This is a genomic window from Enterobacteriaceae bacterium ESL0689 (assembly GCA_029433525.1).
Classification (GTDB): domain Bacteria; phylum Pseudomonadota; class Gammaproteobacteria; order Enterobacterales; family Enterobacteriaceae; genus JAQTIF01.
This window is the reverse complement of the sequence record JAQTIF010000001.1, coordinates 576715-1038087: the sequence shown is the minus strand read 5'-3', so window position 1 is coordinate 1038087 and position 461373 is coordinate 576715. Positions and strand designations below refer to the sequence as shown.

At 50.0% G+C, this 461373-nt stretch carries 437 protein-coding genes, 7 tRNA genes, 3 rRNA genes, 23 pseudogenes, 1 riboswitch and 1 other annotated feature (2 of these 472 cut by a window edge); of the genes and pseudogenes, 192 read left to right on the top strand and 278 right to left on the bottom strand.

Annotation, left to right across the window (positions count from 1 at the left end):
• The 4 genes from PT300_05170 to parC form a co-directional block, all read right to left on the bottom strand.
• On the bottom strand, positions 1-1823 hold the 5' portion of the coding sequence (locus PT300_05170; protein MDF7680033.1) for a YgiQ family radical SAM protein. Its footprint begins 337 nt before the window's first position; 1823 of the gene's 2160 nt are visible here — the first part of the coding sequence; the start codon lies at positions 1821-1823; its stop codon lies off the left edge, out of view.
• A gap of 118 nt (positions 1824-1941) precedes the next feature.
• Entirely contained in the window at positions 1942-3354 is a 1413-nt protein-coding gene (gene ftsP / locus PT300_05165) for a cell division protein FtsP (protein ID MDF7680032.1), read from the bottom strand.
• An 84-nt stretch (positions 3355-3438) separates the two neighbouring features.
• The gene (locus PT300_05160) at positions 3439-4176 is read right to left on the bottom strand and encodes a 1-acylglycerol-3-phosphate O-acyltransferase (GenBank protein MDF7680031.1); all 738 of its coding nucleotides are present in this window, start codon (positions 4174-4176) and stop codon (positions 3439-3441) included.
• 71 nt (positions 4177-4247) lie between these two features.
• Positions 4248-6506 carry a DNA topoisomerase IV subunit A gene (gene parC, locus PT300_05155; protein ID MDF7680030.1) on the bottom strand — a complete coding sequence of 753 codons (2259 nt, stop codon included), beginning with the start codon at positions 6504-6506 and terminating at the stop codon, positions 4248-4250.
• 367 nt (positions 6507-6873) lie between these two features.
• On the opposite strand from parC, the gene PT300_05150 reads away from it, so the two are divergent.
• Positions 6874-7188, top strand: a complete 315-nt coding sequence (locus PT300_05150) for a putative quinol monooxygenase (GenBank protein ID MDF7680029.1) — start codon at positions 6874-6876, stop codon at positions 7186-7188.
• Between the two features lie 46 nt (positions 7189-7234).
• On the opposite strand, the gene PT300_05145 is transcribed toward PT300_05150, so the two are convergent.
• Genes PT300_05145 through PT300_05135 form a run of 3 tightly spaced genes read right to left on the bottom strand, consistent with a single transcriptional unit; the run spans position 7235 to position 13073 of the window.
• On the bottom strand, positions 7235-7582 hold the full coding sequence (locus PT300_05145) for a gamma-glutamylcyclotransferase (protein ID MDF7680028.1): 348 nt from the start codon (positions 7580-7582) through the stop codon (positions 7235-7237).
• Between the two features lie 2 nt (positions 7583-7584).
• Positions 7585-11343: a translocation/assembly module TamB gene (locus tag PT300_05140; GenBank protein ID MDF7680027.1), complete on the bottom strand. Its 3759-nt coding sequence runs from the start codon at positions 11341-11343 to the stop codon at positions 7585-7587.
• The gene (locus PT300_05135; protein ID MDF7680026.1) at positions 11340-13073 is read right to left on the bottom strand and encodes an autotransporter assembly complex protein TamA; all 1734 of its coding nucleotides are present in this window, start codon (positions 13071-13073) and stop codon (positions 11340-11342) included. The genes PT300_05140 and PT300_05135 overlap by 4 nt, the downstream gene beginning before the upstream one ends.
• 277 nt (positions 13074-13350) lie before the next feature.
• Here PT300_05135 and PT300_05130 point away from each other — a divergent pair, with 277 nt between their 5' ends.
• On the top strand, positions 13351-14697 hold the full coding sequence (locus tag PT300_05130; GenBank protein ID MDF7680025.1) for a hemolysin family protein: 1347 nt from the start codon (positions 13351-13353) through the stop codon (positions 14695-14697).
• 69 nt (positions 14698-14766) lie between these two features.
• On the opposite strand, the gene cysQ is transcribed toward PT300_05130, so the two are convergent.
• Together cysQ and PT300_05120 are read right to left on the bottom strand one after the other, a co-directional pair.
• On the bottom strand, positions 14767-15510 hold the full coding sequence (gene cysQ, locus PT300_05125) for a 3'(2'),5'-bisphosphate nucleotidase CysQ (GenBank protein ID MDF7680024.1): 744 nt from the start codon (positions 15508-15510) through the stop codon (positions 14767-14769).
• A gap of 57 nt (positions 15511-15567) precedes the next feature.
• A complete protein-coding gene (locus PT300_05120) occupies positions 15568-15951 on the bottom strand; it encodes a helix-turn-helix domain-containing protein (GenBank protein MDF7680023.1) in 384 nt (127 codons plus the stop codon).
• A gap of 83 nt (positions 15952-16034) precedes the next feature.
• Here PT300_05120 and PT300_05115 point away from each other — a divergent pair, with 83 nt between their 5' ends.
• The gene (locus PT300_05115; protein ID MDF7680022.1) at positions 16035-16883 is read left to right on the top strand and encodes an SDR family oxidoreductase; all 849 of its coding nucleotides are present in this window, start codon (positions 16035-16037) and stop codon (positions 16881-16883) included.
• 113 nt (positions 16884-16996) lie between these two features.
• Here the strand turns inward: PT300_05115 and cycA are convergent, their stop codons facing one another.
• The 3 genes from cycA to PT300_05100 form a co-directional block, all read right to left on the bottom strand.
• Complete coding sequence (gene cycA / locus PT300_05110) at positions 16997-18403, bottom strand: D-serine/D-alanine/glycine transporter (GenBank protein MDF7680021.1); 1407 nt, start codon at positions 18401-18403, stop codon at positions 16997-16999.
• A 371-nt stretch (positions 18404-18774) separates the two neighbouring features.
• A complete protein-coding gene (gene fklB / locus PT300_05105; GenBank protein MDF7680020.1) occupies positions 18775-19395 on the bottom strand; it encodes an FKBP-type peptidyl-prolyl cis-trans isomerase in 621 nt (206 codons plus the stop codon).
• 124 nt (positions 19396-19519) lie between these two features.
• Positions 19520-19657: a hypothetical protein gene (locus tag PT300_05100; GenBank protein ID MDF7680019.1), complete on the bottom strand. Its 138-nt coding sequence runs from the start codon at positions 19655-19657 to the stop codon at positions 19520-19522.
• Between the two features lie 100 nt (positions 19658-19757).
• Here PT300_05100 and PT300_05095 point away from each other — a divergent pair, with 100 nt between their 5' ends.
• Positions 19758-20399 (top strand): LysM-like peptidoglycan-binding domain-containing protein, encoded by a 642-nt coding sequence (locus PT300_05095; protein MDF7680018.1) that lies wholly within the window; start codon positions 19758-19760, stop codon positions 20397-20399.
• Between the two features lie 91 nt (positions 20400-20490).
• On the opposite strand, the gene rplI is transcribed toward PT300_05095, so the two are convergent.
• Genes rplI through rpsF form a run of 4 tightly spaced genes read right to left on the bottom strand, consistent with a single transcriptional unit; the run spans position 20491 to position 21929 of the window.
• Positions 20491-20940 carry a 50S ribosomal protein L9 gene (rplI, locus tag PT300_05090; GenBank protein ID MDF7680017.1) on the bottom strand — a complete coding sequence of 150 codons (450 nt, stop codon included), beginning with the start codon at positions 20938-20940 and terminating at the stop codon, positions 20491-20493.
• Between the two features lie 41 nt (positions 20941-20981).
• The gene (gene rpsR / locus PT300_05085; GenBank protein ID MDF7680016.1) at positions 20982-21209 is read right to left on the bottom strand and encodes a 30S ribosomal protein S18; all 228 of its coding nucleotides are present in this window, start codon (positions 21207-21209) and stop codon (positions 20982-20984) included.
• A gap of 4 nt (positions 21210-21213) precedes the next feature.
• Entirely contained in the window at positions 21214-21528 is a 315-nt protein-coding gene (gene priB, locus PT300_05080; protein ID MDF7680015.1) for a primosomal replication protein N, read from the bottom strand.
• Between the two features lie 5 nt (positions 21529-21533).
• The gene (gene rpsF, locus PT300_05075) at positions 21534-21929 is read right to left on the bottom strand and encodes a 30S ribosomal protein S6 (protein MDF7680014.1); all 396 of its coding nucleotides are present in this window, start codon (positions 21927-21929) and stop codon (positions 21534-21536) included.
• A gap of 260 nt (positions 21930-22189) precedes the next feature.
• On the opposite strand from rpsF, the pseudogene PT300_05070 reads away from it, so the two are divergent.
• A pseudogene (locus PT300_05070) lies at positions 22190-23017 on the top strand (IS630 family transposase).
• Positions 23018-23053: 36 nt separating this feature from the next.
• A pseudogene (locus PT300_05065) lies at positions 23054-23909 on the top strand (IS256 family transposase).
• Between the two features lie 327 nt (positions 23910-24236).
• Here PT300_05065 and PT300_05060 read toward each other — a convergent pair.
• The 5 genes from PT300_05060 to PT300_05040 are packed head-to-tail and all read right to left on the bottom strand — an operon-like array spanning position 24237 to position 30799.
• Entirely contained in the window at positions 24237-25739 is a 1503-nt protein-coding gene (locus PT300_05060) for an efflux transporter outer membrane subunit (GenBank protein MDF7680013.1), read from the bottom strand.
• Positions 25740-25754: 15 nt separating this feature from the next.
• Positions 25755-26870 (bottom strand): ABC transporter permease, encoded by a 1116-nt coding sequence (locus PT300_05055; GenBank protein ID MDF7680012.1) that lies wholly within the window; start codon positions 26868-26870, stop codon positions 25755-25757.
• A gap of 2 nt (positions 26871-26872) precedes the next feature.
• Positions 26873-28006, bottom strand: coding sequence for an ABC transporter permease (locus tag PT300_05050; GenBank protein ID MDF7680011.1), 1134 nt, complete (start codon positions 28004-28006; stop codon positions 26873-26875).
• Complete coding sequence (locus PT300_05045) at positions 28003-29796, bottom strand: ATP-binding cassette domain-containing protein (GenBank protein ID MDF7680010.1); 1794 nt, start codon at positions 29794-29796, stop codon at positions 28003-28005. The genes PT300_05050 and PT300_05045 overlap by 4 nt, the downstream gene beginning before the upstream one ends.
• Positions 29768-30799 (bottom strand): HlyD family efflux transporter periplasmic adaptor subunit, encoded by a 1032-nt coding sequence (locus tag PT300_05040; protein ID MDF7680009.1) that lies wholly within the window; start codon positions 30797-30799, stop codon positions 29768-29770. Before PT300_05040 ends, PT300_05045 begins: the two co-directional genes overlap by 29 nt.
• Before the next feature lie 127 nt (positions 30800-30926).
• On the opposite strand from PT300_05040, the gene PT300_05035 reads away from it, so the two are divergent.
• The 3 genes and pseudogenes from PT300_05035 to PT300_05025 all read left to right on the top strand — a co-directional run bounded on the left by PT300_05035 (position 30927) and on the right by PT300_05025 (position 33781).
• A complete protein-coding gene (locus PT300_05035) occupies positions 30927-31601 on the top strand; it encodes a TetR/AcrR family transcriptional regulator (GenBank protein ID MDF7680008.1) in 675 nt (224 codons plus the stop codon).
• A gap of 123 nt (positions 31602-31724) precedes the next feature.
• Positions 31725-31874, top strand: a complete 150-nt coding sequence (locus PT300_05030) for a hypothetical protein (GenBank protein MDF7680007.1) — start codon at positions 31725-31727, stop codon at positions 31872-31874.
• Positions 31875-33538: 1664 nt separating this feature from the next.
• Positions 33539-33781, top strand: a pseudogene (locus tag PT300_05025) (YfdY family protein).
• 240 nt (positions 33782-34021) lie between these two features.
• Here PT300_05025 and PT300_05020 read toward each other — a convergent pair.
• Positions 34022-34249, bottom strand: a complete 228-nt coding sequence (locus PT300_05020) for a YgdI/YgdR family lipoprotein (protein MDF7680006.1) — start codon at positions 34247-34249, stop codon at positions 34022-34024.
• A 13-nt stretch (positions 34250-34262) separates the two neighbouring features.
• Positions 34263-34493 (bottom strand): YgdI/YgdR family lipoprotein, encoded by a 231-nt coding sequence (locus PT300_05015; GenBank protein ID MDF7680005.1) that lies wholly within the window; start codon positions 34491-34493, stop codon positions 34263-34265.
• 351 nt (positions 34494-34844) lie between these two features.
• Between PT300_05015 and PT300_05010 the strand changes: the two are divergent.
• Positions 34845-35882, top strand: a pseudogene (locus PT300_05010) (IS630 family transposase).
• Positions 35883-36054: 172 nt separating this feature from the next.
• Here the strand turns inward: PT300_05010 and PT300_05005 are convergent.
• Genes PT300_05005 through ulaA form a run of 6 tightly spaced genes read right to left on the bottom strand, consistent with a single transcriptional unit; the run spans position 36055 to position 40449 of the window.
• Positions 36055-36741 (bottom strand): L-ribulose-5-phosphate 4-epimerase, encoded by a 687-nt coding sequence (locus tag PT300_05005; protein MDF7680004.1) that lies wholly within the window; start codon positions 36739-36741, stop codon positions 36055-36057.
• A complete protein-coding gene (locus PT300_05000; GenBank protein ID MDF7680003.1) occupies positions 36729-37595 on the bottom strand; it encodes an L-ribulose-5-phosphate 3-epimerase in 867 nt (288 codons plus the stop codon). Before PT300_05000 ends, PT300_05005 begins: the two co-directional genes overlap by 13 nt.
• Positions 37596-37604: 9 nt before the next feature.
• Entirely contained in the window at positions 37605-38255 is a 651-nt protein-coding gene (locus PT300_04995; GenBank protein ID MDF7680002.1) for a 3-keto-L-gulonate-6-phosphate decarboxylase UlaD, read from the bottom strand.
• A 14-nt stretch (positions 38256-38269) separates the two neighbouring features.
• Positions 38270-38737, bottom strand: a complete 468-nt coding sequence (gene ulaC, locus PT300_04990) for a PTS ascorbate transporter subunit IIA (protein MDF7680001.1) — start codon at positions 38735-38737, stop codon at positions 38270-38272.
• A 9-nt stretch (positions 38738-38746) separates the two neighbouring features.
• Entirely contained in the window at positions 38747-39052 is a 306-nt protein-coding gene (ulaB, locus tag PT300_04985; GenBank protein MDF7680000.1) for a PTS ascorbate transporter subunit IIB, read from the bottom strand.
• 2 nt (positions 39053-39054) lie between these two features.
• On the bottom strand, positions 39055-40449 hold the full coding sequence (gene ulaA, locus PT300_04980) for a PTS ascorbate transporter subunit IIC (GenBank protein ID MDF7679999.1): 1395 nt from the start codon (positions 40447-40449) through the stop codon (positions 39055-39057).
• A 347-nt stretch (positions 40450-40796) separates the two neighbouring features.
• Here ulaA and ulaG point away from each other — a divergent pair, with 347 nt between their 5' ends.
• Together ulaG and ulaR are read left to right on the top strand one after the other, a co-directional pair.
• Positions 40797-41861, top strand: coding sequence for an L-ascorbate 6-phosphate lactonase (gene ulaG / locus PT300_04975; protein MDF7679998.1), 1065 nt, complete (start codon positions 40797-40799; stop codon positions 41859-41861).
• A gap of 110 nt (positions 41862-41971) precedes the next feature.
• Positions 41972-42727 carry an HTH-type transcriptional regulator UlaR gene (gene ulaR, locus PT300_04970; GenBank protein ID MDF7679997.1) on the top strand — a complete coding sequence of 252 codons (756 nt, stop codon included), beginning with the start codon at positions 41972-41974 and terminating at the stop codon, positions 42725-42727.
• Here ulaR and yjfP read toward each other — a convergent pair.
• Together yjfP and PT300_04960 are read right to left on the bottom strand one after the other, a co-directional pair.
• On the bottom strand, positions 42724-43440 hold the full coding sequence (gene yjfP / locus PT300_04965) for an esterase (GenBank protein MDF7679996.1): 717 nt from the start codon (positions 43438-43440) through the stop codon (positions 42724-42726). The two genes, ulaR and yjfP, sit on opposite strands and share 4 nt — an antisense overlap.
• 370 nt (positions 43441-43810) lie before the next feature.
• Positions 43811-44958 (bottom strand): annotated as a pseudogene (locus PT300_04960) (IS256 family transposase).
• 344 nt (positions 44959-45302) lie between these two features.
• On the opposite strand from PT300_04960, the gene PT300_04955 reads away from it, so the two are divergent.
• Entirely contained in the window at positions 45303-45578 is a 276-nt protein-coding gene (locus PT300_04955) for a DUF1471 domain-containing protein (GenBank protein ID MDF7679995.1), read from the top strand.
• A 77-nt stretch (positions 45579-45655) separates the two neighbouring features.
• Here PT300_04955 and rlmB read toward each other — a convergent pair whose 3' ends face one another.
• From rlmB to PT300_04935, 4 genes are all read right to left on the bottom strand, one after another.
• Positions 45656-46387 carry a 23S rRNA (guanosine(2251)-2'-O)-methyltransferase RlmB gene (gene rlmB, locus PT300_04950; GenBank protein MDF7679994.1) on the bottom strand — a complete coding sequence of 244 codons (732 nt, stop codon included), beginning with the start codon at positions 46385-46387 and terminating at the stop codon, positions 45656-45658.
• A gap of 47 nt (positions 46388-46434) precedes the next feature.
• Complete coding sequence (gene rnr, locus PT300_04945) at positions 46435-48876, bottom strand: ribonuclease R (GenBank protein MDF7679993.1); 2442 nt, start codon at positions 48874-48876, stop codon at positions 46435-46437.
• Positions 48877-48913: 37 nt separating this feature from the next.
• Positions 48914-49339, bottom strand: coding sequence for a nitric oxide-sensing transcriptional repressor NsrR (gene nsrR, locus PT300_04940; GenBank protein MDF7679992.1), 426 nt, complete (start codon positions 49337-49339; stop codon positions 48914-48916).
• Between the two features lie 212 nt (positions 49340-49551).
• The gene (locus PT300_04935; GenBank protein MDF7679991.1) at positions 49552-50850 is read right to left on the bottom strand and encodes an adenylosuccinate synthase; all 1299 of its coding nucleotides are present in this window, start codon (positions 50848-50850) and stop codon (positions 49552-49554) included.
• A 277-nt stretch (positions 50851-51127) separates the two neighbouring features.
• On the opposite strand from PT300_04935, the gene PT300_04930 reads away from it, so the two are divergent.
• Both PT300_04930 and PT300_04925 read left to right on the top strand, forming a co-directional pair.
• The gene (locus PT300_04930; protein MDF7679990.1) at positions 51128-51697 is read left to right on the top strand and encodes a hypothetical protein; all 570 of its coding nucleotides are present in this window, start codon (positions 51128-51130) and stop codon (positions 51695-51697) included.
• A gap of 60 nt (positions 51698-51757) precedes the next feature.
• Entirely contained in the window at positions 51758-51958 is a 201-nt protein-coding gene (locus PT300_04925) for a hypothetical protein (GenBank protein MDF7679989.1), read from the top strand.
• A 24-nt stretch (positions 51959-51982) separates the two neighbouring features.
• Here PT300_04925 and PT300_04920 read toward each other — a convergent pair.
• The 9 genes from PT300_04920 to tsaE all read right to left on the bottom strand — a co-directional run bounded on the left by PT300_04920 (position 51983) and on the right by tsaE (position 61658).
• Positions 51983-52677 (bottom strand): IS1 family transposase gene (locus PT300_04920; GenBank protein MDF7679988.1). Its coding sequence is split into 2 segments (ribosomal slippage): positions 51983-52428 and positions 52428-52677, totalling 696 coding nucleotides; the frame shifts between segments, so codons are not numbered across the junction.
• Between the two features lie 204 nt (positions 52678-52881).
• Positions 52882-53886 carry a protease modulator HflC gene (gene hflC, locus PT300_04915; GenBank protein MDF7679987.1) on the bottom strand — a complete coding sequence of 335 codons (1005 nt, stop codon included), beginning with the start codon at positions 53884-53886 and terminating at the stop codon, positions 52882-52884.
• Between the two features lie 2 nt (positions 53887-53888).
• Positions 53889-55145: an FtsH protease activity modulator HflK gene (hflK, locus tag PT300_04910; protein MDF7679986.1), complete on the bottom strand. Its 1257-nt coding sequence runs from the start codon at positions 55143-55145 to the stop codon at positions 53889-53891.
• A gap of 65 nt (positions 55146-55210) precedes the next feature.
• Positions 55211-56491 carry a GTPase HflX gene (gene hflX / locus PT300_04905; protein ID MDF7679985.1) on the bottom strand — a complete coding sequence of 427 codons (1281 nt, stop codon included), beginning with the start codon at positions 56489-56491 and terminating at the stop codon, positions 55211-55213.
• A gap of 75 nt (positions 56492-56566) precedes the next feature.
• Entirely contained in the window at positions 56567-56884 is a 318-nt protein-coding gene (gene hfq / locus PT300_04900; GenBank protein ID MDF7679984.1) for an RNA chaperone Hfq, read from the bottom strand.
• 80 nt (positions 56885-56964) lie between these two features.
• A complete protein-coding gene (gene miaA / locus PT300_04895) occupies positions 56965-57915 on the bottom strand; it encodes a tRNA (adenosine(37)-N6)-dimethylallyltransferase MiaA (GenBank protein ID MDF7679983.1) in 951 nt (316 codons plus the stop codon).
• Complete coding sequence (gene mutL / locus PT300_04890; protein ID MDF7679982.1) at positions 57908-59758, bottom strand: DNA mismatch repair endonuclease MutL; 1851 nt, start codon at positions 59756-59758, stop codon at positions 57908-57910. The genes miaA and mutL overlap by 8 nt, the downstream gene beginning before the upstream one ends.
• A gap of 50 nt (positions 59759-59808) precedes the next feature.
• Positions 59809-61188, bottom strand: coding sequence for an N-acetylmuramoyl-L-alanine amidase AmiB (gene amiB, locus PT300_04885; GenBank protein ID MDF7679981.1), 1380 nt, complete (start codon positions 61186-61188; stop codon positions 59809-59811).
• Positions 61189-61199: 11 nt separating this feature from the next.
• On the bottom strand, positions 61200-61658 hold the full coding sequence (gene tsaE / locus PT300_04880; protein ID MDF7679980.1) for a tRNA (adenosine(37)-N6)-threonylcarbamoyltransferase complex ATPase subunit type 1 TsaE: 459 nt from the start codon (positions 61656-61658) through the stop codon (positions 61200-61202).
• Between the two features lie 308 nt (positions 61659-61966).
• Here tsaE and queG point away from each other — a divergent pair, with 308 nt between their 5' ends.
• The 4 genes and pseudogenes from queG to PT300_04860 all read left to right on the top strand — a co-directional run bounded on the left by queG (position 61967) and on the right by PT300_04860 (position 64468).
• Positions 61967-63106, top strand: coding sequence for a tRNA epoxyqueuosine(34) reductase QueG (gene queG / locus PT300_04875; GenBank protein MDF7679979.1), 1140 nt, complete (start codon positions 61967-61969; stop codon positions 63104-63106).
• A gap of 486 nt (positions 63107-63592) precedes the next feature.
• Positions 63593-63862: a type II toxin-antitoxin system Phd/YefM family antitoxin gene (locus PT300_04870; protein ID MDF7679978.1), complete on the top strand. Its 270-nt coding sequence runs from the start codon at positions 63593-63595 to the stop codon at positions 63860-63862.
• Positions 63863-63867: 5 nt separating this feature from the next.
• Positions 63868-64194, top strand: coding sequence for a type II toxin-antitoxin system RelE/ParE family toxin (locus tag PT300_04865; GenBank protein MDF7679977.1), 327 nt, complete (start codon positions 63868-63870; stop codon positions 64192-64194).
• A gap of 145 nt (positions 64195-64339) precedes the next feature.
• A pseudogene (locus PT300_04860) lies at positions 64340-64468 on the top strand (transposase).
• 17 nt (positions 64469-64485) lie between these two features.
• Here the strand turns inward: PT300_04860 and PT300_04855 are convergent.
• From PT300_04855 to orn, 7 genes are all read right to left on the bottom strand, one after another.
• Positions 64486-64896: a hypothetical protein gene (locus tag PT300_04855; protein MDF7679976.1), complete on the bottom strand. Its 411-nt coding sequence runs from the start codon at positions 64894-64896 to the stop codon at positions 64486-64488.
• 390 nt (positions 64897-65286) lie between these two features.
• Positions 65287-65745 carry a hypothetical protein gene (locus PT300_04850; GenBank protein MDF7679975.1) on the bottom strand — a complete coding sequence of 153 codons (459 nt, stop codon included), beginning with the start codon at positions 65743-65745 and terminating at the stop codon, positions 65287-65289.
• A 94-nt stretch (positions 65746-65839) separates the two neighbouring features.
• Entirely contained in the window at positions 65840-67183 is a 1344-nt protein-coding gene (locus PT300_04845; GenBank protein MDF7679974.1) for a DKNYY domain-containing protein, read from the bottom strand.
• Positions 67184-67816: 633 nt separating this feature from the next.
• Positions 67817-67892 (bottom strand) — tRNA-Gly (locus PT300_04840).
• A gap of 24 nt (positions 67893-67916) precedes the next feature.
• Positions 67917-67992 (bottom strand) — tRNA-Gly (locus tag PT300_04835).
• Positions 67993-68016: 24 nt separating this feature from the next.
• Positions 68017-68092, bottom strand: a tRNA-Gly gene (locus PT300_04830).
• A gap of 205 nt (positions 68093-68297) precedes the next feature.
• The gene (orn, locus tag PT300_04825) at positions 68298-68843 is read right to left on the bottom strand and encodes an oligoribonuclease (protein ID MDF7679973.1); all 546 of its coding nucleotides are present in this window, start codon (positions 68841-68843) and stop codon (positions 68298-68300) included.
• A gap of 91 nt (positions 68844-68934) precedes the next feature.
• On the opposite strand from orn, the gene rsgA reads away from it, so the two are divergent.
• Complete coding sequence (gene rsgA, locus PT300_04820; GenBank protein MDF7679972.1) at positions 68935-69990, top strand: small ribosomal subunit biogenesis GTPase RsgA; 1056 nt, start codon at positions 68935-68937, stop codon at positions 69988-69990.
• Positions 69991-70087: 97 nt separating this feature from the next.
• A complete protein-coding gene (asd, locus tag PT300_04815; protein MDF7679971.1) occupies positions 70088-70984 on the top strand; it encodes an archaetidylserine decarboxylase in 897 nt (298 codons plus the stop codon).
• Positions 70985-71036: 52 nt separating this feature from the next.
• Here the strand turns inward: asd (PT300_04815) and epmA are convergent, their stop codons facing one another.
• Positions 71037-72014: an elongation factor P--(R)-beta-lysine ligase gene (epmA, locus tag PT300_04810; GenBank protein ID MDF7679970.1), complete on the bottom strand. Its 978-nt coding sequence runs from the start codon at positions 72012-72014 to the stop codon at positions 71037-71039.
• Between the two features lie 267 nt (positions 72015-72281).
• Here epmA and frdA point away from each other — a divergent pair, with 267 nt between their 5' ends.
• Genes frdA through frdD form a run of 4 tightly spaced genes read left to right on the top strand, consistent with a single transcriptional unit; the run spans position 72282 to position 75575 of the window.
• Positions 72282-74072, top strand: coding sequence for a fumarate reductase (quinol) flavoprotein subunit (gene frdA / locus PT300_04805; protein ID MDF7679969.1), 1791 nt, complete (start codon positions 72282-72284; stop codon positions 74070-74072).
• Positions 74065-74799, top strand: coding sequence for a succinate dehydrogenase/fumarate reductase iron-sulfur subunit (locus tag PT300_04800; protein ID MDF7679968.1), 735 nt, complete (start codon positions 74065-74067; stop codon positions 74797-74799). Before frdA ends, PT300_04800 begins: the two co-directional genes overlap by 8 nt.
• 10 nt (positions 74800-74809) lie before the next feature.
• The gene (gene frdC / locus PT300_04795; GenBank protein ID MDF7679967.1) at positions 74810-75205 is read left to right on the top strand and encodes a fumarate reductase subunit FrdC; all 396 of its coding nucleotides are present in this window, start codon (positions 74810-74812) and stop codon (positions 75203-75205) included.
• Positions 75206-75215: 10 nt separating this feature from the next.
• The gene (gene frdD, locus PT300_04790) at positions 75216-75575 is read left to right on the top strand and encodes a fumarate reductase subunit FrdD (GenBank protein ID MDF7679966.1); all 360 of its coding nucleotides are present in this window, start codon (positions 75216-75218) and stop codon (positions 75573-75575) included.
• Positions 75576-75653: 78 nt separating this feature from the next.
• On the opposite strand, the gene efp is transcribed toward frdD, so the two are convergent.
• Entirely contained in the window at positions 75654-76220 is a 567-nt protein-coding gene (gene efp, locus PT300_04785; protein ID MDF7679965.1) for an elongation factor P, read from the bottom strand.
• Between the two features lie 40 nt (positions 76221-76260).
• Here efp and epmB point away from each other — a divergent pair, with 40 nt between their 5' ends.
• Both epmB and PT300_04775 read left to right on the top strand, forming a co-directional pair.
• Complete coding sequence (gene epmB, locus PT300_04780; GenBank protein ID MDF7679964.1) at positions 76261-77292, top strand: EF-P beta-lysylation protein EpmB; 1032 nt, start codon at positions 76261-76263, stop codon at positions 77290-77292.
• A 207-nt stretch (positions 77293-77499) separates the two neighbouring features.
• A protein-coding gene (locus PT300_04775) for an IS3 family transposase (GenBank protein MDF7679963.1) occupies positions 77500-79013 on the top strand; the annotation gives its coding sequence in 2 pieces (ribosomal slippage) (positions 77500-77953 and positions 77953-79013; 1515 coding nt in all).
• 162 nt (positions 79014-79175) lie between these two features.
• Here the strand turns inward: PT300_04775 and PT300_04770 are convergent.
• From PT300_04770 to PT300_04760, 3 genes are all read right to left on the bottom strand, one after another.
• Positions 79176-80366, bottom strand: coding sequence for an MFS transporter (locus tag PT300_04770; protein ID MDF7679962.1), 1191 nt, complete (start codon positions 80364-80366; stop codon positions 79176-79178).
• Between the two features lie 700 nt (positions 80367-81066).
• Complete coding sequence (gene groL / locus PT300_04765) at positions 81067-82716, bottom strand: chaperonin GroEL (protein MDF7679961.1); 1650 nt, start codon at positions 82714-82716, stop codon at positions 81067-81069.
• A 45-nt stretch (positions 82717-82761) separates the two neighbouring features.
• On the bottom strand, positions 82762-83055 hold the full coding sequence (locus PT300_04760) for a co-chaperone GroES (GenBank protein ID MDF7679960.1): 294 nt from the start codon (positions 83053-83055) through the stop codon (positions 82762-82764).
• A gap of 545 nt (positions 83056-83600) precedes the next feature.
• Here PT300_04760 and yjeH point away from each other — a divergent pair.
• On the top strand, positions 83601-84863 hold the full coding sequence (gene yjeH / locus PT300_04755) for an L-methionine/branched-chain amino acid transporter (protein ID MDF7679959.1): 1263 nt from the start codon (positions 83601-83603) through the stop codon (positions 84861-84863).
• A gap of 46 nt (positions 84864-84909) precedes the next feature.
• On the opposite strand, the gene fxsA is transcribed toward yjeH, so the two are convergent.
• Positions 84910-85374, bottom strand: coding sequence for a membrane protein FxsA (gene fxsA, locus PT300_04750; protein MDF7679958.1), 465 nt, complete (start codon positions 85372-85374; stop codon positions 84910-84912).
• Between the two features lie 337 nt (positions 85375-85711).
• On the opposite strand from fxsA, the gene aspA reads away from it, so the two are divergent.
• The 4 genes from aspA to PT300_04730 all read left to right on the top strand — a co-directional run bounded on the left by aspA (position 85712) and on the right by PT300_04730 (position 91042).
• Positions 85712-87148, top strand: coding sequence for an aspartate ammonia-lyase (gene aspA / locus PT300_04745; protein ID MDF7679957.1), 1437 nt, complete (start codon positions 85712-85714; stop codon positions 87146-87148).
• A gap of 607 nt (positions 87149-87755) precedes the next feature.
• Complete coding sequence (locus tag PT300_04740; GenBank protein ID MDF7679956.1) at positions 87756-89057, top strand: anaerobic C4-dicarboxylate transporter; 1302 nt, start codon at positions 87756-87758, stop codon at positions 89055-89057.
• A 103-nt stretch (positions 89058-89160) separates the two neighbouring features.
• Complete coding sequence (locus PT300_04735; protein ID MDF7679955.1) at positions 89161-90816, top strand: protein-disulfide reductase DsbD; 1656 nt, start codon at positions 89161-89163, stop codon at positions 90814-90816.
• 150 nt (positions 90817-90966) lie between these two features.
• Positions 90967-91042: transfer RNA gene (locus PT300_04730), tRNA-Phe, on the top strand.
• Between the two features lie 196 nt (positions 91043-91238).
• On the opposite strand, the gene PT300_04725 is transcribed toward PT300_04730, so the two are convergent.
• From PT300_04725 to PT300_04715, 3 genes and pseudogenes are all read right to left on the bottom strand, one after another.
• Entirely contained in the window at positions 91239-92249 is a 1011-nt protein-coding gene (locus PT300_04725) for a site-specific integrase (protein MDF7679954.1), read from the bottom strand.
• 57 nt (positions 92250-92306) lie between these two features.
• Positions 92307-93758, bottom strand: coding sequence for a TraI domain-containing protein (locus PT300_04720; GenBank protein ID MDF7679953.1), 1452 nt, complete (start codon positions 93756-93758; stop codon positions 92307-92309).
• Positions 93755-94207 (bottom strand): annotated as a pseudogene (locus tag PT300_04715) (ATP-binding domain-containing protein). Before PT300_04715 ends, PT300_04720 begins: the two are co-directional and overlap by 4 nt.
• 317 nt (positions 94208-94524) lie before the next feature.
• On the opposite strand from PT300_04715, the gene PT300_04710 reads away from it, so the two are divergent.
• Positions 94525-95250, top strand: coding sequence for a hypothetical protein (locus PT300_04710; GenBank protein ID MDF7679952.1), 726 nt, complete (start codon positions 94525-94527; stop codon positions 95248-95250).
• A gap of 123 nt (positions 95251-95373) precedes the next feature.
• Here the strand turns inward: PT300_04710 and PT300_04705 are convergent, their stop codons facing one another.
• The 9 genes from PT300_04705 to PT300_04665 all read right to left on the bottom strand — a co-directional run bounded on the left by PT300_04705 (position 95374) and on the right by PT300_04665 (position 103625).
• Positions 95374-96057 (bottom strand): N-6 DNA methylase, encoded by a 684-nt coding sequence (locus tag PT300_04705; GenBank protein ID MDF7679951.1) that lies wholly within the window; start codon positions 96055-96057, stop codon positions 95374-95376.
• A 110-nt stretch (positions 96058-96167) separates the two neighbouring features.
• A complete protein-coding gene (locus PT300_04700; GenBank protein MDF7679950.1) occupies positions 96168-97103 on the bottom strand; it encodes a DUF1281 domain-containing protein in 936 nt (311 codons plus the stop codon).
• A 107-nt stretch (positions 97104-97210) separates the two neighbouring features.
• Entirely contained in the window at positions 97211-98269 is a 1059-nt protein-coding gene (locus PT300_04695) for a zincin-like metallopeptidase domain-containing protein (protein MDF7679949.1), read from the bottom strand.
• A gap of 72 nt (positions 98270-98341) precedes the next feature.
• Complete coding sequence (locus tag PT300_04690; protein ID MDF7679948.1) at positions 98342-98917, bottom strand: hypothetical protein; 576 nt, start codon at positions 98915-98917, stop codon at positions 98342-98344.
• 107 nt (positions 98918-99024) lie between these two features.
• On the bottom strand, positions 99025-99456 hold the full coding sequence (locus PT300_04685; protein MDF7679947.1) for a hypothetical protein: 432 nt from the start codon (positions 99454-99456) through the stop codon (positions 99025-99027).
• Between the two features lie 437 nt (positions 99457-99893).
• Positions 99894-100487 (bottom strand): hypothetical protein, encoded by a 594-nt coding sequence (locus PT300_04680; protein ID MDF7679946.1) that lies wholly within the window; start codon positions 100485-100487, stop codon positions 99894-99896.
• Positions 100484-101386, bottom strand: coding sequence for an integrase domain-containing protein (locus tag PT300_04675; protein MDF7679945.1), 903 nt, complete (start codon positions 101384-101386; stop codon positions 100484-100486). Before PT300_04675 ends, PT300_04680 begins: the two co-directional genes overlap by 4 nt.
• A gap of 891 nt (positions 101387-102277) precedes the next feature.
• A complete protein-coding gene (locus tag PT300_04670) occupies positions 102278-102961 on the bottom strand; it encodes a hypothetical protein (protein ID MDF7679944.1) in 684 nt (227 codons plus the stop codon).
• 100 nt (positions 102962-103061) lie between these two features.
• Positions 103062-103625, bottom strand: coding sequence for a hypothetical protein (locus PT300_04665; GenBank protein MDF7679943.1), 564 nt, complete (start codon positions 103623-103625; stop codon positions 103062-103064).
• 216 nt (positions 103626-103841) lie between these two features.
• On the opposite strand from PT300_04665, the gene PT300_04660 reads away from it, so the two are divergent.
• Positions 103842-104237, top strand: a complete 396-nt coding sequence (locus PT300_04660) for a hypothetical protein (protein MDF7679942.1) — start codon at positions 103842-103844, stop codon at positions 104235-104237.
• 45 nt (positions 104238-104282) lie between these two features.
• On the opposite strand, the gene PT300_04655 is transcribed toward PT300_04660, so the two are convergent.
• The 15 genes from PT300_04655 to PT300_04585 form a co-directional block, all read right to left on the bottom strand.
• Positions 104283-105797 (bottom strand): conjugal transfer protein TraG N-terminal domain-containing protein, encoded by a 1515-nt coding sequence (locus PT300_04655; protein ID MDF7679941.1) that lies wholly within the window; start codon positions 105795-105797, stop codon positions 104283-104285.
• 2 nt (positions 105798-105799) lie between these two features.
• Complete coding sequence (locus tag PT300_04650) at positions 105800-106132, bottom strand: hypothetical protein (protein ID MDF7679940.1); 333 nt, start codon at positions 106130-106132, stop codon at positions 105800-105802.
• A 9-nt stretch (positions 106133-106141) separates the two neighbouring features.
• Positions 106142-107569, bottom strand: a complete 1428-nt coding sequence (locus PT300_04645; GenBank protein ID MDF7679939.1) for an integrating conjugative element protein — start codon at positions 107567-107569, stop codon at positions 106142-106144.
• 11 nt (positions 107570-107580) lie between these two features.
• Positions 107581-108573, bottom strand: a complete 993-nt coding sequence (locus tag PT300_04640) for a TIGR03756 family integrating conjugative element protein (GenBank protein MDF7679938.1) — start codon at positions 108571-108573, stop codon at positions 107581-107583.
• On the bottom strand, positions 108570-108977 hold the full coding sequence (locus PT300_04635; GenBank protein MDF7679937.1) for a TIGR03757 family integrating conjugative element protein: 408 nt from the start codon (positions 108975-108977) through the stop codon (positions 108570-108572). The genes PT300_04640 and PT300_04635 overlap by 4 nt, the downstream gene beginning before the upstream one ends.
• A gap of 153 nt (positions 108978-109130) precedes the next feature.
• Complete coding sequence (locus PT300_04630; GenBank protein ID MDF7679936.1) at positions 109131-109520, bottom strand: acetyltransferase; 390 nt, start codon at positions 109518-109520, stop codon at positions 109131-109133.
• Positions 109517-112357 carry a conjugative transfer ATPase gene (locus tag PT300_04625; GenBank protein ID MDF7679935.1) on the bottom strand — a complete coding sequence of 947 codons (2841 nt, stop codon included), beginning with the start codon at positions 112355-112357 and terminating at the stop codon, positions 109517-109519. The genes PT300_04630 and PT300_04625 overlap by 4 nt, the downstream gene beginning before the upstream one ends.
• Positions 112357-112782: a TIGR03751 family conjugal transfer lipoprotein gene (locus tag PT300_04620; protein ID MDF7679934.1), complete on the bottom strand. Its 426-nt coding sequence runs from the start codon at positions 112780-112782 to the stop codon at positions 112357-112359. Before PT300_04620 ends, PT300_04625 begins: the two co-directional genes overlap by 1 nt.
• Before the next feature lie 13 nt (positions 112783-112795).
• Positions 112796-114298: a TIGR03752 family integrating conjugative element protein gene (locus PT300_04615; GenBank protein ID MDF7679933.1), complete on the bottom strand. Its 1503-nt coding sequence runs from the start codon at positions 114296-114298 to the stop codon at positions 112796-112798.
• Positions 114288-115160 carry a TIGR03749 family integrating conjugative element protein gene (locus PT300_04610; GenBank protein ID MDF7679932.1) on the bottom strand — a complete coding sequence of 291 codons (873 nt, stop codon included), beginning with the start codon at positions 115158-115160 and terminating at the stop codon, positions 114288-114290. Before PT300_04610 ends, PT300_04615 begins: the two co-directional genes overlap by 11 nt.
• Before the next feature lie 32 nt (positions 115161-115192).
• Positions 115193-115852 (bottom strand): TIGR03746 family integrating conjugative element protein, encoded by a 660-nt coding sequence (locus PT300_04605; protein ID MDF7679931.1) that lies wholly within the window; start codon positions 115850-115852, stop codon positions 115193-115195.
• Positions 115849-116205 (bottom strand): TIGR03750 family conjugal transfer protein, encoded by a 357-nt coding sequence (locus tag PT300_04600; protein MDF7679930.1) that lies wholly within the window; start codon positions 116203-116205, stop codon positions 115849-115851. Before PT300_04600 ends, PT300_04605 begins: the two co-directional genes overlap by 4 nt.
• Before the next feature lie 7 nt (positions 116206-116212).
• Positions 116213-116599 carry a TIGR03745 family integrating conjugative element membrane protein gene (locus PT300_04595; protein ID MDF7679929.1) on the bottom strand — a complete coding sequence of 129 codons (387 nt, stop codon included), beginning with the start codon at positions 116597-116599 and terminating at the stop codon, positions 116213-116215.
• 39 nt (positions 116600-116638) lie between these two features.
• Positions 116639-116881, bottom strand: a complete 243-nt coding sequence (locus tag PT300_04590; protein MDF7679928.1) for a TIGR03758 family integrating conjugative element protein — start codon at positions 116879-116881, stop codon at positions 116639-116641.
• Entirely contained in the window at positions 116881-117219 is a 339-nt protein-coding gene (locus PT300_04585; GenBank protein ID MDF7679927.1) for an RAQPRD family integrative conjugative element protein, read from the bottom strand. The genes PT300_04590 and PT300_04585 overlap by 1 nt, the downstream gene beginning before the upstream one ends.
• Before the next feature lie 148 nt (positions 117220-117367).
• On the opposite strand from PT300_04585, the gene PT300_04580 reads away from it, so the two are divergent.
• On the top strand, positions 117368-117907 hold the full coding sequence (locus PT300_04580) for a hypothetical protein (protein MDF7679926.1): 540 nt from the start codon (positions 117368-117370) through the stop codon (positions 117905-117907).
• A 105-nt stretch (positions 117908-118012) separates the two neighbouring features.
• Here PT300_04580 and PT300_04575 read toward each other — a convergent pair whose 3' ends face one another.
• The 19 genes from PT300_04575 to PT300_04485 all read right to left on the bottom strand — a co-directional run bounded on the left by PT300_04575 (position 118013) and on the right by PT300_04485 (position 136069).
• Positions 118013-118771, bottom strand: a complete 759-nt coding sequence (locus tag PT300_04575) for a TIGR03747 family integrating conjugative element membrane protein (protein MDF7679925.1) — start codon at positions 118769-118771, stop codon at positions 118013-118015.
• Positions 118764-120854: a type IV conjugative transfer system coupling protein TraD gene (gene traD, locus PT300_04570; protein MDF7679924.1), complete on the bottom strand. Its 2091-nt coding sequence runs from the start codon at positions 120852-120854 to the stop codon at positions 118764-118766. Before traD ends, PT300_04575 begins: the two co-directional genes overlap by 8 nt.
• Entirely contained in the window at positions 120851-121435 is a 585-nt protein-coding gene (locus PT300_04565) for a restriction endonuclease (GenBank protein MDF7679923.1), read from the bottom strand. Before PT300_04565 ends, traD begins: the two co-directional genes overlap by 4 nt.
• Positions 121432-121935: an integrating conjugative element protein gene (locus tag PT300_04560; GenBank protein MDF7679922.1), complete on the bottom strand. Its 504-nt coding sequence runs from the start codon at positions 121933-121935 to the stop codon at positions 121432-121434. The genes PT300_04565 and PT300_04560 overlap by 4 nt, the downstream gene beginning before the upstream one ends.
• Positions 121935-122615 (bottom strand): transglycosylase SLT domain-containing protein, encoded by a 681-nt coding sequence (locus PT300_04555; protein ID MDF7679921.1) that lies wholly within the window; start codon positions 122613-122615, stop codon positions 121935-121937. The genes PT300_04560 and PT300_04555 overlap by 1 nt, the downstream gene beginning before the upstream one ends.
• Complete coding sequence (locus PT300_04550; protein ID MDF7679920.1) at positions 122594-123295, bottom strand: TIGR03759 family integrating conjugative element protein; 702 nt, start codon at positions 123293-123295, stop codon at positions 122594-122596. The genes PT300_04555 and PT300_04550 overlap by 22 nt, the downstream gene beginning before the upstream one ends.
• Positions 123296-123298: 3 nt before the next feature.
• Positions 123299-124021 (bottom strand): hypothetical protein, encoded by a 723-nt coding sequence (locus PT300_04545; protein MDF7679919.1) that lies wholly within the window; start codon positions 124019-124021, stop codon positions 123299-123301.
• Positions 124018-124563 (bottom strand): PilL N-terminal domain-containing protein, encoded by a 546-nt coding sequence (locus PT300_04540; GenBank protein ID MDF7679918.1) that lies wholly within the window; start codon positions 124561-124563, stop codon positions 124018-124020. Before PT300_04540 ends, PT300_04545 begins: the two co-directional genes overlap by 4 nt.
• 160 nt (positions 124564-124723) lie before the next feature.
• Positions 124724-125263: a 3'-5' exonuclease gene (locus PT300_04535; protein ID MDF7679917.1), complete on the bottom strand. Its 540-nt coding sequence runs from the start codon at positions 125261-125263 to the stop codon at positions 124724-124726.
• A gap of 137 nt (positions 125264-125400) precedes the next feature.
• On the bottom strand, positions 125401-125865 hold the full coding sequence (locus PT300_04530; GenBank protein ID MDF7679916.1) for an STY4534 family ICE replication protein: 465 nt from the start codon (positions 125863-125865) through the stop codon (positions 125401-125403).
• A gap of 590 nt (positions 125866-126455) precedes the next feature.
• A complete protein-coding gene (locus PT300_04525) occupies positions 126456-128492 on the bottom strand; it encodes a DNA topoisomerase III (GenBank protein ID MDF7679915.1) in 2037 nt (678 codons plus the stop codon).
• Between the two features lie 4 nt (positions 128493-128496).
• Positions 128497-129222, bottom strand: coding sequence for a TIGR03761 family integrating conjugative element protein (locus tag PT300_04520; GenBank protein MDF7679914.1), 726 nt, complete (start codon positions 129220-129222; stop codon positions 128497-128499).
• A gap of 108 nt (positions 129223-129330) precedes the next feature.
• Positions 129331-129735 (bottom strand): hypothetical protein, encoded by a 405-nt coding sequence (locus PT300_04515; GenBank protein ID MDF7679913.1) that lies wholly within the window; start codon positions 129733-129735, stop codon positions 129331-129333.
• 32 nt (positions 129736-129767) lie between these two features.
• Positions 129768-131006 carry an STY4528 family pathogenicity island replication protein gene (locus PT300_04510; protein ID MDF7679912.1) on the bottom strand — a complete coding sequence of 413 codons (1239 nt, stop codon included), beginning with the start codon at positions 131004-131006 and terminating at the stop codon, positions 129768-129770.
• A gap of 104 nt (positions 131007-131110) precedes the next feature.
• Entirely contained in the window at positions 131111-131740 is a 630-nt protein-coding gene (locus PT300_04505) for a DUF2857 domain-containing protein (protein ID MDF7679911.1), read from the bottom strand.
• Positions 131737-133407 carry a ParB family protein gene (locus tag PT300_04500; GenBank protein MDF7679910.1) on the bottom strand — a complete coding sequence of 557 codons (1671 nt, stop codon included), beginning with the start codon at positions 133405-133407 and terminating at the stop codon, positions 131737-131739. Before PT300_04500 ends, PT300_04505 begins: the two co-directional genes overlap by 4 nt.
• Positions 133404-134774 (bottom strand): SPI-7-type island replicative DNA helicase, encoded by a 1371-nt coding sequence (gene dnaB-PI, locus PT300_04495; protein ID MDF7679909.1) that lies wholly within the window; start codon positions 134772-134774, stop codon positions 133404-133406. The genes PT300_04500 and dnaB-PI overlap by 4 nt, the downstream gene beginning before the upstream one ends.
• Positions 134775-134783: 9 nt before the next feature.
• Positions 134784-135200 (bottom strand): hypothetical protein, encoded by a 417-nt coding sequence (locus tag PT300_04490; protein MDF7679908.1) that lies wholly within the window; start codon positions 135198-135200, stop codon positions 134784-134786.
• The gene (locus tag PT300_04485; GenBank protein MDF7679907.1) at positions 135197-136069 is read right to left on the bottom strand and encodes a ParA family protein; all 873 of its coding nucleotides are present in this window, start codon (positions 136067-136069) and stop codon (positions 135197-135199) included. Before PT300_04485 ends, PT300_04490 begins: the two co-directional genes overlap by 4 nt.
• Positions 136070-136356: 287 nt before the next feature.
• Here PT300_04485 and PT300_04480 point away from each other — a divergent pair.
• Positions 136357-136476, top strand: a pseudogene (locus PT300_04480) (Arm DNA-binding domain-containing protein).
• Between the two features lie 29 nt (positions 136477-136505).
• Here the strand turns inward: PT300_04480 and PT300_04475 are convergent.
• The 9 genes and pseudogenes from PT300_04475 to vgrG form a co-directional block, all read right to left on the bottom strand.
• Positions 136506-136832, bottom strand: a pseudogene (locus PT300_04475) (IS1 family transposase).
• A 19-nt stretch (positions 136833-136851) separates the two neighbouring features.
• Positions 136852-137546, bottom strand: a protein-coding gene (locus tag PT300_04470; GenBank protein MDF7679906.1) for an IS1 family transposase whose coding sequence is annotated in 2 segments (ribosomal slippage) — positions 136852-137288 and positions 137288-137546 — 696 coding nt in all. Because the reading frame shifts where the segments join, the coding sequence is not laid out codon by codon here.
• Positions 137547-137749: 203 nt separating this feature from the next.
• On the bottom strand, positions 137750-138013 hold the full coding sequence (locus PT300_04465; GenBank protein ID MDF7679905.1) for a DUF2442 domain-containing protein: 264 nt from the start codon (positions 138011-138013) through the stop codon (positions 137750-137752).
• A gap of 380 nt (positions 138014-138393) precedes the next feature.
• Positions 138394-140004 (bottom strand): type VI secretion system protein TssA, encoded by a 1611-nt coding sequence (tssA, locus tag PT300_04460; GenBank protein ID MDF7679904.1) that lies wholly within the window; start codon positions 140002-140004, stop codon positions 138394-138396.
• A gap of 134 nt (positions 140005-140138) precedes the next feature.
• A complete protein-coding gene (gene tssJ, locus PT300_04455; protein MDF7679903.1) occupies positions 140139-140672 on the bottom strand; it encodes a type VI secretion system lipoprotein TssJ in 534 nt (177 codons plus the stop codon).
• Positions 140653-141753, bottom strand: a complete 1101-nt coding sequence (tssG, locus tag PT300_04450) for a type VI secretion system baseplate subunit TssG (GenBank protein ID MDF7679902.1) — start codon at positions 141751-141753, stop codon at positions 140653-140655. The genes tssJ (PT300_04455) and tssG overlap by 20 nt, the downstream gene beginning before the upstream one ends.
• Positions 141708-143468 carry a type VI secretion system baseplate subunit TssF gene (tssF, locus tag PT300_04445; GenBank protein MDF7679901.1) on the bottom strand — a complete coding sequence of 587 codons (1761 nt, stop codon included), beginning with the start codon at positions 143466-143468 and terminating at the stop codon, positions 141708-141710. The genes tssG and tssF overlap by 46 nt, the downstream gene beginning before the upstream one ends.
• A 58-nt stretch (positions 143469-143526) precedes the next feature.
• A complete protein-coding gene (locus PT300_04440; GenBank protein ID MDF7679900.1) occupies positions 143527-143679 on the bottom strand; it encodes a hypothetical protein in 153 nt (50 codons plus the stop codon).
• A gap of 583 nt (positions 143680-144262) precedes the next feature.
• Positions 144263-145632 (bottom strand): annotated as a pseudogene (gene vgrG / locus PT300_04435) (type VI secretion system tip protein VgrG).
• Between the two features lie 437 nt (positions 145633-146069).
• Here vgrG and mog point away from each other — a divergent pair.
• The 6 genes from mog to dnaJ all read left to right on the top strand — a co-directional run bounded on the left by mog (position 146070) and on the right by dnaJ (position 153044).
• A complete protein-coding gene (gene mog / locus PT300_04430; protein ID MDF7679899.1) occupies positions 146070-146708 on the top strand; it encodes a molybdopterin adenylyltransferase in 639 nt (212 codons plus the stop codon).
• Positions 146709-146869: 161 nt separating this feature from the next.
• Positions 146870-147673 (top strand): ABC transporter ATP-binding protein, encoded by an 804-nt coding sequence (locus PT300_04425; protein MDF7679898.1) that lies wholly within the window; start codon positions 146870-146872, stop codon positions 147671-147673.
• 22 nt (positions 147674-147695) lie between these two features.
• Positions 147696-148652, top strand: coding sequence for an ABC transporter substrate-binding protein (locus PT300_04420; protein ID MDF7679897.1), 957 nt, complete (start codon positions 147696-147698; stop codon positions 148650-148652).
• On the top strand, positions 148649-149659 hold the full coding sequence (locus PT300_04415; protein ID MDF7679896.1) for an iron ABC transporter permease: 1011 nt from the start codon (positions 148649-148651) through the stop codon (positions 149657-149659). Before PT300_04420 ends, PT300_04415 begins: the two co-directional genes overlap by 4 nt.
• Positions 149660-149913: 254 nt before the next feature.
• Complete coding sequence (dnaK, locus tag PT300_04410) at positions 149914-151827, top strand: molecular chaperone DnaK (GenBank protein MDF7679895.1); 1914 nt, start codon at positions 149914-149916, stop codon at positions 151825-151827.
• 89 nt (positions 151828-151916) lie between these two features.
• On the top strand, positions 151917-153044 hold the full coding sequence (gene dnaJ, locus PT300_04405; protein ID MDF7679894.1) for a molecular chaperone DnaJ: 1128 nt from the start codon (positions 151917-151919) through the stop codon (positions 153042-153044).
• Between the two features lie 100 nt (positions 153045-153144).
• Here the strand turns inward: dnaJ and rpsT are convergent, their stop codons facing one another.
• Positions 153145-153417, bottom strand: a complete 273-nt coding sequence (gene rpsT, locus PT300_04400) for a 30S ribosomal protein S20 (protein ID MDF7679893.1) — start codon at positions 153415-153417, stop codon at positions 153145-153147.
• Positions 153418-153749: 332 nt separating this feature from the next.
• Between rpsT and ribF the strand changes: the two genes are divergently transcribed.
• From ribF to folA, 9 genes are all read left to right on the top strand, one after another.
• Complete coding sequence (gene ribF / locus PT300_04395; protein ID MDF7679892.1) at positions 153750-154688, top strand: bifunctional riboflavin kinase/FAD synthetase; 939 nt, start codon at positions 153750-153752, stop codon at positions 154686-154688.
• Between the two features lie 47 nt (positions 154689-154735).
• A complete protein-coding gene (ileS, locus tag PT300_04390; protein MDF7679891.1) occupies positions 154736-157585 on the top strand; it encodes an isoleucine--tRNA ligase in 2850 nt (949 codons plus the stop codon).
• Positions 157585-158100: a signal peptidase II gene (gene lspA, locus PT300_04385; protein ID MDF7679890.1), complete on the top strand. Its 516-nt coding sequence runs from the start codon at positions 157585-157587 to the stop codon at positions 158098-158100. Before ileS ends, lspA begins: the two co-directional genes overlap by 1 nt.
• 94 nt (positions 158101-158194) lie before the next feature.
• Positions 158195-159145: a 4-hydroxy-3-methylbut-2-enyl diphosphate reductase gene (ispH, locus tag PT300_04380; protein ID MDF7679889.1), complete on the top strand. Its 951-nt coding sequence runs from the start codon at positions 158195-158197 to the stop codon at positions 159143-159145.
• Positions 159146-159211: 66 nt separating this feature from the next.
• A complete protein-coding gene (rihC, locus tag PT300_04375) occupies positions 159212-160126 on the top strand; it encodes a ribonucleoside hydrolase RihC (GenBank protein ID MDF7679888.1) in 915 nt (304 codons plus the stop codon).
• Between the two features lie 111 nt (positions 160127-160237).
• Positions 160238-161059 carry a 4-hydroxy-tetrahydrodipicolinate reductase gene (dapB, locus tag PT300_04370; protein MDF7679887.1) on the top strand — a complete coding sequence of 274 codons (822 nt, stop codon included), beginning with the start codon at positions 160238-160240 and terminating at the stop codon, positions 161057-161059.
• Between the two features lie 422 nt (positions 161060-161481).
• The gene (carA, locus tag PT300_04365; GenBank protein ID MDF7679886.1) at positions 161482-162630 is read left to right on the top strand and encodes a glutamine-hydrolyzing carbamoyl-phosphate synthase small subunit; all 1149 of its coding nucleotides are present in this window, start codon (positions 161482-161484) and stop codon (positions 162628-162630) included.
• Positions 162631-162648: 18 nt separating this feature from the next.
• Complete coding sequence (gene carB / locus PT300_04360; GenBank protein MDF7679885.1) at positions 162649-165873, top strand: carbamoyl-phosphate synthase large subunit; 3225 nt, start codon at positions 162649-162651, stop codon at positions 165871-165873.
• A 170-nt stretch (positions 165874-166043) separates the two neighbouring features.
• On the top strand, positions 166044-166523 hold the full coding sequence (gene folA / locus PT300_04355) for a type 3 dihydrofolate reductase (protein MDF7679884.1): 480 nt from the start codon (positions 166044-166046) through the stop codon (positions 166521-166523).
• A 120-nt stretch (positions 166524-166643) separates the two neighbouring features.
• On the opposite strand, the gene apaH is transcribed toward folA, so the two are convergent.
• Genes apaH through lptD form a run of 6 tightly spaced genes read right to left on the bottom strand, consistent with a single transcriptional unit; the run spans position 166644 to position 173378 of the window.
• Entirely contained in the window at positions 166644-167492 is an 849-nt protein-coding gene (gene apaH / locus PT300_04350) for a bis(5'-nucleosyl)-tetraphosphatase (symmetrical) ApaH (protein ID MDF7679883.1), read from the bottom strand.
• Between the two features lie 6 nt (positions 167493-167498).
• A complete protein-coding gene (gene apaG, locus PT300_04345) occupies positions 167499-167876 on the bottom strand; it encodes a Co2+/Mg2+ efflux protein ApaG (GenBank protein MDF7679882.1) in 378 nt (125 codons plus the stop codon).
• The gene (rsmA, locus tag PT300_04340) at positions 167873-168700 is read right to left on the bottom strand and encodes a 16S rRNA (adenine(1518)-N(6)/adenine(1519)-N(6))-dimethyltransferase RsmA (GenBank protein MDF7679881.1); all 828 of its coding nucleotides are present in this window, start codon (positions 168698-168700) and stop codon (positions 167873-167875) included. The genes apaG and rsmA overlap by 4 nt, the downstream gene beginning before the upstream one ends.
• Positions 168697-169677 carry a 4-hydroxythreonine-4-phosphate dehydrogenase PdxA gene (gene pdxA, locus PT300_04335; protein ID MDF7679880.1) on the bottom strand — a complete coding sequence of 327 codons (981 nt, stop codon included), beginning with the start codon at positions 169675-169677 and terminating at the stop codon, positions 168697-168699. The genes rsmA and pdxA overlap by 4 nt, the downstream gene beginning before the upstream one ends.
• Positions 169678-169694: 17 nt before the next feature.
• On the bottom strand, positions 169695-170984 hold the full coding sequence (gene surA, locus PT300_04330) for a peptidylprolyl isomerase SurA (protein MDF7679879.1): 1290 nt from the start codon (positions 170982-170984) through the stop codon (positions 169695-169697).
• Positions 170985-171038: 54 nt separating this feature from the next.
• Positions 171039-173378, bottom strand: a complete 2340-nt coding sequence (gene lptD / locus PT300_04325) for an LPS assembly protein LptD (GenBank protein ID MDF7679878.1) — start codon at positions 173376-173378, stop codon at positions 171039-171041.
• A gap of 244 nt (positions 173379-173622) precedes the next feature.
• Here lptD and djlA point away from each other — a divergent pair, with 244 nt between their 5' ends.
• Entirely contained in the window at positions 173623-174444 is an 822-nt protein-coding gene (djlA, locus tag PT300_04320; protein ID MDF7679877.1) for a co-chaperone DjlA, read from the top strand.
• Between the two features lie 84 nt (positions 174445-174528).
• On the opposite strand, the gene tal is transcribed toward djlA, so the two are convergent.
• Positions 174529-175482, bottom strand: coding sequence for a transaldolase (tal, locus tag PT300_04315; protein MDF7679876.1), 954 nt, complete (start codon positions 175480-175482; stop codon positions 174529-174531).
• A 241-nt stretch (positions 175483-175723) separates the two neighbouring features.
• Between tal and yaaA the strand changes: the two genes are divergently transcribed.
• Entirely contained in the window at positions 175724-176494 is a 771-nt protein-coding gene (gene yaaA / locus PT300_04310; GenBank protein MDF7679875.1) for a peroxide stress protein YaaA, read from the top strand.
• A 33-nt stretch (positions 176495-176527) separates the two neighbouring features.
• On the opposite strand, the gene thrC is transcribed toward yaaA, so the two are convergent.
• The 4 genes from thrC to PT300_04290 form a co-directional block, all read right to left on the bottom strand.
• Positions 176528-177814, bottom strand: a complete 1287-nt coding sequence (gene thrC / locus PT300_04305; GenBank protein MDF7679874.1) for a threonine synthase — start codon at positions 177812-177814, stop codon at positions 176528-176530.
• Positions 177815-177817: 3 nt separating this feature from the next.
• The gene (gene thrB, locus PT300_04300; protein ID MDF7679873.1) at positions 177818-178747 is read right to left on the bottom strand and encodes a homoserine kinase; all 930 of its coding nucleotides are present in this window, start codon (positions 178745-178747) and stop codon (positions 177818-177820) included.
• Position 178748: 1 nt separating this feature from the next.
• On the bottom strand, positions 178749-181211 hold the full coding sequence (thrA, locus tag PT300_04295; protein ID MDF7679872.1) for a bifunctional aspartate kinase/homoserine dehydrogenase I: 2463 nt from the start codon (positions 181209-181211) through the stop codon (positions 178749-178751).
• A gap of 24 nt (positions 181212-181235) precedes the next feature.
• Positions 181236-181349: a sequence feature (Thr leader region), on the bottom strand.
• Positions 181350-181564: 215 nt separating this feature from the next.
• On the bottom strand, positions 181565-182251 hold the full coding sequence (locus PT300_04290; GenBank protein ID MDF7679871.1) for a tRNA/rRNA methyltransferase: 687 nt from the start codon (positions 182249-182251) through the stop codon (positions 181565-181567).
• 647 nt (positions 182252-182898) lie between these two features.
• Between PT300_04290 and arcA the strand changes: the two genes are divergently transcribed.
• On the top strand, positions 182899-183615 hold the full coding sequence (gene arcA / locus PT300_04285; GenBank protein MDF7679870.1) for a two-component system response regulator ArcA: 717 nt from the start codon (positions 182899-182901) through the stop codon (positions 183613-183615).
• 191 nt (positions 183616-183806) lie between these two features.
• On the opposite strand, the gene creD is transcribed toward arcA, so the two are convergent.
• The 4 genes from creD to creA all read right to left on the bottom strand — a co-directional run bounded on the left by creD (position 183807) and on the right by creA (position 187965).
• Positions 183807-185159 (bottom strand): cell envelope integrity protein CreD, encoded by a 1353-nt coding sequence (gene creD, locus PT300_04280; protein MDF7679869.1) that lies wholly within the window; start codon positions 185157-185159, stop codon positions 183807-183809.
• Positions 185160-185362: 203 nt separating this feature from the next.
• Positions 185363-186790 carry a two-component system sensor histidine kinase CreC gene (gene creC / locus PT300_04275; GenBank protein MDF7679868.1) on the bottom strand — a complete coding sequence of 476 codons (1428 nt, stop codon included), beginning with the start codon at positions 186788-186790 and terminating at the stop codon, positions 185363-185365.
• Complete coding sequence (gene creB, locus PT300_04270) at positions 186790-187485, bottom strand: two-component system response regulator CreB (protein ID MDF7679867.1); 696 nt, start codon at positions 187483-187485, stop codon at positions 186790-186792. The genes creC and creB overlap by 1 nt, the downstream gene beginning before the upstream one ends.
• A 6-nt stretch (positions 187486-187491) precedes the next feature.
• Positions 187492-187965 (bottom strand): protein CreA, encoded by a 474-nt coding sequence (gene creA, locus PT300_04265; GenBank protein ID MDF7679866.1) that lies wholly within the window; start codon positions 187963-187965, stop codon positions 187492-187494.
• Between the two features lie 641 nt (positions 187966-188606).
• Here creA and yjjX point away from each other — a divergent pair.
• On the top strand, positions 188607-189122 hold the full coding sequence (yjjX, locus tag PT300_04260; GenBank protein ID MDF7679865.1) for an inosine/xanthosine triphosphatase: 516 nt from the start codon (positions 188607-188609) through the stop codon (positions 189120-189122).
• On the opposite strand, the gene trpR is transcribed toward yjjX, so the two are convergent.
• Entirely contained in the window at positions 189079-189441 is a 363-nt protein-coding gene (trpR, locus tag PT300_04255; GenBank protein ID MDF7679864.1) for a trp operon repressor, read from the bottom strand. The two genes, yjjX and trpR, sit on opposite strands and share 44 nt — an antisense overlap.
• A 129-nt stretch (positions 189442-189570) precedes the next feature.
• Complete coding sequence (sltY, locus tag PT300_04250; protein MDF7679863.1) at positions 189571-191508, bottom strand: murein transglycosylase; 1938 nt, start codon at positions 191506-191508, stop codon at positions 189571-189573.
• Between the two features lie 148 nt (positions 191509-191656).
• Here sltY and ettA point away from each other — a divergent pair, with 148 nt between their 5' ends.
• Complete coding sequence (gene ettA / locus PT300_04245) at positions 191657-193324, top strand: energy-dependent translational throttle protein EttA (protein MDF7679862.1); 1668 nt, start codon at positions 191657-191659, stop codon at positions 193322-193324.
• A gap of 99 nt (positions 193325-193423) precedes the next feature.
• Here the strand turns inward: ettA and rsmI are convergent, their stop codons facing one another.
• Positions 193424-194284: a 16S rRNA (cytidine(1402)-2'-O)-methyltransferase gene (gene rsmI, locus PT300_04240; protein ID MDF7679861.1), complete on the bottom strand. Its 861-nt coding sequence runs from the start codon at positions 194282-194284 to the stop codon at positions 193424-193426.
• Between the two features lie 62 nt (positions 194285-194346).
• Between rsmI and PT300_04235 the strand changes: the two genes are divergently transcribed.
• The 4 genes from PT300_04235 to dolP are packed head-to-tail and all read left to right on the top strand — an operon-like array spanning position 194347 to position 197812.
• Positions 194347-196275 (top strand): penicillin-binding protein activator, encoded by a 1929-nt coding sequence (locus tag PT300_04235; GenBank protein ID MDF7679860.1) that lies wholly within the window; start codon positions 194347-194349, stop codon positions 196273-196275.
• Positions 196233-196619, top strand: a complete 387-nt coding sequence (locus PT300_04230; protein MDF7679859.1) for a YraN family protein — start codon at positions 196233-196235, stop codon at positions 196617-196619. Before PT300_04235 ends, PT300_04230 begins: the two co-directional genes overlap by 43 nt.
• 17 nt (positions 196620-196636) lie before the next feature.
• Positions 196637-197227, top strand: a complete 591-nt coding sequence (gene diaA / locus PT300_04225; GenBank protein ID MDF7679858.1) for a DnaA initiator-associating protein DiaA — start codon at positions 196637-196639, stop codon at positions 197225-197227.
• Between the two features lie 9 nt (positions 197228-197236).
• Positions 197237-197812: a division/outer membrane stress-associated lipid-binding lipoprotein gene (gene dolP, locus PT300_04220; protein ID MDF7679857.1), complete on the top strand. Its 576-nt coding sequence runs from the start codon at positions 197237-197239 to the stop codon at positions 197810-197812.
• Positions 197813-197937: 125 nt separating this feature from the next.
• On the opposite strand, the gene PT300_04215 is transcribed toward dolP, so the two are convergent.
• From PT300_04215 to rpsU, 4 genes are all read right to left on the bottom strand, one after another.
• Positions 197938-198981: a permease gene (locus PT300_04215; protein MDF7679856.1), complete on the bottom strand. Its 1044-nt coding sequence runs from the start codon at positions 198979-198981 to the stop codon at positions 197938-197940.
• Between the two features lie 182 nt (positions 198982-199163).
• Positions 199164-201008: an RNA polymerase sigma factor RpoD gene (gene rpoD, locus PT300_04210; GenBank protein ID MDF7679855.1), complete on the bottom strand. Its 1845-nt coding sequence runs from the start codon at positions 201006-201008 to the stop codon at positions 199164-199166.
• A 156-nt stretch (positions 201009-201164) separates the two neighbouring features.
• A complete protein-coding gene (gene dnaG / locus PT300_04205; GenBank protein ID MDF7679854.1) occupies positions 201165-202910 on the bottom strand; it encodes a DNA primase in 1746 nt (581 codons plus the stop codon).
• Between the two features lie 115 nt (positions 202911-203025).
• Entirely contained in the window at positions 203026-203241 is a 216-nt protein-coding gene (gene rpsU / locus PT300_04200) for a 30S ribosomal protein S21 (GenBank protein ID MDF7679853.1), read from the bottom strand.
• 234 nt (positions 203242-203475) lie between these two features.
• Between rpsU and tsaD the strand changes: the two genes are divergently transcribed.
• A complete protein-coding gene (gene tsaD, locus PT300_04195; GenBank protein MDF7679852.1) occupies positions 203476-204498 on the top strand; it encodes a tRNA (adenosine(37)-N6)-threonylcarbamoyltransferase complex transferase subunit TsaD in 1023 nt (340 codons plus the stop codon).
• 126 nt (positions 204499-204624) lie between these two features.
• Here tsaD and rrf read toward each other — a convergent pair.
• From rrf to PT300_04175, 4 genes are all read right to left on the bottom strand, one after another.
• A 5S ribosomal RNA gene (rrf, locus tag PT300_04190) occupies positions 204625-204740 on the bottom strand.
• Between the two features lie 99 nt (positions 204741-204839).
• Positions 204840-207847 (bottom strand): 23S ribosomal RNA (locus PT300_04185).
• A 182-nt stretch (positions 207848-208029) separates the two neighbouring features.
• A tRNA-Glu gene (locus PT300_04180) sits at positions 208030-208105 on the bottom strand.
• Between the two features lie 85 nt (positions 208106-208190).
• Positions 208191-209730 (bottom strand): 16S ribosomal RNA (locus PT300_04175).
• Together the 16S, 23S and 5S rRNA genes with 1 tRNA gene alongside form the textbook arrangement of a ribosomal RNA operon.
• Before the next feature lie 448 nt (positions 209731-210178).
• Between PT300_04175 and PT300_04170 the strand changes: the two genes are divergently transcribed.
• On the top strand, positions 210179-210733 hold the full coding sequence (locus PT300_04170; GenBank protein ID MDF7679851.1) for a gamma carbonic anhydrase family protein: 555 nt from the start codon (positions 210179-210181) through the stop codon (positions 210731-210733).
• On the opposite strand, the gene PT300_04165 is transcribed toward PT300_04170, so the two are convergent.
• From PT300_04165 to dprA, 5 genes are all read right to left on the bottom strand, one after another.
• Positions 210709-210966, bottom strand: a complete 258-nt coding sequence (locus tag PT300_04165; GenBank protein ID MDF7679850.1) for a DUF1488 domain-containing protein — start codon at positions 210964-210966, stop codon at positions 210709-210711. The two genes, PT300_04170 and PT300_04165, sit on opposite strands and share 25 nt — an antisense overlap.
• Positions 210963-211781: a shikimate dehydrogenase gene (aroE, locus tag PT300_04160; GenBank protein MDF7679849.1), complete on the bottom strand. Its 819-nt coding sequence runs from the start codon at positions 211779-211781 to the stop codon at positions 210963-210965. The genes PT300_04165 and aroE overlap by 4 nt, the downstream gene beginning before the upstream one ends.
• Positions 211782-211785: 4 nt before the next feature.
• Positions 211786-212358 carry an L-threonylcarbamoyladenylate synthase type 1 TsaC gene (tsaC, locus tag PT300_04155; GenBank protein ID MDF7679848.1) on the bottom strand — a complete coding sequence of 191 codons (573 nt, stop codon included), beginning with the start codon at positions 212356-212358 and terminating at the stop codon, positions 211786-211788.
• Positions 212355-212906, bottom strand: a complete 552-nt coding sequence (locus tag PT300_04150; protein ID MDF7679847.1) for a topoisomerase DNA-binding C4 zinc finger domain-containing protein — start codon at positions 212904-212906, stop codon at positions 212355-212357. The genes tsaC and PT300_04150 overlap by 4 nt, the downstream gene beginning before the upstream one ends.
• Positions 212907-213147: 241 nt before the next feature.
• The gene (dprA, locus tag PT300_04145; GenBank protein MDF7679846.1) at positions 213148-214248 is read right to left on the bottom strand and encodes a DNA-protecting protein DprA; all 1101 of its coding nucleotides are present in this window, start codon (positions 214246-214248) and stop codon (positions 213148-213150) included.
• Positions 214249-214375: 127 nt separating this feature from the next.
• Between dprA and def the strand changes: the two genes are divergently transcribed.
• The 5 genes from def to mscL all read left to right on the top strand — a co-directional run bounded on the left by def (position 214376) and on the right by mscL (position 219120).
• Positions 214376-214885 (top strand): peptide deformylase, encoded by a 510-nt coding sequence (gene def, locus PT300_04140; protein MDF7679845.1) that lies wholly within the window; start codon positions 214376-214378, stop codon positions 214883-214885.
• 14 nt (positions 214886-214899) lie between these two features.
• On the top strand, positions 214900-215847 hold the full coding sequence (fmt, locus tag PT300_04135) for a methionyl-tRNA formyltransferase (GenBank protein MDF7679844.1): 948 nt from the start codon (positions 214900-214902) through the stop codon (positions 215845-215847).
• A gap of 52 nt (positions 215848-215899) precedes the next feature.
• Positions 215900-217195, top strand: coding sequence for a 16S rRNA (cytosine(967)-C(5))-methyltransferase RsmB (rsmB, locus tag PT300_04130; protein MDF7679843.1), 1296 nt, complete (start codon positions 215900-215902; stop codon positions 217193-217195).
• A 13-nt stretch (positions 217196-217208) separates the two neighbouring features.
• A complete protein-coding gene (gene trkA, locus PT300_04125; protein ID MDF7679842.1) occupies positions 217209-218585 on the top strand; it encodes a Trk system potassium transporter TrkA in 1377 nt (458 codons plus the stop codon).
• 118 nt (positions 218586-218703) lie between these two features.
• Positions 218704-219120 (top strand): large-conductance mechanosensitive channel protein MscL, encoded by a 417-nt coding sequence (mscL, locus tag PT300_04120; protein MDF7679841.1) that lies wholly within the window; start codon positions 218704-218706, stop codon positions 219118-219120.
• A 20-nt stretch (positions 219121-219140) separates the two neighbouring features.
• On the opposite strand, the gene zntR is transcribed toward mscL, so the two are convergent.
• The 31 genes and pseudogenes from zntR to rpsJ all read right to left on the bottom strand — a co-directional run bounded on the left by zntR (position 219141) and on the right by rpsJ (position 233935).
• On the bottom strand, positions 219141-219566 hold the full coding sequence (gene zntR, locus PT300_04115; GenBank protein MDF7679840.1) for a Zn(2+)-responsive transcriptional regulator: 426 nt from the start codon (positions 219564-219566) through the stop codon (positions 219141-219143).
• 2 nt (positions 219567-219568) lie between these two features.
• Complete coding sequence (locus PT300_04110) at positions 219569-219937, bottom strand: DUF1992 domain-containing protein (GenBank protein MDF7679839.1); 369 nt, start codon at positions 219935-219937, stop codon at positions 219569-219571.
• Positions 219938-220045: 108 nt separating this feature from the next.
• The gene (gene rplQ, locus PT300_04105) at positions 220046-220432 is read right to left on the bottom strand and encodes a 50S ribosomal protein L17 (protein MDF7679838.1); all 387 of its coding nucleotides are present in this window, start codon (positions 220430-220432) and stop codon (positions 220046-220048) included.
• 40 nt (positions 220433-220472) lie between these two features.
• Positions 220473-221462 (bottom strand): DNA-directed RNA polymerase subunit alpha, encoded by a 990-nt coding sequence (rpoA, locus tag PT300_04100; protein ID MDF7679837.1) that lies wholly within the window; start codon positions 221460-221462, stop codon positions 220473-220475.
• A gap of 25 nt (positions 221463-221487) precedes the next feature.
• A complete protein-coding gene (gene rpsD, locus PT300_04095) occupies positions 221488-222108 on the bottom strand; it encodes a 30S ribosomal protein S4 (GenBank protein ID MDF7679836.1) in 621 nt (206 codons plus the stop codon).
• Positions 222109-222141: 33 nt separating this feature from the next.
• Positions 222142-222531, bottom strand: coding sequence for a 30S ribosomal protein S11 (rpsK, locus tag PT300_04090; protein ID MDF7679835.1), 390 nt, complete (start codon positions 222529-222531; stop codon positions 222142-222144).
• Positions 222532-222547: 16 nt separating this feature from the next.
• Positions 222548-222904, bottom strand: a complete 357-nt coding sequence (rpsM, locus tag PT300_04085) for a 30S ribosomal protein S13 (GenBank protein MDF7679834.1) — start codon at positions 222902-222904, stop codon at positions 222548-222550.
• A 146-nt stretch (positions 222905-223050) separates the two neighbouring features.
• Positions 223051-223167 (bottom strand): 50S ribosomal protein L36, encoded by a 117-nt coding sequence (gene rpmJ, locus PT300_04080; protein MDF7679833.1) that lies wholly within the window; start codon positions 223165-223167, stop codon positions 223051-223053.
• A gap of 32 nt (positions 223168-223199) precedes the next feature.
• On the bottom strand, positions 223200-224537 hold the full coding sequence (secY, locus tag PT300_04075; protein ID MDF7679832.1) for a preprotein translocase subunit SecY: 1338 nt from the start codon (positions 224535-224537) through the stop codon (positions 223200-223202).
• A 7-nt stretch (positions 224538-224544) separates the two neighbouring features.
• Positions 224545-224760: pseudogene (locus PT300_04070) on the bottom strand (uL15 family ribosomal protein).
• A 15-nt stretch (positions 224761-224775) separates the two neighbouring features.
• A pseudogene (gene rplO, locus PT300_04065) lies at positions 224776-225207 on the bottom strand (50S ribosomal protein L15).
• 3 nt (positions 225208-225210) lie between these two features.
• The gene (gene rpmD, locus PT300_04060) at positions 225211-225390 is read right to left on the bottom strand and encodes a 50S ribosomal protein L30 (protein ID MDF7679831.1); all 180 of its coding nucleotides are present in this window, start codon (positions 225388-225390) and stop codon (positions 225211-225213) included.
• 3 nt (positions 225391-225393) lie between these two features.
• Entirely contained in the window at positions 225394-225897 is a 504-nt protein-coding gene (rpsE, locus tag PT300_04055; GenBank protein ID MDF7679830.1) for a 30S ribosomal protein S5, read from the bottom strand.
• Between the two features lie 14 nt (positions 225898-225911).
• Complete coding sequence (gene rplR / locus PT300_04050; GenBank protein ID MDF7679829.1) at positions 225912-226265, bottom strand: 50S ribosomal protein L18; 354 nt, start codon at positions 226263-226265, stop codon at positions 225912-225914.
• Between the two features lie 9 nt (positions 226266-226274).
• Complete coding sequence (gene rplF / locus PT300_04045) at positions 226275-226808, bottom strand: 50S ribosomal protein L6 (GenBank protein MDF7679828.1); 534 nt, start codon at positions 226806-226808, stop codon at positions 226275-226277.
• Between the two features lie 12 nt (positions 226809-226820).
• On the bottom strand, positions 226821-227213 hold the full coding sequence (gene rpsH / locus PT300_04040; protein ID MDF7679827.1) for a 30S ribosomal protein S8: 393 nt from the start codon (positions 227211-227213) through the stop codon (positions 226821-226823).
• Between the two features lie 33 nt (positions 227214-227246).
• Positions 227247-227552: a 30S ribosomal protein S14 gene (rpsN, locus tag PT300_04035; GenBank protein MDF7679826.1), complete on the bottom strand. Its 306-nt coding sequence runs from the start codon at positions 227550-227552 to the stop codon at positions 227247-227249.
• Between the two features lie 14 nt (positions 227553-227566).
• On the bottom strand, positions 227567-228106 hold the full coding sequence (gene rplE, locus PT300_04030; GenBank protein ID MDF7679825.1) for a 50S ribosomal protein L5: 540 nt from the start codon (positions 228104-228106) through the stop codon (positions 227567-227569).
• Between the two features lie 14 nt (positions 228107-228120).
• Positions 228121-228435 (bottom strand): 50S ribosomal protein L24, encoded by a 315-nt coding sequence (gene rplX / locus PT300_04025; protein MDF7679824.1) that lies wholly within the window; start codon positions 228433-228435, stop codon positions 228121-228123.
• 10 nt (positions 228436-228445) lie between these two features.
• Positions 228446-228817, bottom strand: a complete 372-nt coding sequence (gene rplN / locus PT300_04020; GenBank protein MDF7679823.1) for a 50S ribosomal protein L14 — start codon at positions 228815-228817, stop codon at positions 228446-228448.
• Between the two features lie 163 nt (positions 228818-228980).
• Complete coding sequence (rpsQ, locus tag PT300_04015; GenBank protein MDF7679822.1) at positions 228981-229235, bottom strand: 30S ribosomal protein S17; 255 nt, start codon at positions 229233-229235, stop codon at positions 228981-228983.
• Entirely contained in the window at positions 229235-229426 is a 192-nt protein-coding gene (gene rpmC, locus PT300_04010; protein ID MDF7679821.1) for a 50S ribosomal protein L29, read from the bottom strand. Before rpmC ends, rpsQ begins: the two co-directional genes overlap by 1 nt.
• Positions 229426-229836: a 50S ribosomal protein L16 gene (rplP, locus tag PT300_04005; protein ID MDF7679820.1), complete on the bottom strand. Its 411-nt coding sequence runs from the start codon at positions 229834-229836 to the stop codon at positions 229426-229428. Before rplP ends, rpmC begins: the two co-directional genes overlap by 1 nt.
• A gap of 12 nt (positions 229837-229848) precedes the next feature.
• Positions 229849-230547 carry a 30S ribosomal protein S3 gene (gene rpsC / locus PT300_04000; protein ID MDF7679819.1) on the bottom strand — a complete coding sequence of 233 codons (699 nt, stop codon included), beginning with the start codon at positions 230545-230547 and terminating at the stop codon, positions 229849-229851.
• A 17-nt stretch (positions 230548-230564) separates the two neighbouring features.
• A complete protein-coding gene (gene rplV / locus PT300_03995; GenBank protein MDF7679818.1) occupies positions 230565-230897 on the bottom strand; it encodes a 50S ribosomal protein L22 in 333 nt (110 codons plus the stop codon).
• A gap of 15 nt (positions 230898-230912) precedes the next feature.
• Complete coding sequence (gene rpsS, locus PT300_03990) at positions 230913-231191, bottom strand: 30S ribosomal protein S19 (GenBank protein MDF7679817.1); 279 nt, start codon at positions 231189-231191, stop codon at positions 230913-230915.
• Between the two features lie 16 nt (positions 231192-231207).
• A complete protein-coding gene (gene rplB, locus PT300_03985; protein MDF7679816.1) occupies positions 231208-232029 on the bottom strand; it encodes a 50S ribosomal protein L2 in 822 nt (273 codons plus the stop codon).
• A gap of 17 nt (positions 232030-232046) precedes the next feature.
• Complete coding sequence (gene rplW, locus PT300_03980; GenBank protein ID MDF7679815.1) at positions 232047-232349, bottom strand: 50S ribosomal protein L23; 303 nt, start codon at positions 232347-232349, stop codon at positions 232047-232049.
• Complete coding sequence (gene rplD / locus PT300_03975) at positions 232346-232951, bottom strand: 50S ribosomal protein L4 (GenBank protein MDF7679814.1); 606 nt, start codon at positions 232949-232951, stop codon at positions 232346-232348. Before rplD ends, rplW begins: the two co-directional genes overlap by 4 nt.
• A gap of 10 nt (positions 232952-232961) precedes the next feature.
• On the bottom strand, positions 232962-233591 hold the full coding sequence (gene rplC / locus PT300_03970; GenBank protein MDF7679813.1) for a 50S ribosomal protein L3: 630 nt from the start codon (positions 233589-233591) through the stop codon (positions 232962-232964).
• A 32-nt stretch (positions 233592-233623) separates the two neighbouring features.
• On the bottom strand, positions 233624-233935 hold the full coding sequence (gene rpsJ / locus PT300_03965; protein ID MDF7679812.1) for a 30S ribosomal protein S10: 312 nt from the start codon (positions 233933-233935) through the stop codon (positions 233624-233626).
• A 383-nt stretch (positions 233936-234318) separates the two neighbouring features.
• On the opposite strand from rpsJ, the gene PT300_03960 reads away from it, so the two are divergent.
• Complete coding sequence (locus PT300_03960) at positions 234319-234798, top strand: A24 family peptidase (GenBank protein MDF7679811.1); 480 nt, start codon at positions 234319-234321, stop codon at positions 234796-234798.
• Positions 234799-234866: 68 nt separating this feature from the next.
• Here the strand turns inward: PT300_03960 and tuf are convergent, their stop codons facing one another.
• The 9 genes from tuf to fkpA all read right to left on the bottom strand — a co-directional run bounded on the left by tuf (position 234867) and on the right by fkpA (position 242162).
• Positions 234867-236051 (bottom strand): elongation factor Tu, encoded by a 1185-nt coding sequence (tuf, locus tag PT300_03955; protein MDF7679810.1) that lies wholly within the window; start codon positions 236049-236051, stop codon positions 234867-234869.
• A 70-nt stretch (positions 236052-236121) separates the two neighbouring features.
• Positions 236122-238236: an elongation factor G gene (gene fusA / locus PT300_03950; GenBank protein MDF7679809.1), complete on the bottom strand. Its 2115-nt coding sequence runs from the start codon at positions 238234-238236 to the stop codon at positions 236122-236124.
• A gap of 96 nt (positions 238237-238332) precedes the next feature.
• Positions 238333-238803, bottom strand: coding sequence for a 30S ribosomal protein S7 (gene rpsG, locus PT300_03945; protein ID MDF7679808.1), 471 nt, complete (start codon positions 238801-238803; stop codon positions 238333-238335).
• A gap of 95 nt (positions 238804-238898) precedes the next feature.
• Entirely contained in the window at positions 238899-239273 is a 375-nt protein-coding gene (gene rpsL / locus PT300_03940; GenBank protein MDF7679807.1) for a 30S ribosomal protein S12, read from the bottom strand.
• Positions 239274-239398: 125 nt separating this feature from the next.
• On the bottom strand, positions 239399-239686 hold the full coding sequence (tusB, locus tag PT300_03935; protein MDF7679806.1) for a sulfurtransferase complex subunit TusB: 288 nt from the start codon (positions 239684-239686) through the stop codon (positions 239399-239401).
• Positions 239687-239693: 7 nt separating this feature from the next.
• Entirely contained in the window at positions 239694-240053 is a 360-nt protein-coding gene (gene tusC / locus PT300_03930; GenBank protein ID MDF7679805.1) for a sulfurtransferase complex subunit TusC, read from the bottom strand.
• Positions 240053-240439 (bottom strand): sulfurtransferase complex subunit TusD, encoded by a 387-nt coding sequence (gene tusD / locus PT300_03925; GenBank protein MDF7679804.1) that lies wholly within the window; start codon positions 240437-240439, stop codon positions 240053-240055. The genes tusC and tusD overlap by 1 nt, the downstream gene beginning before the upstream one ends.
• Positions 240439-241161, bottom strand: coding sequence for a transcriptional regulator (locus tag PT300_03920; protein ID MDF7679803.1), 723 nt, complete (start codon positions 241159-241161; stop codon positions 240439-240441). Before PT300_03920 ends, tusD begins: the two co-directional genes overlap by 1 nt.
• A 149-nt stretch (positions 241162-241310) precedes the next feature.
• The gene (gene fkpA / locus PT300_03915; GenBank protein ID MDF7679802.1) at positions 241311-242162 is read right to left on the bottom strand and encodes an FKBP-type peptidyl-prolyl cis-trans isomerase; all 852 of its coding nucleotides are present in this window, start codon (positions 242160-242162) and stop codon (positions 241311-241313) included.
• A gap of 194 nt (positions 242163-242356) precedes the next feature.
• Here fkpA and PT300_03910 point away from each other — a divergent pair, with 194 nt between their 5' ends.
• On the top strand, positions 242357-242575 hold the full coding sequence (locus PT300_03910; GenBank protein ID MDF7679801.1) for a SlyX family protein: 219 nt from the start codon (positions 242357-242359) through the stop codon (positions 242573-242575).
• A 55-nt stretch (positions 242576-242630) separates the two neighbouring features.
• Here the strand turns inward: PT300_03910 and slyD are convergent, their stop codons facing one another.
• The gene (gene slyD / locus PT300_03905) at positions 242631-243200 is read right to left on the bottom strand and encodes a peptidylprolyl isomerase (GenBank protein MDF7679800.1); all 570 of its coding nucleotides are present in this window, start codon (positions 243198-243200) and stop codon (positions 242631-242633) included.
• Positions 243201-243510: 310 nt separating this feature from the next.
• Here slyD and PT300_03900 point away from each other — a divergent pair, with 310 nt between their 5' ends.
• From PT300_03900 to PT300_03890, 3 genes are all read left to right on the top strand, one after another.
• Complete coding sequence (locus PT300_03900; GenBank protein ID MDF7679799.1) at positions 243511-245415, top strand: ABC transporter ATP-binding protein; 1905 nt, start codon at positions 243511-243513, stop codon at positions 245413-245415.
• Positions 245416-245544: 129 nt separating this feature from the next.
• On the top strand, positions 245545-246567 hold the full coding sequence (locus tag PT300_03895) for a hydrolase (GenBank protein ID MDF7679798.1): 1023 nt from the start codon (positions 245545-245547) through the stop codon (positions 246565-246567).
• On the top strand, positions 246564-246782 hold the full coding sequence (locus PT300_03890) for a YheU family protein (GenBank protein MDF7679797.1): 219 nt from the start codon (positions 246564-246566) through the stop codon (positions 246780-246782). Before PT300_03895 ends, PT300_03890 begins: the two co-directional genes overlap by 4 nt.
• A gap of 108 nt (positions 246783-246890) precedes the next feature.
• On the opposite strand, the gene PT300_03885 is transcribed toward PT300_03890, so the two are convergent.
• The gene (locus PT300_03885; protein ID MDF7679796.1) at positions 246891-247295 is read right to left on the bottom strand and encodes an OsmC family protein; all 405 of its coding nucleotides are present in this window, start codon (positions 247293-247295) and stop codon (positions 246891-246893) included.
• 472 nt (positions 247296-247767) lie between these two features.
• On the opposite strand from PT300_03885, the gene crp reads away from it, so the two are divergent.
• Positions 247768-248400 (top strand): cAMP-activated global transcriptional regulator CRP, encoded by a 633-nt coding sequence (crp, locus tag PT300_03880; GenBank protein MDF7679795.1) that lies wholly within the window; start codon positions 247768-247770, stop codon positions 248398-248400.
• 103 nt (positions 248401-248503) lie between these two features.
• Here crp and PT300_03875 read toward each other — a convergent pair whose 3' ends face one another.
• Both PT300_03875 and ppiA read right to left on the bottom strand, forming a co-directional pair.
• Positions 248504-249727: an aspartate aminotransferase family protein gene (locus PT300_03875; GenBank protein ID MDF7679794.1), complete on the bottom strand. Its 1224-nt coding sequence runs from the start codon at positions 249725-249727 to the stop codon at positions 248504-248506.
• A 137-nt stretch (positions 249728-249864) separates the two neighbouring features.
• Positions 249865-250434, bottom strand: a complete 570-nt coding sequence (gene ppiA, locus PT300_03870; GenBank protein ID MDF7679793.1) for a peptidylprolyl isomerase A — start codon at positions 250432-250434, stop codon at positions 249865-249867.
• A gap of 785 nt (positions 250435-251219) precedes the next feature.
• Here ppiA and agp point away from each other — a divergent pair.
• The 4 genes from agp (at position 251220) to cysG (ending at position 257273) form a co-directional block, all read left to right on the top strand.
• Positions 251220-252467 (top strand): bifunctional glucose-1-phosphatase/inositol phosphatase, encoded by a 1248-nt coding sequence (gene agp, locus PT300_03865; GenBank protein MDF7679792.1) that lies wholly within the window; start codon positions 251220-251222, stop codon positions 252465-252467.
• A 380-nt stretch (positions 252468-252847) separates the two neighbouring features.
• Positions 252848-255391 carry a nitrite reductase large subunit NirB gene (gene nirB, locus PT300_03860; protein ID MDF7679791.1) on the top strand — a complete coding sequence of 848 codons (2544 nt, stop codon included), beginning with the start codon at positions 252848-252850 and terminating at the stop codon, positions 255389-255391.
• Positions 255388-255714 carry a nitrite reductase small subunit NirD gene (nirD, locus tag PT300_03855; protein MDF7679790.1) on the top strand — a complete coding sequence of 109 codons (327 nt, stop codon included), beginning with the start codon at positions 255388-255390 and terminating at the stop codon, positions 255712-255714. The genes nirB and nirD overlap by 4 nt, the downstream gene beginning before the upstream one ends.
• A gap of 149 nt (positions 255715-255863) precedes the next feature.
• Positions 255864-257273 carry a siroheme synthase CysG gene (gene cysG, locus PT300_03850; protein MDF7679789.1) on the top strand — a complete coding sequence of 470 codons (1410 nt, stop codon included), beginning with the start codon at positions 255864-255866 and terminating at the stop codon, positions 257271-257273.
• A gap of 132 nt (positions 257274-257405) precedes the next feature.
• Here the strand turns inward: cysG and trpS are convergent, their stop codons facing one another.
• The 14 genes from trpS to PT300_03780 form a co-directional block, all read right to left on the bottom strand.
• A complete protein-coding gene (trpS, locus tag PT300_03845; GenBank protein ID MDF7679788.1) occupies positions 257406-258410 on the bottom strand; it encodes a tryptophan--tRNA ligase in 1005 nt (334 codons plus the stop codon).
• Positions 258403-259164 carry a phosphoglycolate phosphatase gene (gene gph / locus PT300_03840; GenBank protein MDF7679787.1) on the bottom strand — a complete coding sequence of 254 codons (762 nt, stop codon included), beginning with the start codon at positions 259162-259164 and terminating at the stop codon, positions 258403-258405. Before gph ends, trpS begins: the two co-directional genes overlap by 8 nt.
• Complete coding sequence (gene rpe / locus PT300_03835) at positions 259157-259834, bottom strand: ribulose-phosphate 3-epimerase (protein MDF7679786.1); 678 nt, start codon at positions 259832-259834, stop codon at positions 259157-259159. Before rpe ends, gph begins: the two co-directional genes overlap by 8 nt.
• Before the next feature lie 10 nt (positions 259835-259844).
• Positions 259845-260675, bottom strand: coding sequence for an adenine-specific DNA-methyltransferase (gene dam / locus PT300_03830; GenBank protein MDF7679785.1), 831 nt, complete (start codon positions 260673-260675; stop codon positions 259845-259847).
• Positions 260676-260746: 71 nt separating this feature from the next.
• Entirely contained in the window at positions 260747-262003 is a 1257-nt protein-coding gene (damX, locus tag PT300_03825) for a cell division protein DamX (GenBank protein MDF7679784.1), read from the bottom strand.
• 90 nt (positions 262004-262093) lie between these two features.
• Positions 262094-263182: a 3-dehydroquinate synthase gene (gene aroB, locus PT300_03820; GenBank protein MDF7679783.1), complete on the bottom strand. Its 1089-nt coding sequence runs from the start codon at positions 263180-263182 to the stop codon at positions 262094-262096.
• Positions 263183-263238: 56 nt separating this feature from the next.
• On the bottom strand, positions 263239-263760 hold the full coding sequence (gene aroK, locus PT300_03815; GenBank protein ID MDF7679782.1) for a shikimate kinase AroK: 522 nt from the start codon (positions 263758-263760) through the stop codon (positions 263239-263241).
• A gap of 353 nt (positions 263761-264113) precedes the next feature.
• Positions 264114-264539 carry a type II toxin-antitoxin system VapC family toxin gene (locus tag PT300_03810; protein ID MDF7679781.1) on the bottom strand — a complete coding sequence of 142 codons (426 nt, stop codon included), beginning with the start codon at positions 264537-264539 and terminating at the stop codon, positions 264114-264116.
• Complete coding sequence (locus PT300_03805; GenBank protein MDF7679780.1) at positions 264539-264793, bottom strand: type II toxin-antitoxin system Phd/YefM family antitoxin; 255 nt, start codon at positions 264791-264793, stop codon at positions 264539-264541. Before PT300_03805 ends, PT300_03810 begins: the two co-directional genes overlap by 1 nt.
• A 552-nt stretch (positions 264794-265345) precedes the next feature.
• A complete protein-coding gene (hofQ, locus tag PT300_03800; protein MDF7679779.1) occupies positions 265346-266584 on the bottom strand; it encodes a DNA uptake porin HofQ in 1239 nt (412 codons plus the stop codon).
• A complete protein-coding gene (locus tag PT300_03795) occupies positions 266523-266906 on the bottom strand; it encodes a HofP DNA utilization family protein (protein MDF7679778.1) in 384 nt (127 codons plus the stop codon). Before PT300_03795 ends, hofQ begins: the two co-directional genes overlap by 62 nt.
• A gap of 2 nt (positions 266907-266908) precedes the next feature.
• Positions 266909-267346 carry a hypothetical protein gene (locus PT300_03790; protein MDF7679777.1) on the bottom strand — a complete coding sequence of 146 codons (438 nt, stop codon included), beginning with the start codon at positions 267344-267346 and terminating at the stop codon, positions 266909-266911.
• Positions 267330-267869: a PilN domain-containing protein gene (locus tag PT300_03785; protein ID MDF7679776.1), complete on the bottom strand. Its 540-nt coding sequence runs from the start codon at positions 267867-267869 to the stop codon at positions 267330-267332. The genes PT300_03790 and PT300_03785 overlap by 17 nt, the downstream gene beginning before the upstream one ends.
• Positions 267866-268657, bottom strand: a complete 792-nt coding sequence (locus tag PT300_03780) for a pilus assembly protein (protein MDF7679775.1) — start codon at positions 268655-268657, stop codon at positions 267866-267868. Before PT300_03780 ends, PT300_03785 begins: the two co-directional genes overlap by 4 nt.
• Before the next feature lie 118 nt (positions 268658-268775).
• Here PT300_03780 and mrcA point away from each other — a divergent pair, with 118 nt between their 5' ends.
• The 3 genes and pseudogenes from mrcA to PT300_03765 all read left to right on the top strand — a co-directional run bounded on the left by mrcA (position 268776) and on the right by PT300_03765 (position 272501).
• Positions 268776-271322, top strand: coding sequence for a peptidoglycan glycosyltransferase/peptidoglycan DD-transpeptidase MrcA (mrcA, locus tag PT300_03775; protein ID MDF7679774.1), 2547 nt, complete (start codon positions 268776-268778; stop codon positions 271320-271322).
• A 47-nt stretch (positions 271323-271369) separates the two neighbouring features.
• Positions 271370-272068 (top strand): annotated as a pseudogene (locus tag PT300_03770) (PAAR domain-containing protein).
• A gap of 277 nt (positions 272069-272345) precedes the next feature.
• On the top strand, positions 272346-272501 hold the full coding sequence (locus PT300_03765) for an Imm8 family immunity protein (GenBank protein ID MDF7679773.1): 156 nt from the start codon (positions 272346-272348) through the stop codon (positions 272499-272501).
• Positions 272502-272668: 167 nt separating this feature from the next.
• Here the strand turns inward: PT300_03765 and nudE are convergent, their stop codons facing one another.
• Positions 272669-273238, bottom strand: a complete 570-nt coding sequence (gene nudE / locus PT300_03760; GenBank protein MDF7679772.1) for an ADP compounds hydrolase NudE — start codon at positions 273236-273238, stop codon at positions 272669-272671.
• Positions 273239-273597: 359 nt separating this feature from the next.
• Between nudE and PT300_03755 the strand changes: the two genes are divergently transcribed.
• From PT300_03755 to pckA, 11 genes are all read left to right on the top strand, one after another.
• Entirely contained in the window at positions 273598-275712 is a 2115-nt protein-coding gene (locus PT300_03755) for an IgaA/UmoB family intracellular growth attenuator (GenBank protein MDF7679771.1), read from the top strand.
• A 133-nt stretch (positions 275713-275845) separates the two neighbouring features.
• The gene (hslR, locus tag PT300_03750; GenBank protein ID MDF7679770.1) at positions 275846-276247 is read left to right on the top strand and encodes a ribosome-associated heat shock protein Hsp15; all 402 of its coding nucleotides are present in this window, start codon (positions 275846-275848) and stop codon (positions 276245-276247) included.
• Positions 276248-276409: 162 nt separating this feature from the next.
• Positions 276410-277279, top strand: a complete 870-nt coding sequence (gene hslO / locus PT300_03745) for an Hsp33 family molecular chaperone HslO (protein ID MDF7679769.1) — start codon at positions 276410-276412, stop codon at positions 277277-277279.
• A gap of 275 nt (positions 277280-277554) precedes the next feature.
• Positions 277555-278661: an aspartate-semialdehyde dehydrogenase gene (gene asd / locus PT300_03740; protein ID MDF7679768.1), complete on the top strand. Its 1107-nt coding sequence runs from the start codon at positions 277555-277557 to the stop codon at positions 278659-278661.
• A gap of 187 nt (positions 278662-278848) precedes the next feature.
• Positions 278849-281035 carry a 1,4-alpha-glucan branching enzyme gene (glgB, locus tag PT300_03735; protein ID MDF7679767.1) on the top strand — a complete coding sequence of 729 codons (2187 nt, stop codon included), beginning with the start codon at positions 278849-278851 and terminating at the stop codon, positions 281033-281035.
• On the top strand, positions 281032-283008 hold the full coding sequence (gene glgX / locus PT300_03730; protein MDF7679766.1) for a glycogen debranching protein GlgX: 1977 nt from the start codon (positions 281032-281034) through the stop codon (positions 283006-283008). Before glgB ends, glgX begins: the two co-directional genes overlap by 4 nt.
• A gap of 62 nt (positions 283009-283070) precedes the next feature.
• Entirely contained in the window at positions 283071-284363 is a 1293-nt protein-coding gene (gene glgC, locus PT300_03725; GenBank protein MDF7679765.1) for a glucose-1-phosphate adenylyltransferase, read from the top strand.
• A 5-nt stretch (positions 284364-284368) separates the two neighbouring features.
• Entirely contained in the window at positions 284369-285802 is a 1434-nt protein-coding gene (gene glgA / locus PT300_03720) for a glycogen synthase GlgA (protein ID MDF7679764.1), read from the top strand.
• Positions 285803-285820: 18 nt separating this feature from the next.
• Positions 285821-288268 carry a glycogen phosphorylase gene (gene glgP, locus PT300_03715; GenBank protein ID MDF7679763.1) on the top strand — a complete coding sequence of 816 codons (2448 nt, stop codon included), beginning with the start codon at positions 285821-285823 and terminating at the stop codon, positions 288266-288268.
• Between the two features lie 293 nt (positions 288269-288561).
• Positions 288562-289722, top strand: coding sequence for an MFS transporter (locus PT300_03710; protein ID MDF7679762.1), 1161 nt, complete (start codon positions 288562-288564; stop codon positions 289720-289722).
• A 187-nt stretch (positions 289723-289909) separates the two neighbouring features.
• Complete coding sequence (pckA, locus tag PT300_03705; GenBank protein ID MDF7679761.1) at positions 289910-291532, top strand: phosphoenolpyruvate carboxykinase (ATP); 1623 nt, start codon at positions 289910-289912, stop codon at positions 291530-291532.
• A 65-nt stretch (positions 291533-291597) separates the two neighbouring features.
• Here the strand turns inward: pckA and envZ are convergent, their stop codons facing one another.
• Together envZ and ompR are read right to left on the bottom strand one after the other, a co-directional pair.
• Positions 291598-292941, bottom strand: a complete 1344-nt coding sequence (gene envZ / locus PT300_03700; protein ID MDF7679760.1) for a two-component system sensor histidine kinase EnvZ — start codon at positions 292939-292941, stop codon at positions 291598-291600.
• Positions 292938-293657: a two-component system response regulator OmpR gene (ompR, locus tag PT300_03695; protein MDF7679759.1), complete on the bottom strand. Its 720-nt coding sequence runs from the start codon at positions 293655-293657 to the stop codon at positions 292938-292940. The genes envZ and ompR overlap by 4 nt, the downstream gene beginning before the upstream one ends.
• A gap of 240 nt (positions 293658-293897) precedes the next feature.
• On the opposite strand from ompR, the gene greB reads away from it, so the two are divergent.
• The 3 genes and pseudogenes from greB (at position 293898) to PT300_03680 (ending at position 297894) form a co-directional block, all read left to right on the top strand.
• On the top strand, positions 293898-294374 hold the full coding sequence (gene greB, locus PT300_03690) for a transcription elongation factor GreB (protein MDF7679758.1): 477 nt from the start codon (positions 293898-293900) through the stop codon (positions 294372-294374).
• Between the two features lie 72 nt (positions 294375-294446).
• Positions 294447-296774: a Tex family protein gene (locus PT300_03685; GenBank protein MDF7679757.1), complete on the top strand. Its 2328-nt coding sequence runs from the start codon at positions 294447-294449 to the stop codon at positions 296772-296774.
• Positions 296775-297008: 234 nt separating this feature from the next.
• Positions 297009-297894: pseudogene (locus PT300_03680) on the top strand (hypothetical protein).
• A gap of 1249 nt (positions 297895-299143) precedes the next feature.
• On the opposite strand, the gene rpoH reads toward PT300_03680, so the two are convergent.
• The 4 genes from rpoH to ftsY all read right to left on the bottom strand — a co-directional run bounded on the left by rpoH (position 299144) and on the right by ftsY (position 303477).
• Positions 299144-299998, bottom strand: a complete 855-nt coding sequence (gene rpoH / locus PT300_03675) for an RNA polymerase sigma factor RpoH (GenBank protein MDF7679756.1) — start codon at positions 299996-299998, stop codon at positions 299144-299146.
• Between the two features lie 491 nt (positions 299999-300489).
• Positions 300490-301536 (bottom strand): permease-like cell division protein FtsX, encoded by a 1047-nt coding sequence (gene ftsX, locus PT300_03670; GenBank protein MDF7679755.1) that lies wholly within the window; start codon positions 301534-301536, stop codon positions 300490-300492.
• On the bottom strand, positions 301529-302197 hold the full coding sequence (ftsE, locus tag PT300_03665; protein MDF7679754.1) for a cell division ATP-binding protein FtsE: 669 nt from the start codon (positions 302195-302197) through the stop codon (positions 301529-301531). Before ftsE ends, ftsX begins: the two co-directional genes overlap by 8 nt.
• A gap of 2 nt (positions 302198-302199) precedes the next feature.
• Positions 302200-303477 carry a signal recognition particle-docking protein FtsY gene (gene ftsY, locus PT300_03660; protein MDF7679753.1) on the bottom strand — a complete coding sequence of 426 codons (1278 nt, stop codon included), beginning with the start codon at positions 303475-303477 and terminating at the stop codon, positions 302200-302202.
• A 290-nt stretch (positions 303478-303767) separates the two neighbouring features.
• Here ftsY and rsmD point away from each other — a divergent pair, with 290 nt between their 5' ends.
• The 3 genes from rsmD to zntA all read left to right on the top strand — a co-directional run bounded on the left by rsmD (position 303768) and on the right by zntA (position 306954).
• Entirely contained in the window at positions 303768-304367 is a 600-nt protein-coding gene (rsmD, locus tag PT300_03655; protein MDF7679752.1) for a 16S rRNA (guanine(966)-N(2))-methyltransferase, read from the top strand.
• Complete coding sequence (locus PT300_03650; protein ID MDF7679751.1) at positions 304357-304644, top strand: DUF1145 family protein; 288 nt, start codon at positions 304357-304359, stop codon at positions 304642-304644. The genes rsmD and PT300_03650 overlap by 11 nt, the downstream gene beginning before the upstream one ends.
• A 108-nt stretch (positions 304645-304752) precedes the next feature.
• Positions 304753-306954 (top strand): Zn(II)/Cd(II)/Pb(II) translocating P-type ATPase ZntA, encoded by a 2202-nt coding sequence (zntA, locus tag PT300_03645; protein MDF7679750.1) that lies wholly within the window; start codon positions 304753-304755, stop codon positions 306952-306954.
• Between the two features lie 41 nt (positions 306955-306995).
• Here the strand turns inward: zntA and tusA are convergent, their stop codons facing one another.
• Positions 306996-307241 carry a sulfurtransferase TusA gene (gene tusA / locus PT300_03640; GenBank protein MDF7679749.1) on the bottom strand — a complete coding sequence of 82 codons (246 nt, stop codon included), beginning with the start codon at positions 307239-307241 and terminating at the stop codon, positions 306996-306998.
• A gap of 187 nt (positions 307242-307428) precedes the next feature.
• On the opposite strand from tusA, the gene PT300_03635 reads away from it, so the two are divergent.
• Both PT300_03635 and PT300_03630 read left to right on the top strand, forming a co-directional pair.
• Entirely contained in the window at positions 307429-308094 is a 666-nt protein-coding gene (locus tag PT300_03635) for a 7-cyano-7-deazaguanine/7-aminomethyl-7-deazaguanine transporter (GenBank protein MDF7679748.1), read from the top strand.
• 176 nt (positions 308095-308270) lie between these two features.
• Positions 308271-308795, top strand: coding sequence for a DcrB family lipoprotein (locus tag PT300_03630; protein MDF7679747.1), 525 nt, complete (start codon positions 308271-308273; stop codon positions 308793-308795).
• A gap of 59 nt (positions 308796-308854) precedes the next feature.
• Here the strand turns inward: PT300_03630 and arnF are convergent, their stop codons facing one another.
• Genes arnF through arnB form a run of 7 tightly spaced genes read right to left on the bottom strand, consistent with a single transcriptional unit; the run spans position 308855 to position 316220 of the window.
• Entirely contained in the window at positions 308855-309232 is a 378-nt protein-coding gene (gene arnF / locus PT300_03625) for a 4-amino-4-deoxy-L-arabinose-phosphoundecaprenol flippase subunit ArnF (protein ID MDF7679746.1), read from the bottom strand.
• Positions 309232-309564: a 4-amino-4-deoxy-L-arabinose-phosphoundecaprenol flippase subunit ArnE gene (gene arnE / locus PT300_03620; protein ID MDF7679745.1), complete on the bottom strand. Its 333-nt coding sequence runs from the start codon at positions 309562-309564 to the stop codon at positions 309232-309234. The genes arnF and arnE overlap by 1 nt, the downstream gene beginning before the upstream one ends.
• Positions 309561-311219, bottom strand: coding sequence for a lipid IV(A) 4-amino-4-deoxy-L-arabinosyltransferase (gene arnT / locus PT300_03615; GenBank protein MDF7679744.1), 1659 nt, complete (start codon positions 311217-311219; stop codon positions 309561-309563). Before arnT ends, arnE begins: the two co-directional genes overlap by 4 nt.
• Entirely contained in the window at positions 311200-312117 is a 918-nt protein-coding gene (arnD, locus tag PT300_03610) for a 4-deoxy-4-formamido-L-arabinose-phosphoundecaprenol deformylase (protein ID MDF7679743.1), read from the bottom strand. Before arnD ends, arnT begins: the two co-directional genes overlap by 20 nt.
• Positions 312114-314099: a bifunctional UDP-4-amino-4-deoxy-L-arabinose formyltransferase/UDP-glucuronic acid oxidase ArnA gene (gene arnA / locus PT300_03605; protein MDF7679742.1), complete on the bottom strand. Its 1986-nt coding sequence runs from the start codon at positions 314097-314099 to the stop codon at positions 312114-312116. Before arnA ends, arnD begins: the two co-directional genes overlap by 4 nt.
• Positions 314096-315079 (bottom strand): undecaprenyl-phosphate 4-deoxy-4-formamido-L-arabinose transferase, encoded by a 984-nt coding sequence (gene arnC, locus PT300_03600; protein MDF7679741.1) that lies wholly within the window; start codon positions 315077-315079, stop codon positions 314096-314098. The genes arnA and arnC overlap by 4 nt, the downstream gene beginning before the upstream one ends.
• A 1-nt stretch (position 315080) precedes the next feature.
• Complete coding sequence (gene arnB / locus PT300_03595; GenBank protein MDF7679740.1) at positions 315081-316220, bottom strand: UDP-4-amino-4-deoxy-L-arabinose aminotransferase; 1140 nt, start codon at positions 316218-316220, stop codon at positions 315081-315083.
• Positions 316221-316642: 422 nt separating this feature from the next.
• Between arnB and pitA the strand changes: the two genes are divergently transcribed.
• Positions 316643-318142, top strand: coding sequence for an inorganic phosphate transporter PitA (gene pitA, locus PT300_03590; protein MDF7679739.1), 1500 nt, complete (start codon positions 316643-316645; stop codon positions 318140-318142).
• 566 nt (positions 318143-318708) lie between these two features.
• The gene (gene uspA, locus PT300_03585; GenBank protein ID MDF7679738.1) at positions 318709-319143 is read left to right on the top strand and encodes a universal stress protein UspA; all 435 of its coding nucleotides are present in this window, start codon (positions 318709-318711) and stop codon (positions 319141-319143) included.
• Positions 319144-319166: 23 nt separating this feature from the next.
• Here uspA and rsmJ read toward each other — a convergent pair whose 3' ends face one another.
• Complete coding sequence (gene rsmJ / locus PT300_03580; GenBank protein ID MDF7679737.1) at positions 319167-319919, bottom strand: 16S rRNA (guanine(1516)-N(2))-methyltransferase RsmJ; 753 nt, start codon at positions 319917-319919, stop codon at positions 319167-319169.
• Positions 319920-319927: 8 nt separating this feature from the next.
• Positions 319928-321970, bottom strand: a complete 2043-nt coding sequence (prlC, locus tag PT300_03575; protein MDF7679736.1) for an oligopeptidase A — start codon at positions 321968-321970, stop codon at positions 319928-319930.
• 239 nt (positions 321971-322209) lie between these two features.
• Between prlC and PT300_03570 the strand changes: the two genes are divergently transcribed.
• The 3 genes from PT300_03570 to PT300_03560 all read left to right on the top strand — a co-directional run bounded on the left by PT300_03570 (position 322210) and on the right by PT300_03560 (position 325254).
• Positions 322210-323052, top strand: a complete 843-nt coding sequence (locus PT300_03570) for a 23S rRNA (adenine(2030)-N(6))-methyltransferase RlmJ (protein MDF7679735.1) — start codon at positions 322210-322212, stop codon at positions 323050-323052.
• A gap of 31 nt (positions 323053-323083) precedes the next feature.
• Positions 323084-324436, top strand: coding sequence for a glutathione-disulfide reductase (gene gorA, locus PT300_03565; GenBank protein MDF7679734.1), 1353 nt, complete (start codon positions 323084-323086; stop codon positions 324434-324436).
• 123 nt (positions 324437-324559) lie between these two features.
• A protein-coding gene (locus PT300_03560) for an IS1 family transposase (protein MDF7679733.1) occupies positions 324560-325254 on the top strand; the annotation gives its coding sequence in 2 pieces (ribosomal slippage) (positions 324560-324809 and positions 324809-325254; 696 coding nt in all).
• Between the two features lie 153 nt (positions 325255-325407).
• Here the strand turns inward: PT300_03560 and PT300_03555 are convergent.
• Positions 325408-326403 (bottom strand): sulfate ABC transporter substrate-binding protein, encoded by a 996-nt coding sequence (locus PT300_03555; GenBank protein ID MDF7679732.1) that lies wholly within the window; start codon positions 326401-326403, stop codon positions 325408-325410.
• A 158-nt stretch (positions 326404-326561) separates the two neighbouring features.
• The gene (gene zapB, locus PT300_03550; GenBank protein ID MDF7679731.1) at positions 326562-326810 is read right to left on the bottom strand and encodes a septal ring assembly protein ZapB; all 249 of its coding nucleotides are present in this window, start codon (positions 326808-326810) and stop codon (positions 326562-326564) included.
• Between the two features lie 696 nt (positions 326811-327506).
• Between zapB and PT300_03545 the strand changes: the two genes are divergently transcribed.
• The 12 genes and pseudogenes from PT300_03545 (at position 327507) to PT300_03490 (ending at position 338478) form a co-directional block, all read left to right on the top strand.
• The gene (locus tag PT300_03545) at positions 327507-328358 is read left to right on the top strand and encodes an aquaporin (protein ID MDF7679730.1); all 852 of its coding nucleotides are present in this window, start codon (positions 327507-327509) and stop codon (positions 328356-328358) included.
• A 171-nt stretch (positions 328359-328529) separates the two neighbouring features.
• Positions 328530-330038, top strand: coding sequence for a glycerol kinase GlpK (gene glpK, locus PT300_03540; protein ID MDF7679729.1), 1509 nt, complete (start codon positions 328530-328532; stop codon positions 330036-330038).
• A 222-nt stretch (positions 330039-330260) separates the two neighbouring features.
• Positions 330261-331625 (top strand): annotated as a pseudogene (locus PT300_03535) (uracil-xanthine permease family protein).
• A gap of 379 nt (positions 331626-332004) precedes the next feature.
• Positions 332005-332099 (top strand) — tRNA-Sec (locus tag PT300_03530).
• A gap of 234 nt (positions 332100-332333) precedes the next feature.
• Entirely contained in the window at positions 332334-332816 is a 483-nt protein-coding gene (locus tag PT300_03525; protein ID MDF7679728.1) for a transposase, read from the top strand.
• Positions 332817-332936: 120 nt separating this feature from the next.
• Positions 332937-333221, top strand: a pseudogene (locus PT300_03520) (helix-turn-helix domain-containing protein).
• A gap of 27 nt (positions 333222-333248) precedes the next feature.
• Positions 333249-333836 carry an integrase core domain-containing protein gene (locus tag PT300_03515; protein ID MDF7679727.1) on the top strand — a complete coding sequence of 196 codons (588 nt, stop codon included), beginning with the start codon at positions 333249-333251 and terminating at the stop codon, positions 333834-333836.
• A gap of 76 nt (positions 333837-333912) precedes the next feature.
• Positions 333913-334173 carry a hypothetical protein gene (locus tag PT300_03510; GenBank protein MDF7679726.1) on the top strand — a complete coding sequence of 87 codons (261 nt, stop codon included), beginning with the start codon at positions 333913-333915 and terminating at the stop codon, positions 334171-334173.
• Positions 334170-335216 carry a RhuM family protein gene (gene rhuM / locus PT300_03505; protein ID MDF7679725.1) on the top strand — a complete coding sequence of 349 codons (1047 nt, stop codon included), beginning with the start codon at positions 334170-334172 and terminating at the stop codon, positions 335214-335216. Before PT300_03510 ends, rhuM begins: the two co-directional genes overlap by 4 nt.
• Positions 335213-337225: pseudogene (locus PT300_03500) on the top strand (HsdR family type I site-specific deoxyribonuclease). Before rhuM ends, PT300_03500 begins: the two are co-directional and overlap by 4 nt.
• The gene (locus tag PT300_03495) at positions 337217-337396 is read left to right on the top strand and encodes a M48 family metallopeptidase (protein ID MDF7679724.1); all 180 of its coding nucleotides are present in this window, start codon (positions 337217-337219) and stop codon (positions 337394-337396) included. Before PT300_03500 ends, PT300_03495 begins: the two are co-directional and overlap by 9 nt.
• A 167-nt stretch (positions 337397-337563) precedes the next feature.
• On the top strand, positions 337564-338478 hold the full coding sequence (locus tag PT300_03490; GenBank protein MDF7679723.1) for a restriction endonuclease: 915 nt from the start codon (positions 337564-337566) through the stop codon (positions 338476-338478).
• A 113-nt stretch (positions 338479-338591) separates the two neighbouring features.
• Here the strand turns inward: PT300_03490 and tssJ (PT300_03485) are convergent, their stop codons facing one another.
• Both tssJ (PT300_03485) and PT300_03480 read right to left on the bottom strand, forming a co-directional pair.
• Positions 338592-339128 carry a type VI secretion system lipoprotein TssJ gene (gene tssJ / locus PT300_03485; GenBank protein ID MDF7679722.1) on the bottom strand — a complete coding sequence of 179 codons (537 nt, stop codon included), beginning with the start codon at positions 339126-339128 and terminating at the stop codon, positions 338592-338594.
• 251 nt (positions 339129-339379) lie between these two features.
• Positions 339380-340165, bottom strand: a complete 786-nt coding sequence (locus PT300_03480; GenBank protein ID MDF7679721.1) for a phosphoglycerate mutase family protein — start codon at positions 340163-340165, stop codon at positions 339380-339382.
• Positions 340166-340213: 48 nt separating this feature from the next.
• Between PT300_03480 and PT300_03475 the strand changes: the two genes are divergently transcribed.
• A complete protein-coding gene (locus PT300_03475; GenBank protein ID MDF7679720.1) occupies positions 340214-340423 on the top strand; it encodes a hypothetical protein in 210 nt (69 codons plus the stop codon).
• Positions 340424-340440: 17 nt separating this feature from the next.
• The gene (locus tag PT300_03470; GenBank protein ID MDF7679719.1) at positions 340441-341055 is read left to right on the top strand and encodes a YagU family protein; all 615 of its coding nucleotides are present in this window, start codon (positions 340441-340443) and stop codon (positions 341053-341055) included.
• Between the two features lie 45 nt (positions 341056-341100).
• On the opposite strand, the gene nlpA is transcribed toward PT300_03470, so the two are convergent.
• Positions 341101-341910, bottom strand: a complete 810-nt coding sequence (gene nlpA / locus PT300_03465; protein ID MDF7679718.1) for a lipoprotein NlpA — start codon at positions 341908-341910, stop codon at positions 341101-341103.
• Between the two features lie 432 nt (positions 341911-342342).
• Here nlpA and PT300_03460 point away from each other — a divergent pair, with 432 nt between their 5' ends.
• From PT300_03460 to PT300_03440, 5 genes and pseudogenes are all read left to right on the top strand, one after another.
• Positions 342343-343521, top strand: a complete 1179-nt coding sequence (locus PT300_03460) for a multidrug effflux MFS transporter (GenBank protein ID MDF7679717.1) — start codon at positions 342343-342345, stop codon at positions 343519-343521.
• Between the two features lie 36 nt (positions 343522-343557).
• A complete protein-coding gene (murQ, locus tag PT300_03455; GenBank protein MDF7679716.1) occupies positions 343558-344481 on the top strand; it encodes an N-acetylmuramic acid 6-phosphate etherase in 924 nt (307 codons plus the stop codon).
• A 103-nt stretch (positions 344482-344584) separates the two neighbouring features.
• Positions 344585-345502 carry an EamA family transporter gene (locus PT300_03450; protein ID MDF7679715.1) on the top strand — a complete coding sequence of 306 codons (918 nt, stop codon included), beginning with the start codon at positions 344585-344587 and terminating at the stop codon, positions 345500-345502.
• A 284-nt stretch (positions 345503-345786) separates the two neighbouring features.
• A pseudogene (locus tag PT300_03445) lies at positions 345787-346995 on the top strand (diguanylate cyclase).
• A 206-nt stretch (positions 346996-347201) separates the two neighbouring features.
• Positions 347202-348692 carry a pitrilysin family protein gene (locus tag PT300_03440; protein ID MDF7679714.1) on the top strand — a complete coding sequence of 497 codons (1491 nt, stop codon included), beginning with the start codon at positions 347202-347204 and terminating at the stop codon, positions 348690-348692.
• Positions 348693-348763: 71 nt separating this feature from the next.
• Here PT300_03440 and PT300_03435 read toward each other — a convergent pair whose 3' ends face one another.
• The 3 genes from PT300_03435 to PT300_03425 all read right to left on the bottom strand — a co-directional run bounded on the left by PT300_03435 (position 348764) and on the right by PT300_03425 (position 351698).
• The gene (locus PT300_03435) at positions 348764-350086 is read right to left on the bottom strand and encodes an MFS transporter (protein MDF7679713.1); all 1323 of its coding nucleotides are present in this window, start codon (positions 350084-350086) and stop codon (positions 348764-348766) included.
• Positions 350087-350334: 248 nt separating this feature from the next.
• The gene (gene yhjD / locus PT300_03430) at positions 350335-351351 is read right to left on the bottom strand and encodes an inner membrane protein YhjD (GenBank protein ID MDF7679712.1); all 1017 of its coding nucleotides are present in this window, start codon (positions 351349-351351) and stop codon (positions 350335-350337) included.
• 270 nt (positions 351352-351621) lie between these two features.
• Positions 351622-351698: transfer RNA gene (locus PT300_03425), tRNA-Pro, on the bottom strand.
• Between the two features lie 309 nt (positions 351699-352007).
• Between PT300_03425 and tag the strand changes: the two genes are divergently transcribed.
• The gene (gene tag, locus PT300_03420) at positions 352008-352577 is read left to right on the top strand and encodes a DNA-3-methyladenine glycosylase I (protein ID MDF7679711.1); all 570 of its coding nucleotides are present in this window, start codon (positions 352008-352010) and stop codon (positions 352575-352577) included.
• Positions 352578-352637: 60 nt separating this feature from the next.
• Here the strand turns inward: tag and PT300_03415 are convergent, their stop codons facing one another.
• A complete protein-coding gene (locus PT300_03415) occupies positions 352638-354968 on the bottom strand; it encodes a molybdopterin guanine dinucleotide-containing S/N-oxide reductase (GenBank protein ID MDF7679710.1) in 2331 nt (776 codons plus the stop codon).
• A gap of 795 nt (positions 354969-355763) precedes the next feature.
• On the opposite strand from PT300_03415, the gene PT300_03410 reads away from it, so the two are divergent.
• Positions 355764-357044 (top strand): amino acid permease, encoded by a 1281-nt coding sequence (locus tag PT300_03410; protein MDF7679709.1) that lies wholly within the window; start codon positions 355764-355766, stop codon positions 357042-357044.
• 1 nt (position 357045) lies between these two features.
• Positions 357046-357825, top strand: coding sequence for a creatininase family protein (locus PT300_03405; protein MDF7679708.1), 780 nt, complete (start codon positions 357046-357048; stop codon positions 357823-357825).
• A 308-nt stretch (positions 357826-358133) separates the two neighbouring features.
• On the opposite strand, the gene PT300_03400 is transcribed toward PT300_03405, so the two are convergent.
• Positions 358134-358828 (bottom strand): IS1 family transposase gene (locus PT300_03400; protein ID MDF7679707.1). Its coding sequence is split into 2 segments (ribosomal slippage): positions 358134-358570 and positions 358570-358828, totalling 696 coding nucleotides; the frame shifts between segments, so codons are not numbered across the junction.
• 165 nt (positions 358829-358993) lie between these two features.
• Here PT300_03400 and PT300_03395 point away from each other — a divergent pair.
• Both PT300_03395 and PT300_03390 read left to right on the top strand, forming a co-directional pair.
• Positions 358994-359104 (top strand): annotated as a pseudogene (locus PT300_03395) (acyl carrier protein).
• Between the two features lie 53 nt (positions 359105-359157).
• Positions 359158-359289, top strand: coding sequence for a DUF1493 family protein (locus tag PT300_03390; protein MDF7679706.1), 132 nt, complete (start codon positions 359158-359160; stop codon positions 359287-359289).
• Positions 359290-359356: 67 nt separating this feature from the next.
• Here PT300_03390 and tpiA read toward each other — a convergent pair whose 3' ends face one another.
• The 9 genes from tpiA to gmk form a co-directional block, all read right to left on the bottom strand.
• The gene (gene tpiA / locus PT300_03385; GenBank protein MDF7679705.1) at positions 359357-360124 is read right to left on the bottom strand and encodes a triose-phosphate isomerase; all 768 of its coding nucleotides are present in this window, start codon (positions 360122-360124) and stop codon (positions 359357-359359) included.
• A 187-nt stretch (positions 360125-360311) separates the two neighbouring features.
• The gene (locus tag PT300_03380) at positions 360312-360911 is read right to left on the bottom strand and encodes a DUF1454 family protein (protein ID MDF7679704.1); all 600 of its coding nucleotides are present in this window, start codon (positions 360909-360911) and stop codon (positions 360312-360314) included.
• Positions 360912-360939: 28 nt separating this feature from the next.
• Positions 360940-361686: a ferredoxin--NADP(+) reductase gene (fpr, locus tag PT300_03375; GenBank protein MDF7679703.1), complete on the bottom strand. Its 747-nt coding sequence runs from the start codon at positions 361684-361686 to the stop codon at positions 360940-360942.
• A gap of 54 nt (positions 361687-361740) precedes the next feature.
• Complete coding sequence (gene glpX, locus PT300_03370; protein ID MDF7679702.1) at positions 361741-362751, bottom strand: class II fructose-bisphosphatase; 1011 nt, start codon at positions 362749-362751, stop codon at positions 361741-361743.
• A gap of 51 nt (positions 362752-362802) precedes the next feature.
• A complete protein-coding gene (recG, locus tag PT300_03365; GenBank protein ID MDF7679701.1) occupies positions 362803-364884 on the bottom strand; it encodes an ATP-dependent DNA helicase RecG in 2082 nt (693 codons plus the stop codon).
• Between the two features lie 5 nt (positions 364885-364889).
• Positions 364890-365579 carry a tRNA (guanosine(18)-2'-O)-methyltransferase TrmH gene (gene trmH / locus PT300_03360; protein MDF7679700.1) on the bottom strand — a complete coding sequence of 230 codons (690 nt, stop codon included), beginning with the start codon at positions 365577-365579 and terminating at the stop codon, positions 364890-364892.
• Positions 365580-365583: 4 nt separating this feature from the next.
• On the bottom strand, positions 365584-367698 hold the full coding sequence (spoT, locus tag PT300_03355; GenBank protein MDF7679699.1) for a bifunctional GTP diphosphokinase/guanosine-3',5'-bis pyrophosphate 3'-pyrophosphohydrolase: 2115 nt from the start codon (positions 367696-367698) through the stop codon (positions 365584-365586).
• Between the two features lie 18 nt (positions 367699-367716).
• Positions 367717-367992, bottom strand: coding sequence for a DNA-directed RNA polymerase subunit omega (rpoZ, locus tag PT300_03350; GenBank protein ID MDF7679698.1), 276 nt, complete (start codon positions 367990-367992; stop codon positions 367717-367719).
• 56 nt (positions 367993-368048) lie between these two features.
• A complete protein-coding gene (gene gmk, locus PT300_03345) occupies positions 368049-368672 on the bottom strand; it encodes a guanylate kinase (GenBank protein ID MDF7679697.1) in 624 nt (207 codons plus the stop codon).
• A 199-nt stretch (positions 368673-368871) separates the two neighbouring features.
• Here gmk and PT300_03340 point away from each other — a divergent pair, with 199 nt between their 5' ends.
• The 8 genes from PT300_03340 (at position 368872) to PT300_03305 (ending at position 376041) form a co-directional block, all read left to right on the top strand.
• Positions 368872-369411 (top strand): GNAT family N-acetyltransferase, encoded by a 540-nt coding sequence (locus tag PT300_03340; protein ID MDF7679696.1) that lies wholly within the window; start codon positions 368872-368874, stop codon positions 369409-369411.
• A gap of 174 nt (positions 369412-369585) precedes the next feature.
• Positions 369586-369809: riboswitch (cobalamin riboswitch) on the top strand.
• A gap of 206 nt (positions 369810-370015) precedes the next feature.
• The gene (locus tag PT300_03335) at positions 370016-371071 is read left to right on the top strand and encodes an ABC transporter substrate-binding protein (GenBank protein MDF7679695.1); all 1056 of its coding nucleotides are present in this window, start codon (positions 370016-370018) and stop codon (positions 371069-371071) included.
• 84 nt (positions 371072-371155) lie between these two features.
• Complete coding sequence (locus PT300_03330) at positions 371156-372226, top strand: iron ABC transporter permease (GenBank protein ID MDF7679694.1); 1071 nt, start codon at positions 371156-371158, stop codon at positions 372224-372226.
• Positions 372223-373032 (top strand): ABC transporter ATP-binding protein, encoded by an 810-nt coding sequence (locus PT300_03325; protein MDF7679693.1) that lies wholly within the window; start codon positions 372223-372225, stop codon positions 373030-373032. The genes PT300_03330 and PT300_03325 overlap by 4 nt, the downstream gene beginning before the upstream one ends.
• Positions 373033-373048: 16 nt before the next feature.
• Entirely contained in the window at positions 373049-373489 is a 441-nt protein-coding gene (locus PT300_03320) for a pseudoazurin (GenBank protein MDF7679692.1), read from the top strand.
• A gap of 26 nt (positions 373490-373515) precedes the next feature.
• Complete coding sequence (gene petA / locus PT300_03315) at positions 373516-374067, top strand: ubiquinol-cytochrome c reductase iron-sulfur subunit (GenBank protein ID MDF7679691.1); 552 nt, start codon at positions 373516-373518, stop codon at positions 374065-374067.
• Between the two features lies 1 nt (position 374068).
• Positions 374069-375235 carry a cytochrome b N-terminal domain-containing protein gene (locus PT300_03310; protein ID MDF7679690.1) on the top strand — a complete coding sequence of 389 codons (1167 nt, stop codon included), beginning with the start codon at positions 374069-374071 and terminating at the stop codon, positions 375233-375235.
• 2 nt (positions 375236-375237) lie between these two features.
• Complete coding sequence (locus PT300_03305; GenBank protein MDF7679689.1) at positions 375238-376041, top strand: cytochrome c1; 804 nt, start codon at positions 375238-375240, stop codon at positions 376039-376041.
• Between the two features lie 49 nt (positions 376042-376090).
• Here PT300_03305 and PT300_03300 read toward each other — a convergent pair whose 3' ends face one another.
• The 3 genes from PT300_03300 to PT300_03290 form a co-directional block, all read right to left on the bottom strand.
• Positions 376091-376813, bottom strand: a complete 723-nt coding sequence (locus PT300_03300) for an RNA polymerase sigma factor FliA (protein ID MDF7679688.1) — start codon at positions 376811-376813, stop codon at positions 376091-376093.
• A gap of 233 nt (positions 376814-377046) precedes the next feature.
• On the bottom strand, positions 377047-378114 hold the full coding sequence (locus PT300_03295; GenBank protein ID MDF7679687.1) for a FliC/FljB family flagellin: 1068 nt from the start codon (positions 378112-378114) through the stop codon (positions 377047-377049).
• A gap of 252 nt (positions 378115-378366) precedes the next feature.
• Positions 378367-379434 (bottom strand): FliC/FljB family flagellin, encoded by a 1068-nt coding sequence (locus PT300_03290; GenBank protein ID MDF7679686.1) that lies wholly within the window; start codon positions 379432-379434, stop codon positions 378367-378369.
• 269 nt (positions 379435-379703) lie between these two features.
• On the opposite strand from PT300_03290, the gene fliD reads away from it, so the two are divergent.
• From fliD to PT300_03260, 6 genes and pseudogenes are all read left to right on the top strand, one after another.
• Positions 379704-381101 (top strand): flagellar filament capping protein FliD, encoded by a 1398-nt coding sequence (fliD, locus tag PT300_03285; protein MDF7679685.1) that lies wholly within the window; start codon positions 379704-379706, stop codon positions 381099-381101.
• Between the two features lie 17 nt (positions 381102-381118).
• A complete protein-coding gene (gene fliS, locus PT300_03280; GenBank protein MDF7679684.1) occupies positions 381119-381529 on the top strand; it encodes a flagellar export chaperone FliS in 411 nt (136 codons plus the stop codon).
• Positions 381530-381531: 2 nt separating this feature from the next.
• Positions 381532-381897, top strand: coding sequence for a flagella biosynthesis regulatory protein FliT (fliT, locus tag PT300_03275; protein MDF7679683.1), 366 nt, complete (start codon positions 381532-381534; stop codon positions 381895-381897).
• A gap of 146 nt (positions 381898-382043) precedes the next feature.
• Positions 382044-382700, top strand: a pseudogene (locus PT300_03270) (Rpn family recombination-promoting nuclease/putative transposase).
• A 599-nt stretch (positions 382701-383299) separates the two neighbouring features.
• A complete protein-coding gene (gene ltrA / locus PT300_03265) occupies positions 383300-384985 on the top strand; it encodes a group II intron reverse transcriptase/maturase (GenBank protein ID MDF7679682.1) in 1686 nt (561 codons plus the stop codon).
• 148 nt (positions 384986-385133) lie between these two features.
• On the top strand, positions 385134-385379 hold the full coding sequence (locus PT300_03260; protein ID MDF7679681.1) for a hypothetical protein: 246 nt from the start codon (positions 385134-385136) through the stop codon (positions 385377-385379).
• A gap of 197 nt (positions 385380-385576) precedes the next feature.
• On the opposite strand, the gene fliE is transcribed toward PT300_03260, so the two are convergent.
• Positions 385577-385891 carry a flagellar hook-basal body complex protein FliE gene (fliE, locus tag PT300_03255; GenBank protein ID MDF7679680.1) on the bottom strand — a complete coding sequence of 105 codons (315 nt, stop codon included), beginning with the start codon at positions 385889-385891 and terminating at the stop codon, positions 385577-385579.
• A 329-nt stretch (positions 385892-386220) separates the two neighbouring features.
• Between fliE and fliF the strand changes: the two genes are divergently transcribed.
• From fliF to PT300_03185, 14 genes are all read left to right on the top strand, one after another.
• Positions 386221-387939, top strand: coding sequence for a flagellar basal-body MS-ring/collar protein FliF (gene fliF / locus PT300_03250; GenBank protein MDF7679679.1), 1719 nt, complete (start codon positions 386221-386223; stop codon positions 387937-387939).
• Positions 387936-388928, top strand: a complete 993-nt coding sequence (fliG, locus tag PT300_03245) for a flagellar motor switch protein FliG (GenBank protein ID MDF7679678.1) — start codon at positions 387936-387938, stop codon at positions 388926-388928. The genes fliF and fliG overlap by 4 nt, the downstream gene beginning before the upstream one ends.
• Positions 388921-389658: a flagellar assembly protein FliH gene (gene fliH, locus PT300_03240; protein ID MDF7679677.1), complete on the top strand. Its 738-nt coding sequence runs from the start codon at positions 388921-388923 to the stop codon at positions 389656-389658. Before fliG ends, fliH begins: the two co-directional genes overlap by 8 nt.
• The gene (fliI, locus tag PT300_03235; GenBank protein MDF7679676.1) at positions 389658-391019 is read left to right on the top strand and encodes a flagellar protein export ATPase FliI; all 1362 of its coding nucleotides are present in this window, start codon (positions 389658-389660) and stop codon (positions 391017-391019) included. The genes fliH and fliI overlap by 1 nt, the downstream gene beginning before the upstream one ends.
• 21 nt (positions 391020-391040) lie before the next feature.
• Positions 391041-391484: a flagellar export protein FliJ gene (gene fliJ / locus PT300_03230; GenBank protein MDF7679675.1), complete on the top strand. Its 444-nt coding sequence runs from the start codon at positions 391041-391043 to the stop codon at positions 391482-391484.
• Entirely contained in the window at positions 391484-392788 is a 1305-nt protein-coding gene (locus PT300_03225) for a flagellar hook-length control protein FliK (GenBank protein MDF7679674.1), read from the top strand. Before fliJ ends, PT300_03225 begins: the two co-directional genes overlap by 1 nt.
• Before the next feature lie 164 nt (positions 392789-392952).
• Entirely contained in the window at positions 392953-393432 is a 480-nt protein-coding gene (gene fliL, locus PT300_03220; protein MDF7679673.1) for a flagellar basal body-associated protein FliL, read from the top strand.
• 6 nt (positions 393433-393438) lie between these two features.
• Complete coding sequence (gene fliM / locus PT300_03215; GenBank protein ID MDF7679672.1) at positions 393439-394452, top strand: flagellar motor switch protein FliM; 1014 nt, start codon at positions 393439-393441, stop codon at positions 394450-394452.
• Positions 394445-394921, top strand: coding sequence for a flagellar motor switch protein FliN (gene fliN / locus PT300_03210; protein ID MDF7679671.1), 477 nt, complete (start codon positions 394445-394447; stop codon positions 394919-394921). Before fliM ends, fliN begins: the two co-directional genes overlap by 8 nt.
• Complete coding sequence (gene fliO / locus PT300_03205) at positions 394921-395325, top strand: flagellar biosynthetic protein FliO (protein ID MDF7679670.1); 405 nt, start codon at positions 394921-394923, stop codon at positions 395323-395325. Before fliN ends, fliO begins: the two co-directional genes overlap by 1 nt.
• Positions 395322-396071, top strand: coding sequence for a flagellar type III secretion system pore protein FliP (gene fliP, locus PT300_03200; GenBank protein MDF7679669.1), 750 nt, complete (start codon positions 395322-395324; stop codon positions 396069-396071). The genes fliO and fliP overlap by 4 nt, the downstream gene beginning before the upstream one ends.
• A gap of 18 nt (positions 396072-396089) precedes the next feature.
• A complete protein-coding gene (gene fliQ, locus PT300_03195; GenBank protein MDF7679668.1) occupies positions 396090-396359 on the top strand; it encodes a flagellar biosynthesis protein FliQ in 270 nt (89 codons plus the stop codon).
• 2 nt (positions 396360-396361) lie between these two features.
• Positions 396362-397144 (top strand): flagellar biosynthetic protein FliR, encoded by a 783-nt coding sequence (fliR, locus tag PT300_03190; protein ID MDF7679667.1) that lies wholly within the window; start codon positions 396362-396364, stop codon positions 397142-397144.
• A 131-nt stretch (positions 397145-397275) separates the two neighbouring features.
• Positions 397276-398211: a lysine exporter LysO family protein gene (locus PT300_03185; GenBank protein ID MDF7679666.1), complete on the top strand. Its 936-nt coding sequence runs from the start codon at positions 397276-397278 to the stop codon at positions 398209-398211.
• 251 nt (positions 398212-398462) lie between these two features.
• Here PT300_03185 and flgL read toward each other — a convergent pair whose 3' ends face one another.
• Together flgL and flgK are read right to left on the bottom strand one after the other, a co-directional pair.
• Complete coding sequence (flgL, locus tag PT300_03180; GenBank protein MDF7679665.1) at positions 398463-399425, bottom strand: flagellar hook-associated protein FlgL; 963 nt, start codon at positions 399423-399425, stop codon at positions 398463-398465.
• Positions 399426-399478: 53 nt separating this feature from the next.
• Positions 399479-401128 carry a flagellar hook-associated protein FlgK gene (gene flgK, locus PT300_03175; GenBank protein MDF7679664.1) on the bottom strand — a complete coding sequence of 550 codons (1650 nt, stop codon included), beginning with the start codon at positions 401126-401128 and terminating at the stop codon, positions 399479-399481.
• Positions 401129-401400: 272 nt separating this feature from the next.
• Between flgK and PT300_03170 the strand changes: the two genes are divergently transcribed.
• A protein-coding gene (locus PT300_03170; GenBank protein MDF7679663.1) for an IS1 family transposase occupies positions 401401-402095 on the top strand; the annotation gives its coding sequence in 2 pieces (ribosomal slippage) (positions 401401-401650 and positions 401650-402095; 696 coding nt in all).
• Between the two features lie 81 nt (positions 402096-402176).
• Here the strand turns inward: PT300_03170 and flgJ are convergent.
• From flgJ to flgB, 9 genes are all read right to left on the bottom strand, one after another.
• Positions 402177-403109, bottom strand: a complete 933-nt coding sequence (flgJ, locus tag PT300_03165) for a flagellar assembly peptidoglycan hydrolase FlgJ (GenBank protein ID MDF7679662.1) — start codon at positions 403107-403109, stop codon at positions 402177-402179.
• Positions 403109-404209, bottom strand: a complete 1101-nt coding sequence (locus PT300_03160) for a flagellar basal body P-ring protein FlgI (GenBank protein MDF7679661.1) — start codon at positions 404207-404209, stop codon at positions 403109-403111. The genes flgJ and PT300_03160 overlap by 1 nt, the downstream gene beginning before the upstream one ends.
• Positions 404210-404285: 76 nt before the next feature.
• Entirely contained in the window at positions 404286-404990 is a 705-nt protein-coding gene (flgH, locus tag PT300_03155; protein ID MDF7679660.1) for a flagellar basal body L-ring protein FlgH, read from the bottom strand.
• A gap of 81 nt (positions 404991-405071) precedes the next feature.
• Positions 405072-405854, bottom strand: coding sequence for a flagellar basal-body rod protein FlgG (gene flgG / locus PT300_03150; protein ID MDF7679659.1), 783 nt, complete (start codon positions 405852-405854; stop codon positions 405072-405074).
• 18 nt (positions 405855-405872) lie between these two features.
• Positions 405873-406628 (bottom strand): flagellar basal body rod protein FlgF, encoded by a 756-nt coding sequence (locus PT300_03145; protein MDF7679658.1) that lies wholly within the window; start codon positions 406626-406628, stop codon positions 405873-405875.
• A gap of 12 nt (positions 406629-406640) precedes the next feature.
• On the bottom strand, positions 406641-407858 hold the full coding sequence (gene flgE / locus PT300_03140) for a flagellar hook protein FlgE (protein MDF7679657.1): 1218 nt from the start codon (positions 407856-407858) through the stop codon (positions 406641-406643).
• An 87-nt stretch (positions 407859-407945) separates the two neighbouring features.
• On the bottom strand, positions 407946-408611 hold the full coding sequence (gene flgD, locus PT300_03135) for a flagellar hook assembly protein FlgD (GenBank protein ID MDF7679656.1): 666 nt from the start codon (positions 408609-408611) through the stop codon (positions 407946-407948).
• A gap of 26 nt (positions 408612-408637) precedes the next feature.
• The gene (gene flgC / locus PT300_03130) at positions 408638-409042 is read right to left on the bottom strand and encodes a flagellar basal body rod protein FlgC (protein MDF7679655.1); all 405 of its coding nucleotides are present in this window, start codon (positions 409040-409042) and stop codon (positions 408638-408640) included.
• A 15-nt stretch (positions 409043-409057) separates the two neighbouring features.
• Positions 409058-409465 (bottom strand): flagellar basal body rod protein FlgB, encoded by a 408-nt coding sequence (gene flgB, locus PT300_03125; GenBank protein MDF7679654.1) that lies wholly within the window; start codon positions 409463-409465, stop codon positions 409058-409060.
• Between the two features lie 183 nt (positions 409466-409648).
• On the opposite strand from flgB, the gene flgA reads away from it, so the two are divergent.
• The 3 genes from flgA to flgN all read left to right on the top strand — a co-directional run bounded on the left by flgA (position 409649) and on the right by flgN (position 411323).
• Positions 409649-410305: a flagellar basal body P-ring formation chaperone FlgA gene (flgA, locus tag PT300_03120; protein ID MDF7679653.1), complete on the top strand. Its 657-nt coding sequence runs from the start codon at positions 409649-409651 to the stop codon at positions 410303-410305.
• Between the two features lie 235 nt (positions 410306-410540).
• The gene (gene flgM, locus PT300_03115) at positions 410541-410879 is read left to right on the top strand and encodes a flagellar biosynthesis anti-sigma factor FlgM (GenBank protein MDF7679652.1); all 339 of its coding nucleotides are present in this window, start codon (positions 410541-410543) and stop codon (positions 410877-410879) included.
• Positions 410880-410888: 9 nt separating this feature from the next.
• Positions 410889-411323 carry a flagellar export chaperone FlgN gene (gene flgN, locus PT300_03110; protein MDF7679651.1) on the top strand — a complete coding sequence of 145 codons (435 nt, stop codon included), beginning with the start codon at positions 410889-410891 and terminating at the stop codon, positions 411321-411323.
• A 333-nt stretch (positions 411324-411656) separates the two neighbouring features.
• On the opposite strand, the gene PT300_03105 is transcribed toward flgN, so the two are convergent.
• The gene (locus tag PT300_03105) at positions 411657-411932 is read right to left on the bottom strand and encodes a DUF5339 domain-containing protein (protein MDF7679650.1); all 276 of its coding nucleotides are present in this window, start codon (positions 411930-411932) and stop codon (positions 411657-411659) included.
• Positions 411933-412645: 713 nt separating this feature from the next.
• Between PT300_03105 and tssJ (PT300_03100) the strand changes: the two are divergent.
• The 3 genes and pseudogenes from tssJ (PT300_03100) to PT300_03090 all read left to right on the top strand — a co-directional run bounded on the left by tssJ (PT300_03100) (position 412646) and on the right by PT300_03090 (position 414936).
• Positions 412646-413011 (top strand): annotated as a pseudogene (gene tssJ / locus PT300_03100) (type VI secretion system lipoprotein TssJ).
• Positions 413011-413466, top strand: coding sequence for a type VI secretion system baseplate subunit TssE (tssE, locus tag PT300_03095; protein ID MDF7679649.1), 456 nt, complete (start codon positions 413011-413013; stop codon positions 413464-413466). The pseudogene tssJ (PT300_03100) and the gene tssE overlap by 1 nt, the downstream one beginning before the upstream one ends.
• A gap of 99 nt (positions 413467-413565) precedes the next feature.
• Positions 413566-414936 carry a VasL domain-containing protein gene (locus tag PT300_03090; protein MDF7679648.1) on the top strand — a complete coding sequence of 457 codons (1371 nt, stop codon included), beginning with the start codon at positions 413566-413568 and terminating at the stop codon, positions 414934-414936.
• Between the two features lie 373 nt (positions 414937-415309).
• Here the strand turns inward: PT300_03090 and PT300_03085 are convergent, their stop codons facing one another.
• A complete protein-coding gene (locus tag PT300_03085; GenBank protein ID MDF7679647.1) occupies positions 415310-415444 on the bottom strand; it encodes a hypothetical protein in 135 nt (44 codons plus the stop codon).
• 550 nt (positions 415445-415994) lie between these two features.
• Between PT300_03085 and PT300_03080 the strand changes: the two genes are divergently transcribed.
• Both PT300_03080 and PT300_03075 read left to right on the top strand, forming a co-directional pair.
• Complete coding sequence (locus tag PT300_03080; protein ID MDF7679646.1) at positions 415995-417155, top strand: hypothetical protein; 1161 nt, start codon at positions 415995-415997, stop codon at positions 417153-417155.
• Between the two features lie 36 nt (positions 417156-417191).
• Positions 417192-417467: a hypothetical protein gene (locus PT300_03075; GenBank protein ID MDF7679645.1), complete on the top strand. Its 276-nt coding sequence runs from the start codon at positions 417192-417194 to the stop codon at positions 417465-417467.
• Here the strand turns inward: PT300_03075 and PT300_03070 are convergent.
• Both PT300_03070 and glpE read right to left on the bottom strand, forming a co-directional pair.
• Positions 417458-418152 (bottom strand): IS1 family transposase gene (locus PT300_03070; GenBank protein ID MDF7679644.1). Its coding sequence is split into 2 segments (ribosomal slippage): positions 417458-417894 and positions 417894-418152, totalling 696 coding nucleotides; the frame shifts between segments, so codons are not numbered across the junction. The genes PT300_03075 and PT300_03070 overlap by 10 nt on opposite strands.
• A gap of 65 nt (positions 418153-418217) precedes the next feature.
• Entirely contained in the window at positions 418218-418547 is a 330-nt protein-coding gene (gene glpE, locus PT300_03065) for a thiosulfate sulfurtransferase GlpE (GenBank protein ID MDF7679643.1), read from the bottom strand.
• A 230-nt stretch (positions 418548-418777) separates the two neighbouring features.
• Between glpE and glpD the strand changes: the two genes are divergently transcribed.
• Positions 418778-420286 carry a glycerol-3-phosphate dehydrogenase gene (gene glpD / locus PT300_03060; GenBank protein MDF7679642.1) on the top strand — a complete coding sequence of 503 codons (1509 nt, stop codon included), beginning with the start codon at positions 418778-418780 and terminating at the stop codon, positions 420284-420286.
• A gap of 122 nt (positions 420287-420408) precedes the next feature.
• Here the strand turns inward: glpD and PT300_03055 are convergent, their stop codons facing one another.
• Complete coding sequence (locus PT300_03055; GenBank protein MDF7679641.1) at positions 420409-421119, bottom strand: DUF3053 domain-containing protein; 711 nt, start codon at positions 421117-421119, stop codon at positions 420409-420411.
• A gap of 346 nt (positions 421120-421465) precedes the next feature.
• On the opposite strand from PT300_03055, the gene cspA reads away from it, so the two are divergent.
• Positions 421466-421678: an RNA chaperone/antiterminator CspA gene (gene cspA / locus PT300_03050; protein ID MDF7679640.1), complete on the top strand. Its 213-nt coding sequence runs from the start codon at positions 421466-421468 to the stop codon at positions 421676-421678.
• A 92-nt stretch (positions 421679-421770) separates the two neighbouring features.
• Here cspA and glyS read toward each other — a convergent pair whose 3' ends face one another.
• Positions 421771-423840 (bottom strand): glycine--tRNA ligase subunit beta, encoded by a 2070-nt coding sequence (glyS, locus tag PT300_03045; protein ID MDF7679639.1) that lies wholly within the window; start codon positions 423838-423840, stop codon positions 421771-421773.
• A 9-nt stretch (positions 423841-423849) separates the two neighbouring features.
• On the bottom strand, positions 423850-424761 hold the full coding sequence (gene glyQ, locus PT300_03040; GenBank protein MDF7679638.1) for a glycine--tRNA ligase subunit alpha: 912 nt from the start codon (positions 424759-424761) through the stop codon (positions 423850-423852).
• A gap of 267 nt (positions 424762-425028) precedes the next feature.
• Here glyQ and rfaD point away from each other — a divergent pair, with 267 nt between their 5' ends.
• From rfaD to PT300_03020, 4 genes are read left to right on the top strand one after another with little or no spacing between them, the layout of a single operon-like run.
• Positions 425029-425961, top strand: coding sequence for an ADP-glyceromanno-heptose 6-epimerase (gene rfaD / locus PT300_03035; GenBank protein ID MDF7679637.1), 933 nt, complete (start codon positions 425029-425031; stop codon positions 425959-425961).
• A gap of 9 nt (positions 425962-425970) precedes the next feature.
• Positions 425971-427029 (top strand): ADP-heptose--LPS heptosyltransferase RfaF, encoded by a 1059-nt coding sequence (gene rfaF, locus PT300_03030; protein ID MDF7679636.1) that lies wholly within the window; start codon positions 425971-425973, stop codon positions 427027-427029.
• A 3-nt stretch (positions 427030-427032) separates the two neighbouring features.
• On the top strand, positions 427033-428007 hold the full coding sequence (rfaC, locus tag PT300_03025; GenBank protein MDF7679635.1) for a lipopolysaccharide heptosyltransferase RfaC: 975 nt from the start codon (positions 427033-427035) through the stop codon (positions 428005-428007).
• Positions 428007-428921 carry a sugar glycosyltransferase gene (locus PT300_03020; protein MDF7679634.1) on the top strand — a complete coding sequence of 305 codons (915 nt, stop codon included), beginning with the start codon at positions 428007-428009 and terminating at the stop codon, positions 428919-428921. Before rfaC ends, PT300_03020 begins: the two co-directional genes overlap by 1 nt.
• 24 nt (positions 428922-428945) lie before the next feature.
• Here the strand turns inward: PT300_03020 and PT300_03015 are convergent, their stop codons facing one another.
• The 3 genes from PT300_03015 to PT300_03005 form a co-directional block, all read right to left on the bottom strand.
• Positions 428946-430061: an O-antigen ligase family protein gene (locus PT300_03015; protein MDF7679633.1), complete on the bottom strand. Its 1116-nt coding sequence runs from the start codon at positions 430059-430061 to the stop codon at positions 428946-428948.
• 117 nt (positions 430062-430178) lie between these two features.
• Complete coding sequence (locus tag PT300_03010; protein ID MDF7679632.1) at positions 430179-430820, bottom strand: hypothetical protein; 642 nt, start codon at positions 430818-430820, stop codon at positions 430179-430181.
• 301 nt (positions 430821-431121) lie between these two features.
• Entirely contained in the window at positions 431122-432084 is a 963-nt protein-coding gene (locus PT300_03005) for a polysaccharide deacetylase family protein (protein ID MDF7679631.1), read from the bottom strand.
• 111 nt (positions 432085-432195) lie between these two features.
• On the opposite strand from PT300_03005, the gene rfaQ reads away from it, so the two are divergent.
• From rfaQ to coaD, 7 genes are all read left to right on the top strand, one after another.
• The gene (gene rfaQ / locus PT300_03000) at positions 432196-433269 is read left to right on the top strand and encodes a putative lipopolysaccharide heptosyltransferase III (protein MDF7679630.1); all 1074 of its coding nucleotides are present in this window, start codon (positions 432196-432198) and stop codon (positions 433267-433269) included.
• Complete coding sequence (locus PT300_02995; protein ID MDF7679629.1) at positions 433266-434393, top strand: glycosyltransferase family 4 protein; 1128 nt, start codon at positions 433266-433268, stop codon at positions 434391-434393. The genes rfaQ and PT300_02995 overlap by 4 nt, the downstream gene beginning before the upstream one ends.
• Positions 434394-434395: 2 nt before the next feature.
• Positions 434396-435490, top strand: a complete 1095-nt coding sequence (locus PT300_02990; protein MDF7679628.1) for a glycosyltransferase — start codon at positions 434396-434398, stop codon at positions 435488-435490.
• A 21-nt stretch (positions 435491-435511) separates the two neighbouring features.
• Entirely contained in the window at positions 435512-436510 is a 999-nt protein-coding gene (locus PT300_02985; GenBank protein ID MDF7679627.1) for a glycosyltransferase, read from the top strand.
• 156 nt (positions 436511-436666) lie between these two features.
• Positions 436667-437941 (top strand): lipid IV(A) 3-deoxy-D-manno-octulosonic acid transferase, encoded by a 1275-nt coding sequence (gene waaA / locus PT300_02980; GenBank protein MDF7679626.1) that lies wholly within the window; start codon positions 436667-436669, stop codon positions 437939-437941.
• The gene (locus tag PT300_02975; protein MDF7679625.1) at positions 437941-438714 is read left to right on the top strand and encodes a glycosyltransferase family 2 protein; all 774 of its coding nucleotides are present in this window, start codon (positions 437941-437943) and stop codon (positions 438712-438714) included. Before waaA ends, PT300_02975 begins: the two co-directional genes overlap by 1 nt.
• Positions 438714-439208, top strand: a complete 495-nt coding sequence (gene coaD / locus PT300_02970; protein MDF7679624.1) for a pantetheine-phosphate adenylyltransferase — start codon at positions 438714-438716, stop codon at positions 439206-439208. The genes PT300_02975 and coaD overlap by 1 nt, the downstream gene beginning before the upstream one ends.
• On the opposite strand, the gene mutM is transcribed toward coaD, so the two are convergent.
• The 4 genes from mutM to radC all read right to left on the bottom strand — a co-directional run bounded on the left by mutM (position 439199) and on the right by radC (position 441441).
• A complete protein-coding gene (gene mutM / locus PT300_02965; GenBank protein MDF7679623.1) occupies positions 439199-440008 on the bottom strand; it encodes a bifunctional DNA-formamidopyrimidine glycosylase/DNA-(apurinic or apyrimidinic site) lyase in 810 nt (269 codons plus the stop codon). The two genes, coaD and mutM, sit on opposite strands and share 10 nt — an antisense overlap.
• 117 nt (positions 440009-440125) lie before the next feature.
• Complete coding sequence (gene rpmG / locus PT300_02960) at positions 440126-440293, bottom strand: 50S ribosomal protein L33 (protein ID MDF7679622.1); 168 nt, start codon at positions 440291-440293, stop codon at positions 440126-440128.
• Between the two features lie 22 nt (positions 440294-440315).
• Positions 440316-440552: a 50S ribosomal protein L28 gene (gene rpmB / locus PT300_02955; GenBank protein MDF7679621.1), complete on the bottom strand. Its 237-nt coding sequence runs from the start codon at positions 440550-440552 to the stop codon at positions 440316-440318.
• A 223-nt stretch (positions 440553-440775) separates the two neighbouring features.
• The gene (radC, locus tag PT300_02950) at positions 440776-441441 is read right to left on the bottom strand and encodes a DNA repair protein RadC (protein ID MDF7679620.1); all 666 of its coding nucleotides are present in this window, start codon (positions 441439-441441) and stop codon (positions 440776-440778) included.
• A gap of 174 nt (positions 441442-441615) precedes the next feature.
• Between radC and coaBC the strand changes: the two genes are divergently transcribed.
• From coaBC to slmA, 3 genes are all read left to right on the top strand, one after another.
• The gene (gene coaBC / locus PT300_02945; GenBank protein MDF7679619.1) at positions 441616-442827 is read left to right on the top strand and encodes a bifunctional phosphopantothenoylcysteine decarboxylase/phosphopantothenate--cysteine ligase CoaBC; all 1212 of its coding nucleotides are present in this window, start codon (positions 441616-441618) and stop codon (positions 442825-442827) included.
• Entirely contained in the window at positions 442805-443263 is a 459-nt protein-coding gene (dut, locus tag PT300_02940; GenBank protein ID MDF7679618.1) for a dUTP diphosphatase, read from the top strand. The genes coaBC and dut overlap by 23 nt, the downstream gene beginning before the upstream one ends.
• Positions 443264-443363: 100 nt before the next feature.
• A complete protein-coding gene (gene slmA / locus PT300_02935) occupies positions 443364-443960 on the top strand; it encodes a nucleoid occlusion factor SlmA (GenBank protein MDF7679617.1) in 597 nt (198 codons plus the stop codon).
• Positions 443961-444006: 46 nt separating this feature from the next.
• Here the strand turns inward: slmA and PT300_02930 are convergent, their stop codons facing one another.
• From PT300_02930 to rph, 3 genes are all read right to left on the bottom strand, one after another.
• The gene (locus PT300_02930; protein MDF7679616.1) at positions 444007-444132 is read right to left on the bottom strand and encodes a hypothetical protein; all 126 of its coding nucleotides are present in this window, start codon (positions 444130-444132) and stop codon (positions 444007-444009) included.
• Positions 444122-444763 carry an orotate phosphoribosyltransferase gene (gene pyrE, locus PT300_02925; protein MDF7679615.1) on the bottom strand — a complete coding sequence of 214 codons (642 nt, stop codon included), beginning with the start codon at positions 444761-444763 and terminating at the stop codon, positions 444122-444124. The genes PT300_02930 and pyrE overlap by 11 nt, the downstream gene beginning before the upstream one ends.
• 217 nt (positions 444764-444980) lie before the next feature.
• Positions 444981-445697: a ribonuclease PH gene (gene rph / locus PT300_02920; protein ID MDF7679614.1), complete on the bottom strand. Its 717-nt coding sequence runs from the start codon at positions 445695-445697 to the stop codon at positions 444981-444983.
• A 197-nt stretch (positions 445698-445894) separates the two neighbouring features.
• Here rph and PT300_02915 point away from each other — a divergent pair, with 197 nt between their 5' ends.
• The 4 genes from PT300_02915 to PT300_02900 all read left to right on the top strand — a co-directional run bounded on the left by PT300_02915 (position 445895) and on the right by PT300_02900 (position 448623).
• On the top strand, positions 445895-446761 hold the full coding sequence (locus PT300_02915; protein ID MDF7679613.1) for a YicC family protein: 867 nt from the start codon (positions 445895-445897) through the stop codon (positions 446759-446761).
• A gap of 210 nt (positions 446762-446971) precedes the next feature.
• Positions 446972-447742: an Arm DNA-binding domain-containing protein gene (locus PT300_02910; GenBank protein MDF7679612.1), complete on the top strand. Its 771-nt coding sequence runs from the start codon at positions 446972-446974 to the stop codon at positions 447740-447742.
• 235 nt (positions 447743-447977) lie between these two features.
• On the top strand, positions 447978-448259 hold the full coding sequence (locus PT300_02905; protein MDF7679611.1) for a DUF6516 family protein: 282 nt from the start codon (positions 447978-447980) through the stop codon (positions 448257-448259).
• 4 nt (positions 448260-448263) lie between these two features.
• On the top strand, positions 448264-448623 hold the full coding sequence (locus PT300_02900) for a transcriptional regulator (GenBank protein ID MDF7679610.1): 360 nt from the start codon (positions 448264-448266) through the stop codon (positions 448621-448623).
• Between the two features lie 178 nt (positions 448624-448801).
• Here PT300_02900 and PT300_02895 read toward each other — a convergent pair whose 3' ends face one another.
• From PT300_02895 to PT300_02875, 5 genes and pseudogenes are all read right to left on the bottom strand, one after another.
• The gene (locus tag PT300_02895) at positions 448802-449257 is read right to left on the bottom strand and encodes an antiterminator Q family protein (protein MDF7679609.1); all 456 of its coding nucleotides are present in this window, start codon (positions 449255-449257) and stop codon (positions 448802-448804) included.
• 381 nt (positions 449258-449638) lie between these two features.
• Positions 449639-449977, bottom strand: coding sequence for a contact-dependent growth inhibition system immunity protein (locus tag PT300_02890; GenBank protein MDF7679608.1), 339 nt, complete (start codon positions 449975-449977; stop codon positions 449639-449641).
• A 7-nt stretch (positions 449978-449984) separates the two neighbouring features.
• Positions 449985-450158 (bottom strand): hypothetical protein, encoded by a 174-nt coding sequence (locus PT300_02885; protein MDF7679607.1) that lies wholly within the window; start codon positions 450156-450158, stop codon positions 449985-449987.
• A gap of 71 nt (positions 450159-450229) precedes the next feature.
• Complete coding sequence (locus PT300_02880) at positions 450230-450790, bottom strand: hypothetical protein (GenBank protein ID MDF7679606.1); 561 nt, start codon at positions 450788-450790, stop codon at positions 450230-450232.
• 237 nt (positions 450791-451027) lie between these two features.
• Positions 451028-451638, bottom strand: a pseudogene (locus PT300_02875) (IS630 family transposase).
• Positions 451639-452114: 476 nt separating this feature from the next.
• Here PT300_02875 and PT300_02870 point away from each other — a divergent pair.
• From PT300_02870 to PT300_02840, 7 genes and pseudogenes are all read left to right on the top strand, one after another.
• Positions 452115-453218 carry a branched-chain amino acid ABC transporter substrate-binding protein gene (locus tag PT300_02870; protein ID MDF7679605.1) on the top strand — a complete coding sequence of 368 codons (1104 nt, stop codon included), beginning with the start codon at positions 452115-452117 and terminating at the stop codon, positions 453216-453218.
• Between the two features lie 53 nt (positions 453219-453271).
• On the top strand, positions 453272-454198 hold the full coding sequence (gene livH, locus PT300_02865; GenBank protein MDF7679604.1) for a high-affinity branched-chain amino acid ABC transporter permease LivH: 927 nt from the start codon (positions 453272-453274) through the stop codon (positions 454196-454198).
• Positions 454195-455472 (top strand): high-affinity branched-chain amino acid ABC transporter permease LivM, encoded by a 1278-nt coding sequence (locus PT300_02860; protein ID MDF7679603.1) that lies wholly within the window; start codon positions 454195-454197, stop codon positions 455470-455472. Before livH ends, PT300_02860 begins: the two co-directional genes overlap by 4 nt.
• Positions 455469-456236, top strand: coding sequence for a high-affinity branched-chain amino acid ABC transporter ATP-binding protein LivG (gene livG / locus PT300_02855; protein MDF7679602.1), 768 nt, complete (start codon positions 455469-455471; stop codon positions 456234-456236). The genes PT300_02860 and livG overlap by 4 nt, the downstream gene beginning before the upstream one ends.
• Before the next feature lie 2 nt (positions 456237-456238).
• A complete protein-coding gene (gene livF / locus PT300_02850; GenBank protein ID MDF7679601.1) occupies positions 456239-456952 on the top strand; it encodes a high-affinity branched-chain amino acid ABC transporter ATP-binding protein LivF in 714 nt (237 codons plus the stop codon).
• Between the two features lie 26 nt (positions 456953-456978).
• Positions 456979-457185: a hypothetical protein gene (locus tag PT300_02845; protein MDF7679600.1), complete on the top strand. Its 207-nt coding sequence runs from the start codon at positions 456979-456981 to the stop codon at positions 457183-457185.
• Positions 457186-457613: 428 nt separating this feature from the next.
• Positions 457614-457918 (top strand): annotated as a pseudogene (locus PT300_02840) (transposase).
• An 80-nt stretch (positions 457919-457998) separates the two neighbouring features.
• Here PT300_02840 and PT300_02835 read toward each other — a convergent pair.
• The 3 genes in view from PT300_02835 to flhB are tightly spaced (at most 5 nt apart) and all read right to left on the bottom strand, a layout consistent with a single transcriptional unit that may run on beyond the window.
• Positions 457999-458403: a flagellar protein FlhE gene (locus tag PT300_02835; protein ID MDF7679599.1), complete on the bottom strand. Its 405-nt coding sequence runs from the start codon at positions 458401-458403 to the stop codon at positions 457999-458001.
• A gap of 2 nt (positions 458404-458405) precedes the next feature.
• Complete coding sequence (gene flhA, locus PT300_02830) at positions 458406-460487, bottom strand: flagellar biosynthesis protein FlhA (GenBank protein MDF7679598.1); 2082 nt, start codon at positions 460485-460487, stop codon at positions 458406-458408.
• A gap of 5 nt (positions 460488-460492) precedes the next feature.
• Positions 460493-461373, bottom strand: the 3' portion of a protein-coding gene (flhB, locus tag PT300_02825) for a flagellar biosynthesis protein FlhB (protein MDF7679597.1). 253 nt of this gene lie beyond the right edge of the window; 881 of the gene's 1134 nt are visible here — the last part of the coding sequence; the start codon falls outside the window, past its right edge — the gene reads right to left on this strand; it ends in the stop codon at positions 460493-460495.

Here is a 461373-nt window from a genome sequence, read left to right as displayed (position 1 = left end):
GTCGCATTAGCCAGCGGTGACGGGTAGAAGTTCTGTACCTGATCGAGCCGGAAACGGTGTTTCTTCAGCCACAATGCCAGATTGACCATATCTTCATCACGTGTACCGGGATGGGCAGAAATAAAGTACGGAATAAGATACTGCTCTTTTCCCGCCTGTTGCGAATAGCTATCGAATAACGCTTTGAAACGCTCATAGCTGCCCATGCCGGGTTTCATCATTTTCGATAACGGGCCGATCTCGGTATGTTCGGGGGCAATTTTCAGATACCCCCCCACATGGTATGTGACCAGCTCTTTGATATAACGGGGATCTTTGACCGCAATGTCATAACGCACACCGGAAGCAATAAGGATCTTTTTGATCCCGTCTAAGCTACGGGCACGACGATACAGATCGATGGTTGGCTGGTGATTGGTATCCATATGCGGGCAAATATCCGGGTACACACAGGACAGACGACGACAGGTTTGTTCCGCCCGTGGTGACTGGCAGCGCAGCATATACATATTCGCTGTAGGGCCACCAAGATCAGAGATAACCCCGGTAAAACCGGGGACGGTATCGCGAATCGCACTGATTTCATCAATGATCGAGTCTTCAGAACGACTCTGAATAATACGTCCTTCGTGCTCGGTAATCGAACAGAATGCGCAGCCGCCGAAACAGCCGCGCATAATATTTACCGAGAAGCGGATCATTTCATAAGCCGGGATCCGTGCATCGCCATAAGCGGGATGGGGAACGCGCTGATAGGGGAGCGCAAACACGCTGTCCATCTCTTCTGTCGATAAAGGGATCGCGGGCGGATTAATCCAGACATAACGCTCGCTATGTTTTTGCATTAACGCGCGTGCGCAACCAGGGTTGGTTTCATGATGCAAAATGCGTGAGGCATGGGCATACAACACTTTGTCACCTTTGACTTTCTCGAAAGATGGCAACAGGACATAGGTCTTTTCCCACGGTTTTGGACGCGGCGGCTGGACGGTCACGGGTTGGGCCTTTTGTGACTGAGCGCCCCCCTTTTTATTGTCCGCACAGGGTAAGTCTTCACCATAAGGGTGCAGGATCGGGTCAATTTTCCCTGGTGTATCCAGTCGTGTGGAATCAATGCCCTGCCAGCCAGGTAGCGCCTCTTTAACCATGATTGCCGTATTACGCACATCACGGATCTGGCTAATGTTTTCCCCGGCAGCCAGACGATGCGCCACTTCGACCAGTGGTCGCTCGCCATTGCCAAATATCAGCATATCCGCCTTCGAATCCACCAGCACAGAACGACGCACGGTATCGGACCAGTAATCATAATGCGCGGTACGACGCAGGCTGGCCTCAATTCCCCCGAGAATGACCGGCACCGTTTTCCACGCCTCTTTACAACGCTGGGTATAGACCAGTGTCGCCCGATCAGGCCGTTTACCCGCAATATTGCCTGGGGTATAGGCATCATCATGACGCAGTTTACGATCAGCGGTGTAACGATTGATCATCGAATCCATGTTACCGGCAGTGACGCCAAAGAAAAGATTCGGTTTGCCGAGACGCATAAAATCATGCTTATTGTTCCAGTCAGGTTGCGCAATAATCCCGACACGATACCCCTGTGATTCAAGCATCCGGCCACAAATCGCCATCCCAAAACTGGGATGGTCAACATAGGCGTCACCGGTCACGATGATAATATCGCAGCTATCCCAGCCAAGTTGATCCATTTCGTCACGCGACATCGGCAGGAATGGCGCGGGGCCCAAACAAGCAGCCCAGTATTTTGGCCAGGAGAAAAGATCTCGTTCTGGCTGGATGAGGGATATTGCGCTCATATGACTTCCGGAGAAATGATAAAAAATAACCAAAGGTCGGCGATTATAAGCCGGATCGATAAGATAAATGAAGCCTGTTCTTTCTGCCGCTCATCATGATATGACAAGGCAGTCAGGTTTATGTTGCCGGATTGACCAGTAACTGACCAATCGACCCACGATCAGCCAATTCCAGGGTCTGGCTGAGGAACTGAAAAGGATAGTTGGGCCAAGAGGGTTGCGTATAATACACCAGCAACTCCACCTGTCCATCGACCCAGACAGTATCTTTCCAGCCGCGATCTTCGGGGAAAGGCAGGGAACCATTGACGTTACGTAACTGGAACATCACGCCTTCGATATGGAACGATTGGGGTAATTCAGCATGCACAATCCAGCGTTCCCACGTTCCCTGTAACGCCGTAATATCAATACGTTGAGGGTTCCACAACTGACCATTAATTCCCGGACTCTCACCCAGCGAAATATCACGCGAACTCACTGGCGCACCGACCGGCGGCGTTGATGGCAACAGACGCACCGGGAGATTATCGCTGGCCATAGGTAATAATCCCGCAGGACGTAACGTGAGCAATAATGTCGATATCAGCGTGCCTGATGGCTTAAAAAAGCCGCGAATACGATCGACAAAACCTGCCGATTCGCCACAGGTGATCGACACTTCTTCACCACTACTCATATCGACTAAAATCTCTCGCCGCTCCCCCGGTGCCAGCGCTAGCTGCCTCAATGAAACCGGCACCGGTAAAAACCCCAGATCACCTGCAATCACATAGATCTGACGGTTATCACTCATCCGTAGCTGATAGCGACGGGAATGAGAAGCGTTCAGTAAACGCAGGCGTATCCAGCCACGCGGCACTTCGGCATAAGGACTTTGTGCGCCGTTCACCAGTAAGGTATCCCCGACAAAACCGCCGCTACCCGGCTCCCGGTATTCCGGTGCACCGAAATTATTCAGCCGTTTATCCTGGATAATCAGTGGTAAATCATCAACACCATAGTGATTAGGAAGTGGTAAACTTTTGCTGATTTTATCTTCAATCAGACACATTCCGACCAGGCCATTATAGACCTGTCTGGCCATGTGGTTTGGCGTATTCGCCTGATACCACAGGGTTGCAGCATTCTGGCGAATCGGCAGCACCGGTGCCCAGTCCGTATTGGGTGCCATCACCCGTGTCGCCCCGCCGATCAGTGGGCCGGGAACCTGTAAACCACGGATCGTCATCGCCACATTTTCTGTCAGACGGTTGCTGTAGATCAGCTTGATATCGTCACCATTTGACACGCGGATCGTCGGCCCGGGATAGTGGTTATTGACCCCCCATACCGTGGCGCGGGTGCCGAGAGAAAACGACCAGTGGGTGCGCTGTAAAGTTAAAAACAGCGGCTGACCACGGCGCGACTCCAGCAACGGCGGCACCGGTAACACCGGTTGCTGACTGGCGGCAGAGACCTTCAGCGGCACCGCTCCCGCGCACAGTGCTACGCCTGTGGCCCGAATAAACTGACGCCGACTGAATGACATAGTAACTCCATGAAATACTGATATAAATCAACAAAAATCATGTCCTGCAGGCCCCAGGCTCAGAGGATGGCGCCCCTTGATCGGTTATCCCTTTGCCGCACTCTCGCGCCGGGAGACTTCACTGTCCAGTTCCGCAATCTTCGCCACCATCAGTTCGCGACAGTGCGCGGCCAACGCCCGGACATCCTCTTTGCCATACGAACGGGTATCCACCGGCGGTAACATTTCAACAATCACCAAACCATTATTTAAACGGTTAAGTTTAATTTTATTGTTGGTACTGGACACACAAATCGGGATAATCGGCACCCCCGCCGCAATCGCGGCATGAAAAGCGCCGGTTTTAAATGGCTGTAAGCCCCGGCCACGGCTTCGTGTCCCTTCCGGAAACATCCAGAATGAGATCCGCCGTGTTTTAAACGCCTCCACCACCTGAGTGATTGTATCATAGGCTTTGGCCCGGTTATTACGGTCAATCAACAGATTGCCTGTCAGCCAGTAGAGCTGACCGAAGAAGGGGATCCATACCAGGCTTTTTTTACCGACGGTCACGGTCGGTGACTGTACAATTGCCGAGGCGGTCACCATATCATAATTATTCTGATGGTTGGCAATGTAGATAGCGTTGCCATACTCTTCAGCATCAGCGGGCTTGCGTGTTTCGACTCGTAAGCCGAATACCGGGGCCAGTCGGCCAAACATATGGCCAAAAGTGGCAACATGTTTCGGGTTGCGGGGGGTGAACAAACAGTAAATACAACCCAGCAGACACACCAGGATACAATAAATAACAACAACAATGAGCCGCAAAATAAATAGCATAGCAACCTCGAAAACCAGAACCTGTTAGCCTGTTCCTGCCCGCACCGGGCAGGAAACACTCATCTTATTCGTTACTCTTTGCTATCACCCGCAGGCACAGGACGCGGTGAATCAACATCCACACGATCAATTTTTTGCAGCCCGCGCATTAAAGCACCACGCCGTCCCCGCTCACCGCACACTTTTTGTAGCTCCTGGGGGGAGAGTTTTATCTTACGTTTGCCGACATAAACCGTCAGTGTGCTCTGTGCGGGTAGCACAAATAGATGCGCCAGCCCATCTTGTCCGGCTGCGGCCTCGGCCGCTGAAATATTGATAATCTTATTTCCTTTCCCTTTCGATAACTGCGGTAAATCGCTGACCGGGAACATCAGCATATGGCCGGTCTGGGTTATCGCTAACAACATATCGCTTTCATCTTCGATAATCACCGGGGCCATGACACGGGCCTTATCCGGCAAGGTGAGCACGGTTTTTCCGGCACGATTGCGTGTGATCAGATCATTAAAGGTACAGACAAAACCATACCCCGCATCAGACGCCATCAACAGTTTGCAGTTATCATTTTCCATCAGCATATGTTCAATGCTGGCCCCAGGCGGTAATGTCAGCTTACCGGTCAGCGGTTCTCCCTGTCCCCGTGCTGATGGCAGGGTGAGGGGATCGATAGCGTAACTACGACCGGTGGTATCAATAAACACGACGGGCTGGTTACTTTTGCCTTTCACCGAGGCTTTCCAGCTATCTCCCGCTTTATAGTTTAATCCCTGGGCGTCAATATCGTGACCTTTAGCACTCCGTACCCAGCCCATTTGCGATAGCACGATGGTCACGGGTTCAGAGGGCAACATGTCATGCTCACTCATCGCTTTCGCTTCTTCACGCTCACACAGCGGGGAACGCCGTACATCGCCGAACGTATCGGCATCGGCCTGCAACTCCTTTTTCAGCAGGTTATTCATTTTACGCTCAGACGCGAGGATTGCCTGTAGCTGATCACGCTCTTTTTCCAGTGTGCTCTGCTCACCACGGATTTTCATCTCTTCCAGTCTGGCGAGGTGGCGCAGTTTCAGTTCAAGAATCGCCTCGGCCTGGGTTTCGCTAATGGCAAAACGCGACATCAGCGCCGGTTTCGGCTCATCCTGCTGGCGAATAATGTCAATCACTTCATCAATATTGAGGAATGCAATCAGGAAGCCATCGAGAATATGTAGACGTTTAAGCACCTTCTCCAGACGATAGTCGAGGCGACGACGCACCGTATCGCGGCGAAAGGTCAGCCACTCTGTCAGGATCGCATGCAGATTTTTCACCGCCGGGCGATTATCGAGACCGATCATATTCATGTTGATACGGTAACTTTTTTCCAGATCGGTGGTGGCGAACAGATGGTTCATCACCGGCGTCATATCCACCCGGTTAGAGCGGGGTACGATCACCAGTCGGGTCGGGTTTTCGTGATCCGACTCATCGCGTAGATCATCGACCATCGGCAATTTCTTATTGCGCATTTGTGTCGCGATTTGTTCCAGTATGCGCGCTCCGGAAACCTGATGTGGCAACGCGCTAATCACCACTGCCCCTTCTTCTTTTTTCCACACGGCACGCATACGTATCGAACCACGACCAGTGTGGTAAATTTTACAGATCTCAGCACGGGGAGTAATAATTTCCGCTTCGGTCGGAAAATCCGGGCCTTGAATGATATCCAGCAGTTCATCAAGCGTGGTCTGCGGTTTATCAATCAGGGTGATCGCGGCCTGCGCCACTTCACGTAAATTATGAGAGGGGATATCGGTTGCCATCCCTACCGCGATGCCCGTTGTTCCATTGAGCAGAATATTGGGCAAACGGGCCGGTAACATTTTCGGCTCCTGCAGAGTGCCATCAAAGTTCGGCACCCAGTCAACCGTACCTTGTCCCAGCTCACTGAGCAATAGCTCCGCATATTTTGAGAGCCGGGATTCGGTATAACGCATGGCCGCGAAGGATTTTGGATCATCGGGTGCCCCCCAGTTCCCTTGCCCATCCACTAAGGGATAACGATAAGAGAAAGGTTGTGCCATCAGCACCATCGCCTCATAACAGGCGCTATCGCCATGTGGATGATATTTACCCAACACATCACCCACAGTACGGGCGGACTTTTTGAATTTTGCGCTGGCATTCAACCCCAGCTCAGACATTGCATAAATGATGCGGCGCTGAACAGGCTTCAGACCATCGCCAATAAACGGTAATGCTCTGTCCATAATGACGTACATGGAGTAGTTCAGATAAGCATTTTCCGTAAATTCATGCAGCGCGAGGCGCTCGGCCATATCACTCATTAATTGTCAATCCTCAATCTCGGCATATCGTCCAGACGGACGGCAAAACTAGCGCCGATAATACCCTATCTCACCGCCTGAGTCACAAAACATGATACCGGGTGATATTGTCAGTCAAATCCCGCCAGCTCGTGGCAGACAGATTCAAAATATTCCGATCTGGGGCAAAAAATAACAAACCGCAGAGGACTATTTTTGCTTAACTGAATCGCTGCTCAGTCAGTTTGGTGACAGATGACATCAGGAAATCGCAACAGACACAAAACCGGTAAGGATTTCTGATATTGCCCAAGGCCAAAATGACAAGCAAAATAGCGCTAATGAGATCACCTCTCAGGCCCTGCATATCTATAAAAAGGAGTTCATCATGTTGACTGTCATTGCAGAAATTCGCACACGCCCAGGCCAGCATCACCGCCAGGCGGTGCTCGATCAATTCGCTAAAATCGTCCCGCTGGTTTTACAGGAAGCCGGATGCCACGGCTATATGCCGATGGTTGATTATGCGGCTGGCGTCAGTTTTCAAAGCACATCACCAGACTCTATTGTGATGGTTGAGCAGTGGGAGAGCGTGGCACATCTCGAAGCCCATCTGCAAACCCCGCATATGAAAGCGTACAATGAAGCAACCAAAGACCATGTGCTGGATATGAATATTCGCATCCTGCACGCGGGCGTATAAAACAGCAGCCTCCAACGCGATTTGCCGCTGGAGGTGTTGTGATCGATTACATACCCCGATCCCGATCTAACCAGTCACCACTCACTATCCGGGTCGCATGGTTGATCGGACCCTGATAAACGTACATCCATGCGTTGCCATAAGGGGTAGCGATCAAATGACGATCGTATTCACCGTTCTGAATACGCAGGGCATCCAGTTCAGCCAGGGTCGATGCGTCAATACGATAAACTTCACCACAGAGAATACCTTTCCCTGGCATCGCCCCCGGATAGAATCCCAGGTTATAGAGCTGATAGCCGTTGATCTGATGATCACCCAGCCATTGTGCATTGGTCATCCAGTGACTGTTGCCTTGTTTGCGTCGCAAACTACCATAGACAAATATTCGCATTGCTAAAACTCAAACTGATAGAGCAAGTCAAGTGCCTGATCGACGCCAGATATCGCCTCGAGATAGAGTTGTGGCATCAGACGATAACGTAATGTCAGTGTTGCCAGCGAGTCAAAAATACCGACGCCATATTTGACCTGCAAACCCGGTAACACATAGCCGCTGACCACCACCTGGGAAGTATCACCGGCGCCTTCAGTATCCAGTACCAGATTGCTGATACCAAATGTTTCGCCAATTTTACCCATAATCTGACCACTTTGTGCAACCCCCAGTCCCACCAGGATCGAGGTCATTGCGGCACTATCGTTCTGTTCACTGCCCAATCCCTGTCCACGTAGCAGGTAAGATAACGCCTGCTGCTGAGACATGGCCGGATCAGAGAAGATCTCCGCTTTCGGCTGGTCGGCAGTACCCGTGACGCGCACACCGGCAATCACGCCATCCTCTGTGACATCCGGATTACGAATGGCCTCAATATTAAGCATCGGCTGTTCAGGCGAACCGGAGAACAGCAGTTCACCTTTGCGTACCAGTAAATCCTGACCATAGGCATGAAAACGTCCTTGCGGAATGGTGATCTGCCCATTGAGTCCCAGCCCCTGCTTATCCTGCGAGACTTGCAGATCGCCAGTCAGGCGGGCTTTTAAACCAAAGGCACTCAGACGGGCATCGTTGCCAATATGAATCATCAGATTACTGTTAATCGGCATACTGCTGTGTTGTGGATGAATCGGTTTGAGATTTTTATCCAGCATCACCTCATCGCCCGAGATCGCCACCGCACTTTCCGGTACTTGATCCACAACGATGCGCGCCCACGGGATATCAACACGACCATCCAGGGTGAGCAAATTCGGGGTGGCGGTCACCCTGATATCGGGTGAGATATCCAGCCGTGCCATCGGTGGCACCGTGATCCTCACCTGATGACCGCTGGCCGCTATCTGCGCCCGCCAGTTATCGATCTGCGTCCAGTCGGCATCGCCACTGAGCGCAATATCGCCCTGGCGAGTATTCACCGTCCCCTGTAGCGTAGAACGCGCACCGTTGAAATTGATGGCTAACTGGCTGGGCTGCATATCGAATGGCATAAAGTTAGCGTCTATATCGGCATCACTCAGCAACATCTGACCGTAGAGCTGCGGAGATCTGACACTCCCCGCGAGGCGTAAATGGGCATTGAGTTCCCCCTGGGCCTCTCCTCTGGCAAGCAGCGGTTTGATCATGGCCAGCGCGATATGGTCAATATTGATATGACCCGCAAGATGACGGCGTCCTTGTGGATCGTTAATCTGGATTTGCCCATCCAGTTGACTGTGGTTCGTCAGGCGCATCAGCCACTCCAGCTGTGCACGATTATTCTGCAACAAAGCCGTGACATTCAGGGTATCGAAGGCGAAAGGTAGCGCTATTTCATTGATCGTCTGGCTGATTTTAACATCCCGCCCGCTTAACGTGACCTTTCCCTGCGGCAGCGATGATTGCGTGGTGTCCCAGCGAATATCGGTATGACCACTCAATACCCCACTGGCATGAGTTTCTGGTGGTAAAAAGGGTGCCAGCATCGCTAAATTGAGATAATTGAGCCGGGCGACCACATGGCCGGAACGCCCGGCTTCGATAGTTTGTGGTGCACAAAGCTCCGCTTGAGGGTGACGCCAGCAATGTGGGCCAATACGCATTTCCTGTGCAGCATAGCGGTAATCCAGCGCCACATTGTGTACCAGCGCAACCGGCCCGACCGGAGTCTGTAAACGTGTATCGCTCAGCGTTCCCTGCCAGCTTGCGCTCTGGCGATCAAATGCTCCCGTCAACGCCAGTTGCCCGGAAAGCGGATCGCCCTCTGCTTTTAGCGTCAGATGATGCTGTTTCTCATTGCCTTTCATCGCCAGCTGTAACTGTTTGATCGTCATGCCCGGCTGGTTCAGCCGATCAAGGCGTAGATTCAGGTTACCGGTAACCGGGGCGCTGGGTTGCACCTCGCCAGCGATACTGATGTGGGCAATCGTTAATTCCTGCCAGCGCAAGCTATTGGCACTGAGATCGGCCAGCCACTGGGGGGCATCCACCGTGCCGCGCGCTTTTAATTCACCTTTCACTGTCCCACTGAGTCCCGTCCATGTCTGATCCAGTCTGGGGGCATCGATAACCGCATCCAGATTCAGATTTTTTTCCCCCAGTTCTCCTTTTACGGCGAGGCGATTTTTCCCCACTACCAGAGACAAACCCGGTGTTGTCCACTGCATATAGCTGTTACCCTGCAACGAACCACTGACATCCAGGTTATTTCCTCTGATGTTGCCACTCATTTTCAGTTCCGGCACCGCGACCTGCCAGCTTCCACCATACAGGCTGCCGTGTGATTTAAGCTGACCGTTCAGTTTCACAGGCCCGTCAGGTATCATTTTCGTGGTATTAATGCCGTTAAATGTCAGTTCACCCTGCCAGCTTAGCGCCTGCTGCCAGTCGAGCAACCCTTGCAGCTCAGTTTTCCCTTGCAAAGCTGTGATCGTCAGCTTATCCAGGTTCAGCTGCTGTTGATTGCCGTTGGCATGAAGCGCCACACCCGCGGGTGGCAGCGATGCTCCGCATATTGCGCTACTGAATGCGATGGTGTAATCCGTTATTTTGCCACTGATATTCAGTTGCAGATTATCGGCCTCGATCTGTTTTTCGCCACTCAGCGGCCAGTACAGATGGGGACTATTGAGGGCGATATTCAGCGGTAGCCCGGCTTCTGCTAGCACTATTTCACCATCCAGCTTCGCCGCCAGCGGCCCGGCTAACGCCATCCCGAACTGCATCTTGTTGCGCAGTTCTCCGTTGAGGTTCAATGTGGCGCGCTCATTTTCCAGCGCACCGATGTTCAGGATACTGTTCAGTGTCAGCTTTACCGGCCATGCACCGTGAAGTTGCATATCGCCTGAGGCACGTAATTTACCCTGATCGGAATCGATATTCAGAGTATCGAGGGTTATCTCATCTTCACGGCTACGGACTTTTAGCAATAAATTCCCGATCGTGATCGGGAAGTTTCCGTTCAGCCGTAACCGCTCGCCATGAAAGGCTTCGATCGTCAGATTCAGGGGTAAATGGCCATCGTTGATTTTCGCTAACAGTGGCTGAGAGAAGAGAGCAGAAATCGGCTCTGCAGGGGATGGCGGGCGAGCGGATACCGACGTCACTGACGGATTGTCTGCGGCCTTTTTCGTCTCGGGTAACACTATCGTCATGCCCTGTAGCCAGCTGGGCATCAGGGTCAGGTTTTTCTCCTGCCAGTGAATCGCCGTAGAGAAATTCTGTATCGCAATGGCCGTATCATCAACCGCGATATGCATATTCTGCAAAGCGATATGTTTCAGTTCCAGAGGATAAGGCAGCGCGAGGTTAAGCGGCTTTTCCTTGTTGGTCACCGGTTTTGCTGGCGGCATATTATGCGTGTCGATCACGATAGCGAGATCGCGTAGTGAGAGATCATCGACACACAAACGGCGATCCCACAGACAGCGGAGTTTTACCGCCAGATGTAACTGGCCGACGCTCACCGTCACCCCTGGCTGGGCAAAATGTACTTCATTGAGGGTTAGGTCACGCCAGCCACCACTGACACGACCAATATCCAGCCCCGGTGTCCAGCGATCCGCCGCCCTGAGCAACAGATGCAGGCCACTGGTCGTGGTCAGCAACGCACCTACCGCTACTATCAGGAGCAGTAAAAAAATGACGATGCCAGCACTGACTTTTTTCCAGCGACTCATAATTCAGGTCCCAGCGCGAGATAAAGCTGCACACCGTGTTTGTCTTTGTCGGCGATCGGGCGTGCGATATCGAGCTTAACAGGGCCGACAGGTGACTGCCAGCGTACCCCCAGACCCGCTCCGGTTTTGAAATGGCTGCGACGAATATCATTGACGGCTTCACCGCTATCCATGAACAGCGCTCCCCACCATTTGCCACTCACATTGTATTGATACTCCAGCGATCCGGTCATCAGCTTTGATGCGCCTGTCAGTTCATTGTCGTTATCTTCAGGCGAGATGGATTTATAAGCATATCCCCGGATACTGCGATCGCCGCCCGCGAAGAAGCGCAAATCGGGTGGCACCCGGCTGAAACTGTCACTATCCATCCAGCCAAGATTACCGCGCAGCACAAAACGATGACGATCACGCAGTGTGCGGATCCATACCTCCTGGGCCTGCAGGATCAGTAAATTGATATCTGATCCCCAGGCGGTACTGGCATAATCTATTGAGTAACGTTGAGAATCGCCCCATACTGGCATCAGCCCGCCCCGAGCTCGTGTGCGGTTGACCGATATGCCTGGGTAGATAAGCATGGTGGTATTGGTAATACTCGCTTGCGTAAAGTGATCAAGACGCCAGCGTAAATTGATCGCACGTTGCCAGCCACTCGACATTTGCCAGTAACGGGAAATGCCCACGGTGGCGGAGTCTGCGTTGGTATCATGCAGATCAGTGCGCTTAAATCCGCCCTGCACCAGATAGTATTGTTCCAGTGGATTTTTTAATAGTGGCATCTTATAGCTGAAATCCGCTTCTGGCTCTACGGTGGAGAGGCTAACGCTGGTGCTCAGGCTATGTCCCATCGCATTGATCCACGGTTTTTTCCACGTCATTTTTAACTGCGGTCCGACATCGGTCGAATAACCGATACCAGTTTCGACGCTGTTCTGTTTCCGTGGCACTACCACGCCATGCAGGGGTAACACCTTACTTTGCCGTGAGTCTGTGAAATCGGGCGCGACGACTACGGAACTGAACCATCCCGTTGCGGTCAGACGGCGGTTGAGCTCTGCCAGATCATCTGATGTGTAGTCATCTCCCGAATGGAATGGCACCAGATTTTGTAGATATTGATCGTCAATCTGTGAACCGCTAAATGAAACCTGACCGAAACGATAACGTTCACCACTGTTATAATCGATATCCCAAAAAGCCTGATGACGATCGAGAGAAACGCCAAGCTGGCTCTTGGTGAATTCACTATCAAAATAGCCTTTATGCAGCGCAAGCTGATTAAGGGAACGTTTAAAACGGTCATAATCGCCATGATTAAGCACCGTGCCGATTGCCGGGCGCTGTTTTAATAAATCGAGATAATCCTGATCGGTGCGGGCACTGCCATGCAAAAGAACCGTTGTGCCGCCAATACGCACCGGCTCGCCGGGCGTGACCTTAACACGCAACAAATGGTGCCCTTTTTTGGCCGATGGCTGTAAATCAAAGTCGATAGTCGGTTGATAGTAACCCAGCGCTCTCAACCCTTCACGAATGGCGTCATCAACCCGCGCACGAAAACGTCGGTCAGCGGTCACTTCATCACTTTTGATCGTAGAGAGCTGATCAAGGACATTTTTTTCCAGATCTCCCGATAAGCCATCGACCTGTAAACGCACACTGGCAGCACTGACCGCACCGCTGATAAGCAACAGACTTATGGCACATAACCGGCTGATTTGTAGCACGCTTTCTCCTGAAATCTTCGTTACTCCGCAGAAACGAACGCTTTGTTCACGGTCTGACAAAAAAACCAATTATCGAGAGTCAAAAGATAATATTAACACGACTTAAGGCCTGGCCAATCAGGAGAAAGCAGGAATGCTCTGGCGATTTTACAGTCAGTTACGCTATACTAATCGGCGTTATTATTTGTTCAGCATTTGCGAACCGTTTTTTTATCTGTTTTATATGAAAGTCATTAACTTCCCTTCCGAGGATCCGGCTAATTTAGCTGGATAAACTATGTTAAATAGCATTTTATTCATTTTTGGTCTGATTGCCGCCAGTGCATTTTTTTCGATATCAGAAATTTCTCTGGCTGCTTCACGTAAAATTAAGCTCAAATTATTAGCTGACGATGGTAATGTGAACGCGCAACATGTTCTCAAAATGCAGGAGAACCCCGGCACCTTCTTTACTGTAGTACAAATTGGGCTTAATGCGGTGGCGATCCTGGGCGGTATCGTCGGCGACGCTGCGTTCTCACCGGTTTTCAATAGCCTGTTGAGCCGCTATATGCCCCATGAAATTTCCGAACAACTGAGCTTTATTCTCTCTTTTACGCTGGTCACCAGTCTGTTTATTCTGTTTGCTGACCTGGCTCCGAAACGCATCGCGATGACTGAACCGGAAACCGTGGTTTTACGAATCATCAACCCGATGCGCTTCTGTCTGCTGGTTTTCCGCCCGATAGTGTGGTTATTCAATGGGCTGGCGAACCATCTCTTTCGCTTCTTCAATATTCCGATGGTGCGTAAAGAAGATATTACGTCTGATGATATCTACGCGGTTGTCGAAGCCGGTGCCCTGGCAGGCGTGCTGCGTAAACAGGAACATGAACTGATCGAGAACGTATTCGAACTGGAATCCCGCACCGTACCCTCATCCATGACGCCGCGCGAAAGTGTTATCTGGTTTGACTTACATGAAGATGAACAAACGCTGAAGGAAAAAATTGCCGCCCATTCGCACTCCAAATTTCTGGTCTGTAATGAAGATATCGACCATATTATTGGCTACGTTGACTCAAAGGATTTACTCAACCGGGTTCTGGCTAATCAAAGCCTGGTACTGACCGGGGGTGTCCAGATCCGTAATACGCTGATTGTGCCTGATACCCTGACCTTGTCAGATGCTCTGGAGAGCTTTAAAGCGGCGGGAGAAGATTTTGCCGTGATCATGAACGAATATGCGTTAGTGGTGGGAATTATCACCCTTAATGACGTCATGACAACCCTGATGGGCGATCTGGTCGGCCAGGGGCTGGAAGAACAAATTGTCGCGCGAGATGGTGATTCATGGCTGGTGGATGGGGGAACACCGATTGATGATGTCATGCGGGTACTGGATATTGATGAATTTCCGCAATCTGACAGCTATGAAACAATTGGCGGTTTTATGATGTTTATGCTGCGTAAGATCCCCAAACGTACTGACGCGGTAAAATTCTCCGGTTATAAGTTTGAAGTGGTCGATATCGATAATTACCGCATCGACCAGTTACTGGTAACCCGGATCGACGATAAAACCGCGGCCTCTCCGGTCAAACACGATGAAGAGATAGCGGGCGAACAGGAGTCGGTACAATAATCGCTGACGGCTCCTGAGGGAGCCGTTTTTCCGCGCTCATCCCTTTAACACGCCCCTGCCTGCAGCCGATCAGTCAACAGAGACCCGAAAGCCGGGATTCAGGAAAGATTCGCGTGGCGTATAGTCCAGCTCTGCTCCCTGCCAGTCGCGAATATGTGCCCCTGCCGCCAGGGCGATAGCATGACCCGCTGCTGTATCCCAGATATTGGTCGGCCCGAAGCGGGGATAGATCTGAGCGGCTCCTTCTGCTACCAGACAAAATTTCAGTGATGAACCGATCGATGTTGTCTGATGTTCACCGATTTCTGCCAGATACGCCTGCAACTGGCGATCATTCGCGTGGGAATGACTGATAACAATACGCGGCGGCTGACTATCCCGAACCTGAATAGGTTGACGAACCCCCTTTTCTTCTTTGTATGCCCGCCCCGCGGCGGCGCAATACAACACCTGGAAGACAGGAACATAAATCACACCAAGAACCGGTTTTCCCTGCTCAATCAGTGCAATATTGACAGTAAATTCACCATTACGTTTAATAAACTCTTTCGTACCATCCAGCGGATCGACCAGCCAGTAACGTTGCCAGTGCTGACGCACAGGCCACTTCTCCGGTGCCTCTTCAGAGAGCACAGGAATATCCGGTGTCAGCGTCTGCAAGCCATGAAGTATCACCTCATGAGCCGCAACATCTGCCGCCGTTACCGGAGAGTCGTCTGCTTTAAGGGTCATATTAACCGGTTTTTCGCCGTTATAAACCGCCATAATGGCGTGACCGGCAGTACGTGCAATCTGACTTATTTGGCCTAACATGTTTCCTCCCTATGACTATCCCCTTTCAGCCATGCGGATAGCAGAACAATAACGCCATTACTTTCTTTTCTTATGGTTAGCCAGTACCACCGGCAGATGCAACTCAACCCAGTCGGCTAATGCAGCAACTTTTTCACTCACCTGTTCGCCGAGCGGGGTCAGACTGTATTCGACATGCGGCGGCACGACCGGCCGGGAAAAGCGATTAATAAAACCATCCTCTTCCAGCGCCTGCAATGACTGGGCCAGCATCTTTTCACTGACGCCACCCATCTTACGTCGTAACTCACTGAAGCGGTGCGTACCTGTACGTAGTGCCATCAAAATTAATATTCCCCAGCGGCTGGTCACATGTTTCAGGACATCGCGCGATGGGCAGGCTTCAGCGAACAGATTACCACGACATATCTGTTCACTCAGCGTTAGGCTATTCTTTTTCATACTTACCTTTTTGTACGTACTTACTAAAAGTTAGTAACAATGCTAATTTAGCATCATTGTCACTCAATACGAAGGAGAATCTGATGATCGCAATTACCGGTGCCACTGGCCAGCTGGGCCAACTGGTGATACAAAATCTGTTAAAAACTGTACCGGCCAGCCAGATTGTGGCCATTGTCCGTAACCCGGAAAAAGCGCAAGGGCTGCGCCAGCAGGGGATTACTATACGCCAGGCGGATTATACTGATCAGCCCGCACTGGAGAAGGCGCTACAGGGCATCGATAAGCTGCTGTTTATCTCTGCCAGCGAGCCCGGTCAGCGCATACAGCAACACCGCAATGTTATCAATGCGGCTAAAACTGCCGGTGTGAAATTTATCGCTTATACCAGCCTGCTACATGCAGATAAAGCCCTGCTTGGCCTCTGTGATGAACATATTGTCACTGAGCAAATGCTGGCTGACGCCGGTATTCCATACACACTCCTGCGCAATGGCTGGTACATTGAAAATTATCTTGCCAGTGTGCCAGCGGCGCTCGAGCATGGCGTCTTTATCGGTGCGGCGGGTGAGGGAAAAATTGCCGCCGCGCCGCGCGCTGATTATGCCCAGGCAGCGGCCAGGGTGATGACTGAAACCGGTCATGCCGGAAAAGTCTATGAGCTGGCCGCCGATAAAAGCTGGACACTGAGTGAACTGGTGGCGGAGCTAAGTCAGCAAAGTGGTAAAAACGTCACCTATCAGAATCTCAGCGAAGCTGATTTCGTGGATGCACTGAAAAGTGCTGGCCTGCCAGCGGGACTGGCAGAGATGCTGGCAAATTCAGATATCGGTGCGTCGAAAGGCGGTTTATTCGACGATAGCCATGCCCTTAGTGCGCTGATGGGTCACCCCACGACATCCCTGACGGAGAGTATCCGCACCATTCTGTAATCTCTGATCGCGATTTGTACCGCGTTCTCAGTTGATCACACAACGCAGGTGACCGGTTACAGATAAAAAAACAGGGCTAACAGCTTGTCACACCCGGCTGTTAGCCCTCGTTTTTACTTTCCTTCGCGCTTTTTATTGCCCGTCAGTAGCCATCCTGCTGCCAGCAAAATAAACCACAATGGCGTCACAATGAGCGACTGGCAGGTATCTTTTTCCAGCGTTAACAGCACCAGAACGAAGGCAAAAAACGCCAGACAAACCCAGGACATGAATCGACCATATGGCATTTTATAGGCCGACTGCTGATGTAGTTGCGGGCGTTTTTTGCGATAGACCAGATACGAGCACAGAATAATGCTCCAGACAAACATAAACAGAATCGCCGATACCGTGGTGATCATAGTAAACGCAGAAATAACGCTGGGATTAACAATCAACATCACCACGCCCCCCAGCAGACACATACAGGAGAAGGTCAGACCTTTTGCCGGTATGGCGCGTTTTGAAAGTTTGGCAAACATCGCGGGGGCCTGACCATCCTGCGCCAGACCAAACAGCATACGACTGGTCGAGAAGACACCACTGTTAGCCGAAGAGGCAGCGGAAGTCAGCACCACAAAGTTAATCAGGCTGGCGGCAGAAGGGAGCCCTGCCAGCACAAACAGAGCGACAAAGGGACTGCGTGCGGGGTCCACCGCGCTCCACGGAGTTACCGACATAATCACGATCAAAGCAAAAACGTAAAACATGATGATACGGAGCGGGATAGAGTTAATCGCCCGTGGCAGCGATTTTTCTGGGTCTTTAGTTTCTGCTGCCGTCGTCCCCACCAGTTCAATCCCAACGAAAGCAAAAATCGCTATCTGGAAACCGGCAAAGAATCCACTGATGCCTTTCGGGAACCAGCCGCCTTCATTCCACAGATGGGCAAAAGAAGCTTCTATACCGTCAGGGGATGTAAAATGCATCAGTACCATCACCAGACCTACCACGATCAGTACAATAATCGCGATAACTTTAATCATCGCAAACCAGAATTCCATCTCACCAAACATTTTCACCGTGACCAGATTCAGACCCAGCAGTAGCAGGATCACGGTCAGCGAGGCCACCCAGTCAGAAAGCCCGGGAAACCAGAAATGCGCATAGGCGGTGATCGCAACGACATCGGCCATTCCGGTAACGACCCAGCAGAACCAGTAAGTCCAGCCGGTAAAATAGCCCGCCCATGGCCCAAGCAGGTCAGCGGCAAAATCACTGAATGATTTATACTCCAGATTTGACAGCAGCAGCTCACCCATCGCCCGCATCACAAAAAACAGCATAAAGCCAATTATCATATAAACAAAAATGATCGATGGCCCGGCGAGACTGATCGTTTTTCCTGACCCCATAAATAGCCCGGTGCCGATAGCGCCACCAATAGCAATCAGCTGAATATGTCGGTTGGTAAGATTTCTCTGCAGCGACTGCTCGCCTGTCGCCGGCGTTTCGGCATCGACTTTGCTATTATCTACCATGTCATTTTTTCCTGTCTGTGTTGTTCAGGTTCTGATGGCTCATCATTCGGCATCATTCCGCAAAATATTGCCCGATATCAGATAAGAATCGAAAAGATGAATACGATGATTTTGCTACAACAAAAATTTTTATAGTTTCATTAAGAACCTGGTCCATCAGGATTATTTTGTATCCCTCGACAATACACGATGGCTGCGTACACCATTCAGATTGCCGGATTCATTCCCTGAACTGATCGACGGAAATAAAAATCAGGCTCACTGATTCCGTCGTCAGCATATAGGCAATCTAAATGGTTGTGAATCGATTTACTGCCGTCAGTCACAGCCGTTGAAGCGCTTTCCCCAACAAGGGGGGAAGCGCGACGCAATCAGATAATATCCAGGAGTTCAACTTCAAAAATCAGCGTGCTAAACGGAGGAATAGAAGCCCCTGCCCCACGTTCACCATAAGCCAGATGGTGCGGGATCGTCAGTTCCCATTTCGAGCCAACAGGCATTAGCGTCAGTGCCTCGATCCAGCCACCAATCACCCCCGTAACCGGAAATTCTGCTGGCTCACCGCGTGCCACCGAACTATCAAACACCGTACCGTCTATCAGTTTACCTGTATAGTGTACCCGAACCCGATCAGAACGCGCCGGGATCGCCCCCTGTCCCTGAGTCAGCACACGAAATTGCAAACCCGATTCAGTGCTGTTTACGCCTTCTCGTTCACGGTTTTCATCCAGATATTTCTGACCTTCTGCCGCCATCGCCTGTGAGCGTTCACGCCGTGCGGCATCAGCACGCTGATGCATTTCACGTAATGCACGATGAATCGTTTCCACGGGCACTTGCGGTTGCTGGCCTGCCAGCGCATCAGCGATACCGGCAGTCAGCGCATCCACTTGTAGCCCCTCAAGACCGGATTCGCTCAGTTGTTGTCCTACCTGCAGGCCAATACCATAACTTGCCTGTGCTTCAAGTATGTCAAATGTCGGGATTGCCATTTATTATTCCTTTTTTCAGGGAGATCGATACTGAAAACAAAGGCGAAGCATATCAGCCATTGCCGATCGGGTAAAACTTTGTCGTCGGGAATAATGACAAATCAGCGCGAAACGGAAACAATAGTCATGTCAGCGCAATCGGGTGAGAAAATATTTTTATTTCGACAACCCCTTTAGCACCTGGCATACCAGGCTCTGCCAGTCCGGATACGGACAGCGTGAGAAACCGCAGCGTACCGCCAGCAGGTAAGATTTTTGCCACGGCCCTGGGCCAGAATGGCAAGCAAATTAGCCCTGATGGGCCAGACTACTCTGATACTCCAGGGAGCGAAAATAACGATATGCCTAGCAAGAAAAAAATCATACCGCAGTCGATTGATATTCAGACAATAGTGAAAACGATCTGGCACGCAACGGATCATGTTCGCATAATGGCTTTTCTGCCACTGATGCATCGGCGGGGGATAATGGCATGTATTATATTAATTATTATCGGTATTTTACTTCCAGGAGAGGAGCCTGTACCACCGGTTCAGCACCTGCAGGAAATCGATGTCGCGCCATCCTCTTCACTCTCTCAGCAGGCCATGTCATTACCACCGGTGACCTCCTCTTTGATAATCAATGATGATGATCAAATCGCCCCGCTGGTTCCGGAACCTGTACAGGAAGAAATCGTGGAACGAAATCACACTGCTACCCCGATCCAACAACAACCGGTGATCGCGAGGGGAGAGAGACAACAATGGTATATTTATCATATAGAAGCGGGCAAAACACTCGCCCAGCTATTTCGTGATCATAACCTTCCCCCTGCCGACGTCTATGCGATGGCTCAAATAGAAGGTGCGGATAAACCGTTAAGCACATTACGCACCGGACAACCAGTACAGATCCGACATAATGCGAGTGGCGTGGTCACCGGACTGGCGATTGATACCGACAAGGGACAACAGGTGCTGTTTACTCGTCAGCCAGATGGTCGTTTTATTCGTACACGCTAACGCATTCACGGTAGGAGCAAACCGGTAGCGATAACGCAAAAAATAAAACGCTGGCTTAATGCCAGCGTTTTGATATCAACCGGGTAATAAATTACTCAGCGACAATATTGACTACCAGTTCCGCGAAGACTTCGCTATGAACCTGGAAGTGTACGACGTGTTCACCGGTGGTGCGTAGAACACCATTCGGCAAGCGTACTTCACTTTTAGCAATTTCGACACCAGCAGCAGTGATTGCATCTGCAATATCGCGCGTGCCGATAGAACCGAACAGTTTACCTTCATCACCTGATTTAGAGGTGATGATCACGCTTGCCAGTGCATTGATGGCTTCAGCACGTGCATTAGCAGCTGCCAGGGTGGCGGCCAGTTTTGCTTCCAGCTCAGCACGACGCGCTTCAAAGTACTCAATATTCTTTTTAGTAGCCGGAACCGCTTTACCTTGTGGTACCAGATAGTTACGAGCATAACCTGCTTTAACATTAACCTGATCACCCAGGCTACCGAGGTTTGCTACTTTATCAAGCAGAATAACTTGCATTACCTTATCCTCTTAAAGTCGTATTAATGGACTGCGACCGATTACTGATGGCGATCAGTGTACGGCAGCAGGGACAAGTAACGCGCACGTTTAATAGCGCGTGCCAGTTGACGCTGATATTTTGCACGGGTACCGGTAATACGGCTCGGGACAATTTTACCACTTTCAGTAATATAGTTTTTCAGCGTAGCGATGTCTTTATAGTCGATCTCTTGAACGCCTTCCGCGGTGAAACGGCAGAACTTACGACGACGGAAATAACGTGCCATATGGCTAGTCTCCAGAATCTATCAATTCAATCTGCTCGGCATGCAGAACCAGTTTGCTTAAGCCATTTTTCGCCTGATGACAAGAAATGAAACCACAAATGGTTATATGGCTGCCGACCGTTATACTGTGAGTAATGGTCTGGTTTCGCTGTCCGCTAATAATAACGGGCATCTGACACCATGCCTGCCGGTAAAAACCGGCTTCCTCCTGTACAGAATGGTGCTCAAGCACAAACTGACAGTGAGGGATCCCTGATGGACTCATCTGACGCAGTGGCGCCCTGCATACAATGCCGGACAACACCAGACGATTGGTCATCAGGATTACTCTTCAGAATCCCCAGCTTCAGAATCATCTGCGGCTTCGTTAGCAAAATCTTCGCGACGTTCACGACGCTCATCTTTCGCTTTTACCATCGGAGATGCTTCGGTAACCGCGTGTTTAGTACGCATTACCATGCTACGGATAACGGCGTCGTTAAAGCGGAAGTTAGTTTCCAGCTCATCGATCACTTCCTGCGGTGCTTCCACGTTCATCAGAACATAGTGTGCCTTGTGCAGTTTGTTGATCGGATAAGCCAGCTGACGGCGCCCCCAGTCTTCCAGACGATGGATCGTACCCCCGGCCGCAGTAATAGTACCGGTGTAACGTTCAATCATACCTGGAACCTGTTCGCTCTGGTCAGGATGAACCATAAAAACGATTTCGTAATGACGCATCAAATTGCTCCTTACGGATTATTCAGCCTCCTGTCTGGGTCAGCCGCAGCCCACAGAGGCAAGGAACGTGTTAAAGGACGGCCGAAAAATTGACGCGCCATTTTACTTTCGTCATCTGGAGAAGACAAGCAGATGATATAAATAATTTTTCTGCTCACTAAATAACTTCGCAAAATAATAGATCACTTTGAGGGAACTCAGCCCGGATTTTGCGATCTGATCAATCGCCAGACATCACAAATCACAAACCGGACTGAGCGATGCCGATCATAGCAGCTATTTCTCCTGAAGAACGACGTTTTATGCGTAAAGAAGCACAGCAGACTCGCGATAAAAACGATGCACGGCGGCTAATCGCTATGCTTATGTTGCATCAGGGAATGACTGTTACCGATGTCGCCCGACTGCTCTGTGCCGCCCGTTCATCTGTGGGCCGCTGGATAAACGGGTTCACGTTATAGGGTACTGAAGGCCTCAGAAGCCTCAGACCCGGACGAGAGCAGCACTGGCCTGTTACCGATATCTTACGGGTTCTGCCATTGCTGATTCAGCGTACCCCGAAAGATTATGGCTGGTTACGTTCACGGTGGAGTACAGAATTGCTGGCCCGTATCGTCAACCAGGTTTTTAATATAACGCTTCATCGTTCAACGCTGCACCGCTACCTGAAACAGGCGGGAATAGTCTGGAGAAGAGCAGCGCCCACGCTGAAAATCAGAGACCCGCATTATGATGAAAAACAGTCCGCTATAGAGCAGGCTCTGGCTCAGGATCAGGCAGAAAATCCGGTGTTTTATCAGGATGAAGTTGATATTGACCTGAACCCAAAAATCGGCGCTGACTGGATGCTCAGAGGACAACAGAAACAAGTTGCCACGCCGGGACAGAATCAGAAGCATTACCTGGCCGGGGCGCTGCATGCAGATACAGGAAAAGTTCATTACGTCAGTGGCAGCAATAAGAACTCTGATTTATTTATCCGTTTGCTGGAAACACTCCGCCGCACATACCGTCGGGCAAAGACCATCACGGTGATAGCAGATAACTACGTTATTCATAAAAGCCGGAAAGTGGAGCACTGGCTGGATGCTAACGAAGCTGACCGTCGAAACAGCGCTCAATGTAATGCGGAGTTAACTGAGCACCTCGGGTATGATAAAAACACCAGAAAATCAGGCACAAATACCCGCAATGGCTACTCGTCTAAAACCCTGCTTTGCGACGATGGCCAGATTGAAATCAGTACGCCACGTGACCGCGAAAATACCTTTGAACCTCAGCTTATTAAGAAGAACCAGACCCGTATCACACAGATGGACAGCCAGATTTTGTCCCTGTATGCCAGAGGCATGACCATACGTGAAATCGTTGATACATTTAAGGAAATGTATGATGCGGATGTGTCACCCACTCTGATATCTAAAGTCACTGATGCGGTGAAAGAACAGGTTATCGAATGGCAAAACCGCCCGCTGGATGCCCTGTATCCCATTGTTTACCTTGACTGTATTTTCATAAAAGTCCGTCATAATGGCAGCGTGATTAACAAAGCCGTGTTCCTCGCGCTGGGTATTAATACCTCAGGTCATAAGGAACTGCCGGGTATGTGGCTGGCCGAAAACGAAGGGGCAAAATTCTGGCTCAGTGTCCTGACAGAGCTGAAAAACCGGGGTCCTGATTGCCTGTGTGGACGGCCTGAAGGGCTTTCCGGATGCCATCAACAGTGTTTACCCGCAGACCCATGTCCAGTTGTGCATCATTCACATGGTACGCAACAGTCTGAAATACGTATCGTGGAAGGACTACAAAGCCGTTACCGGTGGCCTGAAAGCGGTGTATCAGGCCGCCACAGAGGAAGCGGCACTGATGGCACTGGATAAGTTTGCCAGCGAATGGGATGAGAAATACCCACAAATCAGTAAGAGCTGGCGTGCGCACTGGGAAAATCTCAATACGTTCTTCGGTTATCCGCCCGATATCCTTTGTTTATCATGTGTATTGTCTCAGATGTTAACTTCAGACAACAATAGTTAAGGCTCAGTGAGCCCGACGTCAAAACCCAGCCTTAAAATTCCACGGATTCTGGATTTTACGTATTGCGATTCTCTTACCAGGCATACCCCTCTCTCCAGAATGATGGGGGAGAGATATGGATTAAAAATCAATGCATTAAGAATAATTCTGGCGAGATAAACGCCCTTCCGGCCGGATGAATGCCGATTCTGACAAAATGAACAGTAATTATGGTCATGGTGCAAAATCGTGATATTTTTCGCCGGAATACACGTTCAGTGATTCAGCCGGAAACTATCGGGGATAATTTCCGATCGCCCTGTTCACAGCCGCAAATGCTTTTCTCACCTCACTTTCGCTGTCCACCAGAGCCGTTCGCGCCTGGATTGCGCTGCGCTGGCTGTCCAGAACGTTGATAAAATCCGTCATTCCGCCTTTATAACGGGCATCGGTGATGGACAGCGCTTCTTCAGCGCTTTTTACCTGCTGTTGCTGCTGATGCAGTTTTTGCTGCGCCGCAGTATACCGGTTCAGGGCATCATCGATTTCCTGCCACGCTTTCAGCACGGTTTTATGAAAGTCCACGGCCGCCTGCTGCTGTTCCACCTCACGCAACACCACCACCGATTTCCGTTTGCCATAATCGAACAACGGCAGGTCGAGGCTGGGGCCAATGGACCAGGTTCGGGTACCCCATTGACCAAAATCACTCCCCTTCCAGGTGTCATAGCCAAAGCGCCCGCCCAGCGTGATGCTGGGATACAATTCCGCTTTAGCTACACCAATCCGCGCGGTGGCGGCATGAAGTTTTGCTTCGGCAGAACGGATATCCGGACGGTTGATTGCCACCTGCGAGGGCAGCCCGGCGTTCAGTGCCGGCAGTGCGGTCTGACCGGCGCTGTTATATTGCGGGCCCAGTTCTTTCTGAAGTTCCCCTGGTCGTTCACCCAGCAGCAGCAGGATCTGGTTGATGGTCTGTCCCTCCTGCCGACGCAGATCAACCTGTTTTGCCCGGGTGGCAGCCAGTTCGGCCTGCTGACGCTCCAGCGCGCTGTAATCCAGCGAGCCCCCCTGTGTCTGCGCCCTGATTAAGGCCAGCCGCTCATCCATCGACCGCTCATCTTCCTTTGCCAGCGCAATTTGCTGCTGAATATCCCGCAGTGTGTAATAGTTCGTCACCACATCGCTGATGATGCTCAGTTGCGCCTGCGCCAGCAGGGCTTTCTGCGCTTCGGTGTCGGCACCGGCGGCTTCCACGGCCCGGCGAACATGACCCCATAAATCAATTTCCCAGGAAAAATCCACGCCTGCCTGATACCAGGAGTACGGCTGCCCGAACATGTCAAGCAACGAGTCTGCATTCGTACCCGAATAGACTTCACTGATAAGCCGTGTGCTGCTCCCCTTCTCACCGATCTTTTCCCGGCTGACTTTTCCCGAAAGGGTGACTTCCGGCAACTGCGCCGCCGAAGTCTGAGAGCCCTGCGCGCGGGCGGCGGCAAAATTCAGCGCTGCGGTTTTCAAATCCGGGCTGGCGCTCAGCGCCTTCGTGACCAGTTGATTAAGAATGGGGTCGTGGTAACTTTCCCACCAGCGGATATTGATCTGTGCATCGCTTCCCGGCAACTGATGCAGCGACGCATCGCCACTGCGCCATGCCGACCAGTCCGAAGGATGGTCAACCTGTGGTTTTTGATAATCCGGGCCAACAGTACAACCGCTCAGCGCCAGCATAAGCGCCAGTGCTGGCATAGCAAGCAAAGAGGGGTGCGAAGCAGAGGTAAAACAAGATGTCATATCAGAAACCTGCTGTCAGTAAAGACGGTTGCGGAAAAGCCAGGCCGCCAGCGGTAGCGTAATGGCCGCCATAATCAATAGTGGAATAAAATCAAACGCGATATCGGAGAATACGGCGCCTTCCAGATAAACCCGGCGCACCAGGTCAATGGCGAAACGCAGTGGGTTGGCATAGGTCAGCGTATTCAGAAAATCCGGCATCGTCTGGACCGGTGTGAGTAGTCCGGAAAGCAACATCAGCGGCATGATCAGCAGGAAGGTATACAGCATGGCCTGCTGCATATTAACGGACACCGCCGACAACGACAGTCCCAGGCCAACCGCCGCAATATTGAAACCCAACAACCCCAGGTACAACAGCCACAGCGAACCGTTCATCGGGATACGGAACCAGAACAGAATAATCAGCAGAATAATGGTGGACTGCACCAGCCCGACCACGATGGAGGGCAGAGCCTTACCGATCAGGATCTGCATCGGGGTATAAGGGGTGACCAGCAGTTGATCGAAGGTGCCCTGCTCCCGCTCCCGTGCCACCGACAAAGAAGCCAGCAGCAGCGTCTGCATCATGCTCAGCGAGGCAATCAGCGTCGGCATCATACTCCAGCGGGACTCCAGATTCGGGTTATACCAGGCCCGGGTTTCCAGGGAGACGGCGGCTGAAGTACCGCGATTCTGCTGGTTAAAATCAGACACCACTGCGCTCACATAGCTCGCGGCAGCGCCGGCCGTAGAAGAGTTCCGGCCATCAAGGATCACCTGCAGCGGGGATGCCTCCCCCCCGTTCAGTTTCACCGCAAAATCCGGCGGAAAAGTGATAACCAGCAACGCCCTGCCGCTGGTTATGGTGTCGGCAATTTCAGACGCGGAGGTCAGGGTGGCAGTCCGGTGGAAGACACCGGTGCCGTCCAGATGAGAAATCAGCAGCGTGGATGGCTGACTTCTGCTCTGATCGAGCACGGCGTAATCAACGTTGTTGACATCATAATTAGCCGCATAGCCAAACAACAGTGCCTGAAGAAACGCCGGCGCAAATAAAATCACCCGGTTGGCCGGCTCCTTGAGGATAGTCAGCACCTCTTTACGGATAAGAAACCCTACACGCCGGAGCCAGATAATACATGTTTCCATAACTACACCTTCAGCCTCTTGCGTAACGACAGGCGCGCGGCATTCACCAGCACCAGCGCGTACAGCAACATGATGGAACATTCGCGAAAATATTGCGGCCAGTCATTGCCACCGAGGAAAAGCGTTTTGATCAGCGACATAAAATGCGTTGCCGGCAGCACCTGACTGATAACCTGTATCGCCAGCGGAAGGTTGCGGGTATCGAATACAAAACCGGACAACATCATCGCCGGCATGAAACTGGCGAGCAGCGCCATCTGGCTGGCCTGGAACTGGCTCTGCGCCATGCCTGAAATCATCAGCCCCATCGCCAGCGAAACCAGCAGGTAGAGCAACGAGGCGCCGATAATGGCCAGCAACGAACCGCGCATAGGCACTTCAAACAAAAATCGGGCGGCCAGCAGGCAGATCAGCAAATCGATAAACCCGAGGATCATATATGGCGCCAGCTTTGCCAGCACCAGCTCCAGCGGCCGGACGGGCGTCACGAAAATTGCCTCCAGCGTACCGCGCTCTTTTTCACGGGCAATCAGCAACCCGGTCAGAAACGCCCCGATAAGCGTCAGGATCAGAACAATCAGCCCCGGAACCAGAAACCAGGTGCTGTTCCCCGATTCGTTAAACCACATACGCTGTTCAATAGTGACGCTCCCGGTACCGCTCGTGTCGCTGGCCGCTCTGTCCGCCTGGATCGCGGCATCCGAAGCCAGCGCCCCTGAAACATAGCCCTGTGTGGAAGAGGCCACGCTCGTGGAGGCACCGTTGAGGATCAGCTGTATTTTCGCCGTCCCCTGATTAACCTGCTGAGCATAATCCGGCGGAATACGCACGATGGCATCAGCCTCATCACGGCGCAGGGCCTGTCGGGCCGACGCCATGTCAGGATATCGCGTCGGCGTAAGATACCGGCTGCCCGCCAGCCCGGACAGCACATCATCAGCCTGCGGCGAATGCTGCTCCATCACCACGGCGACACGGGTGTTTGACAGATCAAATGACAGCCCGTAACCAAAGAGCAGGATCAACACCACCGGAAGCAACAGCCCCACGCCAAGATTACTCCTGTCCCGCAGCAGCTGACGGGTTTCCTTGCGGATCAGCGAGACAAGGCGCACCACAAAAGAGGACTGGCTCATGACTGCCCCCTGGTGCCTGCCGCCCGGGCCTGCTCAACGATGGCGATAAACGCACTGTTCATATCAGCAGCGTATTCCGTCCCGGCCTGCGCGCGCACATCACGAGGCGTGCCAAGCGCCAGCATCTTTCCCGCATCCTGAATGGCTATCCGGTCACAGTATTCCGCTTCTTCCATAAAATGCGTGGTGATGATAATGGTGATACCCTTGTTGGCCAGCTCGCCGATGGTGTACCAGAAGGCGCGTCTCGCCAGCGGATCAATACCACTGGTGGGTTCATCCAGAAACACAATCTCCGGCTCATGTAACAGCGCCGCCGCCATCGCCAGACGCTGTTTAAATCCACCGGGAAGCTCGTCGCTTTTTGCTCCCGCCGTCAGCTCAAACTGGTCAATCACCGTCCGGATCTGCGTTCTGAGTTTCTTTCCGTATAACCCATACGCCCCACCAAAAAAGGTCAGATTGTCCTCCACCGTGAGGTTACCGTAGAGGGCGAATTTCTGCGAAACGTAACCAATACGCGTCCGCGCCTGTGCCCTGGCCGTTCTGAGATTAAGACCAGCCACCTCAAGCTGGCCGCTGGTCGCAGGAAGCAATCCACACAGCATGCGAAAGGTGGTGGTTTTACCCGCCCCATTAGGTCCGAGCAGGCCGAAGATCTCACCACGCCTGACGTCAAATGAGGTACTGGCGACGGCCGTAAAATCGCCAAACTGCCTCACCAGGTCGCGTACCACTATCACGGGATCGCCCGTCACCGTATCATGCCGCTGAGCTGAAACCATATCCGTCCTGACCATCCCGGCAGCAGCGGAATGGTCGCGCTGCTGCGCCTGGTGCAGGGTTAACATAAAAGCATCTTCCAGATCCGGCTCGCGGGCCTGCATCCGGGTACCGTCCGGTAGATCGCCGGCGTCGATCGGCGTGACGTCGGGACGACAGATAAAACGCACCGTATCGCCTTTCGGTACTGCATCGGCAACCCGCTCCGTTTTTTCCAGCAGCGCAGCCTGCAAGGTTCGCGCCTTCATACCCGGCGGCGGAGCGACTTCCCAGGTCAGATTGCGCGCCTTTTCAGTCAGTTCGGCCGGAGCCCCCTGCGCCAGAATTTTTCCCTGATACATGATATTGACCTGAGAACAGCGTTCCGCCTCATCCATATAGGCGGTACTGATGATGACGCTGAGCGCCTCCTCCTTCACCAGCTGGTCGATAATTTGCCATAAATCCCGGCGGGAAAGCGGATCCACACCGACGCTGGGCTCATCAAGCAGCAGCAGATCCGGGGAACGCACCAGCGTGCAGGCCAGCCCCAGCTTTTGTTTCATCCCGCCGGACAATTTCCCGGCGGGGCGGGAGGAAAAACGGGCCAGATCGGTTATTGCCAGCAGGCGGGCAAAACGCTCCCGACGCGTCTCCTGTGGCACACCGTGCAAATCGGCATACAGTTCGAGATTTTCCTGAATGCTCAGATCCTCATACAGGCCAAACCGCTGCGGCATATAGCTGATCCGGTTCTGAACGGCCTGCGGATGAGCAATGACATCCGTCCCCAGTACGGTCAGCGTGCCCGATGTGGGCACATACAGCCCCGCGATTAGCCGCAAAAACGTGGTTTTCCCGGCGCCATCAGGTCCCACCAGTGCTGTCAGCTCACCGGCACGGATGCGCAGATTCAGACCGTCCACCGCCCTGACAGACGGTACTTTTTTACTGCTGCCGGCAAAGGTCATCAACAGCTCGCCGGCAACCACCGCATCCTCATAGCCCTGCATGACGGCTGGTCTCATTCTGCGTCGTGTCCGTCGCAATTTTGACGGTGGCGGGCTGGCCCATCCGCAGGGTGTTTTTCGGGTCATTCACCAGTACCCGTACCTCATAGACCAGCTTAGTGCGCAGATCTTCGGTCTGTACTGATTTTGGTGTGAACTCCGCCACGGAAGAGATATAGCCGATCTGACCAGTGACAGGCCTGTCCGGCCAGGTGTCGCTGAAGACCTGTGCTGTCATCCCGGTTCTGACCCGCCCCAGATCGCTTTCACTCAGCCAGACCCTGACCCACTTTGGATCATCCAGGGCCAGCGTGAAGGCAGGTTTCTGCGGACCGGCCATATCGCCAGGCTCCAGCAAACGGGCCCGCACAACGGCATCCACAGGCGCTTTCAGCGTGCCCTGGGAAATACGGTAGTGCAGTAAATCCAGATCCGCCCGTAGCGCGTCAGTCTGTGCAACAGCGGCCTGGCGCTGTTCACTGCGCACCCCTTTCAGCAGCAAATCAAGATTAGCCTGCCTTTCCCTGGCATTTGACGCCGCCACCCGCTGGTTGCTTCTGGCTGCGTCAGTCTCCTGTTTGCTGACACCTTTTCCCCCGGTACTGGCTGCAATATTCTGCAGTCGTTTTAAATCCTGCTCCGCCTTTGCCAGTTGCGCCCGGGCGGATGCCAGCTGTGCCCGCGCCTGGGCAATTTCTTCCGGACGGGAGCCGGCCTGTTGTTCCTGAACGGTCTGCTCCTGGGCAGCCAGTTTTGCCGCTGCTTGCCGCGCCTGAATCTCCAGCGATTCTATATCAAGGTTACCGAGAATCTGACCGGCATGCACCCGATCCCCTTCCTGGACATCCAGTTTCCTGATCCTGCCGGACTCTTCAAAAGCCAGTGACACCTGGCGGATATCCACATTCCCGTGCAGCGTCACTTCACCGACATTCCCTGATGAACTCCTGCTCAGCCAGAATGTTGCCGCCCCCCCCACTAAAACGATAATCACTACGGCGGCGATTAATGATTTTTTCATCGCAACATATCCCTTAAAGGTCATCAACAGTATCATTCAGTCAAAATGTAAATTACAATTTAATTTAAACTTAATCTAAAGAAGAAGAAAAGTGTATCCTTCAGGGATAATTTTTTACGGAGGCACAATGAACAGACCACGCCGCAAAGACGGGGAAGCAACACGTCAGAAAATTCTCGGGACTGCTGGCGAACTGATTGCCCGGAACGGCTATGCCGGAACCAGCAATAAGGCCATTGCACAAGCAGCAGGGGTTGATATGGCTGCCATTAATTATCATTTTGGCGGACGGGAGGGGCTTTATCTCTCCGTGCTTTCTGAAGCACACCGGCATTTTGTTGATGGTGCTGAACTACAGGCACTTGCGGAAAGTCAGCAGGCACCTGTCGACAAGTTCAGCGCTTTCATCGATATGCTGGTCATGAAACTGAAAGGCATGGCGGGATGGTACAGCCAGGTCTTTTTTCGGGAGCTGTTTTCACCTTCTGTCGAACTGAATGCGTTTGTTGAATTTGAAGGGTCGAAAAAAATCGCCTCAATCAGACAGATTATGAGTGAAGTGTCAGGTCTATCCGAAAATGATCCGCGACTGTTGCTCTGCACACTGAATGTGGTGGCTCCCTGCCTGATGCTCATCGTTTCAGCAGGAAGAGTACCGGGACCCGTCAGTACAATTTATGCTATGGAAAAAGAACGCCTGGCAGAACATTTTAAGCGTTTTGCGCTGGGTGGGCTGAATGCTGTCGTCGATGTTGATTTGCCTCGCACTACGGGGCTGAAGCAACCAGCAGACCGCGATTGATTTCAAAGGAGATGTCGTACATGAAACACAATGTTCGAATCGCTGCCCTGATCATGATCACCACCAGATCGCATGCACGGAAGAACCCCCATCCAGACTGTACTGTCGACTGCTACAGGAGACATGCCGACGAGAACACAGATGATTGTGCAATGTACAACCAATCCGGCTGAAATGAGCGGGACACCGAATTGCCTCAATGTCTCGAAGACAGACATACAATTGCGCTTGTTGCAACCCGGCTATCTCGATATGAAATCTCTGGAATTCTGAATTCATTGATCAGATTTATTAGTCTCATACACTCTTTAGGGAAAATGCCATATGTTCAATCTAAAAACCCTTGATTTTATCATATGGCAGGCAAATTATTTGATTTCAGGTAAATGCTCAAGATTTTTCATGCCGTAGAAAATTGTGTTTTGTAATCAAAAGATAATATAACTTTCTCTTCTGCGATTGTCTAAAGAGAATCAACTGGATAAATTTATTTCTACTCTTCTACCTTGGATCGAGGATAGCCTTGAGCAGCATCCCATTAAAATAAAAGATGTAGCAGAAAAATCGGGCTATAGTTAGCGGCATCTGCAACGTCTTTTTCGCAATGTAACTGGACTTAAGTTGGGAGGATACATCAAACAACGGTGTATTAGCAACACTGCAATAGCGCTCAAACTCACAAAGCAGCCTGTCTTTAATATTACAATGCGCTACGGTTTTGATTCACAAACGAGTTTAAACAGAAGTTTTAAATCTCATTTCGGGTTACCCCTGGGGCCGGGCGTTCAGAAAAAAATGGGATTTTACAATAATAACTCCACCAATTAATCTATCTGTTCCAGTACTATTAAAATATTTGATCACGGAAATACCATCACGTTGTGTCTATGTAAAAAATACACCCATTTTATCAATACAGAGCATCCTGACAATCAATTTATTATGGAGGAGGTAGCATTATCTACCCTGAGACGGCTTATTGCTAAAACCCCTTTAAAAACAAACAGGCTTTATATTCTGAAAATTATTTTCATATTAATTCAGGTGAAAGGCCTGGCCTCAGTTGTGAGTTTTTGATTCCTGAATACATTGACCAAAACAACATTAAAACTCATTCACTTCAGGAAAAAACATTAAAAACGGGAAAATACCTGACCTTTACCTGGTCGGAAAAAGTGGCTAACTTACATAACGAAATAAAATTTATTTACTATAATACATTACCTTCCCCTTCATGTATAAGGAGACCAGACAATGATATCATAATCATCTCGCCATTTAACAGTAGCGAAACTAGAAAAAAATATTCATGTTGTTAAGCAATATTTAATACCCATTTACTAAAGAGAGGCCTTCGTTAATACCAGTACACACGAAAGGTGGTCATACCTTACAGTAATTGTATATTTGTTCTGAGATATGGCCTGTACAGAATGGAATACAAACAATATGCTCCTGGACAGGTTGTCGAGGACACGTGGGAACAAGAGAAAATATTGCTCATTCGGATCAGGTTGTTAGTGCAAACGGCACTTTTTCCTGAAAGTACATGTACGGAAATGAACTGGTGATAACATGATAATTATCGCAATCTTGTTATTGCATAAAAATTTTCCAGCTACTGAATCGTAAGCGAAGAAAAAACCAGGGGATATAGGAAGAAACCTTTAATAAGAGCTATTAGTATGATTTAAAATGAATATTTAAGAGAAAACATCAATATAAAACCGGGTAACAAGAGGCCGTCACATCATATGAACAACTGTATTACCAACAACCTACGGATATCTGAGTTACATGCGGAAAATCAGCTCCATGTGTTTAAACGTATTCTTTCATCACTGATTTTCTTTTCAGTCTGTGATTTTTGTAATAAAATAAATAGGTTAACAATATGAAATCTGGCATAATCTTAGAGTAAACAGAAGGAGGACATGATGATCTATCTATGGACTTTTCTTACAATTAGTATATTGTCAGTGAGTGGCTACGTCTGGCAGGTCATGGGGGTTATCGCAGCTGCCAGCTCTTTTATTGGAATGGTCATTCTGGCAATATTAATATACTATACCACCTTATAGTTGACTGACGGAAATGAAATAATCACTGGTTTTTTCCTTTTCCTGTCACCAGCCTGTGGCTTGATTTTCCGGTTTATGGTGGGATATGGTAAACGGTAAAGTGAGTGCTGCAGCCTGGTAACGCATTCAGCCACTGCTTGTCTCCTTTATTATTTCAATATTCATTGAGTTAAGTGATGCTTCATCTGATTTTTACGGTTTGCATCCCCTTTGCTCCTCCCGGCAGGATTTAATGTTCATATTTGCGTTATTGAATAAATCATCTCTGGAGCAGTTTTCCCCGTTTAGATGGTTATCTGCCCGGAGCCTGTCATTACAGGTTCTGGGCAGAAACTTCAGTTAATGCGGTATTTCATTAACTTGTTTTACATCAGTTTTATTAATTTGTTGCTCCACACCATTAGCATCCTTATAACCCAGCAGACCAGTTTCTGTCTCTTTTGGCTTACCATCACTGACGATGGTTCGCCCGTCATTAGTATGTATCGCGTAGCTGGTACGAGTACAACCCGTTATCGCTGATAATACAATAACCACAGCTAACGGAAACAGAAATTTTTTATTCATAACTAATCCTTATTTAATTATCCAGCTCACTCATATTAGTAATCTGATCACGATTTATCTGCTCGGTTTTCCCTGTCTGGGCATCCTTGTAAGAAACGAGTCCTGTATCGTTATCAATACTTGGTTTTCCGTTGGTTACGATAGTACGCCCATCAGTAGTCTTTATAGCCTGATTAGAAGAACAGCCTGTTATGGCGAAAACAGTAAATGAAGCTAAAAGAACGGCCAGCGTTACTTTTTTCATAAAAACTCCTTGTACCAGTCTGCCATCATGCAGCATATTTAGTGTAGCTTGTTTTCTGGCCTTCAAAGACCTAAGTTAAAAAAAAAATTAATCTAATTCATTCAATCCGTCCGGACTTAATCAACAACGGAAATTATTTGAACTGGCCCCTATATTTCCAGACACCTTTTATCACTTAATCCATTATTGTTGACTGCCGACGAATCCCCAGACCAAGCAAAAAAGAACCAGGACGAGGACGATTCTACCTAAATAACTTCGCAAAATAATAGATCACTTTGAGGGAACTCAGCCCGGATTTTGCGATCTGATCAATCGCCAGACATCACAAATCACAAACCGGACTGAGCGATGCCGATCATAGCAGCTATTTCTCCTGAAGAACGACGTTTTATGCGTAAAGAAGCACAGCAGACTCGCGATAAAAACGATGCACGGCGGATAATCGCTATGCTTATGTTGCATCAGGGAATGACTGTTACCGATGTCGCCCGGCTGCTCTGTGCCGCCCGTTCATCTGTGGGCCGCTGGATAAACGGGTTCACGTTATAGGGTACTGAAGGCCTCAGAAGCCTCAGACCCGGACGAGAGCAGCACTGGCCTGTTACCGATATCTTACGGGTTCTGCCATTGCTGATTCAGCGTACCCCGAAAGATTATGGCTGGTTACGTTCACGGTGGAGTACAGAATTGCTGGCCCGTATCGTCAACTAGGTTTTTAATATAACGCTTCATCGTTCAACGCTGCACCGCTACCTGAAACAGGCGGGAATAGTCTGGAGAAGAGCAGCGCCCACGCTGAAAATCAGAGACCCGCATTATGATGAAAAACAGTCCGCTATAGAGCAGGCTCTGGCTCAGGATCAGGCAGAAAATCCGGTGTTTTATCAGGATGAAGTTGATATTGACCTGAACCCAAAAATCGGCGCTGACTGGATGCTCAGAGGACAACAGAAACGAGTTGCCACGCCGGGACAGAATCAGAAGCATTACCTGGCCGGGGCGCTGCATGCAGATACAGGAAAAGTTCATTACGTCAGTGGCAGCAATAAGAACTCTGATTTATTTATCCGTTTGCTGGAAACACTCCGCCGCACATACCGTCGGGCAAAGACCATCACGGTGATAGCAGATAACTACGTTATTCATAAAAGCCGGAAAGTGGAGCACTGGCTGGACGGGAATAAAAAATTCAGGGTGTTGTTCCTGCCGGTATATTCACCGTGGCTGAATCCAGTAGAACGGTTGTGGCTGTCCTTACATGAAACAGTCACACGGAATCATTCGTGCCGGTACATGTGGCAGCTACTGAAACAGGTGAAGCAGTTTATGAAAGTTGCCTCCCCATTTCCCGGTAACTGCCCGGGGCTGGCGAAAGTGGAGCGTTAATATGAGAAGTTATTTAGGCTTGATGCCGATACGATAAAAGAAGATAACAACTCGCTGATAAAGAAGGAAAATAACATTTCCCTTCTTTAAGAGCCTGGCCAGCCAGGCTTATTTACCTGTCATTATCAGGTGCTCAACAGCAGATAATTTGCCGATGCCCGAGCCTGTTTTTTTAATTCTGCCCATAATAGGCATCAGGCCCATGTTTCCGCATAAAATGCTTATTCATCAACCAATAATCAATTGGATTCAGCTGGGGGTTAATACCCTGGGCGATCCATGCCATCCTGGCGACCTCCTCCATCACGACCGCATTGTGTACCGCTTCATGCGCATCTTTTCCCCAGGCAAACGGGCCATGTTGATATACGATAACGCCCGGCGTATACATCGGGTTATTATCGCCGAGTGTTTCAATAATGACTTTTCCGGTATTGAGTTCATAAGCCGCCTGAACCTCCTGTTCACTCAATCCTCTGGTGCATGGAATATCGCCCAGAAAATAGTCGGCATGTGTCGTGCCCAGGGCAGGAATAGCAAGCCCGGCCTGCGCCCAGGCCGTCGCATGAGTCGAGTGAGTATGAACCACGCCCCCTAGCGCCGGATAGTGCTGATACAGCGCCAGGTGAGTCGCCGTGTCAGAAGAGGGGCGGTAGTGTCCTGCCACGACATGCCCTTCCAGATCCACCACCACCATGTCATCGACTTTCATCGTTTCATAAGCAACACCACTGGGCTTAATCACTACCAGCCCTTTCTCACGATCAATGGCGCTGACGTTACCCCAGGTGAAAGTCACCAGACCATGACGTGGTAAATCCATATTGGCGTCAAATACCTGCTGCTTTAATTTTTGCATGATTGCGCCTCCATCAGACCAGCACGAGACATGCACCCTTTCACCCAGTCTCGTGCTTTTGCCACCTCGGATATCGGATCTTCTGCCGTTTCACTCCACATTTCTATCAGGTATGGCCCACAATAACCGCTCTGTTTAAGCGTCGCAAAACAGCGTTCAAATTCGACAACCCCCTCGCCAAAGGGCACATTTTTAAAGACGCCAGGTCGGGTATCTTTCACATGTACCGCCACGATATGTCCAATGCCAGCCTGTAATTCCATCGGCACATCGTTATCCCATGCCGACAGATTACCGATATCGGGATATATCTGGAACCACGGGTTATTCAGATAATGGACATAACCCAGCGCTTTACTGATCGAGTTCATTAAAGGGTAATCCATGACTTCCATCGCTAATGTCACCTGAGCACGGCTCGCCAGCGCAACACTTTCCTGCAAACCCTGACGAAAACGACGCCGTGTCTCATTGTTGGCTTGCTGATAGTAAACATCATAGCCTGCAAGCTGAATCACCCGAATACCGGTATCCTGAGCAAACTGAATCGCCTTACGCATGATCGTGAGTCCCTGAGCACGCACCGCGTCATCTTCGCTGCCCAGCGGAAAGCGGCGATGGGCGCTCAGGCACATTGATGGAACACGAACATGGGTTTCAGCCACGGCATTGACCAGCGCCAGGCGTTGTTCACCGCTCCAGTCAAGTCGCGCCAGGCGTGCATCGGTTTCATCAATCGAAATTTCGACAAAGTCAAATTCCAGTGTTTTGGCCAGATTCAGCCGTGCCAGCCAGTCTTCCCCGGCTGGGAGTGCCTTTTCATAGATACCCAGCGGAACTGATTTTGACAACATACCCGCTCCTTATCCCCATAACCGGACAATAGCCTGTTTAAATTGACGCGCAGCGTCGACCGGAGATGCCGCATCACGGATACTACGTCCGGCAATAAATACATGGATCGGAATCCCCGCAAACAGCGGCAGGTCATCCAGCGCCAGTCCACCGGTGACAGTCACCTTAAAGCCCATATCCGCCAGGCGTTTAATCGCGTCGATATCCGCATCGCTCCATGCCACGCCAGCAGCTTGTGCGTCACGACTGCGGTGATAAACCACCTGCTGAATACCTGCATCATGCCACTGCCGGGCCTGTTCCCATGTCCAGTACCCTGTCAGCTCAATCTGCACATCGCCATTAAACTCTTTTGCAACGTCCAGCGCGCCTTTGGCAGTATTGATATCGGCACAACAAATGACAGTCACCCAGTCAGCATGAGCTTCGAAACACATCCGTGAGAGGATTTTTCCCGCATCGGCAATTTTGGCATCTGCCAGTACAATTTTGTCCGGATATAGTGCTTTTAAATCGCGAACGGCACGAACGCCTTCGCCAACACAAAGAATTGTGCCAACTTCAATAATATCGACTTCTTCCGCAATCAGGCGAGTTGTTCCGTAGGCATCAGCCAGCGTTTGGTTATCCAGTGCAACCTGCAACATAGGTAATGACATGTTTATCTTCCTTATTAAGCAACTGCCGCAGTGGCGTTATCAATTAAATCCAGCACTTCCTGCTCGCTACGGCAGGCACGTAAACGATCAAAGTTCGCTTCGTCTTCAAACAGGTTAACTATCTGCATAATGCCGACTTCCTGATGGGTCGTGGCATCCACGGCGGCCATAGTAATCAGGATATCCACGGGGTCATTATCCTCATGATGAAACACCAGGGGTTTTTGTAACGTAACCAGCGCAAAACCGGTTCTTTTGACGCCCTCTTCCGGGCGGCCATGGGGCATCGCCAGACCCGGTGCAATGACAAAATAGGGGCCATGCTGAGCAACACCATCCAGAATGGCCTGATAATAACGTGGCTCGACCACATCGGCGGCCACCAGCAGGTCAACACCAATTTTTACCGCTTCCTGCCAGCTATCTGCTGCCATCTGGAGACGGATGGAATTGTTCTGCACCAGTGAATCACGTAATTTCATGATGCGTCCTTATTTGATATCGTCGGGAAAGTGCTCTTTGATGATCGCCAGCAATTTGGGGCCAAAATCTGCGGGCGATAACATATTGCGCACACCAACGACATATTTATTACCGGATACACTAATCTCACCCGCAATATGGGTAGAAGCGATAATGATATCCGCACCGTTCAGTTCACTTTTGTATTCACCCACAGCACAACTGCTCACAGCGTGGTCAACATTTGACTGTGTTAAAAACTGATCCACTTTCATTTTCATGATCATGGAACTGCCTTGCCCATTGCCACAAACTGCCAGAATACGTACTGTCATAATCAAAACTCCTTATCAAGTTGTATTTCTGCATCCTCTTCGGCTCGTAACGTCCGGCCAGCAAAGAACATGTAGACCAGTGCGATAAGTAAAACGATCGCCATAAACGCCATGCCGACGCTGGCAAATCCCTGCATGATCGGCGGTGCCAGAATTGACCAGTCAGCCATTCCCATCCATGCACTCATATGGGTAAGTTTCACTGCCCACACGCAACCAAAGATTTCAATCATCCCCATCATCAGACAGATTTTGAGCGCTGCCCGCCAGCCGCCAAAGTGATTGGCAAAGACGCCGATTGTCGCGTTTGAGAAAAACATCGGGATGAACCCTGGAATGATGAGGATGGCAGAACCACAGCCCACCAGAATGGCAACAGCAATGAGCTGACCTATCGTGCCCCAGATAAAGCCCCACACGACCGCGTTCGGAGCAAAGCTATAAATTGCGGCGCAATCAATCGCCAGTACAGCCCCGGGAATTAAGCGTTGAGAAATACCATTAAACGCTTCAGAGAGTTCAGCAACGAACATCCGCACCCCCTGGGTAATAATAAAAATGGCGACCGCAAATGAGAAACCGGTCTGCAGGATATAGATAGCCCAGTTTGTTTCTCCGGCCATCTGCTGCACAACGTCAATGCCAAAAGAGAGTAAAATCGCGCCAAAAAAGACCGTCATCACAATGGCGGTGGAGACGATATTGTCATGAAAAATATTCAACCAGCCAGGCAAATTGAGATCTTCAACACTCTCCTCTTTTTTCCCCAGATATGGGGCTATCTTATAGGCGATCCAGGAGGCAAATTGCTGCTGGTGACCGATGGAAAAACCACAACCATCAGTCACCATCTGCGTGGGTTTGTACATCATATTGGAGGTAATGCCCCAGTAGAGAGAAACCAGGATGGCGGTACTGATAACCGTAGTCCACATCGGGTACTGATAAATATAAAAGAAGACGGCAATTAACCCTGCCTGCTGGAACATGATATGCCCGGTCAACATGATCGTGCGAATACCTGTAATACGCCGCAACAGGACATAACAGATATTTAACGTCAGTGCTAACAGCACCGCATAACCGACCCAGCTATAGGCCTCGCCCATCCGTTCAATGGTGGCCATCATCGAAGCATAGGTATCGGAAATGGCGCCATTGATACCATAAACTTCGGACATCTTCGCGACCACAGGCTTAAACGTGCCGACCAGAATGCCAGAACCGGCCTGTAGTAACATAAAACCAATGATGGTTTTGATCGTGCCTTTAATGATCACGCTGACACTTTTACGCAACAGGATATAACCCAGACAGGTCACAATACCCAGTAACAACGGTGCATTGGTCATCACCTGTTTAAAGAATACCGTAAAAATATGGTAGAGAATCTCCATAACACGCCCCCGAAAGTGAAGATATGAGGAACAACCTCATGTCATTGCTGCCACTCTATTAATCAAAATCAATCACAACAAGATTAATTTTGATTATTTGTGATACGCCACGCAATTTATTTATCTGTACGCTGCAACGTCCGCTACCCCACGAGTAAAAATTAAAAATATCACTTTAAATTCAATTTATTATATAAAAATGAACATAAATAAAATATTCATTTCATCGATGCGCCATCAGGATTCACGCTTATCAAAATGACAAAAACAGACTTGCATGGCGATGATGTCAGTGACAATATAAATCAAATTATGATTATTTTTGATTATTAACAAGGAGTATCAAAATGAGTAAAGTGAGTTCTATTACCCGTGAATCATGGATCCTGAATACTTTTCCGGAGTGGGGAAGCTGGCTGAATGAAGAGATTGAGCAAGAGGTGGTCGCACCAGGCACGTTTGCTATGTGGTGGCTAGGCTGTACCGGGATCTGGTTAAAGTCAGAAGGAGGAGCCAATCTGTGTGTCGATTTCTGGTGCGGGACAGGTAAACAGAGTCACCGTAATCCCCTCATGAAAACAGGTCATCAGATGCAGCGTATGGCAGGCGTAAAAAAATTACAACCTAACCTGCGCACCACCCCCTTCGTCCTCGACCCCTTCGCTATTCGCCAGCTTGATGCGGTACTGGCAACACATGATCATAATGATCATATTGATGTCAATGTTGCCGCCGCCGTATTACAAAACTGTGCAGATGATGTGCCGTTTATCGGCCCACAAACCTGTGTTGACATGTGGGTAGGCTGGGGGGTGCCGCCAGAGCGCTGTAAAGTGGTCAAACCGGGTGATGTTATTAAAATAAAAGACGTTGAAATTCATGTCCTTGATGCCTTTGATCGCACCGTATTAATCACTTTGCCAGAGGAACAAAAAGCAGCCGGTGTTCTGCCTGACGGTATGGATTCACGCGCGGTTAATTATTTGTTCAAAACACCTGCTGGTACGCTTTATCATAGTGGTGACTCTCATTACTCGAACTACTACGCCAGTCATGGCAACCGCTACCAGATTGACGTCGCGCTGGGGTCTTATGGCGAAAACCCGCGTGGTATCACTGACAAAATGACCAGTGCAGATATTCTGCGTATGGCCGAATCACTGAATGCCAAAGTGGTCATTCCGTTCCATCATGATATCTGGTCAAACTTTCAGGCCGATCCCCAGGAGATCCGGTTACTATGGGAAATGAAAAAAGATCGTCTGAAGTATGGCTTTAAGCCTTTCATCTGGCAGGTTGGTGGCAAATTCACCTGGCCTTTAGATAAAGACAACCTTGAGTACCACTATCCGCGTGGATTCGACGACTGTTTCACGATAGAACCCGATTTACCCTTCAAATCTTTCCTGTAAAAAATTTCCGGCGACTGACATCTTGTCTTGCCGCCGGAAGCTATCCCTGTTGCTATTTTCATATTATTTCAAATATCATCATTGCTTATCATTTTTAAGCGAGTTTGCTCATGGCTGAAGCACAAAGACATCAAATTTTACTCGACTGGCTGGCGCAAACAGGATTTGTCACCGTCGAGCAGATTATTTCGCGACTGGGTGTCTCTCCGGCAACCGCCCGGCGTGATATCAATAAACTTGACGAAAACGGCAAGCTGAAAAAAGTACGCAATGGCGCTGAAGCAGTCAATGAGCAACGCCCGCGCTGGTCACCGATGAATATTCACCAGGCACAAAACCATGATGAGAAAATACGCATTGCCCATGCGGCTTCGCAACTGGTAAGCCCTGGCGAAAGTATTGTGATCAATTGTGGATCGACCGCGTTTCTGCTAGGGCAAGAGTTATGTGGAAAAGCCGTCCAAATCATTACCAATTACCTGCCACTGGCGAATTATTTGATCGATCAGGAACACGACAGCGTCATCATCATGGGGGGACAATATAATCGTAGCCATGCGATTACCCTGAGTCCACAGGGCAGTGAGAACAGCCTGTATGCCGGGCACTGGATGTTTACCAGTGGTAAGGGGCTCACGGCAGAAGGACTCTATAAAACAGATATGCTTACCGCGATGGCTGAACAAAAGATGCTGAATGTTGTCGGTAAACTGGTTGTGCTGGTTGATAGCAGCAAAGTCGGCGAGCGTGCTGGTATGCTCTTCAGCCAAGCCAGCCAGATTGACCTGGTTATTACTGGTAAGAAAGCGGATGAGCAGATCCTCAGACAACTTGAAGCCCAGGGTGTACAAGTGATTGGCGTCTAAAGTGTTTTTTGCAGAAAAGCCACCGTTGCGGCCAGCGCCTCCGGGGTGATACGGTGACGAACGCCCTTCTGATAAATACAACTCAGCAAAGAGGCCAGACCGTTCTCTTTTAGTGCCGATTCGAGCCGCTGTGTCTGTGTCACTGGCACCACATCATCCTGATCACCATGCCACAGCAAGAGAGGCCGGCTAGCCAGTGCCTCAAGCCGATGGCTGATCTCCCATTGCGCCAGTTGTTCAGTATTGGTGAAATGTGAAGGGTATAACGTTTGTGAAAGATCAGTAAAATAACCGGACCCCATCAGCGATACTGCACTTTTCAAATCCGGATGATGGGCCATGATCCCCAGTGCCGTCATGCCGCCCATAGATGCGCCTGCCACCGCCAGCCGATTATCCTGTAGCCATCCTTGTGCGATAATCGCTTTACGCAACGCGGGAAACTCAGCCATGTTTTGTAGTAAAATCGGCCAGAAACGCTGCATTCTCAGGTTCTCATCACCATCAAAACGGCTGCCATGATCGACAGCATCAGGCATAATCACCCGTAATCCTGCTTGTGCCAGTGCGACAGCAAAATAGCTATACACCAGCTTTGACGATGTAAAACCATGATAAAAAACGACGCATGGCAGCGGATTATCCATCGCCTGTTGAGGGCAGGCATGTAACACTTCACTTCCCGCGAGCTGGCATGTCTCAACGGTAATCATTTCTTATCTCCTTTTATTCACCCCTGTTATTCCGTGATATTAAGGCAATCAGAGCAGCATGTCACAACGCGATCGGTAAAGCGACGGTCTGATGGTGAATCGGGAGACAAGAAAACAGAGAAACCATTATCGGCAATATTGAGAGCTGTATTACATTTTCATCTTATTTTTGGATAAAAAACGCGCTAAAGATAACATTTTAGAAACATTCTGGAGAAATATTATTCTGTCTATGGCTACACTGTGGTTATCAGGAGACAGGACAAATTAAGGCGCAGGTGGCCTTGTGACTCTGTAAATCATTCTGTGTAACTGCCACCGTATTACCGTATTAAAGGTGCCCGCTCAGGCGATCACCAAACTCAATAATAGAGGCTGACTGGATTGCCAGATAAATCACTTTCCGTACCGAGTCGTCCGTCGGGAATACCTTTCGTTTCTTTATCGCCTGACGGATCACACTGTTCAGCGATTCAATGGCATTGGTCGTGTAGATGGCTTTGCGGATATCGGGCGGATAACCGAAGAACGTATTGAGATTTTCCCAGTGCGCACGCCAGCTCTTACTGATTTGTAGGTATTTCTCATCCCATTCGCTGGCAAACTTATCCAGTGCCATCAGTGCCGCTTCCTCTGTGGCGGCCTGATACACCGCTTTCAGGCCACCGGTAACGGCTTTGTAGTCCTTCCACGACACATATTTCAGACTGTTGCGTACCATGTGAATGATGCACAACTGGACATGGGTCTGCGGGTAAACACTGTTGATGGCATCCGGAAAGCCCTTCAGGCCGTCCACATAGGCAATCAGGATATCCTGAAGTCCCCGGTTTTTCAGCTCTGTCAGGACACTGAGCCAGAATTTTGCCCCTTCGTTTTCAGCCAGCCACATACCCGGCAGTTCCTTATGACCTGAGGTATTAATACCCAGCGCGAGGAACACGGCTTTGTTAATCACGCTGCCATTATGACGGACTTTTATGAAAATACAGTCAAGGTAAACAATGGGATACAAGGCATCCAGCGGGCGGTTTTGCTATTCGATAACCTGTTCTTTCACCGCATCAGTGACTTTAGATATCAGAGTGGGTGACATATCCGCATCATACATTTCCTTAAATGTATCAACGATTTCACGTGTGGTCATGCCTCTGGCATACCGGGACAAAATCTGGCTGTCCATCTGTGTGATACGGGTCTGGTTCTTCTTAATAAGCTGAGGTTCAAAGGTATTTTCGCGGTCACGTGGCGTACTGATTTCAATCTGGCCGTCGTCGCAAAGCAGGGTTTTAGATGAGTAGCCATTGCGGGTATTTGTGCCTGATTTTCTGGTATTTTTATCATACCCGAGGTGCTCAGTTAACTCCGCATTGCATTGAGCGCTGTTTCGACGGTCAGCTTCGTTAGCATCCGGGTAAACTGACTGAGGTCAGCTTCAGTTTTCAGGTTTTTGGCCAGTTCAGTTGCCAGTGTTCTGAGTTTTTTTCGTCCATAATTTACCTGCCTCTGTTGTTGCAGTGAAGATATCAAAAACAGGCAGATACACAATTTAAATTACAGGCTCCGCCTTGTCGTTTCTGGCAATAATAAAAGCCTATCCCACCAGGCGTTATTGGCGCAGCCAGTTTGGACACGAACAGCGCGGAGAAACCGCAGCGTACACGGAGTACGTGAGGATTTCGAGCACTGCTCAGGGCCAAAATGGCAAGTAAAATAGCCTAATGGGATAGGCTCTAAGGCATAACGGTTTTTCGCCATGAGGATGCCATAAGCGATACCACACTTCAGCGCATTGCGTCCATTGACGTTCTTCTGAATATCATACTGAATCGACCCAGGGACTATGCGAAATGGAAGTGATTATGAAACGATATCTGACTTTATCGTACCAGCGACTGAGCGCGGCGACGGTAGCGGCTTACGCCAAACCGGCAGAATGTGCTTACGCCGATTGCGTGACCGGATTGAATGAAATAGGCTTTCTTTTCATCAATAATATTACTGGCAGTCAGCAAGATGCTGAACATGCGATCGCGATGAAAGCTGGTGAGCAAGGTGCCTCGTGGTATCGCATCATCCGGATGCGTGAGAATCTGCAGCCCGATAACTGGTGGGTACAAGCGATACTCTACGCCTGACATCCTCGTCTCTGATGAGGATGTCAGGTCACGGGTGTTACAAATTGATCACTGACTGAGCCACTATCCGCCCTTCATTAACCACGTTGGCGCACCGCCTCATACAAACAAACACCGGTGGCGACAGAGACATTCAACGAAGAGACACAACCGGCCATCGGAATAGAAATCAGCTCATCGCAGTGCTCTCGCGTCAGACGACGCATACCCTCGCCTTCCGCTCCCATCACCAGTGCCAGTGCGCCCGTCATATTGCTCTGATACAGGGTATGATCGGCCTCACCTGCGGTGCCGACAATCCAGATATTTTCCCCCTGCAGAAAACGCAAAGTCCGCGCAAGATTGGTGACCCGAATCAGCGGAATGCTCTCTGCCGCGCCACAGGCTACCTTTTTCGCTGTCGCGTTAAGCGGGGCTGAACGGTCACGGGGAACAATCACCGCATGTACTCCCGCGGCATCAGCACTACGCAGGCAGGCTCCGAGATTATGCGGATCGGTGACACCATCAAGGATCAGCAAAAATGGTCGCTCATGCAGCGCCAGCAGATCCGCAAGATCGTTCTCCTGGTACTGACGCCCCGGTTTCACATCGGCGATAATCCCCTGGTGTACCGCACCTTCACTTTTCTGATCCAGAAACTGACGGTTAGCAACATGGATCACCACGCCCTGTTTTTCAAGGGAATGGATCAGCGGCAATAAGCGCTTATCCTCACGGTCTTTCAGTATATAAATCTGCTTAAAGCGCTCAGGTGCGCGTTCAAGCAATGCCTGTACCGCATGGATACCGTAAATCATTTCACTCATTGATAGACTCGTTACTGATTAATATTGCTGTATTAAAGGATACCTGCTTACTGAGCCGCCTTTTTTTTCGCTGCTCGTTTGGCCTTCACTGCTGCTGCGATTTTCTGCGTCTTTTCTGATGGCCTTCTGGCACGCTTCGTTTTCTTCTCTTTTGTCGCTTTGGTTGAATTTTTATTAGTGCGTGACGCGCTATCAGACGCAACATGGGTCTTTTTTTCTGCCCGACGACGGCCAGAAGATTTACCGCTATTGCCCGCCACGCGCCCTTTTTCGCGTGCCGTCTTACCCCGATTCCGTGGGCCACGTTCACTGGCGATCAGCGAAAAATCAATTTTGCGCTCATCCATATTGACGGCTTCGACACGAACCTGTACCCGATCACCAAGGCGATAGGTATGACCCCCTGACTCACCAATCAGACGCTGCCCGGCGGCATCGAAACGATAATAGTCGTTATCCAGCGAGGATACATGTACCAGCCCGTCGATAAACAGATCGTTAAGGCGGACAAAGAAACCAAATCCGGTCACACTGCATATCACGCCGGAAAAGATATTACCGACCTGATCCTGCATAAAGTCACATTTCAGCCAGTCACTTACTTCGCGGGTGGCTTCATCGGCACGACGTTCCGTCATCGAACAGTGTGTGCCTAACTGCAGCATCTCCTCCATGCTATAGTGCCAGCCGCCGGTGACGGTACTGTTACCCTCGAGTCCCTGCTCTTTGGCCAGCAAAAACTTAATCGTGCGGTGTAATAGCAGATCCGGATAACGGCGGATCGGTGAGGTATAGTGTGCGTAGGAGGGTAAGGCCAGACCAAAGTGACCACGATTTTCCGGATCATACACCGCCTGCTTCATCGAGCGTAGCAGCATCGTCTGCAACATTTCCGCATCCGGACGTTCCGCCACCGATGACAGTAACGCGGCATAATCCCGTGGTTCCGGGTCGTTTCCCCCCGGCAGTGCCAGCCCCAGTTCAGCCAGAACAGAACGGAAGGTCATAATGGCTTCTGTACTCGGTTTATCATGAACACGAAACAGCGCCGGTTGCTGCGCTTTTTCGACAAAACGCGCGCTGGCGATATTGGCCAGAATCATGCATTCTTCGATGATTTTATGCGCATCATTGCGCTGCATCTGCTCAATCCGCTCAATGCGTCGTTCGGCATTGAAAATAAATTTTGCCTCTTCGCTTTCAAACGAGATCCCGCCACGCAGGTCACGGGCACTGTCCAGCACCTGATAAAGGCGATGTAACTCTTCAAGCGGTGTCACCAGCGGCGCATACTCTTCCCGCAGTTGCTGATCGCCCTGTAAGATATGCCACACTTTGTTATAAGTCAGACGCGCGTGTGAACGCATGACCGCTTGATAGAATTTATATCCGGTCAGCCGTCCCTTCGCAGATACCGTCATCTCACACACCAGGCACAGGCGATCAACGTCGGGATTCAGTGAGCACAAACCATTGGAGAGTATTTCCGGCAGCATCGGTATCACCTGTGACGGAAAATAAACCGATGTTCCACGACGACAGGCTTCAGCATCCAGTGGCGTACCCGGACGCACATAGGCGCTGACATCGGCAATCGCTACCCATAACCGCCAGCCCCCGCCCCGTTTTTTCTGACAATAGACAGCATCATCAAAGTCGCGCGCATCTTCACCATCAATAGTGACCAGCGGTAAATCACGCAGATCGACACGCCCGACTTTCGCTTCTTCTGGTACCTGCTCCTGTAACCCAGCGATTTGCCGTTCTACGGCCTCCGGCCAGATATAAGGGATCTCATGGGTGCGTAACGCCATATCAACCGCCATACCGGTCCCCATATCATCGCCCAGCACTTCGACGATTTTACCGACCGCTTTCGCGCGACGGGTTGGACGCTGGATCAGTTCCACCACCACCACAAATCCCATGCGCGCGCCGAGGGTCGCTTCCGGCGGAATGAGGATATCAAAGCTTAAACGGTTATCATCGGGGACGACAAAACCAACCCCCGCATCGGTGAAGTAGCGCCCCACAATCTGGCTGGTTTTCGGTACCAGAACACGAACAATACGCGCCTCACGACGTCCTTTGCGATCAGGCGCGGGGGATTGCGCCAGAACCTGATCACCATGCATACAGTTTTTCATCTGCTCAGAGGAGAGATAAAAATCATCTTTACTGCCTTCGACGCGCAGAAAACCATAACCGTCACGATGACCAATCACGGTACCTTTCAGTAAATCCAGCCGCTCCGGCAGCGCATAACACTGGCGACGCGTGAAAACCAGTTGTCCGTCACGCTCCATCGCCCGCAGACGGCGGCGCAGCCCTTCCAGCTGCTCTTCCCCTTCAATATGCAGTTCTGCCGCCAGTTCTTCCCGGCTGGCAGGTTTTTCTCGTTTCGCTAAATGCGCCAGGATAAATTCGCGCCCAGGAATGGGAAACGCATATTTTTCTGCTTCGCGATCGTGGAAAGGATCTTGTGACATATCGGTTTCTCCGTTGTCATCGTTAATGAAGTTAAGATCACTCCATTAATAATAATTTATAAAGCGGTTGATTCTCTTCAACCAAATCTGCCAGCGTACAATTATCTAATTCGCTGAGAAAATTCTGTACGGCAGCCGCGAGCACCGTTTTTAAACGGCAGGCAGGCGTAATATGACAAAAATCACTGCTGCAATTCACTAATGATAGCGGTTCCAGCTTGCGCACGACATCGCCGAGGCGAATCATGCTGGCGGGTTTCGCCAGACGGATGCCGCCATTTTTTCCTCTTACCGTTATCACGTAACCGGCATGGCTTAACTGATTAATTATTTTTACCATATGATGACGAGAAACGCCGTAAACTGCCGTCACTTCAGAAATACTGGTCATTTTTCCATCGGGTAAGGTGGCCATATAGATCAATGCACGCAATCCGTAATCGGTAAAACTCGTTAACTGCACAGGCACCTCGGGATATTAAAGAAAACCAGATCGCATTGATATACCCGTTATCGATGCTCACTTACCACCCTGAAGCAATCTGCATGATCGCAGTGGCGGACATTATCATAATGGATGATAAATCATATCCGCACACAGGTCGTTAATGTATTGAAAATCAGGCAAGCTGGCAGCAAAACAAAGGGCGCCTGATAGCGCCCGAGAAATAAAGATTAAGCATCGAACGGATCGCGTAAAATTATCGTTTCAGTACGATCGGGTCCGGTAGAAATAATATCCACCGGAACCCCGGTTAACGCTTCAATCCGTGCGATATAGTTGATAGCGGCCTGTGGCAAGCCACTACGCTCTTTTACGCCGAAAGTAGACTCAGACCAGCCAGGCAGGGTTTCATAAATCGGCTCAATTCCCTGCCAGTCGTCTGCGGCCAGCGGAGTTGTGGTCACTTCACGACCATCGGGCATACGATAGGCCACACAAATCTTCACTTCCGGCAGACCGTCCAACACATCGAGCTTGGTCAGACAGAAACTCGACAAGGAGTTAATTTGTACCGCCCGGCGGATAGCCACGATATCCAGCCAGCCAGTGCGACGGCGGCGGCCGGTAGTGGCACCATATTCATTGCCCTTCTGACACAGAAACTCACCGGTTTGATCGAATAATTCGGTCGGGAAAGGCCCGGCACCCACCCGTGTCGAGTAGGCTTTGATGATCCCCAGCACATAATCGACATAACGTGGGCCAAGACCGGACCCCGTCGCCACGCCACCGGCGGTGGTATTCGAGGAAGTGACATACGGATAGGTGCCATGATCGATATCCAGCAACGTCCCCTGAGCGCCTTCGAACATCACCCGATCACCACGCTGGCGCGCTTGATCAAGCAAATCAGCCACATCGACAACCATCGACGTCAGAATATCGGCAATCGCCATCACGCTATCCAGCACTTGCTGATAATCAACCGCTTCTGCCTGATAGAAATTCACCAGCTGGAAATTGTGATACTCCATCACCTCTTTCAGTTTGTCAGCGAAAGTGGCTTTATCAAACAGATCACCCACACGCAAACCACGACGAGCCGCTTTATCTTCATAAGCCGGGCCAATGCCACGTCCGGTGGTACCAATCGCTTTGGCACCGCGTGCTTTTTCACGTGCCGCGTCGAGGGCAACATGATAATCGAGAATAAGCGGGCAGGACTCGGATAACAGCAGGCGCTCACGCACCGGGACGCCCTGCTCTTCCAGCTCTTTCATCTCTTTCATTAACGCCGACGGCGACAGCACAACGCCATTGGCAATAACACTGGTGACGTTTTCGCGCAGAATACCTGAGGGAATAAGATGGAGAACGGTTTTTTTACCGTTAATAACAAGGGTATGGCCTGCATTGTGCCCACCCTGGTAGCGCACAGCATATTTAGCGCGTTCAGTCAGGAGATCGACGATCTTCCCTTTACCTTCGTCACCCCATTGGGTGCCCAGTACGACGACGTTGTTGCCCATTTTTGAAAATCACCGTTTGCTTAAAAATGGATTCTAGCATCGCTTTTTCAGAGTTACAGCACTTTATTGCGCTAAGCGGCGTAAACAGAGATCGGCATAGCCTGATCTGAGAGAAAAAAGCAATAAAATCACTAAAATAGCGCTATAAATCGCGTTTTTTCACACTTTACAACAGATTGTGCTTGTTGCCTGCCACATTCCACTTATGAGAAGCTAAAAACAGCGACGGCGGCGCACCTGCCGCTTAACCGATCAGCACCACAAACAGAAGGGAAGCATGATGCCACGTAATCTCGTCCCCGGTTTCTGTATTGTTCAGCAGGCAGGTCAGCTCCATTTCCAGGCCAGCATGTTGTTTCGTGATGCCAACTCACCCGCCGCACGCCTGTTTATGCACCATAACGCCGACACGCCGTGGCTGATACCCGGTCAGGTGATGATTGTTACTGACCCCAACACCCCTCTTACCCCGTCGCTGTTACAGTGCCTGCAGCAGACGAAACGCCAGATCAACCAGCGCTTTATCGGTTTCACCCCGGATGAGGCGGGTTTTCTGCATCGCCACTATGGCACTATCGCCGCCCTCACCGCCGCCGGTGACAAAATTTTCTCCACCACTGGCGATGCTGGAGAACGCTATTTCAGCGCGATTAAGAGTACCCTCGGCAAAATTGAGACCGCTTATCAGACGCAGTACCGCGCCCAGGGGACGCTTAACAACGAACGGTTTTTTGCTGAGCGTCGCCGGCTGCCTGAGGAGCTGAAAACGATGGTCAATAAACCACTGCTGAAATCACTCTCGCGCCAGGCGCTGGATCTCTCCAGTCGTTCGATTGTCCATCAGTAGTCAAGGGCCGGTATCGGTGGTATTCCTGGCTATCAACACTATCTCGGCGCAGCGACGAAAGTGGCCCGGTTTTTAAAAGCCGGGGGATATATTGGCATGGCGTTTTCTTTTGCGGGCACTACTAATGATGTCATTCATACCTGCACTACTGGTCGCGAAAGTGAATGCGGACGGGTGGCTTTTAAAAAATATGTAAAATTTACTGCTGGCACCGCTGCTGGAATAGCCAGTGGTGGTGCTGGCGCATCGGCTGGCGGGTGATGTATTCAATGTGTTTATTTCGTCTCAAACATAATATTCGCGCTCAATAAAAGTACCAATGATCCTGTCATGCGTTTCAAAAGATTTTGAGTACCCCAGGGTCTTACGATTCAGTCGCTTTAATCGGTTACGCAAATTCAGGTTTTCCCGTTCAATCCGCTGTGTATAAAGCTTACCCCTGATATGTTTTTCATCCGGCAGCAGATCATAAGCACTGAAGTTATCGGTACACCAGAAGGCGACATGAAAACCTGACAATAATTTCAGTAACCTGCGCAGTGTCTTTTTGCTTCTGCGTCCAAAAGTATGAGCAATAATTCGTTTGAGGCGAGGCTCCCATGCATACCACAGCCAGCGTTGCTGCTTTTTACTGCCGACAAAAGACCACAACTCATCCACTTCACAGATAAGCTGGATTTGCTGATTATCCAGCGGAAACGTGGTTACACATCGTGGGGCGAGTTTTTTAAAGTGCGGACAACGGCATTAATGCTGATATGCAGAGTCCTTGCGGTATCGCGGATACCGGCATTATTCATGGCAAGGTCAACAATTTGTTCTTTCATGCCGGGCAGGCAGGCACGGTAAGCGTAATCGACCTGGAAAGTACGGCAGCATGACTGACAGCGATAGCGCTGAAATCCAGCTTTACCCAGACCATGCTTTTTAACGGGTTCAGTTTGTTGACAAAACGGGCATGTTACATCAATTTTAGCCATCTGGCGCACCTGTTAAAAAGAGTGATTATACAACATGATAAACACGTTGAATACATGACCGATACCTGCACCACCAGCCGCGAAAATAAATGCAGGCAACAGACGAATATAAAAATTTTAGCCATTAATAACAACCGGTCATGGCGCACCATAAAAAAACCACCGCCCGATCAGCGGTGGTTTTGCCTTAATAAGAAAAGACAATCAGTGGGCGGTCGTCGCTGGCGTCTTCATATAGCGGAAGAAATCACTATCCGGACTGAGAACCATCACATCCTGATTATTCTGGAAGCTATTTTCATAAGCTCGCAGGCTACGAATAAAGGTATAGAATCCCGGATCCTGGCTAAAGGTATCCGCAAAGAGCTTCGCGGCATAGGCATCACCTTCACCCCGGATAATCCGTCCCTCACGTTCCGCTTCAGCCAGTGTTTTCGCCACTTCATAGTCCGCCGCCGCACGCAGCTTCTCGGCTTCCTCCTGACCCTGTGAACGATGGCGACGAGCAACAGCCTCACGCTCCGCACGCATATGATTAAAAATGGCTTTTGACACTTCCGTCGGCAGATTGATCTGCTTGATACGGACATCAACCACTTCAATACCTAACGCGGCCATACTGTTTGAATTGATCGGTGATACTTTGCCATTCGTCTCCGCCGAGACACGCTCTGCCGCTTTAGTAATAGCATCATCGGCCGCTGGCGTACTGACTTCATCTTCCGTACCTGCAGAGCCGGAGTTAAGTGCTTTACGCACTTCCAGCGTCAGACGACCCCGGGAATCTGTAACGATATCTTTCACATCCAGACGGCCAATTTCTGAACGCAGACGATCAGAAAATTTACGTTTAAGCAACACTTCAGCCTGGGAAATATCACCACCACCGGTGGCCAGATAGTAACGACTAAAGTCACTGATCCGCCATTTGATATAAGAATCAACAATCAGATCTTTTTTCTCTTTGGTAAAAAAGCGATCTGCCTGATTATCCATCGTCTGAATACGCGCATCCAGCATTTTGACTGATTCTATCAGTGGGATCTTAAAATGTAATCCCGGCGCATACACCAGAGGTTTATTGTCGCTATCGCGCAGCACTTTACTAAAACGCAATATCATGCCGCGCTCACCTTCCCTGACCACAAAAACCGACATATATAGCGCCAGCAACACGATGACAATTATCGCGATAACAGATTTACGCATTGTTATTCCCCCTGGCGCTGATAGTCATTACGCTGGGCGTTTGCCCGGCGTTGATCCATGATATTACCGTTCGTCGTGGCCGGTGTATCACTGGTCTGGCTGGCACCGGTTGCCGATGGCAGGTGCAGTTCATCGCGATTATCACTATGAGTGTCCTTTGTCGCAGGAAGCGAAGTGTTGCCTTTCAGCATTTGCTCCAGCGGTAATACCATCAGGTTGCCACCCTTGTTGTCACTCACCAGCACTTTACGGGTATGACCCAATACTTTCTCCATCGTTTCGATATACAGACGTTCACGGGTAATTTCTGGTGCGGCTTTATATTCCGGTAAAATACGGGCAAAACGCGCAACTTCACCTTCTGCCCCCAGCATCGTCTGGATTTTATAGGCACGCGCCTCTTCGAGAATCCGCTGAGCCTGGCCATTCGCGCGCGGTTGTACTTCGTTGACATAAGCTTCTGCTTCACGAATATACTGCTGTTCGTTCTCACGGGCGGTAATCACATCATCGAATGCGGGTTTCACCTCTTCCGGCGGACGTGCGTCCTGGAAGTTAACATCCAGTATAGTCACCCCCATGTTGTAAGGACGGATCGTCTCTTCCAGCTCACGCTGAGTATCATTACGAATGACGGTACGACCTTCCGTTAAGATACGATCCATCGTGTATTTGCCGATCACGCCTCGCAGGGCGCTATCCGTCGCCTGTCTCAGGCTATCGTCAGGATTCGTGACATTAAACAGATACTGTTCAGGATCGGTCACGCGATACTGGACATTCATCTCCACACGGACCACGTTTTCATTAGATGTCAGCATGACACCTGACGCGGCCTGTTCACGCACTGACTCGACATTAACGGCCTGAACACTATCGATAAAGGAAGGCTTCCAGTTAAGGCCCGGATCCACCAGATGGCTGAATTTTCCAAAGCGGGTCACAACACCGCGCTCCGCTTCCTTGATGGTATAAAAACCACTGGCTGCCCAGATAAGAACTGCCGCAGCGATAGCGATACTGACGATACGTTCATTCACGCCTTGCGTACCTTTACCATTGCCACTATGACCCGATCCTTTTTTACCACCACTCAGCCCACTGAGTTTTTTACTTAAATTACGGAAAATGTCGTCCAGATCAGGAGGCCCCTGCTCCCGACTTCCTTTATTACCATTTCCCTCAGGGTTGCCGCCAGGTTTGCTGCTCCCCCACGGGTCGCGGTCTTGTCCGTTATTTCCGGGCTGATTCCACGCCATGTATATACTCCATAATTGTTTTTGCTATCCCCATACGGGTTAATATCTGCAGGAAAACTGTGAAGTTAAATCAGATAATCAACTAATACGGGTTCGTGTTTACAGAGACGACGCCAGTCGACTATCGGCATACGCACTTGCAATCCTATGCTACCGTCATCTTCCTGCCACTCTTTTTCTATTGCCTGAAGCTGATAGAAGCGACTTCTCAGACGCCCTTCCTGAGGTGGTAAACATAGCCGGTATTGCACCACTTCACCGGAAAGCCGTTCGGTCAACGCCTGAAAAAGGAGTGCTATTCCCGCGCCGGTCTGTGCAGAAAGCCATACCCGAATCGGTTTATTCTCTTCATCCCGATCGATACGCGGAACAAAATCATCCAGCATGTCGATTTTATTCATCACCTGTAACACCGGGATCGCATCCGCCTCAATTTCTGCCAGAACCGTATTGACCGCATCAATGTTATCCTGCCGACGAACATCCGCAGCATCAATGACATGCAGTAGCAATGTCGCCTGACGTGTCTCCTGCAAAGTGGCTTTAAATGCCGCCACCAGATCGTGGGGTAAATGGCGAATAAAGCCAACTGTATCCGCGAGGATCGTCTCCCCCACATCCATCACATCAATACGGCGCAATGTCGGGTCGAGAGTAGCGAATAATTGATCTGCGGCGTAGACCTCAGCGTCCGTTATCTGATTAAACAAGGTGGACTTTCCGGCATTGGTATACCCCACCAGAGACACGGTTGGCACATCAGCTTTAGCACGTGACTGCCGCCCCTGCTCACGCTGTTTTTCTACCTTCTCCAGCCGCGACAGGATCTGCATAATACGGTTACGCAGCAATCGACGGTCAGTCTCCAGCTGCGTTTCACCAGGCCCACGTAAACCAATGCCGCCTTTCTGCCTTTCAAGGTGCGTCCAGCCACGTACCAGACGGGTCGACAGATGACGCAACTGTGCCAGTTCGACCTGTAATTTCCCTTCGTGAGTACGCGCACGCTGGGCAAAAATATCTAAAATCAGCCCGGTGCGATCAATCACCCGACATTCGCATAAACGCTCCAGATTACGCTCCTGAACCGGAGTCAGCGCATGGTCGAACAAAACGACCGATGCCTGCGTCGCCTTGACAGCTTCTGCAATTTCAACCGCCTTCCCTTCACCGACAAAATATTTTGGCTGCGGTGCTTTACGGCTACCAGTAATCACCTGTATTGCTTCGACACCAGCAGAGGAAACCAGAGAGGTAAACTCCTGAAGATCCTCCGTATCTTTGTCTTGCGAAAAATAGATGTGTACCAGTACCGCCTGCTCACCGGAATCATAACGGTCAAACAAGCATCAACCCCTTATAAAACATCAGCGGGGAACGCAGAAAACCTGGTTCCCCGGTATAAAAGAACAGCACCTGCCTTATTCGCCGTCTTCGCTATCTTGCGATAATGCGGAAGTTTCCTGCGCATTACCGCTGTTGTGGTAACTATTATTCGTTGCTGTACCCGTCGCGGCATTATTACTATGATGCGACACCGGACGAGCAGGAACAACCGTCGAGATTGCGTGTTTGTAGACCATCTGACTGACAGTGTTTTTCAATAAAATCACGAATTGATCAAAAGACTCAATTTGTCCTTGCAGCTTAATACCATTCACCAAATAAATAGAAACCGGAACACGTTCCCGACGCAAAGCGTTCAGGAACGGATCTTGTAAAGATTGCCCCTTAGCCATTCTCTCTTTTCCTTATATGTATGCTTATGTTGTACTCAGAACATTAAAAATTACGCACGATACCGTTTGATTGTACACGTTCAATCCTGGCTCACGCCAACGACCTGTAATATTTTGTTCCGTGCCTGCTCAGGTTGCTCACTATTCAACCAGTGAATACCTTGCCAGCCACGTAACCAGGTCATCTGACGCTTCGCTAACTGTCTCGTGGCGCAAACACCGCGATAAACCATTTCATCGTATGAGATCTCGTCAGCAAGATATGACCACATCTGACGATATCCGACACAACGAATGGAAGGCATATCCGTATGCAAATCTCCCCGGGCAAAAAGCGCCCGTACTTCTGCTTCAAAACCCGAAGCTAACATCTGATGAAAACGCTGTTCGATGCGTTGATGGAGCAATTCACGGCTCGCCGGAGTAATAGCGAACTGGTGCACCTGGTACGGCAGAGCATCTCCTGACGTTTGTGTCAGCTCTGTTAAAGTTTTACCCGAAATAAAAAAAACTTCCAGTGCTCTGGAAAGTCTCTGAGGATCATTTGGATGAATACGCGCCGCTGCAACCGGATCTATCGCCTGAAGTTGCTGATGCAATACGTGCCATCCCCGCTCTGCCGCCTGTTGTTCAATGATTGCCCTGACCTGTGGATCGGCAGAAGGTAAAGGGGATAATCCTTCCAGCAACGCTTTGAAATACAACATGGTTCCCCCCACCAGCAACGGAATACGCCCAGCTGCGGCGATATCGGCCATTTCTGCCAGGGCATCACGACGAAAATCAGCGGCGGAATACGCCTGCGCCGGATCACGAATATCCAGCAACCGATGTGGTGCCATCGTTAACTCTGTGGCATCGGGCTTGGCAGTACCAATATCCATTCCGCGATAAATCAGTGCTGAATCGACACTGATCAACTCGACCGGTAAAACTTTATGCAACGCAATCGCTAATGCGGTCTTACCTGAGGCGGTTGGCCCCATTAAAAATATTGCCTTCGGCAGGCTCGTCCGGGTGCTATCACTCATCTTTTTTTAGCGCATCTATTGCCGGATGGAGGGTAACAGGTTGTAACAGGTTTGCCGGTGGTGCCTTGACCAGCCACGGACGCAAACGCTCTATGTCAGCCAGAACCGTAATCGCCTGTGCGACACTCCACTGCACATGTTCAACCGTCAGATGGCGCGCTATCCATTGCGCGATATTATCGACATCAAACACCTCTTGCTGACTCAGGTAGCCTAACAGTTCAGGAATAAAGATTTGTAAGTTTTGCTGTCTTAAAGGTAAAGGTACACCGCGAACCGCCAGATATTGTGCTTCAGGCTGAATATCAATTCCCAGTGCGACTAAGGACGTTTGCGCTTTGCTGAGCGCATCACGCTCCTTCGCAGACACTTTTAAGCGTAGTGGAATCAGCAATGGCTGAGCACAAACGGGCTCCGTCTCTGGCGTCAACTGCGCCAGACATCGCTGCTGTTCAGCCACCGATAACGCCAGCAGTGCCAGCTGGCCATCACATTCCAGCAGGGCGTAATCGTTGTCAACGATCGTCAGCACACGACCAAAACCGGGATGGTAATTAGCCTGCTTTTCCTCCACTGCCTTCAGCGGGGCGGATGACGTGCGACTTTCCGGCGTTGTCAGCAGCTGGCGATACAGTGCTCCTTGCTGTTTTTGATAACCCGGTTGTGCCTGCGGCCAGAGAGGAGCACGGGCAGAATCCGACGGCGACTTATCATGATGATCAAACGAGGCGATCGATGTATCCGTGCGTTTTGAGGGGGAAAACTGATTGCTGCCCGCCGCCGGGCGATTTTCCGGGATCGATAACGCGGTTGCAGCGACGTCCTTCTCCTGTAACGGTGTATTATGCTGCTGAAAAACGCTTAGCACCCCCTGATAGATAAAATCATGCACCAGACGTGACTGATGAAAGCGAACTTCATGCTTCGCCGGATGAACATTGACATCAACCTGATGCGGATCGACCTTGAGGAAAAGCACAAATGCCGGTTGTCGATCAGCACCGTTATGACCGGCACACGCCTGACGGATCGCGTGATGAATTAAGCGATCGCGCATCATGCGTCCATTAACATAGCAATATTGTATTTCCGCCAGCGCTGGCGTGGTGTGTAACGGATCAACCACCCAGCCATTGAGTGCCAGATCACTATGCTGCCATGTAATGGCCAGTGCATGGTCGATGAATGCGATACCACAAATCGCCGCCAGCCGTTTCTCACAGGCACCCTCTGCTGATACAGCGCGATACTGACGCACCATTTTTCCGTTATGACTGAGATTAATGGCAACATCAAAACGCGCCAGCGCAATCCGCCGCACAACCTCATCAATATGAGCGAACTCTGTTTTGTCGGTACGCATGAATTTACGCCGTGCTGGCGTATTGTAAAACAGATCGAGCACTTCCAGGGTAGTGCCTGGTGGGTGTGCCGCTGGTTTAACCGTCACCGCCTGATCACGTCCTTCTGCATACGCCTGCCAGGCCTCCTGCTGCTCTGCTGTTCGCGAGGTCAGCGTCAGTCTGGCCACCGAACTGATACTCGCCAGTGCTTCTCCGCGAAAACCCAGACTGATAATCGCTTCCAGATCGTCAAGTGAAGCAATTTTACTGGTGGCATGACGCGCCAGCGCCAGTGCCAGCTCCTCTTTTTTAATACCACAGCCATTGTCACGAATGCGAATCAGTTTGCTGCCTCCACGTTCGATATCAATATCGATCCGCGTTGCCCCGGCATCAAGGCTATTTTCAACCAGTTCTTTCACTACCGACGCCGGACGCTCCACCACCTCACCTGCGGCAATCTGATTAGCAAGCTGTGGCGGTAGTACCTGAATCGGCATGTCTGACTCCTTAATTTGATCGTCTCTTATCCGCGCATCACAGATATTGATTAACCATGCGGTGCTGATTGTAAAGGATGTTGTATAAAATAGTGACGCAAACCGTTATAAATTGCCTCAGCGATCTGCTGCTGATGATTATCGCCGTTTAACTGACGTGCTTCACGGGCATTACTGACAAAACCCACTTCCACCAGAATGGAGGGAATATCAGGCGAACGCAATACCCCAAGGCTGGCATGTTGTGGCTGGCTTCGGCGTAGCGAACCGACCTGCCGCAACTGGCTCAATACATCGATCGCTACATCGTAACCGACTCGCTGGGCATGACCGAACTGTAAATCCAGCACAGCCTGACTGAGATAGGGATCGGTTTGGCTATTGGCCAGCGCATCCCCTGCGCCTCCCAGCAACTCAGACTGTTTCTCATGTTGTTCGAGCCAGTCCGCCATCTCACTGCGCGCTCGGTTATTGGAGAGTACCCATACTGACGCACCGGTAACATAGCGTTCAGGTACCGCATCGGCATGAATTGAAACCATAAAATTAGCATGCTGCTTACGTGCGACATCTGAACGCCCCATGACCGAAACAAAATAGTTACCATCACGGGTTAACACTGGTTTAAATAACGGATCGGCATTGAGCAGATCACGTAATTTACGGGCGATAGCGAGGGTAATATTCTTCTCCAGTATGCCATTTGGCCCGACAGCGCCCGAATCCTGGCCACCGTGCCCGGCATCAATAGCAATAATAATTTTCTTATTTTCCGTCACAGTACGGTTTTCCGGCGGTGCTATCTGCGGATTGGCGTTGGGCTTCAGCATCGCGGTGGGTTGATTCCGTGGAGAAGGCAGCAAAGTTTGCGCCGACGGAGCTGGTAACGCCGGTTTTTCGATTTCCTTCGTCATCAGTCGCGAAGAAGGTGCCAGCGATGGCGATGGCGATGGCGATGGCGATGGCGATGGCGATGGCGATGGCGATGGCGATGGCGATGGCGATGGCGATGGCGATGGCGATGGCGATGGCGAAGAGAATAAATCATCGGCCTTAATCGTCAACACCACGATATTATTGTTTCCATTACGCTGTTTTGCTGCCTGTAGCGTACTCCCGGCCGTCAAATCAACTAACAGACGAAGCGACTGAGGCTCCTGGGCCACACCGGCACGAATGCTCTTCACCAGATTTTTACCACTAAATAGCAATGGCAATCCCTGAAGCGAACCATTCTGCCTGATATCCAGCACCACCAGACGGCCACGTTGTAAACTGACTGAATAGACAGGATCACCATCAAAAATCAGCATGATATATGCTTGCCTGTTGCTATTCGTCACCCGGATATCGGATAACTGCGCCGCGACCGCCGGGAAGCTAAACAGCATAAATAGTGCGACCAACCCACTGATAATGCGATGCTTCATTCCACCGTCCTTCAGTCCAGGCATGTTAATAAAAAGGCGCCTAATGGCGAAAACGCGGTTACGCTCGCCTCACGTCCAGTGGTCTGATAAGTAAGATGGATTTCGATATCCGGTTGCGGTAAGACGCCAGCTCCCCGCTGCGGCCACTCCACCAGACAGATCGCATCATTGGCGAAATAGTCACGGATGCCCATAAATTCAAGCTCCTCGGGATCGGCCAGACGATAAAGATCAAAGTGGTATACCATCCGACGGGTAAGCGTATAAGGTTCCACCAGCGTATAAGTGGGGCTTTTGACATTACCACGATAACCAAGGGCCTGTAAAAAGCCACGGCTGAAAGTGGTTTTACCTGCTCCTAAGTCACCATACAAATAGATGACAGCCATGCCGGAGCAAGCGCGTGCGATACGGGCAGCAAAATCTAACGTTGCTTGTTCATCGGATAAGTTAATTATGTGGCTAATCATGTTTATTGTTTATCATGTCCGTGTTAACAATGGGCCTGAACAGGGAAAAGAGATCCCTCTCCCGCATTCGACTGCAATCATAACAGGCAATCTATTAATCCGCATTGTCTGTAACAATCATCCTCTGCCTACCGTTTTCTCCGCTCACGCTACTATCCTGGTGTCACGCCCGATTCGATGCAGAAATAACAATCAGCGCCACCTTTATTGGTAAGCACATACTCACATAGGCCCGACAATGACGAGCAATACTGCACAGAGCAAATGTGGTATAGTCGCGAGGTTTCCCGTCATCGTTAACGTTCATCATGCTGCCATCTTCTGATCTCACTACGCTCGCACAAAAAATCAGGCAATGGGGCCAGGAACTGGGGTTTCAGCAGGTCGGTATCAGCGATACCGATCTCAGTGCCAGCGAAGCCGAACTCCAGCGCTGGCTGGACCAGCAATACCACGGTGACATGGCATGGATGGCGCGTTACGGTATGCTGCGTGCCCGGCCTCATGAGTTCCATCCCGGTGCATTACGTATTATTAGCGTAAGAATGAACTATCTTCCAGCCAACGCCGCTTTCGCGCGCACACTGAAAGATCCTTCCTGCGGTTATATCAGCCGTTATGCGCTTGGACGCGACTATCATAAGCTATTACGCCATCGTTTGAAAAAACTGGGAGAGCGAATCCAGCAACACTGTTCGCAGCTCAATTTCAGACCGTTTGTTGATTCTGCCCCAATACTGGAACGTCCTCTGGCTGAAAAAGCAGGACTTGGCTGGACAGGTAAGCACTCACTTATTCTCAACCGTCATGCTGGCTCCTTCTTTTTTCTCGGTGAGCTGCTGGTGAATATTCCCCTGCCGGTCGATCAGCCGCAAGCAGCAAGTTGTGGACGTTGTGTCGCCTGTATGACCATCTGCCCTACCCAGGCGATTGTCGAACCTTATGTTGTCGATGCCCGTCGCTGCATCTCTTATCTGACTATCGAACTGGAAGGGGCGATCCCGGAAGCATTGCGTTCCCTTATCGGCAACCGTATTTATGGTTGTGACGACTGTCAGCTGATTTGCCCGTGGAACCGCTTCTCACAGTTAAGCAATGAACCGGACTTCTCCCCCCGCCAGGCACTCCACGCCGCCACGCTGGTCGAACTCTTCGCCTGGAGTGAAGCCTATTTTCTGAAAATGACGGAAGGGTCAGCGATTCGCCGGATAGGTTACCTGCGATGGCGACGTAATATTGCTGTCGCCCTCGGCAATGCCAGCTGGAATACCGCTCATCTTGCCGCCCTGGAGAGCCGCCTCGGTGAACACCCACTGCTTGATGAACATATTAACTGGGCGATAGCACAACAAATCCAAAAGCGTCATGCCAGCACCATTGAGGTTCAGCCAGCCAGAACACAACGGTTGATACGAACGATTGAAAAAGGATTGCCTGAAAGCGCCTGAGTTATTCACAGGATGTGGATAAAAACAAAAACATTTTGTGTTTCAACAAGCAGACATTCGTCAAGAGATAGAGTTAACAATTTTAATTGAATTTTATTCAATTATTTTCAACAAGATAAAAACAAGTCGTTGATATGATAAAATACGCTACTCTGCCCTATGCCGGGCTTAACCTGTGGATAAGTCTGTTTACAGTTTTCTCTGCTGGCGATGCCAGCACAGCAATAAAGCCGCCATCCGCTGTGGATAAACTGAATCAATGACAGCGCGGCAGACGAGAACCTGACAACCTGGATTATGACTCATCCGTCAATGGCGAGTCACATAGTCTAACGGAACAGGCAGTTAGAACTTACCGGCCAGGCTCATACACTATTTTGTTATTATACTTGAAAAAATCCTCTGATTGTATTTTAACCATGGCCTCTCTATACTATCAGTAGACTTTTTTTAGACTGAATTTAGTCTTATCAATCGAGGTAAAATATGCGCTACTCAGAACAGATAAAACCTATTAGCTATTTAAAGGCTAATGCTGCCGAAGTGATGGCTAAACTAACAGAATCAGGCTCGCCAATGATTATTACCCAAAATGGCGAAGCAAAAGCAGTTATTCAAGACATTGCATCCTATGAAAAAACACAGGAAACCTTAGCGTTACTTAAAATACTGACATTAGGTCAACAACAAGTTGAAGCTGGCAAAGTCAGTGATATGAAAAGTGTTGTACAACGTCTAAAAAGCAAAAGGAAATAAGCAGAATGGCATCATACAAAGTAGTAATGACCAAAGATGCCGAAGCAGACCTGGAGGAGATCTACAACTATATCACTGACCATGACAGCAGTTATAATGCTGACTATGTACTGGATGAATTGCTAAAGGTAACTGATACACTGACCAACTTCCCCATGAAAGGTAGTATACCGAAAGAGCTACAAAGTTTAGGTATTCAGGAATATCGACAAATCTTCTTTAAACCTTATCGCGTTATCTATCGAGCAATAGGCAAACAAGTTGTTATCTTCATCATTGCAGATGGTAGACGAGATATGCAAACCTTACTAAGTCGCAGACTCTTAGGATAATCATCGTTAATCATGGGCTTAAATATATGTCTAACACTAACGCCAATTTTGAGATAACTGGGATCCTGTCAGGGCAAGAAGTCCGTAAACGTAAAACGCCCCAGGAGAAAATCACCATTATCCAGCACTCGGACGAGAGCAGCGCTGGCTGGCCGGGAATAAAAAATTCAGGGTGCTGTTCCTGCCAGTATATTCAACGTAGCTGAATCCAATAGAACGATTGTGGCTGTCATTACATGAAACGGTCACACAGAATCATTCGTGCCGATACATGTGACCAATGATTTATCATTAACAGTAAAGGGGCTCTAGATCATTAATATAGAACTCTTTGCATTTGTCTGGCGCGGAAAGATCGAATTTTATGTTTCCCTTTCTGCCAACTTGGATAGTAACCTCTTTTTTATCTTCAAAGAAATAATCAATACCGCCAATTTCATCATACTCATTAACAAAAACATAAAGGCCTAATGCCTCTAGATCGTTGCTGGGAAGGATATCATTCTTCTGGTATACTTTATCTGGAAAACAACGTAGGTACTGAGCAGTTGGGCGATTATAAAATTTACATCGTAATGATTGAGGTAATTCATTGTCAAATTGCACAGTCAGGCTGCTTTTTGTTATCCAGACACTCAAATTTATATGCGGGGCAAACATAATCTCAGATAGACTATATTGAAAATAGTCGGGGGCGGCCATCAAATATCCTTCCAACCGTGATTGCTGATTCGATTGATCGGGTAACGAAATAAAACTAATCAGTGGTGGCCCCCATAGTTCGTCAGTTAAGGCTTAAATTTGATAAAGCATGATGCAATGATCAAATATTTTATAAAATAGTCTGCTTGATTTGTCGTAGGGTATTTCAAACTCGACATTTCCTTGTGGTGTATAACGTTTGCCATTACCTTGCTCGATGCCCTGTTGATAATCTTGAGTGGCGATTAAGATACCATTCTCGGCATACCAGCGTGCTTCTCCATGACGTTTATTATCAACAATAGGAATTTCTTGATAAATATTGCCATTAGGATAAAAACCCTGAATAACCCCATCTTTTATTGGGGAAACTTTTCGGAGTTTTCCATTTCAGTGATAATATTTATGTTCGCTAATTGCCATACCATTACTATAAACACACTCACCCGCGAGAATACCAGACTCATAATAATAAATCTCAGAGCCATCAAGTTGATCATTATTGAATGAACACTTACAGTAAACATTTCCATTGGGATAATAGCCTGTCTCATCACCGTCTTTAACCCCATCTTTGAAGTGGCTCACTATACACAAGCTGGCATTTTTATAATAGCAGCGCTCTCCATGTTCAATGCCATTAGCATAATTATTCTCCATTGACCAACTATCATCTAAGGCCTTTACCTTTGTTAGCCCATGTCTTTTACCATTCACATAGTTGACCTCAGCAATTCTTTCGTATGATTCATCAAATAAAACGATACCTGTAATGGGTAAACCAGAACTATCTGTACAGTATGATAGATCGTCTATCAGGTTGACTTCACATGCTTTGTAAAACATCATTCTTTAAAGATCCTGTTACAGCACAACAACAATAATGATTCTTTTAAGCAAAAGTAGTTTCGATATCAGGCATGTAAACCATCTTTTTCACACGTTAGAAATCGGTTTCATACATTTTAAACTGTGCTATTTTAGCTAAATCATCGGGTGATAAATCTTGTAATTTTTTAAGTGTATTTCTATCGTAATCCGTATCATAATGATAAAGCCCATTTTTATCCGATACAATGAACGGTCCATTAAATAATCCCTTATAACGCAATACTTTAAAGGTTTTACCGTCTAATGCTACCGGATGTGAGCGATAGTAAACAAGATTATCATCGAAGACGAAACCATATCCTGTTAATCGTGCTGATTTTACATCAAGAGGTAAAATTTTACCCAGTAAGTAGACATGATTTTTGTCTTTAGCAAAACCATACCCATTAGTAGCTCTGAAAGATTTGACATCAACATTATCGAGTCTAATTAATTTTTTATCTTTGGTAACATCGGAAATATGATCAAGATAAACATAGTTTTTATCTTTCCAATAAATTGGTTCGCCTGCTCCACATTTAGTAAATGTCGCGCCATCAATTCCTTCAATGCGTTGATAGTCCCCTCCATAACAACCTAAATAAACATAATTTTTATCAGCAAACAGATCTGACATCATGCAGACTTCTCTTAATGTGACAGGATCTGCACCTGCTAGTTCAATATAATCATCGCCTCTCCTTTCGTAGACTTTATTATTGAACGTATAAAAATATCCTAACAATGGCAAAGGATTATCTTGAGTAGCCTGGCTAATTTTATACGGGAGAATAATTTCTTCCTGCTCTTTACTATAACGATTCAAGGCATTCTTTATGGGCTTGTAATAGTAATCTTTTTTTCTTAATGCCTTATTTACAGGTGGAAAAAAATCTTCATCCATAAAACTAAAAAACAGAGCAATATGCTCATCAATAATCGTTTGAGAAACTTCAAACTCATCAACTTTATGCAAAGTATTTTTATTTAAATGATAAGCAGAGTAAAAATCCCCCGTCCACGGACTGATAAATAAAGCAGTATCATTACTCTCAATATCTTTATAACTAGCAAGCTGAGACAGCATAGATAGCATTATTTTTTCATAACTGGGAAAAATTTCCTGATCAAATACAACAGCAATAAATACGCGTTGTTTTTCTGCATCATAATTGAAAAGAACAACATCACTACCGGGATCACTATTTTTTAAATCATACAGTAAACTGGCATAAAAATAGGCGACACTTTTTAATGTGTTAATACTTTTTGGTGTGTGGAAATTATCGCACTCCTGCGATTGACCAGATAATAAGTATTTTTCAACGTCAGTATTTTTTTGTTTACTGCGTAAATATTTATCTAATGCTGTGGCGGTTATTTTTGCATTAATAATACATCCCCAGGGTTCAGACATACACAGCACTCCTTTTTTACATATAAAAATATTTACTTATTTAGACGAAACAGTGTTTTCTGCTTAAAATAAAACATAGATTAAACAAAGTGTCAATTAGCAAAATGTCAATGTGAGCTCTAATTATTTTTAATTACAAAGTAAATATATTAATAATACATATATTTAACTCACCAGGGTGTGTCACGTAACTTTTTTTTGTACAACACAGCACTATTAAACGGGTGAAAAACCGCTACAGAAAGTGCGTTTATCAGCCAATATTGCCTTTTTAGAGATAATTTTTACTTTCAATCCTGACCTTCAAATAGGTTAAGAGCCTATCCCATTAGGCGTTATTGGCGCAGCCAGTTTGGACACGGACAGCGCGGAGAAACCGCAGCGTACACGGAGTACGTGAGGATTTCGAGCACTGCCCAGGGACAAAATGGCCAGTAAAATAGCCTAATGGGATAGGCTCTAAGGGACACACCCTACTATTCCAGACAGCGCTTTAGTCAAAAAACTCATTCCATTTTTGAACTAAATTCTCCTGGAGGACTCTGGATTATTCTGGAAAGTAAAATCGTGAAATCACTTGCAAAATCGAAGCGTTGCAGACTTTAACGGACGGGACTGTGCTGGATGTTATACTGGAGCGGGAAACGAGACTCGAACTCGCGACCCCGACCTTGGCAAGGTCGTGCTCTACCAACTGAGCTATTCCCGCTCGGGAGTGGTACTTTTTACATTATGGAGCGGGAAACGAGACTCGAACTCGCGACCCCGACCTTGGCAAGGTCGTGCTCTACCAACTGAGCTATTCCCGCCCGGGAGTGGTGCTTTTTACGTTATGGAGCGGGAAACGAGACTCGAACTCGCGACCCCGACCTTGGCAAGGTCGTGCTCTACCAACTGAGCTATTCCCGCATACTTCTTTTTAACGCTCTATTCGCCTGATATTACGGCGCCGTGTCCGGCATTTCTGCTGTGCCACGGGAGGCGCATTATACGAGAATTCAGGTCTCCTGCAACCCCCTCTGGGGACACTTTTTTATATTTTCGATCCGAGTGGCTACTTTATCACCAGCGATAACATGACAACATAGCCACTGATTTTATCCCGGAGTGACAATTACAGTTTGATAAAACATTCACGATAGTAAGCCAGTTCAGCGACCGATTCACGAATATCATCCAGCGCCTGATGCGTGCCCTGCTTTTTAAAGCCGCTGAGAATTTCCGGTTTCCAGCGACGAGCCAGCTCTTTTAAGGTACTGACATCCAGATAGCGATAATGGAAATAGGCTTCCAGTTCAGGCATATATTTATACAGGAAGCGGCGATCCTGACCAATGCTGTTACCGCAGATCGGCGATTTCCCTGCTGGCGCCCACTGTCGCAAAAAAGCCAGCGTCGCCAGCTCTGCCTGGCGCTCATCCTGGGTGCTGGCCTGCACACGCTTCACCAGTCCACTACGAGTATGGGTACGCACATTCCATTCATCCATCAATGCAAGCTGAGCCTCAGACTGATGAACCGCAATAACCGGCCCTTCTGCCAGAATATTCAATTGGGCATCGGTGACCAGCGTCGCTATTTCAATAATCCGATCGTGCTGCGGATCGAGGCCCGTCATTTCCAGATCGATCCATATCAGATTGTTTTCATCTACACTCATGCTATTTCCCCCTCTTGCATGACTATATTGATTTAAAATAGCGTGTATCATAGAACTTTTGCCTGTTAAGGGCGACCAGGAGCATGTTCTGTTGCGTAAAAATAAACTCTCCAAAGGCCAGCAGCGCCGCGTCAAAGCGAACCATCAGCGCCGTCTGAAAACCCCTGCGCAGCAAACTGATGACGATGACAACCTGTTTGCTGAAGCGGGGGAAGGCGTTGTTATCAGTCGTTTTGGGATGCATGCCGATATCGAATCCCCGGATGGTCGCATTCATCGCTGCCATATCCGGCGGACCATCTCCTCGCTGGTGACGGGTGATCGTGTTGTCTGGCGTGCTGGTAAAGAGATCGATGATGGTGTTGATGTCAAAGGCATTGTTGAAGCGGTACACCCACGAAGCTCCGAGCTCACCCGCCCAGACTTTTACGATGGCGTGAAACCGATCGCCGCCAATATTAACCAGATTGTGATTGTCTCCGCCATCGTGCCTGAGCTGTCACTTAACATGATTGATCGTTATCTGGTCGCCTGCGAAACCTTGCATATTGAACCCTTGATCGTGTGCAATAAAGTCGATCTGCTGGATGAGGAAGATCTTACTTTCGTGAGCCAGCAAATGGCGATTTACCGTAACATTGGTTATCGGGTCTTAATGGTCTCCAGCCGTATTGCGGACACGCTTTCGTCACTTGAGCAAGCGCTGACCGGACGAATCAGTATCTTTGCCGGGCAATCAGGGGTGGGGAAATCCAGTCTGCTTAATGTGCTGCTTGGCTTACAGGAAGATCAGATCCTGACCAATCAGGTTTCAGATAACTCCGGGCTGGGGCAGCATACCACCACAGCGGCGCGTCTTTACCATTTTCCCCATGGTGGCGATGTGATTGACTCGCCTGGCGTGCGGGAATTTGGCCTGTGGCATCTGAATGCGGAACAAATCACACAAGGTTTTGTCGAATTTGATGATTATACGGGTCAGTGCCGCTACCGCGACTGTAAACACGGCAGCGATCCCGGCTGTGCACTACGCGAAGCCGTAGAAAACGGCGATATCGCGGAGAGCCGCTTCGAAAATTATCATCGTATTCTGGAAAGCATGGCGCAGGTAAAAACACGAAAAAGCTTTTTACCATCCGATAACTGACATTTATGCTGAGCACCGTTAAAATCGTCTCCCTCTTTATTTCGTTCCCGCGCTGTGACGGGAGCCCGAGTCGATCAATAACGGCCTGGAGGCTACTTTGTTAAACGATCTTAAAATTTCACTGCAACATATTCTGCCAGCATTATGGCTTACTCGTCTGGCGGGCTGGGGGGCCAATAAGCGTGCAGGCTGGTTGACAAAATTAGTTATCGACTTGTTTGTAAAATACTACAAAGTCGATATGGCAGAGGCACAAAAGCCGGATACCGCCAGCTATCGTACTTTTAATGATTTCTTCACCCGCCCGTTGCGCGAAAATGCCCGTCCAATCGATACCGATCCCAACGTATTAGTGATGCCAGCTGATGGTGTTATCAGTCAGTCAGGCGCGATTGAAAACGACAAAATTTTGCAGGCCAAAGGCCATAATTATACGCTGGAAGCTCTGCTGGCCGGCAACTATCAGATGGCGGATCTGTTCCGTAACGGCAGCTTCGTCACCACCTACCTGTCACCACGTGACTATCATCGTGTCCATATGCCCTGCAACGGTATCCTGCGCGAGATGATCTACGTGCCGGGTGATCTGTTTTCGGTCAGTCCGCTGACTGCACAAAACATTGCCAATCTTTTTGCCCGTAATGAGCGCGTTATCTGTCGCTTTGATACCGAATTTGGCCCTATGGTGCAAATTTTAGTCGGCGCAACGATTGTCGGCAGTATTTCGACCGTCTGGTCAGGGACGGTAACACCGCCGCGTGAAGGGATTATCAAGCGCTGGAGCTGGCCGGATGGGAGTGACAAAGACGCTATCGCTCTCCTGAAAGGCCAGGAAATGGGGATGTTTAAACTCGGCTCAACCGTTATCAACCTCTTTGCCCCTGGAAAAATCCGGCTGGTGGATGAACTGAAAACCCACCCTGTCACCCGAGTGGGTCAGCCACTCGCGATCATCACCGGAACCGCGAGCAGCCCATCCGCTGAGGCCAGCTAACCGCCTGCCTGCCGCTACCCTTACCAGCGCGGTAAGGGTAGCGGTAGTCGGCTCAGGCGCGATCTACCGTAAAGGCCATCACTTCGCCAATACTCTCCGCCCCCAGGGCCAGCATAATTAAACGGTCAACCCCCAGGGCGACGCCCGAGCAATCGGGTAAGCCGTGATCCAGCGCCGCCAGCAGGTGAGTATCAATCGGTTGCTGAGGTAAGCCACGCGCCTCACGCTTACGATTATCCTGTTCAAAACGCTGTTGTTGTTCACGCATATCGCTCAATTCGTGGAAGCCATTCGCCAGTTCCATCCCTTTGAAATAGACCTCAAAACGCTCTGCCACGCGATGATCTTCACTGCTGATTTGTGCCAGAGACGCCTGGCTTGCCGGAAAATGATACACAAAAGTCGGGCACTCTTTACCAATATGGGGTTCGATGCCGACAGAAAACAATAACTGCAATAAAGTGTCACGATCCTCTTCTGTGTCAGCGATATTGCTCAGATCAAGCTTCGCGGCGGCTTCACGTAACTGCGCTTTATCTGCCGACAACGGATCAAGCTCAAGATGGCGCTGAAAGGCCTGTTGATAAGAGAGCATTTCAGCGGGCTGACACTCCAGTACCTGTTGCAGAAAATCATCCACTTCATTGATCAGACGGTACATATCATAGCTTGGGCGATACCACTCCAGCATCGTAAATTCCGGATTGTGGTGTCGCCCCATCTCTTCATTGCGGAAACTACGACAGAGCTGAAAAATCGGGCCACAACCAGCAGCCAGCAAACGCTTCATATGATATTCCGGACTGGTCATCAGATAGAGATCCACCCCCTGCGAATAACTCGGGCCGACAAACCGGGTCTGAAACGGAACCATATGTATATCCGTCACTGTCGCCTGACTCATACAAGGGGTTTCCACCTCCAGTACACCACGATCATTAAAAAATCGGCGAATATCCGCCATTATCGCTGCACGTTTTAATAAGCTGGCAATAGATGCGCTCGGCTGCCAGGTTGCCGTTTCGCTCATAGCGACTTTCTCCGCTTTCCCCTAAGGGCTCGAAGTCTACTCGCAACTGTTGGGGGACACAAATTTTGTCCTGTTGATCTTATCAGTAACATCATCCACAACAATAATCAGATAAAAATCATCACGACGACCAATACAAACTGTTAAAACAATCGTACACGTCAACTTTCCATATTTTTCTTGAGGTTATAATCCATCATCGTTTAAGGGACTACTACCCGTACTACTTATTTTGATAGTAAAACTTATAAAAAAAGGAGGAATGTCGTGCAAACTTTTCAAGCCGATATTGCCGTCATCGGTGCTGGCGGTGCGGGGATCCGTGCTGCCATTGCTGCTGCGCAGGCAAACCCTGGCGCGAAAATCGCGCTGATTTCAAAAGTTTATCCAATGCGTAGCCATACTGTAGCAGCAGAAGGTGGCTCCGCCGCTGTCGCCCAACAGCATGACAGTTTTGAATACCATTTCCATGACACCGTCGCTGGCGGAGACTGGCTGTGTGAACAGGATGTGGTTGACTATTTCGTCCACCATTGTCCTACCGAAATGACGCAGCTTGAACTCTGGGGATGTCCCTGGAGCCGTCGGCCAGACGGTAGCGTCAATGTCCGGCGCTTCGGCGGAATGAAAATCGAACGCACCTGGTTTGCCGCTGATAAAACCGGCTTCCATATGCTCCATACGCTGTTCCAGACTTCCCTGCAATTCCCACAAATCCAGCGCTTTGATGAACATTTTGTCCTCGACATTCTGGTCGATGAGGGACAGGTGCACGGGCTGGTGGCGATGAATATGATGGAAGGCTCACTGGTGCAAATCCGTGCTAATGCGGTGGTTCTGGCGACCGGTGGTGCCGGGCGCGTCTATCGTTACAATACCAACGGTGGCATTGTGACCGGCGATGGCATGGGAATGGCACTCCGTCATGGCATACCGCTGCGCGATATGGAGTTTGTGCAATACCATCCGACGGGTCTGCCTGGTTCCGGAATACTGATGACCGAAGGCTGCCGTGGTGAAGGTGGTATTCTGGTGAATAAAAATGGCTACCGTTATCTGCAGGATTACGGTATGGGGCCAGAAACCCCGCTGGGCGAACCGAAAAACAAATACATGGAGCTGGGGCCGAGGGATAAAGTTTCTCAGGCATTCTGGCATGAATGGCGTAAAGGCAACACCATTGCCACCGCGCGCGGGGATGTCGTCTATCTTGATTTGCGCCATCTGGGTGAGAAGAAGATCCATGAGCGTCTGCCATTTATCTGTGAACTGGCAAAAGCCTATGTCGGCGTCGATCCGGTCAAAGAACCGATCCCGGTACGCCCTACCGCCCACTATACGATGGGAGGGATCGAAACCGATCAACAATGCGAAACGCGGATCAAAGGTCTGTTTGCAGTGGGTGAGTGCTCCTCTGTCGGTCTGCACGGAGCAAATCGTCTTGGCTCTAACTCACTGGCTGAACTGGTGGTATTTGGTCGTCTTGCCGGTGAACAGGCGATGGAGCGCGCCTCTCAGGCCAAAGTAGCCAGTGATAGCGTGCTGAATGCACAAGCCGCTGATGTTGAAAAACGGCTGCAAGCGCTCGTTAATCAGGAAGGCAACGAAAACTGGGCCACTATACGCGATGAAATGGGGCTATCGATGGAAGAGGGCTGTGGTATCTACCGTACGCCTGAACTGATGCAAAAGACTATCGACAAGCTGGCAGAACTGCAGGAACGTTTTAAACGTGTGCGTATTACCGATACCTCCAGCGTTTTCAATACCGACCTGCTCTATACCATCGAACTGGGTCATGGACTGAACATCGCCGAATGCATGGCGCACTCTGCCATGGCGCGCAAAGAGTCGCGTGGTGCACATCAGCGCCTGGATGAGGGGTGTACTGAGCGTGACGATATTAATTTTCTCAAACATACCCTCGCTTTCCGCGATGCCGACAACGCGACACGTCTGGAGTACAGTGAGGTGAAAATTACGACGCTGCCACCAGCAAAACGGGTATACGGTGCTGAAGCAGAAGCAGCCGATAAAAAGGAGGCGGCAAATGGCTGAGATGAATAACCGCAAAATCGAAGTCATGCGTTACAATCCGGAAACGGATAGCGCACCCCATAGTGTTTGTTATGACGTTCCTTATGATGAGCAAACCTCATTACTCGACGCGCTGGGCTATATCAAAGATAATCTCGCGCCGGATCTCAGCTATCGCTGGTCCTGTCGCATGGCGATTTGTGGCTCCTGTGGCATGATGGTCAACCGGGTGCCCAAACTGGCCTGTAAAACGTTCCTCCGCGACTATCCGCAGGGAATAAAAGTCGAAGCGTTGGCTAACTTCCCGATTGAACGCGATCTGGTGGTCGATATGACGCACTTTATCGAAAGTCTGGAAGCGATAAAGCCCTATATTATCGGCAATCCACGCACACCAGAGCAGGGCACCAATCTGCAAACTCCGGCACAGATGGCCAAATATCATCAATTTTCTGGCTGTATCAACTGCGGTCTATGCTATGCCGCCTGCCCTCAGTTTGGCCTCAACCCGGAATTTATTGGCCCTGCCGCGATTACACTTGCTCATCGCTACAATGAGGACAACCGCGATTACGGTAAAAAAGAACGTATGGCCCAGCTCAACGGCAATAACGGTGTCTGGAGCTGTACTTTCGTCGGCTACTGTTCAGAAGTCTGCCCGAAACATGTCGATCCGGCCGCCGCCATTCAGCAGGGTAAGGTAGAAAGTGCAAAAGACTTTCTTATCGCCACCCTGAAACCACGCTAAGGAGTGCATGATGATATCTAAACGTAAACCCTATGTGCGGCCAATGCCTTCTGACTGGTGGAAAAAACTGCCGTTTTATCGCTTCTATATGCTGCGTGAGAGTACGGCTATCCCGACAATATGGTTCAGCATTGTCTTGCTTTTTGGCATTTTCTCACTAAAACAGGGGGCAGAAAGCTGGGCGAGTTATGTCACTTTCCTGCAAAACCCACTGGTGGTTATTCTCAACATTATTACCCTGGCTGCCACGCTGTTACACAGTAAAACCTGGTTTGAACTGGCACCGAAAGCCGCCAATATTATTGTCAAAGGGGAGAAAGTGCCGCCAGCGCTCATGATTAAAGGGCTCTGGCTGATTACCGCCCTGGCGACCATCGTCATTTTGCTTGTTGCCCTGTTCTGGTAAGGAGGCTGATATGATTAATCCCAATCCTAAACGTTCTGACGAGCCCCCTTTCTGGGGACTGTTTGGTGCCGGTGGTATGTGGAGTGCGGTTATTACTCCGGTTATGATACTGCTGGTCGCTATCCTGCTGCCATTCGGTCTGGCACCGGCTGACGCTTTCAGTTACGAGCGAGTGCTGAGTTTTGCCCAGAGTTTCATCGGTCGTGCTTTTCTCTTCCTGGCGGTTGTCCTGCCATTATGGTGCGGGCTTCATCGTCTCCACCATACCATGCATGATTTGAACATTCATGTTCGCAATGGTAAATGGATTTTTTACGGCCTGGCAGCGATTCTGAGCATCATTACCCTGATTGGCGTATTGTTTATTTAACACGAGCCATAACAGGTTATAAACAAAAAACCACCGCGATCAACGGTGGTTTATTTACTGGCGGGGCAGAAGGTTTTCTTACTTCACGCGGGAGACATATTCGCCAGAGCGCGTATCCACTTTGATGATTTCGCCAATCTGCACAAACAGCGGAACTTTCACCACTGCACCGGTAGACAGCGTTGCCGGTTTTCCTCCGGTGCCCGCCGTATCACCTTTCAGACCAGGATCGGTTTCCACTACTTCCAGCTCGACAAAGTTAGGCGGCGTCACCGAAATAGGCTGGCCGTTCCATAAGGTAACGACACATTCTGCCTGATCCAGCAGCCATTTCGCATTATCACCGACCGCTTTGGTATCTGCGGCTAACTGCTCAAATGTGGTGTTGTTCATGAAGTGGAAAAACTCACCATCGTTGTACAGGTAAGTCAGGTTCATATCCATCACATCAGCGCCTTCTGCCGAGTCAGTGGATTTAAAAGTTTTCTCAACCCGTGACCCTGTCAGCAAGCGGCGCAATTTAACACGCGCAAACGCCTGGCCTTTGCCCGGTTTTACGAATTCACTGGATTCAACCGCATAAGGTTCACCATCGAGCATGATTTTAAGACCTGCGCGAAAATCGTTGCTATAGTACGTTGCCATAAGGCCCTCTGAATTTATTAATTGGTCGCTAAGCTATAAAATGGCGCATATTGTAACCCTAAACACCCCACGCAGAGAAGATTGGTTAACACAACTCGCCGATGTTGTGACCGATCCCGATGAGCTGCTGCATCTTTTAAATATAGACACAGATAAAAAGCTGCAGGCGGGAAAAGCAGCAAAACAGTTATTCCCCCTGCGTGTACCACGCGCTTTTATCGCACGTATGGAACCCGGAAACCCCAACGATCCGCTGCTTCGTCAGGTGCTGACCGCACAGGAAGAGTTGATTTCCGTCGCCGGTTTTTCGACCGATCCGTTAGCAGAACAACATAACGTGATACCGGGGCTATTACACAAATACCATAATCGTGCATTACTGCTGGTAAAAGGGGGATGTGCGGTAAATTGTCGTTACTGTTTTCGCCGTCACTTTCCTTATGCTGAAAACCAGGGGAATAAACGTAACTGGCAGGTCGCACTGGAGTATATTGCCGCCCACCCGCAGCTGGATGAGATCATTTTTTCAGGTGGCGATCCGCTGATGGCAAAAGATCACGAGCTGGACTGGCTGCTGACACAACTGGAAGCGATAACCCATATTAAACGCCTACGTATCCACAGTCGTTTGCCTGTCGTGATCCCGGCGCGGGTAACTGATACCCTGATCTCACGCTTCGCAGGATCATCGTTACAGATATTACTGGTCACCCATATCAACCATGCGAGCGAAATCAATAGCGAGCTGCGCACGGCTATGAGACAACTGCGTACTGCGGGTGTGACATTACTTAATCAGAGCGTATTACTGCGCGGCGTTAATGACAACGCCAAAACCCTGGCTGACCTGAGCAATGCCCTGTTTGATGCTGGCATTATGCCCTATTACCTGCATGTACTCGACAAAGTACAGGGCGCGGCCCATTTTCTGGTCAGTGATGACGAAGCCCGGGCTATCATGCAGGAACTGCTAACCCTGGTTTCAGGTTATCTGGTTCCGGTACTGGCACGCGAAATCGGCGGGGAAGCCAGTAAGACACCACTGGATTTAGGCTTACCACAATCTGTCTGAACCCGAATTTCCTCTTGTCACTGACAGGCGGGGAACAAAGTGCACAGAATCACAAAAGATAAAGTTGGGCTCACTATCCACTTTCTCCTTAGAACCTATCCCACCAGGCGTTATTGACGCAGCCAGTTTGGACACGGACAGCGCCCCTCAGTGTCAGGATAGTTGTCACCCCCTCTGAAAAATCAGTCTGAGGGCATGGAGTGACAAATGAAACGTATTTCCCCTGAACGTAAAGCAGCGATACTGGCTAAATTATTGCCCCCCTACAACATGACGGTTTCCACTGTTGCACAAATGGAAGGAATATCCGAAGCTACCCTCTGTAACTGGCGTAATCAGGCCAAATCAGAGGGGAAGCCCGTGCCCGGCGCAGAGAAAACAACCGACCAGTGGTCAGCAGAAGCACGCTTCGCCGTGATAGTCGAAACCGCCACACTCAGTGAGGCTGAAGTGGCAGAATACTGCCGTAAAAATGGCCTTTATCCGGAACAGATTATTCAGTGGAAGCAGGCTTTTTTACAGGCGTCTGCGCCGGAAGATAAAGCGGCCCTGAAGCAGAGCCAGAAAGAGATTAAACAACTGAAGAGAGAGCTGGTGCGTAAGGAGAAAGCTCTGGCGGAGGCGGCAGCGATACTGGTACTGCGAAAAAAGCTCAGGGATTACTACGGGGAAACGGACGGGGACGACTGACGCCTGCGGATGAGCGCCAGCAGCTCATCCGGTGGATTAATGAGACTGTCGCGGCCGGAGCCCGGCGCAGGGTTGTCTGCCGTGAAGTGAACCTGAGCCTTCGCACCTGGCAGCGCTGGCAAAAGCATCATGAAGATGGCCGTCTGACAGCCGTCAGACCGGTACCGGTTAACCGCCTGAGTCCTGAGGAAGAGCAGCAGATACGGGAGATATGTCATCAGCCTGAATATGCCAGTCTGCCGCCGTCGCAAATCGTGCCGCGTCTGGCAGACAAAGGCATTTATCTGGCGAGTGAATCGACCTTTTACCGCATACTGCGTCGTTCCGGTGAGGTTCACCGGCGGGGACGTCAGGCCCGGCGGCAGAAGGTGGCTGCCCCGACGACCTTTACGGCGACAGGACCCTGCCAGGTGTGGACATGGGACATCATCTGGCTGCCCTCTGTGGTGAGTGGCCGCTGGTATTATCTGTATCTGATAACCGACCTGTACAGCCGGAAAATTACGGGTTACGAAGTGCATGAGACAGAAAGCGGTGAACAGGCAGCCGCCCTGATGCAGCGCAGTGTGATGCGGGAAGGCTGCTGGCGACAGCCGCTGGTCCTGCACGCCGATAACGGTCCGGCGATGAAATCGCAGACGCTGCAGGTGAAACTGCATGAGCTGAATATCACGCCATCCCACAGTCGGCCACGGGTGAGCAATGATAATGCGTATGTGGAATCGCTGTTCCGGACGCTGAAGTATGTGCCGCAGTGGCCATCATCGGGGTTCAGGACGCTGGAGGATGCCCGTACCTGGGTGGAGAAATTTACCCGGTGGTATAACGAAGAGCACCGTCACAGTGGAATACGCTATGTCACGCCAGCAGAACGGCATCGTGGTGAAGACAGGGCCCTGCTGAAACAGCGTGATGAACTGTATCGTCAGGCACAGAAAGCGCATCCGGAGCGCGGGTCAGGGAAGACAAGAAACTGGCAGCCGGAGGGCCCGGTAACATTAAATCCGGAACGGGAAAAACAGGCAGTTTAAATTAAACAGGGGTGACAACTGTCTTGACACTTACCGGCGCGGAGAAACCGCAGCGTACACGGAGTACGTGAGGATTTCGAGCACTGCCCAGGGCCAAAATGGCACGTAAAATAGCCTAATGGGATAGGCTCTTAATGATATCGTGAGGGAGAATATGAATAGTTAACGACAAGTGCGACAGTACGTATGGAACCGCATGTAGACAAGAAAAAATAACATAACAAAGATCACCACACCATTAATGATTAACCATCCGTGTGCAATATTCATAAAGAAACCCACTGACAATGAGGCAACCAGGTTTAACATATAGGTAAATAATGAATTTATGCCTTGAATTTTATACTTTATTTTTTGATTAGCTATCTGATTGATTAGAAAGGTCCCCCCAGTAAACATAAAACTCCATCCAATGCCGACTGCACTCAAAGCGAAGATATACCCGACGTATTCATCATAATAAAATGGGATTATGGATCCTACAACAAAGAAAATAGCACCACACTGAATAATATGCACTGTCTTCAATCTCGAAATAAGTAGTGGTAAAAAAAGAGCAGGGGCATACATTGAGAAAAAATGGCATTGAAGCACAAATGCGCTTTCCTGAATAACATAATATGCATGATGCATGGCCAGAGGTGTTGCATTCATCACTAATGTCATGATGGAAAAACCTAAAGCACAACTCAATGTTCCAGTAATGAACTGAGAAGATGATAAAACAGACTTAATTTCAACCTCTGGAATACTATCATTATTTTTTTCACTGACTACTATAGTTCCTGGTAGAGAAATAAATAATTGCGATATCCACGCCAGGATAAATACCATCCCGGAAATTAGAAAAGTCCCAAGAAAAATATGGTCAGGGAACATAGATTGTCCCTTTGTTGCAATCATTGGTCCGATTACTCCGCCAATGATCCCGCCACCAATAATTAAAGATGTACATTTTTTTTTGCCAGATTCAGTATCAAAAACTTCTGCACCAGCAAAACGATAGTATTGGTTAAAGACCGTAGCCCCTCCCAAAATAAAGGTAGAGAATGTAAATAAGCTAAATAGTTGATAATAGATAGCTATAATTGCAAGAATAGAACCCAATAATCCAATACTGCTTCCTATAGTAAAGGCTGTACGTCGCCCGTAGGCGCTCATTAGAAAAGAGGCATAATATACCATGATAGCAGCGCCCATTACCGTCGCAGTAATAGGTAATGTGACAAGATATGGAACGGGAGACAACCTGTTCGCCACCAGGGTTGATGTAAGCGTTAGCAACGAAATAATAGATCCTGTCAGTCCCTGTCCAATAATCAGAGCAAGCGCTGTAATATATTTTCTATTCATTAAAAAAACACTCTTTTAGAGCTTATCCCACTAAATAGTTGCGCGGAATAGTGCTCCACTTTAGGTCAGCCCTTGCAAGGTAAGGCGTTAGGGCTTTTTTTCTGCCTGACCGTGCTACATCGGGCCTACAATATATTTTCTTTATGCAACAGCTCATACGTCAGTAAACGGCAGGTGTAGCGGTATTAGGCGCAGCCATTTAGGCGTTATTGGCGCAGCCAGTTTGGACACGGACAGCGCGCAGAAACCGCAGCGTACACGGAGTACGTGAGGATTTCGAGCACTGCCCAGGGTCAAAATAGCAAGTAAAATAGCCTAATGGGCCAGGCTCTAAATCTCCAATAAAATTCAAAGCAAATAATTCTATATTGCCAGGTTTATCTATCCAGTATACATGTGTATCTCTATTCAGAATAGAAACGATGCTCATGCGTACTAAAGGATACCTCCTTGAGATAAGCATCGGGGAGGTGTCCATATAAGTTATTTAGTATCGACAGATATACGCTTTTGATTGCCACTCATCGCGCCAGCCCAATAGCGCAATATCCGACAATATAATCATCAGCGTCTCTGTGATATCAACGGGAAAGCAGTAAATTCGGAACGGGGCAAGAGGACAGAAAAGGGTGGCTGACAAAAGAAAAACCCCCGGACAGCGCTATCCAGGGGTTTTTATAGCATGGCATATGGGGCGTGATTACATCATGCCGCCCATACCTCCCATGCCACCCATACCACCGGCAGCAGCACCTAAATCAGGTACGTCACTCTTCGGCAGGTCGGTCACCATGCATTCGGTCGTTACCATCAATCCGGCAACCGATGCAGCATACTGCAATGCTGAACGGGTGACTTTGGTGGGATCGAGGATACCAAACTCAAGCATATCGCCATATTGTTCGGTTGCAGCATTGTAACCGTAGTTACCTTTACCCGCTTTCACATTGTTGGTGATGACAGAAGGCTCTTCACCGGCATTGGAAACAATCTGACGCAGGGGGGCTTCCATTGCGCGTAACGCAACTTTAATACCCACATTCTGATCGTCATTCTCACCGGTCAGGTTAGACAGTTTAGCGGCAGCACGAACCAGCGCTACACCACCACCAGCAACCACACCCTCTTCTACCGCTGCGCGCGTTGCATGCAAAGCGTCATCAACACGAGCTTTTTTCTCTTTCATGGCGACTTCAGTTGCGGCACCAACTTTGATCACTGCAACACCGCCTGCCAGTTTCGCGACACGTTCCTGCAGTTTTTCACGATCGTAGTCAGAGGTGGCATCATCGATCTGCTTACGGATTTGAGCAACACGGCCCTGAATCGCGCTTTCTTTACCCACACCATCAATAATAGTGGTGGTATCTTTGTTAATAATGACACGTTTTGCCTGACCGAGATCTTCCAGTGTCGCTTTTTCCAGCTCCATACCGATCTCTTCAGAAATAACCGTACCACCAGTCAGAATAGCGATATCCTGCAACATCGCTTTACGACGATCACCAAAGCCCGGTGCTTTCACCGCTGCTACTTTCACGATGCCACGCATGGTGTTAACCACCAGGGTTGCCAGTGCTTCGCCTTCGACATCTTCAGCGATGATAACCAGCGGTTTACCGGCTTTTGCAACCGCTTCCAGCACAGGCAGCATTTCGCGAATATTAGAAACTTTCTTATCAACCAGCAGAATGTACGGGCTTTCCAGCTCAACAACACCGGTCTCAGGTTTATTAATGAAGTAGGGAGAGAGGTAGCCACGGTCGAACTGCATACCTTCTACGACATCCAGTTCATCTTCCAGGCCAGTACCATCTTCGACAGTAATAACCCCTTCTTTACCGACTTTATCCATGGCCTGAGCGATCAGTTTACCGACGGTTTCGTCGGAGTTAGCCGAAATCGTCCCTACCTGAGCAATAGACTTAGAGTCTGAGCAAGGTACAGACAGAACTTTCAGCTCTTCCACGGCGGCGGCCACGGCTTTATCGATGCCGCGTTTCAGATCCATGGGGTTCATTCCAGCAGCAACGGCTTTCAGCCCTTCTGCGATAATAGCCTGAGCCAGAACGGTTGCGGTGGTAGTACCATCACCAGCGGCGTCGTTAGCCTTAGACGCCACTTCTTTTACCATCTGGGCGCCCATATTCTCGAACTTGTCTTCCAGCTCGATTTCACGAGCAACGGAAACACCATCTTTGGTGATGGTCGGAGCACCGAAAGATTTATCCAGCACCACATTACGACCTTTCGGGCCAAGGGTGACTTTTACTGCGTCTGCCAGTACATTGACGCCACGCAGCATTTTCACACGAGCGTCATTACCGAATTTTACGTCTTTAGCTGCCATGTTATCTGTTCCTCGAATTCGTTCAGTTTCTGCGTGCGCAAATAATTACGCTTCAACAATTGCCAGAATGTCGCTTTCAGGCATGATAAGCACTTCTTCGTTGTCAATTTTCTCAGGCTTCACGCCGTACCCATCGTTGAAGATAACGATATCGCCGACTTTCACATCCAGTGACTGCACAGTTCCATTTTCCAGGATACGGCCTTTACCGACAGCGATGACTTCGCCACGCGTTGATTTGGTCGCTGCAGAACCCGTCAGCACAATGCCGCCTGCAGATTTAGTTTCCACTTCTTTACGTTTGACGATCACACGATCATGTAATGGACGAATACTCATTGATAGCTCTCCTTTGAGAAAGTCATTATCAGCTATGGATTATACCGACCCGTACTGGGTTTTCCGGCTAGTGCCAGATAGATGGGGATGGGTTTCCACGCTTCAAGGGGAAAGCGAAAAAAAATTTTCTTTTCCATGGTAAGTGCCTGGCCCGGCAATCGCTCAGTGGCGCAGATTACGACATAAATAAACACGATTATGGTGGCTTTGTTGAATAATAGGGAATCATGCTGTTTTATCACGCCTGTTTCGGTCAGAAATGCTGGTCTCTACTGCGAGAAGCTTCCGACCCTGATCTTAACCTACTGATTTTACGTCGAGGAAGACCGATGTTTTTGTAGGCACTCAGCATAATATCTATTTATTCAACAAAGCCGATTATGGTATTATCGGCTTCCTCAGACCATCCGGATAAAGCGTATCCATCACTCAGAACAATAAATGGATTTCCATGGCTATTTTTTTGCTATTTCTGGCGTTAATCGCTGGTAACGTCGTGACCCGTACAGGCGTATTCCCCTTTTTTATCAGTCACCGGGGATAACATGAGTGGACTGAAGCAGGAATTAAATCTGGCCCAGGGGGTAGGGCTGCTGGCCACCTCACTGCTCGGTACCGGCGTCTTTGCGGTTCCCGCACTGGCGGCGCTGGTCGCTGGCAATAACAGTCTGTGGGCCTGGCCGATACTGATTCTGTTAGTCTTTCCGATCGCGATTATCTTCGCTGTACTTGGCCGCCACTTCCCCAGTGCCGGGGGTGTCGCGCACTTTGTCAGTATCGCGTTTGGTTCCCATATAGGGCGGGTCACCGGCTGGTTATTTCTGTCGGTGATTCCAGTTGGCTTACCGGCGGCATTGCATATTGCTACCGGCTTCGCCCAGGCACTCTTTGGCTGGCATGATAGCCAGCTACTGCTGGCACAGCTGGCCACCCTGGCGCTGAGCTGGTGGGTCGGGTCACGGGGAGCCAGCACCAGCGCTAACCTGCAAACACTGATTGCGGTTCTTATCATCGCACTTATCGTGACCATCGGCGGGTATAGTGATATCGGTCTGCGGGATATTGCCTTTCCACCCCCCGATCATATTGATTATCCAAAACTTTTCACTGCCCTTTCGGTCATGTTCTGGTGTTTTGTCGGGCTTGAAGCGTTCGCGCATCTGGCAGCGGAATTTAAACATCCGGAACGTGATTTTCCCCGCGCGTTAATACTCGGCTTATTACTGGCAGGTTCGGTCTACTGGGCCTGTACTGTACTGGTGTTACACTTTCACGCTTACGCTGACAACATGGCCGCCGCCGCGTCACTGCCTGATATTGTAGTGCGCTTATTTGGCGTCCAGGCGTTATGGGTCGCCTGTGTCATTGGTTATCTTGCCTGTTTCGCCAGCCTGAACATCTATATCCAGAGCTTTGCCCGTCTGGTGTGGTCGCAGGCGCAGCACAAACCACAAAGCTATTTCGCCCGCCTGTCGCCACAACAGACGCCTCGTCACGCACTCAATGCGATAATCGCATGCTGCGTTATCAGTACGCTCAGCATTTACTGGCTGAATATCAACCTTGATGCGCTCATCGTCTATGCCAATGGCATTTTCATAATGATTTATCTGTTATGCATGCTGGCAGGCTGTCGATTACTGAAGGGGCACGCCCGGTTGCTGGCGGTTATTGGCGCTCTTCTGTGTCTGCTACTGCTGGTGATGACCGGCTGGAAAATCCTGTATGCCTTACTGATTCTGACCGGGCTGGGATTATGGCTGCCGAAACATCCTGTGCAGGAGAGTGAGGAGTCCCCATCAGCCTGAAAATAGCGGACAGCGAAGGTGCTGTCCGGTTGATGCGTTCGTTAAGTTATCGATCATCTGTATGATTTAAGCGATCACGATCTTCGTCTTTACGCTGATATTCGCCATCAAAAATATCACCTTCACCGCCACTAAAATCACTGGCCGGCATCCAGCGAAAACGCAAATAAGGCATCAGTTTCAGCGTGATATGCTTTTGTACCGGCGGTAGCAGAAGCAGTAAGCCCAGTAAGTCAGTAAAAAAGCCTGGCAACAGCAATAGCATACCGGCAATCACCAGGGAGACGCTTTTGATCATTTCAGCGGCCGGACTTTCACCTGCAGCCATTTTCTTCTGCATCAGCAACAGGTTTTTAAAACCCTGATTACGCACCAGCACGATACCGATGACAGAGCTCAGGATCACCAGCAGCAGGGTCAACAGCACCCCCAACTCATGGGCAACCAGAACGAAGATCGATAGCTCGATATAAAAATATAAAAACACCACAACAAACGGAATCCAGCGCACCCGTATCTCCTTTATGAACAGTCACCGCAATGGGTAATCTGATTAAAACACAGTGTTGACAATACGTTAATCTTAGACCAAAACACTCTCTTACACGCGATCGCCCTGTTTATTTTTCTCCACTCACAACAATACCTTGATCTACCTCACATATTAACAATTCCCCACCCATTTGCTGAAAAAAATGTGATTCATATTCACGATATTTGCTGTCATCAAAATATAATTCCAAAAAATAAGCATATAATCAAAATAATATGCTGATATATAAGCGATTAATGCTTACAAAATGCTGAATTTTGATAAATTCATGGGTAGATTGCAAAAGAGGTTTTTTATGCTAAATAACATTCGCATTGAAGAGGATCTGTTGGGTACCAGGGAAGTTCCGGCTCACGCCTACTATGGTATTCACACCCTGAGAGCGATTGAAAACTTTTACATCAGTAACAGTAAAATCAGTGAGATACCAGAATTTGTCCGTGGCATGGTGATGGTGAAAAAGGCAGCGGCGATGGCCAACAAAGCGCTGCAAACCCTGCCGGAAAATGTGGCAGATGCGATTATTGCGGCCTGTGATGAAATACTGAATAACGGCAAATGTATGGATCAGTTTCCCGTTGATGTCTTCCAGGGGGGCGCGGGCACCTCCGTGAACATGAATACCAATGAAGTGCTGGCCAACATTGGCCTTGAACTGATGGGACACCAGAAAGGCGAATATCAGTACCTGAATCCCAACGACCATGTGAATAAATGCCAGTCCACCAATGATGCCTATCCCACCGGTTTTCGTCTTGCCGTTTATAGCTCAATCCTGAAACTCACCGATGCTATTCAACAACTTAGCGAAGGCTTCCAGCACAAGGCCGTTGAATTTAAAGATATTCTGAAAATGGGGCGCACCCAGTTGCAGGATGCAGTACCCATGACTCTTGGCCAGGAATTTCGCGCATTTAATGTGCTGCTCAAAGAAGAAAGCAAAAATATTCTGCGTACCGCGGAATTACTGTTAGAGGTCAATCTTGGCGCTACTGCCATCGGGACACGGCTGAATACCCCTGAGGGTTATCAACTGCTCGCGGTCAGAAAACTGGCGGAAATCAGTCATCTGCCAGTGATCCCCGCCGAAGATCTGATCGAGGCCACTTCCGATTGCGGTGCCTATGTGATGGTACACAGCGCACTGAAACGGCTGGCAGTCAAACTTTCCAAAATCTGTAATGATCTGCGTTTGCTTTCATCCGGCCCACGCGCTGGCCTCAACGAAATTAATCTGCCGGAACTCCAGGCGGGCTCCTCAATTATGCCAGCGAAAGTGAATCCAGTGGTCCCGGAAGTGGTGAATCAGGTCTGTTTCAAAGTGATCGGCAATGACACCACCGTGACGATGGCGGCAGAAGCGGGTCAGTTACAACTGAATGTCATGGAGCCGGTAATTGGTCAGGCGATGTTTGAATCGATCCATATTCTGACTAACGCCTGCTACAATCTGCTGGAAAAATGTATTCAGGGTATTACGGCCAATAAAGCGGTGTGTGAAGGTTATGTTTACCACTCGATCGGCATTGTCACTTATCTCAATCCATTTATCGGCCACCATAATGGTGACATCATCGGTAAAATTTGTGCCGAAACCGGTAAAAGTGTCCGCGATGTGGTACTCGAACGAGGATTACTGACCGCCAGCGAACTGGATGAGATATTTTCCGCTCATAATCTGATGCATCCCAGCTATAAAGGAAAACGTTATAGCGATAACAGCGAAAAATAATTAACGCATGATCACTAAAAAGGCATGTCTGCGGGCATGCTTTTTTGGCGATAAATCTTCATCCTCTGCAAACTGAATTATCATACCGAGATATATTCCACGTGATGCACGATGAATACATCAATAATGATTGACAATACCAATAACCAGCACGGTATAGATAACGCGATGCCAATATATCCCGATAACCAAAAGCAAAAATAAAAACATAAGCCACTAATAATAGCTTAGAGCCTATCTCACCAGGCGTTATTGGCGCAGCCAGTTTGGACACGGACAGCGCGCAGAAACCGCAGCGTACACGGAGTACGTGAGGATTTCGAGCACTACCCAGGGCCAAAATGGCCAGTAAAATAGCCTAATGGGATAGGCTCATAGTCGGCTAATGTGGGGAAGCGTGCTGATTATCGCCAGCTATAGCTCCAGGCAGTATACATGATACCCCACGGATTAAAGAAAGACGGGCTTCAATCTTTATGATCGCTAAAGTAAAAATTATATTTCCTTCTTGCTGATGAAATGTTAAGAGTCAATAATTTACCCTCATAAAGACAGCGAGTTTGTCAGAAATTTCAAATCAATAGCAAATTTTACACAAGGGGGATATATGTTTGGTGCAGAGCTGGTCATTGTCTTGCTGGCTATCTATCTGGGCGCCAGGCTGGGCGGGATCGGCATTGGTTTTGCGGGAGGACTGGGCGTCCTCGTACTGACACTGCTTTTTCACATTAAGCCGGGCGCGATCCCATTTGATGTGATTGAGATCATTATGTCAGTTATCGCCGCGATCGCTGCCATGCAGGTCGCCGGGGGCATGGATTATCTGGTCAGTCTTGCTGAGCGGCTCATCAGACACCAGCCGAAATACATCACCTTTATCGCTCCCCTCGTGACCTGGCTTATGACGGTGCTAGCCGGAACCGGTCATACCGCCTTCTCCACCTTGCCGGTCATCGCTGAAGTGGCAAAAGAGCAAGGTATTCGCCCCTCTCGCCCACTGTCGATCGCGGTTGTCGCCTCCCAGGTGGCGATTACCGCCTCTCCTATTTCTGCCGCCGTTATCTTTTTCGCCGGGCTGCTCGAACCGCTGGGCATCAGCTATCTGACACTACTGGCTATCTGCATTCCTGCTACGCTGATTGCGATACTGCTCGCCGCTGTTGCCTGTAACTTCCTGGGCTGCGAACTCAAAGACGACCCGGTCTATCAGGAACGTCTGGCCAAAGGAGAGATCAAGCAATCTGGCAGCCGGGTTTATCAGCTAAAACCCTATGCCAAACGCTCGGTGTGGCTATTCCTGTGCGCGATTCTGGCCATCATGCTCTATGCGGGGGCGATCAGTGATACCATCAACCTCATCGAAAACCCGATCCTGTCACGCAATGAAGCCATCGTGGTATTCATGCTCACTATTGCCACGCTGATTAGTATCACCTGTAAAATCGATATGAACGAAGTGCTGGATGCCAGCACGTTTAAATCCGGGATGAGTGCCTGCGTCTGCGTACTCGGCGTTGCCTGGCTTGGCGATACCTTCATCAAAGCGCATATCGACCAAATTCAGACTATTGCTGGCGACTGGCTACATAGCTACCCGTGGTTATTAACCATCGTACTATTTTTTGCCGCGACGTTACTCTATTCTCAGGCGGTGACCACCAAAGCACTGATGCCTGCGGCGCTGATACTCGGTGTCAGTCCCCTCACCGCCATTGCTTCGTTTTCTGCGGTCTCGGCCCTGTTTGTGCTGCCCACCTATCCGACATTACTGGCGGCGGTGGAAATGGATGACACCGGCTCGACACGCATTGGCAAATATGTTTTTAATCATGCTTTCCTGATCCCCGGTATTCTCACTATTGCGCTCTCAGTGATTTTTAGTTTCATCATTGGTGGTATCATAGTGTAAACCCATTGTCATTCGAGCCAGCTCCTGGCTCGTTGCATTCATTTCGCTGCCTCAGCGCGCTGACTGCTGACCGTGTTACCTGTGGAGATAATGATTACCCCTTATGGCTCATCGCATCATTACGCTGATTCTGCTGCTATTACTGGCTCATAGCAGCGCTTTTGCTGGCCTGTTTGACACCGCTGAACGCAGCCGCTTTGTTGCTGTCGATCAGGCTTTTCGCTTTGATTTCAAACAGAATCAACATCAGCTTAATCTCTCCTGGCATATCAAAGAGGGATACTACCTTTATCGCCAGAAGATCACGATGACCGCTACGGACGCCAGTATCAGCGACCTGTCGCTCCCACCCGGCACATTACATCAGGACGAAATGTTTGGAGACAGCGAAATTTATCGCCAGCAACTGAATCTGCCAGTAACACTCAATTGGGCAGCGAAAGGGGCAACACTAACGGTCACTTATCAGGGCTGTGCGGAAAACGGTTTATGTTATCCACCCGAAAGTAAAATTATCCCGCTGACTCCTCCTGATACGACGACCGATAGCCCCCCTTTTTCCGCGCTATGGGCGTTATTGATGGGCATCGGTGTTGCTTTTACCCCCTGCGTATTCCCTCTCTATCCCTTGATCTCAGGTATCGTCCTTGGGAGCGCACAACGCCCCTCTGCGACACGGGCGTTACTGCTGGCACTGACTTATGTTCAGGGGATGGCGCTCACCTATACCTTGCTTGGTTTGATCGTTGCCGCCGCCGGTTTACAGTTTCAGGCGGCACTACAAAACCCTTATCTGCTGATAGCCTTCTCGGCGCTCTTTATTTTACTGGCACTGTCGATGTTTGGCCTGTTCACACTGCAGATACCTTCATCATTACAAACGCGCCTGACGCTACTCAGCAACCAGCATCACGGTGGATCTTTCAGCGGCGTGTTTGTGATGGGGGCGATTGCCGGACTTATCTGCACCCCCTGCACCACCGCACCGCTGAGTGCGATTCTGCTCTATATTGCCCGTAGCAGTAATCTGTGGCTGGGCGGTAGCGTGTTATACCTGTATGCGCTGGGGATGGGGTTGCCACTCATTCTGGTGACTGTCTTTGGCCAGCGTCTGTTACCGAAGAGTGGGGTCTGGATGAACCACGTTAAAACAGGATTTGGCTTTGCTATCCTCGCGCTACCGGTTTTTTTACTGGAGCGTATTGTCGGCGAAGCGTGGAGTTTACGCCTGTGGTCGCTGCTCGGGGTTGCATTCTTTAGCTGGGCTTTTATTATTTCGCTCAGCGTCTCACGGCCGTGGATACGCATAATACAAATCGTCACCTTTACGGCAGCGGTCGTGAGTGCACAACCCTTGCAGAACTGGGCCTTCAGCACACCAGCGACCCCACAACCGTCGCATCAGGCTTTCACTTCTGTCAGTTCCGTGACAGAGCTGAATCAGGCGCTCGCCCAGGCGCAGGGAAAACCGGTCATGCTCGATATATACGCTGACTGGTGTGTGGCCTGTAAAGAGCTGGAAAAATACACTTTTAGTGCGCCACAAGTGCAACTTGCGCTTCGGGATATCGTGGTACTACAGGCAGATGTCACCAGAAATAGCGCGGAAAATATCGCACTGCTCAGGCATTTAAAGATACTCGGTTTGCCGACCATTCTGTTCTTTGATAAACAACATCAGGAACAGCCTGAGCAGCGCGTCACTGGCTTTATGGACGCAGCAACATTTCAGGCTCATTTAGGTGCCTGGCAACCCTGAACAATGGCATTTGCCACCATCGTCTGTAAAACAGTGCTGGCGAACGGATATGCGCTTTATGCTATAACTGTCGTAAAGTTAAGCGATCAGTCAGTAAAGTAAGAAATTTTGTTGACGCCACGGATGGATTACGGTTTAATGCGCCCCGTTGCCCGGATAGCTCAGTCGGTAGAGCAGAGGATTGAAAATCCTCGTGTCCTTGGTTCGATTCCGAGTCCGGGCACCACTTATTTGCATCAAAGCACGCTGGTTAAGAGATGAGATCCTTAACGGGCGGTTAATGCAGGGGCAGGTCATACGGAATCCTCCGGTGTTTTCAAGAGTGTTTGCACTGGTTGATATATCCAGAACTTGTCCCTCAAGTCAGGGAACCTGCTGTAACAGGTTCCCTGTTCTCGATCACCGTTTATAATCGCAGTCAACTACACTTGTGTCAACAGGTGTAAATTCCTTTCTGCTGTAATATCAGTGTAGAGACATAACTCTTCTTCCAGAGTTTTGCCAACGACATCCATTTTTAACTCCACATATTCCATCGTCGTACTGACGCTCCTGTGCCCCAGCAAGTCTTTCACCAGTTGTAAGTTGCGTTCTGGTGATTTCATCAGTTCCGTTGCCAGCGTATGGCGAAAACGATGTGGCGATACGGCAAAACCACACTCTTTCGATAAGCGCCGGAAAAAAGAGCGGATTTTCTGATATGATTTATCAGCATCCCAGGGAACATAACGGTTAAGCCGGATCCGATCCACATCAAACAGATAATCTGTATTCCCTGCACCCAGCTCAGTGGATTTCGCTATCAGATATGCCAGACGTAGTTTCAATACACTGACAACCGGAATTCGCCATTCACGATATGTTTTACTGCCCTCAAGACACAAAGTCAGATAACCCTCACGAAGATTGATGTCACCCAGCCGGATATGCAGCAACTGATTTAATCGCATTCCTGTATATCTCAGCGTATCCAGTACCGTAATCCAGTACCAGGCAGGCAACAGGGCATTATTCCAGATATGCTGCTCCTGATGTCTTCTCTCATCGTCCTCAAACTGCTGCATTATCAGATAAATACGTGTTAATTGTTCACGCGATAGTGTTTTCTTCCGCCTAACGGTGCGCTGAACGGTGCAATTATGGAAAGGATTTTTCTCCTGTGGGATATACCGTTGAGATATCCAGAAATTATACAACGCCCGCATATGCGCGACTTTATTATTCCAGGTCTGGGCTGAACGGCACTTCTCCTGTAACAACTCCCTTCGCCACATCAGAATATCCTTGTGGGTAATATCTTTTGGGAATTTATCACCGCAAAATTTACGAAATACCCGGACAACTTTTCTGTAGCTCTCATTTGTCGCCGGTTTGAGGTTATGGGCAAAAAAATATTCTTCAAGTAACTCATCCCAGGTTATTTCATTATGCATCTTAGTTTCCTTATAAATACAAAATTGATCCTGTAGAGATTCCTGTGGTTTCTTTACTTAAGAAAAGAAAAGATATTTGCTGTCCTCCGGTGATATGTCTCTGGTCAGACGGCCAGCTCTGATAAGATACCCATTTATCTTGCTAAACTTTCCATTTTTTTCTTCTGAAATATACAGTTTTGCCCGAATAAAACGCTTTCCCTTACTGACCCGATGTAACTGGAGCTTTTCGAACGAAGACTGCAACAGCTCTCTGTCATACTCACTGGCGGTCTCTTTGATGAAGAGATAGAAAATATCCGGCACTAAGAGATAATAAAATCCGGCAACAAAATGAAGCCGTGAGTTATGCTGATTGATACTAATATTTCCGGAAGCCATACCTTCCGTCAGCCAGCTAAGAAACTGTTCACCTGGCTGACGGGTATCAGCAGAAGTATCACTTTGATTCACTGTAGTAAAATCAATAGCGATCTCTTTCCCGGTAATCTCCACTTCATCCGTTGTCTCAGTGAAAGCGCTGTCTGCTTTATCAATCACTTCGGCATCAGAAAAAAGATTCAGCAATATATCTGTATCCACATGTAGTGGGTGGTTGTTATTAGTTTTTTCCTGTGGCTCTGCCATTTTTTCTTCATTCAGTAGTGACTGAAGAATACCGATATTTTCGGTACTATTCAGAGACGTCACCAGATCTACTGCTGTAGAGTCTGTCTTAATCAGTGACTCATCATTCTTCGGAACTACTGAGCCCTGCAGTGTCTCCGTCATGGGGGAATCGACTTTTTCTGCTGCCTGTTCGAGAAGAGTTCGGATAAGAGGCATCTCAGGCGAACCATTCCTGAACGCATCAGCAAGAGTAAACAGCGCATCCGGAATGGCAGAGAGCCAGCTTATGGCTTCTGCGGGTATCAGTTGACTGGCAACCAGAGTGGCAAGAGAAGAAGCCTCCTGTGCAGCTGGAGGGGCTGAACGAAACCGGAACCGATAAGGGCCATCAGGGATAGAAATACCTGGTTGCCAGCGAATACCATCAATAGTTTCTCCCTCCAGACTGGCTAACAATGGCAGGTGATAGCACAATGCAGACCAGAAAATAACCGCCTGCCAGATCCCCCCCTGAGACGCCTGTTCTTCTGGTGCCGCACCGGGCGGAAACATATATCCCCGAGCCAGTCTGACTGTGTAAGCGGTAAAAAGCAGAGATAAATCACCCAACCCACCGGTACAGGCCCAGCGTCCCTCCGTTGCTGCAGGCACATTCTGGATGCGTTTAAGTAAAATATATACCGGGGTTAAATAAAGCCTCTGATAGACCTCCGCTGGCAGAGAATTATTCTGCCGGATTTTCTGCAACGCATCCTGACGTAATGGAGAACTTACCAGTTCTTCCGCGTTGCCGGGCGGAAAATAACCTGTTGGTATGGCAGCATAAGGTGCGGCGGGTAACGCTGAATTACCTGATGTACGGGAAAGAAGCGTTCTGATTTTATCGGATAACTTTTTCATTCAGCACTTGCCTTGTCGTTAGCTATCCACTGTTCATCATTTTTCTGCTCGTGGTCAGCTTTCAGGTACTGCATCAACTCATTCAGTACCAGAGATTTACGGGCACGGGTCACGGCCACATACAGCAGATTTATTTCGTCCTGCCGTTCTTCGGTAGAGAGCAGCGGATCGGTGATGTCACAAAAATCTTCATTCAGTACGACAACTTCCCACTCCAGCCCTTTACTGCGGTGTGCAGTGGAAACCGTAACCTGCGCATCCTTTTCATGCGTTACAACATGCCGACGCATGATGGCCAGCTTTTGCGGCAACGGAAAATACTCATCAAGCAACCGGATAGCCTGATTCATCTCCACATCCTGTGTCGCCTTCGCGATAGAGCAATATTCCTCAAAGTCCCGGTAATCCAAGCGGAGACGGGGAGACTGCATCCGTTCGGGCATATCGGCAAACGCATTGACCACAAGCTGATTACCCTGCCATGTGATGATGGCGTTTTGTTCTGGTGTGGTTTTCCAGCTCATTCGATTCTCCGGGAGAGGCGGTTAAAGCACTCACTCTGTCATCCGGGGAAGCTTCTGGCTATGAAAAACCAGTTACCCATGATATGAAATTAAAAATGCTCTCCTGATCTAAAATTCACCTGGTTTTACGTTAGTGATCGTGTCCACATTAGGTTAAATCTCAATATTAAGATAAATGCTTCCAGGTATTTTATATGGCAAACTGGTTCTATGCTTACGGTACATATTAATGAGCAGGATTTATGCAGAATAATATAACTGATGGACTGGCAACTGTGGCTTCACATCCATTGATAGTGCAGGTGATTAATCAGGGAACGGGGATCTGGGGAAACGTAGTTACTGGATTAATTACTGCCGTGGCCGCGATTGGGGCAGTGATGCTGACGCACCGGTTTACCCTGAATAGGGAAAAAAATGCCTCAGACAATAAAATACAGAGGGAACGATATTTTATTGCGACTGAACTGGTATGTCTTCTTGAGCGGTTTGCTCAAGGATGCGTGGATCCAGCTCATGAGTCTGGATATGTAGACCCCCAATATAGGGGGATACCTGAGTTTAGTTATGAAAGAATAACCGGGGACTGGCGTTCACTTCCCCCGGAACTTATGTATCAGTTGAGGCAACTACCTGTTCTGCATCAGGAAGCCCTGCAGTCAATTTATGCAGCTTATGATAACGATAATCCTTCTGACTGTGATAGCTATCTGTCAGAACTTAAAAGTCAATCATCCCGACTTGGTCTTAAGGCAATCCGTCTTTCGCGTGAACTCAGACAGATCTGTTCCATGCCACATGACGATCTTTCCAACCATTCATGGTCTACCTGGAGGAGGCTTTCAAGTGCAAACGCGCGAATTATTAATGATACGTTACACAGTGCCCGCAGGCATTATAAATTCAATGCTGTAATGTATCCGCAAAAGCCTACTACTGGGTTAGTAGACTCACCTCAATCAGGATAATATATTCAAATAAATATTGACTTGATAACCGCATATCCTACTGAAATCTGTCTACATTCCATTGGTTAACTTTGATTTATTCAACAAATAAAAACGCTCCCTGACGGGAGCGTTATGGCGTAATTATGCAACCTTACTTCTCAGTGAATGCAGGCGGACAGGCCAGTTACCCAGATAATGCCCCGGCGTTAGCAATACACGACGTCGTTGGTCATACAAGGAGTTACCAATGACAACCTCGCCAGCAACGCCACAGAGCGACAACTGGATATAAGCCATTCCTGCCGCTATCGGATCAATATCTGTCGCTGAAAACCACAGATAACGATGCGCCGCATAACCGGCCTGATTCAGAACGTCAGCAAAAGCCAGTATCATACAACCAGCCCCGCAGGCAGGTTCGCAGAGAGTGATAAAAGGCTTTTCGTTAAATACCGCCTTCACATCCCCCAGTTGTAGTTGTGCCATCATTCTGGCCACATTCCACGGAGTGAAAAACTGGTTGTGATACTTATCTCCCAGTTCCAGCAACATAAAAATATTGCCCAGAAAATCACAGAGTCCACTCTGCAACCCATTAATCACATGAGCCAATAATTGTGCCATACGGGCAATATCCGGCTTTTCATAACCACCGATTATTCGCAGATATTTGCTTTCCCGTTTTTCACTGAAACACAGCCTGTTCTCCAGGGCAATAACGCTGCAACTGATAAAATCTTCAAATACTTTGTGACGATGATGATATGGTGCCGTCTGATTAAAAAGTGAGATAAATGCTTTTTTATGGTCAGTCAGAGTTGTCATATGTATTCTCCATAAAAAAGGGGAACACATACTCCCGCCAGGAGAACAGTGTCCCCCTGCGGGTAAAAAACTGCAGTCAGTAATGACTGCAGTGCGGTGAATGAATAAAACTATCCCCGAACCTCGTTATAACTCGCTGTCTGGAATTCAGGAGATTGCGGTTCGTTGCTGACCAGATACAGTGTCGGAGTTGATGGTCGTGTTTCTGACGGTAATCCCCGATAACCATCCACATGTTCTCCGAGATCATAACAGTTATAACCACTGAGACCACTAACTGGCTCGCTCCAGGTATGCCGTACTTCACATTCAAAAAGTGCAGAGATACCTGCGATGACTTCACCTGATAACGGATACCACGGGGAATCCAGCCGCAGGATGACTCCATTCGGAGTATGGCGACACAAATCCACATTGTGACCAGCTGGCCATTCAGTACCATAAATACGGCTGTAAAAACTCACTGTTGTGGATACCCCAGCCAGTAGCCCACCAGAACCATTAAGCTCTGTGGCCAGCCGTGACGGAATAATCATTAACAGATCACAAGGCTGTGCCTTTTCCGGATATTGTTGCAAACGCTTCCAGCATTCCGCGATATCAGGCTCTTCATCCAAACTGGCCAGACCGAACCAGTCGACATATTGCCTTTTTATCAGCGTCGCCATGATGCTCTGCGATTCGCGAGGAATGTTTTCCCACTTTAGCGCAGCAAGACCAGACTGATGATATAACCGATCAATCCGACGGACGATCTCCGTATCCAGTACTGTGTCTTTCAGTAACAACTCTAACCATTGATCAAATGCGAGATTAACAGCCGTTGACTGACCGACACCATGACGAACCAGTTCCTGACATGGCGGATACGATGCAGTTCGCACTGGTTTCAGTATCCCCACATATCCTGCCAGAAACAACTGGATACTCTGTTGTATGGCATGGCGATAACGTGGTGTATCTGCACCATTTATCCATTGCAGCAAGACATCAATACAGACAGATTTACCGGTAATTTCAAAACGATTCTGGCACCATTCAGACATAAGTTGATACTCCTCTTTTCAGTAAACAAAGAGGGCATCGTCCCGTGAGGAACAATGCCCTCACGGGAGGGTGACGATTGGGTTACTGTCGTCATCCGGTAGATTAATTACGCCGTTTCAGCCTGAAGGCTGAGTGGCGCGAGCAAATATTCCGACGCTTCCCGGGCCTGTCGGCAGGCGCTGAACAGCGCCTTTTTGTCGGACTTCAGTTTTGACAACCAGCCGTCAACATAACTTTCATGCTGCAAATCACCGGTTATCCCGAGATGTACGCACAGAAAGGCACTGCCGATTTCGGCTATCAACTCCTCGAAGGCATACACCGGATCGCCAAATTGCTTTGACGTCTGTGTTATCCCTTCACGGTTCAGTCGCTTCGCATGACCACTGGCATGCACCAGCTCGTGAAGCACCGTGGACCAGTAGTTCCCCTCAGTATCAAACTGCGACGTCAGGGGCAGCACTATCTGGTCGGTGGCGGCGCGGTAATATGCCCGGTTCTGCGGCCTGGGTGAAAACTGCACGCCGGTGGCGTTCACCACAGACAGGACCTGCTGCAGCTGTGCCGGACTGACGCCAGCGAAATCCTCCTGTGGTCGGATGACAGCAGCAGTGCCACGCACCTGGTCGGGAAGATCAGCACACTGTTCAACATTGAACAGCGGAAACTGACGCAACATTGGCACCGTTTCCATCTGCGGCTTACCGTCAGCATCAAACAACTTGTTGCCATTGCTGTCTTCAGCCTGCTTTGTCCAGTCGCGATATATCACCGCAAGCGTGGCGGTTTCGCCCTTGCGGACCTGGCCACCGGCCTCCTTTGCCTGGTTATATGTCAGCCAGCGATCGCTGGTAAAACCGCACTCTTCAGCCGCCTGCCACAGTAGCAAAACATTCACACCACTGTAGCTCCGACCGGTAAGTGCGTTGACCGGCATCAGGGTGTTTATCCCCTGCTGCGCATTTCTCCACGGCCGTCGCCAGGGAGGCAGACCGTTTTCCAGCGCAACAATGATCCGGTCAGTGACCAGACGGTAAATATCGCAGCGTCCAGTAAGGGAATTCGTCGCGACCGTTCCTGCGTGGCAACGTTTGCCGAAGGAGGTCTTGCGTGCCACCGGCTTTTTACAGACCGTGGCGGTGGTTTTACGGTTATTCGTTTTCATGGAGCACTCCTTGAAACTGGCGTGCCCCTCCCCTGCGGGCGTGAGGTACGCCGCAGGCGGGTGGAATTTAAATCAGGCGCTCAGCAACAGCACCCCGTCAGGTGAAACACATTCTGTCCGGCGTTGCAGATGATGAGCGGCCACCAAAAACCGGTGATGATCCGTAAACCTGGCATGACGGCACGCAACAAGACAGGCATCTGCAAGCAGTTGTAATGCAGTTATACGCCAGAATTTCAGCTCACTGCTACAATTGCAGGCAGCAAAATATCCGCTGGCTGTGACATGCAGTCTGTTGGTTAAATCCCGATAAACCGCTACTGGCACATAACGCCGTTCGCCACTGTATACCGCAATATCGCCTCTGGTAAGCATCAGGGTCAGTTGATGATTCTGCGTTAACATATCCCATATATGCCCTTCCGTCAGAGCAAGAGATTTAGTGAAAACAGTGTTGTCAACCAGTGCTGGAGCCAGGGTGGCCCAGCCTTGATCCTTGTCAGGATGACATCTATCGGCAAATGCCTGATATTCGCCATCCTGAACAGACAAAGACACTGTTACATCACTGTTCAGTATCACAGGTTTGTCGTTCTTTAAGGACTCGGTCAGAACATCTTTCAGATCTTTTCCGTAAAAACGCAACATATTCGCTCTCCTGAAAGACAGGAACCTCCGACAGGAGGTGTCCCTGTCGGGTTGGTGTTATTCAGACGGCGTTACAACACTACTCAAATATTAAAACGAACAGGCAATTACCAGCTTGCAAACAGGAAAATGCGTTCACGTTCCATATCCAGAGTGCGGATGCAATATTCTGCCCACAAGGCTATCAACTGCAATTCTGTGCGAAACGATTCTCCATAGTTTGGATCATCGTTATATGCTGAGAACCAGCCATTGCGGATATCATCACGCAGTAATATAAGAAGATCAGGGGACAGAAATATCGGTTCCTGATCAGGAACACCACTCTTATAATCCGGCATATTGACACAGACCCAGTAAAGTAGAGCGTCTAAACCACTTAACGTCACCATTTCACCGGAACTGGAGCCTAAAATGAGCTCTAGCCATATCTCCATCGGATCAGCATTCGTCTGCTCAATGGTATATGCTGGTAAAAAATGTGCAGTCATAGATAAATCCTCTTTAATAATTAATAAAAAAGGGGATTTATTTCCCATCAGGGGGATAAATCCCCGTCAGGGTCAAAGTAAAAAGCTGTAGCTCAACTGCTGACAGAAAAGCCTTCCGTCGAGAAAAACTCTCCCTCAGGAGAAAATGTTATGGGGTAACTGTCTGTAACACGGGGAAATAGTAAGCCAGATAGTTCTGGACATTGCGTTTCTCCTGTAAAAAAAAGAGAAACACCAGCCCAATTTCTGACAGTCTGATAAGTTTATAGAACCTTCATCGCCGCGTCATAGTGCGCTTGTATTGACGATATCTGCTCTCAAAGGTGCGCAGATGTGATTTTTATGCAACCACCCGAAGGCGCTTCTCTCAGGCTGCTGAAACATTAGTGGTCGCGTTAGCGACAGATTAGCTTGTCAATATTAGCAATAAATCGTTACTGATTTCAAGTCGCAGTCGCTATTGTGTGCGACTGCGACAAACATCTTCATACCGCATATATTGATGGCAAATCAGGTTTGTTACTATTATGAACATAAACACGTCCTGTACATGATGGTTCACCTATTGTTCTCCAGTTCCATTCCGGGTCAACGGCACCACCGTCAACCAGTTGCTGAAGCCGGATGATATTATTATTTACTGCTTTTAACCAATCCGCTGAATTTTTCAGCTCAAACTCTCCAGCAAGAGCAAGATAACGATTGATAGAGCTACGGCAATTAATAAGCATAATATTTAACAGATTTTTAAATACCCCTGACCTTGCAATCACTCTGATTTCATCCATATAATCATCAAGTCGGCCACCACAATAATCATTCCAGTTATCGTAAAGATCCAGTTTTTGCGAATAATTCTGATATTCATAAATCGGCTCAATATCAAATACAGATTTAAGTAACGCTACACTACCATTCTCTCTCAGCTTATCTTTAGCACCCTTTATAAGGGGTAGTTCATAATATAATAGCTGTAAATATGCACATCTGATATTCAACTCGTGAAGTGTCAATTCCGTTTTAACACCATAAAAGTCACTCAGGAAAGAATAATAATGAGTTATCTTATAAACTGTCATTCTCCTAAATCTCCTCTGAAATACACTTGTTTCACATATCTACCACGGCCGTCCCCATGCCCTAAATCCATTGAAACTAATGCCTCTGCTTCCGTTCGGCTCATGCCATTTTTGACGTGAAAGTTAACAGCATCACGAGAATAAGCATAACGCAAACTATGAGGCGCATTTTTACCAACCATACCTGCTTCACGAACGACATTTCGATAACGTTCAATAGCAGTATGTAAAGATGGTTTATCAATTAACTTCCCATTGTGTTCACTACAATATTTTATTGCCGCATCTACAACAGATAAAACTTTTTCCCGATTAAAAACGGTTGTTTCCCGTGGTCGACCGCCTTTTGTGCCGAAAACAATCCGCACTCGCTCGTTACCGTTAATTAAAGACTGCTTCCATGTTTTTAATGATTTTGCTGACTGAACAGTTTCTTCGGTTCTTAGCCCTAAATAACGAGATAACTGAATAGCCAGTGCCACACCCTCATCCTTTTTCAATGAATGATTTATGACCAACATCAGCTTCTCATCCGTAATTGGCGATTTTGTCCCATCACGATTAGCACCTGAAATACCCAGAACCTGATTGCTCAACCTTTCATGATTGGGATCTGCCAGCTTACTCCTGCCACCTGCCGTCATGATTGAACGTATCGCTGACATTTCATTTTGTAATGTACGTAATGATATGTTTTCAGCCTGACGACTATGAATATATTTCTCGATATGCGATATCTTGATATTTTTTACATCCCTGATTTGAATATTTAATTTTAGCAACCGATCAGAAAAACGCTCTGCTATTTTTGAACGATCTGCAATAGTTTTGAAACTGCCCCGCCCCTGACGCGCCAGGGTAATAAGTTGCTTACTGAGTTGCTTACTGAATCTGGACACAACATTATCTCCATAAGGAATACACACTTCCCGGTTTTCTCAAAAACAGGGAAATCTGTATTCCATGTTTTCAACCCCAATGACATGGTGATTTTTGCGCTTCCTGCGTCTCAGTTGATATCTGTGCGTTGGGGCGGCGAAATGTTGAGTTCTTGCGAGGCACCACAGGTCTCTGACCTGTTCGCTGCTGATGCAGAGCTGACATTCGTCAAGCTGCCTCCAACACTACTTCCGTAGTGTCGCCATCGATATCGAGCCGATTTTCTCCTTATTAGATTGAGACGTTCAGACGGGTCATCCGTCATGTAAACGTTGTTGTGAAGACGTTTTCACCGTGAATAACACGGACTACGCATGTGTCAGATGGTATGAAAACGATGAAAACCACGCTGTGCGTGCGTTTGAGTGGTATGCGCTGCGCGCGTCACTTGGTGTTCGCTTCGCTTGCACACAAGTGACGCCGCGCAGTTTCGTGCTCATAATGCAACGCCGTAAGAGGCCAAATGTACCAAATGGCCTTATCCGGTCGATGCAAAAGTCGTACGAAACTCAGGGCGTATCACTGAATAAACAGATTGTTGAGACGACTTCCACAGACGCTGTTCGTCTGACTGGAAGTTGCCAGCTCGTTGCGCACCAGCCAAACTGGTGTGTCATTGAGCAAAGAGAAAGGAACCCTCATCGCCACGTCGTAGTACGCTTATATTGACGATATCTGCTCTCAAAGGTGCGCAGATGTACCACATTCGATATGCTCTCCCTTCCAGGCTACAGGAGAATTCTTTTGCAGTCACCCGAAGGCGTTCCTCACAGACTGCACGGAACATTGGTGGTCGCTTCCGCGACATTACAACGCTATCGATATTAGCAATCTAAGTTTAGTCGGTCAAATTATTCCTTTGATTTACATCGTGATAAAGCAAGTTCTGTTAAAGCAATTATACGGTCATATTTAAACAAGATATCGAAAAATATCAGCGAGATAATGATTAAAACAATATACCCACTTGCCAATCCCATAAGCCAATTATAAACTCCTGCTTGTTTCGATATGGCTATAGCCATAGATATGATACCTGGCAAAATCCCCAGTTTATCAACAGGGCCAATTAAAAGTGCAATTCTTTTACTCAAAAATTCTCTTTCATGCTTTACTTCCATTAACCCCAATTCAAGAGTATCTTTTCCCAATAATATAAATTCCGGGAGAAAGTCATTATCTATCATAGATTCACTCTTTATATTTTGCTCTACTGATGAACTCAATGGCATTGTAAAGAAATATTTTATCGCTTTACGCTCATCATAAACCTTAACCGCAGGCATAAGAAACAATAACACATAAGAGGCAAATATCAATACAATAGCGATAGTTGCTAAAAAGTCGTAATCAGGTTTAAATGCCGCATAAAGCCCAATAAAAATAAATGAAAAAACAACCATAACTATAAGAGAAACAAACAATATCTTATCAAGTTTACTTGCTTTATTAGATTTTATTTTTTCTTTATATTTTAATTCATGATTGTTTAATAGTTTTATATAATCAATCATACCATTGTCATTTTCGCTCATAACATTTCCCGATAATAATAATTAATAATATGTAAAAATTACAATATATTAAGCATGCATCATGCAATGACGGAATATAATCTATATTCCGTCATCAGTTTTATCGCTTTGTCCCCTCGGCCACATCTTTAATATTCTTCATTAACTGCTGAAGACTGTCACTTGCCAGTCTTTTTTGTGAGGATGAACTATAGGTAATATAAAGTCGGCTCCCGACTCCATTCTTCTCAACCTCTATAGTAAGATGATCATCCTGATCTCCCCAGTCCGATCCCATTTTATAATAGCTTCCTGGCATCGACTCCCACTCCTGACCATTATCAGTCATAGCGCTAGCAACCCATACACCATTAGTATCTTTTTTTCTGATCGCATCTACTTCATCATTGGAAACAAATTGATAATGCCGTTTTAGTCTCGCAGCAGCAGTATCCACATCAACAGGTAAATCATATTTATTAGATGATGACTCTTTTTTCGAAGTCTTTGGCAAAGACAGATAAGGCATTCCATTATCATTAGAACTACTATTACCTCGTAACGTATTCATGATATTAGAGGCACCATCACTTACTTTTCTATTAGCTGATGAAATTTCTTCCATAGAGCAAGCTGACACAAGCATTGAGGCAGTACAGACAATCAATATTTTATTACTGAACATCTTTCTCTCCTTAAATTCACTCTTTAAGCAAATAGAGTCATTAATTTTACCTTTTTGCATCCTTCACGAAACTGGCATATTATGTGATATATAGTTAGCCCACAACAAAAAATACCAGCCGTTCCATTGACAGTCCATCTTTTTAGGAAAAATCAACAAAAACTCAAGCAAAAAAAGCGTATAAGATGTATGTTGGGTATACAGGAGGGGATGTTTATGCATAAAACGCAACATGAAAAAGCATGGCAACGAGGTGTGTATGCTGCAACGTTTTGGAAAAAAATAAAAAAAATCGCATCTGCTGGAGATCAACGATGTGTTGCTTTCACTAAACAACACGGTTTGCCGGTGTGGGTTGGTCACATACCGTTAACCATTATCTTACTATTATTGTTCGCTGGTGCCGTGATCGGAGGGATGATTTTCTCTTCCTGCATTGTAATTGTTTGTTTATTATATTTTTTTGGTAAAACTAAAACTGATGTTCCACTGTGGGAAACTAAAGATGATAATGATGATCCATTTGCTGAAAGAACCTACGAGCAATTAAATGCTATTGATGATGGTGCCCCTTATGGAGAGTCATATGGTACATGGTCGGATAGCGACTAAGTTTCAGTAAGTCGCTATCCAGCTCATGATACTCATCTAATTAACTTATTTACCTTTCATCATAGATGAAACAGCTTGTTCTGCGGCTTTACCTCCTGCTTGTGTAACTTTGTCCGTTCCAGCTTTAATACTGTTACTAATTACCCCCCCTAAATGAATACCAGCCCAACTCAATGCTCCCATCCACACAGCAGGTAATACAAAAAACATCGTCCCCATAACAAAATCCATAATCAGATCATCGGAACTGTTCTGTAATCCCATCATATTAAACCGACTGTGGGTATCCGAACTGTACAGCGCGGTCAGTAACCAACTGTCCAGCCAGCGAGCCAGTTCCCACCAGAACGTCATAAAATTCAGGGCGAATATTACAAAGGTAAGAGTAATCACAGATTTAAACTCATACGCCGCAAATGCCAAAATTAACGGCAGTATGATATAAATCGCCATCAGCAGAATACCCTGAACCATGGGTAATGACTGGCGCAGCGCATCAAATGCCGGATATGCGGCCAGACTTCCCAAAGCCATTCCGCCAAAGGCTGCTACACGTGCTACAGTATTATCCAGAGTTAAATCAGCATTTCCGCCGTAACCGGCATAGACCTCTCCGCTTTGTGAAACCGTCAGACTCCTCGGACTTACCAGGCGACGCAGTACCGCTTCTTCATAAGAAGTTCCCCCAGCGCCAATCATTTTCATCGCTGCCGATATCCGTAACCACATATCTGGATTGGCCTGTGCTTTTACCCGGGCTTTCAACCCGGTATCTGCACTTTCCCACCACTCACTACAGGTTGGGTATCCGCCGTTTCCGGTATTGGGTCGACCACTATCACGATTATCTGACCAGGGGAACGTCGACCGGGGTAGCTTTGACTGCAAATCGGGATAATAATTTTTTAAAAACAGAGTGCTGCCAATCCACTCAATATCCCGCAGCATATCTTTATCAGTACTCCGTCCCGCATCTGCCCGCTTCCATTCATATAACGCCAGTGAGTAGCAGTCGTTAGTGAAGTCCTGCAGTTCCTGTGCCAGCGCCTTATTAGCAATACGGGTATGCTGCACCTCAAAGCGAACCTGTCTTAGATCTGGTCGACAAGGGATCGTAGCTACTGAAGCCTGGGTTATCCCTTTCGATAATTTGTGAACCAGAATCCACCATACTGGCACTGCGGCTGTTTGATTATCCAGACTGGAAACTATCCCCGAATAACCACTTTCCGCAGGCGCTTTCGGTGTCCAGGTTCCACAAACCTTAGCTCTTGATGTGTCATGCTGTAACGTGCTGAGGCTTACGTTAACGAGAGGAACACAACAGGCCAGCATCACAAAAAAAGCGCCATACAACGCATTTTCGATCCGAGGCAAAGACAACATCCCTTTATTTCCTTCATCTTCGCCTTCTTCACGAACTTTTAACCAGATGCTGACAATTTTAAAAGCCAATGGTAGTGCAAACAATCCGGTACTGAGCATAATATTCCACAGTCCATTGTTTATTACCCAGCCCAGTAGTGTCAGAAAATATTCAAAATAACTGTTTGTTGTCATGGTTAATTTCTCTGATTAAACAAAGCGTATTCGCATAGCAAAACAAACATCAGACTGATAATAGATATCCGTCGCAGCGGCTGCCGATACTCATCCCGGAAACCAGGCGCTTTATGAATTTTCCATATGCCCCATCCTAAAGCTATATAAAGAATCAGACGCCATATCAGCCATCCAAAACGAGTCGCATATATCCAGGCATTCAATGCCGCAGTATCAGCAGAATATTCCATAGCTGTACCAGCAATAATTAATGCTGTGAATATAAAAATAGACATACCGACCAAAGTAAGACTGGCGCGAACAAAAATACGCTTTCCATTCATCTGATACATATCTGATCCTTATTTGCTATCTTCTGGCATTGGCATCTGACTGAAATGTTTATCAGTACTATCATCGGACTGGATTTGTGGATTTGTTGTAACGCGCTGATTATCCCGTTCGATAATAGTCAGCACCGAGTTTTGTGCCAGCTCGCGTTTCAAATCCATTTCATTCTTCAATGCTATAATTTCGCGATCGAGTGCATCAATACGGCGTTCTCCTTCCTGCAATGCAGCCTCATGAGACGCGGCATTAGGCTCAGACATACCTGTTATCAACATCCGTCTCATTAATAATGCTGTTTCTACTGTGTCAGACATGGCCAACTCTCCAGCTAATCGAGCCGTTAATGCCGTATTATCCGGATCACGTTGCAACGCCCTGATAACATTCGCTGTTATTGGCATCCCGCCTGTTTTCAGCTTTGCCAGTTCAGTAGCTGTAGGTTTCACAGTACCGTTAACCAGTTTTACTAGTTGTTCTGTATTAACTTTTGTCGCTTCCTCAAACAATGGAGCAAATCCTGTCCCAGCCACAAATAAACCCGGCTGATCATCTTCTTTACCATTGATACATTTCGAGGCATTGCCGCAGGTTCGTAATGATTTATCACCCAATACTTTCACTACGGCCTTCGCTGCCTCTTCAGAATTGCTAAATTTACTGCAAACACCGCCGTTACAATTACTTTTGCTAACAGATTGTGTACTGATTACCGGCAAATCATTCATCATATTAAACCCCGCAGTTACCAGATCGTATATAGGTTTAATTGCAGGTTGACCAGTGCCTCCACGCTGTTTCCCACCAATCCAGTTACTACCTTTATTACCGGAAGCCTTGCGCCCTGCCTCATTAATACGTACAGCATCTGTATCACCGCTATTAACAATAGACTTGTACTCTTCCAGCATGGCCTGCTGAGTCCATTTGCTGGTATTACTGAAATCCATCATTCTCTTCGCCATGTTCTGGCAATTTAACTGCGCTTTGTCGAACGAGACGTTCGCCTGCAATACACCGTTAGTCAGCATGTCATACAATCCGGGATTGGCTCGCTGGATCAGCATTGCTGGCATACTGGCAACCGCCCCCGTTGCTCCCTGAATAACTTCTCCCATCAAGTTTTTAAAACCGTCTGTGACGCCATTTAACTGATTGCCCACTGTGGTTTTAAGATCAAAATTCCCACACATCAGATCACTGCTCCACTCGGTATTTAGCCCCAGTTTTTTCATATTATTGCGTGTTGCCGGTTGCGATATCACCGACCCGCCGCCCAGGGTATAAAACAATTTATCGGAGACTGCGCCATCAACGGATTTTCCATAACCCAAAGCACTGTTATTAACCTGCGGCAGTGAAATATCCGCTAATACTGTTCCTGCTATTCCGATCAGGAAGAATACGGCGCTAGCTACCCATTTAGATTTTTCGATATGCATGTTTTACCTCGTCAAAAGTCAATACTTCTAAGGAATGTCTGTCCCATACGCTTACAGCAGCTATAAGGCCTCCATAGTGCAAAAGCTTCGTTGTTATCACTGCTGGTACTATGCTCGCCGTCCGGAAATACGGCACAACTTTGCGTCATCTGCGGCGCCAGGCGCTGCCACTTATGATTTTTAGTGCCGGTGTTTTCCATAACTTCCCCAGGTGGCCAGTAACCATTACGATGCGTTCCCCTCAGCACCTGATATACATGTGGCTGACCTGTGCGGGTAATAATGTCTGCCACGCGCTGTGCCACCACTGCTGACGCTTTGTCATCATCAGTCTGGCTAACAAACCCAGAACGCGGATAAACATTACCCCACATGTTTCCGTACATCTGATTACCTATTTCCCGGCGACCAGGTATCAGTGCTTCGGGATACAGTGATTCCGGAATACCTGTTCGCCATGCAATCGAATCCAGGGTACTGAGAAAATACGGCATCAGGGGGATGGCAGCGCTGTCACAGGAATATCCCGCGATACTGCCGCCGATAAGAGACGTGGACGGATGCCCGATTGCATCTGCGTATTTAAAGCGAATACTGGATTTACGCTGTCCCTGATACTTCATATCCGCCGGATTAGCGCCACCAACAGACACGCCGGATAGTGTTCCTGTAGCGATATTTTCCAGTCCACTTGCCGTCTGGCTGACTAACGCCATCTCTATCCAGGGATTTCCACCCGGTGCCACGTAGGTCGATACCACTACTTCCGGAATGAAATGAGTGACTTTTACTGACGTTTTTACACTGCAGCCAAATGCTGTACAGAATAACCAGTAGCAGATGCCACTTACCCGCCAGTTAATACAGTCCTGCGTTACTGCGCTGGCCGTTATTTGTGCCGTATTCAATACCGCGAGCGCGACAGGTATTGACGCAGTGGCCAGAACAGTCGCGACAGCGGCGGAACAAAGTGTTTTCCTGATCCGGGATGGAGGGTGTTTCATCTTCCACCTCCTGCCTGTAGCCACAGCGCCTGAGCCTTCGCTACATCAGTTGTGCCATAAATCACATCGCGATCATTAAAAACAACAGCGGGAACTTTGTGGATACCAAGCTCCCAGGCATGTACCAGCTGGTGATAGGCCGTCACCAGCTGCTGCTGTTTTTGTTGCCACCCGGGGGAAGAAATCACCTGTTTCACCTGCTCAGTTGCCTGGTCTGGATCAACCGGAAGCTGACCAAATATTTTCGTCTGCAGGTGCTCAGGCTCATCCAGCAATACCATTGCGATATCTGGAGAAAGATTTACAGGTAAGTGCTGGCGAGTGGTATAGACTACCGTGCCAGCCATAACCGATACCGGTAATAACACCGGCAATATAAATATGATAAAAGCTTGCCATTTCATGAGAACAACTCCGTCAGATATATCGCCTGACAGCGTGCTCGTCAGTCATGTGAAAAGCTGCAAAAAACTAAAAATGCAATATCAGAAATTAATCGCGGGTTTTATGAGAAGATTTTGTACAGGTAAACCCCGTCCTGAATGACGGGGCTTTCATTAGTGAACAATCAAACTATTAAGCCACAACACCAGATAAACCAGATCCGCCGCATCCGCCACGGTGATATACCATCGTGGATGGTCATACTCTTCTTCCGTTGGCCAGCTTCCCCGCCCATTCACTGTGATCAGAATATTCACCTGCTGACAGATCCGCCCCGTTACAGTAACTGCTACACAACTGTGTAACCCCACCCGATGTGGATGACATGTCACCGTTAATGGCACTATCAGATGCTGTTTGATATGTTTTCCCAGTCGCTGAAGATTTGCTTTTGTTATCGCAGATATCACCGGTTCACCCTGTGGCAGTAGTGTGAATACATTACTGTTCAGGTGAGCATTGTTGCTGGCAACGTGAGGAGTTAAATACTTTAACGTTATCATACTGTCGTGATCTCCTCGTTAGCCAGTCCGCGCAACTTGTCCAGCTTACGGGCAATCAGCTTCGCTGCTTCCAGTTCGCTACATTGATGCTCACGCATCAATGCCCGACGTTCGGCCTTTTCCTCTTTTTCTGTCATCCCCAGTGCAAGATATAAACTGGGAGGAACAGCACGAAATAACGCTTCAATACGCTTCGCCAGTACGACCCCTTCGGTATAGCAACCTGATTGCTTACGCGCTGAAATCAGAACCGCTTCCTGTTCAGGCGTTAACGCCCGAAACCGGCTGATATCTTTGACTTCTTCCGGTGGCATGGTCAAACAGACCCACCACTCCGCCATATTCAGCATCTTTTCCGCGATATCCGGAAAATCCTTCAGGTTCTGTGTGGCCAGCCATAACCAGGCACCTAACTTTCGCCACATTTTAACCACTTTTGTCATATACGGTGACAATAGCGGATTGACTGTCACGATATGCGCTTCATCCACCGCGAAAACAATGTCGCGGCCAAGATACTGATCACGCTCTGCAATATTGTTAATCATATTGGTCATTGAGACCATAGTCAGCGCCATCTGCGCTTCATAGCCTTCACGCGCCAGATGTCCTAAATCCACCAGAGTAATATCTGCCTCCGGCCACAGTTCGCCCTCACGATTGAACAGCTCTGCTTCAAAACTACCTGCCTGGGTAAACATGCCCAGTGATTCCGCCATCTCAGAGGCTTTTGCCTGCCGTGAAGCACTGCGAACATTCTGACCGTCATCATTTGCGAGGCTATACAATGCGCTCTGTAAATCAGCAGGTAACATCTGTCGGCCTTCTTTGTATGTCGCATGAGCGGCCATTAACAACGCTTCGCGAATCATCGCTCTGTCAGCACGCTTCATCTCAGCTTCTTCTTTCGGATCACCGCCTGTTATCATCATGCGGGCTGAAATCTCCATTTCACCGAGAATATCCCGTTTATCTTCGTCTTCCTGGTCACTGTCAGCATCAATATCGGGAAGCTCACTTTCATCAACGGAATGGACTGCCAGTCCTTCTTCAACCAGTTTATGCGCATCAGCAAACGGCGGCAGACTTACACCACTGCCTGGTTTGATACTTATTTTGTTAACAGACAGACCGAGGCTTGCAAAATAATCAGCCTGCAGACCAAAACTGTTTCCCGCTTCTGCAATAAACAAGCGGGGTCGATGAACTGCCATCAACTGTGAAAAGGCATAGCACAACGTAGCCGACTTACCCGCCCCCGTCGGCCCAAATAACAGCAGATGCGCGTTCTGGGTTCGGTCATATTTGTTTAGCGGATCGAATGTCAGAATATCGCCACCGCGATTAAAAAAGCTAAACCCTGGATTCCCTGTGCCGGTTTCCCGTCCGGTAACCGGCAACAGTCCTGCAAGGTGTTGCACCCAGGTCAGTCGGGTGTACCAGTGTTTTTTATCGCTGTCCGGGTTAAAGCACATCGGCAATGCCCGTAGCCAGCTATTTAATGGTGCCACCTCAAATTCCGGACGAATTGGCTGCAAACCAGCGCCTAACAAGACAGTCGTCAGTTCAAGACGTTTACGCTGCAGATTATCCAGATTGTCACCATGTAGCAGGAAGGTCATACCAGCACGATATAGCTTATGCCTGTTTCCCAGGCACTCTTTCACTGTTTTTACATCCTGACGGACACGAACAGATTCGGTATTCTCCCCGACAGCATTTTTCGACAGGCGATTAAATTGCTCTTCCAGCCGATCCTGTGGCTGAATGACAATCGTCATGCACAACAGGGTGCCTTCTGGAAACATATCCATCAGTGCATTAATTTTTTTCTCACCGCGAGTCTGTTCGCCAGTGATGGTGCCAGGTTCCGGAGGGGTACGCAATCTTTCAACTGGCAGCGCACAGTGCGGTTTATTGTCTATCCACCACACACCATTTTCCAGATCGGACACCGGTGGGGTAAACCATAACGTTTCAGCGAAATCATTGCTGACGGGCAATATACCATCCGGAATATCTCGCTGATCAGCATAGGCCGCCTGACGGTACAGTATGGATTTATCCACCCAGTCAGGAGAGGGATTAAACAAACGCAGCAGCCAGTTATGTACCTGCAGGCCATTCTGCCGGGTACAGCGAATACCCGCCCCCCCCAGGGCACTGACCACCCGATCGCTGACCTGATTCAGCATCGCTACAGGTGGCATAGGATCACGGGAAGCCTTGCCCAGCCAGCGATAAATCACCATCCGGGTACGGCGTTGCTGACCACGCCACGGTTGCCCGGTGACCAGTGCATCGGTAAACAGCCCTTCTGGCCGGGAAATGTTGCGAATATGACGGCTCATTTCAGCTAGCCAGGCCTCAGTATATTCGGTTTGCCGGGCATGGGGTTTTACATAGCCACGTAAGTGGTTCAGATAAGCCTCAGTATCATCCTCATCCTGGCAGAAAAACTGTACCACCCACGGATTCTCATCATGCTCGTCAAAACTATCCTGGAGCGCGTCTTCTACCGTATCACGGATCTGCTCCAGACGTTCGTCTGTGCGCCCTTCCGTGGCCACTGGCGTGACGTCATAAATCGCACCGACTGAAATACCGTCTTCAAGCAGAAGGCACTGTTCTTCATCAAGGAATTCTACCCACGGCAGATAATCAATGATGGATGGATTGGCGTGATAAATTTTTGCCTCATCCTGCCGGGTCATTTGTCCTGGGCGCATCAGTGGCTCACGACCATTAACAGCGAAAGAGGAAGCACACGCTTCGGCTGATACCTCCACCGGACTATTCTGATGAGTCGCTTTTTTACGATTAAAAAGAGAGAACATCACAGTGCCTCCGTACGCTCGCCAGGCATCGCATACTGTGTCTGGCTGTAGAAGGGAAACACTGTACTATATCCCGGCACAGGCATATTACCACCCGCCAGGTGAGGATACAGGTACATCACCATATCCGGGTTAGGCAAGCGGGAAAATTGCTGCGAAATTTCACTCTCCTGCGTCCGGCTGTAATTCTGATCATCCTGAATGACCTTTTGCCGCTCATCGTCAGTGAGCGGACGCCGCAATGTTTCCCTTGCTGCCGCCGACTGGCGGGCGCTGTTGCCTTCACCTTCAGCGCCATTCCACAGTTCCAGCATGGTATGCTCACCAGTGGGCAGGATTTCTTCTTTTGTTGTTGAACAGCCACTGAGTAATAAAGTCACTATCCAGAGAGCTGAAATCAGCCGGTTACCATTATTCTGAATCATTCTGTTTGGCTCCTTAATCCAGACCATCATTGTCACTGGCATCAGCGGGTAACACGAAGTCATAGCGTACCCGGCGACCATTATCTTCATAATCGATAGCAAGCTGGCGTGTGATATGTACCGCCAGCTTCGCGCCTGGTGGTACATAAATCGCATCGAAGGTCTGACCATAACGTTGTTTCACCCACTCCGTGGTCTCGCTCATCCCGCCGGAAAGGGCTTTTCCCATTGCCGCTTCACCAGCACTGCCGGTCAGGGTGGAGGAGATGCCGTTAACATTATTTTGTGTGGTGTACTGTCCTTCACTGAAAGCTTCTCCGGCCGCACTGGCTGCAGAGAGCGCAAAGAGAGTAGGCAGATAGGTTGACGCATTAGACTTGCGGGTACCGCTGATACAGGGGATACCGTCATTATCCGAAATCCAGCCGATGCCTCCGTCAGTACCGGTTTTATTCTGCGTATTGCCGTTACCGGTATTTTTTCCGCTAGCGTCCGGCTGAGGTACGGTACGAACTGTGCCGTCAGCAAAGACAAAGGTAATACTGTTCACCTGACCCCGCACGCAGGAGAGTGTCCAGTCGCCGCTGGCGCTGCCGGAGACAATCGCCCCTTCCACATCAGGCAAATCAATACCATTTGCCGTCAGATTATCTTTGCCAATAAGCACCTTAAAGGGGTACGGATCTGTCACGGTACCATTAACCGGAATACGCCCCAGTAGTGCCGTCATTGCCCGGCTCCCCACCAGTGTTGAGTTTTCCGGCAAGGTATAGACTGGTTCGGCTGTTTCCTGTGCGCCCTTTTCGCTGGAATACCCCTTAGCCTGCTGCTCATAGGCTGCTTTCTGTCGGGTCAGCGGATTATTGTCCAGAAACGAGGTGGGAAACTGCAGTGAAGCCTTACCACTGGCAACATCGCGCGGATCGCTAATCTGTTGATCCTCTGGCGATACCCATATCAGCCCATCATTGCCCGGTGTCGCTGTACCATGAAGACTACTGCCGAGACCATCCAGGCCGATCCCGGGCGGAATATCACTATTGTTCGCCGTCTCACTGCCTGGATGCTTTAGCTGCTCAGTCAATTCCTGTACTTTCTCTAGCAAGCTTTTCTGCTCACTTTGTAGCTGTTGCTGGCGTTTGTCATACTCCTGGCGTAATTCATCAACGGCTTCATTAACCTGACCGGATACATTGGTTCCGCGCTTACGCAATAGCTCGTTCTCTTTCAGTAAATCTGTGTTCTGTTTATCCAGCACTTTCTGACGATCACGAACGTCGTTCAGCCTGCCAATCAGTGTGCGCAAGGTATCTTGCGATGTATCACCTTCCACACCGAGGACCTTAAGCTCATCCGGTGAGAGATTGTTCAATACTGTTGATACTTCTGCCGATGTACTCTCTGAGGCATTCTTTGATGGTGACTCCCCCTTACAACTTTTCAGTCCCACCACCAGACCGGCAACCACCACGGCTGGCACAATAAATTTCACTACAGCATTAGACTTAATCTGCATGATCCGTCTCCTTTTTGCTGATGCGGGTTACTTTACGCACAGGTTCAGTCACAAAAGCTGTTTCCGGTCGGGCGCCGGTCACCAGATAAACCGTCGTGGTATCCTCCGGTGACCCTTCCGGACCCAGCCAGCGATGCTGAAATGTCGCCGCAACAAACTGTCCCTGCAGAAGACGGGGATCAAGAACAATCCTGTGACGGGTAGTATTTTGCAGGCGGATGGCTACCACTGCACGATTTGCTACCCCCCAGGCAGCCAGCGGTATAGCTGTTACCGCTTCAGATGGGTACAGTGTGGTAATACGCCCGGACAGATGTGGATTGACCGGGCGGATACCTGGCACGGCTTCGACGGTGCGTAGTGGTGCATACAGGCTTTGTGCGGCATAACGAGTCAGTAATACCGGAACAGGCGCGCTGTACTTCTCCTTTTTACGTCTAGCCTGCATATCGTCATCACGATTTCCTGACGGAATACGATGACTTTCCGCCTGACGATAAACGTCGGTCGTACTACTGATCGTGTTCACTTCACCACTGTAGATCAGACGTACAGGCTCAGAAGAGCCTTTTTCACCGGCGGTGATATCCAGAAGAATAACTTCACCACTTTCCACATCCTGCAGTTGCACTCGTGTCTGTGGAAACGTGCTATCGGCTTTCAGATAGACAGCACCGCCTGTACTCTGTACACGCAGCTTATTATTGAGTGCCGGAGGAAAACCTACCCGGACATTTTTATCGACAAAGACGACTCGTTCCTGTCCCACCTGTAACGGGATTTGCAACGGGACACGCTCCCATTTCATTAACTCGTCGGCCTGTGCTGGCTCGCTGGCCAGAGAGAGCAGGAATAACGCCATCAACCCGACACAGATATCATTACGGATTCCCATCACTGAAATACTCCTGATTTCGCGGCAATATCTGTCGATAATGCGGCCTCCAGACGCTGCGGCATACCGTCATAACAGTCCAGCGCCAGACCAAACGGATTACGTTCCGCATCGCCCTCCCAGCGCACCACCTTCAGTGGATAACGAACCAGTGCACGTTTTACCGGTTCGGTATGAAAATACTCATCCGCAACCAGATCGAGACGCACCACCCAGTTATCTCTGCCATTGACGCTGACACTCTTCGGCTGATATCCCCGGCCGGGAATTTCATACACCACACGAACACGATCAATCAGTTCACCCGCATTACTCCTTTTCCCGGCCTCAGCATTCAGGTATGCCTGGCAGGCGGGAGTCAGATAAGCTGACAATGCGTGAATTTTTGCCGGATAATCCACCTCACCGTTTTTCGGCCAGGCATTGATCTGCTGAAAAATATAGAAAGCAAAGGCATATACCGATGAAGGCGGAATCTCCCACCACGGGCGGGTACTGCCCGTGCGCAAATCGGGGGGATTGTGAATAGTCAGATTGCGTGGTGCCAGCATCCAGCCAGCACAGGCTATTAACAAAAAAAACGCCAGCACGCCACAGGCGGCACGCAACGTCTGAATATGCTGATCCCTGTCTTTTACTGCATGACGAAAATGGCTCATATTTCTCTCCCGGTTCGTTTCAGTGACCATCCCCTGGCATCAATGATCAGCGTCGTATTACCCAGATTATGATGACGCTTAAACATTTCCAGTTGCTGCCAGATATAGTTTTCTGGCTTACCACGTTTAATACGACGCATCCATCGACCACCGAACCCGATAACCAGTAGTGGTGTCACTAACATGCCGGTTGGTACGATGACCCAGCCAGCTAACGGGATAAATGGCAATGATAGGAGCAACCCGGTGCCCACACCGAACAGAGCGGCAAGCCCCATTTCAGGAGTAGTAAAGCCGCGAAAGACCACCGGCTCACTGTTCAGACGATCAGGTAAAAAGCGAATGGTCGGCATGGTCACCTCAGAGAATGATGTTGGTTGACTTGGTCAGCAGCCAGATGACGGCAACCAGCAGTACCACCCCCACCACGACGATGGAACCAAATTTAAACCAGGTAGATTTCCCATCTCTGACTTCGACGAAAGTATTGATCGCAGCGTTTGCCACATTAATGAACGCAATAGCGGCTATCACCAGTCCGCCAATAACGACACCATCCTGTAAATAACCTTTGATCTGCCCCATCAGGCCACTACCACCGTTTGAGGAGGGAGGCTCAATGGTAGGCAGACCAGCCAGTACAGCTTGACAGTTCAGCCCCCAAAACAACATCAGCGTACCGATACGAGTCAGCATACGGTTAACATCACGACGCAGACGGGTGATCACCGACATAAAGTGATACATAACTTTTCTCCAGAAATTGATTAATTCAAACTACTTGATTTAGCTGGCAAACATCCAGATGCTCATAACCAGCAAAAGCACAGCTCGAATAGCGAAACGGCTTAATGCTGCATCTCTGACATTCTTGTTACTCCACCCATTCCACACATCAGACAGTGCCCATGCTACCCATAAAAAAAGGAAGGCCAGCAGCGCACCAATGCAGACGAGGTAGAGGATACTGGCATCGATATTGCCTGATGCCACGTCAAAAGCAGCGGATTGTGCAGAGGACATTGCCATCAGGGGCACTCCCGACGATAATTTCCGCTAACAGATGAAGCCCGTGGCTGGGCGCGGGAGGGCTCCAGATAACGGTCAATACCGGTACGAATAGTGTTCAGATCAGATGTGGCCTGACGGTAGTCAAAAAAGAAACGCCCTTGCTCAGCAGGATCGGCCTGAGCCGCTGCCACATGGGCACGTTCAAACGCGGCCTGTACTTGATCCAACTGACGCTGGGCAGAGGCCAGCTCATCTTTTTCTGCGGCTTGTACCGTCGTGGATAATATAGCCAGCAACAACAGGCCAGTGATGCCAGGTAGGCTGACATATCGCCAGGCTTGACGGGGATGGTTCATATACACCTCATTACGTGTTGAAAGGTGCATATAGGATGATCTGAGTTGATTCGCGAGTCAGCGATAAACTCTTTTTGCTTTTCTGCAAATTTTTGTCTGGAGAGTTAACATCCTCATATAATGCTTAAAATCAGATGAGACGATTGGAATGAATACAGAAATAATTATTGTCACTGTAAAAATAGCTCTGGCATTGTTTTTGGTGATAGGCTCGATGGGATATCTTTTCTTCACGATCAATGATATTGATTCATCCCGCAGAGAAATAAAATATGAGGCCATACTGAAAAAAGCCATAAAAAGCAACCAACTAAAAAATGAAGATATTTATCTTCTGGCAACAAGATGGAGTGTCAGAAAAAATAAAATAGCAAAAATCCTCACTTACATACTGAATGATTTTATTAATGAAGAGAAATGTAGCGCTGAAAGCTCCACAAAAATAAGAGATCTCATTGAATGGCATAACGCTCATGATCCCTATTCAGACTTACCTGAAAATATTCAGTTACACCTCAAGCACTTGCAACAACAGACCCCAGACAATCACCCAACTCTGCTGTCTCTGGCCAAATCACTTAGTGATATATATGTATCAAATCAGAAAGAAAAAAAGAAAGATAGAATGCTTGCATGGGGAGGATTAATTATTGGTATCGCAGGGATTATCTGTGGTTTTTTGTTCTAACGCACTACCAAAACATCTGACGCGCAGTGAAAGTCTGTTCGTGGCTTGTCTGCTGACGAAGACGCACAAAAGCAAGTTTTGTCCGCCTTCGTCCAGCGCTGATAACTAAATATATTTCTTAAATGAGGCCGTAGTGACCGTGATGGCAGTCCCCAGCAACAGGGCGGCTGGTAACAGTAACAGATTGGGGTACACCGCCGTCGGCCAGGACAGATACAGCATCATGGGCACTACTATCGCCGGTTTCACTATTTTTTTAGCATGATGATAAACAAACGAACTTTCATAACCAGCACCGTAGCGCCGCAAATCCCTGCGTCCCAGACCTTCTACCAGTGCTACCACTACTACCATTAAAAACAGTGGTACTGACAGCAGCAATATTGTCACCCGAACCAGCGTAATGACAGTGATCCACACCGTCGCCTGCAAATATTCATGAAGATAACCAGCAAGCCATCCACTCCAGCTACTCAGATTACGTGTCAGCTCATTATCACTGCCCATCTGCAATTCATACTGTTGACTCAACCATGTAGTGAATCCACTATCGATAAACAGCCACTGATACGCAGTTGTTATCCAACGGATAACCGTCACTGAAGGCTCAGACAGCAACAGGCTATGGGTGAATTCTGTTGATAACCAGCCTAATTCCGTATTCATGACCGCCTCACTGTGCGCCGCCCCCTCTTCCGGCCAGAAGAACGCCATCCCCGTGTACTCAATCAGCAGGCTTAGCATTAGCGATCCCAGCAGCATCCCCATCAGCGACCAGGGCCAGTCCCAGAACAGGTTGTAAAGTAAACCACGCGGCTTTTCCTGTCGGGACTGAGCGGGAATATCACGTTGTGATTCAGCCATGCTCACCTCCTACAGGCACTATTGTCGGCGCATCATGCCACCATGCTTCACCGCTGTGATAATTACGCCGCATCTGCTGGGCGATTTTTGCAATGCTCTCCGGCATCAGCTCATCATCCGCTTCGCCAGCGGGTAGCGGCATACGGATTTTCCACAGCTGCCCCCCTTCCAGCAGGGCGAACGCCTGCCCTTTCGGCAATGTCACTACATCAGCGGGCTCCAGTAATGGTACTTTGACGGTACCAACACGATCCTGAGTACTGGAAGTAAAATCCTGACTGGCACTGATATCGGCATCCTGATGACCAGAGACCAGCGTTTTAGTGTAAATCTCCACCTGTGGCAGCTGGGTCGTCAACAGTTCGGCAGTACGGTTCTCCCTGACACGTAACATAATCAGGTTATTGAAGTTACCCTGCACCTGCGCTGTTTTAGCGGCATTGCCAATCCGCGCTTCAATATCTGATGAAGTCTGGGTATAAGCGGTAACCTGCATCCCCGCACCACCACCTTTATTGATCAGCGGAATAAATTCATCACCCATCAGCTCATTAAATTCATCACAGTGCAGATTAATCGGGCTCTTATTCTCCCCCTCACCGGGCAATCCGGAATGGATGCCGTACTTGTAGATATGCCCAGCCACGCTGACCAGATCAGCAAACATCGAGTTACCCACTGCACTGGCCACTTCACTGTCACTGAGCGCATCAAGCCCGATATATACCACTGCCTTTTTCCGGATTATCTGCTCCCAGTCGAAAATTGGCCGTGAATCCTCCATATCCAGGTAATCAGGTGCCAGCAGTTCTGCGGTTTTTCCAGTCGTTAACTTTTCCAGCAACGGTAACAAAGACGCTACAATTTTGTCAAAATAGGTACGATCATAGCGCACTGCACTGCGTAAACCGTCCAGAATCGGATCATATAATTGCTTCCCCGTTTCTGAACTAAGCGCCACCTCAATAGACCAGATACGCAGCGCGTCCGGTTGCCCTTGCATATTGCGGGGAATATCATCATCACGTAATACCTGCGCATTATTCTGAATTTGTGTCTGCAGCGAGGGAAGTTGTTCATCGATAATCTTTTCTGCATAACGAATATACAGATCCGCAATATTGTTTACATAGCGCATAATCAGCGTGTAATCTGGCCGCTCACCCAACGCCACTAACGCTCTGGCAATAATATTGACAAACCGCCAGGCAAACTCACGAAACGCCGCGCTGTTCCCTTCCCCCGACAGTTGCCCCGCTACACGGGACGCCACTTCTGATACCCGGCCAAAACGGCCAACGGCATTATAGCGGGCGGAGATTTCAGGCCAGCCAAGATGGAAAATATACAGCGCATCTTCCCGACCAGCGCGATGTGCTTCCGCCCAGACACGTTTCATCAGATCGGCATCCCCCTTCGGATCAAAAACAATCGTCACTTCACCGCGACGGATATCCTGAGTCACCAGCAGCTCTGCGAGGCGGGTTTTCCCCACGCGGGTAGTGCCATAAACGATGGTATGCCCGACACGTTCCAGCAGTGCCAGCCAGACATCTTGTTCCTCGGGTTCAATACCATGTAGTACTGGATTACCGCCAACTGGCGGCAACGGGCGCACCGGATTCAGTGGGGAATCGGTTCGTAACAGTTTCCCCAGACCAGGCATTGAATGCTCTGTGTGCATTTCCAGCCAGCGAGCCGCCTGATATAACTGGCCTGGCTGAAGATATTTCGCCACCTCCGGGCGTAGCGTATCCTGCAGTCGCTGGGTATGTTTTTGTGTCCAGCGAAATCCACGTCCCAGGAACAGACGCTGATGACTGATCGGTATCTGTCCGGCACTCATCACATAGCGGGGAAGCCGGGACAAGTTGTGGCGATAACGAATAATTTTCATTCCCTGCCGGGCACGGATAATGGACAGTACCGCAAAACCGGATGCCATCACATAGCTGACAGAAGGTGCCAGTGCCACAGCCCAGGGGGCCTGGACACAAATATATGCAGCAACGCCAGCCACAACGGCAGTATTCAGCTCAACTGCCGGACGCAGAAGGGCTTCAATCACATAGCGATTACTCATAGCGATTTTCTCTGAAAATATGAATACCCTGACAGCCAGCATGGTCTGCCGGCAAGCAGATCCAACAAGCGCTGACCACTGATGATATAAAGACGCGAAGAGGCTGCGCTGATTGCACGACTCATGTTACCGGTTCTGCCTGTGTGGATAAAAAAACCACAACAAGATTGCTGAGCAAGAAGCCGATCAAAGTCGCGAATATGGGCAGGTGTGATGGCCCGACTGTAACGTTTGGCCTGAAGCAAACAACATTGACCATCAATAATAACCCGTCCATCAATGCCCCCGTCACCGCTGTAAGACGCATTACGAACCACCGTCAGCCCCTGCCGTTCCAGCGCTAGCAACAACAGTTCTTCAAACACATATGGATTTATTTTGCGCAAATACTGTATTCGCTGACCATTTCCAGGGAGAGTACCCAGTTTTTCCAGTATTTGTGCCGCCATAGTTTGATAACGACGGTGGCGATGAACACTGACTTTTTCTCGCTGACGAAAGCCCAAACGCAGTATTACTACGATAAACAGTCCCGCCAGAAGCAGCGCCAGCGCGGTATCAGATTGCCATGTGTTCATCATGGCCGTACCTGCCGGGACAATCCGGTCTCGGTAATCAGAACCGGGTAATACCGTAGCTGCAGACGACGCGCCAGTTCAGAACCCGATGCCGGTGCCATCGGGAGTTCAGGAGCTAAATCACGCAGCGACTGAACTGCGGACGCACTGCCGACATTGACAATCAGACCGGCGGCATGCCGGGCTATCAGCGCCGGTGCATTCTCTGCCAGCCACGATCGTGACAGTGCGTCATCCCCTATCAGAAAAAGCGCACCAATACCTGGCAATGACAGCGGACGATCTGCGACTTCACCTGGTGTCATTTCTGGCGTACTGACCGGAAACATCGCATCTATTGCAGCTACTGGCGGCGGTGTAATTCTTGCCGATTCTTCAGGTTGTTTGTTAATACCTGCAAAATAAGGGCTGGCATCTTCTCCTCCCAGATCAGCAATAACATTCAGCCTGGTGTGCCCGGTCAGGGGAAGCAGGAGGCATATCATTAAAAACAGGTTATTCATCAGGGCTCCTCCCTGGGTTCAGTCCAGATAAAATCAGGCTCAGGGGTAATAGTCGCTACCCTCTGTGATAATGAGGAAGGCAGAAGCAAGCGTGGCTGGTCGGGCGTGGTACTGAGACGGGTAAGATGGCGTGTCACTACCGCCTTATAGTGAGCCGCCGCCTTTCCACCAGATGGATGATGATAACAACCCGCTGCATCCAGCCAGCTACCCGGCTTACGATCCCAGCATTCGCGTAAAAGAGTCGCTGCGACATTAAGATTGATATACGGATCAAACGCCCCCCATGTCGAAGAGAAATGGTGTCCATTCCAGCCAAGATTCACCTGGGCCAGACCAACATCAATACGCTTAAGAGGATAACGTGACATAAATACCTGCAGCGCCTGCCAGGCTTGCAGGCGACTGGCATAGCGATATCCTTTACCTGCCACATTAATCGTCCACGGCCAGGGGCGAGTTCTCTCTGGCAGATTTGTCTGCTGCCTGACTACCGCAGCAATCGTTTGTGGTGTCATGGCGGTTTCTGTCAGCGAGACAGAATAAAGAACTTCCGGTGGTATACCGTGCGTTACAGCCACCCGGATATACCCTTCAGGTATTATTTCCTTTGCAACCAGGACACGACCACTTCCCGACAGTATCAGGACGATTAGGATCAGAATGCGACGATATGCCATCCTTTTTCTCCCTGTTGCAGCAATACCGGCATTATTCCGCCACCAAAGCGCCGCCAGCGGCCACCATCATGATTTAGCGTAATCTGGCGGGAACGAACTTTTTCTACCGGGATATGGTGAGCTCGCGCCCACTGGCGTAACGTATCATCGTTCCCTTCGCTATCGACCAGGTAAATATCAACCTGACGATTATCACTAAGCAACGCAGACAGCCGCGCCTCACAGGTCAGGCAATCTTTAGACTTAATAAACAACGCCAGACGTCCGCCAGTATCCCTGACGACACCAGCAGTACTTCCCAGCTTCACTGACAATATCCCAGGATACAGCCGTCGCCATGCAGTATTGATTTCCCGCTGAAACTCGAGTTCTTTTTGCGTGCGGGTAAACTCTTCTTTCACCCATTGTTCCGCATACTGACGACGTTCTGCTGGCGTTCGGGCTTCAATTCCCAGTACCGAAAGCGGATCTAATCCTGGAGACTGGGTGCCACGGGGTCCCTTCATCAGTTGCTGATACCGCTGGTAATCCTCAGCATTAAGCCCCCATGCGGTCGCTGTTTGTTGCTGTAACTGCATCTGACTTTGAGTCATTTGCGAATTTTCAATAACGGAAGTCTCTGTGGCGGCAAGCGCCTGCGAACTCAGTACGCTCAGCATGAGCAATGATAATTTCAGCATGAGTTACTCCACCTTAAGGACTATCAAACGGCCATTGGCCCGAAACGTTGCTTCATTATGGCCAGCATGAACCAGTGTCCAGCCAGAGACGGTTTCACCTTTTCCGATAAGCGTAATCTGCGACAGATTGTGGTAATCTCGGGGAGCAACAGCTGCCCATAATTCAACACCGCGCTTTTCCACCCCCGTCAGTACAAATGGCGTATTACGTACTACTTGTGTCGTCAGGTGGGATTTAACGGAAAGCGGTTTTTTCACTTCCGTTAATTTTTTTTCGGGGGACGGAGTTGCTGCAGCCGGTAATGTTTTCAGGGCATTTAACTGTTCAGTCAGGGCATTCAGTTGTGCTTCTGTCTTCTGCTGTGCCTGTTGCATCTGTATGGACGATGCCTGCAAAATAGCCAATTCCGGCGAAGATCCGCTTCGGGTTTCAGTATCATTTTGCAGTATATCCATGCGTTGTTGGTTACTGGCGAGTCCAGCTTCCAGGGTCGATATTTGTGACTGGAGGGTGGATAACATCACCGTAGTTGCAACGGTATTATTTTTCGATTCCAGATAAGAAAGGCGCATCTCCAGACGAGTTATACCGCTGGTCAATGCGTACAACACAAAACCTTCAGCTACCATTACCAGACAAAAGAAGATAATGGCCATAAACCACCCTGACCACCGATGCTTCTGGTTCCAGGAAGAGATAGCCTTCGTGACGTTATTCAGGTTCATTTTTTTAGAAACCCTCCCTTCACGGTGGGTAACTGATAGCCATCCCGCAAGCTATGACAAACTACGCGCCGGACATCATCCACTTCCAGTTGCCAGGCCTGACCCGCTATCACCTGTAAAGCAATTCGCAAACGCACAGGCCCCAGTTGATACTGCACCGCTGGCAATGGCTGGCGATACAGCATGTCGTTCGCAATCCCGGTAGCACAAAGGGAATAACCTGATTGTTTCAGAGCATAACGCAAAGCGTCCGCAACCGTCGGATGCAGGGACGCAGGGATACGAATATCAATAATCTGAGACAGTGGATCGTGCTGAGCAATCAGCGGATCGGTGCTTACCAGCAGATAACGGTCATAACGCACCACCTCTGGCGACCGGACATATTCATCAGGCATAACGGCCTGAACATTACGGGTAATCGCTACAGAAGGCACAGCATCAGTACGCTGCTGTAGTTTCTGAGGCGAAGAAGCACAACTGGCGAGCAAAAGTTGCGATAACGCGATAATAAGGGACTTATAACGGGTATGAAATTTCATCCGGAGTTTCCTTTACAGTGACAAAACATACCTCACTGTGCGAAATCCTCCGCATTCGCTCAATTAACAACTGATTTTCCACAGATGAAAAAAAACGCCGACCAGCAGGTCAGCGTTCTGTTTGTCATATTACACCAGTCAGAACCGGGGATTCACACCTTCACCAGTATTCGGCAATATCATTGATCACCTGTGCTGTCATCGCCGCGTCTGTGACGGCAGAATGCGCCTGCCCGACCCAACTCAGTCCGGCCTGACTGACAGCACGAGAAAGAGAAATTGTACCGTAACGGTTAGTCGGGCCGTAATATTTCGCAGAAAGCCACATAGCACAATACACCGTCAGATTATCCAGCCAGCTGGCAGGGTCGTTGTGTGCTATCGCTGTCTGTTTCAGAATGCGCAAATCAAAATCGGCATTAAAAATGATCAAAGGGTGTTGGCCGATGTTGTGTTGAAGCTGTCGGGTAATATCGGGCCATAACGGCTCATCCGTTAGCGAATCGGCACTGATACCATGAACAGCAAATGCAGACGGATCAATACAGACTTTGCTGCCATATGCATTTTTATAGATTTTGACGGGTTCCGCGCCAGGAGCAGGCTTCATTCTGAACTCATCACGGAGTCTTCCTTTCGTAAAACATTTGTTCTGCGCCAGAGCTGCTGCTCTGCGAGTTTCTAAATCATCATGACACATTCTGGCCACCTGTTTATATCATGCTATCACATTGTTATTAGGCGTATTTCGGGATTCTGGTCTAAATGACCGGGCGGAATTACTTTGATAGAAGAAAAACCTCCCTGAAAATTTCAGGGAGGTAGGGTAGAAATAACTCAGAAAGAATTCTCAGCATATTCCGGCTGAACTGAATTATTCTGTGGTGGCACAGAATCCGCTTTTTCAGCCTTATACACCATTTCCTGGCCTATTTTTATCCAGCTTACTTTTATTAAGCGCGCTTTCAGACTGACACGCTGTTCACCGGCATGATCGCCTTTATTTAGCGTAAATATATCGGTGGATGGATTACTTAAGCTAAAGCCAATCAGGACTTTTTTATCCTCATCAACTGCTTTCTGGCAACGGCTAATCAGGCTGGTTGACTCTTTGCCAGCAACAGAAATATCAAAACGAACATACGATGGATTATCCGTCGGACCACTCAGAGCGTTTATTACACAACTGAGAAATGAGCCATTCTGAAGGTTAACCTGGCGAATATTGCTGAGATATCCCAGACCGTTAATAGTCAGGTTAAAGTACTCAGTTTTGCCGGAAGTCGTGTTATTTGCAGACATGATATTTTCTCCATGGAGTTAAAAATAAGATATGACGGAGAAAATCACGACCCTGACGGGAGTGATTTTCCCGTCAGGGGGTCAGAATTAGCTAAATTCCGACTGTCTGGTAAGTCATTAAGAAACCTTATCGCCGCGTCATAATGCGCTTATACTGGCGACATCTGCTGTCAAAGGTGGGCAGATTTTCACAGTCACCCGAAGGCGTTTCTCACAGACTGCTGAAACATTGGTGGTCGTAAGAACGACAATTAAACCTGATTATCATTAAACTGTATGGCATGAATGTCAATCTGAAAATATCACAGAAAAAAGGCACCGTTGCCGGTGCCATTATGGTCAGTACCAAAACCTGTATGTGTATCTCATCATTCTCCGGGGATTAAGGACATTATCCCGACGCGGTTTTCACGGAGTGCATGCGTCTTGCTGGCCAGTCGGAACGTACCATTCACTGCTCACTGCCTGCTGAGTCTGGCTGTCATATGACCCCGTTAAGTCCAATGACAACCCCGTGACTAATGGAGTACCTTTGCATCAAAGCAGCTTTACAATACCAGAATATCTTCATCGGATGTATTGCAAAACTATTACTGTGTATCAGAAAATTCAGTTTCCGTTTTTACAGCCCGTTTTTTATTGCGTGGAACTTTTCGACCTTTACTATTGCTTTTCCCCGCAACAATACCGTTACATTCTGGATAACGGATACATCCCCAGAAATCACCATTTTTCCCCTTACGCCTGCGGGTCAGCCCTTTACAAACAGGACAGGGAGGCGTCACTGGGGCTGTAATATTCACTTTATCACTTCGTCCTTTGTCTACCAGATGACGAGTCCACTGAAACTGCCGTTCCATAAAGGTATCCAGAGACATTTTCCCCTGCGCGATATCGTCCAGCGCCTGCTCCCACAGCGCGGTCATACCAGGACTGGTCAGTGTTTCAGGTAAGGCTGCAATCAGTTCCCTGGCCAGTTGAGTGGCATGGATATGTTTGCCTTTTTTCTCCAGATAATGACGGGAGAAAAGCGTTTCCAGCACCCCTGCCCGGGTCGCTTCGGTTCCCAGTCCCGCATTATCGCGCAGTACTTTTTTCAGTTTCGGATCGCTGATAAAACTGGCAGCATTTTTCATCGCAGCAATCAGCGTACCTTCTGTAAATGAAGATGGTGGACTGGTTTTTTTATCTTCCACTGCAGCGCCATTCACCATACAACAGTCACCTTTATTTAATGGTGGTAATGCCATGTCGACATCATTATCTTCAGATTGTTCTTCCTGACAATCCTTCTGAAATAACAGCTTCCAGCCAGTAACAATATTGATTTTACCTTTAGCCCTGAACAACTGTCCGCCAATATTAAAAGAGGCATCAGTGACATCAGACTCCTGCAATGGAAAAAACTGAGCAAAATAATACTGCCGAATCAGTTGATAAACCCGCAGCTCATTTTCACTGAGACGCGAGATATCAAATGCCTGGCGTGTCGGAATAATGGCATGATGTGCCGTAATTTTTTTATCATTCCACACGCGGGAAACAAAATTACTGTCTAATTGTGCCAGCACTGCAGCGACCGACGGATCAGATTTAGCGACCGCCGCCAGTACTGTCGGAATTTCCTTCTGCATGGATACCGGAAGATACCCGCAATCGGTTCGTGGATAAGTTGTTGCTTTATGGGTTTCATATAATGACTGAGCGATAGACAGTGTTTCATTCGCCCCCAGTCCGAATTTACGGGAACAAACCTGTTGTAACGTTCCCAGATCGAAGCAAAGGGGAGCGGGTGTTTTTTCACGCTTCTGATTCACGTCCAGCACTGTTGCACTTTTTTGTTGCTGACAAAGTAACGCCACCGCCTTTGCTGCCTGCTGATTCACACAGCGTTTTTCATCATCGCAGTACTGCGCTACTGCTTGCCAATACGCCCTGAAACGCACACCATCTTTCTCCAGCAAAGCCTGTACCTGCCACCAGGGAACCGGAGTAAAACTGGCAATTTCATTATCACGATTAACCACAATCGCCAAAGTCGGTGTCTGAACCCGACCAATAGACAATACTTCAAAAACACCCGACTTCTGTGCAATCAGGGTATAGAGCCGGGTCAGATTCATCCCAATCAGCCAGTCGGCCCGGCTGCGCCCCAGCCCGGCATCATATAATTTCGCTGTTTTTTCCCCGGGAAGAATACTATCCAGTGCCTCGCGAACACTGGCTTCGTCCAGTGCGGATAACCATAACCGACGCACTGCACCACGATAGCCACAATATACCAGTAACTCGCGGGCAATCACCTCACCTTCGCGATCAGCATCGGTAGCAATAATGACTTCACTGGCCTGCTTTAACAACTTACTGATAACGGTAAACTGATCCCGGGTCTGGGATTTAACCACCATTTTCCAGTTATCAGGTAGAACCGGCAGCACATCAGCCCGCCAGGGTTTGCCAAACTGCTCGCCATAAGCGTCCGGACTGGCCTGCTCCAGCAGGTGACCAACTGCCCAGGTGACGGTAATATCTCCACTACTGATAAATCCCTGCCCTCGCTGACTGATACCCAGTACCCGCGCAATATCTTTCGCCTGAGACGGCTTCTCACATAGATAAAGTTGCATGGCATTACTCCTTATCATTCTGGCGGTCAGATAAGGGTGCCGAAAAAGATGAGCGTTTTTTACCAGAGAAAATATCAGGATCAGGTTCACCCAAACGCGCCAGCGCTTCCTGCCCACGGGCTGTCAGATTAACAATATCGTTTCTGTTTACCGCCACGGTGTAATAAGGCTGAATCACACCATAAACCTGTCTGACAGCATGACCGCCAATATTGAGGTACTGATCACGCTGAGCGCGTGAGATTAACCCGTAATGAAAAGCATGAAACGCTTTCATTGCCAGCTGGTCGTAACCGACCAGCAACCAGACACACCGATATCCGAGAGGAGAACGACTGTAAATACTGATATTAAGGGGACAGACTGACGCAACATCAGAAAGCGTTATTCCTTTAGGAACAGCCGATAAAATGACTTCCAGATCATTAACTATCTTACTAATTTTATCAGACGCGAGATTAATTATGGTTTCCAGTTTTACCAGTACCATATCTGCATACGGATTATCTGACGCTGAATCCCGGGAAGCTATTCCGGCACGCTGAATGGCTTTTGGCATACTGATAATTTCAGGTCGCTTTTTCTCACCAGAATTACTGTCACTTCGCTTACGCCCCTCCCATAGCCTGATAGCGTAGTGAGTATGAAGCTCAACCGAAAGCGCGGACTGTAGCACTCCTGCACGCGATGAAGGTAAGACAGTATCTACACCCTTTTTTACCTTTTCCATCTATAACCCCTTGCTGTTGTGATATCTCAATCAGGATTGAGATAGTCCATTGCAGGAAAGGGTGAAACAATCAGAAACCAGATCTCCGACTGCATAAGTTTTAGCTCTTTAAACCACTGCTGGCACTGCCAGCACTGTACACTTTTCATCCACTGCTGGCACTGCCAGCACTGTACACTTTCCATACACTGCTGGCACTGCCAGCACTGTACACTTTTCAGCCACTGCTGGCACTGCCAGCACTGCACACTTTTCATACACTGCTGGCACTGCCAGCACTGCACACTTTTCATCCACTGCTGGCACTGCCAGCACTGTACACTTTTCAGCCACTGCTGGCACTGCCAGCACTGTACACTTTTCATTCACTGCTGGCACTGCCAGCACTGTACACTTTTCAGTCACTGCTGGCACTGCCAGCACTGTACACTTTTCAGTCACTGCTAGCACTGCCAGAGCTGTACACTTTTCATCCACTGCTGGCACTGCCAGCACTGTATACTTTTCAGCCACTGCTGGCACTGCCAGCACTGTATACTTTTCAGTCATCGGGCATTTTGTCGTAGTTGTTGCCGGAGGCTGTTGACATAATTTCTAATCTGTTCTTCAGAGGCTGCTGCAGCTCGTGGGGCTATGGAGCAAAGCGGTGGTTCAGATCGGCGTGGCTGCATCCGGGCATCCGGCTGAATCGATTGCAGTTGTTTAATCGGTCTGAAGGTTCCCTCCCGCGCCTTTTTCAGCACCGCCAGTAGCCAGCCCAATGGATTATCCACCCGTTGTCTGGCCATCATGCTTTGCAGCGCAAACAGAACCTGCTGAGCAAGCTCTTCAGGAAGGGCTTTTAGCTGCTGCATCAGCATCGCCTGATCCTCCTGCGATATTATCGCTTTCAACACATCAGGTAATGCGACCAGACTGCTTACGTACGTTTTTTTATTTACACTATGTGTAAAATTACGTACGTAATGGTTCGGTTTCCGAACTCTGTCATAATTTACTGATTTTACTGGTAGTTCGGATTCCGAACCCGGTACTATTTCTGCCTGATTTTGACTGAGTTCGGTTTCCGTACTCTGCTCGCGATGGTTATTTTTTATTCTAATCAGGCTGAGTTCGGTATCCGAACCCGGTTCCGGATTTAATAATGTCGAACGTTGTCGAACTGCCATTTGATCGGCATTCTGAGAATGACCCAGTCGGTTTTCAAGCAGCGACAGGTGGCTATGATAGTGCCGCATTGTTGGATCGGTTTTTATCTCCGCCAGCACATCTCTGGCAGTCTGGCTAATCGTCCGATTTTTACTCAGACAGGCATCAGCAACAACATCAAGAAAGCGCGGATCCAGTGATTCTGCATCACGGAAAGTCAGCGGTTCATCATGCTGAGCATAGATATTACCGCGAACCTGCCCTTTACTGTCACGAACTCGTTTACAAAGACTAAGCCAGCCAGTTATTCGCAGCATCAGTAATACCCGACTCACCGTTTCACGGGATGCCTTACCTTTTCCTGGAGAAGCTAACTGGAGTTGCAATTCATCATAACTGGGAAATATCGCGCCTTCATTATTCTGCGCATATAGGCGGATCATCATCCAGCCCATCTTATCAAGGGGGGAAAGTCGCGTATCCAGTAACAGTCTTCGGGGGATCGCATCATGCACATTCCCCGTGAACAGCAAGCCACTACGCACCAGTCCGTTATCACAGCGTGAATTAGCCGCCAGACGGATATTCATTTTTTCCAGGGTAAACGCTATCAGGCTGTCCGCAGGCAGCGTCATATTCTTTTCCTTATGATGGAATCATCAGGTTACTCTGTTCTGTCAGTATGCTTACGCCTGCATCCACTTACAGTTAGATGCAGGATAAACACACTATTTATAGATCACCTCACACGGTGGCATTCATGATCGGCGTTTTTCATCACTGGTTTCAGGGATTGGCTTACCGATCGATGTGATATGGTTCTATGCCAGCCTTTCACCGCATGCCAGACTGAAGTCAGGGGAATATTCAGTTGTTCTGCAGCCAGCATCATGACATCAAGTCCGTCATGACTTTCGACCTTTTCAATACCCGATCTCTGCCACAAGCGCCAGATTTCCGCATTATCTTCATCACTCAGTGCATTGCCACGTCCAGCCCGTGCTTCAATGCCAGCGATGCGTCGACGCGCTGCCACATCAACGCTTGAAAGGCCGAAAAACGTCTGCATCAACTCAATTGAACTGCCCAGTGCCAGTGCTCGATCAATTTGTTGCAGACGTTGTTGTTCCAGCCTTGCACGTTGTAACATACTGATTAGATTGTCGTGATTGATATTAATACTCACCACCGATACTTCACTGTTCGCAAGATAATGTAATTCCTCAATAGAAAGTCTTTGCAACATCTCCATCTCTTCACGTTTGATCCCCAGAGACTCGCAGCGCCGGAGATAGCCGCTCTTCAAATCCAGCACCAGTTGCATCAGTAGCCCATTAGCTGCCTGCGATACCCCACCAGCATTAGTCATTGACCCCCCCCACCATACTGATATTGTTCATTATTCATCACATTCTCGCTCTCTGTTATGGTTATGCCACGCTGCAGCTCCCGTAAACGACGCAGAATACGCATCAATCGCAGTATTTTTATGGCATTCTCATCATCAAGAACCGGCACATCCTGCTGCGCGGCACCGCCGATCAGTACGGTATCCAGGCCACTTGTCGGACAATGCGCCGGACAACATCCTGCAAGAGACAAAAGAAAAGCTGTCGGCGCACTGCAATTGCCACCTGCGGCGCAGTAGCCTGGTGACAGACTACTGGCGCGATCTGGCAGGATTTCATCTTCACATCCCAGCGTTTCACCCAGTTCCCAGGCCAGAACGAAGGCCATATTCTGTAAATGCTCGATATCATCCTGATAAGAAGGTACTGACCAGATAGAATCTTCAATAACAGAGGTATCCAGGCAGAGAGTTTCATCCTCCTTCTCCAGATCTGGATGGAGCATAGAGATAAACGCTTCATCGCTATCTCTATCTGTATCCGTATTATCATCTGAAATATTCAAAGGGCTGCAATTCGGTTGTATTTCTATATGCGGTTCTGATACTGACGACACCGTCTCCTGATTATCAGTCGATACTCCCTGCGTGTTTGTCTCCTGAAGCGGCGGTTCCTCTGTAATCACTGACATGGAATGTGTTGATTCAGGCAACGCCTCTGGCAAGGGAGAAGATGAAATTTCAGTAACGCTATCGGAAGATGGGGATGGCATCACTTCCTGAAGATCAGTTATCTTTTTATGATCATCAAAATGAGCGTGTTGAGTCCGATCTGTCGGATCCAACTCCATCAACCAACGGTCATAATTCAGCTCCGGATGCGGTAGCGCCTGCAGCAGATCACCAATAAATTCATCACGGAACATTTCTGGTGACCACAGTTCGGGGGAATTGAACTTGCGGCAGCATTCACCAAATACATCGGTAAAGCATTTATCGCTTTGTTCAGACAGAAGGCAAAACTGATCCCAGACTTTCTCAGCATCCTGGCGCAAAGCGAGTAACAGTCTGATCTGTGGAGCACCAAGTCCGGATTCAAGAAGGTCCGGCATCCAGGGAAAGAGGTACTTTAAAGCATCTTCCATCCGGCTGATTGTCGAATTATGAACAGGCAATCCTTCACTGGTTAACATAGTGGACAATTCACGCAGAGAAACTGGCTTTCCCAGTTGTTCCTCATAAATAGTCCGCGCCTTATGGATCCCCTGAGCCTTTTCAATAAAGGACAAGTCGCCACGCACTTCATTCTCTGCTAAATGACCAATCACACACTGAAGTCGTCCGGGCCAGGGCTTCACCAGTACATGGATACGGAAAAAGCGCTCATCTCCCGTCTCCTGCCAGAGTTCTGCCAGTATCTGATAACGAGTATTACCGCCATCACTGAAGATATACTTATTTGGATCACCCTTTGGATCCTGGGTAACTTTTGGCACAGTATCCAGTCCCCGGGCCTTAATTGACGCTTTTATTTCGTCATAGCGTGGATTCTTCGATGTTCGCGGGTTATCCGGGTTTGGTGCCAGCTGTTCAATCGTCAGTACCATTGGCATTTCAACTACCGGTATACGCTCAATGCTCCCCGTGGTTTTGCGGCCAGGCTGAAGCATAGATGCTCCTATATTCATGACTGGCCTCCTTTCCTGTGATATCCGAGGTCATACCCTCCCTCTTGATATTCAGAAAAAAGTGTATAACAACCATCGAACTGCACTTTTACCGTCCCCGTTGGTCCCTGTCGTTGTTTACCGATTATGATTTCTGCCACGCCGGGAGTCATGGTTCCAGGGTTATAGACTTCATCCCGATAGATGAATAAGATGAGATCCGCATCCTGTTCCAGTGCCCCGGAATCACGTAGATCGCCGTTATTGGGGCGTTTATCTGCTCGCTGCTCTACCTGGCGATTGAGCTGAGAAAGCGCCAGAACAGAACAACCAAACTCTTTCCCTATGGCTTTCAGTGAACGGGATATCTCAGTAATTTCCTGGGTACGATTCTCCTGTTCGGGTGAGCGAATGAGTTGCAGATAATCGACCATAATGAGAGCTGGCTGCCCATATTTACGAACATAGCGGCGAGTACGGGCACGTAAAGTTGCTGGCGTCTGATAACTGACATCATCAATAATCAGACGATTATTCCACTGCAGTATTTCTTGTATGGCTTGTGAAAGACGGGCCCATTCTTCATCATTCAGCGTGGCGCTACGAAGTCTGCTAAGTTCAACCCGCCCGGTCATGGACATCAAGCGCATAGAGAGCTGTTCTTTTGGCATCTCCATGCTATAGACAAAAACATAATTATTCGGTTTTTCTCGTACCGCAGCAGCACAGGTAGCCAGCGCCAGCGCGGTCTTGCCCATTGATGGACGAGCAGCCAGCAAAACCAGGTCGCCTGGTTGCAGGCCACACGTCATTTCATCTAACTGGCTAAAACCCGTTGGAGTACCAGTAAGTCCATCACCCCCCATCATAGCTTCAAGCTGGTTGACCAGCATATCGATAGCATCGTTTATGGTGGTTTCAGTGCCTGCCTGCTGTATTCCCTGCTCTGCGATACGAAACAACTGATTTTCTGCTGCCTCAAGAACAGTAGAAGAATGCGCGTTTAATACCTGGGTGTCAGCAATCAACATATTGCCGACACTCTGTAATTTTCGTAATCGACTCTTTTCTGCCACAACTCCGGCATATGCAAGAATATTAGCGGCCGAAGGTGTGTTCTTGCTTACTTCTGCCAGATAAGCGAACCCACCCACTTGCCTCAGTTCTTCTCCTTTTTCCATGCGATCAGAGAGTGTAATGAGATCCAACGGCAAATTTTCACCGACCAGCGCTGCCATTGCCCGATAAATCACCCGATGCTGAGCGACAAAAAAATCATCCGGTGCCAGTAATAAAATCACCTCATCCCAGCGGTCATTATCCAGCATTAATCCACCCAACACAGCCTGCTCAGCGTCGATTGAATGAGGAATAGTTGTTTTATTCATAACTCCTCCTCAGTCAGGCTTAGTTCCAACAACAAACTTATCGCCACAATCCTGCTGCTCTTGCTGCTCCATGAGCAATACCGCTTGTAGCGCATTTTCAAGCACTTCACGTAATTGGGCAGACGCGACCAGAATCAGAGGCTCCCGATCGTAATACACTATTCCATTGCCGCCCCCGGACTCCAACAGTGGCAATCCCTCAGGTATTTGTCCTCCTGTAGACATTTCTTGAAGTTCTGATCCACTCCATAGGTTATATATATCGATAAATTCCTGTGGAAGATCCCATTCTTCAGCCAAGCGTTCGTAAATACGCTTTTTTGCTGTTTCATAATCAGGAGCATCAACAAATACATGAATCTCTTCATGTCTATTGTATGTATCAGTAGAGCAAGCAACCATGCGCCAAATTTGATTACGGTTCATACGCGAACCTCCCGGGCAATAACATCATCAAAGAACAATTTCCACTCCGGAAATAGCTCGCAAGCAAGACTGTGCATCGTTTCTGCTGCTGCAGGTCCTTTACGCCGGGTTTTATATTCAAGCCGATGAACGGGCTGCGACTTAACGTGACCTAGTTTATAAATATCCAGCGCCTCAATGCGTGTATCCAGCAGGCGATAAATATCGCGGTTATCCAGCGCTGAACTGTCATACTGTTTCTGATTGATAATGGCGGAAAGACCTTCCATAGCTTCACGATCAAGGAGCGTATTTTCAAAGCAATTGACAAGGATCGATATATTCGGCAGGTGAATACCATAGTCTTCGTAGGTTTTCAGGCGGGAGAACATATGGAGGGATCCACGAATAAATTCGCGCACATCGGGAAGAATGGGTTTGACAACTCCCATAACATTACCAGTTGAAGACAAAATGGATAACTCTGTCATCACACCGGTAGCGCCTTTGGAATCAACGATAATAGCGTTATAGCGGGAAAATGCAGGGTGCTGAAGGATATTTCTTAAACGTAACCGGCCATCTGCCGCATGCAACATCGCTGTAGGCAAAAGCTCATCCGGATCATTGGAATAAAGAATATCAAGATTATCAATCGCAGAGAGTGAAATGGCCTGCAAAGGGTCAGGAATCATCTGCATCAAAATTTCATAAAGACCAAAAGGTGCTTCTTTTTTCAGAGGAAAAATACTACTCGCCGTAGGTTGCGACCAATCCGCATCAATTAAAAGCGTTTTCAGTCCTGCATCAGCAAGGAATCCTGCAAGATAGGCAGCAAAGGTAGACTTACCTTCACCACCTTTTGGAGAAATAACGGGTAAAATTTTCATTGTCTGTACGTTCACTCAGGTAACGCACAAACACTCTTTTATACTTACCTGACACTAGCAAGAGGATTGAAAATCCTCGTGTCCTTGGTTCGATTCCGAGTCCGGGCACCACTAACATATAAACGGACGTCTACTGACGTCCGTTTTGCTTTCTGAAATCAGTTAGTTACCCCATCTCGTTGTCTACTCTCATCTACTGAAATCTACCTACAGCTATACTGTTTTGATGGTATATTTGCTGGCATATCCAGTTCGATGAGTTTTGTACCATCAATGGAGGCTCAACGATGGCTCTGACTGACATTCAGATTAAAAACGCAAAAACCCCAGAAAAGAAGATCAAGCTCACTGATGGTGCAGGTATGTATCTTCTCCTTCATCCTAACGGTTCAAAGTATTGGCGTATGGGTGATGTATTCAATGTGTTTATTTCGTCTCAAACATAATATTCGCGCTCAATAAAAGTACCAATGATCCTGTCATGCATTTCAAAAGATTTTGAGTACCCCAGAGTCTTACGATTCAGTCGCTTTAATCGGTTACGCAAATTCAGGTTTTCCCGTTCAATCCGCTGTGTATAAAGCTTACCCCTGATATGTTTTTCATCCGGCAGCAGATCATAAGCGCTGAAGTTATCTGTACACCAGAAGGCAACATTAAAACCTGATAATAATTTCAGTAACCTGCGCAGTGTCTTTTTGCTTCTGCGTCCAAAAGTATGAGCAATAATTCGTTTGAGACGAGGCTCCCATGGGTGGTGTATTCAATATGTTTATATTGTCTCAAATATAATATTCGCGCTCAATAAAAGTGCCGATGATCCTGTCATGCATCTCAACAGATTTTGAGTACCCCAGGGTCTTACGATTCAGTCGCTTTAAGCGGTTACGCAGATTCAGGTTTTCCCGTTCAATCCGCTGCGTGTAAAGCTTACCCCTGATATGTTTTTCATCCGGCAGTATGTCATATGCGCTGAAGTTATCGGTACACCAGAAGGCGACATGAAAACCTGATAATAATCTCAGTAACCTGCGCAGTGTCTTTTTGCTCCTGCGCCCAAAAGTAGGCGCAATAATACGTTTGAGACGAGGCTCCCACGCATACCACAGCCAGCGTTGCTGCTTTTTACTGCCAGCAAAAGACCACATCTCATCCACTTCACAGATAAGCTGGATTTGCAGATTATCCAGCGGCAATGTGGTTACACATCGTGGCGCGGGTTTTTTAAAGTGCGGACAACGGCATTGATGCTGATATGCAGAGTCCGTGCGGTATCACGGATACCGGCATTATTCATAGCAAGGTCAACAATTTGTTCTTTCATGCCGGGGCGGCAGGCACGATAAGCATAATCGGTCTGGAAAGTACGACAGCATGACTGACAACGATAGCGCTGAAAACCGGACTTACCCAGGCCATGCTTTTTAACGGGTTCAGTTTGTTGACAAAACGGGCATGTTACGTCAATTTTAGCCATCTGGTGTCTCTGATAAAAAGAGCGATGATACAACGTGATCAATATGTTGAATACATAACCCCCACTTGATACCAGTTGCTGAGGTTGTCACCATTCCTGGTGTTGAGTAGAGGAGCTACCCGACTGCTGACGACTCCCCGGCATCTGCATGCTACCATTCACGTTGACCGATAAGTGTCAAGACAGTTGTCAGATTACCCCCGTCAGAACCGGGGATGCACACCTTTAGCACCACGCAGCAGCCCTTCGGTGCTCAGATCCTCATCCAGATCAGGCCAGTGGATACCATATCCCGCACCACAAAGTATCCAGTTTTGTCGCTGCTCAGCCGTACCAGCAGCAAGACGAGGAAACCAGGCAACAGGAACAGAGATACTACGCCCATCCATGAGATCAACTGTCAGGCAATCATCATCAATGCAGACATTCATGACGCGAATATCATTCTCACTTTGTGAAATCAGCATCCCAGGCCTCCCGGAGTATTATCTGATGTTCTTTAACCAGATGTTATCATTCATGAAGTTCGTGCGAAACCAATCCTACACTCCACACGACGCTGATATCATGTAACCCTGTTAGAGCGGTTACATTACCCTTATCAATATATGTGGGTCATCAGGTTCATGACTGTAAAAGGAGAATCGAAAAGCACCACTCCTTAAGAGCCTATCCCATTAGGCTATTTTACTTGCCATTTTGTCCCTGGGCAGTGCTCGAAATCCTCACGTACTCCGTGTACGCTGCGGTTTCTCCGCGCTGTCCGTGTCCAAACTGGCTGCGCCAATAACGCCTAATGGGATAGGCTCTAAGACCGCAGGCATACTATTTTCCCTGTCAGATTTTATCAGCCACACAACACCATCGCCCTCGCTGGATCGATAGCAATCAGGCTGGCCAGCAGCTCATCCATTTCCGCAACGAGGCGGGCTTTATCGCTTTCACTACGACCGGCTTTCAGACGCAATAACTTCAGGCGACGCGCTTGTACTTCAAATAACAGCGCAGGCTCCCAGTCGTTGAGTGTCAGTTGCGGTGCGATCTTCGATAGCTCAGCGAGCAGATGAAGTGCCATTTCATGGCGGCCAAACTGTTCGGCAACACGGGCCATCAACAGACGCAGTAACCAGCGGCTGCGAGGTGACGCCATCCCCGGACGATGCTGCAGCCAGTCCAGCGCTGCTTCCGGGCCGTCGCTGTCACCTTTTGCTATCGCCTCTTCTTCCAGCGCGAAAATGTCATCCGCCTGTCGTTCCGTACTTACCGTCACCGGCTGATCGCCAAACCCAGACAGATCGTCATTAACCTTTTCTCTGATCCAGATCAGCGTCACTTCATCGGCAAACGGAGAGCCATCGCTCCACAACAGTTGTTCAAGCCCCGGCAGCCGGGCCAGCAACAACCGCAGATCGCTGAGGATATAATCGGCCCAGCTATCCCAGGGGTGTCCGGCATAGGTCAGCCCCTGCCAGAGATACCACTGTAGATCGAGCCAGAAGCCGTTGCCGCCTTCACCAAAAATAGTACTGGCCTGCTCGACCAGCTCTATCCAGTTCTGTTGCAAATACAGACGTTTCAGCTGCGCGCGATAATCCGCTTTCGGTGGTAAAAGTCGGCTACGACCGCTGGCATCCAGCGACGGAAGTTGCGCCACGGTATCCCAGCGAACTGTTTTCATCAGGCGGTGGGACGCCAGCCAGCCATTCGACTGCCCGGCCAGCCAGCGGGAGAGCATTTTCGACTGACTTAAAAATTCGCCCTCGGACCTGACACTACTCTCTGGCGCTGACGGCCTAGGCGTCGAATCAGCGGGAGTGTCAACGGATGTGTTGTTTTGCGGCGTGAGTCCATCCAGTCCGCCGGAGCCCGCCAGACGCTCCTCCAGCACACGGGTTAAGCCATTGAGTACCGGGCGCTCAGCTTGCGGCCAGCTTTCCAGCTGACTCTCCAGCAAACTCAGCACGGCAGCAGTCTGAGAAGTCTGCTCGCGGTTGGCATCCGGCCAGCGTGCAAGCGCATCCTGCATTTTGGTACTGTTGAGCCACTCAAGCGCCGACTTACGCGCATTGGGACGACACGGATGACAGCGCGCACCGTAGCGCATAAGCATCGCAGTCAGCAACTGCAGTCCCTCACACAACCCCATCTCACCTTCCCGTTGCAGGCGGGCATAGATATACCAGGTGACGACACGGAAATCCCTGGCGCTATAACAGAGAATTTTTTCACTCAACTGGCAAAGTTTTTCACCATCGGTGCCAGAAAGTTTGTTGATCTCCTCGCGCATCAACTGGAAATCGTCATCACTGACAGGATCCTGCCCTACCCCTTCCCCCTGAGCTAAAGGTTTCAGCCAGTTATCCCATTGCGATAATCTCTCCTGTAAATTGTTACACAGCGATAACTGCCGGGCTTCATCGGGCACACACTGTGCCAGCAATGCTTTTGCCATCGTCATTTTATGTTCCCTTGATGAATATCATCGTGTTAGTTATGGCATCCGCGCTGACTGAGAAGATGGCTTCTGGCAGGCGAACAAAGCCCTGGCTATCCGGTTTGTCTTCCGGAAAGTACAATTCTGCCCCGGCAATATCACTTCGCCTTTATCTCCAGCAACGTCAGCCGGTTATCTCCCGCTTCGATAATCCGCGCTTTGTCCGGATCGAGGTCATCGCGACTCAGCACGATGCGCCAGTTGTTACGCTGCTGATCCGGAGCGAGAAACATCCCTGCCAACGCCACATAGCTGGCCTCTTCCGCCAATGGCATCGTCACGGTCACAGTGGCTCCCGGTTGCAGGCGGATATCTTTTTGTGCCAGTACATCAGCGTGAATGGCCTGACTATCAGCCTTAAACAGTGACGGGTAATCGGTACTATCAAAGGTGTTGCGTGCCTTAAGCTGATAAATTCGCACTACCGTGGACAGTGACACACCACCCGCGTTGTGGTTAACCGCCTCACGGGCGCGGATTTCCAGATGCAATGTTTTAACTTGCTTATAAAAAATTGCCCGGGTCATAGCGACCGTATTGTCGCTGACCTGCTGTGTCAGCCCGCAACCGGCTAATGAAGTGATGATGGCCGCCATCAGCAGCCAGCGGATATTACCAATGGTAATCGCCATTTTCGTCGGTCTCCCTGCGATGAATATTTTGCTGTAGCCGCTGAAAACGCCCCAGACTGATCGTTATCATGGCTGATGAGGGCGGCGTCGTTGCCGCCTGAGGACGCATTACGGCAGTGCGTCCCAGTTGTGCCACCTCGCTGCCAGGGTGGCAGCGCATTGTGGCATCTGGCAGCAGGCTGCGGGGTACTGACAACCGCAGCCGCACATCAAACCGTGAACCGGGATAGACATGTAGCAGCGCCATTAAGTCATTGTGCAGACTTCCCCCCGGCAACCAGCCCTGCGCTTCTTCCCGGTCAGTGGTGGTTAAATGCATCAGCACCTGACCATTAACATCGGTAGCGTAAGTACCCATTATCGGACGGCTTTTCAGGCTGACCGGCTGACTGACGCGCATCGTCAATGGGGTTTCCAGCGGGATGCGCTGTTTATCATGATGCCAGAGCGTGGCGCGGGTATGGGGAGCCAGTAACCGTATCAGTGACGACAGTCCCTGAGCTGTACAGCCTGGCTGAACCATCATCGGCAGCAACGCCAGAAAGCGCGATACCGGGGTAGCGATGTTCTTTGCACAGCCGTCAATACCCAGTCCCGCCAGTCCCAGCAGATACTGCGAAATGTCATCCTGTCCGCCATCGCGAAAGGTGGCCGGATAAGAATATTTTCGCCAGATACGATAATACTGAGCAATCAACCGGTGATTAAAAATATCCAGAAAATCGGCCGTGGCTTCATACCCTTCCCGCTGTTGGGTAATATCGTTGACATAGGACGATGGCAGCGGCGACTCCACGCCATACAATCCCATAAAGGTCACCCGCACGACAGACGGCTGGTTCGGATGTTCCGCGGGTTCGATAGCTTTCAGCTCGCCCGCCGGAAAACCCATTCCCGGATGAGGACGAAAACGCACCGGCTCCTCACGTAATCGCCAGTCACTGCCGATTACCGGTTTGTCCAGCTGGCTGTGTTCCAGCAACTGACAGAAACGGTAAAAATTAATGTACGGCAGCCGATCACCCAGCGCTGCCATCAGCCGGGCAGGCGCAGACTGTGATTCTCTTTCCATCGGATACATTTTCCTTCTGGCTGAACAATCAGGGTAAGCTGATTAAACTGATTCATATCGGCATACAGCGCGAGAAAGCGGTTCAGCAGTTCACCAAACAGATGGATATCCCCTTCGCCGGTAAAGCCATTGCTGTCGAGCGTAATTTCAATATCAATACCCCGCAGCAGATAGCCCTGCTCAAAACGCTGAATACGGTGATGGGTCACCTGGCGGATCGCCTCCAGCCGCCGGGTATTGAGCGCATCTTCCTGCCAGTTATACAGCGCCAGAGTACCGCGTAGTACCTCCGCACTGCTCATCATATTGAGGAACCCGGAGCCGAGGTGGCTCAGCACCCGCCAGTGGAAACGGTCTTCGGCGGGTGGATAGACTGGCAAGGTCGGCTTGCACAAATTACGCACAGTAAGTGACGTCTGAACCCTCTGTTCACAGCGATCAAGCAGCGTGCTTTGCAGTGCCCGGCGTGGCAACTGGCCATTGGTACCAGTAATATGCAGCGATACCGTTTCCCGTTCCTGCAGCCGATCCTCCTGCCATTGCTGCCCCCCGAGGATCAGCCAGGTATCATACAGTCCACTGACGTTACGTTTCACCCGGGTATGGTAGTATCGGGGTGGTGCCTCACGACGCATCATCCCGCCTTTATGGCGAAAGCTGCTAAATGGCACATATTCCCCGTGGGGATTCTGACTGGCGCTGGTCACTGAATCCACGGAGTAAATTTCAGTATGACCATCCTGTAACCGCTGGGGACGCAGTAAATATTCACTCTCCTCACCACTGATGAGCAGCGGATCGGCCTCAAGCGTGAACAGATTAATCACTGGCACGCAGTGCAGACGCACGGCACTATCAGTGAGCGGCAGGTCGGCAGGCCACAGGCTACTGAAGACCATCTCAATATCAAAACCGGCGATCCCCGACGGCAGGACAATCCCTTCCAGGCCATGCAGATGGACAAACATAAACTTATCGCGGAAGGTAAAATACTCCAGCAGTAACTGGTAGCCACTGAAGGCGGTATCGCCCTGCGGCCACAGCGCATCTTCCTCCCGGAATCCACCGGGTGAGAAGTAGCCATCAAGGCGAATACGTTCCTCGCCGGGCAGACGCAGGTACAGTGCTGCCTGACGTTTCGTCAGCATCAGATGCAGTTGACTACTGACTGGCGCATCGGCATCAAGATACAGGCTCAGATCGCTGAGGTCAGCCTGCGACCAGTCGGCCTGGGAGCTACAGGCAAAACGCAGGCGCAGCAATGAACGACCATCCGGCTCACTGGTCATCGTTACCTGCGACACCGCCAGCGGATTGAGCTTCAGTGCCTGAGTGGTACGGTAGCGACAGACGGTATTCTTCGGCTCTACCGGCTGCGAATACACCTCCAGTCCGGCCGGCACGACTTCCGCTATCTTCATCTCCGACAGCTGTGGCGTGAACGCTACCACCGACAGTGACGGGATCGTTTGCAGATAGTGCGGCCACAGCATACTGACCAGCCCTTCTGTCAGCTCTGGCAGATCATCGTCAATCTTTTCGCGCAATCTGCCGGTCAGAAACGCAAACCCTTCCAGCAGACGCTCGACATACGGATCAGGGGTGCCCGCTTTATCGAGATCCAGCATTGCTGCCCGGTCAGGATGGGCTTCGGCAAACTCTTTTGCCGCTTCACGCAGATAACGCATTTCCGCATCAAAATAGCGCAGGGTTAAATCTTGCATAATAACAGCACTCTCCGGAAAGGTTATTTCAGGACATTAAAAGAAAAGAGCGATTCTGTTAATTTACCAGGTTTACCGCATAACCCGTCAGGAATAATGGCGGAGGTATGCGGGGGATAATACTCAGCACATCATTTATGCTCCGCTCGCCGGTTATCTTACGCAGCAGATGGAAACCGACCAGCGTGATAACCCGGTCATTAATTAACATAACAGCACCACACCATCAGCCAGAATAAGCCGTAACCCGATGCATAACGTATATAGAAAAAAACAAAACGATTTAAATCATTCTGGATAACGGCATGTTAATATAAAAAACATATTGCTACTATTTCGCTACCATCAAGTAACATTCAACCACAAAGACGACCCGCCATAATAATTATTAATACTAATAGATTGAGCGGAATAAATAACCAGAACGTCTAACGGCAAGCACTAGATTCTCTGGCCTCCATCACCTGCCATCAATTTACAGGGATAATCTCTGTCACAACACAAAAAATTTATTAATTTTAATTCTGTATTATCACAAGCAGATAAAGCGGAAGCAATATAATATCTCCGATCGATGTCACGGAGCTATCAGCCTATTCGTTACAACGTAGCAACTGTCGGGAGACATCCGGTGCCATATCTGCCGGAGCCAGTTTGTCTCCGAGATAGGCTTGAGCCTGTGGATTCCCTTCATCTGCCGCCTTACGAAAATAACGCAACGCCATTTCCGGGTCTTGTTTTAACCCGGCGAAGCCCCGTTGAAGATAAATAGCAATAAAGTAGTAGCCTGCGGCTATCAGTGGAAAGTGAAATCCGTATCTGTCCCCGCCGTAAGGTTTCGCCAGCCGCACCAGCATGCTCTCCATCCCGCGGCTCTTTTCATCACGGTCAGCATCAAACTGCACCCGGTACAGCCCCGAACCATCCTGCCATGCATAAATGTCCTCACTTTTGGCACTGGTCACCCGCGCCATCAGCGTGCCGCTTATCACCGGGCGTGCCTTCTCCTCCGGCCGCCAGCAGCGGTTATCACGAAACGGTATCCCCCGCCACGCCACCCGCAGCGCATTCTTCCGGCTCGCGCTGTAATCCGCCCCGGTTATCAGCACACCGCCCGCCGCTTCCCGCGGCAGCGTCGGCGGTATCACCGTTTCACTGATGTCCAGCACCTGCCCCGGCCCAGGGTCGCATCACTGCTGCTCCCGCTTACCGTGCTCTGCCCCGCCAGAAAGCGTTCATGGGCCAGCTGCGCCAGAAAGTTGCCACTTTCCGCAGCCGGACTGATTTTCGCTCCCCGCTCACGGCGCCGCGTTCCGTAACGGTAAACATCACCATACGTCATCCCCTCCCCTTCACCACGACTCATATCCGCCGCCTCTGAGGTCAGGATGTTCTGCGCCTCACGGTGGCTGTAGTCTCCGGTGGTCACCGTGCGCGCCACCATCCGGTGCCCGACCTGCACGCCCCACACCGACTCCACCCCGCCGTCATTCGCCCCCGACGGACTGTTCAGCGGCAGCTTTTTCCCGTAACGCCATGCATGCTGGCCGTCGGCAAAATGAATCACCTCCGTCTGCGTGTCCGGCTGCAGCGTGAAGTAGTAAAATATCCCCACCTCCGCCAGCAGACGCTCTGTAAACGCCAGGTCACTCTCGCGATACTGGTTTATCTGCTCCCTTTTCGGATAGTCCCTCTGAAGATGAAATTCATATTCCCACCCTTTCAGTCCGTGCTCTTCCAGTACCGCCTTCACCACCTCCGGCACCGATTTATCCACCAGAAAACGATGGCTGCGGTACTGCCTGTCCAGGCGCGACAGATTCGGCTCGAGTACAATCCGGTAGGTCGCCTGCTCGCGCGAACCGCCCACCCGGCTGAAGTACGTCACCACGCCGTGAACCCGTTTCTGTCCGCTCAGCGCCAGCAGCGGCCCGGTGCCCATCATCAGCGTGGCCCCCTGGTTCAGTATCTGGCGCGCATCGATATTCCTTTCGTCACTGGTGAACTGAATGGTGTAACGGTACAGCTCACTCAGTGATTCCCGGCCACTGAACTCCTCCACATCCAGCAGTGCCGGACAGGAGGGAATAATCAGACGGTAGCGGTTCAGGCCCTTTGCTGTCAGGGCGCTGAGCGGAGGGGTTATTAAATCGGGCTGATTCATTATGCGGGCCTCATGAATATTATTGGGGTTCATGAAAATGAAATGATTTGTTGTCCTGCCTGACAGCATCAGTATCATTTCCCTGTCAGGCCTTACCGGCGGAAATTCATCCGCGATATTATTAACAGCACGCTACGGAAAGATGATTTCAGGAGATAAAAAGGTCGCCGCTGTCTACTCCCTTGATAACAGATGGCCTGATTCTGCCACAGGCCGTCAGCGATCACGATGACACCCTTCCGTCGTTAATTATTTTCATGCTTATTTTGCGATCAATATCACAGGGAGATGGCTTGTGGTCTTAATGGTCAATCAGATAGTGATGCTGACTGGCATTTGGTGTCTGCCCGCGATCGCTTGAATTATTCGGGAAAGCGCACAACGGTTACAGTATGATGGCACCTTCCTCTGTAAACATTTTATTAAACGGAATAACAATGAATACGTTACGAATTGGCTTAGTTTCTGTTTCGGATCGCGCGTCGGGTGGTATTTATCAGGATAAGGGCATTCCGGCGCTGACCGAGTGGCTGGACCGGGCATTAACGACGCCTTTTAAACTTCAGTCACGCTTAATTCCTGACGAACAGGCACTTATCGAACAAACCTTATGTGAGCTGGTTGATGAGATGGGGTGTCATTTGATCCTGACAACGGGCGGTACGGGACCCGCCCGTCGTGATGTCACCCCCGATGCGACGCTGGCAATAGCTGATCGCGTTATGCCTGGTTTCGGCGAACAGATGCGCCAGATTAGCCTGCACTTTGTGCCGACCGCGATCTTGTCTCGCCAGATGGGCGTGATTCGTAAGCAGGCGTTGATCCTCAATTTACCCGGCCAGCCGAAAGCGATTCAGCAAACGCTCGAAGGGGTAAAAAACGCAGAAGGTAAGGTGCTGGTGTCAGGGATTTTTGCCAGTGTTCCCTACTGTATACAGTTACTTGAAGGGCCTTATATTGAGACAGCATCAGAGGTGGTGGTCGCTTTTCGTCCTGAAAGTGCCAGGCGTGTGATAGCGCAAGCCACCACCGATAGCGGATCTCAGCAGCAAAGTGCCGATAAACGTGACAAATAATCCCTTTTTATTATAAGGATTATGGTCATAACACATTATAAAATATAGCACTATTCGGCATTTATTTTTAAATGATATTGCTTATCATCTTTACTATGATAAAGACAGGATGTCGTGCTTTGTCAGCGAAAACAAAGCGCGCCATAGTGGCAGATTGACAAATGAGATTGACGAATCACGACATGCCAGGTGAGCCGGTACTCAGTGTTAATATTGGATCATTACCACGGCCAGGGGGCGGTGAGATCCTGTCAGATATTCATTTTACTGTCTGTAAAGGGGAACGTCTGGCGGTAATCGGGCCGAATGGCAGTGGTAAAACCTCACTGCTGCGCGTCATTTGCCAGGTTCTGAGTGCCAAAAAGAGTCAAATCCTGCTCTCAGGACACCCTGTTTCCAGCCTGACCCGACAGCAACGCGCACAGCAAATTGCGGTGCTTTCCCAGAATGATACGCCTGATTTACGGCTGACAGTAGAAGATTACGTTGCGCTTGGCCGTATTCCTCATATCCACTGCGCATCACGCCATGAACACGATACGATCGTAAGCCAGGCGATTAATGATAGCGGTATGCAGAAATGGCGAAAGCGTTCGCTTTCTTCATTGTCAGGCGGAGAACGGCAGCGCGCGGCGCTGGCGCGTGTCCTCGCACAATCCCCGACGATCATATTACTGGATGAACCGACGAACCATCTCGATCTGCCAGGGCGGGTAGAACTGCTGTCATCAGTGAAGAAAAAAGGCATGACGGTCATCGCGGTATTGCACGATCTTTCACTGATTGACGCTTTTGCTGACCGTGTATTGCTGCTATCGCAGGGCCATGCTGTCGCCTGGGATATCCCCGCGCGCGTACTGGTTTCGGCACAACTGTATCCCGTCTTTGGTTTGACCACTTTTACCGTGCAGCATCCTGATAATGGAAAAACGTTACGTCTTTTTGAAGTTCCTGATGCTGTTTAATTGCTGTTTTAAGGATGAAAAAATGAATAAATGGCTTGTTAGTTTGATTACAGTAGCGTCAGTAACCGTGGCCAATGCAGCTGATTATCCGGTGACAGTTGAGAGTTGTGGAACACCATTGACTTTTACTCAGGCACCGAAAAGAGCCATCATCCATGATCTTAATATGTCTGAAATGGCCTTCGCATTGGGAATACAGGATCATATTGTTGGTGTTACCGGGATCAGTGGCTGGTACAAAATGACACCGGAATTTAAACAAGCGCTGGGGACGATCCCTGAACTGGCACCTAAATATCCTTCACTGGAAAATTTACTGGCGGTTAACCCTGATTTCTTTTTCGCTGGCTGGAATTATGGCATGAAAGTGGGCGGTGACGTAACGCCGACGGCGCTGGATAAGTATGGTATCAAAACGCTGGTGTTGAGTGAGAGTTGCGTTTTTACCACTGATAATAAACAGAAAGCGAGCATGGATCTGCTGTATAACGATGAACTGAAACTGGGTAAGATTTTTGCTAAACAGGCGCAAGCTCAGGCACTGGTCGATGGCTGGAAGAAAAGACTGGCCGCACTGCCTGCAGCGCCACAAGGTACGCAACCGCTGAAAGTGTTTGTCTATGACTCTGGCGAGGATAAACCCTTTACCAGTGGCCGGTATGCCATGCCAACCGCCATTATTGAAGCGGCAGGCGGCAAAAATGTGATGGATGAACTCGCCATCAGCTGGGGCACAACCTCCTGGGAGAGCGTCGCAACCGCCAATCCAGACTTGATTATTCTGCTGGATTACCAGATTGCTCAAGGCGCGGATTCACTGCGTCATTTTCTTGAAAATCACCCATTAATGAAACAGACCAGCGCCGTGAAGCAGCAACGTTATCTGAAGCTGCAATATGCGGAGTTAACCCCTGGCCCGGCGAATATCAAAGCGATTGAAAAACTGGCGCACGCCTTGTATCCAGCGGAAGCGAAATGACTTTCACTTCACACCGTTACCTGTGGGCCGTGGGCGGATCGCTGATTGCATTAATCATATTAATGCTGTTCAGCGTGACGAAAGGAAGCGTCCCTTTATCACTGATGCAGGTACTGGCAGCACTGGGGCTGGTGGATGCCCCAGTCTCCGATATGGTCAGCCGAATTGTCATCGATTTACGTGTACCGAGAACTCTACTGGCGGTGCTGGCGGGCGCGATACTGGCGATGGTTGGCGGTCTTTTACAGACGACAACCCGTAACGATTTGGCTGATCCTTTTTTATTCGGGCTCTCTTCCGGCGCATCGGCGGGCGCTGTACTGGTCATAACCCGATTTGCCGAACGGCTTGGCGATCTGACGATGCCGGTATCGGCATTCGTCGGTGGGATCAGTTCGGCGGTGGCGGTGATTTTGCTTTTTCATTTTAAGAAGCAAAATAGTGCGGAACACCTGGTTATCTGTGGTCTGGCAATCTCTTTTTTATTCGGTGCATTAACCAGTTATCTGATTTTCTCTGGTGATCAACGCGCGGCGAGTTCTGTGCTGTTCTGGTCGCTGGGCGGCCTGGGTCTGGCGCGCTGGGATAACTTACCTTATGTGATAGCGAGCTTGCTGTTTCTTATCACTTTTATCGTACTACGCTGGCGACTACTGGATGGTTTACTGGCGGGCGAACAGACGGCACAGTCACTGGGCATTAACGTCAATCGTCTGCGGATGGAGGTTTTCTTCTGCTGTGCGTTGTGTACTTCTCTGCTGGTGGCATTAACCGGCGTGATTGGCTTTATCGGCTTGATGGTACCCCATATGTGCCGCTATTTTTCTGGTGTCAGACATCTGCTGCTGCTGCCGCTCTGTGGCCTGTGGGGGGCGGTGCTGTTGTGTGGCAGTGACCTGATCAGCCGGACGCTACTGGCTCCGCAAGAGTTGCCGATTGGCATCATTACCGCCGCTATCGGCGGCCTGTTTATTATTATTCTGCTGACCCGTAACCTCTCCTCCTGATATTCTTTCGCTTGCAGACGATGAATATCAGGCCACTTTCCCTTGCGATCAACATCAACCATGCGAGCTAAAGCAGGTGCTTAATCGGGAAGATAAAAAATAAAATATTTTTTATCTTCCCCCTTGATGAAGGAGTGAGCGACCCCATTTAGTAGTCAACGGCAGTGAATGAGCCCGTAAGATGACAGGGTATTGAAGCCCCGATTACAGGTTCACAACCACATGTTGACTGAATTCTTAGTGGAGACGTTTAGATGGGTAAAATTATTGGTATCGATCTGGGTACGACCAACTCTTGTGTGGCGATCATGGATGGTAAACATGCTCGTGTGATTGAAAATGCCGAAGGTGACCGCACTACACCTTCTATTATCGCGTATACCCAGGATGGTGAAACGCTGGTAGGGCAGCCGGCTAAACGTCAGGCCGTGACCAACCCGAAAAATACACTGTTTGCGATTAAGCGCCTGATTGGTCGTCGCTTTAAAGATGATGAAGTTCAGCGTGATGTCTCTATCATGCCCTACGAAATTGTAGATGCTGATAACGGCGATGCCTGGCTGGAAGTCAAAGGACAAAAAATGGCACCGCCGCAGATATCGGCTGAAGTGCTGAAAAAAATGAAAAAAACGGCCGAAGATTACCTCGGTGAACCGGTAACAGAAGCCGTCATTACTGTGCCCGCCTATTTTAATGATGCTCAGCGTCAGGCCACTAAAGATGCGGGTCGTATCGCAGGTCTGGAAGTAAAACGTATCATTAATGAGCCAACCGCAGCGGCACTGGCTTACGGCCTGGATAAAGAAGTCGGTAACCGTACTATCGCGGTTTATGACCTCGGTGGTGGTACTTTTGATATTTCAATCATCGAAATTGACGAAGTTGACGGTGAAAAAACATTCGAAGTGCTGGCAACTAATGGTGATACCCATCTGGGTGGCGAAGATTTCGATAGCCGTCTGATTAACTATCTGGTTGATGAGTTCAAAAAAGAACAAGGCATTGATCTGCGCAATGACCCCTTGGCGATGCAGCGTCTGAAAGAAGCGGCAGAAAAAGCGAAAATTGAGCTTTCTTCTGCGCAACAAACGGATGTCAATCTGCCGTACATCACTGCCGATGCCAGTGGCCCGAAACACATGAATATCAAGGTGACCCGTGCAAAACTGGAAAGCCTGGTGGAAGATTTAGTCAAACGTTCTATTGAGCCGGTGAAAGTTGCCCTGAAAGATGCCGGGCTATCAGTCTCTGATATCAATGACGTCATCCTGGTGGGTGGTCAGACACGTATGCCATTAGTGCAAAAGACAGTGGCAGAGTTCTTTGGCAAAGAACCACGTAAAGACGTTAACCCCGATGAAGCTGTCGCTATCGGTGCTGCAGTTCAGGGTGGGGTATTGACAGGCGAAGTTAAAGATGTTCTGCTGCTCGACGTTACACCGTTATCGCTGGGTATCGAAACGATGGGCGGCGTGATGACCACGCTGATCGCTAAAAATACCACTATCCCCACCAAGCACAGCCAGGTGTTCTCTACCGCAGAAGATAATCAGTCAGCGGTAACTATCCATGTGCTTCAGGGGGAACGTAAACGCGCAGCTGATAATAAATCGCTGGGTCAGTTCAATCTGGATGGTATCAGTCCGGCACCGCGTGGTATGCCACAGATCGAAGTCACTTTCGATATCGATGCTGATGGTATTCTGCATGTTTCCGCAAAAGACAAGAATAGTGGTAAAGAGCAGAAAATTACCATTAAAGCATCTTCCGGTCTGAATGAAGCGGAAATTGAAAAAATGGTTCGCGATGCTGAAGCGAATGCCGAGTCTGACCGTAAGTTCGAAGAGCTGGTACAGGTTCGCAACCAGGGTGATCATCTGTTGCATAGCACCCGCAAACAGGTTGAAGAAGCTGGTGATAAGCTATCGGCTGATGATAAAACAGCTATCGAGTCCGCCTTGACTGAGCTGGAAACCGCACTGAAAGGTGAAGAGAAAGCTGATATTGAAGCAAAAATACAGGCGCTGGCCCAGGCATCGCAAAAACTGGTAGAATTGGCGCAACAACAGCATGCTCAACAAGCTGGTGGGGGTGATGCTTCTGAAAACAACGCGAAGGATGACGATGTTGTTGATGCTGAGTTCGAAGAAGTGAAAGATAAAAAATAATCACCCTCTGAGCGGGTAGAAACAAGGGCACGGGCGCAGAGGTTTTCTCTTCGCCCGTGCCGTTATATTTATGGGGCTGAAAAATACCAATGGCAAAACAAGATTTTTACGATATTTTAGGCGTTTCCAAAACAGCGGATGAGCGCGAAATTAAAAAGGCCTACAAGCGCCTGGCGATCAAATACCATCCGGATCGCAACGCAGGTGATAAAGAAGCCGAGACTAAATTTAAAGAAATCAAAGAAGCCTATGAAATTCTGACCGACGATAAAAAGCGGGCTGCCTACGATCAGTATGGTCACGCTGCCTTTGAGCAAGGGGGAATGGGCGGTGGTTTTGGCGGCGGTGCCGATTTCAGTGATATTTTCGGCGATGTTTTCGGCGATATTTTTGGCGGTGGTCGTGGCCGTCAACGTCAGTCACGTGGTTCTGATCTACGTTACAATATGGAGCTAACGCTGGAAGAGGCGGTGCGTGGGGTAACAAAAGAGATACGCATTCCCACACTGGAAGAGTGTGAAACCTGTCATGGCAGTGGTGCAAAACCGGGGAGCCAGCCACAGACCTGCCCAACCTGTCATGGTGCCGGACAGGTACAGATGCGTCAGGGCTTTTTCGCTGTACAACAAACATGTCCACATTGCCAGGGACGGGGTACGTTGATAAAAGATCCGTGCAATAGCTGTCACGGTCATGGTCGCGTAGAGAAAACCAAAACATTATCGGTGAAGATCCCTGCGGGCGTCGATACCGGCGATCGTATCCGGCTCAGCGGTGAAGGTGAAGCCGGGGAACATGGCGCTCAGGCCGGGGATCTCTACGTTCAGGTTCAGGTTAAACAACACGCTATTTTTGAGCGTGAAGGTAACAATCTGTACTGTGAAGTACCGATTAACTTCACCATGGCGGCGCTGGGTGGTGAAATCGAGGTGCCGACCCTTGATGGTCGTGTCAACCTGAAAGTACCCGGCGAAACACAAACCGGTAAGTTATTCCGCATACGTGGTAAGGGTGTGAAGTCAGTACGTGGTGGTGCACAGGGCGATTTATTGTGCCGGGTGGTCGTGGAAACACCGGTAGGATTGAATGAAAAGCAGAAACAGTTATTAAATGAGCTCCAGGAAAGCTTTGGTGGCCCAACCGGTGAAAAAAATAGTCCGCGTTCGAAAAGTTTCTTTGATGGTGTGAAGCAGTTTTTCGATGATTTAACTCACTAAATGGTCATGTCGCAGAAAAGCGGTTTGGTGATAAAAGCCGCTTTTCTGCGGAAATAAAAAAACCCGCAAATGCGGGTTTTTTTATCAAACAACACGGTGATCAGGCCATTACGGCCATTTTCTTGATCTGAGCCGTCAGGTTTGACTTATAACGCGCCGCTTTATTTTTATGGATAAGGCCTTTAGCAGCCTGGCGATCCACGATAGGTTGCATGACGTTAAACGCCTCTTGCGCTGCGGCTTTATCGCCAGCTTCAATAGCGACGTATACCTTTTTGACAAAGGTACGCATCATAGAGCGACGGCTAGCGTTGTGTTTGCGAGCCTTTTCAGACTGAATGGCACGCTTCTTAGCTGATTTGATATTAGCCAAGGTCCAACTCCCAAATGTATTCTATATGGACAATCTAAAGGTCGAGGAATATGCCCGTTCAGCCTTATTTTGTCAATGGATTTGTGTAAATAAACGCCGTGTAGACTAACAACGCTTTATTACGTAATGATGGCGTCAGATTCTATCAGCTTGTGACGCGCGAATACAGCTTTTCAACGACAAAAATCATCATGCTGATCTCGTTTTTTACCCTGTTTCTGCAACGGATGAATAAATCATGGTGGATCTTTCAACCAGGAAGCGCAATCGTGGGTTAACGTTGCCAGTTGTACAAGGTATACTCGAACGATTTTCACTGGTTTGAGCCTGGCATGAAGTTGATACGTGGCCTACATAATCTCACTCAGGTGCCGCATGGGTGTGTACTGACTATTGGCAACTTTGATGGTGTACACCGTGGGCACCAGGCGTTACTGCACCGCCTGTGCGCTGAAGGTCGCCAGCGTGATTTACCGGTGGTCGTGATGCTATTCGAACCTCAGCCACTGGAGCTGTTTGCGATCGATAAAGCGCCCGCACGTTTGACTGGCTTACGGGAAAAGCTTAATTATCTGACGGAAAGCGGTGTCGATTATGTGTTATGTGTGCGATTTAATCGTCGTTTTGCCGCCCTGAGCGCCGATACGTTTATCAGCGAACTGCTGGTTCGGCAATTAGGCGTCCAGTTTCTCGCTGTCGGTGATGATTTTCGTTTTGGTGCCGGACGCGAAGGCGATTTCTCATTATTACAGCGCGCAGGCCAAAGTTTCGGCTTTGACGTTATCAGCACCGAGGCCTTTTGTGAAGGCAACAGGCGGATCAGCAGTACGGTGATTCGCCAGATGCTGGAACAGGACGATCTGGCGCAAGCAGAAATATTACTTGGTCATCCGTTTGTGATTTCCGGGCGGGTGGTTCATGGCGATGAAATTGGACGCACCCTCGGTTTCCCGACAGCCAATGTCCCGCTGCGCCGCCAGGTTTCTCCGGTAAAGGGCGTTTATGCGGTCGAAGTTACCGGGCTGGGAGATAATGCGTTCATGGGGGTGGCTAATATTGGCACCCGGCCTACCGTTGCGGGTGTACGCCAGCAACTGGAAGTTCATCTTCTGGATGTGGTGATGGATCTTTATGGTCGCCATATCAATGTCATACTGCGTAAAAAGATACGTAACGAACAGCGATTTGCGTCACTTGATCAACTCAAGACACAAATTGCACATGATGAGTTAACGGCCCGTGAGTTCTTTGGGCTAACCAAGCAGGTATAATCAACCTGCAGGTATTTATCAAATTGAAATACGGAACCGAGAATCTGATGAGTGACTATAAATCCACCCTGAATTTGCCAGAAACAGGGTTCCCGATGCGTGGCGATCTCGCTAAACGTGAGCCGGGAATGTTAGCGCGCTGGAATGATGATAACCTGTACGGTTGCATCCGTACCGCGAAAAAAGGCAAAAAGACTTTCATACTGCATGATGGGCCTCCTTATGCCAATGGCAATATTCATATTGGTCACTCCGTTAATAAGATACTGAAAGATATCATCATTAAGTCGAAAGGCTTGTCGGGCTATGATTCGCCCTATATTCCTGGCTGGGATTGCCACGGCCTGCCGATTGAGCTGAAAGTGGAGCAGGAGTATGGCAAGCCCGGTGAAAAGCTGACTGCCGCAGAGTTCCGCGCCCGTTGCCGTGAATATGCCGCCAGCCAGGTGGATGGGCAACGTCAGGATTTTATTCGTCTGGGGGTATTAGGCGACTGGTCTCACCCCTATCTGACGATGGATTTCAATACCGAAGCCAATATCATTCGTGCATTGGGTAAAATCATCGCCAATGGTCATCTGCATAAAGGTGCAAAGCCTGTTCACTGGTGCGTGGATTGCCGCTCTGCACTGGCAGAAGCCGAAGTTGAATACTATGACAAAACTTCTCCGGCTATCGATGTCGCATTCCCGGCGGTGGATAAAGCGGCTGTTGCCGCGAAATTTGCCGTGAGTGATATGCGCGGACCGATTGCGCTGGTCATCTGGACGACGACGCCGTGGACACTCCCCGCTAACCGGGCGATTGCTCTGTCGCCGGAATTTGACTATGCATTGGTACAGGTGGAAGGACAGGCGCTGATTATTGCGCAGGATTTAGTGGTAAGTGTTATGCAACGCGCGGGCATCAGTGACTATACGCTGCTCGGCAGCGCAAAAGGCGCTGATCTGGAAGGGTTACGCTTCACGCATCCCTTTATGGGATTTGACGTTCCCGCGATCCTTGCTGACCATGTCACCCTTGATGCGGGAACCGGCGCGGTACATACCGCCCCCGGCCACGGCCCGGATGACTATATCGTCGGTCAAAAATATGGCCTGGAAATTGCCAATCCGGTCGGGCCAGATGGCACTTATTTACCCGGTACTTATCCGACATTGGATGGCATGAATGTTTTCAAAGCCAACGAGGTGGTTGTCGCCTTGTTGCGCGAAAAAGGTGCCTTATTGCATGTTGAAAAATTACTGCATAGCTACCCGTGCTGCTGGCGTCACAAATCACCGGTCATCTTCCGTGCTACACCGCAGTGGTTTATTAGCATGGATAAGAAGGGATTACGCAGTCAGTCTCTCAAAGAGATCGACCGTATTGAACAACAAGGGCTGGCGAAAGAAAACCTGAGCGGCTGGATCCCGGCATGGGGCAAAGCACGGATCGAATCAATGGTGACCAATCGCCCGGACTGGTGCATCTCTCGCCAGCGTACCTGGGGGGTGCCAATGGCGCTGTTCGTGCATAAAGAGACCCAGGAACTGCATCCGCAAACCGTGGAGCTGATAGAGAAAGTCGCGCAATATGTTGAGAAAAGCGGCATTCAGGCATGGTGGGATCTTGATGCGCGCGAAATTCTTGGTGATGATGCCGATCATTACGAAAAGGTGCCCGATACGCTGGATGTCTGGTTTGACTCCGGATCAACCAGCTATACGGTGGTTGACGCACGTCCGGAATTGAGCGGCCATAGCGCGGATATGTATCTGGAAGGATCGGATCAGCATCGCGGCTGGTTTATGTCTTCACTGATGATTAGCGTCGCGATGAAAGGTAAAGCCCCTTACCGTCAGGTACTGACGCACGGTTTTACTGTCGATGGACAGGGACGCAAGATGTCCAAATCTATCGGCAATACCGTTTCCCCGCAGGAGGTGATGAATAAGTCCGGTGCGGATATTCTGCGTTTGTGGGTGGCGTCTACCGACTATACCGGCGAAATGGCCGTCTCTGACGAAATTCTCAAACGGGCGGCAGACAGTTATCGTCGTATCCGCAATACAGCACGCTTTCTGCTGGCGAATCTGAACGGTTTCGATCCGGCAAAAGATCAGGTCAGTCCTGAAGAGATGGTGGTGCTGGATCGCTGGGCAGTCGGTTGCGCACAAGCCGCGCAGCAGGATATCCTGCGCGCCTATCAGGCTTACGACTTCCATGAAGTGGTGCAGCGTCTGATGCGTTTCTGTTCGGTTGAGATGGGCTCGTTCTATCTCGATATTATCAAAGACCGGCAATACACCGCGAAAGCGGATAGCGTCGCGCGCCGTAGCTGCCAGACAGCCCTGTTCCATATTGTCGAAGCGCTGGTGCGCTGGATAGCGCCGATCCTCTCCTTTACCGCTGATGAAATCTGGCACTACCTGCCAGGGGCGCGTGAAAAATATGTTTTCACCGGTGAGTGGTACGATGGACTGTTTGGCCTGGCGACGGATGAAAAGATGAACGACGCTTTCTGGGATGTGTTGCTGCAGGTACGTGGCGAGGTCAATAAAGTGATCGAACAGGCACGTAACGACAAGCAGATCGGCAGTTCTCTGGCGGCTTCCGTCACCTTGTATGCCGATAGCGATCTGGCGGCGAAACTCAATGCGCTGGGGGATGAGCTGCGTTTTGTCCTGCTGACATCGGAGGTTAGCGTGGCGGATCTTGCCAGTGCGCCAGACGATGCCAGACAGAGTGAACTGCTAAAAGGGTTACGGATAGTGCTAACGCAAGCCGAAGGGGAAAAGTGCCCACGCTGCTGGCATTATGCCCGTGATATCGGCAAGGTGGCGGAACACGCAGAAATCTGTGGCCGCTGTGTCAGTAATGTCGCTGGTGACGGCGAAAAACGTAAGTTTGCCTGATGAGTCAATCTCTCTGTTCTACAGGACTACGCTGGTTCTGGCTGGTGGTGGTGGTACTGATTATCGACCTTGGCAGCAAATTTCTGATCCTCGAACACTTTATGTTAGGGGAGACCGAAGCGCTGTTTCCGTCGCTGAATCTGCATTATGCGCGTAACTATGGGGCCGCTTTTAGTTTTCTGGCTGACCGTGATGGCTGGCAGCGCTGGTTTTTCTCGGTGGTTGCGATTGGCATCTGTATTATGCTGTCAGTGATGATGTACCGCACAAAAGCGACGCAAAAACTGAATAATATTGCTTACGCACTGATTATTGGTGGTGCACTGGGCAATTTATTCGACCGGTTATGGCATGGATTTGTGGTCGATATGATTGATTTCTATCTCGGTGACTGGCATTTCGCCACATTTAACCTTGCCGATAGTGCGATCTGTCTTGGTGCAGCCCTGGTGCTACTGGAAGGATTCCTGCCCGGGCAGCGAAAAAAAACGCCAGCATCGAAGCCTGCGGAATAGCGTATCCCGTGATCTCAAGGATGAGACTGATCCAGCGTGACCCGAATTTTTACTATTAAGGTGCTGGCACTGAAGACAGCACCGGAGGAATAAAATGCAGATCCTGTTGGCTAACCCGCGCGGTTTTTGCGCAGGTGTTGACCGCGCTATCAGCATTGTTGAAAACGCACTGACACTCTATGGCGCGCCAATTTATGTTCGTCATGAGGTGGTACATAATCGTTATGTGGTAGATAGCCTGCGCAAACGTGGGGCGATTTTTATCGAGCAAATTAACGAAGTCCCGGATGGGGCGATACTGATATTCTCGGCGCACGGTGTCTCTCAGGCGGTGCGCAATGAAGCGAGACACCGTGATTTGACGGTCTTTGACGCCACCTGCCCGCTGGTGACAAAAGTGCATATGGAAGTTGCCCGCGCCAGTCGCCGTGGTGAAGAGTCGATTCTGATTGGTCACGCTGGTCATCCGGAAGTCGAAGGCACAATGGGACAGTACAATAATCCGGCAGGGGGAATGTACCTGGTGGAGTCACCGGACGATGTCTGGCGACTTGAGGTCAAAAATGACGCCCGGCTGTCGTTTATGACGCAAACAACACTCTCTGTCGATGATACCTCGGATATCATCAACGCGCTGTGCCAGCGTTTCCCGAATATTGTCGGCCCACGCAAGGATGATATCTGTTATGCCACCACCAATCGCCAGCAGGCGGTACGGGTGCTGGCCGAGCAGGCTGAGGTGGTGCTGGTGGTCGGCTCGAAAAACTCCTCTAACTCTAACCGTCTGGCTGAACTGGCACAGCGGATGGGGAAAGCTGCTTATCTGATTGATGATGCGGCAGATATTCAGGAGGCGTGGGTGAACGGCAGACGCTGTGTCGGTGTAACCGCCGGGGCATCAGCGCCTGACATTCTGGTCCAGGATGTGATCGCACGTTTACAGTCGCTGGGTGGCAGCGAGGCGGTATCACTGGAAGGTCGCGAGGAGAATATCGTTTTTGAAGTCCCGAAAGAGCTGCGCCTTGATATTCGTGAAATCGAATAATTTTTTCCTTGCAGATATGAGAAGATAGCAGACTGGATGTCTGCTATTTTTTTTCAGGAAGGAATTATGCGCTTACCGATTATTCTTGACACTGATCCCGGAATTGACGATGCAGCAGCGATTGCCGCGGCATTATTTTCCCCGGAGCTCAATCTGCAATTACTGACCACAGTGGCAGGCAATGTATCCGTCGAAAAGACGACGCGCAATGCCTTACAGTTAATGCATTTCTGGGACATCGGCATCCCCGTGGCGCAGGGCGCGTCAGGGCCACTGCTACGTACGTTACGGAATGCGGCGTCGGTACACGGTGAATCGGGCCTCGGTGGCTTTGATTTTGTCGAACATGGACATCTGCCATTACCACAACCCGCCTTTCAGGCTATCTACGATGTATTACGTCAGGCCCCGGAGCCTGTCACGCTGGTCGCGATTGGCCCACTGACCAATATTGCCCTGTTATTAATACAATACCCGCAATGCCATGATTACATTCGTCGGCTGGTGATCATGGGGGGTTCCGCCGGACGAGGCAATTTTACCCCGAATGCGGAATTTAATATCGCGATTGATCCGGAAGCAGCTGCAAGGGTATTTCAGAGTGGGCTGGAAATCGTGATGTGTGGTCTTGATGTTACCAATCAGGCCACGCTTACCGCCGATTACCTCCGCCAGTTACCCACGGTCAATAAAACCGGGCAAATGCTGCACGCGATATTCAGCCATTACCGCAGTGGCAGTATGCGTCACGGCTTACGCATGCACGATATGTGTGCGATCGCGTGGCTGGTGCGTCCTCAACTCTTCACCCTTCAGCCCTGTTTTGTCGCCGTAGAAACCGAAGGCAAGTGGACAGCCGGAACGACGGTGGTGGATATCGAAGGTCGCCTGGGACAAGCGGCGAATGCGCAAGTGGCGCTGGATATTGATGTCGATGGTTTCCGGCACTGGGTTGCGGAAGTGATCGCCCGGGCGCCGTAAGCCAGCCGTCCCGTTACAGCCACGGCTGATGAATGACATCTTGCCGTGGCTGTTTATTGATAATCTGATAACGCAAAAATCATTCACACCTGATCTAAAAAGAGAAAAATTATGCATAACACACCAATTCGCGTGGCGATTGCTGGCGCGGGAGGACGGATGGGGCGCCAGTTGATCGCTGCCGCACAACAGACAGCAGGCGTTCAGCTGGGAGCCGCACTGGAGCGCGAAGGCTCTTCATTGACTGGCAGCGACGCCGGTGAGCTGGCGGGTATCGGTGCGATCAGCATCACGGTACAGAGCAGCCTGGCCGCAGTCAAAGAGGATTTTGATGTTCTCATCGATTTTACCCGCCCGCAGGCGACGTTACATCATCTTGCATTTTGTCGTGACACAGGAAAAGGGATGGTGATCGGCACCACCGGGTTTGATGACGCGGGGAAAAAGGCGATTGAGCAGGCGGCCCAGGAGATAGCGATTGTTTTCGCGGCAAATTTTAGCGTGGGTGTTAACGTTATGCTGAAGCTGCTGGAAAAGACCGCAAAAGTCATCGGTGATAATACCGATATTGAAATCATCGAGGCACACCATCGCCATAAAGTGGATGCGCCGTCGGGCACCGCACTGGCGATGGGCGAGGCGATCGCGGGAGCGCTGAATAAAGATCTGTCAGATTGTGCACTATTCTGCCGTGAAGGTCATACCGGGGAACGAGTGCCGGGTACTATCGGTTTTGCGACGGTGCGTGCTGGCGATATCGTCGGCGAACATACCGCGATGTTTGCTGATATTGGTGAACGTATTGAGATCAGCCATAAGGCATCCAGCCGGATGACATTTGCTAATGGCGCCATTCGTGCGGCGTTATGGCTAAAAGGAAAGAAAAAAGGGCTTTTTGACATGAAAGATGTCCTTAATCTTCATTCTATTTAGTTTTTTTATTTTTTATATTTATATGATTTTAAAGGGTAAAATACAATTACCCTTTATTTTTATCTGTTTTATGATTTATTCATAAATAAACAGTTAAAATATTCACTTATAAATCCATTTTATCTGATTTTATCTCTTTTTTGATGGCTTCATCTTTTATTTTTAAACAAAAAATATTTTTACACATCATCCAGCCATGCAATCGTTTACTCTCTTTATTTTATTGCTCATTTTACTGACTCAGGCAATAAAAATGCACTAATTAACTAAAAATGACAACATCATATTGACATTCCGTCCCGACATATCCAGAATGCCGCCGTTTGCCAGAAATCCGCAGATCAGTCAGTTTGCCATTGATTCACGCCACATAAGTGAATTATTATGCAAATAAATAGATTAAACATTCTTTGGAGGATATCTTGGTTCAGCCAGCACTATTGATTCTGGAAGATGGAACTCTATTTTACGGTCGGGCAATTGGCGCAGAGGGCCTGGCCGTTGGGGAAGTGGTCTTTAATACTTCAATGACCGGTTATCTGGAAATTCTCACCGACCCCTCCTACTCCCGACAAATCGTTACACTGACTTCTCCACATATTGGTAATACCGGCACTAACGCCACCGATGAAGAATCTTCACAAGTACCTATTAAGGGGCTGGTGATCCGCGACCTGCCACAGATAGCCAGTAATTTCCGCAATACAGAAGCGCTCGACAGCTGGCTCAAACGCCATAATATTGTGGCTATTGCCGATATCGACACCCGTAAACTCACGCGTTTGTTACGTGAAAAAGGGGCGCTGAATGGCTGCATTATGGCAGGCGATAAGCTGGATATTGGATTAGCAAAGGAGAAGCTCAACGCTTTTCCGGGGCTACAGGGGATGGATCTGGCAAAAGAGGTCTCCACCACGCAACCCTATTCCTGGACACAGGGAAGCTGGCAATTTTCCAGCGGGTTGCCGGAAGCGCAGGCGGAAAGTGCCCTGCCCTTTCATATCGTGGTGTATGACTTCGGTGTTAAGCGCAATATTTTGCGGATGCTGGTTGATCGTGGCTGCCATCTGACGGTGGTTCCGGCACAAACTCCGGCGCAACAAGTGCTGGCGATGAACCCCGATGGTATCTTCCTCTCAAATGGCCCGGGTGATCCGGCAGCGTGTGATTATGCGATCGATGCCATTCACGCTTTCCTGACCACCGATATCCCGCTGTTTGGCATCTGCCTCGGGCATCAGTTACTGGCACTGGCGAGTGGTGCCCGCACCGTTAAGATGAAATTGGGCCATCATGGCAGCAACCATCCGGTGAAAGATCTGGATCGCGACGTGGTGATGATTACTGCACAGAATCATGGTTTTACCGTCGATCAATCCTCGCTGCCCGCGAACCTGCGAGTGACACATAAATCGCTGTTTGACGATACCATACAAGGTATCCATCGCCATGATCGACCCGCCTTTGGTTTTCAGGGACATCCTGAAGCCAGCGCGGGTCCTCATGATGCCGCCCCGTTGTTCGATCACTTTATTGACCTTATCCGGCAATATCGCCATACCGCTAAATAACCAGGAGTCGGGACTATCATGCCAAAACGTACAGATATAAACAGCATCCTGATCCTCGGTGCCGGGCCGATCGTTATCGGCCAGGCTTGTGAGTTTGATTATTCAGGCGCTCAAGCCTGTAAAGCGCTGCGCGAGGAGGGGTATCGCGTCATTCTGGTCAATTCCAATCCTGCCACCATTATGACTGACCCGGAGATGGCGGATGCGACCTATATTGAGCCGATTGACTGGGAAGTCGTAGGTAAAATCATCGAAAAGGAGCGCCCGGATGCTATTTTACCAACGATGGGAGGACAGACAGCACTCAACTGTGCGCTGGAACTGGAGCGCCAGGGCGTACTGGCCGAATTTTCGGTCACCATGATTGGTGCCACCGCTGACGCCATTGATAAAGCGGAAGATCGCCGTCGTTTTGCCGAGGCGATGAACAAAATTGGCCTCAATAGCGCCCGTTCCGGGATTGCGCATTCGCTGCGGGAGGCGCTGGCTGTTGTCGCCGAGGTTGGCTATCCATGCATTATTCGCCCCTCTTTTACGATGGGAGGAACCGGCGGCGGGATTGCCTATAACCGGGAGGAGTTCGTCGATATTTGTACGCGCGGCCTCGAACTGTCGCCAACCAATGAACTGCTGATTGATGAGTCATTGATTGGCTGGAAAGAGTATGAAATGGAAGTCGTGCGTGATAAGCATGACAACTGCATTATTGTGTGTGCCATTGAAAACATCGATCCCATGGGCATTCACACCGGTGATTCGATAACCGTCGCGCCAGCGCAAACCCTGACGGATAAAGAGTACCAGATAATGCGTAACGCCTCGATGGCGGTTTTGCGTGAAATTGGTGTCGAAACTGGCGGTTCGAACGTCCAGTTTGCGGTCGATCCGAAAACGGGTCGCCTGATCGTTATCGAAATGAACCCCCGGGTGTCGCGCTCTTCGGCACTGGCATCGAAAGCGACCGGCTTTCCGATTGCCAGGGTGGCGGCAAAACTGGCAGTCGGTTATACCCTCGATGAGCTGATGAACGAAATAACCGGCGGGCGTACCCCGGCCTCCTTTGAGCCCGCCATTGATTATGTCGTCACCAAAATTCCCCGTTTTAACTTTGAAAAATTTGCCGGTGCCAATGACCGCCTGACGACGCAGATGAAATCCGTCGGTGAGGTGATGGCGATCGGGCGCACCCAGCAGGAATCGCTACAAAAAGCATTGCGGGCGCTGGAAGTCGGAGCCAGCGGTTTTGATCCGAAAGTCAGTCCCGACGATCCACAGGGGCTGACCCTCATTCGTCGTGAGCTGAAAGACGCTGGCGCTGAGCGTATCTGGTATATCGCCGATGCTTTCCGTGCCGGTCTGTCCGTCGATGGTGTCTATAACCTAACCCATATTGATCGCTGGTTCCTGGTACAAATTGAAGAGCTGGTACGCCTCGAAGAGCGTGTTGCCGGACAGGGTATCAGCGGCCTGACAGCCGATTTCCTGCGCCAGCTAAAACGCAAAGGGTTTGCCGATGCGCGGCTGGCAAAACTGCTCGGCGTGGCAGAAGATGAAATTCGCGCGTTGCGTGATCACTACCATCTGCATCCGGTTTATAAGCGCGTTGATACCTGTGCGGCGGAATTTGCGACAGATACCGCTTACCTGTACTCCACTTATGAAGAGGAGTGCGAAGCGAACCCCTCCGTTGACCGCAATAAAATAATGATACTGGGGGGCGGCCCGAACCGTATCGGTCAGGGAATCGAGTTTGATTACTGTTGTGTCCATGCTTCACTGGCGCTGCGTGAGGCGGGTTATGAAACTATTATGGTTAACTGTAACCCGGAAACCGTCTCCACCGATTACGATATCTCTGATCGTCTCTATTTCGAGCCGGTGACGCTGGAGGATGTGCTGGAAATTGTACGACTTGAGCAGCCACAAGGGGTGATTGTCCAGTATGGGGGGCAGACACCGCTGAAACTGGCACGCGCCCTGGAAGCGGCAGGTGTGCCGATTATTGGCACCCGTCCGGATGCGATTGACCGGGCCGAAGATCGCGAGCGTTTCCAGCATGCGGTTGAGCGCCTGCAACTGAAACAACCGGCCAATGCGACAGTGACCACCCTCGAAATGGCGGTGGAGAAGGCAAAAGAGATCGGCTATCCGCTGGTCGTGCGACCTTCGTATGTATTGGGTGGTCGGGCGATGGAGATCGTCTATGATGAAGCCGATCTGTGCCGCTACTTCGGCAGTGCGGTCAGTGTCTCCAGCGATGCACCGGTGTTACTCGATCACTTTCTTGACGATGCGATAGAAGTCGACGTTGACGCTATCTGTGATGGTGAAAACGTGCTGATTGGCGGCATTATGGAGCATATCGAACAAGCGGGGGTACATTCCGGTGATTCCGCATGTTCTTTGCCCGCCTATACCCTGAGCGGAGAAATTCAGAATACCCTGCGTGACCAGGTACGAAAACTGGCTATCGAACTGCAAGTACGTGGTCTGATGAACGTCCAGTTCGCGGTAAAAAATAACGAAGTTTATCTGATTGAAGTTAACCCACGTGCCGCGCGGACGGTGCCATTTGTCTCAAAAGCCACTGGCATACCGCTGGCGAAAGTTGCCGCGCGGGTGATGATCGGCCAGTCACTGCAACAACAGGGCGTGACCGAAGAGGTGATCCCGCCCTACTATGCGGTCAAGGAGGTGGTGCTACCGTTTAGTAAATTCCCCGGTGTTGATCCTTTGCTGGGGCCAGAGATGCGTTCTACGGGCGAGGTGATGGGCGTCGGGTCGATTTTTGCCGAGGCTTTTGCGAAAGCGCAACGGGGTAGCGGCTCACTGATGAAAAAATCGGGCAGAGCACTGCTCTCGGTACGGCAGGAAGATAAGCAGCGAGTTGTCGATCTGGCCGCTAAACTACTGAAGTGTGGCTTTCAACTGGACGCGACCCACGGCACGGCAATCATTCTTGGTGAAGCGGGGATCAATCCGCGTCTGGTCAATAAAGTGCATGAAGGACGCCCGCATATTCAGGATCGGATCAAGAATGGCGAATATAGCTATATCATCAATACCACCGCAGGCCGCCAGGCGATCGAGGACTCAAAGCTGATCCGCCGCAGTGCGCTACACTATAAAGTGCATTACGACACTACGCTGAATGGAGGTTTTGCCACCGTCATGGCACTGAGCGCGAATACCACTAAGGAAGTCATATCCGTTCAGGAAATGCATGCGAAAATCGGCAGATAAATTTTCGTGCCCCGCTGACCGCAAGGTCTGCGGGGATTTCCTCACCAACAGCGGTTGCATGACCAGGATGGTAGATCGGCAAATTTTATTATTCTTTACGCTCCATCTGGTCGACGAAGTATTGTGCTTTCCGTATAGTGGCGGCAATTTTTGGCAGTGGGGAAATTTTTATGATTAGTCTGATTGCAGCGTTAGCCGTAGATCGCGTCATTGGTATGGAAAATACCATGCCCTGGCATCTGGCCGCTGATCTTGCCTGGTTTAAACGCCATACCGCGAACAAACCGGTGGTGATGGGGCGTCTGACGTGGGAGTCTATCGGCCGTCCATTACCAGGACGAAAAAATATTGTGATTAGCCGTCAGCCCGGTACGGATGATCGTGTCCAGTGGGTGACATCGGTGGCTGAGGCGATTGCCGCCTGTGATAACGCAGAAGAGATCATGATCATTGGCGGTGGTCAGATTTATGAGCAGTTCCTGCCGAATGCCGATAAGCTCTATCTCACCCATATTGATGCGGAAGTGGAAGGCGATACCCATTTCCCGGACTACAATCCCGATTGCTGGGAGTCAGTATTTAGCGAGTTTCACGATGCTGATGCGCATAACTCTCATAGCTACTGCTTCGAAATCCTGCAACGGCGCTGACCGCCTGCGCTGTCAGGATACCGGGTCTGCCTGAAGCGTTCCGCTGGCCGGTAGCTGATGAGTTTCCCCCTGTCGCTGATATTCACTCTCGCTGGCGATGTTAATCACGCCAGGCAACGCTTACTCGCTGACCGTTGCCGTATCAGCCGAATGCTTCCGGCGCATCGCCGGTTGCGTGAAATAACGTTTATCTTCCCAGCGCAGGCAGGTCAGATCTCCGCCCCAGCAGCAGCCGGTATCAAGGGCATAAATACCATCGGGTGTTCCCCGCCCCTCCAGGGAAGCCCAGTGGCCAAACGCAATGCTGTATTCCAGCGCCACCGGCCCAGGAAGATTAAACCACGGCTTTAAGGGTGCTGGTGCCTGTTCCGGTGCCTCTTTGGCATACATGTCTAATTGCCCATTGGGGAAACAGTAACGCATACGGGTAAAGGCGTTTGAGATAAAACGCAGGCGCGCCAGCCCCGTCAGTTCAGGGCTCCAGTTATCGGGCATATCGCCATACATGGCGTCAAGGAATAACGGGTAAGCGTCGCTGGTCAGCATGGCGGTCATATCACGGGCACACTGCTTTGCGGTAGCGATATCCCATTGCGGGGTGATGCCCGCGTGCGCCATAACCAGTTTGTTTTCTTCATCTATCTGCATCAGTGGCTGGCGACGTAGCCAGTTAAGCAGTTCATCCACATCAGGGGCTGCCAGCAGGGCCTGCAGATTGTCTTTCGGTTTCGCCCGACTGATCCCGGCATAAATGGCCAGCAGGTGCAGATCGTGATTGCCGAGCACAGGGCGCACGTTCTCGCCCAGTGATTTAACGTAGCGTAAAACTGCCAGTGAGTCCGGGCCACGGGCGACTAAATCCCCGGTCAGCCATAAAGTATCGACACCCGGTGTAAATGCCACCTGGTCTAATAAGGCCATTAATTCATCGTAACAACCGTGGACGTCACCAATAAGATATGTCGACATAATATATTAATGAATCAGTGTAGGAACGGCGAGACGAAAAACAGGAATATCGATGGCGAATGAAACGCCGTTGATATCGATCATTTCATAGCGTCCCTCCATCGTGCCAAGCGGTGTTTTAATAATGGCGCCACTGGTATATTGAAACTCTCCCCCGGCGGGAATACAGGGTTGTTCACCGACCACCCCTTCCCCCTGAACCTCGATCTTATGACCATGACTGTTCGTGATCAGCCAGTAGCGCCCTATCAGCTGGATCGGAATACGCTCCAGATTGCGGATGGTAATGGTATAGGCAAAGACGTAACGCTCTTGTTGCGGAGAAGATTGTGATTCAAGATAGATACTTTGTACCTGTATACAAACCCGCCGTGGACGATTCATGGTGACGTCTCCTCGCCTGGTGGATGATCAGCGAGCCAGTTCGCTAACTGACAATACTGTGCCACAGAAATATTTTCTGCCCGCAGTGCGGGATCGATAGCCAGTGTATTAAGCACATCGGGACTAAACAGGTTGCCCAGACTATTACGAATCGTTTTACGCCGTTGATTAAACGCCTCAGTGGTAATTCTGCTCAGCAGGCGAACTGATTTGACCGGGTGCGGTAAAGTGCGCCAGGGCACAAGACGCACCACAGCCGAATCAACTTTGGGGGGTGGCGTAAAAGCGGAGGGAGGAACCTCCAGCACCGGAATAATCTGGCAGTAATATTGCGCCATCACGCTCAACCGGCCATAGGCTTTGCTACCGGGACCTGCCACCAGCCGATTAACCACCTCTTTTTGCAACATAAAGTGCATATCGGCAATCGCATCCGCGTAACTGAACAGATGGAACATCAGCGGCGTTGAAATATTATAGGGAAGGTTACCGAATACACGCAGCGGCTGTCCCTGACGCTGTGCCAATTCAGCGAAATTCATGGTCATGGCATCTTGCTGATAAATCGTCAGCTTAGGCCCTAAAAACGGGTGCGTTTGCAGGCGAGCGGCCAGATCGCGATCCAGTTCGATCACGGTGAGCGCATCCAGAAATTCGGCCACTGGCTCGGTTAATGCCGCCAGTCCAGGGCCAATTTCGACCATCGCCTGCCCTTTCTGCGGATGAATGGCGGCGACAATATTTTCGATCACCCACGGATCGTTAAGAAAGTTCTGCCCAAAGCGTTTACGGGCAAAGTGCCCCTGATGAACTCGATTACTCATGACCTATTGACCATCATTTTGATGGCGAGATTAAGCGCCGTGATAAAACTACCGACATTTGCCGTTCCCTGCCCCGCCAGCTCAAGTGCGGTGCCGTGATCAACGGAAGTGCGAATAAAGGGTAAGCCGAGCGTAATATTTACGCTGCGACCAAATCCCTGAGATTTTAGCACCGGAAGCCCCTGATCGTGATACATCGCCAGCACCGCATCAGCCTGATCGAGATATTTGGCCTGAAATAAGGTATCCGCGGCGAGCGGGCCACTCAGATGCATGCCCTCTACGCGCAGTGTCTCCAGCAATGGAATGATGATATCTCTCTCTTCCGTGCCGATATGTCCCCCTTCCCCGGCGTGCGGATTAAGGCCACAGACCAGGATATGGGGGCGACTGATACCGAATTTATGCCGCAGATCGTGATCCAGAATGGTGATCACCTGACGCAGCAAATCAGGCGTAATAGCATCACTGACCGCTTTTAATGGCAGATGAGTGGTCGCCAGGGAAACACGCAGCTCTTCTGTTGCCAGCATCATCACCACTTTGCTGACATGGGCGCGTTGCGCGAGGAACTCGGTATGGCCGGTGAAAGGGATCCCCGCGTCATTAATGTTGCCTTTATGCACGGGTCCGGTAACCAGCGCCGCAAACTCACCTTGCAGGCAACCATCACAGGCGCGTGCCAGTGTTTCTGTCACATAGCGGCCATTACGGGGATCTAGTACGCCTGCCTGAGCGGGCGTATTCAGTGCTATCGGCAGCAGGGTAAGCGTTCCGGCCCGCTGTGCGCTAGCGGGCTGTGAGGGATCATAGCGGCGCAACGTTAAGGGAAGCCCCAGTTGTTGAGCCCGCGCCGATAGCAGCGCGCCATCTGCGCAAACCACCAGCTCGACAGGCCAGTCATATTGCGCCAGCTGAGCGACCAGCTCAGGGCCAATACCTGCGGGTTCGCCTGCGGTGATCACCACACGATTCATACACACCCTCTGACCTGTCATGCAGGACTCAGTATTTTGACATAAGCACTAGCCCGCTGTTCCTGCATCCAGATAGCCGACTCTTCAGAGAGTTTTCGATTCATCAGCATCCGCCAGGCGCGATCTTTCTGCGCGACGTCAGTTTTATCAACCTGGCGACTATCCAGTAATTCAATCAGATGCCAGCCAAATGATGAGTGTACCGGTACGCTGATCTGGCCTTTGCTAAGATGCATTAATGCTTCACGGAATGCCGGATCGAAGATATCAGGAGGCACCCAGCCTAAATCGCCGCCCTGGTTGGCTGAGCCGGGGTCTTCGGAATACGCTTTGGCTGCTTTGGCAAACGTGGTTTTTCCGCTCTTAATATCGGCGGCAATTTGCTCAAGTTTTGCCTGTGCCTGGGCATCACTCATAATCGGCGAGGTTTTAATCAGGATATGGCGGGCGTGAACCTCAGTCACGGAAATATTCTGGCTTTCCCCCCGTATATCGTTAACTTTCAGGATATGAAAGCCGACACCCGAACGGATCGGGCCGATAATATCGCCTTTCTTCGCGCTGCTCAGCGCCTGGGCAAACAGTCCAGGTAGCTCCTGGATGCGTCCCCAGCCCATCTGACCGCCTTTCAGCGCCTGGGGATCGGCGGAGTAGGCGATCGCCAGTTTCGCGAAATCCGCACCATGACGTGCCTGCTCAGTCACTTCCTGCGCCTGTTGCTGAGCCACAGCGACCTGATCGGAGGTCGGATTTTCCGGCAGCGGGATCAGAATATGGCTGAGATTCAGCTCGGTGCTGGCGTCATTCTGGCTGGCGATTTGCTTCGCCAGCGCGTCCACTTCCTGGGGGAGTATCGTGATGCGACGGCGTACTTCATTATTACGCACTTCGGAAATCAGCATTTCATGGCGGATCTGGTTGCGATAGGTATTGTCGTTAATTCCATCGGCGGCCAGACGACTACGCATCTGATCGATGCTGATATTATTCTGTCTGGCAATATCGTTTATCGCCTGGGTCACCTGCTCGTCAGAGACTTTCAGCCCCATTTTCTGTCCCATCTGTAAAATAATCTGATCCATAATCAGTTTTTCAAGAATTTGATGGCGCAGCGTGGCATCGTCAGGAAGCGGTTGCTGGTTATGACCAGCATTGCGCTTAACGGTCTTCATTAAGCTATCGACATCACTCTCCAGCACCACACCATTATTGACAACGGCGGCGATTTTATCGACAACCTGCGGGGCGGCGAAACTGGTATTCGCGATCATGGCGATACCGAGAAGCAGCGTTTTCCAGTTCTTCATACTCTTTCCATTTCAATTAACCGCCATAGCGGATTATGTCATCAAGTAGCTGTTTTACAGCGATCTCTGGTACGGTAATATATTTGAACGCAACATCTTTCTGGTGCCAAGACCATAACTGGAACTCAAGCCGCGTAGCTCGATATTGATACCGATGGCGTCATCATATTTGCTTGTATTGTTGTTATTCCAGCCCGTGATTTTCCGCTCATAGCCAATGCGAATCGCATAGCAGCAGGAGTTGTATTGTACACCGAGCATTTGATCGGCCGGTTTTCTGCTATGGGTATCGTAGTAATAGGCGCCGACGACAGACCAGCGATCGACTATCGGCCAACTGGCCACCATACCTGCCTGGGAAATCCCCTCTTTATATTGCGGAGATGCTGCATAAGCGGGCAGCATGGCCTGAATATATTCCGGACTAGCGTAACGATAGTTTAACTGCACCATGCGATCTTCATTCTGGCGGTATTCAATGATACCGTTACCGGTGGCGATATTATCAAGACGGGTATCATACTGAATACCACCACGTAATCCCCAGTTATCGGCGATGCGCCAGTAAGTATCCCCTGCCCATACCATCGATCCTGTCGTTTCATCCTTCTCCCAGTGAATATGATCATCACCGGTGCGAGAGGAAGTAAAATAGTAGATTTGACCGACAGAAATATTGAAACGTTCCATTGCGGTGTCATCATAAATACGGGACGTTACGCCGGTTGTTAACTGATTAGCCGAAGCGATGCGATCCAGACCACTGTAGGAACGATCACGGAACAGACCGCTGTAGTCCGATTGTAAAAGTGTCGAGTCATAGACAGCGATATAGCGTTGATCGCGGAATGGGACATACCGATATTGCATGCGCGGTTCCAGGGTTTGGGTATATCCCGCCTGCATATCACGCTCGAAAATCATTTTGCCATCGGCTTTGAACTGCGGCATAACGCGATTCACGGAGGACTTGTACTGCGTGTTCATCATCGCGTTATAGTCATCATAGTTGCTCTGCTGGTAATGCGTTGTCAGGAGTTTCGCTTCGGTATTGATACTACCCCAGTCATTAGACAGCGGCAGATTGATCGTCGGCTCAATATGCAGACGGGTTGCTGATGGCCATTTATTGTTGGTGTTAACAAAGTGGACCACCTGGCTATAGATATGGCTATCAAACGGGCCCATATCGTTGTAGAAGTAACTGGCATCCAGTTGCGGTTGCGCCGCATATGAGCTTCCTGAATGACGGTTGAAAACCTGAAATTGTTTGGTTGACGCCGTGACATCAAAGTTCTGATCGGCGTAACCAGCACTGAATTTCTGCGTTGCGTAACCATCGGTACTGGAACCATACTTCGAACTGAAATCATTAAAGTAGTCGGTATCACTGACTTTGGTATAGTCGACATTCAGACGCCATACCTGATCGATAACACCGTAATGATTCCAGTAAAACAGCCAGCGGCGGCTGTTGCCTTCAGTCGGATTGTCTTTGGCGTAAGTATGATCTGTTGGCAGATAATCCAGCGCAAACAAGCCGCTACCCGCCTGTGTCAGATAGCGGAACTCATTCTCCCACATCACGTTGCCACGTTTTCCCATGTAATGGGGCGTCAGCGTGGCGTCGAAATCTGGCGCGATATTCCAGTAGTAAGGAATGGAAAATTCTAATCCATTGCTGGTGCTGTATTTCGCATTAGGGATCAGGAAACCGGAACGACGTTTATCACCGATCGGCAGTTGCAGGTAAGGGCTGTAAAAAACCGGCACTGACCCGATCTTAAAGCGTGCGTTCCAGATCTCGGCAACCTGTTCTTGCCGATCATGGATGACTTCACTGCCGACGATGCTCCAGGTGTCAGAACCCGGTAAGCAGGAAGTAAATGTGCCATTTTCGAGGATAGTATAGCGACTCTCATCGCGTTGTTTCATGAGATCAGCCGTGCCACGTCCCTGACGTCCTACCATTTGATAACTACCGTCCCAGACGTTAGTATCTTTGGTATTGAGATTTGCCCAGCCTTTCTGACCTTTCAGAATGACCTGATTATCGTCATAATGCACGTTACCGAGCGCATCGACGGTACGTACCGGCGTGCTCTGGCCTGCAGCAGTTTGTTGATGTAGCTGCACTTCATCTGCCTGCAGACGGCTATTCCCCTGAAGAATATCAACGGTTCCTGTAAAAATAGCGTTATCAGGATACTGGCCTGTTGCCTGATCCGCATTGATAGTGACCGGCAGTGCGTTAGTTTTACCGTTAACCAGAGGACGATGGTATTTGGGAACAGCAGACAGACACTGGGTAGCAAGATCGGCGGCGAAAACCTGCTGATGATACAAGGCGCTGGCGATCAATGTAGCGAGAAGACTAAAGATACGTTTTTTCATACGGTATATTAATGGTTCCGTCATCATGTGGCAGCGGCGGGTACATGGTCAGAGCCAGACCTACTACTCTTTATCACGCGAGTGTTCATCTTCGCCGTTTATCTCCCGGGCATCAGGCACGGTATGGAGTGTGAATATCATAAAGCAAATTACAGGCTATGTCCCACAATTGACGGAAGTGTCAGCGCTTTATAACCAACAATGAGATATTATCGTAGCGGCTTATAGAAAAACCGGGGAGTTTATGCAGTATTGGGGAAAATTAACGGGCGTGGTGCTGGCGATCATGGCAGGAATGGGTTTCTGGGGAATTATAGCAGGACTTTGTGTTGGCCATCTTCTGGATCGAGCTTATGGCCAGCGGCATGTGTTTGCTAATCAGCAAACACGACAAACGTTATTCTTCACAACGACATTTGAGATCATGGGACACCTGACGAAATCGAAAGGTCGGGTGACCGAAACCGATATTCATGTCGCCAGTACGCTGATGGATCGCATGAATCTGCATGGTGAGTCACGTATCGCGGCGCAGCAGGCGTTTAGCGCTGGCAAAGCCGAGGATTATCCTTTGCGGGAAAAAATGCGACTACTGCGTAAGGTTTGCTTTGGCCGTAACGATTTGATTCGCATGTTTCTGGAAATTCAGTTACAGGCTGCTTTTGCTGACGGTGAGTTGCATCCGAATGAACGCAAGGTGCTGTTTATCATTGCTGATGAGCTGGGGATCTCCTATGCCAGTTTTGGACGGTTTCTGCATATGGTTCAGAGCAGTCGCCAGTTTACTGGCTGGCAACAACAGACATTCCACCAGTATGGTGGCCACAGCGGCCGACAGCAGCCACCGCAGGGGCCAACGCTGAAGGATGCCTGCCATGTGCTGGGGGTCAAACCAACCGATAATGCCACGACAGTGAAACGCGCCTATCTGAAACTGATGAGTGAACATCACCCGGACAAACTGGTGGCAAAAGGTTTACCGCCTGAAATGATGGAGATGGCGAAACAGAAAGCGCAGGAAATTCAGAGCGCCTGGGAGCTGATTAAAGCACAGCGTGGATTCTAAGTGAGAGCATAGCGCTACGCGAGCCCCCTTACGGCATCACAGATGCGTGAAATAAGGCTGGCAGCAGCCAGCCATCGCGAGCGATCACAGCAGGTCAGTAATCATTTTTTCCAGTTTTTGCTGATCAACAGCAAATTTACGGATACCTTCTGCCAGTTTGTCTACCGCCATCGGATCCTGATTGTGTTGCCACAGGAACTGAGCTTCCGTCATCCGTGGCGGATGTGCTTTGATTTCACCCTGATAAGCCAGTTTACGTTCCACCGTACCTGTGCTTTCAGCCAGCTCTTTCAGAAGCGGTGGAGCAATAGTCAGCCGATCACAACCCGCCAGCTCAAGAATTTCACCCACGTTACGGAAGCTGGCCCCCATCACCACGGTTTGATAACCATGCTGTTTGTAATACTGATAAATTTCACTGACCGAGATCACGCCGGGATCATTAGCGGCAGTAAACGCTTTTTTATCGCTGTTGGTTTTATACCAGTCGAGAATACGCCCGACAAACGGCGAGATAAGATATACCCCCGCTTCGGCGCAGGCACGTGCCTGAGCAAAGGAAAACAACAAGGTCAGATTACAGTTGATGCCTTCTTTCTCCAGCTGTTCCGCCGCACGAATGCCCTGCCAGGTAGAAGCCAGCTTAATCAGGATGCGATCATTACTGATACCCGCATCGTTGTACAGTTTGATGAGACGTTTCGCTTTCGCAATAGAAGCCTGGGTATCATAGGAAAGGCGCGCGTCCACTTCGGTTGAAACACGTCCGGGGATCAGCTTGAGGATTTCGAGGCCGATATTCACCGCCAGCTTATCAGATGCATCGGTGATCTGCTGTGCGCGGTCATGGCTCTGTGCACGCGCCCAGGTCACCGCCTCATCAATCAGTTTACGGTACTCCGGGATCTGGGCGGCACCCAGAATCAAAGAGGGGTTGGTCGTTGCATCCTGGGGTTGATACAGCTTCATCGCTGTAATATCTCCGGTATCCGCTACGACGGTGGTGTACTGGCGTAGAGAAGTCAATTTATCTGTCATCATTATTTTCTCTTAAACTACAGTTAAGGAAAGTGTAATCGGTTTGCGGGAACGATGATAACACGCTATATATCCGGTGTAACCACCAACCGTATCCGCATGCAATGGTGTCATAGCGATGCTTAAAACCGGTGACTGATGCGGAACTTCCGCTCTGTCACTGATCATTTCGTTGTCCTCTCCTGGCGCGCAGCTGCTAACATTTATGACGTGATAATAACGCTTCGGAAAGGACTGATTTATGCTGACTGTGATTTCACCTGCAAAAACCCTCGACTATCAAAGTCCACTGGCAACAACACACTATACCCAGCCTGAGCTACTGGCGTATTCGCAACAACTTGTCAATATTGTCCGTCAGTTCACGGCACCACAGCTCGCCAGCCTGATGGGGATCAGTGACCGACTTGCCGATCTGAATGCAGTCCGTTTCCATGACTGGCAGCCGGATTTTACGCTGCACAATGCGCGTCAGGCGATTCTGGCTTATGCCGGTGAAGTTTATATCGGTCTTCAGGCGAGCACATTCGATGATGCTGATTTTGCTTTCGCCCAGCAACATCTGCGGATCTTTTCCGGTCTTTATGGTGTCCTGCGGCCGTTAGATTTAATTCAGCCTTATCGCCTGGATATCAATACAAAGTTAGAAACACCGGTCGGTAATCTTTATCAGTTCTGGGGAGAGGTGATTACCGATAAACTCAACCAGGCCTTAAAAGCCCAGGGAGATGACGTCGTCATTAACCTGGCGAATAATGAATATTTTCATTCGGTGGATCTGGATAAGCTACAGGGACGGGTGATTAAGCCAGTGTTTCTCGATCAGAAAAACGGCGAATTTAAAGTGATCACTGTCTATGCCAAAAAAGCGCGCGGTATGATGACGCGCTATATCATTAAGAACCGCTTAACCCGGCCCGAACAACTCGCCGATTTTGATACCGAAGGCTATTTCTTCGATCCCGACGCTCAAGCGCCGGGAGAGATGATCTTTAAACGTTATCACAACTAATTTGATTTCCCCCGCACGCTGGGGGAAATGTCATTATGCTTTGTTCATCATCAACTGGCGCAGGGCGGTAAAATCTGCCGCCAGATGGTGGGATAATAGCGGTAACCCGGCACGATCAGCCAGTGCTTCTGGCAAGGTCAGCGTCTGCTGGAGAATGGCTTCCACACTCTCTTTAAACTTAGCCGGATGCGCCGTGCCGAGGAACAGACCATACTCACCAGGCTGCAGCTGATTACGTAATGCCCGCCAGGCAATAGCGGCATGAGGTTCAGAGATATAGCCGCTTGACTGCAGCTCACGAATTGCCGCCGCTGTGGTTTGATCATCGACAGAGGCATATCCCAGCTCGCTCAGATGCCAGCCTTTGCGACGGAATAACTCTTCTACACGTGGCCAGTTATTCGGCTGGCTGACATCCATCGCATTCGATAATGTTGCCTGTGTCGCTCGCGGTGCCCACTGCCCTTCCCGCAGGAAACGCGGCACCGTATCATTCACATTGGTCGCGGCAATAAAACGCTTAACCGGCAGCCCTAAAGACTTCGCCAGTAAACCGGCCGTTAAATCACCAAAGTTACCGCTCGGTACTGAAATCACTAACTGGTTACGGGCCGCCTGTGGGAGTTGCGCCACTGCCTCAAAGTAGTAGCAAATCTGCGCCAGCAAACGGCTGATATTAATAGAGTTCGCTGAATTCAGCCCCAGTGTTTTCTTCAGTTCTTCATCATCAAAAGCCTGTTTTACCAGCGCCTGACACGCATCAAAATCGCCCTCAATGGCGACAGTTTCAATATTGCCGCCGAGTGTACAGAATAATTTTTCCTGTAATGGGCTGATCTTGCCGCGCGGGTAGAGAATAACCACATTGATATTGGGCAGACCATAAAACGCATGTGCGACCGCCGCCCCGGTGTCCCCGGAGGTCGCGGTCAGGATAGTCACCGGTTTATCGCCAGCGATATGCGTTAACATCTGCGCCATAAAGCGTGCGCCAAAATCCTTAAACGCCAGTGTCGGGCCGTGGAACAGCTCCAGGCAGCCGATATCCTGCTGTACCTTGCTGACCGGTACCGGAAAAGTAAAAGCCGCAGCAATGCGCGCTTTCAGGCTCTCTGGCGGTATTTCATCACCAATAAATGCCGACAAAATCCGGCTGCTACGCGAGATAAAATCCATCGCCAGCAGATTATCGATCTCCGTCCGGCTAAATTCCGGTAGATCACACGAAAAGAATAGCCCTTGTTGCTTACCGAGTCCTTGTATGACTGCCTGGGAAAAGCTGACCTGTTGATTATGATCTTTTAAATTATAGAGTTTCATTGGTTATCCCACGATTCGAGCGCCCGCCGTATCCAGCCGACAAATATGAACAAAGCCTTGCTGATTTTGCAAATAATGTGTGCTTAGCCACGTCGCGACACGCTGTGCTATTTCCGGTCGATCACAGAGTGCAAATAGCGTCGGGCCCGATCCAGAAATACCACATGCCAGCGCCCCTGTCGCCATCGCCGCCTCACGCGCCTCGTCAAAGCCTGGCAATAGTGCAGTGCGATAGGGCTCAGCAATCACATCTTTCATCAGTTTCGCCGCCAGTTCGGGCTGCCGGGTATAGCAGGCATGGATAAATCCTCCCAGATGGCGACCATGTGCAACACACTCCTCACGACGATAGTGTGCCGGAAGGATCGCCCGCGCCTGGGCTGTCGATACTTTGATCCCAGGATAGGCAAGCACCCATAGCCACTGTTCGAAGCAGGGGATCGGCTGGCTGATAATGTTATTCTCTTCAAGAATCAACTGCATTCCGCCAAGATAGCAAGGGGCGACATTATCATAATGGACACTGCCAGAAATACGGCCTTCCATTTCGCCCATTAATGCCAGCATACGTGTTTCATCCAGCGGTTTGCCACAAAATTCATTCAGCGCGACCAGCGCGGCGACCACCGAACAGGCACTGGAACCCAGACCGGAGCCAATCGGCATATTTTTTTCCAGCACCATCGCCACCGGCAGCGACTGACCGATCTCTTCGCAAAAACGCTGCCAGCATTGATAGACGATATTCTCCTGTGGCGCATCAGGCAACTTACTGGCGAAACGCCCGGCATTTTGTAACTGGAAATCCGGGGCTGACGTCACCGAAACGGTATCCCCCAGCGGAGTGCCATCCAGCGGCATCACTGCCGCCCCTAACACATCAAATCCGACACTCATATTGGCACTGGAAGCCGGGGCATAGACTTTGACCATATTAAACTCCTAACTTCCATGACAGGGTACGTAATAAGTCCGCGAACACCCCTGCTGCGGTGACATCGTTACCCGCGCCATAGCCACGTAGCACCAGCGGTAACGGGTGATAATAGTGGCTGTAAAAAGCCAGTGCATTCTCACCGTTTTTGACCTTGAACAGCGGGTCATTACCATCCACTGCAGCGATTTTTACCCGACAGGTGCCATCCTCTTCGATATTACCCACATAACGCAGTACTTTACCTTCATCACGCGCTTTAGCGACCCGGACAGCAAATACCTCATCCACCGCTGTCAGACGTTGCATAAAGCTGTCAACATCACCACTGGCGTCAAAATCGACGGGTAAAACCGGTTCGATAATAATGTCGCTCAGTTCCAGTTCTCGTCCGGTTTCACGCGCGAGGATCAGTAATTTTCGCGCCACATCCATGCCGGAGAGATCATCACGGGGATCGGGTTCGGTATAGCCTTTTTCTCGTGCCAGCATCGTCGCTTCACTGAGGCTCATGCCTTCATCCAGCTTACCGAAAATAAACGACAGCGAGCCGGAAAGGATACCGGAAAAATGCAGTAGCTCATCGCCCGCATTGAGCAGATTTTGCAGGTTTTCGATTACCGGTAAACCTGCGCCGACGTTCGTGTCGTAGAGGAATTTTCGCCGCGAACAACTGGCCGCTTGCCGTATCTGATGATAATAAGCGAGCGAAGAGGTATTGGCCTTTTTGTTAGGCGTTACCACATGGAAGCCTTCGCGCAAGAAATCGACATATTGATCAGCCACCGACTGACTGGAAGTACAATCAACGATAACCGGATTCAGCAGATGATACTCTTTCACCAGACCGATCAAATGGTTCAGATCTAACGGCTCCTGGGCTGCGGCCAACGCTGCTTGCCAGTTATCCAGCGACAGGCCATGAACATGGGTGAGCAGAGCTTTCGAATTGGCAATACCGCAAACACGTAGATCGATATGTTTGTTCTTCAGACGCGCCTGCTGACGTTTGATCTGCTCCAGCAACGCACTGCCCACCCCTCCGACACCAATCACAAAAACCTCAATGACCTGGTCGGTGTTAAATAGCATCTGATGGATCACACGCACGCCCGTCGTCACTTCATCATTGCTGACAACCGCCGAAATAGAGCGTTCAGAGGAGCCCTGAGCAATCGCCACAATATTGATATTGGCGCGCGCCAGTGCGGCAAAGAACTTCGCCGATATGCCACGTAGTGTCCGCATGCCATCGCCGACCACCGAGATAATCGCCAGGTTGTCAACAATCGATAGTGGTTCCAGCTGCGCCTCTTTCAGCTCCAGACAAAACTCCTCTTCCAGCGCCTTTTTCGCCAGCCCACAGTCACTCTGTGAGACACAGAAACTGATACTGTATTCCGAAGAGGATTGTGTGATCAGCACCACGGAAATGCCGGCATGCGACATGGTGGCAAAAATACGTGCCGCCATGCCGATCATCCCTTTCATGCCAGGACCAGAGACATTAAACATCGCCATATTATTCAGACTGGATATCCCTTTGACCGGCATGTCATCATCATGCTGATCGGCACCGATCAGCGTCCCCGGTGCCTGTGGGTTACTGGTGTTTTTAATCAGGCAAGGAATATGGAAACGGGCGATAGGGGCAATAGTGCGCGGATGCAGGACTTTAGCGCCAAAATAGGAAAGTTCCATCGCTTCCTGATAGGACATCGACTTCAGCAGATGGGCGTCAGGCACCAGGCGAGGATCACAGGTATATACGCCATCGACATCCGTCCAGATTTCACAACAGTCGGCATGGAGACAGGCCGCCAGAACAGCGGCAGAATAGTCGGAACCATTGCGTCCCAGCACCACCAGCTCACCTTTCCGGTTACCGGCAGTAAACCCGGCCATCAGGATCATGTGATCAGGGGGCAGCGGACTGACATTAATGCGGCGGGTTGATTCCGCAATATCGACCGTGGATTCGAGATAATGCCCTTCTGCCAGCAGTTTTTCGACCGGATTTATCACGCTAACCTGATGACCACGCGCCTCCAGCAAAGCCGCCATAATCGCGATAGATAACTTTTCACCACGACAAATCAGCGCCGCATTGACACTATCAGGGCACTGCCCCAGCAAGCTGATACCATTGAGGACATATTTTATTCCAGCGAACTCATCGACCACCTCTTCCTGTAATCGGGCTAACGGGAAGCCCGGTTGCGCGTCAGCAAGCTCTCGTAATAATTCAGAGAAAATATTTTCTGCGTCAGTGACATGCGTCCAGCCATTCTGACCGCTGATGGTCTCGTCGATCATCGCCACCAGATGGTTAGTAATTTTTGCTGGCGCTGACAAAACGGCAGCCACCTGTCCCTGTCGGGCTTTCTCTTCCAGAATCCTGGCAACCTGCAAAAAACGCTCTGCATTTGCCACTGATGTACCGCCGAATTTCAACACACGCATAATGATTACCCCTGGGATTTATGGTCAAAAAAAACCCGCACTGCTGAGGTGCGGGCTTTTTCTGTGTTTCCTTTACGCATCAGCCCGCACCATTGCCTGTGGGAATGGTGGTGATAATGGTTGTTATCATGCTCATGCGTTTCATGGATATTGTATAGTCTGCCACTTGTCTGCCTGAAACCTGTTCCTGTATTGGTTAAAGTATCTGCTGCCTGAAGTCAATAATTTTTACACTTTTTAGCAATGACTCAGTAGTATAATATTCTCAAAAATAGCAGAGTTTATTATTTTTTAAAACGTATACGCTTATTATATTAGTTTATAACCCCATATTATAAAATAATAAAAGAATTTTATTCTGCTATATTTTTTTCAATATCATGCAATAAGCGATATAACATCGCAATATCACGCTGCTGTAAAAAACCAATGCGCTGTTGTAACCAGTCAGCGAGTTTGTTATCTGCCGCAACATCCAGACGCACCAGCAAATCATGCACCTGTGATCGAAATACCTCAAGCTGACGCTCATCCACGCAGTCCACCTCTGTGGTGGTCTGTTGCAACAAAGCAGCGAGCTGATAGCAATAGATCATCACCGACTGGCCTAAGTTAAGGGAAGGATAGCTGGCCACCATCGGGACGCTGGTCAGGATATCGGCAAGCGCCAGTTCGTCGTTAGTGAGCCCGCAATCCTCGCGACCAAACACCAGCGCAACATGGCTCAGCCATGAGGCTTTCTCTGCCAGCAGCGGTAACAGTTGCTGTGGTGTCGCATAGTAATGAAAACGTCCCCGGTTACGGGCTGTGGTGGCGACCGTAAAGCTGACATCCTGCAACGCCTGCGCCAGTGTTGAGTAGCTGCGGGCATTATCGAGAATATCGGTGGCCCCGTGTGCCACCCAGCGTGCCGCAGGCTGCTGGTGCGCATCACTGCTCACAATCCGTAAGTCGTTAAAACCCATCGTTTTCATCGCCCGCGCGACCGCACCCACGTTTTCCGCACGAATCGGAGCGACCAGGACAATAGAGATATGCATACTTGTTCTCTTCTTTGACTTAGCGCCTGGCCCAGCAGGCTCTTATTACGAGTCCCTGTATGGCCACAATAGCGACGATTCTATTTTAAGATGTGCATTTTTACAAATACTTAACAAAAAATATCTCACGTTATCATTTTTTTATCTCTAAAAAGAGCATAAAATGTCCTGGGACCTGGCCTTAAAAGGCATGTTAACGGGATTCATTTATCTATCTGTTTGTCAATGATATTTGTAGTGAGCTTTGCCAGAGAATATTACATTCACCATGATTATTAATTTATCAATATAATCATTTGAGTGTATGGATAGTTTATCGTGCGTGATATATAACATTTCAATGCAATAGCTTCATAAAAATGTTAACGTGCTACAATTGACGCTGATATATGTTATAAGCGCGTAATTTTATTGGGTGTTCAACTACGCTTAGTCTGTAATATTGTTGTTAAAGTAGCCAGAATAGCCGTTGTTTTCACACCGTCGGGTTCAACGTAAAAGTCCCTATGACCAGGCCGATGACGTTATTGACATTGACGGAAAGCACATCAAAAAAGGTGATTACGTATTTAAGTCATATTTACAGGCCTGTCAGGAACTTTAGTACTTCCTGTTTCGATTTTAGTTAGTAATTTTAGGTAGCAAACATGCAGACCCCGCACATTCTTATCGTTGAAGACGAATTGGTAACACGCAACACGTTAAAGGGTATTTTCGAAGCAGAAGGTTATGATGTATCAGAAGCAACTGATGGCACTGAAATGCATCATATCCTGTCCGAAAATGATATTAATCTGGTTATTATGGATATTAACCTGCCAGGAAAAAATGGCCTCCTGTTAGCACGTGAACTACGTGAGCAAGAGGATATTGCATTGATGTTCCTGACAGGCCGTGACAATGAAGTCGATAAAATTCTCGGGCTCGAAATCGGGGCTGATGATTATATTACTAAACCATTTAATCCCCGTGAGCTGACTATCCGCGCCCGGAACTTGCTCTCTCGCACGATGAATCTCGGCATAACGAGCGAAGAACGCCGAACGGTAGACAGTTATAAGTTCAATGGCTGGGAGCTGGATATCAACAGCCGTTCGTTGATCAGCCCGGAAAATGAACAGTATAAACTTCCGCGCAGTGAATTCCGCGCGATGCTCCACTTTTGTGAAAACCCAGGAAAAATACAAACTCGTGCTGAACTACTGAAAAAAATGACCGGTCGTGATCTTAAACCTCATGATCGTACTGTCGATGTTACTATTCGTCGTATTCGTAAACATTTTGAATCTCATCACGACACCCCTGAAATCATCGCGACCATTCACGGTGAGGGCTATCGTTTCTGTGGCGATCTGGAAGAGTAGTTCAGTCGGCCTTATTCATTGACATTAAAATAGCGCGTTTCGCGCTATTTTCTTAGCGCCTGCCCCACCCAAACGCAGCCACTCTGAACACGGACAGCGCGAAGAAACCGCAGCGTACAGATAGTACGCGAGGATTTCGCGCACTATCTGGCACCAGAATGACAAGTAAAATAGCCTGACAGGATAGACGCTTATTCCCCCGCCGGGAGATGAGGCGTACTGTCATCAGAATGATTGACTGCCAACTTTGTCCGCGACAAGACATACCAGTCAATATTGCGTGTCAAAAACATCAACGCACACAACACCACCATCAATACCGCCGTTCCCAGCAACAGAGCGTTATCCTGCGATCGTAGTAATCCCCACATCACACCATCAAGCATCAGTAATGAGCAGACGAACAACAGGCTATTGCGCCAGCCTTTCAGAACCGCTTGCAGATATACGCCATTAATCGCCGCCCCCATCAGGCTTGCAGTGATCCAGGCCGGTGTGAAGCCGATATGTTCAGAAAGGGCCAGGAGCGTGAGGTAAAACATGGTCAGTGATAGTCCCACCAACAGATATTGCATAGGATGTAAGCGATATGAGGTTAAAATTTCGAAGAGAAAAAAGGCGATAAAGGTCAATGAGATTAGCAGAATTGCATATTTAGAGGCTCGATCAATCAACTGATACTGATCCGCCGGGGTCGTAATGCTGATATTAAATACCGGCAGCGCGTACCAGTCGATATCCTGATTATTGCTGAAATATTGCACTATGTTATTCGCAAACCAGTTACTTTGCCAGCTGGCACTAAAACCAGAAGCGCTGACCTGTCGTTTCTGTGGTAAAAAATTGCCGAGAAAACCCGGATGAGGCCAGTTGCCACGCATCTGTAATTCACTATTACGCCCCAGCGGCACAACTGAAAAATCCCCACTGCCATTTAGTGTGAGCGAAAATGTCAAATCCAGTGCAGTGGTGTGTGATGAGACAGGAGGCAGCGGCATATGAATCCCTTTACTCATGCCTTTCAGGCCACTACCTGGCTCAACGGACAATGTTGTACCGTTCATCTCTGGTGGCGTAATATGCCCAATACCACGCGCATCACTGACACTGACAGACACAAAGGGTTTTCCCAGTGTGACATTCTCTTTCTGCAACGCTTCCAGCTGTGCGGGATCAAACCGGGCGTGGATCTGTAAGTCGTTATGCCATAGTTGTCCGGTATAAATACCCAGCTTACGGGTCTCGGTATTCTGATTGCCGTCGATAACCAGTGAATCAGGTAGCCAGTAGTACAACCAGCGGCGTTGCACTTGTATCTCTTTTTTATCTTCCATGTGAGTCGAGGTTTCAGTGACCGGAATAACAATAAATGGCCCTGCCAGCTTTTGCGGGCCACTGCTGCCCTCCGACAGACTCTCTATAACATCATGATGATAATCTTTCCGTTCAAAAATCAGCCCTCTGACCATCATGACAGGGATGACCAGTAGCAGAATGCACCCCAGAAGCAAACTGATTTTGCAAAATAATGGTGATTTAAACATAACCTCCTCCTTAAAGCCTATTCCAACAGGCGTTATTGACGCAGCCAGTCTGGACACGGACAGCGCGGAGAAACCGCAGCGTACACCTCGTACGTGAGGATTTCGGACACTGCCCAGGGCCAAAATGGTAAGTAAAATAGCCTAATAAAATAGGCTCTTAGTGAGCTATCACCTTAGCGGGGTTATGTGAGGAGAAATTGAAGTTATGTGAAGGAACGGTGAAGTCGTAGCGTGGCAATGACACCCCCTTGTGGGCGATTCTCCAGCCGGATATCCCCCTGATGTAATCGTGCCACTTCACGGACAAAAGCCAGCCCGAGACCACTACTTTTATGGCCATTGGCGCGTGGTAGTGAGTAAAAACGTTCAAAAATATGGGTCAGGGCATAATCCGGGATACCACTGCCATTGTCACGGATCGTCAGCCGGACATGACCATCGCACTCATCGGCTGCCATGACAATCTCGCCGCCTGGCGGGGTAAAATCAATGGCATTATCCAGTAAGTTCCCCACCGCCTGAGCCAGAAGTTCGTCATCACCCGCCACGATGAGGCCACTCTCCTGCCAGCACAGGCCGATATTTTTTACCTTCAGTGCGGCTTCACGCTCCTGCGCCAGTCGCTGAAACAGGTGATCCACCATGACCGGTTGCGGATCAATCATCAGACGACTCTCTAATCGTGCCTGCTGGAGTAGCTTTTCCACCAGTGACTGCATACGCCTGTTTTGTATCAGGATATTATCAGTAAAACGGATAACCACTTCCGGAGGCGGCCCTTCACGCAGGATCTCAGCCGCGCCACGGATCGCTGCCAGCGGGCTTTTCAGCTCATGTGTCAGGGCATAGACGTAGTTTTCAATCGCCTTTTTGCCCTCCAGTTTGATACGCATACTTTCCAGCGCCAGTGCCAGTTTACGCAATTCGCGACTCCCCACTTTCGGCAGGGGAAGTGGATGATCTGCCGTCACAGCATCCGCGTAACGTACCAGCTTACTGATAGATAAATTTAACCACCAGACCATCGCGAAACCGATCAGCAGCGCGATACTCAGCAGGGCGCAACCTGCCCACAAGATACGTCGCTCGCTATGCTTAATGACCGCCGCGATGGCCCGATTGGGCTGACTGACCGTCAAAACCCCCATAATCTGCCCGTTATCATCAATTACCGGTGCGGCAATATACATCACTGAGCTATCGGCATCATTGGGATCGATTCGGGTACTGCGTGCGCCATACTGGCCGCGTAACGTTAACCAGACGTCATTCCAGCGCGAGTAATCTTCCCCCAGGGCGATACCGGCTGAATCAAACACCACTTTCCCCTTGCGGTCGGTCAGATAAACGCGATATTCGTTACGGGTTTTACGAAAACCGGCAACACTGGCATTGATCGGTTGCTGTTTTAACGCCTGAAAAGCGCTGGCCAGACGCCCATGCTGCGGATTCGCCATAACGAGATCTTCACGCGCCAGCACCGCCAGCAAGGTTGCAGTATCAATCAGTGTCCCTTCCGTGGCCCGACGCACACCGGGTTTAATTTCCTGGACAAAAATGGACAAGACAAACCATGCGGCGATAGCGACAATCAGGAAATACCCCAGCAATAACTGCACACCAATCCGCATTAACCACGCCCCAGGCTGTATCCCATACCGCGATGGGTATTAATCGGAGAAACATCAGGATTAATTTCACGCAGCTTGGCACGCAATGTTTTAATATGCGTATCTACCGTGCGATCATAACTGTCATGACCATCACCCCATACCCGATCCATCAACTGCTGACGGGAAAAGATCTGCTCCGGCGCGTGCAAAAGCGTTTTCAATAGCAGAAATTCATAACGTGTCAACGTTAAAGATTGCCCATACCAGCTAATCTGTGCGGTCATATCATTGAGCACAAACTCTCCCACCTGGATCACTGAGGTGGGAAGCGATCCTTTTTGCAGTCGCCGTAAAACAGTCCGTACTCTGGCACACACTTCACGGGGCGAAAAGGGTTTAGCAATGTAATCATCGGCGCCCATTTCCAGTCCCAGTAACTTATCAACCTCTTCACTACGTGCGGTCAGAAACAACACCGGTAACGATCGATAGCGCGCCAGCAACTGACGGCAAAGCTCAAAACCACTGATATCCGGTAATCCGACATCGAGAATAACCAGATCAGGCGATTGCTGACGCGCCGCATCGAGAACCGGTAATCCCCGGCTAAAAACCGTGACACTAAACCCTTCCTGCTGTAGCAGATAGATCAGTGTGTCGGCAATGCTTTGTTCATCCTCGACTAACCAAATTCGCTGTTGTTGCGGCAACATTTTCTGTTATTTATTCCACGGGATAATCGGTACGGCACTAATGGCGTTTTTCGGTGAACCATCAATCACTTTGTCTGAATAACTCATGTAGATAAGGACATTGCGTTTTGTATCATAGAAGCGCACCACCTGCAGCTTTTTAAATATCAATGAGGTACGTTTTTTAAATACCACAACGCCCTGAGATTTGCCCTGTTTAATTTTATCATTTAACTCAACAGCACCGATCTGCTGGCATGAGATTGCCGCATCCGAGGTATCTTCCGCCATCCCCAATCCCCCTTTGATCCCCCCGGTTTTCGCCCGGCTGACATAACAGGTCACATTGCGGATATCGGGATCATCAAACGCTTCAATCACGATTTTATGATCCGGACCAAAAAGTTTAAACACGGTATCCACAGAGCCGATTTCTTCAGCCCAGCCAGACTGGCAGCTCGCGACGAAAAAAAGCACCGTTACTAATAATTTACATTTCATACTGTTACCATTAGTTATCTTTCGCTGCAGGATAAACGTCGTCATGCGGCAGCAAAATTGAATTGATCACCACAGGACAAAAATAGCCTGTTACAGGAGTAAATCATACTGATAAGCACAAAAACAGCGAATGCTGAAATGACACAAGTGCTACTATTCGCAACTCACTACGTGTTAATTAATTTACCAGAAAAACAGATTATCTTGTCTTGCATTGAATGTGATCAACATTGACATTCAGGGAGAGAGCAACTTTGCAAACTGTAAAATACGTTAAAAAAATAACCGGGTTGATACTCTGCTTTATCCTGGCCTTTACGATTTCCCGTTATGGTGTATGCTGCTTTATTCGATAACGAACGGGATAGTTGAACACACGCCTATCATTTTTTTAGTCCTTATCAGGATCGCACTTACGAAGCAGGCACCGGCCCAGTGACCTTATTCTCCCTTCTGACGGTTATTTTTATCTACTCACTGCTTCTTTATCGTCTGCTGCAGTGGCTGCTAAAAAAATTCTGGCGGTAATGTCAACCGGGGCAGATCAGGATAGCGCTATATTTCGTCACTTATGCGCTTCCCTGCCTCTTTTTCTGCGGTTGATATATACTACCGGCTCCCTTGATGGTGAGAGCTTTATTATGCGTCACGTTGTTTCTGCAACCACAAACCCCGCTAAAAATCAGGCCATCCAGCAGGCCTTCAACGCTATTTTTGGTGCTGACGCCTGCCATATCGAGCCGGTCGCTGTCGATAGTGGTGTCCCGGAACAACCGTGGGGTAATGAGCAGACACATACGGGTGCCCGTAACAGAGTCGCCAATGCGCGTCTTGCACGACCCGATGCAGATTTCTGGGTCGCTATCGAGGCCGGGATCGATAATGACAGTACTTTCAGTTGGGTGGTCATTGCCGATCATCATCAGTATGGAGAGGCCCGATCCGCGACATTGCCCCTGCCAGCGGTTATTCTGGAGAAAGTCCGTGCCGGTGCAGCCTTAGGGCCGGTGATGTCACAACTCACCGGGATTGATAATATTGGCCATAAAGAGGGCGTCATCGGCCTGTTTACCGCAGGGAGACTGACCCGGAGTCAGGTCTATTATCAGGCGGTCATTCTGGCGTTAAGTCCGTTTCATAATCTGATTTATGGTTAACATCAAACAGTCTCTGTTCCAGCCAGTGCCGCAATTCAGGCGATGCCGATTTCAGGCTGTTGGAACCACGGGTAATAGTTGCAATTCCGGCACCCAGTTCGCTTTTCAGCTCGCGCTGGCTCATTTTACCACGCAGTAACTCTTCAATAATCCGTACCCGTGTCCCCAGTGCCTCACGCTCATCAGGCGTCAGCATTAACTGTAACAGAGGCAGATGGAGGTTATCCGCATAAGCCTGCTGGAGTAGGGCAACGAAGCGTAACCACTCCTGCTGATGCTGCTCGGCTATCGCTACGGAATAAGGAGAGTGTGGGGTCATGTTTTGTCGCCTGCCTGTCAAATGTACTCACTAACGAGTACATATCATAGCATACTCCGCGCGAGGCTCGCTGGATTTCGCCTGTCAGATCGCAATCCGTCGATCACATCACGCAGAGTATAGACCGCATTAATAGCGCTGATTCCACTCTGCCTCACTCAGCATCAAGGTATTCTCGCCCATAAAATAACGGTAGTACGCATCGTAAGACAGCACATTCTTGACGTAACCGCGCGTCTCTGAGAATGGAATACTTTCGATAAAAGCCACCGCATCAATACGCCCGGCACTGTTGCTGCGCCAGCGGCGTACCCGTCCAGGACCGGCATTATAAGCGGCAGAGGCATAGATACGATTATTATCAAAAAGCTGATAGACATATTGCAGATAGCTCGTACCAATATTGATATTGGTTTCTGGTTCCAGAAGCTGTGCCGGGCCACGGTAGCCAGCAATTTTAAACATACTGACGGTATGCTTCGCCGTGGCTGGCATAATCTGCATCAAACCATAGGCGCCCACTGACGAACGCACTTCGGGATTCCATGCGCTCTCCTGACGGGCAATCGCCATCGCGTAACTTTGCGTGATATCTTTATCGCTGAGATAACGGGAAAAAATATTGCTATAGGCAGGGGGAAAGCGTTCCTGAAGCTGATCCCAGAGTTTGCCCGCAATTGTTGCCTGAACACTCAGATCCCACCAGTGCTGATTAAAGGCATACTGTGCCAGTTGTGCCTGCTGCTCTTTCGGGCGACTGGTTATCAGATTGATCCACTCATTTCGGGCCGTATTATCCATATTCCAGTACATCAGTTCACGTATCCGGGCCATTTCGGCTCCGGATGTCAACGCCGGATCAATACTGGCCACCGCTTTATCGACCCGAAAAGTGTATTTTTCCCCCAGCCGCTGTGCCGCAATCATCGGATAGAAGCCGCGTTGCTGCATCAGGTCACGGAGAATGGCTTTCGCCTCCTCATCACGATGCTGCGCCAGGAGTAAATCCGCTTGCCAGTAACGCCACTCTTCTTTGTTTTTTGCCTCCATCGGTAAGCGTGCCAGCCAGGTATTCAATCCATGATGATCACCATTACCTAACGCCATTCGCACCCGGCGCTCAATCAGCGCCAGGGATTGGGAGCGCATAATCGCGTCATCACGCCAGCTCGCCTGTGCGTCAGTGATATCGTTGTCCATCAGCCGCCAGGCTACAATATCCCGTAGTTTCTGGGTCTGTGTTTCATTCAGTTGTTGTGCCTGTACCAGCGACGGGATCATCAGACGCGCATTTTCAATATCCTGACGTGCCACACGGGAAAATGCTATCTCGACCATCTGACGGGTAAACTCGGTGGCGCCGGTGGTACGGGAAAACGTCATTACCGTATTGGGATCATTGGCCAGAGCAATGATGGCTGATGAGATAGTTTTATATTCCGCTGGCATCTGCCGGGCAAGGGTGGTCACCAAACGGGTATTCCCGGCTTTCATTGCCAGACCAATACGCTCAAGCCAGAGCAAGGGCGCGCGCTCGCCAGCATCATGCCAGGCGCTAAATAGCACATCACAGGCCGCAGGCTGATTTTTACCACTGAGCCACAGTTGTTTGGTCCCCGCCCAGGCCTCCTGTTTCTCTCCCGCACGCCATTTCGCATAATAATAGTAACACTGCGCTTCCGTACTCTCCGGTTTAGCAGGACTGAATGCCAGTAAGCCCTGCCAGTCTCCGCGCCTTGCCAGCTCAATCACAAAACGTGATTTCAATGTGCGAACTAACGGTAACGTCGGATTCGCAGCGATGAAATTATTCACCACTAGCGCAGGCTGGTTCGCCAGGTCATCGGTTATCTGCCGATACTGCAGGTAGGGATATAAGGGATACGTTGTTAGTGTTGGCATCAGTTGTGCGACAACAGACATCTGGCGGCTATCCCATGCCTGCTTAATTTGCCCATAACGCTCACGCTGTTCATCCAGTGAGTCTGCATAACCCTGTGGCGCTGAGATCAGCAAACTGATGCCAGCCACCAGAAAATGCCATCCTCTTATTTTGGCTTTTTCCACAAATCAATCCTCTTGTTTAAAATGCAAATCACGCCCATCAACTCAGTACGGATAGATATTGACCTCCACTGCGCTGGGATTAACGCCCGAAAAAAGCTAAACTCCGCTGTTGAAAATCATTTCATATTATATAGAGGCAAAATCCACAGTGGCCCAATTCGTTTATACTATGCATCGTGTCGGCAAAGTGGTGCCGCCGAAACGTCATATTCTGAAAAACATCTCCCTGAGCTTTTTTCCTGGCGCGAAGATCGGTGTTCTCGGTCTTAATGGTGCAGGTAAGTCTACTCTATTACGTATCATGGCGGGTATCGATAACGATATCGAAGGTGAAGCCCGACCCCAGCCCGATCTGAAAATTGGCTATCTGCCGCAGGAGCCACAATTAAACCCCGACCATACCGTGCGTCAGTCAGTAGAAGAAGCGGTTGCGGAAGTGGTTAATGCCCTGCAGGCACTGGATGAAGTATACGCGCGTTACGCAGAACCGGATGCCGATTTTGATAAACTGGCCGCGCAACAAGGTCGGCTCGAAGAGATTATCCAGGCACACGATGGCCATAATCTGAATACTCAGCTTGAACGTGCGGCCGATGCCCTGCGTCTCCCGGACTGGGAGGCCAAAATTGCCCATCTGTCCGGGGGGGAACGCCGCCGTGTAGCGCTATGCCGACTGCTGCTGGAAAAACCAGACATGTTGTTACTCGATGAACCGACTAACCATCTTGATGCCGAATCAGTGGCATGGCTGGAACATTTTCTGCATGATTTCGAAGGCACCGTTGTGGCGATTACCCACGATCGTTACTTCCTGGATAACGTTGCTGGCTGGATCCTGGAGCTGGATCGCGGAGAAGGTATTCCGTGGGAAGGTAACTATTCATCATGGCTGGAGCAAAAAGATCAGCGTCTGGCACAGGAGGCGTCTCAGGAAGCGGCACGGCGTAAATCGATTGAGAAAGAACTGGAATGGGTGCGTCAGGGAACTAAAGGCCGTCAGTCCAAAGGTAAAGCACGTCTGGCACGCTTTGAAGAGCTGAATAGTGTTGAATACCAGAAACGCAACGAAACCAACGAACTGTTTATTCCACCAGGCGTTCGTCTTGGGGATAAAGTTATTGATGTCAGCCATCTGCATAAATCTTACGGCGATCGGGTACTAATTGATGACCTGTCCTTTTCGATACCTAAAGGTGCTATTGTTGGCATTATCGGGCCAAATGGTGCGGGTAAATCAACGTTATTTCGTATGATCTCCGGCCAGGAACAACCGGATAGCGGCACCATCACCCTGGGGGATACCGTACAACTGGCCTCTGTGGATCAGTTCCGTGATGCGATGGACAACAGCAAGACCGTCTGGGAGGAAGTTTCTGGTGGCCTGGACATCATCAAGGTTGGCAATACTGAGATGCCCAGTCGTGCTTACGTAGGTCGCTTTAATTTTAAGGGTGTTGATCAGGGGAAACATGTCGGCGAGCTGTCCGGTGGTGAGCGTGGTCGTCTGCACCTCGCGAAGCTACTACAGGTTGGCGGCAATGTATTGCTACTTGATGAACCCACCAATGATCTGGATATTGAAACACTACGCGCACTGGAAAATGCCCTGCTGGAATTTCCGGGCTGCGCACTGGTTATTTCCCACGATCGCTGGTTCCTCGACCGCATCGCCACCCATATTCTTGATTATCAGGATGAGGGAAAAGTCGAATTCTTCGAGGGTAACTTTACCGAATACGAAGAGTACAAAAAACGCACGCTCGGTGCCGATGCTCTCGAACCAAAGCGTATTAAATACAAACGCATTGCCAAATAAAGAAAAACGGCAACTTCGGTTGCCGTTGCGATACTATCCTGCCTGTTACGGCGCTATCCACGACGAGTGCGATATCATCATCTGCGGATGCAGAGAGCGTTATGCCTGCTGCTCCAGCGCATATTTATACAGCGCATTTTTTTTGACACCATGAATTTCAGCCGCCAGTGCCGCTGCTTTTTTCAGGGGTAGTTCCGTCTGTAATAACGCCAGTGTACGTAGTGCTTCGGCGGGCAGAATATCTTCCTGGGTTTTAAAACCTTCGACAATCAGCACCATCTCACCCTTATGCCGGTTTTCATCCTCCTGCACCCATGCCAGTAACTCGCCGGCCGGTGCGCCGTGGATCGATTCCCAGGTTTTGGTTAATTCCCGCGCCAGTACCACATAACGTGTTGTGCCGAATACCTGACAGATATCCTGTAAACTTGCCACAAGACGATGTGTCGACTCATAAAAAATCAGCGTTCTGGGCTCTTTTTCAAGGGCTTTTAATCTATCGCAGCGCCCTTTTGTCTTTGCTGGCAGAAATCCCTCATAACAGAAACGATCAGAAGGCAGCCCTGCGGCACTCAGCGCGGTGATCGCCGCACAGGGGCCGGGTAATGGCACGATACGAATACCCGCTTCCCGACAAGTACGCACCAGATGATAACCCGGATCATTGATAAGCGGTGTCCCGGCATCAGAGACCAGCGCAATATCCTGGCCTTCCTCCAGCTTTGCCAGCAATATTTGTGCTTTTTGCTGTTCATTATGATCATGCAAAGCAAACAAACGGGCATTAATCGCAAAATGCTGAAGCAGTAACCCGGTATGGCGCGTATCCTCAGCGGCGACTAAATCAACTGATTGCAATACCTCCAGCGCACGCTGTGTGATATCAGACAGATTGCCAATCGGAGTCGGCACAATATAGAGTTGTCCTGCAGAATTATCTGCGGATTGATGTTGTTTCATTGTCTCATCCGTATTGCCGAATTAATATTGAGCACTGACATAAAAAATATCACTGGATACCTATGTTACCGTCAACATTTCTTCGTGCCAAACCGGTACGTACTCTCTCCGTATTACTGACGATGTTCATGTTCTCTGGTTGTGGTGGGAGTGGTAATCAAACCCCCGACCAAAGTGCAGCATTTTTACAAGGCACAACCCAGGCAGATTCCGCTTACTATTTGCAGCAAATGCAACAAAGCTGGAGCGACAGAAAGACCAACTGGCAATTACTCGCTATTCAGGCACTGCTACGCGAAGGTCAGACGCAGCAAGCCAGTGAATTGCTCAATCAGCTTCCGGTCGATCTCAACGAGACACAATTCCGTGAACAATCCCTGCTGGCGGCTGAAGTGAGACTGGCACAGCACTATTTTCAGGATGCGCAATCTCTGCTGGATCAACTCGATCCCAGCCGATTTAATCGCTATCAGCAATCGCGTTACTGGCAAGCGCAAATCGATGCCAGCCAGGGGCAACCTTCACTGCCTTTACTGCGGGCGCTCATTGCCCGACAGACATTGCTGAGTCAGCCGAAACAGCAACAACAAAATATCGATGCGACCTGGCAAGCCCTTTCTGCGATGACCCGCGATCAGGCTAACGCGCTGGTGATCAACGCCGATGAAAATACGTTGCAGGGCTGGCTGGATCTGCAGCGGCTGTGGCTTGATAATCGTCACGATCCCGATGCGCTGAAAGCGGCAGTGAAAGACTGGCAAATCCGCTACCCACAAAATCCAGGGGCCAGAATGTTGCCAGCGGCACTGGCCGATAAGGCAGAAGCACCTCAATTACCGTCAGCGTCAGCGATTAAAATCGCCCTTCTGCTGCCTTTAAATGGTCAGGCGGCCCTCTTCGGGCGCACGATCCAGCAAGGATTTGAAGCAGCTAAAAACGAAAATCTACTGGCAAGCGGTAGTACATCTACCGATGCAGACACGCCCGCGCACGATCCCGCATCCGATGCACAGACATCGACACCGGATACCGTCAGACCATCGCCCGCGCCCTCCCAGGCGCCTCCCCTCGCTGATCTGAAAGTCTACGATACCACCACCAGCCCTATCAATCAGTTGCTAGATCAGGTGCAACAGGAGGGAGCCACGATTATCGTCGGGCCGTTACTGAAAGAAGATGTTGAGCAGGTGATCAACAGTAATACCGCACTGAATGTGCTGGCACTGAATCAACCCGAAAATATCGTCAATCGCAATAATATTTGTTACTTCGCCTTGTCACCCGAAGATGAAGCACGCGATGCAGCGCGTCACCTCCACAATCAGGGGAAAAGACATCCTCTGCTACTGATACCTTATGGCAAACTGGGCGATCGTGTGAGCACTGCTTTTGCCAGTGAATGGTCAACACTGGGCGGCGGCACCACTTTACAACAGCGCTTTGGGTCCGTGGCTGAGCTAAAATCCAGCGTCAGTAACGGTATCTCCCTGGCAGGCGTGCCCGTTACACCCGCTCCCGTTGACCAGGGAGGGAGCTCTGATAACAGTAGCGGCTCTGTCGATGCCGTCTGGATCCTGGCGACACCTGAACAGATGGCTTACATCAAACCGATGATCACTTTACGTAATGGCAGTCACAGTGACGTCGCCCTGTACACCAGTTCCCGCAGTGCGCCGGGGAATGCTGGCCCCGATTTCCGCCTCGAAATGGAAGGGCTGCAATACAGTGAGATCCCGATGCTGGCAGGCAGTAATCCACAACTGATGCAGCAAGCTCTCGCGGCGGTACATGATGATTACTCACTGGCTCGTCTGTATGCGATGGGAGCGGATGCCTGGTCGCTGGTGAATCACTTCACTGCGCTGCGACAGACCGCAGGCTTGACGATCAGCGGCAATACCGGGGCGTTGACCGCCACTTCCGATTGTGTGATCAACAGGAATTTGTCATGGCTCCAGTATCAAAATGGTCAGATTATCGCAGCCGAATAAGCAAGCAAACCGGTGATCGCCACGAAGCGCAGGCACGTCGTTACCTTGAGAAGCAAGGACTGGATTTTATTGCCGCTAACGTCCATGCGCGAGGGGGTGAGATCGATCTCATTATGCGTGATAAAAAAGTCACGGTTTTTGTCGAAGTGCGCTATCGTGGCAACGCACGTTACGGTGATGCGGCAGCCAGCGTTACGCCTAAAAAGCAGCAACGACTCCTGCATGCGGCACGTTTATGGTTATCACAACATAATGGCAGTTTTGATACTGTGGATTGCCGTTTCGATGTGGTAGCCTTCACCGGCAATGACTTCCAGTGGCTGAAAAATGCCTTTAGCGAATAACTGATGTAAGGGATACTGTGCTCGACAGAATTAAAGCCTGCTTCACTGAAAGCATACAAATCCAGATTGCCGCCGCAGAAGCGCTGCCAGATGCCATCTCCCGCGCAGCAATGACGCTGGTGCAATCACTGCTAAACGGTAATAAAATTCTCTGTTGTGGTAACGGCACTTCGGCTGCCAATGCTCAGCATTTTGTCGCCAATATGATCAACCGCTTTGAGACAGAACGACCTGGATTACCGGCGATCGCATTGAACACCGATAATGTGGTTTTAACGGCTATCACGAATGATCGTCTGCATGACGAAGTTTATGCCAAACAGGTTCGTGCATTAGGTCATGCAGGTGATATTCTGCTGGCAATATCAACACGCGGCAATAGCCGGGATATTGTCAAAGCAGTGGAAGCTGCGGTCACGCGTGATATGACGATTGTTGCCCTGACCGGTTATGACGGTGGTGAGCTGGCCGGTTTGCTGGGCCAACAGGATGTCGAAATCCGTATTCCTTCTCACCGCAGCGCACGAATTCAGGAAATGCATATGCTGACTGTTAACTGTTTATGCGATTTAATCGATAATACACTTTTTCCCTATCAGGATGATTAAGGAGACAATATGAAGGTTCTCTCGCCCCTCGCTGTCATTCTTTCTGCTTTATTGTTACAGGGTTGCATTGCTGCCGCTGTCATTGGAACCGCCGCTGTCGGCACCAAAGCCGCAACAGACCCGCGCTCCGTCGGGACACAGGTTGATGATGGTACTCTGGAGCTGCGCGTTAGCAACGCACTGGCCAAAGACGCGCAAATTAAGAAGCAGGCGCGGATCAATGTGACGGCTTATCAGGGCAAAGTATTACTAACCGGTCAGACACCTAATGCCAGCCTTTCAGCACGGGCAAAACAGATTGCCGCGGGCGTCGAAGGCACCCGAGAGATATTTGATGAAGTACGTCGGGGTAAACCCATTGATCTGGGCACCGCCTCTTCAGATACCTGGATTACTACGAAAGTTCGTTCGCAATTACTGGGAAGCAATAAGGTCAAATCATCCAATGTCAAAGTCACGACCGAAAACGGTGAAGTTTTCCTGATGGGGCTGGTCACGCAACGTGAAGGCCATGCCGCAGCAGATATCGCCAGCCGGGTCAGCGGCGTTTCCCGCGTGACAACAGCCTTTACTTATATTAAGTAATCCGGCAACAGCCTGTTAAGCGCCCGGATAGTCTGTGACTTAATGACTATCCGGGAACAGATTAAGGCCAGGGGTTATTGATGACGCGGACAGCGCAGAGAAACCACAGCGTAATGGATCAGGCGCTAAAACAGTGCCAGGCCACCAGTGATAACCCCACACAATGTCACCAGCCCGCCAGTTAGCCATAGCGCTTTCGGCGGAAAAACCTGGCGTAACATCATCAATGAAGGCAGACTCAGCGCCGGTAGCGTAATCAGCAAAGCCAGTGCTGGTGCAACTCCCATACCCACCATCATCATCGTCTGGACAACAGGGATCTCTGCTGCAGTCGGGATAACGAACAGGCACCCGGCAATCGCCATCGCCATAACCCAGAAGAGCGTATTACCCACCACTCCCTCTGCATGTGGAAATAACCAGACCCGGGCCGCGCCCAGCGCCAGGACAGCCAGAATATAGACCGGAATGGTATTCCAGAACAGCAGCCATAGCGCTTTCATCCAGCGGCTGAGAAAGTGGCTGTCGTCCTGTTCACTGTTGACCGCGACGGCAACCGTCGTCGGCTGGGTCTCGGTTTCGCTAAACCATTTTTGCACCACGGTCGCGACAATCAGCACGATCGCAACACCGGCCAACAGACGAATCAGGGCAAATTGCCAGCCCAGCACAAATCCCATGAACACCAGGGTTGCTGGATTTAATAACGGGTTGCCGAGCCAGAACGCCAGTGCGCCCCCCATTGAGACCTGTTGTTTACGCATGCCTGCCGCCACAGGTGCCGCACAGCAGGTACACATCATACCTGGCAGAGAAAAGAGCGCGCCGAATAACGTGTCACGAAAACGGGCTTGCCCGAGGGTACGCCACAACCAGTCACGCGGGATCAATACCTGAATCAACGACCCCAGCAGCACACCCAGTACAGCCGCTTTCCAGACCGCCAGAAAGTAGACCAGCGCGTAGTCCCATGCCGCTTTGAGTGGGCTGGCGTCTGCCCCGGCAAGAATCGATTTGCCGATGCTGTGGGTTTCTGCGGCAGTCAGTGCCTTGCCATAGTAGGGTTGCCATTTTACAAACCATAAGCCGACCACTACCACCAGAAAAAAGAGCACCGGTTTCCACCTCTCAAAGGGAAACACCGTGCGAGATGAAGACTGACCAGTCATAACATTCTCCATGAAAAACAAAGAATAAGATAATACATCAAATGCTATTCTGGCGGCGACAGCAGCAGAGGTAATGTTTTGTTTATACGGAAATCATGGGATGGGTAGTAGATTCAGGATATGAATGGAACAGAATTGCTAACGCGCTCATAAAAACGCCACCTTCCGGTGGCGTTCCTGATTTAATCGTCCAGGAAGCTGCGTAAAACTTCAGAACGACTTGGATGGCGTAACTTACGAAGTGCCTTGGCCTCAATCTGACGGATACGTTCACGGGTTACGTCAAACTGTTTACCCACTTCTTCCAGGGTATGATCGGTGTTCATATCAATCCCGAAACGCATACGCAATACTTTTGCTTCACGGGCAGTGAGACCCGCCAGTACATCGTGAGTCGCTGCTCGCAAACTTTCTGTCGTCGCTGAATCCAGCGGCAGCTCAAGGGTCGTATCTTCAATGAAATCACCCAGATGCGAATCTTCATCATCGCCGATGGGCGTTTCCATAGAGATAGGCTCTTTGGCAATTTTCAACACCTTACGAATTTTATCTTCTGGCATCAACATCCGTTCCGCCAGTTCTTCTGGCGTTGGTTCACGTCCTATTTCCTGTAACATTTGCCGGGAAATACGATTGAGTTTATTGATGGTTTCAATCATATGTACCGGAATACGGATAGTACGAGCCTGATCGGCAATAGAACGGGTGATCGCCTGCCGAATCCACCAGGTCGCATAAGTAGAAAATTTGTAACCACGCCGATACTCAAATTTATCGACCGCTTTCATCAAGCCAATATTGCCTTCCTGAATCAAATCGAGGAATTGCAAACCACGGTTGGTATATTTCTTCGCGATGGAGATAACCAGACGTAAGTTTGCTTCAACCATCTCTTTCTTCGCCCGACGCGCCTTTGCCTCACCAATAGACATCCGACGATTAATATCTTTGACCTGCTCGATAGTCAGACCCGTTTCGTCTTCAATTTGCTGTAGTTTTTGCAGGCTGCGCTGAACGTCTTCTTTTATATCGTGCAGTTTCTCAGACCACGGCTTTTTCATAGCAATGGCGGCATTAAACCAGGCTTCGTTGTTTTCGTTACCGGTAAACAGGGCGATGAAATTCTTTTTCGGCATCTTGCACTGTTCTACACATAGTTTCATGATAATGCGTTCCTGAACACGAACACGATCCATCATGCTGCGCATACTACCGACCAGATAATCAAACTGCTTTGGCACCAGACGAAACTGTTTGAACACTTCAGACAGATTGAGAATTTCTTTTTTCGCGGCGTCGTTATTCCGCCCTTTCGCTTTAATCGTATCGCGCGTCAGCTCATACTGAGTGCGTAATTCTGCAAATTTTTCACGGGCCAGTTCAGGATCGATACTATTATCATCCTCACTGCTTTCGTCAGCACTTTCTTCATCCTCATCTTCGTCATCATTCATCTCTTCCTGAGAGAGTTCAGAGCCAACATGGGTGGCAGTTGGTGCCAGATCTTCTTCCGCATTAGGATCGACGAAACCGGTGATCAGATCAGACAGACGCGCTTCTTCCGCTTCAACACGATCATACTGTTCCAGCAGATAGGTAATGGCTTCCGGGTATTCTGCCACAGAGCACTGAACCTGATTGATTCCCTCTTCTATGCGTTTAGCAATATCAATCTCGCCTTCCCGGGTCAGCAATTCCACTGTACCCATTTCGCGCATATACATACGCACCGGATCAGTAGTTCTGCCAATTTCAGATTCAACGCTGGATAGCACCTGAGCTGCGGCCTCTTCGGCGTCTTCATCGGTGTTATTGCTATTTTCAGCCAACAGCAAATCATCGGCATCAGGTGCTTCTTCCGTCACCTGAATACCCATATCATTAATCATCTGGATGATGTCTTCGATCTGATCGGAATCGACGATATCTTCCGGCAGATGGTCATTGACCTCAGCATAGGTCAGATAGCCTTGCTCTTTACCACGCTGGACAAGAAGCTTTAGCTGCGACTGCGGGTTTTGCTCCATAAGACGGTATCCACATTTAATTTAATTCGTTTAATTGGTGTCAGCAGATAAACTGCCAATATTTACAATGAGAGCATACTTATATTGTTGCCGCAGCACCTCAATGCGGCTATTCGGGAACGCCCCGGATGATATTCGGCACTTAAGCCGTGCAATTCATTTCTTTGCCAGAGCCTGGTTTATCGCCCAGAACTCCCGGCGTTCTTCACTGCTTAAACCTTGTGTACGATCACGCGCTATCAACTCTTCCTGTCGTAATTCCAGCAGTGAATCCAGCATATGATTGAGCGCGTCGGTGAAGATTTTTTCTGCAATCTCTCTATCTGCTATATCGTCCCACATTGATAACTTTTCAAGGGTTGCCGACTTATTTGTACCACGATATTGCTCTAATAATTGCCCGGTAGTCAGTCCCGGCTGAGACAAACAGAGGCTGACCAGCTCACTAAATAACGCCAGTCCCGGTATTTTATGCTGATCCAGCCCGGTTAAAGAGGGAACCTGAGATGCCAGTTCAGGATTTTGCACCAGCAATCCGATAAGTATTCGCATAGGGGTCCGTTTTAACTGAAATGCAGAGCGTTGAATATGATTGTCTGCCTGTTTCGGTATCAAACGTTCAAGCTGAGCATCATCTAAAATTCCCAGTTTGTTACCCAATTGCTGACGCAAGTAAATGCGCAATGTTTCGCCTGGCACCTGGCTAATAAGCGGTAATGCTAATGTGCTGAGTTGCGTGCGCCCATCTGGGGTACTTAAATCTACTTGTGGCAACAGATGATTAAATAAAAATACCGACAGTGGCTGTGCCTGCTCAATTCGCGCCTCAAAAGCGGCTTTACCTTCCTTACGAACAAGCGTATCGGGATCTTCACCTTCTGGCAGAAACATAAAACGTAGCTGACGACCATCTGACATATACGGTAACGCTGTCTCCAGCGCCCGCCATGCTGCATCACGTCCCGCCCGATCGCCATCATAACAACAGATAACCTGATGGGTCGCGCGGAATAAAAGCTGAATATGATCAGCGGTGGTCGACGTCCCCAGCGATGCGACAGCATAGTTAATATCATATTGTGCCAGTGCCACCACATCCATATAGCCTTCTACCACCAGAAGGCGCTGCAGTTCGTTGCTATCCTGTTGCGCTTCATACAGACCATATAGCTGACGGCCTTTATGGAAAATATCGGTTTCTGGTGAGTTAAGGTATTTTGGTAACGCATCACCTAACACACGGCCACCAAAACCGATGACTCGTCCCCGCTTGTCACGAATAGGGAACATCATTCGCTCACGGAAACGATCATAACTGCGTCCTTGATCGTTCGTGACCAACATGCCAGCGTCGATAAGCGATTGCCGATTTTCCGGATTACTACCGAACTGTTTTAAAACATTATCCCAACCTGGAGGGGCATATCCTATCGCAAAGCGGACTATCACTTCCTGGCTGACACCACGTTTTGTCAGATACTGGCGCGCAGCTTCAGCACCAGGTTGCTTCAGGGACTGTTGATAAAACGTACTCAGGCCATTCATTAACTGATAAAGGCTTTGCCGTTGATGACGAGCAATCTGACCCTGGCTATTGCCGGTTTCATATGGCACATCAAGATTATGCATCGCGGCCAGCTCTTCGATCGTCTCGACAAACTCAAGTTTGTCGTAATTCATCAGAAAATCGATAGCATTGCCGTGTGCGCCACAACCAAAACAGTGATAAAACTGCTTCTCACCGTTAACAGTAAATGACGGTGTTTTTTCATTATGAAATGGACAGCACGCATGATAGTTTTTACCCTGTTTTTTCAGCTTTACCCGCACATCAATTAAATCAATGATATCGGTACGAGCTAACAGGTCATTAATGAACACGCGTGGGATTCGCCCAGCCATAAGCCCCGCAAATGTTTATCTGTTTATAAACGAAAATAAGCCGCGCATCCCTTACGGAAGCACGGCCTTACAACAATAACTCAACCTGAATTAAAAGCGCTACACGCGCAACAGATTAATACAGACGAGTACGGCGTGCGTTTTCACGAGCCAGTTTTTTTGCATGACGTTTTACCGCAGATGCTTTCGCGCGCTTACGTTCAGTCGTCGGTTTTTCATAGAACTCACGACGACGAACTTCCGCCAGAACACCTGCTTTTTCGCAGGAACGTTTGAAGCGACGAAGAGCAACGTCGAACGGCTCATTTTCACGTACTTTAATTACCGGCATGTGCCTCTCACCTTTGATTAATTCGTTTTGCTGCTGACAGCAACGCCAGCCTGTTTCAGAATGGTGCAGAATTTTACTGCAACTGCTGGTGCTTTGTAAAGCACCCGTGTGCTTTTTGAAAAGATCTTCATGAGGTCTGAGCGTATATGAAGTCGCTATACTGGGCGAACAAAGTTTTACATCACTCCGTATTGATCCTAAACTGCGCATTACAAAAACGAGGTGAAAGAAGACATGCGTGTACTGGGTATCGAAACATCCTGTGATGAAACCGGCATCGCCATTTATGACGACAAAAAGGGTTTGCTAGCCAATCAATTATACAGTCAGGTGTCATTACATGCTGATTATGGTGGTGTCGTCCCTGAGCTGGCATCACGTGATCATGTACGTAAAACTGTACCGCTCATTCAGATGGCAATGAAAGAAGCCAGTTTATCAGCGAAAGAAATTGATGCTGTAGCCTATACCGCCGGGCCTGGACTGGTGGGCGCACTGCTGGTAGGTGCCACGATTGGCCGGGCGCTCGCGTTCGCCTGGAATGTGCCAGCGATCCCGGTACATCATATGGAAGGACATCTGCTGGCTCCCATGCTGGAAGAGGATCCTCCCGCCTTTCCATTTGTCGCATTACTGGTATCGGGTGGTCACACACAACTTATTAGCGTGACGGGTATTGGACAATATCAGTTACTGGGAGAATCGATTGATGATGCGGCAGGAGAAGCATTTGATAAAACAGCGAAATTGTTAGGGCTGGATTACCCAGGGGGACCACTATTATCAAAAATGGCTTCTCGGGGAATAGCCGGACGATTTGTTTTTCCACGTCCGATGACCGATCGTCCAGGACTGGATTTTAGCTTTTCTGGCCTGAAGACCTTTGCAGCCAATGCAATTAAAAACAATAATCATGATGCACAGACTCATGCAGATATCGCGCGTGCTTTTGAAGATGCAGTGATAGATACGCTGATGATTAAATGTCGCCGGGCACTGGAACAGACCGATTTTAAACGTCTGGTAATAGCGGGTGGTGTCAGCGCAAATAGCGTATTACGGGAAAAACTGGCAACCATGATGACACAGCGTGGCGGTTCACTGTTCTGCGCGCGCCCGGCATTCTGTACCGATAATGGTGCGATGATTGCCTATGCCGGTATGATACGCCTGAATAGCGGTGTTAACGCCGCCCCCACTGTTACCGTCCGCCCGCGCTGGCCGCTGGCTGAACTGCCTGCCGTATCATTACCCTGAAAGAATAAATAACACTGCCCGTCAGTTAACCGCACTGGCTGGCAGGGAATAAATCCTCATAATCCCCTGTAAGACACATACAAAAAAGACCCGGTCTTCCGACCGGGTCCTTTCCGCTGTTTTAAAGCCTGGCAGCTCCCTGCTCTCGCATGGGGAGTCCCCACACTACCATCGGCGCTTCGGCGTTTCACTTCTGAGTTCGGCATGGGGTCAGGTGGGACCACCGCGCTGTCACCGCCAGGCTGATTCTTTCTAATCCTTCCTCGCTCTTCTTCCGGACCTCGCTGAAAATCTTTCTCTCTCTCCGCTCCACGCTTCCGACAAAACACCTTCGGCGTTGTAAGGTTAAGCCTCACGGGTCATTAGTATCAGTCAGCTCAACGTGTCACCACGCTTACACACCTGACCTATCAACGTCGTCGTCTTCAACGTCCCTTCAGGATATTTTCATATCAGGGATAACTCATCTCAGGGCAAGTTTCGGGCTTAGATGCTTTCAGCACTTATCTCTTCCGCATTTAGCTACCGGGCTGTGCCATTGGCATGACAACCCGTACACCAGTGATGCGTCCACTCCGGTCCTCTCGTACTGGGAGCAGCCCCCCTCAGTTATCCAGCGCCCACGGCAGATAGGGACCGAACTGTCTCACGACGTTCTAAACCCAGCTCGCGTACCACTTTAAATGGCGAACAGCCATACCCTTGGGACCGCTTCAGCCCCAGGATGTGATGAGCCGACATCGAGGTGCCAAACACCGCCGTCGATATGAACTCTTGGGCGGTATCAGCCTGTTATCCCCGGAGTACCTTTTATCCGTTGAGCGATGGCCCTTCCATTCAGAACCACCGGATCACTATGACCTGCTTTCGCACCTGCTCGCACCGTCACGCTCGCAGTCAGGCCAGCTTCTGCCATTGCACTATCCTCCTGATGTCCGACCAGGATTAGCTGACCTTCGTGCTCCTCCGTTACTCTTTGGGAGGAGACCGCCCCAGTCAAACTACCCGCCAGACACTGTCCGCAACCCCGCTCAGGGGCGCGTTAGAACATCAAACATTAAAGGGCGGTATTTCAACAGCGGCTCCATGCAGACTGGCGTCCACACTTCTTCGCCTCCCGCCTATCCTGCACATCAAGGCTCAAGGTTCAGTGTCAAGCTGTAGTAAAGGTTCACGGGGTCTTTCCGTCTTGCCGCGGGTACACTGCATCTTCACAGCGAGTTCAATTTCACTGAGTCCCGGGTGGAGACAGCCTGGCCATCATTACGCCATTCGTGCAGGTCGGAACTTACCCGACAAGGAATTTCGCTACCTTAGGATCGTTATAGTTACGGCCGCCGTTTACCGGGGCTTCAGTCAGCTGCTTCTCCTTTCAGATTACAGCATCATTTAACCTTCCGGCACCGGGCAGGCGTCACACCGTATACTTCCACTTGCGTGTTTGCACAGTGCTGTGTTTTTAATAAACAGTTGCAGCCAGCTGGTCTCTGCGACTGACCTCAGCTCCACGCGTTAAGCGCTTCACCTTGCGTCAGCGTGCCTTCTCCCGAAGTTACGGCACCATTTTGCCTAGTTCCTTCACCCGGGTTCTCTCAAGCGCCTTGGTATGCTCTACCTGACCACCTGTGTCGGTTTCGGGTACGATTTCATGTTACCTGTCGCTTAGAGGCTTTTCCTGGAAGCAGGGCTTCTGTTACTTCAGCACCTCAGTGCCTCGTCATCACGCCTCAGTGTTATGGTGTTCCGGATTTGCCTGAAACACCCACCTGCACGCTTAAACCGGGACTTCCGTCACCCGGATAACATAGCCTTCTCCGTCCCCCCTTCGCAGTAACATAAAGTACGGGAATATTAACCCGTTTCCCATCAGCTACGCCTTTCGGCCTCACCTTAGGGGTCGACTCACCCTGCCCCGATTAACGTTGGACAGGAACCCTTGGTCTTCCGGCGTGCGGGTTTTTCACCCGCATTATCGTTACTTATGTCAGCATTCGCACTTCTGATACCTCCAGCATGCCTCTCAGCACACCTTCTTCAGCTTACAGAACGCTCCCCTACCCAGCAGCTTGCGCCACTGCCGCAGCTTCGGTGCATGGTTTAGCCCCGTTACATCTTCCGCGCAGGCCGACTCGACCAGTGAGCTATTACGCTTTCTTTTAATGATGGCTGCTTCTAAGCCAACATCCTGGCTGTCTAAGCCTTCCCACTTCGTTTCCCACTTAACCATGACTTCGGGACCTTAGCTGGCGGTCTGGGTTGTTTCCCTCTCCACGACGAACGTTAGCACCCGCCGTGTGTCTCCCGTGGTACCATTCTGTGGTATTCGCAGTTTGCATCGGGTTGGTAAGTCGGGATGACCCCCTTGCCGAAACAGTGCTCTACCCCCACAGATGAACCCACGAGGCGCTACCTAAATAGCTTTCGGGGAGAACCAGCTATCTCCCGGTTTGATTGGCCTTTCACCCCCAGCCACAGGTCATCCGCTGATTTTTCAACATCAGTCGGTTCGGTCCTCCAGTTAGTGTTACCCAACCTTCAACCTGCCCATGGCTAGATCACCGGGTTTCGGGTCTGTACCCTGCAACTAGTCGCCCAGTTAAGACTCGGTTTCCCTGCGGCTCCCCTATTCGGTTAACCTCGCTACAGAATACAAGTCGCTGACCCATTATACAAAAGGTACGCAGTCACCCCACCACTAAGCCCCCTCTGCTTCTTTTGGCGGCTGGGCGTCGCTCACGCCCCGCCTGCCCTGCCTTACAGCAAAGGATGCCTCGTGGAATCTCACCACTGGCTTAGTGGTGGGGCTTCCACTGCTTGTACGTACACGGTTTCAGGTTCTCTTTCACTCCCCTCGCCGGGGTTCTTTTCGCCTTTCCCTCACGGTACTGGTTCACTATCGGTCAGTCAGGAGTATTTAGCCTTGGAGGATGAATTTTTTCAGGTTCTTCTTCAGACAGGATTTCTCGTGTCCCGCCCTACTCTTTGAGTCCACAGCATGCGCGCTTTCGTGTACGGGGCTGTCACCCTCTTTTGCCGGACTTTCCAGACCGTTCCACTAACACCCATGCTGATTATGACTCCGGGCTCCTCCCCTTTCGCTCGCCGCTACTCGGGGAATCTCGGTTGATTTCTTTTCCTCGGGGTACTGAGATGTTTCAGTTCCCCCGGTTCGCCTCGTTAACCTATGAATTCAGTTAACGATGATGTGATTACTCACACCGGGTTTCCCCATTCGGACATCGCCGGGTCACAGGCCCATATCACCTCGCCGGCGCTTTTCGCAGATTTGCACGTCCTTCATCGCCTCTGACTGCCAGGGCATCCACCGTGTACGCTTAGTCACTTAACCTCACAACCCGAAGATGTCTCTTCCGGTCGCTTCGCTTTGAGAGACCCGGACACACTTCTTCGTGTGTCCTCTTTCAATTTTCAGCTTGATCCAGTTTGTTAAAGAGCAATATATTTCACAAATGACCTCCCGGCCATCTCTGAAATACAGTCCGGCTGTGCCTTTCACCCACAACCCGCAAGTGGCGTCCCCTGGGGGATTCGAACCCCCGTTACCGCCGTGAAAGGGCGATGTCCTGGGCCTCTAGACGAAGGGGACTCTCTGTCTCGTTCGCAAGACGCCTTGCTCAATCTCTCGTCAGACAATCTGTGTGAACACTTCAGAAATCCAGAACCCTTCACTTTAAGGAGGTGATCCAACCGCAGGTTCCCCTACGGTTACCTTGTTACGACTTCACCCCAGTCATGAATCACAAAGTGGCAGGCGCCCCCCTTTCGGTTAAACTACCTGCTTCTTTTGCAACCCACTCCCATGGTGTGACGGGCGGTGTGTACAAGGCCCGGGAACGTATTCACCGTGGCATTCTGATCCACGATTACTAGCGATTCCGTCTTCGTGGAGTCGGGTTGCAGACTCCAGTCCGGACTACGACGCACTTTATGAGTTCCGCTCACCCTCGCAGGCTCGCCTCCCTTTGTATGCGCCATTGTAGCACGTGTGTAGCCCTGGTCGTAAGGGCCATGATGACTTGACGTCATCCCCACCTTCCTCCAGCTTTTCACTGGCAGTCTCCCCTGAGTTCCCGGCCAAACCGCTGGCAACAGAGGATAAGGGTTGCGCTCGTTGCGGGACTTAACCCAACATTTCACAACACGAGCTGACGACAGCCATGCAGCACCTGTCTCACAGCTCCCGAAGGCACCCCTCCATCTCTGGAGGGTTCTGTGGATGTCAAGACCAGGTAAGGTTCTTCGCGTTGCATCGAATTAAACCACATGCTCCACCGCTTGTGCGGGTGCCGTCAATTCATTTGAGTTTTAACCTTGCGGCCGTACTCCCCAGGCGGTCGATTTATCGCGTTTGCTTCGAAAGCCACTCCTCAACGGGAACAGCCTCCAAATCGACATCGTTTACAGCGTGGACTACCAGGGTATCTAATCCTGTTTGCTCCCCACGCTTTCGCACCTCAGCGTCAGTCTTCGTCCAGCCGCCTTCGCCACCGGTATTCCTCCAGATCTCTACGCATTTCACCGCTACACCTGGAATTCCACCCCCCTCTACGAGACTCCAGCCTGTCAGTTTCAAATGCTGTTCCCGGGTTAAGCCCGGGGATTTCACATCTGACTTAACACACCGCCTGCGTGCCCTTTACGCCCAGTTATTCCGATTAACGCTCGCACCCTCCGTATTACCGCGGCTGCTGGCACGGAGTTTGCCGGTGCTTCTTCTGCGGATAACGTCAAAATGAAAGTGTATTAAACTTCCATCCTTCCTCACCGCTGAAAGTACTTTACAACCCGAAGGCCTTCTTCATACACGCGGCATGGCTGCATCAGGGTTTCCCCCATTGTGCAATATTCCCCACTGCTGCCTCCCGCAGGAGTCTGGATAGTGTCTCAGTTCCAGTGTGGCTGGTCATCCTCTCAGACCAGCTAGGGATCGTCGCCCAGGTGAGCCATTACCTCACCTGCAAGCTAATCCCGTCTGGGCACATCCGGTGGCGTGAGGCCATAAGATTTTACCCACTTTGGTCTTCCGACATTATGCGGTATTAGCTACCGTTTCCAGTAGTTATCCCCCTCCACCAGGCAATTTCCCAGACTTTACTCACCCGTCCGCCACTCGTCAGCAAAGCAGCAAGCTGCTTCCTGTTACCGTTCGACTTGCATGTGTTAGGCCTGCCGCCAGCGTTCAATCTGAGCCATGATCAAACTCTTCAATTCAGGTCTGATCGCTCGTGAATTAAACTTCGTAAATGAATTACGTGTTCACTCAGAGACTTTTTAAATTTGCTTGACCGTCACCGACGGTCAGGCTCTGTCTTCCTGAGTGCCCACACAGATTGTCTGACTGATTGTTAAAGAGCGGTACTTCAATGAAGTGGGCGCATATAATACTCTCATGCGCTTCAGAGTCAAGTGTTTTTTTCACTTCCCCTGCCTGATTCCCGGTGGATTCGCTCCGTTATTCCGGGTCAGTGGGGGCGCATTATAGATATCCCATTTTTTTGCACAAGTCTTTTATGAACATTTTTCTGCAGTCGATGATATTTCATCCACTGCATCGTGTTCTTGTACAGTTTATGCTGGTTTTTATACCAAAAATATTTGCAGATCTTAGAAAAAAGCATCAGAGTTTTCACATATTCAATCCAAACCGATTAGGAAAGCCATGCCTGACAATTTACGTCCTTATAAAGATACATTGCCGAGAACAGGCGAGCGGGTGATGATCGATAAAACCAGCGTCGTTATCGGTGATGTCGAAATAGCTGATGATGTGAGCATCTGGCCACTGGTGGTGAGCCGCGCGGACGTTAACTCAATACAAATAGGTGCTCGTACTAATATTCAGGATGGTAGCGTACTACACGTTACACATAAATCACCGCATCAGCCACAAGGAAAGTCACTTATCATTGGCGAAGAGGTTACCATTGGACATAAGACGATATTACATGGCTGTCGTATCGGTAATCGGGTACTGGTAGGGATGGGAACCATCATACTGGATGGTGTCATCGTAGAAGATGATGTCATTATTGGTGCGGGTAGTCTGGTACCACAAAACAAACATCTGAAGAGTGGTTATCTCTATTTTGGTCATCCTGTTAAGCCAGCCCGTTCCCTGACAGAGGCAGAGCTAACAAGATTACGCGATTCAGCCAGCAATTATGTCAACTGGAAAGATGATTATCTGAATCAGGAAAGCCAGACCCAGCCTTGATCATCCTCCTGTTGATGGCGGATCAGTTCATCAGCTTCGTCCTCCAGATCCCAGCGATGATGACGAAATGCTGCCAGCCACTGCGTGGGATCTTCACCACCAAACCGCTGGGCTAATGTTATTGCGCTGATAGCACATGTAAGTTGCATACCATTAACCAGTGCCGGGAACGTAACGCATTGACGATGCGTGTCCCACTCTTCTCGCTCAGGGAACTGAATAGCCTGATTCATGCATACAATTCCTTCGATAACGTCTGAATAACAGGTGATATATCAGGTAATATTCCATGCCACAATAGCGTTGCATGAGCCGCCTGAGCCACTAACATGCCTAAGCCATCAGCACACCTTGTAGCACCGTATTTCTGACACCAGTCGATAAATGGCGTATGACCGCTCTGATAAAACATGTCATAACAACAGACATCTGGCGTAATGATCGATGGGGGGAGTACCGGAACTTCACCATTTATACCGCTGGATGTCGCATTAATAATCAGATTAAAAGACTGACCTGCCAGCGATGCGATTTCCATAGTACGAATGTTCCCCAGTGGGATAAACGCTTTTGCCAGTTCCTGAGCACGCTGGTGGGTACGATTGACGAGCGTAATAAAACAGCCTCGTGATAAAAGGGGTTGCAGGACACCACGCGCTGCACCACCCGCACCAATAAGTAATACCTGACAGCCTGGACTAATAAATTCCAGTCTGTCCAGATCACTCAATAACCCAACACCGTCAGTGTTATCCCCTAGCAGACGGCCATCCTCCAGCCGTTTCAGCGTATTTACCGCTCCTGCCATCGCGGCTCTCTCTGTCAGTTCATCCGCCCGATCAAATGCTTCTGCCTTAAATGGTACAGTAACATTGGCACCTTTTCCCCCGTGGTTAAAGAAGGTATTCAGGGCATTGGTAAAACCGTCTTTCGGTGCCAGTATTCGTCCATAGGGATAGGTGATTTGCAATTGCTGAGCAAAGAGCTGATGTATGACTGGTGATTTACTGTGATTAATCGGGTTGCCAAATACAGCATAAGGTTCCATTTATTTACCCCTGACGAAAAAGTTCACCCGTCAAGGCATCGCGAATTTCAGACGGGTTTTGACGTCCACCTGTTACCCCTTCTACCACTGGAAAACAGGCACCAAACTGCGCCTGTATTTCGGCAACAGTACGACAAGGAGGTTGTCCGGACAAATTGGCGCTCGTTGATACCAGCGGTTTGCCATAAGCCTCACATAATTCAATGACCAGCGGATGATCGCTAACTCGTATCGCCAGAGAATTGAAGTGCCCGGTTAACCAGAATGGTGTTGTAGCACTCGCCGGAAAGACAAAAGTTACCGCACCAGGCCAACGCGAGAAAACCGCTGTACGTTGCTCCTGACTGAGCGATGAATCATCAATATAAGGCATCAATTGCTCAAAGCTGGCAGCAATAAGTAGCAATCCTTTCTCAACAGGGCGTCGTTTAAGCTCAAGCAAACGCATGACCGCTATTTCACTGTCGGGATCACAACCCAGACCAAAAACAGCCTCTGTCGGATAAGCGATAACATGTTTATTATGCAGAATCGCTATCGCATTGGTGATCATATCTGAGTGCCGATTATTATTCACTGTTCGGTATCCACTGCAATCAGCTTCCCACATTGTTTACTGGCACAAAAGCATCTGTTGCCTTGTGCTGTTTTCTTCTTGATTAACAGTGGATAGTGACATTCCGGGCATTCCCCTGCTACGGGTTGTTGATTGATCGCAAACTGACAATCGGGATAACAATCACAAGCGTAAAAAATCTTGCCGAAACGAGAACGACGCTGGATCAGTTGCCCATGACCACACTGTGGACATGTTATTGCTGTTTTATCTGGTTTATCAATAGATTCAGTATGTTCACATTCCGGATAGCGGCTACAACCGATAAACATACCAAAACGCCCCTGACGTAACACCATAACAGCACCACAGGCTGGGCAATATTGATTCTCCAGTATTTTCACAATGTGACCATCCGCATGACTTTTCAGAGCTCGAACGTAGTTACAACCCGGATAACATGAGCACCCAAGAAAGGGGCCATGTTTTCCGGAGCGGATGGTCAGTGCGCCTCCACATTGTGGGCAGGATTCATTTTTAGGCATCGAAAATAGCGCTGATTTAGTCATAACCGCACAATATTGCTGCTGAAAAGTGAGTGCAGCATACCTCTATTTGCAGCAAAGAGTCATTCTTCCATTTGCAAACAGGTATTTTATCTGTATTCAGTATCTGAGTTTATCAGCAAAGGACAAGCAACGTTTAGTTATTGTTGAGCCTATAATTTATCATCCGCTTATCCCGTTGTAAGTTGACTATCCACCTGAATCTGCACATGACTTTAATGCTGACTATCGCGATCCTTTGCGCTCAGGGAACATAACTTGCTCTGCGTAATCGGACATAACCACCAGACACGGCCATCACCTGCCCCGACAACTCCAGTTCAAGTAACTGCGCGACAACCACAGACACGGGTAGCCCCACACGTTCAGCAATCACATCAACAGATGTAACCTCATCACCGACCCCCGCCAGCACAGGTGAGCGTAATTCTGCGGGAGATGACTGCTGATAACGTTTGCGATCAGGTAAATCATGTCGTCTCCGTAACGCTGGCTGATAATATTCAATAATATCTTCCGCTGAAGTCACCGGAATGGCACCTTGCTTCATTAGCCAATGTGGCCCAGCCGAACCGGGACTTGCTATAGGCCCAGGCAGGGCAAAAATATCCCGCCCTTGTTCCAAAGCACAACGTACAGTGACCAATGACCCACTCTTGAGGGCCGCTTCGATGACCAGAACCCCCACACTAAGCCCACTAATGATACGATTACGACGCGGAAAATTGCCTGGTAATGGAGGAGTGACCAGAGAAAACTCAGAAAGTAGTGCTCCCCCACTTTCCACCACCTGTTTGGCCAGCGTAGTATGGCGACGAGGGTAAACAGAATTCAAACCATTCCCAAGTACCGCAATGGTTTTCCCTTTCGCCTCCAGCGCTCCCCGGTGAGCAACACCGTCAATACCTATCGCCAGACCACTGGTAATTGTTATACCGTCGCGTGCTAACGTTGCACTAAACTGCTGCCCCCAATGTGCGCCATACCAGGAGTGAACACGACTGCCAACAATAGCCACCTGTACACTGCTAAGTATTGATACGTCGCCCCATACCAGTATAGCGCCAGGATAATCAGTAATGGCTCGCAGTTGTGGAGGATATAATGGGTCATCTGCCAGCAACAGAGTGTGATCAGCGTGTTCCAGCCAGGCGATCGTATCGTCAATTTCTTTCTGGCTATGGTTCAGAAACTGCTTCGATTGCGCCACACTCAGCCCGCAAGCATGTAATGTTTCACTATCAATCACAGGAACCCCACATAACCGTTTAGCCACCAGCATCATGGTGTCACCATACAGGTTATTGACTTTCATTAAACGTAGCCAGATCTCTGTAGAGGTCATTTCTATCCCTGCCATAAGTCACTTTAACTATCTTTGTGATTGCTCTACAAGGCTGTCAATTACAGGGTAATTTGTCTAGAATGAAGGCCATAATATTCTCAACTTCTGAATATAACTCTGGATCTTTATGGCAGTTTTGCATGTATTACATATCCCGGACGAGCGACTGCGAAAAATCGCTGAGCCGGTCAAAGAAGTCAATGCGGAAATTCGACGTATCATTGATGATATGTTTGAAACAATGTATGCAGAAGAAGGCATTGGTCTGGCAGCGACCCAGGTCGATATCCATCAGCGTATTATCGTCATTGATATTTCTGAAAACCGCCAGCAACCATTGGTCTTTATCAATCCTGAATTACAGGGAAAAACGGGTGAGACGGGCATTGAAGAAGGATGCTTATCTATCCCGGAACAACGGGCATTAGTCCCACGCGCTGAAACAGTCAATGTTCGGGCATTAAATCGTGATGGTGAATGGTTCGAGTTACATGCTGATGGGTTGCTGGCTATCTGTATTCAGCATGAAATGGATCATCTGGTGGGTAAATTGTTTATCGATTATCTGTCACCGCTTAAACAACAACGTATTCGCCAGAAGGTTGAAAAACTGGATCGTTTGCGTATGCGTACCTGAAAACAAGGATTCATGTGTCACACTCACTACGTATTATCTTTGCAGGGACACCCGATTTTGCCGCACGTCACCTGGATGCGCTATTATCATCTGATCACCAGGTGGTTGGTGTATTGACCCAACCCGATCGCCCTGCCGGTCGTGGTAAAAAGCTCATGTCCAGCCCGGTAAAAACGCTTGCTGAAGCCCATCAGCTGCCGCTATTCCAGCCAGTTTCTTTGCGCCAGAAAGAAAACCAGCAGATCATTACTTCACTGGCTGCAGATGTCATGGTCGTTGTCGCCTATGGTCTCATTCTACCTGAAGCCGTACTGAAAATACCGTATCAGGGCTGTATTAATGTGCATGGTTCTCTGTTGCCACGCTGGCGTGGTGCAGCACCCATCCAGCGTGCATTATGGGCCGGTGATACTGAGACAGGCGTCACTATTATGCAGATGGATGCGGGTCTGGATACAGGGAACATGCTGCACAAACTGGCTATTCCAATTACAGCAGAAGACACCAGTGCCAGTCTGTATAACAAACTGGCAGAACTTGGCCCACAAGGTTTATTATCCACATTGGATCAGATAGCCCAGGGAACAGTGCACGCTGAAGTTCAGGACGAAACTTTAACCACTTATGCTGAAAAATTGAGTAAGGAAGAAGCACGCATCGACTGGTCTCTCTCTGCCATACAGCTTGAACGCTGTATCCGTGCATTTAACCCCTGGCCCATGAGCTGGCTGGAAATTGATCAGCAGCCAGTCAAAGTCTGGCAGGCATCAGCGATTGCTACATCGACCACTGCGGAACCTGGCACCATTATTATGGCGGGCAAACAAGGTATTGAAGTTGCTACCGGTGACGGTATTTTGTGTCTGGAATCGCTGCAACCTGCGGGGAAAAAAGCGATGAGTAGCCAGGATTTACTCAACTCTCGTCGCGAGTGGTTTATTCCCGGCAACCATCTTTCCTGATCATTACTCTATTTAACGCCCGGATTTACCGGGCATTTTTATTTTTGCAGTTATGAAAAAAAATCTTAATTTACGTAGTCTGGCAGCACAGGCCATTGAACAAGTCATTGAACAAGGTCAATCGCTTAGCAACATTCTGCCACCGTTACAAAAAAAAGTCAGTGACAGAGATAAAAGCCTGTTACAAGAGTTATGCTTTGGTTCGCTACGAACCCTGAGCCAGCTGGAATGGTTAATTAATCAATTAATGGCTCGTCCGATGACGGGCAAACAACGCACTGTTCACTATTTAATTATGGTTGGTCTTTATCAGCTTTTATATACCCGTATTCCAGCCCATGCAGCACTGGCAGAAACCGTCGAAGGCGCAATAGCGATCAAACGTCCACAATTAAAAGGTCTCATTAATGGTGTATTACGTGAATTCCAGCGCCAGCAGGATACCTTGCTGGCGACGTTTGCGCAAAACGATAGCCGTTTTCTCCATCCTTCATGGCTACTCAAACGGCTACAGAAATCCTGGCCCCAGCAATGGCAAAGGATTGTTGACGCCAATAACCAACATCCTCCCATGTGGCTGCGGATCAACCGTCAAAAATGTTCACGCGATCAATGGATGATTCTTCTGGAAGAGGCGGGCTTACAGGGTTTTGCCCATCCGGATTATCCTGACGCGGTACGACTAATCACACCCGCAGCTGTATATACCTTGCCAGGTTTTGACCAGGGTTGGGTCAGCGTACAAGATCTCTCTGCCCAGAGGTGTATGCAGTATCTCGCGCCGGAAAATGGTGAAAGAATACTGGATCTGTGTGCTGCTCCAGGCGGAAAAACCACACATATTCTGGAAGTTGCCCCACAGGCCAGTGTACTGGCTGTTGATCTTGACCAACAGCGCCTGTCGCGCGTTTACGATAATCTGAAACGAGAAGGGATGGAGGCGCAGGTCAGACAAGGCGATGGACGTTACCCCACGCAATGGTGTCAAGGTGAAAAATTTGATCGTATTTTACTCGACGCCCCTTGTTCAGCAACCGGCGTCATTCGTCGTCATCCGGATATTAAATGGTTACGTCGTACTGATGATATCGATAAGCTGGTACAAGTGCAGGCAGAAATACTTGATGCAATCTGGCCTTATCTAAGATCGGGCGGGACATTACTCTATGCAACCTGTTCTATTTTGCCAGAAGAAAATAGTCAACAAATTGCTGATTTCCTGCGGCGCACACCAGATGCAAAAATCAGCATGACAGGTTCCCCCGCGCAACCTGGTATACAAAATTTGCCCGCTATAGAAGAGGGCGATGGTTTCTTTTACGCTAAGCTCATTAAACTTCGGCAATAAGGGACTACTACTGATGAAAATTATTATCCTTGGTGCTGGCCAGGTAGGAGGAACTCTCGCCGAAAACCTCGTCGGAGAGAACAATGATATTACTTTAGTCGATAGCAATGGCGATCGTTTGCATGAATTACAGGATAAATTTGATCTTCGTGTTGTCCAGGGACACGCTTCTCATCCCCGCGTTTTACGTGAAGCAGGTGCCGATGATGCGGATATGCTGGTTGCCGTTACCAGTTCAGATGAAACCAACATGGTCGCCTGTCAGGTCGCCTGTTCCTTGTTTAACACACCCAATCGCATCGCTCGTATTCGTGCGCCAGATTACTTACGTGATGCTGAAAAACTTTTTCAACCAGAAGCGATACCCATCGACCACTTGATCGCACCTGAACAGCTGGTTATTGATAATATTTATCGACTGATTGAATACCCTGGCGCGTTGCAGGTTGTCAACTTTGCCGAAGGAAAGGTGAGTCTGGCGGTAGTGAAGGCTTACTATGGTGGCCCTCTGGTCGGTAATGCACTCTCCACAATCCGTGAACATATCCCATACATCGATACCCGTATCGTCGCTATTTTCCGCCACAACAAACCTATTCGCCCACAAGGTTCAACGATTGTTGAAGCCGGTGATGAAGTCTTCTTTATTACTGCTTCACAGCATATTCGTGCCGTAATGAGTGAACTACAACGCCTTGAAAAGCCTTATAAGCATATTATGCTGGTCGGTGGAGGGAATATTGGCGCAGGTCTCGCTGGTCAGCTGGAGAAAGATTACAGCGTTAAGCTTATTGAGCACAACCAGCAACGTGCAGCAGAACTCGCGGAGAAACTGCAAAATACGATTATTTTTTATGGTGATGCATCGGATCAAGAGTTACTGGCAGAAGAGCATATTGATCAAATTGATCTTTTTATTGCCGTTACCAATGATGACGAAGCAAATATCATGTCTGCCATGCTCGCCAAGCGAATGGGAGCAAAAAAAGTCATGGTGTTAATCCAGCGCAAAGCCTATATCGATTTGGTACAAGGAAGCGTTATTGATATTGCGATTTCACCACAGCAAGCGACCATTTCTGCACTACTTGGTCATGTACGTAAAGCCGATATTGTTGGTGTATCTTCGTTACGCCGGGGGATCGCCGAAGCCATCGAAGCTGTCGCTCACGGCGAGGAGAGTACCTCCCGGGTAGTGGGGCGCACAGTCGATGAGATTAAACTTCCGCCAGGAACAATTATCGGTGCCATTGTACGTGGTAATGATGTCATTATCGCCAATAATAATCTGCGTATTGAGCAAGGTGATCATGTGATTATGTTTTTGACTGATAAAAAATTTATTTCTGATGTCGAGCGCTTGTTTCAGCCAAGCCCTTTTTTCCTGTAGGGGCACCTGACCAATAATAACTGGCAACACATTATTATTTAACAAATAATAAACATAAATGGAAAACAGGGATTCCTTTGATAAACTTATCTCTATGAACGGATTTAAGGTGAATAGAATGAGTATATTAAAAGAATTTCGTGATTTTGCTATGCGCGGTAATGTCGTCGATTTAGCGGTGGGTGTGATCATTGGCGCGGCCTTCAGCAAAATTGTGTCATCCCTGGTGGCTGATATTATTATGCCTCCTCTTGGTTTGCTGATTGGCGGCGTCGATCTTAAATCATTCGCATTTACCTTACGTGCCGCACATGGCGATGTGCCAGCTGTTGTCATTCATTATGGGATATTTATTCAGAATGTCTTTGATTTTATTATTGTTGCCTTTGCTATTTTTATGGCAATCAAATTAATGAATAAATTAACTCGCAAAAAACAGGAGACGTCGCCGAAACCTCAGAAACCCTCGAAAGAAGAGGTTTTATTAAGCGAAATTCGTGATCTATTACAAGAACAAAACCAGCGAAACCATTGACTCCGTGATGCGATTGCAGATCAATGTGCTGAAATTCCATTGTTAGCACCCTGTTCAAGCGCTTCAAGGATTGAGCAATATACACTACTGTGGGCATTGCCGCAGCATGCCTCGTTGAGTCTTTGTAAGGAGTCGCGCATCGCCTGTAATTCTTTGATACGTGCATCGACTTCATTCAGACGAGCCTGCACGATACGTTTCGACTCCTGACAAGTGTGATGTTCAGGATCAACGCGAATCGATAACAATTCGCGAATTGCTTCCAGCGTGAACCCAAGCTGTCGGGCATAACGGATAAAGCGTAGACGCTGAAGATCCGCGTCGGTATAAAGCCGGAAGCCCCCTTCTGTGCGTGCATCATGTGCCATCATCTGCTGCTTTTCATAATAGCGAATGGTGTCCGGCGTAACATCAGCAAGCTTCGCGAGTTCACCAATACGGTACATGTTCACTCCTTATTGATCTTATTCTGTAATTTTCCAGCATATTCATGATACAGAAAATCAGTGCTCAATCCGGCGTGATGTAATTTAAATTCAAGTACAGCAAGCCGATAACACAGCACTTTATATTGTGGATCATCTGAAGATACAGACTTAAGCATATCGATCAATGCAATTGCTTCCTTACGTTGTTCAAGTTCAGGCGGTAAATAACCGGCATTTTTCAGTATCCGGTAGCCAGCACGCAACTCAGCCGATACATGGGAATTATCGTCGAGAATTAAGGGGTTACCATTCCCCGGAAGTTTCTCAAATTCACCGTTAGCCTGTGCCGCCATAATGTGACGCTCTGCCCATTGATCCAGCACCCACATATCATATCCCAGCAAAGTGAATAAAAAGAATACATGTATTGTAGATAAATGAAGCATCCCCGGATATAAAAAAACCCGCCGAAGCGGGTTTTTTTACATTACCACAGATTACTCTGCGGCAGTTTCTGTTTTAGATTCAGAACGATCAACTAACTCGATGTATGCCATCGGTGCATTGTCGCCTGCACGGAAACCACATTTCAGAATACGAGTGTAGCCACCGGCACGGCTCGCAAAACGCGGGCCCAGTTCATTAAACAGTTTTGCCACGATCTCGTTATCACGAGTACGAGCGAATGCCAGACGACGATTAGCTACGCTATCCGTCCTGGCAAGAGTAATCAGTGGCTCAACCACGCGACGCAGTTCTTTCGCTTTCGGCAGGGTCGTCTTAATAATTTCATGACGAACCAGCGAACCAGCCATGTTACGGAACATAGCCTGGCGATGGCTGCTGTTGCGATTCAGTTGACGACCACTCTTACGATGGCGCATGACCTTATCCTTCTCAGTAAAACCTTAACCTGTGATCCGGTTACTCATCAGCAATGCTTGCCGGTGGCCAGTTTTCCAGGCGCATACCCAGAGACAAACCACGCGATGCCAGCACATCTTTTATCTCAGTAAGAGATTTCTTACCCAGGTTTGGCGTTTTCAGCAACTCAACCTCAGTACGCTGTACCAGATCACCGATATAGTGGATGGCTTCTGCCTTAAGGCAGTTAGCAGAGCGGACAGTCAGTTCAAGATCGTCAACAGGGCGCAGCAGGATCGGATCGAATTCTGGTTTCTCTTCCTTCACTTCAGGTTGACGTACATCACGTAAATCAACAAAAGCTTCCAGTTGTTCTGCCAGGATGGTTGCCGCACGACGAATCGCCTCTTCAGGATCGATTGTGCCATTGGTTTCCATTTCGATGACCAGCTTGTCCAGATCAGTGCGTTGTTCAACACGCGCTGCTTCAACATTGTAGGCAATACGCTCTACCGGGCTGTAGCATGCGTCCACTAACAGGCGACCAATCGGACGCTCATCTTCTTCCGAGTGGATTCGGGTAGAAGCTGGCACATAACCACGACCACGCTGAACGGTAATACGCATGCTAATCGCAGCGTTTTCATCAGTCAGGTGACAGATCACATGCTGCGGCTTGACGATTTCAACATCACCGTCATGGGTAATGTCGGCTGCAGTCACAGGGCCAATGCCAGATTTATTCAAAGTAAGAACAACTTCATCCTTACCATGAACTCTCACCGCCAACCCTTTCAGATTGAGTAAGATTTCCAGGATATCTTCCTGAACGCCTTCTTTGGTACTGTATTCGTGCAGCACACCATCAATCTCAACCTCTGTCACCGCGCAACCCGGCATCGATGAAAGCAGAATACGGCGCAGTGCATTACCCAGAGTATGGCCAAAGCCACGCTCTAAAGGTTCAAGGGTCACCTTGGCGTGCGTCGAACTCATTTGCTCGATATCAACCAGGCGCGGTTTTAGAAACTCTGTCACAGAACCCTGCATTGTGTCCTCTCTTTGATACTAAGCTTTACTTGGAGTAAAGCTCGACGATCAGGTGTTCGTTAATGTCCGCAGACAGATCGGAACGCTCTGGCTTACGCTTAAACGTACCTTCCATCTTGCCAGCATCAACTTCCAGCCAGGTTGGCTTTTCACGCTGCTCAGCCAGCTCAAGAGCGGCTTTCACACGAGATTGTTTTTTTGCTTTCTCACGAATGCTAACAACATCATTCGCTTTAACCTGATAAGAAGCGATGTTAACAACACGACCGTTTACCATAATAGCCTTATGGCTAACCAATTGACGTGCTTCGGCACGGGTGGCGCCAAAGCCCATACGGTAAACAACGTTGTCCAGACGTCCTTCAAGCAACGCTAACAGGTTTTCACCTGTGTTACCTTTCAGACGCGCTGCTTCTTTATAGTAATTACGGAACTGACGCTCCAGTACACCATAAATGCGGCGAACTTTCTGCTTCTCACGCAACTGTACACCATAGTCAGACAGACGCGGTTTACGTGCGCCGTGCTGGCCTGGAGCTTGTTCAATTTTACACTTGGTATCGATCGCGCGGACGCCTGACTTCAGAAATAAGTCAGTACCCTCACGACGGCTCAGCTTGAGCTTAGGACCCAAATATCTTGCCATTTTCTTTCTCCAACTAACCGGGAAAACGCAGCGTTATACGCGGCGTTTTTTCGGCGGACGACAACCGTTATGAGGGATCGGCGTCACATCAGTAATATTAGTGATGCGGAAACCAGCGGCATTCAGTGCACGAATAGTAGATTCGCGACCTGGACCCGGACCTTTTACCATAACTTCCAGATTCTTGATGCCGTATTCTTTAACGGCTTCTGCACAACGCTCTGCTGCAACCTGAGCTGCAAATGGCGTTGACTTGCGAGAACCACGGAAACCAGAGCCACCGGATGTTGCCCAACCCAACGCATTACCCTGACGATCAGTAATGGTAACGATGGTGTTGTTAAAAGAAGCATGGATATGAGCCACGCCATCAGAGACTTGCTTTCTTACACGTTTACGTGCACGAATTGGTGCCTTTGCCATTATTCAATCACCCCGATTATTTCTTGATCGGTTTGCGCGGACCCTTACGGGTACGTGCGTTGGTCTTAGTACGTTGACCACGAACCGGAAGACCACGACGATGACGCAAACCACGGTAGCAACCAATGTCCATCAGACGTTTGATGCTCAGGGTGATTTCACGGCGCAGATCGCCTTCAACAACAAATTTACTTACTGCATCACGCAGCATATCAATTTGCTCTTCAGACAGCTCACTGATCTTAACATCTTCAGCAATTCCCGTTTCAGCGCAAATAGCTTTGGAACGAGTCTTACCGATACCGAAAATTGCCGTTAAGGCAATGACAGTATGTTTATGATCAGGAATGTTAATGCCTGCTATACGGGCCACTATGCACTCCTACTATTTCATTGTACGCATACCATGCTGAAAAGCCCGTTTTCAGGATACTCAAATGGAAACGTACAGACATATAAAAGATTGGCTGGCTAATCTAGCCAGCTCAACCCAACTTTGCAAGAAAAATATGCGCAAAATCAGCCTTGGCGCTGTTTATGCTTTGGCTCTGCACTGCAAATTACACGGATGACACCATCACGTTTAACGATTTTACAATTGCGACATAATTTCTTGACGGAAGCACGAACTTTCATTTTTACTCTCCGTAACTTCTCTGGCGCCCTAATTAACGGCTATAGCCTTTCAGGTTCGCCTTCTTCAGGGCAGACTCATATTGATATTGACTGGACATCATCAGAGTTTGCACTTGAGCCATAAAGTCCATAATCACGACAACAACGATGAGTAGCGAGGTTCCACCAAAGTAGAATGGCACTTTCATTGCGTCACGCATGAACTCCGGGATCAGGCAGATAAAAGTAATATACAACGCACCGGCTAATGTCAGACGAGTCATTACTTTATCAATATACTTCGCCGTTTGCTCTCCCGGACGAATTCCTGGTACAAACGCACCGGACTTCTTCAGTTTATCTGCTGTTTCCCGCGGGTTGAAAACCAGCGCTGTATAGAAAAAGCAGAAAAAGATGATCGCAGAGGCATAGAGTAACACATAAAGCAGTCGCCCTGGCTGTAAAGCATACGAGATCGTTGACAACCAACCCCAGCCTGTACTGCCCCCGAACCATGACGCTAACGTCGCCGGAAACAAAATAATGCTGGAGGCGAAAATAGCCGGTATTACCCCAGCCATATTCACCTTTAATGGCAAATGTGTACTCTGTGCAGCATAGACACGACGTCCCTGTTGACGCTTCGCGTAGTTCACCACTATACGGCGCTGACCACGTTCAACAAATACAACAAAGAAAGTCACGGCAAATACTAACACTGCAACCAACAACAACAGGAGGAAGTGCAGCTCGCCTTGACGCGCTTGCTCAATAGTATGGGCAATAGCTGGTGGAAGACCTGCAACGATACCGGCAAAGATAATGATTGAAATACCATTACCAATACCGCGCTCAGTAATCTGTTCACCAAGCCACATCAGGAACATGGTTCCTGTTACCAGACTCACAACAGCAGTGAAATAAAATGCAAAACCTGGATTTATTATCAGCCCTTGCATACCTGGCATATTCGGCAGACCCGTAGCAATACCGATCGACTGAAATATCGCCAGCACCAGAGTACCGTAACGAGTATACTGGCTGATCTTACGTCGGCCAGATTCTCCTTCTTTCTTTAGCTCAGCTAACGGTTGATAGACAACTGTCAGCAACTGGATAATTATCGATGCTGAAATATACGGCATAATACCCAGCGCGAAGATAGAAGCACGACTCAGGGCACCACCAGAAAACATATTAAACATTTCAATGATGGTACCACGCTGTTGCTCAAGCAGTTTTTCAAGCACAGCGGCATCAATACCAGGGATCGGTATAAAAGAGCCAATACGGAACACAATCAACGCACCGATTACAAACAGCAGTCTGCGTTTCAGTTCGCCAATTCCACCTTTGGCACTTTGAAAATCGAATCCCGGTTGTTTAGCCATCTGCTACTTATTCCTCAATTTTACCGCCAGCAGCTTCGATTGCAGCACGAGCGCATTTAGACACACGCAGTCCACGTACAGTTACCGGAGTCGTTACTTCGCCAGATCCGATCACCTTAGCGAATTCGATCTCAATATCGATAATGTTTGCGGCTTTCAGCGTGTTCAGGTCTACAATACCACCCTCTACTTTAGCGAGGTCAGACAGACGAACCTGCGCTGTAGTCGCTGCTTTACATTCCTCAATTTTACCGCCAGCAGCTTCGATTGCAGCACGAGCACCTTTAGTCACACCCAGTCCACGTACAGTTACCGGCGTCGTTACTTCGCCAGACCAGATTACCTTAGCGAATTCGATCTCAATACCGATAATGTTTGCGGCTTTCAGCGTGTTCAGGTCTACAATACCACCCTCTACTTTAGCAAGATCAGACAGACGAACCTGCGCTGTGATCGCTGCTTTACGAGAGGTGAAGCCAAATTTCGGTAGGCGGCGGTACAGAGGCATTTGACCACCTTCAAACCCGCGACGTACGCCACCGCCAGAACGAGATTTCTGACCTTTGTGACCACGACCACCGGTTTTACCGAGGCCAGAACCAATACCACGCCCCAGGCGTTTACCCGCCTTTTTAGAGCCTTCGGCCGGAGATAGAGTATTTAAACGCATCTCTTACTCCTCAATTTTAACCATATAGGAAACAGCATTGACCATACCACGAATCGCGGGAGTATCCTCACGTTCTACGGTGTGGCCAATACGGCGCAGACCCAAGCCAAGCAGAGTTGCCTTATGTTTTGGCAAACGACCGATTGCACTACGGGTTTGAGTAATTTTAATAGTCTTTGCCATGGTTTATTTCCCCAGAATTTCTTCAACGGATTTACCACGCTTGGCAGCGACCATCTCTGGAGACTTCATATTTTCCAGGCCATCAATCGTTGCACGAACCACATTGATCGGATTAGTGGAACCATATGCTTTAGCCAGAACGTTACGAACCCCAGCGACTTCCAGAACGGCACGCATTGCACCACCGGCAATAATACCTGTACCTTCAGAAGCGGGCTGCATAAATACACGAGACCCTGTATGAGAACCCTTGACTGGGTGCTGCAAAGTACCGTGATTTAGCGCGACATTGATCATATTGCGACGAGCTTTTTCCATCGCTTTCTGGATCGCTGCTGGAACTTCACGCGCTTTACCGTAACCAAAACCGACACGGCCATTGCCATCACCTACTACAGTCAGTGCTGTGAAGGAGAAAATACGACCACCTTTAACAGTTTTAGATACGCGATTTACCGCGATCAGCTTTTCCTGCAGTTCGCCAGCTTGTTTTTCGATGTGGGCCATCTTACACCTCTACCTTAGAACTGAAGGCCAGCTTCACGGGCAGCATCTGCCAGTGCCTGGACACGACCATGATATTGGAACCCGGAACGGTCAAAGGAAACACCTTTGATGCCTTTTTCCAGAGCACGTTCTGCAACAGCTTTACCTACAGCTGCAGCAGCTTCTTTATTACCGGTGTACTTCAGTTGTTCAGCGATAGCTTTTTCTACAGTAGAAGCAGCTACCAGGACTTCAGAACCGTCTGGTGCAATAACCTGTGCATAGATATGACGCGGGGTACGATGTACCACCAGGCGAATTGCACCCAGTTCGCGGAGCTTGCGGCGTGCGCGGGTCGCACGACGGATACGAGCAGATTTCTTATCCATAGTGTTACCTTACTTCTTCTTAGCCTCTTTGGTACGCACGATTTCATCGGCGTAACGAATACCTTTACCTTTATAAGGTTCAGGACGACGGTAAGCGCGTAGATCCGCTGCAACCTGACCGACCATTTGTTTATCAGCACCTTTCAGTACGATTTCAGTTTGGCTCGGACATTCTGCAGTGATACCCGCTGGCAGATGATGATCAACCGGATGAGAAAAACCTAAAGCCAGGTTTACTACATTCCCTTTCACTGCAGCACGATAACCTACACCAACCAGTTGTAGCTTTTTAGTAAATCCTTCGGTAACACCGATTACCATTGCATTAAGCAGGGCGCGTGCAGTACCCGCCTGAGCCCAGCCATCTGCGTAACCATCGCGCGGATGAAATGTCAGATTATTATCTGCATTTTTAACTTCAACAGCATCGTTAAGAGTACGAGTCAGCTCGCCGTTTTTACCTTTGATCGTAATAACCTGACCATTGATTTTGACATCAACACCGGCAGGAACAACGACATGTGCTTTAGCAACACGAGACATTTTTTCCTCCGATTAGGCTACGTAGCAGATAACTTCGCCACCAAGACCTGCCTGGCGCGCGGCTCGATCAGTCATAACACCTTTAGAGGTAGAAATCACTGCGATACCCAGACCAGCCATAACCTTCGGCAACTCATCTTTACGTTTGTAGATGCGTAGCCCTGGGCGACTGACACGTTGAATACTTTCGACAACTGCCTTACCCTGGAAGTACTTCAGAATAATTTCCAGTTCAGGTTTAACGTCGCCTTCAACTTTAAAACTTTCAATAAAACCTTCTTCCTTAAGCACATTGGCAATTGCCACTTTCAGCCTGGAGGAAGGCATGGTGACCGCAACTTTGTTCGCGGCCTGACCGTTACGGATACGGGTCAGCATATCCGCGATCGGATCTTGCATGCTCATCTGTCTTTACTCCCGTGATTCAATTGGTGACTATTACCAGCTAGCCTTTTTCAGACCCGGAATTTCACCGCGCATAGCGGCTTCACGGACCTTCATACGGCTCAACCCGAACTTCCGCAAGAAACCATGCGGACGACCTGTTTGACGGCAGCGATTACGCTGACGAGACGGGCTGGAATCACGCGGCAAAGTCTGCAGCTTAAGAACAGCATTCCAACGATCTTCGTCGGTTGCATTCACATCAGAGATGATAGCTTTCAGTTCAGTACGTTTTGCAAAGAACTTATTTGCTAAAGCGACGCGCTTTACCTCGCGTGCTTTCATTGATTGCTTAGCCATGAAGTAACCCTACCTTACTTACGGAACGGGAAGTCAAAGGCAGCCAGCAGAGCACGGCCTTCTTCGTCAGATTGCGCAGTAGTGGTAATGGTAATATCCAAACCACGCACGCGGTCGACTTTATCGTAGTCGATTTCCGGGAAGATGATCTGCTCACGGACACCCATGCTGTAATTACCACGTCCATCGAAAGACTTCGCGGATAAACCACGGAAGTCACGAATACGCGGTACAGCAATCGTGATCAGGCGCTCAAAGAACTCCCACATACGTTCGCCACGCAGAGTGACTTTACAGCCAATCGGATAGCCCTGACGGATTTTGAAGCCTGCTACAGATTTGCGTGCTTTGGTGATCAATGGTTTCTGACCAGAAATTGCTGCCAGATCAGCGGCTGCATTATCGAGCAGCTTTTTGTCAGCAATTGCTTCACCCACACCCATATTCAGGGTAATCTTCTCGACCCGAGGGACTTGCATGACAGAATGGTAGTTAAACTCAGTCATGAGTTTCTTAACTACTTCGTCTTTGTAGTAATCATGCAGTTTCGCCATCGTACTACTCCAAATTACTTGATAGTTTCACTATTAGACTTAAAGAAACGGACTTTTTTTCCGTCTTCAAATCTAAAACCTACACGGTCAGCCTTGCCGGTTGCCATATTGAAGATCGCCACGTTAGAAACCTGAATAGCGGCTTCTTTCTCAACGATACCACCTGGTTGATTCAGAGCCGGAACCGGCTTCTGGTGTTTCTTAACCAGATTAATACCTTCAACAATAACCTTGCCGGTAGACAAGACACTCTTCACTTTACCGCGCTTACCTTTATCTTTACCGGTTAACACGATAACTTCGTCATCACGACGGATTTTCGCTGCCATGATTCGCTCCTTAGAGTACTTCTGGTGCCAGAGAGATAATTTTCATAAACTTCTCAGAACGAAGTTCACGAGTAACCGGCCCAAAAATACGCGTACCGATGGGCTGCTCGCTGTTGTTGTTCAGGAGAACACAAGCATTACCATCAAAGCGAACGACAGAACCGTCAGGGCGACGAACACCCTTCCTGGTGCGCACCACTACCGCTTTCAGCACATCACCCTTCTTAACCTTACCACGTGGAATCGCTTCCTTAATGGTGATCTTGATGATGTCGCCTACGCCTGCGTAGCGACGGTGCGAGCCACCCAGAACCTTGATACACATTACGCGACGCGCACCGGAATTATCGGCGACGTTCAGCATAGTCTGTTCTTGGATCATTTTAGTGCTCCGCTAATGTCAACGACTACTAAGACTCAAGTTTGAGCCATTAAAAATCCCCATAACGAGGGCGCAGCATTATAACACCGGCAATCAGATATGGGTAGAAATAATAAACGGCTCATTACTGAGCCGTTTATCTATATCGAGAATAGATACTGTACTACAGAACCGCTTTCTCTACGATACGAACCAGTGTCCAGGACTTAGTCTTAGACAATGGGCGACATTCGCGAATTTCAACCACATCGCCAATACCGCATTCGTTGTTTTCATCATGTACGTGTAATTTAGTCGTACGCTTGATGAATTTACCGTAAAGTGGGTGTTTTACTAAACGTTCGATAACAACAACGATCGATTTCTGCATTTTATCGCTAACGACACGACCTTGCAGAGTACGGATTTTATCGGTCATTACGCACCTGCCTTTTCAGTCAGTAAGGTCTTAACGCGAGCAATATTACGACGCACTTGCTTTAGCAGATGAGTCTGTTGCAACTGACCACCAGCTGCTTGCATGCGCAGATTAAACTGTTCACGCAACAGGTTCAGCAGTTCAGCGTTCAGCTCTTCGACGTTTTTTTCACGCAGCTCTTTTGCTTTCATTACATCACCGTCTTAGTTACAAAGGTGGTTTTAATCGGCAGTTTCGCTGCTGCCAGGCCGAACGCTTCGCGAGCCAGCTCTTCCGGTACACCGTCTATTTCATACAAGACTTTACCCGGCTGAATCAAAGCAACCCAGTATTCCACGTTCCCTTTACCTTTACCCATACGAACTTCCAGTGGTTTTTCGGTAATCGGCTTATCCGGGAAAATACGGATCCAGATCTTACCCTGACGCTTTACTGCACGGGTCATAGCACGACGTGCTGCTTCGATCTGACGTGCTGTCAGACGACCACGGCCAACAGCTTTCAGACCGAAAGTGCCGAAGCTCACATCCGTACCATGCGCCAGACCACGATTGCGGCCTTTGTGCATTTTACGGAATTTTGTACGCTTTGGTTGTAACATCAGCGACGCTCCTTATTTACGGCCTTTACGCTGCTGCTTTTTAGGTTGAGCAGCCGGTTCCGGTTGTTCAACAGCAGCCATACCACCCAGGATCTCCCCTTTGAAGATCCATACCTTAACGCCGATAACACCATATGTAGTGTGCGCTTCGGAAGTGTTGTAGTCGATGTCAGCGCGCAATGTGTGCAGCGGTACGCGACCTTCACGATACCATTCGGTACGCGCGATTTCCGCGCCGCCAAGGCGGCCACTCACTTCAACTTTGATACCTTTAGCACCCAGACGCATAGCATTTTGTACAGCACGCTTCATCGCCCGACGGAACATCACACGACGTTCCAGCTGAGAAGTAATGCTATCAGCAACCAGTTTTGCGTCCAGTTCAGGCTTCCGAACTTCGGCGATATTGATCTGTGCAGGAACGCCAGCGATATCCGCAACGACCTTGCGCAGTTTTTCTACATCTTCACCTTTTTTACCGATTACGACACCAGGACGCGCAGTGTGAATAGTCACACGAATGCTCTTGGCAGGACGTTCGATAACAATGCGAGATACAGATGCTTTTGCCAGTTCTTTTGTCAGGAACTGACGAACTTTAAAATCGCTGTCCAGGTTGTCAGCGAATTCTTTGGTGTTCGCAAACCAGGTAGAGTTCCATGGTTTTACAATACCCAGGCGAATACCATTAGGATGTACTTTCTGACCCATTGCTAGTCTCCAGAGTCTCAGCGATCGGACACAACCACAGTAATGTGGCTGGTGCGCTTCAGGATGCGATCTGCACGACCTTTTGCACGCGGCATAATACGCTTCATGCTCGGGCCTTCATTTACGAAAATTTTCGCAACTTTCAGATCGTCAATGTCAGCGCCATCGTTGTGTTCAGCGTTAGCAATGGCAGATTCCAGTACTTTCTTGACCAGTACAGCCGCTTTCTTATTGGTGTAGGTCAGAATATCCAGGGCCTGCGACACTTTCTTACCGCGAATCAGGTCAGCAACAAGGCGAACCTTCTGAGCAGAAGAACGAGCATGGCGATGTTGAGCTAAAGTTTCCATCTCTTCCTCCTGTTCTTATTTTTTCTTCGCTTTTTTATCAGCGGCATGGCCGCGATAAGTACGAGTCGGTGCGAATTCACCCAGTTTATGACCAACCATTTCATCGGTCACAAATACCGGAACGTGCTGACGACCATTATGGACAGCGATGGTCAAACCGATCATGTTAGGAAAGATCGTTGAACGACGGGACCAGGTGCGCAATGGCTTTTTGTCTCCGCTTTCCACCGCTTTCTCTACCTTCTTCAGCAAGTGCAGGTCAATAAAAGGACCTTTCTTGAGAGAACGTGGCATGGCTTATCCTCTAAAATTATTTGCTACGGCGACGTACGATGAATTTATCAGTACGCTTATTGCTGCGGGTCTTTTTACCTTTGGTCTGAAGGCCCCACGGAGATACCGGGTGCTTACCAAAGTTACGACCTTCACCACCACCATGTGGGTGATCGACTGGGTTCATTGCCGTACCGCGAACAGTAGGACGAACACCACGCCAGCGAGCAGCACCGGCTTTACCCAGTACACGCAACATATGCTCGGCGTTGCCAACTTCCCCGAGGGTAGCACGACAATCTGCTTCGACTTTACGCATTTCACCAGAACGTAAACGCAGGGTGACATAGGCACCATCACGCGCAACGATCTGAGCATAAGTACCTGCAGAACGAGCCAGCTGACCGCCTTTACCCGGTTTCATTTCTACATTATGCACAGTAGAACCGACCGGGATATTACGCATTGGCAGCGTATTACCAGGTTTAATTACCGCATCAACGCCAGACTGAATCTGATCGCCTGCTTTCAGGCCTTTAGGGGCCAGGATGTAACGACGTTCGCCATCTTTGTACAGAACCAGTGCAATATTTGCAGAACGGTTCGGATCGTACTCAAGACGCTCAACAACAGCCGGGATACCATCTTTGTTGCGTTTAAAATCAACAAGACGATAAGCTCGCTTATGACCACCACCGATATGTCGGGTGGTGATACGGCCATTGTTGTTACGACCACCGGTTTTGCTGATTTTTTCCAGCAATGGAGCAAAAGGTTTGCCCTTGTGCAACTCAGGGTTGACCACTTTAACAACGTGGCGACGACCCGGAGATGTCGGTTTACATTTAACAACTGCCATTGTATTACTCCTCCGACTTACTCAGCGCCGCTAGCGAAGTCCAGATTCTGGCCTTCTTTCAGGGTGACGTAAGCTTTTTTCCAGTCACTACGACGACCGATACGCTGTCCGTGACGTTTAACTTTCCCTTTAGCAATCAGGGTGTTAACATCTTTGACTTCGACTTCAAACAGTTTCTGCACAGCAGCTTTAATTTCTGCTTTAGTCGCGTCTTTAGCAACTTTGAGAACGATGGTATTTGTTTTTTCCATCGCAACAGATGCTTTTTCAGAGACGTGTGGTGCACGCAGCACTTTCAACAGACGTTCTTCACGAATCATGCCAGCATCTCCTCAACTTGCTTAACAGCATCAGCAGTCATGATGACCTTGTCGAAGGCGATCAGGCTAACCGGGTCGATGCTAACCACATCACGTACATCAACTTTATATAAGTTGCGTGCGGCAAGGAACAGATTCTCATCCAGTTCACTAGTGATAATCAGTACATCTTCCAGAGCCATATCTTTCAGTTTCTGTACCAGCAGCTTAGTTTTTGGTGCTTCGACAGAGAACTTCTCGACAACGATTAAACGATCCTGACGTACCAGTTCGGACAGAATGCTTTTCAGCGCACCGCGGTACATCTTCTTATTTACTTTCTGACTGTGGTCCTGTGGACGAGCAGCAAAAGTGACACCACCAGAACGCCAGATCGGGCTCTTAATAGAACCTGAACGCGCACGGCCTGTGCCTTTCTGACGCCATGGTTTTTTACCAGAACCCGTTACTTCAGCACGTGTTTTTTGTGCGCGAGTACCCTGACGAGCACCAGCCGCATAAGCAACAACAACCTGATGCACCAACGCTTCATTGAAATCACGACCGAAGGTAGTTTCGGAAACAGTCAGCGCGCCTTGCGCGTCTTTCAATACTAATTCCATTGCTATCTCCTCACGCCTTGATAGCTGGTTTAACGATCAGGTTGCTACCGGTTGCTCCCGGCACGCCACCTTTCACCAGCAGCAGGTTGCGCTCAGCGTCAACACGTACTACATCCAGGCTCTGAACCGTAACACGCTCATTACCTAGCTGACCTGCCATTTTCTTGCCTTTAAATACCTTGCCCGGTGTCTGGTTCTGACCGATAGAACCGGGAACACGGTGAGACAAGGAGTTACCGTGAGTCGCATCCTGAGTACGGAAGTTCCAGCGCTTAACGGTACCAGCAAAACCTTTACCTTTAGAGGTACCCGTCACGTCAACTTTTTTAACGTCTGCAAACAGTTCAACACTGATGCTCTGACCTACGGTGAATTCTTCGCCATCAGCCAGACGGAACTCCCATAAACCACGACCTGCTTCTACCCCAGCCTTAGCAAAATGCCCGGCTTGTGGCTTAGTAACGCGGTTCGCTTTTTTCGTACCCGTAGTAACCTGAATAGCACGATAACCATCGTTAGCCAGATCTTTGACCTGAGTCACTCGGTTTGCTTCAATTTCGATTACGGTTACTGGAATAGAAACGCCATCTTCGGTGAAGATGCGTGTCATACCCACTTTTTTACCGACTAAACCAATCATTGTTTCAACCTCTCAATCGCTCGATGACCTGATTAACCCAGGCTGATCTGCACGTCTACACCGGCAGCCAGATCCAGACGCATCAGAGCATCAACGGTTTTTTCAGTTGGCTCAACGATGTCAACCAGACGCTTGTGAGTGCGAATTTCGTACTGATCACGCGCATCTTTGTTAACGTGAGGGGAGATCAGAACGGTAAAGCGCTCTTTGCGAGTCGGCAGCGGGATCGGACCACGAACCTGCGCACCAGTACGCTTGGCAGTCTCGACGATTTCCGCAGTTGATTGATCAATCAGACGATGATCAAACGCTTTCAGGCGGATACGGATTCTTTGGTTCTGCATGAGACCAGAGCTCCAATTATTTATAGACGAAATGATTACTCCTCATACCCATTACGATTGATGGGAGAGTGTAACCGTTCTTATGTAGCCCCTCTGTTAGGGACATTGTTTGATAGCTAAAATCACTATCTTTGCTTTGGTTCAAATCGAACCTCGCTGTCAATTAAGACAAGCCCGCGCATTATACTTAAATTTCGGCTACACGCAAGCCTGTACAGATGATCGCCACTCATTTATGCGTATCAGGTTCATCCTGCACTGAAAATTAAATAAAAAAGATAAATCGTGTGGATAGCGGATCGCGATAGTCAACAATGGCTGTTTACTCTTTATTCTCCTGTTCGTCATACTCCGGGCAATGACTTGATAATAAGGGGCGATCTATTTTGACTATTTCCTTTTTACTTATATACAGCAGCCTGTCACTCATGCTCTGCTGGCATGATCTACGCACAGGATTACTACCCGATCGTCTTACCTGTCCACTGCTCTGGAGTGGTTTACTCTATTATCTCTGCCACGCACCCATGGAACTCCAGCATGCCGTCGGAGGGGCAATAGGCGGATATCTGCTTTTCGCATCCATTTACTGGCTCTATCGGGGAATACGTGGTTATGAGGGGCTAGGTTATGGTGACGTAAAATTACTGGCTGCACTGGGTGCATGGCATGGCTGGCAGGCATTACCATTACTGGTTGTGATGACAACACTTTTTGCCAGCGGTGTTTTACTGCTATTGGCCATCATCAGAATCACGCCTGTTTCATGGCACAAATCGATACCTTTTGGTCCTTTCTTACTTGGCGCGGGTTTTTATCGTGGATGGCAAACATTGGCCACCCATACTTTACTTATCAATTAATGACAGACACTAAGTATAAAAAAAGAGGTGCCTTAGCACCCCTTTTTCATCCCGGACTTATTAAGTTATTAGCCGAGAACTTTCGCTACCACACCTGCACCAACAGTACGGCCACCTTCACGGATTGCAAAACGCAGACCATCTGCCATCGCAATCGGGTGAATCAGTGTGACAACCATTTTGATGTTGTCGCCCGGCATAACCATCTCTACGCCTTCCGGCAGTTCGATCGTGCCTGTTACGTCTGTTGTACGGAAGTAGAACTGTGGACGATAGCCCTTGAAGAACGGCGTATGACGGCCACCTTCATCTTTCGACAGAATATATACTTCTGATTCGAATTTGGTATGCGGATGAATTGAACCCGGTTTCGCCAGTACCTGACCACGTTCGATTTCTTCACGCTTGATACCACGCAGCAGAACACCAATGTTCTCTCCCGCGCGACCTTCGTCCAGCAGCTTACGGAACATTTCCACGCCCGTACAGGTCGATTTCTGCGTGTCTTTGATACCGACGATTTCAACTTCTTCGCCCACACGGATGATACCGCGTTCTACACGACCGGTGACGACTGTACCACGTCCTGAAATTGAGAAGACGTCTTCTATCGGCAGCAGGAATGGCTGATCAATCGCACGTACCGGCTCCGGAATATAGGTATCCAGGTAGTTCGCCAGTTCCAGGATCTTCGCTTCCCAGTCCGCTTCTCCTTCCAGCGCTTTCAGGGCTGAACCACGAACGATAGGTGTATCGTCGCCCGGAAAATCATACTGAGACAGCAGTTCACGCACTTCCATCTCAACCAGTTCCAGCAGCTCTTCGTCATCTACCATGTCGCATTTGTTCAGGAACACGATGATGTACGGTACACCCACCTGGCGACCCAGCAGGATGTGTTCACGGGTCTGAGGCATCGGGCCGTCAGTTGCGGCTACCACCAGGATCGCACCGTCCATCTGTGCTGCACCGGTGATCATGTTTTTCACATAGTCAGCATGCCCTGGGCAGTCAACGTGCGCATAGTGACGGGTTGGGGTATCGTACTCAACATGGGAGGTATTGATGGTGATACCACGGGCTTTTTCTTCCGGCGCGTTATCGATCTGATCAAATGCACGTGCAGCACCACCGTAGGTTTTAGCCAGTACGGTCGTGATCGCTGCAGTCAGCGTTGTTTTACCATGGTCAACGTGGCCGATAGTACCGACGTTAACGTGCGGTTTTGTACGTTCAAATTTTTCTTTAGACACAACTATATTCCTTACTATAGCGTTCCCCTCACCAGGAGAGAACGCGGGATTTTGGTTTTAACCAGGTAATTTACTTACCACGGGCTTCAATTACTGCCTGAGCAACGTTACTCGGTGCATCGTCATACTTCAGGAACTCCATAGAGTAGGAAGCACGACCTTTAGTCAAAGAACGTAGCTGTGTGGCATATCCGAACATTTCAGATAGTGGAACTTCCGCGTGGATCACAACACCAGTAACGTTAGTTTCCTGGCCACGCAACATACCACGACGGCGGCTGAGATCGCCGATAACGTCACCAGTATTCTCTTCCGGGGTTTCCACTTCGACCTTCATAATAGGCTCAAGCAGAACCGGCTTCGCTTTCTTAAAACCTTCTTTAAAAGCGATAGATGCCGCTAGTTTAAACGCCAGTTCCGAGGAGTCAACATCATGATAAGAACCGAAGTGCAGGCGGATCCCCATGTCAACAACCGGGTAACCTGCCAGTGGCCCTGCTTTGAGCTGCTCCTGGATACCTTTATCAACGGCCGGGATGTATTCACCAGGAATGACACCACCTTTAATATCGTTGATGAATTCGTAGCCTTTCGGGTTAGAACCTGGCTCAAGTGGGTACATGTCGATAACCACATGACCGTACTGACCACGACCACCTGACTGCTTAGCGTGTTTACCTTCAATATCAGTAACTTTCGCACGAATCGCTTCACGATACGCAACCTGAGGTTTACCGACATTCGCTTCAACATTGAACTCACGCTTCATTCGGTCAACGATGATATCGAGATGCAGCTCACCCATCCCCGCGATAATCGTCTGATTAGATTCTTCATCAGTCCATACACGGAAAGAGGGATCTTCTTTCGCCAGACGCCCCAGAGCCAGACCCATTTTTTCCTGGTCAGCTTTGGTTTTTGGTTCTACGGCGATAGAAATAACCGGTTCAGGGAACTCCATACGTTCCAGAATGATCGGTGAATTCGGATCACACAGGGTATCACCGGTCGTCACATCTTTCAGACCGATCGCCGCAGCGATATCACCCGCACGAACTTCTTTGATCTCTTCACGTTTATTGGCGTGCATCTGAACAATACGGCCGAAACGTTCACGTGCTGACTTCACTGAGTTCAGTACGGTATCGCCTGAATTCACTACACCAGAATAGACACGGAAGAAGGTCAGGTTACCGACGAAAGGATCGGTCGCAATTTTAAATGCCAGTGCGGCAAACGGTTCATCATCGCTGGCATGGCGTTCAGCGGGGGTATCTTTGCCGTCATCCAGAATACCATTGATCGCAGGGACATCGATCGGCGATGGCAGATAGTCAACTACCGCATCCAGCATAGCCTGTACCCCTTTGTTCTTAAACGCAGAACCACAGGTAATCAGGATAATTTCGTTATTCAGAACACGCTGGCGCAGCGCTAACTTGATCTCTTCTTCAGTCAGTTGCTCGCCACCCAGGTATTTTTCCATCAGCTCTTCAGAAGCTTCAGCCGCCGACTCCAGCAAGTTCTGGTGCCATTCGTCTGCCAGATCCTGCATCTCGGCCGGGATGTCTTCATAGGTAAAGGTGACACCCTGATCAGCATCATTCCAGTTGATGGCTTTCATTTTCACCAGGTCAATGACACCCGTGAAGCTGTCTTCTGCGCCAATCGCCAGTTGCAGTGGAACCGGATTCGCCCCCAGGCGAGTTTTAATCTGATCAACAACTTTCAGAAAGTTCGCACCCATACGATCCATTTTGTTAACAAACGCAATGCGTGGAACTTTATATTTGTTAGCCTGACGCCATACGGTTTCAGACTGCGGCTGAACACCACCTACTGCGCAGTAAACCATGACTGCGCCATCAAGAACACGCATAGAACGCTCTACTTCGATAGTAAAGTCAACGTGCCCTGGGGTATCGATAATATTGATACGATGAGGTTCATACTGTTTAGCCATACCAGACCAGAAAGCGGTGGTGGCAGCAGAGGTAATGGTAATACCACGCTCCTGCTCCTGCTCCATCCAGTCCATAGTCGCGGCACCGTCATGAACTTCACCAATTTTGTGGTTAACACCGGTGTAGTACAGAATACGTTCGGTAGTCGTGGTTTTACCGGCGTCAATGTGCGCACTAATACCGATATTGCGGTAACGTGCGATAGGGGTAGTACGAGCCATTTGATTCCTCGTTTATTTCTTTCGACGTTCAGAGAGGTCATCCATAACGCGCGACTTACCTGAAGCGCCCGTTTGATGACGATGACTCCGAAGGGATTACCAACGGTAGTGAGCGAACGCCTTATTGGCTTCAGCCATACGATGAACGTCTTCACGTTTCTTAACTGCAGTACCTTTGTTTTCTGCAGCATCTGAGAGTTCGTTCGCCAGGCGTAAAGCCATAGATTTATCACCGCGTTTACGAGCAGCTTCTACGATCCAACGCATTGCCAGAGCATTACGACGAACCGGACGGACTTCAACCGGAACCTGATAAGTCGAGCCGCCTACACGACGGGACTTCACTTCGACAGTAGGACGCACGTTATCGAGCGCAACTTCGAAAGCTTCCAGTTCAGTTTTACCAGAGCGCTGAGCCAGGGTCTCCAGCGCGCTGTATACGATACTTTCTGCAGTAGATTTTTTACCATCTACCATCAGGATATTGACAAATTTTGCCAGCAGTTCCGATCCGAATTTAGGATCAGGAAGAATTTTACGCTGACCAATGACGCGACGACGTGGCATGAGAATACTCCGTTGTTAATTCAGGATTGTCCAAAACTCAACGAGTTTAGTTTGACATTAATTTAAAACGTTTGGCCTTACTTAACGGAGAACCATTAAGCTTTAGGACGCTTCACGCCGTATTTAGAACGAGCCTGCTTACGGTCTTTAACACCAGAGCAGTCAAGTGCGCCACGGACAGTGTGATAACGAACACCTGGAAGGTCTTTAACACGGCCACCACGGATCAGGATCACGGAGTGTTCCTGAAGGTTATGACCTTCACCACCAATATAGGAGGTCACTTCAAAACCGTTGGTCAAACGTACACGGCAGACTTTACGCAGTGCGGAGTTTGGTTTCTTCGGGGTGGTGGTATATACACGTGTACATACACCACGTTTCTGCGGGCAGGCTTCCAGTGCAGGCACGTTGCTCTTTGCAACTTTGCGCACACGCGGTTTGCGTACCAGCTGGTTAATTGTTGCCATTAAATAGCTCCTGGTTTTAGCTTTTGCTTCGTAAACACGTAATAAATCGCCTCGTATAATACGAGGAGGCAGAATTTTAGGGCGCTGCTTAAAAGGTGTCAAGAAATATACAGTAATCCTGCTTATTACCAGGCTAACTGTTGTGGATGTTTGATGGTTAATCTGACGAAATCCATATAACTCGCTGGTATGACACTGCTCGCGATATGTGCCGTCAGTCCACGCGCCACGATGTCATCCTGTAGCGCATAAATAGTCACAGGAAAAGATTGCAGGATCTTAAAGGACTGACCGCCAGCTATCGCTGCAATGATACCATCAGAGAGCAGCAGCAGATCGTCGCCCTCTTTCATCAGACGGATCATGGAATATAAGTCGGTATAAGCAGGAGAAACGCTAAGCGTATGAAGCATGTCATCCTCAAAAATGCAAGATCACATCAAAGTTATCAAGTCTGGCACGTAATGCTTCGGGTGACAGCCATTCGACATCGATCACCAGTGAAGTAGTCTCATTGAGGCCACGCTCACTGGCAGAAGCTGCACACAGCCAGCGTTGATCGATATCATACAGTGGCAGAAGCTTAAAGGTGGCAATGTAGTCACGCGCCAGTACTATCGCGGGTTGCTGCCCGGCCAGAAGCTGAAATACCCCATCGCCGATAAAAAAAACGCCCAGCTCATCAGTCAGCGCGGAGGCGGCTAACAGCGCGTCCAGTCCCTCTCTTCCCGCTGTGCGACCATGTGGCGCTGAGGAAAAAACAAACGCCATGCTTTTCATCAAAATTGCACCATTCGATCACAGAGTAAGGCGGCCTCCGCCAGTGCACCTAAACCACTTAAGATAAACCCCGGTTGCAGATTATATCCTGTGTATCCCGGTTGCGGGCTTTCTTGTGGTGCCGTGATACCACGACGCAACGATGCTGCTACACAAAGATGTAAAGTGACCGCATACTCATCATGTAACCGCTGCCAGGCACGTACCAGATCAAATTCATCGCTGGCAGGGGTGGTGAACTGATTGGCGTTGTGCACACCTTCACTATAAAAAAAGACACAACTGAGCTCGTGGCCTGCCTGCAAAACAGCGCGGGCAAATTGCCAGGCACTGCTGGCCTGTTGTGTGCCATAGGCCGGGCCTGTCACCATGATGGCAAACCGCATTACTTGTCCAGCCCCTGAAAATCACCATTTTTAAACTGACGAATATAAAGATATACCGTATGTTTAGAGATATTCAGACGATCAGCAACCTGATTGATGGCATCTTTGATATCAAAAATCCCTTTTTCATAAAGATTGAGCACAATCTGCCGGTTTTTGCTGTTATTGGACACATGACGATCAGCATTGACCTCTTCTATTGTGAACTCAAGGGTTTGAGCAACCAAATCATCGACAGATGAGGCAAAATTGACCGATGAACTGGTTTCTGCGGTTTCTGGCGGAATAAACGTCTGCATGACCTGCGAGAACGGAACATCAAGATTGATATTAATACACAGTAAACCAATCACCCGATGCTGGCGATTACGAATAGCCGTGGTGACTGACTTCATCAGCACACCACTTTTTGTGCGCGTAAAATAGCATTGAGAGACACTACTATCATCACCGGTCATATCATGCAGCATACGCAACGCGAGATCAGTAATGGGGGAGCCTACTTTTCGCCCCGTATGCTCACCGTTGGCAATACGAATGGCAGAACATTTTAAATCCTGCAAGGAATGCAGCACAATCTCACAATGGGAACCGATAAGCGCCGCTAGCCCATCCACGACTGCTTCATAAGACTTGAGGATATCGAAATCAGTCTGGTCAAAAGGACGTTGTTCCAGTTGATCAAGATCACTGATTTCACCAGTTAAATGCGACCTTGCCATCAAGACATACACTCCTTTTCAAAAATCTGTCATTGGCGCTATCGTCAGGGAAAGCGCATTGTCAGTATGATATCTGAAATACTTTCCTCGGTTAATTTTACCTGCTGGAAATAAAAAGGCCGCCGTTTTTCACGGCGGCGGGTAATCGGTTACTTCTTCACTTCGACGCTTTTTCCATCCTCTTTTTTATCAGCTTTCGCCTTAGAGGCTGCATTATTCTTATCTTTAGCTTCTGGTTTGATATCGAGCAACTCTACATCAAAGACCAGCGTAGAGTTAGCCGGAATACCCGGTACGCCCGTTTTACCATAGGCCAGTTCGGGTGGAACAACCAGGTGGATTTTACCCCCTTTCCTGATATTTTTCAGCCCCTCAGACCAGCCAGGGATAACCCCATCCAGGCGGAAAGATAATGGCTCGCCACGAGTATAAGAGTTATCAAACTCCTTACCGTCGATCAGCATACCTTTATAATTGACGACAACGGTATCGCTACTTTTCGGTTCCGGCCCTGTTCCTTGTGTCTCTACTTTATACAATAAGCCCGACGCAGATTTTTTTACGCCTTTTTCTTTCGCAAAGGCGTCACGATAGTCTTTACCTTTGGTTTCATTCTCTGCAGCTTCTTTATCCATTTTCGCTTGTGCAGCGGTTTTGATACGCGTTTCAAAAGATTGCAACGCCTGTTCGGTTTCCTGATCATTGAGCTTACTGTTGCCAGCGAAAGCGTCCTGAACCCCCTTTATCAGCTGTTCTTTATCCAGTTTAATACCTAAACTTTCTTGATCTTTCAGGGAGTTTTCCATATAACGCCCCAGTGATGCTCCCAACGCATAAGCGGATTTTTGATCATCATTATTAAATACGGCTTTACTCTCCGTTGCCGAACTTTCCGTTGCCGAAGCCGCTTTAGTATCGCTGTCCGCCGCAAAAGTCAGCGGGGCATTCAGTGCAGCAACCATTGTTGTTGCCAGTAATGTTAATCTAAATAGTGATTTCATCCATTTCTCCAGGGCCGGGGCAACTCACCCCGAGGGTTATCGTAAAAAAACAGGGAACTACTATAAAACGTTGTGCAATAAATCCATATACAGATATTAATAAATATTGCTCATTTTCATCGGAAGACGCTGTCGGCATGATGCCATACAATAAATAGCCCTGATCAGTCAGGTTAAAACTGCAGAGGTAACACATGCATGATAGTACGCTGGAACTTCGTCTGACAGAACTGGAAAGTCGACTGGCATTTCAGGAAGTCATCATTGAGGATCTTAATAAAGCGGTGACGGCGCATGAAATGGAGCTGGCCAGGATGCGTGAGCATCTGCGGCTGATACTCGACAAACTCAAAGCAATTCAGCTTTCTCAGATGGCATCACAATCAGAAGAAACGCCACCACCGCATTATTAAGATACAAAAAAGCGGGGCCATCCCCGCTTTTAATACTGCAGATAATATGACGCTATCAGTGGCAACCACAGCCACCGTGCCCGCCACAACCCCCGTGCTCATGGTGATGGTCATGACCACCACAGCAACCTTCATGCTCATGATGATGATCATGGCCATGAGCACCATGAACATGACCATGCTCCAGTTCTTCTGCCGTTGCTTCGCGAATGGCGACAACCTCAACGTTAAATTTCAGATTTTGTCCCGCCAGCATATGATTACCGTCAACCACGACATGATCGTCCTCAACCGCTGTAATTTCTACCGGAACGGGGCCCTGATCGGTATCGGCCAGGAAACGCATTCCCGGCTGTAACTCATCAACACCCACGAAAACCTCTTTCGGTACACGCTGCACCAGATTTTCATCGTACTGACCATACGCATCATCTGCCCCCACCGCGACATCAAATTTATCGCCTACTTCATGACCATCCAGCGCTTTCTCAAGGCCGGAGATGAGGGAACCGTGACCATGCAGATAGTCCAGCGGTGCGCTAACCGGAGACTCATCAACCAATACACCATCTTCTGTACGTACCTGATAGGCCAGACTGACCACCAGATCTTTTGCTACTTTCATGATATCTCCTGAGCATAGAGCAGAATAATGGCGCAGATTGTAGCGGAAATCTGCCACCATGCACTCTTTAAGTAAAAAAAAGACAACAGAGATTGCAACTTTTGACCAAAAATAATGATATCGCTTGTCGTTCTGACCTGTTTGCGGATCTGTGCACTGATACCAGCACATCAGAGAGACGTGATCGCTGACAAGGGGACATAAAGATAATGACTTTGTCTCTTATCTTCATTTTGGGCTAACATGACGACCCGGTGGCATCACTTAGCGCCTGGCCCATTACCCATGTAGTCTGAATATACGGCACTTTATGATTATTTTCTCGTCATTACAACTTCGTCGCGGCATCCGTGTTCTGCTGGACAACGCCAGCGCGACCATCAATCCAGGCCAGAAAGTCGGCCTGGTCGGTAAGAACGGCTGCGGCAAATCCACCTTGTTATCATTGCTGAAAAATGAAATAAATGCCGATGGCGGTAGTCTGTCTTTACCCGGTAACTGGCAGCTGGCATGGGTCAATCAGGAGACCCCGGCGCTGGCGCAACACGCTATCGAGTATGTTATTGACGGTGATCGCGAATATCGACAACTGGAAGCGGAATTAAAGCAGGCCAACGAAGATAACGATGGTCATGCCATCGCTACCGTACACGCCAAACTCGATACGATTGATGCCTGGACGATTCATGCTCGTGCCGCCAGCCTGCTGCATGGCCTCGGATTTCACAATCAGCAACTCGAACGGCCAGTCAGCGACTTCTCCGGTGGCTGGCGTATGCGCCTTAATCTCGCCCAGGCACTGATTTGCCGCTCTGATCTCCTGCTGCTTGATGAACCCACGAACCACCTTGATCTCGATGCGGTGATCTGGCTGGAGAAATGGCTTAAAAGCTATACCGGGACGCTTATTCTGATCTCTCATGATCGTGACTTTCTCGATCCGATCGTCGATAAAATTATTCATATCGAACAACAAACGTTGTATGAATATACGGGTAACTACAGCGCTTTTGAGGTACAACGAGCGACACGCCTCGCACAACAACAGGCGATGTATCAAAGCCAGCAACTTCGCGTCGCACATCTGCAAAGTTATATCGATCGCTTCCGCGCTAAAGCCACCAAGGCAAAACAGGCGCAAAGTCGTATAAAAATGCTGGAACGCATGGAGCTTATCGCACCCGCTCATGTCGATAATCCCTTTCACTTTAGCTTCCGTGCGCCAGAAAATTTACCGAATCCTTTACTCAAAATGGATAAAGTGAGTGCCGGTTATGGCGAGCAAACGATTCTGCAGGCGATCAAACTCAATCTGGTTCCTGGCTCGCGAATTGGTCTGCTGGGGCGTAATGGTGCCGGTAAATCAACACTGATCAAACTGCTGGCGGGAGAACTGCAACCGTTACATGGCGAAGTGAGCCTCGCCAAAGGAGTGAAAGTCGGCTATTTTGCTCAGCATCAACTGGAATTATTGCATGCCGATGAGTCGCCACTACGACACCTGGTGCGCCTGGCGCCACAGGAACAGGAGCAAAAACTGCGCGACTATCTCGGCGGCTTTGGTTTCCAGGGAGATAAGGTGAATGAAACGACACAATGTTTCTCCGGTGGTGAGAAAGCGCGTTTAGTGCTGGCATTAATCGTCTGGCAGCGCCCTGATTTACTTTTACTTGATGAACCAACTAACCACCTCGACCTCGATATGCGCCAGGCCTTAACCGAAGCGCTCATTGATTTCGAAGGGGCACTGATTGTCGTGTCACATGACAGGCACCTGATCCGCTCTACTACCGATGAGCTCTATCTGGTGCATGACGGTCAGGTTGAGCCGTTTGAGGGTGATCTCGATGACTATCAGCAATGGCTAAGTGAGTCGCAAAAGCAGAAAAATTCACCGCTAAATGCGACACAAGAAGTGGTCAGTAGTGCGCAGAATCGCAAAGACCAGAAACGCCGGGAAGCTGAATTGCGGGCACGTACACAACCTCTGCGTAAAGAGATCAGCCGCCTCGAAAAAGAGATCGATCACCTCAATGCGCAACTTGTCACCGTGGCAGAGCAGTTAAGTGATGGCAGCCTGTATGATCCCTCCCGTAAAGCGGAGCTGACGGCTTGCCTGCAACAACAGGCACAAGCAAAATCTGCGCTGGAAACGTATGAGACTGCCTGGTTTGAGACTCAGCATCAACTGGAACAGATGCTAAAAGAAAACTAAGCGCCCGACGTAGCCAGTCCGGACTACATCGGCCACTGCCAGGGGTCAGAATAGCCAGTAAAATAACCTGACGAGCCAGTGCTAAATGAGAGATACTATTTTGATAATCACTCTGATGTGTCTGATGCTATGGCCAAAACATTCCCAATAGAAATGAACTCCACGGCGGATAATTCACACGACTTTCACCCGATGCGCGGCATGAGCAACTGTCACCTGCAGACGATGTTACCACGCCTGATCCGACGCGAATTACAGTTTACACCCTACTGGCAGCGCCTTGATCTGCCCGACGGTGACTTTGTTGATCTGGCATGGAGTGAAAACCCGGCGCAGGCAGCACACAAACCCCGGCTGGTGGTGTTTCATGGCCTGGAGGGCAGCCTGTACAGTCCCTATGTCCACGGGATTATCCATACGGTCATGCAGCGTGGCTGGCTGGGTGTGGTGATGCATTTTCGCGGCTGTAGCGGTGTTCCCAATCGTAATCGACGTATCTATCATTCAGGGGAAATAGAGGATGGGCGCTGGTTTCTGCACTGGCTACGCCGTGAGTTTGGTACTGTACCGACAGCGGCGGTCGGCTACTCGTTAGGGGGAAATATGCTGGCTTGCCTGCTGGCGGCAGAAGGTAATAATGTCCCGCTGGATACGGCCGCGATTGTCTCGGCACCTTTGATGCTGGAAGCCTGTAGCTATCATATGGATAAAGGCTTTGCCCGACTCTATCAGTATTATCTGCTGCACCTGCTCAAAGCGAATGCCACACGTAAATTAAAAGCCTGGCCTGGTTCGCTGCCCGTTGATTTACATCAGCTTAAAGCAATGCGCAGCATACGCGACTTTGACGATATGATCACCGCACGGATTCACGGTTTCACCGACGCGCTGGATTATTATCGTCAATGCAGTGCCATGCCCCGGTTAAACAGTATTACCATACCCACACTGATTATTCATGCTAAGGACGATCCTTTTATGGATCACCACTCCATTCCATCAGCGCAGCAGATCCCAGCTAACGTTGAATATCAATTAACCGTCCATGGCGGCCACGTTGGTTTTGTGGGGGGCACACTCAGCAAACCAGAAATGTGGCTGGAACAGCGAATACCAGACTGGCTAAACCGCTGGTCAGGAGTCACGACATGATTATTCCCTGGCGCAGTCTTGCGCCTGACACGCTCAACAATCTGATCGAAAGTTTTGTCTTACGTGAAGGCACCGATTACGGTGAACATGAGTGCACACTGGCGGAAAAAGTTGCCGAGGTCAAACAGCAATTAGAAATTGGCGAAGTGGTACTGGTGTGGTCAGAACTCCACGAAACGGTCAATATTATGTCCCGTCAGTCATTCCCGCAATAAAACTGTCCCGCCAGGCGGGACACTTGCCAGTACAAATAAATGACACCCTCTGGCAATTAGAGACGACAATTCCTGGCTCTGGCTGAACCATGACAAATAGGATCACTGTCAGGCTTCGTGGACTTCAAATGAGTGGGTAATATTGACCGCTTTTTGTAACATGAGCGCTACCGAACAATATTTTTCTGCTGACAGGTTCACCGCCCGCGCAACAGCGGCTTCTTTCAGCGCCTTACCTGTCACGACAAAATGCAGATTAATGTGCGTAAACAGACGGGGAACCTCTTCCCGGCGTTCAGCGGTAAGTTTGACTTCACAATTGGTCACATCATGACGCCCTTTTTGTAAAACAGATACGACATCTATCGCACTACATCCCCCTGCCGCCATCAATACCATTTCCATCGGGCTGGGGGATTTGTCACCAGAATTACCATCCATCAGAATCTGATGACCCGATGCAGATTCACCGATAAAGGTTAAGCCTTCCACCCACTTCACTCGCGCTTGCATAAAAATTGACTCCATGATGAGGACTTTTTTTACAGATTACGCGCCCGTGATCATTATCGCAACGCAAAGACGACATTAATCCTCCAATTACAGTACCATACTGAAACGAGTCACCTGGAGACATACGACGCAAGCTATGTTAAAACAGTCGGGATACGACATACTACGGACTACATTGATGTATTAAGTCATTCATGTATGACCTGTATGCTAAGAGCCTGGCCCACCAGGCGTTATTGACGCAGGCAGTTTGGACACCGACAGCGCGGAGAAACCAGAGCGTACACGGAGTACGTGAGGATTTCGAGCACTGCCCAGGATCAAAATGGCAAGTAAAATAGCCTGATGGGCCAGGCTCTAAGAAGTTCATCCGTCAGGTGAAACACACACGTTCATTTCCCTGACAAGGGGAGACTATCGGATGCCACCTGCTGGTATTCGCAGAGAACTTATAATAAGAGGATAACCGCATATGGTGCTTGGCAAATCGCAAACAGACCCGACCCTCGAATGGTTCTTGTCTCATTGCCACATTCATAAATATCCGTCTAAAAGCACTCTCATTCACCAGGGTGAGAAAGCAGAAACGTTGTACTATATCGTCAAAGGTTCTGTCGCCGTACTCATCAAAGATGAAGAGGGGAAAGAGATGATCCTCTCTTACCTCAATCAGGGAGACTTCATCGGTGAATTAGGTTTATTTGAAGAAAATCAGGAGCGCAGTGCCTGGGTACGGGCGAAAACAGCCTGTGAAGTCGCGGAAATTTCTTACAAAAAATTCCGTCAGTTAATTCAGGTCAATCCCGATATTCTGATGCGTCTGTCATCACAAATGGCGCGCCGTTTGCAGGTAACGTCTGAAAAAGTGGGCAATCTTGCTTTTCTCGATGTGACCGGGCGTATTGCCCAGACATTGTTAAATCTGGCAAAACAGCCGGATGCGATGACTCACCCGGATGGCATGCAAATTAAAATTACCCGCCAGGAGATTGGTCAGATCGTGGGATGTTCCCGTGAAACGGTAGGACGGATCCTTAAAATGCTGGAAGATCAGAACCTGATCTCTGCTCATGGCAAAACCATCGTCGTGTACGGTACACGTTAAGTCAATCAATATGGCGTATAACACCAACAATACGCCATTTTATGTTCCCTGATGCCAGGAAACCCTGGCTTCTTTCAGATCAGCTATTTCAGCGGCCATTCAATCACGACGCACCAGTGACCTGCCGCACCGCCTGAGCAAAACGGCGCATTCCCTCAGTAATATCATTTTCATCAATCACTAATGAAGGGGTAAAACGCAATACATTCGGCCCGGCATTGAGCACCATCACGCCCGCCTGGGCTGCCGCATGGCGGAAATCAGCCGTCCGGCCGTGATAGCGAGGATTGAGCTCAGCGCCAATCAGTAACCCCATGCCACGGATATCACTGAACAGATCGAACTGCCGGTCAATCTGCCGGAGAGCGTCAACCAACAGCTCACGTCTGGCATTAACACCCGCCAGCAGCTGGGGAGTGTTGATCAGATCAAAAGCAACACCTGCGACCGCACAGGCCAGTGGATTGCCACCGTAAGTCGAACCATGAGATCCGGCATGAAACGCACTGGCGATCGCCTGGGTGGTCAGTACGGCACTAACGGGAAAACCACCGCCGAGTGCTTTGGCGCTGGTCAGAATATCCGGAGTCACGCCATACTGCATATAAGCAAACAACGCTCCGCTACGCCCCATACCACACTGGACTTCATCAAACACCAGCAGTGCCTGGTGCTTATCACATAACTCACGCAATCCGCTGAGAAAGGCTGGCGTTGCCGATATCACGCCGCCTTCGCCCTGAATCGGTTCCACTACCACCGCACAGGTATGATTATCTATCAACGCCTGTACCGCCGCGAGATCATTAAATGGCACATGGATGATATCCGCCGGTTTCGGGCCGAAACCATCAGAATAATGGGCTTGTCCCCCCACAGAGACCGTAAACAACGAACGGCCATGAAACGCATTACGAAAGGCAATGATTTTAGTCTTATAGGGGTTGTGATGCGTCACCGCATAATGGCGTGCCAGTTTGAATGCCGTTTCATTCGCTTCGGTGCCTGAATTCATAAACAGCACACGCTCTGCAAAAGTCGCGGCAATCAGTTTCTGTGCCAGTCGTAACGCCGGTTCATTGGTAAAGACATTACTGGTATGCCAGAGTCGTTCCCCCTGCTCGTGTAACACTGCCACCAGAGCCGGATGACAATGACCTAATGCGGTAACGGCGATCCCACCTGCGAAATCGACATATTCTTTGCCTGACTGATCCCATACGCGGCTGCCTTTCCCCTTTACCGGAATGAATGCTTCAGGCGCATAAACAGGAAAAATAACTTCATCGAATGTCGCACGGCTAATGATTGATACATCGCTTGCCATAAATTGCCACTCCTGTTCATTACATACGCACGATTGTGAAAACATATTCACAAAATATGCATAAAAACCAGTTATGGCAACCAGAAATCACTGTTCAAGACAACTTTTCATGCCCAGCGGAGTGTAACCGACCATCATCACGGCAAAACTTTTGCTGACAAAATAACCACAGGTTTAGACGGTACATTTTGATAAGGGCCAATATTGTGGGTCGGAACCTGAGAGATTTTATCCGCGACATCCATGCCTTTTACCACTTTGCCAAATACCGCGTAGCCAAAATCACGCTGTCCATGATCGAGAAAAGCATTATCTGCGACATTAATGAAAAACTGGCTGGTGGCACTGTCCTGATCGGCGGTACGCGCCATCGCTATGGTGCCGCGGGTGTTGCGCAAACCGTTATCCGCTTCGTTTTTAATCGGGGGTTCAGGTTGCTTTTGCTGCATCTGCTCATTAAAACCGCCACCTTGTATCATGAAGCCTGGGATCACACGATGAAAAGTCGTATTATTGTAGAAGCCGCTATTGACATACTTGATAAAATTTTCTACCGAAACAGGAGCTTGCTGCTTGTTTAATTCCAGTTCGATACTGCCCGCCGATGTATCCAGCAAAACATGAGGATCACCCTTCGCAGCCTTAGCCGGAGAAAAAACAGAAATGGCAAAAACAGTCACTGCTGCCATCAGAGTCAATTTGCGCATTGATAATTCCAGATAAAAAAATAAGTATGTTGATTTTAAAGAGCCCATACATGATGAGCCAGCCTTTTACCTAATTTTACGTAGTAAAAATAGTTGTTACTGAAGAAGTAACAACTAAATGACAGGATATTCAATCCGCTATCAAATATACTGTAATTATATACACCCGTTTACAGACAGTAATTTTTCACCGATAAGTGACATGCTCACTACCTTTTTTTAACCATGTAACTGACAATATACACCAATGTCAGATAATGTCGTTGATTATCTAAAACAGCGGTGATTTTTCACCATTCAAAACCTGGATCAGCAGGCGTTATTGACGCAGCCAGCCTGGACACGGACAGCGTGGAGTACGTGAGGATTTCGATCACTGCCCAGGGCCAAAATGGCAAGTAAAATAACCTGATGAGCTTGATTCTTAATCAGGGAAAGATTATCACGCCACCGAATCGAAACCCCGTACAGATAAAAATATCAGGATTTGCTACTGGCATTTTCGCAATACCTGAAAGCACACGGATTGCATGAAGTACAAAATAATATCTCACCGCGCTAATAAAAATAGCGACAGGATTAGCTAACTCATTCTGTCGCGGACGGGGTTTTTAATAACATGGATAATTCTCAGGGATCATCCCGGCCATTGTTATATAACAGAAGGTCGACCGGTGTATTTATAATTTAAACTTCTCGTGCCAGATCGTTATCTGGCCTCCAGAAAAAGGTTATAAATCTGTCACAATGGAACCTGATAATAACCGCTGACTGAGGATAAAAGAATGAAAAAAAACCTACTCTCTGGCGCCATCTCTGGTGCGATATTGTTGTCCATCGGTGCCCATGCGCAGGAACCGGTTGCGCCACAGGGCTATCAATTACAACAAGTGTTAATCATGAGTCGTCATAATCTGCGGGCGCCATTGACCACTGGTGGTAGCGTACTGGCGCAATCAACAACGAAATCATGGCCACAATGGGATGTTCCCGGTGGCCAGTTGACGACCAAAGGCGGCGTGCTGGAAGTCTATATGGGGGCATATCTGCGTGCATGGCTGGAGCAACAAGGACTGGCTGGCAACAATAAATGCCCGTCAGAAAATACCGTTTACGTCTATTCCAACAGCCTGCAGCGGACGATCGCGACGGCACAATTTCTGATCGCCGGTGCCTTTCCCGGTTGTGACGTGACCGTCCATCATCAATCACCAGTGGGAACGATGGACCCCACCTTTAATCCGGTGATCACTGACGATTCGCCTGCCTTCAGAGAGAAGGCGATTGCGGAAATGGAAAAAACACGTCACACCATGCCGCTCGCGGCAAGTTATCGGTTACTCGAAAAAATCATCGATTATCAAAACTCGCCCACCTGTAAAGGAAAACAGCCGTGTTCATTAGATAACACTCACGATATCTTCAGCGCACAATATCAGCAGGAACCAACGATCGCCGGTCCCCTGAAGATCGGCAACGCACTGGTTGATGCTTTCACCTTACAATATTACCAAGGATTTCCGCTCAATCAGGTCGCCTGGGGAGAAATCAAAACCGATAAGCAGTGGCGGGAGTTATCAAAGCTGAAAAACGGTTATCAGGATAGCTTGCTTTCCTCACCGGAAGTCGCCCGCAATATCGCCAAACCGCTGGTGAAATATATCGATAAAACCCTGGCTGTCGATGGGGAAAAATCGGCGAAAGTGACAATACTGGTCGGTCATGATTCCAATATTGCCTCTCTGTTATCCGCACTGAATTTCAAGCCTTATCAGCTGCATAATCAGTATGAAAGCACGCCTATTGGTGGACAGCTGGTATTCCAGAACTGGCATGACAGTCATGCGGATCGTGATTTGATCAAGATTGAGTATGTGTACCAGAGCACCGCACAACTGCGCGAAGCACAGCCACTGACGCTGCAATCGCCACCACAGCGCGTGACGCTGGCACTGAACGGCTGTCCGGTAGATGCCAACGGTTTCTGTTCACTGGAAACCTTTAAGCAATTACTGAATCATGCCGCGCAATAAACCGCAGCAAAGTCGTGGATAACTGGTCGGCCTGGCGCGCGCGCTGTCTTATCCATAACGCTGGCTACTTCAATAACGATGCTATTCTGGCGATATCGGTGTCATCGTTGTTCAGGTAGCCAGTTCTTAATCTTTTGATAATGCCACATCCGCACTTCAGTAGCTGAGATCGACAGTCACCGATAATGCGGTTATCGGTTGCACATTCTGTACATAAACGCCGCAAAATAAAAACGCTTTTATTTCCCATAACTTATAAAAATCATGAAAAATCATAGTCATACCTATTAAGTAGTAGACAGAAGAGAAATTGATTTACATCAAAAATTGTCATAGCTGAATCGTTAAGGTAGGCAGTAGTAAAGAAACCAGGAAACATAATGAACAAAGTCAAAATCGCCATTATCGGCAACGGTATGGTTGGCCATCGCTTCATCGAAGAGATCCTGGATAAAGCACCGGCCGATCAATTTGATATTACCGTATTCTGTGAAGAACCGCGTGTCGCCTATGACCGTGTGCATCTGTCATCTTACTTCTCTCATCATACGGCGGAAGAGCTGTCACTGGTTCGTGAAGGTTTCTACCAGAAGCATGGGATCAATATCCTGACTGGTGAACGCGCCATTACGGTGAATCGCCAGGAGAAAATGATCTACTCCAGTTCCGGGCGCACCGTATTTTACGACAAACTGATCATCGCAACCGGCTCCAGCCCGTGGGTGCCGCCGATCAAAGGGGCCAATACCCAGGACTGTTTTGTCTACCGCACTATTGAAGATCTGAATGCCATTGAAGCCTGTGCCCGCCGTAGCAAACGCGGAGCCGTCGTCGGTGGAGGTCTGTTGGGACTGGAAGCGGCGGGAGCGCTGAAGAATCTCGGCATCGAGACCCATGTGATTGAATTTGCGCCCATGCTGATGGCTGAGCAGCTTGACAGCCTCGGCGGCGCGCAATTAAAGCGCAAAATTGAAAGCCTCGGCGTCCAGGTGCATACCAGCAAGAATACCCAGGAGATTATCCAGCAAGGTAGCGAAGCCCGTAAAACCATGCAGTTTGCTGACGGGAGCGAATTGCAGGTCGACTTTATCGTCTTCTCGACCGGTATCCGCCCTCGCGATCAACTGGCCAGACAATGCGATCTGGCTATCGCCCCGCGCGGCGGTATTGTGATTGACGATCACTGTCAGACTTCCGATCCCGATATCTATGCGATCGGCGAATGCGCAAGCTGGAATAACCGGGTTTATGGTCTGGTGGCACCTGGCTATAAAATGGCCCAGGTTGCGGCCGATCACCTCCTCGGTAATGACAATCATTTTACCGGTGCTGATCTGAGCGCCAAACTGAAACTGCTGGGGGTCGATGTCGGCGGGATCGGTGATGCGCATGGCCGCACGCCGGGTTCCCGTAGTTATGTCTATCTTGATGAACGCCAGGAAGTCTACAAACGCTTAATCGTCAGCGAAGATAACAAAACCCTGCTCGGCGCTGTGCTGGTGGGTGATACCAGCGACTACGGTAATCTGCTACAGCTGGTACTCAACGGTATTGAGCTGCCAGAAAACCCGGACACACTGATTCTGCCTGCCCACGCCGGTAGTGGCAAACCCGCCATCGGCGTTGACAAGCTGCCAGACAGTGCACAAATCTGTTCCTGTTTCGATGTCAGTAAAGGAACGTTGATCGCCGCGATTAACCAGGGTTGTCATACCGTTGCTGCGCTAAAAGCAGAGACCAAAGCAGGCACTGGTTGTGGCGGATGTATTCCCCTGGTCACCCAGATCCTGAATAATGAACTGGCGAAACAAGGCATCGAAGTGAATCATAATTTGTGCGAACACTTTGCCTACTCCCGTCAGGAGCTGTTTCATCTGATCCGTGTCGAAGGGATTAAAAGCTTCGAAGAATTGCTGAATAAACATGGCAAAGGCTATGGCTGCGAAGTGTGTAAACCCACCATTGGTTCTCTGCTGGCCTCCTGCTGGAATGAATATATCCTCAAGCCACAACATACGCCACTGCAGGATACCAATGATAACTTTCTGGCCAATATTCAGAAAGATGGCACCTATTCGGTGATCCCCCGCTCCGCAGGCGGTGAAATCACTCCGGAACAACTGATCGCGGTCGGCAATATTGCCCGTGAATATCAGCTCTACACCAAAATCACCGGTTCACAACGTATCGGCCTGTTTGGCGCACAAAAGGACGATCTGCCTACTATCTGGCAGCAACTCATTGCCGCTGGCTTTGAAACCGGCCATGCCTATGCCAAAGCGCTGCGCATGGCGAAAACCTGTGTCGGCAGCGCCTGGTGCCGCTATGGTGTCGGCGACAGCGTCGGGCTGGGAGTTGAACTGGAAAATCGCTACAAAGGTATCCGTACACCGCATAAAGTCAAATTTGGCGTCTCCGGCTGTACCCGTGAATGCGCAGAAGCACAAGGAAAAGATGTCGGTATTATTGCCACGGAGCAGGGCTGGAATCTGTATGTCTGCGGTAACGGTGGAATGAAGCCACGTCATGCCGATTTACTGGCAGCCGACCTCGATCATGACACACTGCTCCACTATCTTGATCGTTTTATGATGTTCTATATCCGCACGGCGGATAAGCTCACCCGTACCGCCTCATGGCTGGACAATATGGAAGGCGGGATTGATTACCTGCGCAGTGTCATTATTGATGACAGACTAGATCTGAATACTCAGCTGGAAGAGGAACTGGCGCGTTTACGTGAAAAAACCGTTTGCGAATGGTATCAAACGGTCAACGATGCTGCGGCTCAGACGCGCTTCAAACACTTTATCAACAGTCACCAGCGCGATCCCAATGTCCAGGTCGTCGCCGAACGTCAACAACATCGTCCGGCGACACCGGATGAACGTATCCCGGTCAAGTTGATGGAGGAAAATGCATGAGCCAGTGGAGAGATATTTGTAAAATTGATGATATTCTGCCCGCCACCGGGGTTTGTGCGCAGCTTGGTCAACAACAGGTAGCCCTGTTCCGACCATATCATAATGACAGTGTCTACGCGATCAGCAATATCGATCCATTCTTCAACGCCAGTGTTCTGTCACGCGGTATTATCGCCGAGCATGATGGTGAGTTATGGGTCGCCAGTCCGTTGAAAAAACAGCGTTTCCGACTGCGTGATGGCCTGTGTATGGAAGATGCCAGTCACTCGGTTCGCTGTTTTGACGTTCGGGTGCAGGAAGGGTATGTCCAACTGAAAGCATAATCCTGCGACAGTTCCCGCCTGGCGATGGCGGGAACGTCATTTTTTATGCTAATTAAGCGCTAAATCACATAAAAACAATAAATTACTAGCCTACACGCTGTTATGCTATGGCTCTTTTCTCTTTTTTTTCTTTATTGTGAGGATGTGCCGTGGATCACTTACCGATTTTCTGCCAGCTACGTAATCGCGAGTGTTTACTGGTCGGTGGTGGTGATGTTGCTGAACGTAAAGCCCGTTTATTACTGGATGCGGGCGCCAGACTAACCGTTAACGCACTGGATTTTTCACCGCAATTCCAGATATGGGCAAACTCACAGAGACTGACATTAGTCGCTGGCCCATTTAATCCCACCCTGCTCGATACCTGCTGGCTCGCCATCGCCGCGACCAATAATCAAGAAGTCAATCAGCGGGTTAGCGAAGCCGCTGAATCCAGACGAATATTCTGCAATGTGGTTGATGCTCCCCGCCAGGCCAGCTTTATCATGCCGTCAATTATTGATCGTTCTCCGCTGATGGTCGCCGTCTCATCAGGGGGCACTTCCCCGGTACTGGCACGGTTATTACGGGAAAAATTAGAAGCCCTTCTCCCGCGCCATTTAGGCCAGCTTGCCCATTATGCTGGTCAGCTACGCACCCGGGTGAAAAAGCAATTTGCCACAATGAGCCAGCGTCGGCGTTTCTGGGAAAAATTATTTGCCCATGACCGACTGGCACAATCACTGGCGAATGAAGACCACCAGACCGTCACTGAGATTACTGAACAGTTATTAGCCCAACCGCTGGATCACCGGGGTGAAGTGGTGCTGGTAGGTGCAGGCCCTGGCGATGCCGGACTGTTAACACTGAAAGGACTACAGCAGATCCAGCAAGCTGATGTAGTGGTGTATGACCGGCTGGTCTCCGATGATATTATGAATCTGGTGCGTCGTGACGCTGATCGGGTATTCGTCGGTAAACGTTCAGGTTATCACTGCGTACCCCAGCAAGAGATTAATCAAATCCTGCTACGTGAAGCACAGCGCGGGCGGCGTGTTGTCCGTTTGAAAGGGGGTGATCCCTTTATTTTTGGCCGTGGCGGTGAAGAGCTGGAAGCGCTCAGCCATGCGGCGATCCCCTTCTCGGTCGTGCCGGGTATTACGGCTGCCTCCGGGTGCTCCGCCTATTCGGGTATCCCGCTGACCCACCGTGATTTTTCTCAGGGAGTACGCCTGGTTACCGGACATCTGAAAACAGGCGGTGAACTGGACTGGCAGAACCTGGCCTGCGAGAAGCAGACGTTAGTATTCTATATGGGACTGAACCAGGCACCGGTAATCAGCGAAAAACTGATCGCTCATGGCATGGCCGCCGATATGCCTGTCGCGATTGTCGAAAATGGCACCACCGTCAATCAGCGTGTGATAACCGGTACGCTGGATCAACTGGCTACTCTGGCACAAAAAATGGTCAGTCCCTCATTGATTATCGTTGGTCATGTGGTTAGTCTGCGCGCTAAGCTCAACTGGTTTTGTGCCACCGATAACCATACACAAAGGGATGCAGTCATCAGCGAATGAACCCGTGGAATAAGGCGACCAGGAAAGCTGTATGCGACGATGACAGGCTGACGCTGTGATGCCCGCTATCGGAACATCACAGCCTGCCTGTATTTATCACTGCAATGAATAGCGTTATGCCCGGCCTGACAATCAGGGTTTCGCCACAAAACCAATCGCATCGAATACGGCTTTCAGCGTTTGTGAGGCACGAGCGCTGGCCTTTTCTGCCCCCTCTTTCATCACCTGTTTAAGAAAGGTTTCATCCTGACGGACACGGTGATAGCGTTCCTGAAGATCCCCTAACATGACAGACACTGCATCCGCCACTTCCCCTTTCAGATGTCCATACATTTTGCCCGCAAAATGTTGCTCCAGGGTGGCAATGCTCTGGCCAGTGACCCCCGATAGGATATCGAGCAGATTAGACACGCCAGCTTTATTTTGCTGGTCATAGCGGACAACGGGCGGTTCGTCAGAGTCGGTTACGGCGCGCTTGATCTTCTTCACGATGGAGCGTGGATCTTCCAGCAGGCCAATCACATTATTACGATTTTCATCTGACTTAGACATCTTTTTCGTTGGCTCAAGCAAAGACATCACCCTGGCCCCCGATGCGGGAATAAAGGGTTCGGGCACTTTAAAGATATCGCCATAAATCGCATTAAAACGCTGAGCAATATCGCGCGTCAATTCAAGGTGCTGTTTCTGATCTTCGCCCACCGGAACCTGATTGGTCTGGTAGAGCAAAATATCCGCCGCCATCAGCACCGGGTAATCAAACAGACCGACGTTGATATTTTCCGCATAACGGGTCGATTTATCTTTAAACTGGGTCATCCGGCTCAGTTCACCGAAATAGGTATAACAGTTTAATACCCAGCCTAACTGAACGTGTTCCGGCACATGAGACTGGACAAAAATAGTGCTTTTTTGCGGATCAATACCACACGCCAGATACAGCGCAAGGGTATCCAGAGTAGCAGTATGTAATTGTTGTGGATTCTGGCGAACGGTGATCGCGTGCTGGTCGACAATACAATAAATACAATGATAATCATCCTGCATGTTAACCCATTGCCGCAACGCTCCCATATAGTTGCCAATAGTTAATTCACCTGAAGGCTGTGCGCCACTAAACACGATGGGCTTAGTCATTTCTGTTTTCCTGGTTTTCACTGTACGGTAGCCCGCAAAGGGGCAACAGTTGATTAAATTGCTCGCAGATAAAATCGGGTTGGCTAAGGGTAATGGCTTCGCCATAGTTATAGCCATAGGTCAAACCAACCGAGCGGCACCCCGCTGCTTTAGCCGCCTGAATATCGTTGCGTGAATCACCGACGAACAATAAAGCATCAGGCGTGAGTCCGAGTTTCTGCGCCGCCAGATGCAATGCTTGCGGATGGGGTTTTTTATTCTCTACATCATCGCCACCAATCACCACCCTGAAATAGTGGCTGATAGCCAGTGATGTCAGAATCGGGGCGACAAATTGTGTGGGTTTATTCGTCACCACAGCCAGTGGTAATCCTTTCGCATGCATCATGCTCAGTGTATCGGCGACGCCTGGAAATAAAAAACTCCCCTCTGTCGCGGCTTCGCGGTAGTAATGGTCAAACAGTTTCCGTAGCATAATAAGTTGTTCTGCCGCCGGGCGTTCACTGTGATCAACCATCGGTTTTCCCATCGCGCGACGCTGTATCAGCCATTCCTGACGCGCCCATTCGAGCGTGCGCATCAGTAAAACATCTGCGCCATTGCCAATCCATGTCACCACCCTGGCTTCACCCGCTACCGGCAATTCCAGTGCGTAAAGCGCCTGATCAACGGCCATCGCCAGACCTGGCGCACTGTCTATCAGCGTACCATCAAGATCAAAAGCGACGCCCTCTATTGCTGCTAATTCAGTCATCGCTCACCCGGGCTAATTCATGACGCATACGATCAATAACCTGCCGATAATCAGGTTGATCAAAAATAGCGGAACCGGCGACAAACATATCCGCTCCGGCTGCGGCGATCTCAGCAATATTATCGATTTTGACACCACCATCGACCTCCAGACGGATATCATAACCTGATGCATCAATACGTTGACGAACCTCACGCAGCTTATCCAGCGTCTGGGGAATAAAAGATTGTCCACCAAAACCGGGATTGACTGACATCAACAGAATGACATCAAGTTTATCCATCACATAATCAAGATAGTTCAATGGCGTGGCGGGATTAAAGACCAGACCGGCCTGACAGCCCTGTTCTCTGATCAGCTGCAGACTACGATCGATATGCTCCGAGGCCTCGGGATGAAAAGTAATAATAGTGGCACCTGCGGCCGCAAAATCAGGAATGATACGATCAACCGGTTTGACCATCAGATGGACATCAATCGGCGCAGTGATACCGTAATGACGTAACGCTTTCAGCACCATGGGGCCGATAGTCAGATTCGGAACATAATGGTTATCCATCACATCAAAATGCACAACATCGGCACCTGCAGCCAGTACATTCGCGGTATCCTCGCCCAGACGGGCAAAATCGGCTGACAGAATGGAAGGGGCAATCAAATAGGGCTTCATCCGCCTCTCCTTAAGATGATTTGGTCTTCGATGAACAATAAAGTGCCAGAAGCTCATCTACCTTTTTTCGGGCACCCCCCTTACTACTGATACTGCGCTGCACTTTAACAAAATGCAGTTTAGCTTGACGATACCATTCACGTGTAAGCGCCATATCGTGATTGGAGATCAACACCGGGATCTGTCGTACACGCAGATCTTCGGCAAGTTTAGCCAGATGAGCTTGCTGGCTGATATCAAAGTTATTGGTATGATATGCCGTAAAATTAGCGGTAGGTGACAACGGCGCATAGGGTGGATCACAATAGATCACCGAAGAATCATCTGCCCGCGCCATACTCTCCACATATGACTCACAGTAAAAACAGGCATTCTGTGCTTTCTGAGCAAAATAATACAGCTCAGCTTCTGGAAAATAGGGCTTCTTATAACGACCAAACGGTACATTAAACTCACCACGTAAATTATAACGGCACAAACCATTATAACCGTGACGATTCAGATACAAAAAGAGTACCGCACGACGTAGCGGATCACGACTCTGGTTAAATTCCGTGCGAAACTGATAATATTGTTCCGGATTATTATGTTCAGGTGTAAAGACTTCACGAGCGGCCGCAACATAGTTATCCGTTTGTAACTTAACGATATTGTACAGATCGATCAGATCGCTGTTAATGTCCGCCAGAATATAGCGGGAAAAATCAGTATTAAGAAAGACTGAACCTGCACCAACAAAAGGTTCAATCAGACAATCACCTTGTGGCAGGTGTTTTTTTATATCATCAAGCAGGGGGTACTTTCCCCCTGCCCATTTCAGAAAAGCGCGCTTCATTTTTATGCTGCCTGACTAATTACATCTTCTCCGGCTGCGGAGATCGCTCCAGCAGCACCTGCTTTTTAAATTCGCGCTTATTTCAGTTCAGCCTGAACCTGATGCAACGGTTTTGCCCAGGGATTTTTCGCTTGTATATTTGCTGGCAATGAAGCTACCGCATTTTTTGCATCATCTCTTGTCGGATAAATACCGCTTACCAGAACATACCACGGCTGACTGTTGCGGGTAGTTTCATAAACAACATAATTTTCCAGCTTCTCTTTCTTCGCCCAGTTCTTCAGGTTGCTGTAATTAGAGGAGCTGCTAAGTTGCAAAGTATAGTAATCCGCAGGCGCAGATTTCAACGCTTTTACGTTCCCTGTCGTTTTAGCATGAGTTCTGGCTGGCGCTGCAGGTACAGGTGCAGGTGTAGGTGTAGGTGTAGGTGTAGGTGTAGGTGTAGGTGTAGGTGTAGGTGTAGGTGTAGGTGCAGTCTGAGCGGTTACTGCAGGTTTATCGGATAATGTTTTTGCCGCTGTGCTTGCTGTCCGTTTCGCAGGCGCTGTTTTCTCTTCAACCACTATTTTTGCAACCGACTTCGGCTCACTGATCGTGGGTTTACGCCCAACCTGAGCGGGCGCTGGAGCCGAATGCCCAAGCATGTTATTACGTGCAGGAGGTACGACAGTCGCAGGTTCAATCGGCAACGTGGAGGCCACTGGTTGATTCATTGAATCATCCAGCGGTTGAGCTGGTGCATTATTCAACTCGGCCGATATTTCGGTTTGTGGTTGTCCCTGTAGTTCTGCGCTGGGCTGAACAACGGTCGCCGGATCAGGATCGGGAATCAAAGAGACGACCGACGGTGTATTGTTCTGATTAGCCTCTGCGATCTGCCCTTGTGTATCAGGTTGTCCGCTATCAGATGGATTATCTGATAAATGAATATTTTTCTCATCGGATGCAGTTTGCTCGCCGGATGACGGCAGCGAAGATGGCGAATTAAGTGCCGAGCCAATACCCGCGATTAATAACAGCAACACGATAACGCCCAGAATTGTCATAACATACTGACGAGAAAATAATTTCCCGGATATTTTCTTACGATTAGACCCCGGCCGATCATGCTGACGTTCGTCCTGCATACTGACTTTTTCTGCCGTATCGTCCTTCCCATCACGCTCATACGGTGCGGTAGTGGCACGTATTGGATGGCTCTCTTCCACATCAATATCGATAGCATCAAAATTGATCTGCGGTTCGCTATTGTATTCAGAAGACTGGCGAGAATGATCTGAATGAAGATCACTAAGATCAGACTTCAAATCATGTTCTGGTTTTAGTTCATCCATTTAACACCCCATTAAAAGGCTTATTGCTTACAACTACGCATATCACCCAAAATAATAACGCCGCGCAACTGCGGCGGGATCTTCTTATTGTTAACCCGATTGCGTATCCGTAATCGCACGCTGTACGATATCATGCGATACATCACTGCAAACTTCGCTTTTTCCTATCGCGAGTGGTAGCACCAGCCGCATTTTTCCTGCCAGGACCTTTTTATCACGCAACATATGAGGCAGATACGCGGGTACAGACATCTGCTGTGGTCCACGAGTCGGTAGCCCCGCACGTTGCAATAAATTGATAATACGCTGTGTTTCTCCGGTACTGAACTGACCTAATCGTTCAGATACATGCGCCGCCATCACGATACCGGCCGCGACCGCTTCGCCATGCAACCAGTTACCATAACCCATTTCTGCTTCAATGGCATGGCCGAAAGTATGCCCAAGGTTGAGTAGGGCACGTAATCCGGCCTCACGTTCATCGGCAGCGACAACCTTTGCTTTTAGCTCGCAACAATGACGAATACAATATGCCATTGCCTGATTATCCAGTGCCATTAATGCATCAATATGGTTTTCCAGCCAATAGAAAAAATCAGCATCAAGAATAATGCCATATTTTATGACTTCTGCCAGTCCGGATGAGAGTTCACGACGTGGCAGCGTGCGAAGACAATTGAGATCGATGACCACTGACGCAGGCTGCCAGAAAGCACCAATCATGTTCTTACCCAGTGGATGATTGACAGCGGTTTTGCCGCCTACCGAAGAATCCACTTGAGATAATAGCGTAGTAGGAAGCTGAATAAAACGCACACCACGCTGATAACTGGCGGCGGCAAAGCCAGTTAAATCACCAATCACACCGCCACCTAATGCGATTAAAGTCGTATCACGTCCATGCGGTTTTTGTAGTAATGCAGTAAAAACCGTCTCCAGTATCGTCAGATTTTTATACTGTTCACCATCAGGTAAAATGACGTTATCAACATGAACACCACGCCGCTCCAGCACCGCACGAACCTGATTCAGATAAAGCGGTGCCACCGTTTCGTTAGTCACCAGCATCACCTGATCGCCGGTTTTCAGTGGTTGAAAGGACGCGGGATCGTTAAATAAACCAGCGGCGATGGTTATCGGATAACTTCGCTCTCCAAGAGTTACAGTCAGCTTCTCCATAACGCAACATCGACCTCCGTTATTTTTTACACTGCCACTCTTTCATTTAGCCAGAGTTAATTATTTTCCAGTATGTGGATAATCTGGTTTGCGACCACTTTCGCACTTTGATCATCCGTACGAATGGTGACATCCGCAATCTCTTCATACAAGGGGTTACGTTCATTCGCTAACGCTTCCAGCACTTCACGCGGTGGCGCTTCAACCTGTAAGAGCGGACGCTTTTTATCGCGCTGTGTACGGGTAAGCTGTTTCTCGATTGTCGTTTCCAGATAAACGACCACACCACGCGCGGAGAGACGGTTACGGGTTTCACGAGATTTGACCGAGCCTCCTCCCGTTGCCAGTACGATCCCTTGCTTTTCTGTCAATTCATTAATGATTTTCTCTTCACGATCACGAAATCCTTCTTCACCTTCAACATCGAAAACCCAGCCTACATCTGCGCCAGTGCGTTTCTCAATCTCTTGATCAGAATCGTAAAATTCCATATTGAGCTGTTGGGCTAACTGGCGCCCAATTGTGCTTTTACCAGCACCCATAGGCCCCACCAGAAAGATATTGCGTTTCTCTGCCATTTTTTCGGTACTACTAAGACTGTGCGTTAATATAAACCTACTTCGCAAATACCCAGCGCAGCAGGACATGAACTGAAACCTCATAGACAACAAAGCGAGAGTCAGGCTAAGAATTATCTCAAGACTCATGCAGGTTTGGCAACAGATACTCAATGTTTCAAGCTAACTCACCGTCAGCCGTGTTGGTTCGGATTCAGACATAGCGCGGATTATGATTTTATAAATGCGCTATCGTATTGATACCGAAATCAAACGCTCAGGTTGCTATCCTTGTATGCTAAATCCAACCTGACGTCAAACATCAGAAACGGGTTTAACGATAAAAAATTACATCAAGATTTGTTTCTTCCATATCAACCCCTAAAATTCCATGGATTAATAATTTTAACCCTTGTAGGCTCGAAATCAGCCACATTACGGGTCACGACAGTCATCCCATGCACAAGTGCCGTCGCAGCGATAAGCGCATCACGCTCACCTCTCTTATCCGGGACATGCAATCCAGCACAACGCAATGCCACAGCAGTATCTACTGGAAGCGTTCTCCCTGAAAATTCCGGCAGTACATGTTGCTCTAACCAGGAGCGAAGTACCGCTCCCTGAACGGCATCACAACGCTCAACAGACAAAATCCCCAGCTCCAGTTCCATGATAGTGATTGACGATACAAAGAGTTCGGCGGCATCCACGCTTCCAGCCCATGCCGCCACGTTAGGATCTATTTTCTCTGTCCGCGCCTTTCGTAGTTCTGATACTACGTTGGTATCGAGAACAAACATCATGAGAAATCAGCCGGTTTCGCATCAATCGACACACTGGACGGATTAAAATCAATATCAGATGCCTCCGGCATGGCCAGAGCATCCGCAATGCTCCGGCGTTGCTTAGTCAGCCTCTGATACTCCTCAATACTCAGAAGGACGTGAGCAGTTTTTCCACGATCAGTGATGAATACAGGGCCATTACAGGTCGCTCTTTTTGCGCGGGTAACGTCCTGATTCAGTTCCCGACTCGACAATGTTGTAACAGTCATTTTTGATTCTCCAGTAACAAAACAACAATGTAGTAACGTTACTACCTAAAATGTTTGCTGTCAAAAACAAAACCTGTCTTACCATCACCTTTAGGAGAAATCGGTCGCCTCAGCGCACTACAGCAGAGAAACTCACCGGCACTCAGCCCGGCAGCTTTTGCACTCGCCACTACCAGTGCTTTTTCTTCCAGGAGCTAGCGGATACCGGGAAACAGTTCCATTCTCTGGAATTTTTCACTATTGGTTTTACTCATCACGCAATTCCTCACCAATAGCAATTCCTCACCAATATGTGAGGGGTGCGCGAAAAAGGGTGTAGGGACAAAGTCCTGACCAGGGCATTTTGTTGGGGCGTCTGCGCGCAGACGCCCCAACAAAACATACCCTCTCCCTCAACTGAACGTGTTTTTCAGTCATTTTCGCAACTATTCCAGGGCATCGGCAGCACCCCAAAACCACCCCGAAAAAGGCGGCGGTTTGTCTCTGGATTTGAAGCCATCGGAACGCTCTCCTGACGCTTTTGATTCCAGTTTATGACCAGATATCAGATTATTAATCTACTGTCAGAATCCGTGGCGTAATAAAGACAACCAGTTCACGCCGCTCATTATCTTTACCATCCTGGCGAAATAGTGCACCAAGAAACGGGATATCACCCAGTAGCGGAACATGACTGCGGGCAGATTTATTTTTTTGCGAAAATATCCCCCCCAGCGCCAGCGTTTCCCCACTATTAACTTCTACCTGGGTCTCAATTTCCTGTTTATCAATCGCCAGCACTTCACCATTTTCCTGTTTCATCATCTGGCCGGGGGTGTTTTCGCTAATTCGTAACTTCAGGCGTATCCGGTTTGATTGTAACACTGTCGGCGTGACTTCCATTCCCAATACCGCCTCTTTAAATTCAAACGCCGTCGCGCCGCTGTCGCCACTGGAGACGGGATAGGGTATCTCACTCCCTTGTTTAATACTGGCTGATTGCATATGAGATGCCAGTAATCGTGGACTGGCGATAATCTCTATCTGCTGTTTTTTCTCCAGCGCCGAAAGTTCAAGCTCAAGCAAACGCCCATTGATACGGCCAATATTAAAGCCGGCTCGTGAACTGGCGTCAGTGACAGCATGCTGACTGCTCAGTGCTGTCATCTGCCTTACCTCAGAAATGCCACCATTTTCCGCCAGACTCCATTTTACGCCTAACTCCCGCAAGCTGGTTTCACTCATCGAGACAATATGCGCCGCCAGTTCGACCTGTCCGACAGGCAAATCCATTTCCCCGATCCACGTTTTCAACAGCGACAGATGAGGGGTATCATCATAAATCAGCAAGCGATTGGTTCGTTTATCTACGGTCAGATTACCACGCGCACTCAGTAATTTTTCCCCGGCTTTTGCCAGTTCTGTTGCATCAGCATACCGCACCATTACACTATGCCGTTGTAAAGGTAAATTCTGTAATTTCTTCGCACGATCCGCTTCCTGGCGGGCAAGCCATGCATTTTGCCAGGCTAACGTATGCACAAACATAATAGTTCCTTGCTGACGTAATACCAGTCCCGCGCTATCAGCAACTGAACGTAACGCCTGTGACCCCGGCACATTGTTCAACTGCAGTGATATCACACCGCTGACATCCGGTGCGACAACCAGGTTCTGGTGCTGCATTGTGGCCAGCGTTTGCAGCACCTGAGCAATCGGCACCTCATCAACCACGAGCGATACCGGTTGATTATCTTGTGCTGCGCGACTCAGTATCGGCAGCAACAGCAATAGCAGGCTTATCCAGCGCATGAGCGTCTCCCTTACGACGTTGCCATATCCAGTGTGCGGGTTCACACCCCGGCCCGGTTATGATTTCGATTTTTTCTGTTGTCAGCCGCTGAACCCGCCAGCCGGGTGATAATGACTGATTCTCCTTCACCCGTAACCACTTACCGTTATTGTCGCGCAAAATACCAATCCAGCGAGATGCGTGCCCTACCGCGCCACCATAATGCCAGCGGGTCAGCTGTGCCGTCTGGCACCGGTCTTCAGGCGGTTGAAAGGGATCGCGTTCACTCGCCAGTGAAAAAAAGGCCATTAACCCCAGCAGACACCAGCCTTTACCCGGCATGGTCATTGCTCCAGTTGCACAGACATCTGCAGAATGTTGTGCTCAGAATGCAACGTAAAGGCCGTCACCTGCATCCCACAGCGGGCCAGCCAGTAAAATAATGCGGGCACCGCTGACCAGCGAACGGTGAGTAATAGTTCTCCCCCATTCTCTGCCGGACGCCAGGCAACCAGTGTGACATCCGTAACAGGGATCGCCATCGGCGAAAAATGCTGCCACACCGGCTCATCAGAAGCAGTACTTTGCAGGGCTATTTTCAATGGCATGACGTTCAACCACTGCTGACGCAGGCGAGAATGCGGGTCATCTTCCGCTAACAAAGGGGGGGATGAACGCCAGAAATAGCCCAGCACTAGCGCTATCAACGCAAATGACAATACAAAATGCCCCCCGCGAGAAACCATCACGGCTGTCAACCATCGTTCAAAAAACAGATGCACGGGTAGACTCTCCAGTCAGCGTAAAACTAAACATCCAGATCCCTTGTGGATTACGGTGTATTTCACCCGCCTGAGCAGGCTGAAACCCTGTCACCTTATTTAGCCCATGTTCCAGTTGTGCTAATTCCTGCAGGTTTAATGTTTTGCCGGTCATTATCAGCGTACCTTGTCGATACGCCAGCCGGGTTAACCACGCCTGCTCCGGTATTAACGTCGCTATCATTCGCAGTCTCGGATGCCAGGCCGCAGTCAGGGCGCTTCGCTGTTGTTGTAAACGCCGTTGTTGTGACTGTTGCTGTTGTTCACGCAAGGCAATTTCACGTTGCCGGAGCTGAGAATAAAGCTGCTCTTCTTGCGTTTTTCTTACTCCCGCCAGCGTTTCATCAAGATGACGCATAACCAGATTCACCTGAAAGAGAGTGGCGAGTGTCAGTAACAGGCCGGTTATGTACCCTACCCCTATACGCCTCTTCTGACGGCGTTGCATTTCGCGCCAGGGAAGAAAATTAATCATCTGAATCATTTTATCGACTCTCCTAACGCAAGTCCCAGTGCGATAGCGAAGCGGTTCCCGTCATCCGGCAGTGGCGGATATAGATGATGGATAACACTCCACGGATTAAAACAGCGATCATCGGTCGGGGGATCGGCACATAAGCAAAGTGGGTTAACCGCTATCCGTGAAGCGAGTTGCGAAAATAGCGGTACATCGGTACATGAGATACTGCCCCATTCATCCTGAGTCGCCCACAGCCAGTGTCGATCACCGCGCCATGCCAGACCTTGTGAACCTTCGGGCAGCCGTGAAAGAAACGGGCTGAGCGCATTGGCATCCGGCACAATCGCCACCATTCGCAATTTTAAGCTTGCAGCGAGCTGGCGTAGTTTATCGATATCGGACTGTTGCGCAGCGGTGACCTGCCACTCTTTATTCTGCGCAACAGCACAATAATCAACACAGAGTGCTGATGCGGGCATTTCCAGCTGTTGTGACATGACGCCTGTTATCCAGCGGGCTTGTTCACTGTCATTCAATATCTGCTGAGGGCAAGGGACTCTTTTTTGCAGTGTCCGGTTGGCAGGAAAGGCGACACTTACCTGATGTTGCCAGGGTAATTCCCGCCGCCAGTCCTGTAGCTGTCTGGCCAGCGCGATGGCATCGATCACCACGCCCTGATCGACAATTCCCGGCATCAGCGTAATCTGCCACCAGCGACATAACTGCCAGCGGGCGCGGGTATAACGTAGTGCGACCAGCACGATAGCATCGTGCTGAATATGCATACCTATTCTCCAGTTAAGGAAGGCCATTATTATTATCTCCTTGTCCACCATCACAGTTCGACTCTATCAATGTATTTAGCTTGTCTTTATACTACTGAATACTTGTTTATAAACTGCTCGCATCAAACCAGATGGGAAATATCCGGTGAAGCTCGTAAAGTATTTATTGATTTTTGTCATTTGTTGCATTCTGTTGGGAGTCGGATCGATTATTGGTCTTTATAAATATGTCGAGCCACAGCTTCCTGATGTTGCCACATTGAAAGATGTACATTTGCAGATCCCGATGCAGGTCTACAGCGCGGAAGGTGAATTAATTGCACAATATGGCGAGAAACGTCGTATTCCCATAACATTGCAGGACATCCCGCCTGAGCTGGTAAATGCGTTTATTGCGACCGAAGATAGCCGTTTCTATGAACATCACGGCATCGATCCCGTCGGAATTTTTCGCGCCGTCAGTATTGCGATGTTCTCGGGTCGTGTTTCGCAAGGTGCCAGTACTATTACCCAACAGCTGGCACGTAACTTTTTTCTGAGTCCCGAAAGAACCTTTATACGTAAAATCAAAGAAGTTTTTCTGGCTATCCGCATTGAACAGCTACTGACGAAAAGAGAAATTCTTGAACTGTATCTGAATAAAATCTACCTCGGTTATCGTGCGTATGGTGTGGGTGCCGCGGCACAGGTTTACTTTGGTAAAACGCCCGACCAGCTGAGCCTGAGCGAAATGGCGATTATTGCCGGGCTGCCAAAAGCACCATCAACGTTCAATCCACTGTATTCGATGGCGCGTGCCACCCAGCGCCGCAATGTTGTCCTCACGCGAATGCTAAACGAAGGTTATATCACTCAGTCAGATTATAACCATGCGAGTAGCGAAACTATTAACGCCCATTATCATGCGCCGGAGGTCGTCTTCTCTGCGCCCTATCTCAGTGAGATGGTGCGTCAGGAGATGTTCAATCGCTATGGTGAACAAGCATATGAAGATGGTTATCGGGTCTATACCACCATTACCCGTAAAAATCAGCAGGCGGCGCAACAGGCGGTTCGTGACAATATCCTGGATTATGATATGCGCCACGGCTACCGCGGCCCGGCAAACATATGGTGGAAAAGCAGTGGGGCATCGTGGAGCCGGGCCAGGATCATCGCCGCTCTGAAAGCACTACCTGACTACCCGCCGCTCTCCCCTGCCGCCGTTCTGTCGGTCAGTCCGCAAACGGCGACAGTGCTGTTAGCCAACGGTACATCAGTGACATTAAATACAGAGAGTATTCGCTGGGCACGCCGTTTTATTTCTGATACCTCGCAAGGGGCGATGCCACGTAAAGTGGACGAGGTCTTACAAGCCGGAGAGCAAATCTGGTTGCGTCAGGTGAACGGTTCATGGTGGCTGTCGCAGCTTCCGGATGTCAATTCGTCGCTGGTGGCTGTCAACCCACAAAATGGTGCGATTATCGCACTGGTTGGCGGCTTTAGTTTTAATCAGAGCAAATTCAACCGCGCTACCCAGGCACTGCGTCAGGTCGGGTCAAACATTAAGCCCTTTCTCTATACCGCGGCGATGGATAAAGGCTTAACGCTGGCGAGTATCCTTAACGATGTGCCGATTTCCCGCTGGGATGCTGGTGCCGGTTCTGACTGGCAACCGAAAAATTCACCACCACAATATGCCGGACCTATTCGCCTGCGCCAGGGGCTGGGACAGTCAAAAAACGTGGTCATGGTGCGCGCGATGCGCGCGATGGGCGTCAATTACGCGGCAGAATATCTGCAACGTTTCGGCTTTCCCGAACAAAATATCGTTCGTACCGAATCCCTCGCCCTGGGCTCCGCCTCTTTTACGCCGCTACAGGTGGCACGCGGTTACGCCGTGATGAGCAATGGGGGCTTTCTGATTACGCCCTACTTTATCAGCAAGATTGAGAACGACAGAGATCATGTTATTTTTGAAGCTAAACCGAAAGTTGCCTGTCCGCAGTGTAATTTACCGGTAATTTACGGCGAGACGACGAGATCGAATATTCTGACTGAGAGCGATACTGAAAATATCGCCGCCACAACGCCCGCACCCGCGTACACCCCGTCAGATCAGAACAGTCAAACGCCCCTGGTGCAAAGCGGCATGGCTTCAGAATATGCGCCACATGTGATTAATACGCCGCTGGCTTTCCTGATAAAGAGTGCGCTGAACAGTAATATTTTTGGTGAACCTGGCTGGATGGGAACAGGCTGGCGTGCCGGGCGCGACCTGCAGCGCCGCGATGTTGGCGGAAAAACAGGCACGACGAACAGTTCAAAAGATGCGTGGTTCTCCGGATACGGCCCTGGGGTGGTGACAACCGTATGGATTGGCTTTGATGATCATCGTCGCGATTTGGGAAAAACCACGGTATCCGGTGCGATTAAAGATCAGATTTCCGGTTATGAAGGCGGTGCAAAAAGTGCCCAGCCTGCCTGGGATAACTTTATGAAACAGGTGCTTGACGGTGTACCGGAAGAGCCATTAACACCCCCTGTTGGCGTGGTGACTATTAATATCGACCGTAACAGCGGGCAATTAGCCAGTGGCGGTAGCGGCTATCCGGAATATTTTATTGAAGGAACCCAGCCCACCCAGCAATCGATTCAGGAGGCAGGGACCGTCGTTATCGATAGCGATGGCGACGTTCACGAGCTTTTCTGAGAAAAATATCGTGGGCTATTAGCGATAAATGAGCGACTGAACCAGGAATGCGTCACGATACATTTGCTGCCGCCCGTGAAGGGGACGCGGTTGAACATACTGCCTCACAGGGCTGGCTGATTGCCGGGGCTGTCGGCGGCACACTGCTCGGCGCAGCGGCGGTTGTCGCCACCGGGGGAATGAGTGCCATTGTCGTTGCCGCCACTGTCGGTGCCGGTGCCGCCGGAGGTGCCGGACTGGGGGAAGTGCCCGGCTCCATGTCCTGGGCACCCAGGCATAAAACCGGGGTGCTGGTAAAGGGCTCGCCCAATGTCTTCATCAACGGCAAACCGGCGATTATCGCCCATCTCTCTGCCGGTGACTGCGATGAGCATGGCCCCGGATTACAGGTGGTGGCGGAAGGTTCCAGCAATGTGTTTATCAATAGCTATCCTGTCGCCCGGGTCGGTGACAGGCTGAGCTGCAGTGCCACCATCAGCGAAGGGTCACCCAATGTTTTCATCGGTGGCGGCCGGGTTCAGACCGACGATATCAACCCGGAAATCCCCGGCTGGGTTAACTGGACGCTGATGGCCGTCGGCGTCGGCGCCACAGCCGTGCTGGCAGGCCCAGCTGTGGCTTTTTTCGGCGCTGTCGGCAGCATCGGTGGTGGCTATACTGGTGACTTTATCGGCGGCAAAATTTTTGGCGCAGGCAGCGATGAGCAGAAATGGGCTTCTCTGCTGGGCGCTGCGGCCGATGGATTTGCCAGTGCCGGTATTGGCGGGAAATACAGTGCGATACATAAAGCGGGGACAAATAGCGAAGAGATAGCCGGTGCAGAAAAGTCAGCGATAGCGTCCGCAAAAGAGAACGGGAATCATCCCCGTGGCGCGGAAAATGTCGCCACTTATCCCAGGCTGAAAGAAGAACTAACACAGCAGAATCTGAATAATATCGCGAAATTAGATCCAAGGCTGGCTGCGGTGGTTAAGGGTATGCACCCCCGAATGGCTTTGCAAAAATCAGTGGTTACCAGAGCTGATGCGCCATACCCTTCTGGTACGTAAATACGATCCCGATGAAATCACAAAAACTATCACTGATTATATCGATCAGTGTGAAGGCCGTGACTGGATGGAGATCGCACAAAAACTCTCCCGTGTCTTCGCCTGGGAATATGAAGATTACCCGCTTTAATGTCCATCCCAGCAGATGTCATTGGCGCAGCCAGCGCAGCGTACAGGTCATACGTCAGGATTTCGGCCACTGCCGAGAACCCAGACAACCTGACGAGTCCGACACTCAATCGCACAGGAAAGCAATGGCATTGAACTCCCGAAACACCTCTCTTGCAGAAATCGTTACTACCTACCAGACAAGCGTCCTTGTGCCAGCAGCCATTCACGAGCCAGAAACAGCGCACTGACGTTACGTGCTTCATTAAAATCTTCTTCCGCCAGTAAAGCCATGAGCTGCGATAATGGCCAGCGCACCTGGGTTAAGGGCTCTGGCTCATCTCCCGGCAGCGATTCCGGATACAGGTTTTCTGCGACTATCACATTGATCATACTGGAAAAACAGGAGGGAACCATGCTCATTTTTTTCAGAAACGTCACGTTATTAGCACCGAATCCGATCTCCTCTTTCAGTTCACGGTTAGCTGCTTGCTGCATCGATTCGCCAGGTTCCATCATCCCTTTGGGAAACCCCAGCTCATAACTTTCAGTGCCTACTGCATATTCACGAATTAAAATCAGGTGATCATCGATGATCGGCACAATCATCACTGCTTCACAGTCACAGGGGCGCATACGTTCATAAACACGAAAGACACCATTGCTGAATTGCAGATCGACACGTTCAATATTAAAAAGACGCGAGCGCGCAACCGTTTCAACGTGAAGAATAGCGGGTTTTTGTGATGATTTACTCATTGGCGGTGATCTGTTCTGTTATTACCCAGATCATTGTGCGACATCGCGCATCGTTTCGGCAATGTTATTCACGATAAATTGACCACGCAGCACAACGATCCCGCCCCCCAGAGGAAAAACCAGAAAAAGTCCGATAGCTCAAAACCGCCGTTGGCATACATAATCAATCAACATTCACCTTAAGAGCCTGGAGATAATCGTCGTCTCACCAGGCGACGGGAAACTTATTCATTCTGGCCTTTTCACCATTGCTATCAGCTTATGATTTTCTATATTATGCAATCAGTCTCCCGAACTATTACAACGCATATTGATAGCGCAATATTAATTAATCAGAAAATCATAATGACAGGACTGGCATGAGCACTTTTCTGATCGCTTGCATCCCGCTGCTAGCAGGCATAGGGCTTATTGGCTGGAGATACCGGTTATATGTCAGGCGTCACCGCTTACCTTTATTGCAGCTTTTTAATGATGCGACGATACGCAAACTTTCCACCGAAGAGCGTCAGGCGGCAGAAAGTTACCTCACAGAATTTAACCGTACTCAGCCCGCACTGACCTCTGATACACGCGCAGCATCCGCTGAACTGACACTGTCTGATAAAAACGAGACGGTTTTTATCGTCACCCGCGCCATTACACGCTACGGGATCACCCGCGATAATCCGTATCAATTACGTTATTTTCTCGACTCAACCGAAGTGCATCTGCCGCCGTTCTGGGAACAGCATATCGAGGATAAAAACCATATCGAACTGATCCCTGGCAATCAGTTGCCGCTGGTGATCGCGCTCAATGGTCATACACTCAACGACTCGCTCCAGGAGCGGCAACACTATTTTGCCCAACGCATACCTCCCGCGTCGATTTGCGGTCAGGAAAATGAGCCCACTACCTTACTGAAAATTCGTCAGGAAACAGCAGAAGAGTATGCTTTTAGCCACCCGCATGGTATCTATGAAGCCCTGTTGATCGTCGCGGCATTCCTGCTATTTTACCTCAGCCTGATCAGCGCCAGTGTCTTTATTCCGTGGCTGGCGGGGGGTGGCATACTGCTATTGCTGGCCGGTATCGTGAAGATCTATTTGCCACCCCGTCGTGCCGCTCTGCGCAAAATTCATTGCTTACATGGGGTTGCCAAACCCTGGGGGCTGTTTGGTGAAAATAACCTCGTGCAGATTAACAATATCTCACTGGGCTTATTTGATCTGACCTATCCTCATCACTGGCACCAGTGGATTACCCATGAATTTGGCAAATCGGGTCATGTCGAAGTCTATCCTGATCGTCACATCGTTCGCCAGGGCGAGTTTTTATCCTTGCATGATGAGGTCAAAAACTTTCCCCTGCAGCACTGGTTACGTAGCACCATTATCGCTGCTGGCGCACTATGGATCGTGATGCTGCTCTTAGCGACAGTACCATTAGCGATGCCGGTAAAATTCACCCTGTCATGGCTTCAGGAGACGCGCCCCATTACCGCCACAACGGTCACCCAACTCGAAAAAGCAAAGATTCGTATTGGCGATACATTACGTCTACAGGGGATCGGAATGTGTAAGATCCAGCCTGTCGATAACTGGCCAGAGAAAGAGTTCTCGCCATTTATGCCCTTTGATTGTTCGCAAATCCTCTGGAATGATACACCGGCTCTGCCGCTCCCGGCCTCCAGCATTGTCAACAAAGCCACGGCGCTGCTTCAGTCCGTGCAACGTCAGCTTCATCGGAGCGCGAATGATGACACCCATATCAGTGCGACATTACGCTCAGCCATTGAGAAATCCGATCTGATATTACTGGATGACTTTGCTGATATTGTCATCAAAACGCATCAGCTCTGCGCACAGCAAAACGATTGTGTTCGTTTGAAAAACGCGCTGGTTAACCTCGGCAATTCCCCTGACTGGGAGACGCTCACCAAACGAACCCTCTCAGGTAAGCTTAAAGGGGTGAATGTTCTGCTGCGCCCGGTTAGCGCAGAATCACTGGAAAACCTGGTCACCACCTCCACCACGCCCTTTATCAGTCGGGAAACATTACGTGCAGCAGAAGTACTCAATAATCATGTTGCCGGCGGTTTTCTGATTGCCAGCGACGAAAATCATGATCTGGTCAATCAACCCTGGACAACCCTCAACCTGCCAGACTATTCCGCCCGGGATCAGTGGGATAAATTACAGCGACTGTCTGATAATCTGACGCACATCCCCTTTCATGCCGAAGGGATCGTGACCCATATCCATACCGATATCAAAGGGACCCAGCACATCCTGCTGCATCCGCTGACCGATCCTGGCGAACACTGGCACTACATTGCCACCACGCTATTATTATCCACGATGCTGCTCTGTGTTGCCTGTCAGGGTACGCTGGCGATGATTCGCTATCGCCGTCATCGTCAACGGATGGCGGCCATTGCAGAATATTATGCCAGCCGTCTGAATCCGATACCTTATCCACCAACAACCTAGCGGCATGTATTCTGTTCGCCACAGGCACCTTGATTTATCACTTTTCACCCACATCTCTGGATAGCTGGCGTACCGGGTGATGCCAGATGGCGGCGATCTGCTGCGCTGTACGCTAATCGTCAAAGGAGAAGCGATGAAAGAGACACCGAATGTGCCTGTGCGGTTAGATAAATGGCTGTGGGCTGCCCGTTTTTATAAAACACGGGCGCTGGCACGGGCGATGATCGATGGTGGTAAAGTACACTATAACGGTCAGCATACTAAGCCGGGGAAAATCGTCGAACCGGGCGCTATTTTAACCCTACGTCAGGGTCATGATCAGCGTACCATCATCATTAAAGGCATCACCGAACAGCGCCGACCGGCCAGTGAAGCGGCGGCTTTGTATCAGGAAACAGCAGAAAGTATTGAGAAACGAGAGAAAATGGCGCTGGCTCGCAAAATGAATATATTAACGCTACCGCACCCCGACCGACGCCCGGATAAGAAAGAGCGTCGCGAACTGGTGCGATTTAAACTGGGTAGCAATGAATAATCACCCGCCCCACCCCAATGGCTCTGGTTGCGCCACGGCGCAGATGAGCCACCCCCTGGCCGCATAGCCAGGAATGGGCTGCCGCCGATCTGCGGTAGTCGTAAGGATAATCAGTATATACCCGTAATCCGCAGGCATAGGTTGCCAGCAAGAGAGGCCATTATGATAAAACACGATCAACTATATCGTTATCTATTTGAAAACTATGCCGTGCGCGGTGAACTGGTGACCGTATCGGACACACTGGAACACATTCTGGCTCATCATCACTACCCACAGCCGGTACAGAATGTACTCGCCGAGCTGTTAGTGGCTACCAGCTTGCTGACCGCCACGCTCAAATTTGCTGGCAATATTACAGTTCAGCTTCAGGGGGATGGCCCACTCTCTCTGGCGGTGATTAACGGTAATAATCAGCAGCAAATGCGCGGTGTCGCACGTTTTGAAGGCGATATTGCCGCAGATGCCAGTCTGAAAACCCTGGTCGGTAACGGGGCGCTGGTGATTACTATCACCCCGAATGACGGGGAACGCTATCAGGGGGTGGTCGCGCTGGAGGGAGAAACGCTGGCAGATTGTCTGGTCGATTATTTTCAGCGCTCAGAACAGTTACCCACCCGTCTTTACCTGCGTACCGGTGAGTATCAGGGTAAACCGATGGCCGGGGGGATGTTACTTCAGATGATGCCAGCCCAGGAAACGCAATCCACCGATTTCGATCATCTGGCGGTGCTGACAGAGACCATCACCGCCGATGAGCTATTCAGTCTGTCGGCGACTGATGTGCTGTGGCGTCTGTACCACGATGAAGAGGTGACCGTTTACGATCCGCAAAAGGTCGAATTCAAATGTTCCTGTTCCCGTGAACGTTGCGTCAGTGCGCTGAAAACGTTGTCAGATCAAGAGGTCGAGAGCATTCTCGCTGACGAAGGCAAAATTGATATGCATTGCGACTATTGCGGTCATCATTACCTTTTCGATGCCGACGATGTGGCCCGCATTCGTCATGATGGCTCGCCGGAAACGCACTGATCACTGCTGATCAATAAGCTGCCCCCTGAAAACGCACCTTACTCAAGGATGTATCCCACTTTTAGGGGCAGCACATGGATTCACTCAAGCGGCATTGTTCGGATCAATGCCGCTTCTTATGCCCGCTGCAGCGCGTAAAATAAATGACTTTACTGATAACGCCTGCATCATTGATTAATTTCACTTGCAACTTTAACTACATTTTGTAATGTGGAAGCGTTGGCCATTAACTGGCCTGATACAAACGACACACCACTTCCCCCAGGAAATAATTTATGAAAAATGTTGGTTTTATTGGCTGGCGTGGCATGGTCGGATCGGTACTCATGCAACGTATGCTCGAAGAGCATGACTTTGCCACGATCCGCCCGGTTTTCTTTTCCACTTCACAATCAGGGCAACCCGCGCCTTCTTTTAGTGATCATGCTGACGGCACGTTACAGGATGCCTATGACCTGGACGCCCTGAAAGGGCTGGACATTATTGTGACCTGCCAGGGGGGAGACTATACCAGTAAGATCTATCCCAAGCTACGTCACAGCGGCTGGCAGGGCTACTGGATCGACGCCGCCTCTTCCTTACGCATGGCCGATGATGCGATCATTATCCTCGATCCAGTCAACCAGGCAGTGATTGATGCCGGACTGAACAACGGTATCAAAACGTTTATCGGCGGTAACTGTACCGTCAGCCTGATGCTGATGTCGCTGGGCGGCCTGTTTGCCAGCGATCTGATTGAATGGGTCAGCGTCGCCACTTACCAGGCCGCATCGGGGGGAGGCGCACGCCATATGCGCGAACTGCTGACCCAGATGGGCCAGCTCTATCAGCATGTGACGACCGATCTTGCCGATCCATCCTCGGCGATCCTGGATATCGAACGCAAAGTCACCACCCTGACCCGTAGCGGTGAACTGCAGGTCGATAACTTTGGCGTACCGCTGGCGGGCAGTCTGATCCCGTGGATCGATAAACAACTGCCGAATGGTCAGAGCCGTGAAGAGTGGAAAGGCCAGGCGGAGACCAATAAAATCCTCGCCACCTCATCACTGATTCCGGTCGATGGGTTGTGTGTTCGCGTCGGGGCGCTACGTTGCCATAGCCAGGCATTCACCATCAAACTGAAAAAAGACGTCTCGATCCCGACTATCGAAGCGATGCTGGCCGCGCATAATCCGTGGGCCAAAGTCGTGCCCAATGATCGTGATATCACGCTACGTGAACTGACCCCCGCCGCCGTGACGGGCACGTTAACCACGCCGGTAGGACGCCTGCGTAAGCTCAATATGGGCGCGGAATATCTTTCGGCGTTTATGGTGGGCGATCAACTGTTATGGGGTGCCGCTGAGCCACTACGGCGCATGTTACGCCAGCTTACTTAATATTACGCTGAACGAAATGGACAAAAAGGGGGATATGATCCCCCTTTTTTACCATAGGCAAAAAGACATTGACTATGCTTTAAACCTGAAAATAAAAGGGAGCCGCAGGATGTAAGGTGTACTTGCGCTTATTGAGATCAAGAAATTGTCTCCTCCGGGCAGACGATACTGACCACAGGATGAAACTATGCCTGATCATGTTGATGAAAATGTGATCGATGCACTTATCTCAGGTTATTTCGCCGATCCTTTTTCTGTGCTGGGGATGCACGCGACCACTGCCGGAATTGAAGTCCGCGCATTATTGCCTGATGCCCGTGAGGTCTGGGTCATCGATCAGAAAAACAGCCGTAAGGTCGGTAAACTGGCCTGTCTCGATCCGCGTGGATTTTTTAGCGCCCTGATCCACCGGCGCAAGAAACTATTCCGCTACCAGCTGCAGGTAAACTGGCACGATCAGCACTATGTGATCGACGATCCCTACCGTTTTGGCACACTATTGCAGGATCTGGATATCTGGTTACTGGCCGAGGGGACGCATTTACGCCCTTATGAAGTGCTGGGTGCCCATCCTGACACCATCGATGACGTTCCGGGAACCCGCTTTTCGGTCTGGGCGCCCAATGCGCGCCGGGTTTCCGTGGTGGGTGAATTTAACTACTGGGATGGCCGACGTCACCCTATGCGCTTGCGGCAATCCTCCGGGATCTGGGAACTATTTATCCCTGGCGTCCATCAAGGGCAGTTATATAAATTTGAGCTGATCGACGCATACGGTCGATTACGTATCAAAGCCGATCCTTACGCTTTTGAAGCACAGATGCGCCCGGAAAGCGCCTCGCTTATCTGTGGCCTGCCGGAAAAGGTCACCCCCCCCGCCAGACGTCAGCAAAATAACCAGTTTGATGCCCCTGTTTCCATTTATGAAGTTCATCCCGGCTCCTGGCGTCGCCACACCGATAACCATTTCTGGCTGAGTTATCGCGAACTGGCTGACCAGTTAATCCCTTATGTGAAATGGATGGGATTTACTCACCTCGAACTGTTACCGATCCATGAACACCCGTTTGATGCCAGCTGGGGTTATCAGCCCACGGGCCTGTATGCCCCGACCCGTCGTTTCGGCACCCGCGATGATTTTCGCTACTTCATCAATGCCGCTCATCAAGCCGGACTGAGTGTGATCCTCGACTGGGTGCCGGGCCATTTTCCGGCCGATGATTTTGCCCTAGCAACCTTTGACGGTACTGCGCTGTACGAACACAACGATCCCCGTGAAGGTTATCATCAGGACTGGAATACGTTGATTTATAACTATGGTCGGCGGGAAGTGAGTAATTTTCTGTTGGGCAACGCCTTGTACTGGGTCGAACGCTTTGGGATCGACGCGCTGCGGGTAGATGCTGTCGCGTCGATGATCTATCGCGACTACAGCCGCCAGCCCGGTGAATGGTTGCCTAATGAGTATGGTGGCAAAGAGAATCTCGAAGCGATAGCATTTCTGCGTAATACCAATCGGGTGCTTGGTGAGCAAGCACCCGGTGCGGTGACTATCGCCGAAGAATCCACCGATTTCGCCGGTGTTTCCCGCCCGCCGGATATGGGCGGTCTCGGTTTCTGGTTTAAATGGAACCTCGGCTGGATGCACGATACGCTCGACTACATGAGCCTTGATCCGGTTCACCGTCGTTATCATCACGATAAAATGACTTTCGGCATGCTCTATCACTACAGCGAAAACTTTGTGCTGCCACTGTCGCATGATGAAGTGGTCCACGGTAAAAAATCGTTGCTTGACCGCATGCCCGGTGATGCCTGGCAGAAGTTCGCTAATCTGCGCGCCTATTATGGCTGGATGTTTGCCTTTCCGGGAAAAAAACTACTGTTTATGGGCAATGAGTTTGCTCAGGGGCGGGAGTGGAACCATGACAGTAGTCTCGACTGGCATCTGCTGGCAGGCGAAGATAACTGGCATCACGGTGTACAACGTCTGGTACGTGATCTGAATCAGATCTATCGTCATCATAAAGCACTATACCAACAGGACTTTTCCCCTGATGGTTTTGAATGGCTGGTGGTGGATGATCATCAGCGATCGGTTTTTGTCTTTGTGCGTCGCGATAAAGCGGGCAACGAGATTATCGTCGCCAGCAATTTTACTCCGGTGCCGCGTGACAACTACCGTTTCGGCATCAATCAACCAGGCCGCTGGCGTGAAGCGTTAAATACCGACTCGCAGCACTATCATGGCAGCAACGCCGGTAACGGTGGCAGTGTGGAAAGCGAGGCCATCGCCAGCCACGGGCGTGCGCATTCACTGTCAATAACCCTGCCGCCACTGGCAACGCTCTGGCTGGTTCGGGAGGCGCAATGATCACGCTGACCGCAGGCAAGCCGACACCCTCAGGTGCCCGCTACGAGGGTAACGGAGTTAATTTTGCGCTCTTTTCCGCCCATGCCGAGCGCGTCGAGTTATGTGTGTTCGATGCCGAAGGTCACGAACAGCGTGCTGATTTACCGAGGCGCAGTGGCGATATCTGGCACGGCTTTCTGGCGACGGGCAGACCGGGATTGCGCTATGGCTACCGGGTGCATGGGCCCTGGCAACCGGCGCAGGGACATCGCTTTAATCCGGCCAAATTGCTGCTCGATCCTTGCGCTCATCAAGTTGTCGGCGAATTATGCGATGATGCGCGCCTGTTCGGTGGCGATCAGTCGCCCGATCCGCATGATAGCGCCGCGATTGCCCCTAAATCACAGGTGGTCGATCTGCGCTACGACTGGGGTAATGATACGCCTCCCGCCATCCCCTGGGGTCAGACGGTTATCTATGAAGCACATGTCAAAGGGCTGACCTGGCTGCATCCTGATCTCCCGGCCGACATTCGCGGCACCTATCAGGCGTTAGCTCACCCACGAATGATCGACTATTTTCATACCCTTGGCATCACCACACTGGAGCTAATGCCAGTGGCGCAATCTGCCACCGAACCCCGCCTGCAACAAATGGGCTTGCGTAATTACTGGGGCTATAACCCGCTGGCGCTCTTTGCCGTCGAACCACGCTATGCCCGCGTACCGGCACGGGCGCTGAATGAATTACGTGATGCCATCAAAGCGTTGCATACAGCCGGTATCGAAGTGATCCTTGATATCGTGCTCAATCACAGTGCCGAAATCGATCTGAGCGGCCCCACAATTTCACTACGCGGCATCGACAACCGTAGTTATTACTGGCTTCAGCCAACAGGCGATTATATCAACTGGAGTGGTTGCGGTAATACGCTCAATCTCAGCCATCCTGCAGTGGTGGAATATGCCCGCCAGTGCCTACGTTTCTGGGTCGATGAGTGTCACGTTGATGGTTTCCGTTTCGATCTGGCAACCGTGATGGGACGTACCCCAGAATTTCGCCAGGATGCACCGCTGTTTGAAGCCATCCGCCAGGACCCACACCTGGCAGCCGTCAAATTGATTGCCGAACCCTGGGATATCGGCCCCGATGGCTACCAGGCGGGCAATTTTCCGCCTTTGTTTGCCGAGTGGAATGATCTTTTTCGCGATTCCACCAGACGTTTCTGGTTGCAAAACAATCTCTCATCAGGAGAGTTTGCCCGCCGCTTTGCGGCTTCCAGTGATCGCTTTTGCCGCAATGGCCGTCAACCCGCCGCCGCCATCAACCTGGTGACCGCTCACGATGGCTTCACCTTACGTGACTGTGTCTGTTTCGAGCAAAAACATAATCAAGCAAACGGTGAAGACAATCGTGATGGCAGCAACAATAACTACAGCCATAATCATGGGACAGAAGGATTAGCGAGCCCACCCGATGTTGCTAAACGACGGCAAAATAGCGTCCATGCGCTCCTCACCACTCTACTGCTGGCACAGGGGACACCGATGTTGCTGGCCGGTGATGAGTCAGGGCATAGCCAGCAGGGCAATAATAATGCCTATTGTCAGGACAATGCACTTACCTGGCTCGACTGGCGTCAGGCGGATCATCAACTGATTGCGTTTACTGCCGCACTCATTCATCTGCGTCGCCATATTCCGGCATTGACCGTCAATTGCTGGTGGCAGGAAGGCGATGGCAACGTGCAGTGGCTCAATCAATATGCACAACCTTTAACGGTTGACGAGTGGCAGTCCGGGATCACACGGATGCAAATCCTGCTGACTGACCATTGGTTAATCACCCTGAATGCTACCCCGGATAAGGTCGAGATGACCTTACCCGCAGGAACATGGTACAGCGTCCCCCCCTTTAGCGGGGAGGATAACCACCGCATTATGACTATCTGGCATGGACCCGCGCATGGGATCTGTATCTTTCAGCGCAAATAAATCCTGAAATTTTCGATCGGGCGAGGGTATCTGAAAGGCAGGGATGTAAAAAGGGGGTCATCATGGTGAGACTAAAAGAGAACGACTTATTAATGCAGGCACGGGAACTACCGACAAAGACGGTGGCACTGATTCTTGCTGGCGGACGGGGTACCCGGCTGAAAGACTTAACCGCAAAACGCGCCAAGCCAGCGGTGCATTTTGGCGGCAAGTTTCGCATCATCGACTTTGCGCTATCTAATTGCATTAATTCAGGCATCCGCCGTATCGGTGTTATCACGCAGTATCAGTCTCATACCCTGGTGCAGCATATCCAGCGTGGCTGGTCATTTTTTAGCGAAGAGATGAACGAGTTTGTCGATTTGCTGCCTGCCCAGCAGCGAGTACAGGGGGAAAACTGGTATCGCGGAACGGCCGACGCGGTCACCCAGAATCTCGATATTGTTCGTCGCTATCGGGCAAAATATGTGATGATCCTTGCGGGCGATCATATCTACAAACAGGATTACTCCCGGATGTTGATCGACCATGTGGAAAAAGGTGCCTGCTGCACCGTGGCCTGTATGCCGGTGCCGGTCGAAGAAGCTTCGGCTTTTGGCGTGATGGCGGTAGACAGAAATAATAAAATTATCGCCTTTATTGAGAAACCGGTCGCCCCCCCGATCCTGCCGGGCGATGCCAGCAAATCACTGGCCAGTATGGGGATCTATGTCTTTGATGCCGATTTTCTTTATGATCTGTTGACGGAAGATAATAACGACGAAAACTCCAGTCATGATTTTGGCAAAGATATTATTCCTAAATTAACCGAAGCCGGTGTCGCTTACGCCCATCCCTTTACCCACTCCTGTGTCCAGTCTGATCCCGATTCACAACCCTACTGGCGTGATGTCGGCACCCTGGACGCCTACTGGAAAGCCAATCTTGATCTCGCTTCCGTGATGCCGGAACTGGACATGTACGATCAGAGCTGGCCGATCCGCACCCATATGGAGCCGCTGCCACCGGCCCGATTTGTCCATGACCACTCGGGGAGTCACGGTATGACACTGAACTCGCTGGTTTCCGGTGGCTGTATTATTTCGGGCTCCGTCGTCGTGCAGTCGGTTCTGTTCTCTCGGGTGCGAATCAACTCTTTCTGCCATATCGATTCTGCCGTTTTATTACCCGATGTCCGGGTCGGACGCTCCTGTCGACTGCATCGCTGTGTGATTGATCGCGCCTGTGTGATCCCCGAAGGGATGGTGATTGGTGAACACGCGGAAGAGGACACCCGCCGATTCTACCGCTCCGAAGAGGGCATCGTACTGGTAACGCGCGATATGTTGCGTAAACTGGGATATCAGCAGGAGTAATGACTATGCGGGTCTTACATGTCTGTTCGGAAATATTTCCGTTACTCAAAACCGGTGGACTGGCGGACGTGATTGGTGCGCTGCCCGCCGCACAAATCACTGCCGGTGAAGACAGCCGTATCCTGTTACCGGCATTCCCCGCTATCCGCGAGGGAGTCACCGATGCCCAGGTGGTAACACAACGGGAGACATTCGCCGGCCCGATAACCCTGCTGTTTGCTCACTTTAACGGCCTCAGTCTCTATTTAATTGAAGCGCCACATCTTTATGACCGCCCCGGCAGTCCCTATCACGACGCCTGGCAAAATGCTTATGCCGACAATGTGCTACGTTTTGCACTGTTGGGGTGGGTCGGCTGTGAAATGGCAGCCGGGTTAGATCCTTTCTGGCAGCCTGAGGTTATCCATGCTCATGACTGGCATGCCGGACTGGTACCTGCCTATCTCGAAGCACGTGGGCATCCAGCTAAATCGGTCTTTACCGTGCATAACCTCGCCTACCAGGGGATGTTCTCGGCTCACCATATGTCTGATATCGCGCTACCGTGGTCGTTTTACCATATGTATGGTCTCGAATTTCATGGCCAGATCTCTTTCCTCAAAGCGGGGCTCTATTATGCCGACCATATTACAGCAGTCAGTCCGACTTATGCCCGTGAAATCACCAGTCCCCAGTTTGCTTATGGTATGGAGGGACTCCTGCTGCAACGACAGCAGCAAGAGCGGCTCTCGGGTATCCTCAATGGTGTGGATGAAAATATCTGGGACCCGGCGAGCGATACGCTACTGACTTCCCATTACGATTGTGACTGTCTGGAAAACAAGCAGGAAAACAAACGCCAGCTCCAGATGACGATGGGGCTACAGGTCAACTTACGCGCCCCTTTATTCGCGGTGGTCAGTCGCCTGACCCATCAGAAAGGGCTCGATTTAGTGCTGGAGGCGTTACCGGCACTGCTAGAGCAGGGAGGGCAGTTTGTCTTGCTGGGGGCGGGAGATCCGCGCCTGCAGGAGGGATTCCTTGCGGCAGCGGCGGCGCATCCTGGCCAGGTCAGCGTGCAGATTGGTTATCATGAAGCGTTCTCGCATCGCATTATCGCTGGTGCCGATGTGATCCTGGTTCCCAGTCGTTTTGAACCTTGCGGTTTGACGCAGCTCTATGGCCTGAAATATGGCACGTTACCGCTGGTAAGACGCACTGGCGGGCTCACCGATACTGTTGAGGACTGTTCCCTCGAAAATCTGGCTGACGGAATAGCCAGTGGCTTTGTCTTTGAAGAGAGCGATGTACAGTCGCTATTACGTGTTATCCGCCGTTCATTTGTATTGTGGTCACGTCCATCGCTCTGGCGTTATGTACAACGTCAGGCGATGAAAAAGGATTTTAGCTGGCGCGTAGCAGCAAACGCTTATCATGAACTTTATCAACGCTTGATGTAATGACCTGGAGTCTTTGCGATGAATGTACCTGTTATCTACTCTGCGCCGACATTAGGCGTTGAGGCGCTCAAACACTCTATTGCCTATAAGTTAATGTTTACTCTCGGCAGAGATCCGGCGATCGCCAATGAACACGAATGGCTTAACGCCACTCTGTTTGCCGTGCGCGATCGCATGGTGGAGCGCTGGCTACGGACTAATCGTGCGCAGATCTCTCAGGAGGTGCGCAGGGTTTATTACCTGTCAATGGAATTTCTGATCGGCCGCACGCTCTCTAATGCCTTGTTGTCATTAGGCATTTACGATGAGGTCAATCAGGCATTGGCCGAGATGGGACTCAATCTGACCGAATTGCTTAATGAAGAGAGCGATCCCGGGCTGGGCAATGGTGGTCTTGGCCGACTGGCTGCCTGTTTCCTCGATTCGCTCGCCACCCTGGGCTTACCGGGTTATGGCTATGGTATTCGCTATGACTATGGCATGTTTAAGCAGACTATCGTCGATGGACAACAGCAGGAGTCGCCCGATTACTGGCTGGAGTATGGCAACCCCTGGGAGTTCGAACGCCATCAGCCGCGTTATAAAGTCTGTTTTGGTGGTCGCATCCAGCAGGAGGGCAGCCGGACGCACTGGGTGGAAACCGAGGAGATCCTTGCCGAAGCCTATGATCAGATAGTCCCGGGCTTTGCTACTGATGCCACTAATACGTTGCGCTTGTGGCATGCTCAGGCCAGCAGTGAAATCAACCTCGGTAAATTTAACCAGGGGGACTATTTCGCCGCGGTAGAAAATAAAAACTTTTCCGAAAACGTTTCGCGGGTACTCTATCCGGATGACTCCACCTGTTCCGGGCGTGAACTGCGTTTGCGTCAGGAGTACTTCCTTGTCTCCGCCACGGTACAGGATATTCTCCATCGCCATTATCAGCAGTATGAAACATTCAGCAATCTGGCGGAGAAAATAGCGATTCACCTCAATGACACCCATCCGGTATTGTCGATCCCTGAATTAATGCGTCTGTTAATTGATAAACATAAATTCAGCTGGGATGATGCCTTTGACGTGGCCTGCCAGGTATTTTCCTATACGAACCATACGCTGATGAGCGAAGCACTGGAAACCTGGCCTGTCGATATGCTGGGCAAGATCCTGCCGCGTCATCTGCAAATTATCTTTGAAATTAATGATTATTTTCTCAAAACAGTGCAGAAACAGTATCCCAATGATACCGCACTGTTAAGCCGTGTCTCGCTGATCGACGAATCCAACGGCCGTCGTGTGCGCATGGCCTGGCTGGCAGTGGTCGTCAGTCAGAAAGTTAACGGTGTTTCCGCGCTGCATTCACGGCTAATGGTGGAATCGCTGTTTGCCGACTTCGCCCGGATTTTCCCGACACGTTTTACTAACGTCACCAACGGTGTCACCCCACGACGCTGGCTGGCGCTGGCGAATCCCTCTCTATCGCAGGTACTGGATAACAATATCGGTCGCGGCTGGCGTTCCGATCTCAGCGATTTACAGAAGCTGCAACAACGTCTTGATTTTCCGATAGTCAATGAGGCTGTACGCCAGGCTAAGTTTGAGAATAAGCAGCGCCTAGCTGAATATATCGCCCAGCAGCTTAACGTCGTGGTCAATCCAAAAGCCTTGTTTGATGTGCAAATCAAGCGGATACATGAATATAAACGCCAGTTGATGAATGTGTTGCATATCATCGCCCGCTATAACCGCATTAAGGCAGATCCTGATGCCGGATGGGTGCCACGGGTAAGTATCTTTGCCGGTAAAGCGGCGTCTGCCTACTACATGGCGCGCCATATCATTCGTCTGATTAATGATGTCGCGGCAGTGATCAACCAGGACCGACAAACGGGCGATAAACTGAAAGTGATCTTTATCCCCAACTACAGCGTCAGCCTCGCGCAATTGATTATTCCGGCCGCTGATCTTTCGCAACAGATTTCACTGGCGGGAACCGAAGCCTCTGGCACCAGCAACATGAAGTTCGCACTGAACGGCGCACTGACGATCGGCACCCTTGATGGCGCGAATATTGAAATCCAGGAGCATGTGGGTGAGGAAAATCTTTTTATCTTCGGCAATACCGCGCAACAGGTGGAGGCGCTGCGGCGTAACGGTTATAACCCACGGGATTATTACGAAAGTGACGCCGAGTTAAATCAGGTGCTGACCCAAATCGCTACTGGGGTATTTAGCCCCTTAGAGCCGGGACGTTATCGTGATCTGGTCGATTCACTGATTAACTTTGGTGATCATTACCAGGTATTGGCGGATTTCCGTAGTTATGTTGATTGCCAGGATAAGGTCGATGAGCTATACCGCCACCCTGAACAGTGGACAACAATCGCGATGCGCAATATCGCTGGCATGGGCTATTTTTCATCGGATCGCACCATTGAGGAGTATGCTGACAATATCTGGCATATTGAGCCTATCAGAATGTAACCGACTCCGTGCGCTGCCTGAAAACAGGCAGCGCAGAGAAACCACATCGCCAATCACCATTTCTGCTACCCGAAGCTCCTGGACGGAAAGCTTCTGAGTCCATTAAAACCACAATAAAACTTAGCACCTGACCCGCCAGGCGTTATAGTCTGGATATCAACAGCACGAAGAAACCGGTGCGTACCGGTCGTACGTAAGGATTTCGAGCACTGCCCAAGGACAAAATGGCAAGTAAAATAGCCTAATGGGATAGGCTCTAAGCCAGCTGTTTATAAACTAACTGGAGTAACAGGATGGATTCATTAAAAAAAATATTCCTCGGTTCCTTTCTGGCCGCTTTCTCTTATGGTGTCATGCTGACATTACCTCTGTTTTTACATGATCACTTTCAGATCACTGCCGCCAGCTCAGGAAAAATAATCAGTAGTGGCTTTATTGGTATTTTATGTGCGTTCTTTTGCTTACCGCGTTTATTAAACAAAATACCGGTATCTTGCTTAGCCGCTATCTGCAGTGTCTGTTATGCAATGGGTATTATTTTAATCATCTGTCAACAAATCAGCTTGTTCTATCTGGCACAGATTTTTTTAGGGATCGGCTGGGGTGGGATTTATACTCTCGGGCCGATTATTGTCGCCAGCAGCAGCGATGAACAGACCCGGAGTAAAAACTTCAGCTTGATTGCCGCCTTTAATATGCTGGGTACCGGCATGACCCCGGCATTGGTTAAAACAGTCATTGAGTATCAGCTACCCTGGCTGATGATATTTATATTCAGTGCCCTCCTCTCTTTACTGGCGGCGTGGCTGTTTTTCAGTCACCCTGATACTCAGCAAATGACGACGATAAAACGCCCGACAACCCTAAGCCAGGCGGTGATGATAACCTTCCGTAACCCCGCTAAATATCCGGTTATCATGGTGCTGATCGGTGCCTGTATTTTTAGCTCAATGATGAGTTTTCAAACACTGTTTGCTCAGGAACGCAAGTTAGATTTTTCGTTTTTCTATATTAGCTATACCCTTGCCGTTATTGGCTCGCGTTTTTTATTAACCGGTCTGATTAACCGTCTGCAGATTAATCAGGCGATCGTCTTGTTATTATTGGCGATGGCGCTGTCCGTGGCATTATTTAACTTCGCATTTTCAAATCTGACTTACAGCATCGCCAGTCTATTATTAGGCGTCAGTTATGGCCTGGTTTATCCACTGATCCAGAATCTCTCTCTCAAACATATCGCGGCAGTTTATAAAGAACAGGTGTTGACGGTCTTCAGTCTGTTCTACTTTATTGGCGTATATCTTTTCCCCTTTATCAGCGGTGGTATTTTAACCCGGCAAGGCAGTGACTTCTTTATTAACACATTACTGACCTTAACATTACTGGAGTTAGCGCTGGCGGCTTATCTTTGGTATGACTACCGGCAGGCGAACCAGTACGGAAAATTGTCATAACCCGGCTGCCCGACAGCCAAACCAATAACCGGATAACGCATAACGGCTCACCTCTGGCCGCTTACACCCGCGACAACAAAGATAACAGACGCTAATATGCCTGAATCTATGAACCTCGTCGCGGTCTGTGCAGCGCTGTTTCCCTTATAATTCACGATACACAACTTATTGGTGAAGGAGCAACGACATGCGTGTTAATCATGGTTTAACCCCGCAGGATCTCAACGCTTATGGTATCAACGATGTTGAAAGTATCGTCTATAACCCCAGCTACGATACCTTGTACCAGGAAGAACTTGTTCCCACCCTTGAAGGCTATGAGCGCGGCACACTGACCCAATCGGGCGCTATCGCGGTCGATACCGGGATCTTCACCGGCCGTTCGCCAAAAGATAAATATATTGTTCGTGACGATATTACGCGCGATACCGTCTGGTGGTCAGATAAAGGTAAGGGCAAGAACGATAATAAACCCCTCTCGCAACAAACCTGGCAGCAGCTGAAAGGACTGGTCACCCGCCAGCTTTCCGGAAAACGTCTGTTCGTCGTCGATGCCTTTTGTGGTGCCAATGCTGACACGCGCCTGAGTGTGCGTTTCATTACCGAAGTGGCCTGGCAGGCACACTTTGTCAAAAATATGTTCATCCGCCCCAGCGATGAAGAGCTGGCGCAATTTAAACCCGACTTTATTGTGATGAATGGCGCGAAATGCACCAATCCACAGTGGCAGGAACAGGGGCTGAATTCAGAGAATTTTATCGCCTTCAACCTGACTGAACGTATCCAGCTTATCGGCGGAACCTGGTATGGCGGTGAAATGAAGAAAGGGATGTTCTCGATGATGAACTATCTGTTACCGCTCAAAGGGATCGCCTCGATGCACTGTTCGGCGAATGTCGGTGAAAAAGAGGATGTGGCGATTTTCTTTGGCCTGTCTGGTACGGGCAAAACAACACTCTCTACCGATCCGAAGCGTCGCCTGATTGGCGATGATGAACATGGCTGGGATGATGACGGTGTCTTTAACTTCGAGGGCGGTTGTTATGCGAAAACAATCAAACTGTCTGAAGCGGCCGAGCCGGATATCTATCACGCAATACGCCGTGATGCGTTATTAGAAAATGTTGTGGTTCGCCCCGATGGCAGTGTGGATTTCGACGATAACAGCAAGACCGAAAACACCCGGGTTTCCTATCCGATCTATCATATCGAAAATATCGTAAAACCTGTCTCTAAAGCCGGGCATGCGACCAAAGTTATCTTTCTGACCGCCGACGCCTTTGGCGTTCTGCCGCCAGTATCACGCCTGACCGCCGATCAGACGCAGTATCATTTCCTTTCTGGGTTTACCGCGAAACTGGCAGGCACTGAACGCGGTGTGACCGAACCCACCCCCACCTTCTCCGCCTGCTTCGGTGCGGCATTTTTATCACTGCATCCGACCCAGTATGCCGAAGTGCTGGTGAAACGCATGCAGGCTGCTGGCGCTCAAGCCTATCTGGTCAACACCGGCTGGAATGGCACCGGTAAACGAATTTCGATTAAAAATACGCGCGCCATTATCGATGCCATTCTTAATGGCGAACTGGATAATGCAGAGACATTCACCCTGCCAGTATTCAATTTACAGATCCCTGCGGCGCTGCCGGGGGTCGATAGCGAGATTCTCGATCCGCGTAATACTTATGGTTCGCCGGAGCAGTGGCAGGAAAAAGCGGCTCAGCTTGCGCAACTCTTTATTAACAACTTCGCGCAATATACCGACACCCCTACCGGTGCTGCGTTGGTTGCGGCTGGCCCACAACGCTAACCGGATCAGAACATGTCGGATCGTGGCTATCCGGCATGTTCTGTTGATACATGCCCTGGCGTTGCTTATTCCGGCGGCTGAACAGGATGTGCCGGAATGGGCAGCCACGCGCGAATTAATAACCCCCCCCGCTCACTGGTGCCGATCTCCAGATAGCCATTATGGTTATCAATGATACGCTGGACGATCGCCAGCCCCAGCCCGGTTCCACTACTACTACGAGCGCTATCACCGCGTACAAACGGCTGGAACAGATGTTCACGTTGGGCTGCGTTTATTCCCGGGCCATCATCTTCAACCTGGAACCAGTCATGACCATCCTGGCTGCCGCTGCTTACCTTAATCCAGCCATGGCCATAACGTGCCGCATTGACCACCATATTGGTTAGCGCCCGCTTGATCGACAGCGGATGGATCGATAACAGGAGCTCTCCGGGTTGTAACGCGGTCTCAATTTCCCGTTCATAACCACTTTCTGCCGCGATGACCTCGCCCAATACCGTGTTGAGATCTATCCACTCCATTGGCATTTCCTGACCAGTACGCAAGTAATCAATAAACTGGCCGATAATCGCGTTACACTCTTCAATATCTTTGTTAATCGACCCGGCGAGATACCAGTCCTCTTTTGCCATCATTTCTGTTGCCAGGCGGATCCGGGTTAACGGCGTACGTAAATCGTGACTCACACCGGCCATCAGCAACGTGCGGTCATCGGCCAGTTGTTTGACACCCGCGGCCATATGATTAAATGCGCGGGTCACGGAGCGCACCTCGGAGGCACCATATTCGCGTAACGGAGGCGGAATAATCCCGCGCCCAACCTGCAAGGCCGCGCGCTCAAGATCAACCAGCGGTCGGTTCTGAATACGAATAAATAGCCAGGCGCCGCCAATCGCCAGCAGCATTATCGCCAGGGTATAGCGAAACAGCGGCGAGAAATCCCCCTGATGAATCTCTGTTAAGGGGACACGAACCCAGATATCCGGCGATAACCAGGTTCTCAGCCAGACCACCGGAGAGTTTTTATTCATCTCGATCCGGACTTCGGTCGCACCGCCTAGCTGGTGCGCCATTTGCTGACTTAAAAAATCATAATGCTGCGCCCAGCGCAGACCAGCATCTTCCGCTGCGTCAAGGGAATAGAGCGAAATCCCCAGCTCACGATAAATCTCACGACGAAAAGCCGCCGGTACAGCAAGCTGAGTGCCATCCTCCAGTTGCAGCTTATCGGTCATCAGCATTTTTACTTCGTAGGCCAGGACCTTGTTAAATTGCTGAAGGCTGGGAAAGATCGCAAAGTTCAGCACCACCAGGTAAGTGGTCACCAGGCTGGCAAACAGCAAGGCAACAATCAACAACAAGGTGCGGGCGAACGAACTTCGCAGAGAAAAACGGAGCCGATTCATGCTTTCGCGCCATCGGGCACGAATACATACCCCAGTCCCCATACAGTCTGGATATAACGAGGGTGGGTCGGATCTTCTTCAATCATGCGGCGCAAACGGGAAATTTGCACATCGATAGAGCGCTCCATCGCCGAATATTCACGGCCACGGGCAAGATTCATCAGCTTATCCCGCGATAACGGCTCACGCGGATGGCTGACCAGTGCTTTCAATACCGCAAATTCGCCGCTGGTCAATGGCATCGGCTCATCTTCACGAAACATCTCGCGCGTGCCGAGATTGAGTTTGAACTTGCCAAAAGTAATCAATGCCTCTTCCTGTGATGGCGCACCGGGCAGCTCATTGGCCTGGCGACGCAAGACCGCACGAATACGGGCCAGCAACTCACGGGGATTGAAGGGTTTGGGAATATAGTCATCAGCGCCAATTTCGAGCCCTACGATACGATCCACTTCTTCCCCCTTCGCCGTCACCATAATAATCGGCATCGGATTACTCTGGCTGCGCAAACGACGGCAAATCGATAAACCATCTTCGCCAGGCAGCATCAGATCGAGCACCATCAGATGAAAGGATTCACGGGTCAATAAACGATCCATCTGCTCGGCATTGGCGACACTTCGAACCTGGAAGCCTTGCTCTGTCAGATAACGCTCAAGCAATGCGCGTAAACGCATGTCGTCATCGACAACCAGAATTTTATAATTCTCTTGCATTGTTTCTACTCCCAAAAGTTCACGACAACAGGCCGCGCCTATTCTTAAAAAAGCCCGGTTCACCCACCAGCGAAATCTGGTATATATTGTCAGCTAAATTGTTACAAAGCATATGTAACAGCAGGTTAAGTATACACTTAATCATAAAACACAGGGCTTATCCTGTCGGGATTATCACACATCGCATGCCATCACTGCTTTTCCCTGTGGCTGTCTGACGATCAAAAAGAAGAATCGCTGATGAGAACACCGCTAATTACTCGTGAAGGGTATGAAAAACTGAAACAAGAGCTGGACACATTATGGCGTGAAGAACGCCCGGAAGTGACCCGAAAAGTGAGCTGGGCTGCCAGCCTCGGTGACCGCAGCGAAAACGCTGATTATCAATACAATAAGAAACGGTTGCGGGAAATTGACCGCCGGGTTCGTTACCTGACAAAATGTCTGGAAAATCTCAGAATCGTCGACTACTCCCCGCAACAGGAAGGGAAAGTGTTCTTTGGGGCATGGGTTGAAATAGAAAACGATGACGGTGTCAGCAAACGCTTGCGGATTGTCGGTTATGATGAGATTTTTGGCCAGAAAGATTACATCTCCATCGACTCGCCGATGGCCCGCGCGCTGTTAAAAAAAGAGATCGGCGAGCAGGCGGTGGTCAACACACCCGCCGGAGAAGCGTGCTGGTATATTAACACTATCGAATATATGAAACCCTGATAACGACTGGCATTTTACTGTGCCAGTCCGTATAACTACTCGCTGATTTTCGATCTACAAGATGAAAAAGATATGATGAATGATTCACTCTATCGCATTATAGCCGATGAACTGCAAGCCAGACCTGAGCAAGTGGCTGCCGCGGTTCACCTTCTGGACGAAGGAAACACCGTACCGTTTATCGCCCGCTATCGTAAAGAGGTCACCGGCGGACTGGATGACACCCAGCTACGCAATCTGGAAATACGCCTGACCTATCTGCGGGAACTGGAAGAGCGTCGCCAGGTGATCCTCAAATCGATCCAGGAGCAGGGTAAACTGACCGAACCCCTGAAACAGGCGATTACCAGCACGTTAAACAAAACGGAACTCGAAGATCTCTATCTGCCCTATAAACCCAAACGTCGCACCCGTGGGCAAATTGCCCTTGAAGCCGGACTAGAACCCCTGGCCGACTTACTGTGGAATGCGCCATCACACCAGCCCGAAATCGAAGCGGCCCGATTTATTGATGCCGATAAAGGCATTAGCGATAGCAAAGCAGCACTGGATGGCGCACGCTATATTTTAATGGAACGTTTCGCCGAAGATGCCGCACTGCTGGCGAAAGTGCGCCACTATTTATGGCAAAATGCCCATCTTGTTGCCACGGTAGTCAGTGGAAAAGAGCAGGAAGGGGCAAAATTCCGCGACTATTTCGATCATCATGAGCCCATTGCTTCGGTTCCCTCACATCGTGCGCTGGCGATGTTCCGGGGTCGTAATGAGGGCATCTTACAGCTGTCACTGAATCCCGATCCCCAGTTTGATGAACCGCCGAAAGAGAGCCACGGCGAGCAGATTATTATTGATCACCTGGGATTGCAGCTCGGTCATGCACCGGCCGACAGCTGGCGCAAAGGCGTGGTAAGCTGGACATGGCGTATTAAGGTGCTGATGCATCTGGAAACGGAATTGATGGGCAGCGTGCGTGAGCGGGCGGAAGAGGAGGCGATCACGGTATTCGCCCGCAATCTGCACCACCTGTTGATGGCGGCACCTGCCGGATTACGTCCTACTATGGGGCTTGATCCAGGCTTGCGTACCGGCGTCAAAGTCGCCGTGGTGGATGCCACTGGTAAACTGGTGGCCACCGATACTATTTATCCCCATACCGGCCAGGCGGCGAAAGCAGCAGCGGCGGTCGCTGCCTTATGTGAAAAGCATCATGTCGAGCTGGTGGCTATCGGCAATGGCACCGCTTCCCGGGAAACGGAACGTTTCTATGCTGAAGTCCAGAAACAGTTTCCCCGGGTCGATGCGCAAAAAGTGATTGTCAGTGAAGCCGGGGCCTCAGTCTACTCCGCTTCTGAACTGGCGGCACAGGAGTTTCCCGATCTCGATGTGTCACTGCGTGGTGCGGTCTCGATTGCTCGCCGCTTACAGGACCCGCTGGCAGAACTGGTCAAAATCGATCCTAAATCCATCGGTGTCGGTCAGTACCAGCACGATGTCAGCCAGCTTCAGTTAGCGCGCAAACTGGATGCGGTCGTCGAAGACTGTGTGAACGCGGTTGGTGTCGATCTGAACACCGCCTCAGTCCCCTTACTGACCCGGGTCGCTGGGCTGAGCCGCATGATGGCACAAAATATCGTCGCCTGGCGTGATGAAAATGGTCAGTTCCGTAACCGACAGCAACTGCTGAAAGTCAGCCGTCTCGGCCCGAAAGCGTTTGAGCAGTGCGCCGGGTTCCTGCGCATTAATCACGGCGATAATCCCCTCGATGCCTCCACGGTTCACCCGGAAGCTTATCCGGTGGTTGAGCGCATTCTGGCCGCCACCCGGCAAACATTAAAAGCGCTAATGGGCAATAGCCAGGCACTACGCCATCTGCACGCGGTGGATTTTACCGATCAAAAGTTTGGTGTCCCTACCGTTTCCGACATCATTAAAGAGCTGGAAAAACCGGGCCGTGACCCTCGCCCAGAGTTCAAAACGGCCACGTTTGCCGAGGGTGTCGAGACGATGAACGATCTACTGCCAGGCATGGTGCTGGAGGGAACGGTAACCAATGTCACCAATTTTGGCGCTTTTGTTGATATCGGTGTTCACCAGGATGGCCTGGTGCATATTTCATCTCTGGCGAATAAATTTGTCGACGATCCGCATAGCGTGGTCAAAACCGGTGATATCGTGCAGGTGAAGGTTGTCGATATCGATTTACCTCGTAAACGTATCGCACTGACCATGCGGCTGGACGAGCAACCGGCAACAGGTCATGGACACCATAACAGTCCTGACCGTACCGCGGCTAATCGCCCGACGGCGAAACCCGCCCCATCACGCAGCCAGACTATCGCGCCTGCCGGTAATAGCGCCATGATAGATGCCCTTAACGCCGCAATGCGCAAAAAACGCTAACCTGGCCAGTCCGCACAGACGGGGATCGCTCGATCCCCGCTCTGCGGGCCATGACACAGAACAAACCCACTGCGGCCCCATTCAAAACCGTCAGAAATCCTGTTTTTCTCCGCTTTACCCCCGATGACGCAGAGGCTTGTTGCCTGCCACGTTCCGCTTATGAGAAGCTAAAGACCGCTGCGGCGGCGCATCTGCCGCTTAACCGATCAGCACCACAAACAGAAGGGAAGCATGATGTCACGTGATCTCGTCCCCGGTTTCTGTATTGTTCAGCAGGCAGGTCAGCTCCATTTCCAGGCCAGCATGTTGTTTCGTCATGTCAACTCACCCGCCGCTCGCCTGTTTATGCACCATAACGCCGACACGCCGTGGCTGATCCCCGGTCAGGTGCTAATTGTCGCCGACCTCAACACCCCTCTTACCCTGTCGCTGTCACAGTGCCTGCAGCAAACGAAACGTCAGATCAACCAGCGCTTTATCGGTTTCACCCCGGATGAGGCGGGTTTTATGCATCGCCATTATGGCATCATCGCCGCCCTCACCGCCGCCGGTGACAAAATTTTCTCCACCACTGGCGATGCCGGAGAACGCTATTTCAGCGCGATTAAGAGCACCCTCGGCAAAATTGAGACCGCTTATCAGACGCAATACCGCGCCCAGGGAACGCTTCACAACGAGCGGTTTTTTGCTGAGCGTCACCGGCTGCCTGAGGAGCTGAAAACGTGGTCAATAAACCGCTGCTGAAATCACTCTCGCGCCATACCCTGCAATTACGCCCTTATGACGATATGCGCCGGGCGCTGGATCTCTCCAGCCGTTCGATTATTCATCAGTGATCAAGGGCCGGTATCGGTGGTATTCCTGGCTACCAACGCTATCTCGGCGCGGCGACGAAAGTGGCCCGGTTTTTAAAAGCCGGGGGATATATTGGCATGGCGTTTTCTTTTGCGGGCACCACTAATGATGTCATTCATACCTGCACCACCGGCCGCGAAAGTGAATGCGGGCGGGTGGCTTTCAGGGAGTATATGAGACTGGGGACGATGTGTGTTGCTCCGTTATTGGTGGTATCCTGGCAAGCGGAGCCAGTGATCATATTATAGAGTGGTGGGTCAAATAATATGCATATTATACATCCAGTTATAGCCCTTTCTTTTCTTATTATTCCTGTCACTATGACATTTTTTCTGTTTTTTTACTTTAGTTTCCACACAAAACAATATAATAAATTAATATCCATGTATTATGCAGAAGGTTTCACTTTAATTCCACTTTATCGTTTCTACTTATCAATGGGATTTTTCGGTTCTTTTGGTATGATATATTATTTTGCACGACTAAAAAAAGGAAGAAAAATATTTTTTCACCAGAAAAGAGCATGGAGATCTCTCTTTTTTTAAAAAAAATAAGCCCACAATACACTCAATGGATTGATTTTTATTATATTTGTATATGCGTTATCCTATTGTTATATTTTATTTTTATTTTACTCACCCTGATTGATATATTTTCCGGTTCCTTTATCAACTAAAAATCTGTAATCAGATATATAATGAGTGTGGGCGTAAATATAGCAGGTATTATTTGTACAGCGCCGGGTGCAGGTATCGGTGGTGTAGTCTGTGCAGTAACAGGCGCAGCTATTGCCGGTTATGCTGCCACGTCTGTTAGTGATTCATTTATAGATTATATATTCCGGAGTTAAGGTATATGGCGCAGACCCTATCATATATAAGTATTGCATGTGCCTGGATAGATATTTTATCACTTATTTTTTTATTTTATTACTTTGGAATTAATAAATGGAGATATGAAAAAATCATTGAAACGTATTATAAGAGCGGCTTTGAGCTATATGTTCCCTATTATTTTCACTCGCTGGTCGGTTTTTTTGGTTCATTTATGCTTGTATATTATTTTTTATGCCTGAAGAAAAAAAGAAACCTTTAGTTATGTACTATAAAAATACGGATGTTTATCATTTCTTTGATACCGTGCCAGAAGAACTATCCCGGTGGATGCATACTTACTACCGAATGAGTTTATTTTCATTGTATTGTTTGCTTCTGTTTTTTTGATGGGCTCTATAAAATATATCTATTTGAATTTTCTGTTATAAGCGCATCAAGAGCAGCGTTACCCATGACGTCATCAATACCTGTCCTCCAGCCGCAACACATCAGATGAACTACGGAAAATTGATACCCGATGTTGGCGTCAGATGGGTTTTAGCAGGTGCTTTATCAGATAATTAAGCACCCGATCGGTTTACTATCACGCCCTTGTAACCAGAAGAAAAATGATTTTATTTTTCAATAAAATCATTCAGATAAAAAGCATGCGGTCACAAAACCCTGTTTTTGTGGCTCTCAGGTCTCTATCGCAACACGCAGTTTTTTCATGGCATTTTTTTCTAACTGACGTACACGCTCAGCCGATACACCGTAGCGATCCGCCAACTCTTGCAAAGTGGACTTATTATCTTCATCCAGCCAGCGGGCACGAATGATATCCTGGCTGCGAGCGTCCAGCCCCTGAATCGCATCGGTTAATTTATTCGCGGCTTGTTCTTCCCAGTTGTTATCTTCAATACCGTCAGCAAAGTTAGAGGTTTTATCCTGTAAATAGAGTACCGGCGCCATTGGCTGGTTATCAGCATCATCCTCGGCAGGGGCATCAAAGGTCATATCCTGTGCCGCCATGCGTGATTCCATTTCGCGCACATCTTTACTGGACACCCCTAACTCGCGGGCGACCATATCGACTTCATCCTGATTAAACCAGCCGAGACGTTGTTTGGTTTTACGCAGATTAAAGAATAATTTACGCTGAGCTTTGGTGGTGGCTACCTTAACGATGCGCCAGTTACGCAGCACATATTCGTGTATTTCGGCTTTGATCCAGTGGACAGCAAAAGAGACCAGTCGCACCCCTACTTCAGGGTTGAAACGCCGTACTGCTTTCATCAGGCCGATATTCCCTTCCTGAATCAAATCGGCCTGCGGTAAGCCATAGCCAGAATAATTGCGAGCAATATGAACAACAAAGCGTAGGTGAGACAGGATCAGTTTTTTCGCTGCTTCCAGATCCCCCTGGTAATGCAGTTTTTCAGCCAGCTCACGCTCTTCATCAGCCGACAGCATCGGCCAGGCATTCGCCGCCCGGATATATGACTCCAGATTACCCACCGGGGCCAAAGCTAACGTTTGCATATCTTTGGTCATTCAAATCCTCTCAATCAATATCGTCTGAGGCCGTGATTGTTTAGTGCCTGGCCCATCAGGCTATTTTACTTGCCATTTTGGCCCAGGGCAGTGCTCGAAATCCTCACGTACTCCGTGTACGCTGCGGTTTCTCCGCGCTGTCCATGTCCAAACTGGCTGCGCCAATGACGCCTGCTGAACCAGGCTCTTAGTTAAAAATACCACAGAGCATCAGAACTTATCACGCAAATATCCGTTTCTTCGTCTTTTAGACTGCTATTTTATCCACAAGTTCTTATCGACAGGTGAATAAATTACACACAACAACCCCGGGAAAAGTGAGCGAAAGAGGCTTTCCTTACTCTGCAAAGCAGAGTCCATAACACGTACAGATAAACCCACCATTCTCTGGACTGCCTGCCGTTATCTGCACGCTATCTTGCCAGAGATTGCCATGCTGGTAACCACGAAATATCCACAATAATTTTGCTACAGATTATATCAGATGTTTGTTATTCCGGCATAAAGTGGCGCAAATGCTGTACCGTCGCTAACCAGGCGGCAAGCCAGCCAATCATTGAGCATATCAGCAACATCAGCAGGCACTCCTCAAACCCTAAACCATTAAGTTCAAATTGCGTTCCGAATGCTTTCGCGACTTCGGTGACTGCGGCCGACAGACGCATGACCATCACTTCTGACAAAATTAAGGATAAAAACGCACCGCAAAAACCCAGTAACGCACCGCCATAAAGAAAGGGACGGAGAATAAAACCGTCCGTTGCACCAATCAATTTCTGTACATTAATGGTATCCCGGCGGACAAAAATACTCAGGCGAATGCTGTTGCCAATGACAAGGAAAACAGCCGCGACCATCAGAACCCCAATCAGCATTGAAACATGTCCTGCGAGGGCGGTCAGCGCGGTGAGGCGGGCAAACCAGCTATCATCCATGCGTGCTTCATCGACACCCGGAATCTCTGCCAGTCGATCACGCAGCATATTCAGGTCGGTAACACTCTGAAATTCGGGCTTTGGCACCACAGTCGCCACAGCGGGCAACGGGTTCTCTTCCAGCATATCCAATGCACCACCGAAACCCGACCAGTTACGAAATTCGCCCAGCGCTTCATCACGCGATAAATAGTTAACTTTTTCGACCTCTTTCTGCACCCGAAGCTGGTTGACAACCAGCGCCGCCGCATCATCACTGAGTGACTTATCAAAATAGACCGTAATTTGTGGTGAGGGATAATACTGGGCTGCCGCGTGACTGACATTTTTGTAGACCATGTAGCACACCACGGGCAGTGTCAGCGAGATTGCAATGACCATCACCGTCAGCAGGGTGGCAAAGGGGGTACTTTTTAAATCCTGAATCGCATTATGCCAGGCATAGCGTATCTGTTCATTAAAAACATTGTTCTTACGGGAAACCGCAAGTAATACCGCCTCTTTTTGTTTCAGGGCACGATAGCTGATCGCTGAACTTTTACGCAGGCCATTGAGTTTACTGAGCCATCGGCGAACATGATTTATCGCATCACGCTTATTCATTCCAGCTACCTCCATGCATACGGCCGTCACTGAGCGTTAGCACACGATAGGAGCGACTGGAAATGAGCGCCAAATCATGTGTCGCCATCAGTACGGTCACGCCAACGTGATTGAATTCTTCAAACAGGCGTAAAATGCCTTCGGAGAGCGTTTCATCCAGATTACCGGTCGGTTCATCTGCCAGCAATACGGCGGGTTTATTCACCACCGCGCGCGCGATACCAACCCGCTGCTGTTCGCCGCCAGAAAGCTGAACCGGCAGACTCCTCGCTTTATTCAGTAAGCCGACTTTATCCAGTGCCGCAGATACCCGGCGGCGAATATCATCTCCACTGGCACCGGCAATAATCAGCGGGATCGCGACGTTATCATACACCGAGCGATCCATCAGCAAGTGGTGATTCTGGAAAATCATCCCAATCTGGCGGCGCAGAAACGGCACCTCACTGTTTTTCAGACGACTGATCTCATGGCCGCTAAACATTATTTTTCCAGTGCTGGGTCGCTCTATACCGCAGATAAGCTTAAGTAAAGTGCTTTTCCCTGCGCCCGAATGCCCCGTCAGAAAAGCCATCTCACCTGCACGCAGATGAAAGTTAACTCCCTGCAATGCTTGCCTGCCACCAAGATAAGCTTTGCTCACTTGTTCAAAGCGAATCATTGTTAATCCTCTCGGGAAAATAACGCTTCAATAAAATCATCAGCATTGAACGGACGTAAATCCTCAATACGTTCACCAACACCAATATAGCGGATCGGAATAGCAAACTGATCGGCGACAGAGAAGATGACGCCTCCTTTCGCTGTACCATCCAGCTTAGTCAGTGTGATACCGGTCAGTCCCACCGCCTCATGGAACAATCGGGTCTGGCTAATCGCATTTTGCCCGGTGCTGGCATCAATGGTCAGCATGACTTCATGGGGGGCATCAGGATCGAGTTTTTTCATCACCCGCACGATTTTCTTCAGTTCTTCCATCAGATGCGCTTTGTTTTGCAGACGCCCTGCGGTATCAGCGATCAGGACATCGATATGACGCGCTTTCGCCGCCTGAATCGCATCGAAAATCACCGATGCAGAATCGGCCCCGGTATGCTGCGCAATCACCGGAATATTGTTCCGTTGCCCCCAGACCTGGAGCTGCTCGACGGCGGCAGCACGGAAAGTATCGCCTGCCGCCAGCATCACGGATTTTCCCTGTTGGACAAACTGACGCGCCAGCTTACCGATGGTGGTCGTTTTACCCACCCCATTAACCCCAACCATCAGGATAACAAATGGCATTTTCCCTTCAATGTTAAGTGGGTTATCAACTTTTGCGAGCATGTTTGCCATCTCGGCTTTCAACAGGCCATACAGCGCCTGCGCATCCTGAAGCTGTTGACGGCTGGCACTTTCGATCAGGTGCGCAATAATTTTGCTGGTCGTTTCCATGCCAATATCAGCGATCAATAACTGCTCTTCCAGCTCTTCAAACAGTTCATCATCAATTTTCTTGCCACGAAACAGACTGATAAACCCGGAACCGAGGTTTTGCCTGGTTTTCAGCAGGCTCTGTTTGAGGCGGACAAAAAAACGCTCTCTGGTCGGTTTTTCCTGCTCCTGTGACGGCGGGGATTGCCGCGTCATTTCAGGCGTATCGGATGATGCGATGATCGGTGCGGTATCAGAAGCAGGCGGAGCAATTTCTTGCTCTTGCTCTTGCTCTTGCTCTTGCTCTTGCTCTTGCTCTTGCTCTTGCTCTTGCTCTTGCTGAAAATTATCTGCCGCTTCAGGCGCGGCAACAACGCCTTCATCCGCTAATGTTAGCGCTGAAGATGACGGTGTGATCTCCGCCTGCGGTTCGGTTTTTTGCTCATGCTCGATTTCCTGCTCTTGCTGTGGCTCTTTTTGGCCAAAACCTAACCAGGAGAAGAAACGACTTTTTTTCTCTTTTGCCATTCGCGACGCGACCCCCGCAGTATATTTATGGCAGCGCTTCGGCTAACAATAGCGAAAGCTGAAAATGATAATATTTGCCGCATAGTTTATCACTTAACTTCTCTCGCATCACCGCCCTGGGATCAAGTTCCTGAGGTGAAATCATCCTGGCCGTTGGCTGCCAGCAGAAGTGGTCATATTCAGCGCCAGAAAGTTGGGTAAAATAATGCTGCCCGGCCAGATGCTAAGGTTTCATCATGGCTGTTCTGTCGTTAAAATAACAGGCTGAAAATAAAACTCCGGGTAAAATGATGAAAAAACCTGACTCGTTACCACAGAGTGGCCAGATCCGCATTATTGGCGGACAGTGGCGGGGGCGTAAACTTCCGGTACCGGTCAGCCCCGGTTTGCGCCCAACAACCGACAGGGTGCGGGAAACCCTGTTTAACTGGCTGGCTCCGGTTATTATTGATGCCCACTGCCTTGATTGTTTTGCTGGCAGTGGTGCGCTGGGGCTGGAAGCGCTATCACGCTATGCGGGCAACGCCACGCTACTGGAGATGGAACGCAGCGTTGCCCGGCAATTGCAAAACAACCTGCTGACCCTGAAGGCCCATCATGGCAAGGTGATCAATACCAATACCCTGAGCTGGCTTCGGCAAGCGGGTACCCCCCACCATATTGTTTTTGTCGATCCCCCTTTTCGTCAGGGGCTACTGGCAGAAACATTCCATCTGCTCGAGCAAAATGGCTGGTTAACCCATAACGCCTTTATCTACGTGGAAAGTGAAATCGAAACTGGCCTCCCTCCCGTACCAGCAAACTGGACTTTATATCGGGAAAAAGTCGCCGGGCAGGTCGCTTATCGTCTTTATCAACGGCAATGTCCAGGAGGGGATGATGCTGATTAATATCGGTCGCCTGTTAATACTGTGTGTCTGGGCTTTTTTATTATCTAATCTTTTTCAGCCTTTTCCGAAACCCTTGAATATTTTCACCCATGTCGCCCTGTTGCTGACGGTGGTGATGCATGGCTTACAACTTATGCTGTTAAAGGTGGTGGTGATACAGAAGACAGGCAGCATCCCCCTTAGCCGCTGGCAACAGGTACGTATCTTTATTTTTGGGGTCCTGGAGCTGCTGGTCTGGCAGAAAAATCACCTGCGTGGTCAGTCTAAACAACCATAAATAAAATCATCTGCTGTCGGTGATTTAATCCTTGACTCTGGAGTCGACTCCAGAGTGTATTCTGTGGAGGCAACAGGAGAATGATCATTTGCCGATCAGGAGGATGTTATGCCGACACCCGCACAACAAAGTAAAAAAGTTCCGCAATTCTCATCATTCAAATTCAAACCGGCAACGGCGGAAGCCGATAACTGCTGTATCGAATCTGACCATGTTCATGACGCGATAGCGGAAGAAGTGGTACTCAAAGAGGCGCGTTATCACTGGCAGGTTGAGGGAATGGATTGCGCATCCTGCGCGCGCAAAGTAGAAAATGCAGCACGACAGATCCCCGACGTCAGGCAGGCACAAGTGCTGTTTACCAGCGAAAAGCTGCTGGTGGATGCCGATAGTGATATTCGCCAGCAAGTCGAAGCGGCAGTCAGTGCAATAGGCTACCGGCTGCACAATGAAAGTGCCCCCGCCGCCAGCAACAGTAGTTTCTGGCAGGAAAACGGGATGTTATTGATTCTGTTACTGATGATTAGCGCAAGCTGGGTTATCGGACAATTTAAGCCCGACGTCGGACAGCGTGCTTTTATTATCACCACCCTGGTCGGACTGTGGCCCATCGCCCGCCAGGCAGTACGCCTGATGCGAAGCGGTAGCTGGTTTGCGATTGAAACATTAATGAGTATCGCCGCTATCGGGGCATTATTTATCGGCGCAACAGCTGAAGCTGCGATGGTGCTGTTATTGTTCCTGATCGGTGAACGTCTTGAAGGCTGGGCAGCCAGCCGTGCCCGTCAGGGGGTGAGTGCGTTAATGGCATTAACGCCCGACACCGCGATTCGCCTGCGTGACGGCGTGCGGGAAACCGTCGCGCAAAGTGATTTGCGCCCTGGCGATATCATCGAGGTGGCCGCCGGGGGACGTCTGCCTGCCGATGGCCAACTGCTGACCCCCTTTGCCAGTTTCGATGAAAGCGCACTCACTGGCGAGTCTGTCCCGGTGGAACATCGCTCAGGCGAACGAATAGCCGCCGGTGCGACCAGTATTGATCGCCTGGTACAACTGACTGTCGTTTCCGAACCTGGCGACAACGCCATCGATCGTATTCTGCGCATGATTGAAGAGGCAGAAGAGCGCCGGGCACCGGTCGAGCGTTTTATTGATCGTTTCAGCCGGATCTATACGCCAGCCATTATGGCCGCTGCGTTGCTGGTTGCTATCGTACCGCCGCTACTCTTCGCGGGCGATTGGTTTCTCTCGCTCTATAAGGGGCTGGCCCTGCTGTTGATTGGTTGTCCCTGCGCACTGGTGATCTCCACCCCCGCCGCGATTACCTCCGGGCTGGCGGTGGCGGCACGACATGGCGCATTAATTAAAGGCGGTGCCGCACTGGAGCAACTGGCGCGTGTTCGTCAAATCGCTTTTGATAAAACAGGTACCCTGACCGTTGGCCAGCCACGCGTCACCACGATAGTGGCCCACAACGGGGAGGATGAAAACCACTTGCTGATGCTGGCGGCGGCGGTCGAACAAGGCTCCAGCCATCCGCTGGCACAAGCGATTGTCCGTGAAGCGCAACAACGACAACTGACGGTTCCGGTTGCCCACAATCAACAGGCCCAGGTCGGTTCCGGCATTACTGGCGAAGTTGATGATCAGCGGATATTGATCTGTACCGCAGCAAAACAGACGCTCCCACAGTATGAAACGCAGATCCAGCAACTGGAAAATTCGGGTCAGACCGTCGTTGTTGTGCTGCGCGACGATAAGGTGATCGGGCTCCTTGCGCTGCAGGATACCCTACGTGAGGATGCACGCCAGGCGGTTGATCAACTGCAGCAGCTTGGCATCAAGGGCGTGATCCTGACCGGTGACAACCCGCGTGCCGCCGCGGCGATTGCCGATCAGCTGGGGCTGGCGTTCCGCGCGGGATTACTTCCCGCTGATAAAGTCGCGGCGGTGAATGCGCTCAATGCACAAGCGCCGCTGGCGATGGTCGGCGATGGCATTAATGATGCGCCAGCGATGAAAGCCGCCACCATCGGTATTGCGATGGGTAGTGGCACTGATGTGGCGCTGGAAACGGCGGATGCCGCTTTAACCCATAACCGCCTGACCGGTCTGCCGCAGATCATTGCTCTGGCTCGTGCGACACACGCCAACATTCAGCAAAATATCGCCATTGCGCTTGGGCTGAAGGGCATTTTTCTCATTACGACACTGCTTGGCCTGACCGGCTTGTGGCTGGCAGTCCTGGCGGACTCCGGTGCGACGGTACTGGTAACGGCCAACGCGCTGCGGCTGCTACGCAGAAAATAACCTCACTGTTCCCCGGCTGTGCTTGCTGTACCGGGGAAATTTCAGTGGCATTTACGGATCAGATACCGATACGGTAACGAGACGGTTTCCTGTGCCACCAGTTCATGTTCCATAAACCGGCAAAATCCCGGAATATCGCGGACAGTCGCCGGATCGTCAGCAATAATTAATAGCGTCTCGCCAACTGGCATGGTGCGTACCGTTTTGCGTACCATCATCACAGGCTCCGGGCAACGCAATCCCTGGGCGTCCAGAGTATGATCAGCACAGCTCAAAGGCTCACTCATTTTTATCTCTCTTCAACAAAACAGCGGTAGTTTACCGCGACTTTTCGCTGACGCAAACGCCATCTGAACCAGCACGAGAAACAATGATTGCATTGCTGGCTCAACGCAGTATGATGCTGCCGTTTTTATGGGTTCCCTCACCCCATCACTAAAAGCCTGGCTCATCAGGCTCTAAAAAGGAATTAATATGCGTTCATCTACTCTGTTACAACATCAGAAAGCGCTATTCTGGCTGGCGCTTTTCCATCTGCTGATTATCACTTCCAGTAACTATCTGGTTCAGCTTCCGATTACCATTTTTGGTTTTCATACCACCTGGGGTGCCTTCAGCTTTCCCTTTATCTTTCTCGCCACCGATTTGACCGTGCGGATTTTCGGTGCTCCGCTGGCAAGACGGATAATCCTTGCGGTGATGCTTCCGGCATTGCTGATCTCCTATGTTGTTTCCGCGTTATTCTATATGGGGAAATGGCAGGGTTTCGCTGCGCTGGGTGATTTTAATCTGTTTGTCGCCCGCATTGCGGTGGCGAGCTTTATGGCTTATGTCCTCGGACAGATCCTCGATGTCCATGTCTTTAATCGTCTGCGCAAAAATCGTCGCTGGTGGCTGGCACCGGCAGCTTCGACGCTGTTCGGTAATATCAGCGATACCGTCGCCTTCTTTTTTATTGCCTTCTGGCGCAGCCCGGACCCCTTTATGGCCGCACACTGGGGAGAGATAGCGCTGGTTGACTACAGCTTCAAGGTGCTTATCAGTCTGATCTTTTTCCTGCCCATGTATGGTATGTTACTGGGCGTGATGCTGAAAAAAATGGCCAATAAACCGCTCTTATCAGTATTGCAAGCGGATTAAAGTTATGCTCATTCCGATGTGATAAGATAGACGGGCAATGATTTAGAGCCTATCCCACCCGGTATTGCTGGCGACCCGGACAACGCGGAGAAACCGCCGCCCTGGACCAGAATGGCCAGTAAATTAGCCTAATGGGCCAGGCTCTTAATGACCATTTATCATAAAGGAAGATGTTAATGCGGAATTGGGTAAAATTTGCTGGTATTAGCTTGCTGATGATGACGTGCGCAGCTTGTGACGACAGCGATTCAGACACAGCTGCGATCGAGAGCCATGCCCATAATCAAACCATCAGCCTGCTAAACGGCAAACTGAGCTTCTTATTACCTGCCGAAATGACTAACCAGGGCGGCAATATGCACGTCTACGCTGACGCCTCCGGGAAAAAAACGGTACTGGTGATCATGGGCAGTGCGATAAAAGAAGATTTAGCAGTCCTCGCGCAACGCATGGTTGCGCTACAGCGCAGCCGGGATCCCCAGTTACAGATCGTCGGCAGTAAAACGATTACCATCAATGGCCACCCTCTGTGGCAACTGGATAGTATCATTTCTATCAAAGGCCAGCGCTCATGGTCTTCGATTGTTCTGGGTAAAATCGACGATAACCTGCTGACCATGCAGATAACACAGCCGATTGGCGATCAGAAACAAGCGCAGATCGACGCTGAAAATATCATCAGCACCATCACTATCCAGTAATTGCTAGCCCGCTATTGCAGCCTCCAGCGCCATATCTATGGGGGCTGTTTTTTCCGATATTATTGCCGCCGTGGCCAGAAAATGGTCAGTACGCCCGCGATAATCATCAACACCCCGAATAACGCCCGCCAGTGAAAAGGCTCATCCCAGCCTGGTAACAGGATCGCCGCCGCCCACACCACAATGTAGCTCAGACTCAGTAAGGCGTAGGCTTTGGCGAGGGGGATCTGGCGTAACGCAAAGTACCAGCAACCCATCGATAATACATAACCACTCAGACCAAGCAGCAAGGCGAGACTGCCAAATCCCGGCGGCCACAGATGGATCACAAAGTTAATCGGATCAGTCAGCGATGGCAGTGACACCATCGCACTGCGCAATAACAGTTGTGCCAGACTCGCCAGCGCAACACTCAATAATGCCCAACATAATCCCATCAGGCGCTGCTCCCGAGGATAATAATACCGATAACGATCAGTCCCACCCCCAGCCAGTGTCGGCGTGCAATCGGCTCATGCCAAATCCACCGCGCCGCCAGGGTGATCCAGACAAAATTGAGACTCAGCATCGGATAGGCAATACTCACCGGAATGGCCTGTAATACAGCAAGCCACAATAGCATGCTCATTCCGAGGCAGAATAATGCCAGCCCCAGCCAGATCACCAGATGACGACGCACAGCACGTGACGGGCGGGTTGCCTGTTTCTGACAGAGTTGCCCAAGACAACTTAACAGGCTGGCGAACAGTAAACTGATCCAGATAGTCATTGCGGCAGATACTGTAAATAGAGAATACGCCCCGCCTGATGGATTTTATCCGGCGGCGGTAACGATAAATCCGCCACCGTTTTTGTTTTATCCATCAGCAAAAGCAGAGAAACCGGCCCTGACTGGCGATGTGTTGCCAGCCAGCGGACGAAATGACGATGACTGACAAAGTGTTGCTGAGCATCCGGCCAGTCTAAACCATATTTCAACTCACCCTGGCGATCATAGAGAATGATATCGTCACGTTGCAGTTCCCATGCCAGCCCCGCCGCGAGCCCAACATTGTTGCTCAATACATAACGGGACGACGTCAGGGATGCCTGCTCTGCATGAATGATAAACTGTGGCTGTTTGCTATTGCTCACCTGGTCGGGGATCACGAAGCCTGCCAGCCAGCCCAGCATAAGCGGGCAACAGGCGGATAACAGCCAGTATCGTCCGTTACGGCGCATTGCCAGTGCGCCCATCAGCGCCCAGGCGGCAAAAGCGACCATCGCCAGCAGGCATTTACTCAGTTCCGCCGTTGTCCAGACCGGAACCGACAGCAGGCCCCACGGAGAGACCACCAGCACAGCAACCATTCCTATAAGGCCGAAAATAACATTTATCAGGCCATTAACTGGCAAAACTTTTGATCCGGCTTTTATCGCATCCAGCGCATAGCGCGCCAGCAAAATAGCCAGCGGAACAAAGCATGGCAGGATATAGGTCGGTAATTTACCTTTGGCGATACTAAAAAACAGCAACGGCATCACCAGCCAGCCAAGCAGGTAGAACGCACCGCGTGCCTCATCCGCTCTCCCCCAGCCACGACGTACAGCGCCTGGCAGCAGTGCCAGCCACGGTAAGCTTCCGACGAGCAGAAAGGGAATGTAGTACCAGAACGGCGCTTTATGCTGAGCGTTATCCTCGGCAAAACGCTGAATATGTTCCACCCAGAAAAAATAACGCCAGAAATCCGGCTCACGTTGCGCAATCACCAGCCCCCAGGGCAGAACCACCAGCACGCAAACCACCACCGCCAGCCAGCCCCAGGTCAACACTTCGCGCCAGCGTTGACGGGCAATAACCCACGGCATCACCCCGACGATCGGCACCGCCAGCGCCAGAAAACCTTTGGTCATCATCCCCATGCCACAAGCGATCCCCAGTAGCACATATCCCAGCCATTTCCCCTGCCGGGTCGGTGACGTCGCCCCGTACCAGAAGCTACACATCGCCATCGCCAGCCACAAGGTCAACATCGGATCCAGCGCGGCATAAGTGCCCACGGCGTAGACTAACTGAGCGGTCAAAAAGATTAACGCTGAAAGTAACGACAGCCGTTTATCGCGCCAGATTCGCCAGGCCATCCACGCGACCAGCAGGGCGGTTATGCCAGTCGAAAACAGGGAACCAAAGCGTACCGCAAAGTTGTTATGGCCAAATAACCCCTGGCCGATATTGTTAATCCAGTAACCGGCGACCGGTTTTTCAAAATAGCGCAATCCCAGCAGATGGGGCACCAGCCAGTCGCCGGAGGCCAGCATTTCACGGCTGATTTCCGCATAGCGTGTTTCATCTGGTTGCCAGAGTGGACGGAAATTCAGCGGCAAGACATAGTACAGCGCAAAAAATGCCAGCAATAACAAGAGGCTAGCGCGGAGGTTTTTCATACTCTGGACTCAATAACTGTTGACACCCCAGCCAGCCTTCCCGCCCTGGCCATTCACCACGCACCACCCTCCCCACCGGAAGCGTGCTGAGATCATCCGGCAATAACTGGCTAAGCGGGCAAAACTGGATCGCCTCCTGCTTCACCATCGTCAGTAAGGCATCAAACTGGCGGGCAAAAGCGATACCTTCCACTTCAGCATGAATAGTATAGACTGGCGTCCCCTGATCACGGTGAATGCTGTCCAGCAAATAGCGATTGAAACCACCGGCATCGACATCACGACCCACCACTTCATCCCAGGTCGGTAAGGTGACCGGGATCTGCACGGTCGCCAGGGAGCCCTGATCGGTCTGTGGTAAAAAAGGCTGGCTGCCACGACAGTCGCTGTTATAGCGAAAATCAAACGCTGCTTTCGCCGTGATCACCCGTGAATCAGCACGCCAGCCGGCCACTGCTGAGCAGCTGACCGGGCGACCGATAATACGCTCCAGCTCACGCAGACCCGACGCGATCTCCTGCTCCAGCCGCGCCGGTGACCAGACACCGCTCCATGTCTGCCAGCGATAGTGATCCCAGGCATGCAGCCCCACTTCATGAGCGTCTGCGGTTGCGCGGATAATCGCGGCATTACCTGCGCCAATAAGGCGGCCAGGCCAGGCGGTTCCGGCCAGCAGAATATCCCAGCCATATAATGAAGCGGCATGGGAACGCAGCATTTTCCACAGGAATTTGGGTTTTATCAGACGCCATAAATGGCGTCCCATATTATCCGGCCCGACACTGAAAAAGAAGCTGGCCTGAATATCATGCTGCTTCAGCAAGGCCAGCAACTGTGGTACACCCTGGCGTGTACCACGAAAAGTATCAACATCGATGCGTAAGCCGACACGCCTCATGAACGCGGTTCTTCCGCCAGCTCAACCGTCCGCAGGAAGAAATCGAGCGTCTGTTCTACCGTCTCTTCCATCGGTACGGTCGGTGACCAGTCGAGATAGCGCTGCGCATTACGGATATTCGGCTTACGATGTTCGACATCCTGATAACCTTTACCGTAATAGTCGCTGCTTTCTACTTCACGAAAACCGGCGAATGGCGGGAAATGACTGCGCAAGGGGTGACGCTCAAAGCACGCCAGCAACATTTCTGCCAGCTCCTTGATACTGGCTTCATTCTCCGGATTACCAATATTGATAATCTTGCCATCACAGCGCCCTTCTTTATTTTCGATGATCCGAAACAGCGCTTCGATACCATCGCTGATATCGGTAAAGCAACGCTTCTGCTTACCCCCTTCGATAAGCTTAATCGGCGAGCCTTCCACCAGGTTGAGGATCAGTTGCGTGATCGCTCTCGAACTCCCAATACGGGCCGCATTGAGGTTATCGAGTCGTGGCCCCATCCAGTTAAAGGGGCGGAACAGGGTAAAGCGCAAACCTGTTTTATCGCCATAGGCCCAGATCACCCGATCCAGCAACTGCTTGGAGACTGAGTAGATCCAGCGCTGTTTGTTAATCGGCCCGACCACCAGGTTCGAACTGTCTTCATCGAAGTTGTTATCGGTACACATACCATACACTTCCGACGTTGACGGGAAGATAATGCGCTTATTGTATTTCACGCAGTCACGGATAATCTTCAGGTTCTCTTCAAAATCGAGTTCGAATACGCGCAATGGATTACGGGTATATTCGATCGGTGTCGCAATCGCCACCAGCGGCAGGATCACATCACACTTCTTGATGTGATACTCAATCCACTCGGAATGAATACTGATATCCCCTTCGACAAAATGAAAACGCGGGTTATCGAGGAAACGGGTGATGGCATCAGAGCCAATATCAAGGCCATAGACTTCGTAATTGTCATCCTGCAATAAACGTTCGGTCAGATGATTACCAATAAAGCCATTGACGCCGAGGATCAGTACCCGGGTACGACGTTTCACCGCCACTACCGGCTTGCTACTCAGCACCGCACCGGCCACCAGCCCCAGCGTCTGAGCCAGCTGTCCGCCCTGCATATAGACACCTTGCTCTGACTGCCCGGTGACGATTTCCAGCGCTCCTTCGCCACAGGCAATCACCAGTGGTGTGGTCGAGATGACCGTGCCCGGTCTGGCGGCGGGCAGATCATCACGGACGCGCGACTGCCAGACAATGAATTTATTCGCCCCGACATAGCTGAACGCACCCGGCCACGGATCAGACACCGCACGCACCAGATTATGCAAAACCGACGCTGGCTTATCCCAGTCGAGGCGGCCATCTTCGGGTGAACGCCTTCCCACCCAGCTCGCCTGACTTTCATCCTGCGCCCAGGGCTGAATGGTGTTATCGCGAATCGCTGGCAGTGCCTGAGCCAGCAACACGGACGCGGCAGCACACAATTTGCGATGCAAAGCCAGTGCGTTATCATCGTCATCTATCGCGACACGTTGCTGCGCGACAATATCACCGGCATCAGCCTGCGAAATCATCCGGTGCAAGGTAACGCCGGTTTCACTTTCACCATTGACCAGTACCCAGTTGAGCGGGGCTCGGCCACGATATTTCGGTAACAGTGAGCCGTGGAGATTAAAAGCGCCCCTGGAGGGCAGACTGAGGATCTCCTCACCGAGTAAATGGCGATAATAGAAGGAGAATAGGATATCAGGCTGCATTTCGCGGATACGTTCAATCCACAAGGGGTGATTCACCTCTTCAGGTGCCCACACCGGAATGCCACGTTCTGCGGCCAGACGCGCAACCGAACCAAAGAACTGGTTTTCGCCAGGATTATCCGGATGGGTAAAAATAGCGACAATTTCATACCCGCACTCCAGCAGAGACTGAATACCTGCGCAACCCATGTCGTGATAGGCGAAGACGACAGCTTTCATGAATGATCTTCCTCTTGAGATGCCGTTTCCGGCTGACGAACAACACGTTGAATGTAATAACGGGGACGGGCACGGACATCGTTATAAATTCGGCCAATATACTCCCCGAGTAATCCCATGCCCACAAACTGGGCACCAATAAACATAAACAGCACAGCAAATAACATAAATACCCCTTCTGCCGCCCATTGTGGGCCAAAGACCAGGCGAAAAATCACCAGCAGAAAGGCGAAAGCGAAGCCCAGCAACGCGATCACGCTGCCAAAAACGCTAAGCAGGCGCAAGGGGGTGGTGGTCAGGCAAGTCACCAAATCGTACATCAGATTGATCAGGCGCATAAAACTGTATTTAGAGTTACCAAATTCTCGCTCGGCATGCTTCACCGGAATTTCTGTCGTTCGACGAGCAAAGGTATTGGCGAGGATCGGAATAAACGTGCTGCGCTCATGGCAATTCAGCATCGCATCGATGATATGGCGGCGATAGGCACGCAACATGCAGCCATAATCCGCCATCGCCTGGCCGGTGGTGTGCTGGATCAGGCGGTTAATCAGCTTTGAGGCGCTTTTACGAAACCAGGTATCCTGGCGGTTCTGGCGTATGGTGCCCACCACGTCATAGCCTTCATTGGCCTTGCTGACCAGACGCGGGATCTCTTCGGGCGGGTTTTGCAGGTCAGCATCAAGCGTAATCACCAGATCGCCGGTGACATGGCTAAAACCGGCCATAATCGCTGAGTGCTGGCCATAGTTACGATTCAGCATCACCGCGACAAAAGGACTGTCTTTCGCCTCTGCGGCAGTAGTCATAATCCGGGCAGAATCATCCTGGCTGCCATCATCCACCAGCAAAATTTCGTACTGACAGTCGAGCGTCTCACAGGCTGCTTCTGTGCGCCGGATCAGCTCAGGCAGACTCTCCTGTTCGTTATAAACCGGGATCACCACGGAGACTTTCTGGATAGGAGGGTAATTCAACATATTAATATCCTGACAACTGATGCAGCGCGGAAATGACGCGGGAAGCATCGTTATCGGTCATATCCGGGAACAAAGGGAGTGAACAGATACGTGCGCTGTTCCATTCAGTATTGGGTAATGACAGCGTCGGAAAACGTTCACGATAATATTTTTGTGTGTGTGCGGCACGGAAATGTAAGCCGGTGCCAATCCCCATCGCTTTGAGTTTTGCCATCAACGCATCACGACTGAGGCCACAGCTGGCTTCATCAACGCGAATAATAAACAAATGCCAGGCGTGCCGATGTGGCCAGGCTGGGAGCGCCAATGGCTGAAAAGGGGTATCCGCCAGTTCACTCAAATAACGTTGTGCGATTTCGCCACGACGCTGATTGGCCTGGGGCAGTTTATCCAGCTGTACCAGAGCCAGCGCGGCATTGATATCGGCCAGATTATATTTGAAGCCCGGTGAGACCACTTCGGCCTGGGGCGCGCGTCCCTGTGTCTGGCGATCGAAAGCATCCACCCCGAGGCCATGAAACTTCAGGCTACGCATACGGTCAGCAAGCAGATCGTCATCAGTGACAATCAGACCCCCTTCCGCACAGGTCATATTTTTGATCGCGTGAAAAGAGAAAATCGCCGTTCCACGATGGCCCACATGATGGTCTTTATACCAGGTGCCTGCCGCGTGAGCCGCATCTTCGATCAGCGCAATACCATGACGCTCGCTCACCGCCCGCAGCGCGTCAATATCGGCGGGCACCCCGGCGTAGTGTACCGGAATAATCGCTTTGGTTCGTGGCGTGATGGCCGCTTCTACCGCTTCAGCAGTCACCATGAGATTATCGCGATCGACATCGATCATCACCGGTGTTGCCCCCAGCAGGCAGATCATATTCAGTGTAGAAACCCAGGTCTGGGAAGGGGTAATCACTTCGTCACCGGGGCCAATACCCAGTGCCATCAACGCAATATGCATACCGCCGGTCGCCGAACTGACGGCCACGGCGTGACGGTTCCCGGTCAGGGTGCAAAATGCCTCTTCCAGTGCCTGGTTTTTCGGTCCGGTGGTGATCCAGCCCGATTGCAAAACTTCGTGCAGGGCTGCCAGCTCTGCGTCGCCCATCGAGGGGCGCGAAAACGGCAAAAATTCGCTCATGATTTTCCTGCTCTGTTATCCATCAAAAATAACGATCTATGCGACGATAAAATATCCTGCATCAGCGCGCTTAAACAAAATAAAAATGGAAATGGTTCCATCATATGAACGCCTGACACAGCACGTCATGGTGACCTGATCGCCTCCCCCAGTTTCATGCCATTGTTTCCGCTGTCATCACGACAGTAAAACCTTTCGTCGCTTTTGTCCTCATTGTTATCGTCAAATTGCGTTATTTTCATTCTAACGTTATTGGCGCAAAAACGTGAAACATCATAATTTATTGAAAAATAAAAAATAAATTAAAAAACAGAGCAAAAGAATGAAAGAAATTTTTAAAAAAAGTTATATTTCACTTTGCCCATACCACTAAAGTCACTGATAATGCGCCGCGTCATGTCCCCAAAATGGCGTAACGTCCTATGCTACATTTATTTGCCGGTCTTGATTTTCACACCGGATTATTCATGCTTCTTGCCCTGGCATTTGTCCTGGTTTATGAAGCCATTAATGGCTTTCATGATACCGCAAACGCGGTCGCTACGGTGATTTATACCCGGGCCATGCGGGCACAGCTCGCGGTCGTCATGGCGGCGCTTTTTAACTTTTTCGGTGTCCTGTTAGGCGGTCTGAGCGTAGCTTATGCTATTGTGCACATGTTACCAACTGATCTGTTACTGAATATGGGCTCGGCACATGGCCTGGCGATGATGTTCTCCATGTTACTGGCCGCCATTATCTGGAATCTGGGTACCTGGTATCTGGGATTGCCAGCCTCCAGCTCACATACCCTGATTGGCGCTATCATTGGTATTGGTTTAACCAATGCGGTTATGACCGGTACTTCTGTGGTTGATGCATTAAATATCCCTAAAGTTATCAGTATTTTTTCCTCTCTGATCGTCTCCCCCCTCGTCGGCATGGTGGTTGCGGGCGGACTTATCTTCCTGTTGCGCCATTACTGGAGCAACACCAAAAAGCGTGCCCGTATTCATATGACACCGGCAGAGCGTGAAAAGAAAGATGGCAAGAAAAAACCGCCCTTCTGGACCCGTATCGCACTGATCCTTTCGGCTGTGGGTGTTTCGTTCTCTCACGGTGCCAATGACGGGCAAAAAGGGATTGGCCTGGTAATGCTGGTGCTCATCGGCGTCGCACCCGCAGGATTCGCGGTTAACATGAATGCCTCTGGTTATGAAATTACCCGCACCCGTGATGCGGTTAATACGGTGGAATACTTTTTTCAGCAACATCCGGATCTGTTAAAACAGGCGACAGGCGTCGATCAGCTGATTTTACCGCCAGCGTCCGTCGCGACACAAAACAGCGGTGAATTTCATTGCCATCCAGCGAATACCATCAATGCACTCAACCATATCAAAACCATGCTGACCGGCGTTGAAAGCTACGATGCGCTCTCGATTGAGCAACGCAGTCAGTTTCGCCGCATTATGATGTGCATTGCCGATACACTTGATAAAGTGATCAAGCTTCCGGAAATGAGTAGCAACGATAAGCGTCTGTTAAAGAAACTGAAAATCGATATGCTCAGTACCATCGAGTACGCGCCGATATGGATTATTATGGCGGTCGCACTGGCGTTGGGTGTCGGTACGATGGTGGGCTGGCGTCGGGTGGCGACGACTATCGGTGAAAAAATCGGTAAAAAAGGGATGACCTATGCCCAGGGAATGTCAGCCCAGGTGACGGCCGCCTTATCGATTGGCCTCGCCAGTTATACCGGAATGCCGGTATCGACAACCCACGTTCTCTCCTCTGCGGTAGCCGGAACCATGCTGGTTGATGGCGGCGGTCTGCAGAAAAAAACGGTGACCAATATTCTGCTCGCATGGGTTCTCACCCTGCCCGCCGCCATTATGTTATCCGGTAGCCTGTTCTGGATCGCGCTGCAAATTATCTGATGTAAAAAAGTCGCCAGATATCATCTGAGAGCATGATATCTGGCAACACCTTCCTGCTATCCACGGTCAACGGTAATACCCGCATATCGCATGTGATACCCGTCATTTTTACGACGCTGACTGACGCATTAACCATCATTAATCACACTCACCCTGATCCTGTCTTCTGGTGATACCACCAGCCACAACGCTGTCATCACCGGAAGCACGGTATGGCTCAATAACCGTCACTTTTTGCTCTGTTTTAGCGCGACTGAATACCAGGTGTCGGATGTTGCTTGTCGGTTAATTCTCTGCCGGACAGCGCGCGAATTCTCTGCACTAATCGGTGGCCAGAGTGGGGATATTAATCACCTCTGCTGGCTGCGTTCAGGAGCACAATAATTCTCTTTTTGTTTAATTTTTGCGAAACCGGACACATTGACGATGTTTCAGGGGCACTATAAGGTAACAGTATTTCCTATAATGGAATCTTTAAAGTGCTGGCTGCTGAGCGTCAGGATGCAGGGAAACGCTGGCACTTACCCATTCAGTCATCATCGACAACCTACGAAAGGAATAACTTTATGGCTTATAAACACATACTTATCGCAGTAGACCTCTCACCAGAGAGTCAATTACTGGTAGAGAAGGCGGTTTCTATGGCTCGTCCTTACAATGCAAAAGTTTCGCTGATACACGTCGATGTGAACTACTCTGATCTTTATACCGGTCTTATTGATGTTAATCTCGGTGATATGCAAAAACGGGTCTCTGAAGAGACACAGCACGCGCTGACGGAACTGTCCTCCAATGCCGGTTATCCGATTACCGAAGTGCTGAGCGGCAGCGGTGATTTCGGTCAGGTGCTGGTCGATGCGATTAAAAAATATGATATGGACTTAGTGGTTTGTGGCCATCATCAGGATTTCTGGAGCAAACTGATGTCTTCCGCGCGCCAGCTTATTAACACCGTTCACGTTGATATGCTGGTAATCCCGATGCGCGATGACGAGAATTAATCGCCACACGCGATACGCCTCATTTACGGCCGCACAGCGGCGTAAATATCAAAGCGGTGGCCTTTGGTGGCCACTGCATTGACGGTTGCGACGCCCGCCAGGGGCGGCGCGTAATCCGGGCGTTTTACCACCACGCGTTTGGTCGCCAGCCGCCGTGCTGGCGCCAGCAGATCATCCGCGTCCTGATCGGCACCCACCAGTGACTGAAACACCCGCATCTCTTTCTTGACCAGCGCGCTTTTGTTGCGATGGGGAAACATCGGATCAAGATAGACCACCTGTGGACGCGGTACGATTTCACTGAGCAGCTGCAAACTGGAGGCATGAATTAACTGCAACCGCTGACGGAGCCACGGGCCAATTTCCGGATCGGCATAACCGCGCGCCAGGCCATCATCAAGCAGGGCAGCCACGACAGGGTGGCGTTCCACCATACGCACATGGCAACCCACCGCCGCCAGCACAAAAGCATCGCGCCCCAGTCCTGCCGTCGCGTCAACCACATCGGGCAGATAGTCCCCTTTGATGCCCACCGCCCGGGCCACAGCTTCGCCACGCCCACCACCAAATTTACGCCGATATGCCAGCGCTCCGTTGACAAAATCGACGAAGATCCCCCCCAGTTTGGGCTCATCACGCTTACGCAGCTCCAGATGTTCACTGGTCATCACCAGCGCCAGGGGATGGCTGTCATCCGCAATCAATTGCCAGCGGGCTGCGAGGGCAGATAGCGGGCGCTCCCCACTGCCGGTTTCATCAATCAGGCCGATTTTCACCGCACTATTTAACCCCGGATGCCATAATGTCTGAGCATGGCATTCAGACGCGGGGCACGTCCCCGGAAGCGTTTAAACAACGCCATCGGATCTTCTGAACCACCACGGCTGAGAATATTTTCCAGGAACGCCTGCCCTGCCTGACGATTGAAAATCCCCTCTTCTTCAAAACGGGCGAACGCATCCACCGCCAGCACTTCTGCCCACAAATAACTGTAATAACCTGCCGCATAGCCACCGGCAAAAATATGGCTGAAGGCATGGGGGAAACGTCCCCATGATGGACTGGGTGCGACGGCGACCTGTTCTTTGACTTCCTTCAGCGTTTCGAGGATCCTCGCCCCCTGTTGCGGCTGATATTCGGTATGTAAGCGGAAATCAAATAAGCCAAATTCCAGTTGTCGTAAAATAAACAAGGCGGCCTGATAATTTTTCGCTGCCAGCATTTTGTCGAGTAATTCACGCGGCAACGGCTCACCGGTTTCATAATGACCAGAGATAAACGCCAGCGCCTCCGGCTGCCAGCACCAGTTCTCCATAAACTGACTCGGTAACTCAACCGCATCCCACGGTACGCCATTGATACCGGAGACGCCGGCAGTCTCAATCTCCGTCAGCATATGGTGCAGGCCGTGACCAAACTCATGAAACAGTGTTATCACTTCGTCATGGGTAAATAGCGCCGGTTTACCATTCACCGGACGGTTAAAATTGCAGGTCAGGTAAGCGACTGGCTTTTGCAGCGAGCCATCCTGTTTACGTATCTGACTGACGCAATCGTCCATCCATGCACCACCACGTTTATGTTCACGGGCATAGAGATCGAGATAAAAGCTACCACGCAGCAGGTTGCTTTCATCATAAAGCTCAAAAAAGCGGACATCGGGATGCCAGACATCGATATCCGAGCGCTCTTTGACGCTAATGCCATAAATCCGCTTAACCACTTCGAACAGCCCCTTCACCACCCGGTTTTCCGGGAAGTACGGGCGCAGCTGCTCATTGTTGATATGGTAGAGATGCTGCTTTTGCTTCTCGCTGTAGTACGCAATATCCCACGGCTGGAGCTCATCAACACCAAATTGGCTCTGAGCAAAAGCGCGTAATTGCGCCAGCTCTCTTTCACCTTGCGGACGAGCGCGTTGAGCAAGGTCGCTCAGGAAGGCGATCACCTGCTGCGCGCTTTGCGCCATTTTGGTGACCAGCGATTTGCTGGCGTAGTTATCGAAACCGAGCAGTTGTGCCAGTTCATGGCGGAGGGCGAGGATCTCTTCCATCACCGGGGTGTTGTCCCATTGACCTGCATTCGGCCCCTGATCAGAAGCGCGGGTGGAATAGGCATAATACATCTCTTCACGCAGTGCCTGGTTGTCACAGTAAGTGATTACTGACAGATAGCTGGGAACATCGAGGGTCAGCAGATAGCCTTCCTGCTGCTTCTCCTGTGCCCGGGCATGTGCCGCCGCCAGCGCATCTTCCGGCATACCGGAGAGTTGCTGAGCATCGCTTACCTGTTTGCTCCAGCCCATCGTGGCATCCAGCACATTATTGCTGTACTGGTTACTCAGCTCAGACAAACGCGCCATAATCTCGCCATAACGCTGCTGTTTCTCTTCTTCCAGGCCTATGCCAGACAGCTCAAAATCACGTAACGCATTATCAACGACTTTTTTCTCAGCAATACTCAGCCCGGCGTAATAGTCCCCCTGACGCAAGTCACGGTATGCCTGATACAGCCCTTTGTGCTGCCCGACCCAGGTGCCATATTCTGACAGCAGGGGTAATACCTGTTCGTAAGCCTCGCGTAATTCAGGACTATTCTTAACCGCATTCAGGTGACTTATCGGCGAGAAAATACGCCATAACGTATCATCCACTTCTGCCAGTGGCTGACATAATGTCTCCCAGCGATAGGGGGCACCTTGTGCCACAACATGCTCTACTGTTGCACGGCAATCATCCAGTGCTTTATTAATCGCAGGAACAATCTGTTCTGGTTTGATCGCAGAAAACGGTGGCAATAAAAAAGGAGCCAGTAATGGATTAGTCATGTTGCGCTGTCCTGTTAAAAAATGAATGGAATACGGACTTTGCCGCCTCAATATGACCCCTAGCATGGGGGATCTTCACGGGAATTTCAATGCTCGGCTACCCGTCGGCAAAGCGCTGAAATCGGGCTAACGCCTGCGCGTTATCCACGCGAGGAGGCGGGACAAAAGCAGTAATCTGTCTCGTTCTGCGGTAGACTATGAGGCATATCTTCTATTTCACTCCCGGAACCGCTGCACCCATGCTCAGTTATCGCCATAGCTTTCACGCTGGTAATCACGCCGACGTTCTTAAACACACTGTTCAGAGCCTGATTATCGAAGCGCTCAAGGAGAAAGAAAAACCCTTTCTCTATCTCGATACCCACGCGGGCGCCGGACGCTATCAACTGTATCACGAACATGCAGAGCGTACCGGTGAATATCTCGAAGGGATCGCCCGCATCTGGCAGCAGGATTCACTGCCGGGCGAAATGGAAACGTATCACTCTGTCGTCCAGCAGCTTAACCGTAGCGGCCAATTACGTTACTATCCCGGTTCCCCTTTAATCGCCAGCCAGCTACTGCGTGAGCAGGACAATCTGCTACTGACGGAGCTGCATCCTGGCGACTATCCCCTCCTGCGTGCTGAGTTCCGCAAAGATCCGCGTGTTCATGTGGCAAAAGCGGATGGTTACCAGCAGTTAAAAGCCAAACTACCGCCCGTTTGCCGTCGTGGCCTGATCCTTATCGATCCCCCTTATGAGATAAAAAGTGATTATCAGGCAGTGGTTGAGGGTATTCATGAAGGATATAAACGCTTTGCTACCGGGGTTTATGCGCTGTGGTATCCGGTGGTATTACGCCCGCAAATTAAGCGCATGATAAAAGCGTTAACGGAAACGGGTATCCGTAAAATCATGCAGATCGAGCTGGCGATACGCCCGGATAACAGCCAGCGGGGAATGACCGCTTCCGGGATGATCGTAATTAATCCCCCGTGGAAGCTGGAACAGCAAATGAGCACCATTTTGCCCTGGCTGCACCGTAAATTATCTCCCACCGGAACGGGCCATGCTATGGTTAACTGGATCGTCCCTGAATAAGCGTCCGTCATTTAATAAAAGGAACTGTATGATGCACAAACATTACGACTACATCGCTATCGGTGGTGGCAGTGGTGGTATTGCCTCTGTCAATCGCGCCGCCCTGTATGGGCAAAAATGCGCGCTGATTGAAGCCAGATTATTGGGAGGCACGTGCGTCAATGTCGGTTGTGTGCCGAAGAAAGTGATGTGGCATGCGGCACAGATCCATGATGCGCTGACCCTGTATGGCCCCGATTACGGCTTTGACGTCACCCTAAACCACTTCGACTGGGACAAACTGATCGCCAGCCGTAGCGCTTATATCGACCGCATTCACAGCGCCTACCATAACGGACTGGCCAAAAACAAGGTGGATGTTATCAACGGCTACGCCCGTTTTATCGATAGTCACACGATTGCAGTCAATAACCTCACGATCTCTGCCGATCATATCCTGATCGCAACCGGGGGTTATCCCAGTCGGCCAGCGATCCCCGGTGCTGAATATGGCATTGACTCCGATGGTTTTTTTGCCCTGCCAGCGCTACCGAAACGGGTAGCCATCGTGGGTGCGGGTTATATCGCCGTTGAACTGGCAGGAGTTCTCCATAGCCTTGGGGCTGAAACGCATCTGTTTGTACGCAAACAGGCACCCTTACGCCACTTCGATCCGCTGATCGTCTCCACCCTGCTCGATATCATGGATACTGAAGGCCCGCAGTTGCACACCTACGCCATTCCACAATCGGTGATCAAAAACAGTGATGGCAGCCTGACGCTAACTCTGGAAGATGGCCGCAGTCAGACGGTAGATTGCCTGATCTGGGCCATTGGCCGTCAACCTGCCACCGATGATTTAAACCTGATCGCCGCTGGAGTGAAAACCGATGATCGGGGGTATATTGTGGTTGATAAATGGCAGAATACCAGCGCTGCGGGGATCTATGCCGTAGGGGATAACACCGGCGCGGTAGAACTGACACCTGTCGCGGTCGCGGCTGGTCGCCGACTGTCTGAACGGTTATTTAATCACCAAGCCGATGAGCATCTTGATTACCACAATATCCCCACCGTGGTATTCAGTCACCCGCCGATTGGCACTGTCGGATTAACTGAACCCCAGGCGCGGAAACGGTATGGTGATAATGCGGTGAAAATTTATCAATCTTCCTTTACAGCCATGTATACCGCCGTGACCACCCATCGTCAGCCATGCTGTATGAAACTGGTGTGCGTCGGTGCGGAAGAAAAGATTGTTGGCATTCATGGTATCGGCTTCGGAATGGATGAAATATTACAGGGCTTTGCCGTTGCCCTGAAAATGGGAGCCACCAAACAGGATTTCGACAACACCGTGGCGATCCACCCTACCGCCGCAGAGGAGTTTGTGACGATGCGTTAGGCATCCCAGAGCCTGACCCACCTGGTTATTGGCGCAGCCTACAGGTAGTACGTGAGGATTTCGGGTCATGTATTCAACGTGTTTATTATGTTGTATAATCACTCTTTTTAACCGGTGCGCCAGATGGCTAAAATTGATGTAACATGCCCGTTTTGTCAACAAACTGAACCCGTTAAAAAGCATGGTCTGGGCAAAGCTGGATTTCAGCGCTATCGCTGTCAGTCATGCTGCCGTACTTTCCAGATCGATTACGCTTACCGTGCCTGCCTGCCCGGCATGAAAGAACAAATTGTTGACCTTGCCATGAATAATGCGGGTATCCGCGATACCGCAAGGACTCTGCATATCAGCATTAATGCCGTTGTCCGCACTTTAAAAAACTCGCCCCACGATGTGTAACCACGTTTCCGCTGGATAATCAGCAAATCCAGCTTATCTGTGAAGTGGATGAGATGTGGTCTTTTGTCGGCAGTAAAAAGCAGCAACGCTGGCTGTGGTATGCATGGGAGCCTCGCCTCAAACGAATTATTGCTCATACTTTTGGACGCAGAAGCAAAAAGACACTGCGCAGGTTACTGAAATTATTGTCAGGTTTTAATGTTGCCTTCTGGTGTACAGATAACTTCAGTGCTTATGATCTGCTGCCGGATGAAAAACATATCAGGGGTAAGCTTTATACACAGCGGATTGAACGGGAAAACCTGAATTTGCGTAACCGATTAAAGCGACTGAATCGTAAGACTCTGGGGTACTCAAAATCTTTTGAAATGCATGACAGGATCATTGGTACTTTTATTGAGCGCGAATATTATGTTTGAGACGAAATAAACACATTGAATACATCACCCATTTAAAGCCTTTAAATATAAGATTCCCGAGTAATCTTTATTCATAGTCTGAATAAGAGCTCATCAACCGGGAATCATTATATATTTCAATTCCCGGATCAAGGCCACTTATACTCTGATCGTTTACTGCGCAGGCTGACTTATTTGATCGAAAGTGCCGCCATGTGCAAAGTGCTCTTTTTGCGCCTGCTGCCAGCCGCCAAATAGCTGGTTAACAGTAAAGAGTTTCAGCGGCGGGAATGTCGCCGCATATTTTTGTGCGATCAGCGGATCGCGTGGCCGATAATAGTTTTTCGCCGCGATCTCCTGGCCTTCCGGTGAGTAGAGATATTTGAGATAAGCTTCGGCGATCAGCCGGGTTCCTTTTTTGTCCGCCACCTTATCCACCACCGATACCGACGGTTCCGCCAGAATTGACGCGCTGGGGATGATAATTTCAAACTCATCGTTGCCTGTTTTCTGTATCGCCAGCATGGCTTCGTTTTCCCATGTAATTAATACATCCCCCATCCCGCGCTCAACGAATGTATTCGTTGCCCCACGCGCCCCGGCATCCAGTACCGCAACATTTTTATACAGTGCCTGGACAAACGCCTGGGCCTTCGCCTGATGACCGCCATGCAGATTCAGGGCATAGCCCCATGCAGCAAGGTAGTTCCAGCGTGCACCACCAGAGCTTTTCGGATTGGGCGTAATGATCGACACCCCTGTTTTAATCAGATCATCCCAGTCCTGAATATGTTGCGGATTACCTTTACGTACCAGAAAGACAATTGTTGAGGTATAGGGCGCTGAATTATCTGGCAGCCGATCCAGCCAGTTTTTCGCAATACGATCATGCCCGGCAATCGCGTCGATATCATAAGCCAGCGCGAGGGTCACAACGTCAGCTTCAATACCATTAATCACGGATATCGCTTGCTTACCCGAGCCGCCATGTGATTGACGAATAATGACATTATCACCGGTTTGCTGCTGCCAGTGTGCGCTGAATGCTTTGTTGTATTGTTCGTACAACTCGCGGGTGGGATCATAAGAGATATTCAATAACTGGATATCTCTGGCTGACACGCTAGCCGATACCAGCAACAGAAGCAATCCTGCACGCCATTTATTCATTACGCCCTTCTCTACGGTTGTCGGATTATGATGGATTAAGCGTGACAGAAGACAATTAAATGATTAAAGAATAAAAAAAGATGGGCTATAACTTAGTGGCATATCAAGAGGCAGAACCCCCTCTCCGGCAACAAGAGAGGGGGAAAGGGGTCAGAGAATCAGACTTCTTCTTCCATACGACCCAGTAAGGCCTGCAGCCGATCCTGCCAGTTCTGTTGTTGCTCTTTCAACTGGCTGTTTTCACGTTCCAGTTCTTCACAGTCATGCTGTGTAGTTTTGACATTTTGCTCCAGGACATTATTTTTTTCTTTCAGCTCTTCTATTTCCATCTGCAACAACGTGATGGTATCAATCGCCTGCTGAACTTTAGTTTCTAATTTCTCAAACACTTCAAATGACATCGTCATATTTCTCCTGAAATGACAAGGCGTTGATAGCGAGCTATCTCGTCCCTTCTCTCTGATGGCGCTTTAGAGCCTATCCCATTAGGCTATTTTACTGGCCATTTTGGCCCTGGGCAGTGCTCGAAATCCTCAGGTACGACCTGTACGCTGCGGTTTCTCCGCGCTGTCCGTGTCCAGACTGGCTGCGTCAATAACGCCTGGTGGGCCAGGCTCTTAGCGGCAATGGGCGTACAACAGTAATGATCTAAGATTGTATGAATCCATACTGCGCCTGTCCAGCGACAAGCCGCGCCCGTTGCGACGGGTGATACTTTTCACCCTTTACCTGCGTTATTTATCAGCACCTGGCGGCAATTCACTGTTTTTTGTAATTAATATGTTAAAAATAACGCCCCCATTCACGCCGTCACGCTAACGATATGTCATATGCAACATGCAGTTGGCTATTTTCTTGACGCGGTACACAGATTTATATTTCGCTATTTCTTGTTTATGCCTGTTAACGATAGATTAACACCATATTCGCAAGACGATGTTATGACCAATGACTTTCTTTTCTCTCCATAAAATCATTCGAGGTGCATCAGGGCAATACAAAAAAAGACCACCCGCGTTCCTGTCTACCGTCAGCGACAACAGAGAAGATCTGACAAATGACAGGGATATTCGATTATCATAACTTTACTTCAGGATTCCATTATGAGCCAGACATCAACATTGAAAGGCCAGTGCATTGCAGAGTTCTTCGGTACGGGATTATTGATCTTTTTCGGTGTCGGATGCGTTGCTGCACTGAATGTGGCGGAGGCCAGTTTCGGCCAGTGGGAAATTAGTATTATCTGGGGGTTAGGTGTTGCTCTGGCTATTTATCTGACCTCTGGTGTATCGGGTGCACATCTTAATCCTGCGGTCACTATTGCGCTGTGGCTGTTCGCCAGCTTTGACAAGCGCAAAGTCCTGCCTTTTATCATCGCACAATTTGCCGGTGCCTTTTGCGCGGCGGCATTAGTTTACGCCCTGTACAGCAATCTTTTCCTCGCCTTTGAACAGAGCCACGATATGGTGCGAGGCAGTATAGACAGCCTCGATTTGGCGGCGGTGTTCTCCACCTATCCCAATCCACATCTCAGTTTTAGCCAGGCTTTTATGGTGGAAATGGTGATTACCGCTATTCTGATGGGCATGATTATGGCGCTGACCGATGACGGTAATGGTATTCCGCGTGGCCCTCTGGCACCGCTGCTTATCGGTTTGTTGATTGCGACTATCGGTGCCTCTATGGGGCCACTGACTGGCTTCGCCATGAATCCAGCGCGTGATATCGGGCCCAAAGCTTTCGCCTGGCTGGCGGGCTGGGGCAATATTGCATTTACTGGCGGTAAAGATATTCCCTATTTCCTCGTTCCTCTCTGTGCGCCCGTAGTGGGTGCCGCTATTGGCGCACTTAGTTATCGTCATCTGATCAGTCGCCACTTACCTTGTAACGTAGTCGCCGATGTCGATAAAGAGAAAAATACACTGGTGACACAGCAACAGAATGCTTCGCTGTAAAGAGATCATGCCCTGTCTGATGCGCGATAACTGTTTTACCGCCAGTAGAAACAGGGCTTTTCAGGTTAATTTTTCCAGGCTTGTATCGCCTGACGAGAAAAGGCTGTGCCAGTAACGCCTGCAGAACCAGGCGCTAAGTTGATTTTTTTGTTCTGATAGCGAGACCCTATGATGACTGATAAAAAATATATCGTTGCACTTGATCAGGGGACGACCAGCTCACGGGCAGTGGTGATGGATCACGATGCCAGTATCATCAGCGTTTCACAACGCGAATTTGAGCAAATCTATCCCAGGCCTGGCTGGGTAGAGCATGATCCGATGGAAATCTGGGCATCACAAAGCTCGACGCTGGTTGAAGCGCTGGCAAAAGCCAATATTAGCTCCGATAAAATCGCCACTATCGGTATCACTAATCAGCGGGAAACCACCATCATATGGGAGCGGGAAACAGGTAAGCCCATTTATAACGCCATCGTCTGGCAGTGTCGCCGTACTGCCGATATTTGCGAGCAACTTAAACGCGACGGGATGGAAGACTATATCCGCCAGACGACCGGTCTGGTGGTTGATCCCTATTTTTCCGCGACCAAAGTGAAATGGATCCTCGATCATGCCGAAGGGGCACGGGAACGGGCAAAACGTGGTGAGTTGTTATTTGGTACGGTAGATACCTGGCTGGTATGGAAAATGACGCAGGGACGTGTACATGTCACTGACTATACCAACGCTTCGCGTACCATGTTGTTCAATATCCATCATCTTGACTGGGACGATGAGATCCTGAAAGCGCTGGACATTCCGCGCTCAATGTTGCCAGAAGTGCGTAAATCTTCTGAAGTGTATGGCCAGACCAATATCGGGGGTAAAGGTGGCACCCGCATTCCCATTTCCGGTATCGCCGGTGATCAGCAAGCGGCGCTGTTTGGTCAGTTGTGTGTCAAAGAAGGAATGGCGAAAAATACCTACGGCACTGGCTGCTTTATGCTGATGAATACCGGTAATAAAGCGGTCTCCTCAACACGTGGTTTGCTGACCACGATCGCCTGTGGCCCACAGGGTGAAGTGAACTATGCGCTAGAGGGTGCCGTCTTTATGGCAGGTGCCTCCATTCAGTGGTTGCGCGATGAAATGAAGCTGGTTAATGATACGGCCGATACCGAATACTTTGCCAGTAAAGTCAGCAATACTAACGGGGTGTATGTGGTGCCCGCATTTACCGGGCTTGGCGCGCCATACTGGGACCCTTACGCCCGTGGTGCCATCCTCGGATTGACGCGCGGAGTGAACGCTAACCATATTATTCGCGCAACACTGGAATCTATCGCCTACCAGACACGCGATGTGCTGGAAGCGATGCAGGCTGATTCCGGTATTCGTCTGCATGCCCTGCGCGTTGATGGCGGCGCGGTGGCGAATAATTTTCTGATGCAGTTTCAGGCCGATATCCTCGGTACTTACGTAGAACGGCCAGCGGTGCGTGAAGTCACCGCGCTCGGTGCGGCTTATCTGGCAGGTCTGGCTGTCGGTTTCTGGCAAAATCTGGATGAATTACAGCAGAAAGCTGTCATTGAACGACAATTCCATCCCGGTATCGAAACGACAGAACGTAACAGCCGCTATAACGGCTGGAAAAAAGCGGTAAAGCGTGTTCTGAACTGGGATGAACACGAAGCGTAATGACACTTCCCTTCCCGGTAACAATCTATTTACCGGGAATAAATGCCCGTCAGTTACCTTTTACACAGGCTATCCGCGGTGAGCGGCACCCTCACCGAACTTATTTTTTAAATCAATGATGACAAACGTTTGCTTTTAATAACCAGTCCGATAAAATCCCGGCTTTGCCACCCTGAGATGATGAGTGATGTCCATTAATCCTTCGGCAGCCGTTGATATGCCATCCGTGAAACCGTGAAACAAAACACCACCAGCGAATTGATCTATCATCTTGAAGATCGTCCCCCATTAGCACAAACCCTGTTCGCCGCTTTTCAGCACCTGTTAGCCATGTTTGTCGCCGTGATTACCCCGGCGCTGTTAATCTGTCAGGCGCTCGGGCTTCCGGCGCAGGATACACAACATATTATTAGCATGTTGCTGTTCGCTTCCGGCGTCGCTTCCCTTATTCAGATTACAACCTGGGGGCCTATTGGTTCCGGTTTACTCTCTATCCAGGACACCAGCTTTAATTTTGTCGCTCCGCTTATTATGGGTGGTCTGGCGTTGAAAACAGCAGGGGCCGATGTGACAACAATGATGTCCGCGTTGTTTGGCACACTGATGCTGGCCAGTTGTACCGAAATGATTATCTCCCGATTATTACCGCTGGCACGTCGTATTATTACTCCGCTGATCCCGGGTGTGGTGGTGATGATTATTGGTCTGTCACTGATTCAGGTCGGGCTGACATCTATCGGTGGCGGTTATGCGGCTATCGCTGACCATACCTTTGGTGCACCGAAAAATCTGTTACTGGCCGCTATCGTGCTGGTATTGATCATCATTCTTAATCGCCAGCGCAATCCGTGGCTACGTATTGCTTCTTTGATGATCGCGATGGCGGCGGGTTATTTGGCCGCATGGTTACTCGGTATGTTGCCCGTGGATAACACCCCGACGGAAAACCCGCTGATCATGATACCGACTCCCCTCTATTATGGATTGAGTATCGACTGGAATTTGCTCTTACCACTGATGCTGGTATTTATGATTACTTCGCTGGAAACTATTGGTGATATTACAGCGACATCGGATGTTTCTGAACAACCGGTTTCCGGGCCGTTATATATGAAACGGCTGAAAGGCGGGGTGCTGGCTAATGGTTTAAATTCATTCGTTTCCGCTATTTTTAACACCTTTCCTAACTCCTGTTTTGGTCAGAATAACGGGGTTATTCAGATCACCGGTGTCGCCAGCCGACATATTGGTTTCGTGGTATCGCTGATGCTGATCATCCTCGGTCTATTTACGGCGGTAAGTGGTTTTGTTCAGCATATACCGGAACCGGTGCTGTGAGGTGCCACCCTGGTGATGTTCGGTACTATCGCCGCTTCCGGGGTACGCATCATCTCGCGGGAAACGCTCAACCGACGGGCGATCCTGATAATCGCGCTGTCACTGGCGGTGGGACTCGGTATTTCTCAACAGCCACAGATCCTGCAGTTTATGCCCGAGTGGTTAAAAAATCTACTTTCTTCTGGTATCGCGGCGGGAGGCCTCACTGCGATTGGGCTCAATTTATTTCTCCCGGCAGAGAAAAATTAATGGTTCTGCCACTGGCTGAGCGGGAATATTAGCGCCTGGCCCACCAGGCGTTATTGACAAAACCAATCTGGACACGGGCCGCCACGTACAGGAAGTACATGAGGATTTCGGGCACTGCCCAAGGCCAAAATGGCAACTAAAATAGTTTGATGGGCCAGGATTTTAGCATGATTATCTGATTATTAACTTACTTGATAATATAATTATTTTCTCATTTATTTAATAATCAAAGACAATTTTACCAGCTTGATTTATGCTTGTTATCTATTATTTCATATTTTGTAAACGAAATTTTTACACTAAGAAAGTGTATTCTGTTGTATAGCAACTGTTTGAAAATATATATAATGTATCGGCCTCCATGTAGCAATCGAGGTGCGGAAGATCGTCATCTCCGGTGAGGTGGCTGGACTTCAAATCCAGTTGGGGCCGCCAGCGGCTCCGGGCAGGTTCGACTCCTGTGATCTTCCGCCAGTTCGCCTTTTCTGAACGCCACTGTCTCAAGTAAATCCCTTGTAATACCTGCAATTACTGCTGATTATGTTCTTCCTGAATGGCTTATATGGACACCACCCCGATGCAAGCACCGGTAGATCTTTTCTGACAATGTAGTCACAAACATATATCCGGCTTCATGAGCCCTGACCCTCAGTGTCAGGATAGTTGTCACCCCCTCTGAAAAATCAGTCTGAGGGCATGGAGTGACAAATGAAACGTATTTCCCCTGAACGTAAAGCAGCGATACTGGCTAAATTATTGCCTCCTTACAACATGACGGTTTCCACTGTTGCACAAATGGAAGGAATATCCGAAGCTACCCTCTGTAACTGGCGTAATCAGGCCAAATCAGAGGGGAAGCCCGTGCCCGGCGCAGAGAAAACAACCGACCAGTGGTCAGCAGAAGCACGCTTCGCCGTGATAGTCGAAACCGCCACACTCAGTGAGGCTGAAGTGGCAGAATACTGCCGTAAAAATGGCCTTTATCCGGAACAGATTATTCAGTGGAAGCAGGCTTTTTTACAGGCGTCTGCGCCGGAAGATAAAGCGGCCCTGAAGCAGAGCCAGAAAGAGATTAAACAACTGAAGAGAGAGCTGGTGCGTAAGGAGAAAGCTCTGGCGGAGGCGGCAGCGATACTGGTACTGCGAAAAAAGCTCAGGGATTACTACGGGGAAACGGACGGGGACGACTGACGCCTGCGGATGAGCGCCAGCAGCTCATCCGGTGGATTAATGAGACTGTCGCGGCCGGAGCCCGGCGCAGGGTTGCCTGCCGGGAGGTCAGTCTGAGTCTGCGGACATGGAGAAGATGGCAAAAAAGTCCGGAAGATGGCCGTCAGGCCGGTGCCGGTTAACCGCCTGAGCGCTGAGGAAGAGCAGCAGATACGGGAGGCCTGTCATCAGCCTGAATATGCCAGTCTGCCGCCGTCGCAAATCGTGCCGCGTCTGGCAGACAAAGGCATTTATCTGGCGAGTGAATCGACCTTTTACCGCATACTGCGTCGTTCCGGCGAGGTTCACCGGCGGGGACGTCAGGCCCGGCGGCAGAAGGTGGCCGCCCCGACGACCTTTACGGCGACAGGGCCCTGCCAGGTGTAGACATGGAACATCACCTGGCTGCCCTCTGTGGTGAGTGGCCGCTGGTATTATCTGTATCTGATAACCGACCTGTACAGCCGGAAAATCACGGGTTACGAAGTGCATGAGACAGAAAGCGGTGAACAGGCAGCCGCCCTGATGCAGCGCAGTGTGATGCGGGAAGGCTGCTGGCGACAGCCACTGGTCCTGCACGCCGATAACGGTCCGGCGATGAAATCGCAGACGCTGCAGGTGAAACTGCATGAGCTGAATATCACACCATCCCACAGCCGGCCACGGGTGAGTAATGATAATGCGTATGTGGAATCGCTGTTCCGGACGCTGAAGTATGTGCCGCAGTGGCCATCATCGGGGTTCAGGACGCTGGAGGATGCCCGCACCTGGGTGGAGAAATTTACCCGGTGGTATAACGAAGAGTACCGTCACAGTGGAATACGCTATGTCACGCCAGCAGAACGGCATCGTGGTGAAGACAGGGCCCTGCTGAAACAGCGTGATGAACTGTATCGTCAGGCACAGAAAGCGCATCCGGAGCGCGGGTCAGGGAAGACAAGAAACTGGCAGCCGGAGGGCCCGGTAACATTAAATCCGGAACGGGAAAAACAGGCAGTTTAAATTAAACAGGGGTGACAACTGTCTTGACACTTACCGTAGTCATCGATACTTTAAATATCTTTTTGAGGCGGACTATTTGAAGCGGCAATTAGGTTCGATTGTAAATACAGGCGTTAGAAATAATGGTTTGTTGAATATAAAACCAAGCGAATTTATGATGTTAAAAGTTCCTGTTCCAAGCTTTGAAGAGCAGGAGGCTATTGCAGATGCCTTGCATATTTCCTCTCAAACTATCAAATCACTTCAGTGTAAAATAGCCCTCCTAAAACAAGAAAAAAAAGCCCTGATGCAGCAACTGCTCACCGGTAAACGCCGGGTAAAGGTGGAGGCCGCATGACTGATAAACACTTACCTCAACCTCCAGCAGGTGAATTCCTGCTGTTCCAAAGCGAGGATGGTCGCGCACGTGTTGAATGCCGATTTCAGTCAGATACGCTTTGGCTCACTCAGGCATCGATGGCTGAGCTATACGATAAAGATGTGCGCACCATCAACGAGCACCTGATCAACATCTTTTCAGAAGGCGAACTTGGTCAAAATTCAACTATCCGGAAATTCCGGATAGTTCGCCAGGAAGGAAAGCGTCAGGTTTCCAGAGAGATAGAGCACTACAGCCTCGAAGCTATACTGGCCGTTGGCTATCGTGTTCGTTCAGTTCGGGGGACTCAGTTCCGCCAGTGGGCCACGCAAACCTTGCAGGAATATCTGATTAAAGGGTTTGTGATGGATGATGAGCGGCTGAAGAATCCGCCCGTCGGCTCTTCTGTGGTTCCCGACTACTTTGACGAGATGCTGGAACGCATCCGCGATATTCGTGCCAGCGAACGGCGCGTCTATCTGCGTGTGCGGGAGATTTTCGCGCTGGCCGCTGACTACCAGCCGTCTCTTAAAGAGACGACTCTTTTCTTTCAAACCATCCAGAATAAGCTGCACTTTGCCTGCACCGGGCGTACAGCCGCTGAGCTAATCCACCAGCGGGCAGATGCCAGCCAACCTCATATGGGGCTCACCAGCTATAAAGGCAATGACGTGCGAAAAGGCGATGTCACAGTCGCTAAAAACTACCTGACCCAGAAAGAGGTCAGTGAGTTGAACCGTGTAGTGAATATGTGGCTGGACTATGCCGAAGATCAGGCACTGCGCCGCCAGCAGGTCTTTTTGCAGGACTGGCAGGAGAAGCTGGATCAGTTCTTGCAGTTCAACGACCGTCATGTGCTCCAGGGCGCGGGCACTGTCAGTAAGAAAATGGCAGATGAAAAAGCTCAGGGCGAATATGCACGATTTGCAGAGCAGCGGCGTTTGTTAAAAGAGGCAGAGGGTGAAAAGGATATTACCGAGCTACTGCACTGGAAAGCCGATAAAGATAAGGGAACATCATGAGCATGCAAATCGCGCCAAAATTCCAGGAAGAGTATAGCGCCAAGCTCCCGGCGCTGGCTCTCTTGAGTAATTTAGGCTGGACCTATATTTCACCTCAGCAAGCCTTGTCCGCGCGAGCAGGCAAGGCCGATCAGGTGGTCTTGAACCAGATTTTGCGTGAACAGTTAGCTAAGAGGACGTTTATCTTTGCCGGTAAAGAGCATGCCATTTCTGAAAAAGCGATTGATGGCTTGGTTGCCGAAGTTAACAACCCGGCATTAAACCAAGGGTTGATTACCGCCAATGAGCACTTGTACAACCACCTGTTGTACGGCATCTCAGTGACGGAGTTTATTGATGGCAAACGGGCGAACCCGACTATATCGTTGATCGACTGGAACAACCCGCAGAACAACAGCTTTGTTTTCACCGAAGAGTTCAGCGTGACACGCGCTAACGGCATTGAGGCACGCAGGCCCGATATTATCTGCTTTGTGAATGGTATTCCGCTGGTCGTTATCGAGGCTAAGCGCCCGGACGGCAATGCTAAAAAAGGGCCGACTATTGACGAGGGGATCTCTCAAAGTCTGCGAAACCAGCGTCATGATGAAATTCCGCGACTGTTTGCCTACAGCCAGATCTTATTGTCGATAAACGGCCATGATGGACGTTACGGGACTTGCGGAACATCGACCAAATTTTGGGCTACATGGCGGGAAGAAGATATCTCTGATCTGGAGATGTTTGCCATCAAAAACCGCAAGCTCACAGCACAGCAGATGGAGTCAATCTTCAGCCACCGTTCGGTTGCCTGCCTGGAATGGTATCAAAATCTGACGACAACGGGCGATTTGGCTGTAACGGGCCAGGACCAGCTGCTTATCAGTCTGCTTTTACCTGAACGTCTACTGGATATGGTTCGTTTCTTCACGCTGTTTGATAAGAAAGCCGGTAAGGTCATTGCCCGATATCAGCAGGTATTCAGTATCAAACGGCTGCTACAGCGTATCGAAACGAAGAACCCTGATGGCAGCCGCAACGGTGGGGTTATCTGGCATACCACGGGTTCAGGTAAGTCACTGACGATGGTTTTCCTGAGCAAAGCGCTGATTCTGAGTGAAACTCTCAAGCAGTGCCGCATCGTCGTGGTGACCGATCGCGTCGATTTGGAAAACCAGCTCAGTCGCACCTTTATTTCAACCGGGGAACTGGCCGGTAAAAGGGATAAAACCGATGCCATCGCCACCTCTGGCAAGCGTCTGGCCGAACAAATAGGCAAGGGTACGGAGCGCATTCTCTTCTCGTTGATTCAGAAATTTAACACGGCCACCCGCCTGCCCGAGTGCGTGAATACCAGTCCCGATATCATTGTGCTAATTGATGAAGGCCACCGCAGTCACGGCGGCGAGAGTCATCAACGTATGAAGCTGGCTCTACCCAACGCGGCCTTTGTTGCTTTTACCGGTACGCCGTTGCTGAAAGAGGATAAGACCACGAATAAATTTGGTCCCATCGTTCATGCTTACACCATGCAGCGTGCGGTGGAGGACAAGACCGTTACCCCGCTTCTCTACGAAGAGCGCCCGCCCGAGCTGAACGTTAATGAACGAGCTATAGATAGCTGGTTTGACCGTATCACCGAGGGGTTAACGGATAAACAAAAAGCCGACTTGAAGCGTAAGTTTGCTAATAAAGGGCAGGTCTATAACGCTGACGATCGCATCCACCTTATTGCACTGGATATCGCCAACCATTTTGTCAAAAACATCGACGATGGCTTGAAGGGGCAACTCGCCTGTGACAGTAAAGCAGCAGCAATCAAATACAAAAAGTATCTTGATGAAGCCGGGCTGTTTGAGTCTGCAGTGGTCATTAGTTCGCCTGACACGCGTGAAGGGAATACCGAGGTGGATGAATCTGGTATCCCTGATGTGACCAAATGGTGGCAAGATAACGTCGGCTCTCAGGATGAACAGGTTTACACGCGCAATGTCATCGATCGTTTTGATAAAGATGATTCGCTGAAGCTAAAGGCTCCCCGTGAGTGCATCGACTACGTTATCCTGCATGAGCTCTGCCATCTGGCCGAGCATAACCATAGTGAACGCTTCTACCGGCTCATGGGACAGGTTATGCCGGACTGGGAGAAGACCAAGAAGCGATTAGATGGGATGGCGGGGATGATATTTTCTGATTTGTGATGTGGGGAGTGATATTTTCCTCTAGTCGGTAAAATGGATAACAATGGTGTACATACTCACTTCCCATCGCGTGATGGAAGTATGCCAGAGTGCTTAGCAAGCAACTAATTTATAGATGGCTGGTTTAAACAATCGATTCACCAAAAACCTTTATCAGGGATGTTTCTATGGCCGTTCCTACTTACGATAAATTTATTGAACCTGTACTCCGCTTCTTGGCTGGTAAACCCGATGGCGTACCGGCTCGCGATGCGCACGAAGCCGCTGCTGATGCACTTAATCTTGATGATAATCAGCGAGCAGAAGTGATTGCCAGCGGTCAGTTAGTTTATAAAAATCGGGCTGGTTGGGCACATGACCGCCTGAAGCGAGCCGGTTTATCGCAAAGCTTATCCAGAGGAAAGTGGTGCTTAACGCCAGAAGGGGTTAATTGGGTTCACGCCCATACCCAGCCACTCACTGACGAGGAAGTGAACCATCTGGCGTTTAATTTCATGAACGTGAAGCTAAAACAGCAGCCAGATGCTGTCGATCTTGATCCAAGACCAGCGGTACTGAACCAGGAAGAGCTGGCAAAAAGCAGCCCGGATGATCGACTTGATCAGGCGTTAAAAGAGCTACGGGACGCGGTTGCTGATGAGCTGTTAGAAAATCTGTTGCAAGTCTCCCCGGCACGTTTTGAGGTTATCGTCCTAGATGTTCTTCATCGTCTGGGATATGGCGGACATCGGGATGACCTACAACGCGTGGGTGGCACCGGTGATGGTGGCATCGACGGTATCATTTCGCTCGATAAACTGGGACTCGAAAAGGTTTACGTACAGGCCAAACGCTGGCAGAACACAGTTGGCCGTCCAGAACTCCAGGCGTTTTATGGTGCACTGGCGGGACAAAAGGCCAAACGTGGTGTGTTTATCACCACTTCCGGTTTTACTTCTCAGGCGCGAGATTTTTCCCATTCTGTTGAGGGCATGGTTTTGGTTGATGGCGAACGTCTGGTTCATTTGATGATTGAGAACGAAGTCGGTGTTTCTTCCCGTTTGGTTAAAGTGCCCAAACTAGATATGGATTACTTTGAGTAATGAGTGAATCCCAGTCGGAGCGGCAGCTCCGGTTATTTGTTTGGAAAGATTTTTCTTTGAGTGCTGGTCTTTGTGCTTCTGAATGCTTGACTCGAGCTGTATGCCTCTATCCGTCATTCTTGCTTAACCGCTTGCAGCGTCAGTGAGTTATCGTCGATATTCAGAATGCGCGGATTATTCGGATCAAGCTCATCGCGACGGATGACCAGCTTCCAGCTGTTTTTAACGCTATCAGGATGGCGGAACAGTCCTGCCACGGCGACAAATTGCGTGTCTTCTTCCAGTGGCATATCAAGGCTCACATCACCGCCAGGTTTTACCACCACATCGTGACCCGCAAGCCGATCGGCATGCAGCATGATGTCTCCGTCTTTCAGTAACTGTGGATAGCGCATGTTGTCAAAAGTTTTGCGATCCCGCAATTGATAGACACGGATCACCACCGATTCAGACAGCGGGTGGGGATCGGTATTCAGCGTCTCACGGGCTGTGAAATCCAGGTGTAACACTTTAATATTTTTATAAAATAAATCATGAAATGCTGATTTCGTGTTGTCGGTGACACGCTGCGTCAACCCGCAGCCTGCCAGACTGAATGCCATCAGCGGTATTAACCAGCGTACAGCGCTGGTTAAAGGTGTTCGTAACATGTCGATTTCCTTGTTATGGTTTTGTCGTCAGGATAGCAGGTGAGGATTTCAGCCACCGCCCGAAGGCAAAATAGCTCTGATGGTCGTCATTCGCTGAAACGGTATCGCGGCAAAACCCCGGTGACAATGCAATCTTTGTGACCGGGGGTTCTCTTTATTGACTGCCTCAACAGCAGAGGAATCATTTAAATAATTAAGGAAAATAATGATAACTTTTCATTTTTAACGTTATCAGAACATTATCGCGACTTTTATTTTCCTTTTTTAGCGATTATTTTTCTTCCTTCCTCAACAAAATGCATATCACCGATACTGGTCACCGTATATTTACCATTACGGTATTCGATTTTCACCACTCCGGCATTGCCCATGCCTTTATTTTTAAGCGGATCTTCTGTCATATCAGAGATCATAATGCCAATCGACATACCGGAAGAGACCGCCAGCACATTTTTGTCACGATTCTGTAAAGCCTGTTTGACAATGAGATTTAATGCAGACTGCATTCTCTCTTTAACCTGGCTGGCTTTTTCCGCCTCATGTTTGTCATCCACTTTGCTGATGGCATTGGTCAGGTCAGCAAACGGCATTTTGCCCTCTTCGCGCAGGGAAGACATCTCACCGTCACGGCTAAATCCCATTGCTTTCCCGGCGGCATTATTCATCACATCATTGGGTAACCCTTCGAAACCACCAAAAAAAACTTCCCGCAGTTCACGTAATTCCGTCGGCTTAACTTTAGTGCGATGCTCTTTCATTATCAGTGATAATGTTTCCTGTTGCCGACCGAGATCACTGGAATAATATTTTTTAAATTTTATCGTCCGTGAACCCACGCCGAACTCTCTGGCAACACGCTCGCCTTCCGCCGTCAGGGGGGTATCCGACCATCCCTGGACACGATCATATTTATTAAAAATCGTTTGTCCGTGACGAACGAAATAAACGTCAACCTCACCTTTACCAAGGTTTTGCGGTTGTGCTAACGCACTCCCCGACAGGAGCATGAGTGAGGCGAATAATATTTTTTTATCCATAATATCTTCTCCGTGCAATTTTTTAACATGAGATGAAAGGGGATCAGTATGCCCGGGATGGCGTGGTGTCAGAGCCAGGAGGCAGATATAGCAAAACAATTTCACCCTGAAGCGATCGGTTTTTACCGCTTCGGTAATGTCTTTGGTAATACCATAACAATGATCTTAAGTGAAGTCTTGCCAGGAGATAAAAATATTCATACTTTTTTACTTTACGATATGCAGAAGCTAAGATGGGCACGAATGCATTTAATTTAGCTAAGAAGGTCAAAAAAATGAATATTTTTGAACGCACACCACCATCACGCCGTCGCTATGGCGTTGCGGCTTTTGTGGGTTTTATTGCTGGTATCGTTTCGGCTTTTGTTAAGTGGGGGGCGGAAGTTCCTTTGCCGCCACGCAGCCCTTTTGATATGTTCAGTAGCGCCTGTGCGCCAGAAGCATTAATCCGGGCAGCGGATAAAATAGATTGCTCACGCAATTTCCTCAATCCGCCTTATATTTTCCTGCGCGACTGGCTGGGGCTGGCCGATCCGAACTCCGCAGTCTACACCTTTGCTGGCCATGTCTTTAACTGGGTAGGGGTCACCCACATTATATTCTCCGTCGTCTTTGCCGTTGGCTATTGTGTGGTGGCGGAAGTCTTTCCCAAAATCAAGTTATGGCAAGGTTTACTGGCCGGTGCACTGGCACAGCTCTTTGTCCATATGATCTCATTCCCATTGATGGGACTCACACCACCGCTTTTCGATCTGCCGTGGTATGAAAATGTCTCTGAAATATTTGGCCATTTGGTCTGGTTCTGGTCGATTGAAATCATCCGCAGAGATTTACGCAATCGCATCACTCACCAGCCCGATCCTGAGATCCCGCTCGGAAGCCCACGATAAATTTTCCTGGCTGATAAATGGCGTGTTACACGCCATTTATCGTGTTTACCAGCCCGCTACTGCGCCACCGTTAAAAATGGTCTCTGCGGCTTTCGCCACTTCCGGCGACTGATAGGCGTGCATAAACGTCTGCACATTTTCCGCATTTTTATTCTCTTCCCTCGCCACGATGATGTTCACATAAGGTGAGTTTTTATCTTCAATAAAAATGCCATCCCGTACCGGTGATAGCCCGGTTTGCTGAATATAGGTGGTACTGATAATCGCCACGTCCACCTGCGGATCATCAAGAGCGCGTGGTAGCTGCGCACCTTCCAGCTCCATGATTTTCAGATGGTGCGGATTGGTGATGATATCGACGACGGTGGGCAGTAACCCACTATCAGTATTGAGTGTGATCAGCTGCTCTTTCTGTAATAACAGCAGCGCACGCCCAAGGTTAGTCGGGTCATTTGGAATGGCGATCGTCGCTCCCTCTTTCAGCGCCGCCACCGACTTTATTTTGCGCGAGTAACCTGCCATGGGAAAGACAAACGTGTTACCGATAGCCACCAGATGGTAGTTATGCGCTTTGTTGTCCTGTGCCAGAAAGGGGCGATGCTGGAAAACATTGGCATCCAGATCGCCCGCATTGGTCGCTTCATTCGGCAGCAGTGAGCCACTGAATCCCACCAGTTCGACCTCAAGCCCATACTTCTCTTTCGCCACCTTTTTCGCTACTTCTGCGACATCCTGCTCCGCGCCGTTAATGACACCGACTTTAATCTGTTTAACATCGTCACTTTTCTGGTCACAACCTGCCAGTAACGCTATTGACATGATTATCGCGACAATAGCCTGTACACATAATTTCATCATTTTTTCCTGTTAGCCCATAGTAGTTATTATTAGCGTCCATCCCATCAGGCGTAGCCTGTCTGGAAACCGCTGCGTACACGTTTCGAGCACTGAGCAGAGCCTAAATAGCCTGCTTAGCAAACTATAACCATGTTATGGTTAGCTTTTAAACAACAAACAGCGCAACAGGAAATAAAATCATCTATCGGCTAAATACGCCAAATAACATCGCGATCAGCCGTAACAGAGAGCGTACCTTTGTGAAAAAAATAGAATAAAATAGCTCATACACTATCTATATCAACAGGCTCTAAATCCTGACCACAACAAAACAAGATGTCCTCATCGCCATGCTGCTACAGATAACCACAGAAACCGGCATGTCTGAATCCGTCCTCTGTTGCTGGTAACAGGTCAGCCGCCAACCCGTCGCATACGCAAGGAGTTTCTATGCCACGCATTTCCCTTTCGTGGGTCATTACTCTGGGCCTGCTAACCGCAATCGGCCCATTGTGTACTGATCTCTATCTGCCCGCTCTGCCCGATATCAGCCGGCAGATGAACGCCTCCAGTACACAAACGCAATTATCGCTGACAGCGGCACTCATCGGGCTGGGGCTTGGTCAGCTCTTTTTTGGCCCACTGAGCGATCGCGTGGGTCGCCAGAAACCGCTGATCCTGTCACTGGTGCTGTTTATTTTCTCCTCGGCGATGTGCGCAATGACGCATGATATGGTGAGTCTGATCGCCTGGCGCTTTCTTCAGGGTTTCGCCGGTTCCGGTGGCTCTGTGCTCTCGCGCTCAATCGCCCGTGATAAATATCAGGGCACCTTGTTGATTCAGTTTTTCGCCCTGCTGATGGCCGTCAATGGGATTGCGCCGGTGATCTCGCCGTTGTTAGGCGGCTATATTATTACCGCCTTCCACTGGCAAACACTGTTCTGGGTTATGGCCGGAGCTGGTGGGGTGCTGTTACTGCTCTGTCTGCTGATCCTGCGCGAAACGCTACCTGAAGAAAATCGTGGCCGCCATTCGTCGCAAGACCATACCCCGATTGTTAAAAATCGTCCTTTTATACGCTACTGCCTGATTCAGGCCTTTATGATGGCCGGGCTATTTTCATATATTGGCTCATCCTCATTTGTGATTCAGAATGAATATGCCATGAATGCCCAGCAGTTTAGCCTGCTGTTTGGCGTTAACGGTATCGGGCTTATCATTATGGCGCAGATTTTTTCCCGTCTTTCCCGCCGCTTTCAGCCCGATCTCTTGTTGCGATACGGCCTGAGTCTGGCGGTGTTATGCGCGCTGCTGACACTGCTGTTTAGCTGGCAGACATTGCCACGTTTAGCGCTTATCAGCCTGTTCTTCACGGTTTCATTAATGAGTGGTATTAGTACGGTTGCTGGCTCAAAAGCGATGTGTGAAGTCAGTCAGACACAATCGGGTAGCGCATCGGCACTGATGGGCACGCTGATGTTTATCTGTGGAGGTATCGCCGCCCCACTGTCTGGACTCGGCGGGGAGACGATGGTGAAAATGAGTTTCGCTATTACAGTAAGCTATCTGATCGCGCTGCTCTTTGGTCTGCAGAAATCCCCGCTGACGCCTGTCGCGAAGCAGCCGTAAGCCAACCGCCCCGGCGCTGTGAATAACGAGGTTTTTATGCATATCGATCTGAATACACTACCGACAGAGCAGCGTAATGCGGATAGCAGCCATATTGACACACTCCCGACCGTTGAGATGCTGACCCTCATTAACCAGCAAGATCAGCACGTCGCTCACGCTATTACGCCTTATCTGCCACAGATTGCAGAAGTGGTCGAGAAGGTAGCGCAGGCTTTACAGGCCGGGGGACGTCTGATTTACATTGGCGCAGGCACATCTGGCCGCCTGGGCGTTCTCGATGCTAGTGAGTGCCCACCTACTTTCGGAACACGTCCGGAACAGGTCACCGCTATCATTGCCGGTGGCCCAGCCGCACTCTTTCACGCGGTCGAAAATGTCGAAGATGATAAGACACAGGGGGCCCGTGATTTACAAAATATTCATTTTAGTCATCGCGATGTGCTGATTGGTCTCGCGGCGAGTGGGCGCACCCCCTATGTGATCGGCGCGTTAGAATATGCCCGCCACCAGCATGCGTTCGTGGCGATTGTTAGCTGCAATCCACAGGGTGAAATGGTCGATTTCGCCGATGTCGCGATCACCCCGATAGTTGGCCCGGAAGTGATCACCGGATCGACCCGCCTGAAAGCCGGAACAGCACAGAAAATGGTGCTGAACATGATCTCTACCGCCGCGATGATTCGGATTGGCAAGGTGTACGGTAATCTGATGGTTGATGTCGAAGCCACCAATGCGAAACTGATTGAGCGTCAGATATCGATTGTGATGGCCGCCACAGAGTGCAGCCGTGACACCGCCAGCAGCACCCTCGCTGCCTGCGATAATCACTGTAAAACCGCCATTGTGATGCTACTGGCGCATTTAAGCGCCAGCGAAGCCCAGGCCTTGCTGGCAGAAAACGGGGGATATATTCGCCAGACACTAAGTCATCGTCCGTCAAGCGTTTCGTCACCGTAATTAGGGCGCACTCATGAGGGTTTTTTGGCGTCTCATCACTGCCAGCGATCCGCTGTGGTACATGCTATGATCTCTGTCTGGTCATATTGCAGTTGAGAAAGAGATGAGCCCCAGCAAAAAAGGGATAATATATGTGCTGGTAGCGGCGGTACTGTGGGGCAGTTCCGGCGTCTGCGCACAATATATTATGCAACAAAGTCAGATAGCATCGCCGGTGCTGACGATGATCCGGCTGCTATTCGCGGGGCTTATCCTGTTGATGCTCTCCTGTGTTCACAATGAAAAAATTTTTCGTATCCTGCAAAATCGCCGGGATGTGATTCATCTGCTGATCTTCTCTCTGTTCGGCGCACTGCCAGTGCAATTCACCTTTCTGATGACCGTCGAGCGATCAAACGCCGCTATGGCGACCATACTTCAGTTTCTGTCACCGACGATTATCGTTGCCTGGTTCGCCCTGACGCGCAAAAAATGGCCGACCTGGCTGGTGCTGGTGGCGATTATCACTTCGTTAGTGGGCACTTTTCTGCTCGTCACCCACGGTAACCCGGCGACGCTATCTATTTCACCCTCCGCACTCTACTGGGGGATCACATCAGCCTTTGCCGGTGCGTTCTATACCACTTATCCCTCCACGCTTATCGCGCGTTATGGCACGCTGCCTGTCGTCGGCTGGAGCATGTTACTGGGCGGGATAATATTCCTGCCGTTCCATAGCATGCCGGGCAGTAATATCATGCTCAATAGTCATCTTCTGCTGGCTTTCTTTTACCTGGTGGTCATCGGCACGGCATTAACCTTCAGCCTTTATTTACATGGTGCACAGCTGACAGGAGGAACCAAAGCCAGCATTCTTGGCTGTGCCGAACCTCTAAGCAGCGCACTGCTCTCACTCTTATTTCTGGGCATCACCTTTTCATTACCGGACTGGCTTGGTACTCTGTTGATTCTTTCGTCAGTGATACTTATCGCTCTGGACTCACGACGTCAGATTCGGAAAGTAAAAAAAGTGGCCAGTTAATCTTTCCATCCGTTGATACACACAGGCGTTATCCATTAACTATCATAGAGTTAAGAAGTTTTTCTCTGGAAGACTCGCCGCCTGATCACGACTTATGTTAACCGGCCGATGGCATACGACGATTATGCATCACGCTGGCTGTTCGCGTATACTCGGCAACCTGCCAGATAAAACAGATAAAAAACAGCGTGCATGATGGTTTACTGGCAACCATAACGCCCGGGCAGATTCATCCATAAAATAGCCCTGATGGGTGACACGCTGAATATTAATGGGGAAAAACATTGCGCATTAGCCGTTCACTGACAATTAAACAAATGGCAATGGTCGCGGCTGTGTCTACGGTATTTGTGCTGATTTTTTGTGCGATTTTATTTTTTCACTTTGTACAACAAAATCGTCTCACCACCGCGACACAATTAGAAAGTATTGCCCGCGCTATTCGTCAACCCCTCTCAGCCGCGATCCTGAAAGCGGATATTCCGCAAGCAGAAATGATCCTCCGGCGTATGCAGTCGGCAGGAATGGTCAGTCAGGCGGATGTTGTCTTACCCAATCAATTTCAGGCGTTGCGGGTGCGTTTTATCGCTGAACGTCCCGTACCGGTGATGATCACCCGTATTTTCGAACTACCGATCCAGATCTCATTACCCATTTATTCGCTGGAAAAGCCCGCCAGCCCACAGGCACTGGCCTATTTAGTGCTGCAGGCTGACCCCTACCAGGCCAGTAAATTTATCATGAGCACGCTTTCTACGTTAGTGACTGCTTACTTTTTACTGGTACTCATGCTGATGGTCGCCATAAGCTGGTGTATGAATCGTCTGATTACCCGACCATTACGTAAAATCGCCCGTGAACTGCATGGCCTGTCACCCGCTGATCGCCCCGGTCACCAGCTAACGCTGCCCCCCTTACATCACGATGATGAAATGGGTCTGCTGATACGTAGCTATAACCGTCATCAGCAAACGCTGCAACGGTTGCGTCATGATCCTGCAGCACCGACGGCGGGCGTTGCGCAAATCCCGCTCGCCAGTAAAGCGTACTTAATGACCCGACTGGATCAGATAGCCCGCCAGCGGCAAACCTCAGCTCTGCTGGTGATAACATGTGAAACGTTACAGAACAGATCACAAACGTTGACAACAGCACAAGGTGAGTTACCCGGATTACCTGTGGCAGAACAATTAGGCAAAATCATTTCACCCCAAATGGTGCTGGCAGAGATTAGCGGCGATAACTTTGCTATTCTGGCCACCGGCATGAATAACCCACAACAGGCGCTGGAATTAAGTAAGCAAGTGCTCACCGTCATCACCGAACCTTTACCACAGCACGACACGCCACTGTGCCTTTCTGCCAGCGCAGGAGTGACCTTCTTTGATGGCACACTCAACGCCGAACAGGTCTATGAGCAGGCATTTTCTGCCGCCCTGGCCGCTCGCGGTAAAGGCAAAAATCAGCTCGCATTTTTTGATCCACAAAAAATGTTTCAGACGACGCATGAGGGATAATTAGCCAGAGCCGGATGGTCAGCACTCAAACGGAAATATATTGATGACAAAGTGATCCGGAATCACTCTTTTTATGTCTCTGTGTAACATTTTTCTCTGTTTGTGGTCTAATCAGGGCACTTAGTTCACTATTTCGCTGGCAATCTGCTGCTTATGGATTGCTTTTGTCATCAGGGGTTCACATGCAGGTCGCAAAAATGAGACGATTAACAGGTGGTGTGTTGATGCTGGTTATCGCCAGTTATGTATCAGCAGAACCACTCCAGCCCGATCCCGCATGGAAGCAAGGAACTCTGACAAACGGGTTCCGCTGGCAGGTTCTGGCGACACCACAGCGTCCCGGCGATCGGATTGAAGTTCGTCTGCTAATCAATACCGGCTCGCTCAGTGAAAACAGCCAGCAGAATGGCTTTAGCCGTTTTATTCCTCGTCTGGCGTTAACACAAAACAGCCCTTTGTCTGCCATTCAGGGGCGTTTACTGTGGCAGCAAAACAGCGATACGCCTTCCCCCGCAGTGGTCTCATACAGCAATACGATGTTCAGTTTCAGCCTGACAAATGACCGTAGCGACCTACTGAAAGAGACACTAAACTGGCTATCGATGACCGCAGGATCGCTAACGATAAGCGCCGATACGGTCAATCATGCGCTACAGGGTGAAGATAAAGTCGCCACCTGGCCGACTGATACCCGCGAAGGATGGTGGCATTATCGTCTGAAAGGCTCTGCGATGCTGGTGCATGATCCCGCGGTATCGCCGAAAATGCCGATTGATATTGCCGGGTTAACCGCCTATTACCAGCAATGGTACACGCCGGATGTCATGACGCTGATCGTGGTGGGAAATATCGACAGCCGCAGCGTAACAGAACAGATCAATAAAACCTTCGGTGAGCTGAAAGGTAAACGCGAAACCCCCGCCACACTACCGATACTCTCCCCCTTGCCACCGACACCGGTCAATATCATGACCCACGCGGTCGAGAAAGATAAATTATCGATTATGTGGGATACAGCGTGGCAGCCGATTCAGCAGTCGATTGCGCTGCAACGTTACTGGCGGGATGAGCTGGCACGGGAAGCCTTGTTCTGGCGTGTGCAACAGAGCCTCGTTAAGAAAAACATCAAAGATGTCAATCCTGGCTTTGATTGTCGGGTATTGTATCAGCGGGCGCAATGCGCCATCCATATCGAATCCCCTGGGAATAAACTCAATACCAGTCTGACGGTCATTGCCAATGAGCTGGTACAGATGCGCGATAATGGTCTGTTGCAGGAGGAATTTGACGCGCTGATTGCACGCAAGAATATGGAGTTACAAAAACTGTTTGCCACTTATGGCCGGACAAATACTGAGGTTCTGATGAGCCAGCGTCTTCGTTCACTACAAAACCAGGTTGTCGATATTGCGCCGGAACAATATCAGACATTACGCCAGCAGTTTCTGAATTCGCTGACCGTCGATATGCTCAATCAGTATCTGCATCAGCAGTTATCACAGGAAATGGCGTTAGTGCTGCAGCAACCTTACGGTGAAGAGGAATATAACATGAAGGATCTGAAAGAGATGTGGGAGGCGCTGATGGCACCGCCATCGGCCACCGCCCCCCTGCATCATGATCCCGCCGATAACCAGAATGACGTGGCAGACATCGCACCGACCCAGCCGTAAAGCGTCAGTCAGGCAGATCGTGGTACTGAACAGCACAAACCTGCCCGTCGGGTGACGACGGGCAGCAATAATCAGAGCGCGTCCTGTCGCGTTTCATGGCTTAGCAACAACGCAATCAGCGTCATACTGGCCATCGTTGCCAGATAGATACCGACTGCCATCAGGCCGTAGTGACTCTGTAGCCAGGTCGCAATATAAGGCGCAATAGAAGCCCCGAGAATGGAAGACACATTATAGGAAAATGATGCGCCGGTATAACGCACCTCCGTCGGGAACAGTTCGGGTAGCAACGCCCCCATTGGCCCGAATGTCAGCCCCATCAGACTCAGTCCCAGCAGCAAAAAGAGAAATATCACCATCGGCTGCCCCGACCCCAGCAAAGGTTTAATCGCAAACAGGGCGAAGAGTATAATCAGCGTGGTAATGACGATCATACACTTGCGGCGACCAAAGGCATCGGCCAGTAATCCGGCGATGGGGATCATCACCGCAAAGCCAATCACTGCGATCATTAACATCCACAGTACCTGGTCACGTGGCAAACCCGCCCCCATCGGTCTCGCACCAGTACTGAACGTCATCGAATATACTGTCATGATATAGAACAGCGTATAGGTCGCCAGCATGATAAACGTCCCAAGGACAGTGACGCGCAAATGACGGGTCAGCAGGGTGCCCAGTGGGATTTTAACTTGTTTCTTCGCGGCCGCTATTTTGGCGAAAACCGGGGTTTCATGCAGCGAAACACGGACATACAGACCGATAATCACCAGCACCGCAGAAAAAAGAAACGGCACCCGCCAGCCCCAGGCCATAAACTGTTCATTGCTCAACAACCAGGAAAGCAGCAAAAAAGTACCGTTGGCAAAGAAGAAGCCAATGGGCGCGCCCAGCTGCGGGAAAGAGCCATACAGTGCCCGCTGACGCGATGGCGCATTTTCGGTCGCCAGCAGCGCCGCGCCACCCCATTCACCCCCCAGTCCCAGCCCCTGGCCAAAACGCGCCAGAGCCAGCAGCAGCGGTGCCAGAATGCCAATGCTTTCATAGCCCGGTAGCAGGCCAATAATCACCGTCGAGATCCCCATCGTCAGTAACGATGCGACCAGCGTGACTTTACGACCGACACGATCACCAAAGTGACCAAACAGTGCTGAGCCAATGGGGCGTGCGATAAAGGCAATGGCGAAAGTCGCCAGAGACTGCAACGTCGCCGCCGCTTGATTACTTTGCGGAAAGAAAATATGCGGAAATATCAATACGGCGGCCGTGGCATAGATATAAAAGTCAAAAAATTCAATCGCTGTCCCGATTAATGAGGCCACAATGACTTTATTACGTGAGTTAACCGGGGCGATCTCCTGCGGATGCCCCAAATCGGTGGTTGTTGTTTGCATAACTATTTCTTGTTGTTAATGAAGATGGAACTTATATAGAGCCACAGTCAGAAATATATTTCAATCTGTGATCAAAACCGCGAAAGAGGAAAAAAAGTGATAATAGTGAATAATTTTTTAATATAAAAGTTAATTCATATTATTCTCTGAATAACAGGAGTTATCTGGCATATAAAGCAGGCATCGCGTTAAATAAATATCATCGTTTAAGAGCCTGGCCTACCCTCTGATCATTGCACCCCAGGCGCTTACTCTGCCGCATCATGATGATTATCTTCTGCTGTCGCAATCCATGCCGCGCAAAAGAGGGTCAGACGGGCAAAAAAATAAAAAAAGGCCATCAATCCTAATACCGAACCAAATGCGGCACCGGAAGGCGATCGGACTAATATCGGCAGGGTCCAGGTCATAATAATTTTAATGATCTCAAAACCGACCGCCGCGATCAGACTGCCATATATCAATGCTTTAGATTTCAGACGCCGCTGGGGAATTCGCCAGAAGATCCAGAAAAATAAGAGATAATCCGCGAAAACAGAAATCACCAGACCAATTAACCGCCAGGCCGGTTTCAGCCACGTAATATAATCAAGATGAAGGGCAGTAATGATCATTTGCTGCGCGGAACCGGCGATCGACGTAATCGATAAAGAGACGATCAGCGCCACCAGTAACCCAATCAACGAGGTAAAATCACGGAAATATTTCAGCCACCATTTTTCCTGATCATGAGAGGCGCGTTGCCACTCATCACGCGACTGAGCAAGAATGGCTTCCCGCAGATTGCCCATCCAGTTAATCCCCGAATAGAGTGCCACCAGCAAGCCAACCAGCCCGACGGTAGTACGTTGCTGAACGGCGGTATTAATGGTGTTTTGCAAGGTGGCCGCCAGCATCGGATCACTGACGCTCTGTAAAATTTTATCGAAGATATCCTGTAACAGTGTCGGATGCGATGCGAGGACAAAACCGGCGACAGCAAAAGAGACCATCAGGATGGGGATCATCGACAGAAACGAAAAGTAGGTAATCGCCGCACCAAACTGATTACCCAACCGATCATTAAAGCGTTCGGCTGCCCGTAACAGATGCGCAATGATCGGCTGGCGCTGAATTTTTTTGACGATCACGGCGACCTGTCGCCATGTGTGACAAGCGCGCTTTATAACCCTGGAATCGCCGGTAGCCGATGCTATTTTATTGTTTTTTTTAAGAAGCGGGTCAGAAACCTGTCGCGAGCGTTGCCCGTTATTCGCGGGTATCATCGGTGATATATTCCTTCTTTAGCGCCTGGCCCAGCATGCAGCCAGCCTGGACACGGACAGCGTGGAGAAACCGCAGATGGGATCAACATTATATACACAAAATCTTTTATCGGCGGATGAAGCACGTTGTTAATACACCTTTTATATCGTCTCCATAAACACCCGCCAAACTCAGATTAAACGCAATAAACAAAAAAGGCCACAAACACGGCGTGTCTGTGGCCTTTCTTATCATTTCTGACAGGGAATGCTCCCTGACATACTGTTATCTGGTCGGTGATAGAGGATTCGAACCTCCGACCCCTTCGTCCCGAACGAAGTGCGCTACCAGGCTGCGCCAATCACCGAATTGGCGCGGATTTTACTGCCGGGACGATAACCCGTCAATGGCTGAATCATAAAACCTGCTGCAAGTGGTGAGAAACTCACCATCATGATGTTCTTCTCTTTGCCACTGAGCGGCTGATCGCTTTGCGTAGCGTGTCACGTTTATCATCAGCCAGGATACCCCATCTTTATCGTCTCCTGATATACTGCGGTTGCTTTCAGAACCCGCTGGCGAAGTCAGCCTGGACACCGACAGCGCGGAGAAATCGCCGTGTACAGCGCTGCCAGGACGAATCGGTTTATCGTCTGAATATTCCAGGGAGAAAAATATGAACCGTTGTGGATGGGTAAATCAAGATCCCCTTTACATTCAGTATCATGATCATGAGTGGGGCATCGCACAAACCGACCCGCAAAAATTATTCGAAATGATCTGCCTTGAAGGACAACAGGCCGGATTATCATGGATTACGGTACTGAAAAAACGCGAGCATTATCGCCAGGCCTTTTATCAGTTTGACCCGATCCCCATTGCCGCGATGAGTGAGGCTGATATTGAGCGTCTGTTACAAAATCGCGGCATTATCCGTCATCGGGGGAAAATTGAGGCGATTATCAGCAATGCCCGCGCATTATTAAAAATGACTGAAAACGGTGAAAATTTTGCCGACTTTATCTGGTCTTTTGTTAATCATCAGCCACAGATTACGCATGCCAAAACAGTGGCAGATATCCCGTCAACCACCGCCACCGCTAATCTGCTATCGAAAGCCCTGCAAAAACGAGGATTTAAGTTCGTTGGCGCTACAACCTGCTACGCCTTTATGCAAGCCTGTGGACTGGTTAACGATCATGTGATCGACTGTTGTTGTCACCCGAATAACAAGCAGGATCAATAACAATGACGCAAAATCTCCCGCCATCATGCCGTCATATCAGCACCGATGGCATGTTATAGCTTACGCATTCTGCGGCGGGTCAAAAGCCGCCAGTGGCAAGTCAGGCCCCTGATATTTTTCTATCCACGCCAGGGCTGTATTCGCCGCACACCCATTGCCCAGCCGTGAGGTGGGAATGTCTTTGGTCAGCATATTGACTGCGCCATTCCTGCAAATGCCGCTGTCAGGATCAGGATCAGGCCATGCACCTTCATGCAAACAGATAACCCCAGGCCGGATACCCTCGGTCACTACCGCACCGGCCAGCACCTGCCCGCGCGCATTCCATACCCGCACCACATCGCCATCAGCAATCGATCGCGCGCTGGCATCCCCGGGATGAATCATTAATGGTTCGCGATTGGCGACCGCATAGCGCTCACGCAATGAGGTTTGATTGAGCTGACTATGCAAACGATGGGCAGCATGAGCAGAACATAGCTGAAGTTGCCCTGGCTGCGCGTTACCATGCCATTCATCAGGTTCGAGCCACATCGGATGGGGCGGACAATCGGGGCAGGCAAACTGCGCTATGGTCGATGAATAAATCTCAATTTTACCGCTGGCAGTTTTCAGTGGGTGAGCCTGTGGATCGGCACGGAAATCAGCAAAACGGACGAAACGGTTATTTTCTTGATCTTCCGCCATTTCTATCAGTTGATTTTGCTGCCAGAAGCAGGCAAAGGGGGGCAGTATTATCTGCTGACGGGCACCACGCTGAACCGCTATCTGGTAGAAGGACGCCAGCCACTGTAATTCGGTTTTCCCTTCGGTAAAACGCGCAGCGCCCCCTTTTTCCCAGTGCTCGCTAAGATCAGCGAATACGGCAAAATCATCACGCGCCTCATCGCGTGGTGCCACCACACGTTTCATCGGCACCAGATGCTGGAGACTATAGTCGCCGGTCATGACGATATCGTTACGCTCATACGACGTCGTCGCCGGGAGAACGATATCGGCATGCCGGGCCGCTGCCGTCCAGAAGCATTCGGAGATAACAATCAACTCTGGCTTCTGCCAGGCACGGATCAGCCGGTTAGTATCCTGATGGTGAGTAAAATTAGCGCCTCCGGCCCACCAGATAAAACGGATGTCGGGAAAATGATACTTTTTGCCATTATGCTGATAAGCGGCACCGGGATTTTCCAGCGCTTCCACGATCCGCGCCACCGGGATTCTTTCGACGGCTCCTGCGCCATCCGCCAGATTTTCCTGCATCGAGCCGGGCACGGCCGCCTGGCGGGTGGGAACGCCGCCATTAGAAAAATGGTAAGAGAGGCCAAAACCGCCGCCGGGTGTACCGATCTGTCCCAGCATGGCGGCAAGGGTAACCAGCATCCAGTGTTTTTGTTCGCCAAATTGCTGACGCTGCATTCCCCAGCCGGCCATCAGCATCGTCGTGTTTTGATGAAAAATTTCTGCTAACTGGCGAATTTTATCTGCACTCACCCCACAAATTGCGGCAGCCCATTCGGCACTTTTCGGCGTCCCATCGCTTTCTCCGCTCAGATAGCGGCAGAAAATCTGATAGCCGGTGGTGTAATTTGCCAGGAAGTGCTCATCCTGCCAGCCATTTTGCTGCAATGTGTGGGCGATACCGAGCATCAGTGCGACATCCGTTCCCATATGCGGTGCGATCCACTCTCCCGCCTCAGCAAAAAAATCGACCGTTTCTGATCGCACAGGATCGATACAGATCAGCCGCTTACCACTTTTACGTAGCCGATCCAACCACTGACGCCCTTGCTCATCGGACGCACTCCACGCATTTTTCAGCGTATTCATCGGGTTGGCACTCCACAATACCACCACATCGCTATGCTCCAGCAACATCGGCCAACTGGTTTGTTGCTGATAAACCTCATGACTCCCGACCACATAGGGCATAATGACCTGGGCAGCGCCTGTCGAGTAATCCCCAATATGGCCTGTATATCCCCCCGCCAGACTCATATAACGCTGTAATAAAGTCGCTGCCTTGTGCAAAACACCACAGGAGCGCCAGCCATAGGAGCCTGCGAAAATAGATGATGGCCCATAACATTGCCGGATCCGCCGGTGTTGCGCATCGATAAGATCCAGTGCCTGTTGCCAGCTCACGCGCACAAACTGATCCTGACCGCGCACGCCTTGTGGACAATCAGGCGCCGCAAGAAAACCCTGACGCACCATCGGATAACGCACGCGGGTTTTACTATATACCTGGTCACGCACGACCGTTTGCAGAGAATTAGCGACTGGCGTCGCCAGTGCGCCGCGTGAGGAGAGAATATGTTCTCCCTCTGTTTCGACCCATATCGGCCCCCAATGGGCAGCGGTCAGAATAGTTTTTTTGGCAGATGAGGCGGTCATGCAGGCTCCTGGTCAATAGATACCACGGGAGCCAAGATGATGACATCGACGGGCGATGATTACCATCATCCCCTGTCACCTGAGACGTCGCAAATCATCATTTTCTATAACGTAAAATCCAGCTGCGGATACCGGTAGCGGAGATAATAGTAAACAGTCCCCCATCAGAAATACCGCCCCCTCCCCTTTGTAGGGTAATAAGTCACTTTTGCACGACAAAGGTGCGAGATAATAAAACATATTATTATCAGCAGCAGATGGAGATGAATAAGCGAATATCAGCATATTCTACTGACTATAAATATCCATATAGATAAAAAGACTATTTTCTTCATTTATTCCCTTTCCGCACTTTTTTAGCGATTGAGTTTACGACGGATTGGTGATAAGAATTATTCCTCAATCTGAAAATTATGATTATTTTTAGAGAGATAGGTAATTTTTTTCTATTAATTTAGTAACAATTTTTTTATCAGGCGGCCCTGAATAATTCAGTCAGGAAAAAGCGGCACCGGCCATTGTGGTGGCTGGCAGAAGCGCACAGCTCCGGGCTGAATAATGACGGGTCAATAAGAGCCTGGCTCATCAGAGCTGTCTCACTTGCCACTTTGCTGCCAGGCAGTGCCTGAACACCTCACGTATCCCCTGTACGCTGCGGTTTTTTTGCGCGATCCTTGTCCAGAATGACGGTATCTGTCACACCTGACCAGCCAGACTCCAGGCGATGATCTCTATAACTATATGGGTAGCATGGGTATGGAATTAAACAGAAGTCTAAAACCCAGACACCTCACGATGATCTCAATAGGCGGCGTGATTGGTGCAGGTTTTTTTCTTGGCGCAGGTGAAGCCATTTCGTTAACCGGGCCGAGTGTTATTTTAGCCTATCTCTTTGGCGGCATAATAACCCTATTTATTATGATGTTACTTGCCGAGATGGCGGTAGCCAATCCGGTCTCTGGCTCTTTTCAAACCTATGCCAAAGATGCCTTTGGGCCCTACTGGGGATATCTGACCGGCCTCACCTACTGGTTTGCCTTTTTAATCGGCCCGGCTTCTGAAGCGATAGCCGCCGGAACGTTTCTGAATATGTGGTTCCCGGAGATACCGGTGTGGATCTTCTGCCTGGTGATTGCCTGCTCAATTACCGCGGTAAATATGATTGGTGTCCACTTTTTTGGTGAAGTTGAATTCTGGTTAAGCCTGGTAAAAATTGTGGCGTTAGTTCTTTTTATCATTATCGCCCTCTATGCTCTGGGCTTTACCCCTGATGCCAACCTGCACAATTTTTCTCATTCACAATCGGGCTTTTTTGCTTTTGGCCTCTCAGGTTTTATCGCCTCTATGCTGATGGTGATTTTCTCCTTTGGCGGTACAGAAGCCATCGGCACCGCTGCCGGAGAGAGTGAAAATCCGGCAGAAGATATTCCGAAAACCATAAAAGGCACGGTTATCAGAATATTAGGGCTGTATGTTCTCTCTATCTCACTGCTGCTGTGCGTCATTCCCTGGCAGACGGCGGGGGTTAGCTCCAGCCCCTATGTTGACGCATTTGGCATATTAGGTGGGCCTGTCGCTAAAAATATCATGAATTTTGTGGTACTGACGGCGGCACTCTCCTGCATCGATACTGGTGTCTATGCCACATCGCGCATGTTGCACTCTTTAGCCCAGGATGAACATTTACCTGAAGCCTTCGCCAGAGTGCATCCAAAACATAAAACACCCAACAATGCCATTTTCATCAGTAGTTTAATGCTGTTTGTTGGCGTCATAATATCGATACTGTCACCGGAAGCCTATACGATTCTGGCCAGCATCTCGGGCTTTGGCTTTATTTTCTCATGGCTGATGATTTCGCTATCACATAAACGCATGCGCGCCATCAACACGGAGAAGGGATTAATTAAATACAGAGCCCCCTGTGCGGAAATAATCAGGCCGTTAACCATTCTCTGCCTGTTATGTGTCATGTTTGGTCAGGCGTTTACCCCCGATGGCTGGATTTCGTTAGCCGCAGGTTTTTGCTGGATAGCGGTAATATCTGTTTATTACTTTATCAAAAACAGGAGATAACATGAAAAAGGTTATGCTAAATGAATTTACCGGCGAAGAGATAAGAACTTTGCTGCAATCTAACGACAATATTATTGCGCTAGTGAGTTTTGGCAGCTGTGAAAACCACGCCGACCATTTGCCGCTGGGCCCCGACTACTTCTTCCCGGAAGAGGTTGCCCGAAGAGTCGCGGCGCAAACAGAGAACGCGATTGTCGTGCCCTGTACCCCCTTTGGCACCTCGCTACACTATGATGCCTACCCGATGGCGATATCGCTTCGTTTTGAAACCAATATTATGTTAGCGGAAGATATTTTCAATAGTCTGATTCATCATGGCATTAAACGGATCGTGGTGATTAATGGTCATGATGGCAATATTCCGGCCATTGAAATAGCAGCGAGAAATGTCAAAGATAAAAACCGGGATGTCAGCCTGATCTTTATTCCCGCATGGTGGGATATGGTAGGTAAAAAGCTGGGTAATGACTTCTTTGACAGCTGGAACGGCTCAGGACTGGGACACGGTGGTGAGGGAGAAACTTCAGCGATGATGGCCATACGCCCGGATCTGGTGGATCTCAGTAAAGCAAAAAATCAAATCCCTGCCGATGTATTTGATGATTATGGCATCACCTATATCTGGGATATCTCGGAAATTAGTGCCACTGGGGCCACCGGTGCGCCACAATATGCCACCAAAGAGAAAGGCGAGAAAATTATTAACTGCCTGGTGACCAGCATCGTCGAGTTAATAAAACGCCTGAATGCCCATGACTGGAAATATGCCAGAAGAAAATAACTAACATAATTTAATAAACTCGATTACAGTTCAGTAATACTTGCAACATTACTGAATTGTAATTTTCGCCACGCTCCCCCTGACAGACACCTTCCCTGACCAGCCAAAATAAGCGCTGATAAGCTACTTTTGACCATTAATATGTTTAGCCTGGGTAAAAAAAACATGAATTTTTTAAAATTAAAGCATTGACACAGGTCAATCTAACTGCATTTAATTAGCAATATTCTGTGTATTATTCTATTCACAGATACAACTGCTTATCTTTCAGGATAACCTGGTGACGTATTCAATATGTTTATATTGTCTCAAACATAATATTCGCGCTCAATAAAAGTACCGATGATCCTGTCATGCATCTCAACAGATTTTGAGTACCCCAGGGTCTTACGATTCAGTCGCTTTAAGCGGTTACGCAGATTCAGGTTTTCCCGTTCAATCCTCTGCGTGTAAAGCTTACCCCTGATATGTTTTTTATCCGGCAGTATGTCATATGCGCTGAAGTTATCGGTACACCAGAAGGCGACATGAAAACCTGACAGTAATCTCAGTAACCTGCGCAGTGTCTTTTTGCTCCTGCGCCCAAAAGTAGGCGCAATAATACGTTTGAGGCGAGGCTCCCACGCATACCACAGCCAGCGTTGCTGCTTTTTACTGCCAGCAAAAGACCACATCTCATCCACTTCGCAGATAAGCTGGATTTGCAGATTATCCAGCGACAATGTGGTTACACATCGCGGCGCGGGTTTTTTAAAGTGCGGACAACGGCATTGATGCTGATATGCAGAGTCCGTGCGGTATCACGGATACCGGCATTATTCATAGCAAGGTCAACAATTTGTTCTTTCATGCCGGGGTGGCAGGCTCGATAAGCGTAATCGGTCTGGAAAGTACGACAGCATGACTGACAACGATAGCGCTGAAAACCGGACTTACCCAGGCCATGCTTTTTAACAGGTTCGGTTTGTTGACAAAACGGGCATGCTACATCAATTTTAGCCATCTGGTGTCTCTGATAAAAAGAGCAATTATACAACATGATCAATATGTTGAATACATGACCATTTTTTGGGGTAAATTATTAATTGTAAGAGCCTGGCCCATACAACCAAACCGCACGAGGCAATAATAAAATATGGTAGAGGATATTGCACAGCGTGTCATCGATATGATCACCATCCATAGTGGAACTTATTTATTGAGAAAAAAGAAATATGATAGCTATACCGCATCATCAAATATATATTTCGACGTAAAACTGAGCCAGGATGATATTGAGGAATTGATCGAAGATTACGCTAAAACGTTTAACGTCGATATGTCAGACTTCAGATTGCGACATACTACCCGGAAGTTGTTTTCTCATGGAATCCTTTTAAAAAGCCTGAGCCCATAGATGTGCCGGAATTTACTATTGATATGTTCATCCAGTCAGCAAAAGCCGGACATTGGCTATATCGCTGATTGTCGTCGCTCACCCAATCAGGACACCAGCCAGCGTCATCGCCGACTGGTGTGTTCTGATGCGAAATTAACCTTTTTTCGCTGCTTCGGCCGCTTTGACAATTACCGCAAATGCCTCTGCTTTCAGGGAAGCTCCTCCCACCAGGGCACCATCAATGTCTGGCTGAGTGAACAGTTCGGCGGCATTGTCGGCATTTACCGAGCCACCGTACTGGATGATAAGCTGCTTCGCGACCTGCGCATCTGCTTTTGCAATATGATCACGAATGAATTTATGCACCGCCTGCGCCTGCGCGGGTGTGGCCGATTTGCCGGTGCCAATCGCCCATACCGGTTCATAAGCAATCACGGCCCCGGTAAATGCGGCTGCCCCCTGCGTTTTCAGGACGGCGTCGATTTGTCGGGCGCACACTTCCTGAGTTTTACCTGATTCATTCTCGGCTTCGGTTTCACCAATACAGAGTACCGGTGTCAGCCCCTGCTCTTTAACCACAGCAAATTTCTGCGCGATAAGATCATCGGATTCTTTATGGTAAGTACGACGTTCTGAATGGCCGATAATGACATAACCGACCCCCACATCTTTTAACATCGCGGCGGAGGTTTCCCCCGTATAGGCACCAGACAGGTGCAGGTCAACATTCTGTGCGCCTAACTGAATATGACTACCGGCGGCTATCTGTTTAGCCTGGGTGATATATACTTCTGGTGGGGCGATAGCCACGATACAATCGGCAACGCCTGCCAGTTCTTTACGTAAACCGGTCACCAGTTCGTTGACCATATGGTGGCTACCGTTCAGTTTCCAGTTACCCATCACGAAAGGATGTCGCATTTTCATTCTCCACGCATTTAAGCGCATTAAAGGAATATCACTACCCATCAGGGCAGCATGATCGATGAATTGGTGCTCACAACCGATCCTGTCATGATTGTGGTGCTGGCTGTTTGACGTCCGCTCACCGCCGGTGAGTGTCCCGGTTCTGATGGCAAAGGTGATCACCGGAAAAAAGCACTTTTTCTTATCGGGTATTACTGTCCAGTGTTTCAGCCAGCGTTAGCTTAATCGGTTCAACAGCGAAGGTTAGCCCTTTTTCGCCATTATCTGCAACAACATAACGTATTGCCCCTTCCGTTTCTGTGAAGTAACGCTTTCCTTTACTGACGGTGAGCAAATTTTGTACTTTTTGCTGGCTTTGGGTCGGACTTAAGCCAGACATGAATATCCGTAACATCGCGCTCATATATGCCTGTGCCTGACTTTTTGCCGCTTTCTGCTCTGACCCACGCACTGGCAGCCAGGTGATCTGCATCGATTTGATTTTCAATGTGCCATATTCCAGTGCGGTAGAGGCATAAAGATTTTTATTAATCCGGCTGGCGGCCCGCATCAGATTTTCATGCTGGCGACCCGCGACAATGGCACGAAATTCATCCAATGCGAGGGAGGGGTTATCGGCATTGAATTTTTCACGAAACTCACTAATAGATAAGTCAAAAGTCGGTGCCCCCGCCAGCAAATAAGGTGCAGTTGCCGGTGAGCCCGCTGGGGCAGCCAACACGCTTTGAGTGGCAAAAAGTATGCTTAATCCGATCAAACATAACGCTACCACTGCTTTCATGCCTGTTCTCCTTTTTGGCGGTTATCGATTACCAGTAATGCTCCGCAGTGATTTGCCCTGGCCGACGACGCAGATGTTTCGTCATCTGACGGGTCTGTTTTAATAACTGCTGGGTATCACGAACCATCTGAGGATTACCACAGAGCATCACATGGCTATTATCGGCATTCATCGTCAGGCCGACGGCTTTTTCCAGCGCACCATTTTCAATCAGCTGAGGGAGCCGCCCGCTCAGTGAGCCACTGGCTGTTTCACGACTGACCACGGTCTGAATACGTAGCTTTCCGGCATAACGTTGCTCTAACTCGCGCATCAGGGGTAAGTAGCTTAAATCGGCGGCATAACGTACCGCGTGTACCAGTACCAGATGATTAAAGCGTTGCAGATCCTCACCTTGCTGCAATATAGACAAATAGGGCCCCAGCGCCGTACCGGTCGCCAGCATCCAGAGCGTGTCGCAATCCGGCACCTCTGCCAGCACGAAAAACCCAGCGGCTTCGTTGACGATCTGTACCTCATCACCCACTTTGAGGGTCGCCAGATGAGGGCTCAGTTGTCCGCCTGGCACATTGACCAGATAAAACTCCAGCAGGTGATTATCCGGCGCGTTCACAAACGAGTAAGCACGCTGGATATTTTCTCCCGCGATCTCCAGCCCCAGCTTGGTAAACTGACCAGCGGTAAACGGTTGCACCGCTGCCTGTATGTACACACTGAACAAGGCATCCGTCCAGAATACGATTTTTGTTACTTTACCGCTAATCCACTCTGCCATAATAATCTCTCTGTACCGCTAACCCTGTTCTGATTGTAGACGAGTGCCCTGCTGTTACAGAATATGTAACTGAAGTTCCGGATCTTTACGATCAAGATAATGCACTGACTGGATGCGGCGAATCGTGCGTGATTTTCCCCGAATCAACAACGTTTCACTGGTCGCCAGCTGCCCCTTACGGGTGATGCCCTTGAGCAGATCACCATGAGTGATCCCGGTTGCCGAAAATATGACGTTATCACTGCGCGCCATCTCTTCGAGATACAGCACTTTATCCGCCTCGACCGCCATTGCCTGACAACGCGCCAGTTCGTTTTCACCCATGCGTCGGTTTTCTTCGCTCTCTCCTTTGACCTTGTGACGCGCCAGCAAACGCCCCTGCATATCGCCCCCCAGCGCCCGGATCGCGGCAGCGGAGACAACACCTTCCGGCGCACCGCCAATGCCATAGAGCACATCGACTTCACTATCCGGCAGACAGGTCAGAATCGACGCAGCCACATCGCCATCGGGAATGGCGAAGACACGGACGCCACACTGCTGTAGCAGCGCAATTACCGCCTCATGACGCGGCTTCGCCAGAATCGACACCGTGATGTCTGACAAGGGCTTGTGTAATGCAGCGGCAATATTATGCAGGTTCTCCATCAGCGGCAGGTTGAGATCAATCACGCCTTTCGCTTGCGGGCCAACGACCAGCTTTTCCATATACATATCCGGCGCGTTCAGAAAGCAACCTTTATCGCCTGCCGCGATAACAGCCAGCGCATTCGCTTGTCCCATCGCGGTCATTCGGGTGCCTTCAATGGGATCGACGGCAATATCCACCTTGTCGCCGCAACCGGTGCCCACCTTCTCACCGATATATAACATTGGTGCTTCATCGATTTCACCTTCGCCGATAACGATAGTGCCATCGATATTAATCAGATTGAGCATGATGCGCATGGCATTAACTGCCGCACCATCCGCCCCGTTTTTATCACCACGCCCGAGCCATTTATAGCCCGCCAGGGCGGCCGCTTCTGTCACACGGGAAAATTCAAGAGCCAGTTCTCGTTTCATCATTCACTCATCAGATAAAAAATAGTCTGTCGTGCCGCTACCCGTGGGTCACTACACACGGGAATAACGTTCTGTTTCCGGCATCCAGCGTTCAATCAGCGCCTGCGCCTGTTGGGGATAGTGCTGGTGAATATGACGCGCAATACGCTGAACATTCGGGATCATTGCCTGATCGCGGAGCAGGTCAGCCACTTTAAATTCAGCGGCACCCGTTTGCCGGGTGCCAAGCAGTTCACCTGGACCACGGATCGCCAGATCCTGCTGGGCGATAACAAAACCATCATTGCTATCGCGCAGAACCTGGAGCCGTTTCTGTGCCGTTTTTGATAGCGGCGATTTATACAGCAAAACACAATGAGAGGCGACCGCACCACGCCCAACGCGCCCCCGCAACTGATGTAACTGCGCCAGCCCAAGACGCTCCGGGTTTTCAATGATCATCAGGCTGGCGTTGGGTACATCCACCCCCACTTCGATAACGGTGGTGGCGACCAGTAAATGGAGCTCGCCCTGTTTAAAGGCCCGCATCACCGCCTGTTTGTCTGCCGGTTTCATCCGCCCATGTACCAGACCGATATTCAGCGCTGGCAGTGCCTGGCGGAGCTCCTCGCAGGTAGCTTCCGCGGCCTGTGCCTCCAGCACTTCTGATTCATCAATTAATGTACAGACCCAGTAAGCCTGGCGCGCCTCCTGTGTGCAGGCGTGCTGGACACGATCAATAATCTCCTGACGTCGGCTATCCGCAATCGCCACCGTGGTAACCGGGGTGCGTCCCGGTGGCAGTTGATCGATAAGCGAAGTATCGAGATCGGCATAGGCGGTCATGGCCAGCGTACGCGGGATCGGGGTGGCGGTCATAATCAGCTGATGAGGATAAAAGCCCTGCTGCTGACCCTTTTCCCACAGCGCCAGTCGCTGATGGACACCAAAGCGATGTTGTTCATCAATCACCACCAGCGCCAGGTTGTGAAACTGGACATGTTGCTGAAAAATCGCGTGGGTGCCAATGATCATCTGGATCTGACCGGCAGCGATAGCTTCTTGCTGTGTCTGGCGCGCTTTCCCCTTCTGTTTGCCGGTCAGCCAGCCCACTTCGATGCCCAGGGGCGCAAACCAGTGGCGAAACTGACTGACGTGCTGTTCCGCCAGCAATTCGGTGGGCGCCATCAGCGCCACCTGTTTGCCGTGGGTAATCGCATTCAGTGCCGCCAGCGCCGCCACCAGGGTTTTACCGCAACCGACATCGCCCTGCACCAGACGCATCATCGGAACGTCACGTGCCATATCGCTGGCAATCTCTGCGCTCACCCGTTGCTGTGCTGCGGTCGGCTGAAAAGGAAGTGCTGCCAGTAACTGACCGCTTAATCGATCATCAGCCGCCAGTGGCAGCGCATGATGGCGCCGGGCTCCGGCACGTAATGCCAGCATACTCAGATTATGAGCCAGCAACTCTTCCAGTATTAAGCGCTGTTGTGCCGGATGCAGCCCCTTTTCCAGATCGCCGAGCTGTAACGAGGGAGGGGGACGGTGGAGTGTGCGCAGCGCCTCTGGCAGGCTCATCATTCCCTGTGCCAGCTGTGGGGGTAATAATTCGCTTATCGCGCAGGTGTCGAGTAACGCTAATGCCTGATCGGTCAGTTTACGCAACGTCGCCTGTTTGACGCCCTCAGTGGTCGGATAGACGGGGGTTAATGTTTCCTGTAATTCCGCTGTTTTGCGCTCACCCTGGAGATGGTATTCCGGGTGGATCATCTCCGCGCCATATTTTCCCCGTTTCGCTTCGCCATAGGCCAGTACGCGCCGCCCGGTGACGAGGCTGTTTTTCATCGCCGCATTGAAGTTGAAAAAGCGCAGGGTGAGCGTGGCAGAACCGTCGTTGATCTGGCAGGTCATCATCCGTCGCCCGCCAAAGGTGACCTGGCAGTTGAGCACTTCCCCTTCCACGGTGGCATACATGCCGGGTAGCAGATCGCTGATCGGGTAAAGGCGGGTACGGTCTTCGTAGCGTGATGGCAGGTGAAGGAGCAGATCCTGCACCGTACAAAGTCCCATTTTCGCCAGTTTATTGCTTTGTACCGCGCCGACTCCCGTTAGCGAATTAAGCGGAATCGCCGCTAACAGACGCCCGGACACTGGCGTTACCCCGCAGCCTGCATGGTGGCCCACCATGCGCTATCGGCTTCAATTTCGCCCTGCGGGTTGATACAGGGATAGGGCAGTCCTTTCCGTTTCGCCACTTTCGCCAGTACCGGATAGCCGCCTTCAAATAGCAGTCGCTGCTGCTCATTTTGCGCCAGCCGACTGGTGGTGTGTGCATACATACCGGCATTTTGCCGCTGACGTTGTGCTTCGTACAGAATCAGCGCGCAGGCCACAGAGACATTGAGCGACTGTACCATGCCCATCATCGGGATAATAATCTGCTGATCTGCCAGCGCCACCGCCTGGGGGCTGATACCAGTCTTTTCCTGCCCCATCAGGATACAGGTGGGACGGGTGTAATCGATATCACGGAAATCAACGGCGCTATCGGTAAGATGGGTTGCCAGCACCTGCATCCCCTGGCCTTTGACATGGCTTATCGCCTCAGCGATGGAGCGATGGGTGTTAACCCGTACCCAGCTATTGCTACCGGCTGCCGTCGAGGCGACAGTACGCATCCGCTGGGCTGGCCAGATAGCGTGTATTTCATGCACACCCACGGCATCCGCGGTGCGGATCACCGCAGAGATATTATGCGGCTTATGCACCTGCTCCATACAGAGGGTCAGATCAGGCTGACGCCTGGCAAGCATCTCACAAATACGTCTGTAACGTTGTGGATTCATACGGTTAATTTCGGTTACGGGTCACTTTTATTACATCCGGCATCACGCGGATTTTACGCATAATATTGGCCAGATGTACACGATCACGGACCATCAGGCGAATAAAGGTGCTGTAGACACGACCATCTTTTTCTTCGGTATTCAGATTCTGAATATTGGAAGAGGCTTCGCTGATCGCGGTCGTCAGGTTCGCCAGCGCACCCTGATGATTAAACATATCGACTTTAATTTCGGTGATAAACTGCTGCGCTATCTCTTTATCCCACTCGACCGCCATAAACTTCTCTGGCTCTTTCTGATAGCCACGAATATTACGGCAGGACTCGTGATGAATAACCAGCCCTTTACCGGGACTGATATGGGCAATAATCGGATCGCCCGGGATAGGACGGCAACACTTGGCAAAGGTGATCAATACGCCATCAGCGCCTTTAATCGGCAGATTACCGTGGCTGGTGTTCGGTGTTGAAGGCGGCAGATTTTCGCCCTGCTGCAGATTTTTTGCCACCACCACACTCATGGTATTACCCAGACCGATTTCCGCCAGCAGATCATCAAGACTGGCCAGTTTCATCCGATCCAGTTCGCGCTGAATATCCTGTGGTGGAATTTCAGCCAGCTTATGGCTCCCTCCCAGCGCATGATTGAGCAAACGACGTCCGAGACTGACCGAATCATCACGTTTTAAGTTCTTCAGTAACTGACGAATTTTCGCCCGTGCTTTTGAGCTGACCACAAAGTTCAGCCATGCGGCATTGGGACGCGCACCGGGAGCGGTGATAATTTCTACCGTCTGACCACTGGCCAGCGGTTGTGACAGGGGATAAGGCTGGCGATCGACACGCGCCCCGACACAGGCATGGCCGATGTCGGTATGGACGGCATAGGCAAAGTCTACCGCCGTCGCCCCTGCGGGCAGCTCCACAATGCGTCCTTCCGGGGTAAAAACGTAAATCTCATCCGGGAACAGATCGGATTTTACGCTCTCGATAAATTCAAAGGAGCTACCGGCGCTTTGCTGAAGTTCTATCAGGCTTTGCATCCAGCGCTGAATACGAATTTGCGCGGCGGTGCTATTTTCGCTTCCCGATGTTTTATAAGCCCAGTGTGCCGCCACTCCCATCTCGGCCATCTGATCCATATCTTCGGTGCGGATTTGCACCTCAACCGGCACGCCGTGGGGCCCCACCATTGAGGTATGCAGCGATTGATAACCATTGGCTTTGGGAATGGCGATATAGTCTTTCATGCGTCCAGGACGAGGCTTATACAGATTATGCATCTGGCCTAATACCCGGTAACAGGTATCGGGATCCTCAACGATCACCCGAAACGCATAGATATCCATGATCGAGTGAAAACGCTGCTCTTTCAGCACCATTTTGCGGTAGATAGCGTACAAATGTTTTTCGCGACCGCTCACCCGACAGGCAATTCCCGCTTCCTGCAAACGGCCTTCGATTTCAGCGAGGATTTTCTGGATCATCTCTTTACGGTTGCCACGCGCCGCTTTCACCACCTCTTTGATAACCCGATACCGGTTCGGGTATAGCGCTTCAAAGCCCAGCTCTTCCAGCTCTGTTTTGATGTGATGAATTCCCAGTCGATGCGCCAGTGGGCTGTAAATCTCCAGGGTTTCACGGGCGATGCGGCGGCGTTTATCCGGACGCAGGGCACCCAGCGTGCGCATGTTGTGGGTGCGGTCGGCAAGTTTAATCAGGATGACCCGAATATCCTGCACCATCGCCATTACCATCTTGCGAAAGTTTTCGGCCTGCGCCTCTTTTTTATCGCGAAATTTGAGTTTATCCAGCTTCGATACCCCCTCTACCAGCCGGGCAACGCTATTACCAAAGCGCTGCTCGATATCCTGGTAAGTGGTGGAAGTATCTTCAATCACATCATGCAACAACGCCGCCATCAGCGTTTCATGGTCGAGCTTCATCTCAGCCAGAATACAGGCCACCGCGACTGGATGCGTGATATAGGGTTCACCGCTTGAACGTGTCTGCCCCTCGTGAGCATCACGTGCAACAAGATAAGCCTGACGAAGACGCTGGATTTGATCTTCCGGCAGATAGTTTTGAATCCGTTGATTCAGACTTTCAAACAGATACAAGGGCGACCCGCTGAATGATTAACGACGACCTTCGGCAATCGCAGTCACAGCCTGTAATTCAGCGGCTTCCTGCTCCTGTTGTTCCTGACGTTCGCGAATATCGAGGATCTGGCTGTTAATCAGTCCACCTTCAATTTCACGCAGGGCAATCACGGTGGCTTTATCGTTTTCTTCCGCCACCAGCGGATCTTTTCCGCCTGTCTGCATCTGGCGAGCGCGCCGCGCAGCGACCAGCACCAGATCAAAACGATTACCAATTTTCTCTACAGCGTCCTGAACAGTGACACGTGCCATATTTAAAGTGCTCCACAACAGATGAAAAAATGACTGGGCATAATACTGAATGTGCTTCAGTCTGCCAACAACTTGCTGATTAACTCGCTATGCCGCTGCCTCTGGCGACTCATGCGCAAGCGTTCAGCGCGAATAATGTTTGTCAGATCGCTTAATGCGGTGGCGAAATCATCGTTGACAATCAGATAATCATATTCAGCGTAATGACTGATCTCTGCCACCGCCTGTGCCATACGTCTGGCAATGACGGCTTCGCTATCCTGACCACGACCACGCAGACGACGCTCCAGTTCATCTTTTGAGGGCGGCAGGATAAAAATAGTGCGTACATCCGGCATTTTTTGTCGGATCTGTTGCGCCCCCTGCCAGTCGATATCCAGGAACACATCGACCCCGGTCCCCAGCACCTGCTCGATGGTTTCGCGCGAAGTGCCATAATAGTTGCCAAAGACTTCCGCGTACTCAAGAAATGCGCTCTGGCTGATCATGGTTTGAAATTCTTCATGGTTAACAAAGAAATAGTGTTCACCATGAACTTCACCCGGACGTGACGCACGTGTGGTATGCGATACCGATACCTGAGTATCATAGAGCGGTTGGTTCTTCAATAAAGCCTGAATCAGGCTGGATTTACCCGCACCACTCGGCGCGGAAACAATATACAGTGTGCCTTGAGCCATGAACGTTTGGTATGTGAATGTCAAAAAAGAGATTACATACGACCTTATTATACACAGCAGCACGACGGGTCACACGTTTTGTGCTGCTTTCTTTAGCGCAGGTTTATCGCATCACCGACAGGAGAAGAGAATAGCGGCGACGGCACTGCGGCAGAATAGCACATAATAGCGCCCAGATGGGCCAATCAGGAACATGATGATGATACCTTTTACCTTACGCGCGATGACAACCGCCGATATTCCGGCCGTACGGGCATTCCTTTTTAAACACCTGCAGTTATTTTTCAACCGCAGTGGCGAGATGCCCGCGGCCGATCAGGACATTTTTCATCTCGAACGCCAGTTTATTGTGCCGCAAAGAAATATCCTGTTCGGCGCGTGGCGTGAAGATCAGCAATTAATCGCGACCCTTGCTGTCTGCCAGTACGATGACCGCATCACCGAGTTGCAGGGCCGTTTTGCTTTATCCACGACAGCAGAGATTTGCCGCTGCTATGTCGATCAACATTATCGTCAGCAAGGCATTGGTCGTCAGTTATTCGCGGCGGCAGAAAAATTTTGTCAGCAACAGGGCTACAAAACTTTATATTTACATACCCATCATTTTTTACCTGGCGGTTATCCGTTCTGGTTACGAAACCATTTTCAGGTCATTATGGATATGCACGATCAATGGCAACTGGTGCATATGGCGCGAGAGATCACATTATCAGATAAAACCGCCGATCATTATTTATAATTTTTTGACTGTGCTCACTGTTTTTAATTTAAAAGATTTAGCGCCGATGCAGAATGCGAATAATATCTGGTCATTATTTATTCTTTAATATTTATTACGTTTTGCTGACAAATAAATTAACACTGACCTGCATTTTTTTAAGTGATTGACGGGCCTCCCCCCGGTCATTAGAATCATTATTGATAGCAATTCAGTGCATTATTATGGTGCTGCTGAACTGGAATATGGTGCGAATGATTGATTTCAATGCCATAACTGCCCCCGCAACTGTAAACGGATGCGGAATATCCTTATGTGCGGTTAGTTCACCGCAGGTCATTGTAAAGCATATCTTTATGGGAAGGCTAATATTCTGATTACTGTAAGTCAGGAGACCTGCTATCACTATTTTTATCATGCAGTGGACGGGGTGATCCATCAGATGATTTTTTGACATAGGGTATCGTGGGTGGAAAAAGATTTTCCGCAACATTATCGGGGCTTTTTTTACCGATAATGATTCTGCCACTGCACGCCTGCCTGTCAGTCATTTATCGTCATTGCCCCGCCCGATATAACACAAATTTCAGCTCGCCAGGCTGTTATATTCACAGGACGATAATTCATGCACACCCGTATCTTCTCTTTCCGTGCTAAAAAAACATTTCTGACGATTGCCAGCGTCAGCGCCTTATTGTTGACTTCCGGTTTTGCCAGCGCCGCCAAAACGCAATATCCACTGACAATTAAAAACTGTGGCCGCGATATTACATTTCAACAGGCACCGCAAAAAGTGGCGACCGTCGGCCAGAACAGTACCGAAATTCTCTACGCGCTGGGACTGGCGGATCATATTGCCGGAACATCGCTGTGGTTTGGCCCGGTGCCGGACGCCTATCAGGCGGTCAATAAAAAAGTGCCGCTGATTGCCGAAAATATCCCCAGCTTTGAAGGTATCGTGGCTAAAAAGCCTGACCTGGTCGCCAGTCAGTTTGAGTGGCAAATTGGCCCGGCAGGTACGGTGGCCTCTTATGAACAGTTTAGTGAGCTGAAGATCCCGGTCTATACCGCCCCCGCTGATTGTGCCAAAGATAACAACGATGGCGGCGACGGCGTGCGTAAGAATATGTTTGATATCAAACTGGTGTATCAGGAAATCAGCGACCTGGCACAAATATTCGATGTCCAGGAGAAAGGCAATGCGCTGATTGCCAGCCTCCAGGCGAGAGCCGCAGTAGCGAAAAAGAAAATCGCTCATAACGAGAATCAGGTTTCGGCGGTATTCTGGTTTTCCAGTGCCGATCTGCAACTTGATCCTTACGTTGCGGGAAAACTGGGGCCGGCCGCATGGATAGCTGAGACGCTGGGGATAAAAAACGTGATTGATTCAGCGGAAGAGTGGCCCACTGTCGGCTGGGAAACCATCGCCAAAGCCAATCCGTCGGTGATTGTCCTCGGTGAAATGAGTCGTCGCCGTTTCCCGGCCGATGACTGGCATGTCAAGATGGACTTCCTGAAATCCGACCCGGTGACCAAATTGCTGCCTGCGGTCAAAGATAACCATCTGCCGGTGATTGATGTCCAGACCATGAATGCCGGGATCAGAACGATCGATGGCTTAGAGAAGCTCGCGGATGATTTGGTCAAATATGGCCTGATGCGCTCACAGCCAGCCAGCTAATCCCCAGCTAATCCCCAGCTAATCGATGTATGACGCTATGCCCGCATAAAGGGTATAGCGTCCGGATAATCAGGAACATTATTGATGATGCGTGATTCGCTCAGAACACGTTACGCTGTTGGCCGACTGGCGATGCGAGTCGGTGGCTATGCCCTTGGGGTCAGCATACTGATGTGCTGTGCCCTGCTGGCGGGGATTTCGATTGGCGAAACCGTTATTCCCTGGCGTCATGTCCTCAGCACCCTGGCCAACCAGCTGTGTGATACCCACTATCCTGTCGACCCGCTGGATGCCGGTATTATCTGGAGCTATCGCCTGCCCCGTGCTGCTGTCTCAGCCTGCTGTGGTGCCTGCCTGGCGGTATCCGGGGTGGTACTCCAGTCGCTGTTACGCAATGCGCTGGCTGAGCCCTATCTGCTGGGCATTTCTGCCGGAGCCTCCACAGGGGCGGTATTGGTCACCCTCACCGGGCTGGGCGCCGGGCTGATCAGCATGTCATCCGGGGCTTTCCTCGGAGCGCTGATGGCGTTTTTATTCGTCGCTTTACTGGCGGCAGCGGCCAGTGGCAGGCACGGCGGCGCGATCACCAGTCAAATCATTCTTGCCGGTATCGCCAGCTCGCAGCTTTTCAACGCCATCACTTCTCTGGTTATCACTCACTCGGCCAATGCGGAGCAGGCGCGTGGCATCATGTTCTGGCTGCTAGGTAACCTCAGTGGGGTACGCTGGCCGGATGTGTTTTTAGCATTGCCGACAACCCTGGTGGGGCTGATTGTCTGCTTTGCCTGTGCCCGTCATCTGGATGCTTTCTCTTTTGGCAGCGAATCGGCGGCGGCGCTGGGTATTCCGGTTAAACGCACAAGAACCGTGCTGATCGTCGCGGTGACCGGGATGACAGCGATTATGGTCTCGATCGTCGGGGCGATTGGTTTTGTCGGTCTGGTGATCCCCCATGCTACCCGCTTGCTGGTCGGCAATCAGCACCATCGTCTGTTGCCAGTCAGTGCGCTAATCGGGGCTATTTTCCTGATTATTGCCGATGTCATCTCGCGTACTTTGTTGCCAGGACAGGTACTGCCTATCGGCGTGATCACCGCACTGGCGGGTGCCCCGGCGTTTTCAATCATTCTGATAAGAGGAAAGCCGATCCGATGAGCCGCCATTGTCAACAACCGCAAGGGACTGAGGCAGCCGAGGTTATCGCCACACATGATCTGTGCTGGCAGGTGAAAGGTAAAAACATCGTTGATCATGTCTCGCTGTGCGTCAATCGTGGCGAGTTTGTCGGGATTATCGGTGCCAATGGTTGCGGCAAAACCTCGCTGATTTCACTGCTGGCGGGGTTGCGTAAACCGACGGCGGGCAGCATTACCCTGCAACACCAGGCGCTGACGCACTATTCACGTCGCCAGCTGGCGCAACAGATCGCCTTAGTCGAACAACAGGCGGACACCAGCGAGCGACTGACCGCTTTCCAGGCGGTTGCCCTCGGTCGCACACCGTGGCTGAGCCTGCTCACCCCGTGGTCGACGAAAGATGACGAGATTGTCGAAGCCATGCTGGAAAAAGTGAGTCTCCATCAGCGGCAACACCGTTACTGGCATACCTTCTCCGGTGGTGAAAAACAGCGCCTGCATATCGCCAGAGCACTGGCACAACAGCCACAGTTACTGTTGATGGATGAACCGACAAATCATCTTGATATTCAGCACCAGATAAGCCTGCTCAATCTGGTAAAACAGCAACAACTGACGATTATCGCCGCCCTGCACGACCTTAACCATGCCGCCATGTTTTGTGATCGTATCATCGTGATGCAGGATGGGTGTATTGTGATGCAGGGTTCCCCCGCTCAGGTTTTTAACCGCGAAAACCTCCGCGCCTGGTTCGCCGTTGAAGCGACGGTTGAGCATGATCCAGAAGGAATAAGCTGTTTTATTCGTTATCACAAACCGTATTAATACTAAGGAGTCACTTATGAAATATCTTAGCCAGGGTCTGAAGATATTATGTTTACTGGCGATAAGCACTTCCGCTTTCGCACAAACCTACGAAGTGTTGATGAAAAATCGGGGCGCAGCAGGGCCGATGGTCTATGAGCCGGATTATCTGGCGATTCAGCCGGGCGATAGCGTCAAATTTATTCGTACCCATAAAAGCCATAATGCGGCTTCGATCGCTGAACTCTCTCCAGCGGGCTACAAAGGCTTTGTCGGCAAAATCGACGAAGAGATAGAAGTCAAGTATGACCAGCCGGGCTTTTACGGCATTAAGTGTTCACCGCATTATGCGATGGGTATGGTGATGATGATTAAAGTCGGCGATGCCACGCTGCCAGATAGCTATCGTGCATTCAAAGCGCCGGGGGTCGCCAATAAGCGCTTCCAGCAAATTTATTCACGTATCGATCAGCAGTAAGCGGTGATTTGCAGGGAGAACATGCGGTGGCAGATAACAAAAAGAGTGGCGATGAGATTCAGCAACAGCGTCGGCAATGCCTGTGTAACATCACTAAGATAGTCGGTGCCGCCGGTGTCGCGGCGGCGGTCTGGCCGCTGGTTTGTGCCTTAGGCCCGGATGAAAAAACCGTCGCTGAGGGTGAGCCGATCGACATTCCGCTGACCGATATTGCCGCCGGGCAAACCATCAGGCGAGTCTGGCAGGGAAAGCCGGTTTTCATCCATCATCGTACTGCGGATGAAATTGCCGCCGCGCAGATGGCCGATCAACAACAACTGCTCGATCCTCAGGCCGATGGCGAGCGGGTTCACAGCGCTTATCCTCAGTGGCTGGTGGTGCAGGGGGTTTGTCCTCATGCCGGATGCGTACCCAATGCCAGAGCCGGGGGGCAGGGCTGGGTATGTCCGTGCCACGGCTCTGAGTTCGATACCTCGGGACGGGTCACGCGCGGCCCGGCAACGGCCAATCTGGCGATCCCGGACTACGCCTTTTATCCCGACGGTCAAACACTACGCCTTGGCGTAAAGGCAGTCTGAGATGAGCGGTAAAGGGTTCTCTTTCTCGTCACTTCGCCTGCGCATCCCCTTTCCCCGCTCGGTGGCCGGGATGTGGCTTTTCGCTATCGGGGCTATTTTACTGCTCATGCTCGGCGTGCAGATCGTGAGCGGTATCATTCTGGCGATGTTTTATGTCCCCACGGCGGAGCAGGCGTTTGACTCGATCATTCATATCATGCGCACGGTCAAACAGGGTGAGCGGGTGCGTGATATCCACGCGATTGGCGCGTCACTGTTCTTCTTTGCCTGCTATCTGCATATTTTTCGTGCTATGTACTATTGCGTGTATCGTAAACCGTGGATAAAAATGTGGCTGATTAGCGTGACGCTGTATCTGCTGCTGATGATCACCGCCTTTCTCGGTTATAGCCTTATCTGGGGACAAAAAAGCTATTGGGCGGCCACCGTTATCACTCACTTTGTGCGCGATATCCCGCTGGTAGGCGAGACGCTTTATCACTATATCATTGGCGGCTATACCCCGGGAACCGCGATGCTGGGTCGCTTTTTTGTCCTGCATTTTATTATTCCTTTCGTCATCATCGTGGTCATGCTGTTCCATATCCGCACGGTACGCGCGGCGTTTGCGCAGGCGATGAAAAAAACCTTCAGTCCAAAAGAGTCCAGTCGTCTGCTGTTTGATTACACCATCACCCATAGCGACGCGATCAAAATCACCCTGTTCCTGATGCTGTTCACATGGTTTTTATTCTTTGCGCCCCACTATCTGAGCAGTGCCGATAACTTTATTGCTGCCGATCCGCTGGTAACGCCAGCGAAGGTGGCGCCGGAGTGGTACTTCCTGCCCTTTTTTTCTATCCTCCGCTGTTTTCCGAATGAGTTAGCCGGGCTAATCGCGATGTGCGCCGCGATCCTCGTGTTCTATTTTCTGCCGTGGCTGGATACTTCGCGCGCCCGTTTCCGTCATTACAGTCGCCTTGTCAAATGGGGCTTCTGGCTGTGGGTGATCAATGCCTGCTTCCTCGGCTGGCTCGGCTCGCAAGCGCTGACCGGGCCTGATCTGACTGGCGGTTTTTACAATGCAGAGGGCTGGACCCGCGCCGCTTCGCAACTTTCCACTTTCATCTGGTTTGCCTGGTTTTTAATCGTGCTACCCTGCCGCCGTTTTCTCGAAAAACAGGAGTGATAATGAAACGACTATTATCCTTCACTCTCTTTTGTGGATCACTGCTGATAACCGGTCTGTGTGGGGCCAAAGAGCTGACCCCGGTCAGGCAAGACTGGAGCTTTAGCGGTATCAACGGACAGTATGACAAAGCGCAGCTACGGCGCGGTTTACAGGTGTATGAAAGCCAGTGCCGAGCCTGTCACAGTATCAAATACCTGACGTTTCGCCAGCTAACTCGCGCGGGTGGCCCGGAGCTGACCACCGAAGAGGCACAAAATATCGCCAGCGGCTATCAGTTTACGGATATTAAAGAGGATGGTCAGCCTGCGGAGCGCCCTGGAACGCTGAATGATACCTTTATCTCCCCTTTTCTCAATGTCCAGGAGGCACGGTATCTTAATCATGGTGCCGAGCCAGTAGACCTGAGTTATATCGTTCGCGCCCGCAGTTATGATCGCGGCTTTCCCCGGTTTTTACTGGATGCTTTTGTGCCCTATAGCGATCAGGGTGCCGATTATGTTTTCGCCCTGCTAATCGGTTATTTGCCCGATGATGACGAAATGAAAACCAATCGTTACTTTCCTGGCGGCGTAATCAATATGGCAAAACCGCTGAACGACGGCGATATCCAGTGGCAGCCGCCACTGCAAGCTGCCGAAACGGAAGAGCAGTATGCGAGAGATATCACCGCTTTTCTGGCGTGGGTGGCCGATCCGGATCTCAGCGCACGCCAGCAGCAGGGGACTTACGTGATGATTTATCTTGCACTGATGCTGGGCTTACTCTGCCTGCTATGGCAGCTGAAAAAACGCTCAGCGCCATAAGCGCTGGGTTACCCTGCCTCTCCGGGTCAAGGGAGGAGGGGCAGGATGATCAGGGTTCATTGGCCAGCCGCGCCCGTAAACGCTTGATAGCCTGGCTGTGCAACTGACTGACACGGGATTCGCCCACTTCCAGCACTGCGCCAATCTCTTTCAGATTAAGCTCTTCCTGGTAATACAGGGTCAGCACCATTTTCTCTCGCTCAGGCAGCATATCGATGGCGTTAATCACCCGCTGACGCATATTCTCCTCCAGCAAGGTATATAACGGATTCGCTTCCGGATGCGCTTCGATCCCGTTTTCGACGCTATCACCATGTTCATCATGCCACTCATCCCAGGAAAAGAGCTGGCTGTTATTGGTGTCTAACAGGATCTGTCGGTACTCTTCCAGTGAAATATTCAGCGCACTGGCAATTTCTGGCTCGCTGGCCGGACGGCCGTGTTGTTGTTCGAGTTGCTGCATCACTTTTGTCACTTCCCGCGCATGGCGACGTACACTGCGTGGCACCCAGTCACGGCTGCGTAACTCATCCAGCATCGCCCCGCGAATACGCTGCACCGCGTAGGTGGTAAAGGCGGTTCCCTGTAGGGCATCATAGCGCTCAACGGCATTTAACAGTCCGATGCCGCCCGCCTGCAACAAATCATCCAGTTCGACGTAAGACGGCAGCCGCACCTGCAGACGCAGCGCCTCATGACGCACTAACGGGGCATAGCGCAGCCAGAGGGAATTTTTATCCATTACGCCTTCAGCGGTATACAGATCACTCACGATTGATTAAACCTGTGAAGAGAACAATCAATGCCATTATGCGGAGGGGGAAAGATGCCAACTGGCGGAACAACGATACAAAACGATGGCTGTTTAATGCAATGGGCGCAAACCGGCGGCGGCGATAACACCGCAGGTACGATTGAGCCTGTCAGAAAATAAGGGAGTACATCGCGGTACTCCCTTGTGATTTATCCGCTACAGGGGGAAGATCCCCTTGTGTCAAGGAGTGCTCAGCGCAGCAGAGACAGAACGTTCTGGGTAGACTGGTTAGCCTGCGCCAGAACCGCAGTACCGGCCTGTTGCAGAATGTTGGCACGGCTCATGTTCGACACTTCCGTCGCATAGTCCGCATCCTGGATACGGGACTGTGAGGAAGAGAGGTTATTAACCGTGCTGTTGAGGTTGTTGATAACCGAATCGAAACGGTTCTGTACCGCACCGAGAGCAGAACGTAACTGATCGACATCAGACAGTGCCGCATCCAGTTTAGCGATCGGCGGTTCACGCATGGTGACGTCATCCCCTTCGGTGACTTTACCATCAGCTGCAACAGTTGCCAGCTTGTAGGTTTTCTTCCCGTCAGTATCGGTGGTCTGAACGTACAAGGCATCATCACCTTTATCGTCTTTACCCGAAACCAGCACTTTACCGTCCGCTAAGGCACTACCTGCTTTATCATAAGCAACCGTTGTCGGTGCACCTTCCGCAGGTGAAGAGACCTTAATCTTGGCGCCATCAGCGATTTCCTGTCCGGCAACCGGTCCACGGATAGTTACGTCGAAACCGGTCAGTCCCAGCGTTTCTACATTGATCTGCTTCAGACCGATATCGATGGTTTCACCGTCGTTTGCGCCCACCTGAATGGTCAGGCTCTGATCTTTGCTCAGTACCTTCACACCGTTGAAGTCAGTCTGGTCAGAGATACGGTTGATTTCAGCCAGACGCTGAGTGATTTCATCCTGGATGGATTTCAGGTCGCTGGCAGAGTTAGAGCCATTCTGCGCCTGAACAGTCAGACGACGGATGTTTTGCAGGTTGTCGTTAACTTCGTTCAGGGCACCTTCTGTGGTCTGAGACAGAGAAATACCGTCGTTCGCGTTACGTGATGCCTGAGTCAGCCCTTTGATGTTCGCGGTAAAGCGGTTAGAGATTGCCTGACCTGCGGCATCGTCTTTTGCGCTGTTAATACGCAGACCAGAAGACAAACGTTCAATGGCCGTTCCCAGAGAGGCCTGAGATTTATTCAGGTTGTTTTGCGCCATCAGAGAAAGGCTGTTAGTATTAATGACTTGTGCCATGATATATCTTCCTTAAGTATTCGTTACACACCCGGTAACGAAAAGCGATTAATTTGGGTGAATCTACCCCGGCATTCATTGCCGTCCTTTACTATATCGACCAGAATGTGAACTCTCTTTAGCCATTTTTTCATCTTTTTATTGCGTAAATGGCAGTCAGATAAACTAAAAAAACCCAGCGGCACAAGGCACACTGGGTTCGTTTCACATCCGGTTAATGCGTGATAGTGACTATCACACAACTGCGGATCATTAACGCAGCAGAGAAAGCACGTTCTGGGTAGACTGGTTAGCCTGTGCCAGTACCGCAGTACCTGCCTGTTGCAGGATGTTAGCGCGGCTCATGTTAGACACTTCTGTCGCGTAGTCCGCATCCTGGATACGGGACTGTGACGCAGACAGGTTGTTAACCGTGCTGTTCAGGTTGTTGATAACAGAATCGAAACGGTTCTGTACCGCACCGAGAGCAGAACGTAACTGATCGACATCAGACAGTGCCGCATCCAGTTTAGCGATCGGCGGTTCACGCATGGTGACGTCATCCCCTTCGGTGACTTTACCATCAGCTGCAACAGTTGCCAGCTTGTAGGTTTTCTTCCCGTCAGTATCGGTGGTCTGAACGTACAAGGCATCATCACCTTTATCGTCTTTACCCGAAACCAGCACTTTACCGTCCGCTAAGGCACTACCTGCTTTATCATAAGCAACCGTTGTCGGTGCACCTTCCGCAGGTGAAGAGACCTTAATCTTGGCGCCATCAGCGATTTCCTGTCCGGCAACCGGTCCACGGATAGTTACGTCGAAACCGGTCAGTCCCAGCGTTTCTACATTGATCTGCTTCAGACCGATATCGATGGTTTCACCGTCGTTTGCGCCCACCTGAATGGTCAGGCTCTGATCTTTGCTCAGTACCTTCACACCGTTGAAGTCAGTCTGGTCAGAGATACGGTTGATTTCAGCCAGACGCTGAGTGATTTCATCCTGGATGGATTTCAGGTCGCTGGCAGAGTTAGAGCCATTCTGCGCCTGAACAGTCAGACGACGGATGTTTTGCAGATTGTCGTTAACTTCGTTCAGGGCACCTTCTGTGGTCTGAGATAGAGAAATACCGTCGTTCGCGTTACGTGATGCCTGAGTCAGCCCTTTGATGTTCGCGGTAAAGCGGTTAGAGATTGCCTGACCTGCGGCATCATCTTTGGCGCTGTTAATACGCAGACCGGAAGAGAGACGCTCGATCGCCGTTCCCAGAGAAGCCTGAGATTTGTTCAGATTGTTCTGAGCCATCAGGGAGAGGCTGTTAGTATTAATGACTTGTGCCATAATTATTTCCTTACGAGTCTATTTATTGCGCCCGTCGCAACCAACGGGCCCTTTTAACTTCGGCTGTAATTGCCGTCCCCACTGATATCGTCTGCTAATCCACAAATCTTTAGCCATTTTTATAACTTTTCATCGACAGCGCCATCAAACGGCTATTTTCTTCTCTATATTGCCCGTCGTTTTTTCTCTTTGCCGATAAACTTTTTTTTCCGCGCGCCGATAACGGCAATAGCAAATACCACCCTGTCATTCAAAGAGGAGTATTCATCATGGCAAGCGTCACTTCCCTGGGCATTGGCTCTGGACTGGATCTGAATAGCTTACTGGTCAGCATGAGCAAAGCTGAACAGCAACGTCTGATCCCTTACACTACGCAGCAAGCCAGCTACAAAGCAAAGATTACCGGCTACGGCACGCTGAAAAGCGCGTTAGAAAAATTTGATAATTTAACCAAAGAGATATCGAAACCGGAGTTCTTTAAGAACACCACCGCCAGCGAACATGCGGCGTTCAAAGTAACCACCAATGATAAAGCGGTGCCGGGTAACTATGCGGTAGAAGTGGTGAGCCTTGCGCAGGCACAGACCCTGACGACTCAGGCCAGTATCAGCGATCAGGACGCGAAATTAGGCGCCGCTGGTGTCAGCGACCGCTCACTGACCATCAAAGCCGGTGGTAAAGAGACGACCATCAATCTGAGCGATGATCAGACCTCACTGACCGGAATGCGCGACGCGATCAACAATGCGGATGCCGGTGTTACCGCCAGTATTATCCGTGTCGGTGATAACGATTATCAGTTAGCGATCACCTCTTCCACCACCGGTGAGAGCAATACCGTTTCATTAAAGGTTAACAACGATAACCAGCTGGGCAACGTACTGAACTACGATCCGACCAGCAGCAGTAACAGCATGCAGCAGACGGTGGCGGCACAGGATGCGGAAGTGGTGGTCAATGGCACCCGTATCAAACGCAGCACTAACTCGATCAGTGATGCGTTGCAAGGGGTGACTATCGATCTGAAAAGCACCACCAAACCCGGCGATACGCAAAACCTGGTGATCAGTGCCGATAAAACCCAGACCACCGACAAAATTAAAGAGTGGGTAAACAGCTATAACGCGCTGCTGGATACCTTTAATTCGCTGACCAAATACACGCCCGTCAAAACCGGTGAGGCGCAGAAAAACGATAATGGTGTCCTGCTCGGCGATAGCACGGTTCGTGGTGTTCAGTCATCCATTAAAAATATCCTCAGTAGCGCCCAGGATAATCCGGAGCTGCAGGGATTAGGCAACCTCGGTATTTCCACCGATGCCAAAACCGGCAAACTAACGGTTGACGAGAGTAAACTGAAAAAAGCGATTGAAGAAAAACCGGATCAGGTGAGCAATTTCTTCGTAGGTAACGGTAAAGATACCGGTATGGCGACGGTTCTGCATAACGAAATCGAGAACTATACCAAGAGTGGCGGCATCATCGAGACCTCGACCAAGAGTATCAACAATACCCTCGATCGTCTGAATCAGCAGATTGACGCTGTAAGCGACAGCATTGAGGCGACGATTGAGCGTTATAAACAACAGTTTATTCAGCTGGATACCTTAATGGCCAAGATGAATAGTACCAGCAACTATTTGGCGCAACAGTTTAAAACCTCTTAATCAGGTAAAAAAAACAGATGTATAACCGTAGCGGCACACAAGCCTATGCTCAGGTTGGCCTCGAAAGCAATGCTTTAAGCGCTAACCCACACCAGCTGATCACTATGTTGTTCGATGGCGCACTGAGCGCCCTGTTGCGTGCAAAAATATTGATGGCACAAGGTGATATTGCGGGAAAAGGGACTGCCTTATCGAAAGCCATTAATATTATTGAAAACGGTCTGAAAAGCGGTCTCGATCCGCAGAAAGGGGGCGAACTGACCGATAACCTGATGGCACTGTACGATTATATGATCCAGCGGCTGATGCAGGCCAATCTGCGCAACGACGGTGCCGCTATTGAAGAGGTCGTGACATTGCTGGAAAATATCGCTGATGCCTGGCGACAGATCGATCCGATAGCGCAACCATCGCAAGGGGGCAAGTGATAATGGATAACCCACAGCTCTTCACGGCCTGGCAGCAGGTTCATGTCTTCAGTCAGCAGATCCTCAATTTCGCACAAGCTGGCGAGTGGGAAAAGCTGATTGAGCTTGAGCTTGCCTACATCACCGCAGTAGAAAATACCACCAATTCTGCCAGCGAAGCCCTGGCTGAGTCCGCTGAGCAAGAGCTACTCAACACGATGCTACAGCAGATCCTCGCCAATGAAAGCGAGATCAGACGCCTGATGCAGCAGCGGATGGATGAACTGAAAACCCTGATAACACAATCCATTCGTCAGCAAGCGGTGAATCATACCTATAGCGAACTCAGTGGCAGCATGTTATTGCCCGGCGAACCACAAGTCAGATAACTTTCATTTATCATCACTCAAAAACAGTGCCGACAGGATTTCTCAACTATCGGCCTGTTTATTGTCGTTGGTATTATTAAGCAATCGATTTCTCACCCAATAATTCAGACTGTGATAATATCTCCCTGTCATTTTTCAACCCAGGGATGATGATGAAAAACCGCTCCCCCACTCCCCACGATGCCACATTCCGGCAGTTTCTGACGCAACCGGATGTTGCCCGTGATTTTATGGAGATCCATCTGCCGACAGAACTGCGCGCCATTTGCGATCTCAGCACCCTGAAGCTGGAATCCGGCTCATTCGTCGAGGATGATCTCCGTCAGTATTTCAGCGATATTCTCTACAGCCTGAAAACCAGCACTGGCGATGGGTACATTCACGTCCTTGTGGAACACCAGTCGACGCCAGACAAACACATGGCCTTTCGTCTCATTCGCTATGCCGTGGCGGCCATGCAGCGCCATCTTGAGGCCGGGCACAAGAAATTGCCACTGGTGATACCGCTACTGTTCTATACCGGTAAACGCACCCCCTATCCCTACTCCACCCACTGGCTGGACGAATTTGATGATCCAGCACTCGCTAACCAGCTCTACAGCCGGGCTTTTCCGCTGGTCGATGTTACCGTTATTCCCGATGATGAAATCGCAGACCACCGCAGTATGGCCGCCCTGACACTGCTACAAAAGCATATTCATCAGCGGGATATGGCCGAACTGGTCGATCGGCTGGTGCCCATTTTACTGGCCGGATATCTTTCTTCATCGCTGGTCGTATCACTGGTACACTATATCGTACAGGTGCGACGAGAAGTCGCTTAACATATTGTTTTAAGAGTAAATTCTATAAAACCTACTGTCCCATCAGTAGTAGCCTATCTGAGATCTTCTTTCTGGTAACGGAAGGTGGATAAGCCTCAGAGACATCGCTTTCCAGTAAATATGGCGGACAACCGTGAGGTATGTTTGTTATTTGTGAGCATCACACAGATAGAAAGTTGGCTGTCTGGCAAGGTTAACACAAGTGAACTGTTGATAAACGTCGTTAGATAGAACAAGCCAAAGATGATGACAGGCTTGAACCAAAAGGTAAGTGATCAGGCTGTTCTTCTTTGTACAAAGAACACATGGGCATCAGAATCACCGGCGGACAGACAGAACCTAACCCAGAACTTGTATGTTAAGTGGAACTCGGTAAGCCCGTATCACTGCCTAATGGGCAAGCTGACCGTAAGGAAAGCCTTTAGTTATGCGGGTAAAGGATGGCGGAAAAAGCGAATGTCACTCTGTAATGGAGCGAATAAGGGTTCGAACTTTGCCCTAATATGAAAATATGCAGACTTCCGTCGAGTCTCTAATCGTGAAAATAGCTGTAAAGTTTTCAAAAGGGAGCAGGCAAGATGAATACATTTCCCCATGTATCTGCGGCTCCGCGCCTTGAAGGATGGCACTCGATTGATTGGGAAATTCATTACCGATTGGTGAGAAAACTACAGTTACGTATCGCGAAAGCAGCCAGGAATAAGCAGTGGCGCAAGGTTAAATCTTTACAGCGTATGCTTGTTCGCTCCTTTTCAGCAAAAATAATTGCTATAAAACGAGTTACTGAAAACAAGGGGAAAACAACCCCCGGTGTTGATGGCGAAGTATGGACAACCCCGACTTTAAAATGGAAAGCCGTCGTACTTCTGAAAAAGACAGGCTACAAACCACGTCCTCTCAGAAGGATCTATATCCCAAAAGCAAACGGCAAACGCCGACCTTTAGGGATACCGACGATGCTTGACCGATCTATGCAGGCTTTACACCTGATGGCACTTGAACCAGTATCAGAATCAACAGCAGACGATAACAGCTATGGGTTTCGAAAAGCCAGATGTACGGCTGATGCAATTGTTCAGTTGCATATCCTCCTTGCGAGGAAGATCGCAGCAGATTGGGTACTGGAAGGGGACATAAAAGGTTGCTTTGACAACATCAGCCACGACTGGTTACTTTCTAATATCCCTATGGATAAGGAAGTGCTGAGGAAATGGCTGAAAGCTGGATTCATGGAAAATGGAGCTTTTTTCCAAACAAAGGCCGGAACGCCACAGGGCGGTATTATCTCTCCTGTTCTGGCAAATATGTGCCTTGATGGTCTGGAAAAGGAACTTATCGATCACTTTGGTCGGAAAGGAACAAAAAAGGCCAACAGTCACAAGGTAAACTACGTACGTTATGCAGATGATTTCATCTGTACTGGTATCTCACCGGAATTGCTTGAAAATGAGGTAAAACCAATCATTGAAGCATTTATGGCAAAGAGAGGACTTACTCTGTCACAAGAGAAAACCAGGATAACAAATGTAGCGGAAGGGTTCGATTTTTTAGGACAAAATATCAGAAGGTACGATGGTAAGTTAATCATAAAACCATCAAAGAAGAACCTGAAAATTTTCCTTAATAAGATACGCGGAGTTGTTAAAAATAACAAAACGGTTACACAAGTCAACCTGATCAGATTACTCAATCCCATTATTATAGGTTGGGTAAACTATCACCGACATGTGAACTCAAAAGTTATTTTTTGTCGTGTTGATCATGAAATCTGGCAAAGGCTATGGCGTTGGTGTAGAAGAAGACACCCTAAAAAGAACTGTCTCTGGATAAAAAAACGGTACTTCATAAGAAAGGATATGAAAGACTGGATATTCAGTGACAGGGATGTTGAAGGGAAGGTACATACGCTCAAGCTGGCATCTTCCACACCAATAAAGCGTCATGTAAAGATAAAAGGTCAGGCAAACCCATACGATCCAGCTTGGGAGCCTTACTTTGAAAAACGCATGGATTATCTTTGGTTACAGAGTCAGCATGGAAGGAAAAAAGTTGTAGAATTATGGAAACGGCAAGGAACATTCTGCCCTGCATGTAACCAGAAAATCTCACAGGAGTCAGGCTGGCACATACATCACTTGATCCCAAAATGTGAAGGTGGAAAAGATCATCTAAGTAATCTGATTCTACTTCATCCTAACTGCCATCGACAAATACACAGTCAGAATGCTGGCTCAATCAAACAAGATGAGCTTCTAGAGATTTGAGCGGAGTGCGGGGAAACTCGCACGCTCCGTTCTTAGGGGAGGATACGACAGTAATGTCGTATCCTTACCCGACGCGGGCGAAACAGCCGACACCGAAGCCCTGGTACGCGAACTGGCACAGCGTGTGCCGCAACACGGAGACACTCTTATGACCATCGCACAACAGCTTGAACAGAAGGGTATTCAGAAAGGTATCCAGCTCGGCAGACTGGAGGGCCTCAATGAAGGCAGGCTTGAGGGCCGCCATGAAGGCAGACTGGAAGGTCGCCATGAAGGAAAGCTGGAAGGAAAGCTCGAAGTGGCCCGCACCATGCTGAAGAACGGTATCGACCGCAATACGGTTATCAAAATGACTGGTCTGACAGAAGACGAGCTAACGCAGATTCGCCACTGATCCTTTGCCTGCTGTTGCTAGTGCAAATACGTTGGCCACAGGTAGCGCGAAGAAAACGCAGCGTACAGGTAGTCGGTGAGCATGCCGGGCACGGACCGGTGCCAGAATGGCGAGCAAATAAGCCTGAAAGAACAGGCTCTGAGTTGAAGTTCCGGTAGCGTAACTACCGGGAATAAACGGCGCTGATGAGTCAGGCGCTAAACCTGCATATTCATCACTTCCTGATAGGCGGCGACCAGCTTATTACGCATCTGAATCCCCATCTGCAGTGACACGGTCGATTTTTGCATATCCACCATCACATCATTCAGACTGACACCGGGAACCCCCAGCTCAAAATCCTGCGCCTGTTTATAGGCTGCTTGCTGAGTATCACTGATTTTTCCCAGTGCCGCGTTCAGTTCGCTGGCAAAACTGACATGATGTGCAGGTACTTCTGGCCCTTTCGGCCCAGCCTGAATGGCCATCGCCTGCATCTGTTGCAGTACGCCTTCAATACCCTGAATCGCCATGTTGTCCTCTGTTTTCTTAGTCGGCTGCTGAATAGCACGCGGCATTCAGCACTTTTTATACTTATCGCCACCCTATCATGTTCATTCTTCCGTGAAATGAATAAGTAGCTATAAAAAATATCAGTTAATCCTGCCATTAAACCAACGCAGGACAACAAATAATGGCATGCCCCGTCATGGGGATATCACTATTGCGATGCTATTCAGATAAAGATGTGTATCAGGGAGTCTGCTTTGTCACATAACGCTAACCATATCCTTCATCAATCGGTCAGGAAACCCTCTTGTCACCTGAGCAAGAACATGTTTTTCGTTGAAGGTTGTCGCCCATGAACGCTACGATCACTGCGGGCGAAAAGAATGACAATGGTCTGCAAACCATCCTGCATCGCCTGCGCACTAATCCAAAAGTTTCGTTGCTGATCAGCGCCGCTGCGGCAATAGCGATTGTTGTTGCCTTACTATTATGGGCGAAAAATTCGACCTACCGGGTGCTGTACAACAACCTTAATGATCGGGATGGGGGAGCTATCGTGACTCAGCTCACCCAGATGAATATTCCCTATCGCTTTGCTGAAAATGGTTCAGCGTTACTGGTACCGGAAGAAAAGGTTCATGAAGTCCGCTTACGTCTGGCTCAACAAGGATTGCCGAAAGGGGGCGCTGTCGGCTTTGAGTTGCTGGATGAGGAAAAATTCGGCATTAGTCAGTTCAGCGAGCAGATAAATTATCAGCGTGCACTTGAAGGCGAACTGGCACGTACCATTGAGTCACTGGGGCCGGTTCAGCGTGCCCGTGTTCATCTGGCACTGCCGAAACCGTCGCTGTTTATCCGCGAACAAAAATCACCGTCGGCCTCCGTGACCCTGACGCTGCAAAATGGTCGTGCGCTGGATGATGAGCAAATCAGTGCCATCGTCTACATGGTATCCAGCAGTGTCGCTAATCTGCCCGCCGACAAAATCACCATCGTCGATCAGGCCGGGCGTCTGCTGACTCACTCCAGTGCGCAAGGCCGGGATATCAACGCTAGTCAGCTAAAATATACTCATGAGGTAGAAAGTGGCTACCAGCGCCGGATTGAAGCGATCCTCTCGCCAATCGTCGGTGCTGCCAATGTCCGGGCTCAGGTCACGGCACAGATCGATTTCTCCCATCGTGAACAAACCGAAGAGCAGTATCAGCCAAACCAACAGCTTGATAAAGCCGCCATTCGCTCACGACAAACCAGCGACAGTGAACAACGCGGCGGCACTCAGGCAGGTGGTGTGCCAGGCGCATTGACGAATCAGCCTACACCGCCAGCCACCGCGCCGATTGAAACTGCCAAAGCGGATGAAGATAACAAAGGTGATACGCAAAATACTCCAGCCGGTAACCCGCCTGCCAGTTCACCTGCGACGGCAAAGACCACCACTACCAGCAATAACGGGATATTAAATAGTCGTCATGATGCGACCACCAACTATGAACTGGATCGTACCATCCGTCATATTCAACAGAAATCAAACTCCGTAGCCCGCTTATCGGTCGCGGTAGTGGTTAACTATCAGGGCGTTGATAAAGACGGCAAACCCAAACCCATCAGCAAGGAGCAACTGGAGAAGATAGAAGCATTGACGCGGGAAGCCATGGGCTACTCCAGTGCGCGTGGTGATACCCTCCAGGTGGTCAATACCCTGTTTACCGATCTCGATAGTGCTCAGGGTGAATTGCCGTTCTGGAAAACGCCGATGTTCATCGACAAGGTGTTTGATATCGGGCGCTACCTGATCGTCATGCTGATTGCGTGGCTGCTGTGGCGGAAATGGATCAAACCGCAACTGCAACAACATCAGACGGTCATGAAAATGGCCGCGACTGCCGCCGCCGCTGCCTCTTCTGGTAACGATGCGGTGATGCCTGAACATCATGAACAGGAACAGCGCCGACGTGCGCAACAACGTGCTAATACTGAAGTCCAGAGCCAGCGAGTGCGTGAGCTGTCTGATAAAGACCCACGTATCGTCGCTCTGGTGATACGCCAATGGATGAGTAACGAACTATGAGTCTGTCAGGAACCGAAAAAAGTGCCATTTTACTCATGACATTGGGTGAAGATCGTGCCGCCGAGGTGTTCAAACACCTCTCTTCACGTGAAGTCCAGCTATTAAGTACCACGATGGCGGGAATGAGCCAGGTTTCCAACCAATCGCTCGACGAAATACTCAATGAATTTGAGGATCATGCGGAGCAATATGCTGTGCTGAACATCAACACCAGCGACTATCTGCGCACTGTGCTGGTCAAAGCGTTGGGTGAAGAGCGCGCCTCCAGCCTGCTGGAAGACATTCTCGAATCGCGCGATACCACCAGTGGTATGGAAGCGCTCAACTTTATGGAGCCACAGAGTGCCGCCGATCTTATTCGTGACGAGCACCCGCAGATCATCGCGACCATTCTGGTGCATCTCAAACGCAACCAGGCGGCCGATATTCTGGCCCAGTTCGACGAACGCCTGCGCAGCGATGTAATGTTGCGTATCGCCACTTTTGGCGGGGTACAGCCTGCGGCGCTGGCAGAACTGACCGAAGTGCTGAACAATCTGCTGGATGGCCAGAACCTGAAGCGCAGCAAAATGGGCGGTGTACGTACTGCTGCCGAAATTATCAACCTGATGAAAACGCAGCAAAGCGAAGCGGCTATCGAGGTCATGCGTCAATACGATGGCGAGCTGGCACAAAAAATTATCGACGAGATGTTCCTGTTCGAAAACCTGGTGGATGTCGACGATCGCAGTATCCAGCGTCTGTTGCAGGATGTGGACAACGAATCGCTGCTCATCGCGCTCAAGGGATCGGCACAACCGCTGCGCGAAAAATTCCTCAAAAATATGTCGCAACGTGCCGCCGATATTCTGCGTGACGACCTCGCCAATCACGGCCCGGTACGTCTGTCGCAGGTAGAAACCGAACAGAAAGCGATTCTGTTGATCGTGCGCCGTCTGGCGGAAAGTGGCGAAATGATCATTGGTGGTGGTGAGGATACCTATGTATAAGCCTAAGCAAATTGACCCACAGCTCTGGAAGCCGTGGTCACTGAAAGACCTGGGCGCATATCAATCCCCCCTGCCCGATGACACCCTATCGGTGGTGCCTGAACAGGCTAATAACGACATCGCGGCGCAAGCCGATGCTGAAGCCAAAGCAAAAGCAAAAGCAGAAGCCGAATATCAACAACAACTGGCGACCCTGCGTCAGCAGGCACAGCAACAAGGCTACAGTGAAGGTCAGCAACAAGGTTACGACGCTGGCTTTGAGGCCGGACGGCAAGAGGGTCATCAACAGGGGCTTCTGGAGGCACAACAGCAACAGCAATCGATTACCGAACGCTGGCAGCAACTGGTCGATGACTTTCAGCAAACCCTCGACTCACTGGACAGCGTGATAGTCTCACGCCTGATGCAGTTAGCGCTGACCGCCGCAAAACAGGTACTCGGTCAGCCCGCGGTTTGCGATGGCACGGCCTTAATCGCCCAAATTCAGCAATTTATTCAGCAAGAGCCGATGCTAAATGGTCATCCACAATTACGGGTCAGTCCAGAAGACTATACCCGGGTGGAGCAACAGTTAGGCAACACCCTGAGTATGCACGGCTGGCGTCTGCTGGCAGATGGTGAACTTCATCCTGGTGGCTGTAAAATCAGTGCCGAAGAGGGTGATCTCGATGCCAGTCTCGCCACGCGCTGGCGTGAACTGTGCCATCTGGTGGCACCTGGAGAGGTGTAATGACCGGACGACTTGGACAGTGGCTCAGCGCACTGGATGCGCAGGAAAAAGAGATCACCCGTACTCCCCTCGTGCGCCGTTATGGCCGATTGATCCGCGCTACCGGATTGGTACTGGAGGCCACGGGATTAAAATTACCCCTCGGTGCCACCTGCCTTATTGAGCGCAAACACGATGGCCATATTCAGGAAGTAGAAAGTGAAGTGGTTGGTTTTAATGATCAACGTCTATTACTGATGCCACTGGAAGAGGTCGAAGGGATTGTTCCCGGTGCCAGAGTCTGCGCGCATACCACTCAGGAAGGAAAAAACGAAGGCAAACAATTGCCGCTCGGCCCAGCGCTGCTCGGTCGGGTACTGGATGCCAGCGCCAAACCCCTCGATGGTCTGCCCTCACCGAGAACCGGTTACTGCGCTCCGCTGACGACCGCCCCTTTCAACCCGTTACAACGTACCCCGATCGAACAGGTACTGGATGTCGGTATACGCGCGATTAACGGCCTATTGACCGTCGGGCGTGGCCAGCGAATGGGGCTATTTGCTGGCTCCGGGGTGGGGAAAAGTGTCCTGCTCGGCATGATGGCCCGTTATACCCAGGCCGATGTGATTATCGTTGGGCTGATCGGCGAGCGTGGTCGTGAGGTAAAAGATTTTATTGAAAATATTCTCGGTGCTGAAGGGCGATCACGATCAGTCGTGATTGCCGCACCGGCTGACGTTTCTCCGTTATTGCGCATGCAGGGAGCCGCTTACGCCACACGGATCGCTGAAGATTTTCGTGATCGTGGTCAGCATGTGTTGCTGATTATGGATTCGCTGACACGCTACGCGATGGCACAGCGCGAAATCGCCCTGGCCATTGGTGAGCCGCCCGCCACTAAAGGCTATCCCCCCTCCGTATTTGCCAAACTTCCGGCGCTTGTCGAACGGGCAGGGAACGGGGTCAGTGGTGGTGGCTCGATCACCGCGTTTTATACCGTACTGACAGAAGGCGACGATCAACAAGACCCGATCGCCGATTCTGCCCGTGCCATTCTTGATGGTCACGTGGTGCTTTCACGCCGTCTGGCGGAGTCGGGCCACTATCCGGCTATCGATATTGAAGCCTCGATCAGTCGTGCCATGACCGCGCTGATTAACGAAGATCATTACCGGCGGATCCGTAATTTTAAGCAGATGCTGGCCAGCTATCAGCGTAACCGCGATTTGATTAATGTCGGGGCTTATGCCGCCGGGAGCGATCCGCTACTGGATAAAGCCATCACGCTCTATCCGCGTATGGAGACTTATCTGCAACAAGATATTTTTGAACGCTGCAACTATGACGATGCCTGTCAACAGCTACAGCAGTTAATTGCTTAACGTCATCAGAGGCTGAACATCATGAAATCACACTCTCCAATGATTACCTTGCGTAATCTGGCACAAGATGAGGTAGAACAGGCCGAGCGACAACTGGGGCAGGCGCGCCAGGCGCAGCAGGCAGCGGAAAAGCAACTGACACAATTACTTAACTACCAGGATGAATATTGTCAGAAGCTTAACCATACGCTCTGTGACGGCATGGCCAGTGCAAGCTGGCAGAACTATCAACAGTTTATCACTACGCTGGATCTGGCGATTGAACAGCAACGCCAGCAATTACAGCAATGGGGGCAGAAAGTGGATCTTGCCGCCAGGCAGTGGCAGGCCAAACAGCAACGGCTGAATGCCTTTGACACGTTACATACGCGCGCACGCGATGCTGAACAGCAGCAGGAAAACAAGCGTGACCAGAAGATGATGGATGAGTTTGCGCAACGTAGCGCCTACCGGAGTGCTCCTTAATGAATCTGAATATACTCTCGACACTTTCACTCCTCAGTGATGCTGGCACTCCGGCTGATCCCGCTCAGGGAGCCGAGGAGTCGCTGTTTTCATCAGTTTTCGCTGAACGGCTGGCGGATGATCTGGCGGCCAATATCAGCAAGGATAAAAACGTTATCGCGGTTATCGACGAGGATGATCAGGGCGCTGAGTCCGCCGATCCCCTGCTTGACCTTTCGGCGATCGCCGATCAACATGCCACGCTATTAACACCCGGCATGATCCCGTCACTGATCAGCGATCAACAAGAGATGCCGATCAGCGTGGCTGATGAGGTCATGGATCACTCACTGACCTTACCGGCTGTCGCTGATGATGCCACGCTACAGGCACTGTACGCCATGCTACAGCCGAGCGTGGCTATCGCACCGTTACAGACGGTATCGACTGTGCCACAACCTGGGATTAACGATGATGCGCTGCCGGTCACGGCTTTGCTGAACAGCGACATTAGTGATGATCAACGGACAACATCGCAACTCGTCAGCCCGCTAACGGAAGATACCTTGCCTGGCGATCTCAAGGCAGCTATCCTGGTGCCATCCGCCGCTGTAAGCTCACCGGTCACGGCACAACCGGCCATGACACCCCCTTCAGCGCCGGCGCCGGATGCCAGCCGTCCACGGGTAAGCGTGACCAATACCGCCGCCCAGACAGCGACACCGCTCCCGGCTGGCAATGACAGTCCGTTGCCCCAGGTATCGGCGATCAACGACACACCATTACCACTGGCGGGCACACTGTTGACGCCCGCCCCCCAGACCACCAGCATGGCGGCCAATGTCGCCCCCGCGGCCACCTTGTCGCAGCTCAGCGCTCCGTTGGGCACTCCCGAGTGGCAGCAGGCATTAAATCAACAAATTTTACTGTTCCAGCGTGATGGTCAGCACAGTGCTGAACTGCGCCTGCACCCTGAAGAACTGGGTAAGCTGCAGATCACCCTCAATATGAACGATAACCAGGCGCAACTGCATATCGCCGCCGCTCACGGACAGGTACGTGCCGCCGTCGAAGCTGCGATACCACAGTTACGTCAGGCACTGGCAGAAAGCGGCATTCAGCTTGGGCAGAGCAGTGTCGGCGGAGAGCCGACGCCGCAATGGCAGCAAGGCCAGCAAAATCAACAAGCTTCTCAGGGAGGAGCGGGGAGCGGTTATGCTCGTCAGCCTTCCGGCGAGGAGACACCGGCTTCCGTCATCAATACACCGGAAACATTACAACGGATGGCCAGTCAGGCCGCTGGTGGGGTTGATATTTTCGCCTGAATGGCTTCAAACCAGCAAATTAGTCGTGATTTACCTATCTGTTCTGGTGATTAGCCACCAGAACAGACGCGATAATATCTCTATTATCACGCGTGCGGTCACGCTGCACCCCATGTCCGCCGCATCAGGAACGGCGGATGGATTAACAGGAATTTGATTTAGCTATGGCTCAGGATTCTCCTCCATCATCATCGAAAAAACGCCCTTTGTTGGTCATCATTCTGCTTCTGATCGCTGTGATCGCCAGTGCGGCCGCAGGCTACAGCTGGTGGCAACTTCAGCATATAAATGACCTGCAGGCGGTAAAAGAAGAACCCTCTGTGGCACCGGTTTTTATGTCGCTGGATACCTTCACCGTTAATCTGGTCAATCCGGAGAATAATCCCGATCGTGTGCTTTACATCGGTATCACACTGCGTTTGCCAGATGATAAAACACGCAAACAACTGAATGACTATTTGCCAGAAGTCCGCAGCCGTCTGCTGATGCTGCTCTCCCGCCAGGAGGCCGATAAACTCAGCAGTGAAGAGGGCAAACAGCAGTTAATCGCCCAGATCAAAGAAGTACTCAGCCCGCCGCTGATCGCTGGCAAACCGAAACAGGTCATCACTGACGTACTCTTCACCGCCTTTATACTGCGGTAAACCATCATGGCTGACAATATTCTTTCCCAGGCAGAGATTGATGCTTTGCTCAATGGCGATAGCGCAAGCGATGAGCCAGAAGCAGCAACCAGCGCCAAGAATAAAGACAGTGAGATCAAACCTTATGATCCCACGACCCAGCGCCGCGTTGTACGTGAGCGTTTACAGGCGCTGGAAATTATTAACGAGCGTTTTGCCCGTCGGTTTCGTATGGAGTTATTTAATCTCCTGCGTCGTAGCGCCGATATTACCGCTGGTCCGATAAAGATTCAGCCTTATCATGAGTTTGTGCGTAATCTTCCGGTTCCGACCAACCTGAACCTGATCCACCTGAACCCACTGCGTGGTATGGCATTACTGGTGTTTTCACCGACACTGGTCTTTATTGCCGTCGATAACCTGTTCGGGGGGGATGGTCGTTTTCCAACCAAAGTGGAAGGGCGGGAATTTACGCCGACGGAACAGCGGGTGATTAAACGCATGCTTCATCTGGCGCTGGAGGCATACAGTGACTCCTGGCGTGCGATTTATAAAATCGATGTGGAATATGTGCGGGCTGAAATGCAGGTGAAATTCACCAATATCACCACTTCACCCAATGATATCGTGGTCACCTCGCCTTTCCAGATGGAAATTGGCGATCTGGTGGGCGAATTTAATATCTGTATTCCGTTTGCGATGATCGAACCATTGCATGAACTACTTACCAATCCACCGCTGGAAAACTCGCGTCAGGAAGACAAACGCTGGCATAACACGCTGGCACAGGAAGTACAACACTCTGAGCTGGAGCTGATCGCCAATTTTGTTGATATTCCTGTCCATCTTTCAAAGGTACTCTCGCTGAAACCTGGCGACGTTTTACCGATCGAAAAACCGGATCGGCTGGTTGCCAATGTGGATGGCGTACCGGTATTAACCTGCCAGTATGGCACGCTGAACGGACAATATGCGCTGCGTGTTGAACATTTGATACACCCTATTTTGAATGCTCTGAGTGAGGAACAACCCAATGAGTGATCCTAAGCAACCCGCTGGCGAGTCTGACGCTGAGAAGGAATCTGCAGACAATCTGTGGGCGGATGCGCTTAACGAACAAAAATCGGCCGAAGAACAGAAAACGTCAGAATCGACCACCGAACCAAAAGCAGCGGTCGCTGAAAAACCGGATGTGCGCAGCGATGATCTGTTTAAACCCCTCGATACTTCCGCACCACCGGGAGATCCGCAGGATATCGATCTGATTATGGATATCCCGGTCAAAATGACCGTGGAGCTGGGGCGCACCAAGATGACCATCAAAGATTTACTGCGTCTGTCACAAGGGTCAGTCGTCGCGCTCGACGGGCTGGCAGGTGAACCGCTGGATATCCTGATCAATGGTTATCTTATTGCACAAGGTGAAGTAGTGGTGGTGGCGGATAAATACGGTGTGCGTATTACCGATATCATTACGCCTTCTGAACGTATGCGTCGTCTGAGCCACTGATGAGCGCAGAGACACCCGTGACGATGCAACAGATCGCACAACCGGCGACGTCATCGATGACCAGCGACTCACCCCTGATGCAGATAAGCAGCGCCCTTGGCGGTATTCTGCTGCTTATTCTGGTGGTTGGCTGGCTGATCCGTCGACTCGGCTTCGCACCGTCAGGCCGTCAGGCGGGCCTGCTGAAACTGCGTGCCAGTTGCCAGGTCGGGCAGCGCGAACGGGTGGTGCTGGTGGAGGTGGCTGATACGCTGCTGGTCCTGGGTGTCACCGCGCAGCAAATTACGCCACTGCATACGCTACCCGTCCCCCCTGGCGAAAGCCACCCGTCAGATGGTGACACCACCAGCCATTTCCGCCAGTTAATGCGCCATGTTGTGCAACGCCAGGAGAAATCGGCATGACAACACGCTCGCGCTTACCTGTGGTCGGATTACTGGTCGCGCTGCTGTTTTTCACGCCAGCAACGCTGGCGCAACTTCCGGGAATTATCAGCCAACCGCTGCCGAATGGTGGTCAGAGCTGGACATTGCCCGTTCAGACACTGGTTCTGCTGACCTCGCTCTCATTCCTGCCAGCGATGTTGCTGATGATGACCAGTTTCACCCGTATTATTATTGTGCTCGGTCTGTTGCGCAATGCGCTGGGCACCCCTTCTGCGCCACCGAACCAGGTGATAATTGGTCTGACACTGTTTCTGACTTTTTACATTATGTCGCCGGTGTTCAATAAAATTTATCAGGATGCGTGGCAACCCTATAGCGAAGAAAAAATCAGCCTTAATGTCGCGCTTGAAAAAGGGGCACAACCGCTGCGTGAATTTATGCTGCATCAGACACGTGAAACCGATCTGGCGCTGTATGCCCGTCTCGCCAGTCAGCCGCCGCTGGCCGGGCCAGAAGCTGTCCCGATGCGGATCCTGTTACCCGCCTATGTCACCAGTGAGCTCAAAACCGCTTTCCAGATTGGCTTTACTGTTTTCATCCCTTTTTTGATCATCGATCTGGTGGTAGCCAGTGTGCTGATGGCACTGGGAATGATGATGGTGCCCCCCGCGACTATCTCGCTCCCCTTTAAATTAATGTTATTCGTGCTGGTGGATGGCTGGCAATTATTGCTGGGTTCGTTAGCACAAAGCTTTTACACCTGAACAGAGCAGGGAGGCAGGATGACACCGGAATCAATTATGGCTATGGGCATTGAAGCGATGAAAGTTGCCCTTGGGCTTGCCGCCCCCCTGTTATTATCCGCGCTGGTGACCGGCCTGTTTGTCAGCCTGCTGCAGGCTGCAACACAAGTCAATGAAATGACACTCTCATTTATTCCCAAAATTCTCGCCGTGGTGGCTACCATTATTATTGCTGGGCCGTGGATGCTGAATATGGTGCTCGATTATATGCGTACCCTGTTTAGTACCTTGCCGAATATACCAGGCTAATTGTGCTGACGTTTGATAGTACACAATTGACAGTCTGGCTTGGGCAATATTTCTGGCCACTGTTACGTATTCTGGCACTGATTGGTACTGCGCCGATCTTCAACGATAAACAGGTCAGTAAAAAAGTTAAAATTGGCCTTGGGGGATTGATCGTGATTCTGGTCGCCCCGACCCTGCCGGTGGTGCATGTACCCATTTTTTCAGTCAGCGGATTATGGCTTGCAATTGAGCAGATTCTGATTGGTATCGCCCTGGGCATGACCATGCAATTTGCCTTCGCCGCCATTCGTCTGGCTGGTGAGATAATCGGCATGCAAATGGGGCTGTCATTCGCCACCTTTTTTGACCCCAGTGGCGGGCCCAATATGCCGGTACTGGCACGACTGTTCAATTTACTGTCGATGCTACTTTTCCTGAGCTTTAATGGCCATCTGTGGCTTATCTCACTGCTGGTCGATAGTTTTCATACCCTGCCTGTTGCGCCACAGCCATTTAACGGCAATGGCTTTCTGGCGTTAGCCCAACTCGGCTCATCGGTTTTTACCAGTGGTCTGCTGCTGGCATTACCGCTGATTTGTCTGTTACTGACACTCAATATTATGCTGGGATTACTTAATCGTATGACCCCCCAGCTGTCAGTATTTGTGATTGGCTTCCCGATTACGATGACGATTGGCATGATAACCATCAGTCTGATGATGCCAATGCTGGCACCATTTTGTGAACAAATTTTCGCAGAAACCCTGGTCAAAATGACACCGCTGATTGGTGGCCTGAATCCCTGAGGTATTCGCGACGTAGTCCGTCAGGACTTCGGGCGTTGTCCGGGGTCAAAATGGTCAGTAGAATAACCTGGTTAGATTAGCGCCAATCGTTTTCACCCTATTATTTCTTTCTGTGTCATGGACTCATGGATATGTACCTTGCATTAATCAATTTATTTCCTATTCTGGTGGCGCTGATCGTCGGATTTAATTGCAAAAAGTTTTGCACACGATTCACGATCGGCATGGCGGAAAAAGTTTCTAATTTCAGTCTTTACTCGCTGCTTATTCTTATGGGGATCACTGTGGGGGCGATCCCGGAAATTATGAATAAGCTGAGTCTGATTGGGGTCAATGCGTTATGTATTGCCGTGGCATCTTCCCTGTCGATAGCCTGCGTATTAAAAATCTTTTATCTTCGTAGCGCATCGGAAAAGGCGGCGCAGAATACCGATAGCGCCGCTGATAACGGCACTTTCAATATAGTGGCGTATATCAAAGATCCTCTGCTGCTGGCCGGACTGGTGATCATCGGTTTTCTGGCCGGTTTTTACAAAATAACCCCTGAAATAGATTACGATCCGCTTATCTCAGGGCTGCTTTATCTGCTGATCTTCGCGATCGGCGTCAAGCTCTCTTATGCCGGACTTAACCTGCGTGAAATCTTTTTCAACCGCACTAACATCATCATGACATGTCTGACCGTGCTGGCCTCCTATATCGGCGCGGCAGCGGTTTCCCTGTTCCTGCCGTTGTCTTTTACGCATAGCCTGGCAGTCAGCTCAGGTTTCGGCTGGTATACGCTTTCAGGGATTTTGTTCACTAAAATGGGCGATCCGCTGTTGGGTTCCGTCGCCTTTCTGTGCGATCTGTTTCGTGAAGCGATTGCCTTACTGTTGATACCGGCGCTGTCACGGTTGGGTAACGGTCATATTGCGATTGGTGTTGCTGGCGCCACCGCGATGGATGTCACCCTGCCGCTCATCGAGAAACATTGTGGTATCGCCTACGTGCCGGTCGCTTTACTTTCCGGGGGGATTATCACGCTGATCGTTCCTTTCCTGATCCCATTTTTTTACTCGCTGTAAATAAAACACCTGCCGCCCCCTCAGTCACTGATGCGGCCTATCGCTAATACGAGTCGCATCGGGGGTGGCAGGTGGGTAGACAATCATCACTCAGTAACATGAGCAGAAAAAAAAGTACGTCCCAGCACCCGTGAAGGCACCGATGTCGTACATAAATATGTACCAGGTATTCACAGCAGCCTGTCTTGTCGCCGTAACAGGCTGCTCCTGGTACATAAAAGGGAGGTAATCTTCGCGCTAATACGGCCTGGTTAGCGATACATCTTGAATAATGACATCGACTGCATATCATTAAAGGTTTTATACGCCGCCTGGAGCGTTGTCTGCTGCAGATAGTAGGTCGAAATCGCCTCGACAAAATCCGCATCGGTCAAATCACTCATCTGGATCTGGCTGGCCATCTCGCGGTCTTTACCAATGTAGTCTAGCTGATCCAGTTCCTGTAACTGACTTCCTAGCTCAGCACGTACACTTAGAACATTGTTATACGAGTTATCCATACCACGATTCGCTTTCGCCATCGCTTCGTTTACCCGCTGCCTGTCGGCATCACTGGCATCCGCCGTCGGGGTATTCAGCGCTTCCAGCGCAATATCGATACTGGCAAAAATATCAGTCACAGAAGGGCTGCCATCCGGCTCAGGCTTAGGATTGCTGGTCAGAGCCATAAAGACGGCGTTACCAGTATGACCAATCGTCATGACACGGTTAGCATCCACTTTCTGGGTCACGGTGGTGTCCCCACCCTGATAGCTCACTACCCCATTGCTATCGACCACAAAAGGCGGACGATCATTTTTATAACCGGCAAACAGATAACGTCCATTACCATCCGTACTGTTGGCATGGTTAAGCAGCTCATCTTTCAGCCCCTGTAACTGAGAGGCCAGCGAAGCACGGTCATTATCACTTTCCGTACCCCCCGCGTTAACAATCAGCGCTTTGATATCAGAGATGGTCGAGGTGGCCGCAGAAAGTACCGTCTCTTCCATTGAGATACTCTGGCGGGCAAAAGTACGTGCCAGCATATACTGCGTATTTTCGGCCTGCGACTGACTGAGCATAACCGCATTCGAAGCGGCTAAGGGATCATCAGAAGGATTAACCACCTTTTTACCGGTCGTTAACTGCTGGCCTGCCTTCATAAACAGAGACTGGTTATTGCTAATCCCTGCCATGTTTTGCTGATATATCATGCCGGTGCTCATGCGCATGATGTAGACTCCTTATTCTGCATAATCGCCTGCTGTGGCGATCAATCATCATCTCAACGAATATTCAGTAACGCATCAAACAACGAGCTGGCCGTCTGGATGACCTGTGCATTCGCCATGTAATATTGCTGGAAGCGCAATAACTCACCATACTCTTCATCAAGATTGACGCCTGATGCTGACTGTTGTTGCTGAGTCAATTGATTAACAATGTTCTCCTGAGCCGAACTGCTGACTTTCGCGGCGGCGGTCTGAGTACCGACACCGCTCACCATACCAGCATAAGCACCACTCAATGTGGCTTTATTGTCTACCAGGTTTTTATTCTGCAAATCCAGTAATTTTTTCGCATTTTCATTATCGCCACGGCCGCTATCGTTTTTACCCGCTGCCGCGATATGGGCAGAATCGGTAATCGCAACCTGCAATGTACCCGCCACATCACTGACCGGGCGAACAATAAAGCTGTCTTTACTTGCTGCCGTTCCTGAAACATCAATTTTCAGGCCATCAAACTCCAGTACCGTATTACCGTCACCGTCAACGGTCACATTAGCATTAACCTTAACGTTACCCGGCATCGTGGTAACCTGCCAGTTAGTGCCATCAAATTCGACACGATAATCATCGGCTTTGACTTTGCTGGTGTCCGTGTATGAAATCCCTAAAGAAGCGTTACCGGTGTTATTGCTATTGGAAATAGACTGGCCACCATTAAAGCTAAAGAAGTCTTTACCCGGCTCGCCATTGATATCAAAACCGGCGCGGTGCTGTTCGTTAAAGCTGTTCGCCATGGCCAGCGCTAACTGCCCCAGTTGATTACGAACGCCATCCAGCGTCTCGCTACGGAATTTTAATACCCCGCTCAGCGTACCGGTGGCTATCTGCCCCTCAGGTATTTCAGTGGCACCATGACCACGATCGTAACCGATGGTCAGACGAGAAGGATCTGAGCTGGAAGGAATGGCTTCGACATTATAACTGGTATTACCCTGCACCAGCGTTAAGCCGTTGGCAAAAGAGATGGTATACGCATCACCATCCTGTTGTGTCACCTGTACACCAACCAGCTTATTCAGCTCACTGACCAGCTGATCACGCTGATCAAGCAGCGCGTTAGGTTCTCCGCCGCCACTACCACGCAGACGCGTAATTTCATCATTGAGGCGCGCGATTTCTTTACTATAGCTGTTGATTTGCAGTGCGGTATCATTAATCTGCTGATTCACGCCGCTGTTCATATCACGCAGATATTTATCGATATTATTGAACTGATTAACCAGACCATTCGCCTGACCCAATACAGTACGCCGTGCCGCATCATCGCCCGGGTTACTGACCAGGTTTTGCAGATTCGTGAAAAAGTCCTGCAAGCTGGACTTCAGATCATTCGTTTTGTTGGCGAGCAGATTATTAATCTGTGAAATCTTTTCGTAATACGTTTTCTGCGAGCTGGCGGAACTTTGTGCCTCACGCAACTGGTTAGTAATAAACTGATTATATTCGCGGTTAACGCTGGTGACGGTGACACCATTACCGATAAAACCGTTCTGCGTCGCCAGACATCCGTTCTGCGCGAGGATGGCCGTCTGGCGGTTATATCCTGCGACACCCGAATTGGCGATGTTGTTACTGACAGTGCTCAGTGCTATCTGAGCGGCATTCAGACCGCTCATTGCGGTGTTGATTAAGCCATTAGCCATTTTAACTCCCTTACATTGCGGTATCAGCACCCGCAAAGTTTCAATGAAATTTTGTGCACATATTGCCTTTTTCTGTTATCGACCATTGGCAGAAAATCTTGAACAAATCGCGGTTATTAAGCGGCAACAGCGCAAAGTTTAGTCATTGAGCGCGTCCGGTTATTGATATTGTCATTAACGGTGCGTCAGTAAAGGTGCGAGTGTAACCCGCGGGTCATGTATTCAACGTGTTTATCATGTTGTATAATCACTCTTTTTAACAAATGCGCCAGATGGCTAAAATTGATGTAACATGCCCGTTTTGTCAACAAACTGAACCCGTTAAAAAGCATGGTCTGGGCAAAGCTGGATTTCAGCGCTATCGCTGTCAGTCATGCTGCCGTACTTTCCAGGTCGATTACGCTTACCGTGCCTGCCACCCCGGCATGAAAGAACAAATTGTTGACCTTGCCATGAATAATGCCGGTATCCGCGATACCGCAAGGACTCTGCATATCAGCATTAATGCCGTTGTCCGCACTTTAAAAAACTCGCCCCACGATGTGTAACCACGTTTCCGCTGGATAATCAGCAAATCCAGCTTATCTGTGAAGTGGATGAGATGTGGTCTTTTGCTGGCAGTAAAAAGCAGCAACGCTGGCTGTGGTATGCATGGGAGCCTCGCCTCAAACGAATTATTGCTCATACTTTTGGACGCAGAAGCAAAAAGACACTGCGCAGGTTACTGAAATTATTGTCAGGTTTTAATGTTGCCTTCTGGTGTACAGATAACTTCAGTGCTTATGATCTGCTGCCGGATGAAAAACATATCAGGGGTAAGCTTTACACGCAGCGGATTGAACGGGAAAACCTGAATTTGCGTAACCGATTAAAGCGACTGAATCGTAAGACTCTGGGGTACTCAAAATCTTTTGAAATGCATGACAGGATCATTGGTATTTTTATTGAGCGCGAATATTATGTTTGAGACGAAATAAACACATTGAATACATCACCCGATTTTTTACCGTCGCGGTAGTGATGATAAGTGTTGAATTAACGTCAATCGTTAAAATAGTTTGTCCAGATCCTGCATATAAGCTTTAACGGCTTGTTCTCCACTCCGTTTTATTTGTTGAATAACCGTTACTAGTTTTTTACTATAATGCGGGTCAGTGGCATAACCAGCGCGCTGTAAAGCATGAGCGCCTTGTTCCGGAGTGCGGGCAGCGGCGACTTCGGCATAACGCGGATTATTAGTGAGTAATTTAATATAATCGCTAATTGCTTCGGTATAAGAGTTATACGCACGGAACTTCGCCTTCACTTTTTTCGCGATCCCCTGCTCAAATTCAGTGGTGATTATTTCGGTTATTCGACCCTGCCAGCTACTGCCCGCCTTGATGCCGAATAAATTATGACTGGGTTTTCCATCCCGGGTCGGGATTTCACGCTCTCCCCAGCCGGACTCCAGCGCCGCCTGAGCGACAATCAGCTGATGCGGAATGCCACTCTGCTGACTGGCGATACGGGCGTGCGGTGCCAGGCGGGCGATAAAAGCATGATTATCCCGTGATATGGCAGGCAGGCGCGGCACAGCACGGCGGATCACCTGCTCCAGCGCCTGCACTGGCAGCGTCTGCAGAATTTCATTATCCAGTGCCATCGGGGTGATCCCCGCCATTTCGCTCGGCTGTGAATGGGCTTCATTCATCTGCCTGACAATCACCTCCGCCAGCCCTAATCCCTTTTGCGATACCTGCTGGGCGATTTGCTGATCATACATTGAGGTAAAAAGCCGTGTCTGATGACTGCTTAATATGCCATCCTCAGGGAGGGTCGAACGCATGCTTTTCAGCATCATCTGGACAAATATCCCTTCAACCTGTTGCGCCACCTGGCGAAGATTACCTTGTGGATCTGCGGCAGCATCACGTTTCAGGCCATTTAACGCCTGTGCGTCATAGGCCGCGCCAGCCATTTTCAGCAATGAGTGACTCATCAGATAATTTCCAGTTTTGCCCGCAGGCAGCCTGCACTCTGCATCGCCTGCAGAATGGACATTAAATCAATCGGCGTTGCGCCCAGCGCATTTAATGCCTGAATCACACTGTTTAAGTTAGCGCTGGACTTGACGTTTTGCAGCGATCCGCCCCGTTGCTGCATCGAAATTTTGGTGCTTGGCGTGACTACGGTCTCACCGCCAGCCAGTGGGGTGTCGGGCTGGCTGACCACCGCCTGTTTATCCACCACAACCGACAGGTTACCTTGCGCTACCGCACAAGAGTCGAGGATCACATCCCGGTTCATCACTACCGAGCCGGTACGTGAGTTAATCACCACTTTCGCATCGAGGATGCCCATCTTAATATTGATATTCTGAATATCGGCAAGGAAACGCACCTGGGAACTGTTCCCCCGTGGCACCTGTATCTGAACGGTACGGGCATCCACTGGCACCGCCGTACCACTGCCACGGCGATTGTTAATCGCATCGCTGATTTGCTGGGCGACGGTAAAATCTTCTTCATTGAGTTGCAGATTAATGATGCCACTGCCGCCAAACGTAGAGGGCAGCTCACGTTCAATGGTGGCACCGTTGCTGATACGCCCGCCCGCCAGCTGGTTGACCTGTACGCTGCTGCCGCCCGATGAGGCACCCGCCCCCCCGACCAGCACATTGCCTTGCGCCAGCGCGTAAACCTGATTATCGACACCTTTCAGTGGTGTCATTAACAGTGTTCCCCCGCGCAAACTTTTGGCATTACCCATAGACGAAACCACCACATCGATGGTTTGTCCGGCACGGGCGAAGGGCGGTAATTTCGCCGTGACCATTACCGCTGCGACATTTTTTAATTGCATATTGGTGCCTGACGGAACCGTAATGCCAAGCTGGGAGAGCATGTTATTTAAACTTTGGGTGGTGAAAGGCGTCTGCATGGTCTGGTCGCCGGAACCATCAAGGCCGACCACCAGGCCATAGCCAATCAGTGCATTTTCGCGAACACCCTGTACCGTTACCAGATCGCGGATCCGTTCTGCGGATGCCGGTAACATGACGGTGCTCATCAGCAGCACCATAAAGAGTTTTTTAACCATGAGATCTCACTTCCGTATACCCACCAGGCGGGGAATGTCACTCCCGGATTGTCAGGAGAATGACAGCCCTCCATGATCAGAATGGTGATACATTTAAGAAGAAACGTTGTAACCAACCCATTGTCTGCGCTTCATTAATATAGCCATTACCGACATATTCGATGCGCGCATCTGCCACCTGAGTTGAGGAGACCGAGTTACTGCCGCTGATGGTGCGTGGGTTGACCACCCCGGAAAAGCGGATGAATTCGGTGCCCTGGTTGATAGCAATCTGCTTCTCGCCGACAACATGCAGGTTACCGTTCGCCAGTACCCGATCGACGGTAACCGTTATCGTACCGTTAAAGGTATTATTGGCATTGGCGCCCCCTTTACCGCTGAAGGTGTTATCCCCCGAAATATCGAGATCAGCGCGTTTATTGCCGAGCAGACCATCCAGGTAACGGGGTGCCACCGCAACACCAAATTTATTGGCGCCATTACGGCTGGCATTGGCGGAAGAGCTCTTGCTGGCACTGACATTTTCCTGAAGCGCGATAGTCAGCGTATCCCCGACGTTACGTGGGCGACGATCTTCAAATAACGGCTGATAGCCGTAGTTCATCATCTGTGATGTCTGGAAAATCGCCCCATTGGGCTCGGGTGCAGTGGCCGGTGCAGGGTGGGCCGTGGTCAAACCATCAACCAGCGGTTTGTGTGGTATATAAGCACAGCCACTCAGCGCCAATACCACAAGCCCCGCCAGCCAGCGCTGTCCTTGTTGTCGCGGTAGGGTTGCCATCGAATATAGGGTTGCCACGGATATCGCCTTTGTTTCAACTAAAAAATAACGGGCGCAGGAAATGACACCCGTCTATTAATATTACAGTTGGGTCAGTCTTTGCAGCATCTGATCCGAGGTTGAAACTGCTTTACTGTTAATCTCGTAAGCGCGCTGAACCTGAATCATAGTGACCAGCTCTTCCGCCACATTGACGTTGGAGGTTTCCACGTAACCCTGATACAGCATGCCAGCTCCGTTCAGTCCTGGTGTGCTTTCATTAGGTGCCCCGGAGCTTTCTGTTTCCTGATACAGATTCTCGCCGACGCTCTCCAGGCCACTATCATTAATGAACGTGGTCAGGGTCAGTTGTCCCACCTGCTGAGCGGCGGTTTGCCCTTGCTGCGTAACACTGACTATCCCGTCACGGGCAATAGTGATCGTTAACGCATTGGCTGGGATACTGATTGCCGGTTGTATCTGAAAACCGCTCGCCGTGACCAGCTGACCATTCTGATCGATCTGGAAAGAGCCATCACGGGTATAGGCGAGGTTGCCATCCGGTAACATAACCTGGAAAAAGCCCTGGCCTTTAATCGCGACATCTTTGCTGTTATTGGTTTGGGCGATATTCCCCTGGTTATGCACACGTTCCGTGGCCACCGGACGAACCCCCGTCCCCAGTTGTAAACCGGAAGGCAGGGTGGTCTGTTCTGAAGATTGTGCGCCCGGCTGACGGATCGTCTGGTAGAGCAAATCTTCAAATACCGCCCGCTGGCGTTTGAAACCATTGGTGCTGACATTGGCCAGGTTGTTGGATATCACATCCATATTGGTCTGTTGGGCATCAAGACCGGTTTTCGCAATCCATAAAGAAGGGATCATTACGTCGTCTCCTTACGCTTAACTCATGGAGAGCAGCGAGTTAGCACGCTGTTCGTTTTCATTGACACTATTGATAACTTTCATCTGCATTTCAAAGCGACGTGCATTGGTTATCATATCGACCATCGTCTCTACCGGATTGACATTACTTCCCTCCAGCACGCCCGGCATGATCCGCACCAGCGGATCATTAGGCAGTTGATTGCCACGTTGCTGGCTGGCTTCGGGCGTCAGGTGAAACAGTCCGTCATCGCCACGCATCACTTCCCGGGCGTCCGCCTTGACCAGTTTGAGACGACCTAACTGGGCGATAGTTTTCGGCGGATCACCCGCATTCAGCGCCGAGATTGTCCCATCAGCGGCAATGGTCACCTCCGCAGATGGCGGGATTTCGATCGGGCCACCGTCACCCATCAGCGGCAGCCCCTGCACGGTCAGGACACCGTCGGCAGATATCTGAATGTTGCCGTTACGGGTATAGCCCTCACCGCCATCGGGCAGGCGCACCGCCAGAAAGCCATCCTGTTGCAGGGCAACATCCAGCGGACGGCCGGTATAGTTCAGCGCTCCCTGACTCATATCGGCCCCCGGTGTCGATGCTGCCACCAGGGTACGTGTCGGAAGAGAAGGGCCATTCACAGGGACAGCACGCAATGCCGAAAGCTGGGCGCGAAAGCCCGGTGTCGTCACATTGGCGAGATTGTTGGCTGTAATAGCCTGCTTCTCCAGTGTCTGGCTCGCGCCACCCATCGCGGTATATATTGCGTGATCCATATCGTGACCCTATTAGCGCAGGCTAACCAGCGTTTGCAGAATCGCATCCTGCGTTTTAATTGTCTGAGCGTTAGACTGGTAGTTACGCTGTGCGACGATCATATTGACCAGCTCCTGGCTCAGATCGACATTCGACGACTCCAGCGCACCACTGATCAGTTTACCGAGCCCACTCCCCCCGGCGGTGCCAACCCGTGGCTGGCCGGAAGCACCGGTCTCCTGCCAGGTGTTATCACCCTGTGATGACAGCCCTTCCGGGTTAGAGAAGTTGGTCAGCACGATCTGGCCAAGAACCTGCATCTGCTGGTTAGAGTAGATACCGACCACCGTACCATCGTCGTTAATCTGGAAGTTGGTATATTCGCCCGGCCCGTAACCATCCTGCGCGACTTTACTGACCGAATCGCTACCCACGCTCTGCTGCATGCTGCGGGCAAAATCGAGGGTGAACGTCTGGGCAGGGGCACCATCTTTAGCACTCATGTTGATGGTCATATTGAACGGTGCGCTGGTATTGCCGCCGACGTTGATCAGATTACCGCTGGTGTCAAATTCCATCGTCGTCTGTGACAAGGCTCCGGTGTCACCATCCTGGGCGTGGACATCCCATTTGTTATCCGCGGTTTTGACAAAATAGACATTCACATTGTGGGCATTGCCTAATGAGTCATAAGTGGTGATAGTGTTGACGTAGTTATAAGTATCAGGCTTCGCCGGATTAAACGTCGTATCGGTCGGCGGCTTATGGGTCGATTTCAGGTTAACCACCATCTGGCCCGATTCGGTCAGTTTGGCATTCATCATCCCTTCCGGGATCGTCAGCGGCACCGGGTCGGCCCCCTGCTGAATAGTTGGCGGCGTACCCCCTGCCGGATAACCGGTCAGTTGCAGCCCCTGCATATTGATAATATTACGATTGGCGTCGAGTTTGAACTGACCGTTACGGCTGTAGAAGATACCGCCCTCTTTGTCCTGGAGACGGAAGAAGCCGTTACCGCTGATCGCCACATCCAGCGCACGGTTGGTGCTGGTCGTGGTACCGCCATTAAAGTTCTGCGTGATGCCGGAGACTTTTACCCCTAACCCCACTTGTGAACCCGCGAACATGTCGGCAAAAGCCACGGTGCCCGATTTAAAACCAGCCGTGGCTGAGTTAGCGATATTATTACCAATCACATCCAGATTGGTCGATGCTGCGTTCAGTCCACTGACCGCCTGAGAAAAACCCATATTATCCTCCGAAATACTACTGAGTTTCCTGAGCCGAAAAACCTTTTCCGGCCATACTCATGTTTTTAATAAACTGACATTAATGTCTTACAGAATTTGCCGTATTTCATCGAGCGTGGCATAACCTGCCAGCCCCAGATCCAGACGGATGCCATTCTTATCGTTGATTACCCCATTGACCATGCCGAAATGCAGCGTCTTAGCGACCATCGGTTCACCGGCACTGCCTTTCGCACTGATCGACACCTTATAAGCACCATCCGGTGCCTTCTCTCCGGCGTCCGTCGAGCCATCCCAGGTAAAGGAGTGCACACCCGCGCTCAGGCCGCCCAGCTCAATGGTGCGGATCACCTTGCCGGTAGAGTCAGTGATCGTCACGGTGACTTCTTCGGCAGGACGTTCCAGTTCGACGCCAAACGGCGTGGTGCTGATAACGTCATCTTTGCTGCCCACCAGAATCGTGTCGCCAGGGATCATGACGCCATGCCCAATCAGGGCGCTGGCCTGCAACGACTGGTTATGGTTGATCTGCCCGGAGATAGACCCGAGTGTGGTGTTGAGCTTCTCAATCCCCTGAACAGTACTGATTTGTGCCAGCTGAGAAGTCAGTTCGTGGTTTTGCATCGGGTTCGTGGGGTCCTGATTTTGCAACTGGGCGACCAGTAACGTCAGAAAGCTATTGTGCAGATCCAGCGCATTACTGTTGTTAGTCGCACCATCCAGCGCTGAATTTCTTGTCGCCTCATTGGTCATTGCGGCAATGGCCATCGGTTCTCCTGTTACTGACCTAATGTCAGGGTTTTCATCATGATCGATTTGGTGGTATTCAGCACTTCGACATTGGCCTGATAGCTGCGGGAAGCAGAAATGGTATTCACCATTTCGTTCACCACGTCGACATTCGGCATCCGGACATAGCCCTGAGCATCGGCCAGGGGATTACCTGGCTGATACACCAGCCGTTCCGGAGAAGGGTCATCGACCACCTGGGCCACACGAACTCCGCCGGTCGCCATTCCTGGTGCCGCCGCCACTTCGAATACCACTTGTTTCGCACGGTAAGGTTCGCCATCCGGCCCGGTGATACTATCGGCATTCGCCATATTGCTGGCGCTGACATTCAGGCGCTGAGATTGCGCCGCAAGCGCCGATCCGGAAATATCAAAAATACTCAGTAAAGACATCTGTCTTATCCTTTATTATTGCAGCACCGACATTATCTCTTTGATCCGTCCGGTCAGTACCGTCAGATCCGTTTGATATTTCAGAGTGTTATCGGCGAAATGAGTACGCTCACGATCCATATCTACCGTATTACCATCCACCGATGGCTGATCGGGGACACGGAACAGTAAATCCAGTTGTGGCGGTTGTAAGGTCTGTGCCGGGATATGACGTGCCGCTGTCAGTGTTAACGCCATACCATTTCCTTTACCGCGCCCTTGTTCTATCACCTTATTGAGCTGACTGGCGAAATCGATATCCCGCGCCTGGTAGCCAGGGGTATCGGCATTGGCGATATTGGCGGCCAGGATTTCCTGGCGCTGGGCGCGCAGATTGAGCGCCTCCTGATCAAAGCGCAATGCCGCGTCCAGTTTATCTAGCATGTTCCCTCCGCAAAGTGAAAATCCAGCGCCAACAGCATAAACACCTGACAGAGAGCTAATTGACAGAATAAACGCAAAATACTCAGCTATTTGTTGGTTTAAATCGTCAAATATAATTCGTACACTGATAAGTATCCCCGCAGATATTTCACATCAGGCTGATGGCGCCAGGCAGATGAGAGAATGAAGAAAGGTTATCTACTGCTGCTCAGCTTACTGTGTAGTCTGAACGTGCAGGCTGACGATTTAGCCGCACAAATCGCCCATTTGATCAAAAAAGAAAAATTTAGCGGTCAATCGATAGAGGTGCAGGTACAGATACGTACCCCGGCCAATCGTCTGCCCTCCTGTAAAGCGCCACAGCTTGCCCTGCTTTCCAGTACACAAGTGGGCGGTAATATCACAGTTTCAGCTCGTTGTGATACGGAGCGACGGTTTATCCAGACCCAGGTTCAGCTCTTTGGTCGCTATCTGGTCGCTGCGCGCAATATTCGCGCGGGCAGTCGTTTGTCTCACGCTGATCTGAGCCAGAAATCGGGGCGGATCGATACCCTGCCTGCACAGGTACTTATTGATGAGAAAAAAGCGATCGGTGCCGAAAGCCTGCGTGATATCAGCGCTGGTCGTCCCGTTACATCATCGATGCTACGCCGCCCGTGGGTCATTAAAGCCAACCAGGAAGTCCAGGTCAAAGCCCAGGGGAGCGGATTCTATATTAACGGTGTCGGTAAGGCGATGAACAACGCCGCTGTCAACGAGAACGTTCGCGTGCGAATGGCATCAGGCCAGATAGTAAACGGTATCGCGGAAGAGGATGGTTTTATTCGTATTATGTTATAAAAAAATATGAAGTTTCTGCTTACCCTGCCGATAAAAGAAAGGCATATAGCCCCGATAATTCTCCCGACTGAAACGGTAACGATACCTTCTGCAGGATGCCTGGTGCCCGTAGACCACATATCGTCGCCTGGATTATGCTGGGCAAACATGACTTTTGACTGGTCATGAAATGACCCCATTCTCATTATCGACAGACGTTTTACCCGCACGGTAAAGACGTAAACGAAGAGGCAATATGAGTATTGAACGCACCCAACGATTACCGTCGGTTTCTGCGGTACAACCACGCGAAAACCCCATAGACATTTCCCTGAAAGCGCATAAGCCCAGCGTTAAACAGCCACCTGTCAGCGCGACTCAGGTGCAATTAAGTGATGCTCAGGCACACCTGATGCAGCCCGGTTCCCAGGATATCGATATGAACCGGGTAGAGACAATTAAACAGGCTATCCGTCAGGGTGAATTACAGATGGATACCGGCAGGATTGCCGACGCCCTGCTGCAGGAAACGCAACGTGATACACAATGGCTCTCTGCTGCAACCGACAGTAGCGTAAAAAGTTGCAAAGGGTAAGTCATTATTATGAAGAAACTGGCACAACTGCTGGATAAATTACTGGAAACACTGTTGACGCTGGATAACGTGCTGGATGAAGAGTATCACCTGTTATGTTCCGGACGTCTTCCCGGTGTTGCACTGCAGCGGGTTACCGAAAACAAAAATCAGCAACTGGCGACGGTCGCCTGGCTGGAGCAGCAACGTCCTGCTGCCGAACAGGCTATCGGGCACCAGGCCCCTTATGCTGGCCAGACCATGCTGGCAGATCGCTGGCAACAGGTTCAGAAATTGACCCGGGTATTACGGGAGAAAAATCAGCATAACGGGATGTTGCTTAATCAGCAAATTGACCATAATGATAAAGCGCTGGCGATCCTGAATAAAAATAACAAATCGCTTTATGGCCCGGATGGTCAGTCGCGAACAGGGAGTCTGTTGGGGCGAAAAATCGGTGTTTAACGGCTTGTGCTGTTAAGGCGATTGACGGTTAACCCGTCTGCGGCTTTGTTGAATAATAGGGAATCATGCTGTTTTATCACGCCTGTTTCGGTCAGAAATGCTGGTCTCTACTGCGAGAAGCTTCCGACCCTGATCTTAACCTACTGATTTTACGTCGAGGAAGACCGATGTTTTTGTAGGCACTCAGCATAATATCTATTTATTCAACAAAGCCCCCGTCTGCTGAACCGACAGGTTATCATCATCGGTTTTCGTGATGGTAGTCAGACAGGCAGGATTGTGAATCCCCACGAAATCAGCAATCAGGATTTCGTGGGTAAAAGCGATAATTTATTACGGCTTCATTTTCTTTATTTGCTCTTCAGCCATTTTCAGAACATTAAGCCCCTGTTTGCAGGCTTCTTCCTGCTGGGCTTCAGGCAATGAAGCGAGCTGTTTTTTTGCCTGGTCATACTGCCCTTTCACCGCATCGTATTGCGCACTTGTTTCCGGCGATGATTTTATTTGCTCAAGATAACCTTCCATCGACTTAAAATATTGATCGCAAGACGGTGATGCAAAAGAAGAAAATGACATAGCAGCGAGAGATAAAAACAGCAACTTTTTCATAATACACCCTAATCGTAATAAATGATGATTATAAAGTTATGTCATCTTTTGACAGAATGTCAAAAGAATTAAAAAAATATCAGCATTCACCAATATTATAGTAGAATAATTATCAAGAAATAACAAGGTAATAATGTTTTACGCTCTCCACCACTGGCAGTGCGGAGAGATACGCCGCCAGACGACTTTCAGTCATCGTGGTAATCGGCCAAACACCCAGCCGAGTCATTCTATTCACCGACAAATAATGATAATTGATCACTGTTTTATTTTTTGTGTCAGGCTGTGCCATTTATCCGACTGTTTGCTACAGGTGACAGAAATTTTTACCGATTATCGATAATTTCCACGATATTTTAACAATCGCGAAATATTTTTCATAAAACTAATTAATTATTAACATCTACTGCTGTCGTTCCCAATATGGATTATTAAATAACGATGCCCGCACAGAAATAATATTATCCTGATGAAAAAAGTCTGTGTTATAAAAAATATAGGGATACCTTCCTGAGTCTCTTATTTTTGACTTGAGTCTATTTTTGTCGTGGATCAGTTATTTCGAACACCTCAATAGCCTGTTAATATAACAATAGAAACTGAGATCACTGATCATGATTCAACCTAAAAAACTCAACGCCATTTTTCTCCTGAGTTTAAGCCGGAAGCCATTGAACAGATGGTTAAATATCAACAGACCCCTACACAGGGGAACCGACGTGCGCGAGAACAACACCCTGTCAGAGCCGCTGGTTATCCGGGTTTATCAATTGAAAGAGCGTAAAACTTTCGATAAAACAGTCTACCAGCAATTGCTGAATGAAGAAGAGATGACCGATCGCACGGATTTACTTGCCACCCGTGATAGGGTGGTCAAGCCCGGTGGCGATATGTCACTGAGTATGCTTCTGGAAGACGATGCGCACTATGTAGCGGTGGTGGGGTTGTTCCGTCATCCGGATACACAGAAAAACAGCTGGAAATTAGCGATTGACCGTGAAGTCCCCGATTCTGACAAGACACGGGTGATCGAAGCCAGGGATAACCCGCTACTGTTATTACCACTTAAGGATAAATAATGCCCCAGGTTCACAAATCCCCTTCGCTGTATGAGATGCTCACCGGCCATTTTTCCGGTGGTCTGAGCCTTCACCAGTTGAGTGAAGAAAATCAGATTATCCTGTCGGTACTGGATAATATGCAGCGGATCCTCAATTGTCGCGCTGGCACTCTAGCGCATCTGCCGGACTACGGGTTACCGGATATGAGTAAAATCCTGCAAGGGATGCCCGGCACCGCTCATGAGCTGATGGCGACGTTATCGTCCGTACTGCTCAAATATGAGCCACGCCTGAATAAAATCACGGTGATCATGCTGGAGCAGCAAATGCCCGGTGAACTGCGTTATGCCATTGACGCGGAGCTTAAGGGTATTGGCCTGGTGCGCTACGGCACCGAGTTTATGCCGGAAGGGCGCGTTCTTTTGCGGCATCTCCGTCAACAACAGTATCTTGATACGACCACGCATCTCTAAGACGGGATAAGTTATGCCAGTAAAAGGGCGTGCGATATTGCGCTGTATCGCCCGCGATAACTTTTAATCGTTCCTTATACGTCAAATGGATAACGACTGATGAATCACATTACCCCACGTCAAATCAAAACCGGCGGCGATCCGAGAACGTTACCGGATTATGCCGCTCTGCGTGATGAAATGAATAAGCTGACACATCCGGCACGTCCGGATGTCAACTGGCACCATGTCGAAAAACTGTGCCTCTCACTGTTTGAGCAGAACGGCGTGGAGCTACAAACAGCGGCATGGTATACGCTGGCGCGTACACAACTGGCCGGTTTATTCGGTCTTAATGAAGGACTGGCGATACTCGAGGCACAGATACGCCACCAGTGGGGGAGCCTGTGGCCTCGACAGGTACATGCCCGGATGGAAATCCTCAGCAGCCTGGGTCAGCGTCTGCTGCAACTGATACGCATGCTGGCGCTGAATTACAGTGATCTCAGTCAGCTGTACCAGGCGGAACAACTGCTTACCCGTCTGGGAGAGGTGCTGCAGCGCCTGGAGCATAAACATCTCATCCAGTTCGATGCCTTACGTACTCTGATGCACAATAGCGCTATCCGGCTGGAAAACAGCGATGACATCAGCAGCAGCGGATCGGTCGCGCAATCGGACACCGTGTTACCAGCCAGTGCCACCGGCTCCCATAGTGGAGGATCGCAGGAGAATAGCCGTCCGCCAGACAGCGAAATGAAGTGGGTATATGTCGCTCAGCCGGAACAGCAGGCGAAGGTAGAAGCCCCCGAAGCGATGCCCGCGCCGGTAAAAAAGTGGAAAACCTTTACCGCTGGCATGTGTACCATGCTGGTGATAAACGTTGTAGCCGTGTGGGGCTGGCACTATCTTCACCGGCCCGATCCGTTACAGACTCAGCTTGCCGCCTCTCTGGCACCATTACCCACCACGCTCACCCCGGCAGAGCTGGATGTGTTGCGTCAGCGGATGTCGTCAGCACAAACCGGGATCGTACAGACACAGCAGCAGCTTGAGCGACTGAATGAACTGGCGCCTGACTGGAATATCACTTACAGCCGAAAACTGACAGCACAGGCTCAGGCGTTGTGGCCAGAGCAGGCTAAGCCCCTGATACAGCAGTGGCAGCAAAAATTTAAGGCTACCGCATTACCGCCAGAACAGCTTAATGGCTGGCATCAGGGCATGGCGACGCTATATAAGCTGAGTGACCGGCTGAACGGGCTGGATGAGCAGAAAGGTAAATACATAACGGTCAGTGAACTAAAGTCCGTGGTATTTTCCGCGATGCAGTCATTTAATCAATCGATACCGGCTGAAGAGCAACTGCGGGCCTTATTACAACATCCTGAAGGAGAGCCTTTGCCTGCGGTGGCAATGGCGCATCTGGAGGTGCATCTGAAACAGCTGATCGCCCGCTATGCGGAACTCAAACAGAATGATCCAGAGTAACAATAAGAGCCTATCCCATTAGGCGTTATTGGCGCAGCCAGTTTGGACACGGACAGCGCGCAGAAACCGCAGCGTACACGGAGTACGTGAGGATTTCGAGCACTGCCCAGGGACAAAATGGCAAGTAAAATAGCCTAATGGGATAGGCTCTAAGGCTAAAAATGGCAGCGGTTATGGTAAATATACCGATTTTAGTACCCTATAATTTGGGGGAGCGTTTGCTGTTATATTCTCTCAGCCAGCGCTCCGTGATTTCACAGGTTTCATTCAGTGTACTAAATAGATAAAAACCCAGTACGGTAAATGTCAAGACAGTTGTCATCCCTGTTTAATGTAAGCTGCCTGGTTACCCGGAGTTAGCTCAGACAGTTCCTCATCGTAAGCCACTCAGGCGCTGTAATAACCAGAATAATCTGTAGCGAACCTGATCATCACTTATCGGGTATTTTGTTTTTTCAAGCCGCATAAGGCGTCGTTCTTCAGGAGAAATAGCTGCTATGATCGGCATCGCTCAGTCCGGCTGGTGATTTGTGATGTCTGGCGATTAATCAGATCGCAAAATCCGGACTGAGTACCCTCAAAGTGATCTACTATTTTGCGAAGTTATTTAGCAGACTTTTTTACAGACTTCCGCACCGGAAGATAAAGCAGCTCTGAAACAGAGCCAGAAAGAGAATAAACAACTGAAGAGAGAGCAGGTCAGGAAGGACACGAAACTGACAGCCGGAAGGCGCGGTGACATTAAATCCGGAACGGGAAAAACAGGTCGCTTAAATTAACCACGGGTGATGTCTTGACACTTACCACACCCGTAATACGATGGTCAAAATTAAACACGATTCCGCCGGTAATTTCATCATAAAGACATCAGGCTATCTGGTGCCAGCCAGCGGATGGAACAGTGAATAAAAGGGAGAGTCCATTATGACTGCCAGGATACCCGGAATCAGCTTCCCGTCCCCGCGAATAAAAACGGCCATCCCTTTTCCTCAGCGGAAGAGCTGCTGGCGGTACTCGCCGGGGAAAGCTCAGGCCTGTATCTGGTGGGCTGTCAGGGGATGTGGCACGGGGGTATTCACATCACCAATGCGACGGTGCCCTGGTGTGCCCTGAGCACGGACAGCGAAGAGGAGCGTAAATACTGCCGTGAGCTTTATAAGGGCGAGCAGTTTATTCGCTGTATGGCGGATGGTGAGATTGTTGCCTGGCGGATATGTGAGAGCTATGAACGTGCCGGGATTGACTGGCGTAATGAAAAACTGCTGCTTTCAGACTCCTTTGTGCTGATAAAACACTATCTCCAGCCGGGAGAGAGTACAGCAAGCGGGCTGACGTTTTACACACTGTATATGCACCTGGCACCGTACAGTGCTTATAAACAGCCGGGCGGCAGTTCAGACAGAAAAGTGGCGGGAGTCCAGCGTTATTACCTCAGTGCGGATGATGTGCAGGCAAAGCGGGTGGCGGGAAAACTGGAACAGGATACCCCTGTCACGCTGAGTGACAATACAGTGAGCCGCAGCAGGGACCAGCGCCAGTTTAGCGAAGTGACGCTGAAAGCCGCGGTGAGAAATGCAGAAGGAGAGGAACTCCCGGCGGGAACCAGAGTCTGGACGGTGTCAGACCGGGGAAGTCTGAAAGCAATGGATTCTGTTCCTGTTCCGTCATGGTGGGCAAAATGCGCACCTGCCTGTACCGCTCAGCCGGAAGGTGTGGTGAACTGTACCTCACGGACGGACTGGGCATACTATCTGAGTCGTGATGACGTACTGCAGAATAACAAAGCGGGCAAACTGGCGGCAGGTTTTCCGCTCTCTTACGAACCTGGCAATACTGCACAGCAGGTTACCCGTCCGGGCGGGAACCCGAATGAAGAGGCGCGGACATTCAGTCTGGTGACCCTCGGTCGCGATAAGGACAAACTGAAAAAGGGCGACCGGGTGTGGGTGGTATCAGACGGTGACAGCCTGACCCCGGTTTCACCAGCGACACCGGGGAGTGAACAGGGATTTAATACCGTGTGTGTACCGCCGCAACCTGTCCCGGTCAGTGCTGGAGACGGTCTCGGGCATATGGTTTTTTATCAGCTTCCGGAAGAAAACGGCAAACTTTCGCGTTATCAGGTGCATATCGAGTGCCTGAGCATGGATGATATGGAAAAGTTCCTCACTAACCCCGACGGGGTGGGCGTGGATACGCCGGTATACCTGACCTGGTAAAGAGAAGCGCCGCTGTATGAAGAGGGCGAGCAGGGAATGGTTGCGGGTAGCCGGAAAACCCGGACATCGGGCGTGGTGACCCTGACGAAAGTGCCGGGTGCGGATGCGCAGGGAAAGATACTGCCGGATAACCGTGATGCGGCTTATTTTCAGATACGTCAGGAAGGGGGCTGGTTAGCGGCGACCAGTGTGCAGAAAGTGGCGCAGTATGCGCTGGGCGAACTGGGATTTGTGACGCTGGATCAGGCGCCGGAGAACTTTGACCTGATTGATGGTGGTGTATTCAATATGTTTATATTGTCTCAAACATAATATTCGCGCTCAATAAAAGTACCGATGATCCTGTCATGCATCTCAAAAGATTTTGAGTACCCCAGTGTCTTACGATTCTGTCGCTTTAAGCGGTTACGCAGATTCAGGTTTTCCCGTTCAATCCGCTGCGTGTAAAGCTTACCCCTGATATGTTTTTTATCCGGCAGTATGTCATATGCGCTGAAGTTATCGGTACACCAGAAGGCGACATGAAAACCTGATAATAATCTCAGTAACCTGCGCAGTGTCTTTTTGCTCCTGCGCCCAAAAGTAGGCGCAATAATACGTTTGAGACGAGGCTCCCACGCATACCACAGCCAGCGTTGCTGCTTTTTACTGCCAGCAAAAGACCACATCTCATCCACTTCACAGATAAGCTGGATTTGCAGATTATCCAGCGGCAATGTGGTTACACATCGTGGCGCGGGTTTTTTAAAGTGCGGACAACGGCATTGATGCTGATATGCAGAGTCCTTGCGGTATCACGGATACCGGCATTATTCATAGCAAGGTCAACAATTTGTTCTTTCATGCCGGGGTGGCAGGCTCGATAAGCGTAATCGGTCTGGAAAGTACGACAGCATGACTGACAACGATAGCGCTGAAATCCGGACTTACCCAGGCCATACTTTTTAACGGGTTCAGTTTGTTTACAAAACGGGCATGCTACGTCAATTTTAGCCATCTGGTGTCTCTGATAAAAAGAGCGATTATATAACATGATCAATATGTTGAATACATGACCGGCGCTTAATCGGCTTCACCGCTGATGGCTGCCGGGAAATAACGATACCAGGCATCGAAGCCCCCTTCGACGCTGTAAGTCTGATGATAACCTTGCTGGCTCAGATACTGCGCAATACCCCGGCTACTATTCCCATGGTAGCACATTACCATCACCGCGGTTTCAACGTCATTTTCCTCCATAAACGCTGCCAGGCTCTCTTCAGTCAGATGAAACGCGCCGGGCACATGTCCCCGCCGGTAGCTTTGCTGGTCACGAATGTCGACCAGCACCGCCCTGGCGTGATGCCAGTACTGGTACGCCTCTTCGATATCGATAGATAGGAAATGATTCACAGGATCTGTCCTTAGTGCCTGGCCCATCAGGCGCTTAATATAAATGAAACCAATGTGCGGCTACTATTCCGCTATGATTTTACTGGTTGCCTGGTGATCCGGCGAGCAGCAGACCGCACTTTACATCATCTGATGATGATTTTTTCATATTATCAGCTGTACGTTTATTTGCTATATTGAGCGATATCGAGCATTTACAACATAAAACGAAAATATCAGAGGTGGCGAATATGGAGACCCGAGATTTAATTGTGATCGGTGGCGGAATCAATGGTGCAGGTATCGCAGCGGATGCGGCCGGACGTGGGCTGTCGGTGCTGCTGCTGGAAGCGCGTGATCTCGCTTGTGCCACCTCCAGTGCCAGCTCTAAACTTATTCATGGCGGACTTCGTTATCTTGAGCACTACGAATTTCGCCTCGTCAGTGAAGCACTGGCGGAACGTGAGGTGTTATTAAAAATGGCACCTCACATCATTGTTCCCCTGCGTTTTCGTCTGCCTCATCGTCCGCATCTGCGCCCTGCATGGATGATTCGTATTGGGCTGTTCTTATACGATCATCTGGGTAAACGTACCCGTTTGCCCGCCTCAAGAGGTGTGCGATTTAGCTCAGAATCGGTACTCAAACAAGAGGTTATGCGCGGTTTCGAATATTCCGATTGCTGGGTTGATGACGCACGGCTGGTGGTCGCCAATGCGCAAATGGTGGTACGCAAAGGAGGGGAAGTGCGTACCCGAACCCGGGTCACGGGGGCGAGACGTCAAAACGGTTTGTGGATCGTCGAGGCAGAAGACATCGATAGTGGTGAGAAATTCAGCTGGCAGGCACGGGGACTGGCTAACGCCACCGGCCCGTGGGTAAAAGCGTTTTTTGACAAGGGATTACATTTGCCATCGCCCTACGGTATTCGCCTGATTAAAGGCAGTCACATTGTCGTACCACGCGCGCATACCCAAAAGCAGGCCTATATTCTGCAAAATGAAGATAAACGTATTGTGTTTGTCATCCCGTGGATGGAGGCGTTCTCGATTATTGGCACCACCGATGTCGAGTACCAGGGCGATCCGCAAAAAGTCGTGATTGATGATCAGGAGATTGACTACCTGCTGGACGTCTACAACACGCATTTCAAAAAACCGTTGTCGCGTGATGATATCGTCTGGACCTACTCGGGTGTTCGCCCGCTGTGCGATGATGAATCGGATTCACCACAAGCTATCACCCGTGATTACACCCTGGATATTGAGGATGAAAATGGCCAGGCCCCGCTATTGTCGGTATTTGGTGGCAAGCTGACAACATATCGCAAGCTGGCCGAACATGCGCTGGATAAACTCACCCCCTATTATCAGGATATTGGCCCGGCCTGGACGAAAAATGCCATCCTGCCAGGGGGCGATATTGAGGGTGACCGCGACGATTACGCGGCCAAACTCCGTCGGCGATACCCTTTTCTTAATGAATCCATGGCCCGCCGTTATGCCTGTACTTATGGCAGCCGCAGCGAGAAGATCCTCGATTCGGTAAACACAATAGTGGATCTGGGGGAGGATTTCGGTCATCAATGCTATGAAGCCGAACTGAGATATCTGGTCGCCCATGAATGGGTACACACACTCGACGATGCGATCTGGCGGCGGACGAAACTGGGGATGTGGCTGAGTACAGAACAACAGGCGCGGATTAGCGCATGGCTGGCACAGCATACCCGCCAGCCTCAAGCTGCTCAGAACGATTAAACGGCGCACTTCGAATGCCACGATATCACGGCTTCCCCCTTCAGCCAGCGAATTCGCAGATAAGATAACCAGGCGAGAAATGACAGGGAGCGGGGTGACCGCTCCCTGTGCTTGCGCAACAGTTAGTTTGTCGCATTAACCGCCGCAGACCATACCTGATTAAATAGCTGGTGCTGAGAAGACAAGGGGGCAATCAACACATTATATTGATTGGCCTGTTGTGAGGTTGGAAACTGGATCCCATTTCCCGTGAAGCTGGCCTGCGTATCTTGCTGAGCGATAAAATCACCCACCTGGACGAGCTGCTGAGTGAGCGCCTGCGCTGCGGGAATCAAAGGTTGCAAGGCATTCGCTGGGGTGGTCACCACTTTGTTATAAACCATGTCAAAGACCGGTTTGAGATCATCGCTCTGCTTTAACGCATTATGGGCACTGTCAGCCTGAATTTTCGCCTTTTCTAACTGCTGGTTCAGTACGTTGAGCGCCCCATTTGCCTGGCGTAAAGGTTCACGTTGAGTCACATAATCCTGTGGTGTACGGATAGCGTTAACACTGTCAACAATCGGACGAAAACCCGCTTCCATCGCCTGATTAACATGTTGTGAATAACCGTAAATGATCGCATAGTCAGACGCAAACTGACCGAACTGCTTTTTCTGATCAGCGGTCAATGTCGGTAAACGCTCACCGCTACGCATTGCTGTATTTTGCAGAAAGTCGATAAACGCCTTACGCTGATCTCCTTCCTGATCAAAACACCCGCTCAGACTAACCATCATTAATACAGCCGCAACGGCGGCAAACCAGCGAGAGCAGGATTTTCCTGTCGCCATTTTTATACTCCTTTAAGTTAAAAAAAAGCGCACACAGAGATAGAGATACCCGACATGGACAAAAAGAGTCCACGCCGGGCTTACAGGATACTCTTTCCTGATGATCTTCCATAGTATTGAGGACAAGATCATTAGCCTGGTGAAAAAAATATTTGCTATCATTCGATAAAAATGAGTTAATGCACGCAGGTTTGATATACAGACCACAAAGCATGATTATAGAGTACAGTGTAGTCCTTGAGCGGTTATCCCAGATACCCCGGTAGTGAACTTCCCCTTTATAGCTTCCAATCTGTAGCCAGACCCATTGCCGAAAGGTTCATTTATTATTTAAAGGTATTTCACTATGTCCGGTAAAATGACTGGTATCGTAAAATGGTTTAACGCTGACAAAGGCTTCGGTTTCATCACCCCTGATGATGGTTCTAAAGATGTCTTCGTTCATTTCTCTGCGATCGTTAACGATGGCTACAAATCTCTGGATGAAGGTCAGAAAGTTTCTTTCACCATCGAAAATGGCGCTAAAGGCCCAGCTGCTGGCAACGTTACCAGCCTGTAAGCTTATCTAAGCCGCGAATTTAAATCCCTGCCTTGTGGCAGGGATTTTTTTGCTGCTGAAAACGACTCCCTTCACAGAAGCCGTTATGTCGCTTACTGTAGCAGCGAAATATCCGCTACCTGCAAAAACAGCGCACGCAGGTTGGCTAACAGTGTCAGTCGGTTGATCCGCAATTCCGGTTGTTCGGCGTTAACCATAACCTGGTCAAAAAACGCATCCACCGGTTCACGCAGCGCCGCCAGGGCAATCAGCGCATCCTGATAACGTCCCCCGGCAAAGTCAGGCTGTAATTGATCGCGCAGTACCAGCAGATTCGCGGCCAGTTTTATTTCCGCCGCCTCTTTCAGCATCGATGCCTGAACACTGTCATTCAGGGGTTCGCTCGATTTTGCCAGAATATTAGAAACACGCTTATTTGCCGCCGCCAGCGCCGATGCTTCGGCCAGGGTGCGGAAATGCGATACTGCCTTGATTCTGGCATCGAAATCAGCAGGCCGGGTGGGGCGGCGTGCCAGTACGGCCTGAATGGTGTCCACCGTGTAACCCTGATCCTGATACCATGCACGGAAACGACCTAACATGAAATCGATAACATCATCCACAACGTTATCATTGGTCAGCTTGTCGCCATACAGCCGTACCGCTTCTTCGGTCAGTGTTTGCAGATCCAGTTTGAGGTTTTTCTCAACGATAATGCGCAATACCCCCAGTGCGGCACGACGCAATGCAAACGGGTCTTTATCTCCTTTGGGGTGCTGCCCGATACCAAAGATGCCCGCCAGGGTATCCATTTTATCCGCGATGGCTAGCGCACAGGCCACGGGATTTGATGGCAAAGCATCACCGGCAAAACGCGGCTGATACTGTTCTTTTAGCGCGACAGCGACATCTTCTGCTTCACCATCATAACGCGCGTAATGCATCCCCATCACGCCCTGGGTCTCGGTGAACTCGAATACCATATTGGTCATCAGGTCACATTTAGCCAGCAGGCCAGCGCGGGTCGCATGGTTAACGTCTGCCCCTGTCTGTTCAGCAATCCAGCCCGCCAGGGCCTGAATGCGATCCGTTTTATCCCGCAGCGTCCCTAACTGTTGCTGAAACAAGACGGTTTGCAGGCGCGGTAAAGCGTCTTCCAGCCGTTTTTTGCGATCGGTATTGAAGAAAAACTCGGCATCCGCCAGACGCGGACGCACCACTTTTTCGTTACCGGCGATGATCTGCCGGGGGTCCTGCGATTCGATATTGGCGACAAAGATAAAGCGCGGTAATAAATCACCGTTCTGCGCGTAAACCGGAAAATACTTCTGATCGCCCTTCATGGTGTAGACCAGTGCTTCCGCAGGCACCGCGAGGAATTTTTCTTCAAATTCCGCCGTCAGTACCACTGGCCATTCGACCAGCGACGTCACCTCTTCCAGCAGGCTTTCACTGAGATCAGCCTGGCCACCTATTTGACGCGCGGCGGCTTCGGCATCGGCTTTGATTCTGGCTTTACGAGCCTGGTAATCGGCGATGACCTTACCGCGTTCCAGCAGGATTTGCGGGTACTGATCAGCGTGATCAATCGTGAACGTGGCCTCCCCCATAAAGCGGTGACCACGAATTACGCGATCAGCATCGACACCGAGGATCGTAGCCGGGATCAGCTCCTCACCTAACAGCAAAACCACCGTATGAACCGGGCGAACAAACTGAACATCAGAATCCCCCCAGCGCATTAATTTCGGGATCGGCAGTTTCGCCAGCGAGACAGCGACCATTTGCGGCAACAGTGTGCGGGCACTTTCCCCTTTTATCTGAGCACGATACAGTAACCACTCCCCTTTATCGGTGGTCAGACGTTCAGCCTGATCAACGCTTATCCCGCAGCCACGCGCCCAGCCTTCTGCGGCTTTGCTCGCTTTGCCTGCGCTATCAAAAGCCTGGGCTATCGCCGGGCCGCGTTTTTCAATCTGCCGATCGGCTTGTGCTGGCGCGACATCGGCCACTTTTAACGCCAGCCGACGCGGCGCGGCAAACCATTCTACCTTGCCGTGGGAAAGTCCGGCGTTATCCAGTTCAGTGGTAAAATTTGCAGCAAAAGATTCCGCCAGGCTGCGCAGTGCTTTAGGTGGCAGCTCTTCAGTACCGATCTCCACCAGGAAAGTTTTATCAGACATGACGGCCTCTTATTTATTTTTATTGCACATCGGGAAGCCGAGGGCTTCACGGGAAGCATAGTACGCTTCCGCTACCGCTTTCGTCAGCGTGCGGATACGCAGGATATAACGCTGGCGCTCAGTGACGGAAATCGCCTTACGCGCATCCAGTAAATTGAAACTGTGGGCTGCTTTCAGAATACGCTCATAAGCGGGGAGTGGCAGCGGTGTCTCCAGCGCCAGCAATTGCTGTGCTTCTTTCTCATACTGTGCAAAACAGGAGAACAGAAAATCAACGTCCGCATATTCAAAGTTGTAGGTCGATTGCTCAACTTCGTTCTGATGGAAGACATCGCCATAGGTGGTTTTACCCAGCGGGCCATCACTCCAGACCAGGTCATACACGCTATCGACCCCCTGAATGTACATCGCCAGGCGCTCAAGGCCATAAGTGATTTCACCGGTAACTGGTCGACACTCAAGGCCACCGACCTGTTGAAAGTAAGTGAACTGCGTCACTTCCATCCCGTTGAGCCAGACTTCCCAGCCCAGCCCCCAGGCACCGAGGGTCGGGTTTTCCCAGTTATCTTCCACAAAACGGATATCATGAATCGCCGGATCGAGACCCAGTGCTTTCAGCGATCCCAGATATAAATCCTGGATATTATCCGGCGATGGCTTAATCACTACCTGAAACTGGTAGTAGTGTTGTAAACGATTAGGGTTTTTCCCATAGCGACCATCGGTTGGACGACGGGAGGGTTGGACATAGGCGGTGGCCATCGGCTCCGGCCCTAATGCCCGCAGGCAGGTCATCGGGTGAGAGGTGCCGGCGCCGACTTCCATGTCCAGCGGTTGGACGAGGGTACAGCCCTGGCGAGCCCAGTAATCCTGTAAGGTCAGGATCAGACCCTGGAAGGTCCTGGTATCAAACTTTTGCATATGATTTTGTGCTGGATACGTGTGGATTTAAAGGAAGCGGCCAGTATACCCGCTGGCTGCAAGATATACAGTATCAAACGATATTGTTTGATCAAAATTAGCGAAATTACCCCCCGCTGTCAGGTTAACTGGTTTCCGACAGCCATAACAGCAATCAGACCTGGATGCCTTTGCAGCGGGATAGCTGAAGCCTTGCCGATGTAATGTTATGATAACCGCATTCCTGTCCGGATTATCTCCGGACTTCATACTTCAAAGGTTACTGTTATGATCATCGTTACCGGCGGCGCAGGGTTTATCGGCAGCAATATCGTTAAGGCTCTTAACGATAAGGGAATAACCGATATTCTGGTGGTGGATAATCTGAAAGATGGCACCAAATTCGTTAACCTGGTGGATCTGAACATCACTGACTACATGGATAAAGAAGACTTTCTCATCCAGATCATGGCCGGTGAAGAATTGGGTGACATCGAAGCCATCTTTCACGAGGGAGCCTGCTCATCCACCACCGAGTGGGATGGTAAGTACATGATGGATAATAATTATCAGTACTCTAAAGAACTTCTGCACTACTGTCTCGATCGTCAAATTCCTTTTTTGTATGCATCTTCTGCCGCCACCTATGGCGGTCGCAGCAGCGACTTTATCGAGTCGCGTGAATATGAACAGCCTCTCAATGTTTACGGTTACTCCAAATTTCTGTTTGATCAATATGTGCGCCGCATTCTGCCTGAAGCGGATTCACAGGTGGTTGGCTTTCGTTACTTCAACGTTTACGGGCCGCGTGAAGGGCATAAAGGCAGCATGGCGAGCGTCGCCTTCCATCTGAATAACCAGCTGAATAGGGGCGAAAACCCACAACTTTTTGCCGGTAGTGATGATTTTAAACGCGATTTCGTTTATGTCGGCGATGTGGCGGCGGTCAATTTGTGGTTTCTTGAACAGGGGATTTCCGGGATTTTCAACCTCGGTACCGGTCGTGCAGAGTCTTTCCAGGCCGTGGCCGATGCCACGCTGGCGTGGCATCAGAAAGGCCAGATCGAATATATTCCGTTCCCGGATAAACTGAAAGGACGCTACCAGACATTTACCCAGGCCGATCTGACCAACCTGCGTGCCGCAGGCTATGATCAGCCGTTCAAAACGGTTGCCGAAGGGGTAACAGAATATATGACCTGGCTCAACCGTAACGTGTAAAAATTTAGCATGAAAATTCTGGTGACAGGCCCTTCCTGGGTGGGCGATATGATGATGTCGCAAAGCCTCTATCGTACCCTTAAGGTACGTTATCCCCAGGCGATCATCGACGTGATGGCACCGGCATGGTGCCGCCCGTTATTATCACGGATGCCAGAAGTTAACGCAGCGATCCCGATGCCGCTGGGTCATGGCATGCTCGCACTCGGCGAACGGCGCAGACTGGGGCTTAACCTGCGCGACAGCGGCTATGATCGTGCTTATGTGCTGCCAAATTCGTTCAAATCAGCACTGGTGCCGTTTTTTGCCCGGATCCCACAGCGTATCGGCTGGCGTGGCGAAATGCGCTACGGCTTACTCAGCGATATTCGCGTACTGAATAAAGCCGCCTGGCCGCTGATGGTCGAACGCTATGTTGCTCTCGCTTATGATAAGGACATGATGCACAGCGCACAGGATCTGCCACAGCCTTTACTATGGCCACAATTGCAGGTACAGGAAGTGGAAAAAGCTCAGCTCCGTCACGATTTTAATATCTCACCTGACCGTCCTGTTATCGGCTTCTGTCCCGGTGCCGAATTTGGCCCGGCCAAACGCTGGCCACACTATCACTATGCTGATCTGGCAAAACAGCTAATCAATGAGGGCTTTCAGATTATCCTGTTCGGCTCTGCGAAGGACGATTCAGCGTGTGATAGTATCTTGACCGCGCTCGATACCGCGCAGCAGCCGTGGTGCCGTAATCTGGCGGGGAAAACACAACTTGAGCAGGCGGTGGCTCTGATTGCCACCTGCCTGGCGGTTGTCAGCAATGATTCCGGTCTGATGCACATTGCCGCTGCACTCAACCGTCCGCTGATCGCACTGTATGGCCCCAGTAGTCCGGACTTTACGCCTCCTCTCTCGCATCAGGCGAAGATTATTCGCTTAATCAGTGGCTATCATAAAGTACGAAAAGGCAAAACAGCAGAAGGCTATCATCCGGGACTTATCGCTATTACACCACAACGTGTTATGGCGGATCTGCATACGCTGTTGCAGGAAAAAGCACCCGGTGAGGAAAGGTAACCGATGCGGGTATTAATCGTAAAAACCTCATCGATGGGGGATGTCCTGCACACCCTCCCTGCGCTGACCGATGCCATGCAGATCATCCCCGGCATTCGTTTTGACTGGGTGGTCGAAGAGGGGTTTGCCCAGATACCTGGCTGGCATGAAAGCGTTGACCAGGTTATCCCGGTCGCCATTCGCCGCTGGCGTAAAGCCTGGTTTTCGGCCGCCGTCAGAAAGGAACGACACGCTTTCCGTCAGGCGGTCCAGGCGCGGCATTATGATCGGGTGATCGACGCTCAGGGATTGCTTAAAAGCGCCGCTCTGGTCACCCGACTGGCACATGGGGTAAAACATGGCATGGACTGGTCCAGTGCCCGTGAACCGCTGGCCAGCCTGTTTTATCAGCATCGCCATGCTATTGCCAGGTCACAACATGCGGTCGAACGAACCCGTGAACTGTTCGCAAAAAGTCTGGCTTATCGCCGCCCGCAAACAGCGGGTGACTACGCGATTGCACGACACTTTATTCATGCTGACAACGCATCCTCTGATGTGCCGTACCTGGTTTTTCTCCATGCCACGACACGTGATGAAAAACACTGGCCGGAAAGCCACTGGCGGGAACTGATCGCTTTGCTGGCGAAGCGCGATTTGCGGATTAAACTCCCCTGGGGTGCACCGCATGAAGAGGCCCGGGCCAGACGGCTGGCGGCAGGTTACGATTTTGTCGATGTGCTGCCACGGATGGATCTTGAAAAAATCGCCGCTGTTCTGGCGCAAGCGCAAGGGATCGTTTCTGTCGATACCGGGCTAAGCCATCTCGCTGCCGCGCTGGATAAACCTAATTTGACACTGTATGGCCCGACTGATCCCGGTCTGATTGGCGGTTACGGAAAAAATCAATTTGCTGTACGCCCGGAAAACAGTCATCGTATCGATGATATTTCTGCTTCCCGGGTAGCCGCGTTATTGCACGCTCAGGGGCTGATTTAATGGGATCGTTGTTTAAACAAATTTATCGTTATACCCGCCCACGCGCCTTCCGCCACAATGAAAATCTGTGGCCGTGGCTGAAAATCCACCGCGCATCGACGGGAGAAATTTGCGCATTACGTTATAAAGGCCAATCGATCCCGCTTTATAATCTCAGTGAGTTAAAAAATAGCTACTCCGGGCCAGTATTACTGACCGCCACCGGCCCCTCGATTAAAGCCACCGATTTTTCTGTTCTGCCGTCATCTTTTGCCGTGATGGGAGTGAATGGTGCTTATTTCCTCAAAGACAAAGTGAACTTTTCTCTCTATCTTGTCGTCGATATGGAGTTTTTCGACCGCAAATTTGAGGTCATCAGCGAGGTGGTCAACAATCCCCATATTCTGTTTTTTACTACCGCTCATGGTATTGCCAGAATCATTGACCGAATCGGCAGCGATAATATCCGCTGTCAGCTGGCGTTAATTGAAGATATTTGCTACAAAATTTATCAGCCTAAAATTGTGTGTTCCGGGATTGCCACCACATTTAGCCACGCAGAGAACGTTCAGATGCATCAGCAGCACAATGAAATTTGCTTTTCAACCGATATCCGGCAAGGTATCTTTGACGCCGGAACGGTGGCTTACTGGGCGCTACAAATCATCACTTACCTCGGCTTTGATAATATTCTTATCGCTGGTTTAGATATGAATAATTTTGAAAAACCACGATTTTATGAAAGTAACGAAAATAAGCTCCCTTCCTACCTGGCTGATAAAGTCGATAATCTTGTCTTTCCCGCACTGGAATTAGCCAGTGATTATTTTAAGGCACATGCTATTACGGTAACCAATCTCTCTGTCAATAGCGCTATTCCGCAACAGACTTTTCGTAAATTGTCATTAGTTCAGGCACTGCATGAAATAGCCTGATGGCTATTTCATGATCTCAGGCGCTTAATGCGGTTGCTTTGCTGCGGATGAAAGCGCAGTAAAGATAGCTAATATACTTATAAACATAATAATAAATCTATCATGGATAAAAAGTGTATCTGATAAGCCAAATAAAATGACAGGCGCGGCGATCAATGCTGTTGCCGCTTTTACCACCGCCTTTCGCTGTATATAGATAATCATCGCAATATAGAGAGTCAGTAACACTATTCCGCCGACCACCCCCTGTAATGATATAGTATCGATCAAATCATTATGTAAATGATAGACAATATTACGTAATCCTTCCGGGTTCCCTTTTTCTTTCTCATGCATCAGTTGCGATATAATATCGACTCGCTGCTGTGTGCTAACTCCGCCGGGATGCATGATAATTTCCTCTATCCCGGTATGCCACATACTCAGCCTTGAGCCAAGCGAAGTATTGTTATCATGCTGATAATCGGCGATTTCGCTCACGGTTTCTGTCAGTCTCCCCTCCAGCGCGGGGAATGTCGATCTGATAATCACGATCCCCGCCAGCAGTGAAATGAAACAGATACCTAATACTTCTTTTTTTAATCGCCGATAGTGACTTAACAGGCAACAACACAGAATCGCAGGATAGAGCAGTAGTGCCGAACGTGTTTCCGTCAAAATGATGATCCATAAAGAAGCCAGAATGACTCCGCCGATAATATAGCGACGATATTTTATCTTCAGACAGAATAGGGTGTATAGCGTCAGCAATGAGTACATTGTGTAAAGATAAGCACTTAATGTCGCTGAATTTTTTATTCTCAGGCGACCGGCTGATATAAAAAAATGATAGTGCAGTGCGTACAATGTCAAAAATAAAAAACCGATCACCATCGCATAACCGATGATCACTTTATGCTGTACCGGTATTTTTCTCAGAAGTGGCGGGAGAAATAACATCACTAATGCGCCGATAATCAGATAAGTGCCAGAACGCGGATAACCGATATCGGCCATATAGACCTGTTCAGGATCGGCAGGGAATCGGTATGACCAGATTAATTGTGACGCGCCCAGTAAAAAAAAGGTTAACGCGAGAATTATCTCTTCTGATTTAAAGGACAGCGACTTTCTGTTAGCGATCGCATAGATTAGGGTCATCACAGATGACAGGTAAAACATATTTCTGCTAATGATTTTCTCTGATAAAGCAAAAGTACAGGCTGCTATTATTGCCAGTAATATTATTGTAGAGTATTTTACTTTCGTCATATACAATCAAAAACTCTCGAGAGATGGCACCCATTTTTCGCCACACTCCCACGGGCGTGGTTTACCATGAAAACAGACAATTCTGGCATCTGTCGGTATATGGCCATTGCCGGTAGCATGTTCATGCTTCTTTTTATGAATCACATGCTTTTTATAGCTCACAATCTGACCCGGCAAAATCTCTTGCCAGACAGCAGCATGGGGATATATTTTACTAATAAACTCCTGGTCCCCCCCCTCTTTATAGCGCGACATAAAGAGTTCAGGATAACGCTTAAATATCTCCCAGACTTTATATTTTTCCTCATGCGGAATACGCATGATCGCAGAATTTTTCGTTTTTGCTGGAAAGAAAAAATCACTCAGCATGGTTAATTTTTGATTATTCAGAATCTGACTGATATCACCCGTAATCACAATATCCAGATCAATATAAAAGATATCATCCGTCACCGCTTCCGGGTTAAATATTTCAATTTTTGACCACCAGCCGGGGAGATCTTCGGTGAGCTTAATCGTATTAATGCCTGGAATAGATAAATCGGTAAAACAAACCTTTTCAAGATCGGCGGGGAGTTGCTGGTATAACCATTGCACATGACGGGCGTTATAGTCGCCACCAGAACGTAATACTGTTGCTATCTTCATAATACCTGTTATGAATACTTACCGGTTCGCGAGGCTTGCAGGGTAGTGACATTGATAATCGCACTGCCTTTGTCATCACCCTGGCCGCCAGCGCCAACTTTCCGTCTTCACCCTTTGATTCAGCGCCTGACAAGGCGAGGCACTGAGTATTAATGTTCATCGGTATCAGCAACTTAACAGCCTGATACTGATATGATTTTTATCATACTGACAGCCCGCAAGATGCCGGGAGTAATAGTACATCAAGCGATCATCGCGCCTCCAGCCATGATGGTTTTTTATGTGACCAGACTCTTAGAGCCTACTGGGATAGGTTCTTAAGATGATAATACTCCGCCAGTGTCATCCCCTGTACCTGGGGGGCCAGCCAGGTAAAAAATTCTGTCAGATCAGCATAAAGCCGTTCAATATCCTGCGCGTTGTGAAATGTCGGGCTACCCCCCGGCATATACTCAGAGGAGTGCAGCATATATTCAACGTAATCATTACCCTGCGCCAGCGTTTGCTCAACCACGCGCTTCATTGCCGCTACATTTCCTCCCATCGGCCGTAACCAGTGAACCGAAGGAGAGCGGACTTTACCACGCAGACGATCATAACCCTGTTTCAGGCTATTCAGCCAGCCAGGGTGCTTATACTGAATACTCATCGGGACTTCCAGTAATCGCGAGTGACCTTCGAGGCTGATATCGTTCTCGTCAATAAAATAGGCATGTTGTGGAAATTTTCGGTAATCCGTTCCGCCATTCCCTTCGGGATCGCCCTTTGCCATCTGCCAGTTAACCCGTGGCGTCACTGAACAATCAACCTGATAGCCATACTCCATCAGCAGTCGCGCGTAACGTTCATCGAATGCCCAACGCCCGGCACGGTGACTGACTATTTTAGTCTGAAAAGTGTCTTCCAGCAGATGGGTCATATGAGCGACTTTTTCACGCATCACTGCGTCACGATACTCAATCAGATAGGGCTTATACCGCCAGTCATCCGCCGTTAACGGGGCGATCGGTGGACTGTTCCAGGCGTGAAGATGCATACCGATTTCTGCCACACCACGGGCGATCACATCACGGGCAAACTCACGATAAGCGGGGTCGATGGCCATTTCATAATTGGTCAAATAGACCGGTTTGAACCCATACTTTTCACAAAGTTGCTGAAAACGCGGTAAATAGCGCGCATTCTCAGTCGTGATGCTGTCATGTTTTTGCCAGAGGTTATCACCCTCAGTATCAATAGTGATGAGAAATGCCGGATTATGCACAGAAACATCCTTAATCCATAAGTATCGGATTATGGTAGAGCAATACAACGCTTCTCTCAATGGGTCTTATCCCCTAGAATCGAAGCCCTGATATGAGATGAAGAACAGAGTATGACGCCTGAAATATGTTCACCCGGCGCTATCAACCCAGCGCGGATCCTGATTATCAAGCTACGCCATCATGGCGACACCCTGTTGATCACGCCGCTTATTCGCGCACTTAAGCAGTATTACCCCGCCGCCCATGTCGACGTTTTACTTTACGAAGAAACCCGGGATGTGCTCTCGGCTAACCCGGACATCCATCAGATCTATGCCATCGATCGTCGCTGGAAACAGCAGGGGATCGGCCATCTCCTGCGCATGGAGTGGCGGCTGATACGCACATTACGTCAGCAGCATTACGATATGGTACTTAACCTGGCCGATCAGTGGCACAGCGCGATTATCACCCGGCTGACCGGGGCAGCGATACGGATCGGTTTTGACTTCCCGAAACGTCGTCAGCCCGCATGGCGATACTGCTACACTGCACTGGCCTCAACGCAACAGCATCGCCAGTTGCATACCGCGCAACAAAACTTATCGATCCTGGTCCCGCTGGGGCTGACTGCCGGTGATATCCCGGCACGAATGAGCTACAGTGAACAGGACTGGGCCAGCAGCCAGGCGTTATTACCGGTTGGCATCAGTCGCTATATTGTTATTCAGCCTACCTCGCGCTGGTTTTTTAAATGCTGGCGCGAGGATCGCATGAGTGCGCTGATTAATCAGCTATCGGCCGCCGGATACACAATTGTGATAACCTGCGGCCCGGATGCAAGGGAACAAAAAATGGTGGCGGAGATCCTCGCTGGCAGTCCGGCGGCTGACGTCTATTCGCTGGCCGGTAAGCTGACCCTGCGTCAGCTTGCAGCGATCATCGACCATGCCTGTCTGTTTATTGGTGTCGATTCCGTCCCGGTACATATGGCGGCCGCGCTTGGCACGCCACTGGTTGCGCTGTATGGGCCGTCAAAACTGACTTTCTGGCGTCCGTGGCAGGCAAAAGGAGAAGTTATCTGGGCCGGCGATTTTGGCACCATTCCTGATCCTGACGATATCGATACCCAAACGACACATCGCTATCTCGACCTGATCCCGCTGGAAGCGGTTGTCACAGCGGCCAAAAAGGTACTGGCATGAGCAAGTTCAGACTGGCGCTGGTGCGTCAGAAATATCGTCCCGATGGTGGTGCAGAGCGTTTCGTCTCCCGCGCCCTGGAAGCCCTTGATAGCAGCAACCTTGAGCTCAATGTCATCACCCGCCAGTGGCAGGGGCCTATCAAACCTGACTGGCATATCCACCGCTGTAACCCCCGAAAATGGGGACGAATCAGCCGCGAACGCGGATTTGCTGATGCGGCGCGCCAGTTATGGCAACGTCAGCATTTCGACCTCGTACAAAGCCATGAACGCATTGCCGGTTGTGATCTCTATCGCGCCGGTGATGGCGTCCATCGTCGCTGGCTACAACAACGTGCGCGAATCCTGCCTGGCTGGAAAAGATGCCTGTTATTTGCCGATCGCTATCACCGCTATGTGATGCAGGCTGAACGCGAGATGTATCAGGATGCGCATCTGCGGGGGGTTATCTGCAATGCAGAGATGATTAAGCAGGAGATCATCGCCGATTTCGCCCTGCCAGCAGATAAAATTCATGTGATCTACAATGCTGTCGACCACCAGCATTTTCAGCCGCCGGATGAAGAAACTTTGGCTGCATTACGGCAGCAATGGCAACTTCCTCGCCAGGCCACCTGCCTGATTTATGTTGGCTCCGGCTTTGAGCGCAAAGGGCTGGCTGCGGCGATCCGCGCTATCGCCCCCACCGACTGTTATCTGCTGGTGGTGGGGAAAGATAAAGATCAGCGTCGTTATCAACAGTTAGCGCACTCCCTGAACTGTGGGCAGCGGGTTCGCTTCTTTGGGATGCAATCAGAAACATTACCGTTTTATCAGATGGCAGATGGCTTACTGCTGCCCACCCTCTACGATCCCTTTCCCAATGTTATTCTGGAAGCTATGGCCTGTGGCCTGCCAGTGATCACTACCACCGGCTGTGGTGGTGCGGAATTTATCGTCGAGGGACATAATGGCTTTGTCTGTGATGCGCTGGATATCCCGGCGCTACAACAGGCGGTGAGTGCGCTTCCCCGCCGGGCGTTAGATTCCGCTGAGGGGCGTCATGCCAGAGCACGGATTATGACCTGTACCGATGCGCACTTATCGGCACAGTTGCTCGCTCTCTATCAGAATTTGGTAAAATAATCATGCGGATACTGTTTATCATCGATGGCTTACCTGGCGGCGGGGCGGAAAAAGTCGTGCTGACGCTGGCGGCGAATTTTCTACGCCAGGGCGATCAGGTATCGCTGTTTTCGCTGCGTGATATATGTGAATATCCGCTGCCTGAAGGGCTGGATTATCAGGTTATCAGTGATCACTGCCGTCAGCCATGGCGCAAGCTGACAGAGCTTTCTCGGCGTGCCCGCCAGCTTGATCGGGCGATCCGCCAGGCCGAACAACAGGGCTCGTTTGATCTGGTGCTCTCTCATTTGCACAAAACCGATCGTATCGTCGCCCGCAGCCGCGCTCTTCGCCATCATAACCTCTGGTTTTGCCTGCATGGTGTTTTCTCTGCGTCCTATCTCGGCCAGCGCCACGGTATTCAGCACTGGCTGAAAAAACAGAAGATTAAGCGCGTCTATCAGCAACGCAATATCGTGACTGTTTCTGATGCGGTGGGCCAGGATCTGCGCAGCCACTTCGCGGTTCAGCCTGCGCAGCTCAAAACGATTTACAACCCGTTCGATATTGCCACACTGCGTGACCATGCGGACGCCCAGGCCGATTATCCCAGCGGGGATTACCTGATCCACGTTGGTCGCTTTCATCCGGCTAAACGCCATGATCGCCTGATTGCCGCCTATGCCGAAAGCGGTATTAACGCGCCACTGGTGTTGCTGGGACAAGGGAAGCCAGAGCAGGAACACTCTCTGCGCCAGCTGGCACAACAGTATCAGGTGGCGGATCGTGTATTATTTAAAGGGTTCCAGTCCAATCCGTTTCCGTGGATTAAACATGCGCGGATGCTGGTACTGAGTTCCGATAGTGAAGGCTTTGGCAACGTCGTCGTCGAAGCGCTGTTACTGAATACACCGGTCGCCAGTACCCGCTGTCCCGGTGGCGTGACGGAAATACTGAGCGGAGAATTAGCCCAGGGTCTTGCTGATCTCAGTAGTACAGCACTGGCTCAGGTGATGCAAAACATTTACTATAAACCACCCACTATCCAGCAGTCGGTACTGGAAAAATTTAATGTCGATGTTATCTGTCAGCAATATCGTCAGCTATGTCGCGACTGATATCACCAGGGATGTATAACTATGCGCCAGAGACCTTTATTAAGTATTGTGGCTGCTGTTTATAACGGCGAAAAATTTCTTGCCAGCTTTTTCGACTGTATTCAGCAACAACAGCTGGAAAGTTACGAACTGATCCTTGTGAATGATGGCTCCACCGATGGCAGTATGGCTGTGATTGAGCAATGGCAGTCACGGTTGCCTGATATTGTCGTTCTGCAACAGGAAAACCAGGGGGTCTCGGTGGCACGTAACAGCGGGCTGGCTGCGGCTCGCGGGAAATATCTCGCCTTTCCAGATATCGACGATAAATTTTACCCGGGAATGTACCATACCCTGCTGGAGATGGCTGAAAAAGGCCATCTCGATATTGCGACCTGCAATGGGCGCTATGTTTACGAAAATCAGGACACGATCCGACCCATTTTCCCCTCAGACCGACTTCCTTCCTCAGCTATTTTGCCTGGCCATCTCTGGCTGAAACAGGCACTGGATTCACGCAAATTCCTCCATGTGACCTGGCTCAATCTCTATCGTCACGACTTTATTACCCAACATCATTTTCAATTTGAACCCGGGCTGCGCCACCAGGATATTCCGTGGACCACCGAAGTATTACTGGCCGCAGAGCGGGTACAGTACACCAGTGAATTGTTTTACGATTACTACATTCACTCACAATCGGTGTCACATCAGCCCAATACTGACGACACACTGATTCGTTCTGCGCACCACTATATGAAAATCCTTGAAATGCTGGAGGCCATTAACCAGCGTTACGCCGATAAAACCTGTCACATTAAAGCCTGCCGCTGGCAAATCGCCAAAGAGGGGTTAGGCATTATTCATACTATCGACGGGATTAATGATCGCGTGAAGCAACAAGCGCTCATCAATGAGTTTTTCGCACGTGGAAGCTGGCGACTTATCTGGAAAAATGCTCATGATCTGCGGTTGCGCTGGCGACTGGCTCGTCGCTATTTTCGGCTGAAAAAAAGATTAAAACAGCCACCGATGCAATAAAACAGACAGCGGGCGGCGATGTCAAACAGCCCGGCGTTAAGCCAGAGGCTTCACCTCACTTTCTGCGCTAATGGTGATTGATATTGCCTGAAAACATAGCTTTCAGTGCGCTAAATGCTTAGAATTTCCTGCGCTAACATAAAACGGATAAATCGCTTGGAACTCCTTTACACCGTCCTGCTCTATCTTATTCAGCCGGTTATCTGGTTGCGGCTCCTGTGGCGCAGCCGGAAAACAGCTGCCTATCGTCAACGTCTGAGTGAACGTTATGGTTTCTGCCACCACAAAGTAGCTCCGCATGGCATTTTATTGCACTCAGTTTCCGTCGGCGAAACGCTGGCGGCTATTCCGCTAGTACGGGCATTACGTCATCGTTATCCCTCTCTGCCGATCACCGTGACCACCATGACGCCAACCGGATCAGAGCGCGCGATGTCCGCTTTCGGTAACGATGTTCATCACGTCTATCTGCCCTATGATTTACCTTGTGCGATGAACCGCTTTCTTAATGCTGTTCAGCCAAAACTGGTGATCGTAATGGAAACCGAGCTATGGCCCAATATGATCAGGGCGCTTCATCAGCGTAATATTCCCCTGGTTATCGCCAATGCGCGTCTGTCGGCGCGTTCTGCGAAAGGCTATGCCAGAGTGGGGAAATTTGTGCATCGCCTGCTCAGTCGAATCCCCTTGATTGCGGCACAAAATGAGGAAGACGGCAATCGTTTTATTGCCTTAGGACTGCCGCGCCAGCAACTGGCGGTCACCGGCAGCCTCAAGTTTGATATTTCTGTCACCCCGGCGCTGGCGGCGCGTGCCGTTACCCTGCGTCGCCAGTGGGCACCCCATCGTAAAGTATGGATTGCTGCCAGTACCCATGAAGGGGAAGAACTGATTATTCTGCAGGCGCATAAAAAACTGCTGGAGACCTTCCCGGATCTGTTATTAATTCTGGTGCCTCGCCACCCTGAACGCTTCGCTGATGTGCGGATCATGGTAAAAAAAGCGGGTATGAGTTTTACATTACGCAGCAGTGGTGACGTCCCTTCAGCCACTACTCAGGTGGTCATCGGCGATACGATGGGGGAGCTGATGCTGCTGTATGGTATTGCCGATCTGGCCTTTGTCGGTGGCAGCCTGATCGCGCGCGGGGGGCATAATCCGCTGGAGCCAGCAGCACATGCCATTCCGGTGCTGATGGGGCCACATACTTTTAATTTCAAAGATATTTGTGCCCGGTTACAGCGGGATGATGGCCTGATTACCATCATGAATGTGGATTCGCTGGTCACTCAGATAACCCACTTATTGAATGATGAAGAGTATCGTCTGTGGTATGGCCGTCATGCGGTAGACGTGCTACGTCAGAACCAGGGGGCATTATCACGTCTGCTACAGTTACTGCAACCTTACCTGCCTCCACGGAGTCACTAATGCCCGTCCATCTCTCCGTCGTCATCATTGCCAGAAATGCGGCAGCCCTGTTACCCGACTGCCTGGCATCGGTCAGCTGGGCAGATGAAGTGATCGTCCTCGATTCTGGCAGTGATGATGGGACGGTCGACGTGGCGCGTCGTTTCGGCGCAAAAGTCTATATTGACAGCGACTGGCAGGGCTATGGCATTCAGCGCCAGCGGGCCCAGCAATATGCCACCAGTGACTGGATATTGATGATAGATACCGATGAACGAGTGACACCCGCGCTGAAACAATCACTGCTCGGGGTACTGTCCGCCCCACAAGCGGGGGTTATCTATAGCATCGCCCGACGTAACTATTTTCTTGGACGTTTTATGCGCCATAGCGGCTGGTATCCTGATCGCGTGATGCGCCTGTACCAGCGCGACCGCTACCATTATAACGACAACCCGGTTCATGAATCACTGGTCAGCGAGGGGGCCAGGGTGGAGGCATTAAGCGGTGATTTGCTGCATCTGACCTGCCGTGACTTCGCCATTTTCCAGCAAAAACAGCTCGCCTATGCCAGCGCCTGGGCACAGCAACACCATTTACAGGGGAAAAAAACATCACTTGCTGGCATCTTCGGCCATACCCTGGGGGCGTTCATCAAAACACTGTTGCTCCGTGGCGGCATCCTCGATGGTAAACAGGGCTGGCTACTGGCGGTGGTTAACGCCCAGTACACCTTCAACAAATATACCGGGCTGTGGGCAATGAACCACGGCTATTCTGTCAGGGAGGAATAATGGGTCGAAAAGCGATTTATCCAGGTACTTTTGATCCGGTGACCAACGGGCATATCGATATCGTCACGCGTGCGAGCCGCCTGTTTGACCATGTGCTGCTGGCGATTGCGGCCAGTCCCGGCAAACAGCCGATGTTCACCCTTGATGAACGTGTCACCCTGGCAAAACAAGCGACGTCGCATCTGGCGAATGTTGAGGTGATCGGCTTTGGTGATCTGATGGCGGATTTCGCCCGTGCGCAACAGGCGACGATTTTGATTCGTGGGTTACGGACGGTGATGGATTTCGAATATGAAAAGCAACTGGCGCAAATGAATGGTCATCTGATGCCGGATCTGGAGAGCGTTTTTCTGATGCCCGACCCGCAATGGTCATTTATTTCTTCGTCGCTGATCAAAGAGGTAGCGCGTCACCAGGGGGATGTCTCACCTTTTTTACCTGACAATGTTCATCAGGCGTTGCTGAAAAAGTTACAGTCAGGTTTTCATTTCTGACACTGACGACAATAAAATGTCGTCCGTTGGCCATGCTTGCTGGCAACAATCGGGATACCGCACTGGTAGCATGGTTTACCTTTACGGCCATAGACCTGTAATTGCTGGACAAAATAGCCCGGCTTACCGTCGCTTTGCAAAAAATCCTTTAACGTCGTGCCACCCTGCTCAATCGCACGTAACAGCACCGTCTTAATCGCCTTAACCAGACGCTGACACTCTTCGGCTGATAACGAAGATGCCAGCCTGTCAGGATGGATGCCGGCATAAAATAAAGATTCATTGGCGTAAATATTTCCCACGCCAACCACCAGTTTATTATCCATCAGCAATGGCTTAATCGCGGTTCTCTTTTTCGCGCATTTTTGCTGTAAACAGGCGCTGTTAAAGTCATCACTCAAAGGCTCCGGCCCAAGATGGGCCAGCGCAGGATGTCCTGCCAGTTCTGTTGTCCACAACCAGGCACCAAAACGACGAGGATCAGTGTAACGCAGTATTTTGCCGTTACTCATAATCAGGTCAACATGGTCATGTTTTTCCGCAGGCAGCGGCTCGGTCAGAATGCGCAGGCTGCCTGACATTCCAAGGTGGATCAGAATCCAGCCGGTGGGTAACTCCAGTAGCAGGTATTTAGCCCGCCGACGCACACTGAGTATCGGCAGATTATTAAGGTGATAAATTTGTTCGCTGATCGGCCAGCGCAGGCGGCCATTACGAATCACCGTACGCAGAATGGTCACCCCCCGAAGATGAGGCTCAATCCCACGGCGACTGGTTTCTACCTCAGGTAATTCAGGCATTTATTCTCCTTTATTGCTCCCTTATCCTGGCAGACGGCAATCCGGCGCTTTTCACCAGGCATCAGCAAAAAGAAAAACCCCGCAGAAGCAGGGTTTTTTCTGACAAAGAGCGGAAAATTATTTGATTTTCGCTTCTTTGTATACAACGTACTGGCGAATAACGGGATCGAATTTTCTCAGTTCCAGTTTTTCTGGTTTAGTACGTTTGTTCTTCGTCGTGGTGTAGAAATGACCTGTACCAGCAGAAGAAACCAGCTTGATTTTCTCACGAATACCTTTAGCCATGATTTATTTCCTCTTTAAGCACTCAGCACTTTTCGCCACGGGCACGCAGCTCAGCGAGAACTGTATCAATGCCTTTCTTATCGATAACACGCATACCTTTAGCAGATACGCGCAGGGTAACAAAACGCTTTTCGCTCTCAACCCAGAAACGGTGAGAGTGCAGGTTTGGCAGGAAACGGCGCTTTGTCGCATTCAGTGCGTGGGAACGGTTATTACCGGTCACCGGACGCTTGCCAGTAACTTGGCAGACTCGGGACATGTCTCTATTCTCCAAAAATCAAATTAGCTCGAGCTTCGTATGGGGTATTGGCGCCTCGTCAGGCTTTACAGCCCGGTCATCGCCGTGCATTTAATGGATCAGCGATTGCCAGGCCCAAATGCCAAACCCGAGATTCTCAAAGGTGGCGTAGTATACGCTGACTCAGCGATGTGCTCAAGTCCCGCACAGATAAAGATCCCGCAGGATCACACAAGATAACGCGCTAAATCCATCCACGTTCGGCAAAAGAGATACAGGCACCACGGCCAATGACCAGATGATCAAGTACCCGAATCTCCATAAAATCGCAACACTCTATCACTCTTTCGGTGATTAATCTGTCAGCCTTACTGGGTTCGGGGCAACCAGAAGGATGATTATGGGCCAGGATCACCGCTGCCGCGTTGACTTTGATTGCCTCGCGGACAATTTCTCGTGGATGTACTTCAACATGGCTCAGCGTACCCGAAAAAAGGCGGCAATGTTTCAATACCCGATTCTGATTATCGAGGAAAATAACGATGAACACCTCCCGTTCTTCATCTGCCAGCTGACTTTGTAAAAACTCTCGTGCCATTAGCGGGGTCGAGAGTGGCGATTCGTTCATGATGCGCAAACTAAAATAGCGTCGTGCCAGCTCGGCAATGCCTTTCAACTGTGCATATTTCGCCAGACCGATGCCATCAATCTCATCAAACTCGGCTTTATCCGCTGACAACAGACCATATAATGAGCCAAAGCGCTGCAATATATCATGCGACAAAGTTATCACATTTTTTTGCCGTGTTCCTGTACGCAGAAACAGTGCCAGCAGCTCAACATCGGTTAAAGAGCCGACGCCATAAAGCTGCATTTTTTCCCGGGGCATCGGGGGGGATAACGTATCCATAACCAACTCTCCTCTCCTGTGCCGCTGATTATCACACACCCTCTCTGCCCTGACCGACAGTGATAGCTTTCTCTTGCGTAGCGCCTCGCAAAATGAACCGCTGGCTTCCCTGCGATAGCTTATGGATTATGATAAGATGCGCAGATTCTGGCGTACTGCAACAGGAAAACCATCATGAGTCTGAGCGCTAAAAAGATTGTTCTGGGCGTAAGCGGTGGCATTGCCGCTTATAAAACGCCTGAGCTGGTACGCCGTCTGCGTGATCGTGGTGCCGATGTCCGTGTCGTGATGACACCCGCGGCTAAAGCTTTCATTACGCCATTAAGTTTACAGGCGGTATCAGGGCACCCGGTTGCGGACAGCCTGCTTGATCCGACAGCAGAAGCGGCGATGGGCCATATTGAGCTGGCTAAATGGGCTGATCTGGTGATCCTGGCGCCCGCCACCGCCGATCTGATCGCTCGCCTTGCTGCTGGCATGGCCGATGATCTGGTCTGCGCGATCTGTCTCGCCACTTCTTCACCGGTGGCTATCGTTCCGGCAATGAACCAGCAAATGTACCGGGCAGCAGCCACGCAGCATAATCTGCGCGTGCTGGCAGCGCGCGAGCTGTTGCTGTGGGGGCCAGACAGCGGTCATCAGGCTTGTGGTGATATTGGCCCAGGGCGTATGCTGGAGCCGCTGGCGATCGTCGATCTGGCGGCCAGCCACTTTTCGCCAGTCGATGATTTACAACATCTCAATATCATGATTACCGCGGGTCCAACCCGCGAACCCCTCGACCCGGTACGCTATATCACCAATCACAGCTCCGGCAAAATGGGCTTTGCCATTGCCGCAGCTGCCGCCAGCCGGGGGGCGAAAGTGACACTGATCAGTGGTCCGGTCTCTTTGCCCACCCCCGCCGGAGTAGAGCGAATCAATGTCACCACCGCACTGGAAATGGAAGCGGCGGTGCAGAAAAATATCCGCCAACAACACATTTTTATTGGCTGCGCCGCCGTCGCTGATTACCGGGCTGCCGATGTTGCAAAAGAAAAAATGAAAAAACAAGGCGATGAATTAACGATAACATTGATCAAAAATCCGGATATTGTCGCAGGTGTTGCTGCACTGACAGCTCATCGTCCTTTCGTCGTTGGGTTTGCCGCTGAAACGAATAATGTGGAAGAATACGCACGACAAAAACGTCTTTGCAAAAATCTCGATTTGATTTGTGCTAATGACGTTTCACAGCCTGATCAGGGGTTTAATAGTGATAACAACGCATTACACCTTTTCTGGCAGCAGGGCGATAAACGTTTACCGCTGACGCACAAGGAACGCCTTGGACAATTATTACTCAACGAGATTATGGCCCGTTATGATGAAAAAAATCGATGTTAAGATTCTGGACCCGCGCATTGGTCAGCAATTCCCCTTGCCCACGTATGCTACCGCCGGTGCTGCCGGGCTGGATCTGCGCGCTTGTCTCGACAATCCAATCGAACTGGCTCCCGGTGCCACCACCTTATTGCCAACAGGTCTGGCGGTCTATATCGCTGACCCGGCACTGGCGGCAATCATTCTGCCACGCTCCGGACTGGGTCATAAGCACGGTATCGTACTGGGTAATCTGGTCGGGCTTATCGATTCCGATTACCAGGGACAGCTTATGGTTTCCGTCTGGAACCGGAGCCAGCAGAGCTTTACCATCGAACCTGGAGAGCGCATTGCGCAAATGGTATTTGTCCCGGTGGTGCAAGTGGAATTTAATCTGGTAGAAGATTTTGACGTCACTCAACGTGGTGAGGGTGGCTTTGGTCATTCCGGACGGCTATAAGCCGGACGATAATACAGTCTGTATTTCAAATAACATCGCTATAAATGGCCATTTGCGGGTATTTTCCTGACCCGTGCTTATTTTCAGGGGTTTGTTATCCATGACAGCAAAACAGGCGGCGAAAAGGAATCGTCGTGAAGAAATACTTCAGTCTCTGGCTTTGATGCTGGAGTCAAGCGACGGTAACCAGCGCATTACAACAGCGAAGCTAGCCGCGTCAGTGGGTGTCTCTGAAGCGGCGTTATACCGCCATTTCCCCAGTAAGACACGCATGTTTGATAGTCTGATCGAGTTTATCGAAGACAGTTTGCTGACCCGTATCAATTTAATTTTAAAAGACGAGAAAGATACCTCTTCACGTCTGCGACTGATTATGTTGTTGATTCTTGGGTTTGGTGAACGTAATCCTGGACTAACACGCATTTTGACCGGTCATGCGCTAATGTTTGAACAAGACCGCCTGCAGGGACGAATCAATCAACTCTTTGACCGCATTGAAGCACAACTGCGCCAGGTGATACGTGAGAAAAAACTGCGTGAAGGCCAGAGTTATAGCAGTGATGAGTCTGTGCTGGCCAGCCAGCTAATGGCTTTTTGTGAAGGCATGTTGTCACGGTTTGTGCGCAGTGAATTTAAATATCGGCCAACCTGTGATTTCGATGCTCGCTGGCCGCTGATCGCCGCACAACTCCAGTAATCATCCTCTCGTGGCGGGCGCCGGGCTGGGGAAGCAGCGCCTGGCGTTACCCGGCATCATTGGTCTGACGGACAAACAGTACCGAAAAACGCAGCGTACTGGTGGTACATAAAGATTTCGGACACGCGCCAGGGCCATAATAGCCCTGACGAGTCAAGCCGTTATACGCCAAACTTTTCCTGATAAGCCCGTACCGCTGCCAGCTGCCCGGCCATCTGTGGTTTCTCTGCCAGATAACTCATCAGATCCTGCAGGGTAATAATCGCCGTTACTTTACAGCCATAATCGCGTTCCACTTCCTGAATAGCGGAAAGCTGACTGTTGCCACGCTCCTGACGATCCAGCGAAATCAGCACACCGGCAAGCGTGGCACCATGCGCCTGAATCATTGTCATCGATTCACGAATCGCCGTACCGGCAGTGATCACATCATCCACCAGCATAACCCGCCCCGCGAGCGGGCTGCCAACCAGATTGCCACCCTCGCCATGCTGCTTTGTCTCTTTACGATTAAAACAATAAGGCACATCCCGATCATGATGCTCTGCCAGCGCAACCGCTGTTGTTGTCGCAATCGGTATCCCTTTATAAGCCGGGCCAAACAAGAGATCGAAGTCGACGGCTGAATCAACCAATGCAGCGGCATAAAAACGGCCTAATAACGCCAGATCATGGCCAGTGTTAAACAGGCCCGCGTTGAAGAAATAGGGACTTTTACGCCCGGATTTGAGTGTAAACTCACCAAACCTGAGCACCTGTTTGTTAAGCGCAAAATCAATAAACTGGCGCTGATAGAGTTTCATGGACAAGCTCCTTATCTTAGGGTCTGACTCATCAGGCTATTTGACTGGTCGGTCTGGCGCCGGGCAGTGCCGGAAAGTTGCTCGGCGCTGCCCATGTCCAGACTGCCTGCGTTAATCACGCCTGATGGGATAGACGCTTATTTTTATCATGGGTTATCTGGGTTAATTTTTTAGCAGTAATATGCAAAAAAAAAGCGACTATTCAGTCGCTTTGCTATCAATTTTCCAGCGCCGCTTTCTGTAGCGGGATCAGGGTAGCAATTCCCTCCCGCGCCAGCGCCAGTAAAGTGAGAAATTCTTCATGGCTAAAGGGCTCGCCTTCCGCCGTACCCTGCACTTCAATCATGCGGCCATCTTCCATCATCACCACATTCATATCCGTTTCTGCAGCAGAATCTTCAACGTACTCCAGATCGCAAAGTGCCTCACCATTAACGATACCGACAGATATAGCCGCCACCATCCCTTTCATCGGATTGTTTTTCAGTTTCCCTTTTGCCACCAGCTTATTGAGCGCATCAGCCAGTGCCACGCAGGCCCCGGTAATTGACGCCGTGCGCGTACCGCCATCCGCCTGTAACACATCGCAATCGAGCGTAATCGTAAATTCACCCAACACTTTCAGATCGACGGCGGCACGCAGTGCCCGGGCAATCAAGCGCTGGATCTCCATAGTACGGCCACTCTGTTTACCTTTTGCCGCTTCGCGCAGGTTACGGGTATGGGTTGCTCGCGGTAACATGCCATACTCTGCGGTGATCCATCCCTGACCCTGACCTTTCAGAAAACGTGGCACACCCTCTTCTACCGAGGCGGTACACAATACTTTGGTATCACCAAATTCGACCAGCACGGAGCCTTCTGCGTATTTTGTATAGTGACGGGTCAGGATGACAGGGCGCGTCTGATGAGCGCTACGACCTGCTGAACGCATAATGAATACTCCGGTTTGTAATAAATGTGGCTGCGCATTATAGCCTAAATTATTCAGTATGCATTGAGGCGATCAGTGGCTGATAATGCACAAGCTGAAAGATGACAGCAACATGCCGGGGCAGATTCGCTTATTCCTGTCCTGTCAGAACCAGGACAGCTATAATCCCTCCACTTTTTTTAATAACAGGAACAGTTATGATCCGCAGTATGACCGCCTATGCCCGGTGCGAAATCAAGGGTGAATGGGGAAGCGCCATATGGGAGTTACGCTCAGTCAATCAACGCTATCTGGAAACCTATATCCGCCTGCCGGAACAGTTCCGCAGCCTGGAGCCGGTAGTGCGTGAGCGTATTCGTTCGCGTCTGACGCGCGGAAAAGTCGAGTGTACCTTACGGTTTGAACAGGACCCAGGAAGCCAAAGCAAACTCATCCTGAATGAAAATCTTGCCAGACAACTGATTAGCGCTGCGCAGTGGATCAGGACACAAAACCGTGAAGCAGGAGAAATCAACCCAGTTGAGATCCTGCGCTGGCCCGGCGTGATGGCGGCCGCAGAACAGGATCTTGATGCGATTACCACTGACATTCTCTCCGCCCTGAACGATGCGCTGGATAACTTTATCATTGCCCGCGAAACCGAAGGAAAGGCCCTGAAAACACTTATCGAGCAACGTCTGGACGCGGTCACGACGGAAGTGGAAAAAGTACGTGCCCATATGCCAGAAATCCTGCAATGGCAGCATGACCGTCTGGTGAGTCGACTGGAAGAGGCGGAAGTTCAACTGGAAAATAACCGTCTTGAACAGGAGCTGGTGTTACTGGCACAACGTATTGACGTTGCTGAAGAGCTGGACCGCCTGGAGGCACATGTCAAAGAGACGAGAAATATTCTGAAGAAAAAAGAGGCTGTTGGTCGTCGGCTCGACTTTATGATGCAGGAGTTTAACCGCGAATCAAACACCCTGGCTTCGAAATCCATCAACACCGACATCACCAGCTCAGCGATTGAGCTAAAGGTATTGATTGAACAGATGCGTGAGCAGATTCAAAACATCGAGTAACGTTGCATACTGTCGCACTCAGTAGCATAAAACCAATACAGCCCGCTAAATGCGGGCTTTTTAATTTTCATACTGTCGCATATGATTGCATAACATCGCGGGGAAATGGTGTACCCAAAGGTGTACCCAAACGTATTTTAGCAATTGTTTTTGGGTACACCCCCTACTCAACACACAGGCGACACTATGGCAAAGCTGACAGATATTTAGATACGGGCATGGATTAAGGCAGGAGAACGGTTTGAGGGGCGCTCAGACGGCAACGGGCTATACCTGCGCTACCGGGCGGGGGATAAAGTCCCTATATGGCGCTACCGGTATAAGTTTTCAGGTAAAAAGCGCGTGATGCAGATCGGCTCTTACGGTGAGCTTTCGTTAGCCAAAGCACGAGAGACAGCCAAAGAGCTATCAGCCCGTGTTGCCCTGGGCTTTGACGTAGCCGGGGAGAAGCAGGAGCGCAAAGCCGACGCGCTGGAGAAAATGGAGCAGGAGAAAAACGCGCTCCGTGTAGCTGAATTAGCCGCAGAGTATTTCGAGCGCCAGATTATGGGACGGTGGAAACACCCGGATATTCTGCGCCGCCGCATCGACAAAGACATTAACCCCAACATAGGCCATCTGAAAGTAGAGGACGTTCGCCCCCGGCATATCGATGATATGTTGCAGAAGATCGTCTCTCGCGGTGCCCCAACCATTGCCAATGACGTACTACGCTGGACGCGCCGCATATTCGACTACGGAATCAGGCGGCACATGCTGGAGATTAACCCCACTGGCGCTTTTGAGGTTGCCGATGCTGGCGGGCAGGAGAAAAGCCGGGAACGCTGGTTAACCCGTGAAGAACTTATCCAGTTCTTCCAGGCTAACCGCCACCAGTATCTTGAGGAACGCCTGGCGGCACTTGAGCGCTGGGCGGGTTTACTGGCGGCTCTGGAGAAAGGAGAGGATTACAACGTAGTACCAATAGCAAACAGGAAGTAATACCGTAATTTCTGGATATAAATATTCACACTGTTCACTAAAAAGAATAAGAAAATGATTTATAAGTAAAAATACAGGTGAATACTTATAATTTTAGTGTTCACCAAGTATTAATACTATTCACCTTAAAGGGCTTTGATTTTTACCCCCCGCCCGTTAAATTTGCGCGATTGATGTATCTATTTACATCACCCTTATCTGATGCTATGATTTACATCAATAAGGAGATAAGCCCATGCCCGCTGTTGAGTTGATGAACCGCCGAATCCAGATAGCTGATAACGCTTTTGCCTCAATCCGCATTCTGGAGGTAGACCCGGCAATATTAGGAAGCCAACACCAGTACAAATACAGCCTGGCCTACATCGTAGATGGTGTGTGCGTCATGAGGTATGACAACGAGCGCGGCAAAGGTGATCATAAATACATTGGCGAACAGGAACACCCGGTGATATTCACCACCATTGAAAACCTGATCGCCAGTTTTCATGCAGATATTAACCTGTTAAGGAGGTAACACCATGCGAGTGCTGACCGTCAGAGTAATGACCGTTGATGATGCTTTCCGGGCGGCAATGTCGGACGCCTCCCGCGCAATGAAAGGGGGTTTTATCGGCTCAGAACTGGTATTTCCCACTGTGGAACAACTGGCAAAAACCATGCTTGCCCCTAACCGCTGGCAGATCATCAAAGCAATGGAAGGAAAGCAGGCGGTGTCTATCCGCGAGTTATCGCGCATTGTTAATCGTGATTTTCGCGGCGTGTATAACGATGTTCAGTCACTACTGAACGGGGGAGTTTTGGATAAGGACGCCGAGAAGATCGCGTTACCCTATGACCGGATACACATTGAGTTCAACTCAGACGATGCAGCGGCGTAGCCATGCCAGCTAAAGCCACCAGCCAGAAAGATGATTTTTCTGGCTGGTGGCCGGAATGAAAACTTTGCAAATCTGCACAGATTCGCAAAATCGCTAACCCCCTGATTAAAATTAATTTCCCCCATTGGGGGAAGCTGAATAAACCCTAGGCATTTCATCATCCTCCAAAACTGGAGGATCAACCCGCCACCAGCACACGGCCAGAAACGTCCTCAAACCCGCGCAGCAGAAATGCAGGCGTTTTCATCTGCCCGGTAGCTTTCAGTACCAGATCCATATCCAGCCTGACGCCCAGCGCCACCAGACCGCCGTTAACGAAGTTCTCTGCCCCTGACAGCAGATTACGCACTTGCATACGGTTGGTTTCAAATAAGTCAGCCACATCGCGCAGGGAGAGGCGCAGGACGTAATAAGCAAAGAGCACCTCACGTTCTGCATCGCGGCCAGCAATGTGTAGCCTCGATACGCAGGCGTCGATTATCAGGCCGTCATCGTCGGTACAGGACGGACGCAAAGATGATTTACCCGCCAGCACTCCCCGGAAGGTGGCACAAATAGCAGGCCACGCAGAGCGGTTTTCTTCATGCGCCGCCCATTCTCCCCAGCGTTGCATCACTGCCCGTATATCACGCATTATTCAGCCCTCACCCTGTAAATGTTCATAACTTACTGATTTTAAACGTAGAGCACTTTACTCTACGCCACCAGCCCGCACCCCGAACACTGAATAGAAAAAGCCCGCACATTGGAGGGGCGCGGGCTTTTGTTTATGGCCGGAAACTCGTCCATACCCCTATTGCATGCATGGCTAAAAAACGGGGAAAACGCGAGAAAATGGCACAATAAAACCGGCTTCAATATTGCCGGTTGCGGTCGGTCTCTGCGGAGCAGGCTTGTTGTTCAACCCAGCCAGCATTGAAAGCGAGTTACAGCACCGGCGGCATTACTGTATAAACTCAGCACGTGAGTGCGCGCCGTAAAGCATAATGACAGAACTGTAAGCATGAAAAACACTCTAAAAATTTGATAGTTTTGTCGAGTATTCCTTTTTATTCATGTAGTCGACGAGACGTAATTTAACATTCTTCACCCATTTCTCTGCCGACATATTCCACCTTTCAGGAGTAAAATCTCCTCTGTACCGATCGATAATTACCGTATAGCCGTCTTGTTGATCCTCTATTTCATTGAGATTTGCCAACAACATTCTTAGATTAAATTCTGTTGCGGTACTGAAATAATCATTAAGCAAATTATCAAAGTCGTACTCTTCATCTATAAGGTCAGCATCCTGCTCAAAATAAACGATAACAACGGTATCAAGCTCGCAGGGTTTAGTTGAATCAGTATCCATTATGCCCTCATGGTGCCGGGTAGGCTGTCAGTATGTAATATGTTTTACCGCCAAACTGTCTGGAGCGGACAATAACGCGCACCGTGTAAGCCTTTCTTAGCGTTGTTGTTCCCTTGTCGATATAGGTTCCGACTGGAAAAGAAAATCGATGTTCAAGCGGTAATTTTGCCTCGGGAACCATATACTTGAGTGCTCCTTCTAACTAGCTCCGCTTGAGCGAAAGCATGTCAGAAATCAGTAATTCCGCTTGTTTTACGCTGTTAAAACACGCCCCGGTGCCCTCGGAGAATTCAAACGAGCTATCATTTGCTCGGGTGACAACCCAACATGGCGGGTAATCGTATGCCCCAGCGCGCGCCCTTCATGCTCCGCCAGCCGGATACGACCGGCAAATATTGAGCCAACTCTCGCCGCTCCGGCGGCTACGGCAAAAACAAACGGGACAGCAAGATCAACGGTAACGCCAACTTTGTAAGCCGTATCTTTATCCGCGCCAAGTTTACCTGCTGCTAACTCTGCGAGTTGAGCTGTTGCTGTATCCGTTTTACGACCAGTAAGAACCTGCTGGAATGAGGCATTGAGTGTATCAAGACTATGTGCGCCTATGACAACGCAGCCAGCTTTAGTTATCATGGTTGGTTCCGGCACAATGCAAAGCACCCCGGCTCCGGGTATTTCAAACACGCCGCCAACAACACCTAACCCGCCCCACAGACGGTTACTCCATGTTTCACCTGAGCTCACATTCTTTCCGCACAAAATAGTTGTCATTTGCACGGGGGAGATCGCAATCGTTAACCCTTCTTCGTTCATTGCAATTCCCTTTATTCAATATAAACGACGGGAACAGTAAAGAAAATTTAAGAGTATTCCCCTCAGGGGATACGGTCAACACCCCTTGTAATTGCAGCTGAAAAACTCGCTTTGTCAGATCAATTCCGATAATTTGTTCCACTGGACACCTCTTTATTTTGCTGTTGGTTTGCACTTACAGCATGCCTCACTGAAGCCGTGATGGGGAGGTGTCCATTTCATTAGCGCCTAATGCTGCTACACTTTCGCCAGCCCATGTTTACCACCGGGGAGAATGGACTTACCGTTTCCATAAAGTGACGAACCTTTTTCAACAGTTGCCACATTGAACAGCACTGATGATTGCGCGTTATCGTATCGTGAAGCGCCTGCCATAATCGCTCAACATGATTCACCCACGGTGAGTAAACCGGCTGATAAATAACGTTAAATTTTGGATTCGCTTTCAGCCAGTCTCGTGTTTTCTCACTCCTGTGAATAATGTAGTTATCCACAATGAGTATTATCGTCTTTGCCCGTCGGTACGTCGCTTTCAGATGCTCTGACAGGCTGATAAATAAAGATGATGCCTTGCTACTGCCGCCCACGTAACTGACTTTACCTGTACCACTATGCAATGCCCCTGCCAGATAATATTTTTCATTCTGACCGGGTGTGACCACCCGTTTTTGCTGTCCACGTAACTGCCAGTCAGCACCGATTTTCGGGTTGAGATGAATATCCACCTCATCTTCGTAAAACATCAGCATGGCGGTCAGCCTGCGGGCATGGTTTTTATCGCGTGTTTTATGGATAGTTTTCTGCATCAGGCGTCGTTCATCACGGGGTATTGGTGCTATGATCGGCATCGCTCAGTCCGGCAGGTGATTTGTGATGTTTGTCGATTGATCAGATCGCAAAATCCGGGCTGAGTTCCCTCAAAGGGATTTACTAATTGGCGGATGATTAATAGCCATTAAAATGAATAACAGCTGAAGTTAATAATTAACAACATAATTGTTGTTTATTTTTAACTTTATTTTACCAGGCGTTCGTCCCTGGTGCGGAATAATGGTATCAGAGTGATAATCAGGGTAAAGGCACAGCTAAGCTGTTGCGATAAAAGATCGGGCAAGGTCTGACGGGATGTTTTGTTTTCTGAAATAAAACAGTCATTTCAAATTTCGCTGAATAACGGTATGTTTAGCATAGTATGCTGGAACGTTACCAGATACCTGGCATCCACAACTGATGCCATTGGTTTTCTCGGGCGATAAATGGGCATAATCAACTAAAAAATAGCACTACTGCAAATACAAAAACTACATTAATAGGGAGAATCAGGATGAATATAAAAAGCAAAGCATTACTGGCAGGATGTATTGCCTTAGTGATGAGCAGCGCAGCGCAGGCTGATAATATTAAAATCGCCGTCGTTGGTGCCATGTCAGGGCCTGTCGCGCAATACGGTGATCAGGAGTTTACCGGCGCTGAACAGGCTGTCGCTGATATTAACGCCAAAGGCGGTATCAAAGGTAATAAACTGCAAATCGTCAAATATGACGATGCCTGTGACCCCAAACAAGCCGTTGCGGTCGCCAATAAAGTGGTTAATGACGGCATCCGATATGTTATTGGTCATTTATGCTCGTCCTCAACCCAGCCCGCTTCCGATATTTATGAAGAAGACGGTATCCTGATGATTACGCCTGCGGCGACCGCCCCCGATCTGACTTCACGCGGCTATAAACTGGTGATGCGTACGACTGGACTCGATTCTGATCAAGGCCCGACTGCTGCCCGCTATATTCTTGAAAAAGTGAAGCCACAGCGTATCGCCATCATTCATGATAAACAGCAATACGGTGAAGGCCTGGCGCGTGCGGTACAGGACGGCCTGAAAAAAGGTGAGGCGAATATCGTATTTTTTGATGGTATTACTGCGGGTGAGAAAGATTTCTCCACCCTGGTTGCCCGGCTGAAAAAAGAAAATATCGATTTTGTTTATTACGGTGGCTATCACCCGGAAATGGGGCAAATTTTACGCCAGTCCCGTGCCGCAGGATTGACCACACAGTTTATGGGACCAGAAGGGGTCGGCAATGTCTCGTTATCTAATATTGCCGGACAATCAGCGGAAGGGATGCTGGTAACTAAACCACAGAGTTACGATCAAATCCCGGCGAACCAACCGATTGTTGAGGCGATTAAAGCCCATAAAAAAGATCCCAGCGGGGTGTTTGTCTGGATGACTTATGCCGCAATACAGTCTTTAGAGGCCGGTTTGAACCAATCCGATGATCCGGCAACTATCGCCAGTTATCTGAAAGCGCACCCGGTTAATACGGTTATGGGGCCACTGTCGTGGCGCGAAAATGGTGACCTGAAGGGATTTGAGTTTGGCGTATTTAGCTGGCATGCGGATGGCACTTCTTCTGTCGCCAAATAAGCTACGTTATCCCGCCGTCTGCATAATGCAGGCGGCATACAAAAGGTTATCTTATGTCTGAGCAGTTTCTCTACTTTCTGCAGCAGATGTTTAATGGCATCACGCTGGGAAGTGCCTATGCGCTGATCGCTATCGGTTATACGATGGTGTACGGCATTATTGGCATGATTAACTTCGCCCACGGTGAAGTATATATGATAGGTAGCTATGTCTCTTTCATGATTATTGCGTTGCTGATGATGATGGGGATTGACAGTAATCTGTTGCTGGTTGCCGCCGGATTTACCGGAGCTATTATTATCGCCAGCGCTTATGGCTGGAGTATTGAACGTGTCGCCTATCGGCCGGTGCGTCACTCTAAACGTCTGATTGCGTTGATTTCAGCGATCGGTATGTCTATCTTCCTGCAAAATTATGTCAGCCTGACCGAAGGCTCGCGCGATATCGCGCTACCGAGTCTGTTTAACGGTCAGTGGGTCATCGGTGATAGCGAGAACTTTGCCGCGACGATCACGATGATGCAACTGATGATCTGGATCGTGACTTTTGCCGCGATGCTGGCGCTGACACTCTTCATTCGCTATTCACGGATGGGTCGCGCTTGCCGTGCTTGCGCGGAAGATCTGAAAATGGCGAGTTTGCTTGGTATCAATACCGATCGAGTGATTGCCCTGACCTTTGTGATTGGTGCGGCAATGGCGGCAGTGGCGGGTGTTTTGCTGGGACAATTTTACGGTGTTATCAATCCGTACATCGGCTTTATGGCGGGAATGAAAGCGTTTACTGCGGCGGTGCTCGGCGGGATTGGCAGCATTCCGGGAGCGATGATAGGGGGACTGATCCTCGGAATTGCTGAAGCACTCTCTTCGGCGTATCTCAGCACCGAATATAAAGATGTTGTCTCGTTTGCACTGTTGATCGGGGTGTTATTAGTGATGCCTACCGGTATTCTCGGTCGCCCGGAGGTAGAAAAAGTATGAAGCCGATGGATATTGCCAGGGCACTCCTGCCGGCGATGATGTTCTTTGTGCTGGCGGCGGTTTTTATGGGTGTCCAGCTTGAGCTGGACGGCACCCGGCTGGTGGTGACCTCGGCGGCAACGGCGCGCTGGCAGTGGGTCATCATCGGTACAGTGATAGTCTTCCTGTTCCAGTTGCTGCGTCCGTTATTAGATAAAATGCAACACGCTTTCACCGGGCCCCGGTTTGTCATGCCCGCGATTGATGGTTCAACAGTGAAGCAGAAGCTGTTCTTGCTGGCATTGCTGATGGCTGCCATCATCTGGCCGTTTATGGTGTCGCGCGGAACGGTTGATATCGCCACCCTGACGATGATTTATATCATCCTCGGACTTGGCCTGAATGTCGTCGTCGGTTTATCCGGCCTGCTGGTTCTCGGATATGGCGGCTTCTATGCTATTGGTGCCTATACCTTTGCGTTGCTGAACCACTATTATGGCCTCGGCTTCTGGGTTTGCCTGCCACTGGCCGGGTTGATGTCCGCGCTGGCTGGCTTACTGCTTGGCTTCCCGGTACTGCGCCTGCGCGGTGACTATCTGGCGATCGTTACGCTCGGTTTCGGTGAAATTGTGCGTATTTTATTGCTCAATAATACCCAGCTTACTGGCGGCCCGAACGGTATTAGCCAGATCCCAAAACCGACACTGTTTGGCCTCGAGTTTAGCCGCCAGGTTCGCGAAGGTGGCTGGGATACTTTTAGTCACTTCTTTGGCCTGTCCTACAACCCGAATGATCGGGTGATTTTTCTCTATCTGGTGGCGTTGTTGCTGGTAGTGCTGACACTGTTTATCATCAATCGCTTACTGCATATGCCGCTGGGTCGGGCATGGGAAGCATTGCGTGAAGATGAAATCGCCTGTCGTTCTCTGGGCTTGAGTTCGACACGAATCAAACTCAGTGCCTTTACGATCAGCGCGGCGTTTGCCGGTTTCGCCGGAACGCTGTTTGCCGCCCGTCAGGGCTTTGTCAGCCCGGAATCTTTTACCTTTGCGGAATCCGCCTTTGTGCTGGCTATTGTAGTACTCGGTGGAATGGGTTCACAACTGGCGGTCATTCTGGCGGCGGTGCTGCTGGTGGTATCGCGTGAAATGATGCGTGATTTCAATGAATACAGCATGTTGATGCTGGGTGGCTTAATGGTTCTGATGATGATCTGGCGTCCACAAGGGCTGCTACCGATGATGCGTCCACAGATAGCGCTGAACAAAGATCAGGCGCAGGGAGAGCAGCTATGAGTCAGCCATTATTATCGGTTAGTGGTCTGATGATGCGTTTCGGTGGCCTGCTGGCGGTTAACAATGTATCGCTTGATCTCTATCGGCAAGAGATCGTATCGCTGATTGGCCCCAATGGTGCCGGGAAAACAACGGTCTTTAATTGCCTGACCGGTTTTTACAAACCCACGGGTGGCACTATTATGCTGGGTGATCGCCATCTTGAGGGGCTGGCGGGACAGCAAATCGCCCGTCTTGGCGTTGTCCGCACATTTCAGCATGTGCGCTTGTTTCGTGAAATGACGGTGATAGAAAATCTGCTTGTTGCGCAATATCAGCAATTACAAACCGGATTTTTATCAGGCTTGCTGAAATTACCTGCTTTCCGCCGTGCGCAGCATGAGGCGCTGGATCGTGCCGTAAGCTGGCTGGAGCGTATTGGTTTACTGGCACATGCTAATCGTCAGGCCAGCAATCTGGCTTATGGCGACCAGCGGCGGCTGGAAATTGCCCGCTGCATGGTGATGCAACCACAAATTCTGATGCTGGATGAACCTGCCGCTGGCCTCAATCCGAAAGAGACCCATGAACTGAACGAATTGATCGCCGGGCTGCGCAGTCATCACCAGACCACTATCCTGCTGATTGAGCATGATATGAAGCTGGTGATGGGAATTTCTGATCGCATCTACGTGGTCAATCAGGGAACACCGCTGGCGAATGGCACGCCAGAAGAGATCCGCCATCATCCGGATGTGATCCGTGCTTATCTGGGCGAGGCATAATAATGACAAAAGCGATGTTATCTTTTAATAATGTCAGTGCGCACTACGGTAAAATTCAGGCACTGCATCAGGTGAGTTTGTCTATTAATCAGGGTGAGATAGTCACGCTGATTGGCGCAAACGGTGCTGGAAAAACCACCTTACTGGGCACGCTGTGCGGCGAGCCAGCGGCGTCTGCCGGGAGTATTATTTTTGACGGTAAAGATATTACCCACTGGCAAACGGCGAAAATTATGCGTGAAGCGGTAGCGATTGTCCCGGAAGGACGCCGGGTCTTTTCGCGGATGACCGTGGAAGAAAACCTGGCGATGGGCGGTTTTTTTGCTGATAACACACAGTTCCAGCAGCGTATTAAACAGGTCTATAGCTTGTTTCCGCGCCTGCTTGAGCGCTGTCATCAGCGCGCGGGCACGATGTCGGGTGGTGAGCAACAGATGCTGGCGATTGGCCGCGCGTTGATGAGTCAGCCACGTCTTTTACTGCTTGACGAACCCTCGCTGGGGCTGGCACCCATCATCATCCAGCAGATTTTTGACACTATCGAACATCTGCGCGATCAGGGAATGACGATATTCCTTGTGGAACAGAACGCCAATCAGGCGCTGAAGCTGGCAGATCGCGGCTATGTGCTGGAAAACGGTCACGTCGTGCTGGAAGACAGCGGCGAGGCCTTGTTGGCTAATGAAGCGGTACGTAACGCCTATCTCGGCGGATAAGCTGTGTCCGCCTTCTGTTTTGCTGCATGGTTTATCGTCACGATGGGATAACCGACTGGCAGCAAATGCTGCTCAAATACAGCGATGCGTCAAAATCACCAGTGCGTATCACCACCGGGGGATACGCGCTGGTTAAGCAAATCAATACTGCGCTGATCTCAGCCACTTTCTCAACCGATAGCGTCTTTTTTTATCACTTTTCGTCCTGTTATCTGCGCGGACTAACAAGGTGACTACTCAAATATTCATCGCGTTACAGGATAAAATGACACGATCGATCAAATAGAAGAAAAAAGAAGTGGACAAATATGAATGAGAATGATTATTATTGTCATGTCCTCAGGGAGACCTGAGACACGACATTGCTCACATTGCTTCCAGTATTACTTAGCCAGCCCGGTGCTGGCTTTTTTTTCGCTTTTTTCCTCTCTGCAAGCAGCACGACCTGATAAGCACTGAGGGTCACTGGATAATCAACAGGCGGCCATTAAGACTGAAAGCTGTAGCGACGATAGCGCTTACCTGAAAGTGTAGTGGATCACAAAATCAGGACACCGGTCCAGCCCTCCACTTTTGTTCTTCATACTGACTGTAGTGGATCAGTTATTCCGGACACCTCAATAGCCTGTTAATGTAACAACAGAAATTGAGGTAATTGATCATGACTCAACCCAAAAAAACTCAACGTTATTTTTCTCCAGAGTTTAAGCTGGAGGCTATTGAACAGGTGGTTAAATATCAACAGACCACTACGGCGGTGGCTCGCGCTCTGGAGATTGAACCCGGCACATTGCGTAAATGGATACGCCAGTACAAAGCGGAAGTCAGCGGAATAACCCCCGATAATCCTGCCCTGACTGCAGAACAACGTGAAATCCAGGCGCTCAGAAAGCGGATACAACGCCTGGAAATGGAGAAAGAAATACTAAAGCAGGCCGCCGTGTTGATGAGCGAAACCCCCGTCAAATTTTGCATGTTTAGCGTGATAAACAACGCAATATTCATCGCTGCCGGGTCTCGGATCAGACTGACAAATCAACCGCCGGTTATTGATAATTGACAATCACCTGATTGCTAATCACCTGCCATGGCAGATTGATTTTTTCGCTGGCCGGGAGCGCGTAGACAAAACGCAGTGTCGCACTGGCAGGCGCGCCTCGCAGTTCATCGCTGCTACCACGCGCCGTCGGGAGCGGAATACAGCGATGCGGAGTACAAAGACGTACCTGTAAATTCATCGGCGCGGGGGTCAGTGAGCGATAAACCCAACTGACGGTGGTAATACGCGCATCGGCATCGGGTAGCGAACCAGGTGCCTTAAGTGGCTGGGAGGCATCCCGGCTTCCCGCCCGCGATAAGATGACACCAGGTCCGTCGGCCATCCACGATCCAGAGACCGCGCAGGTGACGGATGGCACCAGCAGGCACAGTAAGAGCAGATAATGTTTCATGATTACTCTCCACCAATGGTTGCGGTAATGCGGATCTGACGATCATTGTTGAGTTCCAGATTTGACAGTACCGCTAACTGGGGCAGGCTGCGCCGTAAGAAGCGCGCCAGTAACGGCCGTAATGCGTGATTAACCAGTAAGACCTGTGGCGCGCTGATCATCTCCTGATGCTGCAACGCTTGTTTCGCCTGCGCCAGCAGTTTGTCAGCCAGTTGTGGTTCGAGGCCACCGCCACTTTGCAGCGCCTGCAACAGTAACCGCTCCAGTTGACTTTCAAGGCCAATCGCCTGTATTTCACCATTGCCAGGGAACCATTGCTGGGTAATAGCCCGTCCGAGCGAGATACGTACCATCGCCGTTAATTCATACGGGTCGTTCTGGGTGGGCGCGTGTTCCGCCAGCGTTTCGATAATTGAGCGCATATCGCGAATCGAGACATGTTCCGCGAGGAGATTTTGCAGCACTTTATGCAGCGTGGTCAGCGTCACAACTCCCGGCACAAAATCTTCCGTCAGTTTCGGCATCTCCTGAGATACGCGATCCAGCAATTGCTGCGCCTCCTGGCGGCCGAAAAGTTCACTGGCAAATTGACTGATCAGGTGGTTAAGATGTGTCGCCACCACGGTACTGGCCTCCACCACGGTGTATCCCTGAGTTTGCGCCTGTTCGCGCAGTGCGCTATCAATCCATACCGCCTCGAGACCAAACGCCGGATCGACACTTTTATCACCGCTCAGCTCACCGACCGCATTACCCGGATTAATCGCCAGCCAGCGGCCCGGCTGCGCTTCACCCTGACCGATTTCTACCCCTTTCATTAAAATACGGTAGCTGGCCGGAGGTAATTCGAGGTTGTCACGAATATGGACGACGGGGGGTAAGAATCCCATCTCCTGAGCAAATTTTTTACGGATACCACGAATACGGCCAAGTAGCTCGCCATTTTGCTGGTAGTCGACCATCGGAATCAGGCGGTAACCGACCTCCATGCCCAGCGAGTCTTCCAGTTGTACGTCCGCCCAGCTGGCTTCACTGACCGGCGGGCTCGCCTGGCTTACGGGTTCATCCATGACGCTTTGTGGTTGTTGTATTTCCCGGCCACGCAACCACCAGGTCAGTCCCAGTAAGGCCGCCGTAAATAACAGAAATACCAGGTTTGGCATCCCTGGCACCAGCCCCAGTAAGCCGAGGACACCGGCACTTAACAGCATGACGCGCGGATTATTAAATAACTGGCCGACCATCTGCTCGCCAACATCCTGATCGGTGGCGACCCGGGTGACGATAACACCGGCGGCCGTCGAGATAACCAGCGCTGGAATTTGCGCGACCAGACCATCACCAATCGTCAGCAGGGTGTAGCTTTCTGCCGCAGCCCCCAGTTCCATACCATGCTGGATCACGCCCACTAACAGACCACCGACCACATTCAGTACCATGATCATCAGGCCCGCGATAGCATCACCCCGAACAAATTTACTGGCACCGTCCATCGAGCCATAAAAATCGGCTTCCTGGGTCACTTCAGCACGGCGCTTTTTCGCTTCCTCTTCGCCGATAATGCCAGCATTAAGATCGGCGTCGATCGCCATCTGTTTTCCTGGCATACCGTCGAGGACAAAGCGTGCGCCAACTTCCGCTATACGCCCGGCCCCTTTAGTGATAACCATAAAGTTAATCAGCACCAGAATAATAAACACCACGATACCAATCGCGAAATTGCCGCCGACGAGGAAGTGACCAAACGCTTCGACGACTCGTCCGGCAGCGGCGGCACCGGTATGTCCTTCCAGCAGGATGATACGGGTTGAGGCCACATTCAGTGACAGACGTAGCAGGGTCGAGAACAGCAAAATGGTCGGAAATGCGGCGAAGTCGAGGGTGCGCTGAGTGAACATCGCCACCAGCAATACCATGATCGACAGGGCGATATTGAAGGTAAATAGCAAATCGAGGATGAAAGCCGGTAAGGGTAGTACCATCATCGACAGGATCAGCAGGATCAGAATCGGGCCAGCCAGCACCTGCCAGTGCGTATTTTTCAAATTAGCCGGTAAACGAAGCAGGGAGGCCAAATTAGACATCACTATTATTCTCTCGCAAAATCCAGTGCTTCCGGCACCGGTAAATGTTCAGGTTTTTTCGGAATCAGCCCCCCTTCACGTCGCCAGCGTCGTAGCTGATAGACCCAGGCCAGGACTTCAGCAACCGCCGCGTAAAGGGGCGTCGGGATATATTGTCCCGGCTCGCTATGCCGATACAGTGCCCGAGCCAGCGGGGGCGCTTCGAGCATCGGGATTTTGTGCTGTTCACCCAGTTCACGAATACGCAGGGCAACTTCTCCCGCCCCTTTCGCCAGCACTTTTGGCGCATTCATTTTTTCATTGTATTGTAAAGCCACGGCGTAATGAGTGGGGTTAGTGACGATAACGTCCGCTTTCGGGACATCAGCCATCATTCGCCGCTGAGCGATCGCCCGCTGTTGCTGACGGATACGACCTTTTATATGGGGGTCGCCCTCCTGCTGCTTAAATTCATCGCGGATGTCCTGTTTGGTCATTTTTAGCTTCTTGAAATGACTCCATAGCTGCCAGAAGACATCAAAGGCCACCATCGGTATCAGCCCCAGTACCACCAGCAAGCCACAGCGCAGGGTAAGGTGCAGGGCATGACCTAATGCCTCACGCGGTGGCTGGGTCATCAGATACAGGATGTCATCCCAGTTATGCGACAGAAAGAGTGCCGTCACCGAGCCGACCAGTGTGACCTTCAATCCCCCTTTCAGTAATTCGGCCAGCGCCTGAGTCGAGAAGATACGTTTTAACCCGGAGAGCGGGTTAAGGCGTTTCAGATCACATTTGAGCGACTTACTACTCAGCAATATCCCCCCTAACAGGGTCGGGGCAATGAGAGCGACCAGCACCAACCCGGCCATGATCGGCAATAATGCCCAGACCACCTGGCGTAACA

What these genes read in the sequence shown, in the direction of transcription:
- PT300_05005 (MDF7680004.1), bottom strand. Translation starts at nt 36,741, where the DNA reads ATGCAAAAATTAAAGCAGCAGGTATTTGACGCCAATATGGATTTACCA.
- slyD (MDF7679800.1), bottom strand. Translation starts at nt 243,200, where the DNA reads ATGAAAGTAGCAAAAGATCTGGTGGTCAGTCTGGCCTATCAGGTACGT.
- thrC (MDF7679874.1), bottom strand. Translation starts at nt 177,814, where the DNA reads ATGAAACTCTATAATTTAAAAGATCATAATCAACAGGTCAGCTTTTCC.
- PT300_04595 (MDF7679929.1), bottom strand. Translation starts at nt 116,599, where the DNA reads ATGTATCACTTTATGTCGGTGATCACCCGTCTGCGTCGTGATGTTAAC.
- fliN (MDF7679671.1), top strand. Translation starts at nt 394,445, where the DNA reads ATGAGTGATCCTAAGCAACCCGCTGGCGAGTCTGACGCTGAGAAGGAA.
- aroK (MDF7679782.1), bottom strand. Translation starts at nt 263,760, where the DNA reads ATGGCAGAGAAACGCAATATCTTTCTGGTGGGGCCTATGGGTGCTGGT.
- PT300_05030 (MDF7680007.1), top strand. Translation starts at nt 31,725, where the DNA reads ATGCCGACGAGAACACAGATGATTGTGCAATGTACAACCAATCCGGCT.
- priB (MDF7680015.1), bottom strand. Translation starts at nt 21,528, where the DNA reads ATGACCAATCGTCTGGTGTTGTCCGGCATTGTATGCAGGGCGCCACTG.
- rfaF (MDF7679636.1), top strand. Translation starts at nt 425,971, where the DNA reads ATGAAAATTCTGGTGACAGGCCCTTCCTGGGTGGGCGATATGATGATG.
- ileS (MDF7679891.1), top strand. Translation starts at nt 154,736, where the DNA reads ATGAGTGACTATAAATCCACCCTGAATTTGCCAGAAACAGGGTTCCCG.
- PT300_04655 (MDF7679941.1), bottom strand. Translation starts at nt 105,797, where the DNA reads ATGACAACAAACAGTTATTTTGAATATTTTCTGACACTACTGGGCTGG.
- rpsN (MDF7679826.1), bottom strand. Translation starts at nt 227,552, where the DNA reads ATGGCTAAGCAATCAATGAAAGCACGCGAGGTAAAGCGCGTCGCTTTA.
- hofQ (MDF7679779.1), bottom strand. Translation starts at nt 266,584, where the DNA reads ATGCGCTGGATAAGCCTGCTATTGCTGTTGCTGCCGATACTGAGTCGC.
- glyS (MDF7679639.1), bottom strand. Translation starts at nt 423,840, where the DNA reads ATGTCTGATAAAACTTTCCTGGTGGAGATCGGTACTGAAGAGCTGCCA.
- PT300_05035 (MDF7680008.1), top strand. Translation starts at nt 30,927, where the DNA reads ATGAACAGACCACGCCGCAAAGACGGGGAAGCAACACGTCAGAAAATT.
- tag (MDF7679711.1), top strand. Translation starts at nt 352,008, where the DNA reads ATGAACCGTTGTGGATGGGTAAATCAAGATCCCCTTTACATTCAGTAT.
- tusB (MDF7679806.1), bottom strand. Translation starts at nt 239,686, where the DNA reads ATGCTTCATACGCTTAGCGTTTCTCCTGCTTATACCGACTTATATTCC.
- PT300_02915 (MDF7679613.1), top strand. Translation starts at nt 445,895, where the DNA reads ATGATCCGCAGTATGACCGCCTATGCCCGGTGCGAAATCAAGGGTGAA.
- thrB (MDF7679873.1), bottom strand. Translation starts at nt 178,747, where the DNA reads ATGGTCAAAGTCTATGCCCCGGCTTCCAGTGCCAATATGAGTGTCGGA.
- PT300_04510 (MDF7679912.1), bottom strand. Translation starts at nt 131,006, where the DNA reads ATGACGCTGCCTGCGGACAGCCTGATAGCGTTTACCCTGGAAAAAATG.
- ftsX (MDF7679755.1), bottom strand. Translation starts at nt 301,536, where the DNA reads ATGAATAAGCGTGATGCGATAAATCATGTTCGCCGATGGCTCAGTAAA.
- PT300_03710 (MDF7679762.1), top strand. Translation starts at nt 288,562, where the DNA reads ATGGATTCATTAAAAAAAATATTCCTCGGTTCCTTTCTGGCCGCTTTC.
- PT300_04695 (MDF7679949.1), bottom strand. Translation starts at nt 98,269, where the DNA reads ATGAAAACGAATAACCGTAAAACCACCGCCACGGTCTGTAAAAAGCCG.
- flgK (MDF7679664.1), bottom strand. Translation starts at nt 401,128, where the DNA reads ATGGCTAATGGCTTAATCAACACCGCAATGAGCGGTCTGAATGCCGCT.
- arnC (MDF7679741.1), bottom strand. Translation starts at nt 315,079, where the DNA reads ATGTTGAATTACCCTCCTATCCAGAAAGTCTCCGTGGTGATCCCGGTT.
- PT300_03890 (MDF7679797.1), top strand. Translation starts at nt 246,564, where the DNA reads ATGATTATTCCCTGGCGCAGTCTTGCGCCTGACACGCTCAACAATCTG.
- rpmB (MDF7679621.1), bottom strand. Translation starts at nt 440,552, where the DNA reads ATGTCCCGAGTCTGCCAAGTTACTGGCAAGCGTCCGGTGACCGGTAAT.
- greB (MDF7679758.1), top strand. Translation starts at nt 293,898, where the DNA reads ATGAGAACACCGCTAATTACTCGTGAAGGGTATGAAAAACTGAAACAA.
- PT300_03435 (MDF7679713.1), bottom strand. Translation starts at nt 350,086, where the DNA reads ATGCAAACAACAACCACCGATTTGGGGCATCCGCAGGAGATCGCCCCG.
- rihC (MDF7679888.1), top strand. Translation starts at nt 159,212, where the DNA reads ATGCGCTTACCGATTATTCTTGACACTGATCCCGGAATTGACGATGCA.
- PT300_04575 (MDF7679925.1), bottom strand. Translation starts at nt 118,771, where the DNA reads ATGGCTGAATCACAACGTGATATTCCCGCTCAGTCCCGACAGGAAAAG.
- fliQ (MDF7679668.1), top strand. Translation starts at nt 396,090, where the DNA reads ATGACACCGGAATCAATTATGGCTATGGGCATTGAAGCGATGAAAGTT.
- arnA (MDF7679742.1), bottom strand. Translation starts at nt 314,099, where the DNA reads ATGAAAGCTGTCGTCTTCGCCTATCACGACATGGGTTGCGCAGGTATT.
- tssA (MDF7679904.1), bottom strand. Translation starts at nt 140,004, where the DNA reads ATGACGATGGCAAAAGCATTGCTGGCACAGTGTGTGCCCGATGAAGCC.
- glpK (MDF7679729.1), top strand. Translation starts at nt 328,530, where the DNA reads ATGACTGATAAAAAATATATCGTTGCACTTGATCAGGGGACGACCAGC.
- PT300_03460 (MDF7679717.1), top strand. Translation starts at nt 342,343, where the DNA reads ATGCCACGCATTTCCCTTTCGTGGGTCATTACTCTGGGCCTGCTAACC.
- PT300_05150 (MDF7680029.1), top strand. Translation starts at nt 6,874, where the DNA reads ATGTTGACTGTCATTGCAGAAATTCGCACACGCCCAGGCCAGCATCAC.
- PT300_02905 (MDF7679611.1), top strand. Translation starts at nt 447,978, where the DNA reads ATGCCCGCTGTTGAGTTGATGAACCGCCGAATCCAGATAGCTGATAAC.
- fliG (MDF7679678.1), top strand. Translation starts at nt 387,936, where the DNA reads ATGAGTCTGTCAGGAACCGAAAAAAGTGCCATTTTACTCATGACATTG.
- PT300_04690 (MDF7679948.1), bottom strand. Translation starts at nt 98,917, where the DNA reads ATGTTGCGTTTTTACGGAAAAGATCTGAAAGATGTTCTGACCGAGTCC.
- nudE (MDF7679772.1), bottom strand. Translation starts at nt 273,238, where the DNA reads ATGAGTAAATCATCACAAAAACCCGCTATTCTTCACGTTGAAACGGTT.
- fliD (MDF7679685.1), top strand. Translation starts at nt 379,704, where the DNA reads ATGGCAAGCGTCACTTCCCTGGGCATTGGCTCTGGACTGGATCTGAAT.
- arnE (MDF7679745.1), bottom strand. Translation starts at nt 309,564, where the DNA reads ATGACTATCTGGATCAGTTTACTGTTCGCCAGCCTGTTAAGTTGTCTT.
- rpmG (MDF7679622.1), bottom strand. Translation starts at nt 440,293, where the DNA reads ATGGCTAAAGGTATTCGTGAGAAAATCAAGCTGGTTTCTTCTGCTGGT.
- pitA (MDF7679739.1), top strand. Translation starts at nt 316,643, where the DNA reads ATGCTACATTTATTTGCCGGTCTTGATTTTCACACCGGATTATTCATG.
- dnaK (MDF7679895.1), top strand. Translation starts at nt 149,914, where the DNA reads ATGGGTAAAATTATTGGTATCGATCTGGGTACGACCAACTCTTGTGTG.
- dapB (MDF7679887.1), top strand. Translation starts at nt 160,238, where the DNA reads ATGCATAACACACCAATTCGCGTGGCGATTGCTGGCGCGGGAGGACGG.
- rsmB (MDF7679843.1), top strand. Translation starts at nt 215,900, where the DNA reads ATGAAAAAAAATCTTAATTTACGTAGTCTGGCAGCACAGGCCATTGAA.
- PT300_03635 (MDF7679748.1), top strand. Translation starts at nt 307,429, where the DNA reads ATGCGTTCATCTACTCTGTTACAACATCAGAAAGCGCTATTCTGGCTG.
- PT300_03185 (MDF7679666.1), top strand. Translation starts at nt 397,276, where the DNA reads ATGTACCTTGCATTAATCAATTTATTTCCTATTCTGGTGGCGCTGATC.
- PT300_03325 (MDF7679693.1), top strand. Translation starts at nt 372,223, where the DNA reads ATGAGCCGCCATTGTCAACAACCGCAAGGGACTGAGGCAGCCGAGGTT.
- PT300_04620 (MDF7679934.1), bottom strand. Translation starts at nt 112,782, where the DNA reads ATGATTCAGAATAATGGTAACCGGCTGATTTCAGCTCTCTGGATAGTG.
- apaH (MDF7679883.1), bottom strand. Translation starts at nt 167,492, where the DNA reads ATGTCGACATATCTTATTGGTGACGTCCACGGTTGTTACGATGAATTA.
- PT300_04235 (MDF7679860.1), top strand. Translation starts at nt 194,347, where the DNA reads ATGTTACCGTCAACATTTCTTCGTGCCAAACCGGTACGTACTCTCTCC.
- PT300_04660 (MDF7679942.1), top strand. Translation starts at nt 103,842, where the DNA reads ATGCATAAAACGCAACATGAAAAAGCATGGCAACGAGGTGTGTATGCT.
- PT300_03490 (MDF7679723.1), top strand. Translation starts at nt 337,564, where the DNA reads ATGGCCGTTCCTACTTACGATAAATTTATTGAACCTGTACTCCGCTTC.
- PT300_03450 (MDF7679715.1), top strand. Translation starts at nt 344,585, where the DNA reads ATGAGCCCCAGCAAAAAAGGGATAATATATGTGCTGGTAGCGGCGGTA.
- tsaE (MDF7679980.1), bottom strand. Translation starts at nt 61,658, where the DNA reads ATGATTAGCCACATAATTAACTTATCCGATGAACAAGCAACGTTAGAT.
- traD (MDF7679924.1), bottom strand. Translation starts at nt 120,854, where the DNA reads ATGAGTAATCGCTATGTGATTGAAGCCCTTCTGCGTCCGGCAGTTGAG.
- orn (MDF7679973.1), bottom strand. Translation starts at nt 68,843, where the DNA reads ATGAGTGTAGATGAAAACAATCTGATATGGATCGATCTGGAAATGACG.
- PT300_03090 (MDF7679648.1), top strand. Translation starts at nt 413,566, where the DNA reads ATGAATCACATTACCCCACGTCAAATCAAAACCGGCGGCGATCCGAGA.
- radC (MDF7679620.1), bottom strand. Translation starts at nt 441,441, where the DNA reads ATGGATACGTTATCCCCCCCGATGCCCCGGGAAAAAATGCAGCTTTAT.
- PT300_02835 (MDF7679599.1), bottom strand. Translation starts at nt 458,403, where the DNA reads ATGAAACATTATCTGCTCTTACTGTGCCTGCTGGTGCCATCCGTCACC.
- PT300_04650 (MDF7679940.1), bottom strand. Translation starts at nt 106,132, where the DNA reads ATGTATCAGATGAATGGAAAGCGTATTTTTGTTCGCGCCAGTCTTACT.
- tssJ (MDF7679903.1), bottom strand. Translation starts at nt 140,672, where the DNA reads ATGGCGATTACCATTGGTAATATCCGCTGGCTGCTGATGGCGGCCATC.
- flgH (MDF7679660.1), bottom strand. Translation starts at nt 404,990, where the DNA reads ATGGCAACCCTACCGCGACAACAAGGACAGCGCTGGCTGGCGGGGCTT.
- flgM (MDF7679652.1), top strand. Translation starts at nt 410,541, where the DNA reads ATGAGTATTGAACGCACCCAACGATTACCGTCGGTTTCTGCGGTACAA.
- rsmI (MDF7679861.1), bottom strand. Translation starts at nt 194,284, where the DNA reads ATGAAACAACATCAATCCGCAGATAATTCTGCAGGACAACTCTATATT.
- arnB (MDF7679740.1), bottom strand. Translation starts at nt 316,220, where the DNA reads ATGAGCGAATTTTTGCCGTTTTCGCGCCCCTCGATGGGCGACGCAGAG.
- PT300_03335 (MDF7679695.1), top strand. Translation starts at nt 370,016, where the DNA reads ATGCACACCCGTATCTTCTCTTTCCGTGCTAAAAAAACATTTCTGACG.
- PT300_03380 (MDF7679704.1), bottom strand. Translation starts at nt 360,911, where the DNA reads ATGAAAGCAGTGGTAGCGTTATGTTTGATCGGATTAAGCATACTTTTT.
- rfaC (MDF7679635.1), top strand. Translation starts at nt 427,033, where the DNA reads ATGCGGGTATTAATCGTAAAAACCTCATCGATGGGGGATGTCCTGCAC.
- flgA (MDF7679653.1), top strand. Translation starts at nt 409,649, where the DNA reads ATGAAGAAAGGTTATCTACTGCTGCTCAGCTTACTGTGTAGTCTGAAC.
- frdC (MDF7679967.1), top strand. Translation starts at nt 74,810, where the DNA reads ATGATATCTAAACGTAAACCCTATGTGCGGCCAATGCCTTCTGACTGG.
- PT300_03260 (MDF7679681.1), top strand. Translation starts at nt 385,134, where the DNA reads ATGACCATCGCACAACAGCTTGAACAGAAGGGTATTCAGAAAGGTATC.
- rplW (MDF7679815.1), bottom strand. Translation starts at nt 232,349, where the DNA reads ATGATTCGTGAAGAACGTCTGTTGAAAGTGCTGCGTGCACCACACGTC.
- ulaB (MDF7680000.1), bottom strand. Translation starts at nt 39,052, where the DNA reads ATGACAGTACGTATTCTGGCAGTTTGTGGCAATGGGCAAGGCAGTTCC.
- PT300_04625 (MDF7679935.1), bottom strand. Translation starts at nt 112,357, where the DNA reads ATGTTCTCTCTTTTTAATCGTAAAAAAGCGACTCATCAGAATAGTCCG.
- rplC (MDF7679813.1), bottom strand. Translation starts at nt 233,591, where the DNA reads ATGATTGGTTTAGTCGGTAAAAAAGTGGGTATGACACGCATCTTCACC.
- rpsS (MDF7679817.1), bottom strand. Translation starts at nt 231,191, where the DNA reads ATGCCACGTTCTCTCAAGAAAGGTCCTTTTATTGACCTGCACTTGCTG.
- rpsF (MDF7680014.1), bottom strand. Translation starts at nt 21,929, where the DNA reads ATGCGTCATTACGAAATCGTTTTTATGGTTCATCCTGACCAGAGCGAA.
- rpsG (MDF7679808.1), bottom strand. Translation starts at nt 238,803, where the DNA reads ATGCCACGTCGTCGCGTCATTGGTCAGCGTAAAATTCTTCCTGATCCT.
- apaG (MDF7679882.1), bottom strand. Translation starts at nt 167,876, where the DNA reads ATGAATCGTCCACGGCGGGTTTGTATACAGGTACAAAGTATCTATCTT.
- rpe (MDF7679786.1), bottom strand. Translation starts at nt 259,834, where the DNA reads ATGAAGCCCTATTTGATTGCCCCTTCCATTCTGTCAGCCGATTTTGCC.
- rpsK (MDF7679835.1), bottom strand. Translation starts at nt 222,531, where the DNA reads ATGGCAAAGGCACCAATTCGTGCACGTAAACGTGTAAGAAAGCAAGTC.
- PT300_03780 (MDF7679775.1), bottom strand. Translation starts at nt 268,657, where the DNA reads ATGGCCTTCCTTAACTGGAGAATAGGTATGCATATTCAGCACGATGCT.
- gmk (MDF7679697.1), bottom strand. Translation starts at nt 368,672, where the DNA reads ATGGCTCAAGGCACACTGTATATTGTTTCCGCGCCGAGTGGTGCGGGT.
- PT300_05050 (MDF7680011.1), bottom strand. Translation starts at nt 28,006, where the DNA reads ATGAGCCAGTCCTCTTTTGTGGTGCGCCTTGTCTCGCTGATCCGCAAG.
- envZ (MDF7679760.1), bottom strand. Translation starts at nt 292,941, where the DNA reads ATGAATCGGCTCCGTTTTTCTCTGCGAAGTTCGTTCGCCCGCACCTTG.
- PT300_04605 (MDF7679931.1), bottom strand. Translation starts at nt 115,852, where the DNA reads ATGAGCCATTTTCGTCATGCAGTAAAAGACAGGGATCAGCATATTCAG.
- ulaR (MDF7679997.1), top strand. Translation starts at nt 41,972, where the DNA reads ATGGCTGAAGCACAAAGACATCAAATTTTACTCGACTGGCTGGCGCAA.
- glgP (MDF7679763.1), top strand. Translation starts at nt 285,821, where the DNA reads ATGAATGTACCTGTTATCTACTCTGCGCCGACATTAGGCGTTGAGGCG.
- carB (MDF7679885.1), top strand. Translation starts at nt 162,649, where the DNA reads ATGCCAAAACGTACAGATATAAACAGCATCCTGATCCTCGGTGCCGGG.
- aroB (MDF7679783.1), bottom strand. Translation starts at nt 263,182, where the DNA reads ATGGAGAAGCTGACTGTAACTCTTGGAGAGCGAAGTTATCCGATAACC.
- zapB (MDF7679731.1), bottom strand. Translation starts at nt 326,810, where the DNA reads ATGACGATGTCATTTGAAGTGTTTGAGAAATTAGAAACTAAAGTTCAG.
- PT300_04865 (MDF7679977.1), top strand. Translation starts at nt 63,868, where the DNA reads ATGGCATCATACAAAGTAGTAATGACCAAAGATGCCGAAGCAGACCTG.
- arcA (MDF7679870.1), top strand. Translation starts at nt 182,899, where the DNA reads ATGCAGACCCCGCACATTCTTATCGTTGAAGACGAATTGGTAACACGC.
- yjfP (MDF7679996.1), bottom strand. Translation starts at nt 43,440, where the DNA reads ATGATTACCGTTGAGACATGCCAGCTCGCGGGAAGTGAAGTGTTACAT.
- PT300_03900 (MDF7679799.1), top strand. Translation starts at nt 243,511, where the DNA reads ATGATTATTTTCTCGTCATTACAACTTCGTCGCGGCATCCGTGTTCTG.
- fliL (MDF7679673.1), top strand. Translation starts at nt 392,953, where the DNA reads ATGGCTCAGGATTCTCCTCCATCATCATCGAAAAAACGCCCTTTGTTG.
- PT300_04610 (MDF7679932.1), bottom strand. Translation starts at nt 115,160, where the DNA reads ATGGCGTTATTCCTGCTCTCTCTGGCCAGCGAGCCAGCACAGGCCGAC.
- dprA (MDF7679846.1), bottom strand. Translation starts at nt 214,248, where the DNA reads ATGACCTCTACAGAGATCTGGCTACGTTTAATGAAAGTCAATAACCTG.
- glgA (MDF7679764.1), top strand. Translation starts at nt 284,369, where the DNA reads ATGCGGGTCTTACATGTCTGTTCGGAAATATTTCCGTTACTCAAAACC.
- PT300_03755 (MDF7679771.1), top strand. Translation starts at nt 273,598, where the DNA reads ATGAGCACTTTTCTGATCGCTTGCATCCCGCTGCTAGCAGGCATAGGG.
- PT300_04680 (MDF7679946.1), bottom strand. Translation starts at nt 100,487, where the DNA reads ATGACAGTTTATAAGATAACTCATTATTATTCTTTCCTGAGTGACTTT.
- ppiA (MDF7679793.1), bottom strand. Translation starts at nt 250,434, where the DNA reads ATGCGCAAATTGACTCTGATGGCAGCAGTGACTGTTTTTGCCATTTCT.
- PT300_03910 (MDF7679801.1), top strand. Translation starts at nt 242,357, where the DNA reads ATGCATGATAGTACGCTGGAACTTCGTCTGACAGAACTGGAAAGTCGA.
- PT300_03410 (MDF7679709.1), top strand. Translation starts at nt 355,764, where the DNA reads ATGATCTCAATAGGCGGCGTGATTGGTGCAGGTTTTTTTCTTGGCGCA.
- rplE (MDF7679825.1), bottom strand. Translation starts at nt 228,106, where the DNA reads ATGGCGAAACTGCATGATTACTACAAAGACGAAGTAGTTAAGAAACTC.
- PT300_03650 (MDF7679751.1), top strand. Translation starts at nt 304,357, where the DNA reads ATGCTGATTAATATCGGTCGCCTGTTAATACTGTGTGTCTGGGCTTTT.
- rfaQ (MDF7679630.1), top strand. Translation starts at nt 432,196, where the DNA reads ATGACGCCTGAAATATGTTCACCCGGCGCTATCAACCCAGCGCGGATC.
- rpmD (MDF7679831.1), bottom strand. Translation starts at nt 225,390, where the DNA reads ATGGCAAAGACTATTAAAATTACTCAAACCCGTAGTGCAATCGGTCGT.
- PT300_04630 (MDF7679936.1), bottom strand. Translation starts at nt 109,520, where the DNA reads ATGATAACGTTAAAGTATTTAACTCCTCACGTTGCCAGCAACAATGCT.
- lptD (MDF7679878.1), bottom strand. Translation starts at nt 173,378, where the DNA reads ATGAAAAAACGTATCTTTAGTCTTCTCGCTACATTGATCGCCAGCGCC.
- PT300_03075 (MDF7679645.1), top strand. Translation starts at nt 417,192, where the DNA reads ATGGTTGCGGGTAGCCGGAAAACCCGGACATCGGGCGTGGTGACCCTG.
- PT300_03340 (MDF7679696.1), top strand. Translation starts at nt 368,872, where the DNA reads ATGATACCTTTTACCTTACGCGCGATGACAACCGCCGATATTCCGGCC.
- PT300_04545 (MDF7679919.1), bottom strand. Translation starts at nt 124,021, where the DNA reads ATGAACCTGAATAACGTCACGAAGGCTATCTCTTCCTGGAACCAGAAG.
- PT300_04505 (MDF7679911.1), bottom strand. Translation starts at nt 131,740, where the DNA reads ATGACTAATGCTGGTGGGGTATCGCAGGCAGCTAATGGGCTACTGATG.
- rpsJ (MDF7679812.1), bottom strand. Translation starts at nt 233,935, where the DNA reads ATGCAGAACCAAAGAATCCGTATCCGCCTGAAAGCGTTTGATCATCGT.
- PT300_04580 (MDF7679926.1), top strand. Translation starts at nt 117,368, where the DNA reads ATGAATACAGAAATAATTATTGTCACTGTAAAAATAGCTCTGGCATTG.
- rhuM (MDF7679725.1), top strand. Translation starts at nt 334,170, where the DNA reads ATGACTGATAAACACTTACCTCAACCTCCAGCAGGTGAATTCCTGCTG.
- damX (MDF7679784.1), bottom strand. Translation starts at nt 262,003, where the DNA reads ATGGATGAACTAAAACCAGAACATGATTTGAAGTCTGATCTTAGTGAT.
- PT300_04585 (MDF7679927.1), bottom strand. Translation starts at nt 117,219, where the DNA reads ATGAACCATCCCCGTCAAGCCTGGCGATATGTCAGCCTACCTGGCATC.
- mutM (MDF7679623.1), bottom strand. Translation starts at nt 440,008, where the DNA reads ATGCCTGAATTACCTGAGGTAGAAACCAGTCGCCGTGGGATTGAGCCT.
- rplP (MDF7679820.1), bottom strand. Translation starts at nt 229,836, where the DNA reads ATGTTACAACCAAAGCGTACAAAATTCCGTAAAATGCACAAAGGCCGC.
- rpmJ (MDF7679833.1), bottom strand. Translation starts at nt 223,167, where the DNA reads ATGAAAGTTCGTGCTTCCGTCAAGAAATTATGTCGCAATTGTAAAATC.
- PT300_04490 (MDF7679908.1), bottom strand. Translation starts at nt 135,200, where the DNA reads ATGAACCGTAATCAAATTTGGCGCATGGTTGCTTGCTCTACTGATACA.
- pdxA (MDF7679880.1), bottom strand. Translation starts at nt 169,677, where the DNA reads ATGAATCGTGTGGTGATCACCGCAGGCGAACCCGCAGGTATTGGCCCT.
- ribF (MDF7679892.1), top strand. Translation starts at nt 153,750, where the DNA reads ATGAAGTTGATACGTGGCCTACATAATCTCACTCAGGTGCCGCATGGG.
- PT300_04170 (MDF7679851.1), top strand. Translation starts at nt 210,179, where the DNA reads ATGCCTGACAATTTACGTCCTTATAAAGATACATTGCCGAGAACAGGC.
- PT300_04760 (MDF7679960.1), bottom strand. Translation starts at nt 83,055, where the DNA reads ATGAGTATTCGTCCATTACATGATCGTGTGATCGTCAAACGTAAAGAA.
- fliM (MDF7679672.1), top strand. Translation starts at nt 393,439, where the DNA reads ATGGCTGACAATATTCTTTCCCAGGCAGAGATTGATGCTTTGCTCAAT.
- flgB (MDF7679654.1), bottom strand. Translation starts at nt 409,465, where the DNA reads ATGCTAGATAAACTGGACGCGGCATTGCGCTTTGATCAGGAGGCGCTC.
- PT300_04995 (MDF7680002.1), bottom strand. Translation starts at nt 38,255, where the DNA reads ATGTCATTACCTATGTTGCAGGTTGCACTGGATAACCAAACGCTGGCT.
- ulaG (MDF7679998.1), top strand. Translation starts at nt 40,797, where the DNA reads ATGAGTAAAGTGAGTTCTATTACCCGTGAATCATGGATCCTGAATACT.
- PT300_04500 (MDF7679910.1), bottom strand. Translation starts at nt 133,407, where the DNA reads ATGAATATAGGAGCATCTATGCTTCAGCCTGGCCGCAAAACCACGGGG.
- PT300_04845 (MDF7679974.1), bottom strand. Translation starts at nt 67,183, where the DNA reads ATGTCTGAACCCTGGGGATGTATTATTAATGCAAAAATAACCGCCACA.
- PT300_05140 (MDF7680027.1), bottom strand. Translation starts at nt 11,343, where the DNA reads ATGAGTCGCTGGAAAAAAGTCAGTGCTGGCATCGTCATTTTTTTACTG.
- fliF (MDF7679679.1), top strand. Translation starts at nt 386,221, where the DNA reads ATGAACGCTACGATCACTGCGGGCGAAAAGAATGACAATGGTCTGCAA.
- agp (MDF7679792.1), top strand. Translation starts at nt 251,220, where the DNA reads ATGAAAAAAAACCTACTCTCTGGCGCCATCTCTGGTGCGATATTGTTG.
- folA (MDF7679884.1), top strand. Translation starts at nt 166,044, where the DNA reads ATGATTAGTCTGATTGCAGCGTTAGCCGTAGATCGCGTCATTGGTATG.
- PT300_04565 (MDF7679923.1), bottom strand. Translation starts at nt 121,435, where the DNA reads ATGATGAACACATGGCAATCTGATACCGCGCTGGCGCTGCTTCTGGCG.
- rpsD (MDF7679836.1), bottom strand. Translation starts at nt 222,108, where the DNA reads ATGGCAAGATATTTGGGTCCTAAGCTCAAGCTGAGCCGTCGTGAGGGT.
- PT300_04530 (MDF7679916.1), bottom strand. Translation starts at nt 125,865, where the DNA reads ATGTCTGCAAATAACACGACTTCCGGCAAAACTGAGTACTTTAACCTG.
- PT300_04645 (MDF7679939.1), bottom strand. Translation starts at nt 107,569, where the DNA reads ATGCATATCGAAAAATCTAAATGGGTAGCTAGCGCCGTATTCTTCCTG.
- PT300_03785 (MDF7679776.1), bottom strand. Translation starts at nt 267,869, where the DNA reads ATGATTCAGATGATTAATTTTCTTCCCTGGCGCGAAATGCAACGCCGT.
- PT300_02990 (MDF7679628.1), top strand. Translation starts at nt 434,396, where the DNA reads ATGCGGATACTGTTTATCATCGATGGCTTACCTGGCGGCGGGGCGGAA.
- tusD (MDF7679804.1), bottom strand. Translation starts at nt 240,439, where the DNA reads ATGCGGTTTGCCATCATGGTGACAGGCCCGGCCTATGGCACACAACAG.
- flgC (MDF7679655.1), bottom strand. Translation starts at nt 409,042, where the DNA reads ATGTCTTTACTGAGTATTTTTGATATTTCCGGATCGGCGCTTGCGGCG.
- PT300_04440 (MDF7679900.1), bottom strand. Translation starts at nt 143,679, where the DNA reads ATGTTAATTAATGACCGGGTTATCACGCTGGTCGGTTTCCATCTGCTG.
- rpoD (MDF7679855.1), bottom strand. Translation starts at nt 201,008, where the DNA reads ATGGAGCAAAACCCGCAGTCGCAGCTAAAGCTTCTTGTCCAGCGTGGT.
- PT300_04930 (MDF7679990.1), top strand. Translation starts at nt 51,128, where the DNA reads ATGATGCCACGTAATCTCGTCCCCGGTTTCTGTATTGTTCAGCAGGCA.
- PT300_04850 (MDF7679975.1), bottom strand. Translation starts at nt 65,745, where the DNA reads ATGATGTTTTACAAAGCATGTGAAGTCAACCTGATAGACGATCTATCA.
- trkA (MDF7679842.1), top strand. Translation starts at nt 217,209, where the DNA reads ATGAAAATTATTATCCTTGGTGCTGGCCAGGTAGGAGGAACTCTCGCC.
- gorA (MDF7679734.1), top strand. Translation starts at nt 323,084, where the DNA reads ATGCACAAACATTACGACTACATCGCTATCGGTGGTGGCAGTGGTGGT.
- yjjX (MDF7679865.1), top strand. Translation starts at nt 188,607, where the DNA reads ATGCGTCACGTTGTTTCTGCAACCACAAACCCCGCTAAAAATCAGGCC.
- cysQ (MDF7680024.1), bottom strand. Translation starts at nt 15,510, where the DNA reads ATGTTAGGCCAAATAAGTCAGATTGCACGTACTGCCGGTCACGCCATT.
- PT300_04600 (MDF7679930.1), bottom strand. Translation starts at nt 116,205, where the DNA reads ATGCCGACCATTCGCTTTTTACCTGATCGTCTGAACAGTGAGCCGGTG.
- PT300_04230 (MDF7679859.1), top strand. Translation starts at nt 196,233, where the DNA reads ATGGCTCCAGTATCAAAATGGTCAGATTATCGCAGCCGAATAAGCAAG.
- creA (MDF7679866.1), bottom strand. Translation starts at nt 187,965, where the DNA reads ATGAAATGTAAATTATTAGTAACGGTGCTTTTTTTCGTCGCGAGCTGC.
- PT300_03305 (MDF7679689.1), top strand. Translation starts at nt 375,238, where the DNA reads ATGAAACGACTATTATCCTTCACTCTCTTTTGTGGATCACTGCTGATA.
- rplD (MDF7679814.1), bottom strand. Translation starts at nt 232,951, where the DNA reads ATGGAATTAGTATTGAAAGACGCGCAAGGCGCGCTGACTGTTTCCGAA.
- PT300_03470 (MDF7679719.1), top strand. Translation starts at nt 340,441, where the DNA reads ATGAATATTTTTGAACGCACACCACCATCACGCCGTCGCTATGGCGTT.
- PT300_03440 (MDF7679714.1), top strand. Translation starts at nt 347,202, where the DNA reads ATGCAGGTCGCAAAAATGAGACGATTAACAGGTGGTGTGTTGATGCTG.
- rplQ (MDF7679838.1), bottom strand. Translation starts at nt 220,432, where the DNA reads ATGCGCCATCGTAAGAGTGGTCGTCAACTGAATCGCAACAGCAGCCAT.
- ftsP (MDF7680032.1), bottom strand. Translation starts at nt 3,354, where the DNA reads ATGTCATTCAGTCGGCGTCAGTTTATTCGGGCCACAGGCGTAGCACTG.
- rpoA (MDF7679837.1), bottom strand. Translation starts at nt 221,462, where the DNA reads ATGCAGGGTTCTGTGACAGAGTTTCTAAAACCGCGCCTGGTTGATATC.
- PT300_03020 (MDF7679634.1), top strand. Translation starts at nt 428,007, where the DNA reads ATGGGATCGTTGTTTAAACAAATTTATCGTTATACCCGCCCACGCGCC.
- rpsL (MDF7679807.1), bottom strand. Translation starts at nt 239,273, where the DNA reads ATGGCAACAATTAACCAGCTGGTACGCAAACCGCGTGTGCGCAAAGTT.
- rfaD (MDF7679637.1), top strand. Translation starts at nt 425,029, where the DNA reads ATGATCATCGTTACCGGCGGCGCAGGGTTTATCGGCAGCAATATCGTT.
- PT300_04520 (MDF7679914.1), bottom strand. Translation starts at nt 129,222, where the DNA reads ATGGAAAAGGTAAAAAAGGGTGTAGATACTGTCTTACCTTCATCGCGT.
- PT300_04165 (MDF7679850.1), bottom strand. Translation starts at nt 210,966, where the DNA reads ATGAATCAGGCTATTCAGTTCCCTGAGCGAGAAGAGTGGGACACGCAT.
- flhA (MDF7679598.1), bottom strand. Translation starts at nt 460,487, where the DNA reads ATGTCTAATTTGGCCTCCCTGCTTCGTTTACCGGCTAATTTGAAAAAT.
- groL (MDF7679961.1), bottom strand. Translation starts at nt 82,716, where the DNA reads ATGGCAGCTAAAGACGTAAAATTCGGTAATGACGCTCGTGTGAAAATG.
- yhjD (MDF7679712.1), bottom strand. Translation starts at nt 351,351, where the DNA reads ATGATACCCGCGAATAACGGGCAACGCTCGCGACAGGTTTCTGACCCG.
- pyrE (MDF7679615.1), bottom strand. Translation starts at nt 444,763, where the DNA reads ATGAAACTCTATCAGCGCCAGTTTATTGATTTTGCGCTTAACAAACAG.
- fpr (MDF7679703.1), bottom strand. Translation starts at nt 361,686, where the DNA reads ATGGCAGAGTGGATTAGCGGTAAAGTAACAAAAATCGTATTCTGGACG.
- ulaA (MDF7679999.1), bottom strand. Translation starts at nt 40,449, where the DNA reads ATGGAGATTCTCTACCATATTTTTACGGTATTCTTTAAACAGGTGATG.
- rpsH (MDF7679827.1), bottom strand. Translation starts at nt 227,213, where the DNA reads ATGAGCATGCAAGATCCGATCGCGGATATGCTGACCCGTATCCGTAAC.
- PT300_02995 (MDF7679629.1), top strand. Translation starts at nt 433,266, where the DNA reads ATGAGCAAGTTCAGACTGGCGCTGGTGCGTCAGAAATATCGTCCCGAT.
- PT300_03765 (MDF7679773.1), top strand. Translation starts at nt 272,346, where the DNA reads ATGCGCCATACCCTTCTGGTACGTAAATACGATCCCGATGAAATCACA.
- PT300_04670 (MDF7679944.1), bottom strand. Translation starts at nt 102,961, where the DNA reads ATGAGCGAAAATGACAATGGTATGATTGATTATATAAAACTATTAAAC.
- flgN (MDF7679651.1), top strand. Translation starts at nt 410,889, where the DNA reads ATGAAGAAACTGGCACAACTGCTGGATAAATTACTGGAAACACTGTTG.
- lspA (MDF7679890.1), top strand. Translation starts at nt 157,585, where the DNA reads ATGAGTCAATCTCTCTGTTCTACAGGACTACGCTGGTTCTGGCTGGTG.
- PT300_02985 (MDF7679627.1), top strand. Translation starts at nt 435,512, where the DNA reads ATGCGCCAGAGACCTTTATTAAGTATTGTGGCTGCTGTTTATAACGGC.
- rpsQ (MDF7679822.1), bottom strand. Translation starts at nt 229,235, where the DNA reads ATGACCGATAAAATCCGTACTCTGCAAGGTCGTGTCGTTAGCGATAAA.
- PT300_02880 (MDF7679606.1), bottom strand. Translation starts at nt 450,790, where the DNA reads ATGAACGAAGAAGGGTTAACGATTGCGATCTCCCCCGTGCAAATGACA.
- miaA (MDF7679983.1), bottom strand. Translation starts at nt 57,915, where the DNA reads ATGAGTGATAGCACCCGGACGAGCCTGCCGAAGGCAATATTTTTAATG.
- rnr (MDF7679993.1), bottom strand. Translation starts at nt 48,876, where the DNA reads ATGTCACAAGATCCTTTCCACGATCGCGAAGCAGAAAAATATGCGTTT.
- glgX (MDF7679766.1), top strand. Translation starts at nt 281,032, where the DNA reads ATGATCACGCTGACCGCAGGCAAGCCGACACCCTCAGGTGCCCGCTAC.
- aroE (MDF7679849.1), bottom strand. Translation starts at nt 211,781, where the DNA reads ATGGAACCTTATGCTGTATTTGGCAACCCGATTAATCACAGTAAATCA.
- hslR (MDF7679770.1), top strand. Translation starts at nt 275,846, where the DNA reads ATGAAAGAGACACCGAATGTGCCTGTGCGGTTAGATAAATGGCTGTGG.
- thrA (MDF7679872.1), bottom strand. Translation starts at nt 181,211, where the DNA reads ATGCGTGTGTTGAAATTCGGCGGTACATCAGTGGCAAATGCAGAGCGT.
- PT300_02975 (MDF7679625.1), top strand. Translation starts at nt 437,941, where the DNA reads ATGCCCGTCCATCTCTCCGTCGTCATCATTGCCAGAAATGCGGCAGCC.
- zntA (MDF7679750.1), top strand. Translation starts at nt 304,753, where the DNA reads ATGCCGACACCCGCACAACAAAGTAAAAAAGTTCCGCAATTCTCATCA.
- PT300_05015 (MDF7680005.1), bottom strand. Translation starts at nt 34,493, where the DNA reads ATGAAAAAAGTAACGCTGGCCGTTCTTTTAGCTTCATTTACTGTTTTC.
- fliI (MDF7679676.1), top strand. Translation starts at nt 389,658, where the DNA reads ATGACCGGACGACTTGGACAGTGGCTCAGCGCACTGGATGCGCAGGAA.
- PT300_05040 (MDF7680009.1), bottom strand. Translation starts at nt 30,799, where the DNA reads ATGAAAAAATCATTAATCGCCGCCGTAGTGATTATCGTTTTAGTGGGG.
- PT300_03160 (MDF7679661.1), bottom strand. Translation starts at nt 404,209, where the DNA reads ATGGTTAAAAAACTCTTTATGGTGCTGCTGATGAGCACCGTCATGTTA.
- PT300_04710 (MDF7679952.1), top strand. Translation starts at nt 94,525, where the DNA reads ATGCAGAATAATATAACTGATGGACTGGCAACTGTGGCTTCACATCCA.
- PT300_02860 (MDF7679603.1), top strand. Translation starts at nt 454,195, where the DNA reads ATGAAGCCGATGGATATTGCCAGGGCACTCCTGCCGGCGATGATGTTC.
- glgC (MDF7679765.1), top strand. Translation starts at nt 283,071, where the DNA reads ATGGTGAGACTAAAAGAGAACGACTTATTAATGCAGGCACGGGAACTA.
- fliP (MDF7679669.1), top strand. Translation starts at nt 395,322, where the DNA reads ATGACAACACGCTCGCGCTTACCTGTGGTCGGATTACTGGTCGCGCTG.
- PT300_04615 (MDF7679933.1), bottom strand. Translation starts at nt 114,298, where the DNA reads ATGCAGATTAAGTCTAATGCTGTAGTGAAATTTATTGTGCCAGCCGTG.
- trpS (MDF7679788.1), bottom strand. Translation starts at nt 258,410, where the DNA reads ATGACTAAGCCCATCGTGTTTAGTGGCGCACAGCCTTCAGGTGAATTA.
- dnaB-PI (MDF7679909.1), bottom strand. Translation starts at nt 134,774, where the DNA reads ATGAATAAAACAACTATTCCTCATTCAATCGACGCTGAGCAGGCTGTG.
- PT300_04560 (MDF7679922.1), bottom strand. Translation starts at nt 121,935, where the DNA reads ATGAATAACCTGTTTTTAATGATATGCCTCCTGCTTCCCCTGACCGGG.
- mscL (MDF7679841.1), top strand. Translation starts at nt 218,704, where the DNA reads ATGAGTATATTAAAAGAATTTCGTGATTTTGCTATGCGCGGTAATGTC.
- yaaA (MDF7679875.1), top strand. Translation starts at nt 175,724, where the DNA reads ATGCTGACTGTGATTTCACCTGCAAAAACCCTCGACTATCAAAGTCCA.
- arnT (MDF7679744.1), bottom strand. Translation starts at nt 311,219, where the DNA reads ATGAAAAACCTCCGCGCTAGCCTCTTGTTATTGCTGGCATTTTTTGCG.
- amiB (MDF7679981.1), bottom strand. Translation starts at nt 61,188, where the DNA reads ATGAAGCATCGCATTATCAGTGGGTTGGTCGCACTATTTATGCTGTTT.
- PT300_04700 (MDF7679950.1), bottom strand. Translation starts at nt 97,103, where the DNA reads ATGTCTGAATGGTGCCAGAATCGTTTTGAAATTACCGGTAAATCTGTC.
- PT300_03475 (MDF7679720.1), top strand. Translation starts at nt 340,214, where the DNA reads ATGCCCGGGATGGCGTGGTGTCAGAGCCAGGAGGCAGATATAGCAAAA.
- prlC (MDF7679736.1), bottom strand. Translation starts at nt 321,970, where the DNA reads ATGACTAATCCATTACTGGCTCCTTTTTTATTGCCACCGTTTTCTGCG.
- PT300_04705 (MDF7679951.1), bottom strand. Translation starts at nt 96,057, where the DNA reads ATGACAACTCTGACTGACCATAAAAAAGCATTTATCTCACTTTTTAAT.
- tsaD (MDF7679852.1), top strand. Translation starts at nt 203,476, where the DNA reads ATGCGTGTACTGGGTATCGAAACATCCTGTGATGAAACCGGCATCGCC.
- livG (MDF7679602.1), top strand. Translation starts at nt 455,469, where the DNA reads ATGAGTCAGCCATTATTATCGGTTAGTGGTCTGATGATGCGTTTCGGT.
- PT300_03105 (MDF7679650.1), bottom strand. Translation starts at nt 411,932, where the DNA reads ATGAAAAAGTTGCTGTTTTTATCTCTCGCTGCTATGTCATTTTCTTCT.
- PT300_03810 (MDF7679781.1), bottom strand. Translation starts at nt 264,539, where the DNA reads ATGTTTGTTCTCGATACCAACGTAGTATCAGAACTACGAAAGGCGCGG.
- dolP (MDF7679857.1), top strand. Translation starts at nt 197,237, where the DNA reads ATGAAGGTTCTCTCGCCCCTCGCTGTCATTCTTTCTGCTTTATTGTTA.
- PT300_03685 (MDF7679757.1), top strand. Translation starts at nt 294,447, where the DNA reads ATGATGAATGATTCACTCTATCGCATTATAGCCGATGAACTGCAAGCC.
- glgB (MDF7679767.1), top strand. Translation starts at nt 278,849, where the DNA reads ATGCCTGATCATGTTGATGAAAATGTGATCGATGCACTTATCTCAGGT.
- rph (MDF7679614.1), bottom strand. Translation starts at nt 445,697, where the DNA reads ATGCGTTCAGCAGGTCGTAGCGCTCATCAGACGCGCCCTGTCATCCTG.
- flgJ (MDF7679662.1), bottom strand. Translation starts at nt 403,109, where the DNA reads ATGAGTCACTCATTGCTGAAAATGGCTGGCGCGGCCTATGACGCACAG.
- PT300_05020 (MDF7680006.1), bottom strand. Translation starts at nt 34,249, where the DNA reads ATGAATAAAAAATTTCTGTTTCCGTTAGCTGTGGTTATTGTATTATCA.
- frdD (MDF7679966.1), top strand. Translation starts at nt 75,216, where the DNA reads ATGATTAATCCCAATCCTAAACGTTCTGACGAGCCCCCTTTCTGGGGA.
- crp (MDF7679795.1), top strand. Translation starts at nt 247,768, where the DNA reads ATGGTGCTTGGCAAATCGCAAACAGACCCGACCCTCGAATGGTTCTTG.
- tpiA (MDF7679705.1), bottom strand. Translation starts at nt 360,124, where the DNA reads ATGCGACATCCTTTCGTGATGGGTAACTGGAAACTGAACGGTAGCCAC.
- creB (MDF7679867.1), bottom strand. Translation starts at nt 187,485, where the DNA reads ATGTTGCCGCAACAACAGCGAATTTGGTTAGTCGAGGATGAACAAAGC.
- PT300_04740 (MDF7679956.1), top strand. Translation starts at nt 87,756, where the DNA reads ATGTTTGGTGCAGAGCTGGTCATTGTCTTGCTGGCTATCTATCTGGGC.
- PT300_02890 (MDF7679608.1), bottom strand. Translation starts at nt 449,977, where the DNA reads ATGGATACTGATTCAACTAAACCCTGCGAGCTTGATACCGTTGTTATC.
- PT300_04110 (MDF7679839.1), bottom strand. Translation starts at nt 219,937, where the DNA reads ATGTGGGTGCTGGATCAATGGGCAGAGCGTCACATTATGGCGGCACAG.
- PT300_04935 (MDF7679991.1), bottom strand. Translation starts at nt 50,850, where the DNA reads ATGGGCAACAACGTCGTCGTACTGGGCACCCAATGGGGTGACGAAGGT.
- PT300_03555 (MDF7679732.1), bottom strand. Translation starts at nt 326,403, where the DNA reads ATGAATAAATGGCGTGCAGGATTGCTTCTGTTGCTGGTATCGGCTAGC.
- coaD (MDF7679624.1), top strand. Translation starts at nt 438,714, where the DNA reads ATGGGTCGAAAAGCGATTTATCCAGGTACTTTTGATCCGGTGACCAAC.
- secY (MDF7679832.1), bottom strand. Translation starts at nt 224,537, where the DNA reads ATGGCTAAACAACCGGGATTCGATTTTCAAAGTGCCAAAGGTGGAATT.
- PT300_04420 (MDF7679897.1), top strand. Translation starts at nt 147,696, where the DNA reads ATGAATAAATGGCTTGTTAGTTTGATTACAGTAGCGTCAGTAACCGTG.
- PT300_04770 (MDF7679962.1), bottom strand. Translation starts at nt 80,366, where the DNA reads ATGAATAGAAAATATATTACAGCGCTTGCTCTGATTATTGGACAGGGA.
- tssJ (MDF7679722.1), bottom strand. Translation starts at nt 339,128, where the DNA reads ATGTTACGAACACCTTTAACCAGCGCTGTACGCTGGTTAATACCGCTG.
- PT300_04215 (MDF7679856.1), bottom strand. Translation starts at nt 198,981, where the DNA reads ATGACTGGTCAGTCTTCATCTCGCACGGTGTTTCCCTTTGAGAGGTGG.
- fliO (MDF7679670.1), top strand. Translation starts at nt 394,921, where the DNA reads ATGAGCGCAGAGACACCCGTGACGATGCAACAGATCGCACAACCGGCG.
- PT300_03010 (MDF7679632.1), bottom strand. Translation starts at nt 430,820, where the DNA reads ATGAAGATAGCAACAGTATTACGTTCTGGTGGCGACTATAACGCCCGT.
- PT300_02885 (MDF7679607.1), bottom strand. Translation starts at nt 450,158, where the DNA reads ATGGTTCCCGAGGCAAAATTACCGCTTGAACATCGATTTTCTTTTCCA.
- PT300_03310 (MDF7679690.1), top strand. Translation starts at nt 374,069, where the DNA reads ATGAGCGGTAAAGGGTTCTCTTTCTCGTCACTTCGCCTGCGCATCCCC.
- PT300_03630 (MDF7679747.1), top strand. Translation starts at nt 308,271, where the DNA reads ATGCGGAATTGGGTAAAATTTGCTGGTATTAGCTTGCTGATGATGACG.
- zntR (MDF7679840.1), bottom strand. Translation starts at nt 219,566, where the DNA reads ATGTACCGTATTGGTGAACTCGCGAAGCTTGCTGATGTTACGCCGGAC.
- djlA (MDF7679877.1), top strand. Translation starts at nt 173,623, where the DNA reads ATGCAGTATTGGGGAAAATTAACGGGCGTGGTGCTGGCGATCATGGCA.
- PT300_03320 (MDF7679692.1), top strand. Translation starts at nt 373,049, where the DNA reads ATGAAATATCTTAGCCAGGGTCTGAAGATATTATGTTTACTGGCGATA.
- rplR (MDF7679829.1), bottom strand. Translation starts at nt 226,265, where the DNA reads ATGGATAAGAAATCTGCTCGTATCCGTCGTGCGACCCGCGCACGCCGC.
- PT300_05045 (MDF7680010.1), bottom strand. Translation starts at nt 29,796, where the DNA reads ATGAGACCAGCCGTCATGCAGGGCTATGAGGATGCGGTGGTTGCCGGC.
- rsmA (MDF7679881.1), bottom strand. Translation starts at nt 168,700, where the DNA reads ATGAGTAATCGAGTTCATCAGGGGCACTTTGCCCGTAAACGCTTTGGG.
- slmA (MDF7679617.1), top strand. Translation starts at nt 443,364, where the DNA reads ATGACAGCAAAACAGGCGGCGAAAAGGAATCGTCGTGAAGAAATACTT.
- efp (MDF7679965.1), bottom strand. Translation starts at nt 76,220, where the DNA reads ATGGCAACGTACTATAGCAACGATTTTCGCGCAGGTCTTAAAATCATG.
- fklB (MDF7680020.1), bottom strand. Translation starts at nt 19,395, where the DNA reads ATGGCAATCCCGACATTTGACATACTTGAAGCACAGGCAAGTTATGGT.
- PT300_04870 (MDF7679978.1), top strand. Translation starts at nt 63,593, where the DNA reads ATGCGCTACTCAGAACAGATAAAACCTATTAGCTATTTAAAGGCTAAT.
- PT300_05060 (MDF7680013.1), bottom strand. Translation starts at nt 25,739, where the DNA reads ATGACATCTTGTTTTACCTCTGCTTCGCACCCCTCTTTGCTTGCTATG.
- fliH (MDF7679677.1), top strand. Translation starts at nt 388,921, where the DNA reads ATGTATAAGCCTAAGCAAATTGACCCACAGCTCTGGAAGCCGTGGTCA.
- dut (MDF7679618.1), top strand. Translation starts at nt 442,805, where the DNA reads ATGATGAAAAAAATCGATGTTAAGATTCTGGACCCGCGCATTGGTCAG.
- surA (MDF7679879.1), bottom strand. Translation starts at nt 170,984, where the DNA reads ATGAAGAACTGGAAAACGCTGCTTCTCGGTATCGCCATGATCGCGAAT.
- mutL (MDF7679982.1), bottom strand. Translation starts at nt 59,758, where the DNA reads ATGCCGATTCAGGTACTACCGCCACAGCTTGCTAATCAGATTGCCGCA.
- PT300_05000 (MDF7680003.1), bottom strand. Translation starts at nt 37,595, where the DNA reads ATGTTGTCAAAATCAGTTCCGCTGGGTATCTATGAAAAGGCACTCCCA.
- glyQ (MDF7679638.1), bottom strand. Translation starts at nt 424,761, where the DNA reads ATGCAAAAGTTTGATACCAGGACCTTCCAGGGTCTGATCCTGACCTTA.
- tal (MDF7679876.1), bottom strand. Translation starts at nt 175,482, where the DNA reads ATGACAGATAAATTGACTTCTCTACGCCAGTACACCACCGTCGTAGCG.
- PT300_03885 (MDF7679796.1), bottom strand. Translation starts at nt 247,295, where the DNA reads ATGCAAGCGCGAGTGAAGTGGGTGGAAGGCTTAACCTTTATCGGTGAA.
- PT300_04640 (MDF7679938.1), bottom strand. Translation starts at nt 108,573, where the DNA reads ATGAAACACCCTCCATCCCGGATCAGGAAAACACTTTGTTCCGCCGCT.
- PT300_03525 (MDF7679728.1), top strand. Translation starts at nt 332,334, where the DNA reads ATGAAACGTATTTCCCCTGAACGTAAAGCAGCGATACTGGCTAAATTA.
- rplV (MDF7679818.1), bottom strand. Translation starts at nt 230,897, where the DNA reads ATGGAAACTTTAGCTCAACATCGCCATGCTCGTTCTTCTGCTCAGAAG.
- rplX (MDF7679824.1), bottom strand. Translation starts at nt 228,435, where the DNA reads ATGGCAGCGAAAATCCGTCGTGATGACGAAGTTATCGTGTTAACCGGT.
- glpD (MDF7679642.1), top strand. Translation starts at nt 418,778, where the DNA reads ATGGAGACCCGAGATTTAATTGTGATCGGTGGCGGAATCAATGGTGCA.
- epmA (MDF7679970.1), bottom strand. Translation starts at nt 72,014, where the DNA reads ATGAGCGAAACGGCAACCTGGCAGCCGAGCGCATCTATTGCCAGCTTA.
- hflK (MDF7679986.1), bottom strand. Translation starts at nt 55,145, where the DNA reads ATGGCGTGGAATCAGCCCGGAAATAACGGACAAGACCGCGACCCGTGG.
- queG (MDF7679979.1), top strand. Translation starts at nt 61,967, where the DNA reads ATGCTGCCATCTTCTGATCTCACTACGCTCGCACAAAAAATCAGGCAA.
- hfq (MDF7679984.1), bottom strand. Translation starts at nt 56,884, where the DNA reads ATGGCTAAGGGGCAATCTTTACAAGATCCGTTCCTGAACGCTTTGCGT.
- trmH (MDF7679700.1), bottom strand. Translation starts at nt 365,579, where the DNA reads ATGAATCCACAACGTTACAGACGTATTTGTGAGATGCTTGCCAGGCGT.
- gph (MDF7679787.1), bottom strand. Translation starts at nt 259,164, where the DNA reads ATGACTGAATTAGCAGCAATAGAGGGCGTCGCTTTTGATCTTGATGGT.
- fusA (MDF7679809.1), bottom strand. Translation starts at nt 238,236, where the DNA reads ATGGCTCGTACTACCCCTATCGCACGTTACCGCAATATCGGTATTAGT.
- tssF (MDF7679901.1), bottom strand. Translation starts at nt 143,468, where the DNA reads ATGCAAGATTTAACCCTGCGCTATTTTGATGCGGAAATGCGTTATCTG.
- fliJ (MDF7679675.1), top strand. Translation starts at nt 391,041, where the DNA reads ATGAAATCACACTCTCCAATGATTACCTTGCGTAATCTGGCACAAGAT.
- PT300_03330 (MDF7679694.1), top strand. Translation starts at nt 371,156, where the DNA reads ATGATGCGTGATTCGCTCAGAACACGTTACGCTGTTGGCCGACTGGCG.
- uspA (MDF7679738.1), top strand. Translation starts at nt 318,709, where the DNA reads ATGGCTTATAAACACATACTTATCGCAGTAGACCTCTCACCAGAGAGT.
- nirD (MDF7679790.1), top strand. Translation starts at nt 255,388, where the DNA reads ATGAGCCAGTGGAGAGATATTTGTAAAATTGATGATATTCTGCCCGCC.
- pckA (MDF7679761.1), top strand. Translation starts at nt 289,910, where the DNA reads ATGCGTGTTAATCATGGTTTAACCCCGCAGGATCTCAACGCTTATGGT.
- PT300_03405 (MDF7679708.1), top strand. Translation starts at nt 357,046, where the DNA reads ATGAAAAAGGTTATGCTAAATGAATTTACCGGCGAAGAGATAAGAACT.
- PT300_04725 (MDF7679954.1), bottom strand. Translation starts at nt 92,249, where the DNA reads ATGCATAATGAAATAACCTGGGATGAGTTACTTGAAGAATATTTTTTT.
- rpsU (MDF7679853.1), bottom strand. Translation starts at nt 203,241, where the DNA reads ATGCCGGTAATTAAAGTACGTGAAAATGAGCCGTTCGACGTTGCTCTT.
- ltrA (MDF7679682.1), top strand. Translation starts at nt 383,300, where the DNA reads ATGAATACATTTCCCCATGTATCTGCGGCTCCGCGCCTTGAAGGATGG.
- rpsC (MDF7679819.1), bottom strand. Translation starts at nt 230,547, where the DNA reads ATGGGTCAGAAAGTACATCCTAATGGTATTCGCCTGGGTATTGTAAAA.
- rpoZ (MDF7679698.1), bottom strand. Translation starts at nt 367,992, where the DNA reads ATGGCACGTGTCACTGTTCAGGACGCTGTAGAGAAAATTGGTAATCGT.
- PT300_04735 (MDF7679955.1), top strand. Translation starts at nt 89,161, where the DNA reads ATGGCTCATCGCATCATTACGCTGATTCTGCTGCTATTACTGGCTCAT.
- ulaC (MDF7680001.1), bottom strand. Translation starts at nt 38,737, where the DNA reads ATGAAATTACGTGATTCACTGGTGCAGAACAATTCCATCCGTCTCCAG.
- coaBC (MDF7679619.1), top strand. Translation starts at nt 441,616, where the DNA reads ATGAGTCTGAGCGCTAAAAAGATTGTTCTGGGCGTAAGCGGTGGCATT.
- murQ (MDF7679716.1), top strand. Translation starts at nt 343,558, where the DNA reads ATGCATATCGATCTGAATACACTACCGACAGAGCAGCGTAATGCGGAT.
- PT300_03290 (MDF7679686.1), bottom strand. Translation starts at nt 379,434, where the DNA reads ATGGCACAAGTCATTAATACTAACAGCCTCTCCCTGATGGCTCAGAAC.
- fliE (MDF7679680.1), bottom strand. Translation starts at nt 385,891, where the DNA reads ATGGCGATTCAGGGTATTGAAGGCGTACTGCAACAGATGCAGGCGATG.
- arnD (MDF7679743.1), bottom strand. Translation starts at nt 312,117, where the DNA reads ATGAGGCGTGTCGGCTTACGCATCGATGTTGATACTTTTCGTGGTACA.
- tusC (MDF7679805.1), bottom strand. Translation starts at nt 240,053, where the DNA reads ATGAAAAGCATGGCGTTTGTTTTTTCCTCAGCGCCACATGGTCGCACA.
- PT300_04800 (MDF7679968.1), top strand. Translation starts at nt 74,065, where the DNA reads ATGGCTGAGATGAATAACCGCAAAATCGAAGTCATGCGTTACAATCCG.
- PT300_02870 (MDF7679605.1), top strand. Translation starts at nt 452,115, where the DNA reads ATGAATATAAAAAGCAAAGCATTACTGGCAGGATGTATTGCCTTAGTG.
- dnaJ (MDF7679894.1), top strand. Translation starts at nt 151,917, where the DNA reads ATGGCAAAACAAGATTTTTACGATATTTTAGGCGTTTCCAAAACAGCG.
- epmB (MDF7679964.1), top strand. Translation starts at nt 76,261, where the DNA reads ATGGCGCATATTGTAACCCTAAACACCCCACGCAGAGAAGATTGGTTA.
- PT300_04635 (MDF7679937.1), bottom strand. Translation starts at nt 108,977, where the DNA reads ATGAAATGGCAAGCTTTTATCATATTTATATTGCCGGTGTTATTACCG.
- PT300_02845 (MDF7679600.1), top strand. Translation starts at nt 456,979, where the DNA reads ATGGTTTATCGTCACGATGGGATAACCGACTGGCAGCAAATGCTGCTC.
- cspA (MDF7679640.1), top strand. Translation starts at nt 421,466, where the DNA reads ATGTCCGGTAAAATGACTGGTATCGTAAAATGGTTTAACGCTGACAAA.
- creC (MDF7679868.1), bottom strand. Translation starts at nt 186,790, where the DNA reads ATGCGGATTGGTGTGCAGTTATTGCTGGGGTATTTCCTGATTGTCGCT.
- PT300_05130 (MDF7680025.1), top strand. Translation starts at nt 13,351, where the DNA reads ATGTTAAATAGCATTTTATTCATTTTTGGTCTGATTGCCGCCAGTGCA.
- rpsR (MDF7680016.1), bottom strand. Translation starts at nt 21,209, where the DNA reads ATGGCACGTTATTTCCGTCGTCGTAAGTTCTGCCGTTTCACCGCGGAA.
- hslO (MDF7679769.1), top strand. Translation starts at nt 276,410, where the DNA reads ATGATAAAACACGATCAACTATATCGTTATCTATTTGAAAACTATGCC.
- PT300_04855 (MDF7679976.1), bottom strand. Translation starts at nt 64,896, where the DNA reads ATGGCCGCCCCCGACTATTTTCAATATAGTCTATCTGAGATTATGTTT.
- rplN (MDF7679823.1), bottom strand. Translation starts at nt 228,817, where the DNA reads ATGATCCAAGAACAGACTATGCTGAACGTCGCCGATAATTCCGGTGCG.
- PT300_05160 (MDF7680031.1), bottom strand. Translation starts at nt 4,176, where the DNA reads ATGCTATTTATTTTGCGGCTCATTGTTGTTGTTATTTATTGTATCCTG.
- PT300_03225 (MDF7679674.1), top strand. Translation starts at nt 391,484, where the DNA reads ATGAATCTGAATATACTCTCGACACTTTCACTCCTCAGTGATGCTGGC.
- aspA (MDF7679957.1), top strand. Translation starts at nt 85,712, where the DNA reads ATGCTAAATAACATTCGCATTGAAGAGGATCTGTTGGGTACCAGGGAA.
- tssG (MDF7679902.1), bottom strand. Translation starts at nt 141,753, where the DNA reads ATGTATCCGATGGAAAGAGAATCACAGTCTGCGCCTGCCCGGCTGATG.
- ompR (MDF7679759.1), bottom strand. Translation starts at nt 293,657, where the DNA reads ATGCAAGAGAATTATAAAATTCTGGTTGTCGATGACGACATGCGTTTA.
- PT300_05055 (MDF7680012.1), bottom strand. Translation starts at nt 26,870, where the DNA reads ATGGAAACATGTATTATCTGGCTCCGGCGTGTAGGGTTTCTTATCCGT.
- PT300_03570 (MDF7679735.1), top strand. Translation starts at nt 322,210, where the DNA reads ATGCTCAGTTATCGCCATAGCTTTCACGCTGGTAATCACGCCGACGTT.
- PT300_04665 (MDF7679943.1), bottom strand. Translation starts at nt 103,625, where the DNA reads ATGTTCAGTAATAAAATATTGATTGTCTGTACTGCCTCAATGCTTGTG.
- fkpA (MDF7679802.1), bottom strand. Translation starts at nt 242,162, where the DNA reads ATGAAATCACTATTTAGATTAACATTACTGGCAACAACAATGGTTGCT.
- PT300_04540 (MDF7679918.1), bottom strand. Translation starts at nt 124,563, where the DNA reads ATGAAATTTCATACCCGTTATAAGTCCCTTATTATCGCGTTATCGCAA.
- fliS (MDF7679684.1), top strand. Translation starts at nt 381,119, where the DNA reads ATGTATAACCGTAGCGGCACACAAGCCTATGCTCAGGTTGGCCTCGAA.
- PT300_03085 (MDF7679647.1), bottom strand. Translation starts at nt 415,444, where the DNA reads ATGCCGATCATAGCAGCTATTTCTCCTGAAGAACGACGCCTTATGCGG.
- rplB (MDF7679816.1), bottom strand. Translation starts at nt 232,029, where the DNA reads ATGGCAGTTGTTAAATGTAAACCGACATCTCCGGGTCGTCGCCACGTT.
- livH (MDF7679604.1), top strand. Translation starts at nt 453,272, where the DNA reads ATGTCTGAGCAGTTTCTCTACTTTCTGCAGCAGATGTTTAATGGCATC.
- nlpA (MDF7679718.1), bottom strand. Translation starts at nt 341,910, where the DNA reads ATGAAATTATGTGTACAGGCTATTGTCGCGATAATCATGTCAATAGCG.
- PT300_04720 (MDF7679953.1), bottom strand. Translation starts at nt 93,758, where the DNA reads ATGAAAAAGTTATCCGATAAAATCAGAACGCTTCTTTCCCGTACATCA.
- ftsY (MDF7679753.1), bottom strand. Translation starts at nt 303,477, where the DNA reads ATGGCAAAAGAGAAAAAAAGTCGTTTCTTCTCCTGGTTAGGTTTTGGC.
- PT300_03895 (MDF7679798.1), top strand. Translation starts at nt 245,545, where the DNA reads ATGGCCAAAACATTCCCAATAGAAATGAACTCCACGGCGGATAATTCA.
- rplF (MDF7679828.1), bottom strand. Translation starts at nt 226,808, where the DNA reads ATGTCTCGTGTTGCTAAAGCACATGTCGTTGTTCCTGCCGGTGTTGAT.
- PT300_03795 (MDF7679778.1), bottom strand. Translation starts at nt 266,906, where the DNA reads ATGCCGGGTAAAGGCTGGTGTCTGCTGGGGTTAATGGCCTTTTTTTCA.
- PT300_04685 (MDF7679947.1), bottom strand. Translation starts at nt 99,456, where the DNA reads ATGGGAAATAAATCCCCTTTTTTATTAATTATTAAAGAGGATTTATCT.
- livF (MDF7679601.1), top strand. Translation starts at nt 456,239, where the DNA reads ATGACAAAAGCGATGTTATCTTTTAATAATGTCAGTGCGCACTACGGT.
- PT300_04550 (MDF7679920.1), bottom strand. Translation starts at nt 123,295, where the DNA reads ATGCTGAAATTATCATTGCTCATGCTGAGCGTACTGAGTTCGCAGGCG.
- mog (MDF7679899.1), top strand. Translation starts at nt 146,070, where the DNA reads ATGAATACGTTACGAATTGGCTTAGTTTCTGTTTCGGATCGCGCGTCG.
- PT300_05145 (MDF7680028.1), bottom strand. Translation starts at nt 7,582, where the DNA reads ATGCGAATATTTGTCTATGGTAGTTTGCGACGCAAACAAGGCAACAGT.
- PT300_05115 (MDF7680022.1), top strand. Translation starts at nt 16,035, where the DNA reads ATGATCGCAATTACCGGTGCCACTGGCCAGCTGGGCCAACTGGTGATA.
- PT300_04150 (MDF7679847.1), bottom strand. Translation starts at nt 212,906, where the DNA reads ATGACTAAATCAGCGCTATTTTCGATGCCTAAAAATGAATCCTGCCCA.
- PT300_04485 (MDF7679907.1), bottom strand. Translation starts at nt 136,069, where the DNA reads ATGAAAATTTTACCCGTTATTTCTCCAAAAGGTGGTGAAGGTAAGTCT.
- PT300_03545 (MDF7679730.1), top strand. Translation starts at nt 327,507, where the DNA reads ATGAGCCAGACATCAACATTGAAAGGCCAGTGCATTGCAGAGTTCTTC.
- flgL (MDF7679665.1), bottom strand. Translation starts at nt 399,425, where the DNA reads ATGCGCATGAGCACCGGCATGATATATCAGCAAAACATGGCAGGGATT.
- PT300_03415 (MDF7679710.1), bottom strand. Translation starts at nt 354,968, where the DNA reads ATGACCGCCTCATCTGCCAAAAAAACTATTCTGACCGCTGCCCATTGG.
- PT300_04415 (MDF7679896.1), top strand. Translation starts at nt 148,649, where the DNA reads ATGACTTTCACTTCACACCGTTACCTGTGGGCCGTGGGCGGATCGCTG.
- PT300_03015 (MDF7679633.1), bottom strand. Translation starts at nt 430,061, where the DNA reads ATGACCCTAATCTATGCGATCGCTAACAGAAAGTCGCTGTCCTTTAAA.
- yjeH (MDF7679959.1), top strand. Translation starts at nt 83,601, where the DNA reads ATGAGTGGACTGAAGCAGGAATTAAATCTGGCCCAGGGGGTAGGGCTG.
- PT300_04955 (MDF7679995.1), top strand. Translation starts at nt 45,303, where the DNA reads ATGAAACGATATCTGACTTTATCGTACCAGCGACTGAGCGCGGCGACG.
- PT300_03920 (MDF7679803.1), bottom strand. Translation starts at nt 241,161, where the DNA reads ATGGCAAGGTCGCATTTAACTGGTGAAATCAGTGATCTTGATCAACTG.
- creD (MDF7679869.1), bottom strand. Translation starts at nt 185,159, where the DNA reads ATGTTTAAATCACCATTATTTTGCAAAATCAGTTTGCTTCTGGGGTGC.
- flgE (MDF7679657.1), bottom strand. Translation starts at nt 407,858, where the DNA reads ATGGGTTTTTCTCAGGCGGTCAGTGGACTGAACGCAGCATCGACCAAT.
- ftsE (MDF7679754.1), bottom strand. Translation starts at nt 302,197, where the DNA reads ATGATTCGCTTTGAACAAGTGAGCAAAGCTTATCTTGGTGGCAGGCAA.
- hflC (MDF7679987.1), bottom strand. Translation starts at nt 53,886, where the DNA reads ATGCGTAAATCTGTTATCGCGATAATTGTCATCGTGTTGCTGGCGCTA.
- asd (MDF7679768.1), top strand. Translation starts at nt 277,555, where the DNA reads ATGAAAAATGTTGGTTTTATTGGCTGGCGTGGCATGGTCGGATCGGTA.
- cycA (MDF7680021.1), bottom strand. Translation starts at nt 18,403, where the DNA reads ATGGTAGATAATAGCAAAGTCGATGCCGAAACGCCGGCGACAGGCGAG.
- dnaG (MDF7679854.1), bottom strand. Translation starts at nt 202,910, where the DNA reads ATGGCTGGGCGAATCCCACGCGTGTTCATTAATGACCTGTTAGCTCGT.
- PT300_04590 (MDF7679928.1), bottom strand. Translation starts at nt 116,881, where the DNA reads ATGGCAATGTCCTCTGCACAATCCGCTGCTTTTGACGTGGCATCAGGC.
- PT300_04290 (MDF7679871.1), bottom strand. Translation starts at nt 182,251, where the DNA reads ATGCATATCTCTATTGTCCTGGTCGCTCCGATTCGTGCGGAAAACGTG.
- parC (MDF7680030.1), bottom strand. Translation starts at nt 6,506, where the DNA reads ATGAGTGATATGGCCGAGCGCCTCGCGCTGCATGAATTTACGGAAAAT.
- PT300_03875 (MDF7679794.1), bottom strand. Translation starts at nt 249,727, where the DNA reads ATGGCAAGCGATGTATCAATCATTAGCCGTGCGACATTCGATGAAGTT.
- rsmD (MDF7679752.1), top strand. Translation starts at nt 303,768, where the DNA reads ATGAAAAAACCTGACTCGTTACCACAGAGTGGCCAGATCCGCATTATT.
- rpsE (MDF7679830.1), bottom strand. Translation starts at nt 225,897, where the DNA reads ATGGCCCACATCGAAAAACAAGCTGGCGAACTGCAGGAAAAGCTGATC.
- rpmC (MDF7679821.1), bottom strand. Translation starts at nt 229,426, where the DNA reads ATGAAAGCAAAAGAGCTGCGTGAAAAAAACGTCGAAGAGCTGAACGCT.
- trpR (MDF7679864.1), bottom strand. Translation starts at nt 189,441, where the DNA reads ATGACCCCACACTCTCCTTATTCCGTAGCGATAGCCGAGCAGCATCAG.
- PT300_05120 (MDF7680023.1), bottom strand. Translation starts at nt 15,951, where the DNA reads ATGAAAAAGAATAGCCTAACGCTGAGTGAACAGATATGTCGTGGTAAT.
- flgD (MDF7679656.1), bottom strand. Translation starts at nt 408,611, where the DNA reads ATGACCAATGAGGCGACAAGAAATTCAGCGCTGGATGGTGCGACTAAC.
- PT300_03295 (MDF7679687.1), bottom strand. Translation starts at nt 378,114, where the DNA reads ATGGCACAAGTCATTAATACTAACAGCCTTTCTCTGATGGCGCAAAAC.
- tssE (MDF7679649.1), top strand. Translation starts at nt 413,011, where the DNA reads ATGCCCCAGGTTCACAAATCCCCTTCGCTGTATGAGATGCTCACCGGC.
- PT300_02900 (MDF7679610.1), top strand. Translation starts at nt 448,264, where the DNA reads ATGCGAGTGCTGACCGTCAGAGTAATGACCGTTGATGATGCTTTCCGG.
- rpoH (MDF7679756.1), bottom strand. Translation starts at nt 299,998, where the DNA reads ATGACCAAAGATATGCAAACGTTAGCTTTGGCCCCGGTGGGTAATCTG.
- PT300_03145 (MDF7679658.1), bottom strand. Translation starts at nt 406,628, where the DNA reads ATGGATCACGCAATATATACCGCGATGGGTGGCGCGAGCCAGACACTG.
- PT300_04425 (MDF7679898.1), top strand. Translation starts at nt 146,870, where the DNA reads ATGAGATTGACGAATCACGACATGCCAGGTGAGCCGGTACTCAGTGTT.
- PT300_04525 (MDF7679915.1), bottom strand. Translation starts at nt 128,492, where the DNA reads ATGCAACTTTATCTATGTGAGAAGCCGTCTCAGGCGAAAGATATTGCG.
- flgG (MDF7679659.1), bottom strand. Translation starts at nt 405,854, where the DNA reads ATGATCCCTTCTTTATGGATTGCGAAAACCGGTCTTGATGCCCAACAG.
- PT300_04465 (MDF7679905.1), bottom strand. Translation starts at nt 138,013, where the DNA reads ATGCTGATTTCACAAAGTGAGAATGATATTCGCGTCATGAATGTCTGC.
- PT300_04555 (MDF7679921.1), bottom strand. Translation starts at nt 122,615, where the DNA reads ATGGCATATCGTCGCATTCTGATCCTAATCGTCCTGATACTGTCGGGA.
- rlmB (MDF7679994.1), bottom strand. Translation starts at nt 46,387, where the DNA reads ATGAGTGAAATGATTTACGGTATCCATGCGGTACAGGCATTGCTTGAA.
- glpX (MDF7679702.1), bottom strand. Translation starts at nt 362,751, where the DNA reads ATGAAACGAGAACTGGCTCTTGAATTTTCCCGTGTGACAGAAGCGGCC.
- PT300_03805 (MDF7679780.1), bottom strand. Translation starts at nt 264,793, where the DNA reads ATGACTGTTACAACATTGTCGAGTCGGGAACTGAATCAGGACGTTACC.
- PT300_03055 (MDF7679641.1), bottom strand. Translation starts at nt 421,119, where the DNA reads ATGGCGACAGGAAAATCCTGCTCTCGCTGGTTTGCCGCCGTTGCGGCT.
- PT300_03480 (MDF7679721.1), bottom strand. Translation starts at nt 340,165, where the DNA reads ATGGATAAAAAAATATTATTCGCCTCACTCATGCTCCTGTCGGGGAGT.
- PT300_03080 (MDF7679646.1), top strand. Translation starts at nt 415,995, where the DNA reads ATGTGGCACGGGGGTATTCACATCACCAATGCGACGGTGCCCTGGTGT.
- rplI (MDF7680017.1), bottom strand. Translation starts at nt 20,940, where the DNA reads ATGCAAGTTATTCTGCTTGATAAAGTAGCAAACCTCGGTAGCCTGGGT.
- ispH (MDF7679889.1), top strand. Translation starts at nt 158,195, where the DNA reads ATGCAGATCCTGTTGGCTAACCCGCGCGGTTTTTGCGCAGGTGTTGAC.
- fliT (MDF7679683.1), top strand. Translation starts at nt 381,532, where the DNA reads ATGGATAACCCACAGCTCTTCACGGCCTGGCAGCAGGTTCATGTCTTC.
- def (MDF7679845.1), top strand. Translation starts at nt 214,376, where the DNA reads ATGGCAGTTTTGCATGTATTACATATCCCGGACGAGCGACTGCGAAAA.
- nirB (MDF7679791.1), top strand. Translation starts at nt 252,848, where the DNA reads ATGAACAAAGTCAAAATCGCCATTATCGGCAACGGTATGGTTGGCCAT.
- PT300_04535 (MDF7679917.1), bottom strand. Translation starts at nt 125,263, where the DNA reads ATGTGTCATGATGATTTAGAAACTCGCAGAGCAGCAGCTCTGGCGCAG.
- PT300_02895 (MDF7679609.1), bottom strand. Translation starts at nt 449,257, where the DNA reads ATGCGTGATATACGGGCAGTGATGCAACGCTGGGGAGAATGGGCGGCG.
- tusA (MDF7679749.1), bottom strand. Translation starts at nt 307,241, where the DNA reads ATGAGTGAGCCTTTGAGCTGTGCTGATCATACTCTGGACGCCCAGGGA.
- arnF (MDF7679746.1), bottom strand. Translation starts at nt 309,232, where the DNA reads ATGGGATTATGTTGGGCATTATTGAGTGTTGCGCTGGCGAGTCTGGCA.